This window comes from Luteolibacter rhizosphaerae, from assembly GCF_025950095.1.
GTDB lineage: Bacteria > Verrucomicrobiota > Verrucomicrobiia > Verrucomicrobiales > Akkermansiaceae > Haloferula > Haloferula rhizosphaerae.
Genome location: NZ_JAPDDR010000001.1, coordinates 115344 through 576716, shown reverse-complemented (window position 1 = coordinate 576716; position 461373 = coordinate 115344). Strand labels below are relative to the sequence as shown.

At 62.9% G+C, this 461373-nt stretch carries 370 protein-coding genes, 6 tRNA genes and 2 pseudogenes (2 of these 378 running past the window's edge); 171 read left to right on the top strand and 207 right to left on the bottom strand.

Going from position 1 to position 461373, the window contains the following annotated elements; genetic code table 11:
* A protein-coding gene (locus OJ996_RS02340) for a PVC-type heme-binding CxxCH protein (RefSeq protein WP_264510738.1) crosses the window boundary here: on the top strand, positions 1–389 show its final stretch. The gene continues 2299 nt to the left of window position 1, outside the view; the window shows 389 of its 2688 coding nt (coding positions 2300–2688); the start codon falls outside the window, past its left edge; the stop codon is at positions 387–389.
* 60 nt (positions 390–449) lie between these two features.
* On the opposite strand, the gene aqpZ is transcribed toward OJ996_RS02340, so the two are convergent.
* The 5 genes from aqpZ to OJ996_RS02315 form a co-directional block, all read right to left on the bottom strand.
* Positions 450–1139: an aquaporin Z gene (gene aqpZ / locus OJ996_RS02335; RefSeq protein ID WP_264510736.1), complete on the bottom strand. Its 690-nt coding sequence runs from the start codon at positions 1137–1139 to the stop codon at positions 450–452.
* Positions 1140–1346: 207 nt separating this feature from the next.
* Positions 1347–2171, bottom strand: a complete 825-nt coding sequence (locus OJ996_RS02330) for an LpxI family protein (protein ID WP_264510734.1) — start codon at positions 2169–2171, stop codon at positions 1347–1349.
* 106 nt (positions 2172–2277) lie between these two features.
* A complete protein-coding gene (locus OJ996_RS02325) occupies positions 2278–2871 on the bottom strand; it encodes a hypothetical protein (protein WP_264510732.1) in 594 nt (197 codons plus the stop codon).
* A 57-nt stretch (positions 2872–2928) separates the two neighbouring features.
* A tRNA-Leu gene (locus OJ996_RS02320) sits at positions 2929–3008 on the bottom strand.
* Positions 3009–3329: 321 nt separating this feature from the next.
* The gene (locus tag OJ996_RS02315; protein ID WP_264510730.1) at positions 3330–6866 is read right to left on the bottom strand and encodes a proline dehydrogenase family protein; all 3537 of its coding nucleotides are present in this window, start codon (positions 6864–6866) and stop codon (positions 3330–3332) included.
* Positions 6867–7194: 328 nt separating this feature from the next.
* On the opposite strand from OJ996_RS02315, the gene OJ996_RS02310 reads away from it, so the two are divergent.
* The 3 genes from OJ996_RS02310 (at position 7195) to OJ996_RS02300 (ending at position 12972) form a co-directional block, all read left to right on the top strand.
* Entirely contained in the window at positions 7195–10419 is a 3225-nt protein-coding gene (locus OJ996_RS02310) for a DUF1553 domain-containing protein (RefSeq protein WP_264510728.1), read from the top strand.
* Between the two features lie 14 nt (positions 10420–10433).
* Positions 10434–11948 carry a DUF1501 domain-containing protein gene (locus OJ996_RS02305; protein ID WP_264510727.1) on the top strand — a complete coding sequence of 505 codons (1515 nt, stop codon included), beginning with the start codon at positions 10434–10436 and terminating at the stop codon, positions 11946–11948.
* 64 nt (positions 11949–12012) lie between these two features.
* Positions 12013–12972: an SMP-30/gluconolactonase/LRE family protein gene (locus OJ996_RS02300; protein WP_264510725.1), complete on the top strand. Its 960-nt coding sequence runs from the start codon at positions 12013–12015 to the stop codon at positions 12970–12972.
* 2 nt (positions 12973–12974) lie between these two features.
* On the opposite strand, the gene OJ996_RS02295 is transcribed toward OJ996_RS02300, so the two are convergent.
* Positions 12975–14885 carry an alkaline phosphatase D family protein gene (locus OJ996_RS02295; protein ID WP_264510723.1) on the bottom strand — a complete coding sequence of 637 codons (1911 nt, stop codon included), beginning with the start codon at positions 14883–14885 and terminating at the stop codon, positions 12975–12977.
* Positions 14886–14999: 114 nt separating this feature from the next.
* Entirely contained in the window at positions 15000–15845 is an 846-nt protein-coding gene (locus OJ996_RS02290) for an alpha/beta hydrolase (protein ID WP_264510721.1), read from the bottom strand.
* Positions 15846–15990: 145 nt separating this feature from the next.
* Between OJ996_RS02290 and OJ996_RS02285 the strand changes: the two genes are divergently transcribed.
* The 9 genes from OJ996_RS02285 to OJ996_RS02245 all read left to right on the top strand — a co-directional run bounded on the left by OJ996_RS02285 (position 15991) and on the right by OJ996_RS02245 (position 25923).
* Positions 15991–17010 carry a DUF3500 domain-containing protein gene (locus tag OJ996_RS02285; RefSeq protein ID WP_264510719.1) on the top strand — a complete coding sequence of 340 codons (1020 nt, stop codon included), beginning with the start codon at positions 15991–15993 and terminating at the stop codon, positions 17008–17010.
* A gap of 76 nt (positions 17011–17086) precedes the next feature.
* The gene (locus OJ996_RS02280; protein ID WP_264510717.1) at positions 17087–17605 is read left to right on the top strand and encodes a sigma-70 family RNA polymerase sigma factor; all 519 of its coding nucleotides are present in this window, start codon (positions 17087–17089) and stop codon (positions 17603–17605) included.
* Positions 17602–18915, top strand: a complete 1314-nt coding sequence (locus OJ996_RS02275) for a discoidin domain-containing protein (RefSeq protein WP_264510715.1) — start codon at positions 17602–17604, stop codon at positions 18913–18915. Before OJ996_RS02280 ends, OJ996_RS02275 begins: the two co-directional genes overlap by 4 nt.
* Positions 18912–21794 carry a PSD1 and planctomycete cytochrome C domain-containing protein gene (locus OJ996_RS02270; RefSeq protein ID WP_264510713.1) on the top strand — a complete coding sequence of 961 codons (2883 nt, stop codon included), beginning with the start codon at positions 18912–18914 and terminating at the stop codon, positions 21792–21794. Before OJ996_RS02275 ends, OJ996_RS02270 begins: the two co-directional genes overlap by 4 nt.
* Positions 21795–21797: 3 nt before the next feature.
* Positions 21798–23273, top strand: a complete 1476-nt coding sequence (locus tag OJ996_RS02265; protein WP_264510711.1) for a DUF1501 domain-containing protein — start codon at positions 21798–21800, stop codon at positions 23271–23273.
* Positions 23274–23329: 56 nt separating this feature from the next.
* Positions 23330–24013, top strand: coding sequence for an OmpH/Skp family outer membrane protein (locus OJ996_RS02260; protein WP_264510709.1), 684 nt, complete (start codon positions 23330–23332; stop codon positions 24011–24013).
* A 13-nt stretch (positions 24014–24026) separates the two neighbouring features.
* The gene (locus OJ996_RS02255) at positions 24027–24557 is read left to right on the top strand and encodes an RNA polymerase sigma factor (RefSeq protein WP_264510707.1); all 531 of its coding nucleotides are present in this window, start codon (positions 24027–24029) and stop codon (positions 24555–24557) included.
* Between the two features lie 3 nt (positions 24558–24560).
* Entirely contained in the window at positions 24561–24911 is a 351-nt protein-coding gene (locus OJ996_RS02250; RefSeq protein ID WP_264510705.1) for a hypothetical protein, read from the top strand.
* Between the two features lie 151 nt (positions 24912–25062).
* Complete coding sequence (locus tag OJ996_RS02245) at positions 25063–25923, top strand: sugar phosphate isomerase/epimerase family protein (RefSeq protein WP_264510704.1); 861 nt, start codon at positions 25063–25065, stop codon at positions 25921–25923.
* Positions 25924–25992: 69 nt separating this feature from the next.
* Here the strand turns inward: OJ996_RS02245 and rnc are convergent, their stop codons facing one another.
* Together rnc and OJ996_RS02235 are read right to left on the bottom strand one after the other, a co-directional pair.
* On the bottom strand, positions 25993–26679 hold the full coding sequence (gene rnc / locus OJ996_RS02240) for a ribonuclease III (RefSeq protein WP_264510702.1): 687 nt from the start codon (positions 26677–26679) through the stop codon (positions 25993–25995).
* A gap of 64 nt (positions 26680–26743) precedes the next feature.
* Positions 26744–26818, bottom strand: a tRNA-His gene (locus tag OJ996_RS02235).
* A gap of 96 nt (positions 26819–26914) precedes the next feature.
* Here OJ996_RS02235 and OJ996_RS02230 point away from each other — a divergent pair.
* A complete protein-coding gene (locus OJ996_RS02230; RefSeq protein WP_264510700.1) occupies positions 26915–27220 on the top strand; it encodes a Smr/MutS family protein in 306 nt (101 codons plus the stop codon).
* Here the strand turns inward: OJ996_RS02230 and OJ996_RS02225 are convergent.
* The gene (locus tag OJ996_RS02225) at positions 27174–27698 is read right to left on the bottom strand and encodes a cob(I)yrinic acid a,c-diamide adenosyltransferase (RefSeq protein ID WP_264510698.1); all 525 of its coding nucleotides are present in this window, start codon (positions 27696–27698) and stop codon (positions 27174–27176) included. The genes OJ996_RS02230 and OJ996_RS02225 overlap by 47 nt on opposite strands.
* A gap of 121 nt (positions 27699–27819) precedes the next feature.
* Between OJ996_RS02225 and OJ996_RS02220 the strand changes: the two genes are divergently transcribed.
* Entirely contained in the window at positions 27820–28572 is a 753-nt protein-coding gene (locus tag OJ996_RS02220; protein WP_264510696.1) for a 7-carboxy-7-deazaguanine synthase QueE, read from the top strand.
* 67 nt (positions 28573–28639) lie between these two features.
* On the top strand, positions 28640–29035 hold the full coding sequence (locus tag OJ996_RS02215; protein ID WP_264510694.1) for a hypothetical protein: 396 nt from the start codon (positions 28640–28642) through the stop codon (positions 29033–29035).
* 81 nt (positions 29036–29116) lie between these two features.
* Here OJ996_RS02215 and trxB read toward each other — a convergent pair whose 3' ends face one another.
* Together trxB and OJ996_RS02205 are read right to left on the bottom strand one after the other, a co-directional pair.
* Complete coding sequence (gene trxB / locus OJ996_RS02210) at positions 29117–30043, bottom strand: thioredoxin-disulfide reductase (RefSeq protein WP_264510692.1); 927 nt, start codon at positions 30041–30043, stop codon at positions 29117–29119.
* 84 nt (positions 30044–30127) lie between these two features.
* Positions 30128–31042: a thioredoxin fold domain-containing protein gene (locus OJ996_RS02205; RefSeq protein ID WP_264510690.1), complete on the bottom strand. Its 915-nt coding sequence runs from the start codon at positions 31040–31042 to the stop codon at positions 30128–30130.
* Between the two features lie 95 nt (positions 31043–31137).
* Here OJ996_RS02205 and OJ996_RS02200 point away from each other — a divergent pair, with 95 nt between their 5' ends.
* Together OJ996_RS02200 and OJ996_RS02195 are read left to right on the top strand one after the other, a co-directional pair.
* Complete coding sequence (locus OJ996_RS02200; protein ID WP_264510688.1) at positions 31138–32727, top strand: putative Na+/H+ antiporter; 1590 nt, start codon at positions 31138–31140, stop codon at positions 32725–32727.
* A 4-nt stretch (positions 32728–32731) separates the two neighbouring features.
* On the top strand, positions 32732–33337 hold the full coding sequence (locus OJ996_RS02195; protein ID WP_264510686.1) for a riboflavin synthase: 606 nt from the start codon (positions 32732–32734) through the stop codon (positions 33335–33337).
* Here OJ996_RS02195 and OJ996_RS02190 read toward each other — a convergent pair.
* From OJ996_RS02190 to OJ996_RS02145, 10 genes are all read right to left on the bottom strand, one after another.
* Positions 33315–33716: a DUF2752 domain-containing protein gene (locus OJ996_RS02190; RefSeq protein WP_264510684.1), complete on the bottom strand. Its 402-nt coding sequence runs from the start codon at positions 33714–33716 to the stop codon at positions 33315–33317. The two genes, OJ996_RS02195 and OJ996_RS02190, sit on opposite strands and share 23 nt — an antisense overlap.
* A gap of 6 nt (positions 33717–33722) precedes the next feature.
* Positions 33723–34421: a GYF domain-containing protein gene (locus tag OJ996_RS02185; protein WP_264510682.1), complete on the bottom strand. Its 699-nt coding sequence runs from the start codon at positions 34419–34421 to the stop codon at positions 33723–33725.
* 15 nt (positions 34422–34436) lie between these two features.
* Entirely contained in the window at positions 34437–34916 is a 480-nt protein-coding gene (locus OJ996_RS02180) for a GYF domain-containing protein (protein WP_264510680.1), read from the bottom strand.
* A gap of 15 nt (positions 34917–34931) precedes the next feature.
* Positions 34932–36119, bottom strand: a complete 1188-nt coding sequence (gene fabV / locus OJ996_RS02175) for an enoyl-ACP reductase FabV (RefSeq protein WP_264510679.1) — start codon at positions 36117–36119, stop codon at positions 34932–34934.
* Positions 36120–36183: 64 nt separating this feature from the next.
* A complete protein-coding gene (locus OJ996_RS02170) occupies positions 36184–37020 on the bottom strand; it encodes a M90 family metallopeptidase (RefSeq protein ID WP_264510677.1) in 837 nt (278 codons plus the stop codon).
* The gene (locus tag OJ996_RS02165; RefSeq protein ID WP_264510675.1) at positions 37017–37763 is read right to left on the bottom strand and encodes a CorA family divalent cation transporter; all 747 of its coding nucleotides are present in this window, start codon (positions 37761–37763) and stop codon (positions 37017–37019) included. The genes OJ996_RS02170 and OJ996_RS02165 overlap by 4 nt, the downstream gene beginning before the upstream one ends.
* Before the next feature lie 56 nt (positions 37764–37819).
* Positions 37820–38584 carry a phosphoribosylformimino-5-aminoimidazole carboxamide ribotide isomerase gene (gene hisA / locus OJ996_RS02160; protein ID WP_264510673.1) on the bottom strand — a complete coding sequence of 255 codons (765 nt, stop codon included), beginning with the start codon at positions 38582–38584 and terminating at the stop codon, positions 37820–37822.
* A gap of 41 nt (positions 38585–38625) precedes the next feature.
* Positions 38626–39948, bottom strand: a complete 1323-nt coding sequence (locus OJ996_RS02155; RefSeq protein ID WP_264510671.1) for an MFS transporter — start codon at positions 39946–39948, stop codon at positions 38626–38628.
* 102 nt (positions 39949–40050) lie between these two features.
* Entirely contained in the window at positions 40051–41424 is a 1374-nt protein-coding gene (locus OJ996_RS02150; RefSeq protein ID WP_264510669.1) for an MFS transporter, read from the bottom strand.
* A 2-nt stretch (positions 41425–41426) separates the two neighbouring features.
* A complete protein-coding gene (locus OJ996_RS02145) occupies positions 41427–43541 on the bottom strand; it encodes a hypothetical protein (protein WP_264510667.1) in 2115 nt (704 codons plus the stop codon).
* 242 nt (positions 43542–43783) lie between these two features.
* Between OJ996_RS02145 and OJ996_RS02140 the strand changes: the two genes are divergently transcribed.
* The gene (locus OJ996_RS02140; protein WP_264510666.1) at positions 43784–44917 is read left to right on the top strand and encodes a DNA-binding transcriptional regulator; all 1134 of its coding nucleotides are present in this window, start codon (positions 43784–43786) and stop codon (positions 44915–44917) included.
* A 2-nt stretch (positions 44918–44919) separates the two neighbouring features.
* Here the strand turns inward: OJ996_RS02140 and OJ996_RS02135 are convergent, their stop codons facing one another.
* The 3 genes from OJ996_RS02135 to OJ996_RS02125 all read right to left on the bottom strand — a co-directional run bounded on the left by OJ996_RS02135 (position 44920) and on the right by OJ996_RS02125 (position 47121).
* Positions 44920–45360, bottom strand: a complete 441-nt coding sequence (locus OJ996_RS02135) for a deoxycytidylate deaminase (protein ID WP_264510665.1) — start codon at positions 45358–45360, stop codon at positions 44920–44922.
* Between the two features lie 239 nt (positions 45361–45599).
* Positions 45600–46091, bottom strand: coding sequence for a hypothetical protein (locus tag OJ996_RS02130; RefSeq protein WP_264510664.1), 492 nt, complete (start codon positions 46089–46091; stop codon positions 45600–45602).
* 118 nt (positions 46092–46209) lie between these two features.
* A complete protein-coding gene (locus tag OJ996_RS02125; protein WP_264510663.1) occupies positions 46210–47121 on the bottom strand; it encodes a nucleotidyltransferase family protein in 912 nt (303 codons plus the stop codon).
* A gap of 228 nt (positions 47122–47349) precedes the next feature.
* On the opposite strand from OJ996_RS02125, the gene OJ996_RS02120 reads away from it, so the two are divergent.
* A complete protein-coding gene (locus OJ996_RS02120; protein ID WP_264510662.1) occupies positions 47350–48015 on the top strand; it encodes a thioredoxin family protein in 666 nt (221 codons plus the stop codon).
* Between the two features lie 14 nt (positions 48016–48029).
* On the opposite strand, the gene OJ996_RS02115 is transcribed toward OJ996_RS02120, so the two are convergent.
* The 3 genes from OJ996_RS02115 to OJ996_RS02105 form a co-directional block, all read right to left on the bottom strand.
* On the bottom strand, positions 48030–48440 hold the full coding sequence (locus OJ996_RS02115; protein WP_264510661.1) for a hypothetical protein: 411 nt from the start codon (positions 48438–48440) through the stop codon (positions 48030–48032).
* Between the two features lie 68 nt (positions 48441–48508).
* Entirely contained in the window at positions 48509–48871 is a 363-nt protein-coding gene (locus OJ996_RS02110; protein WP_264510660.1) for an MGMT family protein, read from the bottom strand.
* Positions 48872–49076: 205 nt separating this feature from the next.
* Positions 49077–53582, bottom strand: coding sequence for a lamin tail domain-containing protein (locus tag OJ996_RS02105; protein ID WP_264510659.1), 4506 nt, complete (start codon positions 53580–53582; stop codon positions 49077–49079).
* A 217-nt stretch (positions 53583–53799) separates the two neighbouring features.
* Here OJ996_RS02105 and OJ996_RS02100 point away from each other — a divergent pair, with 217 nt between their 5' ends.
* The 4 genes from OJ996_RS02100 (at position 53800) to OJ996_RS02085 (ending at position 57910) form a co-directional block, all read left to right on the top strand.
* Positions 53800–54819 carry a thiamine pyrophosphate-dependent dehydrogenase E1 component subunit alpha gene (locus tag OJ996_RS02100; protein WP_264510658.1) on the top strand — a complete coding sequence of 340 codons (1020 nt, stop codon included), beginning with the start codon at positions 53800–53802 and terminating at the stop codon, positions 54817–54819.
* A complete protein-coding gene (locus OJ996_RS02095; RefSeq protein WP_264510657.1) occupies positions 54783–55790 on the top strand; it encodes an alpha-ketoacid dehydrogenase subunit beta in 1008 nt (335 codons plus the stop codon). Before OJ996_RS02100 ends, OJ996_RS02095 begins: the two co-directional genes overlap by 37 nt.
* A 44-nt stretch (positions 55791–55834) precedes the next feature.
* Positions 55835–57067, top strand: coding sequence for a 2-oxo acid dehydrogenase subunit E2 (locus OJ996_RS02090; protein WP_264510656.1), 1233 nt, complete (start codon positions 55835–55837; stop codon positions 57065–57067).
* Positions 57068–57238: 171 nt separating this feature from the next.
* Positions 57239–57910, top strand: coding sequence for a DUF4272 domain-containing protein (locus OJ996_RS02085; RefSeq protein WP_264510655.1), 672 nt, complete (start codon positions 57239–57241; stop codon positions 57908–57910).
* Between the two features lie 12 nt (positions 57911–57922).
* Here OJ996_RS02085 and OJ996_RS02080 read toward each other — a convergent pair whose 3' ends face one another.
* From OJ996_RS02080 to OJ996_RS02065, 4 genes are all read right to left on the bottom strand, one after another.
* Positions 57923–59617, bottom strand: coding sequence for a hypothetical protein (locus OJ996_RS02080; protein ID WP_264510654.1), 1695 nt, complete (start codon positions 59615–59617; stop codon positions 57923–57925).
* Positions 59614–61068, bottom strand: coding sequence for a hypothetical protein (locus OJ996_RS02075; protein ID WP_264510653.1), 1455 nt, complete (start codon positions 61066–61068; stop codon positions 59614–59616). The genes OJ996_RS02080 and OJ996_RS02075 overlap by 4 nt, the downstream gene beginning before the upstream one ends.
* A gap of 136 nt (positions 61069–61204) precedes the next feature.
* On the bottom strand, positions 61205–63418 hold the full coding sequence (locus tag OJ996_RS02070; protein ID WP_264510652.1) for a serine/threonine protein kinase: 2214 nt from the start codon (positions 63416–63418) through the stop codon (positions 61205–61207).
* Positions 63415–63972 (bottom strand): ECF-type sigma factor, encoded by a 558-nt coding sequence (locus tag OJ996_RS02065; RefSeq protein WP_264510651.1) that lies wholly within the window; start codon positions 63970–63972, stop codon positions 63415–63417. Before OJ996_RS02065 ends, OJ996_RS02070 begins: the two co-directional genes overlap by 4 nt.
* 577 nt (positions 63973–64549) lie before the next feature.
* Here OJ996_RS02065 and OJ996_RS02060 point away from each other — a divergent pair.
* The 7 genes from OJ996_RS02060 to OJ996_RS02030 all read left to right on the top strand — a co-directional run bounded on the left by OJ996_RS02060 (position 64550) and on the right by OJ996_RS02030 (position 77381).
* Positions 64550–67834 (top strand): RHS repeat domain-containing protein, encoded by a 3285-nt coding sequence (locus OJ996_RS02060; protein ID WP_264510650.1) that lies wholly within the window; start codon positions 64550–64552, stop codon positions 67832–67834.
* An 85-nt stretch (positions 67835–67919) separates the two neighbouring features.
* Complete coding sequence (locus OJ996_RS02055) at positions 67920–72677, top strand: PQQ-dependent sugar dehydrogenase (RefSeq protein ID WP_264510649.1); 4758 nt, start codon at positions 67920–67922, stop codon at positions 72675–72677.
* A gap of 310 nt (positions 72678–72987) precedes the next feature.
* Positions 72988–73191 carry a hypothetical protein gene (locus tag OJ996_RS02050; protein ID WP_264510648.1) on the top strand — a complete coding sequence of 68 codons (204 nt, stop codon included), beginning with the start codon at positions 72988–72990 and terminating at the stop codon, positions 73189–73191.
* 284 nt (positions 73192–73475) lie between these two features.
* Positions 73476–74096: a redox-sensing transcriptional repressor Rex gene (locus OJ996_RS02045; RefSeq protein ID WP_264510647.1), complete on the top strand. Its 621-nt coding sequence runs from the start codon at positions 73476–73478 to the stop codon at positions 74094–74096.
* Between the two features lie 87 nt (positions 74097–74183).
* The gene (locus OJ996_RS02040) at positions 74184–74720 is read left to right on the top strand and encodes an RNA polymerase sigma factor (protein WP_264510646.1); all 537 of its coding nucleotides are present in this window, start codon (positions 74184–74186) and stop codon (positions 74718–74720) included.
* Positions 74717–75976: a VWA domain-containing protein gene (locus OJ996_RS02035; protein WP_264510645.1), complete on the top strand. Its 1260-nt coding sequence runs from the start codon at positions 74717–74719 to the stop codon at positions 75974–75976. Before OJ996_RS02040 ends, OJ996_RS02035 begins: the two co-directional genes overlap by 4 nt.
* 691 nt (positions 75977–76667) lie before the next feature.
* Positions 76668–77381, top strand: coding sequence for a metalloprotease (locus OJ996_RS02030; protein ID WP_264510644.1), 714 nt, complete (start codon positions 76668–76670; stop codon positions 77379–77381).
* 354 nt (positions 77382–77735) lie between these two features.
* Here the strand turns inward: OJ996_RS02030 and OJ996_RS02025 are convergent, their stop codons facing one another.
* On the bottom strand, positions 77736–79892 hold the full coding sequence (locus tag OJ996_RS02025) for a polyribonucleotide nucleotidyltransferase (protein ID WP_264510642.1): 2157 nt from the start codon (positions 79890–79892) through the stop codon (positions 77736–77738).
* Positions 79893–80080: 188 nt separating this feature from the next.
* Positions 80081–80338 (bottom strand): 30S ribosomal protein S15, encoded by a 258-nt coding sequence (rpsO, locus tag OJ996_RS02020; protein WP_264510640.1) that lies wholly within the window; start codon positions 80336–80338, stop codon positions 80081–80083.
* 227 nt (positions 80339–80565) lie between these two features.
* On the opposite strand from rpsO, the gene OJ996_RS02015 reads away from it, so the two are divergent.
* Both OJ996_RS02015 and OJ996_RS02010 read left to right on the top strand, forming a co-directional pair.
* Positions 80566–81039, top strand: a complete 474-nt coding sequence (locus OJ996_RS02015; protein ID WP_264510638.1) for a hypothetical protein — start codon at positions 80566–80568, stop codon at positions 81037–81039.
* A 323-nt stretch (positions 81040–81362) separates the two neighbouring features.
* On the top strand, positions 81363–81953 hold the full coding sequence (locus tag OJ996_RS02010; RefSeq protein ID WP_264510636.1) for a hypothetical protein: 591 nt from the start codon (positions 81363–81365) through the stop codon (positions 81951–81953).
* Here OJ996_RS02010 and OJ996_RS02005 read toward each other — a convergent pair.
* The 4 genes from OJ996_RS02005 to OJ996_RS01990 form a co-directional block, all read right to left on the bottom strand.
* Positions 81939–83135, bottom strand: a complete 1197-nt coding sequence (locus OJ996_RS02005) for a 1-acyl-sn-glycerol-3-phosphate acyltransferase (protein WP_264510634.1) — start codon at positions 83133–83135, stop codon at positions 81939–81941. The two genes, OJ996_RS02010 and OJ996_RS02005, sit on opposite strands and share 15 nt — an antisense overlap.
* Positions 83136–83201: 66 nt before the next feature.
* The gene (gene smpB / locus OJ996_RS02000) at positions 83202–83660 is read right to left on the bottom strand and encodes an SsrA-binding protein SmpB (RefSeq protein ID WP_264510632.1); all 459 of its coding nucleotides are present in this window, start codon (positions 83658–83660) and stop codon (positions 83202–83204) included.
* Between the two features lie 50 nt (positions 83661–83710).
* On the bottom strand, positions 83711–83926 hold the full coding sequence (locus tag OJ996_RS01995) for a DNA-directed RNA polymerase subunit omega (protein WP_264510630.1): 216 nt from the start codon (positions 83924–83926) through the stop codon (positions 83711–83713).
* 166 nt (positions 83927–84092) lie between these two features.
* A complete protein-coding gene (locus OJ996_RS01990; protein ID WP_264510628.1) occupies positions 84093–84482 on the bottom strand; it encodes a DUF3147 family protein in 390 nt (129 codons plus the stop codon).
* Positions 84483–84632: 150 nt separating this feature from the next.
* On the opposite strand from OJ996_RS01990, the gene OJ996_RS01985 reads away from it, so the two are divergent.
* The 9 genes from OJ996_RS01985 to ndk all read left to right on the top strand — a co-directional run bounded on the left by OJ996_RS01985 (position 84633) and on the right by ndk (position 97806).
* A complete protein-coding gene (locus tag OJ996_RS01985; RefSeq protein WP_264510626.1) occupies positions 84633–86024 on the top strand; it encodes an alkaline phosphatase in 1392 nt (463 codons plus the stop codon).
* Between the two features lie 44 nt (positions 86025–86068).
* Positions 86069–86887: a hypothetical protein gene (locus tag OJ996_RS01980; RefSeq protein WP_264510624.1), complete on the top strand. Its 819-nt coding sequence runs from the start codon at positions 86069–86071 to the stop codon at positions 86885–86887.
* 6 nt (positions 86888–86893) lie between these two features.
* Positions 86894–87556: a paraquat-inducible protein A gene (locus tag OJ996_RS01975; protein ID WP_264510621.1), complete on the top strand. Its 663-nt coding sequence runs from the start codon at positions 86894–86896 to the stop codon at positions 87554–87556.
* The gene (locus tag OJ996_RS01970) at positions 87553–88191 is read left to right on the top strand and encodes a paraquat-inducible protein A (protein ID WP_264510619.1); all 639 of its coding nucleotides are present in this window, start codon (positions 87553–87555) and stop codon (positions 88189–88191) included. The genes OJ996_RS01975 and OJ996_RS01970 overlap by 4 nt, the downstream gene beginning before the upstream one ends.
* The gene (locus OJ996_RS01965; RefSeq protein WP_264510617.1) at positions 88188–89843 is read left to right on the top strand and encodes a PqiB family protein; all 1656 of its coding nucleotides are present in this window, start codon (positions 88188–88190) and stop codon (positions 89841–89843) included. Before OJ996_RS01970 ends, OJ996_RS01965 begins: the two co-directional genes overlap by 4 nt.
* Positions 89844–89877: 34 nt before the next feature.
* Complete coding sequence (locus tag OJ996_RS01960; protein ID WP_264510615.1) at positions 89878–90426, top strand: PqiC family protein; 549 nt, start codon at positions 89878–89880, stop codon at positions 90424–90426.
* Between the two features lie 136 nt (positions 90427–90562).
* Complete coding sequence (locus OJ996_RS01955; protein WP_264510613.1) at positions 90563–90961, top strand: type II secretion system protein; 399 nt, start codon at positions 90563–90565, stop codon at positions 90959–90961.
* 218 nt (positions 90962–91179) lie between these two features.
* Complete coding sequence (locus OJ996_RS01950) at positions 91180–97293, top strand: DUF6531 domain-containing protein (RefSeq protein WP_264510612.1); 6114 nt, start codon at positions 91180–91182, stop codon at positions 97291–97293.
* 81 nt (positions 97294–97374) lie between these two features.
* The gene (ndk, locus tag OJ996_RS01945; protein WP_264510610.1) at positions 97375–97806 is read left to right on the top strand and encodes a nucleoside-diphosphate kinase; all 432 of its coding nucleotides are present in this window, start codon (positions 97375–97377) and stop codon (positions 97804–97806) included.
* A gap of 54 nt (positions 97807–97860) precedes the next feature.
* On the opposite strand, the gene mnmM is transcribed toward ndk, so the two are convergent.
* The 4 genes from mnmM to OJ996_RS01925 are packed head-to-tail and all read right to left on the bottom strand — an operon-like array spanning position 97861 to position 101992.
* The gene (gene mnmM / locus OJ996_RS01940; protein WP_264510608.1) at positions 97861–98427 is read right to left on the bottom strand and encodes a tRNA 5-(aminomethyl)-2-thiouridylate-methyltransferase MnmM; all 567 of its coding nucleotides are present in this window, start codon (positions 98425–98427) and stop codon (positions 97861–97863) included.
* Between the two features lie 39 nt (positions 98428–98466).
* The gene (locus OJ996_RS01935) at positions 98467–100047 is read right to left on the bottom strand and encodes an aldehyde dehydrogenase (NADP(+)) (RefSeq protein ID WP_264510606.1); all 1581 of its coding nucleotides are present in this window, start codon (positions 100045–100047) and stop codon (positions 98467–98469) included.
* Positions 100048–100104: 57 nt separating this feature from the next.
* Positions 100105–101010, bottom strand: a complete 906-nt coding sequence (locus OJ996_RS01930; protein WP_264510604.1) for a dihydrodipicolinate synthase family protein — start codon at positions 101008–101010, stop codon at positions 100105–100107.
* A gap of 25 nt (positions 101011–101035) precedes the next feature.
* On the bottom strand, positions 101036–101992 hold the full coding sequence (locus OJ996_RS01925) for a proline racemase family protein (protein WP_264510602.1): 957 nt from the start codon (positions 101990–101992) through the stop codon (positions 101036–101038).
* Between the two features lie 83 nt (positions 101993–102075).
* Between OJ996_RS01925 and OJ996_RS01920 the strand changes: the two genes are divergently transcribed.
* Positions 102076–102840, top strand: coding sequence for an AraC family transcriptional regulator (locus OJ996_RS01920; protein WP_264510600.1), 765 nt, complete (start codon positions 102076–102078; stop codon positions 102838–102840).
* 14 nt (positions 102841–102854) lie between these two features.
* Positions 102855–103346 carry a hypothetical protein gene (locus tag OJ996_RS01915; RefSeq protein WP_264510599.1) on the top strand — a complete coding sequence of 164 codons (492 nt, stop codon included), beginning with the start codon at positions 102855–102857 and terminating at the stop codon, positions 103344–103346.
* A gap of 18 nt (positions 103347–103364) precedes the next feature.
* On the opposite strand, the gene OJ996_RS01910 is transcribed toward OJ996_RS01915, so the two are convergent.
* Positions 103365–104618 (bottom strand): NAD(P)/FAD-dependent oxidoreductase, encoded by a 1254-nt coding sequence (locus tag OJ996_RS01910; protein WP_264510597.1) that lies wholly within the window; start codon positions 104616–104618, stop codon positions 103365–103367.
* A 115-nt stretch (positions 104619–104733) separates the two neighbouring features.
* On the opposite strand from OJ996_RS01910, the gene OJ996_RS01905 reads away from it, so the two are divergent.
* The 3 genes from OJ996_RS01905 (at position 104734) to OJ996_RS01895 (ending at position 107166) form a co-directional block, all read left to right on the top strand.
* Complete coding sequence (locus OJ996_RS01905) at positions 104734–105342, top strand: OmpH/Skp family outer membrane protein (protein WP_264510595.1); 609 nt, start codon at positions 104734–104736, stop codon at positions 105340–105342.
* Between the two features lie 13 nt (positions 105343–105355).
* On the top strand, positions 105356–105868 hold the full coding sequence (locus tag OJ996_RS01900) for a hypothetical protein (protein WP_264510593.1): 513 nt from the start codon (positions 105356–105358) through the stop codon (positions 105866–105868).
* A gap of 128 nt (positions 105869–105996) precedes the next feature.
* On the top strand, positions 105997–107166 hold the full coding sequence (locus OJ996_RS01895; protein WP_264510591.1) for a helix-turn-helix transcriptional regulator: 1170 nt from the start codon (positions 105997–105999) through the stop codon (positions 107164–107166).
* A gap of 13 nt (positions 107167–107179) precedes the next feature.
* On the opposite strand, the gene OJ996_RS01890 is transcribed toward OJ996_RS01895, so the two are convergent.
* The 4 genes from OJ996_RS01890 to OJ996_RS01875 all read right to left on the bottom strand — a co-directional run bounded on the left by OJ996_RS01890 (position 107180) and on the right by OJ996_RS01875 (position 117535).
* Positions 107180–108706, bottom strand: a complete 1527-nt coding sequence (locus tag OJ996_RS01890; RefSeq protein WP_264510589.1) for a trypsin-like peptidase domain-containing protein — start codon at positions 108704–108706, stop codon at positions 107180–107182.
* Positions 108707–108876: 170 nt separating this feature from the next.
* On the bottom strand, positions 108877–111804 hold the full coding sequence (locus OJ996_RS01885) for an RICIN domain-containing protein (protein WP_264510587.1): 2928 nt from the start codon (positions 111802–111804) through the stop codon (positions 108877–108879).
* A gap of 281 nt (positions 111805–112085) precedes the next feature.
* Positions 112086–114668: a putative Ig domain-containing protein gene (locus OJ996_RS01880; RefSeq protein ID WP_264510585.1), complete on the bottom strand. Its 2583-nt coding sequence runs from the start codon at positions 114666–114668 to the stop codon at positions 112086–112088.
* Positions 114669–114673: 5 nt separating this feature from the next.
* On the bottom strand, positions 114674–117535 hold the full coding sequence (locus OJ996_RS01875; protein WP_264510584.1) for an RICIN domain-containing protein: 2862 nt from the start codon (positions 117533–117535) through the stop codon (positions 114674–114676).
* Between the two features lie 183 nt (positions 117536–117718).
* On the opposite strand from OJ996_RS01875, the gene OJ996_RS01870 reads away from it, so the two are divergent.
* Positions 117719–118795 carry a substrate-binding domain-containing protein gene (locus tag OJ996_RS01870; RefSeq protein ID WP_264510582.1) on the top strand — a complete coding sequence of 359 codons (1077 nt, stop codon included), beginning with the start codon at positions 117719–117721 and terminating at the stop codon, positions 118793–118795.
* Between the two features lie 117 nt (positions 118796–118912).
* On the top strand, positions 118913–120511 hold the full coding sequence (locus OJ996_RS01865; protein ID WP_264510580.1) for a carboxylesterase/lipase family protein: 1599 nt from the start codon (positions 118913–118915) through the stop codon (positions 120509–120511).
* Between the two features lie 91 nt (positions 120512–120602).
* Here the strand turns inward: OJ996_RS01865 and OJ996_RS01860 are convergent, their stop codons facing one another.
* Both OJ996_RS01860 and OJ996_RS01855 read right to left on the bottom strand, forming a co-directional pair.
* On the bottom strand, positions 120603–121901 hold the full coding sequence (locus OJ996_RS01860) for a DUF1501 domain-containing protein (protein ID WP_264510578.1): 1299 nt from the start codon (positions 121899–121901) through the stop codon (positions 120603–120605).
* Between the two features lie 21 nt (positions 121902–121922).
* The gene (locus OJ996_RS01855) at positions 121923–123839 is read right to left on the bottom strand and encodes a DUF1549 domain-containing protein (protein ID WP_264510576.1); all 1917 of its coding nucleotides are present in this window, start codon (positions 123837–123839) and stop codon (positions 121923–121925) included.
* Between the two features lie 334 nt (positions 123840–124173).
* Between OJ996_RS01855 and OJ996_RS01850 the strand changes: the two genes are divergently transcribed.
* The gene (locus OJ996_RS01850; protein ID WP_264510574.1) at positions 124174–130014 is read left to right on the top strand and encodes a non-ribosomal peptide synthetase; all 5841 of its coding nucleotides are present in this window, start codon (positions 124174–124176) and stop codon (positions 130012–130014) included.
* Between the two features lie 169 nt (positions 130015–130183).
* Here the strand turns inward: OJ996_RS01850 and OJ996_RS01845 are convergent, their stop codons facing one another.
* The 8 genes from OJ996_RS01845 to OJ996_RS01810 all read right to left on the bottom strand — a co-directional run bounded on the left by OJ996_RS01845 (position 130184) and on the right by OJ996_RS01810 (position 138747).
* Entirely contained in the window at positions 130184–133099 is a 2916-nt protein-coding gene (locus OJ996_RS01845) for a hypothetical protein (protein WP_264510572.1), read from the bottom strand.
* Between the two features lie 163 nt (positions 133100–133262).
* Entirely contained in the window at positions 133263–133985 is a 723-nt protein-coding gene (locus OJ996_RS01840) for a 16S rRNA (uracil(1498)-N(3))-methyltransferase (RefSeq protein WP_264510570.1), read from the bottom strand.
* Positions 133986–133997: 12 nt separating this feature from the next.
* A complete protein-coding gene (dnaJ, locus tag OJ996_RS01835; protein WP_264510569.1) occupies positions 133998–135128 on the bottom strand; it encodes a molecular chaperone DnaJ in 1131 nt (376 codons plus the stop codon).
* A gap of 8 nt (positions 135129–135136) precedes the next feature.
* Positions 135137–135676: a nucleotide exchange factor GrpE gene (grpE, locus tag OJ996_RS01830; RefSeq protein ID WP_264510567.1), complete on the bottom strand. Its 540-nt coding sequence runs from the start codon at positions 135674–135676 to the stop codon at positions 135137–135139.
* 33 nt (positions 135677–135709) lie between these two features.
* Positions 135710–136198, bottom strand: coding sequence for an SRPBCC family protein (locus tag OJ996_RS01825; protein ID WP_264510565.1), 489 nt, complete (start codon positions 136196–136198; stop codon positions 135710–135712).
* Between the two features lie 6 nt (positions 136199–136204).
* Positions 136205–137635, bottom strand: coding sequence for a PP2C family protein-serine/threonine phosphatase (locus tag OJ996_RS01820; protein ID WP_264510563.1), 1431 nt, complete (start codon positions 137633–137635; stop codon positions 136205–136207).
* Positions 137636–137652: 17 nt separating this feature from the next.
* Entirely contained in the window at positions 137653–138189 is a 537-nt protein-coding gene (locus OJ996_RS01815) for an STAS domain-containing protein (protein WP_264510561.1), read from the bottom strand.
* 87 nt (positions 138190–138276) lie between these two features.
* Entirely contained in the window at positions 138277–138747 is a 471-nt protein-coding gene (locus OJ996_RS01810) for a hypothetical protein (RefSeq protein ID WP_264510559.1), read from the bottom strand.
* 103 nt (positions 138748–138850) lie between these two features.
* On the opposite strand from OJ996_RS01810, the gene OJ996_RS01805 reads away from it, so the two are divergent.
* The 3 genes from OJ996_RS01805 to OJ996_RS01795 are packed head-to-tail and all read left to right on the top strand — an operon-like array spanning position 138851 to position 141548.
* The gene (locus OJ996_RS01805) at positions 138851–139354 is read left to right on the top strand and encodes a Fur family transcriptional regulator (protein WP_264510557.1); all 504 of its coding nucleotides are present in this window, start codon (positions 138851–138853) and stop codon (positions 139352–139354) included.
* Between the two features lie 57 nt (positions 139355–139411).
* A complete protein-coding gene (argH, locus tag OJ996_RS01800; protein ID WP_345783756.1) occupies positions 139412–140755 on the top strand; it encodes an argininosuccinate lyase in 1344 nt (447 codons plus the stop codon).
* A gap of 58 nt (positions 140756–140813) precedes the next feature.
* Positions 140814–141548: a hypothetical protein gene (locus tag OJ996_RS01795; protein WP_264510553.1), complete on the top strand. Its 735-nt coding sequence runs from the start codon at positions 140814–140816 to the stop codon at positions 141546–141548.
* 9 nt (positions 141549–141557) lie between these two features.
* On the opposite strand, the gene OJ996_RS01790 is transcribed toward OJ996_RS01795, so the two are convergent.
* The 7 genes from OJ996_RS01790 to OJ996_RS01760 all read right to left on the bottom strand — a co-directional run bounded on the left by OJ996_RS01790 (position 141558) and on the right by OJ996_RS01760 (position 155972).
* Positions 141558–148355, bottom strand: a complete 6798-nt coding sequence (locus OJ996_RS01790) for a hypothetical protein (protein WP_264510551.1) — start codon at positions 148353–148355, stop codon at positions 141558–141560.
* Between the two features lie 245 nt (positions 148356–148600).
* Positions 148601–152101 carry a vWA domain-containing protein gene (locus OJ996_RS01785; RefSeq protein ID WP_264510549.1) on the bottom strand — a complete coding sequence of 1167 codons (3501 nt, stop codon included), beginning with the start codon at positions 152099–152101 and terminating at the stop codon, positions 148601–148603.
* 72 nt (positions 152102–152173) lie between these two features.
* Positions 152174–152740: an RNA polymerase sigma factor gene (locus OJ996_RS01780; RefSeq protein WP_264510547.1), complete on the bottom strand. Its 567-nt coding sequence runs from the start codon at positions 152738–152740 to the stop codon at positions 152174–152176.
* A 199-nt stretch (positions 152741–152939) separates the two neighbouring features.
* On the bottom strand, positions 152940–153827 hold the full coding sequence (gene nusB, locus OJ996_RS01775) for a transcription antitermination factor NusB (protein ID WP_264510545.1): 888 nt from the start codon (positions 153825–153827) through the stop codon (positions 152940–152942).
* Positions 153820–154329 carry a 6,7-dimethyl-8-ribityllumazine synthase gene (ribH, locus tag OJ996_RS01770; RefSeq protein ID WP_264510543.1) on the bottom strand — a complete coding sequence of 170 codons (510 nt, stop codon included), beginning with the start codon at positions 154327–154329 and terminating at the stop codon, positions 153820–153822. The genes nusB and ribH overlap by 8 nt, the downstream gene beginning before the upstream one ends.
* A 73-nt stretch (positions 154330–154402) precedes the next feature.
* Positions 154403–155278: a YicC/YloC family endoribonuclease gene (locus OJ996_RS01765; RefSeq protein WP_264510541.1), complete on the bottom strand. Its 876-nt coding sequence runs from the start codon at positions 155276–155278 to the stop codon at positions 154403–154405.
* A gap of 103 nt (positions 155279–155381) precedes the next feature.
* Positions 155382–155972 (bottom strand): hypothetical protein, encoded by a 591-nt coding sequence (locus OJ996_RS01760; RefSeq protein ID WP_264510540.1) that lies wholly within the window; start codon positions 155970–155972, stop codon positions 155382–155384.
* A gap of 264 nt (positions 155973–156236) precedes the next feature.
* Between OJ996_RS01760 and OJ996_RS01755 the strand changes: the two genes are divergently transcribed.
* Positions 156237–157100, top strand: a complete 864-nt coding sequence (locus OJ996_RS01755) for a hypothetical protein (protein ID WP_264510538.1) — start codon at positions 156237–156239, stop codon at positions 157098–157100.
* Positions 157101–157165: 65 nt separating this feature from the next.
* Here OJ996_RS01755 and tatC read toward each other — a convergent pair whose 3' ends face one another.
* Positions 157166–158467: a twin-arginine translocase subunit TatC gene (tatC, locus tag OJ996_RS01750; protein ID WP_264510536.1), complete on the bottom strand. Its 1302-nt coding sequence runs from the start codon at positions 158465–158467 to the stop codon at positions 157166–157168.
* Positions 158468–158661: 194 nt separating this feature from the next.
* Between tatC and OJ996_RS01745 the strand changes: the two genes are divergently transcribed.
* Together OJ996_RS01745 and OJ996_RS01740 are read left to right on the top strand one after the other, a co-directional pair.
* On the top strand, positions 158662–159036 hold the full coding sequence (locus OJ996_RS01745) for a hypothetical protein (protein WP_264510534.1): 375 nt from the start codon (positions 158662–158664) through the stop codon (positions 159034–159036).
* The gene (locus tag OJ996_RS01740; RefSeq protein WP_264510532.1) at positions 159033–159404 is read left to right on the top strand and encodes a hypothetical protein; all 372 of its coding nucleotides are present in this window, start codon (positions 159033–159035) and stop codon (positions 159402–159404) included. The genes OJ996_RS01745 and OJ996_RS01740 overlap by 4 nt, the downstream gene beginning before the upstream one ends.
* Before the next feature lie 108 nt (positions 159405–159512).
* Here OJ996_RS01740 and OJ996_RS01735 read toward each other — a convergent pair whose 3' ends face one another.
* The gene (locus OJ996_RS01735; RefSeq protein ID WP_264510530.1) at positions 159513–160241 is read right to left on the bottom strand and encodes a protein-L-isoaspartate(D-aspartate) O-methyltransferase; all 729 of its coding nucleotides are present in this window, start codon (positions 160239–160241) and stop codon (positions 159513–159515) included.
* 80 nt (positions 160242–160321) lie between these two features.
* On the opposite strand from OJ996_RS01735, the gene OJ996_RS01730 reads away from it, so the two are divergent.
* Together OJ996_RS01730 and OJ996_RS01725 are read left to right on the top strand one after the other, a co-directional pair.
* A complete protein-coding gene (locus OJ996_RS01730; RefSeq protein WP_264510528.1) occupies positions 160322–161179 on the top strand; it encodes a carbon-nitrogen hydrolase in 858 nt (285 codons plus the stop codon).
* Positions 161179–161637 (top strand): GNAT family N-acetyltransferase, encoded by a 459-nt coding sequence (locus OJ996_RS01725; protein WP_264510526.1) that lies wholly within the window; start codon positions 161179–161181, stop codon positions 161635–161637. The genes OJ996_RS01730 and OJ996_RS01725 overlap by 1 nt, the downstream gene beginning before the upstream one ends.
* On the opposite strand, the gene OJ996_RS01720 is transcribed toward OJ996_RS01725, so the two are convergent.
* Positions 161618–161881 carry a hypothetical protein gene (locus OJ996_RS01720; RefSeq protein WP_264510524.1) on the bottom strand — a complete coding sequence of 88 codons (264 nt, stop codon included), beginning with the start codon at positions 161879–161881 and terminating at the stop codon, positions 161618–161620. The two genes, OJ996_RS01725 and OJ996_RS01720, sit on opposite strands and share 20 nt — an antisense overlap.
* A gap of 106 nt (positions 161882–161987) precedes the next feature.
* Here OJ996_RS01720 and OJ996_RS01715 point away from each other — a divergent pair, with 106 nt between their 5' ends.
* The 4 genes from OJ996_RS01715 to OJ996_RS01700 all read left to right on the top strand — a co-directional run bounded on the left by OJ996_RS01715 (position 161988) and on the right by OJ996_RS01700 (position 165707).
* Positions 161988–162941: a DMT family transporter gene (locus OJ996_RS01715; protein WP_264510523.1), complete on the top strand. Its 954-nt coding sequence runs from the start codon at positions 161988–161990 to the stop codon at positions 162939–162941.
* Positions 162896–163933: an Lnb N-terminal periplasmic domain-containing protein gene (locus tag OJ996_RS01710; protein ID WP_264510521.1), complete on the top strand. Its 1038-nt coding sequence runs from the start codon at positions 162896–162898 to the stop codon at positions 163931–163933. Before OJ996_RS01715 ends, OJ996_RS01710 begins: the two co-directional genes overlap by 46 nt.
* A gap of 96 nt (positions 163934–164029) precedes the next feature.
* Positions 164030–165277 carry a hypothetical protein gene (locus OJ996_RS01705; RefSeq protein WP_264510519.1) on the top strand — a complete coding sequence of 416 codons (1248 nt, stop codon included), beginning with the start codon at positions 164030–164032 and terminating at the stop codon, positions 165275–165277.
* Positions 165278–165320: 43 nt separating this feature from the next.
* Entirely contained in the window at positions 165321–165707 is a 387-nt protein-coding gene (locus OJ996_RS01700) for a DMT family protein (RefSeq protein WP_264510517.1), read from the top strand.
* 4 nt (positions 165708–165711) lie between these two features.
* Here OJ996_RS01700 and OJ996_RS01695 read toward each other — a convergent pair whose 3' ends face one another.
* The gene (locus tag OJ996_RS01695; RefSeq protein ID WP_264510515.1) at positions 165712–166797 is read right to left on the bottom strand and encodes a metallophosphoesterase family protein; all 1086 of its coding nucleotides are present in this window, start codon (positions 166795–166797) and stop codon (positions 165712–165714) included.
* 194 nt (positions 166798–166991) lie between these two features.
* Positions 166992–167891, bottom strand: a complete 900-nt coding sequence (locus tag OJ996_RS01690; RefSeq protein WP_264510513.1) for an ADP-ribosylglycohydrolase family protein — start codon at positions 167889–167891, stop codon at positions 166992–166994.
* 63 nt (positions 167892–167954) lie between these two features.
* Here OJ996_RS01690 and OJ996_RS01685 point away from each other — a divergent pair, with 63 nt between their 5' ends.
* Positions 167955–169001, top strand: a complete 1047-nt coding sequence (locus OJ996_RS01685; RefSeq protein WP_264510511.1) for an agmatine deiminase family protein — start codon at positions 167955–167957, stop codon at positions 168999–169001.
* 5 nt (positions 169002–169006) lie between these two features.
* Here OJ996_RS01685 and OJ996_RS01680 read toward each other — a convergent pair whose 3' ends face one another.
* Genes OJ996_RS01680 through OJ996_RS01670 form a run of 3 tightly spaced genes read right to left on the bottom strand, consistent with a single transcriptional unit; the run spans position 169007 to position 174254 of the window.
* Positions 169007–171247: a serine/threonine-protein kinase gene (locus OJ996_RS01680; protein ID WP_264510508.1), complete on the bottom strand. Its 2241-nt coding sequence runs from the start codon at positions 171245–171247 to the stop codon at positions 169007–169009.
* 12 nt (positions 171248–171259) lie between these two features.
* A complete protein-coding gene (locus tag OJ996_RS01675) occupies positions 171260–171841 on the bottom strand; it encodes an ECF-type sigma factor (protein WP_264510507.1) in 582 nt (193 codons plus the stop codon).
* 49 nt (positions 171842–171890) lie between these two features.
* The gene (locus OJ996_RS01670) at positions 171891–174254 is read right to left on the bottom strand and encodes a serine hydrolase (protein WP_264510505.1); all 2364 of its coding nucleotides are present in this window, start codon (positions 174252–174254) and stop codon (positions 171891–171893) included.
* Positions 174255–174388: 134 nt separating this feature from the next.
* On the opposite strand from OJ996_RS01670, the gene OJ996_RS01665 reads away from it, so the two are divergent.
* The 3 genes from OJ996_RS01665 to OJ996_RS01655 all read left to right on the top strand — a co-directional run bounded on the left by OJ996_RS01665 (position 174389) and on the right by OJ996_RS01655 (position 178460).
* On the top strand, positions 174389–175822 hold the full coding sequence (locus OJ996_RS01665; RefSeq protein ID WP_264510503.1) for a carboxypeptidase M32: 1434 nt from the start codon (positions 174389–174391) through the stop codon (positions 175820–175822).
* A gap of 134 nt (positions 175823–175956) precedes the next feature.
* On the top strand, positions 175957–177726 hold the full coding sequence (locus OJ996_RS01660) for a VanW family protein (RefSeq protein WP_264510501.1): 1770 nt from the start codon (positions 175957–175959) through the stop codon (positions 177724–177726).
* Complete coding sequence (locus OJ996_RS01655; RefSeq protein ID WP_264510499.1) at positions 177711–178460, top strand: L,D-transpeptidase family protein; 750 nt, start codon at positions 177711–177713, stop codon at positions 178458–178460. The genes OJ996_RS01660 and OJ996_RS01655 overlap by 16 nt, the downstream gene beginning before the upstream one ends.
* On the opposite strand, the gene OJ996_RS01650 is transcribed toward OJ996_RS01655, so the two are convergent.
* Positions 178445–178891 carry a hypothetical protein gene (locus OJ996_RS01650; protein WP_264510497.1) on the bottom strand — a complete coding sequence of 149 codons (447 nt, stop codon included), beginning with the start codon at positions 178889–178891 and terminating at the stop codon, positions 178445–178447. The two genes, OJ996_RS01655 and OJ996_RS01650, sit on opposite strands and share 16 nt — an antisense overlap.
* A 145-nt stretch (positions 178892–179036) precedes the next feature.
* Between OJ996_RS01650 and OJ996_RS01645 the strand changes: the two genes are divergently transcribed.
* Positions 179037–179113, top strand: a tRNA-Arg gene (locus OJ996_RS01645).
* A 5-nt stretch (positions 179114–179118) separates the two neighbouring features.
* Here OJ996_RS01645 and OJ996_RS01640 read toward each other — a convergent pair.
* The 5 genes from OJ996_RS01640 to OJ996_RS01620 form a co-directional block, all read right to left on the bottom strand.
* Positions 179119–179616, bottom strand: coding sequence for a hypothetical protein (locus tag OJ996_RS01640; RefSeq protein WP_264510494.1), 498 nt, complete (start codon positions 179614–179616; stop codon positions 179119–179121).
* 67 nt (positions 179617–179683) lie between these two features.
* On the bottom strand, positions 179684–180226 hold the full coding sequence (locus OJ996_RS01635; protein WP_264510491.1) for a hypothetical protein: 543 nt from the start codon (positions 180224–180226) through the stop codon (positions 179684–179686).
* A gap of 336 nt (positions 180227–180562) precedes the next feature.
* A complete protein-coding gene (locus OJ996_RS01630; protein ID WP_264510489.1) occupies positions 180563–180811 on the bottom strand; it encodes a hypothetical protein in 249 nt (82 codons plus the stop codon).
* 104 nt (positions 180812–180915) lie between these two features.
* On the bottom strand, positions 180916–181080 hold the full coding sequence (locus tag OJ996_RS01625; protein ID WP_264510487.1) for a DUF1328 domain-containing protein: 165 nt from the start codon (positions 181078–181080) through the stop codon (positions 180916–180918).
* 72 nt (positions 181081–181152) lie between these two features.
* Entirely contained in the window at positions 181153–181545 is a 393-nt protein-coding gene (locus tag OJ996_RS01620) for a hypothetical protein (protein WP_264510485.1), read from the bottom strand.
* Positions 181546–181775: 230 nt separating this feature from the next.
* On the opposite strand from OJ996_RS01620, the gene OJ996_RS01615 reads away from it, so the two are divergent.
* Positions 181776–182213, top strand: a complete 438-nt coding sequence (locus tag OJ996_RS01615) for a DUF2383 domain-containing protein (RefSeq protein ID WP_264510483.1) — start codon at positions 181776–181778, stop codon at positions 182211–182213.
* Positions 182214–182530: 317 nt separating this feature from the next.
* Here the strand turns inward: OJ996_RS01615 and OJ996_RS01610 are convergent.
* From OJ996_RS01610 to OJ996_RS01600, 3 genes and pseudogenes are all read right to left on the bottom strand, one after another.
* Positions 182531–182704, bottom strand: a pseudogene (locus tag OJ996_RS01610) (plasmid stabilization protein); the annotation flags it as partial.
* Between the two features lie 143 nt (positions 182705–182847).
* Positions 182848–184179, bottom strand: coding sequence for a sugar porter family MFS transporter (locus OJ996_RS01605; protein WP_264510479.1), 1332 nt, complete (start codon positions 184177–184179; stop codon positions 182848–182850).
* Between the two features lie 123 nt (positions 184180–184302).
* Complete coding sequence (locus OJ996_RS01600; RefSeq protein ID WP_264510477.1) at positions 184303–185259, bottom strand: PfkB family carbohydrate kinase; 957 nt, start codon at positions 185257–185259, stop codon at positions 184303–184305.
* Positions 185260–185420: 161 nt separating this feature from the next.
* Here OJ996_RS01600 and OJ996_RS01595 point away from each other — a divergent pair, with 161 nt between their 5' ends.
* Complete coding sequence (locus OJ996_RS01595; protein ID WP_264510475.1) at positions 185421–186560, top strand: GntR family transcriptional regulator; 1140 nt, start codon at positions 185421–185423, stop codon at positions 186558–186560.
* Between the two features lie 9 nt (positions 186561–186569).
* Here the strand turns inward: OJ996_RS01595 and OJ996_RS01590 are convergent, their stop codons facing one another.
* Together OJ996_RS01590 and OJ996_RS01585 are read right to left on the bottom strand one after the other, a co-directional pair.
* A complete protein-coding gene (locus OJ996_RS01590; RefSeq protein ID WP_264510473.1) occupies positions 186570–188732 on the bottom strand; it encodes a response regulator in 2163 nt (720 codons plus the stop codon).
* On the bottom strand, positions 188729–194995 hold the full coding sequence (locus tag OJ996_RS01585) for a HAMP domain-containing protein (protein WP_264510471.1): 6267 nt from the start codon (positions 194993–194995) through the stop codon (positions 188729–188731). The genes OJ996_RS01590 and OJ996_RS01585 overlap by 4 nt, the downstream gene beginning before the upstream one ends.
* A 250-nt stretch (positions 194996–195245) precedes the next feature.
* Between OJ996_RS01585 and OJ996_RS01580 the strand changes: the two genes are divergently transcribed.
* Positions 195246–195494 (top strand): histidine kinase dimerization/phospho-acceptor domain-containing protein, encoded by a 249-nt coding sequence (locus OJ996_RS01580; RefSeq protein ID WP_264510469.1) that lies wholly within the window; start codon positions 195246–195248, stop codon positions 195492–195494.
* An 86-nt stretch (positions 195495–195580) separates the two neighbouring features.
* Positions 195581–196069 (top strand): CAP domain-containing protein, encoded by a 489-nt coding sequence (locus tag OJ996_RS01575; protein ID WP_264510467.1) that lies wholly within the window; start codon positions 195581–195583, stop codon positions 196067–196069.
* Positions 196070–196072: 3 nt separating this feature from the next.
* Here OJ996_RS01575 and OJ996_RS01570 read toward each other — a convergent pair whose 3' ends face one another.
* Positions 196073–196558 (bottom strand): DoxX family protein, encoded by a 486-nt coding sequence (locus tag OJ996_RS01570; RefSeq protein WP_264510465.1) that lies wholly within the window; start codon positions 196556–196558, stop codon positions 196073–196075.
* A gap of 96 nt (positions 196559–196654) precedes the next feature.
* On the opposite strand from OJ996_RS01570, the gene OJ996_RS01565 reads away from it, so the two are divergent.
* The 5 genes from OJ996_RS01565 to murA all read left to right on the top strand — a co-directional run bounded on the left by OJ996_RS01565 (position 196655) and on the right by murA (position 200817).
* Positions 196655–196876, top strand: a complete 222-nt coding sequence (locus OJ996_RS01565) for a hypothetical protein (protein ID WP_264510463.1) — start codon at positions 196655–196657, stop codon at positions 196874–196876.
* Positions 196873–197268, top strand: a complete 396-nt coding sequence (locus OJ996_RS01560; RefSeq protein ID WP_264510460.1) for a YiiX/YebB-like N1pC/P60 family cysteine hydrolase — start codon at positions 196873–196875, stop codon at positions 197266–197268. Before OJ996_RS01565 ends, OJ996_RS01560 begins: the two co-directional genes overlap by 4 nt.
* A gap of 275 nt (positions 197269–197543) precedes the next feature.
* Entirely contained in the window at positions 197544–198671 is a 1128-nt protein-coding gene (locus tag OJ996_RS01555) for a M20 family metallopeptidase (protein WP_264510458.1), read from the top strand.
* Positions 198672–198680: 9 nt separating this feature from the next.
* Positions 198681–199523, top strand: coding sequence for a peptide chain release factor N(5)-glutamine methyltransferase (gene prmC, locus OJ996_RS01550; RefSeq protein WP_264510456.1), 843 nt, complete (start codon positions 198681–198683; stop codon positions 199521–199523).
* A gap of 25 nt (positions 199524–199548) precedes the next feature.
* Positions 199549–200817 (top strand): UDP-N-acetylglucosamine 1-carboxyvinyltransferase, encoded by a 1269-nt coding sequence (murA, locus tag OJ996_RS01545; RefSeq protein ID WP_264510454.1) that lies wholly within the window; start codon positions 199549–199551, stop codon positions 200815–200817.
* 6 nt (positions 200818–200823) lie between these two features.
* Here murA and OJ996_RS01540 read toward each other — a convergent pair whose 3' ends face one another.
* A complete protein-coding gene (locus tag OJ996_RS01540) occupies positions 200824–201624 on the bottom strand; it encodes a PEP-CTERM sorting domain-containing protein (protein WP_264510452.1) in 801 nt (266 codons plus the stop codon).
* A 124-nt stretch (positions 201625–201748) separates the two neighbouring features.
* Positions 201749–202738: a lipoyl synthase gene (gene lipA / locus OJ996_RS01535; protein ID WP_264510451.1), complete on the bottom strand. Its 990-nt coding sequence runs from the start codon at positions 202736–202738 to the stop codon at positions 201749–201751.
* 217 nt (positions 202739–202955) lie between these two features.
* Between lipA and OJ996_RS01530 the strand changes: the two genes are divergently transcribed.
* Together OJ996_RS01530 and OJ996_RS01525 are read left to right on the top strand one after the other, a co-directional pair.
* A complete protein-coding gene (locus OJ996_RS01530) occupies positions 202956–203222 on the top strand; it encodes a ribbon-helix-helix domain-containing protein (protein WP_264510448.1) in 267 nt (88 codons plus the stop codon).
* Positions 203223–203227: 5 nt separating this feature from the next.
* Positions 203228–203527, top strand: a complete 300-nt coding sequence (locus OJ996_RS01525; RefSeq protein ID WP_264510446.1) for a type II toxin-antitoxin system RelE/ParE family toxin — start codon at positions 203228–203230, stop codon at positions 203525–203527.
* Positions 203528–203542: 15 nt separating this feature from the next.
* On the opposite strand, the gene OJ996_RS01520 is transcribed toward OJ996_RS01525, so the two are convergent.
* From OJ996_RS01520 to OJ996_RS01505, 4 genes are all read right to left on the bottom strand, one after another.
* On the bottom strand, positions 203543–204433 hold the full coding sequence (locus OJ996_RS01520) for a class I SAM-dependent methyltransferase (RefSeq protein WP_264510444.1): 891 nt from the start codon (positions 204431–204433) through the stop codon (positions 203543–203545).
* Between the two features lie 29 nt (positions 204434–204462).
* Complete coding sequence (gene recR, locus OJ996_RS01515) at positions 204463–205062, bottom strand: recombination mediator RecR (RefSeq protein ID WP_264510442.1); 600 nt, start codon at positions 205060–205062, stop codon at positions 204463–204465.
* 3 nt (positions 205063–205065) lie between these two features.
* A complete protein-coding gene (locus OJ996_RS01510; RefSeq protein ID WP_264510440.1) occupies positions 205066–205485 on the bottom strand; it encodes a hypothetical protein in 420 nt (139 codons plus the stop codon).
* 64 nt (positions 205486–205549) lie between these two features.
* The gene (locus tag OJ996_RS01505) at positions 205550–206026 is read right to left on the bottom strand and encodes a peroxiredoxin (RefSeq protein WP_264510438.1); all 477 of its coding nucleotides are present in this window, start codon (positions 206024–206026) and stop codon (positions 205550–205552) included.
* Between the two features lie 138 nt (positions 206027–206164).
* On the opposite strand from OJ996_RS01505, the gene rpsU reads away from it, so the two are divergent.
* The 3 genes from rpsU (at position 206165) to OJ996_RS01490 (ending at position 209238) form a co-directional block, all read left to right on the top strand.
* The gene (gene rpsU / locus OJ996_RS01500) at positions 206165–206431 is read left to right on the top strand and encodes a 30S ribosomal protein S21 (protein WP_264510435.1); all 267 of its coding nucleotides are present in this window, start codon (positions 206165–206167) and stop codon (positions 206429–206431) included.
* Between the two features lie 153 nt (positions 206432–206584).
* Entirely contained in the window at positions 206585–207967 is a 1383-nt protein-coding gene (locus tag OJ996_RS01495) for a hypothetical protein (RefSeq protein WP_264510433.1), read from the top strand.
* Positions 207964–209238 (top strand): hypothetical protein, encoded by a 1275-nt coding sequence (locus tag OJ996_RS01490; protein ID WP_264510431.1) that lies wholly within the window; start codon positions 207964–207966, stop codon positions 209236–209238. The genes OJ996_RS01495 and OJ996_RS01490 overlap by 4 nt, the downstream gene beginning before the upstream one ends.
* Positions 209239–209870: 632 nt before the next feature.
* Here the strand turns inward: OJ996_RS01490 and OJ996_RS01485 are convergent.
* The 8 genes from OJ996_RS01485 to OJ996_RS01450 form a co-directional block, all read right to left on the bottom strand.
* Positions 209871–210302, bottom strand: coding sequence for an acyl-CoA thioesterase (locus OJ996_RS01485; protein ID WP_264510429.1), 432 nt, complete (start codon positions 210300–210302; stop codon positions 209871–209873).
* A gap of 7 nt (positions 210303–210309) precedes the next feature.
* Complete coding sequence (fabF, locus tag OJ996_RS01480) at positions 210310–211557, bottom strand: beta-ketoacyl-ACP synthase II (protein WP_264510427.1); 1248 nt, start codon at positions 211555–211557, stop codon at positions 210310–210312.
* A gap of 71 nt (positions 211558–211628) precedes the next feature.
* A complete protein-coding gene (locus OJ996_RS01475) occupies positions 211629–211871 on the bottom strand; it encodes a hypothetical protein (RefSeq protein ID WP_264510425.1) in 243 nt (80 codons plus the stop codon).
* Complete coding sequence (locus OJ996_RS01470; RefSeq protein ID WP_264510423.1) at positions 211868–212620, bottom strand: hypothetical protein; 753 nt, start codon at positions 212618–212620, stop codon at positions 211868–211870. Before OJ996_RS01470 ends, OJ996_RS01475 begins: the two co-directional genes overlap by 4 nt.
* A gap of 3 nt (positions 212621–212623) precedes the next feature.
* Complete coding sequence (locus OJ996_RS01465; protein ID WP_264510421.1) at positions 212624–213067, bottom strand: ExbD/TolR family protein; 444 nt, start codon at positions 213065–213067, stop codon at positions 212624–212626.
* Positions 213067–213762: a MotA/TolQ/ExbB proton channel family protein gene (locus tag OJ996_RS01460; protein WP_264510419.1), complete on the bottom strand. Its 696-nt coding sequence runs from the start codon at positions 213760–213762 to the stop codon at positions 213067–213069. The genes OJ996_RS01465 and OJ996_RS01460 overlap by 1 nt, the downstream gene beginning before the upstream one ends.
* Positions 213763–213851: 89 nt before the next feature.
* Positions 213852–214145 carry an AzlD family protein gene (locus tag OJ996_RS01455; RefSeq protein ID WP_264510417.1) on the bottom strand — a complete coding sequence of 98 codons (294 nt, stop codon included), beginning with the start codon at positions 214143–214145 and terminating at the stop codon, positions 213852–213854.
* Positions 214142–214885: an AzlC family ABC transporter permease gene (locus OJ996_RS01450; RefSeq protein WP_345783753.1), complete on the bottom strand. Its 744-nt coding sequence runs from the start codon at positions 214883–214885 to the stop codon at positions 214142–214144. The genes OJ996_RS01455 and OJ996_RS01450 overlap by 4 nt, the downstream gene beginning before the upstream one ends.
* Positions 214886–214996: 111 nt before the next feature.
* Between OJ996_RS01450 and OJ996_RS01445 the strand changes: the two genes are divergently transcribed.
* Positions 214997–215455 carry an Lrp/AsnC family transcriptional regulator gene (locus tag OJ996_RS01445; RefSeq protein ID WP_264510413.1) on the top strand — a complete coding sequence of 153 codons (459 nt, stop codon included), beginning with the start codon at positions 214997–214999 and terminating at the stop codon, positions 215453–215455.
* 18 nt (positions 215456–215473) lie between these two features.
* On the opposite strand, the gene OJ996_RS01440 is transcribed toward OJ996_RS01445, so the two are convergent.
* The 3 genes from OJ996_RS01440 to OJ996_RS01430 all read right to left on the bottom strand — a co-directional run bounded on the left by OJ996_RS01440 (position 215474) and on the right by OJ996_RS01430 (position 219200).
* Positions 215474–217144 carry a glutamine--tRNA ligase/YqeY domain fusion protein gene (locus OJ996_RS01440; RefSeq protein ID WP_264510411.1) on the bottom strand — a complete coding sequence of 557 codons (1671 nt, stop codon included), beginning with the start codon at positions 217142–217144 and terminating at the stop codon, positions 215474–215476.
* 59 nt (positions 217145–217203) lie between these two features.
* The gene (locus OJ996_RS01435; protein WP_264510409.1) at positions 217204–218535 is read right to left on the bottom strand and encodes a dipeptidase; all 1332 of its coding nucleotides are present in this window, start codon (positions 218533–218535) and stop codon (positions 217204–217206) included.
* A gap of 62 nt (positions 218536–218597) precedes the next feature.
* Positions 218598–219200 (bottom strand): YdeI/OmpD-associated family protein, encoded by a 603-nt coding sequence (locus OJ996_RS01430; RefSeq protein ID WP_264510408.1) that lies wholly within the window; start codon positions 219198–219200, stop codon positions 218598–218600.
* Positions 219201–219340: 140 nt separating this feature from the next.
* On the opposite strand from OJ996_RS01430, the gene OJ996_RS01425 reads away from it, so the two are divergent.
* Positions 219341–220666, top strand: a complete 1326-nt coding sequence (locus OJ996_RS01425) for a hypothetical protein (protein ID WP_264510406.1) — start codon at positions 219341–219343, stop codon at positions 220664–220666.
* Positions 220667–220740: 74 nt separating this feature from the next.
* Here the strand turns inward: OJ996_RS01425 and OJ996_RS01420 are convergent, their stop codons facing one another.
* Positions 220741–221355: a hypothetical protein gene (locus OJ996_RS01420; protein WP_264510404.1), complete on the bottom strand. Its 615-nt coding sequence runs from the start codon at positions 221353–221355 to the stop codon at positions 220741–220743.
* Between the two features lie 141 nt (positions 221356–221496).
* Between OJ996_RS01420 and polA the strand changes: the two genes are divergently transcribed.
* The 4 genes from polA (at position 221497) to OJ996_RS01400 (ending at position 228077) form a co-directional block, all read left to right on the top strand.
* Positions 221497–224289, top strand: coding sequence for a DNA polymerase I (gene polA, locus OJ996_RS01415; protein WP_264510402.1), 2793 nt, complete (start codon positions 221497–221499; stop codon positions 224287–224289).
* A gap of 72 nt (positions 224290–224361) precedes the next feature.
* Entirely contained in the window at positions 224362–224922 is a 561-nt protein-coding gene (locus OJ996_RS01410; RefSeq protein ID WP_264510400.1) for a TIGR00645 family protein, read from the top strand.
* 54 nt (positions 224923–224976) lie between these two features.
* A complete protein-coding gene (locus tag OJ996_RS01405) occupies positions 224977–227013 on the top strand; it encodes an ATP-dependent helicase (RefSeq protein WP_264510398.1) in 2037 nt (678 codons plus the stop codon).
* Positions 227014–227102: 89 nt separating this feature from the next.
* Positions 227103–228077: a D-2-hydroxyacid dehydrogenase gene (locus OJ996_RS01400; protein ID WP_264510396.1), complete on the top strand. Its 975-nt coding sequence runs from the start codon at positions 227103–227105 to the stop codon at positions 228075–228077.
* A 9-nt stretch (positions 228078–228086) separates the two neighbouring features.
* On the opposite strand, the gene OJ996_RS01395 is transcribed toward OJ996_RS01400, so the two are convergent.
* The 10 genes from OJ996_RS01395 to OJ996_RS01350 form a co-directional block, all read right to left on the bottom strand.
* Positions 228087–228674 carry a hypothetical protein gene (locus OJ996_RS01395; RefSeq protein ID WP_264510394.1) on the bottom strand — a complete coding sequence of 196 codons (588 nt, stop codon included), beginning with the start codon at positions 228672–228674 and terminating at the stop codon, positions 228087–228089.
* Positions 228675–228688: 14 nt separating this feature from the next.
* Positions 228689–229987 carry a porin gene (locus tag OJ996_RS01390; RefSeq protein WP_264510392.1) on the bottom strand — a complete coding sequence of 433 codons (1299 nt, stop codon included), beginning with the start codon at positions 229985–229987 and terminating at the stop codon, positions 228689–228691.
* Between the two features lie 11 nt (positions 229988–229998).
* Positions 229999–231483, bottom strand: a complete 1485-nt coding sequence (locus tag OJ996_RS01385; RefSeq protein ID WP_264510389.1) for a tetratricopeptide repeat protein — start codon at positions 231481–231483, stop codon at positions 229999–230001.
* Positions 231483–232193, bottom strand: a complete 711-nt coding sequence (locus tag OJ996_RS01380) for an energy transducer TonB (RefSeq protein ID WP_264510387.1) — start codon at positions 232191–232193, stop codon at positions 231483–231485. The genes OJ996_RS01385 and OJ996_RS01380 overlap by 1 nt, the downstream gene beginning before the upstream one ends.
* An 11-nt stretch (positions 232194–232204) precedes the next feature.
* Positions 232205–232609, bottom strand: a complete 405-nt coding sequence (locus OJ996_RS01375; RefSeq protein ID WP_264510385.1) for an ExbD/TolR family protein — start codon at positions 232607–232609, stop codon at positions 232205–232207.
* Between the two features lie 12 nt (positions 232610–232621).
* Positions 232622–234184, bottom strand: coding sequence for a MotA/TolQ/ExbB proton channel family protein (locus OJ996_RS01370; RefSeq protein WP_264510383.1), 1563 nt, complete (start codon positions 234182–234184; stop codon positions 232622–232624).
* A complete protein-coding gene (locus tag OJ996_RS01365; protein WP_264510381.1) occupies positions 234181–234969 on the bottom strand; it encodes a DUF3450 family protein in 789 nt (262 codons plus the stop codon). The genes OJ996_RS01370 and OJ996_RS01365 overlap by 4 nt, the downstream gene beginning before the upstream one ends.
* Before the next feature lie 82 nt (positions 234970–235051).
* Positions 235052–238507, bottom strand: coding sequence for a beta-helix domain-containing protein (locus tag OJ996_RS01360; protein WP_264510379.1), 3456 nt, complete (start codon positions 238505–238507; stop codon positions 235052–235054).
* 144 nt (positions 238508–238651) lie between these two features.
* Complete coding sequence (locus OJ996_RS01355) at positions 238652–242158, bottom strand: carboxypeptidase regulatory-like domain-containing protein (protein WP_264510377.1); 3507 nt, start codon at positions 242156–242158, stop codon at positions 238652–238654.
* A gap of 184 nt (positions 242159–242342) precedes the next feature.
* Entirely contained in the window at positions 242343–243197 is an 855-nt protein-coding gene (locus tag OJ996_RS01350; RefSeq protein WP_264510375.1) for an MYG1 family protein, read from the bottom strand.
* A gap of 104 nt (positions 243198–243301) precedes the next feature.
* Between OJ996_RS01350 and OJ996_RS01345 the strand changes: the two genes are divergently transcribed.
* The 5 genes from OJ996_RS01345 to OJ996_RS01325 are packed head-to-tail and all read left to right on the top strand — an operon-like array spanning position 243302 to position 247696.
* Positions 243302–243673, top strand: a complete 372-nt coding sequence (locus tag OJ996_RS01345; protein WP_264510373.1) for a hypothetical protein — start codon at positions 243302–243304, stop codon at positions 243671–243673.
* On the top strand, positions 243670–244095 hold the full coding sequence (locus OJ996_RS01340; RefSeq protein ID WP_264510371.1) for a PadR family transcriptional regulator: 426 nt from the start codon (positions 243670–243672) through the stop codon (positions 244093–244095). The genes OJ996_RS01345 and OJ996_RS01340 overlap by 4 nt, the downstream gene beginning before the upstream one ends.
* Entirely contained in the window at positions 244092–246722 is a 2631-nt protein-coding gene (locus tag OJ996_RS01335) for a PEP-CTERM sorting domain-containing protein (RefSeq protein ID WP_264510370.1), read from the top strand. The genes OJ996_RS01340 and OJ996_RS01335 overlap by 4 nt, the downstream gene beginning before the upstream one ends.
* A gap of 40 nt (positions 246723–246762) precedes the next feature.
* A complete protein-coding gene (locus OJ996_RS01330; RefSeq protein WP_264510368.1) occupies positions 246763–247221 on the top strand; it encodes a hypothetical protein in 459 nt (152 codons plus the stop codon).
* Between the two features lie 28 nt (positions 247222–247249).
* On the top strand, positions 247250–247696 hold the full coding sequence (locus OJ996_RS01325) for a hypothetical protein (RefSeq protein ID WP_264510366.1): 447 nt from the start codon (positions 247250–247252) through the stop codon (positions 247694–247696).
* Positions 247697–247708: 12 nt separating this feature from the next.
* Here OJ996_RS01325 and OJ996_RS01320 read toward each other — a convergent pair whose 3' ends face one another.
* The 3 genes from OJ996_RS01320 to OJ996_RS01310 all read right to left on the bottom strand — a co-directional run bounded on the left by OJ996_RS01320 (position 247709) and on the right by OJ996_RS01310 (position 250696).
* The gene (locus OJ996_RS01320; RefSeq protein WP_264510364.1) at positions 247709–248215 is read right to left on the bottom strand and encodes an MOSC domain-containing protein; all 507 of its coding nucleotides are present in this window, start codon (positions 248213–248215) and stop codon (positions 247709–247711) included.
* A 44-nt stretch (positions 248216–248259) separates the two neighbouring features.
* Positions 248260–250476: a molybdopterin oxidoreductase family protein gene (locus tag OJ996_RS01315; protein WP_264510363.1), complete on the bottom strand. Its 2217-nt coding sequence runs from the start codon at positions 250474–250476 to the stop codon at positions 248260–248262.
* Positions 250477–250564: 88 nt separating this feature from the next.
* Positions 250565–250696, bottom strand: coding sequence for a hypothetical protein (locus tag OJ996_RS01310; RefSeq protein WP_264510361.1), 132 nt, complete (start codon positions 250694–250696; stop codon positions 250565–250567).
* A 137-nt stretch (positions 250697–250833) separates the two neighbouring features.
* Between OJ996_RS01310 and lpxA the strand changes: the two genes are divergently transcribed.
* Positions 250834–251607, top strand: coding sequence for an acyl-ACP--UDP-N-acetylglucosamine O-acyltransferase (gene lpxA, locus OJ996_RS01305; RefSeq protein ID WP_264510359.1), 774 nt, complete (start codon positions 250834–250836; stop codon positions 251605–251607).
* 6 nt (positions 251608–251613) lie between these two features.
* On the opposite strand, the gene OJ996_RS01300 is transcribed toward lpxA, so the two are convergent.
* The gene (locus OJ996_RS01300) at positions 251614–252321 is read right to left on the bottom strand and encodes an HPP family protein (RefSeq protein WP_264510357.1); all 708 of its coding nucleotides are present in this window, start codon (positions 252319–252321) and stop codon (positions 251614–251616) included.
* A 51-nt stretch (positions 252322–252372) separates the two neighbouring features.
* Here OJ996_RS01300 and OJ996_RS01295 point away from each other — a divergent pair, with 51 nt between their 5' ends.
* Both OJ996_RS01295 and OJ996_RS01290 read left to right on the top strand, forming a co-directional pair.
* On the top strand, positions 252373–252801 hold the full coding sequence (locus OJ996_RS01295) for a MarR family winged helix-turn-helix transcriptional regulator (protein ID WP_264510355.1): 429 nt from the start codon (positions 252373–252375) through the stop codon (positions 252799–252801).
* A gap of 32 nt (positions 252802–252833) precedes the next feature.
* Entirely contained in the window at positions 252834–254519 is a 1686-nt protein-coding gene (locus tag OJ996_RS01290; RefSeq protein WP_264510353.1) for a chloride channel protein, read from the top strand.
* Between the two features lie 161 nt (positions 254520–254680).
* On the opposite strand, the gene glmS is transcribed toward OJ996_RS01290, so the two are convergent.
* From glmS to OJ996_RS01265, 5 genes are all read right to left on the bottom strand, one after another.
* Complete coding sequence (gene glmS, locus OJ996_RS01285) at positions 254681–256522, bottom strand: glutamine--fructose-6-phosphate transaminase (isomerizing) (protein WP_264510351.1); 1842 nt, start codon at positions 256520–256522, stop codon at positions 254681–254683.
* Between the two features lie 98 nt (positions 256523–256620).
* A complete protein-coding gene (locus OJ996_RS01280; RefSeq protein WP_264510349.1) occupies positions 256621–257433 on the bottom strand; it encodes a hypothetical protein in 813 nt (270 codons plus the stop codon).
* Positions 257434–257463: 30 nt separating this feature from the next.
* On the bottom strand, positions 257464–258093 hold the full coding sequence (locus OJ996_RS01275) for a tetratricopeptide repeat protein (protein ID WP_264510347.1): 630 nt from the start codon (positions 258091–258093) through the stop codon (positions 257464–257466).
* 23 nt (positions 258094–258116) lie between these two features.
* Positions 258117–259472, bottom strand: a complete 1356-nt coding sequence (gene glmM / locus OJ996_RS01270; RefSeq protein ID WP_264510345.1) for a phosphoglucosamine mutase — start codon at positions 259470–259472, stop codon at positions 258117–258119.
* Between the two features lie 133 nt (positions 259473–259605).
* Complete coding sequence (locus tag OJ996_RS01265; protein ID WP_264510343.1) at positions 259606–260481, bottom strand: phosphodiester glycosidase family protein; 876 nt, start codon at positions 260479–260481, stop codon at positions 259606–259608.
* Positions 260482–260595: 114 nt separating this feature from the next.
* Between OJ996_RS01265 and OJ996_RS01260 the strand changes: the two genes are divergently transcribed.
* From OJ996_RS01260 to OJ996_RS01220, 9 genes are all read left to right on the top strand, one after another.
* Positions 260596–261954, top strand: a complete 1359-nt coding sequence (locus OJ996_RS01260; protein ID WP_264510341.1) for an alkaline phosphatase family protein — start codon at positions 260596–260598, stop codon at positions 261952–261954.
* A 60-nt stretch (positions 261955–262014) separates the two neighbouring features.
* Positions 262015–262716, top strand: a complete 702-nt coding sequence (locus OJ996_RS01255) for a hypothetical protein (RefSeq protein WP_264510339.1) — start codon at positions 262015–262017, stop codon at positions 262714–262716.
* Between the two features lie 149 nt (positions 262717–262865).
* Positions 262866–263102, top strand: a complete 237-nt coding sequence (locus tag OJ996_RS01250) for a hypothetical protein (RefSeq protein ID WP_264510337.1) — start codon at positions 262866–262868, stop codon at positions 263100–263102.
* Between the two features lie 146 nt (positions 263103–263248).
* Complete coding sequence (locus OJ996_RS01245) at positions 263249–264388, top strand: ABC transporter substrate-binding protein (RefSeq protein ID WP_264510334.1); 1140 nt, start codon at positions 263249–263251, stop codon at positions 264386–264388.
* A 51-nt stretch (positions 264389–264439) separates the two neighbouring features.
* Positions 264440–265363, top strand: coding sequence for a branched-chain amino acid ABC transporter permease (locus tag OJ996_RS01240; protein WP_264510332.1), 924 nt, complete (start codon positions 264440–264442; stop codon positions 265361–265363).
* 8 nt (positions 265364–265371) lie between these two features.
* Entirely contained in the window at positions 265372–266343 is a 972-nt protein-coding gene (locus OJ996_RS01235; RefSeq protein ID WP_264510330.1) for a branched-chain amino acid ABC transporter permease, read from the top strand.
* Positions 266340–267110 carry an ABC transporter ATP-binding protein gene (locus OJ996_RS01230; RefSeq protein ID WP_264510328.1) on the top strand — a complete coding sequence of 257 codons (771 nt, stop codon included), beginning with the start codon at positions 266340–266342 and terminating at the stop codon, positions 267108–267110. Before OJ996_RS01235 ends, OJ996_RS01230 begins: the two co-directional genes overlap by 4 nt.
* A gap of 16 nt (positions 267111–267126) precedes the next feature.
* Positions 267127–267831 carry an ABC transporter ATP-binding protein gene (locus tag OJ996_RS01225; RefSeq protein WP_264510326.1) on the top strand — a complete coding sequence of 235 codons (705 nt, stop codon included), beginning with the start codon at positions 267127–267129 and terminating at the stop codon, positions 267829–267831.
* Positions 267832–267920: 89 nt separating this feature from the next.
* A complete protein-coding gene (locus tag OJ996_RS01220) occupies positions 267921–269411 on the top strand; it encodes a BPL-N domain-containing protein (RefSeq protein WP_264510324.1) in 1491 nt (496 codons plus the stop codon).
* Positions 269412–269424: 13 nt separating this feature from the next.
* Here OJ996_RS01220 and OJ996_RS01215 read toward each other — a convergent pair whose 3' ends face one another.
* Positions 269425–274578, bottom strand: a complete 5154-nt coding sequence (locus tag OJ996_RS01215; protein WP_264510322.1) for a M60 family metallopeptidase — start codon at positions 274576–274578, stop codon at positions 269425–269427.
* Between the two features lie 251 nt (positions 274579–274829).
* On the opposite strand from OJ996_RS01215, the gene OJ996_RS01210 reads away from it, so the two are divergent.
* From OJ996_RS01210 to OJ996_RS01190, 5 genes are read left to right on the top strand one after another with little or no spacing between them, the layout of a single operon-like run.
* Complete coding sequence (locus tag OJ996_RS01210) at positions 274830–275927, top strand: homocysteine S-methyltransferase family protein (protein ID WP_264510320.1); 1098 nt, start codon at positions 274830–274832, stop codon at positions 275925–275927.
* 36 nt (positions 275928–275963) lie between these two features.
* Positions 275964–276353, top strand: a complete 390-nt coding sequence (locus tag OJ996_RS26360) for a GxxExxY protein (RefSeq protein WP_345783752.1) — start codon at positions 275964–275966, stop codon at positions 276351–276353.
* Between the two features lie 52 nt (positions 276354–276405).
* Entirely contained in the window at positions 276406–279096 is a 2691-nt protein-coding gene (metH, locus tag OJ996_RS01200; RefSeq protein WP_264510316.1) for a methionine synthase, read from the top strand.
* 53 nt (positions 279097–279149) lie between these two features.
* Positions 279150–279524, top strand: coding sequence for a cyclic nucleotide-binding domain-containing protein (locus OJ996_RS01195; protein WP_264510314.1), 375 nt, complete (start codon positions 279150–279152; stop codon positions 279522–279524).
* A complete protein-coding gene (locus OJ996_RS01190; protein WP_264510312.1) occupies positions 279499–280836 on the top strand; it encodes an NAD(P)/FAD-dependent oxidoreductase in 1338 nt (445 codons plus the stop codon). Before OJ996_RS01195 ends, OJ996_RS01190 begins: the two co-directional genes overlap by 26 nt.
* A 5-nt stretch (positions 280837–280841) precedes the next feature.
* On the opposite strand, the gene OJ996_RS01185 is transcribed toward OJ996_RS01190, so the two are convergent.
* From OJ996_RS01185 to OJ996_RS01175, 3 genes are read right to left on the bottom strand one after another with little or no spacing between them, the layout of a single operon-like run.
* Complete coding sequence (locus OJ996_RS01185) at positions 280842–282146, bottom strand: DUF1552 domain-containing protein (RefSeq protein ID WP_264510310.1); 1305 nt, start codon at positions 282144–282146, stop codon at positions 280842–280844.
* 5 nt (positions 282147–282151) lie between these two features.
* Positions 282152–286147 carry a DUF1592 domain-containing protein gene (locus OJ996_RS01180; protein ID WP_264510308.1) on the bottom strand — a complete coding sequence of 1332 codons (3996 nt, stop codon included), beginning with the start codon at positions 286145–286147 and terminating at the stop codon, positions 282152–282154.
* Positions 286148–286204: 57 nt separating this feature from the next.
* Positions 286205–287266 carry a response regulator transcription factor gene (locus tag OJ996_RS01175; RefSeq protein WP_264510305.1) on the bottom strand — a complete coding sequence of 354 codons (1062 nt, stop codon included), beginning with the start codon at positions 287264–287266 and terminating at the stop codon, positions 286205–286207.
* 238 nt (positions 287267–287504) lie between these two features.
* On the opposite strand from OJ996_RS01175, the gene OJ996_RS01170 reads away from it, so the two are divergent.
* Positions 287505–288074 (top strand): pseudouridine synthase, encoded by a 570-nt coding sequence (locus OJ996_RS01170; protein ID WP_264510304.1) that lies wholly within the window; start codon positions 287505–287507, stop codon positions 288072–288074.
* A 351-nt stretch (positions 288075–288425) separates the two neighbouring features.
* The gene (locus OJ996_RS01165; RefSeq protein ID WP_264510302.1) at positions 288426–289319 is read left to right on the top strand and encodes an endonuclease/exonuclease/phosphatase family protein; all 894 of its coding nucleotides are present in this window, start codon (positions 288426–288428) and stop codon (positions 289317–289319) included.
* A 12-nt stretch (positions 289320–289331) separates the two neighbouring features.
* Here OJ996_RS01165 and OJ996_RS01160 read toward each other — a convergent pair whose 3' ends face one another.
* From OJ996_RS01160 to OJ996_RS01100, 13 genes are all read right to left on the bottom strand, one after another.
* Positions 289332–289832, bottom strand: coding sequence for a hypothetical protein (locus tag OJ996_RS01160; RefSeq protein WP_264510300.1), 501 nt, complete (start codon positions 289830–289832; stop codon positions 289332–289334).
* A gap of 113 nt (positions 289833–289945) precedes the next feature.
* On the bottom strand, positions 289946–290506 hold the full coding sequence (locus OJ996_RS01155) for a YqgE/AlgH family protein (protein WP_264510298.1): 561 nt from the start codon (positions 290504–290506) through the stop codon (positions 289946–289948).
* Positions 290507–290605: 99 nt separating this feature from the next.
* Complete coding sequence (locus OJ996_RS01150; protein WP_264510296.1) at positions 290606–291619, bottom strand: S1C family serine protease; 1014 nt, start codon at positions 291617–291619, stop codon at positions 290606–290608.
* A complete protein-coding gene (locus OJ996_RS01145) occupies positions 291609–292598 on the bottom strand; it encodes a S1C family serine protease (protein WP_264510294.1) in 990 nt (329 codons plus the stop codon). Before OJ996_RS01145 ends, OJ996_RS01150 begins: the two co-directional genes overlap by 11 nt.
* A 163-nt stretch (positions 292599–292761) precedes the next feature.
* Positions 292762–293361 (bottom strand): methyltransferase domain-containing protein, encoded by a 600-nt coding sequence (locus tag OJ996_RS01140; protein WP_264510292.1) that lies wholly within the window; start codon positions 293359–293361, stop codon positions 292762–292764.
* A gap of 4 nt (positions 293362–293365) precedes the next feature.
* On the bottom strand, positions 293366–294325 hold the full coding sequence (locus tag OJ996_RS01135) for a hypothetical protein (RefSeq protein ID WP_264510290.1): 960 nt from the start codon (positions 294323–294325) through the stop codon (positions 293366–293368).
* Positions 294326–294360: 35 nt separating this feature from the next.
* The gene (locus OJ996_RS01130; protein WP_264510288.1) at positions 294361–295023 is read right to left on the bottom strand and encodes a TPM domain-containing protein; all 663 of its coding nucleotides are present in this window, start codon (positions 295021–295023) and stop codon (positions 294361–294363) included.
* 71 nt (positions 295024–295094) lie between these two features.
* A complete protein-coding gene (locus tag OJ996_RS01125) occupies positions 295095–295529 on the bottom strand; it encodes a hypothetical protein (RefSeq protein WP_264510286.1) in 435 nt (144 codons plus the stop codon).
* Between the two features lie 142 nt (positions 295530–295671).
* Entirely contained in the window at positions 295672–297732 is a 2061-nt protein-coding gene (locus OJ996_RS01120) for a sodium-translocating pyrophosphatase (protein WP_264510284.1), read from the bottom strand.
* Between the two features lie 179 nt (positions 297733–297911).
* The gene (locus tag OJ996_RS01115; protein WP_264510282.1) at positions 297912–299006 is read right to left on the bottom strand and encodes a hypothetical protein; all 1095 of its coding nucleotides are present in this window, start codon (positions 299004–299006) and stop codon (positions 297912–297914) included.
* 11 nt (positions 299007–299017) lie between these two features.
* Complete coding sequence (locus tag OJ996_RS01110; RefSeq protein WP_264510280.1) at positions 299018–299404, bottom strand: hypothetical protein; 387 nt, start codon at positions 299402–299404, stop codon at positions 299018–299020.
* Positions 299405–299492: 88 nt separating this feature from the next.
* A complete protein-coding gene (locus tag OJ996_RS01105; protein ID WP_264510278.1) occupies positions 299493–300413 on the bottom strand; it encodes a LysR family transcriptional regulator in 921 nt (306 codons plus the stop codon).
* Positions 300403–301335 carry a LysR family transcriptional regulator gene (locus OJ996_RS01100; RefSeq protein ID WP_264510276.1) on the bottom strand — a complete coding sequence of 311 codons (933 nt, stop codon included), beginning with the start codon at positions 301333–301335 and terminating at the stop codon, positions 300403–300405. The genes OJ996_RS01105 and OJ996_RS01100 overlap by 11 nt, the downstream gene beginning before the upstream one ends.
* 144 nt (positions 301336–301479) lie before the next feature.
* Here OJ996_RS01100 and OJ996_RS01095 point away from each other — a divergent pair, with 144 nt between their 5' ends.
* Entirely contained in the window at positions 301480–303171 is a 1692-nt protein-coding gene (locus OJ996_RS01095; RefSeq protein WP_264510274.1) for a phosphate ABC transporter substrate-binding/OmpA family protein, read from the top strand.
* An 88-nt stretch (positions 303172–303259) separates the two neighbouring features.
* A complete protein-coding gene (locus OJ996_RS01090; protein ID WP_264510272.1) occupies positions 303260–304090 on the top strand; it encodes a hypothetical protein in 831 nt (276 codons plus the stop codon).
* A gap of 14 nt (positions 304091–304104) precedes the next feature.
* Here the strand turns inward: OJ996_RS01090 and OJ996_RS01085 are convergent, their stop codons facing one another.
* The 6 genes from OJ996_RS01085 to OJ996_RS01060 all read right to left on the bottom strand — a co-directional run bounded on the left by OJ996_RS01085 (position 304105) and on the right by OJ996_RS01060 (position 314262).
* Positions 304105–305541, bottom strand: a complete 1437-nt coding sequence (locus OJ996_RS01085; RefSeq protein WP_264510270.1) for an MFS transporter — start codon at positions 305539–305541, stop codon at positions 304105–304107.
* A gap of 39 nt (positions 305542–305580) precedes the next feature.
* Positions 305581–308994 carry a 1,3-beta-D-glucan phosphorylase, GH149 family gene (locus OJ996_RS01080; protein WP_264510268.1) on the bottom strand — a complete coding sequence of 1138 codons (3414 nt, stop codon included), beginning with the start codon at positions 308992–308994 and terminating at the stop codon, positions 305581–305583.
* A 117-nt stretch (positions 308995–309111) separates the two neighbouring features.
* A complete protein-coding gene (locus OJ996_RS01075) occupies positions 309112–309618 on the bottom strand; it encodes a hypothetical protein (protein ID WP_264510266.1) in 507 nt (168 codons plus the stop codon).
* Between the two features lie 159 nt (positions 309619–309777).
* Positions 309778–313212 carry a PQQ-dependent sugar dehydrogenase gene (locus OJ996_RS01070; protein ID WP_264510264.1) on the bottom strand — a complete coding sequence of 1145 codons (3435 nt, stop codon included), beginning with the start codon at positions 313210–313212 and terminating at the stop codon, positions 309778–309780.
* A gap of 199 nt (positions 313213–313411) precedes the next feature.
* The gene (locus tag OJ996_RS01065) at positions 313412–313999 is read right to left on the bottom strand and encodes an outer membrane protein (protein WP_264510263.1); all 588 of its coding nucleotides are present in this window, start codon (positions 313997–313999) and stop codon (positions 313412–313414) included.
* A 26-nt stretch (positions 314000–314025) separates the two neighbouring features.
* Positions 314026–314262, bottom strand: coding sequence for a hypothetical protein (locus tag OJ996_RS01060; protein WP_264510261.1), 237 nt, complete (start codon positions 314260–314262; stop codon positions 314026–314028).
* A 346-nt stretch (positions 314263–314608) separates the two neighbouring features.
* Here OJ996_RS01060 and OJ996_RS01055 point away from each other — a divergent pair, with 346 nt between their 5' ends.
* From OJ996_RS01055 to OJ996_RS01040, 4 genes are read left to right on the top strand one after another with little or no spacing between them, the layout of a single operon-like run.
* Entirely contained in the window at positions 314609–318067 is a 3459-nt protein-coding gene (locus tag OJ996_RS01055) for a response regulator (protein ID WP_264510259.1), read from the top strand.
* A gap of 7 nt (positions 318068–318074) precedes the next feature.
* A complete protein-coding gene (locus OJ996_RS01050; protein WP_264510257.1) occupies positions 318075–318911 on the top strand; it encodes a CheR family methyltransferase in 837 nt (278 codons plus the stop codon).
* A complete protein-coding gene (locus OJ996_RS01045; RefSeq protein WP_264510255.1) occupies positions 318908–319516 on the top strand; it encodes a chemotaxis protein CheB in 609 nt (202 codons plus the stop codon). Before OJ996_RS01050 ends, OJ996_RS01045 begins: the two co-directional genes overlap by 4 nt.
* On the top strand, positions 319513–321069 hold the full coding sequence (locus OJ996_RS01040; RefSeq protein ID WP_264510253.1) for a response regulator: 1557 nt from the start codon (positions 319513–319515) through the stop codon (positions 321067–321069). The genes OJ996_RS01045 and OJ996_RS01040 overlap by 4 nt, the downstream gene beginning before the upstream one ends.
* 9 nt (positions 321070–321078) lie before the next feature.
* Here OJ996_RS01040 and OJ996_RS01035 read toward each other — a convergent pair whose 3' ends face one another.
* The 4 genes from OJ996_RS01035 to OJ996_RS01020 all read right to left on the bottom strand — a co-directional run bounded on the left by OJ996_RS01035 (position 321079) and on the right by OJ996_RS01020 (position 324624).
* Positions 321079–321273 (bottom strand): hypothetical protein, encoded by a 195-nt coding sequence (locus tag OJ996_RS01035; protein WP_264510251.1) that lies wholly within the window; start codon positions 321271–321273, stop codon positions 321079–321081.
* Positions 321274–321292: 19 nt separating this feature from the next.
* Positions 321293–321865, bottom strand: a complete 573-nt coding sequence (locus tag OJ996_RS01030) for a hypothetical protein (RefSeq protein WP_264510249.1) — start codon at positions 321863–321865, stop codon at positions 321293–321295.
* A 404-nt stretch (positions 321866–322269) separates the two neighbouring features.
* Complete coding sequence (locus tag OJ996_RS01025; protein WP_264510247.1) at positions 322270–323946, bottom strand: alkaline phosphatase D family protein; 1677 nt, start codon at positions 323944–323946, stop codon at positions 322270–322272.
* Positions 323947–324330: 384 nt separating this feature from the next.
* Positions 324331–324624 (bottom strand): hypothetical protein, encoded by a 294-nt coding sequence (locus tag OJ996_RS01020; protein WP_264510245.1) that lies wholly within the window; start codon positions 324622–324624, stop codon positions 324331–324333.
* 127 nt (positions 324625–324751) lie between these two features.
* Between OJ996_RS01020 and OJ996_RS01015 the strand changes: the two genes are divergently transcribed.
* Positions 324752–329572 (top strand): esterase-like activity of phytase family protein, encoded by a 4821-nt coding sequence (locus OJ996_RS01015; protein ID WP_264510243.1) that lies wholly within the window; start codon positions 324752–324754, stop codon positions 329570–329572.
* A gap of 59 nt (positions 329573–329631) precedes the next feature.
* Here OJ996_RS01015 and OJ996_RS01010 read toward each other — a convergent pair whose 3' ends face one another.
* Genes OJ996_RS01010 through OJ996_RS00995 form a run of 4 tightly spaced genes read right to left on the bottom strand, consistent with a single transcriptional unit; the run spans position 329632 to position 331450 of the window.
* Complete coding sequence (locus OJ996_RS01010) at positions 329632–330240, bottom strand: exopolysaccharide biosynthesis protein (RefSeq protein ID WP_264510241.1); 609 nt, start codon at positions 330238–330240, stop codon at positions 329632–329634.
* Between the two features lie 37 nt (positions 330241–330277).
* The gene (locus tag OJ996_RS01005; protein ID WP_264510239.1) at positions 330278–330601 is read right to left on the bottom strand and encodes a hypothetical protein; all 324 of its coding nucleotides are present in this window, start codon (positions 330599–330601) and stop codon (positions 330278–330280) included.
* A gap of 13 nt (positions 330602–330614) precedes the next feature.
* Complete coding sequence (locus OJ996_RS01000; RefSeq protein ID WP_264510237.1) at positions 330615–330878, bottom strand: DUF4235 domain-containing protein; 264 nt, start codon at positions 330876–330878, stop codon at positions 330615–330617.
* A complete protein-coding gene (locus OJ996_RS00995) occupies positions 330878–331450 on the bottom strand; it encodes a hypothetical protein (RefSeq protein WP_264510235.1) in 573 nt (190 codons plus the stop codon). Before OJ996_RS00995 ends, OJ996_RS01000 begins: the two co-directional genes overlap by 1 nt.
* Before the next feature lie 272 nt (positions 331451–331722).
* Here OJ996_RS00995 and OJ996_RS00990 point away from each other — a divergent pair, with 272 nt between their 5' ends.
* Complete coding sequence (locus OJ996_RS00990; RefSeq protein WP_264510232.1) at positions 331723–332565, top strand: YihY/virulence factor BrkB family protein; 843 nt, start codon at positions 331723–331725, stop codon at positions 332563–332565.
* A gap of 25 nt (positions 332566–332590) precedes the next feature.
* Positions 332591–333106: a cupin domain-containing protein gene (locus tag OJ996_RS00985; RefSeq protein WP_264510230.1), complete on the top strand. Its 516-nt coding sequence runs from the start codon at positions 332591–332593 to the stop codon at positions 333104–333106.
* 56 nt (positions 333107–333162) lie between these two features.
* Here the strand turns inward: OJ996_RS00985 and OJ996_RS00980 are convergent.
* Positions 333163–333239 (bottom strand) — tRNA-Arg (locus OJ996_RS00980).
* A gap of 187 nt (positions 333240–333426) precedes the next feature.
* On the opposite strand from OJ996_RS00980, the gene OJ996_RS00975 reads away from it, so the two are divergent.
* Positions 333427–333633 carry a hypothetical protein gene (locus tag OJ996_RS00975; protein WP_264510228.1) on the top strand — a complete coding sequence of 69 codons (207 nt, stop codon included), beginning with the start codon at positions 333427–333429 and terminating at the stop codon, positions 333631–333633.
* Positions 333634–333813: 180 nt separating this feature from the next.
* On the top strand, positions 333814–334380 hold the full coding sequence (locus tag OJ996_RS00970; RefSeq protein WP_264510226.1) for a hypothetical protein: 567 nt from the start codon (positions 333814–333816) through the stop codon (positions 334378–334380).
* A gap of 267 nt (positions 334381–334647) precedes the next feature.
* Here OJ996_RS00970 and nadA read toward each other — a convergent pair whose 3' ends face one another.
* Complete coding sequence (nadA, locus tag OJ996_RS00965; RefSeq protein WP_264510224.1) at positions 334648–335586, bottom strand: quinolinate synthase NadA; 939 nt, start codon at positions 335584–335586, stop codon at positions 334648–334650.
* A gap of 368 nt (positions 335587–335954) precedes the next feature.
* Between nadA and hsdR the strand changes: the two are divergent.
* From hsdR to OJ996_RS00935, 5 genes and pseudogenes are all read left to right on the top strand, one after another.
* Positions 335955–338317: pseudogene (gene hsdR / locus OJ996_RS26355) on the top strand (EcoAI/FtnUII family type I restriction enzme subunit R).
* Between the two features lie 3 nt (positions 338318–338320).
* Positions 338321–339142, top strand: a complete 822-nt coding sequence (locus OJ996_RS00950) for a hypothetical protein (RefSeq protein WP_264510219.1) — start codon at positions 338321–338323, stop codon at positions 339140–339142.
* A 3-nt stretch (positions 339143–339145) separates the two neighbouring features.
* Positions 339146–340621 carry an N-6 DNA methylase gene (locus OJ996_RS00945; protein ID WP_264510217.1) on the top strand — a complete coding sequence of 492 codons (1476 nt, stop codon included), beginning with the start codon at positions 339146–339148 and terminating at the stop codon, positions 340619–340621.
* Positions 340621–341451 (top strand): restriction endonuclease subunit S, encoded by an 831-nt coding sequence (locus OJ996_RS00940; RefSeq protein WP_264510215.1) that lies wholly within the window; start codon positions 340621–340623, stop codon positions 341449–341451. Before OJ996_RS00945 ends, OJ996_RS00940 begins: the two co-directional genes overlap by 1 nt.
* Before the next feature lie 155 nt (positions 341452–341606).
* On the top strand, positions 341607–342926 hold the full coding sequence (locus tag OJ996_RS00935; RefSeq protein ID WP_264510213.1) for a restriction endonuclease subunit S: 1320 nt from the start codon (positions 341607–341609) through the stop codon (positions 342924–342926).
* A gap of 279 nt (positions 342927–343205) precedes the next feature.
* Here the strand turns inward: OJ996_RS00935 and OJ996_RS00930 are convergent, their stop codons facing one another.
* Positions 343206–343853, bottom strand: a complete 648-nt coding sequence (locus OJ996_RS00930) for a bactofilin family protein (protein WP_264510211.1) — start codon at positions 343851–343853, stop codon at positions 343206–343208.
* 108 nt (positions 343854–343961) lie between these two features.
* Positions 343962–344903 (bottom strand): tetratricopeptide repeat protein, encoded by a 942-nt coding sequence (locus OJ996_RS00925; RefSeq protein ID WP_264510209.1) that lies wholly within the window; start codon positions 344901–344903, stop codon positions 343962–343964.
* 231 nt (positions 344904–345134) lie between these two features.
* On the opposite strand from OJ996_RS00925, the gene lpxB reads away from it, so the two are divergent.
* Positions 345135–346280 carry a lipid-A-disaccharide synthase gene (lpxB, locus tag OJ996_RS00920; protein ID WP_264510207.1) on the top strand — a complete coding sequence of 382 codons (1146 nt, stop codon included), beginning with the start codon at positions 345135–345137 and terminating at the stop codon, positions 346278–346280.
* A 48-nt stretch (positions 346281–346328) separates the two neighbouring features.
* Complete coding sequence (locus tag OJ996_RS00915) at positions 346329–346538, top strand: hypothetical protein (RefSeq protein ID WP_264510205.1); 210 nt, start codon at positions 346329–346331, stop codon at positions 346536–346538.
* Here the strand turns inward: OJ996_RS00915 and OJ996_RS00910 are convergent, their stop codons facing one another.
* Positions 346539–347153 (bottom strand): RibD family protein, encoded by a 615-nt coding sequence (locus tag OJ996_RS00910; RefSeq protein ID WP_264510203.1) that lies wholly within the window; start codon positions 347151–347153, stop codon positions 346539–346541.
* 61 nt (positions 347154–347214) lie between these two features.
* Positions 347215–348396, bottom strand: a complete 1182-nt coding sequence (locus tag OJ996_RS00905) for a hypothetical protein (RefSeq protein WP_264510201.1) — start codon at positions 348394–348396, stop codon at positions 347215–347217.
* 130 nt (positions 348397–348526) lie between these two features.
* Here OJ996_RS00905 and OJ996_RS00900 point away from each other — a divergent pair, with 130 nt between their 5' ends.
* On the top strand, positions 348527–348901 hold the full coding sequence (locus OJ996_RS00900) for a glutaredoxin family protein (protein WP_264510199.1): 375 nt from the start codon (positions 348527–348529) through the stop codon (positions 348899–348901).
* A 277-nt stretch (positions 348902–349178) separates the two neighbouring features.
* Here the strand turns inward: OJ996_RS00900 and OJ996_RS00895 are convergent, their stop codons facing one another.
* Positions 349179–350306, bottom strand: a complete 1128-nt coding sequence (locus OJ996_RS00895; RefSeq protein ID WP_264510197.1) for a serine hydrolase domain-containing protein — start codon at positions 350304–350306, stop codon at positions 349179–349181.
* A 119-nt stretch (positions 350307–350425) separates the two neighbouring features.
* Here OJ996_RS00895 and OJ996_RS00890 point away from each other — a divergent pair, with 119 nt between their 5' ends.
* The 3 genes from OJ996_RS00890 to OJ996_RS00880 all read left to right on the top strand — a co-directional run bounded on the left by OJ996_RS00890 (position 350426) and on the right by OJ996_RS00880 (position 353615).
* Positions 350426–351466 (top strand): BRcat domain-containing protein, encoded by a 1041-nt coding sequence (locus OJ996_RS00890; protein WP_264510195.1) that lies wholly within the window; start codon positions 350426–350428, stop codon positions 351464–351466.
* Positions 351467–351476: 10 nt separating this feature from the next.
* The gene (locus tag OJ996_RS00885; protein ID WP_264510193.1) at positions 351477–352853 is read left to right on the top strand and encodes a TonB-dependent receptor; all 1377 of its coding nucleotides are present in this window, start codon (positions 351477–351479) and stop codon (positions 352851–352853) included.
* 192 nt (positions 352854–353045) lie between these two features.
* Positions 353046–353615 (top strand): class I SAM-dependent methyltransferase, encoded by a 570-nt coding sequence (locus OJ996_RS00880; protein WP_345783754.1) that lies wholly within the window; start codon positions 353046–353048, stop codon positions 353613–353615.
* Positions 353616–353631: 16 nt separating this feature from the next.
* Here the strand turns inward: OJ996_RS00880 and OJ996_RS00875 are convergent, their stop codons facing one another.
* Positions 353632–353961 (bottom strand): hypothetical protein, encoded by a 330-nt coding sequence (locus OJ996_RS00875; protein WP_264510189.1) that lies wholly within the window; start codon positions 353959–353961, stop codon positions 353632–353634.
* 202 nt (positions 353962–354163) lie between these two features.
* Here OJ996_RS00875 and OJ996_RS00870 point away from each other — a divergent pair.
* The 3 genes from OJ996_RS00870 to OJ996_RS00860 all read left to right on the top strand — a co-directional run bounded on the left by OJ996_RS00870 (position 354164) and on the right by OJ996_RS00860 (position 355360).
* Positions 354164–354245: transfer RNA gene (locus OJ996_RS00870), tRNA-Leu, on the top strand.
* A 252-nt stretch (positions 354246–354497) separates the two neighbouring features.
* Positions 354498–354704 carry a hypothetical protein gene (locus tag OJ996_RS00865; RefSeq protein WP_264510187.1) on the top strand — a complete coding sequence of 69 codons (207 nt, stop codon included), beginning with the start codon at positions 354498–354500 and terminating at the stop codon, positions 354702–354704.
* A gap of 170 nt (positions 354705–354874) precedes the next feature.
* Positions 354875–355360, top strand: coding sequence for a hypothetical protein (locus OJ996_RS00860; protein WP_264510185.1), 486 nt, complete (start codon positions 354875–354877; stop codon positions 355358–355360).
* 22 nt (positions 355361–355382) lie between these two features.
* Here OJ996_RS00860 and OJ996_RS00855 read toward each other — a convergent pair whose 3' ends face one another.
* Positions 355383–356666, bottom strand: coding sequence for an argininosuccinate synthase (locus tag OJ996_RS00855; RefSeq protein ID WP_264510183.1), 1284 nt, complete (start codon positions 356664–356666; stop codon positions 355383–355385).
* A gap of 130 nt (positions 356667–356796) precedes the next feature.
* On the opposite strand from OJ996_RS00855, the gene lgt reads away from it, so the two are divergent.
* Complete coding sequence (lgt, locus tag OJ996_RS00850) at positions 356797–357825, top strand: prolipoprotein diacylglyceryl transferase (RefSeq protein WP_264510182.1); 1029 nt, start codon at positions 356797–356799, stop codon at positions 357823–357825.
* A gap of 71 nt (positions 357826–357896) precedes the next feature.
* Here lgt and OJ996_RS00845 read toward each other — a convergent pair whose 3' ends face one another.
* Positions 357897–358481, bottom strand: coding sequence for a LysM peptidoglycan-binding domain-containing protein (locus OJ996_RS00845; protein WP_264510179.1), 585 nt, complete (start codon positions 358479–358481; stop codon positions 357897–357899).
* A 179-nt stretch (positions 358482–358660) separates the two neighbouring features.
* Here OJ996_RS00845 and OJ996_RS00840 point away from each other — a divergent pair.
* Positions 358661–358733 (top strand) — tRNA-Ala (locus OJ996_RS00840).
* Positions 358734–358769: 36 nt separating this feature from the next.
* On the opposite strand, the gene OJ996_RS00835 is transcribed toward OJ996_RS00840, so the two are convergent.
* From OJ996_RS00835 to OJ996_RS00820, 4 genes are all read right to left on the bottom strand, one after another.
* Complete coding sequence (locus tag OJ996_RS00835; protein WP_264510177.1) at positions 358770–360632, bottom strand: AsmA-like C-terminal region-containing protein; 1863 nt, start codon at positions 360630–360632, stop codon at positions 358770–358772.
* A 129-nt stretch (positions 360633–360761) separates the two neighbouring features.
* Positions 360762–361724, bottom strand: a complete 963-nt coding sequence (locus tag OJ996_RS00830; RefSeq protein WP_264510175.1) for an NAD(P)/FAD-dependent oxidoreductase — start codon at positions 361722–361724, stop codon at positions 360762–360764.
* Between the two features lie 25 nt (positions 361725–361749).
* Entirely contained in the window at positions 361750–362469 is a 720-nt protein-coding gene (locus tag OJ996_RS00825; protein ID WP_264510173.1) for a hypothetical protein, read from the bottom strand.
* A 177-nt stretch (positions 362470–362646) separates the two neighbouring features.
* Positions 362647–363201: a hypothetical protein gene (locus tag OJ996_RS00820; protein WP_264510171.1), complete on the bottom strand. Its 555-nt coding sequence runs from the start codon at positions 363199–363201 to the stop codon at positions 362647–362649.
* Between the two features lie 142 nt (positions 363202–363343).
* On the opposite strand from OJ996_RS00820, the gene OJ996_RS00815 reads away from it, so the two are divergent.
* Positions 363344–366367, top strand: coding sequence for a PSD1 and planctomycete cytochrome C domain-containing protein (locus OJ996_RS00815; protein WP_264510169.1), 3024 nt, complete (start codon positions 363344–363346; stop codon positions 366365–366367).
* A gap of 2 nt (positions 366368–366369) precedes the next feature.
* Positions 366370–367812, top strand: a complete 1443-nt coding sequence (locus OJ996_RS00810) for a DUF1501 domain-containing protein (protein ID WP_264510167.1) — start codon at positions 366370–366372, stop codon at positions 367810–367812.
* 15 nt (positions 367813–367827) lie between these two features.
* Here the strand turns inward: OJ996_RS00810 and OJ996_RS00805 are convergent, their stop codons facing one another.
* The 8 genes from OJ996_RS00805 to coaD all read right to left on the bottom strand — a co-directional run bounded on the left by OJ996_RS00805 (position 367828) and on the right by coaD (position 373921).
* Positions 367828–368202: a glyoxalase superfamily protein gene (locus OJ996_RS00805; protein ID WP_264510165.1), complete on the bottom strand. Its 375-nt coding sequence runs from the start codon at positions 368200–368202 to the stop codon at positions 367828–367830.
* Positions 368199–368612: an ester cyclase gene (locus tag OJ996_RS00800; RefSeq protein WP_264510163.1), complete on the bottom strand. Its 414-nt coding sequence runs from the start codon at positions 368610–368612 to the stop codon at positions 368199–368201. The genes OJ996_RS00805 and OJ996_RS00800 overlap by 4 nt, the downstream gene beginning before the upstream one ends.
* 51 nt (positions 368613–368663) lie before the next feature.
* The gene (locus tag OJ996_RS00795) at positions 368664–369242 is read right to left on the bottom strand and encodes an NADPH-dependent FMN reductase (RefSeq protein ID WP_264510161.1); all 579 of its coding nucleotides are present in this window, start codon (positions 369240–369242) and stop codon (positions 368664–368666) included.
* A gap of 130 nt (positions 369243–369372) precedes the next feature.
* Positions 369373–369807 (bottom strand): hypothetical protein, encoded by a 435-nt coding sequence (locus OJ996_RS00790; protein ID WP_264510159.1) that lies wholly within the window; start codon positions 369805–369807, stop codon positions 369373–369375.
* A 59-nt stretch (positions 369808–369866) separates the two neighbouring features.
* The gene (locus OJ996_RS00785) at positions 369867–370553 is read right to left on the bottom strand and encodes a 3-keto-disaccharide hydrolase (RefSeq protein WP_264510157.1); all 687 of its coding nucleotides are present in this window, start codon (positions 370551–370553) and stop codon (positions 369867–369869) included.
* Positions 370554–370614: 61 nt separating this feature from the next.
* A complete protein-coding gene (locus OJ996_RS00780) occupies positions 370615–371241 on the bottom strand; it encodes a LysE family translocator (protein WP_264510154.1) in 627 nt (208 codons plus the stop codon).
* A gap of 25 nt (positions 371242–371266) precedes the next feature.
* Entirely contained in the window at positions 371267–373303 is a 2037-nt protein-coding gene (locus OJ996_RS00775; protein ID WP_264510152.1) for a carbon starvation CstA family protein, read from the bottom strand.
* Between the two features lie 129 nt (positions 373304–373432).
* Positions 373433–373921 (bottom strand): pantetheine-phosphate adenylyltransferase, encoded by a 489-nt coding sequence (coaD, locus tag OJ996_RS00770; RefSeq protein ID WP_264510150.1) that lies wholly within the window; start codon positions 373919–373921, stop codon positions 373433–373435.
* Positions 373922–374011: 90 nt separating this feature from the next.
* Between coaD and OJ996_RS00765 the strand changes: the two genes are divergently transcribed.
* Positions 374012–375085: a sialidase family protein gene (locus OJ996_RS00765; RefSeq protein ID WP_264510148.1), complete on the top strand. Its 1074-nt coding sequence runs from the start codon at positions 374012–374014 to the stop codon at positions 375083–375085.
* 2 nt (positions 375086–375087) lie between these two features.
* On the opposite strand, the gene OJ996_RS00760 is transcribed toward OJ996_RS00765, so the two are convergent.
* Positions 375088–376704: a GDSL-type esterase/lipase family protein gene (locus OJ996_RS00760; RefSeq protein ID WP_264510146.1), complete on the bottom strand. Its 1617-nt coding sequence runs from the start codon at positions 376702–376704 to the stop codon at positions 375088–375090.
* A 167-nt stretch (positions 376705–376871) separates the two neighbouring features.
* Between OJ996_RS00760 and OJ996_RS00755 the strand changes: the two genes are divergently transcribed.
* Genes OJ996_RS00755 through OJ996_RS00740 form a run of 4 tightly spaced genes read left to right on the top strand, consistent with a single transcriptional unit; the run spans position 376872 to position 381242 of the window.
* A complete protein-coding gene (locus OJ996_RS00755; protein WP_264510144.1) occupies positions 376872–377912 on the top strand; it encodes a tRNA wybutosine-synthesizing protein 4 beta-propeller domain-containing protein in 1041 nt (346 codons plus the stop codon).
* Positions 377909–379144 carry an MFS transporter gene (locus OJ996_RS00750; RefSeq protein WP_264510142.1) on the top strand — a complete coding sequence of 412 codons (1236 nt, stop codon included), beginning with the start codon at positions 377909–377911 and terminating at the stop codon, positions 379142–379144. Before OJ996_RS00755 ends, OJ996_RS00750 begins: the two co-directional genes overlap by 4 nt.
* Positions 379141–380079: a dihydrodipicolinate synthase family protein gene (locus OJ996_RS00745; RefSeq protein WP_264510140.1), complete on the top strand. Its 939-nt coding sequence runs from the start codon at positions 379141–379143 to the stop codon at positions 380077–380079. Before OJ996_RS00750 ends, OJ996_RS00745 begins: the two co-directional genes overlap by 4 nt.
* On the top strand, positions 380076–381242 hold the full coding sequence (locus tag OJ996_RS00740) for an AGE family epimerase/isomerase (protein WP_264510138.1): 1167 nt from the start codon (positions 380076–380078) through the stop codon (positions 381240–381242). The genes OJ996_RS00745 and OJ996_RS00740 overlap by 4 nt, the downstream gene beginning before the upstream one ends.
* A 222-nt stretch (positions 381243–381464) precedes the next feature.
* On the opposite strand, the gene OJ996_RS00735 is transcribed toward OJ996_RS00740, so the two are convergent.
* On the bottom strand, positions 381465–382457 hold the full coding sequence (locus OJ996_RS00735; protein WP_264510136.1) for a class I SAM-dependent methyltransferase: 993 nt from the start codon (positions 382455–382457) through the stop codon (positions 381465–381467).
* A gap of 145 nt (positions 382458–382602) precedes the next feature.
* Here OJ996_RS00735 and OJ996_RS00730 point away from each other — a divergent pair, with 145 nt between their 5' ends.
* From OJ996_RS00730 to OJ996_RS00705, 6 genes are all read left to right on the top strand, one after another.
* Positions 382603–385038, top strand: a complete 2436-nt coding sequence (locus OJ996_RS00730) for a transglycosylase domain-containing protein (RefSeq protein ID WP_264510134.1) — start codon at positions 382603–382605, stop codon at positions 385036–385038.
* Positions 385039–385384: 346 nt separating this feature from the next.
* Positions 385385–386707, top strand: a complete 1323-nt coding sequence (locus OJ996_RS00725; RefSeq protein ID WP_264510132.1) for a hypothetical protein — start codon at positions 385385–385387, stop codon at positions 386705–386707.
* Positions 386704–386826 (top strand): hypothetical protein, encoded by a 123-nt coding sequence (locus tag OJ996_RS00720; protein ID WP_264510131.1) that lies wholly within the window; start codon positions 386704–386706, stop codon positions 386824–386826. The genes OJ996_RS00725 and OJ996_RS00720 overlap by 4 nt, the downstream gene beginning before the upstream one ends.
* A gap of 3 nt (positions 386827–386829) precedes the next feature.
* A complete protein-coding gene (locus tag OJ996_RS00715) occupies positions 386830–387990 on the top strand; it encodes a hypothetical protein (RefSeq protein ID WP_264510129.1) in 1161 nt (386 codons plus the stop codon).
* A gap of 100 nt (positions 387991–388090) precedes the next feature.
* Positions 388091–389596 (top strand): hypothetical protein, encoded by a 1506-nt coding sequence (locus OJ996_RS00710; RefSeq protein ID WP_264510127.1) that lies wholly within the window; start codon positions 388091–388093, stop codon positions 389594–389596.
* Positions 389593–390870 (top strand): hypothetical protein, encoded by a 1278-nt coding sequence (locus OJ996_RS00705; protein WP_264510125.1) that lies wholly within the window; start codon positions 389593–389595, stop codon positions 390868–390870. The genes OJ996_RS00710 and OJ996_RS00705 overlap by 4 nt, the downstream gene beginning before the upstream one ends.
* Before the next feature lie 27 nt (positions 390871–390897).
* Here OJ996_RS00705 and OJ996_RS00700 read toward each other — a convergent pair whose 3' ends face one another.
* A complete protein-coding gene (locus tag OJ996_RS00700) occupies positions 390898–391365 on the bottom strand; it encodes a TPR end-of-group domain-containing protein (RefSeq protein ID WP_264510123.1) in 468 nt (155 codons plus the stop codon).
* A 210-nt stretch (positions 391366–391575) separates the two neighbouring features.
* Entirely contained in the window at positions 391576–391746 is a 171-nt protein-coding gene (locus OJ996_RS00695) for a hypothetical protein (protein ID WP_264510121.1), read from the bottom strand.
* A gap of 418 nt (positions 391747–392164) precedes the next feature.
* Here OJ996_RS00695 and dnaG point away from each other — a divergent pair, with 418 nt between their 5' ends.
* Complete coding sequence (gene dnaG / locus OJ996_RS00690) at positions 392165–394066, top strand: DNA primase (RefSeq protein WP_264510119.1); 1902 nt, start codon at positions 392165–392167, stop codon at positions 394064–394066.
* A 105-nt stretch (positions 394067–394171) separates the two neighbouring features.
* Positions 394172–396232 (top strand): RNA polymerase sigma factor RpoD, encoded by a 2061-nt coding sequence (rpoD, locus tag OJ996_RS26335; RefSeq protein WP_319800679.1) that lies wholly within the window; start codon positions 394172–394174, stop codon positions 396230–396232.
* Between the two features lie 124 nt (positions 396233–396356).
* Here rpoD and OJ996_RS00675 read toward each other — a convergent pair whose 3' ends face one another.
* From OJ996_RS00675 to OJ996_RS00665, 3 genes are read right to left on the bottom strand one after another with little or no spacing between them, the layout of a single operon-like run.
* A complete protein-coding gene (locus OJ996_RS00675) occupies positions 396357–397379 on the bottom strand; it encodes a type III polyketide synthase (protein ID WP_264510117.1) in 1023 nt (340 codons plus the stop codon).
* Entirely contained in the window at positions 397379–398404 is a 1026-nt protein-coding gene (locus OJ996_RS00670; RefSeq protein WP_264510114.1) for an NAD(P)/FAD-dependent oxidoreductase, read from the bottom strand. Before OJ996_RS00670 ends, OJ996_RS00675 begins: the two co-directional genes overlap by 1 nt.
* Positions 398392–399033, bottom strand: coding sequence for a class I SAM-dependent methyltransferase (locus OJ996_RS00665; RefSeq protein ID WP_264510112.1), 642 nt, complete (start codon positions 399031–399033; stop codon positions 398392–398394). Before OJ996_RS00665 ends, OJ996_RS00670 begins: the two co-directional genes overlap by 13 nt.
* A gap of 29 nt (positions 399034–399062) precedes the next feature.
* Here OJ996_RS00665 and OJ996_RS00660 point away from each other — a divergent pair, with 29 nt between their 5' ends.
* Positions 399063–399812 carry a hypothetical protein gene (locus OJ996_RS00660; RefSeq protein ID WP_264510110.1) on the top strand — a complete coding sequence of 250 codons (750 nt, stop codon included), beginning with the start codon at positions 399063–399065 and terminating at the stop codon, positions 399810–399812.
* A gap of 30 nt (positions 399813–399842) precedes the next feature.
* Here OJ996_RS00660 and OJ996_RS00655 read toward each other — a convergent pair whose 3' ends face one another.
* From OJ996_RS00655 to OJ996_RS00620, 8 genes are all read right to left on the bottom strand, one after another.
* Entirely contained in the window at positions 399843–400697 is an 855-nt protein-coding gene (locus OJ996_RS00655) for a patatin-like phospholipase family protein (RefSeq protein ID WP_264510108.1), read from the bottom strand.
* Complete coding sequence (locus OJ996_RS00650) at positions 400694–401707, bottom strand: lysylphosphatidylglycerol synthase transmembrane domain-containing protein (RefSeq protein ID WP_264510106.1); 1014 nt, start codon at positions 401705–401707, stop codon at positions 400694–400696. Before OJ996_RS00650 ends, OJ996_RS00655 begins: the two co-directional genes overlap by 4 nt.
* Before the next feature lie 168 nt (positions 401708–401875).
* Complete coding sequence (locus tag OJ996_RS00645; RefSeq protein WP_264510104.1) at positions 401876–402133, bottom strand: acyl carrier protein; 258 nt, start codon at positions 402131–402133, stop codon at positions 401876–401878.
* A gap of 13 nt (positions 402134–402146) precedes the next feature.
* A complete protein-coding gene (locus OJ996_RS00640; RefSeq protein ID WP_264510102.1) occupies positions 402147–402893 on the bottom strand; it encodes an SDR family oxidoreductase in 747 nt (248 codons plus the stop codon).
* Between the two features lie 36 nt (positions 402894–402929).
* Positions 402930–403244: a hypothetical protein gene (locus OJ996_RS00635; protein ID WP_264510100.1), complete on the bottom strand. Its 315-nt coding sequence runs from the start codon at positions 403242–403244 to the stop codon at positions 402930–402932.
* Between the two features lie 194 nt (positions 403245–403438).
* A complete protein-coding gene (locus OJ996_RS00630; RefSeq protein ID WP_264510098.1) occupies positions 403439–405208 on the bottom strand; it encodes a hypothetical protein in 1770 nt (589 codons plus the stop codon).
* Between the two features lie 8 nt (positions 405209–405216).
* Positions 405217–406713 (bottom strand): hypothetical protein, encoded by a 1497-nt coding sequence (locus OJ996_RS00625; RefSeq protein ID WP_264510097.1) that lies wholly within the window; start codon positions 406711–406713, stop codon positions 405217–405219.
* Between the two features lie 52 nt (positions 406714–406765).
* The gene (locus OJ996_RS00620) at positions 406766–407239 is read right to left on the bottom strand and encodes a gluconokinase (RefSeq protein WP_264510095.1); all 474 of its coding nucleotides are present in this window, start codon (positions 407237–407239) and stop codon (positions 406766–406768) included.
* Between the two features lie 145 nt (positions 407240–407384).
* Between OJ996_RS00620 and OJ996_RS00615 the strand changes: the two genes are divergently transcribed.
* Complete coding sequence (locus OJ996_RS00615; protein WP_264510093.1) at positions 407385–409907, top strand: FG-GAP repeat domain-containing protein; 2523 nt, start codon at positions 407385–407387, stop codon at positions 409905–409907.
* 91 nt (positions 409908–409998) lie between these two features.
* Here the strand turns inward: OJ996_RS00615 and OJ996_RS00610 are convergent, their stop codons facing one another.
* Genes OJ996_RS00610 through OJ996_RS00600 form a run of 3 tightly spaced genes read right to left on the bottom strand, consistent with a single transcriptional unit; the run spans position 409999 to position 412272 of the window.
* Complete coding sequence (locus OJ996_RS00610; protein WP_264510091.1) at positions 409999–411024, bottom strand: zinc-binding alcohol dehydrogenase family protein; 1026 nt, start codon at positions 411022–411024, stop codon at positions 409999–410001.
* Positions 411025–411066: 42 nt separating this feature from the next.
* Entirely contained in the window at positions 411067–411879 is an 813-nt protein-coding gene (locus OJ996_RS00605; RefSeq protein ID WP_264510089.1) for a sugar phosphate isomerase/epimerase family protein, read from the bottom strand.
* A 3-nt stretch (positions 411880–411882) separates the two neighbouring features.
* A complete protein-coding gene (locus OJ996_RS00600; RefSeq protein WP_264510087.1) occupies positions 411883–412272 on the bottom strand; it encodes an RbsD/FucU domain-containing protein in 390 nt (129 codons plus the stop codon).
* Between the two features lie 230 nt (positions 412273–412502).
* Here OJ996_RS00600 and OJ996_RS00595 point away from each other — a divergent pair, with 230 nt between their 5' ends.
* Complete coding sequence (locus OJ996_RS00595; RefSeq protein WP_264510085.1) at positions 412503–413195, top strand: FadR/GntR family transcriptional regulator; 693 nt, start codon at positions 412503–412505, stop codon at positions 413193–413195.
* Positions 413196–413464: 269 nt separating this feature from the next.
* Here the strand turns inward: OJ996_RS00595 and OJ996_RS00590 are convergent, their stop codons facing one another.
* The 3 genes from OJ996_RS00590 to OJ996_RS00580 all read right to left on the bottom strand — a co-directional run bounded on the left by OJ996_RS00590 (position 413465) and on the right by OJ996_RS00580 (position 416572).
* Positions 413465–414880 (bottom strand): FecR domain-containing protein, encoded by a 1416-nt coding sequence (locus OJ996_RS00590; protein WP_264510083.1) that lies wholly within the window; start codon positions 414878–414880, stop codon positions 413465–413467.
* Entirely contained in the window at positions 414877–415407 is a 531-nt protein-coding gene (locus OJ996_RS00585) for a sigma-70 family RNA polymerase sigma factor (RefSeq protein WP_264510081.1), read from the bottom strand. The genes OJ996_RS00590 and OJ996_RS00585 overlap by 4 nt, the downstream gene beginning before the upstream one ends.
* Before the next feature lie 202 nt (positions 415408–415609).
* Positions 415610–416572: a metallophosphoesterase family protein gene (locus OJ996_RS00580; RefSeq protein WP_264510079.1), complete on the bottom strand. Its 963-nt coding sequence runs from the start codon at positions 416570–416572 to the stop codon at positions 415610–415612.
* Positions 416573–416859: 287 nt separating this feature from the next.
* Here OJ996_RS00580 and OJ996_RS00575 point away from each other — a divergent pair, with 287 nt between their 5' ends.
* Complete coding sequence (locus OJ996_RS00575; RefSeq protein WP_264510077.1) at positions 416860–418068, top strand: hypothetical protein; 1209 nt, start codon at positions 416860–416862, stop codon at positions 418066–418068.
* 4 nt (positions 418069–418072) lie between these two features.
* Positions 418073–419338: a hypothetical protein gene (locus OJ996_RS00570; RefSeq protein WP_264510076.1), complete on the top strand. Its 1266-nt coding sequence runs from the start codon at positions 418073–418075 to the stop codon at positions 419336–419338.
* Positions 419339–419382: 44 nt separating this feature from the next.
* Here the strand turns inward: OJ996_RS00570 and OJ996_RS00565 are convergent, their stop codons facing one another.
* The 3 genes from OJ996_RS00565 to OJ996_RS00555 form a co-directional block, all read right to left on the bottom strand.
* A complete protein-coding gene (locus OJ996_RS00565) occupies positions 419383–422829 on the bottom strand; it encodes a protein kinase domain-containing protein (protein WP_264510074.1) in 3447 nt (1148 codons plus the stop codon).
* Positions 422830–423005: 176 nt separating this feature from the next.
* Positions 423006–423731, bottom strand: a complete 726-nt coding sequence (locus OJ996_RS00560) for an RNA polymerase sigma factor (protein WP_264510072.1) — start codon at positions 423729–423731, stop codon at positions 423006–423008.
* 75 nt (positions 423732–423806) lie between these two features.
* Positions 423807–424982, bottom strand: coding sequence for a sialate O-acetylesterase (locus OJ996_RS00555; RefSeq protein WP_264510070.1), 1176 nt, complete (start codon positions 424980–424982; stop codon positions 423807–423809).
* A 117-nt stretch (positions 424983–425099) separates the two neighbouring features.
* Here OJ996_RS00555 and OJ996_RS00550 point away from each other — a divergent pair, with 117 nt between their 5' ends.
* Positions 425100–425879: a hypothetical protein gene (locus OJ996_RS00550; RefSeq protein ID WP_264510068.1), complete on the top strand. Its 780-nt coding sequence runs from the start codon at positions 425100–425102 to the stop codon at positions 425877–425879.
* A 17-nt stretch (positions 425880–425896) separates the two neighbouring features.
* Entirely contained in the window at positions 425897–429337 is a 3441-nt protein-coding gene (locus OJ996_RS00545) for an exo-alpha-sialidase (RefSeq protein ID WP_264510066.1), read from the top strand.
* Positions 429338–429454: 117 nt separating this feature from the next.
* On the opposite strand, the gene OJ996_RS00540 is transcribed toward OJ996_RS00545, so the two are convergent.
* The 3 genes from OJ996_RS00540 to OJ996_RS00530 form a co-directional block, all read right to left on the bottom strand.
* Positions 429455–429946 carry a hypothetical protein gene (locus OJ996_RS00540; RefSeq protein WP_264510064.1) on the bottom strand — a complete coding sequence of 164 codons (492 nt, stop codon included), beginning with the start codon at positions 429944–429946 and terminating at the stop codon, positions 429455–429457.
* A gap of 108 nt (positions 429947–430054) precedes the next feature.
* Positions 430055–433258 carry a trypsin-like peptidase domain-containing protein gene (locus tag OJ996_RS00535; protein WP_264510062.1) on the bottom strand — a complete coding sequence of 1068 codons (3204 nt, stop codon included), beginning with the start codon at positions 433256–433258 and terminating at the stop codon, positions 430055–430057.
* Between the two features lie 688 nt (positions 433259–433946).
* Positions 433947–437144: a trypsin-like peptidase domain-containing protein gene (locus tag OJ996_RS00530; protein ID WP_264510060.1), complete on the bottom strand. Its 3198-nt coding sequence runs from the start codon at positions 437142–437144 to the stop codon at positions 433947–433949.
* Positions 437145–437408: 264 nt separating this feature from the next.
* Here OJ996_RS00530 and mtnP point away from each other — a divergent pair, with 264 nt between their 5' ends.
* The 10 genes from mtnP to OJ996_RS00480 all read left to right on the top strand — a co-directional run bounded on the left by mtnP (position 437409) and on the right by OJ996_RS00480 (position 453591).
* Positions 437409–438266 (top strand): S-methyl-5'-thioadenosine phosphorylase, encoded by an 858-nt coding sequence (gene mtnP, locus OJ996_RS00525; RefSeq protein ID WP_264510058.1) that lies wholly within the window; start codon positions 437409–437411, stop codon positions 438264–438266.
* 178 nt (positions 438267–438444) lie between these two features.
* Positions 438445–438789 (top strand): hypothetical protein, encoded by a 345-nt coding sequence (locus OJ996_RS00520; protein ID WP_264510056.1) that lies wholly within the window; start codon positions 438445–438447, stop codon positions 438787–438789.
* Between the two features lie 261 nt (positions 438790–439050).
* Positions 439051–440304, top strand: coding sequence for a cation:proton antiporter (locus OJ996_RS00515; RefSeq protein ID WP_264510054.1), 1254 nt, complete (start codon positions 439051–439053; stop codon positions 440302–440304).
* Positions 440305–440450: 146 nt separating this feature from the next.
* Positions 440451–441386: a polysaccharide deacetylase family protein gene (locus OJ996_RS00510; protein ID WP_264510052.1), complete on the top strand. Its 936-nt coding sequence runs from the start codon at positions 440451–440453 to the stop codon at positions 441384–441386.
* Between the two features lie 25 nt (positions 441387–441411).
* Complete coding sequence (locus tag OJ996_RS00505) at positions 441412–443118, top strand: dynamin family protein (RefSeq protein WP_264510050.1); 1707 nt, start codon at positions 441412–441414, stop codon at positions 443116–443118.
* 67 nt (positions 443119–443185) lie between these two features.
* A complete protein-coding gene (locus OJ996_RS00500; protein ID WP_264510048.1) occupies positions 443186–443707 on the top strand; it encodes an ECF-type sigma factor in 522 nt (173 codons plus the stop codon).
* A 103-nt stretch (positions 443708–443810) separates the two neighbouring features.
* Positions 443811–444839, top strand: a complete 1029-nt coding sequence (locus OJ996_RS00495) for a hypothetical protein (protein ID WP_264510046.1) — start codon at positions 443811–443813, stop codon at positions 444837–444839.
* Entirely contained in the window at positions 444836–448315 is a 3480-nt protein-coding gene (locus OJ996_RS00490; RefSeq protein ID WP_264510044.1) for a 3-keto-alpha-glucoside-1,2-lyase-like domain-containing protein, read from the top strand. Before OJ996_RS00495 ends, OJ996_RS00490 begins: the two co-directional genes overlap by 4 nt.
* An 81-nt stretch (positions 448316–448396) precedes the next feature.
* Entirely contained in the window at positions 448397–451039 is a 2643-nt protein-coding gene (locus tag OJ996_RS00485; RefSeq protein WP_264510043.1) for a beta strand repeat-containing protein, read from the top strand.
* A gap of 305 nt (positions 451040–451344) precedes the next feature.
* Positions 451345–453591 (top strand): serine/threonine protein kinase, encoded by a 2247-nt coding sequence (locus tag OJ996_RS00480; protein ID WP_264510041.1) that lies wholly within the window; start codon positions 451345–451347, stop codon positions 453589–453591.
* Between the two features lie 163 nt (positions 453592–453754).
* Here OJ996_RS00480 and OJ996_RS00475 read toward each other — a convergent pair whose 3' ends face one another.
* From OJ996_RS00475 to OJ996_RS00455, 5 genes are read right to left on the bottom strand one after another with little or no spacing between them, the layout of a single operon-like run.
* Positions 453755–454120, bottom strand: a complete 366-nt coding sequence (locus OJ996_RS00475) for a hypothetical protein (RefSeq protein WP_264510039.1) — start codon at positions 454118–454120, stop codon at positions 453755–453757.
* 57 nt (positions 454121–454177) lie between these two features.
* A complete protein-coding gene (locus tag OJ996_RS00470) occupies positions 454178–454462 on the bottom strand; it encodes a hypothetical protein (protein ID WP_264510037.1) in 285 nt (94 codons plus the stop codon).
* A gap of 47 nt (positions 454463–454509) precedes the next feature.
* Complete coding sequence (locus OJ996_RS00465; RefSeq protein WP_264510035.1) at positions 454510–455094, bottom strand: hypothetical protein; 585 nt, start codon at positions 455092–455094, stop codon at positions 454510–454512.
* A 42-nt stretch (positions 455095–455136) separates the two neighbouring features.
* Entirely contained in the window at positions 455137–455781 is a 645-nt protein-coding gene (locus OJ996_RS00460; protein ID WP_264510033.1) for a response regulator, read from the bottom strand.
* Positions 455717–457795 (bottom strand): sensor histidine kinase, encoded by a 2079-nt coding sequence (locus OJ996_RS00455; protein WP_264510032.1) that lies wholly within the window; start codon positions 457793–457795, stop codon positions 455717–455719. Before OJ996_RS00455 ends, OJ996_RS00460 begins: the two co-directional genes overlap by 65 nt.
* Before the next feature lie 119 nt (positions 457796–457914).
* Here OJ996_RS00455 and OJ996_RS00450 point away from each other — a divergent pair, with 119 nt between their 5' ends.
* Entirely contained in the window at positions 457915–459549 is a 1635-nt protein-coding gene (locus OJ996_RS00450; protein WP_264510030.1) for an FAD-dependent oxidoreductase, read from the top strand.
* A 291-nt stretch (positions 459550–459840) separates the two neighbouring features.
* On the opposite strand, the gene OJ996_RS00445 is transcribed toward OJ996_RS00450, so the two are convergent.
* Positions 459841–461373 carry the 3' portion of a glycogen synthase gene (locus OJ996_RS00445; protein WP_264510028.1) on the bottom strand. Its footprint extends 63 nt past the window's final position, so 1533 of the gene's 1596 nt are visible here — the last part of the coding sequence; its start codon lies off the right edge, out of view; the stop codon is at positions 459841–459843.

Sequence of the window (461373 nt, the reverse complement as noted above, 5' to 3'; positions counted from 1 at the left end):
GCGGCAAGGCCATGGCCGCCCGCTGCGTGATGTGCCACCAGGTCGATGGAGCCGGTCCGGCCTACGGCCCGGAGCTCAAGGGCTGGGTCTCCCGCCAAGGCGCCGAGATGGCCGTGCGCGCCATCGTCGATCCCTCCGCGGAAATCGCCCACGGCTTCGACGGCTCCGCAATCCAACTCAAGGATAACCGCTGGATCGACGGGCTGATCCGCTCGAATGGCGATCCGGTGGTCATCACCTCGCAAGGCGGCGTCACCCAGATGGTGCCCAAGGACCGCATCCAAGCCATTCGCGGCATGGGCCGTTCGCTCATGCTGAATGCCGACCAACTCGGCATGTCCGCACAGGATGTGGCCGACGCCGTGGAGTGGATGAAGACCTACAAATAATCGTCCACCATTCCCTCACCCGCCCCGGCCCGGCTCCCTGCCGCGCCGGGGCTTCTTATTTCAACGCTTCTCCTCCGCGATGAACTTGTAAACGAAGGCCCCGATAGCCGCGCCCACGATCGGCGCGATCCAGAACAGCCAGAGCTGGGTGAGCGCCCAGCCACCGGCAAATACCGCCACCGCCGTACTCCGAGCCGGATTCACCGAGGTGTTCGTCACCGGGATGCTGATCAGATGGATCAAGGTCAGCCCGAGACCGATCGCGATCGGTGCGAATCCCTGCGGCGCCCGCTTGTCCGTCGCTCCCAGGATGATCAGCAGGAACATCATCGTCATCACCACTTCGGTCACCAAACACGCCACCAGCGTATACTTGTCCGGCGAGTGATCCGCATAACCGTTCGAAGCGAAACCCGCCGTCACTTGGAAGCCCTCCTTCCCGGATGCGATGAGGTAGAGGATCAACGCGCCCGCGATCCCCCCCGCCACCTGCGCGCCGATGTAAGGCAGCAGCTTCGATGAAGGAAAGCGCCCACCCAGCCACAAGCCCACGGACACAGCCGGGTTCAAATGGCAGCCCGAAATATGGCCGATCGCGTAGGCCATGGTCAGCACGGTCAGACCGAAGGCTAGGGACACCCCCACGAAGCCGATTCCGGCTCCCGGATAGTTACAAGCCAGCACGGCACTGCCGCAGCCTCCGAGCACCAGCCAGAAAGTTCCGAAGAACTCCGCTACATAAGATTTCATCGCCTGTATGTGTTAATGGTTTGAATCGGCAAGGGCGGACAGCAGCGAAGGGAAGCTCAAGCGAGACAAGGCGGAAACACCTCGCATCCTAGCGCTCCTCCACCATGGGCGCACATATCATCCCGTAAAAATGCGGACAAGCAGAATCGGGCTCCACTCTCGTTAGAGCAACCCCGGATCCTCCGTCCGAGAGAGCTTGCCGGAGTCCTACCTTTCCTCCAGCGCGTGCACGCTCACCTCATGCTGCTGGCACAGCTTGAAGACCGTGTCCCGCTCCAACAGCAGCGTCTTACGCGCCTCCACCGTGATCGCCTTCACCCCGGCTTCAATGCAGGTCTCGATCGTGTGCGGCCCGATTACCGGCACATCGAAGCGGAAGTCCTGATCCGGCTTGGAAACCTTCACCAGCATCACGTCCTTCCCGCGCCCCAGTTCGCCACCGCGCTTGATGCAGGAATTCGTGCCCTCGAAGGCCTCGACGGCCAGCACCGTGCCATGGCGGATCACCACCGTCTGACCGATGTCCAAGCGGCTCGTCTCCTTCGCCATCCGGAAGCCGAACTCGGCATCCTCCAGTTGGCGCTTCTTCATCGCCGGCCCGCAGACCGTTCCCGGCGCAGGCAGCAGGTCCTCCAGGAAAGTGGTCGCTGGCAGCAGATGGATGTGATCCTTCTCCAGCTCATCCGCAATCCCGCCGAAGAGCGATTCCGCGTTCCGCTCCTTCAGCCGCGCCAGCAGCATTAGGGTCCGCAGGTCAGGCCGGAGGTCGAAGAGATTCTTCGGCGCGATCTGGCCCACCATGATCGCTTCCTTCGCCTTCTGGCTCTTGAAGAATTTGATCATCTTCCCGAGTTGCCCCACCCGGAACCAGGCCGACTCATCGACCAACTCCAGAAACTCCGGCGACGTTTCGCCTTCGAAGGCAGCCGCTACCAAGCGCACGTCCGGCGATTTCGAGCGGGCCGCACGGGCAAAAGTCTCCGGATAAACGCCGTTACCCGCGATGATTCCGATAGTCCTTTGCTCCGCCATGCCTTCGCCGTGGGGCGGATTCTCACGTCCCCCTCCCTCCCCGGCGAGTCGAAAAGGCGCATCTTCCGCAAATTCGGCCCTCAACCCCGCCAAGATGCCTCGAGAACTACTCCACCCGCTTCACCATGAAGTCCGCGTGCACCTTCAGGTTCCGGTCGATCACTCGCACCCGGAACTCTTCGCCCGGATCATAGTCCAGGGTCACGTTCACCTGATTCCCATACTCCGACTCCCCCGTCTGCTTCTGCGCCCGATAGTCCGGGGAGATCCGCTGCCGCACCTTCCCCGTCGAATCGCACACGATGATCTTGAAGTGCTCCGTCCCTGCCCCGTCGTAGTCCGGCCGCTGCCATATCACCTTCAGCCGCGCCTTCAGGGAGGATCGCTTCAGCAAGCTCTGGATCTCCGCCTCCGAATAAAGCTCCAGCCGCAAGCGCTCTTCATCCTCCGCCTGCACCTGCGCCCGCGTCTGCGGAATCACCCGGATCTCCTCCGCCTTCGTCGGGCTCACGGAGTAGGCCTTGGCCAGCGCCACCTGCTTCGCAGCCAACTCCTTCTCCTTGGCCGCCCGCAATGCAGCCTCCAGCTCCGTCCACTTCTGCTTCGCATCCTCCGCCTTCACCTCCTCCGCCCTCGCCAGGCACAGGCAAAGCCCCGCAAACACCATCACCCATCCCGTCGAAAAGCTCTTCGCGTTCATGCGACTCGTATGAGTCACGCCGCGTGATATCTATTCACGCGAATGCGGTCGAAAAAGTACCGGCTGTGGGACTCGAACCCACACTCGTTAGAACTCGATTTTGAGTCGAGCGCGTCTACCAATTCCGCCAAGCCGGCTTGGGGTGTGCGCGGGGTTGTAAGGGCTCTCCCGCCCCCGAGGCAAGGGGGAAACGCATCCGGCCCCATCCAAAGCCCACGCCCCTAACCCGCCTTCCCCGTCGAAAAAAACCCGCGATCCCCCTCGCGACCTCCACGCCTCCCCGCTTCGTTCCATCCCTACCCCTCGCTCCAGTCCCGCCTCCACCCGAAGCCATTCGCGTCCATTGGCGTCCATTCGCGGTTAAAAAACCCCCGCTTTCTCCCAAAAAGGACTCCGCCCCGGTGAGCCCGGATTCTCCCCCCAGATTACCCAAGCTCGGGCCGGGACGAAGCAGTGAACTATCGCAGGTCTTCCGGACGGGGCAACACGGATCCATGACGGTGCCGGGTCTCCGAAATCGCCTGCTCGCGGAAAAAGACCGGGAGCTCAAGCTTCCCGGAGGAAACCGGCACATGCCCCACCAGCCGCACTCCGGCTTCGATCGCCGCCGCCGCCACGGCCTCGGTGGGAGATGCTGTCCGTAGCACACCATAGGCGGCAGCCCCGAGACGTCGGCATAGAGCCTCCTCCGACTCATGCCAGAGCGCCACTCCCGGCACCGCGAATTCACGCCCGGGCGGCAGGGAAAGCTCGGGCTTCAGCCCCGCCGCCACCGCAGCCAACAGCATCCGCGCGATCACCGCCTCGGAATCCGATTCCGACCCGCGAATCAATGCCCGCTCGAACGGCCGGTAGCGAAAAAGGTTGATCTCGCAGTCCAGTGCCGAAGGGTCATGGCCGATCTCGAACTCATGCGCCATCCACCAGGCATCGCTGCCCGCCGCAGCTTCCAGCACAGCCGAATCTCCGGGCAGCCTTGTCCCCAAAGCGACCAGTAGCTCCTTCTGCTCCGGCGACAACGCGGCACCCAATTGCGGCATACCCTCGTCCCTCCAAGTCGCGAACTGCGCCACGTAATTCGGTCCGCCCGCCTTCGCGCCGGGGCCGAAACACGAACGCTTCCATCCGCCGAAAGGCTGGCGCTGCACGATCGCGCCGGTGATCGGCCGGTTGATGTAGGCATTCCCCACTTCCACCCGCTCCCGCCATGCGTCGATTTCCGCCGGATCCAGCGAATGGATCCCGCCGGTGAGCCCGAAGTCGGAATCGTTCTGAATCCGGATCGCGTGATCCAGATCGTTCGCGCGCACCAGCCCCAGCACCGGGCCGAAGCACTCGGTGCGCCGGAACCAACTGTCCGGCGTGACTCCCAGCTTGATGCCGGGCGACCACAGGCAGGGGTTGCCATCGATCATCTCCGGCTTGAGCAGCCATTCCTCACCGGGGTCCAGCGAGGTGAGAGCACGCATCAAGGCATCCCCCGGCTCGCGGATCACCGGCGTGGCGATCGAATCGAAGTTCCAGGACGCGCCCACCTTCAGTGAGGCCGCGGCATCCTTGAGGCGACGGCGGAAACCCGGATCGTCGTAGAGCTCGGCTTCAAGAATCGCGAGCGAAGCGGCGGAGCACTTCTGCCCGCTGTGGCCGAAGGCGCTCTTCACCAGATCCTTCACCCCCAGATCGGGGTCGGCAGCGGCCGTGATCACCAGCGCGTTCTTCCCGGAGGTCTCGGCGAAAAGCTTCATGCCCGGCTTCCAGGACAGGAACATGCGAGCCGTCTCATAGGCTCCCGTCAGGATCACCGCGCCGATCCGCGGGTCGGTTACCAGCGAGCGCCCGATCTCGTTGTCCGGGCAAGGCAGGAACTGCAGCACCTCCTTCGGCACGCCGGCGTCCCACAGCGCGTTCACCATCACCCAAGCGGTCAGCACAGTCTCCGGCGCGGGCTTCAGGATCACCGTGTTCCCCGCCACGAGTGCGGCAAGAATACCACCACAAGGAATCGCATAGGGGAAGTTCCACGGCGGAGTCACCAGCACGGTACCCAGCGGCTCGCAGGCGACACCGTCCGAGTAGCCCGGGCTCGACAAACTACGTGCATAGTAGTCGGCGAAGTCGATCGCCTCGCTCAGTTCGGCATCCGCCTCCATCACCGACTTGCCGGCATCCATCACCATCACGGAGATGGCTTCGCCACGACCCTTCGCGATGGAAGCTCCCACCCGCGCCAGGATCGCGGCACGGGCTTCCAGCCCCATCGCCACCCATTCCCCGCGAGCCGATACGGCCACGCTCAAGGCGCGCTCGATGTCAGCGGGTCCGCCCAGCGCATGGCGGTAGGCCACCACACCCGGTCGCGAGGGGTCCGCAGCGTTTGCCGTTCCGGCTCCTACGCCTGTCTCACCGCCGACCTGCAGCGGCACGAAGACCTGCCCTTCCAGACGCCGGAGCTTCACCCGGTCGCGCACCCAGGCGACGTTCTGCGGCAGCGACCAGTCGGTGTCCGCCTCATTGTGAAAAGGATGATCCAGAGCCAGCGGAGGCCGCTCTTCCTTCGTGCGATCCTGCACCCGCTGCGGTCCGGCGAAGGCCGTATCGATCATCGCGCAAGCATTCAGGAAGCGCTCCTTTTGCCGCTCCCAGGCTGCGTCTCCCGGCTGCATGCCGAAGAGGTCGTGCAGGAAATTCTCCGGCGAGGTGTTCTCATCCAGACGCCGCACCAGATAGGCGATCGCGCTATGGAAGTCCTCCCGCTTCACCACCGGTGCGTAGAGCAGCAGGCCCTTCGCCGCATCGCGCACGGTCCGTGCCTGATGGTTCGCCATCCCTTCCAGCATCTCGAATTCCACCCGCTCCTCCACCCCTTCCCGGGCTCGCAGCAGCAGGCCGTAGGCGATGTCGAAAAGATTATGGCTGGCCACGCCGAGTCGCACCGCACGGACGTTCTCCGGCTTGCAGCCTTCGTGGAGCATCCGCTTGAAGTTTGCGTCCACCTCCACCTTCGAGTGATAGGGCGCCAGCGGCCAGTCGTGGATCTCCGCGTCCACCTTCTCCATCGCCAGGTTCGCTCCCTTTACGATCCGGATCTTGATCCCGGCTCCACCCTCATCCACGCGCTTCAGCGCCCAGGCATTCAGTTCCTTCTGCACCGGCCAGGCGTCCGGCAGGTAGGCCTGCAGCACGATCCCTGCCTCCAGCTTGTGGAACTCCGCCTCATCTAGTACTTCGCGGAAAGCGGCGCAGGTCAGGCGCAGGTCGCGGTATTCCTCCATGTCGAGGTTCACGAACTTGCTGCCACCCTCCGCCCGCTGGTGCTGCATCGCGGCACGATAAAGCAGGCGCAGGCGCTTCTTGATCTCTTCCAAGGTCTCCTCGAGCGCCACGAGATGGATCTGGCTGAAGATCGCGGAGATCTTCACCGAGATGTAGTCCGTGTCCGGATCGGCCAGACGCGCGAGATTCGATTCGAGGCGGTGATTCGCTTCTTCTTCACCCAGCACCGCTTCACCGAGCTGGTTCAGGTTCATCCGCATTCCCGCGCGACGACGCTTTTGCAGGTGGCGGCGTAGCTTATCCTCTTCAGCCGGCAGGATCACCGCGGAGCTTTCCTGCCGCATTTTTTCGGCGACCAAAGGCATCACGATCTCCGGGGCGGCGGCGGAAGCCATCTCGCCGGCACGCATCGCCATCCGCGCACCGAGGGGGAGATACTCCGGGACCCCGTAGTCATCGATCAGGTCGCGGAAGCGCTTTGCCTCGCGCGATGCCGTGGGCGGACGGAACACCTGATCCGCCATCGCGAAGGTGAAAGCCTTGCCCGCCGCATCATGCATCATTGCCGCCATCTGCCGCGCCTGCATGCGCTCACCCCACTTCAGACCGCGTGTCGCCTCCTCCAGCAACTCGGCTGCGAGATCGATCGCAAGCGCGGGCAGCTTATCGTCGCTGGGGCGGAATTGACGGCACTGATCGATGTGATCGCAAACACGAGTCATACCTGTCACTTTAACCCACACGTCTTGACCGAATCGACCAACGCGCCCGCTCCCGCGAGACAATCTCACCCCCCTTCCGAGCTTCCACCCGAACTTCCATCCCCCTCCATTCTCTCCCTTACCTCCTGTTCAAAATCTTCCATCCGCCATCCTCAATCTACCACAATCTACCATCTACGATCTTCACTTTTCCCCGCTAAAACATCCTCTCTGCCCCTCTCCGTTGAAGCCTATCCTAATTGGGAGGTGGTCTCCGGGCACGATCCATGGAATATTCCAGACCTTCCACCGTATTCGGGAGCACCTGACCCAGTCCTTTCTTCTTACGATGCGCCGTCTGCCTGCGATTCATGCCCTCGCCTTGGGATCCGCTCTTGTCGCCCAAGCCGGAGCGAAAACTCCCGCCAAGGAGGGGGAGATCTCCTTCAACGACTCGATCCAGCCGCTGCTTTCCGAGGCCTGCTACCACTGCCACGGTCCCGATAGCGGCACCCGCGAGCCGAAGAGCGAACCGCTACGTCTCGACCGCAAGGAGTTCGCCTTCATCAAGCGCGCCGATGGCAAGCCCGCCATCATTCCCGGCAAACCGGAGGAATCTTCGATCATCCAATACATCAAGAATCCGGACCCGGAGAAGCGCATGCCTCCGGTGAAGGCGCATCGCCAGCTCAAGCCGGAGGAGATCGCCCTCCTCGAGCGCTGGGTGGCCCAAGGCGCGAAATACGAGGAGCATTGGTCCTTCCTGCCGCCGGAGAAAAAGCCGCTGCCGGAACTCGCGGGCGATACCTGGTCGCGCAATCCGATCGACCGTTTTATCCAAGCCAAGCTGAAGACACAAGGCCTCGATCCTGCGCCGCCGGAAGATCCCCGCTCGCTGATCCGCCGCGTGACCCTCGATCTCACCGGCCTCCTGCCCGACCCCGCGCATGTGGAGACTTTCGCCGCGAATCCGACCGACGCGGCCTACGAGGCCTACATCGATCACCTTCTCGCTTCGCCCCGCTCCGCCGAGCACCGCGCACGATACTGGCTCGACTACGTCCGCTACTCGGACACCCACGGCCTACACTTCGACAACGTGCGCTCGATCTGGCCCTACCGCGATTATCTCATCCGCTCCTTCCAGCAGAACAAGCCCTTCGACCGCTTCGTGACCGAGCAGCTCGCGGGCGATCTCATGCCGGCCGCCAGCATCGATCAACTCGTCGCCACCGGCTACATCCGCGCGAACGTATCCACCAACGAGGGAGGAACCATCCCGGAAGAAATCCACGTCAATAATACCCGTGACCGTACCGAAGCCTTCGGCGCGGCCTTCCTCGGCCTCACCGTCGGTTGCTCGGCCTGTCACGATCACAAGTTCGATCCCACCTCGCAGAAGGACTTCTACAGCCTCTCCGCCTTCTTCCACAATACGGCGGAGAAACCCTGGGATGACAACGTCCAGGATCCCGCTCCGGTGCTACGCATCCCCGCGGCGGACAAGATGCCCGCTCTGGAACACGCACTCGCGGACCGCAGCGAACCCGCCGGGAAATACGACCAACTCGCCAAGGATGCCGAGAAGCTCCTGCGCATGAGCATGGCCTCCGGTCACAAGCCCAAGCCGGTCTCGCAGGATGCCCTGCAAGTCCGTTTCCGCTTCGATGAAGGCTCGGGGGACGTGGTGAAGAACAGCGCGCCGAATGCGAATCCAGCCACCTACACGGTGGACACCAACCCTTTGGTCTGGGGTGAGGATTCATGGCTCTGGCCCTCCATGCGAATGGACCTTTCCAGCCGCTTGCCCCTGCCGGAGATGGGCGACTTCGAGGCCGACCAGCCTTTCTCGATCTCCTTCTGGACGATGGCCCGGCTCAAGACCGCGAACATCGATACCGGCATGGGCGGCATCGTCTCCCGCATGGGCGATAGCGCGCGCAATTCCCACCGCGGCTGGGACCTCTTCTGCGATGGCGGCCGCTACGTGATCCACATCATCCACCAGTGGCCGCAGCACGCCATCCGCGTGGAAACGGAACCCTTCTCGCGCGGCCAGTGGCGCCACGTCGGCTTCACCTACGACGGCTCGGGCAAGGCCGCGGGCGTGACCATCTACATCGATGGCAAGCCGGTGCCCCTGAAGGTTACCCACGACACCCTACAACCCGGCCAAACCATCCGCACGGACGCCCGCATGCACATCGGCCGCCGGGAGGACGAGCAGCCGCTGCGCGAATCCCGCTACCAGGATTTCCGCCTCTATGGCCGCGCCCTCTCGCCTGATGAGTTCGGCCGCCTGCCCTACGAGGACATCGCCGCCGAGATCGTCGCCCGCGAAGCGGACTCGGCGAAGTGGTCGGATGACGAGCGCTTCGTCGTGCTCGACCGCTGGTATCTCGGCTCCGTGAACCAGGACGCCGCCCGCCTCCGTGAACAGCTTGCCGGCCTCGATGCGGAAATTGCCAAGATCGGCGAAGGCGGCACGCCGACCCTGATTGCCGCGGAGAAGCCAACCCCGGCCACCGCCAACGTGCTCGACCGCGGCGTCTACACCGCGCGCAAGGCCCGGGTCAGCGCTGCCACTCCGGACTTCCTGCCGCCCATCGCCGCTGGCGAACCCCACAACCGCCTTGGTCTCGCCCACTGGCTCCTGCAGCCGGACCAGCCGCTGCTCGGGCGGGTGACCGTGAACCGCATGTGGCAGGAGCTCTTCGGCACCGGCATCGTCGAGACCGCCGATGACTTCGGCATCATGGGTGCCCGCCCGAGCCACCAGGAGTTGCTCGATTGGCTTGCCGTCGACTTCCGGGAAAATGGCTGGGACATGCGTCGCCTCTACAAGCTGATGCTCACTTCCGCGACCTACCGCCAGAGCCAAGCCACCACCCCCGAGAAACTTGAAAAGGATGACAAAAACAGACTTTTGTCCCGCGGCCCCCGCTTCCGGATGGATGCCGAAGTGCTGCGCGACACCGCCCTGCAGGCCTCCGGCCTGTTGGTGGAAAAAGTCGGCGGCCCGCCCGTGAAACCCTACCAGCCGCCGGGCATCTGGGAGGCCGTGTCGATGCCCGAGTCGAACACCAAGCAGTATCAAGCGGACAAAGGCGAGAGCCTCTACCGCCGCTCGATGTATTCCTTCTGGAAACGCTTCGCCCCGCCGCCATCGCTCGAAACCTTCGACGCCCAGGCGCGCGAGGTAGTCTGCACCAAGCGAACCCGCACCAACACGCCGCTTCAGGCCTTGGTCGCGATGAATGATCCGCAGTTCGTCGAGGCTGCACGCAAGCTCGCCGAGCGTGCGATCAAGGCCGCGCCGGATGACGCCGCCCGCATCGACTTCATGGCGCGGACCACCATCGCCCGCAGCCTCAATCCCGCCGAAGAAACTCCTGCTTTTACCAAGAGCCTCGGCACTTTCCGCCAGCACTTCAACGAGCATCCCGACGACGTCTCCGCCCTCCTCGCCACCGGCGAATCTCCGGCCGACGCTACCCTCAAGCCCGCCGACATCGCCACCTGGACGATGGTCGCCAATCAGTTCCTGAACCTCGACGAGTACGTGACCAAATGACGCCGCTCCACTCCATGCACCCGTGCTCCGATTTTTCCGGCGAAGGGCCGAGCCCGCTCGATCTCCCGATTCCTGCCGCGCTCAAGCAGCAATGGCTGGATCTCGCCACACGCCGTCAATTCCTCGGTCGCTCCGGCAAGGTTCTCGGCTGGGCCGGTCTGGCCAAGCTGATGACCGGTAATGCCATGGCATCCGGCGGCGGCGGTGATCACGGCGTGCTGCTGCCGCACTACGCTCCGAAGGCGAAGCGCGCGATCTACCTCTTCATGGCTGGCGCGCCTTCCCAGTTCGAGACATGGGATTACAAGCCGGAGCTTGCGAAGCGCTTCGACCAAGATCTGCCGGAGTCCGTCCGTGGCGGCCAAGTCCTGACCGGGATGACCGCTTCGCAGTCGCGCTTCCCGATCGCCCCCAGCATCTACGGATTCCAGCAGCACGGCCAAGCCGGCCACTGGGTAAACGAGCTCTTCCCGCACACCTCGAAGGTGTCCGACGAGTTCGCGATCATGAAGTCGCTCCATACCGACGCGATCAACCACGAGCCCGCGATCCTGCTGGCGAACTCCGGCAACATGGTTCCCGGCAAGGCATCGATCGGCTCGTGGATCTCCTACGGTCTCGGCTCGATGAACGAGGATCTTCCGACCTTCGTGGTGCTGACCTCGAAGCTGCCGATTTTCACGAACATCCAAGCCCTCTCCTCGCGCCTCTGGTCCTCCGGCTTCCTCTCTCCGGAGCACGCCGGCGTGGCCCTGCGCTCGGGTGGCGATCCGGTGATCCACCTCTCCAACCCGAAGGGGGTTAGCCGCGAACTGCGGCGCGCGATGATCGATGGCGTGAACGACATGAACCGCCAGCTCCACGAGCGCATCGGCGATCCCGAGACGAACGCCCGCATTGCCCAATACGAGATGGCCTTTCGCATGCAGGCCTCCGTGCCGGAACTCACCGATCTCTCAAACGAGCCGGAATCGATCTGGCAGATGTACGGACCGCGCGCGAAGGAACCGGGCACCTACGCCTACAACTGCCTGATGGCCCGCCGGATGGCGGAGCGGGGCGTGCGTTTCACCCAAATCTTCCACCGCGGCTGGGACCTCCACACCAACCTTCCCGCCGGGATGAAGACCCTCGCCGAGGACGTCGATCAACCGACCGCCGCCCTCATTGCCGATCTCAAGCAGCGTGGCCTGCTCGACGACACCCTGGTCGTCTGGGGCGGCGAGTTCGGCCGCACCGTATACTCGCAAGGCGGCCTCACCAAGGAGAACTACGGTCGTGATCACCATCCCCGCTGTTTCTCCATGTGGATGGCCGGCGGCGGCGTGAAGCCGGGCATGGTCTATGGCGAGACCGACGACTTCTCCTACAATATCGTAAAGGACCCGATGCACATCCGCGATCTCAACGCGACCATCCTGCATCTCCTCGGCATCGATCACGAGAAGCTCACCTTCAAGTTCCAAGGCCTCGAGCAAAAGCTCACCGGCGTGGAACCGGCCAAGGTGGTGAAGGAGCTGCTGGCGTAAAGTCGGCTGAATGACACCTTTCTCCGACGACTCGCCGACGGCCGGCGCGTAGGAAGGTGTCATCATGAAGCTCTTCCGCCTTCTCGCGCTGCTCCCCGCCCTCGCTTCGGCTCAGGAAAGTATCGAACGCCTTGATCCGGCGCTTGATGAAATCATCGCGCCGGACGCCAAGATCGAGACGCTCTGCAGTGGCTTCGATTGGGCGGAGGGTCCGGTATGGGACGAGAGGGAGAAGCGGCTGCTCTTCTCCGATGTCCCGAAGAATATCGTCTATCAGTGGAAGGAAGGCGACAAAGAGGCATCGATCTTCATGAAGCCCTCCGGCTTCACCGGCGTGGGCCAGTATGGCTCGGAGCCGGGCTCGAACGGGCTGGCGATGGACGAGAAGGGCGTGCTCTACTTCTGCGAACACGGTGACCGCCGCGTATCCTACCTCACCCCGGGCGGCGGCAAGCGCACCCTCGCCGACAACTTCAATGGCAAGCGCTTCAACTCGCCCAACGACCTCGCGATCGCTGCGAATGGCGACGTGTATTTCACCGATCCACCGTATGGCCTACCGGGTCGCGAGAAGGACACCGAGTTCAAGGAACTGCCCTTCCAAGGCGTCTTCCGCGTAACTCCTCAGGGCGTAGTCTCGCTCATCACCCGCGATCTGGATCGCCCGAACGGCGTGGCGCTCTCGCCAGACGGGAAGATCCTCTACGTGGCCCAATCCCACGGCCCGCTACCCGTGATCATGGCTTACCCGCTGAAAACCGACGGAAGCGCGGAAGCCGGCAAGGTCTTCTACAATTGCAAGGACCTCAAAGGTCCGGGTGCTCCCGACGGCATCAAGGTGGACTCCAAGGGAAATGTCTTCTCCACCGGCCCCGGCGGATGCCTGATCTTCAATCCCGAGGGCAAGCTCCTCGGTCGCATTCTCTGCGGCCGTCCGACCGCCAATGTGGCCTTCGGTGAAAGCGGTTCGCGTCTCTACCTCACTTCGGACGATCGCATCCTCCGCGTCGCCCTGAAGCGCTGAGCCTACAAGGCCTCCGCAATCACGATGCGATAGAAGCGTTTCCCGCCGGTCGGCATCCCGGGATCCGTCCATTGCTTGGGTTCCCCGTCCCCGACGAGAGGCGGGGAGCTAATCGGCCAAGTGGCGAGATCGTCGCTCGCCTCTACCCGGTAGCTTCTGCCGGGGCTGGTCGCAAAGCTTACGCTCCCCCCGCCTGCCGACCACTCGTAGCGGTCCGCCTGAAGCGGATTCAAGCCGAAGAGATACTCCTCCACGGTGCTCAGGCCGTCGCCGTCGTTGTCGGCGTTATCGGACACCGGGGTGTTGCCGAAGTGGAGGAGCTTCCAATTTGCGAAGCTCGACGATGCGGTTGCCGTGGCGGTGGCGGAAGGTAGCGAAGCGGCCGTGCCATTGAGCGTGATCACCCGATAATCGTAGCTGACCCCACCCGTCACGCCGCTATCCTCGTAGCTCGTGACTCCCGCTGCGAGTGTCGCGACTACCTCCCAACTCCCGCCACTGTCCCTTTCGATCCGATAGCCCGTTTCCACCGTCGAATCATCCGTCCACGCAAGCCGGATCCTGTCCAAGGTGGCCAGTGCCGAGAGCCCCTGCACCGGGCGCGGCTTCACCGGCACCGCCTGATGGGTGTAGCTCTTCCACGTCGTGGCAGCAGTCGCCGAACTGGCGATGCGGCCCGTGTAGGTGACGGATACCTGCGAGCCATCGTCATTCACGTCCATCAGGCCATAGCGTCCCGATCCCTCGCTCACGCCGCCGGAATAGGGCCCGCCCTTCTCAGAGCCGTCCCGCGTCAATGCCGCCGCATGAAATACCGGGATCCCCACCCCTGCCACGTAACTGTCGGTTGCACGACCGTCGTCATAGGCCAGCGCATGCATATCCCCTGAGATCACCACGACATTGCGAATGTCCTGGTCGCGAATGAACTCCAGCAGTTCCTTGCGTTCCGTGGCATAGGAACCCCAGTTGTCGCGCACCGAACCCACTTGAATCAAAGGCACCCCGCTCATCCATACGATCAAGGGCACCTCGGCATCGCGCGCAGCGATCAGCTCGTCCTTGAACCACTGCTTCTGCAGGACGCCCATCATCGACTTGTTCGAGTTGTCGGTATCCGAGTCGCGGTTCCGCTCGGAGCGGAGGTCGGAAAGGATGAAGCGCACGCGGCCACACGTGAAGGCCTGATAGATCGCTGCATCCGGACCTCCGGCAGGCAGAGGGTAGTGAGGGATCAACTCGCGATACACCCCGCGGTTCGCTGTGCGTCCGTCGCTCGTGCGGTCGGAGGTGTTGCCCGAGAAGTCATGATCATCCCAGATCCACGAGGTCGGCAGGTTCCGCACCATCTGACCCAGTTCGGGGCTCTCCGTGATCGAGTTGATGATGTTCTCCCGGTAAGGCACCGGATCATCCTCGTCCGTGTCCTCGTAGTTCAGGTCGCCCATGTGGATGAAGAAGAGCGGATTCTCGTGCAGGATCTTCAGGTGCACCCACTGCCCCGGCTCGTGCCAATCACCGCAGGAAGCGAAGCCGAAACGGAAGGATGCCGGACCGGCAGCAGGCAAGGTCTTGAAGCTTCCGGTCCTGCCTGCCGCAGTCTGCAAGACTCCACCAACCTCCATCGCGTAGAAGTAGCTTGTGGCGGGGCTCAGCCCGCTCACATCCAGCCGGACGTTGTTCCCGGACGCCGCTTGGGATATCTTCACGGCAGAGAAGATCGCATTACTGAAGTCCGCTTGCGTGGAGACTGCCAGTCTGGCTTGCAACCCGGGCGAAGCCAGATGGGCGGTGGCGGCAATCGAGCTCGGTGTGACCGCCCCGCACCACGGCCCAGCCATGATCGGCGAGGTTTGCGCATGGCTCAGGGATACGAAAAGAGATGCGAGGGCACAGTGGACCCGGTGGCTCATGGGAATTCGGAGGGGGATGTGGACGGTGTGGGGGGGACGACCATCCACCGGCCGAAACAGCACCGGTGTTCATGAAAATGATGGGCCGGACCGGCCCTACTTGCAAGCCCGCTCCTAAGGCCTGGCCTTGAGCAGGGCCTCACGGACCGTCTCCGGCGAGATCTCCTGCAGATTGTTGTGTCGACCGCCGGGAATCTCGGTGTAGCGCACCACATCCGGCACCTCCGCCGCCAGCTTGCGCGACATGGCGACCGGGATGGCTTCGTCATCCGAACCATGGATCACGAAGACCTCCGCGCCACCCTTGCGGTCCATCTCCTTCAGCCGCCCCAGATTGTCGAAGCGGTGCCAGACAATGAATCCAAGGTCCACGCCGAACATGGCCTTCGTCATGTCCATGCTGCTGGTGAAGGGCGTGAGGATCACCCCGCGCCGGATATCGAACTCCTCCGCCCCCATCAGGCACACGGCAGCCCCCAGGCTATGTCCGAAGAAACGCATCTTGTCCCGATCCGCCGGCAGGGACCATCCGAGTTCCGCCATGCCCGCAGGCACGGCGCCCTTCAGCGTGTTCCGGATCGTGCCGGGCCGAGGAGTGCCTGAACAGGCGCCGTAACCGGGCATGTCCATCAGCAGCCAGGCATCCTGCTCCGGCCCGTGCTCGCGAAGCCAGTTGGACCATTCCAGCACGAGGGTTGCGTTCCCGCCGCAGACTACCCAGAGCCGCTCGGGCTTGTCGGACTTGCTGAGCAGGTAAGCCTGCTGCTTGCCCTGCGCGGTGGTGTAGTCGATCACCCGCGTGCCGGGTTCCGCATCCCACCGGGAGACGTGGTCCGGGCCATAAGGCCGAGGAAAATAGATCAGATTCCCCTGACACCCCGCGAGCAGAAGGAGGACCGCGGCGATAGGAAGGATCGTCCACAAAAGCATGCGTCTGAAGATGGTGAAGCGGCGTGACATGGAGAAGGACAGAGGATATGAACCGGATCTTGAACGCAAAATCGAATCGTTAGGGCCCAACATCGAGAATTCCGATGGAGGAAGCCGCGGAATGCTGACACTCCCCCTTGCGAGAAGCACTCTGCTGCGATTGTATCATGCTTGCATGAAAAACCCGTTCTTCGCCTTGCTGCTCGCCCTACCCGCTTTTGCTGACGGGGCGACCTCCATCGATGCCATGAAGTCCGCCGCGGACTCCTTCCTCGGCAGCCTCGATGCCGAGAAACGTGCCAAGGCCTCATTTCCTTTCGAGTCCGATCAACGGGAGAACTTCAAATTCACGCCACAGAACCGCAGCGGCCTGCCGATCAAGGAGATGACGGAGGCGCAGCACATCGCCGCGATGAAGCTGCTGGACACCGTGCTCAGCGACAAGGGCAAGCTGAAGGCGGCCCAGATCATCACCTTGGAAGGCGTGCTGGCGGAGATGGAGAAGAATCCGACCTACCGGGACAACGGGAAATACTACGTTTCGATCTTCGGCACCCCGGGTGATGCCAAGGCGTGGGGCTGGAAGTTCGAGGGCCACCACCTCGCCCTGAACTACACGGTGATCAATGGCAAGGAAGTCGCCGTCACTCCGTCCTTCTTCGCGGCCAATCCCGGTGAAGTCCGCGAGGGCCCGCACAAGGGCATGCGCGTACTCGCCGCCGAGGAAGATCTGGCGATGGCTCTTGCCAATCTTCTTCTTGAAGCCGGGAAGAAGGAGGTGATCTTCAGCGAGAAAGCCCCCAGCGAGATCCTCACCGCGGAGAACCGCAAGGTCACCGCGCTGGAGCCCGTCGGCCTCCTCGCCTCCGAGATGAGCCCGGAGCAGAAGAAGGCCCTGCTCGCGCTGATCAACGAGTATATCGGACGCCACCGCAAGGAACTCGCCGATGCCGACATGCAGAAGATCGAGAAGGCCGGGATCGACAAGATCCGCTTTGGCTGGGCCGGCGGCACGAAGCGAGGCGAAGCGTGGTACTATCGCGTCCAAGGACCGACCTTCCTGATGGAGGCGGCGAATACCCAAAACAACGCAAACCACATCCACGCCACCTGGCGCGATTTCGAGGGCGACTTCGGTCACGACAAGTTGAGCGAGCACTACCACCAGCATGAGCTGGATGGGGGGGATCATTGAAGATCTACGCTCACGCCGGGCCGCCTTTGAAATTCCCGCGAAAGATTTCGCCGCTTTCTGGTAAACCCGGGTGGAGATGTCCGCCGAAACCCATAGCCCCGAGGAAAGGATCGTAGGTCTGATCGCCCGGCACCAGCCGGAGATCCACCGCTACATCCTGTCCCTGCTGCCCGACCGCATGCTGGCGGACGATGTGGCACAGGAGACGAATCTCGTGCTGTGGCGGAAGGCGGCGGAATACGATCCGGCCCAGCCTTTCCTCCCGTGGGCCTTCACCATCGCCCTCTACCAAGTGAAGGCCGCCCGCCGCGATGCCGGCCGGGACCGCCACGTCTTCGATGATTCGCTGGTGGAGATTTTGGCCGCCGAATGCCGTGAAGAAAGCGCGGGCGAACTGGAGCAAGCCTTGGAAAGGTGTCTGCACGAGCTGACGCAGCGCCAGCGCGAGCTGATCCTTGCCCGCTATGCGCCCGGCTCCTCGGTCCAGCACTTGGCGGAGCAGCGCGGGCAGACACCGACAGCCCTCTCGCTAGCCCTCATGCGGATCCGCAAGGCGCTCGAAACCTGTATCGAGCGCAAGCTCGCCACGCCATGAAAGAAGACCGTCTTGATCTCCTCCTTCATGCGCTTTTCGAGGGTTCTCTCGGGGAGGCGGAGCGTGGGGAATTGAACGATCTCTTGCGGAGCAGCTCCGAGAACCGCACCCGCTACCGCCGGGCGGCGGCCCTGCATTCCGCTCTCATCCGCAAAGCGGCGGCGCCCTCCTATTTCGAGGCGGCGGCCCCGCAGAAAAAGCCTCTGCCCTTCTACCGCCGCCACCGTCTGGCCGCGGTGGCGGTGCTGACTCTCACCGCAGCCCTTGCCACCTTCTTCATATCCCGGCCTCGCGGACCGATCGCCAACGTGGTCGATGCCCAAGGCGTGGCATGGTCGGAAGGCTCCCCCACTCCTTCCAGCGGGCGGCTCCCCGTGGCGGTGCCAGTGGAGTTCCGCCGCGGCTTCATCAAGCTCGGCTTCCCCAGCGGGGCCAGTGTCGTGCTGGAAGGACCATGCCGCTTCCGTCTCGATGAGAAGGAAGCGCTGTCCGTGTCCCACGGCCGTGTCTCCGTTCACACGCCGGATGGCGCAGAGGGCTTTCGTATCGATACTCCCGGCGGGCGATTCGTGGATCTCGGCACGGAGTTCGGCCTTGCGGTCGGAAGCGATGGAGCGGCCCCCGTCGTCCTAACAGAAGTCTTCAAGGGCGAGGTGGAAGTGCAGACCACACAACAAGCGCCGACCCGTCTCGGCGTCGGAGAAAGCCGCGCGCTGGTGCGCGAATCCGGCAGACCGAAGCTGCTCGCCGCCCTCGACGAATCCCCGGTGATGCTGGTCAATCACACCCGCATCTCACCCGGCACACAGCAGGAGGAAGGAAACCTGGCGCTCGGCAAGCCGGTCTTCAGCCCGGGCTACTGCACCCGCCCGCACGGCTCCATCTTCCCGCCGGACAATCTCACGGATGGCCGCCTCAATGACAGCGGCGTGCCGGGTGATTGGTCCTTCTGGCTCGCACCGGATGGCGAGAACGGCGAGTTCACGGTTGACCTGCTAGAAGAATCGACGGTGGGTAGCGTCGCCCTGCAGAACACGAACAACCGCGATATCGACGACCGCGGCACGGCAGTGTTCGAGGTCTTCGGATCGCTTGATAACAAGAGCTTCTTCCCCCTCACCGAAGGCGAGTTGCCACGCATCGCGGTGAAGCGCGGCGAGGAGTTCCCCTTTCATCGCTTCACCTTCGGGCCGCAGCAGCTTCGTTACGTGAAAGTGGTGGTAAGCTCCCACTACGCCCACCCGAAGCGGAAGCCGGACCACCCCTGCCAAGGAGGAGGCTTGAACGAGATCCAGATTTTCGAGCAATGAGTTTTCCCCGCATCATGCCTTGGGTGCTCGGCTTCCCGCTCTTGGCTCCACCCGCCATGGCCGAGGTCGATTTCGCCCGCGAGGTGCGACCCATCTTCAATGCCCACTGCACCGCTTGCCATGGGGGTGTGAAGGAGGCGGGTGAAGTCTCCTTCATCTATCGGGAGAAGGCGCTCGGGAAGGGAGAGTCCGGCAAGGAGATCATCGTCCCGGGCGATCCGGATGCCTCGGAGATGATCACCCGCATCGTATCGACGGATCCGGACGAGGTGATGCCGAAGCCCGAGCATGGACCACCACTCGCCGCGAAGGAGATCGAAACGCTGCGGCAGTGGATCAAGGAAGGGGCCCGCTGGGGAGAGCACTGGTCCTTCGTCGCGCCCCGGACTCATCCGATTCCTGCAATCAAGGACAAGGCTTGGCCCCGGAATGACGTCGACCGCTTCCTGCTCGCGCGCATGGAGAAGGAGGGACTGCATCCCGCTAAGGAAGCAGGGAAAGCGGCACTCCTGCGGCGGCTTTCCCTCGACCTCACCGGACTTCCGCCTTCCGTGGAGGAGCTTGAGGCCTTCCAGAACGACGAGTCGCCCTCCGCTTATCAAAAGCAGGTCGATCGCCTGCTCGCCTCGCCGCGCTTCGGCGAGCGCTGGGCCAGCGTGTGGATGGATCTCGCCCGCTACGCCGACTCGGAAGGCCTCGGAATCGATAGCCGCCGTGATGTTTGGAAATATCGCGACTGGTTGATCGAAGCATTCAACCGCGACCTCCCCTACGATCAATTCACCATCGAGCAACTCGCAGGTGATCTCCTCCCGCAAGCGAGCATCGATCAACGGATCGCCACGACTTTCCACCGCTTGAGCCAGGCGAACAACGAGGGCGGCACCGACGATGAGGAGTTCCGGGTGGCTGCCGTGCTGGACCGGGTGAACACCACTTGGGAGGTGTGGCAGGGGACCACGATGGCCTGCGTGCAGTGCCACAGCCACCCCTACGATCCCATCGAGCACCGCGACTACTACCGCTTCGCCGCCTTCTTCAACCAAAGCGTGGATGCGGATGTGCCGGAGAGTCATCCGCTGCTGCGGGTGCCGCTTGATCCCAGCCGTCACGCCGAAGCCGGTGCGCTGGAGGACAAGATTTCGGGCCTTGAGGAAGACCTTCATCAACGACGTGTCTCCCTCGCCTCCCGCACTCGCTGGACGAGTCCGACGGGAGTGAGCGGCAGCAGCCAGAAGGCGAAGCTGGAGATCGTGCCTCACCAAGGTGTCGAAGAATTCCGGACGATTGGCAATGTTGCAGCCGGTGCGATCCACATCTTGGATATTCCGAAGCCTGTCGGGCTACGGCAGCTCGGCGCCGTCCGGGTGGAAATTCGTCCGGTAGACGAGAAGACCGCCCTGCACACGCCGGAGTGGGGCGCGATGATCCGGAAGTTCGGGCTCCAGCTTGTGGATCGCGAGGGCAAGACCACCGATATCCCGATCGCCGAAATCGTGGCGGACGAAGCCCATCCTCCTTTCGATCCGAATCAATCCATCAAAGGCTCTAACAACGGGTGGGGACAATACACGAAGATCTTCAAACCACGCCACGCCATCCTCGTCCCAGCTGCACCGGTCGAGTGGGATGGCGACTCCACCCTGCGCGTGACTCTCGCCCATTCGACCAGCTCTGCCGGCGGGGCTTATCCTCTCATCGCCAAGCGCGGATGTATCGCCATCACGGACGAAGCGGAATGGGCGCGGAAGGATCCGATCATCGAAGCCTGGAAGCAAGATCTCGCCACGACTCGTAAGGCGCTCGCTGCAATGCCCGCGACCACCACGCCCGTCATGCGCGATCTGGCCCCCGAACTCGCGCGTGAAACTCGCCTCTTCACCCGCGGCAACTGGATCGACAAGGGCGAGCTGATCGGGAAGGCCGGCACGCCCGCGGTCCTTCCGCCCATGGAGGGAAAGAAGCCTGACCGTCTCACGATGGCGCGCTGGATCGCCTCGCCCCAGAACCCGCTCACATCCCGGGTCGCGGTAAACCGCTTCTGGCTCGAACTCTTCGGCACCGGCATCGTGCCGACACCCGAGGACTTCGGCTCGGCGGGTGAAAGGCCGACCCATCCCGAGCTTCTGGATACCTTGGCGGTCCGCTTCCAGACCGAGATGAAGTGGAGCATGAAAGGATTGCTGCGCGAACTCGTGAGCAGCGCGGCCTACCGGCAGGATGCCACCCTGAGCCCGGAGCTTGCGGAGCGCGATGCCGACAACCGCTTGCTCGCCCGCGGACCGCGGCAGCGACTCACCGGAGAGATGGCCCGCGACCACGCCCTGTCCGCGGCAGGCCTCATTGCCCAGCGTCTCGGCGGAGCACCTGCCCATCCGCCCCTACCGGAAGGCGTGTGGCGCCCCTTCGACTCCGGCGACAAGTGGACCACGCCCGCCGAGGGCAATCCCGACCGCTACCGCCGCTCGGTCTACACCTACTGGAAGCGCAGTATCCCCTACCCCACCTTCGCCACTTTCGATGCTCCCTCCCGGGAACTCTGCTCGAAACGACGGATCCTCTCGAACACGCCGATCCAGGCTCTGGCCGTGCTGAACGATCCGGCCTTCAACGAGTGCGCCAAAGGCCTCGCCCGGCGCATGAAATACGAGGCCAGCGGCAGCGTGGACGAACGCCTCTCCTACGGCTTCCGTCTCGCGACTTCCCGCCAGATCACGCCGGATCGCTTGGAGGAGTTGCGCGCGCTCTTCTCCAAGCTCGAAGCCGACTACACCGCGAATCCTTCCCTCCGCGAAGGCATGGCCGGAACTGCCGATGGAGCCTCCTACACCGTGGTCGCCTCCGTCCTCCTGAATCTCGATGAAGCCCTGATCCGCTAAGCCATGTCACCCTACCTCCAGCGCGAATCGCTCCATCACGTCACGCGGCGGCGCTTCTTGCGCGATTGCCCCGCGGGGATCGGAGCCTTGTGGATGGCCAGCCAAGGGGTATCCGCAGGAGCGGGCAAGCTGAAGATTCAGCACGATCCCTCCGCCCCGCTCGCGCCCTTGCTGCCATCCTTCGCCCCGAAGGCGAAGCGGGTGATCTACTTGCACATGGATGGCGCGCCGAGCCAGCTCGAGCTCTTCGACTACAAGCCGCAGCTTGTGCGCTACAATGGCAAGGAGTGCCCGAAGGAGTTCTTGGAAGGCCAGCGCTTCGCCTTCATCCAAGGCGTGCCGAAGATGCTGGGTCCGCAGTTCGAATTCAAGCAATACGGCCAATCGGGCGCATGGGTCTCCGATCGCCTGCCCGAACTGGCGAAGCACGTGGACAAGCTCTGCTTCATCAAAACGATGCAGACGGACCAATTCAACCACGGTCCGGCACAACTTCTCCTCCATACTGGCAACCAGAATCTAGGCTATCCCGCGATGGGTTCATGGCTCACCTGGGGCCTCGGCACGGAGAACCAGAATCTGCCCGGGTTCATGGTCCTCATTTCCGGCGGGCGCTTTCCACGCGCGGGTGCCTCGCTCTGGGGCAGCGGTTTCCTTCCCTCCGTCTATCAGGGTGTGCAGTGCCGCTCGGCGGGCGACCCGATTCTCAACACGACCAACCCTCCAGGAATCAACCGTGATATCCGCCGTGCCGCGCTCGACACCCTGGCCAAGCTCAATGCGAAGTCCCACCAAGACTTCGGCGATCCCGAGACGATCACGCGAATTGCCCAGTATGAGATGGCCTACCGCATGCAGGTCTCGGTTCCGGAGGTGATGAGCATCAAGGACGAGCCCGCGCACATCCACGAACTTTACGGCACCGAACCGGGCAAAGACTCCTTCGCGAACAACTGCCTGCTCGCCCGCCGCCTCGCGGAGTCCGGCGTGCGCTTCATCCAGCTCTTCGACTGGGGCTGGGACTCGCATGGATCGAATGCTTCGGAGGCTCTCAACGACGGCTTCGTGAAGAAGTGCCGCGATATCGATCGCCCCGTTGCCGCCCTCCTCACCGACCTTGAACAGCGCGGCATGCTGGAGGACACGCTTGTCATCTGGGGCGGCGAGTTCGGCCGCACGCCCATGCAGGAGAACCGCGGCGGCGGCGATGGCAACCGCTTCACCGGCCGCGACCACAATCCGAACGCCTTCACCATCTGGATGGCCGGTGCCGGCGTGAGGCCGGGCGTCACCTACGGGGAGACGGATGAAATGGGCTATCACGTGGCACGCGATCCCGTCCACCTGCGCGACTTGCACGCTACCATGCTGCACCTTTTCGGCTTCGATCACCAGCGTCTCAGCTATCCCTTCCAAGGCCTCGACCAGAAGCTCACCGGTGTGAAACCGGCCAAGCTGGTGAAGGGCATCCTCGCCTGAAGAAAATTTTCACGAGCGGCGAGGGGTAGATGGCGTGACAGACGTTGGAAGGGTGAATGCCGCTTTCCAAAGATCTTCTGCAGCGACTCTCCGCGTCCGTCCTGATCGCGCTCGCGATCAGCAATTGCCGGGAGAAACCGCAGCCGATCGCCCAGCCCCGGGAAGCTCCGCCACCGGTGGAGGCACCGACGCCAACTCCGCGTCTGAAGATCGCAACCGTGGACGTGCAGCAGGTCTTCAAAGACTACCATCGCACCGCTGCTTACCAGAAAGAACAGCACGCCCAAGTGGCGCTAATCCAGAGCAAGGCGAATGAGCGCCTTGAAGTCATTCGGCAACTCGAGGCCGACATCCGGACCCTCGACAAGCAACTTGCCGACCCGGCAATCGCCCCCGCCAAGAAACAGGTGCTCGTCGAAGAGCGTCGAAGCAAATTCCAGGATGGCGTGGCGCTCGAACGAGAGCGCACCGAGTTCATGCAAAGCAAGCACAAGGCTCTGCAGGAAAACTCCGCCGAACGCGCCCGGGCCTTCCTCGATGAGATCCAGGTCCACATCGCCGAGAAAGCAAAGGAGGGAGGCATCGACTACGTCTTCGATAAGTCCGCCTCCGGCTTCATTCAGACCCCCTTCTTCATTCACACCCCGGAGGCTGACGACATGACCGCCGAGGTCATCGCCAGCCTGAACCGCGACGCTCCACGCCAAGAGGAGGCTGGCCTTCACAAGGATACCCGATAGACATGAACGCTTGATGCCCCCGGATGTGGTCAGCCTGACCCGCGGATTGACACGCTGCGATGAAGCCGCGTGGCGGGAGTTCCACGTCCATTACTTCCCGCTTCTCAAATCCATGGCACTGGCACGCGGCATTCCCGATTGCGAGGCGAGCGAGATCGTCCAGCGCGTCTACCTCCGGGTGCTCCGGCATGCGAAGGTCTTTCACCATGGCTCCGACTTCGAAGCATGGCTCTCCTGTCTCACCCGCTGCGAGGCGGTCGACAAACTCCGCAGCAATCACCGCCGCACATGGCTGGGTGAGCGCTTCCAGCAGTGGCAGGAACTTCGCCGCCCCATCCCCGACGAGGGCGACGATCGGCTCGAATCCGCAATGCTTTCGCTGGAAGAAGAGGACCGTCGCCTCCTGACCCGTCATTATGTCGATGGCTGGTCCCAAGACGAACTGGCCGCCGAGCAACAGATCTCCACCAAGGCCCTTGAATCCAAACTCGCCCGGCTCCGCCGTCGCCTGCGCGGACTGATCGAGAACCCCGATACTTGCTGACCGATGAACTCTCCGGACCCGATTCTCGATTCGCTGCTGGATGCCGTCAGAAGCACCAAAAAGCAGCGTCGCACCCGACGCCGGGTCCTGCTTGGCATCGCTTGCATCTGCGCGGCCACGGGCACCCTGAGCTTCACGAAGAACACATCGGAGAGTCCTCTCGCCGCACAGATTCCCGCTCCGGTGCAAGAAGCAGCCCCCGAGGCTCCCATGTTAGCGATGGTTGTTTGGAAAAACGGCGCCCCCTGCCTGGAGGAACTGCCCGCGGAAGACCTCGGGCTGGTCCAACTCCAATTCGGGCTCGACCCCGTTCTGGCCTACCCTGACACCGCCTGGCAGAATCCCTTGAACTGAAAGGCCCTTCAATCTGTCGCGAAGGGGGCTTCCATTTTCCGGTGGCACTTGCTTTAGCTCCCGGCGCATCATTCGTACCACTCGAATGAGTCAGAACCCGTGGAAAGACCGCCCCTGCGGCGAACGTTCCACCTTACCCTATCCGAACATGATGAAACGCCGCTCCCTCTTCACGATGGTCCCCGCCGCCTCCGCCTTGCTCGCGCTGCGCTCGCAGGGCAAGACGATCGCCCCGGAAGCTCTCACTCCCGCCGGTTTCGCGATCTCCGTGCAGTGCTGGTCGCTGAAGGAATTCACCCTCTGGGAAGCCATCGAGAAGTCCGCTGCCGCCGGTGCCACCGCGGTGGAAGTCTTCCCGGGCCAGAAGATCGGCGGCGATCTCGGCGATGCGAAGCTCGATCCCTCCCTCTCCGACGAGAACATCACCAAGCTCCTCGCCTACGCGAAGGACAAGGGCATCACCCCGGTGAACTTCGGCGTGACCGGCATCTCCAAGGATGAAGCCGAAGCCCGCAAGACCTTTGAATTCGCCAAGAAGATGGGCCTGTATGGTGTGACCACCGAATCGCTCGACGCCCTCGACACCCTGGAGAAGCTCGCGAAGGAATACGACATCAAGGTCTGCTTCCACAATCACCCGAAGCCTACCTCCCTCTGGGATCCCAACAAGATCTGGGAAGCGATCAAGGATCGTCACGCCAACATCGGCTACTGCGCCGATCTCGGCCACTGGGCCACCTCCGGCCTCGATCCGCTCGAAGTGATCAAGAAGGTCGCGCCGCGCGTGCACTCCTTCCACATGAAGGATCGCGAAGCGATCGGCAAGTGGACCCACGACCGTCCCTTCGGCACAGGTGTCATTGATAACATCGCGATCCTTGATGAGGTGCGGAAGCACGGCTTCGCCGGTAACGTGACGATCGAATACGAGCACAACTGGAAGACCAACGTGCCGGAGATCGCCCAATGCGTCGGCTACCTGCGCGCCTACTCCAAGTTCAAGAAAGCCTAACAAGGGGGCCTAACAAAAGGCTTCAAAACGAAAGGAGGACCGCTTGGTCCTCCTTTTTCGTTCGGGGCTTCAGGTCTTTTCCCAGACGCGGGCCCGGAGCGCTTCGCCCGCGGCGCGGGCTTCGGCCTCCTTCTTGCTCTTGCCCTTGCCCACCGCGAGGATCATTCCCTTCCAGGAAACCTCGGCTTGGAAGACCTTGCGGTGATCGGGACCGCTTTCGCCTAGGATGCGGTAGTTCGGGGCCTGCGGCGAAATGGCCTGCAAGCATTCCTGAAGTTCGCCCTTCGGGTTCCGTTCTTCCGGGCTACCCGCGAGCGCCTCAATCTCGGACTGGAACAAGCGCAGCACCAGATCCCGTGCCCCGGTATAGCCGCTATCGAGATAGACCGCGCCGATGAGCGCCTCAAAACCATCCGCCAGCGTGGACATGCGCCGACGACCGCCGGTTGCTTCCTCACCCTTGCCCAGCAAGACATAGCTGCCGAGATCGATGGTCAGGGCGAAACGGGCCAAGGCGCGGCGGGACACCAGTTGCGAGCGCAGCTTGGTCAGACGTCCTTCCGGGAAGTCCGGGAACATCTTGAAGAGATCTTCCGTCAGGATCAGTTGCAGCACCGCATCGCCCAGAAATTCAAGCCGCTGGTTATCGAAGTGCGGGCGCTGGGACTCGTAGGCGAGACTCGGATGGGTCATCGCTTCAGCAAGGAGAAGCGAATTGCGAAATTTGTATCCGAGGCGGCTCTCGAGACTTTCCATGACACACGTGCCGACTGTGTCCGCCTCTACGAACCGGAACGCCTGTTGTTCCCGAAAGAAGAGGTGGGGTGACCGACGGGACTCGAACCCGCAACAACCAGAATCACAATCTGGGGCTCTACCATTGAACTACGGCCACCATTTTAACGGCGGGCGGGAGAACTAAGCGAACATTGCCCCCTTGCAAAGGGAAAAATACAAGGCATGCGGAAGACTGCGAAATGCAGACGGTTTTATGGACGAAGATGCCCACCGAATCCCTATCACCCCGGAGCTGGACCTCCACGGCTTCCGCCCCTCGGAGATCGGCGAGCTACTGCCGGAATACTTCGCCGAGTGCCTGCGCGAGGGCATCCGCGGGGTGCGCGTGATCCACGGCAAGGGTACCGGAGCCCTGCGGGAAAGCGTACATTCCCTGCTGCGGCGCCTGCCGGAGGTTCAGGAATTCCACTACCCGGCTTCCCAAGGGAACTGGGGTGCCACTTGGGTCATCCTCAAGCCGCACGCGCCAGAATCCACAACAGATCCGACAGCCGGTTGAAGAAGAGCCGCAGCAGTTCCGGCACTTCCTCTCCGCTCTCGTGCAGCCGCAGGGCCGCCCGCTCCGCCCGCCGCGCAATGCTACGGGCCATGTCCATCCCCGCCCGGGCGATCGAATGATCGGCGCCCGGCCGGGCCCAGTCCTTGAAGACGATACCCCGCGCTTCGAAGTCCTTCGCGGTGGCCACGATCCAGTCGAAGTCCTCCTGCCCCACCGCTTGGAAGCCCGCCTTCACATAGCGCTCCTCGTCCCCCGCTTGGCAGGCGAATTGACCCATCAGCCCGATCAGCATTTCCTGCAGACGCGCGATAATCTCCTCCACCTCCGGTACCGCTCCCGCCGCCCGGGCCAGCCCCAGCGCGGCATTCACCTCATCCACGGTGCCCAGCAGCTCCACCCGCAGGGAAGTCTTCGCGATCCTTTTCCCGAATAGCAGGTCCGTCTCCCCCTCGTCGCCCCGGCCGGTGATGATGCTCATGGACGGAATCACTAATCACCAATTTTCCGATCATCAACCGAAGTGCGCTACGCAATTACCGCGCGGTGGGAGGCCGATTGGTGATTGGAAGATCGGCGATTGATGATTTCTTCCTCCCCACATGCTTCTTTCGCGCCTGAATGACGGCCCCGAGATCTTCTTCACCCTGCAGGGTGAAGGTGTATCCGCTGGCATGCCCGCCGTCTTCGTGCGTTCCTCCCTCTGCAATCTCCACTGCCAGTGGTGCGATACGGACCACACCTGGAACTTCGAAGGGACCCCGTGGAAGCACGAGAAGGATGCCGATCCGGGCTACAGGAAGCATAAGAAGTCCGAGGTCACGATCGAGACGCCCACCACGGAGATTGTCCGTCTGGTCGCCATGCACCCCTGCCGCCGCGTCGTCCTCACCGGCGGCGAACCGCTGCTCCAGCAGGAGGCGTGGCTGGAGGTGATTACCGGCCTGCGGGAGATCGATCCAGCCTACCAATTCGAGGTGGAGACCAACGGCACCCGCAAGCCGACCCCGGAATTCCGCGCCGCGGTGAACCAGTTCAATGTCTCCCCGAAGCTGGCGAACTCCGGGATGGACGCGAAGCTCCGGCTCGTCCCGGAAACCCTCGCCGGATTCGTCGCGGACCCGAAAGCCTGGTTCAAATTCGTGGCCGTTGAGGACGCCGACATGGACGAGATCCTCACCTTCTCCCGGGAGTTCTCGGTCCCGCCGGAGCGGATCTTGGTCATGCCGGAAGGCCGCACCAGCACGGATCTGGACCGCCACGCCCCGGCCGTGGCGGCACGCTGCCTGCTCCATGGCTGGCGCTTCTGCGACCGCCTCCACGTCCGCCTCTGGGGTGACAAGCGGGGCGTCTGAACCGGGCCGCGCAACTTTTCTCTCGCTCCCCGGTTTCTCTCCACGGAAACTGCCTCCTGCTCCTCCAATGAAGCGCGAAACGAACTCCGGCAACATCGAAAAGGACCCCGTCTGGGAACTCCTCCGGGAAAGCGCGGCCCACCGGCCGAGCCCGAACTTCGCTGCAAATGTCGTCCGCGCCGCCCGTCTCGAAGGGCAGGCCAAGCCGTGGTGGAGCAAGATCCTGATCCCCGTCTCGATCGGTGGAGCCCTCACTGCGGCAGCCGCCATGGTGGCCGTGGTGATGAGCCTTCAGGACACCTCTAACCCGGGCGGCCATGGCCAATCGGTCGTGGTGAACGAAGGCACTCACTCCTCCTTCGCAGATCTCCAAGACAATCTCGAAACCGAGGTCTTCCTCGCCGCCTCCGAACAACTCGGCGACTACAGCGACGAGGAACTTGTCTCCATGATCGGCTTCTAAGCAAGCCCGGCAAGTTGATCGAAACGAAAAGGGCGGACCCTCAAGTCCGCCCTTCTTGATTTCTGGATCCGGCACCCGGGATCACTCGTGATCCGCCAGATAACGCTCGGCTTCGAGCGCCGCAGCGCAGCCTTGGCCAGCCGCCGTGATGGCCTGGCGGTAGTAGTGGTCGGACACGTCACCCGCGGCGAAGAGGCCTTCGGTCTTGGTGGCGGTGCGGCCCGGGGTCTGGATGATGTAGCCGTTCTCGTCCTTGTCGACGAGGTCGCCGAGGAAAGCGCTGTTCGGAACGTGACCGATGGCGACGAAGACACACTTCAGCTCCAGTTCACTCTCCTCGCCGGTAACCAAGTTCTTCAGCGTCACCGCACGCACCTCGCCCGCTTCATCGGTGAGATACTCCGTCACGGTGCTGTTCCAGACCGGCTCGATCTTCGGGTTCGCCAGCGCGCGGTCCGCCATGATCTTGGAGGCGCGCAGCTCCTCGCGCCGGTGGATGAGGTAAACCTTGCTCGCGAAGCGGGTCAGGAAGGTCGCTTCCTCCGCCGCGCTATCGCCGCCGCCGATCACGGCCACCGGCACATCGCGGTAGAAGGCACCGTCGCAGGTGGCGCAAGAGGTCAGTCCGCGGCCGATGAGCGACTTCTCGTTCGGCAGGCCAAGGTGGCGGGGAGCCGCACCGGTGGCGATGATCACCGTGTGGGACTCGTGCTCGCCGGAAGAGGTCTTCACCAGGAAGCTGCCGTCGGCACGCTTCTCCACGCTCTCGACATTGGCGTACTCGATGCGGGCTCCGAATTTCTCGGCCTGCTTCTGCATGTTCATCATCAGCTCGGGGCCCATGATTCCTTCCGGGAAGCCGGGGAAATTCTCCACTTCCGTGGTGGTGGTGAGCTGGCCTCCCGGCTGGGTGCCGGTCAGCATGAGGGGGGTGAGATTGGCGCGGCCGGTGTAGATGGCGGCGGTGTAGCCGGCACAGCCGGTGCCGATGATGATGACGTTTTCCATGTTCCTTCGTGGTCGGGCGGCGGAGTATTCGGATTGGAATACCGCGCCGTCAACCATCGGGGGCGGGAACTTCGGGGAAAGGGTCTACTGGATTCCCCTGGCAGCCTTTTGCTGCTGGATCCAGAGCCGGTCCTCCGGGGAGAGGTTCTTCTCCTTGGTCCGGGCGCGCTGGCCATCCGGCTCCACAAGAACAAGCTCGCCGTCCTTGTAGTGGGCCAGCTTGGCGAAAATCGAGCGGCCCTTGCCATCCGACCACTGGCGATAGCCCTTCTTCTCCAGCCCGGAGTGCCAGACCTTGTAATTCTCGTTTGCCACGGAAACCCCCTGCTTCATCTGCCCCCAGATGAAATCCTCCCGCCCCCGCCGGTAGCCGGTGTAGCGGCCGATCACCTCGCTGGAGGGGGAAACCACCAGCATCGTGGGGAAGCCCCTCGCGTTGTACTTCTTCTTCAACTCCCGATTGTGAACCGTGCGGCGGTAGACCTCGTCGGCATTCTTACCGGTGGGATTCATGTCCACCACCAGACGAACCGTATTCTCCTGTGCCCAATTCTCGAAGTCCCTCGTGCTCAGCAGTTCGCTGCTGATCGTGTTACTTGCCGGGATTTGCTTGTCGTTAAACCAGATCAGCACCGGCTTGCCGGTTTTCTTCGCCTCGCGGAGCGCTTCCGTCTCGCTCTCCAGCCACAGCGTCCCGGACCCTGCGCCTGCCCACACCTCCTCAAGCTCCGGGATGCCGGCGTCGGGATTGTCGGAGTCGGTCCAAGCGAGATCGGTTGCCGGATTGTAGTTCAGCGCCTTCTTGAGCGCTTCCTCTTGGGCAGCCGCTTGATTTCCGCCGGGCGATACCGCGGTGCCTCCTTCCCCGGCCCCTTGCCGCAATTGCGGTGGGATTCCGGTAGGGCCAAAGGGACTCGCGTCGGCCTCCGCCTTCTTCCCCGCACAGCTCGCCAGAAGACCGGCACTGGCAAAAATCGGAATCCATCTCAAGGGCTGCATGAGTCGCACGCTAGGAGGTCCGCCGCCGGGATGCAATCCGTCCGGTTTCCCTTGCCCCGGTGAAATTCCACGCAAAACATGGCCACCCCGTGACCATGAGACTGTTTTCCATCATCTTCACGCTCTTCGTCGTGCTGGCTCCCGCGCTATCCTTTGCCGCGGACGCCCACGCGGAGCCCGTATTCCTCGAAAAAATGGCCACCTTCCCGCAGCAGGAGGAGGCGCAGGGGATCAAGGAAATCGGCGCCAAGCTTGCCTTCCGAGCCAAGGAAGAGCCCTTCTTGCTGGTCGCCACGATTATCTTCGTCTTGGCCATTCTCCATACCTTCGTGGCGGTTCCGATCACCAAGCTTGCCCACAAGGTCCAGCACGACCACGACGAGCGGATCCGGAAGGTGAACAGCGGCAGTGCGAAGGCGCACCAGATGGTTAGCTTCAAGGGTACGATACTCCATTTCCTAGGTGAAGTGGAGGCCATCTTCGGCATCTGGGTGCTGGTCCTGCTCACGGCCATGCTTTCCTTCTACGACCTCGGAACGGTGAAGAGCTACATGATGGGCGTGAACTTCACCGAGCCTCTGTTCGTGGTGATTATCATGGCCTTGGCCTCGACCCGACCAGTCCTTCGTTTCGCGGAGGGCTGCCTCGGTTTCTTTGCCCGCTTCGGAAAGGAATCTCCCGCCGCATGGTGGCTCTCCATCCTCATCATGGGCCCTCTGCTCGGTTCCTTCATCACCGAGCCCGGTGCCATGACCATCTCGGCCATGCTGCTCGCGAAGAAGTTCTATCGTCTCAAGCCGACCCCGCTCTTCTCGTATGCCACACTCGGCCTGCTCTTCGTGAACATCTCGGTGGGCGGCGTCCTTACGAACTTCGCAGCGCCGCCGGTGCTGATGGTGGCAAAGAGCTGGGGCCTGAGCACTACGGAGATGCTCCTCCATTACGGGGATAAGGCGGTGGTCGCGATCCTACTCTCCACCGCGCTCTACTATGGACTCTTCCGGAAAGAACTGGCCGCCATGGCGGAACGGGCCGGAGATCACGACGGCGATGGCAAGGGCGATCTCCGCGAAAACCCGCGCCCCATCCCCATTTTCGTGATCCTCACCCATCTCGCCTTCATGGCGTGGACGGTGTTCTTCGCGCACTATCCTCCGCTCTTCATCGGCGGCTTCCTGTTCTTCCTCGCCTTCTCGCAGGCCACCGCCCACCACCAGCATGAGATCAACCTGCGCGGCCCCATCCTCGTGGGATTCTTCCTCGCCGGACTGGTAGTGCATGGCGGTCTGCAAGGCTGGTGGCTGGCACCGATCATCGGGTCGCTTGGCAAAGAAGCGCTTTTCGTCGGATCCACGATCCTGACATCCTTCAACGACAACGCGGCTATCACCTTCCTCGCGAGCCAAGTGCAGGGCCTGCCCGCGCAATTGAAGTATGCGGTACTGGCCGGTGCCGTGACCGGCGGCGGTCTGACCGTGATCGCGAACGCCCCGAACCCGGCGGGTCAGGCATTGCTGGGCCGCTTCTTCGGCGAGGGTGTCTCCCCCGCGAAGCTCTTCCTGGGAGCCCTGATCCCCACGGTGATCGTGGCCGTCTGCATGTTGTTCTTTCCCGACAAGGGGATCGACGAGATGTTCGCGCCGGAGAAGGAAGCGGGCTACAGCGCTCCTGCCGAAACACCCTGAGATCATGTTCACCGGACTCGTGGAAACCACCGGCCGGGTCCGCTCCTTCGAGCGACTCGGCAAACAAGCACGCCTCTCGCTTGCGATCCCCTTCGCCACCGAACTCACCATGGGTGAATCCGTGGCCGTGAACGGCTGCTGCCTCACCGTGGCCGCGATGGATCCGGAGGGTGCCTGCTTCGATTTGCTGACCCAGACACTCGCCGTCACCTCGCTGGGTGACCTTGAAGAAGGGTCGACGGTGAATCTCGAACGCGCCCTGCGGGCCGGAGATCGCTTCGGCGGTCACTTCGTGCAGGGTCACGTGGATGCCACCGGCGCAGTCATCGCCCTTGAAGCAAAGGGTCAGGACCACATCTTCGACGTCTCGCTGCCGCCGGAAATCGAGCGCCTGTGCATCGACAAGGGCTCGCTCTGTGTTGATGGAATCTCACTGACCATCGCGGAGCTGAGCTCGGGCCGAGCACGCTTTTGGATCACGCCGCATACCTTCACCGCCACGCATTTGCCCGCGCTGAAGACCGGCGCACGCGTGAATCTGGAGGCCGACCTGCTCGCCAAGCATGTGGCGAAGCTGATGGACGGCTTCAGTGCGGCACGAGGAGCGTGAAGGGCCACCAGGGCAGGTTCCTCACCAGCCCGAAGACCACGACCAGGCTGGCCAAGGTCCAAGCAAACCAGCCGGGAATTAGCGGCATGCCGCCCTGCGGTCGGCGCCACTCCCGCCACACCGCGAGACCGAGCAAGGAGCAGCCGGCGAGGAACAGGACGACGACCAAGGGATTCATCTCCAGCGCCTGGCCCAGATTACCACGCAGCAGGCCCTTGGCACTACGGGTGCCGCCGCACCCCGGGCAGTAAAGTCCCGTCATGGAGCGGAAGCTGCACGGCGGCATCGCCGCGCTCCAGGTCCGGACCGTGAACTTGAGAATCAGGAATCCCAGCGCCCCGGCTACCGCAAGCAGTGTCCAAGGACGCCGGATCTTCATGCCCTATCAGGGAGTTGGGGCCGGAGCCTTGTTCTTCTCCATCTCGCGGCGGATCTCGTTCCGCTGCTCTTCATTGAGCGGCATCATCTGGATGATCTTCTCCTGCACTTCTTCCGGAGAGAGATCCTTCACGCTGAGCGCGAAGGCACCCATGAGACCGGAAGCAATGAGACCGAGAATGCCGGTGATGATACCGGTGCGGGCCATGCCCTTGCCTGCGTAGCGGGCGGGATCGCCCTTCGCCTTCGACAGGCCGATGAATCCGAGAATGATCGCCACCAGGCCGACGACCAGCATAAGCGGCCACACGCAGCAGCCGATCAGCGAAAGGATACCGCAGATCAGCGAGCCGATTGCGAGACCCTGCGAAGGAGGCTGGGAATGGGCCATCGGCTGCCCGGGAGCAGGGGCAGCCACCGGGGTCCGGTAGGGCTCCTGAGTCGCAGCGGGCGTCTGGACCGGAGCGGAAGTGGTCGGAGCAAAGGCCGGGGTGGACGACGCCGGGGCGGCGAAGCTGCGATCTTCCGCAGGAGCAGGAGGGGTGGGCTTCAATTCGGCGATCGTTCCCACCGGCATCCAGTCGGACATGCCCTCGCGCCATGCGAGTTCCGAATCGCCGATCTCCCCCATGGCGATGCGGGACTTCATATCCTCCAGGGAGATCGGTCCCTGCTGTGCGCCGTTCTTCGCGTAATACCAGTTCATGCGTTTCCGAAACCGTTAGTTCATGTCTCCCACCATGGCGATGACCAAAATCACCACGAAGGCGAGCGAGAAAAGGATACCTAAATACCCGGTCACCAATCCTGCAATGGCCATTCCACGCCCTGTCATGGGAACCGGGGATTTCTGGATCTGGGACATGGCAAGATGTCCGCAGATCACGGCCGGAATCCCGAAGATCCCGCCGATGTGACAAGTGATCACCGCAAGAATCCCGCAGACCATGCTCGCGATGGCCAGGCCGCTATTCGCGACCGGCGCGTAGTAGCCGGCAGCCATCGAGCCCGGCGGCGCATACGGAGACACGGCACCGGAACTGAGCTCAGCCACCGCATCCAGCCGGGTCCAGTCTTTCATCCCGTCCCGCCACACCAGCGTCTCCGGGCCCACTTGCCCGGCGGCAATCATGGCGCGGAGTTCGTTCTCTTCGACCGGACCTTTCTGCCCGGCGCTTGAACCGTAGTACCAGAGTGGCATGGGAGGGATGGTGGCTTAGCCTATGCTGGCGACAGGACGAACCGGCTCCGCCTCCGCCGCATAATCGACACCGGCAAGACCGAAGCCGAAGAGTTTGAGGAACTCCTTCTGATAACCCGCGAAATCCGAAAGCTCGTCGAGCTGCTCGGTAGTGATGACATTCCAGACCTTCTCCACCTCTTCCTGAACTTCAGGACGCATCTCCCAATCGTCGATGCGGATCCGCCCCTTGTCATCGAGGACCGGACCATTCGCTGCGCCATAGTGATCCGCGAAGAGACGCTGGATCTGCTCGATGCAGCCTTCATGAGTGCCCTTGGCCTTCATGATCTTGTAGAGGATCGAGATGTAGAGCGGCACCACCGGAATGGCGGAGCTGGCTTGCGTGACCAAGGCCTTGTTCACGGAGACCACCGCGGTGTCCGCGCCATAGGCGGCGTTCAGTTCGCGAGCCGTTTGCTCCAGGTGAAGCTTGGCGCGGCCGATCGTGCCATCGGTGTAGATCGCCCAAGTCAACTCGGGCCCGATGTAGGAATAGGCCACGGTCTTGAAGCCGTCGGCAAGCACGCCTGCAGCGGAGAGCGCATCGATCCAGAGTTTCCAATCCTCGCCGCCCATTACCTTCACGGTCTGTGCGATTTCGTCCTCGTTCGCGGACTCGATGGTGACGGTATCGACCTGCTTCTTGTCGGTATTGAGAGTCTTGTTGGTGTAGGTTTCACCGGTCGGCTTGAGCACCGACTTGTAGACCTCGCCGGTTTCCGGATCGGTTCGGCGCGGGGAGGCCAGGCTGTAGACGATCATGTCCACCTGTCCGAGATCCGCTTTGATCGCATCGATCACCTGCTGCTTCACCTCCTTGGAGAAGGCGTCGCCATTGAAGCTCTTGGCATAGAGGCCGGACTTCGCGGCCGCTTCCTCGAAGGCTGCGGAGTTGTACCAACCGGCGGAGCCCGTCTTGCCATCCGATCCTTCCTTCTCGAAGAACACGCCGATCGTGGCAGCACCGCCGCCGAAGGCCGGGACAATGCGCGAGGCAAGGCCGTATCCGGTGGATGAACCGACCACCAGCACCCGCTTCGGGGCATTGGCCAGCGCGGGCTTCGACTTCACGTAGTCGATCTGCTCCTGAACGTGTGCGGCGCAACCGTCCGGATGGGCGGTGGTGCAGATGAATCCACGGATTTTCGGCGAAATGATCATGTCCGGCAGGATAGTGGAAGGCGGAGGAGAGACCGGCAATCCAGAATCACCAATTTTCTCACGCTCAATCGCTTACTCGGGCCGCACGACGACCCGCATCAACCCATTCCGCCGGATTCATCCCGTAGAATCTCACCAGCTCCTCATAGATCTCCGGCTCTTCCTGACGAAACTTCTTGGCCCGCTCGAAGAAGGTTTCGGTGGCGACCGCGAAAAACTCCGCAGGGCTCTCCGCACCGTAGTCATCCATCACCGTGCGCTTCCCTTTGTTCACCCGCTCGCAAAAATCGTCGTAAGCCGGGAGGAAAGCTTCGGACCACTTTCCATAGTCGGTGACCTCCTCCAACTCCGGAACGCCATCGGCGGCACCATCCTCCTGGTCGATCTGATGCGCGAATTCGTGAAGCACCACGTTCAGCCCGTCCTCCGGGTTCAGGTCGCCTTGCTTCACGGTTTGCCATGCCAGCACCACACTGCCATGTCCCCACGATTCGCCCAGGCGAATATCCTCCACTCCCCACTCGTCCTTCACCCGGAAAGCATCCGGATAGACCAGGATACTACGAAGTCTCTCGTAGTAGTCCTGCGGGCGCTTCGCGACCAAGAGACAGGCCGGGGCCGCGATCGCCAGGCGCATGGTCTCATCCACTTCCTGCAGGCCACCGCAGGGCTCGAAGGTTTTTTCGGCCAGGAAGACATGCATCCAGCCCTCCGTCTCCATGCGGATGTCCTCCGGGATCTCCTCCCACAGCGGGAATACCTCCACCACGATCTCCCGCTGCCGGGCATCCAGACGCAGCGCCCGCAAGGCCTGGCGTCGGCGACGCACTCGCCAGGAATGCCAGAAGACGATCGCCGCCACGCAGATCAAGCCGCCGAACAGCAGCCACAGGCCGCTCATGACTTCGACCCGGTGTTGCGGCTTACGATCCAGACCAAAGTTCCGCCCGTCAGCAATCCGCCGCAGAAGATCAGCCAGAACCACCCTTGGACAAAGTCCGGCAGATCCACATTCATCCCGAACAAGCCGCCCAAGGCGACCAGAGGCAGGAAAAACCCGGCGAGCAGATTCAGGCGGAAGGCGATCTTGTTCAGCTTGTCCGCCGCCGCTTGCTGTTCCTCGCTCCGCTCCGCCTTCCAGTATTCCAAGGTGAGCTTGGCGTCCTGGTTGAGCTGCTCTGCGGCCCGCTCCACTTCCCGCACCCGGTCGCGATAGGAGCGCAGTTCGCGTGTGTCCTCGTCCTGCGAGAGGGTCTGGTCGATCGCGATCCCGAGATTCCGGGTCGAACGCGCCAATGGTCCCGCGATCCGGGCGAGGGTAAAGACTTCCTCCGCCGTATCCGCCTCGTTGATGATGTCCTCCTGCTCGTCGATCAGCTTCACGTAGCGGTCAACCAGCTCCCCGAGGCGGCGCAGGCCCTTCCCCCCCGCGTAGTCGATCCAGATCCCGTCGGAGCGCCGCCAGAAAATCAACGGCTCACGGTCCGGGGAGCCACACTTCGGCACCTCGTGAACCACGAGCAGCAACTCGTCCCGCCCGACCACACAGCGCTGGTTGCCGGGGCGGTTGCTCAGTTGGTCGAGGATCTCATCCTCCAGCTCGAGTTGAGACGGGAGGTAGGGGAAGTCGGAGCACTTCGACATGACGTGGTGGAGTTGAGCCCCGGATTGCGAAATTCCAAACCCGAAAATCGCGGGACCTAGCCCCTGCGGTTCCAGTCCACCAGCTCGTCATAGCGGATTCCGCTGCCGCCGAAGAGATCCAATGCCGAGCCTACCGTGAGATCCACCTTGCCGCCGGAAAGCGTGTCGACCTGCTCCACATCCGCCATCGTCGCCGCGCCACCGGCGTAGGTAATCGGGCAGCCGCCCCAATCCCCTAGTATCCGCACCAACTCGCCATCAATGCCACGGCAGAGGCCTTCCACATCCGCGGCGTGGATCAGGAACTCGTCGCAGAAAGGCGCCAGCCGCGACAACACTTCGGGCGTCACATCCAGATCCGTGAGGGTCTGCCAACGGTCCATCGCCACGGTCCAGCCGCTGGCGGTCCGGCGGCAGGAAAGATCGATCACCAGACGCTCCGCGCCCACGGTATCCACGAGCCGGCGCAGCCGCTCTTCGGAAAACTTGCTCCCCTCGAACAGCCAGGAAGTCACGATGACATGTGAGGCCCCGGCATCGAGCCACTCGCGGGCATTGTCCGCATGGATGCCGCCGCCGATCTGCATGCCACCGGGCCAGGCGGCAAGCGCTTCGCGGGCCGCCTCATCGTTCCCCGGGCCGAGCTTGATGATGTGCCCGCCGGTCAAGGCATCGGCGCGGAACTTGGCAGCAAACTCCCCTGCCCCGGCACTGGCCACGAAGTTCTCGCGCGGGCCCGGACCATCGTCGCGCAGCGTCCCGCCTACGATTTGCTTCACCTTGCCTTGGTGCAGGTCGATGCAGGGGCGGAACTTCGTCATGGGACGGCGGAGGGTCGGCGATGCCGGCGGGGAGTCAAGGACTACAAGGGGCCGACCTGCGCCGCGGCGTGACCGCGCTTCTCGTTAATCAGGAGCGTCAGGATCAGACCGACTCCTAGGAATCCGGCCAGTAGAATGAGAGCCTGAGGCGTACCAGCCTTGTCCCTGACATAGGCAAAAGGAAAGGTCATGATCGCCGCCAGTTTGAACATCATCCCCCAGATCCCGAACATTTCGGCGGATCGGTCTGGCGGAGCCAAGTAGCCCACGAACGCACGGTTGGCGGAACCCAGAGAGCCAAGGCCGAAGCCGAGGAGATTGCCGATCACCCACAAGGGCCACTTGAGGAACTTTTCGGGATCACCGCCACCGGCGACGAAGACTTCATGACGATACGCATAGAAAGCGAATCCCGAAGCGGCGAGTATCCACACGATCAGGAGGAACACTGTCGAACGGCGATGACCCATCCGGTCTTGGAATAGCATCGGAATGATCGTGCCGATGATGCCCGAAACGGTGATTACCGCGAGGAAGATCACCCGCTCGACATCCTTGAAGCCATACTCCTTTGCGAGGGTGCTGGCAAAGAAGACCACCACGCTCATGCCGGTCCCGTAAAAGAGCGAGGCAAGCATGAGCATTGCCAGATCCCGGTAGCTCTTCAACTGCCGCAAAGTCTCGCCCAGCCGGACGAAACCGACGGTCAGAAGGTTGCGCCCCGGGTGAGGCGGGCGAACCAGCTCCGGCTCCTTGAGCCAGAGGAATACCGGAACCATGAAGGCGAGGAACCACAGACCGGCGAATACGAAGAAGGGCCGCGGCTGATCCTTCAGGTCGAAGGCAACGATACAACCGGCCGTGACACAAAGGAGAAACAGGGCGGCAGCGTAGGCACAGCCCCACGAGAACCCGCTGACTTTGCCGACCTCATTCTGCCGTGCCAGGCCGGGCAGGAAGCTCGCGAGGAAGTTCTCGCCGACCGAGAACGCGAAGTTCGCCGGGATATAAAGGAGCATCGCGAGCCAAACCTGACCCGGCTGAATGAAAGCCAGCAAGCAGGTGAAAACACTGCAGATGAGGCCGGTGACAATCAGTCCCTCCTTCTTCCATGCACGCTCGTCGGCAGCGGCACCGGCGATTGGGGATGCCAGCGCGGCAAGCAACATGCTGACCCCGAAGGTGATCGACCACAGTTGATTCTCATTTCCTTTCGATTGCACCACCACCTCGGTGAAGAAAACGGAGAACAGCAGCGTGTTCACGATCAGCGTGAAGGACTGATTCGCCACGTCGTAGGAGATCCAACTCCACAATTGCCGCTGCTGCGGCAGACCCTTGAGCGGATAGAACTTGGAATTCATGCAAGCGCCTGAGCGGCCGCGCCATGCTCGCCGGAATCTCCGGCAATGCAATCCCTGTCCCCGCACCCGGCCTTGGGAGTCCGGGTGACGGTTCCGCCGCATTCACGCCGTCGCGGGCTTCCCTTGGATCCCGCCCGCCCACAGCAGCAGCAACGCGAGCGGGTGAAGGAACGCCATCGCCAGAAACCAAGGCTCGTAGCCCCGCCCCTCCAGCGCGCCAACCAGCGGACCGAAGACCGACTTGAACGCCTGATCGAGAAAACCTGCTGGCTTCACGGCGGGACCGGACACCATCGCTGCCACGATCATGTTCATCAGGATCCCACCCAAGGTGCTCCCCGCCGCGATAACGCCGAAGGCCGTGCCCAGCGAATGCCTCGGCACCACATCCACCACCAGCGCACTGATGTTGATGATCCACGCCAGCGCGGCGAAGACCACGCACACGGCCAGCACCATGCTCGCGTCCAAGCCGGACACCTGCGCGATGAAGGGCGAGAGCGGCATCATGCAAGCACAGCCGAGCATCACCCATAGCCGCGAACTCGCGGCGCTGCGACCCTTCTTCACCAGCAAGCCCGAGCACCACCCACCCGCCAGCGAGCCGACCCCCGCCGCGGCATACACGATCCAAGTGATCGTCAGCGAACCCTGGTCCAGCCCGCGCTCGCTGCTGAGGTATTTCGCGAACCAGAACTGGTAGAAATACCACACCGGGTCGGTCAGCAGCCGGCCTAACAGCAGCAACCAGACCGGCCGGAAGGACAAGATCCTTCCCCAGCCCCAAGCCTTATCGTCACCCTCCCGCGCCGTTCCACCCTCCTCGATCAGTGCCAGTTCCTCCGCGGTGACATGAGCGCTCTCCCGCGGCTTCCGGTAGAGCAATAGCCAGGGCAGCAACCACACCAGTCCCGCGAATCCCGTGACCAGAAAAGCCACTCGCCAGCCCGCGCCGTTCCCCAGCCACTCCTGCAGCCATGGCAGGCTCGCCGCGTAGTCGAACTTCGCCAGCGGAATCACCAGATAGGGTGCCACCGTGGCCCCCATCGTCGCGCCCATCGTGTAGAAGCCGATCGCAAGCGCCCTCTGCCGCGCGGGAAACCATTCCGATACCGCCTTCGACGCCGCCGGCCAAACCCCGGCCTCCCCCAAGCCTAACAGGAAGCGGCACGCACCGAGCGACCGAGCTCCCTGCACCCAACCCGTAGCCGTGTTCGCGAGCGACCACCACACCACGAAAAAGCCCATCCCTACCCGCGTCCCCAGCTTGTCCACCAGCTTGCCGGACACAAGGTAGGCGATGGTGTAGGCCAGCAGGAAGAGATTCACCACGTCCGCGTACTCGCGGTCGTCCATCTCCAGGTCTGCCTGGATGGTGGGTGCCAGCGCGGACAGCGTCTGTCGGTCGAGGTAGTTCAATACCGCGGCCAGGAAAACCAGGACGATGATCCACCAGCGCAGCCCCCGTATCTTCATCTTCAGGGAGACTCCGCTCTTCTCGCGTCGAACTCAAGATAAGCGAGACTCATGCACCAAGCCGCACCGTAGTTCACCCAGCCCTCCGCATGCCGGTAGCCGCCCTGCGGATTGAAGGGAAACATCTCCGTGCCCGGGCCGGAGTCGATCGAACCACGGCAGAGTTCCAGACGGGCGCAAGTGTCATTCTGAAACACATTCGGCCAGGTCCGCTCGATCCCCGTGAAACCGTCCTGCTTCGCAGTCGTCGCCGCCAGCCGGGGATTGCGCCCGAAGACAGCATCCGCATGCGAGCTCGCCAGCTCCTGCATCCGCCGCTTCAGCACCGGATCATCCAGCGCCCACGATGCGGCGAGGAAGACCGCCGGTGCGCTTGCCCAGTTACCCACATCGTTCAGCTTCGGGATCGTCCAGTTCCTCTCCTCGTCGTAGCGGCGGAAGTCCCAGAGATTCTCCGAGCGCTTTGCTGCCACCCGGGCCCACTCTGCAATCTTCTCCTTCAATCCCGGCGGGGACTGCTCCGGATACTTCTGCAGCAGCCACACCAGATTCGGAATCGTGCGATGCTCGCTCATCCGCTGGCCCTTGGTAGTTCGGGGATCGTTCCAATCGATCTTCTCCACGATCCAAGCGGTCTGCGCCACCGCAACCTTCAGATAGCGGTCCGGATCAGGCCGCCCGTCGCGCTTGGCGATCTCATGCATCAGCAGGTTCGGCACGATCGAGTGCCCCGGCGCATGCCGCCCCTTGTAAGGATGCAACAGCCCTCCGAAGGGATTCTTCCCGTGGATCTGCGCCTCCGTCAGATAGGTCGCAGGATCCCACCATTTGTCGATCTCCAGCGACTTGCTCCAGTTCTCTTCGCAGAAGCTACGGCACTTCTCGTAGAATGACTCCGGCAGCCAGCGCTTCAACTCCGGCCAAGCCCAGACCACATACGACACCTGCTCGACTGTCTGGCTGTGGATCTGCCTCGGATCGGGATCGTCGCTCGGGTCTTTCGTGGCCGGATTGCAGAGGTAGTAGCCTGCGCCCCAGTGGATCAGCTTCACCACGTCCGGCGCATCAGCCGCGGGCGGCTCCAGCTCGGTGTAGTATTTCCGCACCGCTTCCATCACCCCTTCGCTGCACGGGTTCTTGGCATCGAACTTGAAGGCCGGGTCGAGGATCCGCTTCTTGTCCGCCGCCCAATCGATCTGCCGCGGCATGCCTTCCACCCGCTTCGCATCGGCGCGATAAAGCATCACCAGCGCGGGCAGGATCGCATCGTAGTAGGTACCGTCCCGCCACGGGCAGCCACCATAGGCGCTCGGGTGAGTGCCCGCCACGCTCCGCGAATCGATCAGGAAATCCACCGCGGGCTGCCAGAAGAGATCCTGCATCAGGTCCGGACCGATCAGGAAGGGATCGCTAAACCCCGACTTCAAACTCCCGCCGCTCAGCTCGATCACGTATTCCCCTGCTTCACGGTATTCTGAGAAGTCACCAATGCCCCCATGGACCTTACCTTCGTGGACCACCGCCGCGTCGCCACCATGCCGCCGCATCACGAAGGCCGTGCCGTCTGCGGACAGTGGCGCGGTGAAGCGCTTCGGCCTGCCGCCCTCGAATCCCACCTGGTTCAGCGCCACCTGATGGGTGTCGAGGGCAATTCCCCGCAGGCCGAGCATCTCGCCGCTCAGCCCGGCCCCCGGGGGAGCCAGAAGCTCCCGCGGAAGGGCGATCTCACGGATACGGGCGGCACCCGCATGGATCAGGCTTACCTTCAGCCGGGTCACCCCAGGCAGCTTGATGGAAATGCGCAGGGCTGGATCTTGGTTTCCCCTCACCTTGCCCTCCGGTGGAGCGATCCAACGGCCGCCACTCTCCAGCGCGAGATCGAAATCCGCCAAGGCATCACCGCCCTCCCAGCCGGAGAAGAGATCCACCGCCACGATATCGGTCGCCTGCGGCAACTCGATCTCAAGCCACGGTGCCGGATCGGACTCCGCGGCGAGCCAGCGCGAGGTGTCATCCACCACTCCGTCCACGACTTTTCCCGCACCCCGGCCCTCACGGTAGCTGCTCGCGGTGGCCCTTGCACCACCCGCGGCATTGATGACTTCGGCATGGGACACTGCGCTCCCCAGCAACAAGGCCAGGCATGACAAGAATCGAGAAACATTCGCAGCTCGTCTCTTGCCGCCCTCATCCGTCGCCATGTCACCAAAGAACCTCATTTCAAATCCCAATTCTGCGTATTAAGATAAATACCTTTTATAAATAAGCATATTCACCATCTGTCATACATTTAACCGTTACGCAGACGATTTCATCATTACGCATTTACAATAGGTAAGTTCCCGCAATGCTCCGCGCCGTGAAGTCCTCCTTCCGCCACATCGGCCTCATGCTGGATCCTTTGAGCGGCTATGGCAGCAAGATTCTTGATGGAATCAGCCGCTATGTGCAGCGGAAGCCAAATTGGCGGATGGCCTTTTTCGACCGTGAGCGCCGCGAACTCGCCGATCTCGTCGAGACATGGCAGGGTGATGCCATCATTTGCACCGTGGTGGACCAGCGCTTTCATGACGCCGCCGCCGGTCGGAAGATCCCTGTGATCAATGTCGCCGGCCTGCTGGATGAAGCCGAGGTCACCAGCGTGCTCAGCGATGACCGCGCGATTGGCAAGATGGCCGCGGAGCACCTCCTCGATCGCGGCTTCACGAACTTCGCTTTCGTCCGCCGCCGCGATGGCACCCGTTACTCGACCGATCGCGGTGCCGGCTACCAGGCCCGGGTGGAGGAGGCCGGCTTCAAGGTCACCACCATCAGCCTCTCCGCGAATCACTCCGACGAGGAACTCATCTCGAAGCTCGAAACCTTGCCACGCCCCCTGGCAATCTTCACCGCCCTCGACCGCATTGCCGCGATGGTGCTCGAAGCTTGCTGGAAGGCCGACTTCAAGGTGCCGGAGGAAATTGCGATCGTTGGCGCGGGCAATCACCAGCAACTCTGCGAGCTCTGCTCCCCCACCCTCTCCAGCGTGGAGGTGGATATGGAGCGCCGCGGCTACGAAGCCGCTGCCTTGCTCGACCGCATTTTGGAAGGAGAGAAGCGCCCGAAGGAGCCCGTTCGCATCCCCCCGGCCCATGTCGTCGAGCGTCGCTCCACAGACGTCTTCGCCTTCGACGATTCCGATGTGGTCGCCGCGCTGCGCTTCATCCGCGAGCACTCGGACAGCACGATCAAGGTGCGGGACGTGGTCGCCTCCACCACCATCTCGCGGCGCTCGCTTGAGGGCCGCTTCAATTCCCTGATCGGCCGCACGCTGCATGAGGAGATCTGGCGCGCGCACTTCGATCTCGCCATGCGCCTGCTCTCTTCCTCCGACCTCTCGCTTCAGGAAGTGGCGGAGCGATCCGGCTTCCGCACCGCCAGCGCGTTGGTGAATCTCTTCCGCCAACGTCTTGGCGTCACGCCGAAGGAGTTCCGCGTCGCGAACCGTCGCTAAGGCTAGGGATTCACGACTCCGGTCTCGAAAGGGCTGAAGTCCACCTGCTCGAGCTTCACCCCGTAGAGCCGCGCGATTTCCGGCGCATCGGAGCTATGGTAGACCTCGCGATAATAGATCTCGCGCACGCCGTTCGCGCACAGCGTCTGCATGCAGGCCGTGCAGGGCATCGTGGTCGTCGCCACCAGCTTCGCCTCCCCGCGGCGGAACAGGCTGCACAGGTTCACCTCCGCATGCAGCATGAACTTCTGCCGCGCCTCCCGGTCGTCCCAGAATCCCGGCGGCGCATTGAAGCCCGGGGCCAGGCCATTGTAGGCCGTGCCGATCACGCGGTTGTCCGCATCCAGCGCCGCAGCCCCCACCTTCCGGTAAGGATCCTCGGAGCGCATGCTCGCGACATGCGCCAGCGCCATCGCATATTCAGGAATCGAAAGCCGGGACACGGCGGAGACTGAACCGAGCGCAGGGAGCCCAGTCAAGGCAGGGTCCGCTCTCCCTCAGCCAAGGCAGGAACCGCTCTCCGAGCGGTCAGGCGGGGGGCGTTCCCCTCCCACCAAAACGTTCCCTACCCTCGTCCCCGTCCCGAGACACACTCGGCCAAGGCAGGGACCGCTCTCCGAGCGGTCAGGCGGGGGGCGTCTACCCACCACCGGAACATCCACGAATCTCACTCCGTTCCCCATCACGGATTCTTTCGATCCCAACCGACTCGATCAGGAAACCAAACGTGCGCCCACTGATCGTAGCATTCCACCAACCTGCTCCGTACAGGATTCTCACGGATATACTGCCACTTGTCCGCATGATCGGCTTCGCTCCGGACCCGATGATCGAAGTAGTCGCGCTGCCATTCGATTCCAAAAGTCCGGGCGGTGTATCGCTTCCAATCCCGGATCACTGCATTCATGCCGTTCCCGGGCTCCCAAGAAAAGGTGACCAGCATGTGCAAATGATCCGGCATCAGGATCACAATCTCAGGCCACCAACGGCGGAGTTCACGATAATGGGAGACACAGGCAAACAGCTTCCCGGGTAGCTCGTCTATCGTGAGCTGAGGCACCCCTCTTCTCTGGCAGTTGATGGTGAGAAAGAACGTCGCTTCGCCGTCCACCCACTCCGGAGGAACATGACCCCGGCTGCGGGCAGAGCGATCGGGGCGGAACTCGGGGAGCATCCGGCACAGGATAAGCAGCAAGCCGATCAAACTGGCAAGCCGAGCCGTCCACGGGAATGCCCACGCCCCCCACCTGACCGCTCGGAGAGCGGTCCCTGCCTCATGAGGTCCGTCAGCCTCACCCCAACGGGCTCGGGTAATCCCCCTTCTCCACCAGCTTCGCGATCGAGGCGACCACATGCGGCTTGTCTTCCGGGTAGGTCACACCGAACCAGGACGAGGTCGTATCGAGCACGCGGCAATCCGCCTTCTCATGGCGGATCAGGTCATCCACCACGGTCGGGATGTAGCACTCGGACTTCTGCTCCCCGCCCTTCTCCGTCAGGAAGGAGGTAAAGTGTTCCTCGATCTGGTCGAAGAAGCTGCGGGTGAAGCCCCAGAAATTCATCGAAACCGGGCAGATATCCGCGATCTCCCGGCGGCTGCCATCCAGCGCGATACCACGCACGATGCCATCCTCATCGCGGGCGATATCCACCACTTCCTCCACATCGGTCAGCAGGCCGCCTGCATCCGTCTGGCAGATGCCTCGGTTTACGGAGCCGTGCTCGGAGAGCGTGTTCTTCAGCGGATAGCCCACCATCGAGTAGTGATCCTTTCCTGCTTCCTCCGCACTGCCGCCGAACCAGCGGGCGATCGATTGGTAGGCATCCGCGCCGTAGAAGTCATCCGCATTGATGACCGCGAAGGGGCCGTCCACCACGTGGCGGGCGGCGCGCACCGCATGGGCGGTGCCCCAAGGCTTCGTGCGGCCTTCCGGCACGGAGAAACCTTCCGGCAGGTCCTCGAGCTTCTGGAAGGCATAGTCCACCTCGATCTTGCCGGCGAAACGCGCACCCACACTGCTGCGGAAGGCATCGGCGAAATCCTCGCGGATGATGAAGACCACCTTGCCGAACCCGGCTCGAATCGCGTCGTAAACCGAGTAGTCCAGCACGGTCTCGCCGTTCGGACCCATCGGGTCCATTTGCTTGAGGCCGCCGTAGCGGGAGCCCATGCCTGCGGCGAGAACGAGAAGAGTCGGTTTCATCGGTGTCTTGGTCGGAATGCGGCGGGGTTATGACCGCCGCCGGAGCGTCCGGCAATGCGGAATGGCGCATGCAAAGCAGCGAAAAGGCGAAAGCAGAAGCACCTCCGCCCGGCTTTCGACGACCCTCCCCGGCCCCAGTGTCGGACCCGCTCCAATCCCCGGACGCTCTTCTACTCGACTCTGCCCCCCCCGGGTGTAGGGGAGCGGCTGCAAGAAACGCTTCCGATCATGAAAAAGTCGCTCTTCAGTTTCCTCCTCGCTGGCTCCTTCCTGATCAACCCGCTTCACGCGGAGTATCGCAAGTGGGTCAACACCGAAGGCGTCACCATCGACGCCGAGCTGGTGAAAGTCGACGGTGACAAGGTCACGCTCCGCCTTCGCAACGGCAAGACCAGCACCTTCGCCCAGTCGAAGCTCTCGGCCGCTGACCAGGAGTTCCTCAAAACTCAGGCGAGCAAACCGGAAGCCACGGATACGACCGCGGAAACCGGGGACAAGCCGGTCGTCGATGCCAATCGCAAGGCGAAGTGGCTGAACAAAATGGAGAAGGCCCAGGAGCAGTCCAAGGAGACCGGCCTGCCGATCCTGGTCCTCTTCACCGGCACCAGCTGGTGCCCTTACTGCGTGAAGCTGGAGGATGAAGTCTTCGGCGAATCGGCCTTCAAATCCTTTGCCGACCAGAACCTCGTCCTTCTCATGCTCGACTTCGGCCCCGGCGGCACTCCGAACAACCGGAAGGACGAGAAGCTGAAGAAGGACTACGGTGTCACCGGCTTCCCCACCTACTTTCTGACCGACGCCACCGGCAAGCAACTGGCGAAGGGCGGCTATCACGCCGGAATCAATCCCGAGGAGTTCGCCAAGTGGGCGAAGAACGCCACGCCGAAGAAGTGAGGGTGCGGGGACGCTCACCGCGCCCCCGATAGCAGATCCACCGGCTCAGAACTGGTATTATCGTAGACCTCCGCTTGCGAGAAATCCCGGCTAACTACGATCCACCAAGCTTCAGCTCCTTCCCCGTCGCGTACGAGGAGTTCTCCGTCGGAAGTGAGGATCACTCGCGGCCTGATCTCCATCACCGGGTGCTTATCCGGTGAAGTCTCGAAAGTTGCCACACGGCCGTCCTTCACGAACGATAGCCGGGTAAGACACCATTCGATCCGGAGCGGCAAACTTTCAAGCCCTGCTCGATACTGCATCTCCACCGTCGTGCCATCGGGAGCAGCAAGCCGGACCTCTTTACGCGACTTGGGGAATACCGAGGCGACCAAGCATCCAAGAAGCGCCAGGCAGCAGATTGTTATTCGAAATCGAGCCATTGGGCGAGCGCAGCTTCCCATCAAGGGATGAGGTCGCCATGAGCCCATGATGAATTTCGAATGAACCGTCAGTTCTCGTCCCAGCGAATCTCCCGTCGGATTCCAACCACGTGGAAATGATCATCCGACTCCTGGATAAATCCCCGGGCATTCACCTTCATGCCCTCCTTCTCCAGTAGCTTCCGCTGACGTTCGGCCAATTCCGGCTCCATGCTGCGGCTGATCCGTCCCTCCGCCGCCACCACACGATGCCATGGCAGTCGCGCGGATTCCTCCGCGCTCAGCCCTGACAAGGTCTTGGCCACATGGCGCGGGTTGCAGTTCATATGCAGCGCGATCGAGCCATACGTCGTGAAGCGGCCTTCGGGGATCAAGGCCACCAAGCGGATCACTTCCTCCCGGATACGTGCGAAGACGTTCGACTTGGCCATGGTTCATTCCCACTCCAGCAGCCCGGAGCGCAACTGGCAACCCGCAGCCTTCAAGGCAACCCCGAAGCGCTCCAACTCCCGAAGGGATCGGACACCCGCCAAAAATACTGACCGAATCAAGGACCAGACGGCAGGAGGATTGAATCCCATTCGCGTCAATTGGCGTCCATTCGCGGTTCTCAAAACGAAGTGCGCTTGCCCCTGTTCAAGGCCCCGTTTTCACCCGCATGAAGGCCTTTCCTCCCGTAGCCGGAACCGGTGCCCGCCAGATCTCCAGCGCACTGCCGTCGTAGAACTCCTGGTGACTCGTCATCACCGCGGTGTTGTCCCAGATGCTGCAATCGGCGGAGTATTGGACCTGATAGCTCAGATCCTCCGCGTTCAAGCGACGCCGGAAGCTGATGGTGACATAGGGTCTTTGGACACCCTCCACCACGAAGTTCTGGAATGCCCCCTGCATCGGCGGCGTGAACACATGCGGATCCGTCAGCAGGGCATACTCCAGCCCGTTCGAGAGTCCGTCGCCGTCCTCGTCTTCACCCGGCTCTCCCGCAACATTCTCGATCCCCGCCCAGATCTCATAGGTGAAGGAATCGATCACGCCCGGAGACCCGCCGGGGCGGACGCTCGCGCTCCAATTGCTCACCACTCCGGGAGCCGGTCGCGAGGCGGGATTGACCAGCACCAGACTGTGACCGTCCGAGTCCGCCAGCGTCGGCCACGGCGCCCCATCATCGTAAGTAAAATCGATCAAAGGCACCTGATTCGGCGACAGCAGCAGGATGCGCTCACCCGAGTTACTCAGGTTCCCCGTGTAGGTCCCGACCACCGGCCGCCCCGCCCCATAGCGGAATGCAAAAGCCGCGGGATTCGACACCAGCAGGATCGAAGCCCCCGGAGCAACATCGGTATTGTTCGGGAAGGTGTAGGTAATGCCCTTGTCGAAATAGCATCCATCCAGCTCCAAGGACTCCGCTTCCACATTCCGCAGTTCCAGATACTCGAACATCTCCTGGTCCCCGAAACCTGCCGCGATCTCCGCCGCGCTCGGATCATGCGGCTTGTAAAGCAGCTCGCTGATCACGATCGGACGGTCATCCGGATTCGGTCCCGCGATGAACTGATGCGGCGATGACCAGTTGCTCCAGCGACCGCTGACATCCTGATGCCGCACCCGCACCCGATAGGCATGCCCCGTCGAACAGATACCGCCGGAGAAAGTGAAGTTCTGCACGAAAGTCGGCAGCGGCCCGGAATCATACGCCGCCGTCCACTCCAGCTTGAACTTCTCCTGCGGATCATGAGCCGGCGCCGAGGCATCCGTCACCTCCGCGATCCGCCACTGGATCGCATTGAACTGCCCCGGATTCTGCGGGTCGCTGAAAGCACTGGATCGGAAAGTCAGCCCGGTGATCGGATACCCCGTGGGGCCTTGGTAAGTGATGGTCGGCGTGACCGGCTTCGTCGCCCCCTCGCTGTTGGACACGCCGAGCTGCAAGGTATCCAGGAAGGCCGCGCGTCCTCCCGCCCCCACCGGCTGGTCCGGCCACGAACCACCCACGAACGCGAAGTTCTTCATATCCTGCACCAGCGCCGCCAGGGAAGTCGCCCCCGCCCCGCCTAGCCCGTTGTAGTTCCCCGCATCCGCAGGCGCGTTTTTCCAGCGCAGCGAATCCGCCGCGATGAATGGCGAGATCTGCGCCGCCAGCTCGTCTAACAAGGGATTGATCTGGTCTGGCCGCCAGAGCAGGTCTCGCACCTCGCGCACCGCGTTGAAATAGGGCGCATATAGCCCCGGATTTGCCGGGCTGTCGAAGATCGCCGAATACACCTTGTCCTTCCCCTCGTTCCACGTCGGCCCCCAAGTGGCGTCCACATCGTTCGGCAGCACCCACAGCTTGCCCAGATTGTCCGTCTGGTCGGTGAAGTCCGGCTCGAAGTAGTACGCCCCGTTGTTGTCGCCCGTCGGCCAGTAGTCGTAATGACGCACCGCCTGGCATAGCGCGTGATACGTCGACCACTTGCCCACGTTCACGTAGCGGTTGATGAACGCATCGTTCTTATCCGTCGTGAGGTTCGTGAAAATGTTGTAGTGATCCGCCCCGTTCGCGACCGCATCCGGCGCCTGATAACGCTGCTGCGAAAGACCGTCCGTCGCGTCTCGCGTCAGCTTGTAGAGGTTGCCTTTCTCCATCCCGTGCGAGTCCAGGAAGCGGGCGTCATAGTCCTCGTGGATGAAGATCAGTCCCCAGAAATCACCATGGAAGGCATCGGTCTGCTCCGCCGCGGTGGTGATCGTCCGGAAGTGTCCCCAGTTGCTCCGCGGCGCGGGGATGCCGATCTTCTGCCACAGGTGGAAATTGATCTTCTCGTTCAGCGAGTAGGTCAGTGTGCCACGGTTCTCCCAGCCGTTCTCCGTGGTCAGGCTGTTCCACTTGGTCGGGTAGGGCCTGCCGTCCTCATCCTTGTTTTGGAAGTCGTAGCCCTCGTTGAAGAAGAAGCGGAAGGCCCGCTTGCCACTGTAGTAATAGCGCCCGTTACCACCATGCAGACGGAACTTGATGTGGTCGTACACCACCCCGTCGAAGACCAGCGTCGCATCCCAGTTCTCGAAGGTCCACGCTGGCGAGTTACCCGCCAATTGATCGGACGAATTGTAGGCCACGCATTGGTCGTAGTCAGCCTTCCGCGTCAGGAAGTGGTAGGTAGGCAGCGAGTTCAGCGTGGCGGAAGAAATCCCCTGATAGGCTGGCACCCCGTTGTAGACGAAGCATGCGAAGTTCCGCGACTCGTCGTCCGCAAAGGGCGCCCGCACCGACTTGCCTGTTAGATCCGTCGCCGTCACCCGGTAGCGCACCAGCGTGCGATGCGCCTGCGCCGGGATCTGCGCGCTATAGAGACCATCGCCCGCCACCGCATCGCCGCCTGTACCATTGTCGTTCATGGCGACCGTCGTCCAGTTCGCCGGATTCTCGAATGCCGGGTTCTCCGGTCGAGGCTGGCTCGTATCGATCTGCCCGCCATTGATCGGCAGCGGCAACCGCGCCGGGATGTGGTTGCCCGGCTGCACGATCTGATAGGAAAGCTGCACTGCACCCAGCCCGTCCGCATCGGAGGGCCGAGCCGTCACCGTGATCGGCGTGCTGGAACTCGGCTGCTGCGGCGAGTGCCCCACCTGCTCGATGTTCGGCGCCGCATTCAGCGTGAACTGGAAGTTCTGCGCGCCCGGCGAGGCGATCTCGCCCGTCTGCCCGAATGCTGGCACCACCGAGGAGCGCCACGAGCTCCCCTTCGCCGGATCCAGCGCGGGATGCACCAGTTCCGCCGAGGCCCCCTCGCCATTTGCCGCACAAGGCCATGGGAAGCCCGAGCTGTAGCTCACCTCCGCGATGATATCCCCGGCGGGATTCCGCAGGCGGATCGCCTCCCCTTCCGAACTCAGGTTATTCTCATACGGCCCCAGCGCCGTCGCGCCCCACAGCGCTTGGATCGTCGCCGGATCTTCGGCCACCACCAGATAGCCGCCCGCAGGGATCACCGTGCCCGCCGGGAACACATAGTCCACGCCACCCGTGATCTCCCAGCCACCGATGTTCGCCGGACTGGTACTATAGTTATAGAACTCCACGAAATCGCTGTGGATCGCGTTGTTCCCGCCATTGTAGTGGATCTCGTTGATCCGGATCGGACCGTTCGCCGGCAGCACCGGCGAGATTCCTTCCGCCGCGGTGGATGCCGCACTTGCCCCCACCGGATTCACCGCCACCACCTTGTAGAAATTCGATCCCCCCAGCGGTGCAGGATCCGTGAACTGCGCTCCGCTCAAGTTGCTCGCGATCTCCGTGTAGCTTCCGTTGATCGCATTCGAACGCAGCACCCGGTAGCTCCGCGCTCCAATCGCCTCCTGCCAGCTCACCCGTGTGCCGTTCGCGATCACCGCCTCCGGCACCAGCGGCACTGTTCCATTCGCCATCCCGTATTTCCCGCGCAGCGCATCCTCATACAGGAGCTGCGTCGCCCCGCTCACATACTCTCCCAGCACGATCACCTCCGCGATGTCTCCCACCAGGAAATTGTAGGGACCCGGCTGCGCCCCGATGCAGAGCTGCGAAGGAATCGAGAGCGACTGCGTGTTACCGAAGCCCGTCGCCCACTCCACCCGGTCGGCGTAGAGGTTGAACTCCCCGCTCGTCCGCTCCCGGGTGAAGGTCATCACGTGCGGCTGCCCGTCGTTATAGGCCACGCCCACTGGCGTCCGGATATGGATGTCCGGGTTTCCGACCCCGGCCAAAATCCTCCCGTTCGCCCGCATGCTGGTACCGTAGTCGTTCACCACGCCCGGAGCCTCACCGCTCACGATCCCCGCCCCGCTGTAGAATTCACTCGCACTCCCGATCCCGCCGCCGTTGCTGCGGAAGAGCACCAGGATCGTGAAGTCATCCTGTACCGGCCGGGGAAAGACCAAGGACTGCGTGCCGGTGAACTTCACTACGGGCATTCCGTTCAGCGCATTCAGATCCAAGGTCGGAGCCGTCCCTGCCTGCGCCACGTTGCCGTTCCGGCTGGAGTCCGACCACAGATTCACCGCCGAGCCCTCCGTGCCGGAAATGGAATCCGCCCGGAACCACGCCTTCGGGCTCGCGGCAGAGGCTAGACCTGCCGTCAGGGCAAGCAGAGGCAGTCTCCGCAGCGCGGAGCGGATGGGTGTCATGTAGGGGCTTGGGTTGGAGACTCGATCCGCAGGCAAGCAGGCTTGGGGGACTCGCCTTACGAATTTGACGGGTCAAACATGTCACAAAAACGTCACCTCGTCCCTCTCAAAAAACGACATCCCGGCGGAATCGCATGGAAAATGCTCCGCGCTTTCTCCGACCATCCGTACCGGAAAGCGGTTGCCCCTTTTCCCGGCACTTGCTTAGCCTCTTGCCGTGCCGGAAACCGAGGAAGCCGTCAGGACCGCCGCTGGATTGGATCGCGACTACGTCCGCGACGTGTTCAGGGCGATGCTCCGAGCGCGACTCCTTGAAAATAAACTATCTAGCCTCTACAAGGCCGGGAAAATTGTCGGCGGCGTCTACCTCGGCAAGGGCCAGGAAGCCGTCAGCGCCTCCCTCGGCACCTCCCTCATCAAGGGCCGTGACATTTTCGCCGCCTTGATCCGCGACCAAGCCGGCCGCACCGCCTTCGGCGAGCCCCTCATCGACTGCACCCGCACCTACCTCGGCTCCGTCCTCGGTCCCATGAAGGGCCGGGATGGGAATATCCACCGCGGTCGCCCCCTCGATGGCATGCCCGCCATGATCAGCCACCTCGGCGCGGCCGTCTCCGTCGTCGGCGGCATGCTGATTGCCCGCCGTATCCGAGGCGAGCTCGCCGGAGTCGTCGGAGCCACCTGCGTGGGCGATGGCGCCACCTCCACCGGTGCCTTCCACGAGGGCCTGAACATGGCCGCTGTCGAGAAGCTGCCCATGGTCGTGATCGTGGGGAACAACCAGTTCGCCTACTCCACCCCCACGGATCGCCAATTCGCCTGCGAGGACTTGCTGGACCGGGCCAAGGGCTACGGCGTCGGCGGGCATTCGGTGGATGGCACCGATGTGCTGGCCTGTGCGAAAGTCATCGGCGATGCCGTCCAGCTCGCCCGCGAGGGAGCCGGCCCGCAGATGGTCGTCGCCCGCCTGCTCCGCCTCAGCGGTCACGGCGAGCATGACGATGGCAGCTACGTGCCGCCGGTGCTGAAGTCCGGCCATCTCGGTCGCGATTGCATCGAGACCGGCAGCAACCAGCTCGTGGAGAGCGGTTACGCCACGGCGGAAGAAATCGAGCGCTGGAGGTCCGACTTCACGGATGAAGTCCAGGCCGCCGTCGCCCAAGCCCAACAGGAACCGCTGCCCGACCCGTGGCACGAAGAATGGCACGCCTGCGCCACGCAAACGGGAAGACTTTGACGATGAGCGTGACTTACGTGGATGCGATCCGGGATGCGCAGGAGAAACTGCTGCGCGAGGACCCGCGCGTCTTTCTCTACGGCCAGGATATCTCGCAGTTCGGCGGTGCTTTCAAAGCGACCAAGGGCCTCGCCGAGGCCTTCCCCGGCCGGGTCCTGGATTCCCCCATCAGTGAGGATGCGATGATCGGCATGGCCGTCGGTGCCGCCATCGAAGGCATGCGCCCGATCGTGGAAATGCAGTTCGCGGACTTCTCCTCGATCGCCTTCAACCAGATCGTAAACCAAGCCGCCACGCACTACTACCGCACCGGCGTGCCCGTGCCGCTCACCGTGCGCCTGCCCTCCGGCGGCACTCCCGGCTCCGGCCCTTTCCATAGCCAGAGCATGGAGGCGCTCTACGCCCACTATCCCGGCTTGGTGGTGGTTACTCCCGCCACCGTCTCGGATGCGTACCACATGCTGCTGGACTCCGTGGCGCTGGATGATCCGGTCATCTACTGCGAGCACAAGTTCCTCTATCGCTGGCTGAAGGCCCCGCGCATCAATGGCGATGGCCTGCCCATCGGCAAGGCCCGCATCACCCGCCCGGGCAAGCATGCCACTGTCGTCGCCTACAGCGCCATGGTTCATGAGGCCGTGCGCGCTGCGGACCGCCTGAAGGAAGAAGGCGGCTGGGAGATCGAGGTGGTCGACCTACGCTCGGTCAAGCCGCTCGATATGGATACCGTGCTCGCCAGCGTCGCCCGCACCGGGCGTCTGCTTGCCCTCGGCGAGGCCTTCCCTTGGGGCGGCGTTACCGCGGAGGTCGTCTCCCGCGTCTGCACGGACGGCTTCCACCTCTTGGACGCCCCGCCACGCCGCCTGAATTCCCGCGACACGCCGGTGCCCTATCACCCGAAACTCTGGGCCGCCCACCGCCCCACCCCGGAGTCCATCTGCCTCGAACTCCGCAAGCTCCTCACTTTCTAACAAGCCATTCGACATTCGGGCTTCGTCATTCGTCATTTGCCTTTATGCCTACCGTCCCCATCCTGATGCCCCAGCTCGGCGAGTCCATCGCCGAGGCGACCGTTGTCCGCATCGGCATCGCCCTCGGCGATACGGTCCAGACCGATGAGGAGGTGATCGAGGTGGAAACCAGCAAGGCGACCATGGGCGTTACCACGCTCTGCCGCGGCACCGTGAAGGAGATCATGGCCAAGGAGGGCGAGACCTACTCCGTCGGCACCCTGTTAGGCCTCCTCGATGTCAGCGAGGAGGAGATCGCCCGCACCGGCGTGGACACGCTGGAAGCATCGGCCGACCGCCGCACCGCCGCCGCCGCATCTCCTCAGGAGCAGGAGAAGAATCTCCACTTCGCGCTGGATGACGATAGCTATGAGGAAGCACCCCTCGTGGTCCCCAGCGTGAAGGGCCTGCCCGTGCCCACCGGCACCATGGGCGCCCACTACATCTCGCCCCGCATGCGCGCCCGCATGGATGACATGGGCCTGCGCGAGGCGGACATCTCCGCTATCGTCGGCACCGGCTCCGGCGGCCGCGTGACCGTGGAGGATCTCGAGAAGTTCCTCGACTACATCGATACCTGGCCGAGCAGCAATGCCTCGCCCATGCGCATGGCCGTGGCCGATGCCATGCGCCGCAGTTGGACCCGCCCGCTTGCTACGGTGGGTCTACCGGTCCGCCTTGATCGAGTGCTGGAGCACCGCCGCAATCAAGATCCGAAGCCTGGCCTTACGCTCTACGTGCTGCGAGCCTTCGCCCTCGCCTTGGTGGAGGACCCGGCCAGCTCCGGCTTCCTGATCGGCCACAAGGTCGTCCACCCGCGCGCTTTCGATATCGGCGTGGCGGTCCAGGTGGAGGATGGCGTGGTCGTTCCCGTCCTGCGTAAGGTCGACCAGAAGACCCTGCCACAGCTCACCAACGAGTATGCCGAGATGGTCGAGCGCGGTCGCCGCCGCCGCCTCTCGGAAGACGATCTCCGCGGAGGCATCGCCACCGTCACGAACTTCGGTACCTTCGGCCTTACCTCCGGCACGCCGATCCCGTTGCCGAATGAAACGCTTATCCTCGGCCTCGGCGCCGGCGTGAAGAAGCCGGTCTGGAGCGAACAGGTCGAAGCCTTCCTCCCCGTGACGGAAGCCGAACTCGTCGTCACTTTCGACCACCGAGTCGTCGATGGCGGCGGTGCCGGCCTCCTCCTCGGCCGGGTCGCGAAATTGCTGCAAGAGCCCGAGAAGCTCTGAGCGGAAACAGGATTGCCTCGGACTCCTGCCTATTGCCTGCTCTCTCCATGGAAGGAATGGGCTCTCAAGAGATCGTTATCATCATTCTCATCCTGCTCTTCCTCTGGTGGCTGTTTTGAGAGAATGGTCGTTCGCCGCACTCAGCACTCAAATCCCGCACAATCATAAAAAATGATTGATCAGCATGATGCCAAGGAGCCCTCGAAAGAATCCTCGGATCGCAAGCAAAGCTCGCTTGCGATCATAAAGGCCGAGGGGGTTCCCTCGATCACCCATCTACCGATGATCTACGATTCCACGGAAGCGAAGATCCGCGGCAAAGATGAAATCGCCCACCGCGCTATCGCCGTCGCGCTGACCGCGGTGAAAGGCGAAGGGATCGATCAAGAAACGATCGACTCGCTCGTAACAAGATTTGGCGCGGAAAAGTTCTTCAGCCCCGTCGAGGCGGCTTTCATCAAGGACCCGGAACCTAGCCAACACGACAAGATCCAGTTTAGCTGGCGCTACGAATGTCTCTGGGTCCTGTTCTGGTCACTTGGCTACATCGGTGAGCTTGACCGGCCCGAGAAGCACTGCGATGTCGCCCGTGCCGTCACCATTCTTCGCGACCGAAGCACCGAGGAATTCATCCGCGATGCCAAGCTTCGCCCGATCGGTGAGATCCTCGACCAAGCCGACCTGATATACCGCTACCACTGGGCCGTCACCGATGCCCGGATCAAAAATCTATCTACACCGGCTGGCTTGGACGGCGGCGTAGTCATGGAGCGACACTACGTCCTCAATTGGCTTACTGGCTATATGGACCAAGACTGGGACGAAGTGAGCACCGATACCTGAGCGGCACGCCCCTCACTCCTCCTTCACTTTTGTAGCTTCCACTTCCGCCCGGAAGTCCAAGCTCTCGACCCACTTCTTCGATTCCTCGGGGTAATACTCGGCCCAGCTCGCCGCGACATTCTTGGCAGCCCAGACCCGGACCTCACCTGCAGGGAGCGACTCTACCCAGCGCGAGGCTGCGACCGGGTCGCTCGATCCCCACATCGCTGCGAGAGCGCATGCCCGATCCCGGACCGAGCTACTTTCCTTTGCTTGCAGCGACGGATTCCTTAGCAGGTGATCGAGGGCGATTGCGCGTAGCGGCGAATGCCGGTTATCCCAAAGATGCCCCGCCAACTTTCCCGCCAACAAGTCCTTTTCCGATTGCGGTAAACTCTCGAATACCTTCACCGCCCGCCGGATCTCGCCGCTGCCCCACGCCGCCATGGAATCCGAGATCGAGGATTTGCTCTCTATCGTAGCGAACTTCCCGATATCCTCCGGACCTTGGATCGTCACCTCTTCCTTGCGCTCGAATTTTGAATCGAAGCTTGCTTGCGCCTTGGCCTTCTCTTCCGGGTCTGCCAGTCCTGCGATCAGTTCCGCAGCCCTTCCCTTGTCGACCAAGGCGAGGCTCGAAAGGGCGGCACTGATCGCAGCACTGCGCTCATCCGGCCCCCAGGACTCATCGGCGAGAAAGTCCTCCAACCGTTGTGGATCCTCATAACACACACGCACCAGAGCCGTCCTCCGCACCGTCTTTGCTTGCGCATCCGAAAGCCCCATCGCGCCGAGATCTGCCTTCAACCATCGCTGCGGATCGTGTTCGGCCGCAGACGGACTATTCCCTGCAAGCAAGGCGGCCATCCACCCTTCGGGAAGCTTGTCCTGATGATCCAGCATCTTCCCGACCATCTCCTTGGATCCTGCGAGTGCGGACAAGAACTGCTGCTTCCCGTCCGGTTCCGCCGCCAGGATCTCCAAGCCAGCCACAAAGTCGCTTCGCAAGGTTTCTCTCGCCAAGGATTGCTTGGCGTACCGCGCCAGATTCCCGGGCAAGCCGGCCATCCTTGCTTTGAGCAAATCGGGGGCTGCTTTCGCGATGCTGTCGATGATCGAATCCGTGCCCCAACTGGTCCCGGATCGTGGTGGGTCATACTGCGCGATCGCTTTCAAGGCGATCTCCGGATTCGACTTCGAAGCTGCCGCGGCCACCGAGCCCATCAGGATCGAACGGTCAGGACCGTCCCTCAGAGCTTCTCCAAAGGCATAAGCTGCCGTCGGGTCCATTCTCCCCCAATCCAAAGCCAGGTCGCTTGCGTTCGCCCGGTCCTTCTTCAGATAGTGATCCATCATTCCCGCACCATCCTCACCGAGCCAGCGCTGCCGGGTGATGTGATAAAACTGGAGCGATTCCAACGATTCACGCCGCTCGATCCAACCCGCCTCATACCATTCCCCGAGTTCGGAAACCGGGATCGTGTTGGCCAACTCGATCACCGCCCGCAAGCGGTCTTCCGGCGTTTTGGCAGCCCTTAGGAGGCCCAAATTCGCTTCGATCTCCGGCGGCATCGCCCGCGCCCGCAAGGGCTTCTCGCGCTCCCCGGACTTCCCTTCGGCGATCACCGGAGCGCTTCGGGAAACCTGTCTCACGGCACCACCCGCCATGAGCCAACCCCCGAGTGCGGCGGGCAGTACTGTTAGAAGTAATGCCCCACCGCTTCTCATGGTTTCTTTTCCTCCAGCACCTTGTTCATGCCTCCGCGCAATTCGTCCGAAATTTCGGATTCATCCAGCCACCGCGAAGCCGCTTCGAGATCCCTGCGCACCCAATCCCTGAAAACATCCCTCGCTTGTCCGGGATCCGACTGCATCGCCCATCGCAGGGAGTCCCCATAGTGCTGCTGCATGCGAAGCTGGTCCGCAGCCAACCACAGGCCGGACGACCTAATCTCGTCGTTCTGACCCATGCACCACTCGGCAAAGGCGTCTCCGTCTTCTTCGGCCCACATCCGCCCTGCGGCGGCAAAGGCATCGCGGTCGTTCGAGAAGGTGAAATCCGAAGCGGTGACGAGCCCCTTGGCAGCGGCCATCGTTGCCTCCGGATCCCGCTTGACCAGATCTCCCAGGAACTTCTCCACGTCCTCGATGCCCCGCTCCGTCGACTCGAATCGATCGGGAGTGAAAGCACCCGCCCACCGCGAGGTGGCATCCGGACACACGGCGAAGAGCTGTTTCATCACCTCCAGTGCCACCTGCGGCTGATCCTGCACCAGCGTCCGTCCCACGATTGAAAGTTGCTCGGCGGCCAAGCGCGGCACGGTCGCCTGCCGCGCCATCTGCAGCGCCGCATCCGGGTCCGATTTCACCAGCGTGTCAAAGAGCTTCTTCTCGATTTCCCGCTTCATCGCCCCGTTCGGAAGCGTGGCTGCCAGTTCCTTCATGCGCTTGGGATGCTCCTCCGCGAGACTCTGGAGAAAGGCCTCGGTCAATGGCTTCTTCTGCCAATGTTGCTGCATCCAGGCCAGTGCTGCTTCCGGGTCTTTTCTCGTCCACTGTTCTAGGGCCGAGGTGAAATGCGTCTGCCCCATCTCCAGGAGGAAATCCATCGCCTTACCCGGATCCTCCAGCGCCATCTCATTCGCGATTCCCTCAAGGTCGAGCATGTGGGCATCCCTCGGGCTGTCCCGGGCCATCTTCGCCCCTAGTTTGGGATGATAGCGAGTCAGCATGCTGAGCGCATACTCGCGGATTCTCCGTTCCCGCTTGGCCGTCGCCGCAAGTGCCGCGTCGGGATCGTGCATCATCCATCCGTTGATCGCCGCCTCTTCCACCCCGCTCCTCCGGGCAGCCTCCATGGCCGATCCCGGATTTAGCTTGGTCCAGTGGTGGAAGATCAGGATCTCCGTCGTCCAATCCCGCGGCTCCCGGCCCCGATAGCTTTCCCAGAACTTCGCGATCTCGTCCTCGCTCGCATCCATCAACCACAGCCCGAGTCGCCCCGCCAAGGTGTGATCCCGGATCTCTAGCAATTGCTCCGCCGTGTCCGTGGACCGCGCATAGGAATGAGCCACACCCAGGTTCACGGCACGGATCCCGGCGATGTCGCCTCCTTCCTGAACAACCGCCGCAGTATCATGTTCAGGGAAGGGAGGTCCTTGGAGCAGAAATCGGTGCACGCCGTATCCGGCCGCGAAGCTAATCGCGCCAATCACCACCACGAGATGAAGCCGGGAGCTTTTCACTTAACTCCAGCTCTATCCCTTCCGCTCGCTCAAGCAAGCGGCGCGCGTGCCCTCATCGAAATTTCACATCTCACTCCCCGGCGGAGCTCTCCAGCATCTCCCTCGCCTCGTCGATCAGGAGCCTCGCGATCACCCAGTCGTACCAAACCGGTGCCACCGGCTTGCCTTCCACGAAGTCCCCGCCCTTGCACCGCTCGATCATCTCGCCAGCCTCCGCGATGTCCTTCCGGGCCTTTTCGAAGTCCCCCTTTTCAACCGCCACCATCGCCGTGACCGCCCGGATCGATGCCGCGCAGGATGTTTTGATCCGGAGGTCCTTCATACCCGTCGCACAGGCTTCCTCCGCCGCCTTCGGATCCCCCGCTCTCAGGTGGTAAAGCCCGAGCGACAAGCCGGACCAAGAGGGAAACGGCGTCGCCTCCACCGGCCCCAGCACCTTTACCGACAAGGTCAGGCGGCTGATCGTCGCGGGATCGCCGTCGTTCAGCAGGCAGGCTTTGAGGAGGTGCTCCGCATGCAAGGGCACTCGCGGCGGCGAGTAGCGCTCCAGCACTTCTTTGCGAAAAGCGTCGTACTCCTTCTCGTTCTCCATCATCATCGCCGCGGCCGTCGCCATCAGGTCGGTCCCGTTCAAGATCCGCTCCGGCTTGTCGAGCCGGTTGGCTTGGATCAGCAGGCGGAAGCACTGGATCGCCTGGTCCCAGCGTTCGTGACCCGCGTTCCAGTCCCCCAGCGAGCGGAAGACCGTCGCTCCTTCCAAGGTCGGCTCGATCGATGAAAGCGGATACCGCTGACGCAGTGCATCCGCCTCGTCGATCAAGCCTTGATCCAGCAGGAGAGCCACCCGCGAAACATTCGCCCGGGCATCGGATTGCTCGCGCAAGCGGCTCTCCTCGTCCTTGGCGACCTTGGCAACATCTAGCGCGTCGCGCTCCCGCCGGTAGAGCGTCGCGGTGGTCACGAACCCGCCTAACAGCAACGTCGCCAGGATCACTCCCGCGGCAAAGGCCAGCCGGTTGCGGCGGATGAACTTCGCCATCAGGTAAAAGCGGGAGCGCGGCCGCGCCGTGATCGGCTGGAACTCCAGGAAACGCATCACGTCCATCGCCAGACTGTTTGCCGTCTGGTAGCGCCGCACCCGGTTCTTCTCCGTGGCCTTCAGCACGATCCAATCGAGATCCCCCCGCACCTGACCTATCAGATGAGCCGGATCGGTGCTCCGCATTTCGGCGAGGTTCTGCTGCTTCGAGAGAGGCAGCAGCCGCAGCATCTCGGAGGGCCGGACCACCTCGTTTTCCAACAAGGTCTGTCGGATCTTCGAAACCCCGAGGGTCGACAGTTCCTGCCCGTCCACCGGCGTGCTCGACGTCAGCAACTCGTAAAGCAGCACACCAAGGCTGTAGATATCGCTGCGCGTATCCACGTCCATGCCGGCCATCTCCACCTGCTCCGGACTCATGTAGGCCGGTGTGCCGAAGAACTGGTCGTGTGCGGTGATCACGGTACGATCCGAGCGCCGCGTCTCGGTGGTCTTGGCGATCCCGAAGTCGATCACCTTCGGCATGCTCCCTTGATCCTGCCCGACCACGAGGATGTTCGAAGGCTTCAGGTCGCGATGGATGATCCCCTTCTGGTGCGCATGCTGCACCGCGTGGCACACTTGGGTGAAGAGTTCGAGCCGCTGCCGGGCACCGAACTTGTTGCGGTCGCAATATCTCGTGATCGGTTCTCCCCGGACCAGCTCCATCACGAAGTAGGGGCGCCCGGAGGGCGTGGTGCCCGCATCGAACACCTTCGCGATGTTCGGGTGATCCATCAGCGCCAGCGCCTGCCGCTCGATCTCGAAGCGGGCGATGGCTTCCTTGTTCTCCATCCCCACCCGCACGATCTTGATCGCCACGCGGCGGCGGATCGGTTCCTCCTGCTCCGCCTCGTACACCACGCCGCCGCCGCCCTCGCCAATCCGCGAGAGCAGGCGGTAGTGACCAAGGCGCCCGTTCGCGACCCCTAACAGGTCATCCAGCGCCAGTTGCGGGGCCTGCGCTTCCTGTCCCGGCGGCAGCAAGCCCATGGTCAGGGTCATCCGCTCCTCCTTTGCTTCCAGGAAGAAGCCCGCCGCATCGCCGGAGGCCGAGATCAGCTTTCTCATCTCGATCTTCGCCTTCTCGTCCTTTCCATAGACCCGGTCCAGGAAGTCCTCGCGCGTCGCCGCGTCATCGAGCGAAAGCGCGACCTCCAGGATCGCGCCCTCGATCTCCCTTGCCGAATCCGTGTGCGTCGTCATGGGCTTCCTTCCGATTGGTCCTCGCGGATCATCTGGTAGAGCTTCGCCTTCGCGAACATCCACTGCCGCTCCACCGAGCGCACGCTGCGCCCTGTGATGTTGCTGATCTCCTCGCTACTAAGTCCCCCGTAGAACTTCAGCAGCACCACCTTCGCGGAATAGGGGTCGATCTTCTCCAGCCGCGTCAGGCACTCGTGGATCATCAGGATGTGGGCATCGCTTTCCCCCGCAGACTCGCCGATGGCCATCTCCTCCGGCTGCGTCCGCTTTTGCCGGGATTGCGCCCGCGCCCGGTCGACCAGAATCCGTCGCATTGCCTGCGCCGCCGCATTGAAGAAGTGTGCCTGGTTTTCCCATGGCTTCACCTCCGCGGAAGCGAGGCGGATCCACGCCTCGTGCACCAGCGCGGTCGGCTGTAACGTCTTGCTCCCACCCTCATGCTTCAATCGGAAGGCGGCAAGACGTCGCAGTTCCTCGTAAACGATTGGAAGCAGTTCATCGGACGATCCGGGAAAGCCGTCCCGTTCCGAGTCCGAGTGGGTGGTTCCTTCCATGCTGCCATCTAGGCGCTATCGCCACCCCATTCGGGGAGCAAGCCGAATCCGCTCGGAAGCCTTCACCGCCCCCATCGCATTCTTTCCCGAAAATCTTGGCGGGATTCTCCCGCGATTGTCGCAATCCCTGCTAACTTTCCATGAGGTGTGCCGTACGGAACACACCAGCCGGTCTCCAGCATTTTTGGGTTTCCGCTGGAGACAGGGACAATGCGCGGACAGCTCAAAATGTCTGCGCATTGTCCCGGCTTTCTCGGCCGGCAGATTTTCCCTGAAAAATTTGGCGGGATTCGGATGCGGATATCGCAGTCCCGTTCGGATGCCCCCTGTCCGCGCGCCCACGCGGAACCATGTGGCATTCGGATAAAACCCAACCCGTCATGAGTCCGGACAACCCCCTGCTCCTCCCGAAGTCCCCGTGACCCGGCCTGTCAGCCATAGGCGGGAGCCTATCCGGTTTGCAGTGTCACAAGAACAGCGAACAGAGGAAGCGGTTTGCTCCGTAGTTAAAAGTTAATTCACCAGTTTACCCGATCTCCAAGCGTCATCTAACCCATTGGATTGTAAGAACCCATTTATGAAAAAACCCATACCCATCGCTTTGGCGGCTACCGCTCTGGCGATCAATCCCCTCCCCGCCGTCATTATCGGATCGGAGGACTTCACCTACCCGAACGGTAACATCGCCAACCTCAGCGGCGGCACCGGCTTCAACTACGATAACTTCGACAAGGCCGTCACCGCCTTCCCCTCCGACTGGGATAATGCCTTCAATACTCCCACGATCTCCGGGAACGCCCTGATCACCAATAACAACGGTGCCAAGCGGGAGTACAACGGCACCGTGGAAGGTGCTGGCGGGGGTGCCAACGACGGGCAGGACAACCACGAGCGCAGCGGCGCCATCCGCGCTGCCGGCCGTGTTTTCTACAAGTTTACCTGCACCCGCGGGGCGGGCATTGCTTGGAGCGGCCTTAGTTCCTACGACTTCGGCACCGAGCGGGTCTTCTTCGGCGTGCCCGGGGGCAATGGCGTTTCCGGTCAATTGGAATGGGGCGTCCAAGGGAATGGTCAGACCTATCGCTCCGGTGTACCTGCCGACACCAACACGCATACCTTCGTGGCCGTGCTCGACTTCGATCGCGACTTCATCGGGATCTGGGTCGATCCGGGTGTCACCGACTTCTACGATCCTGCCAACGGTTCCAACTCCGCCGACGCTGGCGGTCTCTACACCGCCACCAATTGGTCGACCGCCGTACGACTTGCCTCCAGCGGCAATGCCAATACGACATGGGATGATCTTTCGATCGTCACCACGCCCGTGGAAGCCGGCCTCAAGTCCTATCAGGATCTCGATAACGACGGACTGCCTGCCTCCTTCGAGACCACCTATGGCCTGAACGACAACGACGACGGCACGATCGGGGAAACCACTCCCGGAGCGAAGAATGGCCCCAACGGCGCCGCCGGCGACTTCGACGGAGACGGCGTAAGCAATCTGGTTGAGTATCAGGACGGCACCTTCCCGAACGACGTCGACACCGACCTCGACCAAGTTCCTGACGGCGAGGAGAAGACCCGCGGCACCAACCCGCTCAACAAGGATACCGACGGCGACACCATCGAGGACTGGACTGAAATCAACGACACCCTCACCAATCCCACCCTCGCCGATACCGACAGCGGCGGCACCGCCGACTCCACCGAAATCGCACTGGAAACCTCGCCGACCAACATCGCCGATGATCCGGACACGAACGGCAATCTGGATCTCGTCGGCCTCGACTTCTTCGACACCTATACCGATGGCCCGCTCGGCGGATCCAATGGCGGAGTCGGCTGGGACTACGATAACAACGCTTTGACCGAGACTTTCCTTGGTCACACCACGATCAATTCGTCTTGGGCCAACTTCACTGCGGCGCCAACCGTGGTGGGAGGAGTGGCACTTACTCAGGATAGCTCGATCCGCCGTCCCTTCCACGGTGGCCCTGCCACTGCCACGAACGTGGTCGGCGAGCGCACCGGCTCATGGCGCCATGATGCGGCTGCTACCGGGGTGAACGGAAGCGACGTGCTTTATCTGAAGGTCAATGTGTTCCGCCAGACCGGCGCTTCATGGAGCGGCGTTAGCCTCTTCGACTTCAACAACGAGAGGATCTTCCTCGGTGTGCCCTCCGGCACGAACCCGGTATCGGGCGTGCAGGAATTCGGGATCCAGCAATCCGTGGGACCGGTCGCCGTCTTCTCTGGAGTCGCTCCGGTTTCGGGCACCACTTACACTCTGGTCGGAAGATACGACTTCGTCGCTTCCAAGGTGGATCTCTACATCAACCCGAACCTCAACAATCCGGAGGCAAGCGCCACCATCGCCGCCACTTTGAACGTGGCACCGGCACAGATGAATGCCACCGCCTTGCGCCTCGGTTCCGGCGGCACCGGCGCCACCGGTTGGGATCAACTCGTGGTCGGCACCACGTGGAATAGCCTGAAGTCCTTGCCCTCGGACAGCGATGGCGACGGCATGCCCGACGACTTCGAGCTCCTCTTCGGCTTCGACCCGGACAATCCGAGCGATGCAGGTGCCGATGAGGACGGTGACGGCCTCAGCAACGTGGCCGAATACAACCTCGGAACCAACCCGAGCAACCTGGACAGCGATGGCGACGGCCTCAACGACGGTGCACCGGAAACCAATGCCGGAACTTCCCCGCTCAATCCGGATACGGACGGCGACGGCCTCAACGACGGAGCGGAAGTCGGCCTTGGCACCAATCCGACCGACGCCGATACCGATGATGATGGCCAAACCGACAGGGTTGAAGTCGAAGGCGATGGCTTCGGCCACACCTCGGACCCGCTTGATCCGAACGACACCATCGGAAAGCCCTTCAACTTGATCGGCATCGATGACTTCAGCTATCCCGACGGCAGCATCGACAGCCTCACGGGGGGCAGCTACTTCGACTACGAGAACTGGCTGATCAACGGTCCCTTCCTCGGCCACACCGGCCAGCAATCGGACTGGGATGGCACGGCGACCGTTGCGAGCGGCCATCTCGTCACCCGCGAGACCTTCGCTGCCCGCGACTTCAATGGCATCACCGAAGGCGCCGGTAACGACGGCACTCCTACCGGGGCCCGCCTCGGTGCCATCAACCAAGAGGCATCCCATGATAAAGACGTGGTCTTCTTCAAGGCCACGGTGACCCGCCGTGCAGGTGCCGGGCAGAGCCTCATCGGGCCGGACGACTTCAACCTCGAGCGCCTTTCCTTCGGCGTGGTGGATGATGGCACCGGACCGAAGTGGGGCATCCGCGAGAACACCACCCCGCCGGTCTACAGCACCGATGGTGGCGCGCTGGCCGTCGCGAACGATCAAACTTACACCGTGGTCGGCAAGCTAGACTTCGGCGGTGACCTGCTCAGCCTCTGGGTAAACCCCAACCTGGGCGATACCGAAGCGAACAACGCGGCGCAAGTCACCCGGGCCTACACCGGCACGAACTGGGCCTCCGGCATCCGTCTCTTCTCCACCGGCACCGGTGATACCGAGTGGGACAACGTGGTGGTGGCGAACACCTGGGACAAGCTGGTCGGCCAGCCGCAGCTCGACATCAAGCTGTCCGTGGCCTCGTTCAACGCGACGACCGGGGCGCTGAGCCTGAATGCCGCGGGCATTCCTGCCAACGCCACCTTCCACCTGCGCAGCTCGACGAACCTGCAAAGCTTCGTTCCGCTGAGCCCGCCGGTGAATATCGATAGCACCACCCCGCAGCCAATTCAGATCCAAGTGAATCCGAATACGGCCCAGAAGCTCTTCTTCCGGATTGAGGAAGGACCTTCACCGGCCCCGTAAGATTCTACGGATCCAGCATTCCAGGCCCGCCCCGCGATCTTGCAGGGCGGGCCTTTTGCCAATAGAACCCAGCCACTTCTGTCCGATGTACGCCCGCTCCCTCGGTCTACTCCTCCTGCTCGCGGCTCCTCTCCATGCACTGCCCATCGGGACGGAGGATTTCTCCTACGCGAACAACACCCCGGTCGCCGGCAATACCGGCGGCACCGGCTTCAACAAGAACCTCTTCAACGGGGACGAGACCGCCTTCATCTCGGATTGGGATGCCGTCTTCGGCATTCCCACGACCAACAACGGCCAGCTCCTCACGAACAACGCGGGGGCGAAGCGCGAATACAACGGCACGATCGAAGGGGCGGGTGGCGCGGCCAATGACGGCCAGGACGATCACGAACGGAGCGGTGCCATCCGTGCTGCGGGCCGGGTCTTCTATCGCTTCAACATGACCCGTGCCGCGAGCACAACATGGAGCGGAGCCAGCTCCTATGACTTCGGTACGGAACGTATCTTCTTCGGCGTCCCGAGTAGCAGCGGCACGACGGGCGGGCTCGAGTTCGGCTGCCAGATCAGTGGTAGCGGTGGCGCCACCTACCTCAGCGGCATCCCGGCCGATACCGGCACCCACACGCTCGTCGCCATTCTCGATTTCGATCACAACTTCATTGGCATCTGGCTCGATCCCGACGGCTCGGATTTCTACAACGAAACGACCGGTGCCCATAGCTGCGACGCCGGCGGTGTCTACAATGGCACGAACTGGTCCACCGCCGTTCGTCTGGCCGCCAGCTCCGGCGGATCCACCCGCTGGGATAACCTGAGCGTGGCCACCAAGTGGACCGATCTCGGCTACATCGACCCGAACGATACCGATGGCGATGGCATGGCCGACACTTGGGAACTCGCGAACAACCTCAACGTCGGAACCAACGACTCGGAACTCGATCAGGACAACGACGGCCTCGCCAATCTCGCCGAGTTTCTCCGCGGCACCGATCCGCATGAGGAAGACAGCGATGGCGACGGCTATGAAGATGGAGAGGAAGTCGCGGTCGGCACCAATCCCAACAACCCGGCCAGCTATCCCGGCGCACCGCTGCCGGAGAACCTCGTCGGCAGCGAGCGCTTCAACTATCCGGACGGCCCCATCGGCGGACAAAGCGGAGGCGCCCACTGGGACGCGGACAATTCGGAGGAGAACAACCCTTTCCTCGGCCACACCGGCAGCCCTTCCGACTGGGATGTCACTTCCGGAACCCCGCAGGTGACCGCCGGCGTCCTGATCACCCAGAACAGCGGGGCGAAGCGCGAGTACAACGGCCCTACCGAAGGGGTGGGAGCGACCAGCGACGAACGCGCAGGCGCTGTCAACGGCACGCCCACCTTCCGATCCCACGCCATCTACTACAAATTCGAGATGACGCGGGGCGCGGACACCCAGTGGAGTGGAGCCAGCTCCTTCGACTTCGGCCAAGAGCGCTATCTCTTCGGCGTCCCCGGCGCGGCCAACCCCGCCTCCGGCAGCCGCGAGTTCGCCATCCATGACCTCAATACGAATCAGTGGTCTTACTCCGGCATCGTTCCCATCACCGGCCAGACCTACACGCTGGTCGCAAAGATCGACTTCGACAGCGACATTGCCGCGCTCTACCTCGATCCCGATCTGGCCCAAGCCGAGGGCCTGAACGATCCCGCCGCCGTCTATCCACACACCAGCGACAACTGGTCCAGCTCCGTCCGTCTCGCCTCCGGGGGCAGCGGCCAAGTGCAGTGGGACAATCTGCGAGTCGCCTACACTTGGGGCGAACTCAATGACGGCCCGCCGGTCGCGAACGACGACAGCGTGACCTTGCATCACAACACCATCGCCCGCATCAAGGTGCTGGGGAACGACGGCGGTGCGATCGATCCATCCTCCGTTTCCATTCTTGCCCAAGCATCCCACGGGCAGGCCGAAGCCAATGCGGACGGCACGATCCTCTATCGCCATCTCGGCGGCACTCCGGCTACCGACGCCTTCACCTATCAAGTCAGGAATCCGGACAACACCTTCTCCGACACCGCGACGGTCACCCTGAACTTCACGGGGGCCGCCCGCTTCGATTCCGACTTCGTTTCCTTCCCCTCCTCACCGCCCCTCGGCGCACTGCGTGTCGAGGATGCTTTCCCCGGAGTCACCTTCGACTCGCCTCATGGCTTCTCGACCATCCCCGGGGACACCAGAAAACTCTTCATTACGGAAGGAGGCGGACGGGTGTTCCTGATCCCGGACATCAGCACCCCCGCGAAGGTTCAGATCCTCGACATCAGCGCTGCCGTGCAGCACGACAACAACGAGCAGGCGCTCAAAGGCATCGCCGCCCATCCCCAGTGGGCAAGCAATGGCTACATCTACGTGACCTACAACTCGAAGGCAGGCACCGTCCGACTGTCCCGCTTCACTTGCGAGACCACCGCGCCTTACACCGCGGGATCGGAGCTGATCCTCATCGATCAGGATTGCGACGATTCGATCCACAACATCGGCACCTGTCAGTTCGGTCCGGACGGATACCTCTACGTCAGCTTTGGCGACGAAGGCACCCAACAGGACGGCCACAACAACTCCCAGCACATCGACCGCAACCTCTGGTCCTGTATCATCCGCATCGATGTCGACAAAAAGCCTGGCAGCCTTCCCCCGAACGCCGATCCGGGAGCCGACCCCTACGCCGGCCCCGATCCCGCGGGCCAGAGCAATGATGCCGATCTCGTCATCCCGCGTGTCGCAGGCGAGGCTCACTACGCCATCCCGGCAGATAACCCCTTCGTGGGCGCCACCAGCTTCAACGGCATCACCTTGGATCCCGCCCGAGTCCGCACGGAGATCTTCGTGGCCGGACTTCGCAACCCCTGGCGATTCTCACCGGAAGACAGCGATGGCAACGGCAGCGTGGACCAGATCTGGGTGGGCGACGTCGGACGGAGCGCCCGGGAGGAACTCAGCGTGCTCACTCCGGGCGACAACGGCGGCTGGGGCTGGCGCGAGGGCAGCGTCGCCGGCATGCGCGACGGTGACGATCTCAATGGCGCACCTGAATCCGCGGCCACGCTCGCTGCGCCCCTGTGGGACTATGCTCACGGCGGAGGAAGCCTCCAAGGCCAGTCCATCACCGGCGGCTTCATCTATCGCGGCACCGCCATCCCGCAGCTCTCCGGAAAATACATCTTCGCCGACTACGTCTCCGGAAACATCTGGAGCCTCACCCCGGGCGGCGGCGCTCCCGTGATTGAACGCCTCGGCGGGGAAGTGGCCATCGTCGGCCTGCTCACCGATCCTGCCACGGGAGACATTCTCCTTCTCGATCGCGGCAACAACGGCACCTCGCAGGGCACCGGAGGCATCAAACGTCTCACGCTCGGCACGGACGACAGCACGCTTCCAGCCACCCTCTCCGCCACGAACTTTTTCGCAGACATCGCCGAGCTTACCCCGAACCCGGGAGCCCAAGCCTATGTGCCGAATCTACGCTTCTGGTCAGACCACGCGGAGAAGCAGCGCTGGTTTCTCATCAAAAACAGCACCGATACCCTCGGCTACTCGCAGGACGCCGCCTGGAGCCAGCCCGCAGGAATGATCTGGGTGAAGCACTTCGACTATCCCTTGGAATGGGAGAGCTTCACCCGCAGCATCAACGGTCAGAGCTATACCGATCGCCGCCCCGTGGCCGGCTCCGCCCGACGTCGCCTGGAAACTCGCTTCCTGATTCGGAACGAAGACGGAGCCTACGGGATCTCCTACCGCTGGGCAGCACCCGATAGCGGGGTTCAGACCGATGCCGCACTCGCCGACGATGACGGTGAGAGCTTCGACATCGGCATCACCCTCGACGGCAGTCCGTCCGCCGCCACTTGGGAGATCCCTTCACGTGCCGCCTGCATGACTTGCCATACCCCGGAAGCGGGCCATGCCCTCTCCTTCAATACTCGCCAGCTTAATACCGTCGGCACCGTTTCAGGTCTCACCGGGAACCTTCTGACAGTGCTTTCCAGCACAGGTTATCTCGACGGCTTCTCCGGGGATCCCGCCTCGCTCCCGCGTCACTATCGCCCGGATGAGAGCGGGGAGTCGCTTGAGGCGCGGGTCCGCTCCTACATCGATGTGAACTGCGCCTATTGCCACAAGTCCGGCGGCACCGGCGGCGGCACATGGGATGGCCGAGCCCATCTTCCGCTCGCACAGACCGGGCTGATTCACGGTGCGACCGTCGACGCCCCCCTTCACCCCGACGATCGTCTTGTCGTTCCCGGCAATATCCCCCGCTCCATCCTCTTCAACCGCATCGCCGGAGCAAATGGCTATACTGGCATGCCTCCGCTCGCCACGAACCTACCCGACCTGGAGGCGGCCGACCTTGTCGCAAATTGGATCAGCCAGGAGCTTCATCCCTTCGGCACCTATCAGGAGTGGCGCATCGCACGCTTCGGCAACGACACCTCGACCGCCGGGCTCTCGACCGCCAATCCCGACGGAGACAAGCTCGACAACTTCGGCGAGTGGGCCTTCGGCACCGATCCCCTATCAGCGGACGACGCCAAGGCGGCAACCGCTCTCCTGCTAGCACGCCCCTCCAGCGGAGAGTTTCGCTTCACGCATCGCAGGCTCCGAGCCCACGCCCTCGCCGGCATCCACTACACTTATCGTACTAGCGAGGATCTCTCGGAGTGGTCCGGGGTTTCCGTGATCGAAGAAGCAGCGGTATCGTCCCCAACCGATCCCGCCTACGAGACCGTCACGCTCGCACTCACACCATCGCAATTGAGCGGAGTAAGCCGCCTCTTTCTCCAAGTCCACGCGAGCCCTTGAACGCACCTAGAACTCACCCGTAACTACCCATTACAAAAAATCTCGTTGTGCTTCGGTTGCAGACCAATCGAGCACAGGTATCTTGGAAAATCAGAGGGGCAGCTTTCCCCTCCCCGATACCGGCGTTCCCTGGCATTCCGGCTGCCCCTTGCCGGGGGGCGCTCCAATTTGGCCGTGCAATTTGAACGGTCGGAAATGCATTTTGCACCAAATTTACGGTTCCGATTTGGGCAGCTTGGCTAGAATGAAGCTGTTAGCAGGCTACCCCAACCCCAAAAAAAGGCGTATTTTCTGCTAGGGAAGATATGCCATGGTGACAAAAACACAACAACTCCAAGACGACCTGTTAAGGGCCGCCCTCTCCTTTGTGGAGCATGCCGGAGCCAAAGGCCACTCGCTCCTCGTCAATCTACCCGGCGGTGCCAAGCTGGGAATTGAAGTGGAGATCCTACCAGATGCGGAAGCTCTACCGACTGGCTTCCTGTCCTCCCTCAAGCCAGCCCGGGTGGCTTGAACCCGTTTACAGCGGTGGTGACTCCCTCAGGCAGTGCACCACCGCCCTTCATTCAAAGCAGGCTCCGGGATTGAGCGCTGCTTTCTTTTCGCGTCCGGCAGAAAGTTTGAAGGTGAAGTATGCACTCTTCTTCACTATCCGTTAGGACTCCATACGCCACCCGCGGTAGATTCGTTTGATGAATCTTGGGGTGGCCCCGATGGAGGCTCATTGATGTTCCGGGGCTCCCTTCCCGCCACCCGGACTTGACCCCGCCCCCGTCCCCGCGTTTCCTCCCCCCGCCCGTGGAAAAGGTCGATATCCCCAAAAAGGCCATTTACCGCCTTTCGATCTACCACCGTTGCCTCCAGCGTCTGCATGACAACGGTCAGGAAACGGTGAGCTCGACCGCGCTCGCGAAAGCCGCCGGGGTGAAGCCCGCCCAGCTCCGCAAGGACTTGGCCTACTTCGGCCAGTTCGGCACCCGTGGACTCGGCTATCCGGTGGACACCTTGGCCTCAATGATCCGGGACGTGCTCGGGCGCGAACGGCTCCAGCCCGTCGTCCTCGTCGGCGCCGGTAATCTTGGCTCGGCACTGCTCCACTACCAAGGGTTCCAGAAAGAAGGTTTCGAGGTCGTCTGCGCCTTCGATGCCGACCCGGAAGCCGCCGTCCGCCGCGGCGTCGCTATTCCGGTGAAGTCGGACAAGGAGATCGACACCTTCGTGAAGGATGAAGGCGTGAAGCTCGCGATTCTCTGCGTACCTGCCGGATTCGCCCAAGCGGTGGCCAACCGTTTGGTCGCGGCTGGCATCCAAGGCATCCTCAATTTCTCTCCGGTCGTGCTCGAAGTCCCCGAGGAAGTCGTCGTGAACAACGTCGATCTGGCCCTCGAACTTGAGCACCTGAGCTTCTTCGTCCGCTAACCCGGCCCCTGCCTTGGGGCAAATCAGGCGATGGATCCGGATTTTCCCCAAGATTTCCCCGAGCCGCACGTTCCTCCTGTGGCAACGGTGCCGATCCAGCCCGACCTCGTGGAATCCAAGGAACAATTCGTCGAACGCGCACTCGCCGACTACGAGTCGCCGCTCGTCGGATACGCCTACGGATTCGTCCACGATGTCGAGCGGGCCCGCGACATCGTCCAAGACACCTTCATCCGCCTCTGCCAGCAGGACGTGGCGAAGGTAAAGGATGGCCTGAAGACCTGGCTCTTCACCGTCTGCCGTAACCGCGCACTCGACGTGCTCCGCAAGGAATCCCGCGTCAGCGCCCTCGACGAAAGCGAATATCACTCCCAGCCCTCCGACAGCCTCTCGCCGGACCGCTCGCTCGATCAGGCCGAAAGACTCGAGCAGACCATGCGTTACCTTTCCCGGCTGCCGGAGAATCAACAAACCGTCATCCTGATGAAGTTCCGCGATGGACACAGTTATCAGGAAATCTGCGAGGCGACCGGCCTCAGCAGCGGCAATGTCGGCTTCCTCATTCACACCGGTCTCAAGCGTCTCCGCGAACTCCTCCCCTCCGACCTTCTCTCTCCGCCATGAACATCGGACCCGATGATCCCCGCCTCAGCGCTTGGGTGCTGGGCGAACTCCCCGCCGCCGAGGCCGCCGCCGTGAGGACAGCGGTCGCTGCCGATCCCGCCCTGCAGCAGCAGGTCGCGGAACTCCGGCAGATGAGCGAATTCCTCGGCAGCACTTTGGCCACCGCCACCCTTCGTCCGGATCAGCGCGAGACCGTCCGCCGTACTGCCGCGGCCAATGTGATTGCTTTCCCCGCTGCCTCTCCGGTCGCCTCCCGCAAGCCCGGCCGCCGTATCTGGCCGCTCGTCTTGAGTGCCGCCGCGGCCCTCGCTTTCGCCGCTTACCTGGCCCCCCGTCCCGACAAGGCCACGGTCACGGATTCGGTCGTCTCCTCCACCGGCAAGACGGACGACAAGCAAGCGCCCACACAGCCTTACACCGGCCCGCGCATTTCCACTCTCCCTACAGCGCCGGAGCAGACCCGGCCCGTCCCGAATCCAGCCCCTATGCTGGACTACATGGCACGCGATCTCGCGGCGAATTCCCTGCCCGATCCCACGACCCTGCCTCCCACCGCTCCGCTGCCTGCCATGCGCAACGATGCGGAGATCGGCCTGCCGCTCCTGGTCGGTCGGGACAGTTACAACTGGGTCCGCGGGTGGATCCGTGAAAAGAACGAGCTTCCTCCGAAGGATGCGGTCCGCATCGAGGAACTCGCCAACGCTTTCCCGCTTCCCGCCGATGAAGAGACCCGCGAATTCGCCGGCCTCAAGGTCGCCTGCGTCTCCATGCCCTCGCCTTGGTCGGGAGCCGGTCGCCTCGTCGGTGTCCAGATCGCGAACGAATCCGGACAAGCCCGCCAGGTCGAATGGTCCTTCAGCCCGGCACCGGGTGCCCGCCAAGGCGGCGTCCGCGTCCTCGCCTCGACCGGCGGCAGCGGCAATGAAGCTTCCGACCTGCCTTCGGGCCGCCGGACTCTCGTCCTGATCGAGCTAGCATCCGCCACGGATACCGCGGGCGATCTGGTGGTATCCGCCGCCGGTCGCAGCAAACGCTTCCCGGCCTTGGAAGCGAAAGACCCCGCCCTGCAGCAGGCAGGACTACTGGCCGCCTTCGGCATCTGGCTGAGAGGCGAGGGCATCGATGACTCGCGGCTTGCCACAATCCTAGCCGCCACCGAGAAAAATGGCCCACCGGCCTCCTCCTCTCCATCCGAGTGGGCCGACTCCCGACGGCTTGTTCGCGAGGCGCTCGATATTGCCGCACGCAAGAAGTGAGGGACGAATCCCGGCTCCCGCACGCCGGATTCACGGAGCCAAGGGACGCACCGTTCCTTCGCAAGCGCCTGAGCCTCATCTAACCGTTTCCCTCTTGGCTTGGAAGCGGCTCCAAGGAATGGCGACAATCCTGCAGCGCCTGTGTTCAATCTTCGCCGATTTTGGCCAGCATAGATGATAACAAAGATCACAACGAAACACAGCCTCCAATGATTTCGACCTGATCGAATATTCAAGTTATCTTAACAAATTCCGGAACAACCACTCAAAACCAACAAGTTTTGAGACGAAATCACTCCCCCTGCATGGACAATCCGAGAATCAAAATCATATAATTCTCATTGCGTTCACGAGACAAAAAAAGTCTTGCCAGTTAAACCAAAGACCACTCTACTCCGCCCGTCCTTCACGGGACACCCCGAGCAGGCCATCCCCCCGAAACCTGCTAGGGATCACATCAACCGACCGAAGGATCCCCCCTCCCGACGAAGGTTCCCGGAGACACCACGGCCGCCACGGACCCCCCGCCAAAAGCAGCCACCAATCCCCCCGACTCACGCGTGTCAACGGTGTGTCAGCCGCCCGGCGGGTCAACTCCCCGATCCGCCGGGCGGTCTGCTCACGGAGAAGCTCCTTGAAGCTCTCCGCCGGCCCTTGCCACCACTCCCGTTCCGGGCTACCTGAGCCGCGCATGGTGCGCTTCACCCTTTTCGGAGTTCCGGTCGAGATTCAGCCTTGGTTCTGGCTCGGCGCGGCCATGCTGAGCGGTGCCTTCTCCGGCAATCCGACCCGGGAAGAATTCCTTCTCTCGCTGCTCTTCATCATCGCGGCGACGATCTCGATTCTGGTCCACGAATTCGGCCACGCCTTGGTCGGCCGACGGCTTGGCGGGGGACGCGCCAATATTGTCCTCTGGGCCCTCGGAGGCCTCGCTTACAACGAGGGTGGACGCTTCACCCGCAGTGGACGTTTCTGGATGATCGCGGCCGGTCCGGGTGCCGGCTTTGCCCTGTTCGCTCTGGTCTTCCTCATCCTGGCGGTCGCTTTCGGGCCGCAGGACGCCATGGTCTTCACCGCCTTCGAGCTATTCCATGTCCGTAGCCAAGGGATCTCCCCGCGGATGATGGACTTCCTCACCAACAATTTCCCGTTCATGAAACTGACGGGAGATTTTCTCTGGATCAATTTCTGGTGGGGCATACTGAATCTTCTGCCGGTCCTTCCATTGGATGGTGGCCGCATCACGGAACTCTACGTGAAACCTCAGAAGCGGGTCTACCAGATCGCCGTCGTCACCGCCGCTGCAATGGTCGCTTTCGCTCTTTTCCGAGGCTCCTTATATATGGCCTTCTTCTTCGGCTTCCTCGCCTACCAGAACTACAAGGAGATCGATACCTATCGCTGACAGGAGCCGGGGGGGGCCTGTCCTCATCCTCCATCTCGGACTCCGCACAGCAGGAGCCGCGGGCGTGGATACAAGAGGCACACCAGCCCTTGCCATCGATCACCATTGCGGCCTCTTGGCTGCAGTGCTGGCAGGAGATTTCTTCTTCGGCGGACAGGCCCTTCATCGCGGCGATAATATCCCACACATCCTGCCGGACTCAACAGCCACTACCGGGAACTTTGATTCACCAACCGGATCATCCCGTCGAATCCTACGAATAAGGCAAACCGAAAGCCCGAGCACGGCCCACAAGAAAGCCCGATCCCCCTTGCGAGAGATCGGGCTCTTGAATAATCGTATCGGATCGAAGGATCAGCCCTCGGCGGCAGGCGCAGCAGCACCTTCGCCTTCCGCGGCCTTCGCCTTCTCGTCGCGGAGGACGGCGCGGCGGCTCATCTTCACGCGGCCCTTCTCATCCACACCAAGGCACTTGGCGGTGATGATGTCACCCTTCTTGACGACGTCTTCCACCTTCTCGGTGCGGCCTTCGGCCAGCTCGGAGACGTGGATCAGGCCGTCCTTGCCCGGGAGCACTTCCATGAAGGCGCCGAAGTTGGTGATGCTGACCACCTTGCCGGTGTACACCTTGCCCACTTCGATCTCCTGGAACATGCGCTCGATGAGCGACTTGGCGCGCAGCAGTCCTTCTTCCTTGGAAGCGTAGATGTGCACGGTGCCGTCGTCCTCGATGTTGATCTCGGCGCCGGACTCGGCCTGGATGCCCTTGATGTTCTTGCCGCCAGGCCCGATGAGCTCACCGATGCGGTCGGCGGGGATCTTCACGGACACGATGCGCGGGGCATGCGGGCTGAGGTCCTGCGGACCGGACACCGCTTCGGTCATCTTGGCGATGATCGTGGAGCGAGCGGCCTTCGCCATGTGGATGGCTTCCTCGAGGATCGAGAGCGGCAGGCCCGGGAGCTTCAGGTCGAGCTGGTAGCCCGTCACACCGGAATCGGTGCCGCAGAGCTTGAAGTCCATGTCGCCGTAGAAGTCTTCGGAACCGATGATGTCGAGCAGGGCCTTGTGAGCCTTCATCGTGCCGTCATCGTTCCACTCGGTCACGAGACCGACGGAGATACCGCCGACCGGAGCCTTGAGCGGGACACCGGCGCAGAGCAGCGACATGGTGCCGGCACAGACCGTGGCCATCGAGGTGGAACCGTTCGACTCCATGACTTCCGACGAAACGCGCATGGCGTAAGGGAAGTCTTCCACGTCCGGGATCACCGGGGCGATGGAACGCTCGGCGAGGGCACCGTGGCCGATCTCGCGGCGGTTGATACCACCCATGCGGCCGCACTCACCCACCGAGAACGGAGGGAAGTTGTAGTGGAGGATAAAGCGCTTGCTGTCCTCACCACCGGCGTAGTTGTCGAAGAACTGCTTCTCGTCGGCCGGAGCCAGCGTACAGATGCCCATGGCCTGCGTTTCGCCGCGGGCGAAGATCGCGGAACCGTGAACGCGCGGCAGGCTGTTCGCCTCGGCGAAGAGCGGGCGGAGATCGCCCACCTGGCGGCCATCGGCGCGCAGGCCCTTCTCCATGATGGAGATGCGGAACGCCTTCTTCTGGATGTATTCGAAGACCTGCTCGACATCGAAGTCGGTCGACTCCGGGTAGCGGGCCTTGATCGCGGTCTCCACTTCGTCGCGGAGCACGCCGACCTTTTTGCCGCGCTCGACCTTGGTCGGGGCGTAGATGGCTTCTTCGATGCGGCTGCCAGCGATCTCGTAGCCGACTTCCAGGAGCTCGTCCTTGGCAACGGTCAGAGCGTATTCGCGCTTCTGCTTGCCGGCGAGGCGGACCAGCTCTTCCTGGGCTTCGACAAGCTGCTGGACGGCGACTTGGGCGAAGTGCAGGGCCTTGATGAAGTCTTCCTCGGGCAGCTCGTTGGCGGCGCCTTCGATCATGATCACGTCGGTCTTGTTGCCGACGTAGATGAGATCGAGATCGCTGCTTTCGCGCTCTTCGAAGGTGGGGTTGATGACGAATTCACCATCCACGCGACCGACACGCACGGCACCGATCGGACCGGCGAAGGGAATATCGGAGATGGCGAGCGCGGCGGAAGCGCCGTTCATCGAGAGAATGTCGGAGTCGTTGATCTGGTCCGCGGAGAGGAGCAGCGCAATGATCTGGGTCTCGTAGAGATAGCCCTTCGGGAAGAGCGGACGCAGCGGGCGGTCCGTCATGCGGCAGGTCAGGATCTCCTTTTCGGTCGGGCGGCCTTCACGCTTGAAGTAGCCACCCGGGAATTGGCCGGCGGCGGAGGCCTTTTCCTTGTATTCAACGGAGAGCGGGAACCAGGTCTGGCCCGACTTCACCTTGGTCGCGGACACGGCGGTCACGAGGACCACGGTTTCGCCGCAGGTCACCATCACGGCGCCGTCGGCGAGCTTGGCGATTTTTCCCGTCTCGAAGGAGATGGGGTTCGAGCCGACCTGGCTCGTGACTTTATGGATGTTCATCTTGTCTGTCTTTCAGTGTGTGCACGTGGCGACATGCCACAGGCGGTATTTGGATTTCGGACAGTCCCCAAAAGTAGGAAAGGGATAAAAGGGCTGTCCGACGGCGGATGGGAAAACGTTTCCCGGAAAGGGCCCGCCGTTTCATGCGAGACGGCCACGGGGTTACCGTGGCCGTCCGAGGAAAGGGTTTACTTGCGGAGGCTGAGGCCGGCGAGCAGCTTCTGGTAGCGCTCTTCGGAGTTGGCCTTCACGTAGTCGAGCAGCTTGCGGCGCTGGGCGACCAGTTTCAGGAGGCCGCGGCGGGACGAGGTGTCCTTCTTGTGCTGCGTGAGGTGCGCCGTCAGGTGGACGATGCGCTGGGTAAGAAGCGCGACTTGGTAATCTGCGCTGCCGGTGTCGGTGTCGTGGATCTTGTAATCCGCGAGATTGATGGTGCTTTCGCTCATTGAGGTATTTGATTCAGTCCAGCCACCTTGGCCGGTCCGCCCTTGGTCGGGACCGCGGAAGAAAGCGGATTCAGCGGGTATTGCAAGTACAATGGAAGCCCGGCAGCTCCTTTCCTTACCTATCTTAACCACTTCCGCGATCTCTCGGGCCGTGCGTGGGGCCTCACCGCGGCATGATGATCCAGTCCCTCATCGACTTCCCCCCATCCCTCCCTCATTTTACCGAAATGGGAAAGAAACTCGGGTTCCTATTACTGCTTCTCCCGCTTCCTTTAACCGCGGAGCCGCTGTTGAAGAACACCGGCTTCGACAAAGAGCTCGCGCCTTGGGAATGCGAGGAAGGTAAAATCGTCCCAGACCCGGACAACAAGGACAACTCCCTGCTGGAGATCGAACTCGACGGCGGGGTCTTCGGGCTGAGCCAAGCCTTCAAGTGGCCGGAGGGAAAAAAGGAGCTGACTCTGAGCTTCCGGATCAAAGCATCTGCCGCCTCCAAGGACGAACCGATCCAGTGGCGGCTGCGAATCTACGACAAGGACGAGGCATCGGCCCTCGCCGCAGGGGCCAAGATCGAAAAATCCGGCGAGTGGATCACCGTGAAGCAGGTCATCGAGCGGCCTGAGTCCGCACCGGTTTCCATGATGCTGGAGAGCAATCGTGGTGAAGGGAAGCTGTGGATCGATGATCTGAAACTGGGATAAGAAAGCACCCGGAAGCTGGACTTCCCGCACCCTTTGTCGGATTATCAAAGTCTATGGCTGGCAATCGCTTTTATTGGGCAGGAGGAACCTTGCTTTGCTTGGGGGCTGCCGTGTTTCTCTGGGGGGAAAACCGCGAACTCAAAGGGCGCTTGGCCGAGCGGGCAGAAAAGGCGGCCACAACCGATAGCATCAGCCCGGGGGACGATGAGCCGGGCCGCTCACCGGGGGCTTCTAGGCGTGCTCCGGAACAGGCGGAAGCAACCAAGCCGAGCCAACCTTTCCAGCCGATTCAGCGTCCTAGGCGATTGAACGAGACCGCGCCTGTGGATTCACCAATTTCCCGCGAAACCGAGGCGACAGGCGGTGATACCACCATCAGCAAACAGGAGAAGGCCCCAGACGACTTCGCGCCGGTAGAGGAAACCACCGTGGAAATCGTCCAACTGAGTGCGGCACAGGCAGAGAGCAAAGGGGAGTCGCTACTGAAGAACGGCGGCTTCGATCAATATCTCGCCCCTTGGATCTGCGAGGGAGGCCAAGTGATTCAGGACGAAGGGAACCCCTTCCTGCAGATCACTCCGAAGAATGGCAGCTTCCACTTGAGCCAAGATCTCCAGCGGAGCCCGGCCACCCGAAACCTGAAGCTCAGCTTGCGCGTCCGATTCTCCTCCGAGGGGCAATACGCCCCGCTCAAGGTCTCGATGCGGATGCCGGATGGCACCGAACAGATCGTCTACTCGAGCGCGCTCCCTACCTCCGGCGAATGGAAATCCTTATCCACTCAGATCCCGTGGCCCAAAGAGCCCGAGGCGGTGGGCATCGCGATCGCGGGAGATGACCTCGGGACAGGTTTGAGCGTGGATGACATCGTCCTGAGAGAAGTCAGGACACCCCCGGCATCAGCGCAGAAGTAACTCGCCAAGCCGCCTTTCCAGCAAGGCCGTTAGCTCCCCCGCCCCGCCCTTCGGCGGCAGTTCCCCGGCTGCCAGCATCTTGCTTACCGGGATCGGTTCTCCCGCCCTCACCTTGGCCGTGCGCGGCACCGGATAATTCGGGAAGCCGAGCAGATCCTCTTCCAGCTTCATGATCGTTTCAGCACGGCGGTCGAGCGTCTGCTCTGCCAGGAAGTAATCGCCGATATAGCTATGGGCCTGCAGCGCGGTGAAGACCCGGTCCAAATCATCCAGCAGCGCGGTCTTCTCCAGGTAGGTCGGCGGCTTCTCAGCATCGAGCAAGCGCTTGCGGATGCGGTAGCGCTGGCCGCGCACCCGCTCCGGAGCCGTCGTCGCCTTGGGGTCCCGGCCTTGGCGGGATTCGACCTCGGAAAGGAGGCTCTCACACATCGCCGCCAAGCGATCTTGGATCTTCCCGCGCCCCGCTTCACCGAGGAATTCCATTTCCTTCAGGCCTAACAGGCCGGTACCGAGCCTCACGATTCGCTCGTCCACCGCCATCGAGGGCTTGGGCGTCCACCCGATGCGGTCTTCCAGACGCGAAAGCCGTTCGTCGAAGGTATCCTGTACCGCCGGATCATGATGGAAGCGGATGCCGACCGGCACCAGCCATGCCTCCTTGCGCTCTTTCAGACGGGCGGCGGCCTTCAGAAGGATCGACGCCACACCCTCGTGCAAGGGATCGAGACGCTCATGATGATGATAAATCTCCCCTTCCGGATAGATCACCAACGGATCGCTACTGGTCTCCAGCAGGGTGATCGCGGTCTTGATCGCCGAGAGGTCCGGGCCGTCCCGATCCACCGAGAAAACCCCCATGCTCTGCAGTGCCCACGCTCCCGCCTTGCTCACTTCGAAGACCTCCCGCGCCGCCATGAAATGCGAGCGCATCTCATGCCGGGCAATCAGCGCGGACATCACATGCGGGTCCGAGTGATCGGCATGGTTCGGAGCGAGCAGGACGGAATGTCCCGCTGCGGAAAGCTCCTTCACCTTCTCGAAGCCGCTGTCCTCCAGCAGCGGCACATTGTATTTCCTACGCAGGAAGACCGCATTGTTCGCCCAGAGGCCGAGAGGACGGAACCAGCCGCGCGGCTTCGGCGGCGTGAAGGTATAGGGCAGATCGTTGCGGAGGCGACGCACCTAGGGAAACTGAGCTTCCAAGCAAGAAGTGCCAAGTTCCAAGGCTCGCCAAGGAAAACCCGGCCCTCACTGACGGTTGAACCGCGCCACTTCCCGCTGGGCTTCGCGCAGCTCGACCTTTTCCTTCAGGTCGTGACGCTGGTCGGAGTGGGTCTTGCCCTTGCCGATGCCGATCTCGACCTTCACCCGCTTGTTCTTCCAGTACATCTTCAGGCACGGCAAGGTGGCCCCCTTCACCGCGCTGGCATTCTCCAGCTTGAGAATCTCCTTTTTGTGGAGCAGCAGCCGGCGCGGGCGCTTCGACTCGTGCTGGAACCACGTGGACGCGGTCTCCCAAGGCTGGATGTCGCAGCCGTAGAGGAAAAGCTGGCCCTTCTCCACCCGCGCGAAGGCGTCGGAAATGTTCACCTTCCCGGCACGGATGGATTTCACCTCCGTGCCTTTCAGCTCTAGGCCCGCCTCGTACTTGTCCGAGATGTGGAAATCACGGAGCGCCTTGCGGTTGCTGGAGATTTCCGCACTCATGACAATTCGCGCCCACTATGGACGCGACTCTGTATCCCGCAAGCGGCAGCTCAGGACTCGGTCTGAGCGGCCGGAGCCTCGACGAGCTTGATCTTGCCCTCGATGATTTCGGTCAGCGCGATGTCCGCCGCACCCATGCTCGGGCGGGTCGGGATCAACGGCGAGCGGCCGCTGTTCAGCTGGCGGACGCGCTTCGAGACCATGTTGATAAGGACCAGCGGATCGCTGACAATCTCCGACGCCTTCTCGACAAGATCACTTTTCATGGGTGTACCTGGAAACCGGGAATGGGACTTCGGCTGCTCAAAGGGGACGATGTTGTCTGGAGACATGCCGTGTCGTAATTCCGAACCGGCCTAACTGCGACCGGAAGGCGGGAAAGATCAAATCACCCCCCGAATGACAAGGGCAAAATCCGCCAGATCCGCATTTTCACATCAAATTGTACCCAAAACGCTTCAGAATGAAGACCGTGGCCCAGAAGAGCCCCGCGGTCAGCAGGCAGTTCACCCCCAGCGCCGCCCAGAATCCCCAGCCATGCCGCAGCATCCACGGCAGGATCAGGAACATCGGCAAGGTGGGCAGCACGAACCAGAAAGTTCCTTCGGCATGGTTGGCAATTCGCCCGGTACCCTGCTTCTCCGCCTGCATCCACATCATCGCCACCAGCGAGGTGAAAGGCAGCGCGATCAGCAAGGCGGAAAGCTTGTCGTTGAAGAGCTGGATCTTGGTCACCACCACGATGATGCCGGCGGTAATGAGCAGCTTGGCGATGTCGTAGCCGGTAAACTTGAAGACCTTGTCCCAAGGGATCTGAGCCATGGGCGGAGTTTCGCGGAACAGGAGGAAGGGGCAAGCCCGCGGATGCCCGATCCCGTCAAAAAGTTTCGAGACAAATCCGTAACCACAATCTCTGTTGCCTTCGCGATGGAAATCGGCGCCTAGGAAGCGTATCAACCCGCCTGTCAGCCCATGAAAGCCTCTTCATCCCGCCGCGATTTCCTCAAGGCAGCCTCGATCGGTTCCGCCCTTTTCGGCACCGGCTCCGCTTCCCTGCTCGCCCAAGAAACCCGGAAATCCTCCGGCAACCGCGGCCTGCCCAAGAAGATCATCTTCATGGTCAGCGACGGCATGAACCACGGCGCGCTCTCCTTGGCCCAGCACAGCCGCTCGGTCTTCGAGGGCAAAACCACGAACTGGGTGAAAATGTATCGCGAGATGCCGATCGTGCGCTCGCTCGTGGAAACCTTCTCCGCCAATAGCGTGGTCACCGATTCCGCCGCTGCAGCCAGCGCCTGGGGCGGCGGCAAGCGCGTAAACAACGGCGCAATCAACGTGGATCCCGGTAACGGCCGCCCGATCGAAGCGATCCAATCCCTTCTCAAGAAGCAGTCGGTCCCGCTCGGCTTGGTCTCCACCGCCACCATCACCCACGCCACCCCTGCCGGCTTCGCCGCCAACGTGGATAGCCGCGGGGACGAGGGTGCGATCGCCAACCAGTATCACGAGCGCGGCGTGGAAGTCCTCCTCGGCGGCGGCCGGAAGTTCTTCCCGGACGAGCTGCTCAAGAAGTTCTCCGACAGCGGCTATGACCTCCTAAAGGACCGCAAGGAACTGCTCGCCCTCAAGGCCGACGACAAGAAGCCCGTGCTTGGACTTTTCTCCTCCGGCTACGTGCCGCTCACGATCGACCGTGAATCGAAGAAGGAACTGCAGGAAACTTTGCCGACCTTGGCCGAGATGGCGGAGCTCGCCGTCAAACGCCTCGACTCCTTGGCCAAGGACCGCTGGTTCCTGATGGTGGAGGGCGCTCGCATCGACCACTGCGGCCACGCAAATGACGCCGCCGGCAGCATCCGCGAGCAACTCGCATTCGACGATGCCATCGGCTCCATGCTCGCTTACGTCGCCGCCCATGACGACGTGCTACTGGTCATCACCACCGACCACGGCTGTGGCGGCATCCAGCTCAATGGCGTAAATGCCGACCCCAACCAAGGCATGGCCCCGGGGATCTACAACGGCACGACCGCCGCCTTCGAGAAGATCGCTGGCTTCAAGCGCTCCTTCGAGTGGATGGGCAACTCCGGTGCCGGGCTGAGCGGCCCGAAACTGGGCGACTACATCCGCGACCGCACCGGCATCGAGCTGGACAAGGAGGAACTCAAGCGTGCCCAAGGCCTGAAAACCGGCGAACTGGCACGGCTTTTCGCCAAGCGCCACGGCATCGCCTGGACCAGCGGGAACCACACCGGCGAGCTGGTGGAATTCTGCGCCTATGGCCCGGGCAGCCACCTCTTCCCCGCCTTCATGAAGAACGAGGAAGTGCGCCAGCGGCTCCTGACGGCGCTTGGCGCTGCTTGATAGTCCTGCTTGCGAAGAAGGCGAAACTCGCGGAAATACCTCGCGTGCAAGCCTTCCGCCTTCTCCTGCCCCTGTGCCTGGCGCTCGCCGCCTGCGGCCCGGCCACCATGTCCTCGCAAGCCGCTGCTAATCCTGCGGCGGCGAACCTGACCGGTGCCCAGAAGGCCGCGATCGGGCGGAAGATCTGGCAGAATGAATCCGGCGGCAGCGTGGACGGCCTGACCGCATGGAACGGCGGCGAGGAATTCCCTTCCCTCGGGATCGGGCACTTCATCTGGTATCCGGCGGGCTTCAACGGCCGCTTCGAGGAAAGCTGGCCGCAGTTCATCGCCTTCGCCCGCCAGCGCGGGGCGCAGCCTCCGGCCATCGCCAGCGAGCGCCATGCCCCATGGCGGAACAAGGCCGCCTTCCAAAAGGACTTCCGCAGCCCGCGCACGAATGCGCTGCGCCAGTGGCTGGCCGCAAATGTCTCGCTACAGACCGATTTCATCATCGCCCGCTCCCGCGCCGCCTTGCCCAAGGTGCTAGCCGCCGCTCCGGCCAGCGATCGCGGCCGACTGCAGACGAACTACAACAAGGTGGCCTCCACCCCGAACGGGATGTATGCGCTGATCGACTACGTGAACTTCAAGGGCGATGGCACCCAAGCCTCCGAAACCTACCAGGGTAAGGGCTGGGGCCTGCTCCACGTGCTCGGCAGCATGAAAGAGGTCCCCTCCGGCCAAGCCGCCGCCGCCGAATTCTCCGCCAGCGCCAAGCGCATGCTGAACCGCCGGATCGACAACTCGCCGCCCGCCCGCAACGAGGCGAAGTGGCGCGCCGGCTGGCTCAACCGCTGCGATACCTACGCCCGCCCGCTCTAACAGCCCATGAAGCGCGACCTCCCCGGACTCTCTTGGCCCCGCATCAGCGACGGGCCAATCCGGGTGAGCTGTCACTTCTGCGACGCGCTACAGGAAGCACCGCGCCTGCTTGAAGGCGATGCCGCCTACTGCTGCCGTTGCGGGGAGATGCTCTATCAGAACCGCCCGCGCTCGCTGGCGCGCGCCACGGCCTTTTCCTCGGCCGCGCTCATCTTCATGGTGCTCGCCCATGTCTTCCCCTCCATCACGGTGGACTCGGGCAGCATCCGTCGCGAGCTGACCCTGCTCCAGGCCGCGGACGCCCTATTCCAAGAATCCAGCGCGCTGATGGGTGTGGTGATCTTTCTCTTCACCATGGTGGCACCGCTCACACTGATGGGCGGGCTCCTCTATGTCGCGGCACCCCTGCGCTTCGGCATCGCCTTACCGGGCGCTCTGACCACCACTCGCATTTTCCAGCTCTCCGAGCCATGGAGCATGCTGGAGGTCTTCCTCGTCGGCATCCTCGTGAGCCTGCTGAAGTTGGGAGCCGTGGGCCACGTCCACCTCGGCGCCGGCTTCTGGGCTCTCATCGGCTTGGTCTTCTGCACCGCTTTCGCCATGTCCGGCATCGACAGGCTGGAGCTTTGGGACCGGCTTGAAATCGCACTCCAGAACAAGAACAAGTGAGCGAGATCCGCAGCGCTGCCGATGAAGGCCTGGCCTCCTGCCACTTGTGCGGGAAGGTGAGCCCGGTCGCGGACGAACACTGCCCGCGCTGCGGCAGCCGCCTGCACCTGCGCAAGCCTCACAGCCTGGAGCGGACCTGGAGTTTCCTGATCGCCGCGATGGCCTTCTATCTGCCGGCGAATCTGCTCCCAATCATGAATGTCGCCGGCCTCGGCGGGAATAGCCGGGACACGATCATGTCCGGCGTGATCAACTTCTGGAAGAAAGGGGACTTCCTCGTCGCCGGGATCATTTTCTCCGCCAGCATCATGATCCCGATCCTGAAGATGATCGCGCTGATCTGGCTCTGCCTCGCCGCGAAGGGCTTCGCTACCGCCTCGCCCAAGAATCTGGCCCGGCTCTATCACGTCACCGAATTGGTCGGCCGCTGGTCGATGGTCGATGTTTTCGTGGTGGCAGTATTGGTTTGCCTTGTGCAGATGGGCATCATCTCCACGGTGACGCCCGGCCCCGCGATCCTTTCTTTTGCATTGGTGGTCGTTCTGACCATGTTTTCCGCGATGAGTTTCGACCCCCGGCTCTTCTGGGATCGCCATGAGAAGGATGCCGCCGGAGGATCACCTGCCACCCCATGAGCGAAGAGGAACAGTCCCAGGAACCACGCGCGGTAGTGCGCCACCGCCGCCGCTGGAGCAGCGTGTGGGTAGTACCTCTCGTCGCGCTGGTTCTCGCCGGTTGGCTGGTTTGGAAGCATTATCACGACAAGGGCGAACTGGCCTACGTGCGCTTTCTAACCGCCGATAGCATCGAAGCCGGCAAGACCGAGGTACGCTGCCGCTCCGTCAAGGTGGGCGTCGTCGAAAAGATCGAGCTCGCCGACGATTTGCTCTCGGTAGTGACGGAAATCCGTATCGACCCGGATTCCGCGGACCTGCTGCGCGGTGGCAGCCGCCTCTGGGTCGTCCGCCCGCGCGTCTCCGCCTCCACCATCTCCGGACTCAGCACCCTCATCACCGGTGCCTACATCGAGTTGGAACCCGGCGATGGCCCCGCCCCGGTCAATCACTTCGACGGGCTGGAGCAGCCGCCGGTCACCAGCGCGAATGTTCCCGGCCTCCGCCTGACCCTCGTGGCGGAAGATGCCGGCTCGCTCACGGCCAATTCACCCATCTACTACCGCGGCTTCGAGGTCGGCCGGGTCGAGCGCCGCACGCTTGATATCGAGAACCGCCGTGTGCGCTTCGATGTCTTCATCGACGATGACTACTCCGACCTCGTGCGGCAGGGCACCTGCTTCTGGAACACCAGCGGCATCGATGTGACCGCCGGTGCGGATGGCTTCAAGCTGAGCACCCCCTCGCTCCAAGCAATGGTCACCGGCGGAGCCTCCTTCTCGGTGCCAAAGGGTGGCGTGTCCGGCGGCCCCGTGACCGACGGCACGGTCTTCACCCTCTTCACCGATGAAGACGCGGCCAAGAAGTCGATCTTCGTGCCCGACCATCTCTGTCTTTTGTTCTTCGATCAATCGGTACGCGGTCTCTCGACCGGAGCTCCGGTCGAGTTCCGCGGCATCCCGATCGGGCGCGTGGTGGAGATCAGCTTCAAGCACTCGCCCTCCGGCGATTCCCGGGTGCCGGTTGTGATCGAGATCGATTCCGACACCTTGGCCAAGGCGGTGGAGAACATCGACAATTCGAAGAATGTGCTGGAGGAGTGCGTCCGTCGCGGCCTGCGCGCCACGCTCAGTACGGGATCCCTTCTCACCGGGGCTCTTTACGTCGATCTGGACTTCGTTCCCGGAGCCGCTCCGGCGGAACTCGCCCGCAGCGGCGAATACGAGATCATTCCCACCGAGTCCTCCGGATTCGCCCAACTTCAGGACAAGCTCAACTCGATCCTCTCCAAGATCGAGGCGCTCCCGCTGGATGAAACCCTCGGCAAGTTCGGCAATGCCGCCGACGAGATCGCCATCACGGTAAAGGATGTCCGCAGCACCTTGGACGAAGCGGAGGCTGCTCTCGCCGAGGCGAAGAAGTTGCTCGCCCGGGACGAGACCCAGAACATCACCGCGGAGCTGGAAGCCACGCTCAAGGAAGTGCGCAGCTCGGTTTCCAGTCTCGGACCGGAGGGCGCGGTACAAGGGGATCTGAGCCGCACTCTCGACGAGCTCCGCGCCGCCTTGCGCGCCTTCAAGACCCTTTCCGACTCCATCGAGGAAAAGCCGAATTCCCTGCTCTTCGGTCGCGAAAGCTCCGGCAATAAGGAGCCGAAGGCCAAGAAGAGGTGAGTTGCCGGTTAGAAGTTCCAGCTTAGAAGTTCCCATGCGCGCCTTCCTCCTGCTCCCCTTCCTTCTCCTTGCTTCCTGCGCGGATCCCAAATCTTTCTACGTGCTCAGCGCGGAGGGCCCGGCACCCTCCGGCGGGGGCGTGGGCGTCGGCGTCGGCCCGGTTTCCATCGCCGGCTACATCGATCGCCCGAACCTGATCTTCCAGGAAACCGGAAACCGCATGGCTGTCGCGGAGTCCCACCGCTGGGCCGGAGATCTGGAGGAGAACATCGCGCGCGTGACCGCCACCAATCTCGGACGCCGCCTCAATACCGGCAATGTCCGCGTCTACCCTTGGGGCAGCGACGGCGAGCTGCGCTATCAGATCTCGCTGGATATCCGCCAACTCCACGGCACCGACAACGGCGAGGCCGTGATTGATGCGGCATGGCGCGTCTATTCCCTTCCCGACCGCCGCATGATCGCTTCCCGCTCCTGGTCCGGCAGCGAGGAGATGGGGGCCGATGGTTACGATGCCCTGGCTGCGGCGGAAAGCCGCCTGCTGGCACGCTTGGCGGGCGAGATCGCGGCGGGCCTCCGCTAAACATCACGGCCGCAGCAGGATATCGGCTGCCTACCGCGATCCCGTAGGGTGAGACGACGCGAAGACGTAGTTCCGTCGATCGCTTCCTTGGTGTGAACTCTCCGGGTCACTCGACACCTCCCTCCCCATCAACGCGATGAAGTCCTCCCCTTCTTCCCCCCGCACGGCCAGAGGTCTTACCCTTCTGGAACTCACCGTCGTGATCATCGTTCTCCTTTCCTTGATCTCGATCATCTTCGTGGGAGCACGAGCTTGGAAGAAAGGCTCGGATCGCTCCGGCTGCGTGATCAATATCCGCAACGCCCAGCAGGCGGTGCGCTCCTATCAGAATCTCAAGGCGCTTCCCACTTACACGCCGATCAACATGTTCACGGACATCCTCGGCCCGGGCAACTTCATCGAACATGACGTGATTTGTCCTGCCGGCGGCGACTACGACCACATCGGCTACATTCCCGAGCAGGGCGAGATGGCCATGTGGTGCAGCTTGGCCGCTTCCGACGAACACGTCCCCGCCAATACCTCCGACTGGTAAAGCGGCTGCCCCAAGTTCTCCGCTACCCGCCCGCGTATCCACGCGGAGCGGGTTCATTCTGTCCGCGAGGGCTATTCCCAGCCATTTTAAACATTGACCCGAATAAACAGAACTCTTAAAGGCTAAGGGGTTATTATAAATTCGGACCTTTAAGTTCGTGCCCCGTCGCCGGGCGCGGCGGGGCTCCGGTCTCCCAACCCTTGTTCCCTCCCTTAGCCATGAAGCCCATCGCCTTGGCGGCTCTCCTGCTGCCCGCGTCGCTCCTTGCGGAAGTGACTCCGCCCCTTCTCCAGTTCTCATCGGGCCTGCCGGGTAAGCAGGTCCGCCTCACTTGGCCGGCGGAGAGCGGCGTGCGCTACCGGATCGAGCGTTCCGCCGAGCTCACCGCTCCGCTCTGGGAGCAGGTGGCCATGGTCGAGGCCAGCGGTGCGGAGGGAGCTTGGCTGGATACCGAGCCCACGAGGACCCGCGCCTTCTACAGGATTCTTCAACCGCAGACGGAAGTATTCGGCATCACCCTCCCCGTCCTCACTTCGGTGGGCGGTGATCTGCGGATCATGGGGCAGTTGATCCCGCCGGCAAGCTTCCTGGTCCTGGAGATCGAAGGCCAAGCGCCCTTGCTCATTCCACTCGAGGCGCTGGGGAATGGCGAGTGGAGAGCCTTGGTGTCCGGAGCCTTCGCCCTGGGATCCAATGTCATTGCCGCCCGCATCCAAGATGGCTCTGGCATCACGCTCGTGGAGTTGAACCAAGCGATTGCCGTGACCTCCACCGGCCTCGCACCCGATGCGCCCGCCTCGCTACCACCCGCCGCACCGGTGATTCTGGAATCGAGCAATCCGATTCCGGGCGTGGGTATCGTGGTAAAGAAGGGCGGCTCGTCCACGGCCCGCAAGTTCAACAAGAAGGCCGAGGAAAGCTATTCTCCCTGGGAGAGCAGCTCGGATGAAGGTGTGGTCTCGAATCCTCTCTACGAAGCCAGCGGGCTCTCGGGCGATAATCCCTTGTTCGAGGGTGGAGCGAAGAGCCAGGTAAACCCTCTTTACAAAGATAAAGGGCTCTCGGGCACGAACCCGCTGCACAAGGAACAGGGCAGCAAGGGAGAGAATCCTCTTTTCGAAGCCAAGACGGACCTTCGCCTCTCGCCAGGACCGCTTGTGAACAACCACGCGATCAATACCAAGGGTGCTGGAGCAAACGTGGGCAGGACCATGCCGCCGCGCAGCGCCCTACCGGGCGAGGTGAGCTTCGGCACCGTAGATCTTTCCCTTCCCTGTCCCGCCGGGCCACCGCTGAAGTGGACGCGTACTTACCGCTCCAAGAAGCCGGTCAGCTCCGGTCACGGCACCGGCTGGGATTTCTCCTACAACATCCGGGTGGAGACCATCCCCGCTCAAGCGGGCCCTGCAGCCTCGCGCGTGGTAATCCACGATGGCGGCGGCCGCGCCGATGTCTTCCACCGCCAAGCGGACGGGACATTCCGCTGCGACGGCATATTCCGCGAGGGCCGCTTCGAGGGGAACACCTTCATCCTCACCTTCGAGGACAAGGGCATCTGGACATTCCTCCCTTTTGATCGCTCGCTTCAACAGGGGAAGATCTCCAGCATCACGGATCGCAACGGCCTCTCGCTCACCTGCACCTATGATCCCCAAGGCCTGCTCTCCAGCGTGGCCGATTCCTTCGGACGCCAAATTGTTCCGGTTTGGGCATCCACCCACCGGGTGATCGAGGAACTCTCCTGCGTCGTCGGCGGGACTACGGTGTCGAAGGTGAGCTTCAGCTACGATGCCTCGGGCGAACTCCTTCAGAATGTCTCCTGCCCTTTCGTTCCCGGCCAAGCTCCCGTGGCGGGTCCGACCAGCTACAGCTATAGCTCGGGATCACCCGATCCCCGCCTCAATGGAAATCTCCTGAGCGTGACCGATGGCGCGGGACGTCTGCTAGCTGGCTTCACTTACTCCCCGGTCACCGATCCGCTCGATGTTTCCTATGACACCTGCTCAACGCAGGACCGCAACCGCGTCGGAGGCTTGGGGGAAGTGATGGTCTCCAGCTTCGAAATGCTGCCGGGCGGAGGTTACCAGATGACGGAAAACGATGAACTGGGCCGCGTGGTCATCCGCGCCTTTAACAAATTGCATCGCATGACCCGCAGCCGCATCCACACCGGCTTTTCCACGCCCGGGCAAGCGGTGACTTCAAGTTCCAATCTGCCGACCGGCAAGCTCCGCGCCAGCGATCCCGATTACTTCCAAACCGACTTCGCTTACAATTTGGACGGCCTCTGCACGCGGGTGACTTACCCGGACGGCAGCATGGACTTCATCACCTACGACCGGGACTTCCGCAAGGGCTGCCCGGTGCGCGAGCGTGGAAATCCCCGCGAGGCCACCATGGTGTCCAGCGGCGGCGAGAAGCGCACCGTGCGCATGAGCTACTTGCCCGGCTTTGGCAGCAGCTATCTTTCCGACGCGCCCGGAGCCATCGGCATCCGTGGTGATCTGGACTCCGACAACGACATGCTGCCCGATCTCTGGGAAGTCGCCGCCCTCACCAGCTTCGGCGAGGGCTGGGCACGGATCTCAATGAACGTGACCACCCCGAAGCAAACCCAAGGCAGCACCTTCGGGGAGAAGGTCAACGCGGGGCTGCACGCCGCCGGTTCCGCCCGCTCCGCCTCGGGTGGCTTCGGTGAAGGTTGGGCACGGATCTCGATGAACGTGACTACGCCCAGACAGACGCAGGGCCAGAGCTTCGGCGAGAAGGTTTCCGCGAAACTGGGCCAGAAGCAGAAAGCATGGCTGTGCTCGAACTTCCGCAGCTCGATGACGAATGCCCACGGGCAGACCTCCACATGGAGCTACGATGATCATGGTAACTGCGTCAGCTTCACCTCGCCGCTACCCGGCACCGGAGCGGAGTGGGAATACAATACCCTCGGCCAAACGACCGCCTGCATCACCTTGAACGGTGCGGAATCCTCGTTCCGGGACGAGATCGAATATGATCCGGCCACCCGCTTCGCCAGCAAGGTGATCCGGGACAAGAGCGAGTCGGGCGACGGCCTCAAACTCGTTACCGCCTTCGATCGTGATCTGCAGGGCCGCATCACCCGCGTCGTCGATCCGCGCGGGAACGACTGGCTCTTCGACTACAATCCTCTCCACCTGTGCGTGCAGGTCCAGAGCTCCGGCATGCCGAACCGCATCTCGATGAATCTCACCGTGGACGCTGGCGGCCTCCCGGTCCGATGCGATGTCGAGAACCGCGGGCCGGACGGATCGCTCGATGCGGTTAATCCTACCTACTCTACCTTCTTCGTTCACGACAGCCGAGGCCGGCGCGTGCGCACCGCGGATGAAGAGCGCCCAATCGATGGTTCGACTTCGACAGATCCCGACCTGCTGGGCATCTCGAACTTCGCGGTTCAGGATTTCGCCTACGATGCCGCGGGCCAGTGCGTCCGCATCAGCACTCCCGCCGCCTGCCGCGCGCAAGCGACCGATCTCGCCTATGACTTCCGCTACGATGAGCGCGGCCTGCTTCACCGCTATATCCAAGGCGGGCTCGGCACCCTGTCTTCCGTCACCACCGAGTTCGACTATAACGCCGCGGGATGCCCGCTCCACATCACCACCCTCTCGTCGGCTGGCACCAGTCCGCAAACGAGCTTCACCTACGACGGCTTCCAGCGTTGCAGTTCGGTCACGGACGCCATGGGCAATGTTACCGAGTTCGGCTACGCCAACGACGGCACGGTGATGTGCTCGGTCTATGGGGAACTGCTGGATGCGCCAGGCTCGGCGGGAAACATCCTGCTCTCCCGCAGCACCATCAATCCGAGTTCCAGTAGCAAGCATGCGATCAACACCAAGGGAGCGGGTGCGAACGTGGGCCGGATGGCCGCGCACGAAGCCGCCCACGTGGTGCAGCAACGCGGCGGTATCATGCTCCGTGTCCTGAATCCTTTCCTCGATGTCGAGCGCGAGGACGATCTCTGCACGATTGAACGCTTCAGCCCGGGACAGCCCGGAGCACCGCAGCGGGAAACTACGCTCGTCGATCGCTCGCCCGCAGGCCTGCCGCTCTCGGTCACCACCAATGGGGACCTTCTGCTGAGCTGCACCTACGATAGCGCCGGTCGCGTTGCTACGCACTCGGATGGAAGCTCCACCCGCAGCTACACTCGCGATCGCAATGGCAACACCACGCTCTGCGGCACGACCACTCACTTCTTCGTGGCTGGCACTCCGGGTAGCGAGACCTTCGGCCTCACGCAGGAGTATGACGCCCTGAACCGTTGCATCGAAACGACCGATGGCTCCGGAAACACCTCCTCACAGGCCTTCGATTCGCTGGACCGCTGCGTGAGCCATACCGATGCCGCCGGTCGCACGACCTTCTACGCCTACGATGGCGGCACACCCGCCTCCCCCTTCAGCGTCCGGGTTTCCGCGGATGCGGATGGCGACGGACTCGCCGAAGTGATCTCCAGCAGCTTTAGCCGCTGTGGTGGCTTGGTCAGCCGCACCGATTCACGCGGCTATTCGACGGGCTTCCTGCGCGATGCCTGCGGCCGCCTGATCCGCTGCAACCACCCGGACGGCACCTTCGAAAGCCTCGACTACAATAGCGTGGGAGCGCTCGCCGCCACTCGCGGTCCGGATGGCACCGTGTGCACCCCGACCTGCGACTTGATGCAGCGGGTGATCAAACAAGAATGGACGAACGAGCCATCACCGGTGATCCCCTCCGCCGACCGTTTCTTCAGCCACGACGGGATGAGCCGCTGTGTCAGCGCGGAGCAAGGCAGCTCGCTGGTAAGCTTCAGTTACGACTCCTGCGACAATCCGATCGCTGAGACGGCGGATGGCCGGACCATCACCCGGACCTTCTCTCACCGCGGTCGCTCCAGCATCATCTATCCGGATGGCCAGCAGTTCAGCGAGTCCCGCAACGCTCTCGGCCAACTGCTTTCCATCGCGGCGCTCGATGCCAGCGGCACGCCTTCATCACCCCCGCTGGTGCAGTTCACCTATGCCGGTGCCCGTGTCCTGAGCATCACGCAAGCGAATGGCGTGACAACGAGCTTCGACTATCGAGCCGATGGCGAGGTCCCGCATCCCGGTGCCCCGGACTCCTCCTTCGATGCCTGCGTGCGCACCACGGTATCGAATGGCAGCGGCATGCTTCTCTCGCAAACGACCACCCGCCGCAACCCGGACCAATCGACATCGCGGGAAGACACCGTATTCTCCCCCGCGCCTCAACAGCCACCGGGTCGTTCGAAGACCTTCAGCTACGACCATCTCGGTCGCATGACCGGCTGCGAGACCCGCCGCCGCGAAGCCGCTGGAGCACCCGCCTTGCTGGAAAGCAGCGTGAGCTACACGCTCGATCTCGAAGGCCGCCGCATCTCCGCCACCGGCGGGTCGAACCCCGGTAGCTACACGCAGAATGACACCCTCCCGCCGGGGGACTTGCAGATGCACCAGTACAGCGCATGGCCCGGCGGTTCGCTCACATGGGATGACAATGGCAACCTGAGCTCCATCCAGAAGGGCGGAGCTACCTGCCAGATCAGCTGCAATTCCGGCTACGAGCTCATCTCATTCAGCGATGCAGGCACCGGCACCGGAATCCTGAGCTACGAATACGATGCGATTGGCCGCCGTACCGGACGGAATCCCCAGACCGGCAAAGGCATGAAATTCGTCTACGACGGTGACACCTGCATCCAGGAACTGGAAGCGGATGGCAGCGGCACCTTCACCGCGAGCAAGAGCTTCGTGAACCGCGGCGGGGTCCCCTACGCGGTGATCGGAGGCGGCGGAACACTCTACCCGGTCAGCGCCGCGGCCTCAGGCGGCCCGCGGATCTGCACCTGCCCGATCGGCTGGCGTGTGAGCGGCGCCCAGTCGGGACTACATCACTGGGGTGATCCCCATGAAATTCTGAATGGCAAACAAAAGGTCCAGCACTGGGGCGATCCCCACGAAAATCTCAACGGCAAGCACATCAAGGACTGGGAGGGCAAGCAGCGCCATACAACCTTGATTGCCGATGCCAGCGGTGTGGTGCTGGAACGCTTCGATTGCGACGAGGCCGGCACCCCCATCTTCCTGCTCCCCAATGGCCTGCCCTCCTCGGTGAGCTTTTCCTCCAGCGGCCTGCGCTGGATTTCTCCGGAGACCCTATGGGAGCCGGAGGTCCGGATCCTCTTGGGAGCGGATGGTGCCTACAGCCCCGAACTCGGCTGCCGGGTCACCGCCGACAAGTTCAAACACCGGCAGGACTTCGGTCAGATCAAGATGGACAAACGGCACTGATTCTTCCGGCGGGCCCGGCCACCCGGCTCCCTCTATCCGAAAGGGCTTGCCAGCCCGGCCCGGCCCGCCTACCTCCCGCGCATGGCCCTGGAGACCACTCTCATCCTTTTCAAGCCCGACGCCGTGGCCAAGCGCCTCGTCGGCACCGTTCTTTCCCGGTTCGAGAACGAAGGCTTCAAGATCAACGGCATCAAGAAGCTCTTCCTGACCGACGAGCTGCTGGCCGACCACTACTCGCACATCGCGGACAAGCCCTTCTTCCCCTCCGTGCGTGATTTCATGCAGGAAACCCCGGTGATCGCCCTCGCCCTGGAAGGCGAAGACGTGATCTCCCGCGTGCGTGACCTGCTCGGCCCCACGGACTCGAAGGCTGCCGCTCCGGGAACCATCCGCGGTGACTTCGGCGACAAGGAGGGCGATGCCAAGATGCGCAATGTCTGCCACGCTTCCGACAGCACCGAAGCAGCAGCAGCCGAAATCAAGCGCTTCTTCAAGGACGGCGAGGTGTTCTGATCGAGCTCCTGACTCTTTTCCGGCCCGGCCTTCCCTGTGAAGCGCCGGGCCTTTCTATTTGCGCAGGAGCACCAGAAAGGGCGCAGGCCGCAGGGTGTCTTCGCGGCGGATGACCTCGCCGCCGAAACCTGAACTCCATCTTACCACTGCCTCGCTCTCGCGATCCCCTCCCGGATGTCCGGGATAGCACACGATCGCGAGAAGCCCACCCGCTTTCAACGATTCCCAAGCCCGATCCAAAGCGAGGAGGGTCTCGCTCTCCTGAGTGATCAAGGAATGATCACCACCGGGAAGATAGCCAAGATTGAAAACCACAGCCGCCACCGAACCGGCGGCGACATGATCCAGCAGGGTGCCATGCGAGCCATGGATGAAGCTCACCCGGCCCTCCAAACCCTGCGCGACCACACGCACACGCGAAGACTCGATCGCCGCGGCTTGGATATCGAAGGCGATCACCCGTCCACGCTCCCCCACCCGCTCCGCCAGGAAGACCGTGTCGTGACCATTGCCCGCAGTAGCGTCCACCGCCAGATCACCCGGGCGCAAAACCGAAGCGAGTTCGCGGTGGGCACGGACGGTGGGACGTTCGCTTGCGGGCATGCCGCGCTTGTCGCTCATCCCCCGGGCTCCGTGAAGCATCAAGTGGAAGGGGCGCCACTACCTCACACGCTCCCCATTCACCATCCGCCAGATCCCCAGCGGATTCTCATCCTGCAACTCCGGCGCCAAGGCAGCCTGCGGGAATGCCTGATAGGCCACCGCTCGAACGAAGCGCTGAATCGACATGCTACCGACGGATGTACTACGTCCATCGGAGGTAGACGGGAAGGGCCCGCCGTGGACCATCGAGTGACAGACCTCCACACCGGTCGGGAAACCATTGAAAATCACGCGCCCTGCTTTCCGCGCCAGCGCGGCGACGAGAGGCGCATGGTGGCCCAGTTCCTCATCGGTGCCGTGAATGGTTGCCGTGAGCTGGCCCTCCAGTTCCGGAATCGTCGCTTCGATCTCGGCCAAGCTTCCCTGAACGATGAGCGCCGCGGGCCCGAACATCTCGCCCTGCAGCAGATCCTCTTCCAAGAAGCGTCTCACGGACACCGTGAATACCGCCGGCGCTCCCGGGCCCTTGCCGACTTCCGGGGCAGCGCAGCGAGAGAGAGTCTCTACTCCTGCTGTCCCTGCAAAGGCCTCGACGGACTCCACGTAAGTCTTGCCAATGCCCTCGGTCAGCATGGTCCCGGGCATCGAGGTGCCCACCAGTTGCTTGAGCCTGTCGAGGAAAACCAGCCCCTTGCCTTCCGGCAGGAAGACCAGCCCCGGATTCGTGCAGAACTGCCCGACACCGAGCGTTAGAGAATTGAAGAATGCCTCCGCCAATGCCGCTTCACCGCGGTCCAAAGCCCCCGGGAGAAGCACCACCGGATTCACCGAGCTCATCTCCGCATACACCGGAATCGGCTGCGGACGATTCGCCGCTACCTCCATCAGCGCGGTGCCACCGGCACGGGAACCTGTGAAACTCACGGCTTGGATCGCCGGGTGCTGGACTACTGGCACGCCGACCGACCTGCCGCCGCCATAAAGGAGCGAGAAAACACCTTCCGGCATCCCCGTCGCCAGCGCTGCACGCAGCACCGCCTGACCCACGATCTCCGCCGTCCCGGGATGAGCATGATGCGCGATCACGACCACCGGACAACCCGCAGCGAGGGCTGCCGCGGTGTCACCACCCGCCACGGAGAACGCGAGCGGGAAATTGCTGGCGCAGAATACCGCCACGGGACCCAGCGGACGCAACATCGAACGGATATCCGGCTTCGGCAACGGCGCACGATCCGGCTGCGCACGTTCGATCCGGGCATCGACCCACGAACCTTCTTCGATCAGTGCGGCAAAGAGACGAAGCTGTCCGGTAGTGCGGGCAGTCTCCCCACGCAGTCGTCCATCGGGCAGCCCCGTTTCCAAAACACCACGCTCGGCAAGATCGTCCGCCACGCCCTCGATCTCCGCGGCGATGGCACGCAGGAAAGCGCCACGCTCCCTGCCGGACAAAGCTGAGTAAATTGGAAAGGCGGCCTCTGCCAATTCCACCGCCAGATTCGTTTCTTCCGGAGTCGCCGCTGTATAAACGGGCTCCAGCTTGGCACCGCTGGCGGCATGCACCGCTTGGCCGGCGGGTGTTTCACCCGCGCCGCGGGCGTAGCCGATCACTGAGGTCCCGGAGAGTTGCGATTTCATGACGGAGACAGAAGACAGAAAGGCGGACGAAGCAACGCCTCTTATGTGATTGGAGTTTCAAACCACCGGTGCGGTGGCGATGGCCTTTTCGATGATGGCTGTGGCGTCAGCAAGTTCCTTGCCCTCCAGTTGGAGGCGCGGCGGGCGGACGAGATTGTTACCCAGCTTGCCAGCGGTTGCGAGGTTCTGCTGTAGCTTGATGAGTTGCACGAACTTCACCACTGTGTCCATCCGCAGCATCTCAAGCATCCAGGTGTAGATCGGCATCGCTTCCTCCACCTTGCCGCTGGTGCCGAGCTCCCAGAGCTTCACGTTGTGCTTCGGAAAAGCGCCGCCGACTCCGGTAATCCAGAACTTCGCTCCCATCGCCGCGCCCTCGAGCGCACAGTCATCCACCCCCACGCCCAGCGCGAGACGATCGCCACAGAGCTCGCGGATACCGGCGATGCGACGCGCGTCGGTGGAAGATTCCTTCACGGATTCCACGTTCGCGTGCTCGTCGGCCAGCTCCTTGATGTGCTTCGGCGTGAAGTCCGTCTTGTACGCCACCGGGTTGTTGTAAATGATGCAGGGCAAGTCCGTAGCGGAGATCACCGCGGACATGTGCGCCTTCATCTCGCGCCAATCGGAAGCATAGAGGTAGGGCGGCAGCACCATCAGGCCGCGGCAGCCGTTGTCCTTCGCCGCTTTGGCGAGATCGACCGCTTCCTTGGTGGAGAGCGAGGCGATCCCGGGGATGATCGGCGTGTCCGGCAGCGCCTCCACATACATCTTTTGCAGCCCCACCTTTTCCGCGTAGGACAGCGTGGCACCCTCGCCGAGCGAGCCGTGCGCCACGATGGCGGTGCAGCCGTTCTCGACCAGCCACTTGCCATGCTCGGCCATCACGCCGTGGTCGATGCTAAGGTCGGAGTTGAATTGCGTCAGGGTCGCGGGCATCACGCCCTTCCATTCGATGCTCATGTTATCGGTCGTTTACGGGTGGGAATCAGATATTGGCGGGAATGCCGTGGCGGAAAGGATCGGAGGGATCGAAGAAGTACACGGACTCGCCGTTCACCCAGGCGCAGCCCTTCACGCGCGGCAGCACCTTGCCATCCGGCAGCTCCTCCACGCTGCCTTCGAAGACGGTATCGAGAATGCTGGCCTGCCGCCAGATCTCCCCCGGCTTCAGTTTTCCCGCCGCGTGCAGGCTGGCGAGCTTCGCACTGGTGCCGGTGCCGCAGGGCGAGCGATCATAGGCCTTGCCCGGGCAGAGCACGAAGTTCCGGCTATCCGCCAGTTTGGGATCGGACGGCGGACCAAAGCTTTCGATATGATCGATCTCCATCCCGTTCGCACCGGTGATCCCCTGCGCTTCGAGCGACTGCCGCACGGACCAGGTGAAAGCGGTGAGCGCTTCCAGGTTCGCGAACTCCACCGCAGGACCCTGACCTTCGATCAGGAAGAACCAATTCCCGCCCCACGAGATATCACCCCGCACGGTGCCCCAGCCGGGAACCTCCACCGGCACCTCCGTGGCCAGCCGGTAGCTTGGCACGTTCGCCACTGTCACCGAGCCATCCGTGTGCAGGTGCGCTACGACCACGCCCACCGGCGTGTCGATGCGATGTTCGCCCGGGCCAATCCGGCCGAGGTGCGCCAGCGTCACGGCCAGACCGATCGTGCCGTGAATGCACATGTTCAGCGTGGAGACGTTGTTGAAGAAGATCACGCCGCAGCAGCAACCGGGTTCGTGCGGCTCCACCAGGAGCGCGCCGACCATCGCTTCGTGACCGCGGGGTTCATTGCACACGGCACTGCGCAGCCAGTCGTGTTCCTCGCGCAGCCGCCGGGCCATCTCCGCCACCGTGCCGGTGCCGAGGGAGGGTCCACCTTCGATGACGACGCGGGTCGGCTCGCCTTCGGTGTGGGAATCTATGACGCGCAGTCGCGATGAACTCATGGTTTACGGAAGCAGATTAGCTTCAGGGTCTTGGCGAATGCACTAGCAGCCGCCCGGTAATCCGTATAGCCTCCCGGGCTAAGATGCGTGGAGACAAAATGACCCCGGCTGCCCGACTCCGCAAAAGCTTCTTCGAATCCCTCGATGGGATGCCTCCGGTGGATAGTCTCTTCGACGCCGTCCCGGATATCGTCTTCTTCGTGAAGGACGCCCACGGCCGCTACATGGCGGTGAATGGAACACTCGCCGAGCGCTGTGGCCTGCCCGACAAGGAATCGGCCATCGGCCTCACTGCCGAGCAGCTTTTCCCGCCCCCCTTGGGCGAGGGCTTTGCCTCGCAGGACAAGGAGATCCTGAAGACCGGACAGGGCATCCGCGATCACTTGGAGCTCCACCTCTACGCGGGCGGCCGCCGCGGCTGGTGCCTCACCTTCAAGGAACCTGTTAGAGCAAAGGACGGCAGCGTGGTCGGCGTCTGTGGCATCTCACGCGACCTCCACGGCCCGCATGATCGCCAGGAAGATTTCGAGGCAATGTCGAAGGCCATCGACCACATCCACAAGCATTTCGAGGAACCCTTGCGCCTGCCTCAGCTCGCCGAGATGGCCGGGCTCTCTGTCTACCAATTTGACCAGCGCATCCGCTCCCTCTTCCATGTCACCGCGGGACAGTATCTCGTGAAGGTCCGAATCGATGCCGCCTGCGACCGCCTCGCCCAAACGCAGGAGGTGATCGCCCAGATCGCCTTGAGCTGCGGCTACTCGGATCAGTCGGCCTTCTCGCGACAGTTCAAGCAAGCGGTGGGCATCAGCCCGCTGGCGTATCGGAAGAAGATGCAGGGCAATTGACGTATCCCTACAGCATGAAACCCGTCCTCGGCCTCCTGCTTCTTTTCTCCACCACGTTAACAGCGATGGCGGATCCCGAACGCGGGCAACTCGCGATCGAGAGCATGCTGGAGACGCTTCAGGCCCGCATCGAAGAGGCCGCGAACATCGTCGACATCAGCATCTACGAGCAGGAGTGGGTCAAGCCGGATGCCGCCTCATGGAAGGGCCGCTTGATCCGTCGGGGAATCGTCACCCATGTCCACACGGGCAAGATCCCGCTCGGCACGCGCGTGGAGTTCACCTACTTCGTAGAGGAATCTCCGAAACTCTTCGATAACTTCCGCTCCACAGTGGAAGGCGAGCTGCGAACGCTTTTCTTTAGCGACAACGAGACCACCGGCCTTGCGAACGGGCGGTTAAAGATCGAGGGCGATGGACACTGGGGATTCGAGCGCGTTGGCGACACCTTCGCCGAGCTCTTCGCCAAGGAGCTTGAGTCGAATCCGAAGCTGCGGCGGAAGTAGCCTCCATCTCTCCGGAGCTTAGAATCTCCCCACCGCCATCTGCTCGATCGGACGGAAAGGCTCCGCATCGTCTAACAGATCTGCCACCAGCCGGCCACTGACCGGCCCTAGGCTCAGACCCATCATCGCGTGCCCGCTGGCGACGACCAGATTCGGGATGCCGTCCGGTCGACCGAGATAGGGAATCCCGTCCGGAGAGACCGGCCGCAGCCCTGCCCATGGCTTCACCCCTTCAAAGTCGGCTTCGCTGAACTTGGGGAAATACGAGTGCACCGACTTCACGATGCCCCTCACCCGTGCCGGGTTGATCGAGAGGTCCAAGCCGCCGACTTCCATGGTCCCGGCAAAGCGCAGCTTCCCGTCCATCGGCGTGATCGCCACCTTAGCCTCGACGAAGATCGAGCACACCTGCGGCAGTTCCGGCGGATTCGGGAGAGTTAGCGAATAGCCCTTCCCCGCTTGGAGCGGCAGGTGAATCCCGAGCTTCTTCATCAGCTCCGGCGTCCAGGAACCACCCGCGAGCACGAACTCATCGCCTTCAAAGCGATGCCCCTTCCCCGTGATCGCAGTGACGCTGCCACCCTTGAGCTCGAAGTTGCCGATCTCCACGCCACTCTGGATTTGCCCTCCGAGCGCGATCACCCGCTTGCGCAGCGAGGCCATGAAGCGCGCCGGGTCGAGATGGCAATCCTGCGGGAAGTAGACCGCACCCGCGATGTCCATGGTGATTCCTGGATCGAGCTTCGCGGCCGCGGCGGCATCAAGCACCTCCGCTTCCAGACCGATCTCGCGCGCAGCGGCTCCGACTTCCGCTTCCTCGTCGAGCCCCTTCGCCGTCTTGCACAGCATCAGCATGCCGCGCTTTTGCAGGCCGAAGTCCTCCTCCGCCGAGAGTTCGGCAAAGAGGCGGCGGCTTTCGAGATTCAGGTCGCGCAGCAGCTCCTTGGTCTGCTCCACATGCCGGGCCGTGGAATGCCGGTAGAACAGCCAGCCCCATCTCGCCAAAGCGAGGTCCACCCGCGGGCGGACATAGAAAGGGCTCTCCGGGTTGATCATCCAGCGCAGACCCTTCGAGATCATCCCCGGCGCCGCCAGCGGGATGAAGTGGCTCGGCACGATCATGCCCGCATTGCCCATCGAGCAATTGTCCCCGCCCGCAGCCTCGCGCTCGATCACCGTGACTTGGAATCCGCGCTGGAGCGCGTAGTAGGCGGAGCACAATCCGATCACCCCGCCGCCTAGGATGACCACCCGGTTCTTGCGAGGGTTCACATCCGGCATGCTAGCGCCGCGGTCTTGCCGGAGTCTTCAGGAAATCCTTGGAAAACACGGCATTCTCCCGGGCGCTGGACACCGCCGGGAAGCCCATGCATGATCGGTCCGGGAGATGAAGAGACGCCTGCTTGCCATCCTGACCGCCTCGGCCGCTTGCACGGTCGCCATGGCCGCTCCGCCGCGGGTCGCCACCGTCAAGGTGGATGACATCCTGCGCAAGCTCGATAGCACCGCGAAGGCGAACGAGGAATTCAAGGCGAAGCGTGAGGCGCTAGCAAAAGACGGTCGCAAGATCGCCCTCGACGAGGTGCTGGCCGACCTCGAAATTCGGCGTGGCAAGTTGGCTGACAACGCGGGCCTCGACGAGGAAACGCGCAAGAAGCTCCTCCGCGAGTATACGGTGAAGCAGCAGGAAGCCCGTTCCCTCCAAGAGGAGTTCCAGAACTTCACTTCGGAGAAACAGCAGGCGCTGAATGCCGAACTGGTGGCCAGCATCCGCCAGCGCCTGACCCTGATTCACGGCACGGCGGAAAAAATCGCGAAGGAAGAGGGCTACGATTGGGTATTCGACAGTTCCGGAATCTCGAATACCGGTGTCCCGCTCATGCTTTACGCCAAGACGCCGAACGATCTCACCGAACGGGTGCTCACCGCGCTCCAGCCGCCTCCTGCACCCGGCCCGGCTCCGGCAAGCCCGGTCATCAAGCCGAAACAACGCTGAACCCTTTCACAACATGGACATCTGGCAGAACCCCAATACCTGGTATTTCATCGGCGGCCTCTCGCTCGGCCTCGCCGCCGCCGCGGTGGCATGGAAGTCCGGCTTCTCCGCACGCCGCCGCCTCGGCAAGGACATCCGCAAGCTGGAAAACGAGCTCCGCGAGCTTCAGGGCCACCTGAATACCCAGCTGAAGATCAATGCCCAAGGCAATGATTCGCTGCAAAAGGAACTTGAGGAGTTGAAGCGACAAAACGAGAACCTGCGCGTCAGCCTCGCCGGGCTCCAAGCCAAGCCGGGCAAGGCGGAACTCCGCCATGCCCAAGTCACCGAAAGCGCCGTCCGCCTCATGCGCGAGCAGGCCCCCGGATTCGCTCCGGCATGGGAGAAGGCGATGCGCCAAGCCGAGTCCGAAGTAGAGGCGGGCGAGAGCGGATTGAAGAAACTCGTTCGACGGGTGATCCCCGGAATCGGGATGGGAGCGACCGGCACGACGTCCGGAAATGGCGCTTCCGACGCCGATTCCTGATCGACCAAAGTAGCGGCTGTAGGAGGAAAGATGCGAAAATGTCTCGCGTGGCGGTTGCCATCGGGTGGGGGAATTGTTGACTTTCATAGGGTCATTCCATCGCCAGCCCCCAACTGCGGAGTCAAAACATGTCCAATAGTGCCGATCACGATATCCTGACCGTCCTAGATGCCGCCGGCCCCCAGTGGGCGGAGCTTCAGGCGTGGAAGGCAGTTCCGGTGGAGCCCGCCGCCAACGGCGCGATCACCCTGAACGGCCCGGCCTTCGTCTACCGATGGGAAAACGGGCTCGGCCCGGTGAAGATTTCCTTCTGGCCCGATCAGGAGGGCCGCATCCCGAATGGCCCGGGGCACCTGCTGGCGATCGAGCCCGGTCTGGGCACCATCCGCCTGAAGCTGCCCGGTCGCGAGCCGATGGTGGTGGGCGCGGTGGACCCGGTGATTTACCAGCAGATCGGCGAGCTCACGGGGGAGGCCCAGTCCGCCTTCCAAGGCCAGTCGGGAGAACGCTGGTCGCGCGACTTGGTGATCGTGGCCGCTGCCATGCGCTTGGCCGCTCTCACCCGGGAAGCAGCAGCAGCAGCGGCCGGCCCGGACCGTGGCACCAAGCGCTCCCCGCGCAAGGACCAGCTGGTCACCCAACTCCACGAATGGCTGCGGCCTAATCTGGAGAAGTCGGTCAAGCTCGGTGACGCCGCCAAGCGCTTCGGCAAGAGCCCGCGCCAGCTCATTCGCATTCTCAAGGAGACCACCGGGGCTGGCTTTGCCGAGCATCTTACGATGCATCGGCTCACCCTCGCCCGCGCCCTGCTCATGCGCAGCGGCCAGTCGGTGATGGATGTGGCACGCGCCTCCGGCTTCAACAGCCGCGAGCAGTTCATCCGCTCCTTCAACAAGGCTTTCGGCTGGACCCCGCTCCAGTTCCGCAAGGCATGGAACCAAGCCGCGCTCAGCGATGCCGAGCTCGCCCAACTCTGCCAGGTTTCCGAGCGTTCTCCCGTCGAGTGGCTGGCGGTCGGTGCGGTCGCCGCAAGTCCGGACGAGGATCACGAAGGCGAGCCCCACACTGTCGTGGTCGCAAATGCCCTTCACGAGATCGTCGAACTCTTCTGGGTCACGCCCCAAGGCAAGCGTGCCCGCATCGACGTCCTTGAGCGCGGTGGAATGGTCTTCGTCAACCGCGACAACGGCGGCTCCTGCTGGATCGTCCGCTCGCCCGGCTCCGGCCGTGAACGCTACTTCCGCACGCCGGACGACCACGCCTTGGCAGTGATCACCGCCGCGACCATGGAGAGCTGAAGCTCGTCCCCATCTACTTCTTCGGTCGCAGGATCAGCACGGAGGCTTCGGTCGCGCGGCTGATGACCTCGCTTTCGCTGCCTTTGGTGATGGGCTTGGCCGGCACCTTGGCGACTGCAGTCTTGGCCTCGGACACGGACTCGATCAGGCCGCTCAGAAGCTTGCCCTTGATGGCATAGCTCACGTTGTCCGCAGAGGCTCCGGCCCGGTTCAGCAGTTTGGCGTTGATCACGCCCACCACCCAGCCGGTCTCGAAATCCACCAGCGCCCCGCCGGAGTTGCCCTGCTGGATCGGCACCGTGATCTGGTAGCTATCCTTGCTGTCCTCGAAGCCGGATGCCGCGCTGACCCGACCGTCCGTGAACTTGGCCTCCACGCCTTGGATCATTGGATTCGGATAGCCCACGGTGAAAACGGTCCGGCCCAGTTGCAGATCCTTCTCGCCCTTCGACACCGCCAACCAGGATTTCGGCGCGTGGTCCGCCTTGATCAAGGCGAGGTCGCTCTCCTCGTCGGTCTTCACCACCTGGGCCGGAACCACGGTGCCATCCCGCAAGCGCAGCTCGACTGTCTTGGAATCGGAGACGACGTGATCATTGCTCACGAGCCAGCCATCCGAGGAAATCCAAAAGCCGGATCCCACCGAGGCATATTTGGAGAAATCGAAGCTCTTCTCCGGCTTGGAAGACTTCTGAGGCCGCGTCTGGAGAATCTCTTGGATCACCTTGCGAGGATCCCGCTGACTTGTCTTCAACCACTCGCTCAACAAGGGCTTTTTCTCGAACCAGACCAAAAGCCGCTCCATCACGAAGGCCTCGAAGTCTTCGCGGTTCTTGAAGTCGTTGCTCGAATCGCCGTCGTTCATCCGGTTCGACGCACCCCACATCACGTCGTTCTGCACGCTCAGGAATTCCTCTGCCACTGCCGTGTCCCCGCCGAAGACATTCTCGGCGAGGTGATCGCGCAGCGCTTCATGCTCCGCCTGCCTTTCGGAAAGCACCGCGTCGCGGGCGGCACCGGAACGGTTGGCCGCTTCCTCGATGCGCTGTTTCTCCCGCTTTTCGCTGGCGACCAAGGCCTCCTTGATCTTCTCAAGCTCCTCGTTCATCCGGACCTTCGCCGGATCGGTCTCCTCCGGCTCCACCGGTTTCGGAGCAGGCACGGACTTCGAGAGGGCGCTGACCTCCTCGGCGACGCGCGGTGGCGGCGGCTCAACCCGCTTGCGACCTTCCACCTGAATCCAGACAACAACCCCAACCAGTAAAACGGCCGCGACCCCCAACCCGGCAAACAGCTTCTGGCTCTCACTCGCCCCCGCCTTCTTCCTGACCGGGGCTGGCTGGGCGGCACGGCCCTGCGGAACCTGCCGCTGTACCGGCCGCCCCTGAGAAACCGGAACTGCCTGCGCCTTCACCACCGGCGTCTCCGATTCCACCTTGAACTGCTGGCCGCAGCTCGGGCACTCGACATTCGCACCGGCACCTTGGATGGATGCCTGCATCGCGACCCCGCAATGCGGGCAATTGAACTGAAGCTGCATGGGAAGGAGCGGTTAAAAGAGGGACATCGGGGCGCTATCCCGACCCGCATTATCCGGAAAGGGGGATATCCCGCCAAGGCTTTTTGCCTATCTCCGTTGCTGCTCCCTCCGCAAAATTCAAAGGCCCCGGGGCGCTCGCACCCCGGGGCCGACGATCTAGCCGAACCATTTCAATCCGCATCGGCAAAGCGCCACTGCTGATCCTGAGCCCCGGTGAACTGCCAGAGCTGCACAATGCTGCCGTTGCCAAACTGGTTGTCGTCACCCGTGACCTCCATGCAACTGCCGCTGGCGCACTCCGGCGTGAAGCGCAGCCAGTTGCCATCGGTGCGGCTGATGCCCCAGTGCTGCGCGTTGTTGTTGTACCACGCCCATTGCTGGATCTTGGTGCCGTTCGCGCTGCTCGCCGCATTCACGTCGAGCGCCTTCGAGACCGCGTGGGTAGGCGTGAGGCGCAGCCAGCTCCCCACCGGGTTGCTGACCTCCCACTTCTGGTTCGCTCCGCCCACATACTCCCACAGGTGAGCCTGCGCACCGTCGGAGGTCGAAACCCCTGCGATGTCCAGACACTCGTAGTGTGCGTGCTTCGGCAGGAGCCGGTAGGTCCCCGGGGTGATCGCCACCAGTTCGGGATACCACTGCTGCCAGTTGCCGTCGTTATGGCCCCACTGGTTGATGTTGTTCACTCCGTTCGGATCCATATCCAACACCTTAGCTTCCGTCCCCTTGTGAACGAGGAACAGGTGCGCGGCGGAATTCTGCGCCACCCACCATTTCTGGGCATCGCTGCCGTTGCCGGTGTATTGGACGATGTCCACGCCATCGCCGCCGCCATTGTTCACCACATCCAGCCACTTGTTCGTGCCTTGGTGGTTGAAGCTGTAGCTGCCATCGCCATTGCGCCACGCCACCCAGTTCTGCGACGCGGTGCCGGAGGCATTCGCCGCTTGGACCGACACGTTGTCCGCCGAACTATTGCCGGGGACATCGAGGTACTTGCCGTTGTGGCGGTTCTTGAAGCGATACACCCCGCCGCTCACCAGCGGGCGATAGCCGCCCTGGTTGCGCGGGCCGAAGGTGATCTGCACGTCGGCATAGCGGTTCGGATTCGATCCGCCCACGGCCACCGTCTTGATCGTCAGATCGGCGGCAGCGTCATACCAGGTTTGGTTCACCGCCAGCGGTGCATTGTCCCGGTTGTCATCACCCGGATTATTCATGTCGAGCACCTTGCTGTCCGAGGCCCGCCATGAGGATACCGCCATCACCGCCGCGCCGTTGTTGAAGTTCGGCTGCGCGATCGCATCACCCCGGACCGAGATCCAGTAGTTGAACTCGTAATCCCGGCCCAGCTTCAGGGCGAGGGTGCGGTTCAGCGCCGTGTTCCCGTCATCCTGATAGACGCGGTAAGTGCCGCTGCGAGTGATCGTCTGCACCGCGGAGTCCGGAAGCCAGCCGCAGAAGTTCTTAAAGTAGGCATTGAAGCTATTATACTGGTTCGCTCCCCAGGCATTGCCCATGGGATCGTTGGCATCGCCATACTCGCGGTGCTGACGGGCCGGCGAGATGGGGTTGCCGTCGGTGCTGTACCAGGAGTTCGCGTGCGGCAGCCAGAAGACGTGACCGTATTCGTGGACGAAGAGCCGCACGTCGAAGTTGCCGTTGCACCAGATGTTGCCACCGCCACCCCAGCCCGCCGCACCGAACTGGCCGTAGCCCTCGTGCGCGATAACGAAGCAGGAGTAGTCGGCCAGGTTGTACCCGTTGGCCGCGGCAGCCGCTTTCGAATCATCCGCCCAGCGTCCCCAGTCGTAGCCGTTGCCGGTATAGTAGGCGGAGTTCTGAGGCAGGTTCATCACCGGCGTCACGTCGGCGCGGTTGATCCAGCCCTTCTGGTAGGAGATGCGGCGCATCCGCACATCCCATCCATCCGAGCGGGTGACCGTATCCGTGAAGGTTGCCGGAGTCGCCCAAGCCGGGAAAGGCTTATCTGTCGGCTGCACTCGCATGATCAGGATGTTCTTCCCGCCGTGCGTGAGGCTCGTTGGCGGCTTGCCGATGTAGCCGGTCGATCCCGAGACGCTGCTGTCACCAAGACCCATCACCGCGCTACCTGCGGCACTCCTCTTATAGAGCGCCTGCAGATCGTGGTTCGTCAGAGTCCGCTGGGTATTCTCCGCGCCCTTCTCTCCGGCAAGGATCGCGGATTCCACATTGGTCACGTGGGCCGGCTCGCAAGTCCCGTAGAGATCGGTTCCGACCTGGAAGACCGTCTTGTTGTCTTCCGCCACGACCCCCGCGACGGGAGTCGCCACCGTCTCCTCGGACACCGGGCAATACTCGTTCACGCTACCCCGCTCCAAGCTCTCCCCCGGCTCCAAGGTGCGCACCGGGCTATCCAGCACCGCCAGCTTCCCATCGATCGACACGCCATGCAGCGAGGCCCCGTTCACATAAGGCGTCGCGGTGCGGCCACCATAACGGAAGGCTTCGTAGCTCTGCCCGTCGATTCGCGCATAGTCGAAGGTGGGAGCCCCTTCTCCATCCGGCAGAGGTGTGGTATGCAGCGAGTAGAGATCGCCATAGCCGTTGACGCGGTCTTCTAACAAATCCTCCACGGCTTCCGGCAACTGCTGCCGCACCGCAAGCGGAACCGCATCTGCAAGCGCCCGCCTCGGATCATCGCAGATCTGCACTTTTAGGAAATTCCGTCGCTCGGAAGCGAGCTCGGCTCCTTGCTCCTCCATCTTTTCACGCTCGCTCGCGGGTGCCGCCAAGTAACGATTCGCCCACTCCGCGAAGTTCGCCACTGCAGGCTCCGGATCGGACTTCCAACCGGAGCCGATCAACTCCCTCTCGGGCACGATCGCGGCGACAGGCGGCCCTCCGGCGGCGCCATCCATGGTCGACACGGCTTTCTCGCCGAGTTGCGCCAGCTTCTCCAGACGCCGGGATTCCGCATCTTGTCCTGACGCATGTCGCTCGCTTGAAGCATCTTGCCGATGCTTCTCCGCAGCGTTTGCCGAGTCCGCTGCCGGAAACTGATTCCAGAGCAGCGCGATACCGCACACTCCTAGAAGCGTGGCGGAGGCGATCACAAACCGCCGGGGAGGAGGCGGACTTTGGGTTCTCGATTTGTTTTCGGGTATTCTCATTAGGGTTTTATCCCCTTATGGGGATCTACCATCCCAAACGAAAATTCACGATTATGGCTACCCCTAACAGCGACTCCTGCAAACTTTTCAGGAAATTCCCAACTATCGGCATGTCACTAACAGTAATTTACATGTATATATGCAACTTCATGCAAATTGCATAGCTATACCGGAGCTTCCATATGAAGCGATGCCTATTATAATCTACCGTGGATCAAGTTCCGCTAAGGGTGCATGATCTGCAGGCGATAGATGCCCCTGCTCGTTGGCGCAGCCGGATCCGTGATCTGCACCGCACCATCGGCGCTCACCGGCCCGATCGCTTGCACTTCCTGCCACTCGCTGCCGAGCCCGCCCACCATGCGTTCCAGCGTGTAGGAGCGTCCAGCCTTGCCGTTGAACTCGAGCATGGCCGGCGATACCGACACCACCTTCAAACGCGTGACATCCGTGCCGCCGAGGGGGTTCGTTCCGGCCACATATTCGTCGCGGTTCGTTTGTCCGTCGCCATCCGCATCCGCATCGGCAGCCAGCGAGGTTGTCGTGCCGTAGAGCGCCTCCCATGCATCCGGCATGCCGTCACCATCGCTATCCGCCTGCGAGCCTACCGGAGGCGGAGTCAGAGCCACCGCCACATTATCCATCACAGAAGTATTCAGCACGGAGGTCGATCCGCTGGCGACCGCCAGACCCACGTAATAGTTCGTGCCCATCGTCACGCTCACGCTACCGATGGTCGTCCAGGTGCTGCCATCGGTGCTGCGGGAGGCCGTCACCGTGCTACCGCTACGAGCGAGACGTACCCACAGGTTGGGCGCGGTGCCCGTGCTGCTGTTCGTCGTCGTCACCGTGCCACCCATGAGAGTGCGCCGTTGCCAGCGCCATCCACCGGAGCCGGTGACCGTCAGCGCCGCCATCCGCGAGCCCGCGTCCAGGGTATCGCGCATCATGACACCCACCCGCGCATTGCTTCCGGTGTTGTTCAGCGTGCTCACCCGCGCAACGATCGATCCGTTCGCACCCAAGGTCTGATAGACGTAGCGGAAGCCATCCGACAGTCCGCCGAAGCTGCCCGCTCCCTTCACCGTGTGAGCCCCGCCGAAGAACTCGGCGCTTCCCTGCAACCCGGGACTTCCGATATCCGCCGTGAGCCATGGCACCGGATAGGGCGTGATGGAGACATTGTCGAAGGTAGCCGTTCCCAGCACCGCGTTGTTGTGGCTACTCACCGCCAAGCCGATCGAGACGCTCGCGGGCATCGCGATCGTTGCCGTCCCCACCTGGGTCCACGCGGTCCCGTTCGCGGAGACGTAGCCGGTGATCAGCGTGCCGCTGCGGGTCAGCCTCACCCAATTGTTCGGCACCGCGTTCAGGGTCGGCCCTGCCACGGAGTTGGTGCTACCGGATGCCGTCGTACGCCGCTGGAATTGGAAGCCGCTGCCCGGCGTCACCGCCATCAGCGCGTTCACCGCGGTCGAGATATTGCTGCCGCGGATCATCACCCCGGCCTTCGCCTGGGCATGGGTATTCGTCTGGGAAGTGACCCGTGCCCGGATCTCCCCATCACCCGCCAGCGTCTGCCACGCATAGTGCATCCCGTCGGCCGTGCCGCTGATGTCGGATCCCGAGCCGCTCAACGTGAATGTCCCCGCGCTCTCCGAGGAGCCGCCGGCCACACCGGGCGAACCGATGTCCGTGGCGGTCCAGCCCGATGGCAGTGAGGTCGTGACCGTGATGTTCATGGTCGCCTCGGCGAAGAAGCCTCCTTGGTCCGTCACCCTTACGGTGAAGGCATTGCTAGCCGCACTTCCGCCCGGCGGCGTTCCGGAGAGAGCCCCGCTACCCGACACCGTAAGCCAAGCCGGCCCGCCGGTCTTGCTGAAGCTGAGGGTATCTCCAGCGTTCGGATCGCTCGCGTCGCCCGCGATGCTGCCCGAGTATGCCACACCCAGCGTCGCCGCCGGCTTGCTGAAGGGATTCGCGGTGAAGACCGGTGCCAGGTTTCCCGCGGTGATCGTCTCCGGACCCGCCTGATAGTTCCCCAGCACCTGTTGCGCGCTCAGGGCGTAGTCGTAGCTACGGAACTCATCGTAGGTCGCATCGGCATTGCTATCCGCGGCCCAATTCGAGCGTCCCAGCCAAACGTTCAGGTCGTCGATCGTGCTCGGACCCAGCAGCGTCGGCACCGAGGCGATCTGCACGCCATTCTTGTAAAGTTTCCACGCCGAGGAAGTGGTGTCGTAGGTCGTCACCAAGTGCATCCGTGTACCCACCGTGGTGGCTCCGGTGATGAACTGATTCCCGCCGCCCGTGAGGAATTGCCCTCCGCGCTCCAGCATGATGTCGTTCGCCGTGCCCACGTTTGCGGTCACGGTCAGGTAGTCCGCCCCGTTGAAGCTCCCGCCAACGTCCGCCACCTCGTCGATCGAGTTGTTCCCGAAGTCGAGGATGCGCGACCAGTTCCGGTTGCTGTGCACCGTTACCCAGACCTCATAGCTCGCCTCTGCCAGACCGGGATACATCTCCGCGGAGCCGGACATCGAGGCATTCGGGAGATCGATGTAGGCCGCGCTTGCCGAGGCGCCGCCCGCCAGGCGCACCCCGCTGCCGTTTCCGGAGGCCCCGCTCCCGCGGATCACCCCGTGAGCGGTGCCCATCGAGTCAAGGATCTGCGTGCCTGCGGTCAAGGCACCGCTGGTATTGTCGAAGCGATAGCGGTGCTTCGGGCCGTGGCTCAAAGCTTGCTGGGCCTGCACCGGCACCGTCAGCACGACGGCCGTGGTAAGAAGGGAGAATAGGGCCTTCATGGGTTTCAGAGGTCGGAGTCGATGAAGCGCCATTGTTGGTTGTTTCCGCCGAGATAGGTCCACTGCTGGATGTCCGTGCCTGCCGACGAACTGCCGCCGGAGACGTCGAGACACATCGCCGGCGCGTGCACCGGCGTCAGCCGCACGAAGCCCATGCCCGTGGAGACGAAGGTGAACTTCTGCGAGTTCGCACCCGTATAGGGCTCCAGCACTGCCTTGGCCCCCTCCGCGGTGCTGCCGCCTTGGATCCCGAGCGTAACCTCGGGTTTGCCTTGGGGATGGATCCGGAATTGCCCGCCTCCCAAGTTCAGCATCGTCCAGCGCTGCCATTCACCCGCCGCCCAGAACTGCTGCTCGAGCTGCGTGCCAGAGGCACTGCTTCGGGCTCGTAAAGACAGCCCCAGGGTCTGCGCATGCCGCGGCACCAGCCGGTAGTTCCCGTTGTTCAAGCCGATCAGGGTAGGCTCCCACTTCTGCTCGTCGCCGGAGAAATCGTCGTACTGGATCACATCGCCATAGTTGCCGCCCGCGGTGTCCGCACAGAGCAGTTGGTTGGTGCCCTTGTGCCGCAGCTTTAGATAGCCGTCCCAGGAGTTCAGCACATCCCAGCGCTGGGCATCCCCACCGTTCCAGGTCCACTGGATGATCTCGGTGTAGTTGCCCCCGCCGTTGTTCATCACGTCGAGAAAGAGATTGGTCGAGCCGTTCCGCTTCAGGCTGTAAGTGCCGTCACTGTTGCGCTGGGCGACCCACTGCTGGTTGGTCGCTCCGCTGTAGGCCGCCACCACGGGCTCGGCACCTTCGTTCAAGTTCGGCGAGGTGAGATACTGGTTGAAGCTCTTGTTCCGCAGACCGTAGATCCCGCCGTTCACCAGCGCCCGGTAGCCATGCACGTAGCCCGGACCGAAGTTCACCTTCACGTACATGTGGTGTGGCCAGTCGGTCATCATCCGCCCCGCGGTGGTGATCGAGATGCCGGAGGCCGCATCCGTCCAGGTCTGCCCTTGGGCCAGCGGTGCGTTCCAGGTTCCGTCGTTCTGGCTATTGAAATCCAGCACATGGGAATCCCCGAAGCGCTCGCCATTCACGCCCACGATGTAAGCCCCCGTATTGTAGTTGCCCTGCGGAACTCCGTCCCCGCGAAACATCACCCACAGGTCCAAGTCGTTATCCCGCGTGATCTTCAGCGCCACCGGCTTGGTCCAATCGCCCCAGCCGTCGAACTGGTTGATCCGGTAAGTGCCCGAGTGCGTCACCGGCACCACCGCGCTATCGGGCAGCCAGCCGAGCAGATTCTTGTAGTAGGCATTGTAGTCGCTGAAGCCGCTGGTTCCCCAGGCATTCCCCATCGGGTCGCTATCATCCCCATACTCCACATGCCAGCGTCCGCCGGAAAGCGGGTTGCCGTCGTTCGCCTGCCATGAATTGGCGTGAGGCAACCAGAAGACGTGCCCGTATTCATGCACCAGCAGGCGATCGGAGGCGTTGCCGTTGCACCAGATCGCACCGCCACCGCCCCACCCGGCTGCACCGCCGCTGACGAATCCATCGTGCACGATCGTCCGGCAGGAGAAGCTGTCGGGATTGTAGCCCAGCGCGAAGGCCGCGTTGCGCGCGTCGTTCAAGATGTCGCCCCAGTAGGCACCGTTGTCGTAGCTCCCTCGGTTTCTCGGCATCCGCAGCACCGGCGTTACCGTGGGCGCAGCAAGCTGCGATTTCCCGTGGGAGAAGCGGTTGATCATCCAGCCGACCGAGTTCACCTGATCGGTGAGATACTGCTCGCTGAAGTTGCAGTAAGGATGATCCGGGAAATCGACCCGCATGACGATCATCGTGTTCGTCCCCTGCGTCAGCCAGCTCGGCGGCTTGCCCGGATAGTCGGCACTGCCATTCACCCCGCTGGAGGAAAGCGATCGCGGCGTATCCGCATCGCCAGCAATCGCATCCACCGCCTGTAGCGCGGACATGTGCTGACGCTCCAAGCGCTCCATCCGCGTTTCGAAATCTTCCGCGCAGAAGGGGCAGCACAGCTCGTAACCATGGTTGCCCACCAGCATCGTCGTCACCTCCGCCGGCGGAGTCTCCCGGGTCGCCGGATCTTCCGGCACCACCGTCACGCCTCCGGTCACCACGCATTCCTCGGTCGTCTCGGCGGCAGTCTCGCCCTCTTCCATCTTCCGCACCGGACTGTCGAGAATCGCCAGGTGCCCATCGAGAGTGATCCCGTGCACCGAGACATCCTTCAGCGAGGGGGTCAGTGCCCGGTCACCATAACGATGCGCTTGGAAAACCCGGCTGCCGACATGGGCTTGCTCTACCGTCGGGATCACCTTTTTCTCTCCCGGGCCCGCGATGCCCATCACGCGATAGATATCGCCGCGATCCGACACCCGCTCTTCCAACAGATCCTGCACGGCCTGCGGCAGCTGCTGGCGCACGATCACCGGCAGCGTGTTGGCGATCGCCTCCCGCGGATCTTTCCTGATGAGATCCGACATCACCTCGCGACGGACCTTTGCCAGCGCGATTCCCTCCTCCCGCAGCGCAGACCGCGCTTCCGGCTTCGCCTCACGGTAACGCTGCGCCCATGCGGCGAAAGCGGCGAGCGTCTCGCGCGGCGAAGTGTTCCAAGCGCTGCCGAAGAGTTCGCGATCCGGCACATGCTTCGCGGCTTCCCCTTGGGACAAGACCGGACCAGAACCGGACGAGTCCTCAGAGGGAAGCCCGCTCAGCGGGGAGGAAAGCTTCTCTCCCGCCGCATCGATCCCGGCTAGCGATTGCGGCTTGGCAGGCCACAGCAGATACGCGGCGACCGATACCCCGAGGGCGCAAAGAATGCCGTAAGCGGCAGGCTTGGAGGGTTTCATGGGTTTGGGCAAAGGCACGGTTCTCCGCAAAAGGACGATATCGACATACCGCACCAAAAAGCGGCGAGTCATATCGGGGAGGACAGGACTTGGGTTAAGATCACTTTTGCACGATTCCGCCGTCTCTCAATAGGGAATCGGGTTGATTCAATTGTCTACTTGCTATACATTCTATCCGTTAGCATGCACTCCACGCCGCGCAGAATATCGGTTCACGATCAGCTCGTCGCCCTGCTGCGGGAAGGCATCCTGGGTTCGAGGTGGGAGAAAATCCTGCCGACCGAAGCGGATCTTTGCCGCGATTTCCAAGTCAGCCGCATGACTCTCCGCAAGGCACTCGCCCAGCTCGCGGCGGAGAACTGGATCGTTCCGGGCGGGCACGGCAAACGTCACCGGCTACGAAGGAAACCGGTAAAACGCGAAGTCGCCGCGGCGAGCACCATCCGCATCCTTACTCCTTTCGACACGGTCTTCGGCACCACGGAGCAAGTGCTGCATGAAACCCTCAACGAGATCTTCGGGGCTGCGGGCATGCGCTTGGTGCAGGAACATCACCCCCGCATCTACGAATCGTTCTCTGCATCGCGGCTCGCCCAGCTCGACGCCTTGCCAGACACAGCGGGATGGCTTCTCTTCTATGCCACCGAACAGATTCAGCAATGGTTCGCCGCGCGGCGCCGGCCCGTCGCCATCGCGGGACGGGTCCACGGTTCGCTACCGCTTGCCAGTGTCTATCCCGATTCGGTCGCCTTGGCGCGCCATGCCGCTGGCTTGCTGCACTCGAAGGGCTACCGCGATATGGTCTACCTGATCGCGAACCTCACCAGCCTCGGCGACCGCATGTCGTCCGAAGCTTTCGTCACGGAAGCCCGTCGGCTCGGATCTCGAGCTCGCATCGTCAACTATGATGCCCCGCCCCAAGCCGCTGCCAAAGCGGTTCGTCAATTGATCGCCGCGAAGCCCCGTCCCACCGGCTTCGTGATCAGCGCCTCGGAGGTGGCCGTCACGGTTCTCTGTCATCTTCAGGCGGCAGGAATCCGCGTGCCGGGCCAAGCCGCGGTGATCGCGACCTGGGATCACGACCACTTCGACTACACTTTCCCCTCGATCACGCGCTACCACACCGATGGTGCGACCTTCGGTCGCCAGCTTGGTCGCATCATGCTTGATCTGATTCGTCACGGTCCGGGTAAGACCCGCTCGGTCCCGATCATGCCGGAGTATGTCTCCGCAGGAAGCATCGGAACCTTCAAAGGGTAGGGCACTCTCCACGATTTGCCGGTTTCGGGAAAAGCGGGAAACGTGTAACCTGAAGGGCTGGGACGATCGTACCCCTGCGGGGAGCATCATCCAAGCACCCTGCAGACCTCAGCCGACATGAAATCCGATTCTTCCACCGCTTTCCAATCCGGCCTTTTGGCGCTCCTCGCCTTTGGTGCAATCGCATGGGAAGCGGATGCGGCTACTGATGGCCAGCTTCGTGTCACCGGCGGGATCATCGAGGGCAAGGTCATGGAAGATGGCATGCGGGTGTTCAAGGGTATCCCCTTCGCCGCTCCGCCTACAGGCGAGCTTCGCTGGAAAGCTCCCCAAGCCGTCCTTCCGTGGGAAGGCATTCGCCAAGCGAAGGACTTCGGGCCTGCCCCCGAACAAGGGAGGGCGCTCGCCGCTCTCTTGGGTGTGCCCAACCGCTTCAATGAGGACTGCCTGCATCTGAATGTCTGGACCAAGGCGAGTGCCGCCTCGGACAAGCTCCCGGTCATGGTCTGGATCTACGGCGGGGCCTTCATGAATGGCTCCTCCTCCACGCCGCTCTACGATGGCACCCGGCTCGCATCCAAGGGGGCGGTCATCGTGACGATCAACTATCGGATCGGGCCGCTTGGCTTCCTCGCCCACCCGGAACTCGGCAAGGAAGCCGGTGGAGTTTCCGGCAACTACGGTATCTTGGATCAGATCGCGGCACTCCGCTGGGTCAAAGAGAACATCGCCTCCTTCGGAGGTGACCCCGGCTGTATCACGATCTTCGGCGAATCGGCAGGTGCCTTCTCGGTGGCTTACCTCGCCTCCTCTCCGCTCGCGAAGGGCTTGTTTCATCGCGCGATTGCCCAGAGCGGCGGATCCTTCGCTCCGGGGGGCAAGCTCGGGGAATCCGGCACGATGAGCAAAACCCTTCAAGCGGCAGAAGCCGAGGGCCAAGCGTTTCTCAAAAAGCTCGGTGTCGGAAGCATCGCCGAAGCCCGCTCGCTCCCGGCGAAGAAGATTGTCGCGACTTCATCAAGTGGAGGACCGGGAACGGCGCCCGTGTTCGACGGCAAGATCCTGCCCGGAGATCTCCACGGACTCTATCAGCGAGGCCGCTTCAACGACACCCCGATCTTGATCGGCAACAATTCGGACGAGGCCGCGATGTTCATCTTCGGCAGCGTCAGCCCCGCGGATTTCGTGAAGCAGGCACGTGAGAGACTCGGGGATTCAGCCGACGGAATTGTCGCCCTGTATCCCCATTCCTCGCGCGCGGAGGCTACCCTCTCTCGCAAGCAGTTGGTTGCCGATGCCGCCTTCTCCTGGCACACGTGGACTTGGGCCGGACTCCAGGCTACGAAGGGCAAGAACGATGCCTACGTTTACTACTTCGACCACCGTCCCGATCCGGAGTCTGACGGCGCTAACCACGCGGCCGAGATCGCCTACGTCTTCGCCAACCCGCCCGCCTCCGGAATCTTTAGCAAGACTCCGCAGTCGGAAGACCAGGCGACGGCCGAGACCCTGAGCAGCTACTGGGTCAATTTTGCGAAACACGGAAACCCGAATGGCGATGGATTGCCGGAATGGTTTCCCTTCACCAAGTCAGCACCGAGAGCCATGCTCTTCGGCACGGAGACCGGAATGGGAAGCTTGCCCTACGCGAAGCGGATGAGGGCTTGGGATTCCTTCTTCGCCGGTAAGCGCGAGGAAGCTTCGTCAAAGCCCTAGGCTTTCGCCTGCCGACCGTGGCTTCCTCGCAGCACAAAAAAGCGCGCCTCCGTTTCCGGAAGCGCGCTTGAGATTGAAACCCTGAACCGGATCAGGCGAAGACCTCCATGACCGGCTTGCCCTTGTCGGCAAACTGGAAGGGACGTCCGGAAGGCGACATGACCGTGAGGTCGTGCGGCACACCGAGCGCATAAGCGATCGTCGCATTGAAGTCCTGCGGGGTCACCGGCTTGTCCTTCACACGGTCACCGCTTGCGTCGGTCTCGCCATACTTGAAGCCGCCCTTCACGCCACCGCCTGCAAGCAAGCAGGTGAACGCTGCGGGGTGGTGGTCGCGACCATCGTTGTGCTCGGTCTTGATCTCCGGCGTGCGGCCGAATTCCGTGGCCACGACGACCAGCGTATCCTTCAGCATGCCACGCTTCTCAAGGTCGGTGAGCAAACCGGCATAGGCTTGATCGAGCTCCTTGCAACGGCCTTCCACGGCGGCAAAGTTGTCGTAGTGGGTATCCCAGCCACCGAGCTGCACTTCCACGAAGCGCACACCGTGCTCCACCAAGCGGCGGGCCAGCATGCAGCCTTGGGCGAAGCGACCGTTGCCGTAGAGCTGGCGGGTCGCGGCTTGCTCGTCCTTGATGTTGAAAGCCTTCAGATCCTTGCTGTTCATCAGCTTGATGGCTTCCAGATACAGCTCCTCGTAAGCCTTCACGTCGGCATTGTCATAGCGGCCGTGGAATTGCTTGTTGAGGCGGTCCGCGAGGGAGAGACGACGGTCGAAGTCCTCTTGGGAAACACCGCCCGGCTTGCGCGAGTCCTGCAGACCGTCGTTCGGGCTGCCGATCGGGGCTGCCGCATACTTGGCGCCGAAGAAACCGCCGCCGGAGTATTCCTGCGAGGAGTCGATCGCCACGTAGCCCGGGATCTCCGGATTGTGGCGGCCACCCAGCTTCATCACCCAGGCGCCCAGCGAGGGATGCTTCACCGTGCCACGCATGTCATAGCTGGTGTGCATGATGTAGGTGCCCTGCTCGTGAGCGCCCTGGCGCGAGGTCATCGAGTTGACCACGCAGACCTTGTCCATCACGTCCGCGGTCTTGGGCAACCACTTGCCGACCATGATGTCGGTCGCCTTGGTCGCGATCGCTTCCGTGGGTCCCATCACGTCCTTCTTCTTCTTCGGGTCGAAGGTGTCGAGGTGGCTCATGCCGCCCGACATGTAGAGGTAGATCACGTTCTTCGCCTTCGGCGTGCCCGGAGTGGTAGGCGCGGCACTCGCCACGCTGGAGCCCAGCATGGGCAGCAGGTTCACGCCGAGATACATCTTCGCGGCGTTCGAGATGAACCGACGGCGGGTCAGCTCGTCGTAGCGGTTGAAATCCGATGAATTCATGATTGCGGAGGGGTTCTGGGTTTATTGCAGGAACAGGAACTCGGAAGACATCACGAGCGCGGAAACGATATTGCGGAGGCCATTGTCCTTCGACTTGACCATTTCTTCTTTCATCCAGCCCATCTCTTCGGTGCTGGGCGGACGATTCAGGATGGTGACGTAGAGGCGGCGGATCTTCTCCTCATCCGTGGTCGCACCTTCGAGGCTCTTGTAGAGCGCCGCACCGGTGTTGTTCACGAGTTGGGTCTGAACGTAGCCGTTCATGAGCGAGAGCACCTGGCCCACGTTCGGCTCGCGGCTTGAACCGTCGACCACCACGCGGTCCGATTGACCGAAGAGGTAGAGCAGGTGCTCGCGCGGTGCCGGGCTCGGAAGCTCCGAGGCACGCACGGCCGAATCCTTGCCATAGCGGTTGATCTTCGCGTTCATCGACATCATGCCGTCGCTGGAGCTCGCGCTCGCGCCGCCACCGGACTTCACCTCGGACAGGAGCTTGTTGAAGTAGTCGCGCACGCCCTGCTCGGAATCCAGAGCCAGCACCTCCTTGGAGACCTGAACCATGGTTTTCTTCCCGACGAGAACCGGCTTTCCGTTCACGTAGATCCGGTCATCCAGCGAGCGCCGCGGAATCTTGTCCGGATCACCGGCAGCCAGCGTGATCAGCGAATCCCAAAGCTGCTCGGCCGAAAGGCGCGTCAACTGGCGACCGTGGAAGTCATCTCCCCCCGGCACCTTGGAAGGCTGCGGGTTCGGCACGAACTGGAAGGTCTTCGTATTCAGCAGCACCTTCTGGAAAGCGCGCAGATCGTAATCCAGCTCGACCATCAGCTCGACCAGCGTGCGCATCAGCTCGGGATGATGGAGCGCCTTGGTCTCCTTGTATTCATCCACGGGCTCATACACACCGCGGCCCATCACGCGCTTCCACATCCGGTTCGCGGCTACGGAAGCATATTGCTCGCCGGTCTTCGTGGTCACCCACTCGGCCAGCTGCTTGCGACCATCCGCCTTCTCCTGCTTGTCGGAAATGCGCACCGTCTTGCCGAAGGGAGTCTTGGCTCCGATCATCTCGCCCGGCTCGCCATCGCGATACTGATAGTCGGAAGGCAGCTCGATCTTGCCCGCGCCACCGCCAGCCAAGCTCAGGCCGTAAACGCCGTCCCACATCACCTGCGCGACCTCGTAGTCCACGGTGTTGCGGCGCTCGGCCTCGCCCACCTCGTCCCACAGCTTGCGCATGTGGTTCTGGCGGACCGAGCCCTGGCCTTCCGTGAAGGCGGCCAACTCATAAAACTCATGTCGCTCGGTGGAGCCGAAGGGATCATCGTGGCACTGCGCACACTCCATCCGCGAACCGAGGAACACCCGCATCGAGTTCGCCAGGTTATCGAGCGGCATGCCACGGTCGCGGGTGTAATAGCCCACCGCCGCAGTCTGCGGATCCCAGCCATCGCCCGCAGAGGCCAACAGCGAGTTGGTGAAATCATCCCACGGCATGTTGTTCTCCATCGCCGTGCGCACCCAGTTCCGGTAGGGCTCGAAATTCCCTTGGAAACCCGGCCGGCCATCGGTCACCCGCAGCAAGTCGAAGACCCAGTTGGTCATGTTGCTCGAGTAACCCTTCGACTGCATCAAGTAGTCGATCACCTGCACCCGCTTCGCCGGATCATCAATCTCGAGGAATGCACGGGCCTCTTCGCCCGTCGGGATCCGGCCGATCGCCACAAGGAACACGCGACGCAGGAAGGTCGCGTCATCCGTGACCTGCGGCACCTCCAGCTTTTGCTTTTTATACCAAGAGGCGATGTGGACATCAATGTCCCGGGCAGCCTTCGCGATGAAGGCGGGATCATCCGCCTTCGCGAGCTTTTCTGCCGCGAAGCCGGAGGACATTCCTGCAACCATGCAGGCGGCTACGATGCAAGTGGGTGGTTTCATGGGTTTGGGGTACTGAGAAGACTAGGCGCTGGGGTACGCAGAGTCAAACCACCAAGGGTGGATGACACTTCATCCGGGCCTACGCTGAGCTTGAACCCTGTCTTACAACATTTGTTTCGCATTCCAAGCAAAGTTCACTGGCCGAACATTTTCCACCGGACACATTTCGTCCGGAACCTCAATTTCAGACCCGAAAGCTGCCGCCTTCGACTGGCTTGGAACCCGCTTCCCCCGGTGTTCCCGCCGCCACGTGATCGCGTAGATACGGGAAAGTTGTTCTTTCCCGCTAAATTTCCCTATGGTTTGGCACCGGCACCACGGACTCCCCCCTCCGATGACCCCTCCCGTCGCCCCCTTGGACCTACCAGCCATCCCGCTCGGCTCCGCGCTGACCGGCGTACTGGACCATCGGGCGCTTCACCAGGCCGACGAGCTCGCCTACCGTTTCCTCCCCGATGCCGAGGAGCGTGAACTCACACTGACTTTCGCACAACTCGCTCGCGACGCCCGTGCCGCCGCTAACGGCCTCATCAAGCAAGGTGCTATCGGCAAGCCGGTCCTGCTGATGGAGCCACCGGGCTTGGGTTTCATCACCGGGCTCTTCGCCTGCTGGTATGCCGGTGCCATCGCCGTCCCCGCCTACCCGCCGCGCGGCAATCGCCACCGCCAGCGCCTCGATGCCATCCTCCGCGATTCCGGGGCCAAGCTCGCACTCGGCGAGATCCCTCGGAATCCGCTGCCCGACCTCCGCGTCCTTGATACCGCGGAGCTCGCCTTGGATCACAATCCGCTGGAGGGCCCGCCCCGCGAAAGCCACCAGCCCTGCCTGCTGCAATACACCTCCGGCTCCACCGCGGACCCGAAGGGGGTGATGATCCATCACCGCAACCTGCGCCACCATCTCACGCCGCTAGTCGCGAATATCGAGCCCCTCCACCTGAAGCACGGTCTGAGCTGGCTTCCCCCTTACCACGACATGGGGCTGGTGCTGAAGATCCTCTTCGCCATCGAGGTCGGCTTCTCCCTCACCTTCTTCACGCCGGATCACTTCATCCAGCGCCCGGTCCGCTGGCTCCGCGCCATCAGCCGCTACCGCGCCGAATTCAGCGGCGGCCCGAATTTCGCTTTCGAGATGTGCCTCCGCTCGATCCGCGATGAGGAGCTGGAAGGCATCGACCTCTCTTGCTGGAAAGCCGCCCCTTGCGGAGCCGAGCGCATCCAGGTGGAGACCCTCCAGCGCTTCACCAGCCGCTTCGCCCCCTACGGATTCCGGCCCGAGGTCTTCCTTCCCGGCTACGGTCTGGCAGAGGCCACCCTCACCGTCACCGCCTGTCGCACCGGGCAGCTCCAGCACATCTCGAATCACCCGACCGCGGGCCGCCATGTCTCCTGCGGGCCGGTGCTCGATGGACTCTCGCTCCGCATCGCCGATCCCGAGACAGGGGCCACCTTGCCCCCCGGCCAAATTGGTGAGATCCGCGTGAAGGGTGCCAGCGTCTCCCCGGGATACTGGAATCGCCCCGAGCTGAATGCCTCCACCTTCGGGCCGGATGGCGAGCTTCACACCGGCGACCGTGGCTATCTTGAGAACAACGAGCTTCATGTTGTCGGGCGGATCAAGGACCTCATCATCCTTGATGGCACGAACGTCGCCCCGGAAGACATCGAGTCCGCGCTCATCGCCTTTCCGGAAGTCACCGCCGCCGCGGCCGTGGCCGATGAATCCGCACTCGGGGAAAGCGTCGCCCTCGTCCTCGAGTGCTCGCGCCTCTCGCAGGAGAAGTCCGCTATCCTCTGCTCCGCCATCCGCCGCCGTGTTGCGGATCTGGTGGAGATCTCCATCCACCGCATCGTTCTCGTCCGCAGCGGCACCCTGCCCCGCACCACCAGCGGTAAGATCCGCCGCGGCGCCACGCGCGAGGCCCTCGCTGCCGGCAAGCTCGCCTTGATCTTCGACGAGAACGCCGCGTCCTCGATTCCTCGCCTCCCCACCGGCCCCATCCTCGAGTGCGTGCTGGATGCCGTTCGCGATGCCTCCGGCCGCGATGGTGCCCGCGCGGAAGACGATCTGATCGCCTTCGGCATGAGCTCGATCGAGGCGACCCGCCTCGGCGCATTGCTCCGCGCCGCCACCGGTGTCGAGCTCAGCCATGCCGAGCTCTTCTCCTCACCCTCTTTCGCCCACCTGGCGGCTGCGGTGGAGAGCAAGGCTACGGCAGCCTCGCCACCGCCGGAGATCCTACCTGGCTCCGGTCGGGATGCCGGGCTGCTTACCCATTCGCAGGAGCGCATGTGGTTCCTGCATGAGCTGGAGCCCCAGAGTGCCGCCTATCACGTCTTCGGAGCCTTGGAGATGTCAGGCCCGCTCGATCTCATGGCGCTGGAGCAAGCCTACCAGCGCGTCCTTCAGCATCACAGTATCCTGCGCAGCCGGCATCGCTCCGTGGATGGTCAGCCCGTCGTCTGGATCGATGACTCAACGCCACCTCCCATTGAGCATGCCAAGGCCTTCGGAAAGGAAGCCATGGACGGCAGCCTGAAAACCTTCGCGCTGCGTCCCTTCGATCTCGTTAACAGTCCGCCGATCCGCGCCTTGCTGGTCGAGTCCGGCAAGGATCGCCACGTCTTCGCCCTCTGCGCCCATCACATCGCCGCGGATGGTTGGTCGGTGCGCGTTCTCGTCCGGGATCTCGCCGCCTGTTACTCCGCCTACGCCCAGGGCAAGCAACCCACCCCGCCCCCGCACGGGCCCGACTACCTCGACTACGCGGCATGGCATCGCTCATGGATCGATGGCGGCGCGGCCAATGCCCGCATCGCCTACTGGAAGGAGCGACTCGCCGGTCACCCCGGGGTCATGGAGCTCGCCACCGATTTCCCGCGCCCGGCCAAGCCGTCCTCCACCGGCGGCGCCGTCGAGCGCACCGTCCCTGCCGCCCTCGTCCTGCGGATCGCGGAGCTGGCCAAGACCCGGCGCTCGACGCCCTTCATGATCCAGCTCGCGGCTTTCCTCCTGATGCTGCGCCGCCACGGTAGCGATGACGACCCGGTCGTCGCGGTGCCCGTGGCCAATCGCAACCACGCCGCAGCGGGTGATCTGGTCGGCACCTTGGTCAATACCCTGCCCTTCCGCATGCCGCTGGATCCGGAGGAAAGCTTCACCGCTCTGTTAGACCGCGTGCGGGAAGCCTCCTTCGACATGCAGGCGGGTCAGGATGCCCCCTTCGAGAGGATCATCGAGGCCGTCCGGCCGGAGCGCGCCCGCGACCGTTCGCCGCTCGCCCAGGTGATGTTCGATCACCAAGAGCTGCCCTTGAGCGAGACATGGCACGGCGGCCTGCGCTGCCGGCCTTTCCTCGCCCATCGCGGTGCGGTCCAGTTCGACCTCAGCCTGATGATGTTCGTGCTCTCGGATCGCCACCAGGCGGTGCTGGAGTATCGCAGCGATCTCTTCCGCCACGAGACCGCCGCGCTCATGCTCGATCGCTACCTCGCCACGCTGGAGGAAATCTGCCGCGATCCCGAGCGCAAGGTCGCCCACATCGATAGCCTCTCCGATCGGGACCGCCGCAAGCTGCTGCTCTCCGGCCAAGGCCCGCTCCGCCCCAGCTTCCCCACCAAGACGGCTCCCGCCTTGATCGCGGGCACCACCTCGCGGCTGCGCGAACGCGTCGCCATCCGTTGCGGGGATCAGTCGCTCACCTACACGGAGCTTGATCAAAAAGCCGCCGCCCTAGCCGGCAGCATGGCGGAGCGCGGCGTGAACCCGGGCGACCGGGTCGCCCTCCTGTTAGAGCGGAACCTGATGCTCCCCGTGGCATTGCTCGCCGTATGGAAGGCCGGTGCCGCCTACGTGCCCCTGGATGCCGCAAACCCTCCGGAACGTCTCGCCCTTGTCCTCGAGGATCAGGCACCGCTGCATGTGCTGGTCTCCGCCGGTCTCCGGGAGCGCCTGCCGGATGGCACCCACCACATGGTCTTCGACCCCGGTATGACCACCCAGAAGGCCACCACCCGCCGGATGCTGCCGCAGCCGCGGGATGCCGCCTACATCATCTACACTTCCGGCTCCACCGGGAAACCGAAGGGCGTGGTCGTCTCGCATGGTGCCCTCGCGAATTTCCTTCTCTCCATGGCGGAGCAGCCCGGCTTCAAGGAAGGCCAGTCCCTGCTCGCGATCACCACCGTTTCCTTCGACATCTCCGCATTGGAGATCTTCCTGCCCCTCGTCGCAGGAGGTACGGTGGATCTCGTACCGGGTAAGACCTCGCGCGATCCCGCCGCCCTCATCGCCCGCATCACGGAGACCAAGCCGGACGTGATGCAGGCCACTCCCGCCACGTGGAAGATGCTCATGGACGCGGGCTGGCAGGGTTCACCCGACCTCAAAATCCTCTGCGGTGGGGAAGCCATGGACCTCCCCCTGGCCAAGCGCTTGGTCAAGCTGGGTCGCGAGGCATGGAACCTGTACGGCCCCACCGAAACCACCGTCTGGTCCACCATCTGGAAGCTTCCCGAAAATCCGGACCGCATCAGCATCGGCCACCCGATAGCCAATACCGGCATCCATATCACTGCGGAGGACGGCACCCCTATGCCACCCGGCGTGCCCGGCGAACTTCTCATTTCCGGTGCCGGTCTGGCCGATGGCTATTGGCAGCGCCCCGAACTCACCGCGGAGCGTTTCATCTCGAAACCCAAAATCTCCGCTCTCGGCTCTCGGCTTTACCGCACCGGGGATCTCGCACGCTGGAATCCCGATGGCACCGTGGAGTGTCTCGGCCGCTCCGATGGCCAGGTGAAGATCCGCGGCTTCCGCGTCGAACTCGGCGAGATTGATTCCGCGCTGCTCTCCCACCTCGGCGTGGCGGAAGCGGCCGCGGTTCTCACCGTCCCGGACCAGAAGCTTGTCGCGTGGTTTCGCCCGATCTCCACCGCACTCGACTCCACGGAACTCGCCGCCCATCTCCGCGAGCGCCTGCCGGACTACATGGTTCCTTCGCGCCTGCTCGCGATCGATCGCATGCCGCTCACCTCCAGTGGTAAGATCGACCGCAAGGCCTTGGCCGCCCGCGAACTTCCGCAAGCCGCCACCGAACCACCCCGCGGCAAGGGCAGTCCCTTGGAGGACGAACTCGCCGATATCTGGGGCGATGTCCTCGACTGCCGCGGTGTCGGGCCGGATGACGACTTCTTCGCCATGGGCGGCCACTCGATTCTTGCGGCCCGGCTCGTCTCGGAAGCTTCCCGCCGTCTCGGCATCGTCGTCCCGCTCGATTGGCTCTTCGATCGCCCCACTCCGGCTGGCATGGCCGCACAGATCCGCGAGAATGCCGCGCCCGATCTCGTGCAACCGCGCGCTATCCGCCTCAGCCAGAGCCAGGGTGCTCGTCCGTTATTCTGGATCCACACGCTCGTCGATGGCGGCATGGGCCTCCTGCCATACCGCGAGACGGCACGTCTGTTAGATGGCGTCGCCACCTCCTACGGCATCGCCGAGGGCACCCGCACCTTCGGCTTCATCCGCGAGATGGCCCGCTGCCATGTCGACAAGATCCGCGCGGTGCAACCGGTCGGCCCTTATCGCATCGCCGGCTTCTGCTTCGGCGGCAATCTGGCCGCGGAGATCGCCGCGCAACTCGTCGGCGCGGACCATCAGGTCGAGCTGCTCGTCCTCCTTGAATCGACGCCTCCGAATCAGGATCCCGATGGCAGCCACTGGTTCCGCCCCTCGGTCTGGTGGCGCATCCTTTCCCGCCTGCCGTCCCGCCTCAAGAGCCTCCTTTCCCGCGATCGCGCCACGGCCTTGCGCCGCCTCCGCATGAAGCAGCGTGCCGCCGCCTCAGGCATGGATCGCATGATCAACAAGGACGGCGATAGCATCCCGGACATCCGCAGCATCCTCGATCTCGATCTGCTCGACGCGGCATCCCAAGCCCGCGCCACCCGCCACTGGGAAGCGCTTCACGTCCACGTCCCGCGCTTGCCTAAGGTCGGCCGCTTGGTTCTGGTAAAAGCTGCGGACGAAGGCTGGATCCCGCGTCATCCCACCCTCGGCTGGACCAGCACCCAACCCATCGAAGTTCACACCGTCCCCGGTCGTCACGAGGAGTTCCTCCGCCAGCACTCCGCCCAAGATGTCGCCAAGGTGATGAAGCAGATCCTCGCCCGGTAGAGCGCATGGGGAACAAGGAGGTCGCGGACTAGAAGGACGGCTTCATTCCGCCCTCAAGCCTCACCCGCCCCCACTTCCCATCTGCGCTTAGACCCACGCCGTCATCCAATCTCTATCCGTGTGAAGCCGTGTTCATCCGTGGTTCGATCCCTCTCCCCACGGATCACTCTCACTCCGCCTCAATCCTCCATCTCAAGAACCGGCTGCTCTCTCCTTTCGGAACACTCGCCCGGATCACGCCATCGAGAATCTCGATCTCCACCCCCTCATCCGACCAACTCGTCAGATCATCCGCCCACTCCGCGCCATAGCGGATACCTTCTTTCACCTCCGGCAAAGGCCGCGAGATCGTAAGCCATTCCTCACCCACCGCCAACGCATCCGGAGATGCTTGGGCCATCGTCGGATCCAATGAGAACGCATATTCGATCCCGTCCGCGATCCCGTCACGATCCGAGTCTCCATCGAAGCTCAAGCCGAGCCCCGCGTGATTTGATTCAGCCCACCCCTCGAAACCGGCCGGCAAGGCCGGTTCTGCCGACGAAGACGAGGGATTCACGATAAGAGCCGGTCCCCAGCCACCCATCGAGGCACCCGTCACCGGCCTCATCCGCAAGCGCAGCGTCATCCCGTCTGTCAGCGATTCACCCACGCTGGCAGCATTCAATCTCACCTTGACCGCGGATCCCGATACCACGCTCTCATGGGTCGAAACCAGCATGGCCGAATCCGTCACCCGGATGTCGTCGATCCAAACGCCGGAGGACTTCGCATTCCACTTCAGGTTCGCCCCCCCCGCCGCCTTCCTCACCGCAAAGCGGATCCGGATGCTCCGGTCCGCCCACGGCGCCAGCGACACCGCCTGGCGCAGCACCTTTTTCTCCGCCTTCTGCAAGCCCGGCAGCGCGAAGACCGAAGTCCAGGTCGCACCCTCGTCGGTCGAAACCTCCGCATGCAACGCGTTGGTTTTGCTCATCGCGCCGCGCCGCGTCCAGAACTCCAGCTCGCTGGTCGCTCCGGGCACGATCTGCCGCTCGATGGTGAAGCTGTCCACCTCGTCCGCCGCCGTGGACAGACCGAGGCGGAAGGCCAAGGCACCACCTTGGCGATAGCCCTTCAAATTACTATAAAGGCCGTAGCTTGGCGAGATGTCCGCCGTCACTTGCGGTGCGGGGCTGGTCTCCGCCCCCTCCGTCCAACTGGCCGCTGCCAGCCGGACCACTTCCAAGCGGTAGCTATCCGCGGAAGGATCGGAGATGAAATTGTAGTCCGCACCACTCAAGGGAGGCACGACCGGACCGCTGAGCTGCAGAGGACCCGACAGGGTTACCACCTTGGCAGGCCCCCACGGGAAAGCCTTGCCACCCAGCACCGCACGGGCGCGCAGCCACCACTCTTGTCCGGCCAGCAGCGGAACTCCCGCGGTGCTCGAGTTGAAGGCGAAGGAACTTATCCCCGCTCCCGCCAAAGTAACGGAATGCTCGAGCCACGTGCAGTTCGTGGTGGAGATATCGTCGATGAAGATACCCGTCGGCTGGCTCGGATAGTCCTCATGCGCATACAACGCGGAACTCGGATCCGCGAGGTAGTAGCGCAGGCGGACCCGCAGCAGACCTTCCGGAAGATTGATCGCAGCGGATTGGAAAAGCGAGTCACCTGCGCCACCGAGACCGGAGATCAGGTTGCCCGCCAGCGTCCAGTTTCGCCCGTCCGTGGAGGTTTCCACCGCCAGCTTCGAGGCCCCCGTCATCAGACCGCGGCGGTACTGGAAGTTCAGCTTGCCGGACACACCCGGGATCATGTCGCGATCCAGTTCGATGATCTGCTCCGGCACTCCGTTGAGGAAGGGATCGTAGCGCGTAGGGAAAGTCAGCCGGAATGCCTTCGCTCCCGTCTTCACATAGCCCGCGGTGGTAGCTCGCAGCGGGTAACTCCCGCTCGTGCGATCGATGATCTTCGCGGCCGGGCTGTCTTCCGCACCCTCGGTCCAGTTGGCATTCTTCCGCAGTGCCAGTCCCGCCTGAATCTCGTCCGCGCCGCTTACCGCGCTCACGCTGTAGCTCGCTCCGGAAGTCATCGGGCTGGAAGCGCCGCTGATCACGGGACTCTGGTTCAGTCGCTCGGGATCGATCAGCGTCACCGTCCAGCTATGCTGCGCCGGCACACCGGCACCCTGGATGTTCGAGACGGTCACGTTCCACGAGATGTCGGATACCACCTCTTTCGTCGCCGCCCCGGCGGATACCTGCCACACGATTCCGTTGTCGCCGTAGCCGCTGCGCCGCGACACGACCGAAACCGCCACCGGATTCGAAGCCGTGTCGGTCATGCTCACCGTCGCCGCGGAGAAGTCGGCCCCCGGATAGGTGAGCGACCAGAAAGGCGTGTTCAGCTTCGCGGGGAGGTAGCCCTTCGGCGGATAGCTGACGAATACCGGCGACACCGCCTCGAGCTCGCTCGACTTCGGCACGACATACATCGCGTTGGTCGGCGGTCGCACCGTATTGGCGCTGGCATTGAAAACCCCGGGCGTGTCTCCCGTCGCAAAATCCGTGGCTCCTTGGAGGAACAGCCAGCGCCGGTGGCCGGCATCCAGGTTCCATGCGGAGGTGCCCATCACATCCTCCTTCACATAGGCGTCCACCGCCCCGGGTCCGAAGAAGCCGAGCGAAAGGTTCCCGTTCTTGTTGGCATTCCATGCGGCGCTCGTCCACGCCGTGCAGGATTGCGCCGGGCTGTGGCTCAGTCCGCCATTGCCCGGATAGGTCCGCGCGATCATCAGCGCCGAGCGCTGGGAGGCTGCCATCTTCGTGGTGTTCGTGGCAGGCTGGTGGGCGTCTTCGCTGAGGACCCTCACCGTCCCACCGGTGTTCACGCGCACCGCGGCGGGAAGACCGCTCATCGCCCGGAAGTAATTCAGGCGCCGCTCGACATCTCCGCTAAAAGCTTCGGAGACCGTTCCTTCGGCACCGGCTGCGGTGGAAGCATAGTTCCCCGTCCACGCGATACGTTTGTGGTAGCCTTCCGATGCCATGTAGATGGCATGATAGAAGGACACCACTTCACTCCGGTCCGATGTATCCACGGCGAAGCCACGCGTCGGCGCGGGCGTCTGGGCAGCCAGCGTACATACGCTCAGGCAGGTGGAAATGAACGGGACCGGCCTGAAAAAACCAGACCGTAGGGACAGCACGGCGCGATTTTACTAAACAAATTCCGACAATCAAACGGTATTTTCTGTAAACACCCTACGCATATTCGTACCTCGCGGCAGAAATTGCAAAAAACGCCGCTGTCTCGGCTCGAAGGATAATATTTCCCAGACTGGCCGGGTGAAAACCGGACATGGTGACCGATTTTAACTCTTCCGCTGTAAAATCTCCCTCCGGCCCCACCAGTAAGACGATATCTCCCGGGTTCCCCGCCTCGCGGAAAATCTCCTTCAACGGCCTCGCACCCGGATAAAGGGAGGCCACCACCTTCAGCCCTTCGCTTCCTTGCCGCAGCCATTCATCGAAGGAGAGCGGCGGATGCACCACCGGCATCAGATCCTGTCCGCACTGCTTGCAGGCCTCCAATGCCACGCGCTGCCATTTGGCCGCCTTACGGCCCGCATCCTCATCATCCACCTGCACCACGGTCCGGCGGCTGATGATCGGCTGGATCGAAGTCACGCCGAGTTCGACCGCTTTCTGGACGATCAGGTCTATCGTCTTCCCTTTCGGGACCGCTTGCACCAGGTGAATCGCTGGCACCAATGGCGGCTTCGCGACCACCTCGCCCAACTTGAGCCGGACCTCGCTCTTGGCGACATCCATCACCTCGGCCGGAGCCGAGCGCCCCGCGCCGTCGAACACCGTGATCCGCTCGCCGCGGCGCACGCGCATCACCTGCGCCGCATGCTTTGCCTCGTCCCCCGTGAGGGCGGCGTGCTCTCCCCAGGCATCAGGGCTCAGGAAGAAACGCGCCATTCTCCGGGAGGATTAGAGGTCGAAGAAACGCCGGGCCTTCTGGAAGAAGGATTCCTGCATCGGTGAGTTGTGGTCGCCGATCGATTCGGCGAAGGAGCGCAGCTTGTCCTGCTGTTCACCGTTGAGCTTGGTCGGCACCTCCACCTGCACGCGCACGTGCAGATCGCCTTTCTTGTGGCTGGAGAGCGAGGGCACCCCGCGCTCGCGCAGGCGGAACAGCGTCCCGCCCTGCGTACCGGCCGGGATCTTGATCGAGGCCTTGCCATCCAGCGTCGGCACTTCCAGTTCGCCGCCGAGAGTGGCGGTGCTGAAGGGCATCGGCACTTCGCAGAAGAGGTCGTTGCCCTCGCGCTCGAAGACATCGTGCTCCTTCACGTGCAGGAACACGTAGAGATCGCCCGCCGCTCCGCCGCGGACCCCGGCGTCGCCGTTGCCGGTCGAGCGCAGGCGCGTGCCATCCTCCACCCCGGCCGGGATGCGGATCTTGATCCGGCTGGTCTTGTGCTTCCGGCCATCCCCGCCGCAAGCGCCGCAGGGATCGGTCACGGTTTCACCCGCACCGCGGCATTCCGGACAGGTCGTTTGCTGGATGAAAATCCCGGCCTGACGGGCCACCACGCCACGACCGCCGCAGCTTGAGCAGGGCTTGGTACCGCCGCCGCTCTTCGAGCCGCTGGAGTTACAAGTCGCGCAGGCACCGAAATGCTCGATCTCCAGTTCCTTCTCGGAACCGCGCGCCGCTTCTTCCAGCGAGATCTCCAGGTCATAGCGCAGGTCGCTCCCGCGCTGTTTGCCGGAACGCTGGCGACGACCGCCGCCGAAGAATTCCTCGAATCCGCCACCGAAGGCGCTGCCGAAGACCTGCGAGAACAGATCCATCGGGTCGTGGAAACCGCCGCCACCACCGCCGCCGCCGGCGAATGCCTGGTGGCCGTAGCGGTCATAGGCGGCCCGCTTGTCCGGGTCGCTCAAGGCCTCGTAGGCCTCGCCGAGTTCCTTGAACTTGTCCTCAGCCTCGTGGTCCCCCGGGTTCTTGTCCGGGTGGAACTTCACCGCCAGCTTGCGGTAGGACTTCTTGATCTCCTCCGCGCTGGCGTCACGCGCCACCCCGAGGATCTCGTAGTAATCTCGCTTGGAGGCCATGATCGGTCTTAGTTCTCATTGGCCTTCGCCACCACCACCGTAGCCGGGCGCAGCAGGCGGTCGCGCAGCATGAAGCCGCGGCGGTGCACCCGCAGGACCGTGCCACCCTCTACCCCGGCAGCCTCTTCCTGCGAGACCGCCTCATGGATGTTCGGGTCGAAGGGCTTGCCCTCCGCCGGAATCTCGGTGACCCCGTTGTTGGACAGGAAATCGTTCAGCTGCCGCCGGACCATATCCATACCTATGTAGATCATGGAAGACTTGTCCTGGGAGGCCGCCAGCATCCCCATCTCGAAATTGTCGATCACCGGCAGCAGGTCCTCCAGCAGGCCTTGGTTGGCGTACCGGATCGCATCCTCCCGCTCCCGCGCCGAACGCTTCCGGAAATTATCCAGATCCGCCGCCGTCCTGACCGCGAGCTCGCGCCACTTCATCACGTCCGCTTCCAACTCGGCATACGGATCACCGTCGCCAGCGTCGGTCACCGGGGCATCGGGGGAAGTCGGATTCACGGCGTCCGCGATCTCTTTATCGTCCTCGGGAGTCATGCGCGGCGTTCCTGCCACCGGGAAGGGTGGGAGTCAACCCCGCCTTGGGATCTCCAGATACCTCCGCCACTCTTCGGATTCCGCGATCCGCTTGATCCCCTCGTTCCGCCGGACCAGCAGGCGGCGCATGTAGGCTTCGAGAAACCGCCGCTCGAAGAGACGACCCAAGGGGCCGAAGGGTGCCTCGAATTCGAAGCGATCCATCATCATCGTGTTCTCCCCATCCTCTTCGAAGTGGTGCTCGTGCCGCATCATCCGGAAGGCCCCCTTCACCATCCGGTCTTCGAAAAACGACGGATACTCCAACCGGCTCATCGTCACCCGCAAGCGGCGGCGCCAGCCCAGATGCCAGGCACTCCAGGTTACCTCTTGGCCGAGCTCTAGCAGGCCGCTCCTCACTCCCGCCACGATCCGTTCGCCCGTGTGTGCGACCGTAGCTTGATGAAGATCCAGACTCCTCGAGAGATCGAAGACCCGCTCCCGCGGCGCGGCGATCCGGGTATAGAGCACGATAACCGCCATCCTCTCTCAACGCTTCTCCATCGCCACCAAGGTAATGTCGTCCGCCTGTTTTGCCTCGCCCACGAACTTGGCCAGCTCGCGTTCGATGCTGCGAATTGATGCCTCCGCCCCAAGCGAGGCGCTCTCCCGGAAGGCGTCGCGCAGTCGGTCCATGCCGAATTCCTCGCCCGCGGCGTTGGTTGCTTCCTTCACCCCGTCGGTATGGAAGAGCAAGCAATCCCCCGGGTTCATGTGAATCTTGTGCGCCTTGGTCACCCGTTCGAAAACATTCCCGCCATCGATCCCCAAGGCCAGTCCCGGCGGCTTGAGCAACATCACGGTTTTCTCGTCCGAGCGGTAGAGCAGCGCCGGATCATGACCCGCCCGTGCCAAGGTTATCTCACCGTTCTCACCCTCGATCACCGCGTAGTAGAGGCTGATGAACATGTCCTCCTTGATATCCGGGAAGATCTGCCGGTTCACCCGCCCGAGGGCCTCAGCCGGATCGGCATGGGCTCCGGCTAGCGAACGCAACACGCTGCGGCACATCGCCATGATCAGTCCCGCGGCCACGCCCTTCCCGGAAACATCGGCAATCACCACGCCGTGACGCCCCTCACCGAGGTCGAGATGATCGTAGTAGTCGCCGCTGATGATCCGCGCCGGCACGTTCGTGCCGCTCACCCGGTAGCCGGGGACCACCGGATCGCCCGGCGGCAGCAGCACCCGCTGCACTTCACGGGCATTCCGAAGCTCGCCCTCCATCTGCCGCTTCTCGCTGGCCTCGCGATGGACCAAGGCATTGCCGATCGCGAAAGCCGATTGCTCGGCCACGGTCCGGAAAACGGCGAAGTCATTCGCGGTGAAAGCCGGGTCATCCCAGTTCCGGGTCACGGCCAAAACACCAAGATCCTTACCACCATGGCGCAGCGGCGCCAGCATCACCGAGACGTTCGCGGTGTAGCGGACCTCGCGAACCGACTCGTGGGCTCTCAGGTTGGGAATATTCAGCGCCTCAGCGGCGGACAAGGCCGTGCCGAAGATCCCCTCGTCGGCAGGAACCTGGGCCAGGCGAAGATGACTATCCAGCGCGCGGGTGTCTTTCTCCGCTTTCTGCCGCACCTCCGCCGGAATGGTCACCAAAGCCGGACACTCCGCGGAGAGATAGCGAGGCTTCAGATGCTGCCGCGCCTCATCCAAAAGATAAAGCTGCCCACCCTTCGCCGCCACCACCTTGGTCACCCCGTCCACGATCAGCCGATAAAGCCCGGTCATCGTGGTATCGCTGCCGATGGCCGACCCGAGGTCATGGAGGAAAGCGAACATCCGCTCCTCCTCGCCTTCAAAGGCCCGCAGTTCCTCGGCCTTGCTGCGCAACTGCACCTTGAATTTGCGCGCGGCTACAATCAGTCCGATCAGGACAATGGCCAGCAGGACATAGGTGATGAGGTGCGGCATCGCAAGGCGCGGCCCCTCTAATCGGACTTTCTTTCGCCTTCTGCGACCTCTTTTTCGAGGATTCCGACAACTCCCGCGAACTTCTTCGCGTTTTCCGCATTCGCGGCGGACAGCACCTTGTGGGATTCCAGCACGTGCTTCGCCCGATCAAGCGTTCCGGGCGGGTGGCCGAGCTGATAGGGTTCCAGATTCGCCCGCACTTCGCTCGCGTGCCCTCTCCAGACCGCGGCGGGCGGATCGATTTCAAGCAAGCAATCCAAGCCCAGGTCTTCCAATGAGTTACGATTTCTCTCCCCGGCCCCGGCGATCTGCACCCCGCCGGACGCACCGAGCTTCGACAGGCGGGCTGAAAAACTGGCGAGCTGCCCCATGAAGGTCGAATCCATCCCGGTGCAGGCTTCGAGGTCGATCACCAGACATCGTTCGCCTTGGGCAATGCGCGCCTCCGCGCATTCCTTCATCACCGGGCTGGTCACGAAGGAACCTTTTCCTTCGCATCGGATCCAGGTGAACCCGTCAAAAACTCCTACCAATATAGCGTTTTCCAAGCTCACGTGAGAGGGACCGAACCTACTTGAGACTGCGTTACCTTAAATTCCGCCTAGGCTTCCGGTCAACCGCGCATCGTAGGTAAAACGAGCTTATTGCCACAAATAGGACTGACGGGAGGCCACTTCCCGGCCGTCGCGGATCAATTTGCAGCGCCAGGCCAAGACCCGCGCCGGATGGCCCTCGACCCGGTATTCCTTCCCGATGATGGCGAAATCCGCCTTGCCGGAGGTCTTCCCGGCCTCGATCGAGGAGACCATCTTCTTCACCCGGCTACCGCTGATCCCCTGCTGGTATTCGAAGACAATCTGGCCAGCACCGGTGGTGGAATCGTCGTTCCAAAGGACGGTGTAGTATTGTCCGAGCCGTTCCCCCTGCTCTTGAACGCCGATGGCACCATGCATGCGGCGCTGGTATTCACCCCGGATCATCGGGTCATCCCCTTCGTCCGTAGCGCCGATCTCGCGGATGTGCAGCGGCCGGACTTCCAAGACCTGCGGAGTGCCGCAGGACATGAGGACGAGGGCTGGTAGCGCGACCGCGAGGGGTTTCCAGAGCTTCATTGCCCCGCATTCAAGCAAGCCCCCCGCCCTTGCCAACCCGCAAATTGGTGCATCCGCGCTTCCTTCTTTCCCGCCGCATTAAAGAACCCTTAACTTCTCCCCCGTGGAACAGGCCATCCTCGACCGACTCGACTCCTTCATTCGCAAGAAAGGGCTGCGGCGCACCCCGCAGCGCGATGCGATCGTACGCACCGCCTTCGCCAGCGACGAACATTTCACCTCGGAAGAGCTCTTCGACCGTTCCCGCAAGGCCAATGCCGGGGTCTCCCGGGCAACCGTCTATCGCACCATCGCTCTCCTGGTGGAGGCCGGGCTGCTCCACGAAATCGACTTGGGCGGGGACCTGAAGACCTACGACCCGAACTTCGTCGACAAGCCGAGCCACAATCACCTCGTCTGCATCGATTGCGGCAAGGTGGTCGAATTCGCCGATTCACATCTGGAGCTTCTCAACGATTGCCTGACCCGTCGCATGGGCTTCCGCCCGGTGAAGCAATCGATCAAAATCGAAGCCTGTTGCGAGCAACTCCGCACCAAGGGGGTCTGCCCGAATCTGATCAAGGCCCGGGTGACGGGGAAACGCCTACCGGCAAGAAAGCGCGGCTGATCGCTCCCCTCCTTTTCCCTTGCTTGCCGCCCCGGCGTGGCCGCTACTTCCGCCGCCATGTGGAAAGGCCGCTTCGCTCAGGATACCTCCTCGCTCGTCCAGCAGTTCGGTGAATCGATCAGCTATGACTGGCGTCTCTATCCGCACGATATTGCGGGATCGATCGCGCATGCCCGGGCCCAGAAGAACGCGGGTCTGCTGACGGAAGAAGAATTCTCCCAAATCGAAACTGGCCTGCTTGTCATTAAGGAGGACATCGAAGCCGGACGTTTCGAGTTCAAGGCCTCGCTAGAGGACATCCACATGAATGTGGAAGCGGAGCTGACCAAGCGCATCGGTGCGGCCGGGGCCAAGCTCCACACCGCCCGTTCGCGGAATGACCAGGTCGCCACCGACACGCGTCTCTACTGCCGCACCGAGATCGAGGGCCTCATTGCCGATCTCTCGGGCCTGCAAGCCGCCCTGCTCGACCGCGCGGAGAAGTATGCCGCCACGGTTCTTCCCGGCTACACCCACCTCCAGCGCGGACAACCGGTCACGGTCGGTCACCATCTGCTGGCCTATGTCGAGATGCTGGACCGCGACAAAGGCCGCCTTGCCGATGCCCGCAAGCGCCTGAATGTCTCCCCGCTGGGCTCCGGTGCTCTCGCCGGATCGACCATCAATCTCGATCGCCGCGCCATCGCGGCCGAGCTCGGCTTCGATGGCGTGACCACGAACTCGATGGACGCCATCGCGGATCGCGACTACATCGCCGAGACGCTCTTCGCCACGGGTCTCTGCGGCGTCCACCTTTCCCGCCTGAGCGAAGACCTGATCCTCTGGTGTACCGCCGAGTTCGGTTTCGTCGCATTTTCGGATGCCCACACCACCGGCTCCTCGCTGATGCCGCAGAAGAAGAACCCGGATGTCTGCGAGCTTACCCGCGGCAAGACCGGTCGCCTCGTCGGCAATTTGATGAACCTTCTCGTCGCCGTGAAGGGACTCCCCCTCACCTACAATCGCGACCTGCAGGAAGACAAGCCGCCTCTCTTCGACTCGATCGACACGCTCAAGCTGATCCTCGCGGTGAACACCGAGATGATCGCCGCGATGGAGATCCGCGAAGAGCGCTGCCTGACCGCCGCCAGCGACCCGATGCTGCTCGCCACCGATCTCGCCGACTGGCTGGTCAAGCAAGGCGTGCCCTTCCGCCACGCCCACGAACTCGTCGGCAAGGCCGTGGCAGAGGCCGTGAAGACCGGTGTGCCCTTGGATCAACTCGACCTCGCGCAGATCGATCCCGTCTACACCGAAGACGCGAAATCCGTCTTCAACCTTCAGCGTGCCCTCGCCGCCCGCACCAATCCCGGCTCACCTTCCGTGGAAAACGTGAAAGCGGAGATCGCGCGCTGGAAGTAGAATCCTTCACGCCTTTTTCACTTCTTCGCCCTATCACCGCGAGATATAAGCGGCGGCGATGAAAGCGAATCTCCTCCTCGCGCTTGCCACGCTCTCCGTGCTTCCGGCCATCGCCGGCCCGACCCTCGAAGTCCGCAATACCGAGGGCAAGCCGCTGAAGATCGAACTCGTCGCTGTTGAAGGAGATAGTGTCACCTTCATCGCCGCGGGCAAGGAGGCCAAGGAACACACGCTTCCGATCGGAAAGTTCGACGCCTCGTCCCAAGAGAAGATCCGCGAGGAAGGCCAAGGACTCCCCGCGCGCCTGCCGAAGATCGACATCGAAGTCGTGATCTCCAACAAGCGCGACAAGCAGGGCTACTACATGGTCAACCAGACCGTCTCCTCAAAGGTGAAGATCCGCAATCTCAGCACCCGGATCAACTATCCCGCCTCGAAGGGCTACGTGGTCTACTTCGGCCAGAACCGCCGCAACGACGGTTTCTTCAAGGTGATGGCGAATCACAATTTCGAGTTCTCCGTGCCTGCCAACAAAACCTTCGAGACCGACGTCCTCGGCTTCAAGACCAGCTACGACAGCGACAACAAGGGCTACGGCAATATCGGTGGCTATCAATACGAGTCCTACGTCCTCGTCCTCACCGATCCCGAAGGCAAGGTGATCGGCACCAAATCCACCGATGGCAGCCTCCGCTCGGCCATCGAGAAAGATCTCTCGAAGGCCAAGCGCCTCATCGATCTCAAGCCTGACGAACTCCTGAACAAGGATCTGGAGACGATGAAGAACGAGTAAGACCTCTTCTTACACACCAGGTCGGGCAATCCTGCCCACCACCACGGCACCCAGCACGGAGAGCAGGACCGCATAGATCCAGCCGCCGCGGTAGTCCCTCTGGATTTCCAGCTTGAGTTGCATCGCCTTGCCGCCGTCCACCTGCACGCTGCGCTTGAAGTCGAGCACGGTTCCGGCCTCGCGCAGGGTCACGTCAAGCGCCGGCGGTGCCGGATCCGCGGCCAGTTGCTGGTTCACGATCCGGTTCGCGATCGCCTTCATCGCGGTGTTCTCATCCACCGTGTTGCCCTCTAACAGACGGTCGAACTGCTTCGGATCATACTTTGTCTGGCCTTGCAGCAGCGGGTTCTCCTGCGCCGCCTGCTCCAGTTGCTTGTTCCCCACCTGAACTTCGGAGACATTTTCCAGATACATGCGCTGTCTGCGCGTGTTCAGCGCCAGCGTTGCTTGCTGGGTCTTGAGATTGCGGAGCTGTACCCGTGCATCCTCGTTCGAAGCTTCGTCCAGCAAGCCGTTCCGCGCCGCCTTGCTCAAGGCCTGTCCCGCCTTCTCCTGTTCTCCCGCCTGCAGCCATTGATTCGCCTGGTCGAGCAGTGCCACCGCCTCCTGCTTGCCCGCGGCCCGCTTCCGTCCCACGAAACTGCTGTAGTCCTCCGCCTTCGCCGCCGCCTTCTGTTGCTGCAGGTCGAAGTCGCCCGAATGATCTGCCAGATGCCAGCCCTTCGGCAGGATCACCCGCCAAGACAAGTTCTCCAACGGGATATCCAGCATCGGACCGTCCAGCGTCGTCGCTCCCCCGGCCATGGCGTAGACGAAGCGCACCGAAGCCGGGCGATCGCCCTCCGGAGCCGGATAGACATGGAACAACCACTGGTCTCCATCCCGCACCAGCGGCACGCCGTCTTCATTCACCAGCACGCTGTAGAGCGAAGCACCCTTCGGCAAGGTCAGCTTCAGCGTCCCCTTCTCGACCACCCGCACGGCCAGATCCACCGCGGTCAGCGCCGCCTCTTCCGCCGAAACCAAGGTCGTGAGCGTCCCCCGCTCCACCCTCAGTTTGAGAGTGTCCGCGATCTCGTGACGCTTCAGCGTGAGAGCCAAGGGCCCCTCGGACTCCGCCACCCGGAAAACCTCCGCCGGCATGGCCCCGCTCTCGCGCAGGCTCTCCGGCACCACGCTCCACTCGCTACGCTGCCAGCCCCGCGGGGCCGACCGCTGTGCGATCTCCAAGCGCCCTCCCGTCCGCACCGCGACGAAGTACAAATTCTGCCGTACTTCCACCGGCACCACCGGAGCGATCTCCACCGTCTCTCCCGGGGTTTGCCGCTGGAACTCGATGTCCACCTTCGTCTCCCCGGCGATGCCCCGCTGGAAGCGGACTTCCCACAGCCCCTCCTCTCCAGCCACGGGCACGAAATCGCCCACCGCCGGACCGCTCGCACGCACCGTCGCCGCAGCACTTGCATCCAGGCCCGGGATCCTCACCCGCAGTGCCTTCATCGCGGCATTTTCAATTTTGTAGGCCAGCCTCACGCGCGACAGGGTCTGCCCCTCGCGCAGTGTCACTTCGTGCAGGATCTGCGCCGTCACCCAGGGATCCAGCTTTGCGATCGCCAACACCAGCGACCAATCGGCCTGCAACAGGTTAAAAGCCAGACTTCCCGGCCGGGACGCACCGGATTCCCGCGGATCAAGTTGCGAGACATTCCCGCGCGACACGGCCCGCACTTGCAAGCCGCGATCCGGCACCACGGTCAATGTGCCGGTCTGGCGCGATGCCCCGCGCAAGATCACCCGTGGCACGCTCCAATTCGCCTGCGAGCCCGGGGACGCGGCGACCATCATGATCGCGAACGACTGCTCGCCCAACGTACGCCCGTTCAAGTGCAGGTTCAGCACCCGCGCCTTTTCTTCCTGCGACTCCGCCCAATGCGCCAGCGCGGCGCCCGTGACACCCTCGATCTCGAAACCCTGCGGAATCTCCAACTCCAACTTGAATACCCCCGCCCGCGTGATCGCCGCGACAAGATCCACCGCCAGGACCATCCGGTCTTCTCCCAATGACAGTGTCTGACTCGTCGTCGCACGGATCTCCGCAGCGACCGGCGACACCCGCAGAGTCACCTCCGCCGCGGCACCCGCATGACGGAACGCACGGTGTAGAACCGCCAAAGTTCTTCCCTCGCGATCCCGCGGCAGCAGCGCCGCGCTGAAGTCGTCCAAGTTCACATCGCTCATCCCCTTTGCCACCACGCTCTCCGCCTGCGCGTCTTCACCCAGGCCCAGACCTAACAGCCCGACAGCACCTGCCGCGCCCTTCACCACCAGCGGCGAAAGCGAGAGATCGACGGGTAGGGCGGCCGTGCCGCGCTGTGTGGCAATCGATACTGTGAAGGGCTGATCCTGCGCCGGCTCGATCGCGATCCTCAGCTCGCGATTCTCCGGATTGAAGCGCCAGCTTCCCGCCGGGCCGCCTCCCACTTCGCCCACCGTGAAGCCTTCCGGAATCACTGCGACCAACTCCCGCACCACTCCGCGCGAAGGACGCACCGCGATCATATGCCGCCCGCTCACCACGCCGGGGCCGGGCAGATAAAGATCGGACACCTCCACGAAGAACTGTGTGGCCTCTGCCGCCGCGTCGCGTTGCTTCGGGCGGGCACGCAGCAGCGTGTTTTCAGATGGCTCCAGGATCAACTCGGCCCCGCTGCCGCCTTCTACTTCCACCCCTGTTATTTTGGCAGCCTGCGGCGATTCAAAATCCCAGCCCGCTTGGTTCCAGCGCACCGCGATCCGCTGCACCGCAGCGGGACCGGAGGGCAACTGCCAGCCTCCCTGGGGATCCGGCAGCGGCATCTCGAAGGTGGCCTTGCCGCTCATCTTGCCATCCGCGGTCGCCACCAGATAGTAGGCCTCCTCGGCCCCATAGGGTGCCTTCACCACGCGCCAGCCCTCGCCCTCGAAAGCGGTCAATACTGCCGGGGGCTTGAGCAGCAGGAAGCGCTCGTCGGTCTTCCCTCGACCCACCACCACGATCTCCCCGCTCAAGCGGCCATCCGCGATGCTCCAAGTCTGCGTCATCGACTCCGCAGCGCTTGCAGGTTCCGGCACCGGAGGTGCTATCACCGCTTGTTCCCCGCGCGCTTGGCCCAAGCAGATTGCCAGCATGACCAAAGCTGTAGCGGCCACGGGAGGACGTCTCAAATAACCTGCCAGACCTGGTAGCACCTTGCCCAAGAGCAGCACCACGCCGAAGCCAGCGAACAAAGGCACCGCGCCCATCCGCTGCGCCAGCAGGCCAAGCGCGATCAAGGCCAGGCCGCCGGGGAGAGTATAGGCGGCATGACGCGAGCGCAGGAAAGAATACACCAGCAACGCGATACCGGCGACGATCAGAACGATCCCCCACCCGCTCAGCATCGCGAGCCAAGGAGATACATTCCGGAGCTCGATCGTCAGTGGATCGGAAGCCGGTACCACCGGCATGGCGAACTCCAAAGTCCCGAGATTCACCCTCCTTTCCTCCAAGGCTCGGAGCGCCAGCACGAAAGCCCCTGTGGAAGCGACCGCCAAAGAAACCACCCCCGCGAGTTTCGCCTTCGGCAGGCGAAGCAGGACGAGACCCAGCGTCGTCGCGAAGAGCACAAGCGCCGCAAGCACCCGCGCCCTCTTGTGAATCCACTCCGCACCGCTCTCCGTCAGCACGGGACGCACCGGCTGCAGCCCCCCCGACCGCGGGACGAGACGGCGGTTCTCATCGCCGCTCACGATCCATTCTCCATACACCACCGGGGCATCGAGTACGGGGGCCGTCAGCACCGGGGAGCTAGCATTCTCACCGGCCCGGCCATAGCGCAGCACCACCTCGATCGGATCATTCGGATCCGCCCTCGCCGGTAGCGGTACCAAGGTCGCTTCACCATCGATTCGTGCCGTCACGTTCACCCCGTCCACCTTCGTTTCCCAAAGGTTCGCATGCTTCGGCAGCTTCGCGCGCAGCACGGCTTGGCCCCGCGCCTTCACGAAGAAGCGCACATCCGTCACCGTCTCACCATCGCGAGAGACCCGGCTCGCCAGTTCCGCCCGATCCACCACCAGCGATTCGGTTTCGCCGGGAGCATACCACTCGATCTTCATGCCCAACGAGACATCCGCCGCCGTATACTGCCACGCCGCCAGCGTGGGCCCGCTGCTGAGCAGGCGATATTCCGCGGGCAGCTCGGAGGGATCGAGCTTCAGCACCGCACCCTCGCTACGAGTGACCTCGTAGTTCACCTGCAGCGGGCTCACCACTTGCACGTGCCCGCGCTCCGATTGCACATCCAGCGGTCTCACTTCGCCCGGAGAGAGCTCACCGCCCCGGCTACTCATCGGCTGCTCGAAGGTCACCAGCACCGTCCCGGCACCGAGCACGGGACGTGCGAGCGGAATGATCAGGACGTCTCCTTCACGACGCCAGTCGCGCCCCACGTTCTGCCCCGTTACTTCCACATTCCCCAGTGCCTCCGGCACCCGGATCCGCCACTGCGAAGTCGGCGCACCAACTACGAAATAGTTCACCAGCACGCTGCCCGAGACGGCACCCTCCTTCAACGAATAGAGGTGGAACACATCCGCCTGCACGCTCTGTCCGAGTGCTTCCAGACGCATCGTGGCGCTCCACTTGCCCTCGCGGATGCGGAAGGCCTGTTGCAGTCCTGCCTGCTTCTTGGGGAAATAATCCGGCGGTGTTTCAGCCAATCCTTCGGTACCACCCGGTACCACCCGGAATCCCGCGGCGGCCACCACGCCCACATAGCCACGCGCTGACTTCGCCCCCGGATGCCCCAGCACGGGCAGCACCCATTCTCCCCCGGCAGCCGCGAGATTTTTCTCCAGCCTCAGGCTTACCAGATGGCGTCCGATCAGGGCCTCACGGAACAAGATCTTCAGCTCACGCTTTCCTTCCTTCGCCTCGCTCGCCAACGAGTAGTCCGCCACCCCTGCGCCCTCGACCGCCGCCACTGCAAAATCCTCCGGCACTTCCACGATCCATTCGCGGAGAGGGGCTTCGCGGATATCCAGTTCGAGATCCGCGAGAATCCGGCGATCCGTCTCCGCCTGCTCATGGATCGTCACCTCGTTCAAGGACACCTCCGGTAGCACCTGAGAGGCCCTGATCTCATACGCATGATCCGCCGCCGGGAAGCGATAGACGAATGCTTGCCGGAAGCTCTCGTTCTCCTTCGTCCAAGGGAACTGCCCGGGGGAGAGCTGCATCAATCCCCGCGCGGCAGCGATCTCCAGACGCACCGCACCATCGTTCGCGATCCGCAGGAAGCCGCGATGACTTAGAACTCCTTGTGGGGAGAAGCGCATGGGCTCAAGTGCCGCCGGGAAGGCCCCGATCGATGACTGGGCTTCGATCACGATGGAACCCTCCGCTTCGATGGGACGGCTCAGCCGTACCTCCAGCATCCGTGCACCTGCTTCTTCGCTCACACTCCACGCCAGCACCTGTGCCCCCTTCACCGCGAGGATTTCACCGGGACCCTCTACGCGCACCCTCAGGACATCCAGCTTCCCCTGCAGCACTTGGAAATTGATCTGCGCATAGCGCTTGGCCAGGCCCGCGCCCACCCGCGTGTCCGAGATCTCCGTGCTGTTGAAGAACAGCGCTCCCTCGCCCTCCTCTCGCCCGCTCTTCCATGCGAAGGCTGCACTTCCCGCCGCGGGCAGGAAGCCGGTCCATTCGCCATTGCGGCGCTCCGGCACGACGGGCTGGGATGGATCGAAGGACACTCCCTCAGGCAGCCCCGCGATCCGCACCGGCACCACCGCCCCGCCATGCACCCGGAAATTCACCGTGCGCCAATCGCCTTGCCTTGTGAGTGGAGCTTCGAAGGCCAGTTCGATCGGAAAGCTTCCCTCCTTCTCTCCCACCAGTTCGTGCACGAAGTCATCTCCCTGCTTCTTCAAGCGCGTGAACCATCCTTCTCCCGCCGGAGCTCCCGACAATGCCGCGCCATCTAGCAGAACTATCGCCTCCCCCGCCCGCGCGACCTTCATCTCACCGCGCAGCACGAAGGAGATACCGCTGAGATCCGCGGCCGGCTTTCCTTCCAAGGTCACATTCGCCAGCTCCACCGGACGCGCCGCCGAGCTTTTCAGGCCGATCATCACCTTCAAGGTCCCGCTCCCCGTGAAGAAGCGATCCGGCATCCCTTGCAGCGGTTGCAGACCGCTTGCTTCCACCACCCGCGCCAGCGCATCGCCATCGCCGCGCAGTTCAAGCGTGCCGGTGAAGCCCACCGCCGCACCCGCGGAGGGATGGAGCAGTGCAAACGACTCGCCTGCTTTCTTCGCAGGGATGCCGTGCACCGCCATGATCGTGAAGTTGAACTCCATCGGCACCGGATCCGCCGAGCCCACCGCAGGCAGCACCGGCTTCACGTCCAGGAAGCGCCGCCCATCCGATTCTTTCCGCACCGTCCACCCCGCCAGAGCCTCACCGGTGACTCCCGTGATCTCGCCCTCGCCATTCAGCCCGATCGACAAGGTCTCCGGCCGTCCTTGGTGGACCTTCAGCTTCGCGCTGATCACATGTTCCGTGCGGTTGGTGAAGACGTTCACCACCGAGCTTGTCTCGGCCGAGAAGAAGAGCGGCGCCGGCTTCTCCGCCACCTTGGCCGGCACCAGAATCACCGGATCGCCTTGGGCATCCTGCGCCGGGGCTAGCAAAACCAAGGCACTGCACAGGGCCGCCATCCAGGAGCGGATCGCCCTGCCTTCAGGCAGCAGTCGAGCGAGGGAGGAATACGGTTTCATGATCACTTCGGGTGAATGTTCGGAACACCAAACGCCGGCCAGTACCGGACCATTGGTAAAGTGAGTGTAAATTGCTCCCGCACCCCTTAGGCGCGGCGCGGCCATCAATGGGATGACCCGCCAACCCGCAAACCCTTGGGAGAATTCTCACAAAAACTGAACCCGCCCTCTTCCTGACTACGACACTTCTCGTACCGGCCCCAACACTCCCTCGCGCGGATCAGCGCACTGTGGACTTTCTCCAACTACTTCAATCTCTCCACCATCCCTCCGAACTCTTCGACCTTCCCGCTCCCCGCGAACTCCGACTTTACATCGGCAAATACTTTTCCGAAGCGCGAGAAATCGACCGCCTCCGCCATCGGGCCGTTACGCAACTTCTCTGCGGCCATCATCGCAAGTCCCGCCAGCTTCATCGAAGCGGTAGCCTGATCGAATGCCGCTGCCTGTGCCTCATAAGGAATGGTCCAGGTGCGCTCCACCATCTGCCCGCTCGCGACATCGCGGAAGCGCACGCTCACCTCGCCAATCTCCCCCTCGCCCTCCGGCAGGGTCTGGATCTGATAGAGCGCATTGCCCGCTTCCTCCGCCGCCATTTCCGCGGCATCCACGGCGTCGTTCTTGAAATCCTCTTTGGCCAAGCGGTGCTCCTCGAAGCCGATCAGCTTGTAGCGGGCCACCCGTGCTGCATTGAAGCGCACCTGTACCTTCACATTCTCCGCCGCCGGCCGAAAGGCTCCCGCCAGCTGCTTGGCAAAGCCATCGCCCGCATCCTCCGCCTGATCGACCACATAGTAGCGGCCGTTTCCATTCCGTGTCAGCCGCTCCAAGAGGCGATCATTCAGCCCCTCCGCACCGAAGCCCGCGGCATCGAAAGCAATGCCCTCCTGGCGTAACTGCTCCACCCGGGCCTGGAGTGATTCCGGCTGGGCATCACCCAGATTTGCCGCCCCATCGGTGAACAGCACGATCCGGTTCTGCGCCGCCGCATTGAACTGCCGCTTCGCCAGTTCTTCCGCCAGCTTGAGTCCCTCCTCCAGATTCGTTCCTCCTTCAGAAGGAGTCTGCGCGATGATCGTGTTTAACTCTCCGGCCCGCGCCCCTGGCAGACGATCCGCGAGCAGCCGTGGCGTGCGGGCAAAGCCGGCCACTGTGATCGTATCGCCTTCTTTCAGCAGCTTCGAGAGCTGGTCCACCGCCCGCAGCATGGCCGTCTGGCGATCCTCCCGTTCCATCGATCCCGAGCTATCTAACAACAGAGTCAGATTCAGGGGTGTCGATCCCCCGCGGCCTGCCGCCGCCGTGCGCACCCCGATCCGCACCAGATTCCGCTGCGGCAGGATCGGGTGTGCCGCCTGCTCGCTCACGCACACCACGGGTTCTCCCGGCGCCGGGGCCGGATCACCGTAGTCGAAGGCATTATAGAACTCTTCCGAACGGATTCCCGCAGGATCCGGTTGCTCACCGCGGTCCAGCGCGGCCTTCGCCAACTTGAAGGAGGCATCGCTCACGTGCAGCGAGAAGGTCGAGAATGGTTCCGCCACCGCGCTCGTCTCATCCCCGCCTTCCAGATCCAGCACCTGCTTGGCATCCTTCTGCTGCGGGTTCCATTGGAGGGCCTTGCCCGCCCACTCCTTGGCCGAATCTTCCTTGCCCTTTGTTTTCGCATCCACCGCCAGACCCGCGGCGATCTCCGCCAGCGACAGCTTCAGCTCCGCGCGCCGCCCGAGCGAAGCCGGAGCTTCCGGAATCAAGCCCAGCGCATCTGTCTGCAGCTTGTAGGCCCTCTCCAGATCTCCGGACTCACGGGCATTCTTGGCCTCGCCCGCAAGCCGTTCGGCATCGCCTGCGGTTTGTTGACGACGGGCCAACTCTTGCTGTGCCAACTCGCTCACGGCACCGGCACCCGGGGCTCCTGCGGCCTGCTGAGCCGGGGCAACGCCGGAGGGCGGCTGAAGCTCCCATGCTGCATCCACCTGCGAGAGCAACTCGGCGCGGGTGTGATCGTAGGCGGCGCGATAGTAGTCGGTTTTCGCCTGCGCGACCCGCTCCAGGCCGCGCCGCGCCGCTTTGTTAGAGGGATCGACGCGGAGCACATCCTCGTAGTGGCGGACGGCATCGTCATACTTTCCAAGGTTATAGCCCCCCTCGGCGAGGTAGAGACTGCGACGAACCTTGTCGACGTTCTCAGCATGCTGGGCCCCTGGTGCCATCACCCCATTCTCAGCGGGAACTGTTGGCGTAGCCGGGGTCACCACACTCTCAGCATCCAGATCGGCCAGACCGTCTTCCATTCCCGCAAGGTCCGGCAACCGGGGAGCTTCGAAGGCGTCGGGATAAGCAAACTCCCGAGTCACCTCCGTCGCGCCGGACGGATCGCCGAAGAAATTCTGCGCTGCTGCGACCTCCGGAGTTTCCGAGATACGCCCGCCGAGACCCGCGGTCGTACCGTTCTGATACAATGTTATTCCGAAGATTGCCTGCGCGGCATCAGGACGGGCGGTCGAACCGCTGCCACCATTGCTGCGAGCCATCCGGTTCGCGTCTTGGCTGTAGTTGAGCGTGAAGCCCTGCGGTGCACTTGGATCCAAGATCGGCATCTCGCCAGGCTTGCGCGGCACGATCTCCTGCTGCGAGAAGCGATAGACATTCGGATCCTGGTCTTGCAGCGCAAGCGCCGGCAAGTTCTGCGGGCTATCCGCTGGAGCATCCTTCTTGGCCATTTCCATGGCGTCTTCCGCCACTGCGCCCGGCGGAATTGCGTCGAGATTATTCCGCATGACCGGCCCATCGCCGCTGCGGAGACCGTCTGTTAGATTAGCCCCTGCAGCTAACGAAGTGTCCGAAATCGACTTTGCTTCCGCTTCCCTCAGCTTCGGCTCTTCCGAGAGTTGGGCGAGTTGTTCGTCCGTCTGGACCACTCGACCACCCACCATCTGCTTCTTCCAGTCCGGATGCTCCTCCTGCACGCGTTGGAAATTGCGCCTCGCATCGGCGAGCTTCGCCCTTGCCTCCGAATCCCGCCCCTCGGACTTCAGCTTCTCGGAATCCTTGCTTTGGAGCCAACCTTGGAAATAGAGATCCGCCGGATCGGAAGCCTTCTCCGTCTTCTTTGCCAAAAGCTCCGGCTCTGCAGGCGTGCTTCCATCGGCAGCAGACAATCGGACCTGTTCTTCGATCGCGGACTCGCGGATCTCCTTCGTAAGCAGGTCCCCGGCTTCCTCTCCCACTCCACGGAAAGCCCTCTGTCTTTTCACGGAAGCCTCCGGCTCCACCGTCCTCACTGCCGGACTTGCAGGCATGAAGTCCACCGTCTTCTCCGGCGGAGCTTCCGCCATCACCGTCTTCCCTAGGGCCTGCTTGTTGCTGAAAAGCGGATAAGAAACTAGCGAGATCGCCACACACGCCGCTGCCGCCAGCAGGATCCTGCGCGCGAAGTAGCGGTTCACCTTCTTATCCTGCTCCGCCGTCGCCATCGGCACCGCCCCTAACAGGTCGGTGATCTTCTGCCGCTTGCCTTCCGGCAACTTCCAGCTCGCGTGCATTCCCGGCTTCGCATCCGCTGCCAGGATCGCATCCAGATCCCGCATCCGCCGCTCGAATTCGCGCAGCTTGGGATCCTCCGCACAGAGCTTCTCCAGCTCCGCCGCCTCGAAGGGCGAGGCCTCCCCGAGCACCCATGCCACGATCCGCGCCTCTAGCGCGTCATCGCTGCCCGGTTTCTGGGAATCTTCGGAACCTTTCATGGCTTTCTCTCCTGTCTTCTTTGGATCTTGAAACTTAAAACTTGGAACTTCATGCCGGATTCACCCCGGCCTTCACTCGGACCTCTCAACCCCCAGTTTCCTCAAGCCGTCCCCCAGCCCCTTGAGCAAGTGGTGCAGCTTGTAGCCCACATTCCCTACCGAGAGCCCGGTGCGTTTGCTGATCTGGTCGTATTTCAAGTTCTGGTGATACTTCAGTTGGATGATCTGGCGGTCTTCTTCCTTCATTTCCGCCAGCAGCAGACGGACGGCGCCCGCGGCCTCGAGCCGGGCCAGATGCCCGTCGGGGCCGCGGGCCTCGTCCGCCGTCTCCGGCAGTTCGTCCCCGGACTCTCGCTTGTGATCGCGCAGGTGGTTCAGGGCGAGATTCCGGACCGAGCGGTAGAGCCAAGCTCGCGGGTGCTGGACCTCTTCCCAGTGCGCATGGAGCCTCAGGAAGGCCTCTTGGACGAGGTCTTCCGCAGTCTCCCGCCGACCGCTCAGGCCGAGGGCGAAGCGTAGCAGGGGTCCCTCTTCCGCCTCGAAGACTTCCCGCAAGCTCGGCTTGTCCTCGGGATTCATCGGGCCGGAAGACGACGCCTGCGGCACTTCAAGCACGGCTGGTGCGGCGGCAAGGTCCATGCGGTTGGAGTCGCGGTCTCATGGCTTTCATCAAGGAAGACACGACAGCGGGAAAATCCTTGGAACTTTCTTCCACAAATCCCGCCCCACCTCAACTCCTCCCTCCCGTCCCCGAAGGTTGGCACGCAATTCCTCAAACCCGGGCTCGCCTGATCGAACCCGCTCCAAATGCCACCGCTGGCCTGCCGGAGCCTCCCTCTTAACCCGCCTCCTGCTTGGCGATCTTGTCCAAGATGCCGTTCACGAAGCGACCGGAGTCCGTGGTGCCGAAACGCTTGGCCAATTCGATGGCTTCGTCGATAGCAACCGGGGCCGGAACCTCCGGGGAATGGATGATTTCCCAAGTCGCGAGCCGCAGAATCGCCCGGTCCACCGGGTCGATCCGCTCGGGAACGAAGTTTTCCACGACGGCCGCGAGGCGCTCGTCGATGCTCTCCTTCTCGCGCTGGACCGCATCCGCCAGCTTGTCGGTTTCCCGGCGGAGTTTGGCGAGAGTCTGCTTCGATTCCCGCAGCTTGGCGAGATCGACCTGATCCGGGAATTTCTCCGGCTCCTCCACCATCCGGACCCGCTCCGAAATCCGCGCGAGGCGGCGGACGCTGCCAGCCACCGGATCCATCTGGGAACGGAGGCCCGGGATGTCCTCGAGGGCTTCCAAGAAACGCTTGCGGGCACCTTCCAGTTCGCGGTCGGTGCGGAAAAGCTTCTCCAGCACGGGCTCGAAACGTTCCGTGAAGGTGTCGTCCTCACGCGGGATCCGGGAGAGCTCGATCATGCCGGCACTCCACTTGTTCTCGAGATCGGCGATCGTCTGCAGCGCAATCGCGGTGCGCTCCAAGTCCGGGCGAGCCTTCAGGGTAGCCATCGCCACCGGCAAGCGCCCCTGGAACTCCGTGAGTCGGGCCTCCCGGCCGAGGCTCAGGTGATGGAGGGTCTTCCACGTGGCATGAAGCAGGGCACGATGGTCCGACTCCGTGATGAATTGCCAGAACGGCTCACGGAGGGACGCGGGGTCGGCCCCGCCTTCGAGGTCGGCGCAGTACAGGAACTGGACGACGGCCTCGCGAATCTGGCGGCGACTAGGCATTGCGGGAAATAACGCGGGGCATCGAGCGCTCGATCTCGTGGAAGATGTCCACCATCGAGGCGGCGATGCGGGCGGCTTCGCGGCCGCGGTTCAGGTTTGAGCCGATGCAGCGGGCATAGGCTTGTTTTTCGTCCTCAACGAGCAGGACCTCGTGGATCAGCGGCACCTTATACTTGATGGAAAGCTCCTGCAACGAATGGGTTACGGAGCTACCGATCATGTCCGCATGAGAGGTCGCGCCCTTCACGATCACGCCGAGGGCGATCACGCAGGCCGGGAGATGCTCCCCGCGGTCCAAAATGTTCGCTATGGTGACGGGGATCTCGAAAGCGCCGGGAACGCGGATGATATCCACCCGGGTCTGAGGCATCAGCTCGCTGAGTTCCGCCACCGCGTTTTCCACCAAGGCATCCGCGAATTGCTCGTTGTACTTCGACGCCACGATGCACACGCGGAGGCGTGGTCCGATGATACGGGGTTTGGGTGGTAGCGCCGAGGACATGGTCGGGGTATGCAGGCAGCTTGCGGAAAAGTCAACGGGGGTAAGGCTCAAACCCGAGGATTCGGATTTCTCCTTACTCAATGTTCTGAACCTGCTCCCGGATCTTCTCGAGTTCCGTCTTCGCCTCCACCACGTGCTGCGCGATGGCGGCATCACTGGCCTTCGAGCCGATGGTATTGAATTCGCGGTGAATCTCCTGACACAAGAAGTCCAAGGAACGTCCCGCAGGCTCGCTGCCGGTCATATACTCACGGAAACGCCGGAAATGAGCGTCGAGGCGGGTGGTCTCCTCGGAAATGTCGCAGCGGTCGGCGAAAACGACCAATTCCCGGAGAACCCGCTCGTCCTGAAGCTCGAGTTCCAGACCTGCATCCCGCAAGCGCTTGAGGAGCTGTTCCTTGTAGCGCTCCGGCCGACCGGGGGCGAGGAGCGCGATGGAGGCCGCGATTTTCTCCAGCAGGACAAGCCGCGCGAAAAGGTCCCGGGCCAAGTCCTCTCCCTCCGCCAAGCGCATGGCGAGCACCTGCTCCAGCGCCACCTCCAGCGCTGGCTCGATCGCGGGCCATGCCGCTTCCCCGCTCATACCGCCGTCTTCCAAGCGGATCAGACCCGGGGAGCGCAGGAAATCGGCAGCTTCCGGGCTGACCCGGCGGCCGGTGTGCTCCGAAATACGGGCAAAGGCGGACTCCAGCGCATCGACCAAGCGGAGATCCACGCTGGACGGAGAGCCCTGCCCGGAGGCCCGCTCGAACTGGATATTGATCTGGATACGACCGCGGGAAATCGCGTTCAGCACCGCCTTGCGGATCTTGGGTTCCAGCTCCAACAGTTCGCGCGGAGCCTGAATGACCACCTCCGCTTGCTTGCGGTTCACGCAGGCGATCTCGACCGTGGCCGTTCCTTCTTCCGCCGTGGCCGAACCGCGGCCGAATCCCGTCATGGAGTGCATGACCGGGAGAAAATCACCAATCCCCGATCTTCCAATCACTAATCGAGACGGCACCTCGCGGTTGCCGGCCTCGGTAGCAAGCCCGCGGCCTCCGCCGATCCGGTTAGAGCCCCCCTTTCACCGCGTAACGGATCGAACTACCGGTAGAGAAAACGACGGCAGGCTGTCCTCCGGGACTAAATGCGAGCCCGTAGCGTCCTGACTCGTATTTGTCGGCATAGGTCACGCCAAGATACTCCTTTTCCCAAACTCCTGCCTTCAAAGTCGCGACCGCGAGATTGGAAGGCCATTGGTCGAGATCCGCATCCAAGGTATAAGCGACGACCGGCAACCCGGAGGGCGAAAAGGTCAAAACGCTGCCGAAACGCCAGTCCGAAGCGGTGCTGATGACGGATGCCTGCCATTCCTCCTCCTCTTCGTTGAAGACCGCGTAAGTCAGCCGTCCCTCCGAGAAGTAGCTGTCGTAGGTAACCGCGGCTTGTCCCGAAGGGGTGAATGCCAATCGAACGGCAGTATATTCGAGATACTCTTCGGGATCCTCCGCAATGGTGGACGTGACCCACCCACCCGCTGTCTTACGGATAAGATGAAGGGAGACGATATCGGCCTGATAGGCGATTGCCGGGTTCCCTTCCGCGTCGAAGGCAAGAGATGGCCCCTCGGCATCCGAAGCCGGAATGGCTTCCGCGTCCAAGTCCCTTCGCCTGCAGCTTGGGCGTATCCGATTCCGCCGTCCTCCGCATCATCGTAGGCAATGGAAGGAACGCCTGCGGGCGAAAACACCAAGCAGGGATTTTTATTCTAATAACTACTTCGGGTTGTCATCCGTCGCTCTGAATCGGCAGGGACCAAGCGAGGCGAGAGGTCCGGCAGATGCGAATGCCTATGCGCCAGATCAGGGCGGAAGCGAGTCCGTGCTTTCCAGCCGCGGGGTAGGGAGGGTAGTGAAGCGGGAATGATGAAGATTCACGTGCTGGTAGGGGCCATGGCGGTGCTGTGCGGTTGGGGAACCCTGCCCGCGGAGGAAGCCGCGGGTCATCTCCTGGCGAAGGCGGGCAGCCTGCCGGAAGCCGGGAAGGTCTTCTCACGGCGCGAGAACTCCGAGTTCGGGGAGGCGGCGCTCAAGCTCAAGTTCGAGTTCCAGACGGCGAAAGGGACCTTCTCGCGCAAGGTCGCCTCCAATGAATTGTATGAAGGCTTGGGAGACGGCAAGGCGCGACGGGTGCTTATGAGCCGGACCGTTGAGACCCGGCGCGTGATCGAGGAAATGGAGGAGCCGGAACCCGAGCAGCACGATGAATTGCAGGGCTTGCCGGTGATCGTGGAGTTCAAGGAAGGAAAATGGCACGCAGGCTTGGAGGAGGGCGAAGCAAATCCGGAGCAGAAGACCGCACTGGATGAACTGTTGGAGCAGTTGCGCGCCGAGCCGGATCTGGCGATCTACGGAAAGGAACCCCGCAAGCCGGGCGAAACTTGGAAGGTCGACCTGAAAGAGCTGAAGGAGTTCTGCGGGATGAGCGCACTGGAGGGAGAATTCAGCGTCCAGTTCCTGGAGCTGAAGGATGTCGCGGGAACTTCCTGCGCGGTGCTCAAGTCCGTCTTCGATCTCAAAGGCGTGGCACCCGCGAAGAAAGGTGAGGCCCCGCTCAAGATGGCGGCGAAGGGCGAGATGCTATCCCATCGCTCGCTGAAGGATCTCGTGGATCTGGAGTCGAAACTCAGCGGAACCCTGCTGATGGAGGGCTCGCCGGGAGGCGACCTCACCTTCAGCATCGAAGGCCCGCTCAAGTCGGAGGTGACCGTAGAGGTGGGGAAGAACTGATCAGGCCCGCAGGGGAATTCCGGGGCGGGCAACAAGGCCTGGGACCGACATCGGATCGATGATCGCTATTTGTTTTCCCCACCCAAGTCGGACATCCGGCGGCGCTCCTCATCCGGAATGCTCTGGGGCGGTTCTTCGGAGAGAGCCTCGCCCTCGGTAGCGGATTCCGAGCCGGCCTTCCAGCCATCCTCGTTGTTGGAGGGATCCCAGTGATCGGAGCGGTCCTCTTCCTCGCCCTTCTCGTGGCTATCGGAATCGAGCAGCAGGCGCTCCATCCGCTGACGCTCCTCCTCGCGTTCGGCCTGTTCGGCTTTCTTCGCATCGAAGTAGGAGAGCCAGATGCAGAGCTCGTAGAGCAGGCACATCGGCCCCGCCATGAGACAAAGGGTGAAGGCGTCCGGCGTGGGCGTGATGATCGCCGCGACCACGAAGATCGCCAGGATCGCGTAGGACCGGGTCCGGCGCATCGCCTCGTGGGTGAGCAGGCCGATCTTCACGAAGACCATGACCACCACCGGCAGCTCGAAGGAAAGGCCGAAGAGCAGCGTGAACTGGGTCGCGAAGGTGATGTACTCCCCGATCCGCCAGTCATTGGACACGCCCAGCTGGGCGCTCCATTCATAGAAGAAGGTCAGGGCACGCGGCAGGACGAAGAAGTAGGCGAAACAAACACCGATCAGGAAGAGCCCGAAACCGATGGCCAGCGCCGGCCATAGCACCTTTTGCTCGTGGGTATGCAGGCCGGGCAGGACAAACTGCAGGACGTAAAGCAGGAGCAGAGGGAACGCTACCACGATGCCCGCGAAGAAGGAGAGCTTCATCGAGAGCATGAAGGTCTCGGTGGGCTTCAGGGCGGACATCAGCTGGAGATTCCCGCGGACATCGATCTCCGGGCTCGCACCTTTCACCAGCATCTCGGTCACGATTGCCCCGAACTCCGGCGTGGCGGCCTTCTCGAGGAAAGGCTTGCGATTCGCTTCGGGCAGCGCGGCAATCGCGCGAAGGAGGCGGACCAACTCTACCCTACGGAGGGTGTCCGCATCGAACTGATCGAGGAAAACGCCGGAACGCTCCATCCCAAGCGAGACGGCGGCGTGCTCGATCTTCTTGGCCGCCTCCCAGTTGGCCGGGGTAATGTCGGAGGGGAGCAGTTTGCTGGCGTGGATCTGCGTCACCTGATCGACAGGCTCCCGGAGCAGGTCCATCAGCTTGTCCTGGAAGGCGAAGCAGACGACCATGGAAACCATGAGGGTTACCACAGTACGGGTGATCATCACCCGCAGGTCTTCCAAATGCTCAAGGAAAGGCTTTTCTAGGTCCGGGTTCGCCTTGTCCCGCAGTTGAAATACCTTGTTCAGCAAAAACATCGGCCGTCGCGGCGGGATTCAAGGGCGGGAGAGGCGGGGGCGCAATGAAGGAAACGGATTATTCGAGGCGGTCCACCACGGACAGCCGCGACCCTGCTTGGTTCCGGGCATCCGCGACTCTTACGGCGCGCAGGGTGAGGAATTGCACGAAAACGGATCGAATTTGACATTCGTCCTTAGATGCTGCTAGATTCGTGGTGACGTCGGTAGAGAAGCAAGCGCTTGAGGACCTGCTCTTGCTCGACGACGAAAGCTTGCGCCGGGAAGGGCTGTTGGCCCTGGCCACGGAGTGGGCGAAGATCGATCCGCGCCAAGCGGCTGAGAACCTGGCGGCCCTGGCGTCAGGCGAGGATCGCGACCGCTTGCTCGGGCATGTCGTGGCGATCTGGACGAAAAGCGATCCCAAGAAGTGTCTGGCTTGGATCGCTTCCGCTCCCGTGGAAGAACCGACGCGGCAACTGATGAAGGAGAGGCCTACGCGGGATGGTCCGCGAGCGCTCCTGACGAAGCCTTGGCACAGGCCCGTGAAACCAGAGATGCGGCCGGGATCCGGGCCGTTCTCGCCATGATCTCCGGTCAGGATTTCCAGCGCGGTCTTGAGCTGGCGGGAACGCTTTCGCCCGCAGAGCGAGCGGATCAAGTGCAGAGCTTGATCCTCATTGGCGCGGGGAAGCATCACCAGGAAGCGTCCGGGCTGCTGGCCGAATATCTCGGAACGAAGCCCGCACGGGAAGATCTCGCACGCCTCGGACGCACCTTGCTGGCTCTGGACCGTCCTCTCGCGGAGCAGATTGTAGCAGACGCTGCCAACGACTCGGATCGGGCTTATCTAAGCGGGAAGGTTTTTCCTCCGGAAAGTCAAGGGATTGAGGTTGCCGCGGAGGGTAGCGAGCTCATGCAAGATGGCGATGCCGCCGTGGCCAACGAGGCGATGTAACAGTCGATACCTTCCAAGGAAGAAGCGGCCGCCGCGCCGGTGAAGTCCACCGAGCCCGTGCTCGGAAAGGAAGCGACGCGATAGAGATATTGGGAGCTTCCCGGCGGGTCACTTCTTCCCCTCCCCGGTCATTGGCACGAATACGACGGGGAGGCTTTTCTGCTTCACGATCTCGCCATTCGTTTTCCTCAGCATGATCAGATTCTGGGGCTGCCCCTCAGGTCCCACCGGGATGATCATCCGCCCGCCCTCTGCAAGCTGCTCCACGAGCGGTGCGGGGACATCATCGGGAGCGCAGGTCACGATGATCGCATCAAAAGGTGCCGCCTCCGGCCAGCCCCGGTAGCCATCTCCGATCCGCGTCGCCACATTCTTGTAGTTCAATCGCTCCAAGGTCAGCGCCGCCTGCTTGCCGAGAACCTCCACGATCTCGATCGTGTAGACCTCCTTCACCAGTCCCGCCAGCACCGCGGCTTGATAGCCGGACCCGGTGCCGATCTCCAAGACCCGGTCCTGTGGTTTCAATCCCAGCGCTTCCGTCATGAAGGCCACGATGTAGGGTTGGGAAATGGTCTGGCCGTAGCCGATCGGGATCGCCCGATCATCGTAGGCCAGCTCGCGGGTATCCAGCGGCATGAATTCCTCGCGGGGCGTGATCTTCATCACCTCCAGCAGCCGCGCATCCTTCACCCCACGGCGGACGATCTGTTCATTCACCATCCGCTCGCGTTCCACTTTCATGTCCACCGGCAGCACTGCCGCTTCTCGGGTCTCTTGCGCACAGACACTTGCGACCACTCCCGCAAGCCCGGCCAGTCTGGAGAAAATCGCATTCATCCGGAACGATACCCCCCTTCCCGGCAGTCGCCACTGCTTCCTTCCTTGCCCGGGATGCGCTCCTGATTTTCCTTAGCGCCATGCCGCGCCTCGCCCTGCTCCAGTCCAAAGGCTTCGCCACCAAGGCAGAGTCCTTCGACCACCATGAAACGCTCATTCGCGAAGCCGCGAAGGGAGGGGCAAACATCGTGGTCACCCAGGAACTCTTCCTCACCCCGTATTTTTGCACGGTCGAGGACCCGCAGCTCTTCGATCTCGCAGATCCTCTCCCCGGCCCGGTCACCGATCGGCTCGGGGCGCTCGCGAAGGAACTCGGTATCGTCCTGATTTCCTCTCTCTTCGAACACCGCGGTCCCGGGCTCTACCACAACACCGCCTCGATCCATGACGCGGACGGCTCGCTGATGGGCCTCTACCGCAAGAGCCACATCCCCCAGGATCCCGCCTTCGAGGAAAAATTCTACTTCACCCCCGGCGATACCGGTTGGCCGGTTTGGGACACGCGTTTCGGCAGGATCGGCGTGCTGATCTGTTGGGATCAGTGGTATCCGGAAGCAGCCCGCCTGATGGCGCTCGGTGGTGCACAGGTCCTGGTCTATCCCACCGCAATCGGTTGGCTGCCGGCAGAGAAGCCGACACTCGGCGATGCCCAGCATTGTGCCTGGGAAACCGTCCAGCGCGGCCATGCAGTTGCAAACGGCTGCTATCTGGCCGCCGTCAATCGCGTCGGCACCGAAGGAGACACCGAATTCTGGGGCCGGTCGTTCGTCGCAAATCCCTATGGTGAGCTCGTCGCCAAGGCCTCCACCGAAAAGGAAGAGATTCTCTATCACGATCTCGACTTCGGCGGCGTGGAAGACTTCCGCCGCATCTGGCCTTTCTTCCGCGACCGTCGTATCGACGCTTACGGTGAGCTCGTGAAGCGTTGGCGTTCCTGATGACCATCCGCTTGGCCTCCATCGAAGACCACGCCGCCCTCGCCGGGATCTTCCTCAGCGTCCGGCGTTCGACCTTCGTGTGGGAAGATCCGGCTTCATTTCAACTCGACGACTTCGCGTCCGCCACTGAAGGCGAACTGATTCACGTCGCCGAAACTGCGGAAAACGGGATTGTCGGATTCATCTCGCTCTGGGAACCCGAGCAATTCGTCCATCACCTCTTCATCGCGAATGGCCACCGCGGAAAAGGTATCGGACGTGCTCTTCTTGATGATCTCGCCCGCAGGCAACCGGGCCCCTTCCGGCTTAAATGTGTCGCCGGAAACTCGGTCGCGCTCTCTTTCTACAAGCGATCGGGGTGGGCACAGATTGGAGAAGGCGAGACCGATGGCCGCCCCTATCTCCTGATGGAGCTCTCCAAAACGGATGAATCCACCCTCAGCTCGCCATCCACATGATCGCCTTGATGATTGCGGCGATGATGCCGACGGCACCGGCCATGATTCCGAAGGTGCTGGCGACACCCCCACGTTTCACCGGCGAGAGGGAAATGACTACGCCGAGGATACCGAAAAGGATGGCAATCACCGCGAAGATCAGACCGAGGGTCGCGCCGGTCATGAAGCTGCCGATGGCAGCGGCAACGGAAATCAGCGAGGGAATGCTGAACGAATTGCGTGCAACAGGAGTGGTAGTAGCCATGATAAACCGGTAGGCGCACTTGCCGGAGAGTCAAAATGGAAATCGCCTTCCTCTCTCCGGGCTTCCCTGCCGCAGCCGAGTCGGAGAGGCTTTTCTCCAGCCCGCCATGCCCGTCGTTTTCCTCATCGTCGCCTGCGCTCTCTGGGGTTTGAGCTTCCCGATTGTGAAAGCGCTCGACTACGAACAGTCGGCGCGCTTGGGAGATATCCCGGATATCTTTCTTTCCGTCTGGCTGCAGATGGCCCGCTTCGCCCTGGCTGCAGTGTTGATGGTCCCCTTCCTCCTTCATCGCCGGCCCACTGCCAAGGAAATCCAGCAAGCGGCATGGCTCGCGGTCTGGGGCGGCATCGGGATGGCCTTCCAAGCGTGGGGACTCACCCGGACCGAAGCATCCGCTTCGGCCTTCCTCACCCAGGCCTACTGCGTCTTCCTACCCCTGATTGCTTGTTTCAGAACCAAGAGCGCTCCCTCCATGCGCACCGTGCTCGCCACGCTCATGGTCATCGCCGGAGGTGCGATTCTCTCCGGCATTGGGCCCGGTACGCTCAAGATCGGCGAGGGCGAACTCGCCACGCTCGCAGGCGCCTTCATCTTCACATTCCAGATCCTCACCCTCGAGAACCCAAAGTATGAGGGCAACCGCGGCTTGGTCGTCACCTTCGCGATGTGCGTTTGGATCGCGGTGATCTTCCTCCCCCTCAGCCTGCTTGCCGCGCCTCATCCAAGAATGGTGATCGAGGCAGGTGCCTCTTGGCCGGCCTTCGCGCTCATCCTCTCGCTCGCTCTCTTCTGCTCGGTCGGCGCTTACGGGCTGATGAACAGTTGGCAGCCCCGCGTCTCCGCCACCGAGGCCGGCCTGATCTACACCACCGAGCCGGTCTTCACCGCTGGCTTCGTCATGTTCCTCCCCGCCCTGTTAGGACGGATGGTGGGCCACCCTTATCCTAACGAGACCTTGACCTTTTCACTTATCTCGGGAGGCTCCCTCATCCTTGCCGCGAATATCTTGATGCAATGGAAGCGTCCTCCCCACCCGCCGGCGATCGCACCGGCTCCTTGAACCGGCCCGCCCGCGCCTGCGGACGCGGCATCCTGCGTTTCCTTTGCCTGCTTGCCACGCTCTGGACCTTCGGGGCCATTTACTTCGACGGCCCCTTCCCCGGCACAGGCAATCTCGTGCTCGGCCTGCTGTGGCTCCTGCTAGGCATCGTGCTCATCTTCCGCTCGAAGACATCCTCGCGCCGCTGGCTGGCCTTCGCCGGAATCCTGGCGCTCGCGATCATCCCGTGGCTCTTCAAGCAGCCGTCCCAAGAACGGGACTGGGCCCCGGAGTATGCCCGCAGCGCAGGTGCCAGCGTCGAGGGCGACGCCGTTACCTTCACCAATTTCCGCAACTTCGATTACGCCATGGACGGCACCGTAACGGAGCGCTGGGAAACCCGCACCGTCCACCTCTCCAAGCTCCAGGGGGTCGACATGGTGCTCAACTACTGGGGCTCGCCATGGATCGCCCATCCGATCTTCAGTTTCGACTTCGGCGATGAGGGCTATATCTCCTTCTCGATCGAAACCCGGCGCGAAAAGGGCGAGGTCTACACCACTTTGGGTGGCCTCTACAAACTCTACGAACTGACCTACCTCGTGGGCGATGAACGGGACTTCGTCCGGGTCCGCACCAATATCCGCAAGGACGAGGACGCCTATCTCTACCGCCTCGCCCTCGGTCCGCAAAAGGCTCGCGAACGCTTCATGGAATACGTGGACCAAATCCGGGCCGTGAACGAACGGCCTCGCTTCTACAATGCGGTCACCGCCAACTGCACCACCGCCCTGAGCTCCCAGATCGCGAAGGCCGACCGCGGTCTTCCGGACTGGCGACTCCTCCTCAACGGCAAGCTCGACGAACTTCTCTACGAAAAGAGCCTCCTCGCCGCCAAGTCCACCCCCTTGGCCGTTCTCAAGGAGAAGGGCCACATCAACGACCGCGCCCTTCAGGCCCACGACGACCCCGACTTCTCTCGCAAGATCCGCTCGAACATCCCAACCCGCTGAGCGTCAACCCTGCAATCTTTGCAAAACTGTAGTTTACGGTTTTCCGAACCATAATTTTGTGGCTGGTATGGAGTGCTACCCACTCCTGCACCTCCCATGAAACTCCACGCTCTAGCGATCGGCGGACTCCTCGCCTGTGCCTCGCCTGCCCAAGCCATCAAGATCGAGATCCGCTACGATTACGATACCAACGGCTTCTTCAACCAGCCCGGATCCAAGGAAGCCCTCCGCAAGGTGGCTGACTATTTCGAGACCCTGATCCACGATCAGCTGCTTTCGATCAATCCCGCCACGGACGGCGGCGGGACGTGGTCCGCCAACTTCCCCAATCCCGGAGGAAGCAACACGATTACCCTCAGCAATCTGGTGGTTCCGGCAAACACTCTGATCGTGTTTGCCGGCGGTAAATCCATTCCCGGCTCCACCATCGGCCAAGGCGGATATGGCGGCTATGGCTGGAGCGGCACTCAAACTTGGGGCAACCGGGTGGCCGGACGCGGGCAAGCCGGAGCCTTGGCCACTCCGAAAACGGACTTCGCTCCGTGGGGTGGTTTCATCACCTTCGACACGGACGTTTCCAACTGGAACTTCTCCACGGACTTCCCGGGAAGCGGCACGATGCCCTTCGTCCCGATTGCCCTCCACGAACTCGGCCACCTACTCGGCATCGGTACGGCCGGATCATGGGACGCGAAGATCTCCGGCGGACTCTTCACAGGCACGAGTGCGGTCCAATCCTACGGAGCCAGCGTCCCGCTGGATGCGTCCGGCGATCATTGGCGGGATGATGGGGCTTGTGTAGGGCCGGATGGCCACAACCCCGCCAATCCCCTGAATGTCCTAAGCAAGGCATACGGGTCGTTCAATGCAGCCCATGGCTATGCTCAGATCGCGATCATGGATCCCTCGTTCTGCAACGCAGGAGCCTTCTTCAAGGTCTTCACCGACCTCGACATCGCAGGCTTGCGTGACGTTGGCTGGCAAGTCGATCCACCCGCCCGCTTCCTCACCGCGCAGTATCTGCCCTCTCAGCCGTTCAGCTTCAGCTGGCCTAGCACCACCGGCACCACCTACCGGCTGCAGACCAGCACTTCTCTCGATACCGGCTGGAGCAGTGTCAGCACCCAAGCCGGGGATGGCACCGTACAGAGCTTCTCCCCCTCCTTGGCAACGTCGGGTCGACGCTTCTTCCGCCTGAACACGAATCCCCTACCGCCCGCACCGGCACCCGCCATGGCCGCCGCTGCCATCGCACCCGCAGACGAAGAGCCGGCCGCTCCGACCTTCGCTCCTCCGTCACAGCCTTGCGAGTGCTACAGCGGCCTGTCCCACGATTGCCCTTGAGCCGCTTGCTTGACGCTGCGGCAGCCCGCGCTATCCGAGGAGCGTGACCTTGCTCAAAACCGTCGCGCTCCTCACCCTTTCCAACATCTTCATGACCTTCGCGTGGTATGCCCACCTGAAGGATCTGAAGGAAAAGCCGTGGATCATCGCCGCGCTGATCTCCTGGGGCATCGCGCTCTTCGAGTACCTGCTGCAAGTCCCGGCCAACCGCATCGGCTACAACGGCGGCCTGAGCGCGGCGCAGCTCAAGATCACCCAGGAAGTCATCACGCTCTCCGTCTTCGCCCCCTTCGCGATCTTCTATCTGAAGGAGAAGCTGACCTGGAATTACTTCTTCGCCGCGCTATGCATGGCGGGCGCCGTCTTCTTCATCGTGCGCGATAGCTTGCCGGGGAAGAAAACCCCGGTGGCCGAGGTCCAAGCGAAGTGAGAGACTATATCGGCTTCAGAGCGATCTCATGGACTACCTTTCCTTCGAGATCCTTCATCACGAAGGATAAGGCTTCGGCATTCGCCTTGCCTTCGATCCAAGTCGCACGATTCGCTTGCGGGCCTCCGCCCACAAGCTGGGCATAGGGAAACTCGGCATTGGCCTCGATCCATGCGGGACTATGAGTGTGGCCGGAGATCACGATCTGCGTCTTCCATCCGACGAGCGCATCATGCCAGGCCTCGCGGCTGAAGCGGCTGAAGGCGTCGTAGCCACCCTTCTCGTAGCCCGCATCCGCGACTTCCTTGGTCCAGCGCAGCGGGATGTGGCAGAAGACAACCCGATAGGGCGCATCGCGGAAGCCGGGCTGTGCGGTGACTTGCTTGATCCATTCGGCTTGCTCGCGGCGCAGCGCTTCGAAAGCCACCCGCCCTCCGAAGCTTGGATGGTTGTCCGGTTTGTCTTCACCGGTGTGCAGGCAGAGAACCGCCACCGGCCCGCTGCGGAAGGCGTAGAAGGGACGGCCGTCCGGCGTCGCGATCATCTCCGGGACCTTGAAGGCCCACTTGCCGCGCACGTCATGATTGCCCCATACGAGCAACATCGGCCGGTCGTCGCTCACATCCTGACCACCGGGATTCAGCAAGGTGGGCACCAGCCAGTCCTCTTGGTGCCAATCATTGCATGTGTCCCCGTTCCACAGGAGGAAGTCGCCGGGCGGAGTGACGGCGTGCAGTTGCTTGATGGTCTCATCGTTCTGATGGGTATCGTTCCAAACCACGAAGCGGGTCTCTTGGGCTGTGGGATCCAACGTGCGGAATTTCTTCCACGGGCCTTCGAGACGATCCTTCCCGTCGGTGGAGTCGGTGATGGCGCGGAGTTGATACCGGACGCCGGGCTTCAGTCCGCTGAGCTTCACACGCAGGATCTCGTCTCCCTGCGGCACGAAGCCGAAACGGTCTGCTCCTGCCGTGCCGCTGCTACCGTCCTCCGCTTTCCACTCGACGTGGCCGCGGGCGAGCTTCGAAACCGCCCAAACCACCTCCACCCCGTCGGCTCGCGGGGCCATGATCACGGCGGGAGTCTTCACCAGAGGCAAGGCTTCATCGGCAGGCTTTTCTTGGGCAACGGAAACGCCCCCAACGCCTGCTACCGCTCCGCCCGCTACCTTTCCTAGAAATCCACGACGCTTCATACACGTCTCCATACGTCATTAAACCGCCATATTTCACGCAAAATAAACCGATCATGCGGATTTTCCAGAAGCCTTGGCGAAAAACGATATCACGCTGGGGGCGGCAACTTCTCCCGAGCCGCCAACCATTCGGAAGGAATTGCGGACCGTCCGAGACGGGCGACAACGATGGAACCGACCATGGCGGCATTCGTGTCACAGTCTCCCCCGCCTTCCACGGTAGCGACGAGGGCATCGGCATAGTCATCCAGTGATCGCAATGCCGACCAGATCACATAGGGCAGCGTGTCCGGTGCCGTGACCAAAGAGCCGTTGCCGAAAGCACGCGCCGCCTCAGCCGGAGAAGCAGATGGATCGAAGCGCGATGCAGACTCAATCATCGAGCGTGTCGGTCCTTCCGCCGTATGCTTCAACACCGCTTCGACAATAAGCTCCTTCGCCTTTTCCGCCGGGGCTTCCCGAGTCTGCCAAGCGACCGCGACCGCAACTGCCAAGGCTACCGCCCCCGCCATCCCCTCCGGATGCCAATGCGTAACGCGAGCCGATCTCCACGCCTCGCTTCTCACTCGCTCGAGATCATCAGCAAACCACGCACCCAGCGGACCCGCACGCATCGCCGCCCCGTTTCCCATCGAGCCACCATCGAAAGCCTTGCTGGAGACCTCCCGCCAGTCTTCGCCCGCGGCAATCTTGTCCAAGACCATCCGCGCCATCCGCCCGTAACCTCGATCCGGCTCCCGCCTGTAGTTGCGGGAGAAAATCCAAGCCAGTGAAGTCTCCTCCACCTTCCCCGTCTTGGTCAGGATCTCCATGATGCCCAGCGCCATCGCGGTGTCATCCGTCCACCACCACGGACCGCCGATGACCCCGCTGGAAACCCGTTTGCGAACCGACTCGCTGCCGTAGGCGAAAACTTCCCCGAAAGCATCGCCCACCGAAAGCCCGTCAAGCACCACTAGGCCGAGCTCCTTCCGTTCTTCCGCGGTCATGGCGGAAAAGCCTGCACATTCCCACTTCCGCGCCAAGCCGGATGCTGCTTTCCTGCCTCCCGCATGACACCCGCCGAACTCCGCTACGCAATGCCCGCCGAATGGTCCCATCAGGAGGCCGTCTGGCTTTCGTGGCCCGTGGACGACGAGCGGCATTGGGGCGGCAACAAGAAGGATCTCATGAAGGCGAAGTTCGCCGAGATCGCCGCAGCCATCAGCCGCTTCGAGACCGTGCGGATCAATGCCGAGGGCAAGGAACACGCCGCGATCCTCGAACTCTGCAACAAGGCCAAGGCGGTGCCGGAACGTGTCCAACTCTTCGATCACCCGCACAACGACGTGTGGTGCCGCGACCACGGCCCGATCTTCCTGAAGCATCGCGAGACCGGCGAGGTAGCGATCAGCGACTGGGGCTTCAATGCCTGGGGCGGCAAGTTCCCGCCCTACGATCTCGACGACTCGATCCCCCGCCAGATCGCCAAGAGCCTTGGCATGAAGCGCTTCACCGGCGGCATGATCCTGGAAGGCGGCGCGATCGAGGTAAACGGCGCCAGCCAGCTCCTCACCACCGAGGCCGTGCTGCTGAACAAGAACCGCAATCCTCACCTCTCCCGCGAGGAGATCGAGCAAAAGCTCCGCGACACCCTCGATGTCCGCGACATCCTCTGGCTCAAGCAAGGCATCGAGGGCGACGACACCGACGGCCACATCGACGACCTCGCCCGCTTCATCGACTGCGGCACCATCGTCGCCTGCGTGGAGAAGGACAGCGCTTCCCCCAATCACGCCGTCCTCGATGACAACCTCGGCCGCCTGAAGTCCTTCCTCGGCCACGAAGGCAAACCCTTCGAGATCGTGCCGATTCACTTGCCCGAGGCCTGTGAGGTCCCTGGCTGGCGCTTGCCGGTACTACCCGCATCGTACGTCAATTTCCTGATCGTGAACGGCGGCGTGCTCGTCCCCACGTTCCGCCAGCACAAGAACGACGACCGGGCACTCGGCATGCTCCGCGAACTCTTCGGCGACCGCGAGGTCGTGGGCATCGACTGCCTCGACCTGGTGGAAGAAGGCGGCACCCTGCACTGCATCTCGCAGCAGCAGCCGGCCTGAGACCATCACGGCGCAACCTTCAATTCCTCGTATTCTTCGAGCCAACGCTCGCGCGTGCTAGGCTCGGCGAAGGTCGGGGACTCGGCTTGCTGCAGCACCTTCTGATAAATGCCCAGGGCATCCTCCCGCCTGCCCGCGGCACCGCTCGCCCGGGCACAATCGATCCAGCGGGCGAGCGTCTGCTGATGCCGCGGTCCGAAATGCTCCTCGGTCTTTCGCGAAAGATCCCGCAGCGTTTCCAAGTGGATCTCCGCATCCGGCCCATTGACCGCGAGCAGGGCGAGCTCGGCCCGCGCATCCCAAGTGAGCGGCGAATCATCGCCCTCCGTGGCGGAAAGCAGGCCCACCCGGCGCTCATGCAGGGCCTTCGCCTTGTCCAAGTTCTGCACGGAGCGCTCCACTCTCGCAAGAGTCCACAGACATCTCGCCACCAGGCCCGGCTCCTCGGGCACCAGCTTTTCCGCGGCTGCCAGTGCCCCCGTAGCCATCGACCGGGCCTGCTCCATATCACCGCGATCATGTGCCATCACCGAGAGCTGGCACAGCACCCGTATCCTCATGTAGGCATCCACCGCATCTTTCGAAGCCGCCAGCAGCTTCTCCGCTCGAAGCAACTGCTGCCAGGCAAGATCGGGATTGGTCTCCGCAATCACGATCGCATTTCCGAACAGAATTACCGGAAGCACATCGGCGCTCTCGTCAGCAGGCAAGCCCTCCAGCAACTTGAGACACTCGGTAAACTGCTCCCCCGCCTTCGTTGACTCCCCCATCCCCTGCAACGCGTTAGCCAGCGTGTGCCGCGCCCGCGCCTCCGTCTTCGGATCACGGGTAAGCTCGTCAGGCAGATGCTCCGCGAAATCCATCACGGCCTGCCCGAGTGAATAATCACGCGGATTCCCATACTCCGGATTCCCCGCCACGATCAAACGGGAGAAGCCGGAGAAGAGATCCTCCGCCCGCTTCTTCTCGGCCCGGGCGAGTTCCCTCTGAGTTACGGCCTGCCTTTGCGTCTGCAGAATCACGATGAAGCAAACCACCAAGGCAAACACCGCAGCCGCTCCCGACAGCGATGCAACCGGATGACGGCGGATCATCCGCGAGGCCAAATAACCCAAGCTAGGCCGATGCGCCGAAACCGGCAGCTTCGCCACGAAGGCCCGCAGATCCGCAGCCAAGGCGTCCGCACTCGCGTACCGATCATCCGGATCGGCACGCAGACATTTCAGAGCGATGAGGGCCAAGTCACCGCGCATCTCGCGCTTCCACGCTTGTGGAGATTCCCCCCGCTGCTCGGCCAGACGCACCATCGCATCGTCCGAACGCAGCCGCGTGTTCTTTTCCGGAGAGATCACATCGCGCGAGGTCCCATCGGGATCACGAAAAGGCGACGCCCCCACCAGAAGCTCATAGAGGATCACCCCCAAGGAGAAGATATCGCTTCGCGCGTCCAGATCGTCCGTCCGCCCTTCGATCTGCTCCGGGCTCATGTAGCCCGGCGTCCCCGGAAGGCGTCCGGGGCGTGTCTGTCCGGAGTCGATTCCCGCATCACTCAAGCGGGCAATGCCGAAATCAATCAGACAGGGACGTGCCACCCCCTCCGCCGTGCGGGTTACCAACACATTCGACGGCTTTAGATCCCGATGCAGCACGCCCTTCTGGTGTGCGTGATGAACCGCATCGCAAACAGACGCCATCAGTGCCGCCCGCTCATCCAAGCTCGAACATTGAGAGTCGCACCACGTGGTGATCGCCTCACCCGCGATGTATTCCATCGCGATCCATGGCCGGTCCTCCTCCGTCAACCCCGCATCCAGCACACGCGCGATTCCCGGATGCTCCATGCGCTCGATCGCCTTTCGCTCGATCTCGAAACGCCAGCGCGGCTCCTCTTCATCCAGCGAACTCCGCATCACCTTGAGCGAGACCTCCCGCCGCAAAGGCGCCTCCTGCCGCGCCAGAAACACGATCCCGCCGCCACCGGAGCCCAGCTTCGAGACCAGCTCATAGGGCCCGATCCTACTTCCAGGCCCCAGCGAGTTTCCCCGCGGATCGGCCACTGCATTGCCTGCGGAGTCCAGGGTCGGGCTGCCCAGGAAGTCGGGCGAGCGGCGCGCGCTCTCTAACAAATCGGAAACCCGCTGCCGCAGCACCGCATCATCCGTCGCTCCTTTCAAGAACTCCTCCTGCTCTTCAGCGGGGAGCTCGCTCGCTTGGAGAAAGAGACTTTGGAGGAGGGAGGACGGCATCGCTTTGCAGACTCAGGTCCGGTCCTGTTCCAGATCATTCGCCAGCCACGCCTTCGCGAAAGCCCAGTGCCGCATCACCGTGCGCTCGGAGCTATCCAGGGCCGCGGCACACTCCGCCACGGATAGCCCCGTGAAGAAACGCAGCATCACCACCTGATGAGCCTCGGGCGCTTCCGCCTCCAGTGACGCGAGCGCGGCGTCCAGCGCGAGGATCCTCTCGGATGCCGGCGCCTCCGAGAGATCCAGCACGCTCTCAATCGTGAGCGCCTCCTGCCCCGAGCCCCGCTTCAGCGAGGCCCGGCTGCGCGCATGCTCGATCAAGATGCGCCGCATCGCGGTGGCAGCAGCGGAGAAGAAGTGGCGCCGGTTCGCCCACCCTTGCCCGCCACCCTCCGGGCCGCCGAGCCGGAGCCACGCCTCGTGGACCAGTTCGGTGGCTTGCAGGGTGCGGCCGGGCGCTTCGTTTGCCATCCGCACCTTGGCGATCGTGCGGAGCTGCCCGTAGACCGCCGCGAGCATCGCTTCCCGGGCGTCTTGCGAACCTGCATCCATCTCCTGAAAGAGGCGTGTCAGCTCCTCCGCCGGTACATCCATGCCGAGTCTTTAGGGCAAGGAATCCGGACCATCAAGCCCGGCATGGCATTCAGCGGATCTCGAAGTTGAATCGTGCAAAACGCTTCGGAAGGTTCATCGGAATGAGCACCTCTTGTACGGTATAACCTACCTGCGAGAGCAGGTCCGTGCGGTCCACGATCTCGGGTTGGTTGAAGCCGGACCAAACATTGAGGCCGGTGGACGATTGCAGGTCCATGGTCGCTCCGGCGATGCCGTTCTTCTTCTGCCAGCGGATCCGCAGGTTACTCCCTACCACCGTCGTGCTGAAGGGAGAGCGGTTCCCCACCCGCGGGTCCAGCCCCAGAAAGTACTCCGCGGCATTCGGCAGACGATCGTCATCGGGGTCCGCATCCGGTCCCCACAGCACCATCTCCAGTCCGTCGTTCCGCTCGACTCCCGTGAAGTGATCGGCAGCCCAGGCATTGTAAGCCGGATGGTAAGTGCCCGAGAGATCGATATCCGGCCAGTCGCTGTTCGCGGTAATGTCGTTGAAGATCGTGTCCAGCGCGCTGTTCGAGACACCCGCACGGGCATTGGCCACCCACGAGTAGGAGGTCGCCCGCGGCCTCGAGATCAGCTCCGCCCGCGTGCCCGCCATGCTCCCGTTGTGACCCCAGTAATCGGGATCGGCATAGTTGTCGGTATACCAGCCCAGACCGTGGGTCTCCCAACCGTATCCGCTGGAACTGTTAGGAGAGCCGCGCGTATGCAGCGCCGTCACGCGATCCGCACTCAGAATGTCTTGGAAGCGGGTATCCCCATCCACCCTCCGGGCCATCAGCAGGAGATCCGCGGGCCGTGCGATCCAAGCGGTGCTGCCATCCATCCGGCGCGGATCGATCAGATAGGGATCGAAGGTCTGGGACGTGGTCGGATAGTAGGAGACCTCCATGAGTTTCTTCTGCGCCTTGGTGCGCTCGCCCACTAGGGGTCCGAGGATCGGGGAAATGCCGCAGGGGTCGAAGATCTCGTTCCGGGTATAGGTCTCGTAGCTGTCTCCACTGATCTTCTCCACCACCCGGGCGGCGATCGTGAAGCCGAGGTTCGAGTAGCGCCCGACCGTTCCCGGCGTGTTCGCCACGATGCGGTTCTGGAGCTGCCAATCGATGAAGGGCTTGTGCTGCGAACCCCACGCAGGCTCGTCGTGATACCAGAGCAAACCATCATCGGACCAGCCTGCCGTATGGTGCAGCAGGTTCCGCACGGTGATGTTGCTCTCATTCGTACTGTACGGAGCCGTGCCGTAATCGGTGCCGAAGAGATTGCCGCTGCCGAAGACCCGGCTGTTGAGGTTCCATGTCGTCTGACCCGCCAAGGCATGCACCACGGAAACTCCGGTGATCGCCTTCGACACGCTGGCGACTCGGAAGCGATGGTCCGTGCCCGCCCATTCGTTCGTGGCCGTGTCGGCCAGCCCGTAGGCACGCTTGAAGACGATCCGCCCCTGCCGTGCCACCGCCAGCGAGACCGCCGGGATCTCGCCATCCTCCATCGCATCGCGCACCAGCGTGTCGATCCGGTTGATGTAGGACTGCTTCAGGCCCCCGTTCGGCACCCACTGCGCGTTCACCACCACCTCGTCCCCGTTGTTCCAGGCTTGAAGGAAGGCGGTCCGCCAGCCCACCCCGGTTTGGTTCGAATCCGTCGCGAAGAAGTTGTCCTTCGTCATCGCCGCGATCACCCCGAAGATCGTGCTTCGTGCCGGCTTCTTCCACACCACCGTGTAGCGCAGCCGGCTTTCCCCGATGGGAACCAAGGGCAAGGAGTAACCGCACAGATTGTGCAATCTCCATTCGGACTGCCGGTTGGCCACGTTGGTGCTCAGCTCCTCGCCCGTCAGCCCGTAGGACACGGAGATCTGGGGTTGGAACGCGCTTTGGTTCCACACCGCGGCGTATTTCACCAGGTTCCCCTCCCGATACACACAGAGGTTCTCGAGGTAGTGGGTATCGTCCATCGCGGAGTCGGCACTCTGGTGCTGGCTGAGAGAGTCACCCAGCCGCAGCACTTGCGCCGCACCGTTGCTCAACCGGTAGATCGCATTGAAGTGGGGCGTGCCACCGTTGTCGTAGCCATTGATCCAATACATCCGCCAGCCGAGCTGCTGGAGCTGGTTGTTGTTGGAGATAAGTTGAGCTTCCGTCATGCCGAGTAGAACCCGGCGAGAGAAGGAATCGGGACGCGGGCCCCACAGCGCGGCGAAGCGGACATTGCCCGACTCCACGTAACCGCTGATTTGTTCCGGGACCACGCCGAGCTGGCGGTTGGAGAAAGTGCCGACGCGCGAGTTGACCTGGTCTTCAGTCAGACCGGTAAGGGTGATCCAGGGCTCGCGCGCCGACAGTTTTCCGAGGGGGGAAAGGGCTATCAAGAGAAGCAGGAGTGCTTTCATGACATCATGTGCGAAATCGGCCGCCAAAAGCTGCCAAACAAAATGCAGCCGTCCGGACTCACGATCCTGTTGCTAGTCGCCCGGGGAGTGGCACAGTCCAGCCCGTGAGTACCGCACTCGACCGACTTCGTGCCATGGCCCGCGAACGCGCCGTGGTTTCCAGCGCCGCTTCCGTGATCGGCTGGGACCAGGAGACCTATCTCCCGGATGCCGGGCACGCCTGGCGCGCCGATCAGCTCGCGTGGCTCTCGGAGAAGGCTCACGAACTCGGAACCTCTTCCGCCTGGGGGGATGCCCTCGCCGAGGCCGAGGCCGCCGCCAGCGCCCCCGCCCTGCTCGCCGCCATGCGCCGCGACTTTGATCGCGCCACCAAGCTCCCCGGCGAGCTCGTCGCCCGCGAAGCCCAGGCATCCTCGCTCGCCAAGCAGGCATGGGCCGAGGCCCGCAAGAAATCGGACTTTCCTTCCTTTGCCCCCCACCTCCAGACCCTGCTGGATATCGCCAATGAGAAGGCGGATCGCTGGGGCTACGAGGTCGAAGCCTACGACGCGCTGCTAGATACCTACGAACGCGGCGCCACGGCCTCCGGCATCGCCACGCTGTTCGATACCCTGCGCCCGCGCCTGCGCGACCTCGCCGCCGCGGCGGTCGAGAAGTCCGCAGCCCGCGATGCCAAGCTGCCCCCGGGCCCTTATCCCATCGAAGCGCAACAGGCTTTCAATGCGAAGGTCGCCGCCGCTCTCGGCTTCGATTTCAACGCCGGTCGTATCGATACCACCGCCCATCCCTTCTGCACCACGCTCGGTCCACGCGATGTCCGCCTGACCACCCGCTACGATGAGGATGATTTCACCTCCTCGCTTTTCGGCGTGATGCACGAGGCTGGTCACGGACTCTACGAGCAAGGACTGCCCGGACCCGAGTTCGGCCTTCCCTCCGGCGAAGCAGCCTCTCTCGGCATCCACGAATCGCAGTCGCGGCTCTGGGAAAATCACATCGGCCGCTCCTGGGCCTTCTGGGAGAAGTGGCTGCCCGTCGCGGCGGAGCACTTCCCGCAACTCGCGGAGGTCGAACTCGCCGATTTCATCGCCGCCGTTCACCGCGCGGAGTTTTCCTACATCCGCGTCGAGGCGGATGAGGCCACCTATGACCTTCATATCCTGCTCCGCTTCGGTCTCGAGCGCCGGCTCGTCTCCGGCGAGCTCGCAGTGAAAGATGTCCCTTCCGCATGGAACGAAAGCTTCGAGGATCTCTTCGGCATGCTGCCGCCAGATGACACCCGCGGTTGCCTACAGGATATCCACTGGTCGATGGGCGGCCTCGGCTACTTCCCCACCTACACGCTCGGTAATCTCAACGCCGCCCAGCTCTTCGCCGCCGCCACCGCGGACGAGAGCATCGCCGCCGGCGTCGCGAAAGGCGAGTACGCCGCTCTACTCGCGTGGTTACGCAAGCATGTCCACTCGAAGGGCGCCGTAATGACCCCGGCGGAGATTGTGAAGGAAGCCACCGGCAAGGACCCATCCCCGGAAGCCCACCTCGCGCACCTGACGCGACGCTATCTCTAGGAGATCCAGATTCCACAGCGGGCCCGCGTCGGCATCCGCCGACAGGGCAAAGCTCATTCACGCGATTTTCACGATTGATTTGAAGATTCACCCCCCTTCTTTCCGTTAAATGAACCAGTGCCTCCGGCACTCCCATGCACGCGGACCACACTCCTGACCGGGACTCTCCCACCCGTCTCCAAGCGCTCGTCTTCCATCTCAAGACCCGCGCGCTGCAAGCCCGCCGCGGGCTGCGCGAGCTGTCTTTCCGCCCCCCGGCTCATCGTGCCTCCAGTTTGCTTGTCGATGCTCCCCTCCTTGCCGTGAAGCGCGGGCCACTCTGGCGCGACATGACTCCCGCCGAGTTTCCGCTCACCGCCGGCAAGGTCGAAAACCTCCGCCGCGCTGTCCGGGCCTTCCACGGCATCGAGATCCCCGCCGGCCAAGTCTTCAGCTTCTGGCGGCAACTCGGCCGCACTACCCGCAGCAAGGGCTTCACCGACGGCCGCGAACTTCGCGAGGGCTGCATGGTCCCCGCCATCGGTGGCGGCCTCTGCCAGCTCAGCGGCCTGCTCTACCAAGCCGCGCTCGCAGCAGGGCTGGAGATCGTGGAGCGGCATGCCCACTCCCGCATCATACCCGGCTCCTCCGCGGAGCAGGACCTCGATGCCACCGTCTTCTGGAACTACGTCGATCTCCGCTTCAAGTCGGATTCACCGTGGCGCATCGAGGCCGAGCTCAGCGCTTCGGAGCTTGTCATCCGCATCCGCTCCACCGGCGCGGCCAAGATCGCTGTCGCAGTTCCCGCACCTGCCAAGCCACGTCCCGCACCCTCCGGCGATTGCCTCACCTGCGGCATGTTGGAGTGCTTCCGTCATCCCGCCGCCACCGCCGACCATGCTCCAGCCATGGGTCACTCCGCCTTCCTGTTAGATGGCGTCTGGCCGGAGTTTGATCGCTGGTGCCGCGGACACTCGCGGGAAGGTGACCGTTGGATCACCCCGCTCGACGGCCGCCGCTGGAAGAAACCGAACTACAAGTGGTCGCCGCCACCGGGTGTGACCACCCGCCACGCAACCCTCGCCACCCTGCTCCGCTCCTTCCGCCAGCGCCGCATCCCCGCGCAGGGTGCTGCCCGCCAGCGTGCCTTGCTGGAAGGCGAAGCCGCACTCGCGCGCCAATATGCCGCGATGCTCGATCCGCAGTGCCGCCATATCATTGTCTCGCAGAATCTCCTTCCCCATCTCTGGCGCCTCGGTGCCCTCGGTGGCCGCAGTTTCGATGTTCTGGTGAACCGCTGGCCGATGGAGGAACTCCAGCGGCGTCTCGATCTGGCCAAGCAGGCGCACCCCGAATCCACCACCCTCGGCGATTTCCGCGCCGATCCCGAACTGCTGCGCGCGGAGAAGGAAGCCCTCGCCGCCGCCGCCCGTCTCGTCACCCCTCACCGCGCCATGGCGAAGCACTTCGGTGATCGTGCCTGGCTCATCGATTGGGAGATGCCCAAGCCGTTGGAGACGGCAGTCGCCACCACTCCCACCGTCTTCTTCCCAGCTTCCAAGCTCGGTCGCAAGGGCGCTTTCGAACTCGCCAGCGCCTTCTGCAGCGGCATCCCGGCGCAGCTCAAGATTCTCGGCAGGGCGAACGAAGGCACGGCCGATCCCTTCGCCGACATCGACCACTCCCAAGCCAGCCCCGCCGATCTCGCGTCCGCCAGCGCGGTGGTCCTCCCGGCTTGGATCGAGCACCAACCCCGTCTAGCCCTGCTTGCCTTGGCGAGTGGCATCCCGGTGGTAGCAACCGAAGCCTGCGGCTTGCCGGAGCATCCCCAGCTCCACCTTTTGTCCTCGCCGGATCCGGTAGCCATGCGAACGGTTCTCACCGCGGTGTTGAAACCCGCTTCCGTCTCATGCGCCGCCTGCTGATCCTGCTCGCCCTCGCGATTTCACCTTGCCGTGGTGAACCGGATGAGGCGCAGGATCCCTTTGTGGTTGAGACCTGCGATTCATCCTTACCCGGCCCGGAGCGCGCGGCAGCCGCTGCGGCCCGAGTGCGCCCGGCCCTCGAGCGCGACATGAAGGCGAAGGATCTCCACTTTGGTGATCCGGTTTTCCTCCGCGCCTTCAAGGAGGAGAAGCAGCTGGAGCTCTGGGTCCGCCATCGCGACAGCGGCAAGTTCGTGCTCTTCCGCACTTGGGAGGTCGCCCGGCAGTCCGGCACCCTCGGCCCGAAACTCGCGGAGGGCGACATGCAAGTCCCCGAGGGCTTCTACCACGTCCCCCCGGCCGGCATGAAGCCGGACAGCACCTTCCATCTCGCCTTCAACATCGGCTATCCGAATGCCTACGACCGCCACCACGGCAGGACTGGCACCTTCATCATGATTCACGGCAATCAGGTCTCCCTCGGCTGCCTCGCCATGACCGACGCCAAGATCGAGGAGATCTATACCCTCTGCGATGCCGCACTCCGCAAGGGCCAGCCCTATTTCCGCGTCCACGTCTTCCCCTTCCGCATGACCCCGGAGCGCTTGGAGCGGGAGAAAGAGAACCGCTGGTACTCCTTCTGGCAGGACATCAAGGAGGGCTACGACCACTTCGAGCGGAATAAGACGCCCCCGGATGTCACCGTCGAGGAGGGCCGCTACCGGTTCAGATAAGCCCCCGGCGTCGAGAAATCGAAGAGCGCCTGCACGCTCGGGCGATTCAGCACCAGGATCGTGAAGATCCCGAGGATCGTCCCGATCGGGAAGAAGATGCAGCAGACGCAGGCGACTACGAAACAGAAGCTCCGATTCCGGCGTGCTCCCAGCCAGCGCGCGCACAAGAAGTGCATCACCGCCATCCCGATGGCACCGAGGCCGATCACCGCCCCCACACCGCCGAAAATCCATCCCAGCCCGGTTGGGGGCGGCGGAGCGCCAGCGGTCGGAGGCATCGCCTTGAACATTTCCGTCACGATGAAGCCCGTGAACGCGAAGTAAGCCGCCATGAGGCAGCCGCCTACCACCAGAAGTCCGGAACACACGTAGTGGAACACCGAAAGCACCTTCAGATGCTCGGCATCCTCGTTGACCCGCACTCCATCCATGAGTGACAGAAGACCAGAGCGTCCCGCCAGCGGCCAGTCCAAAGCGGCAGCTCCTTCCCACCTGCCCCATTCCCGGAAGCGCCGCGCGTACATCGCATTTTGACTTCCTCTTCCGAAGCAGCTAGACCCTCCCCGGCAACTCAAAGCACCCGTAGCTCAGTTGGATAGAGCATCCGCCTTCTAAGCGGACGGTCACTGGTTCGAATCCAGTCGGGTGTGCCACTTCCCTAGTGCACCGAAGCGCCTCCGCCCCGCGGGTCCGTCTTGGAAGACAGCAGCAGTCGCCGGGTGAGGAAAAAGAGAAGCGGAGTGAGGATCAGGGTCACCCCGAACACGATGGCTGACCTCCGGCTCCCGTGCTCGAAAAAGTCCGCCTCCACGTAGTCCAAGGAGCGACCCTGGATAAGGGACTCGGAGCCTCCTCCATCCTTACGTTTGTAGATGGGAACCGACCGTCCGGCAGCCTTCAAGGAAGCTGCCCGTTCCCGCGGAGTGAGATGGTGGGTTCGGGAGTAAAGGGACTTCAGTACGACCTTCACATGTTCGCCGTCGACGGTACCTTGAGCCATCACGTGGCTCGTCCGCCTGCGTGGCGCGAACAGGTGATCGACCTCCAGACTGCTCTTCTGATAACTGCCTGCGTTGCAACGAAGGTAAGCGAAAAGCCCCACATCCGCAGCGGACTGCAGCAGGAACACCGCACTGAGCATGCTGGCGAAAAACACGAGTATCCTCATTCAATTGGGAGCCCCACCAGCGAGTCCGGGATTCGGGGCCCCGTCCATTGCAAACTCAGTCCTTCGTTCCAACTACCCGCACGGCGAAGCAAACGGAGGCATCACCGTCGGGGACCTGAAGGAAACTCCACTCCCCTCTCTTGATCGTGAGGTTTGTTTCGGTCCTCACCGATTGAAAAACCGGCATTACCACCTGCACCCCGTCCACCTCGTAAATCTGGGGAGCCTTGGCCCAGGCATTGCCCAGCTTGAACCCCATCTCCAGCAAGCCCCCGTCGACTCCCTTCAGCGACACCTCCCCCTCGGGTCCCAGATTCCTGGTCTCGAAGCCGGTCGCTTCTCCCTTGTCGCTATACTCCGAAGCATAACGGAAGGGCGTGGTATCGCTTACCTTCACCACGCCGTCCTGAGGTAGTTCCTTCCGAATGACGGGCATCAGTTGTGCCCCCGGGCTCTCCACGATTGCCCGCAGGGTGGCCTCGCTTGGAACTGCCCCTTGGGTCTCGATCAGACGGATCTCGATCGTCGGCTCCGCAGCTTGAAGCAGGTGGCCGGATAGGGACAAAGACAGGATGACGGCAGCAAAAGGACTTCTCATGGACCTCCCTAGCTACCGGATCAGCTAGGGCGCTGGCAAGAGCAATCCGTGCCCGCGGCCCGCCTTCCCACATCTCCATCCGTAGAAACCCTAGCTGTCTCCGTATTGCATCTACGGCCTAACAGAGGCATACTATTCCGTGGTGCAGGACAACTGGTGGCATGCCGCAGTTTGAGGAGGCTACGGCAGGCCGATTTCATGGTAATCCGTGATACGCTGCACGGACAGGTAAGTCGCATCGCGCCCGCGGTCCGAAAGGGCCGCGGGCAACCTGTTTCAAAAGATCATGCCTCTTGCACGGCAGCGATCCGACCTGCACGGACTCCACGCTAGCTCTCATGCATCGAGCTCTGCCCAGTGGTATTCCAAGGTCCCTTCCCGCGCCGATCCAGCCACATAGGAACCTGCCCAGAAAGCTTGTTCCGGTTCCGATTCTCCCGGCTCCAGTTCGATCAGCATCGAGATTCTCTCCGGCCCTCGCTCGGGGGATATCTCGGCGAGGAGTTGCAAGGCCTCCGCATCCAATATCCGCCCGTCTTCGGGGCCGCCGAAGAACTCGAATCGGGTGACGGGTGTCTTTTTCATCGGATGGAGTTCGCCCTCCCGCGGAAACGCAAAGGACGGTGTGCAATCAAGATCGCACGCCGCCCTTATTTCTCCTAATGGAGATTGGTGTCTCTGTTGCCACTCTAGACTCTCCGGCCGCGGCCCATGATGAGGCTTGCGACCCAGATCACCAGGAACAGCACGAACAACACTTGTGCGATGGTCGCTGCGGCGCCCGAGAGACTACCGAATCCCAAGGCGGCGGCGACGAGTGCAATGACGAGGAATACAAGGGTCCAATGGAGCATGGTTTTATGGGGTTGGTTCTACCTCTCCCTTCTTCGCAGATTGGATACCAAGTCCCCGCCACCCCTCCCGGGCTAGTTCTTCAGCGCGGCAAAATTGCGCCGCGCCACGAACAACAGATAAAGGGCGGCCGCCGACATCAGCAGCATTGTGACGAGGGTCGGCGTCTTCGAGAACAGGTCCTTCTCCACGAACTGATGATAGGCCAGGATATTGACCAGGATCGGTCCCAGGATCAGCAGCCCGAAGTTCCGCGTCTTCGGCACCGCCACGAGGATTCCCCTTAGAAGTTCCAACACTTTCACGAAGCTCATGTAGCCGGTGGGACCGAAGGCGGCCATGAAATGGAAGGGCGGCGTGCCCTCCGGAATCGGCGGCATCTCCGGGTTCCCGAACAGGACCACCGAAGCGGAGAAAATAAAGAACAGCCCGAGCAAGGCACCGATAACATGCGGAACGTATTTCATGATGATGTTGTTGTCGGAGGGTCCTGACTCCCACCACTTACCACACCCCTCCGCGGATTTCAGGAAATTTCCCGTCCTACCCCTGTCCCGCCATGCAGTTTGCCGCGATCGTGGCGCAGCCTGCACGCCTCACCCACCCCCGCCCCTAGAGGCTCCAAACATCCCCCGGGGCACCCCGATTGCTAAATGGAACTCCCGCCGATCCCGGCGCCATCACGCAACACAGACATATGAACGCGACCCACGAATGCATCGACGTCTGCAATAGCCTCCTTCGCGGCGAACTCTCCGCCATCGAAACCTACTCCCAAGCCCTCGCCAAGTTCGTCGACGATCCCGCCCGCTCCGCTCTCGAAGACATCCGCTTCGACCACGAAGCGAGCGCATCCCGCCTGCGCGACCACATCCTCGAAATGAGTGCGGAACCCTCCACCGACTCCGGCGCTTGGGGCGAGTTCGCCAAAGCCGTCGAAGGCACCGCCAAGATCCTCGGTGAGACCGCTGCTTTGGAAGCCCTCGAACGCGGCGAGAACCACGGCATCGACGAATACGAGAAGGCTCTCCGCAACCCGGACGTCATGGACGAGATCAAAACCGTGATCCGCACCCGCCTGCTGCCCGTGCTCACCGAACACATCGCAACCCTCAAGCGACTGAAGAAAGCCTGAGTTCTTCGAACCGCAATGCCGGCCCTCAACATGGAGCGGCCGGCATTTCTTTACCTCACCCTCACCCAGCAATCCTCCCGCCGCTCGAACCGCCAAGCCTTCCGGGAAACTTCTTCCAGCGTCCCTCCCAAGCGTCCGCTTTCCGGTGAAATCGACACCGCCGTGGACGTGAAAAGATGCACTCCGCCCAAGCCCGCCCACTCCGGGACGAACTCGGATGGAACCCAGTCCCCCACCACACAGTCTTCCCGCGCGATCCTCCTCTGGCCCGATGACATTGCACTCATAAGCCTTTAGTCGTGTTTCGTGTGGGCCGTCTTGCCTCGTCCGGACCCGGACTTCTTCCCACCGCCGGAGATCTTGTTCACCGTGGCCCAAGCCCGTGCCTCCGCCTCCCTCTTCGGCACACCGCGCTCCTCATAGCCTTCCTCGATGTGCTCGGCCTGGCGCTTCTGCTTGTCCGTGTAGCTGGATTTGTCTCCTCGTGGCATCGCTTGAGTCTCCTTTCACGGAGATATCAGCAAACGCCGTTCCGCCCCGGCCCTCCCGAATACCAGAGCCCATCGCCCGCAAAACAAACGATCCGCGTTGCAAACGTGCATCGCGGATCGTGCAGAACGCTACCGTGACCGTCTCAGGACTTCCCGAGCAGCTTCGCCTCCAGTTCCTCCAGCGGCACCCCCTTGGTCTCCGGCACCATCATCTTCACCCAGATGAGCTGCAGCACCATCATCACCATGAAGAACAGGAATACCGCCGATGGCGCGAAGGCCTCCACCATCTTCGGGAAGAAGGTGGTCAGCAGCGCGGCGAATACCCAGTGCGTGAAGCTACCCAAGGCCTGCCCCGTCGCCCGATGCTCGTTCGGAAAGATCTCCGAGATGAACACCCAGATCACCGCACCCTGACCCACCGCGTGCGCCGCGATGAACGCGAAGATACATGCCGGCACGATCGCATAATTCTGCGTGTGGAAAGCCCAAGCCACCAGACCCAGCGAGATGATATAACCGAACGAGCCGATATACAGCAAAGTCCGGCGACCCAAACGATCGATCAACCACAATCCCACGAAGGTGAAGATCAGGTTCGTCACTCCGATGCCGATCGATTGCAGCAGCGCCGCCTGCTTGCCCAAGCCCGTCATCTCGAAGATCCGCGGCGCGAAATACAGCACCGCATTGATCCCCGAGAGCTGGTTGAAGAACGCGATCAGGAACGCCAGAATGATCGGCAGGCTCAGACGCTTCGACCAGAACGGGCTCGAAGCCTTCACTCCGTGCGCCGAGTGCTCCGCGATGCTGTTCGCGGTCGCCTCGATCTCGGCCTCCGAGGCCTCCGGCGAGATCTGCTTCAGCACCTCCACCGCACCGCGGCGATCATTCTTCCGGCTGATCAGCCAGCGCGGGCTTTCCGGCAGACTGAAGCAAAGTAGCGTGTAGATGATCGAAGGGAAGGCCATCACGCCCAGCATCCAGCGCCAGGCATTGTCGCCACCCATCTTCGCGAAGGCCGCATTCGACAAGAACGCGATCACAATGCCGAACACGATGTTGAACTGGAACATCCCTGCCAAGCGTCCCCGACGATCCGGCGGCGCGATCTCCGAAATGAACAGCGGAGATGCCACCGTCGAAACGCCCACACCCACGCCGCCCAAGAAGCGCGAGATCGAGAATACCCACACGTCATTCGCCAGCGCCGAACCCACCGCTGAAATCAAATACAGCACACCGATCCACAGCAGCGTCTGCTTGCGCCCGAATTTTTCCGTCGGCCAGCCACCGATCAGCGAGCCGATCACCATTCCATAAAGCGCCGAGCCCATCGCGAAGCCGTGCTCCATCCCGCTCAGCCCCCAGAGGTGCTGGATCGTCTGCTCCGCCCCGGAAATTACCACCGTGTCGAAGCCGAATAGGAATCCGGCGAGCGCCGAGACGAGGGACCAGTAGAATAACTTGTTCATGGGTTGCTGGGTTAAACGGAGATCGAAGCGGTTTTTTCGCGGATGGGAAGTTTGTGGAGCAAAACAGACACGCTTAGGTCCTCCGCCCTCTCGGCTCCACGTGAGAGAGCGGGTCCTCCGGCCTCAGGCCCGGGACTGGCTCAAGCCGGTGAGCCTCATCGCCGGTTCCGTAACCGCCTTGCCGGAGAATGCATCCTTGGTGAAGCGCTGCCGTAGGGCTTCCGGTATCGGCGGGATCGCTCCCACGCATGAGCACACATGCGCGGCCACCGCATTCGCATTCTCGGAGATCGCCCCGAGAGGCCAGCCTAACAAGAAACCCATCGTCGTCGCCGCGGTAAATGAATCCCCGGCTCCCACCGTGTCCTTCACCTCCGCGGGCAGCCCGGAGTGCTCGCACCACGTCACTCCGTCCCACAGGATACTTCCGTTCCCGCCGCGCGTGTAGACCACCAGCTTCAGATCGTAGTGGCTTCGCAGCGTCTCGATCTGCTCGCGCAGGCTGCCTTGGAGATTCAGCAGCTCGGCCAGCACCGGCAGCTCGCTGTCACTCAACTTCAGGACATTCGCCATCACCAGCGAGTCGTGGATCACCTCGCTCGAGTAAAAGCCTTGGCGGAGATTCACGTCGAAGATCCGCAACGCCGACGCTGGCGTGGCCTCCACCAAGCGGCGGATCGACTGCTGGGAGACAAGTGAACGCTGGCCCAGCGAACCGAAGCAAATCGCGCTCGCGGCCGCTGCCTGAGCTAGCGCCGCTTCGGTCGCCACGATGTGGTCCCACGCCACGCCCTCGCGGATCGTATAGCACGGTTGCCCGTCCGTCCCCAGTTCCACCGTCACACTCCCCGTCGCTCGCTCCACGTCCGTCGAGATCCCCTCCGTCGACAAGCCGAGCTCGGCAAGCAACTCCAAGAGGCGCTCCCCATCCTCGTCCCGGCCCACACTGCTGATCACCGCCGCCTCCGCTCCCAGAGCGCGGGCATGGCAGGCAAAATTCGCCGGAGCCCCGCCCATGCGGGGGCCGGACGGCAGCACGTCCCACAGGACTTCACCGAGACCGATGACTAGAGGTTTCATTGCTTGGGTTTTCGTTCACGGGCGACCGGCTCAGGCAGCAGGGCGAACGGATGGGTGGCCGCCAAACTAGGCAGAGCCGCGACCCGGAGAAATCGGATTTGACGAAGCTGACAGTTTCTTGACATTACAACATCGCAAGCCTGTAAAACCCTTGCTAATCCATGGATCACTCTGCGAACCCAGCGGTCCGCTTCGCGGACATTGCCCGTCAATTGCGTGAGGAGCTGCTTTCCGGCCGCTACGGCATCGACGGACGCATGCCTAGCGAAGCCCAGTTGGTGCGGCGTTTCGGCGTCTCCCGCCCCACCGTCGCACGGGCCCTCCGGGTGCTCGGGGAGGAGGGGCTCTTGGAGCGTCGAGCGGGCTCCGGTACCTTCGTCCGTCAGGGACCCAAGAGCGGAGCTGCCAGCAAGCTGTTAGCACTGCTCGTTCCCGGCTTGGGCAATACCGAGATCTTCCAACTGATCTGCGGGGAGATTGCCAGCCTCGCCCGCTTGCATGACTACGGGCTTGTCTGGGGCGGCTCGGATCAGCCGCGCCACGACCCGGACCTCACCCTCAAGCAATCCGAGCAGCTCTGCCAGCAGTTCATCGAACGCCGCGTCAGCGGGGTATTCTTCGCCCCTTACGAGCTGGTGAAGGAGAAGGAAGCCGCCAACCGCGATCTGGCCGTGATGATGCGCGAGGCCGGCATCCCCGTCGTCCTGTTAGACCGCGATCTCGTCCCCTTCCCGAACCGCAGCGACTTCGATCTGGTCGGCATCAACAACGTCGCCGGTGGCTACATGCTCGCCGAGCACCTGCTGAAGCTCGGCTGCACCCGCATCCACTTTGTCGCGCGGCCGCTGTCCGCTCCCACCGTTGATGCCCGCATCGCCGGAGTCCGCGAAGCCCTCGCACGCTGGAACGTGAAGCCCGACCCGAACTGGATCCACGTCGGCGAATTCGAGGACACCAAGTTCGTGCGCAGCCTCACCGGCCCCATCCAGCCGGATGCCTACATCTGCGCGAATGATCACACCGCCGCCATGCTCATGCGCGAGCTCGGCCGCAGCAAGGTACGCGTGCCGGAAGACGTGCGCGTCCTCGGCTTCGACGACGTGAAGTTCGCCACCTTGGTCTCCCCTCCCCTCACCACCATCCAGCAGCCTTGCCGGGATATCGCCCTCACCGCGTTCCGCGCCATGATGGATCGCCTCGCCGATGCTAGCCTGCCGCCATGCCATCTCTCGCTGGCACCGCGCCTGGTCATCCGCGATTCCTGCGGCGCCTACTTGCGCCGCGGCGAGCCGAGCCGTTAGAGGCGCTACTCACCGGCAGCCCGCTCTGGCTTCTTCACCGCACTGTTCCAGGATCTCCATCAGCCGCCCCACGTCCACCGGCTTTACCAGGTGATGCGAGAAGCCGAATCCCCGGCTCATCTCGATATCCTTCTCCATCCCGAATCCGCTCAAGGCCACTCCCACGGTTCCATTGCGGGCCGCCACCTTCTTCATCACCGGCTCCGGGCTGCCGTCCGGCAGACCCAGATCGCTTAGCAGCAGATCGAAGTCCTCGTTCGAGGCCAGCTCCAGCGCTGCGGTCACATTCATCGCCGAGCTTACCCGATAGCCCCGCAACTCCAGCAGCAGCGTGAGCGACTCATTGGTATCCGGGTGATCTTCCAGCAAGAGAATGCGTAGTCCCGCCTCCGCGGGCTTCTTCGCCGGGCGCGCATGAGTCGCGGCATTCGGCTTCTCTGCCACCACCGGCAGCGTGACGGTGACCGTCGCGCCCCGACCCTCGCCATCGCTCGTCACGTTGATCTCGCCGGAATGAAGCTCCACCAGCGATTTCGTGATCGCTAAACCCAGGCCCAAGCCCCCTTGCGTTCCTCGCTCCGCCTGTTCGAAAGGCTGGAAGACACGGCTCAAGATCTTCTCCCCTATCCCGATTCCCGTATCCTGAACGGTAATCACCATCGTCGAATCCGGCCCGCCTGCCGAGGTAACCGTGATCGATCCCTTCGCGGTGAACTTCACCGCGTTCTTGATAACATTCCAGAAGACCTGCTGAAGACGCGCCGGGTCGGCTTTCACATGCGGCTCTTTCGCGGCGAGATCCACGTCGAGATGAAGCCCCTTTGCCTCCAGGTCCGGACGGCAGATCTCGATCGCATTGCGGAGGAGTTCATGCACATCCACCACTTTCGCTTCCAGATGCATCTTGCCGCTTCCCACCCGCGTCAGATCGAGCAGGTCGTCGATCAGCCGCGCCTCCAGTTCCACATTGCGGCGGATCACCTCCAGCGGATGCCTCAGGGAGTCCGGCACCTCTTCGTCATCCGATAGCTTGACCAAGTGCGTGATCACCGGGGTGAGCGGCGTCCTCAGTTCATGGCTCAGCATGGCCAGGAAGCGATCCTTGGCTTGATTCGCCGCCTCCGCATCCTCGCGAGCCCGTTTCGTGCTTTGATAGAGCTCCACATTGTCGAGGGCGATTGCGGCCCTCTGCGCCAGCTCGCCCGCCAGCCACAGATCGTCGTCTTGGTAGCTCGCCCCTTGGGCCGTATGCACCATCGTGATCGATCCGATGACTTCCCCGCGCGCCCTCAACGGCACCGCGGCAAAGGCCGTCGGCCCCAGAAGACGGATCAAAGGACGATCTTCCTCCGGCACCAATTCGCCGATCACCGCTTCGTCAACCCGGTTCCTCACATAGGGCTTTCCTGATTGATAGACTTTATAGGCTCCGTGTCCGGGCTCGTTCACCTGCGGATAGCGGATCTGCCGGAGCACCGTCTCTTGGGCCGGATCCCGATGCGCCACCGCCACCTGATGCAGGTTGCCCTCCTCGTCGATGCGGTCGATCAGGCAAAACTCCGCGAGTCGCGGCACCACCAAGCGGGCCAGATTTCGCAACGTTTGGTCATAGTCGAGCGATGCCGACAAAACATTTCCCGCCTCAGCCAGGAAGCTCATCCGCTCGCCCTCCTTCTCTGCCTGGGCACGCGCCGCTTGCTCCTGGAGAAGCTGCATGTGTTCCTCCGCCTGCCGCTTGATCTGCTCCGTCTTGAGGAACAGGTCGACGAAGACCGCCACCTTGGCCCTGAGGATCTCCGGAATGACCGGAGTCAGGATGTAGTCCACCGCCCCGAGCGAATACCCCCGGGACACATGCGTCTCCGTATCGTTGATCGCGCTGATGAAGATGATCGGGGTCGCCTCGGAGCGCTTGCGCTGGCGGATCAGCGCAGCGGTTTCAAAGCCGTCCAGTCCCGGCATGTTCACGTCCAGCAGGATCACCGCGAAGTCGCGCGCCAGCAGTTTTCGCAAGGCCTCATCCCCGGATCGCACCTTCACCAGATTCTGATGCAGCCCGTCCAGGATCGACTCAAGCGCCAGCAGCTTGTCCGGCCGGTCGTCGACAAGGAGGATGCTGGCGGTGAGAGGTGCTTCTTCCACGGCGGTCGGCATGCGGGGATGATAACTCATCGATACAGCCAGTTACGCAGCATCGCCAGCAGGCGATCGGTATCCACAGGCTTGGAAATGTAATCGGAGGCGCCGGCATCGATGCACTTCTCGCGGTCGCCCTTCATCGCTTTCGCAGTCAGGGCGATAATCGGCAGCTCCTGGAAGCCATACATCCCGCGGATCGCCTTCATCACCTCGTAGCCGTCCATCTCCGGCATCATGATGTCCATGAGGATGACGTCGAAGACGCGGCCCTCCCGCAGCAGGGACAGCGCCGCCGCCCCTTGCTCCGCGGAGGACACCTCCATGTTGTGGCGCTCCAGCAGGCTCGTCATCGCGAAGATATTACGCACGTCGTCGTCCACGATCAGCACGTTCTTCCCTGCCAGCAGTGAATTGGGATCATTCAGCCGTTGGATCGTCTCGCGCCCCGGCTGCGGCAGCGATGCCACCTTGCGGTGCAGCCACAGCGCCACTTGATCGTAGAGCCGCTCCGGACTTCTGACGTCCTTCACGATAATGGTTTGGGCCAGCCGGTTGAGAGTCTCCTCTTCCTCCTGCGATAAACTCTTCCCGGTATAGACAATCACCGGAAGCTGCGGATGCCGCGCGCGGATCTCCTCGATGAGTTCGAAGCCGGAAGCCCCGGGCAACATCAGGTCCACGACCACGCAGTCATAGCTCCCATCGGCAGCCAAGGTCTCCAAGGCATCCTCGGCGCTTGCCACGGTTTCCAGATCGGGCGTGTCGGAAAGAAGCTCCTTCAAGCTGTTCCGCTGGGTTTCATCGTCCTCCACGACCAGCAGTCTTCCCGTCGGATTGTCCCGCATCTGCCTCATCCGCTCGAAGACCTCGTCCACACTGGCTGGTTCCAGCGGCTTGCTCAGGAAGCGGATCGCGCCCTCCTTGAGCGCGTTTTCCGGTTCGGCGTCCGCCGATACCACGAAGACCGGCACATGGCGCGTCGCCAAGTCCGTCTTCAAGCGGCTGAGAACCTTCCAGCCGTCGATGTCCGGCAAGCTTACATCCAGCGTGATACCATCCGGGCGGTATTCGCGCACCATCGCAAGTGCCGCGTAGCCTCGTGTCGCGACTACACCCTTGAAACCTTTCGCCCGCGCACTGGAGAGGAGCAGGTTTGCTGTATCCAGATTGTCTTCCACGATCAGCGCCACGTGATCGTCGGGCGAGATGTTCGCGCGGTCGTCGTCGATCACCGGACCCGGGTCACTGGAGTCGGAAGCCTCCGCGGATTCCATCTCTTCCACGATCTCCAAGCCTGCGAGCGCAGGTGGCCGCAACGGCAGGAAAAGAGTGAAGGAGCTGCCCCTACCCTCCTCGCTCTGCACGTTGATCTCGCCCCCCAGGAGACGTGCCAGTTCCCGGCTGATTGCCAGTCCCAACCCGGTGCCACCGTAGCGGCGGCTGGTGCTCCCGTCCGCCTGTTGGAAGGCCTCGAAGATCACCATCTGCTTCTCCTCGGGAATGCCGATCCCGGTATCCGTCACGGTGAAGGAAATGACCTCCGGCACCCCGCTCAGAACCGAGTGGCCGCGCATGCGACTGCCTGCCACCCTTGAGACCGTGATGCCTACCGAGCCGCGCTCGGTGAACTTCAGCGCGTTCGATACAAGGTTCTTTAACACTTGGTCGAGCCGCTGTTCGTCCGTGTGAATCTTCGCCGGCAGATCGGAATCGATCTCGAAGCTCAGGTCGATGCCCTTCTCCTGCGCCACATGACGGAAGGTCCGATCCACACTGGACATCAGATCTTTGATTCCCACTTCGCTGACCGAGACCGTGAAGTTCCCCGATTCGATCTTTGAAAGGTCGAGGATGTCGTTGATCAGGCGCAGCAGGTCGCGACCCGAACCGAGGATCGTGCGGGCGAATTCGACCTGCTTCGGCGTCAGGTTGCCTTCGTAATTGGACCCGAGTTGATCGGCGAGGATCAGCAGGCTGTTCAGTGGCGTCCGCAACTCGTGGGACATGTTCGCGAGGAACTCCGACTTGTACTTCGAGGTGAGGGCGAGCTGCTGGGCCTTGCCTTCCAGCGCCATGCGTGCCTGCTCCACCTCGCTGTTCTTGCGCTCCACCTCCTCGTTCTGCTCGGCGAGCTGAGCCGCCTTGTCCTGCAGCTCCTTGTTGGTCTGCTCCAGTTCTTCCTGGCGGTTCTGGAGCTCGCTCGCGAGCGATTGCGATTGCTTCAGCAGATCCTCCGTCAGCGTGTTCGCCTTGATCGTGTTGAGCACGATCCCGATCGATTCGGCGAGCTGGACCAGGAAGGTTTCGTGGGTCGAGTTGAAGCCTTGGAACGAGGCGAGCTCGATCACCGCCTTGACCCGTCCTTCGAAGAGAATCGGCAGCACGATGATGTTGATCGGCGCGGCCTCGCCCAAGCCCGAGCTGATCTGGATGTAGTCGCTCGGAACGTTCGTTAGCAGGATCGGCTGTTTCTCCAGTGCCGATTGGCCGACCAGTCCTTCGCCGAGACGGTAGCGGTTGCTCAGGTGCTTGCGCTCCGTGAAGGCGTAGCTGGCCAGCATCCGCAGCTCCGGCTCCGCCACGTCGGAATCCATGATGTAGAAGATCCCGGTCTGGGCGGAGACCACCGGGGCCAGCTCGGACAGGATCAGCTTGCCCACCGTGAGCAGGTCCTTCTGCCCCTGCAGCATGCGGGTGAATTTCGCGAGGTTCGTCTTCAACCAGTCCTGCTCCTCGTTGCGCGAGGTCGTGTCGCGCAGGTTGCGGATCATCTCGTTGATGTTGTCCTTTACAAAGGCCACCTCGCCTCGGGCCGACACTTGGATGCTTCGCGTCAGGTCCCCCTTTGTCACCGCGGTCGCCACGTCGGCAATCGCTCGGAGCTGTGTGGTGAGGTTCGCCGCGAGCTGGTTCACGTTGTCGGTCAGGTCCAGCCAGGTTCCCGAGGCACCGGGCACGTGGGCCTGGCCGCCGAGCTGTCCTTCCACACCCACCTCGCGCGCCACACCCGTCACCTGGTCGGCGAAGGTGGCGAGCGTGTTGGTCATGCTGTTGATCGTGTCCGCAAGCTCCGCCACTTCACCCTTGGCTTCCACCATCAGCTTCTGGTTCAGGTCGCCTTTCGCGACCGCGGTCACCACCTTCGCGATGCCGCGCACCTGGTTCGTCAAGTTACCCGCCATCGAGTTCACCGAATCCGTTAGATCCTTCCAGGTTCCTGCGACCCCCTTCACTTCGGCCTGACCGGCCAGCTTGCCTTCCGTGCCCACCTCCCGCGCCACGCGCGTCACTTCCGAGGCGAAGGAGTTGAGCTGGTCCACCATCGTGTTGACCGTGTTCTTCAGCTCCAGGATCTCGCCTTTCACATCCACCGTGATCTTGCGGCTCAAGTCGCCGTTTGCCACCGCGGTCGTCACCGCCGCGATGTTGCGCACTTGGGTGGTGAGGTTGGACGCCATGAAGTTTACCGAATCGGTGAGATCCTTCCACGTGCCCGAAACACCCTCTACCTTCGCCTGACCGCCGAGCGCTCCCTCCGAGCCCACCTCGCGCGCCACGCGCGTCACTTCCGAGGCGAAGGATCGGAGCTGATCCACCATCGTATTGATCGTGGCTTTCAGCTCGAGGATCTCGCCCTTCACGTCCACCGTGATCTTCTTCGAAAGGTCGCCGTTTGCGACCGCCTTTGTCACGTCGGCAATGTTGCGCACCTGATTCGTCAGGTTACCGGCCATGAAGTTCACCGAGTCGGTGAGGTCCTTCCACGTGCCTGCCACGCCCTTCACATCCGCTTGGCCGCCGAGTTCCCCTTCGGAACCCACCTCGCGCGCCACACGGGTTACTTCCGCGGCGAAGGATCCGAGCTGGTCCACCATCGTATTGATGGTGTTCTTCAGCTCGAGGATCTCTCCCTTCACATCCACCGTGATCTTCTTCGAGAGGTCGCCTCGCGCCACCGCCGTCGTCACGTCCGCGATGTTCCGCACCTGGTTGGTCAGGTTACCGGCCATGAAGTTCACCGAGTCGGTAAGATCCTTCCATGTGCCGGCAACACCTTTCACATCCGCCTGGCCGCCCAGCTTCCCTTCCGTGCCCACTTCACGCGCCACGCGCGTCACTTCCGAGGCGAAGGAGTTAAGCTGGTCCACCATCGTGTTCACCGTGTCCTTGAGCTGGAGAATCTCTCCGCGCACCGCCACGGTCACCTTCTTCGACAAGTCGCCATTCGCCACCGCGGTCGTCACGTCGGCAATGTTGCGCACCTGGTCGGTCAGGTTACCGGCCATCGAATTCACCGAATCCGTCAGGTCCTTCCACGTACCGGCCACGCCCTTCACGTCCGCTTGGCCGCCGAGCTTCCCTTCCGTGCCCACTTCGCGCGCCACGCGCGTCACTTCCGAAGCGAAGGATCCGAGCTGGTCCACCATCGTGTTGATCGTGTTCTTCAGTTCGAGGATCTCGCCCTTCACATCCACCGTGATCTTCTTGCCGAGGTCGCCCTTCGCCACCGCGGTCGTCACCTCGGCAATGTTTCGCACCTGGTTGGTCAGGTTACCGGCCATCGAGTTCACCGAGTCGGTGAGATCCTTCCAAGTGCCCGCCACGCCACGCACTTCGGCCTGACCGCCGAGCTTCCCTTCAGTGCCCACCTCCCGCGCCACCCGCGTGACCTGATCGGCGAAGGATCCGAGCTGGTCCACCATCGTATTGATGGTGTTTTTCATCTCGAGGATCTCGCCCTTCACGTCCACCGTGATCTTCTTGGAGAGATCGCCGTTGGCGATCGCCGTCGTGACGTCCGCGATGTTGCGCACCTGGTCGGTCAGGTTGCCCGCCATCATGTTCACGTTGTCCGTGAGGTCTTTCCAGGTTCCGGCCACGCCGCCCACTTCGGCCTGACCGCCCAGCTTCCCGTCCGTGCCCACCTCGCGCGCCACCCGGGTCACTTCCGAGGCGAAAGAGCGGAGCTGGCCCACCATCGTGTTGATCGTGGCCTTCAGTTCCAGGATTTCGCCCTTCACATCCACCGTGATGGTCTTGGACAGGTCGCCATTCGCCACCGCCGTCGTCACCTCGGCGATGTTCCGCACCTGGGCGGTGAGGTTGCCCGCCATCGAATTCACCGAATCGGTGAGGTCCTTCCACGTGCCTGCCACCCCTTCCACGTTCGCCTGGCCACCGAGCTTCCCTTCCGAGCCCACCTCGCGCGCCACGCGCGTCACTTCCGAAGCGAAGGATCCGAGCTGGTCCACCATCGTGTTGATCGTGTTCTTCAGCTCGAGGATCTCGCCTTTGACATCCACCGTGATCTTCTTCGAGAGGTCGCCCTTCGCCACCGCCGTCGTCACCGCCGCGATGTTACGCACTTGGGTCGTCAGGTTGGAGGCCATGAAATTCACCGAATCGGTGAGATCCTTCCACGTGCCCGAAACGCCTTCCACCTTCGCCTGGCCACCGAGCGCTCCTTCCGAGCCCACCTCGCGCGCCACCCGCGTCACTTCCGAGGCGAAGGAGCGGAGCTGGCCCACCATGATGTTGACCGTGTCCTTCAGCTCGAGGAACTCGCCTTTGACATCAACGGTGATCTTCTTGGTCAGGTCGCCGTTCGCCACCGCGGTCGTCACGGTCGCGATGTTCCGCACCTGAGCGGTTAGATTACCCGCCATCAGGTTCACGTTATCCGTGAGATCCTTCCATGTACCCGCCACGCCCTTCACCTTGGCTTGGCCGCCGAGCTTGCCTTCCGTGCCGACCTCGCGCGCCACGCGCGTCACTTCCGAAGCGAATCCACCGAGCTGCTCCACCATGGTATTCACGGTTCGCGCGGTGCGCAGGAACTCTCCCTTCAGCGGCCGGCCGTCGATCTCCGTCGCGATGCTCTGAGAAAGATCGCCCTTCGCCACCGCACCGATCACGCGCGCCATCTCGCTTGTCGGCTGAACCAGGTTCTCCACCAGGCTGTTCACCGATCCGATCGCCTCGCTCCACGAACCCTGCATGTCCCCCAGCACCGCGCGCTGGTTGATGCGGCCCTCGACACCGACCACCGCCCCGATCCGCGCCAGCTCGCCGGACAGCTCTTGGTTGCGCCGGATGACGTCGTTGAAGGTATCCGCCACCTTCCCCGCCACTCCCGTCCAATTCTCCGGCAGCCGCGCCGAGAAATCGCCGCGCTTGAACGCCAGCAGTCCGGTTAGCAGCTCCTTGAGCACCATCTCCTCATCGAGGAGGGTCGTGGCGGGGGACAGGTCGGAATGGTTTTCCGCCGAAGGCGGAGAAGAGCGGACTCTCTTCATGCAGGGCTGGAGGATGAATGATGACGATGGACCTTCCGCTCCGGCTGGAGTGCGGAATCCATCCCCCTCGCAGTCGCCATTCCAAAATCATTTCCCTCACATTTCAGGCTTCCGAACCAAAGCTCGTCCTCAAAATCATGCGATTTGCACGCATCACGAGCAAAATGCACCCTCTCTAACCGGTCCCAAGCCCGGCCCCGCCTATCCTTTTCCTTGCTTACAAGTTCGTCTCCGCCACAAGCAGCGGTTCGTGAACCAAGCCGACGAACTCCCGCCTTTCCCCCCCGAATGGAACGAAATCATTGCCTCGGCGGTCCACGACATCCGCAATCCCCTCTCCTCCATGCTCACCACGCTGGAGATCCTCCGCCACCTCACCGCAGGCTCCGATCAGGCGGCGAAAGTGATCGAGATGCTCGACCGCCAGGTTCTCAGTGTTTCCGACCAGCTCGAGCGCCTGCTCCGAGATCCCGCGTCGTTCCGCCGCCCCCCGCTCTGAGGAACACAGTCCGCACTTTCCCTCCGAACGGGGTTTTGACATAGGACGCCATGGCCCCTGCTTCTCCCTCCCTGGCTTGTTCGGTCGTGGCAAGTCTCCTCCTCGCATCCTGCGGCGGCTCCTCCGGCGGCGGTGGCAACACCCCGGTTCCCCGCACAGCCGCAGCACCCGGAATCGAGCAAGGCATCCACGATCAGGTCAATACCTACCGGGCCTCCCAAGGCATGACCCGGCTCAAGCGCGATGCCGCCCTCGACCGACTGGCCCGCCAGCACTCGCGCGACATGCTCTCGCGCTCAAGCCCGGGAAACCCGAAAGTCGATCACCGTGGATTCAGCGGACGCTTCGATCAAGCGACAGCCGCGGTCGGCGCGAACGCCATGGCGGAGAACGTCTACAGCCAGCCCAAAGGCGGAGGCCAAGCCCGCAGCATCGTGAACGGCTGGATCGCCTCCAAGGGACACCTTGCCAACATCCGCAAGCAATGGGCCCTCTCCGGAGTGGGCATCGAAACCGACTCCAGCGGACGGGTCTGGGCCACGCAGATCTTCACGAGTTCGGGCAGATCCCGGTGAAACTCAGCCCGGAAGCTTCAGGCGGGTCCCGCCGAAAACGTGTCCGCTGTTCTTCCGCCCGAGATACCAGATGAAAAAAAGGGCCGCCCAGTAGGCTCCGAACTCCACGAACTTCGTCGTGTAGTTCATCGGCGAGCCGTCCGGATTCCCGTTGCAGCCGCAGGCAATGTTCAGGTTCTTCGACCACGCCATCCCCACCCCGAAGGCGAACACGCCGACGAGTCCCGCTAGGCCCCAGAGCGCCCCGCGCAACCAAAGCCCGATCACGAGCAACAGGCCGCAGATCATCTCCAACCAAGGGATGGCGTAGGCCACCACGGCATCCAAGGGTTCGTGGACGATCTTGTAATTCGCGACGGCGCGCGTGAAATTGTCCAGACCCTCGCTCCAGATCTTCGACCACCCGCTGTAAAAGAAGAACACCCCCAAGGCGACGCGCAGCGCGAGCGCGACGTAGGGGGCGAAATCATTGGCTTTGCGGGTTGGCACGGCAGGTCTTTAACGCAAGTTGATTGTAAAGCCAAGCCCGGAAGATTCCTCCACCTGTTGGGTGGCGGCCGGGCGGGAGCGGTGTAAACTGGCACGATGTTTCGCTGCCGCATTGTATTTTCCTTGGCCGCCTTGGCCTTCGCCCCTCTTCAAGCCGCCGAAGAGTATCAGTATCAGACCGGCGACGTGGTTTTCCAAAGCACCTGGGGTGAGCAGGCTAAAGCCGTCCGGGCCGCGACCGGCTCCCGCTACACGCATTGCGGTGTCATCTTCGAGCAAGACGGTGCCTTCAAGTCTTGGAAGCCTCGCAGCCGGTGAAGATCACCCCGCTTGAAGAGTTCCGGCAGCGGAGCCTGCCGGGGACTTTCGAGGTGCGGCGCTTGAAAGAGCAGCTATCCGCCGCAGCGATCGAGGCGGGTAAAGCTTGGGGCACACAGCAGGTCGGCTTGAACTACGACCCGCACTTCCGCTGGGACGACCAGACTCTCTACTGCTCGGAGCTGGTCTGGAAGGTCTTCAAAAAGGCCGGGGTGGAACTCTGCCCGACCAAGCGCTTCCGTGACTACGAACTGGAGGCCCCCGAGGTGAAAAAGGTGATCGAGAAGCGCTACGGGTCCGCCGACAAAATGCCGCAGGATGAGCCGGTGGTTTCCCCGGGGGATCTTGCGGATTCACCGCTGCTCGTGCCGGTGCCGAAACTCTCCAAATGAGTCCCGCTTCGGCGGAATCCGTGGAGAGGGAGACGTGCACAGCGGGGGGCCACCCTGGGAGCCTTAGGTCCCCGGACACTAGAGGGGGGAACCGTTCCAGTGTCCGGGGGCCGTTAGTCCCTTGCTTAGGGGGGCTGTGCAACTATCCCTTACGCCGAAAAGAATGGCCGATTTTACCCCCGGCAGCCATTACGCGATCGCGGGGGATCGGTATCTGGAGAGCTTTCCGCGCTTCGGGGTTGGCGATCCCGGCCTGATAGCCTCCAATCCACCGCGTGACCGGTCCCGTCGAACTTCTCCAGCAGCTCGTCCGCATTCCATCGGTCAATCCGGACAACCCGGCCGGCAGCGACAAGACCGGGGAGGCCGAGATCGCCGCGTGGCTCAAGAATTGGCTCGAAAGCTTCGGCGCCGCCGTGGTGCTAGAGGAAATCCGCCCCGGGCGGCCGAACCTGATCGCCCGCTTCGCCCCGCGCGACGGTCGACCCCGCATCCTACTTGGCCCCCATCTCGATACCGTCGGGGTCGGCAGCATGACCATCGACCCTTTTAGCGGCGAGATCCGCGATGGCCGCGTCTGGGGCCGGGGCTCATCCGACACCAAGGGCCCGATGGCTGCCATGCTCTGGGGCCTCAAGGAAAACGCCTCAATCCTCAAGGATCTCCCCATAGCCGTGGATTTCGTCGGCTTCATGGGCGAGGAATCGAGCCAATGGGGCTCGAAGGACTTCGCGAAACACCACGCCCATGACTACGCCTTCGCCATCGTCGGCGAGCCGACCTCGCTGAACATCGTCCACACCACCAAGGGCTCGCTGTGGGCGACGCTCCGCGCTTCCGGAAAAGCGGCTCACTCCTCCCAGCCGGAGCGCGGCGACAATGCGGCGATGAAGCTGGCGCGCGCGCTCGATACCTTGGAGCGCGAGATCGTTCCGAAGCTCGCGGGCTACATCCACCCGGTGCTGGGACGCTCGACCTTCAATGTGGGCGTCCTTCGGTCCGGATCGCGCCCGAACATCGTTCCGGATCTGGCGGATGCGGAGATCGATATTCGCATCACCCCGGCTCTGCGCGATGCGGGCGGAGCCTTGGCTCTGCTCAAAGCCGAGATCGACCGTCTCGACCTTCCGCTGGAGATGGTGAAACCACACGAGAATCCGCCGATGGAAATCCCCGCAACCCACCCTTGGATCGACCGGATCCAAGATGTACGCACCGAATGCAAGGCAGTGGGTGCACCTTGGTTCTCCGATGCCGCCCACCTCTCCAACGCGGGCTTGGCCTCGGTATGCATGGGGCCTGGCTCGATCGACCAAGCTCACACCTGCGACGAATTCATCGACATCGCCGCGCTGGAAGAAGGAGCCGCGTTCTTCACGAACTTCATCCGCTCGCTCGCCTGATTTTCCCGGATGACCACCGTACTAGAAACGCTCGACAAGGGCACCGCCTACCTCACCAAGAAAGGCATCGAGGATGCGCGGCGAAACATGCAGATGCTGGTGGCGCACCAGTTGTGCTGCACCCGCATGGACCTCTACCTGCGCTTCGACCAAGCGCTAGAGGAGAAGGATCTGGCACCGCTGCGCGAGATGCTGAAGAAGCGCGGCGAGGGCGTGCCCGTCCAGCATCTGGTCGGCTCGGTGTTCTTTCACAAGCGCGAGTTCAAGAGTGACGGCCGCGGCCTGATCCCGCGCCCCGAAACCGAAGAGCTCGCGGAGTGGGTTCTGAAAAACGCAACCTTGCCCCAGGCATCAGCGATCCTGGACATGGGCTGCGGTAGCGGCGTGCTGGGACTGACCCTGGCCGCAGAAAAACCGGCTGCGCAGGTCGTGCTCGCGGATCTTTCTCCTGATGCCCTGGCCCTGAGCGCGGAGAACGCGAAGACACTGGAGATTGCGAACGTCGAGTTCGTGGCTAGCGACCTCTTCTCGGGCCTGGGCGATCGGAGCTTCGACCTGATCGTGGCCAATCTTCCCTATGTTCCCGAGGCGGACCGGAACAGCTTGGCCAAGGAGTTGGCCTACGATCCTGATCTGGCGCTGTTTGGAGGTCCGGACGGCATGGACCTGATCCGCCGCTTCGTTCCGGAAGCAGCCAATCGCTTGCTGCCCGGGGGATGGCTTGCGTTGGAAATCGGCATCGACCAAGCTGCCGAAACGGAGTCGCTGCTGCGCGCTGCAGGGCTCACGGACATCCGCACCATCAAGGACCTTTCGGGCATCGCCCGCTTCCCGGTGGCCCGGCGCGCCTAGACTTTCTTCCTTTCTTACCTGCTCAATGGACAAACTCATCGTACACGGCGGCACTCCCATCCACGGCGCGATCACCGTTTCCGGCTCCAAGAATGCCTCGCTGCCGATTCTGGCGGCCACCCTTCTGACCGAAGAGGATTGCGTGATCCGCCGCGTGCCGGACGTGTCCGACACCAACTACATGGTGCAGATCCTCACCGGTCTCGGTGCGGATGTGGAGCGCTTCTCCGGCACCGTGCGCGTGACCGCCGCGGACGTGATGGACACCGCGCCCTATGAGATCGTGCGCCGGATGCGTGCTTCGGTCTGCGTCATGGGTCCCCTGCTCGCCCGCATGCGCCGCTGCGTGGTGGCGCTGCCGGGCGGCTGCGTGATCGGCGACCGTCCGGTGGATCTCCATATCCGCGGTCTGGAAGCGCTGGGAGCGAAAGCCGAGATCGAAGGCGGCAATGTGATTCTCTCCGCCCCGGATGGGCTGAAGGGCGCGACCGTGGACCTCTGCGGCCCGCAGGGCCCCACCGTGCTTGGCACCGACAACGTGATGATGGCAGCGACTCTGGCGGAAGGCATCACCACCATCACCTCCGCCGCCTGCGAGCCCGAGGTCGTGGACTTGGCCGACTTCCTGAATGCGATGGGTGCGAAGATCACCGGCGCTGGCACCCCGGTCATCACGATCGAGGGCGTGTCGAAGCTGAAGGGCTGCGTGCACAACGTGATCCCGGATCGGATCGAAGCCGGCACCTTCATGGCTGCCGCCGCACTCGCCGGGGAAGGCGTGACCCTGCGCCGCATCCGCCACGAGCATCTCACCGCCATCACCTCCGCCCTGCGCAAGGCAGGGCATCAGGTACACTTCAACGATGTGGGCGATGCTTGCACGGTCCACCGCGGCGACACGCCGATGTCCGCGGAGATCGTGACGGAACCCTATCCCGGCTACCCGACCGACATGCAGGCGCAGATGACCGCCCTCTTCGTCACCACGCCGGGCACGAGCATCGTGATGGACACGATCTTCCCTCAGCGCTTCATGCACTGCGCGGAGCTCAAGCGCATGGGCGCCGACATCCAAGTGAGTGAAGGCAAGGCCGTGATCAAAGGGGTGGAGCAACTCAGCGCCGCGCCGGTCATGGCGAGCGATCTGCGCGCCTCCGCCGCACTCGTTCTTGCCGCTCTCACCGCGAAGGGCTCCACGGAAATCCGTCGCCTCTATCACATCGACCGCGGCTACGAGCACATCGACGAGAAGCTCTCTGCCCTCGGCGCGAGAGTCGAACGAGTGCGCGAGTAGCAGCGATCAGCGCCGCCGGCGAAGCAGCGCAAGCATGCCGATGCCGCCGAGCAGCATCGCCGAAGGTTCGGGCACGGCAGCCACATCCACGATCTGGATCGCGTTGAGCACCCCGAAACGGGAGGCGTTGCCATCCAGATCGGTGGCGACATTGCCGCCCGGTCCGGCGACGACATTCGACCAGTCGAAGGAGATTTCCCCGCTGAGGTTCGCGGTGACGGAGAATCGCACGTACTCGATGCCTTCCACCAGTTGGCCATCGCCACCCACAACCTCGTCCCAAGAGGTCTGCTGCGAGATACCATCGACGGTGAAGAGGCTGTTCTGGCCTTCTGAATAGGCATCGAGGAAGTTGTTCCCCTGCCCGTAGAAATAGATGTCGTAGAGCTTGCCGGGGTCGAGTCCCGTGATCAGGCCGGTGCGGGTGATGACATCGGCCGGCGTGGTCGCGGAGATGAAGACATAGTCGGTCATCAGATCCTCGTAGGGCCCCAGCTGCTGCTGCCCGGGCTGGAGAGGATTCGATCCGCTGTGGTAGCTCCCGCTGATCCCAAAGCTGATGCCGATGCCGGTCTCCTCCCCGTCCGAGTCGAGCAGGTTCAGCCCGTTCACCGAGCCCGAGCCGGCGCTGTTCCCGCTGAGACGATTCCAGATCGAGGCAGCACCATTCGGATCATTGGCCGCGGCCGAGCCTTGGTAGACTTGGTTGGTCGAGAACTCGTCGAAGTCGATATTGACGATCTGGGCGCCGGCGGTTCCGGCGAGGGCGTGGAGAAATGACGCCGCGAGGATAGGGATGAGCTTCATGTCCGGCCTTAGGGAGGTGCCTGCAAACCGCGATCCCTTAACCTTTCTTAACTTTTGCGTCAAGACACGGGATCGCGTGGAGCAGTGCTCCCGCGAGTCGAGCCAGCCTCACCAGGTTGGCAGATCAAGCCACGGAGGCACGGACAAGCGCCGGACGCGCCGCCGGGATCGGCAGATCCTCGGGCTGGAGATCCAAGCCACGGACCGGAGCGGCCTTCTCGATCTCGTCCATGATATCCAGCTCGGGACGGAAGTCCGCGGCGTGATAGGAACTGCGGACCAAGGGGCCGCTCGCAACATGCCGGAAACCCTTGGCCAGAGCGATCTGCTTCAGTTCATCAAAGGCCGCAGGCTCGATGTATTCCACCACCGGCAAGTGGCGCGGTGTAGGACGAAGATACTGGCCCATGGTCAGCACGGTGACGTCCGCTTCGAGCAGGTCATCCATCGCGCGGTGGATCTCATCGCGGGTTTCGCCGAGGCCCAACATGATGCCGCTCTTGGTGGCCACCTTGCCAGCGACCATGGCCTTTGCCTTCTTCAGCACGGCCAAGCTGCGATGATACTTTGCCCGGGAGCGCACCAGCGGGGTGAGGCGCTCGACCGTTTCGAGGTTGTGGTTAAAGATGTGCGGGCGCGCATCCATCACCATCTGCAAGGCCCAATCGCGGTCGTTGAAATCGGGAACGAGCACCTCGATCACGATGCCGGGATTCACCGCCCGCACCGCTTCGATGGTCTCTTGGAAATGCTTCGCACCCCCATCGCGAAGATCGTCGCGAGCCACGGCGGTGATGACCACGTGCTTGAGCTTCATGCGGCGGGTCGCCTCGGCCACGCGGACCGGCTCGTCGATCTCCAGCGCATCGGGCTTGGCGGTCTTTACCGCGCAGAAGCCGCAGGCACGGGTGCACTTCTCACCCGCGATCATGAAGGTGGCGGTGCCTTGGCCCCAGCACTCCCAGCGATTCGGGCACTGGGCCTCCTCGCAGACCGTGACCAGCTTGAGGTCGGTGATCAGGGACTTGGTGGACCAGAATACCGGATTGTTCGGCAAACGCACCTTGATCCAGGACGGCTTCTTGTCCTGGTGCAGGGCAGGATCCATCTTCATCTGGGGACCGTGGCAGCCGCTCATTCGGGCGGGAACCTAGGGGGCCGGTGATGGCGCGTCAATGGCGGGGGCGGATTTGACCGAAGAGGGCATGCGAGGCGGCAGGCGCGGCAAAAGCGGACCTGAATAGCCAGATAGGCGGCCTACGGCGCGAAGGCCTAGGTAGAGCCCGTCCCACGAAATTGACTTTTTGTGGGACAAGTGTAGCTTACCGCCTATGGCGGAAGGCGTGAACGTACGGTTTTCAGGCGCGTTGAAGGAATTCGTGGAGCAACGCTCCGGTACCGACGGTCTTTATGGCTCGGCCAGCGAATACATCCGCGACCTCGTTCGCCGCGATTATGAGCGCGACGAAGCACAGCGCTGGGACGCCCTCCATCTGGAATTAAAGGCCGGGATGGCGGCATCCGAATCGGACTTTGTTCCGCTTGATCCGAAGTCTGTCCTAGCCGAAGCCAGACGACGCCGGGAGGAAGCCAAGTGAAGGTCGTGATTTTGCCAGCAGCTCGGGAGCGACTGCTCGAAATCTGGACCTACACGGCAGAAGCTTGGGACGATAACCAAGCCGACGAGTACGTGACGGGCCTCATTTCCCATGCCGAATCGCTATCGCAGCAGAGGCTCACATGGAGGGCGGCCAAGGAGCGGCGCTTTCACGGCATCTTCTTCACCCGCTACCGGCACCATTATATCTTCTTCAGGGAGTTCCCGAACGGAACCATTGGCGTGCTTTCCATCTTACACGAGAGCATGGACCTTCCGCGCCGCCTCAAGGACGATACGCAATAGACCCCTCGGCACGATCTAGCGCTTCACACAAGAGATCGCCATGAAGACGGGGAACTCCTTCACCGCGCGGTTCTCGCCCTTCGCCCGCGGGCCGGGCTGGGAACGGCGGTGGCTGTAGAGTTCCTCGCAGACGGTGACCCCTAGGCCGGCTTGGCCGAAGGCGGTGAGAACATCGCCGACCGGGCGATGGTAGAAGGTGGTGGTATCTCCCCCGCCCTGCCCGGGATGGGTGACAATGGGAATCTCCTGCGGAACGCCATAGCGGTCCACGCGGCGGAACTGGAGTTTCCGCCCCTCATCCCAGCCCCAGTGGGCCTGCTGCGGGATGCGGAAGCAGGGGTGCATGAAGACCGCGACGAAGCGGCCGCCGGGCTTCAGGGAAGCGGCCACTTGGCGGGCCATCGCGGGAAGATCCGGCACATCGTGCACGGCCATGATACAGGCAGCGGCATCGTGCGAACCATCCGCCCAAGAGCCGGGTACACAGGCATCTGCCACGACCAGATCGATGCGGGGATCGGGGCCGAACCGGCGCTGCGCGGACTCGATCAAGCGCGGGCTGGCATCGACCCCGGTGACCTTCGCCGCCTTCGCTTCGAGCAGCAGCGGGATCAGCACGCCTTGGCCGCAGCACAGATCGAGAATCTTCTCGCCGGGTGCCGGGGCCAGCAGGCGCATGGCCGCAGGGAGAATGACATTCCGGTGATAGTCCGAGCCACGATCACCGACGAGCTTGTCATACCAGCCGGCGACTTGGTCCCAGCCTTGCTCCGGCCCATCGCGGCGCGGGGCGGGGCGCTTCGGTCCGGAGTAGCCCGGATTTCCACCGCCGGGACGCGGTCCCCCACCCTGCTTCCAAGTCTTCTTCGCCTGATAGTGCGGGCGTTTGCGGGGCGGTTGAGGCATCGGGAAAGGGAGAATTTGAGATCCGGAATTCAGAGGTCGCGACGCCCTTCGAGCGCCCGCGCAAGGGTCAGGGCATCGGCATGCTCCAAGCCGCCACCGGCAGGAAGACCCTGCGCAATGCGGGTGACCTGACAGCGGCCGCGGAGGATGCTGGCGAGGTAGTTTGCGGTGGCCTCGCCTTCCACATCGGAGCCGGGCGCGAGAATGACTTCGGGCACTTTCTCGGTATCGATGCGGCGGAGCAGCGAGCCGATGCGGAGATCCTCCGGGGTGACATTATCGAGCGGCGAGAGCTTCCCACCGAGGCAATGGTAGCGGCCGCGGAAAGCACCGGAACGCTCCAGCGGCAGCACATCGGTGGCCTGCTCGACCACACAAATCACCGGCTCACGGGAATGATCGGAGCAGATGGCGCAGCGTTCCGCGGTGGCGAAGAAGCCGCAAACCGGACAGGCCACCACCTCCGCCTTCGCTTTCTCCAGAGCCGTGGCGAGAGCGAGCGGGTCCGCCTTCGCACTTTGAAGAAGCCAGATGGCCATGCGCTCGGCGCTCCGCGGACCGACGCCGGGGAGACGGCGCAGTTCCTCGACCAACTTGCCGACGGCCTCGGGGTAATCGATTCGGGCCATGCGTTATTCGACGGCGTCCCCCGGTTCCTGATGGCGGGTGGCGTAGATCATCGCCCAGAGACCGGACCAAGCGAGGGCGATGAGCGGCATGCTGACCGCCGGACGGTAGGCGGCGAGAGCGAGCACCGGAATCCATCCGAGCGTGAGGACCAAGGCGGAAACCCAAAGCACGGCGCGGCGCCAATTCCGGCGGGAACCGAGAATGGCGGCGGTCAGCCCGAAAACGACGAGAACGGTCCAGACCCAAGGAAGCAAAGGCGGCAGCGCTCGCAGCGTGCCTTCCAAGCCGGTGTTCTCCATCCAGCCCGCAATGACGGTATCGAAACGGCGGGCAAAGCCCATGAGCTGCACGGCCACGCCGAGAACCAGCGACATGCCCCCGATCGCCAACACGGCGGCACCGGGATGGGCGGGTGGTTTCATTGCGTGGAGGCTCATGCGTGCAGGTGGGCGAATTCTAGAGAGCGTGCCGGTGGCTTGAGAAGTGTCATTTCCCGGCGAGGGCCTCCGCGAGCAATTCGAGGTGCTTCGCGGGTGCCACCTTCTCCAAGATGGACTCGATGGTCCCGTCCGGAGCGATGATGAAGGTGCTGCGCTCCGTGCCCATGAAGGTCTTGCCATACATCGACTTCTCCACCCACACACCATAGTCGGCGACGATCCGCTGATCCGGATCGGCAATCAGCGGATACGGAAGGGAATACTTGGCGATGAACTTGTTGTGGCTTTTCACCGGGTCGATGCTGACGCCAAAGACGCGGGCTTGGCCGCGGATCTCCTCCCAGCCATCGCGGAGGGCACAGGCCTGGGTGGTGCAGCCGGGGGTGTCATCCTTCGGGTAAAAGACGAGGACGACCCGCTGGCCGCGGAGGTCGGAGAGGGTGATGGAAGAGCCCTCGGGATAGTCGCCACCGGTCACGGGAGCCGTGAAATCCGGGGCGGGCTGGCCGATCTGTGGTTTCATGGAGCGGAAATGGCAGCCCGGGGGACGCTGCGCAAGCCCCTGCAAAACGGGAAAAATCGCGAACTCCCGGATTGACAGCGGGGGCGGCCAGCCTCAGCCTCCGCGCCCCGACTTCTAGGAAAACAAGAACTGAATCGAATGAGCGAACGTAGCATGCGCGGAGTGACGGTGAAAAAGGGCGAGCCTGTGGATCGCGCCCTGAAGCGTCTCAAGACCAAACTCGACACCGAGGGCATCCTCGAAGAAATGCGCCGCCGTCGCGCCTTCGAATCCCCCGCCGCGCGCAAGATCCGTAAGGCCCGTACCGCTCCGAAGCGTCACAAGGTGCGCTGGCGCTACACCAGCCCGGCCCAGGCCGCCAAGGCCGAGGAAGCTGCCGCCGCCGCCGCTGCCGCCAACGCTTGAAGCCACTTTCCGTTTTCTAAAGTCGATCAAGGACGGGCGCTCGAAAGAGCGTCCGTTTTTGTTTTGCGGTGTACGAATGTAAATTCCGCGTAGAGATGGCCGCCGGGCCGTGGATCCGCTTGACCGGCCATCGCGGCGGGCCTTCATGGACCGGTGCGAACCCGTGGCTACCTGATTCTGGCGCTGCTGCCGCTAAGTCATGCGACGGCGTGGTGGATGGGCGGAAGATGGCCGGACGCGAACCATGCCTCCGGACCTTCCAAGAAGCATGCAGAAGAAGCGGACGCCTCGCGCTGGAGCGTGGCGGAGCTCCTGCGCCGCGGCAGGCCGCTTGATGAGGCGGCGCGAGCGAACATCGAGCTCGGCTTCGAAGAGCGCCTCAAGGCGGCACGGGACAAGATTCCCCAAGATGCCGATCTGAGCGCACTGATCGCGAGATGCGAGGCGGCGCTCGCCGAGGACAAGCAAACTGACGCCGACCTCGTCGCCGCCTTCGGCTTCTGGATCGACCGCGACCCGGACGGAGCCTTGGCTTGGCTCTCGAGATTCAGCAAGGAGGAGCCGGACTACTATTTATCCGGGCAGCTCACCCGCTATCTCGGCGAGGGAGGACATTCCCGTCTCAACCAATTGCTGGCGGAGCTGCCGCGCCTGAGGAAGACCCTGCTGAAGTCCGCACAGGATCTGGCCATGGCACGCGGCGGCGAGTTCACCCTGGCGCTGGCCCGAACACTCACAACCCCGGATGACCGATTCTCGCTGCTGAACCATGTCTTCCAGAATCCCGAGCTTGCACGCGGTCATCTGGCCAGTGCCCGCGCGATGATGAATGATCGCCAAGCCTCCGAATTCATCGGCTCGCTCATCAACGGTAGGATGTGGGTGCTGGCGGAGGAGGTCATGGCCGCGGGCTTCCCGGAGGAGCAATTGCGCTGGTATGAGGAACAAGCCCCCGGTTGGAAGCTGGGGGATGAACGCCAGCGGCTGGCAAAGGAGCAGTACGCCGCAACGCCGCTGGAGGAGAAGATGCGGGGCTACGGCCGGGGAGAAAATCATGAGCAGCGGTCCCACATGCCGTGGCAGCAGGACTTCCACCGGACCTTGCCGGACTTCCTGTCCTGGTGCTACGAGGTGAAGGAGGGAAGAAGCACTCCGGACGAGGTGCTGACGCGGGTGAAGGCCGCATGGCCGGAAGCTGCGTCCGTGGATCGCGAGCTGCGCAGCTATATCTTCGACCAAGTTTTCTGGAACGACCCGGTGGAGCATTTGCAATGGATCCGCCAAACCGGCGGCGAGGAGTGGCAGAAGGATGTCCTGGCGAACCTCGTAAGCCTGACACCGGAACAGATCCGCAGCCTGATGGAAAGCGACTCCCGGCTGGAGTTCCCGCGGGAACTTCCGCGAGGCCTGCACTACAGCTTCCTGTTCTGGAATCACAAGGACCCGGAAGGCTGCGTGGAGGCGATCCGGGACTTCCCGGATGAAGAGCTGCGCGCGCAGCTTCTGAAGGTCTTCGGAAGGGAGGACGGTCCGTGAGCCGCGGCAGAACGATCATCCTGCTTCTGCTGCTTTCTCACGCGCTGGTATTCGCCGTGTCGTCTACCATCCACTCGCGGCGGACAGGTGAGGCCACGGGTACAGCAGGAAGCGATGCTCCACGAGAGGCGGCCCTGCGCAGTGCGGAGCGTATACCGCGCGAGGAGATTCGGGGACGCTTCGAGCGCCGCTTGCGTGAACTGGAAGACAGTACGCTAAGCGCTGCCGACTTCGGCATCGCGAAGCGCGAACTCTTCCGCGACTGGATCCGCCATGACCTGCAGTCTGCATTGGACCTCTTCTTCGCCGTCGAGAACGAGCGGCATCACGCGTTCTCAGCCGGAGAATTGAGCAAGGAACTTGCCGACGCGATGGCGATGCAGCCGCGGGCAGTGTGGGACTGGATTGCACGGCGCCGCTGGGGCTCGCAAACCCCGGACGTCTTCGAGAAATGGTCGCGCACCATGATCGATAACGGGCAGATCGATCTAATCCTCGAACTGTTGCCGGGAGCGCCGTCCTTCACCCGCTCGAAGCTGGTGGAAAGCCTCTGCCCGAAAGCGACTCCCGCACAACTCGCGAAGCTACGCGAGCATCTAACCGACATGAGCGATGAGCACGGGAAGCAGACGATGCTCACGGCCTACGCGGAACGGATGATCGAAGCGGCAGGCGACGATTCTGCAGCCTTGCTTGCCGCCGAGAAGGATCCAGCGGTCCGCAGTCAACTCGCCACGGAATGGGCGAAGCGGGAACTCCGGCACCTGCCGATGGATCAAGCGGTGCCCGCTCTGCTCGGACTGCCCTCAGAAGTGCGGGAAGATGCCCTGTTAGAGCTGGGCAAGTCCCCTCGCACCGGCGGCTTTCCGGCCGCGGTCGGGGTGCTCGATTCCCTCGCGGCCGCGGGCTTGCTTGCGGATCCGTCGTCACCCTTTGTAGGGAAGATGATCGAGCAGACGCTCTCCGCGACCGGGGACATCGGCTGGCTGCATCCCGACTCAGTGCGCGAGATCGCCGCGATCTCTCGCGTGGACTTACGACATTTCGCCCTGGAGACCTTGGGCAGGACCATGGTGGAGCGTGGACCGCGGGATGCCTTGCTAAAGTCCGCCGAAGCCATCCCCGCCGGGCCGGATCGCGATGCGTTCCTAGCGGTGGTGATCGAGGCATTGGCAAGCGAGCCCGAGTTTCCACCGGATCACGAAACCGCGGAGACGAGGACCGAGCTACGGCAGCGCTTGTTAGAGGAGATGAGCGAGGCCGGGCGCTAGGCTTTTGTTTTCGTGGACGGACAGACCGGAGGGTGATTTCATCAATGGGATACTATCCGTGATGAAGAGCTTCTGGAGACCTGCACTCTGTGCCGTCCTGCTTGCTTCCTGTAGCAGCGGGGTGAGAGAGCATGCTGCATCGATCCAAGCCAAGCCGACGATCACGGAGGGTTCCCTTGTGAATTCGCTAAGGGCCTCCGAGGGGGATATCCAGCTCTTCGAGCTATGGCCGAAGGAGAGGGAGAGACTCGATTCGCGGAAGACGTATCGCTTCGATCTTCTGCGGGTGTCTCAAGCATCTCCCCTTCCATCGGGCGATGGAGCTGCCTCCCATTGGAACACTGAATTGGTGCGCGTGTCCGATGATGGACGCGTCCTTTATGACGCCAGTTTCTGTCCTGTCCACCGACAGCAGATGACCCGGCAGACAGTTCCGATCTCTTACGGGCTGCCCTTCCATCCGGAGGGCTATCTGAAAGCACGGCATGCCCGTTTCCCCCACGCCAACACCTCACTGGAAGGAGGATGTTCCGTGGGACCGCAGAAAGAGGTACGAGCTTTCGTCTGTGAAAGGTGCCGGGAGGAGGAGCGGGCTTGGAAGAAGGCGAATCCTCAGCGGTGATCGACATCCTTCAAGAGGCTCTCTCGCTGTGCCCAAGCTGGGGAAGGCCTTCTGAGCCCAGTTTCTCCCGCGTCTCGTCGTCAATGACGAGAGGCTTTCCCTGATGATCCACGCGCACAGTCGTCATCTTCCCGAAGGCACAGATTTCACCGTCCTTGAGGACTTCGAAAAGCCAGTGCACGGAAGCTGCACCGATCCGCTCGATGCCGAGCTGGACCTCGATCGTATCCGCGAAGCGCAGGGGGCGCTTGTAATCGCAGGAGACATGAACCCGCGGCCAGCCACCGAGTTCCCGATCAATGATGACGATTTCCTGCTGCTGCAGGTAGGCGTGCTCCGCCTCCTCCACGTGACGGAAGATCTTCGGGAAGTGGATCCAGCCGCTGCAATCGGTATCGCCGAAGGCCACCTGCGAGACATGAACATGGCAGGGGCTTTCCATGATCCGCTTAGTCGAAGCGCTTCACCAGCAGCGAGGCATTGTGCCCGCCGAAGCCGAAGCTATTGCTGAGAGCCACATCCACCTTGGTCTCGCGGGCAGTGTTCGGCACCACGTCGAGGTCACACTCCGGATCCTGGTTCTCGACGTTGATGGTCGGCGGCACGACACCGTCAACAATCGACATGACGCTTGCGACCAGTTCGATGCCACCGGCGGCACCAAGCATGTGGCCGGTCATCGACTTGGTCGAGCTGACCATGAGCCCGTTCGTGGCGTAGTCGCCGAAGGCGAGCTTGATGGCGCGGGTTTCCGCGATATCGCCAAGACCGGTGGAGGTCGCGTGGGCGTTGAGATACTGGACGTCTTCCGGATTCAGCTTGGCGTGCTTGAGCGCCATGCCAATCGCATAAGCCGGGCCGGAGCCATCCGGGGACGGCGCGCTCAGGTGATGGGCATCCGCGCTCACACCGTAGCCAACCAGCTCGGCGTAGATCTTGGCACCGCGGGCCTTGGCGTGCTCGAACTCCTCGATCACGACCACCCCGGCACCTTCACCCATGACGAAGCCGTCGCGGTCCTTGTCGAAAGGACGGGAGGCTTTCTCTGGAGCATCATTGCGGGTGCTCAGCGCTTTCATGTTGGCAAAGCCGGCAAGACCCATCGGCAGGATCGTGGCCTCGGCACCGCCGCAGAGGAAGGCATCGGCATCGCCGAACTTAATCATGCGCCATGCTTCCCCGATGTTGTGGTTTGAAGTCGCACAGGCGGTGACGATAACCATGTTCGGGCCGTAGAGACCGTACTCCATCGAGATGATGCCGCTCGCGATGTTCGAGATCATCATCGGGATGGTGAAGGGCGAGACTCGCTTCGGGCCCTTGGTAAGACAGACTTCGTGTTCGCGCTCGAGCGTGCCGAGGCCGCCGATGCCGGAACCGACCATCACACCGAAACGGCGGCGATCGATCTTCTCCACGTCCACACCGCTGTCCTGCATGGCCATCTTGGAAGCCGCGACGGCGAATTGGACATAGCGGTCCGAGCGGCGCGAGTCCTTCGGCACGTTGAAATAGGTGTCGGGGAAGAAGTCCTTCACCTCACCGGCGATCTTGCACTCGTACGGTGCCGGATCGAGCTGGGTGATGGTACCGATCCCGCTGCGACCGTTCTTCATTCCGTCCCAGGTGGACTGGAGATCGTTGCCAAGGGGGCTGACACAGCCGATGCCGGTGATGACGACTCTTCTTTCGCTCATGGGAATAGTGACGGGGCGTGCGTGCGGGAAGTTCGGGCGTCCTTAAAGTCTGCCGGGGTAGGTGGCAAGCCTCATCCCAAGCTACGGTTGCGGCCCCTTTCGTTGGCCGCGCCACAGTGAGGACACTGGAAGATACGCCCCCTCCCCTCGTCTTCCACCACAAGCTGGCAGAGGCGGCAGGTGACGCGGCGGCGCAGCGAGCGGCGCTCCGCATTCCGGTTCGACCAGCGGGAAATCCAGGAAAAGAAGGCCACGATCACCATCGCGACCCCGATGGCCCAAGCGGCGAGTTCGGTGAGGGTGAGCTCGATCATGATCCGCCGGAGATTTCCACGCTGGCCCAGCCGCCAGATTTTCCGCCACCTTCGATGAGGACCTGGCGCAGCCACGCCTCCACGGTGGCACCGCCGCCCGCTGCCTCCTGGGGGCTGAACACGGAGGTGACGCGGAGAACACGCCCGGCGGGACTGTAGTTCAAGAGATAACGATTCCCTTGCAAGAGACCGGCAGGCGGAGGAGCCGGAGGTTGGACCGCCCGGATCCCGTTTGCCGTAAGCACGGTAACTTGGAGAACGGGTCGCAGCGACGGATCAGCCGTCACCGCTTCCGGCTGGGGCAAAGGGGGCAAATCGCCCGGGCTCGCCTCCTCGGCATCCTCGGACGGCTCCGGGTCGGCGATCGCAACCGGCTTGAATTCAGGCTGATACCGGTAACCCGGAAGATTCGCGTTCCCCATGCTTTCCTTTACCAAGGCCACGACGACGGGATCCCCGGAGGGGTCCTCACGAACCGGGAAAGGCCCGGCCTCCAAGGCGAAGGTGCGGAGCGAATCCCACTCGCCTCCGTGCGGCACGAAGATCACGGAACCGCGGCGCTCCGGATGACGGGGTAGCCCGCCGCCGCCCACACGGACTCGCACCGTGGCAGCAAGGCCGACACTGATCAGACCTACCACCGCAATCGCACTGAGGAAGCTCATGTGGTTCCCCACCGGCAGACGCCACTGGAAAACCAAACCGATGCGGCGGTCCCGGGTGGCGCGTTTGGAGCGGAGGCCGAACATGGTTCAGGGTTTTTGCCTTTCCGGCACCGGTTGACTCTCGGCCGATTCACCGAGCATCCAGACGCGGAATCCCTTCTGCAGGGCGATCTCGGCCACTGCCTGCTGGGTTTCCACCGGCACCTCGCCATCCACGCGCAGCAGCACGTTACTGGCGGGGGCGGATTCACTGCCACGGCGGGCATCAAGGCGCTCCGAGAGCTGCCCGAGGGAGAGTTCCTCTCGCCCGAGCCAATAGCCGGGAGGATCGCCCTCAGTGATCGAAATCACGCTGGCATCCGTGGGCCGCTCGATCTGGTAGCGGGAAACCGGCAGTTCCAAGGCCAGACCGTGCTGGCTGGAGAAGGACTCGCGCCAAAGGATCACTGCAATCAGCAGCGCCAGAAGATTGAAAGCCGGGACCACGAAGAGGAAGCCCGGCCGCTCGGGGAGCGAGGATTCCAGCTTCATCACTTCTTGCGCTCTTCGCGGCGACGGGCGTCCAGCTCATCGCGCATCGAGACGATGCCGGTGTCCATGCGGGCATCGCAGATCATGTTCACCATCTCGATCCCGGTGCGTTCGATGCGGTGGAAGAGCCGCTTCGCCCGGCCGATGAAATAGAGGTAAAAGAGGTAGGCCGGAATCGCGATGGTGAGGCCCACGGCGGTGGTGACGAGGGCCATCAGGACGCCGGCGGCCAGCTCGTTGGAGCCGGCGGCGCCGCCGCGCTCGCTCATGCGCTGGAAGGTTTCCGCCAAGCCGAGAACGGTGCCGAGCATGCCCGTAAGCGGAGCGAGGACCGAGACGGCGAGGATCGCGCGGAGATTCTTCTCGATCCGGGGAACCTCGAGTTGGCCCGCTTCTTGGGCGATATCGCGCAGGTCCGGACGCTCCATCGAGTGCCGGAGCAGGACGGAATGGGCGACCCGGGCGACCGGACCGGGAGCCTTGGCCGCTTCGTGGAGGGCCTCCGCGTAAGCCTTGCGGCGGACGTGATTGGAGAGACCCACCAGCAGGTCACCCACATTGATGCGGGCGCGGTGGAAGAAAAAGAGGCGCTCGACCACGAACACCGCACCGAAAAAAGCCAGAGCCGCCTGAAGCCACAAAATCGGGCCGCCGTTCTCAAGGAGGCCCGATGGATCGAGGAAATCGCTCGGCATGCGGAGAGGCTATAAACGATCCTTTAGGATCTGCAAAGCCCGATGAAAGATTTGAGGCTGCAGGGTCGAGAGGCGCAGGATCCCGCACGCTAAGCGAAGTTTCTCATCATTCCGGCGGAGACCACCGCGACGAGCACCGTCGGCAGCATGGACAGCCGGCTCGCAGCAACAACCGTGAGCGCCAGAGCAGCCATGTCTGCGGGGCGACCGGATGCGAAGTGGGGGGCAAGCACCGAGATGAGCACGCATCCCGGAGCAGCATCCATGATAGCGGTGGCTTTCGGCCCGAGCTTGCGGTTTCTCAGGGCCAGATAGCCGCCGATCCGGGTCAGGTAGGTGACCAGAGCCATCAACACGAAAGTGAGGAGCGACAGATTGCTCATTTCCGCCCCCCTCCCTGAAGGCACGCCGCGATGGCTCCAGCCACGGAACCGACCACCACATACCAAGCCCCCGGCAGAAACACACAGGCACCGACCGCCGCGAGCAGGCTGACAACCCAAGGCCGGGCCGCCCGAACGCCGGTCCACATCCCCTTCAGGAGCACGAAGAACACCGCGGGGAATGCCATGTCCAGGCCATAGGACTCGATATCGCCCAACACCGGACCGAGGCGGGCACCCAGAAAGGTGAACACAACCCAAGTTAGATAGAGGCCCGAAGAGGCACCCATGTAGTAGGGCAGACTGAAAGCCGGGATTTGCTTCTCTCCCGAGCGGCGGCGGGCATCTGCCAGGCTGATCGCCCAGCTCTCGTCGCACATGAAGAAGAGCGCCATGAGGGCCTTTCTCTTGGACAAGCCATTGAGGAAGGGCGCAAGGGCAGCCCCCATCAGCAAGTGGCGGCTATTGATGAGAAGGGTGATCGCCACGATCAGGAGGACGTGGGGTGGCGAGGTCCAGAGATGGACCGCGGCGAATTCGGATCCTCCCCCGAAGTTCAGGCCGGTCATCAGGGCGACCCCCGCGGGCTCGAATCCCTTCTTCGAAGCCTGAGCCCCGAGCACCAAAGCGAACGGGATGAACCCGATCATGACGGGAAGCGATGTATGAAGTCCGCGCGCCAGTTCGCCCGCCCCTGAAACGGCGGGCGCCTCGCTTCCGGCAACACTCTCAATCTGCATGCCGGCAATCATACATCACCTCCCTCTAAAACGGATTGCGTTGTTGCCAAATACCGACCACTAATTGGCATCGATATTGCATTTCATGCACTTTATTGAAATTTTATTCTAATGAATCTGGACTCCATCGATAAGAGGATTCTCGCCGTGCTCCAGAAGAAGGGCAGGATTCAAAACCTCGAACTCGCAAAAGAGGTTGGGCTTTCCCCCTCGCCCTGCTTGCGCCGTGTCCGCCTGCTAGAGGAGGCCGGAGTCATCAAGGGCTACACCGCCCTGCTCGATGCCGCGAAGATCGGCATGAAGCTGACCGTCTTCGCGCGGATCTGGCTCAGTGGCCAAGACGTCGATACCACAGACCATTTCGTCAAAGAGGTCGTGAAGCTGCCCGAGGTGGTTGAATGCCACCTCATGGCGGGCGACTGCGACTTCATCCTGCGCATCGTGGCCGCCGACCTCGACGCTTACCGGAAGTTCCAGATCGAACATCTCGGCCGCATTAAGGGCGTGAAAAGCATCAAGACCGAGATCCCGATGCAGGAGTGCAAGCTATCGTCGGAGCTGCCCCTGTGACCCTCTTTCCGAGAGGGATCACTTCTTCGCCCAGGAGTCGCGGAGACCGATGGTGCGGTTGAAGACCGGCTTGGTGCCGGGCTGATGCTCGTGGCGATCCGCGACGAAGTAACCGAGGCGCTCGTATTGCACGACCGTCTCGGGCTCTGCCGCTGCAAGAGCAGGCTCGACCCAAGCCTGGATCACCTTGAGGGAATCCGGATTGATCACGCTGGTGAAGCCGCCTTCGGCCGCATCCGGATCTTCCACGGTGAAGAGGCGGTCATAGAGACGGACCTCCGCAGCCACGCCATGCTCGGCGCTGACCCAGTGAATCGCGGCGCGACACTCCACACCTTCAGGGGCATCCGCGCCCTTGGTGCCGGGGAGATATTCGCAGAGAACCTTCACCACCTTGCCGGAGTCATCCTTCTCGAAACCGGTGCATTTCACGATGTAGCCGCCGCGCAAGCGGACATGGCGATCGGGGCCGAGGCGGAAGTACTTCTTCTCCGGGACTTCCATGAAGTCATCGCCCTCGATCCAAAGTTCGCGGGAGAGTTTCACCGCGCGGGAACCCATGGCGGGATCCTTCGGGTGGTTGTCGAGCTCGATGTCCTCGCTCTGACCTTCCGGCCAGTTCGTGATCACGAGCTTGAGCGGATCGATCACCGCCATTCGGCGAGGTGCTACCGTGTTGAGGTAGTCGCGGATTTCAAACTCAAGCTGAGCGATGTCCGTGATGCCTTGGAACTTGGTGATGCCGGTCTTCTCGCAGAGCTTGCGGATGGCGACGGCGGGGATGCCGCGGCGGCGGGCGCCGGAGAGCGTGGGCATGCGCGGATCATCCCAGCCGGCGACGTGACCTTCCTTCACGAGCGTGAGCAGCTTGCGCTTGCTCATCACCGTGTAGGTGAAGTTCAGGCGCGAGAACTCAATCTGGCGCGGCTTCGCGGGGACCGGGCAATTCTCGATCACCCAATCATAAAAGGGGCGGTGGATCTCGAACTCCAAGGTGCAGAGTGAATGAGTGATGTGCTCCTTCGCGTCCTCCAGCGGGTGCGCGAAGTCATACATCGGGTAGAGGCACCAAGCATCGCCGGTGTTGTGGTGCTCCGCCTTCAGCACGCGGTAGATGACCGGGTCGCGGAGGACGATGTTCGGCGAGGCCATGTCGATCTTCGCGCGGAGAACGGCGGTTCCTTCGTCGAATCCACCGGCACGCATCTTCGCGAAGAGCTCGAGATTCTCTTCCACACTGCGGTCACGGAACGGCGAGGGCGAGCCCGGAACGGTCAGGTTGCCGCGGGTGTCCTTGATCTGCTCGGCCGTCTGCTCATCCACGTAGGCAAGGCCGTTCTTGATCAGGTGAACGGCACAGTCGTAGTAGAACTCGAAGTAGTCGCTCGCGTAATAGAGATTGTCACCCCACTCGAAGCCCAGCCACTTCACATCGGCCTTGATGCTCTCGACATACTCGACCTCTTCCTTCTCCGGATTCGTGTCGTCGAAGCGCAGATGGCAGCGCGCACCGCTGCCTGCATTCTCCAAGGCGATGCCGAAGTTCAGGCAGATCGCACGCGCGTGGCCGAGGTGCAGATAGCCGTTCGGCTCCGGAGGAAAGCGCGTGATGGTGGTCGCGTGCTTACCGGAGGCGAGGTCCGCGGCGATGATCTCGCGGATGAAATCGGACTTGGGAGTATCGGACATTTTGAAGGAACGAAGCGCGGAAGCGCAGAGGTCGCAGAGAGAAGCGCGAAGAAGATGGATTACTTCCCGAGTTCTTCGAGAAGCGCCTGATTGAGACGGATCCCCGCCTCGAAGTTTTCCACCGGGAAGTTCTCGTCGGGCGAGTGGATCTGAGAGTCCGCGAGGGCGAGGCCGAGCAGGATGGTATCGACGTTGAGGATATCGCGGAAGGCTTGGACGATCGGGATGCTGCCGCCTTCGCGAATGAGGACCGGTTCCTTGCCGAAGGACTTGCGCAGGGCTTCCTGGGCGGCCTTGCCGAAGGGGCCGTGGGGATCGGTGTAGAAGGGCTTTCCATCATGGCCGCCGACGTAGAGCAGCGAGACGCCGGGCGGGCAGTGCTTGTCGAGGTGAGCCTTCACCTTCTCCATGATATCCGCGGGGTCTTGGTTCGGGACGAGGCGGAAGGTGAACTTCGCGAAGGCCTCCGCGGGCAGCACCGTTTTCGATCCCTCGCCCTGATAGCCGCCGCCGATGCCATTGATCTCAGCGGTGGGGCGGGCCCAAGTGCGCTCGGCGGAAGTGTAGCCGGCCTCACCGTGCGTCTTCGAAGAACCACTGTAGCGGATGAAGTCCTCATCGCTGGTGCCGGGGAGCTTGGCCCACATCTCACGCTCCCAGTCTTCAAGTGGCTTCACATCATCGTAGAAGCCTTCCACCTGCACGCGGCCTTCCGGATCGTGGAAGGTCGAGACGAGGCGGGCGATCTCGGTCGCGGGATTGCGGATGGCACCGCCGTAGATGCCGGAGTGAAGGTCGCGGGCCGGGCCGCGGAGGATCACCTCGCAGGCGGCGATGCCGCGCAGGCCGTAGCTCAGGGTGGGTTGGCCGGGAGCGACCATGCCGGTGTCGGAGATCGCAATGATATCGCACTTCAGCAACTCGCGGTTCGCTTCCAAGAAGGGCGCGAGACTCGGGCTGCCGATCTCCTCCTCACCCTCGAAGAGGAAGATCAGGTTCACGGGCAGTTCGCCTTTCTCCTTCAGCGTCTTCTCCACTCCGAGGATGTGCGCGAGCATCTGGCCCTTGTTGTCAGTGGAGCCGCGGGCCCAGATCTTGCCATCGCGGATCTGCGGTTCGAAAGGCGGGGTGGTCCAGAGATTGAGCGGATCAACCGGCTGCACGTCATAGTGGCCGTAGATCATGACCGTCTTGCGGCCGGGCTTGTGCGCGTTCTTCGCCACCACGATCGGGTGGCGCGGGGTCTCGTGCAGCTTCGCCTCCAAGCCCATGCCGTTCAGCTTGGCCACGATCCACTCGCCGCAGGCACGGACATCCGCCGCGTTCCGCGAATCGGTGGAAACACTGGGAAAACGAAGGAAGGCGAAGAGATCCTCAAGCTCCGGCGTCATGCGCGGAATGAAGCGGCCCCCTCCCCTACCCGGCAAGGCGAATCGCGGGCCAAAGCACGCCGCTACGACTTCTTCGGCGGATAGATCAGCTCGCCCTCCGCCAGCATCGCCACCAACTTCGCAATCCGCGCCGCTCGGGTCTCTGCCTTCTTAGCCTGCCCGACGCGGTGGAGGATCGCAAAGCGGTTGCGATGGTCCAGACGCTCGAAAAGCGCTTTCGCCACCTTGTTCTTCCTCAGGGCAGCGGCCAGATCCTCCGGCACCTCCGCCTTGCTGGGCGGTGCGGAGGCCGCCTCCCAGCGCCCGTCCTGCTTTGCTCGCTCGATCTCGGCTTGTCCCCGCTCGGTCATGCGGCCTTCCGCGATGAGCTCCAGCGCGCGCGCCCGGTTGATCTGGGACCAGTTGCTCCGGCTCCGGCGCGGCGTGTATTTGTTCAGATAGTAGTCATCATCGAGCCCGAGCCGCTGGCCGTCGATCCAGCCGTGGCACAGCGCGGCATCCAAAGCCTCCTGCTGGGTGATGCCCGGAATTCCGGAGCCCTTATTGGCGAATTTCAGCCATAGGCCGGGCGAATCAAGCGGCTGCTTGCCCAGCCATTTCGTGAACCCCTTCCCATCCGCGAAAGGTAGCACTGGCAATTCGAGATCCTTCCGCTTGGTGCTCATCGTGCCCGGGATTCCGCGCAGAAGCGGTGGCCAGCGCAAGAAACGAACGAGAGATGCCGGATTCCGCAAAAGCGAGGTCGCATGACACGGAGGCCGAATTCCACCCAAGAAAAACAAACCCGTTTTCGTTCCCCCGTTAAATGAACGAATTCGACCCCGAACCGGAATACCAAGAGGTAAGCATCGCCCCGCCGAAACAGAAGAAGACCTTCTGGCAGAGGCTGGGAGGCGGGGCCTTGAGCATCTCGGTGCTGATTCATGTGATCTTCCTCGTGGCGGGAGCGTTCTGGGTCTTCCGGATCATCACTCCGCCTGAGAAAACAGTGGATTTCATGCCACCGGCAGGAGGTGGCGGCTCACCCGATTCGGCCGCGGAAACCAAGGCCCGGCAGGTAATGACCCAGCCAAACATGGCCCGGATCGCGGCGATCGGCGCGGAGACCAGCTTCTCCCTACCGGAGCCAGACCCGTCCTCGCAGATGGCCTCGCTCGGGTCGCTGAGCGGCGGCTCCCTGTCCAAGGGCATGGGCGGCAGCGGCACCGGTGGTGGCATGGGCAGCGGCCATGGCAAGGGCATCGGTAGCGGAATGGGACCGGGACTTGGTGGCGGTGGCTCGGGGAATCCCTTCGGCATGGTGGAGGCCACCGAGAGCGCTCTCATCGGGACTTTCTACGACCTGAAGCAGACCAGCGACAAACAGCCCACCAACATGACCGACGATGAAATGCGCCTGAAGGTGCGCGAGATCGTCGACAAAGGATTCAAGGACAAGGAGTTCAAGGACTACTACAAGGCCAGCCAGAAGCTGTATCAGACCAAGCTGCACATGCCTTTCATGAGCGCGGAAGCAGCACCGGCCGCTTTCAATTGCGAGAAGGAGGTGCAACCGCGCCGCTGGATCGTGGTCTACCGCGGCACGGTAAAGGCGCCAAAGTCCGGCAAGTTTCGCTTTGTCGGCGCGGGCGACGACCTACTCGTGGTGCGCTTCAATAACCGCACCGTCTTCGACTACGGCTATACCCTCGGCTGCACCGGCACCCACATGTTCGGGCGTGCCGCGGAGGTGGATGGAACCCAGGAGAACGAAGAGCTCGCCAAAGATATCCGCAAGATGGGCCCTATGCGGGTGCCGATCCAATTCTACAAGTACGAGACCTCGCCGAACTACAATGACAACATCGGCGGCTTCGCGGTCGGTCCTGAGATCACGGTGCGTGCGGGTGCCTCCTACCCAGTGGAGATTCTGATTGGAGAAATCCCCGGCGGCTACTTTGGCGTTTCCCTTCTGATGGAAGAGATCGGCGAGAAATACGAGAAGGCCGCGACCGGCGCGCCGATCCTGCCCCTCTTCCGACTCGACGAGTCACTGCCCGACCCCAACTTGCAAGGCCCGGCGCCGCGATACGCGACCAGCGGCCCGGTGTGGAAGCAGAGCGGCAGCAGCGGTTTGGTACCGGGTATCTGAGGTATCCGGAATCATGGGACAGAGCTCTCGGGGGGTCACACCTCCGGGAGCTCTTCTCCTTTGAGACGGGAGCCCTACTTGATCTCCATGCCGCTGGTAGCCCAGATCCACTTGGCCACCTTGCCATCCTTGATCAGGGCCTTGGCTTTCATCGTCTTCACGCCGAAGATCGTTTCCGCCTTGTACTCGGCGAGGCCGGTCTGATACTTGGCGCCGTCGACCTCCTCTTCGGGGCCTGCGCTCCATTTCATGACCTGATCGAAGGTGAATTCCTTCACCTGTCCGTCCTTGATGCTTTCCTGCATCAGCGCGACGAGAGCTTCCTCGCCCATGGCTTCGCCGCCAACGGGGGCCGGTTCCGGGATCGGCTCCGGCGCGGGGGCCGGGGTTTCGTCCATCTTCTCCGGCTCGTTCTGAACGACGGGCGGCTCGGGATTGGGCTCCGGGGCGGGAGCCGGGTCGTTCTTCACCACCGGCTCGGGCGCGGGGGCCGGGTCGGCTTTCGGGAGAGCGGGAGCGGACTCCGGAGTTTTCGGAGTGACGACGATTTTCCCGTCCTTTTCCATAACCTCGATCACCCGTTCCGTGGTGCCGGTGTAATCGATCAGGCTGGGGCTGATCTGAGGCTCGAAGACGTAGCCCGCACCACCGGCGGCAACCACGCAAAGCATCGGGAAGAAATACTTCATCTTGTTGGCGGATACGTAAGGATTCCGGCCACCCTTTGGCCAGATTTTTCCAAGTTCACCGCGGGGCCGGAATTTTGCCGGGTCACGATTTTGCCGAGACCGGCACTTGGCCCGCCGCCCCCCCGCCCCTAGGGTCGCCGCATGCCGCGACTTTTCCTCCTGGACGGGATGGCGCTCGTTTACCGGGCCCACTTTGCCTTCATCCAGAATCCGATCCGTAACTCCAAGGGCGTGAATACTTCCGCGCTCTACGGATTCACAAACACGCTGCTGACCATTTTGGAGAAGGAGAAGCCGACCCACTTGGGTGTCGCATTCGATACCTCCGCTCCCACTCCGCGGCATGTGCGCTACCCGGCCTATAAGGCGCAGCGCGACGAAATGCCCGAGGAACTCGCGGCGGCGATCCCGAACGTGAAGCGCCTTTGCAAGGCCTTCCACATTCCCCTCTTGGAGATCGACGGCTACGAGGCGGACGACCTGATCGGCACCTTGGCGAAGCGGGCGGAGCCGGCGGGCTTCGAAACCTACATGGTCACGCCGGACAAGGACTTCGCTCAGCTCCTCAGCGAAACGACCTTCATGTGGAAGCCGGGCAAGAAGGGCTCCGAGCACGAGGTGATCGGTCTGCCGCAGCTGCCGGAGATCTGGGGCGTGAAGAGCCCGCACGAGATCATCGACCTGCTCGGCCTGATGGGTGACACGGTGGACAACATCCCCGGCGTGCCCGGCATCGGCCCAAAGACGGCGCAGAAGCTAATCGCGGACTTCGGCTCGGTGGAGAACCTGCTGGAGAATCTCTCCAAGCTGAAGGGCAAGCAGAAGGAGAACCTCGAAACCCACGCCGATAACGCCCGGCTCTCCAAGGAACTGGCGACCATCATCATCGATGCCCCGCTCGAAGTGAGCTGGACCGACCTAGAGCTGTCGCAGCGTGACGACGAGGCGGTGAAGGATCTCTTCACCGAGTTTGAATTCCGATCCCTGACCAAGCGCCTCTTCCCCGGGAGCGCGGACTTCAGTCCGCCCGCGCCAAGCGAGGAGACTCCGGCTGCCACACAGACGATCTTCGAGACCTTCAAGAAGATCTCCGAGGTGCCGCACGAATACCATCTGGCTGATACCGCGGAGAAACAGGCGCGGCTTTTCGAGGAGTTGGGCAGGCAAACCGCCTTCTGCTTCGATATCGAGACCACCTCACTCGATCGCTTCGAGGCGAAATTGCTGGGCGTGGCCTTTTCCTGGAAAGGGCAGGAGGGATGGTATCTGCCCTACTCCGCTGACCTGCATCCCCAGCTCAAGACCGCGCTGACCGGGCCAGCACTGAAGACCGGCCACAACCTGAAGTACGATCTCTCCGTACTTCACCATCACGGGATCGTCGTGGAGGGGCCTTTCTTCGACAGCATGCTCGCGCACTCGCTGGTCTTCCCGGACCAGCGCCACACCATGGACTATGTGAGCGAGACCATGCTCGGCTACTCTCCGATCAAGCTGGCGGAGATCGCGGCATCGCACTTGCAACCGGATCTCGCTACCGCTCCGAATTCCGACGACCTCTTCAGTTTCGCGGAGACGAATAAGAAGTCGAAGGAACTCGATGTCGCAGCGATCCCGCTGGAAACGCTGGCCGAGTATGCCGCGGAGGATGCCGACGTGACTTGGCAGATTGCAGAAAAGCTCCGCCCCTTGCTCGATGGTCAGGAGAAAGTCTGCCATGAGATCGAGTGCCCGCTGCTGCCGGTGCTGGTGCGGATGGAGATGGAAGGCATTGCGGTGGATCCTGCGGCCTTGGTAGAGATCGGCGGCCAGCTCCAGCAGCGGATCAACGAACTCTCCGTCTCGATCGCGGCCCACGCCAAGCGACCCTTCAACCTGAACTCGCCGAAGCAACTCGGGGAGATCCTGTTCAACGAGCTGGGGCTGGCCGACAAGGCGAAGAAGACCAAGACCGGGCAGTTCAAGACCGACGAGGCGACGCTCGCCTCACTCGCAGGCAAGCACCCGATCATCGACGAGATCCTGGAATACCGGGAGGCTACGAAGCTGAAGGGCACCTATTTGGACGCGCTGCCCGCCCACATCGTGAAGGAGACGGGTCGCATCCACACGCAGTTCCACCAACTGGTGGCAGCCACGGGGCGGCTCGCCTCCACCGATCCGAACCTGCAGAACATCCCGATCCGTTCCGCTCTCGGACGCCAGATCCGCAAGGCTTTCGTGCCGCGGGAAGGCTTCACCCTGCTGTCCTGCGACTACTCGCAGATCGAGCTGCGGGTGATGGCCGGACTCGCCAGCGATGCCTCGATGATCGAGGCCTTCCGCGAGAACCGCGACATTCATACTGCTACCGCGGCGAAAGTTTGGGGCATCACCGAGAGTGAGGTCACACGCGAGCAGCGCAGCGGCGCGAAGATGGTAAACTTCGGCATCATCTACGGCATCTCCGCCTTCGGCCTCAGCCAGCGCCTCGGCATCCCGCGCGGCGAAGCGGCGGAGATCATCGACAACTATTTCAAGCAGTATCCTGCGATCGAGGAGTTCATGGACCGTACCATCCAAGAAGCCCGGATGAGCGGCTACGTCGAGACCCTGACCGGCCGCCGTCGCTATTTCCCGGACCTGACCTCCGGCAACCAGACGATCCGCGGCAATGCCGAACGTGCCGCGATCAACACGCCCATTCAGGGTAGCTCCGCCGACATGATCAAACTCGCGATGATTCGGATCGACGCCCTGCTGAGGGAAGGCACCTACCGCACCAAGATGCTGCTGCAGGTGCACGACGAATTGGTCTTCGATCTGCATCCGGAAGAACAGGAGGATTTGATCCCCCGGATCCTCGATACGATGCAAACGGCCCTGCCTCTCCCGGGAGGGGTGCCGATCCTCGTCGAGTACGGGACCGGAAGCAACTGGCTGGTCGCGCACTAGCGCTTGGAAAGTTCATCCGCTTTTTCCAATTGCCCGGGGCATGGCGGGTGCTGCCTATTCGCCAGCCAATCCATGGACTCCTCGAACGAAGCCGCCCTCTCTCACGCTACCAAGCCCCAGTTTCCCGGTCACCGCACTCTCGGTAACCTGATCTTCTTCAGCCGCTGGCTACAGGCCCCGCTGTATCTCGGCCTGATCGTGGCCCAGTGCGTCTACGTCTACCACTTCCTGATCGAGCTCACCCACCTGGTGGGCAAGGCGAACCGGATCACCGAAACGGAGATCATGCTCACCGTGCTGGGCCTGATCGATGTGGTCATGATCGCGAACCTGCTGATCATGGTCATCGTGGGCGGCTATGAGACTTTCGTTTCTCGCCTGAACCTCCACAAGCACCCGGACCAGCCGGAATGGCTCTCGCACGTGAATGCCGGTATTCTAAAGGTAAAGCTGGCCACCGCTCTGATCGGCATCTCCTCCATCCATTTGCTCAAGACCTTCATCGAGGCGGAGCGGATGAAAGGCGAAGTGATGATGTGGCAGGTCATCATCCACTTGGCCTTCGTGCTTTCCGCCCTGCTGCTGGCCTACATCGACCGCCTGACCAGCACCCCGATGCCGAAACAACATTGAAGCGTCCCACCCCGCCCTTGATCCCGGCGCGGAATCCGCGAAGCTAGCCGCCACATGGCGCGCGAATACACGCTGCACCGGCACACCGCCGGACCGACATCCGGCATCGATTACCGGGCCGAGCTGAACGACGAGCAATACGCCGCCGTGACGGCTCCGCCCGGGGCCGCTCTCGTGATCGCGGGTGCCGGCTCGGGCAAGACCCGCACGCTGACCTATCGGGTCGCCTACCTGCTCGATAACAAGGTGGAGGCGCGGAACATCCTGCTGCTGACCTTCACGAACAAGGCGGCGCGCGAGATGACGGAACGGGTCCGCCACTTGGTACCGCACGATGTCTCCGCGCTGTGGAGCGGAACCTTCCACTCGATCGGCAACCGCATCCTGCGCCGCCATGCGGAGGTGCTGGGTTTCACCAAGTCCTTCTCGATCCTCGACCGCGACGACCAGAAGTCGCTGATGACCGGAGTGATTGCAGCTCTGAATATCGATACCAAACAGCGACGTTTCCCGAAGGCGGACGTGCTAGCCACGATGTTCAGTCTCGTCGAGAACACGGGCGAGTCGCTCTCCGATGTGATCCGTCACCGCTACCCCTACTTCGACGAATGGGAGAAGGAAATCCATCAGGCACAGGCCGGATATGCGAAGCGGAAGAAGGACACCAACTCGATGGATTTCGACGACCTGCTGGTGCTCACGCTGAAGCTCTTCCAGCAGGATGAAGAGCTCCTCAATCTCTACCGCAAGCGCTTCCGCCATATCCTGGTGGACGAGTATCAGGACACCAATGCGGTGCAGAGCGAGCTGATCGACCTGCTGGCGGGCGGCGGCGCCAGCGTGATGGCAGTGGGCGATGACGCGCAGTCGATCTACTCGTGGCGTGGCGCGGACATGGGCAATATCCTGTCCTTCCCCGAGCGGCACCCGGGCTGCCAAGTCCACAAGATCGAGACGAACTACCGCAGCGTGCCGGAGATCCTGGACCTCTCGAACGCCGCGATCCGTGTGAACCGCGCGCGCTTCGACAAGGATCTGCGTTCGGCTCGCCCCCAGCTCGGGGTGAAGCCGGCTTTGGTCCCGCTGGAAGATCCGTCCACCCAAGCGGCTTTCGTCGCCCAGCGCATGCTGGAATTGCGCGACGAAGGCATCCCGCTGGAGGAGATGGCCGTGCTCTACCGCGCACACTTCCAGTCCTTGGAGATCCAGCTTGAGCTCACCGCACGCGGCATCCCCTTCGCGATCACCAGCGGCCTGCGTTTCTTCGAGCAGGCGCACATCAAGGACGTGGCGGCTTTCCTCCGCTTCGTCACGAACCGTCGCGATGAGACGAGCTTCAAGCGGATCTGCCTGCTCATGCCGGGAATCGGCGCGGCGGGCGCGGACAAGCTTTGGCGTGACTGGCTGGCCAGCGGTTGGGCGGAAACGGAGGAGATCCCGACCTGGAGCGAGGAGCTCTCCAAGATGAAGGCGCCGAAGAAGGCGGCGAAGCACTGGGAGCAGTTCGGCTACATCCTCGACGAGATGACGCCGCATGGCACCTTTGCCCGGCCCTCGAACATGGTCTTCAGCGTGCTGGAGGGGATGTACAATGACTACCTCCAAGCTTCCTTCGACAACTACGACAACCGTCGTAGCGACATTGAGCAACTGATGGCTTACGGCGGAAACTTCGACGACGTGCTCGATTTCCTCTCGCAGCTCTCCTTGCTCAGTTCCGCGGATGGGGAACCGACCGGGGACAAGGCGGAGAAGGACGACGAGAAGGTCATGCTGTCCTCGATCCACCAGGCCAAGGGGCTGGAGTGGAAGGTGGTGTTCGTGATCTGGCTGGCGGACGGGCAGTTCCCGAACGGACGCATCCTGGAGTCCGACGACCCGGACCAACTGGAAGAGGAGCGCCGTCTCTTCTACGTGGCGATCACCCGGGCGAAGGACGAGCTCTACCTGAGCTATCCCCTGATCAACCCGAAGTCCTACACCGGCGACATCTTGCAGCGGCCCTCCCGCTTCCTCGACGACTTCCCGCGCAATCTGGTGGAGGAATGGAACATCCGGCCCGAATGGGGCAATCCGGACGATCCGTTCTGAGGCAGCGCGTGCATTCCCGATAGGCCGATGGGGCGGACATGCCCGCCAACGCGCTTGCCCCCGACCCCGGGGCCGTCAAAGGTCGCCCCATGTCCACGCTGAAGGTATTCACGGATCTGCAGGCCGCACCGGAACTGATCGACTGGCTGCGCCAGAGCATCGCGCCGCACGAACTGCTTCTCCCCGCCCCCACCGGGGCCTCGGTGCTCTCGGACGTGCCGACCGATCCGCTGATGCAGGAAGCGGACATCGTGCTGGGTCAACCGCGAACCGATGCCGTTCTCTCCTCCGGCAAGCTGAAGTGGCTGCAGGTCAGCACCGCAGGCTACACCCGCTACGATACCGCCGACTTCCGTGCCGCAGTGAAAGAGCGCGGGATCCCCGTGACGAACAGTTCGCGCGTCTATGACGACGCCTGCGCGGAGCATGTCATGGCCTTCATGCTGGCGAATGCCCGGCAGCTTCCCATCGGCTTGGCTACCCGCTGCCCGAACGGCGTGCCGGAGTGGAATGCCATACGGGCCAACAGCCGCCTGCTGCAGGGACAATCCCTGCTGATCGTGGGCTACGGCGCGATCGCCGAGCGCCTCGTCGAATTGTTGGCCCCCTTCCGCATGAAGATCACCGCCATGCGCCGCGCTCCTCGTGGCGATGAGAAGGTGACGATCGTCACTCCAGCCGAAGTGGATGCCGCCCTCGTCGATGCGGATCACGTGATCAACATTCTCCCGGACAACCCCGAGTCGCGCCAGTGGTTCAATGCCGCCCGCTTCAGCAAGATGAAGCAGGGTGTCATCTTCCACAACATCGGTCGCGGCACCACGGTGAATCAGGAGGACCTGGCCGCGGCACTCGCATCAGGACAAGTCGGGGCGGCATGGCTCGATGTGACCGACCCGGAGCCGCTGGCGGATGACCACATCCTCTGGACCTTCCCGAATTGCTACATCACCCCGCACACCGCCGGTGGGCAGGGGGGCGAGTCGAAGGTGCTGATCCAGCACTTCCTCGACAATTTCGCCCTCTATCAGAAGGGCGAGACCTTGGTGAATCAGGTGATGTAAGGAAGCACCTTACTTCACGCTGCCTCGCCAAGCGGAACCTTGTCCGAGGATCAGATCCAGGTTGTAGCGGAGACCGGCGCTGAGAGCGGTGACATCCACCGGCACCTCGCCCGCCCTCCGCGAGATCAGGTCCCGCCTCCGCAGTTCCTTCCCGGAGGCAGCAGCCCCGGCTTGCGCCTCGAAGGCGGCGAAGAGATCCGTCTTCATCTGGTCAAGCGTGCTCAGGGATGGCGCTTGACCCTCAGCCGGGGCAGCCGGTGCCTGACCACGACTGATCACTCCCGTGTCCACCTTGTGGCCGCGCGGGGTTCCCATGATCCGCGAGCTTTGTGCAGATCCATTCGGCGCGAAGATCACTTCGAGGTCGAAGGGGATATCGGCCCAGCCGCGGGCCACTTGGATCACCGTGACCTTCACCGTGGTTTCCCCGGCTTCGTTCGTGGTAACCAGCGGCTTTCGGGTGCGGTACTGCGCCCCATCGAGCGAGTAGCGCGCCTGACCGTCGTGATGCCAGCCATTGAGCGCACGACCGTAGCTTTCCTGATCGAAAGCGGAGAGCGGAAGCGCGAGGGAGAGGAGGAGCAGAGCCGTTTTCATCGGGAAGGCGTTGGTTAGAAGCTCATGCGCGCACCGGAGTGCCAGATCCAGGCATCCGTATCGAAGCCGCCGCCGGACTGGTCCTTCAGCAGCACGTGCTCCAGGCCGTTCATCAGGATCAGCTCGTCCTTGTAGAGATGGAGGTTCGCGCCGAGATAGAAGGAGTGATACTCGTCCCCGGTGAAGACCGGCGTGCTATCGAAGTAGGGATCGGAACCCGTTCCCATACCGCCGACAAGCCCATCCGCTTCGTCAGTGTCGGCGTAGTGGTAGCGTCCGACGATCTGCAGCGTGCCGGGCAGGGCCCAGTAGCTCGGCGTGAGGGAGAGCCCCCATGCATTCGTGTCGCCCCGGGCCATGATGAAGTCGCCGGCGAAGCCGAACTGACCCTGCTCGACCTCAACGCCGGTGGAGAAAAGGTGCTGGAACGCGGGATTGCGCGCGATCAATTGATTGCCATTCGCCGAGCGACGTCCGGCCACGTTGTACCGCGGGATCGCCGGGCTGCCCTTGTCATCAAAGTTGTAGATGTAGTCGGCATGCCAGCGGGTGCGGATCGGAGAACCGCCTTCGGCCTTCTCCCAGGATTCCAAGGCGAGGTTCGCCAGCAGGAAGCCATCGCCCTTCACGCCGGGGATGTTCGAGTCGTTGTCGGACGAGAACCAGCCCAAGCCCCAATCCCAGCGATCCGTGTCCTGCCCCACCATCAGGCCGAGCGTGGCGGCGGGAGCCACCATGTTCACCAAAAAGGACCTCTCCGGAGTCAGCGATTGCTGGGGCTCGGTGCGATACTCCGTCGTAAAACCGGGCCGCATCTTGCCGTACTTCACGTAACCGTTCTCTAGGAAGGTCGTCTTGCCTTGGAGCCGCTCAATGCCGTTGTAGTTCGAGTCGCCGGCGAACTCCGCCACGGCCTCGATCTCGGTATTGCGGAAAGCCTTCAGGCGCGCCCCGAGCCGGGCGCGACGGGTCCGGGTGCCATCAAGATCCACTTCCCGGCCACCTTCCGGTGTCGCCTGCCCCCAAGCTCCCTGCCAGTGGAACAACCCACCGATCGCAACCTGCTGAACCCATGGATTCGAAGGATCTTCAAAAAGAACGGCCCGGGCCCATACCGGATCCAGAGGGCTCGGCGCCCACTCGTCACCCAGCGGAACAACCGGCACCCCCTCCTCGGCGGCAGCCGCACCCTCTACGGGAGGTAGCACCACGGAGGCGGGGTCCTTCTTTCCTTCAAGCACGTCGAGCGCCTCGTTGGCATGGAGAGGAGCCAGCAGCATCAGCGCTCCTCCGAAAGTGAAAGCTGTCTTCATGGGGAGATCGACTATTTGGGCTTCTTCGCGGCTTCATCCGCTTCAGCCCGCTCCTTGGCCTCGCGCTCCTTGCGCTGGTTCTCGCGGTCCGCAGCACGACGCACGCGGCTGATGTACTGCTCCAAGCTGGCCTTATCCCCGGTCTTCAGGGAGAGCGCCCGCTCGATGTAGGGCATGGCCTCGGTGTATTGCTTCTCACGCACCAGCAACTGGCCCATGCCAAGGTTCGCCTGATAGGCGACCGCCGGCTTCTCCAGCGCGAGCTTGTAGTGAACCTTCGCCTCGCCGAGATCGTCCCCGCGCTTCGCTTCATCCGCTTCGTTCTTGGCCAGATCATCGTGGTGCTTCGCCAGTTCGAGCAACACCTCGGCATTGCCCGGATCGCGCTTGAACAGATCGCGCAAGAGTGTTCCCAGCTTCGCAACATCGTTGCTGCTACGGGCGATCTTCACACGGACCAGATCGAGCTCCAGAAGATCCGTTGCACTGAGGCCACCCATCTTGGCCACCCTCTCGACGAAAGCCTCGGCCTTCTCCGGGTAGCCGTATTCGTTCAAGATCCGCGCGGACTTCAACGCTCGCTGAACGTCCAGCTTCGGTGCTTTCTCGATCGCTTCCAGGTAGGCGAAGAGCGCGAGCTGCGCTTCACCCTGCTCCATGTAAATGTTTCCCAAGAGATTCAATTCACTCTCGCTCGCCTGCCCCTTCAAACGCAGCACTTCGAGGTTCACCGCGGCTTCCATCTTCTTCTCTTGGCCGATCAGCGCGTTCGCCTGCTGCAGCCAGAGCTGGCGATCCTCGGGATTCTCCGTGATCATCGTGTTCAGCATGCTGGTCGCCTCCTCAAGACGCTCCTGCTGGACCAAGGCCTGGGTCAGGCCGACCTTCCAATCGCGGTTCTGTGGATCCAGCAGGTAGGCCTGCCGGTAAGCATTCTCCGCGGCCAACGCGTTCTTATCCTGCATGTAGCAGTAGCCCATCATGCCATAGACACGCGGGCTCGTTTCGCCGAGTTCCACGGCCTTCTGCAAAACCGGCAGCGCTTGCGCCAGTTCGTTCTTCGAGATGTGCAGCAGGCCGAGGTTCGTATGCGCGCGGCGGAAACGCGGGAAACGCCGGATCGCCTCATTGAAAGCACGCCGCGCCTCATCCGTCCGATCGGACGCGAAATAGAGATTACCCAACACGAATACCATCGTCGCGCTGATCTCGCCCGGCTTCTTCTCCGGATCTGTCGGCGCCTCGGTCTCCTTGACGAAGCGTACCACCTCCTGTTCCGCCGCGATGAACTGGTTCTTGCCGAAGAGATCCTGCACCTTGCCGAGCAATGCCTGTTCGTCGGCGGAGATCTTCGGCTCTACATCGGAAAGTATCCCGTAGCTTCCGACGAAGTCCTTCAGGAACTTCGGGTCACGATACAGAATCGAAGGCGCATTGATCGTCTGTGCCGGAGCCGGCAGCGCGAGCGCGAGGAGGATGGGAAAGAGACGGCGCATCACTTTTTCTTCACTTCAAAATTATAAGGCACGAGGCAGTTGGCGCGCACGTTGCGCCCGCCCTTCGTGGCCGGCTTGAATTTCCAGCGGGAGACGGCGCTCGCCGCAGCCTTGTCGAGCTCCGCATGCCCGGAGGATTGCTTGATCGAGGTCGATACGACCTTGCCGCTCTCATCCACCACACAAGCAATCAGCACCTTCCCCCCGATTCCCTTGCTCTGCAGCGAACTCGGGATCGACGGCTGGATCTTGCTCACTGGAGTCGGAGGTGAATCCACATCGCCACCCATCAGGCTATCGCCACCACCGCCGCCACCCAGGCCGCGCTTGCCGACCCGGGGCGCACTGACCGTGAAGGTCCCGGATCCGCCCGAGGCAAGATCGCCCATGTCGATACCGAGATCGACATCCGAGGCCGCGCTGTCATCCGACATCTCCTCGGGAGCATCCGCCTCCGCGATATCCTCCGATACTTCCGAAGGTTCCGGCTCCGACATGTCCTCCTCTTCCGGAGGCGCAGGCGGCGGGGGCGGAGGAGGCGGCGGGGGCAAGGAGAGATCCACGATCACGATCTCTTCCTTCTCCTTCTTGTCATCACCGCCGAAGAGAAGGAAAGACACCGCACCTCCGAGCACGACGATGCCTAGCAAAACGCCAACGACGAGTCGCTGCCGGGTCTTGCGGGGTCGCGGGGCTGGAGGGCGAGCCATGATCCGGAAACCTATTTCGGCTTCTGTGTTGCCAGGCCGATCTTATCGATCCCGAGACGGCCGAGCACGGAAAGCACACCCATCACCTCGCGATACTGGGAGGCGCTGTCGCCGCGCACCACCACCGGGATGTCCGGCGTGGTCAGCTTCATCGCGCTCAACTTGCTCTCCAGTTCCTCAAGCGTGACCTGCGTCTGGTTGAGCTGGATCTTCCCCTCGGCGTCCACCGTGATCGCTTGGATCTTCGGCACGCTCAGATTCTTCACGGCCTTGTCGCTGGCCTTGGGAAGCTCCACCTTCATCCCCTTCACTCCCGCCGCCGTCATCACGATGAAGATGAGCAGCAGCACGAGATAGAGGTCCACCATCGGGGTGACGTTGATGTCGTCGAAACTCTTGTCGTCGGCAGAGGCCATGACTTCGATAGGTTAGGATTTATCGGTGGCGGCGAATTGGGCCGCGTTCGGGTGATCGGAGCCTTGGTAGAGTTCCGCCATCTTCGCGATGAACTCGTCGATGAAGACCTGCATCTCCCCGACCACGTTCTTGATCCGGCTATTGAGATAGGAGTAAGCAAACAGCGCGGGAATCGCCACGATCAGGCCCGCCACCGTGGCGAGCAGAGCCGAGGCGATACCGGGCGCGATGGCATTCACGTCCACCTCGCCTACCTTCGAGATGATGGCGAAGGTGATCATCACGCCCACCACGGTGCCGAGCAGGCCGACATAGGGACCGCCGGCGATGCTGATGGTCAGGTAGATCAGGCCGTTCGTGAGTTTGTGTTGGGCCCGCACCAGACCGGCGTCGAGCGCCGCGCGGATCGCCTGCATCGAGCGACCCGAGAGACCCTTCTTGTGAATGCGGTCCTGCTGCAGGCGATGGCGGATTTCTTCCGAACCGATGTGGTAGATTTCATACAACGGCGACTTCTTCAGGAGTTCCTGCGCCTCGTTGTCGGCATTCCCTCCCAGACTCTTGATGCTGCCCGGATCGCCGTGATCGATCGCCGTCAGATCGCTCGAGAGCTGGCTCCAGCGGTGCATGAACTCCTCCGTGCCCTTCTGAACCTTGTTCAGGTAGAAGAACTTCCTCGCCGCCACGGTCCAGCCAGTCGCGATCATCAGTACGCAGACACCGATCGCGATCCAACCGTCGAACATCATATTCTTCGCGATATCGCCGAAGAGCGCCACGTGCTCCATCGCTCCGCCACCGTGCGAGCCTTCCGGGTTCTTCAGAGCCTGTTCGATCGCGCGGCCATTGGTCGCATCCAGCGGCACATTCCCTTCGCCGGTCTCGATCGCCTTCGCGATTGTGCCATTGGTCTCGGCCAGCGGCACGATGGCCGGGAGATTCGCCCCGGTATCGGCGGCGGAGGCGACGCCTTCGAAGGACTTGTCGAGCGAAGCGAAGAGCACCGCGGGGCCAGCCAGGAGCAGAGTGCCCTCGATCGCCCGTCCGGCACGGCCAAGTGCCTTGCCTTCGAAGCGATGCCCCCCTGCGATTGATCCGAGCCGCGCGAGACCGGTTTCCAGGATCTTGAACCGTTCCGCTACCACGGACTTTGGATCGCTCGCCGCCATGGCCTTCTGATCGGCACTCTCGATCGCCTGCTTGTAGAGCTGGCTCTCTGCCGGATGCAGGCGGGTGACAACCGCCTTCGAATACTGGGCCAGTACGTCGGAGGCATAGGTCACGTCCGCCTTACGCGTTTCGATCTCGCGCTCCAGGCTTCGCACCTTGCTGGTGCGGAGTTCTTCGTCGCGCTCCAGCGTGCGCAGCTCCTTGGCAAGTTTCACGACCTCGTCATCGAGACGGTTCACCTCGCGGTAGAGACCGAGGCGCAGGTCGGAGTATTCCTTCTGCGTGGATAGCAATTCACCCGCCGCTTTCTTGATCGATTCGCGGGCCTCTTCGAGCGCACCGGCCGAAGAAATCTGGATGAGAGCAAGGCCCAGCAAGGCCCCGGTGACAAAACGGTGGATCATGGTTGGATGAGCGGGAGCTGGCTGAAAGTGGCGTCCTTCTCGCTGGTGGCGGAGGCCACGAGCTGTTGGATCTGGGGGGCGAGTTCGTTGCGTTCGGTGAACTTCCAGCCATCCGCGGCGGGACGACCGGTCAAAGCAAAGCTGCCGTCCTCGTTCACCGCATAGGCCATCGCGAGACCGAAATAGACGACCTGCACCTTGAACTCCCGACCTTGAGAATCCTTGCGAAGCTCCGGGTGCACGTGCACGCCCTGCTGGAACTTCTCGATATCCGCCATGAGTTCGACGGCATTGAAGAGGCGCTTCGACACATCCTCCCCGCGCTTCTCGGGCGGCAACTGGATTCCCTTCTGAAGGGTTTCGACAGCAAGGGCGACCTTTGCCTGTTGCTTGAGCGGCTCGGGCAGGATCGGCAGCTTCGCCGCCAAGCCTTCTTCGAGCACGCGCAGTTGCTTTGCCAGTTCATCCTGAGCGGCCGCATAGCGATCCCGCTCGGCCAGCTTGTCCAGCGACTGGGTATCGCCGCCCTCCTTGCGGGTCTTGGCACGCTCGATCTGCTCCTTCAGATCCTCGATCTCTTTCTCGAGGCCTTCCTTATAGCCTTGCAGGACTTCGCGGTCCTTCTCCCAAGAGTCTTCCTCCACTTGGATCTTCTGCATCGTCTCGATCCATTCCTTGACCGAGGCACGGAGTTCTTCTGCCCCTTTCGCGGGCGCAGCAGGCTGCTGCGCCATCAGGGGCAAGGTGGCGAAAACGACACCGGGAAGGAGGGAAGTCAGACGCATGGCGGGGTAACGCCCCCCAAGAAAAAGGGGTCACCGGCGTTTGCCGATGACCCCGATGTGACGGTTTCGTCAGATCCCTTGCTTATTCGAACTCGACGCGGATGAAGAGTTTGCCTTCCGCAAGAAGCGCCGGGCTCAAGGTCACTTCCACCGTTTCGATATCGCCGACCGTGCCGGTTACGACCTGCGTCGCACCCGCATCTTCCGTCCAACCTGCGAGGGTCGAGGAGGTCAGGATATTGTATTCGAGGCCGGTCAGGCTGACAGCGCGGCGCGTATAGCTGAACTTGCCGGTTGCCTTGTTCACCTGAGCCAAGAATGCGTTGGACGAAGCACCGGATTGTGGATTGAGACCGAAGGCATACTCGAACTCGTTCGTCACGCCGTCGCCATCCACGTCACCGGTGAGGTTCCCTGCGCTGACTCCGTTCGCGGCACCCCAGGTGTCGAAGTCGGAGGGAGTGCTACCGCCGCCGACCAGCACGCCGCTGGTCGAGAGCTTCGTCCAACCGGAGGCCCAGTTATCCGCGCCGAAAGCGCCGCGGTAGGTCGTGGCCGTAGGCGCCCCCGTCTGAAGAGTCGCACCGTTCGAGACCAGCAGCGGCGAGGCAGCCGCCGGACGAGGATCGATCGCGGTGAGCACGTTCGAACCGCTGCGGGTATACGTGGTGTATTGCGGGTTGGTGTTCGCCGCCGAGTTCCCGTTCTGGACCTGACCCAGCGCGTTGTAGAACAGGTTGAAGCTGTTCACGCCGGTGATGTAGGTCTGGTTCGAGCCCGGCGTGCCACCGCCGAAGCGGCCCACCGTGTTGTGCGCCATCGCCGGCGTCGCACCGGTCGAGTTCGCCCCGTCGCGCAGGTTCACCAGGTCCCCCGCGAAGTCGTCGATCACCGAGTTGTAGAGTTCCCCGTTGAAGTAGTCCTCGATGGTGAAGCCGTGGTTGCCCTTTTCCACCGTCGGTGTCGCCGTGGCACCCGCACCGATGAAGGTCGCGTTGTAGATGATCGGCTTCGACAACTGCAGGCCCGCGTTCTTGCCCGCGGCTTGGTTGGTGCCGTTGCTCGGGTTCGACTCGATGCCGTCCCACTCGCCGCCGCCGTCCGCGATCCCCGGTGCCTGCACCGAGAACCAGAACTGGTGCGTGCCGGTGTGGCCCATGTCGATGTCGAAGCTGTCGTCCTGGTTGTAGGCCATCACCAGATACTTGGTGTTGACCGTGCCGCCGAAGAACTCCACGCCGTCATCGCTGTTGGCGTAGACTTCCACGTGCTCGATGATCGTGCCGGAGCCGACACCGCCGAGGGTCAGGCCGTTGATCTCCTTGCCGGTTTCGAACTCGTAGCCACCGTGGCGGATCGAGACATAGCGGATGATGCCGGAGTCGTCGGCCGGGTCGGGAGGGAAGTTGCCGTCGGGGCCGTACTCGATCGCGTCGGCACGGCTGTCGCCGTCGTTGGAGGGCGAACCGGCAGGCAGGAAGCCTTCGATCTCGGCCTGGCCGAGATTACCGCCAAGGTTGTCGGAGACGGTGATCGGAGCGTTGCCGAGCAGGATCACGCCACCCCACTGGCCGCCGTCGGCGGCAGTCGGAGCACTAGCGACCACCGTATCGCCGTCCACGTCGGTGCCGCGGATCGACTCCAGCTCCTTGACCGAGCTGAAGATAATCGGATTGGCAGCCGTACCATCGGCCACCAGGCGGCCGCCACGGCAGGCGATGAGTGCGCCCACGCTGTCATCGGTCTTGCCGGCACCGTTCTCACGGGTCAAGCCGTAGATCTTCGTGCCCGGCTGGATCGTAAGGGTCTGGCCGTTCTTGATGAAGACACGATCGGTCAGGATGTACGTCTTGTCCGCGGTCCAGACCTGATTGGTGCCGGTCAGCACCTGCACACCGAGCGTGGCGTCGAAGGTGGTCACACTGGTATCACCCACCACGTTCACGTCGTTTGCACCGAGATTCAGATCGCTCGTTAGCACACCGGACTTGGACAGCTTGGTCCAGCCAGCCGCCCAGTTCGAGGAGGCACTGAAGGCACCGCGGTAATTCGTCGCCACCGGAGCACCCGTCTGAAGCGTGGCACCATTGGAGGCCAGCAGCGGCGAGGCACCCGCCGGACGCGGGTCGATCGCCGTCAGAACGTTCGAGCCGTTCCGCGTGTAGGTCTTGTATTGCGGGTTGGTATTCGCGGCCGAGTTCCCGTTCTGGACCTGACCCAGCGCGTTGTAGAACAGGTTGAAGCTGTTCACGCCGGTGATGTAGGTCTGGTTCGAGCCCGGCGTGCCACCGCCGAAGCGGCCCACCGTGTTGTGCGCCATCGCCGGCGTCGCACCGGTCGAGTTCGCCCCGTCGCGCAGGTTCACCAGGTCCCCGGAGAAGTCGTCGATCACCGAGTTGTAGAGCTCCCCGTTGAAGTAGTCCTCGATCGTGAAGCCGTGGTTACCCTTCTCCACCGTCGGGGTCGCCGCGGCGCCCGCGCCGATGAAGGTCGCATTGTAGATGATCGGCTTGGACAACTGCAGGCCCGCGTTCTTACCCGCGGCCTGGTTGGTGCCGTTGCTCGGGTTCGACTCGATGCCGTCCCACTCTCCGCCGCCATCCGCGATCCCCGGTGCCTGCACCGAGAACCAGAACTGGTGCGTGCCGGTATGACCCATGTCGATGTCGAAGCTATCGTCCTGGTTGTAGGCCATCACCAGATACTTGGTGTTGACCGTGCCGCCGAAGAACTCCACGCCGTCGTCGCTGTTGGCGTAGACTTCCACGTGCTCGATAATCGTGCCGGAGCCGACACCGCCGAGGGTCAGGCCGTTGATCTCCTTGCCGGTTTCAAACTCGTAGCCGCCGTGGCGGATCGAAACATAGCGGATGATGCCGGAGTCGTCGGTCGGGTCGGGAGGGAAGTTGCCGTCGGGGCCGTACTCTATCGCGTCGGCACGGCTGTCGCCGTCGTTGGAGGGCGAACCGGCGGGCAGGAAGCCTTCGATCTCGGCCTGGCCGAGGTTTGCGCCGAGGTTGTCGGAAACGGTGATCGGAGCGTTGCCGAGCAGGATCACGCCACCCCACTGGCCGCCGTCGGCGGCAGTCGGGGCAGGCCCCACGGTGCTATCGGGATCAAACGGAGAATCCACACCGGTCTCGACTTCGAGCTCACGGATGGAAGTGAAGATGATCGGGTTGGCAGCGGTGCCGTCGGCCACCAGGCGACCACCGCGGCAGGCGATCAGGGCGCCCACGCTGTCATCGGTCTTGCCGGATCCGTTTTCGTTCACCGAGCCGTAGATTTTCGTGCCGGGCTGGATCGTGAGGGTCTGGCCGTTCTTGATGAAGACACGGTCGGTCAGGATGTATTGGTTGTCGGCCGTCCAAGTCTGGGAGGCCTTCAGCACGCGCACGCCGAGGACAGGATCGAACTCGGTGAGATCCGCATCGGTGAAGACGCCGATCTGGGCCGCATGACCTTGGCTGGCCGCAAGGCCGAAACCGAGGAGAACGGTCAGCCAGTGCTTGGGGAGTGTGAGGCGAGGTGCTTTCATTGGATTGGCATTTCTTGAAATGCGATCCGTCTATCGGATTACCCTTCGCGAGCGTCACATCTCCTTGGGTGACGAAAGCGACAGATAACCAATGGAATGTGACACCAACGTCACATCGAAGCGCCGGCAGCAGGCCGACTCCTGTTAGAACCGCGCCTTCGCCTCCAGCCAGTAGGAGCGACCGGTGAACTCCTGGCTGTAGGAGCGTCCCTCGTAGGTATACTGATCGTCGCTCGAAAGCAGGTTCTTGACGCCGAAACCGATGGTCAGATCCACACCCTCACGCTCGATCTCCTTACTCATCACGAGATCCAAGGTCGTCAGCGCCTCGCGTGTTACCTCGGAGTCGTTCGCTCGGCGTTTCAGGATCACCGGATAGCCGCCCGTGTAGTTCAGCACCAGGCTGGTGGTAAGATCCCACGGTTCGTACACATGGCTCAGCGTACCGTTCAGAATGATTTCCGGCTGGTAAGGCAGTTGGCTCGTGACCGCCTCGGGCTGCCCGTCGACTTCGTAGAAGTAACTCAGCTCCGCGTCGATGTAGGTGAAGTTCCCCTTCAAGCTGAAAGGCCCCAGCTCGTTCAGCTCGCCTTCCACCTCGATGCCGCTGATGGTGGCAGTGTAGTCGGTGGCCGCCCCCGTGGCAGGGTCGATGTAAGCGTCCTTGTAGAGGATCTCCACCCCGCTTGAAGTCGGTTCGTAGAAGGTCACCAGCGGACGCGTCAGGTTCTTATGGAAAAACCCTGTCCGCAGGGTCATGCGGTCGTTCGGCAGGAAGGTGAACGAGAGGTCCGAGTTCGTGATCCCGGTGCGGAACAAGGTGCTGTTGCCCCGCCGGGAGATCCCGGTCGTCTGGTCTACACTGACGGTGGGAACGAACTCCCAGAAGGTCGGGCGGGCGATGGTCTCCGACCAGGCACCGAGCACATGCAGCTTGTCACGGAAGAACGAATTTCCCGCCGCGAAGGACGGCAGCAGGTCGTCCTGGCTCTCGCGCCGCTCCCATCCGAAGGCTGCGATCTCATCGTCATCGAAGGCCGACTCCGGATTCGGCAGGACGTCGATGGTATAGTCCTCCGTTTCCTGCCGGACACCGCCGGTAATGAAGGCCTTGTCCCACTGCATCCGGAGATTCGCGTAGAAGGCACGCTGCTCCAGTTCGGTCAGCACGTTTTCCACCCCGCGCGTGTTGAGCGCGTTCTGATAGTAGGGACCTCCTTGCAGGGTCCCGTTGAAATATTGCACCAGCAGATCCGGGTTCTCCGCGAAGACTTGGCCCCAGGTCCGGCCATCCGGAGAGATCTGCGTGAGGAAATCAGGAGTAAAGCCCGAGCCGCTGCCGCCGTCGCTCCGCAAATACATGTCGTAAAGCCGCGTGCGGGTTTCGCGCTTCTTGCTGAAGTGGCGCGCGCCCACCTTCAGCTCCACCAGGCGGTCATCCGAGTCGTCGTAGAAAAATGGGAATGTCAGATTCACCTGCTGCTCCGCGGCGTCTTCCAGCGTCCGCTCGCTACGCCGGCTGCTGACCTGGCTGCCATCCCGCGCACCGACATAGGGACCGTGAACCACGGTCGGCAGACGGAGCGGACCGCCTTGGCGCACTTGCGGAAGCCCGTTCTGATCTTCGATTGCCGCCGTGGCTTCTTCACCGATCAGGTTCACCACCTGTTCGCGGATTCCCAACCAGGTGGCGGTTGCCGGATCAGCACCGACCGCCGATGCCACGTCGCGTGCCACCGCATCCAGTGCATCATAGGCCGCATCGATATAAGGCTGCAGCGCACGCTGCGAGAAATCGAGCACGCCATACTCGAAGTGGGTGGAGTAGGGCCGGTTCTCCTCCGCACCGCTGGTGGTCACGTTCCAATCCAGTTTCGGACCCCGGTCCCACAGCGTATGCTCGCCGCGGAATTGCCAGATATCGAGATCCCGCAGCGTGGTCGTGATGTCCCAGGACTCGCCGTAGTAAACCGCATCACCACCGAAGATGTCCGAGATGTCCACATCAGGCGACCCGGCAAGCGCCCCGTAACGCAGGCTCTCGCTATCCTGGATGATATTGCTGGAGCGCGAGGTGGTGTCCTCCGCGATGTGCTTGCGGAAGTAGGTCGCGGAGACGACATGGTTTTCACCCAACTCCAAGGCACCGGAGATGAACGCGGACCACTCGACGCTCCGCGTATATTCATCGCGCAGATAATCCCGCACCGGGTTGTGAACGCTCTCACCCGTGTTCGTGTCGTCTCCCGATTTCTGCCCGAAGGCGGTCATCAGGCCGAAGCGGTTGCCGCGCCCCAGGTCGAAGGTTTCCCCGTAAGTCAGCCCGTAAGATTGATCGAGCTCGGCATCATCCGTCGCCGGCAGCAAACTCTGCGAGCGGTGCAGCGCGGACCAGCGCCGTTCGAGCTGATCCGGCGAGGTGTTCGAAGGATCGAGAAAGCCACCGTTACCCTCCAGGGAAGGCGGCATGGTGTGGGTCACATTGCCGAAGAAGCCGAGGTCACGGTTCGGATGGACATACATCGTGTCCTCCAGCGCATCGTTGTACTCGACCTCCGCCTTGATCTCGAGAATCCGTTCGGTCGGGAAGGCCCGGGTGAGAATATTGATCGCACCACCACCGAAGTCCGCAGGCAGCCACGGCGAGTAGGTCTTATCGACCCCGATCGATTCGATGACGTTGGTCGGGAAGAGGTCGAGCTGGATCGCCTTGCGGGAAGGATCTGCCGATGCCACTTGGGCACCGTTGAAGGTGGTGGTGACGTAGCGATCCGCCAGGCCGCGGACCACCGCATACTTTCCGTCCACGATGTTGGCGCCCGATACCTTGGCGATCGCCTCGCCTGCATCGCTCACCGCTGTCTTCTCGAAGTCGTCCCGGTTCACGCCGGAGGTGATCGAAGGTGCTTCGGTAGCGAGCGTGAGATTGAAATCTCCCTGCGTGTTCTCGGAGTACTCGATGCTTACCGTTTCCTCTTCGAGCTGATACTCCTCGGCCCCGCTATCCGCAGGCTTCACTTTCAAGCCGAAGCGGAGTTCGGCCGCTCCCGTGGGAGTTGGGCTGACCCCCATGGTGACCGCGCTGTAATTCAATGCGGAGGCTTCCGCGATGAAATCGCCCGCGGGCAGACCATCGATCCGGAAGCGCCCTTGGGCATCGGTTTCCGCGGTGCGGCCGGTTCCGACGATATCGACGATCGCTCCCTTGATCGGCTCGAAGGTGGTCGAGTCGGACACCTCTCCGGTCACCGTGCAGTTGCCGATCTGCTGCTCGATCGGCAGCGACCCGAAGACTCCGGACGGCTGGGCCGGATCGCTCCCCGCTGGCAGGGAGGCAGGCTGCCAAGGCTCGGGTGCGGGCTCGACTGCCGCCACCGGAACCTTTTGCACCGGCATGCGCCAGGCGGATTGGAATAGAACGGCACGCCCCTTGGGCGGCTCTGGCGAACGCCAGTAGGGCTTGCGCGCCGGGGTCTGCCACACGAATGCCGATGACATCTTCGGAGGCATCGCTGTCTCGGGTGCTTCCCCACCGAGAAGCAGCGCGGCGAGCATCAGGTCGTCCGCATACGGCGCCATCGCGGGCAGGCCCTTGTCCGGGAATGCATGACATGGCGCGGCCAATACCGCCAAGTTCGTGACGCAAGCCACGGCGAGATGAAACCACTCCCGCGGACGGAGGGGCGAAGGGCTAGGGTCGGAAGGAAGGGGCATCGCGGCCGGGAGGCTGCGAGTCGATACCGACACCTTCTAACTGCACGAAGCGGCACCACGTGACGCTTCCGTCACCCGGATCACCATCGCGTGACGGAAGCGTCACGCGGGCATCTGGAACCTAGGGCACGCGCGCAATCTCCAGCAGTTCACGGAGGCGGGCTTCATCCGCCGCCGAGGTCTTGGCGACGAAGCCGCGGGCATGCGCGAAGTGGACATCTTCCTGAGTCTCGATCCGTGTGAAGTCAAAAGCGGGCGCGTCATTGTGCCGCGAGAGACCGTAGCCGCTGCCACGGCGATCGGGATAGACCAGCGCCACGACCTCCTTGCTCTTGCCGATCGATTCAAGGTAACGGCCGATCCCGGAAGAGGGCTCCTCGGGGATCGGTTCGGTCCGCGGCAAGAAGAGGATCTCCTGATCACCGAGCTGCCAGAGCTGCGAATGCTCCGCCACGAAGTCGAGACGCTGGCGCAGCGAGCGCAGGAACTCGATCAAGTCCTCGCCGATGAAGCGCATCATCTCGTAGATCGGATCTCCGGGAACCAAGCGCGAGGTCTTCGCGAAACGGCGAAGCAAGGTGACGTCGATCGGCGAGTTCAGCTTGGCCAGTGTGTCCCGGTCGAGACCGAGCCACTTCGCCGTGACGTTCGGACCACGGGTATCGAACCACTCGGCAGGCTCCAGCCAATCGCAGAAGGCCCGGGCATCCTCATACAGACCGAGATGCTGGAGCACCAAGCTCAGCGCGCAGACCGGCGGATGATCGGCCGGGAACTGGTGATGGTCGAAATTGTTCTTCGCCGGGTCGTGTTCGCCGCCCACATCCACCACCGCCGTCGCCGGATCCTCCAGATCTGCGGCCACCGGTTCGCGGCGGATCACTTCGACGCCGTGGACGGCAACAAGAAGGCTACAGGCGAGGAACTCGTCCTTATGCGCGCCGCCGGGGTGAGTGAGAATGCGTTCGAGAGCCATATCCGGGAAAGGCCGCGCACCATAGTCCCCTCGGCCCATCCGGCAACCCCAGACAACTTTCCGCTTGCATATACCTTGCGATGCAAGGTAGTGGATTTCTAGCAATGCATGCCTTCCTCCTCATCGTCTCCCTCCTGATCGCCTTTGAGGTAAGGCCCTACCAAGGCGGCCTCATCGCGCACGCCACCAGCCCCGACGGCACCCAATGCGTCGTCAGCCAAAGCTGGAACGGCTGGAATGGCGGCGAGTTTTACACCGTCCGCCTCCACGCCCGGAAACCCGGCGGCGATTGGACCTGGCACTACATCGACCACGAGGCCAGCCACTGGTCCGGCTGCAAGCTCCGCTTCAGTAGCGACGGCAAAACCCTTCATCTAAGCGGCGGCGACAAGCAGCCCAGAAGCTTCAACCTCACGCAGGACGAAGCCTCCACTCCCCCGCCCTACCTTCCGGAAGAATTCAAGGAACAGCCGTGAGCGAACTCGACTCCAACGCCAGGGAACTCTTCGACAACTGGACCGTCCAGATGCGCAAGGGCGTGCTGGACCTCTGCATTCTCAAGGCCCTCGCCGGAGGTGAGTGCTACGGCTACGCGCTGGTGAAATCCCTCGTGGCGATCCCCGGCATCGGTGTTGCGGAAGGCTCGATCTACCCCCTGCTCTCGCGCCTGAAGAAACAGGGACTGGTCACCACGCGCTTGGAGGAATCCACCGAAGGCCCCGCGCGAAAATACTACCGCCTCACTCCCGCAGGCACCGCACTGGGAGAAGAAATGCAGAGCTACTTCGCCGATATGGCGAAGGGCGTGGCCGGTCTCGGTGAATTCACCGGGCCTTCACCACAGCTCCCGAAACCCGCGACAGATTCACGGAAAGCCAAACCTCAAGTCTCCCCATGAAAACTTGGACCAACCAAGCCGAGCAACGGCTGACCGAGTATCTCGATGAACGTATCCGGCGCGAAGGCTTCTTCGGCGAGGACGGCGATGAACTGAAGGACGACCTCCGTAGCCATATCCACGAGGAAGCGGAAAAGCTACCGGGCGAGAACATCGGCCTGATGCAACTGGAAGGCATCCTTTCGAATCTCGATGCCGGCTACCGCCCGCCCACGCCCTACAAGCCGACCCCGACTCCGGCAAAAGCTCCCGATAGCAACCAGCCTCCGAAGCCATGGCAGCCGTGGGGAGCATGGGTATGGGGCGTGATCTTGCCGATTGCCATCAGCCTCTTCGAACTCGCTGCGGCCTTTTGTGGCGGCGTCTTCTTCGATCCGCTCGCGACTTGGTGGCATACGCCGATGGTATTCTCCGTCCCCGCGATCAACTGGTGGTTGCTCAAAGGTGCACCGCGTGGTTCGGAGCGTTGGAAGGGTGTCGCCACCGGCTTCGCTGTGTTCGTTTCCATCTTTTACGCGCTGCTCTTTGTCCCCCTGCTGCCAGCATCGGCAATCGCGCTCATCTTTTTCGGCATGGGCTTGCTCTCGCTCATGCCGGTGATGGCGGGCATCACCACCTGCCGCATCTCGCGAGCGGTGCGAGGCGCATCGGGCGATCCCTCGGCCTATCGCCGCGGCCGTCTCGCCGGTATCGGCATAGCGCTGGTAGCCTTCACCCTGCTGGAAGGCCCGGCGCTTTGGACGCGGGCGAATCTGATCACCGCCAAGGAGGGGGATAAAGAGAAAAAAGAAGCCTTGCAAAGGCTGCGATCCTTCCACTCTCCGCGCACCCTGCTGCTCGCTTGCTACGAAAGCCGCTGGCGGAGCGCGGGCCCGACCGATATCTCCGGCTGGATCGCCCGAGGCTGGAATGCCCCCGCCGAGCTCTTCGATTTGGAAACCCGCTGGGATGCCAACCCGGAGCTTGCCCAAGAGCTTTACTTCCGCGTCACCGGGGAACCCTTCAATTCCCAGAAGCCGCCTCGCTTTGTTCGCCCCGGCACTCTTAACCGAGGCCAGAACCCTTTCGGGGAAGTGGACTTTGACGCACACCTCGGCGGTGACCAAGTGGCGATCCGCGTCAAGGATCTCGATATGGCGCAAAGCCGCTTCGACGGACACATCGATGCTCGATCCCAACTCGGCTACGGCGAGTGGACCATGGTTTTCAAGAACAGCGGGCTCGTCGCCAAGGAAGCACGCTGTCAGGTGCTCATGCCGCGGGGCGGACGGGTCTCACGCCTGACCCTCTGGGTGAATGGCGAACCCCGCGAGGCAGCCTTCAATACCGTGGAGAAAGTGAAGGCCGCCTACAAGTCGGTCGCCGTCGTGCAACGCCGCGATCCGGTGCTGGTCACCATGTCCGGCCCCGATACCATCCTGGTGCAATGCTTCCCCGTGCCGCAGCAGGGCGAGATGAAGATCCGCTTCGGGATCACCGCCCCGCTTGATCAGGGGCAATGGGAATTGCCAAGGATTCTCGAGCGCAACTTCGGCACCTCCGATTCGCTCGAGCACTCCGTATGGCTACAGGCGGACTCCTCCTTCAACCTCGCCTCGAACGGTATCGAACCGCGGAACTCGGTGGCAGATGGACCCGGCTTCTCGCTCGCAGCCAGCCTCAAGCCGGATGGAGCCATGAGCGGCGTGACCGCGGTCCGGATCACCGACCTGCCCCCTCCCGCTGCGGTGTGGTGCGAGGATAAATTTGCGGCAGCCTACGAGCGCTATCTCATCCGCGAGCCGAAACCGACCCGGATGCCACCGGCAAAGGTGTTACTCGTCATCGATGGCTCCGCTTCGATGGCCAAGGCCAAACCATGGATCATCGAGAGCCTGAAGAACGACCTCCCTGCCGACGCCTTCCGCATCCTGCTGGCCGACGATAAAGCCACGCCGGTGAAGCTGGCCGAGTTGGAGAACCACGATTTCAAAGGCGGCCGCGACAACGAACCCGCGCTGCGCGAAGCCGTGCGCATGGCCAAGTCCGGCGAGGTGGATGAGATCGTGTGGCTCCACGGTCCACAGGCAGCGGGCCTCTCGCAGCCCGAGGCACTGCTACAACTGATCGAGCGCGGCACGCGCCAACCGGTGATCCACACGGTAATGGCGGAGAACGGACCCAACCGTCTCGCCGAGGCATTGCAGCCCAGCGGCGCCTTGCGCCGCGGCCCCGCCTTATTCGACCCGCGCAAGGACTTCAGCGCCTTCATGGGTCTACTGCGCCTAGACCACGAGCAGATGACTTGGCACTGGAAGCGCAGCCCGCAAGCCCCCACCGAGATCGGCATACCGGTCTGGGATCACCTCGCCCGCCACTGGGCCATCGAGGCTGTGGAGTCCAAGCTCTCCCTGCTCCCGGAAACCGACAAGCCCGCCACCGCGGCGAAGTATCAACTCGTCACCAGCGTTTCGGGGGCCGTGGTCTTGGAGACCATGGAGCAGTTCAAGCAGCATGGGCTGGAACCGGTAAGCGCCACGGATGCACCGCAGATCCCCGGCGTGCCCGAGCCCTCCTCCGCACTGCTGGTGATGATCTCCGTAATGACGGGAGTGATGCGGAGAAGGAGGCAACATGCAGCCGCCTGATCCTCGCCCACGGGAGGAGAAGGCGGCTCCATCCTGGCCCTTGTTGATTGCACTGAGCGCGGTGATCACGGGAACCGCCGCGCTCATGGAATACAATACTGTCTACACCCAAGGCGAGGTGATGCAGCTTTTCTACCGGGTAGCGGTCGCAGGGGTCTCCGCTCTCTTGCTGATGGGGCTGGCCAATCGCGCAATGGCAGCATGGCTTACCCTCCTCTGCGGCGGATCATTGATTCTTTGGCAAGCGAATCAAAGCAGGCGCTGGGCAATGCTTCATGAGGAAGTCACCGCAATCGTCGCTCATGTGAATGCCATGAAAAGCACGAAGGGACAGATGCCCCCGGATCTCTCTGCCTACAATTTCCGCCATCCCGAGCTCCAGAAGCAGATCAGCTACTCCTTCAACAAGGGCAAACTCTTCCTCAGCTACTACCTCAACGATCGCGGCATCAGCTACTGGTATCACGAGGACAGCGGCTTCGGTTACTATCCCGACTGAAGAATCCCCAATTCCCTTCCGAACCCAAATGAGCGCTCCTTCCCCGGACTTCTTCGTGCGATTCGGCCTGCCTCTCGTTGGCAGTTGCCTGCTCCTTACTCTGATGGCGAGTTTCGTCTACTTCCGCAGCAAGGTCCGCGCGACGCGAATTGGCGCAGGCCTCGCGATTCCACTACTGTTGGCTTGTGCGGTTTTCCTCTCGATGATCAACCCCGGCATCCTCGACCCCCGCTTCCGCGCCTACCAGCGGTTCTACAACGCGATCTCGCCCGGCATGAGCAAGGAACAGGTGCTCACCCTCAGGGATCTTCACTACGCTCCGGATGGTTCGCGCAAGCCACCCGAGCTCTTTGAGCATGAAGGCAGATTCTACTTCTTCATGAATCCGGAGGGGAAGCGCGAGCCGAACTGCGAGGGCATATTCCTCACGATATCGAACGGCACCGTGGTCGGGAAGAGTTACTCGCCGGATTGAAGCGGAGGAGAATCAAACCCCGGCAGCCTCGACTTCACCGAAATCCATCTCGCCCAGGGAGATCTTCCCGCTCTCCAGAATCCGGCAGCGTAGGCCGCCCCGATTGAACATGATCTTCTCCGTCTTGGCTTTGTCGCAGGCGGTGTCCATCCAGTGGCAGGGGGCGCACTTCTGGGTGCCCTGGAGAAAGACATCACCGAGGCGGAAGGTTTTTCCGACAAGGGCATTCAGATCCGCTCCAGAGATCACGACATTGCGCCGGAAGACGGACGCATCGAGATCCGGATCACCGGTATACTCCCGCACCACATCCAGGGTCTGCCGGTCGATGAAGGTGACTTGCCCTTTATAGGCATCCTTCCAGCCGAAGAAGCGGTCGCCGGGTATCCCCTTTCCCGCCACCAGTTCGACCGACTCGTGCTCCACGATGCCATGCGCCGACGGCTCCTGCCCATGGTGGCCGAAGTAGTTGTGGCCGGGAGAAGTATAGATGCCGTGAATGACGACGCGGGACGACATGGCAGGAATCTCGCCCCGGCCGGACCGAAGCTCAATTTTCAATTTCAGCGCACTTTCTCCAGCGTCACCGCGCAGGCCTTGTAGTTCGGCTGCCGGGAATGCGGGTCGAAAGACGAATGGGTGAGGCGGTTCACCTCCGGGTAGTGCATGGGAAGGAAGAGTTCGCCGGGTTTCACCGTGGGCGCGATGTAGACGGAGGCCTCCAGCTCTCCGCGACGGGATCGGACACGGATCATGTCATGCTCCTTCACCCCCAAACGTGCGGCATCCTTCGGATTGATCTCCACGTAGGCGTCCTGGGGATAGAGTTTCCTCAGAATGTCGGACTTCCCTGTCCGGCTCTGGGTATGCCACTGGCTGCTGGTCCCACGGCCGGTGAGCAAGGTGTAGGGATACTCCCGGTCCACCGCTTCGGGAATGGGGGCCGGAGGCGAGAAGAGCAGCTTTGCTTTTCCGCTCGGCGTATAGAAAACACTATCCTCGAAAAGACGGCGCTCGCTTGCAGGCGTAGGAGCCCCGTCTTCTCTCGCAGGATAAGGCCATTGGACTCCGCCCAAGCCATCGACCATCTCGTAGCCCTCGATCCCGGTAATGTCACAGGGCCGCCCCTGCGTGAGATCGCGCAGCAAACGGAAGGCTGCTTCCGGGTCGGTCCAGCGGACGAAGAGATCCTCGCAGCCCCAAACGCTTGCGATCAGACGGAAAATACGGAAATCCGAAAGCGCGATTCCCGGTGCCTGACGGACCTTCTTCAGCGTGCCGACACGGCGCTCCGAGTTGATGAAGCAGCCATCCTTCTCTCCCCAGCCAGCGGCGGGCAGCACGAGATCGGCAGCGCGGGCGGACTCCGTCGTATAGTACATATCCTGCACGACAAGGAACTCGAGCTTCTCCCTCAACGCAGCGAGCCGTCCACTATCGACCCATGAGTGGAAAGGGTTCGTGGCGATGATCCACAGCCCCTTGATCTTCCCCTCCTCGGCGGCGGCGAGGATCTGGTCATAGGCCAGTGATGGCTCGGAGGAGATCTTCTCTTCAGGAATGCCCAAGCCTGCTGCAACCTTGGCCCGGTGCTCCGGCACGGCGAAGTCGTGCCCACCTACGAGAGATGTCGTATTTGAGAACAAGCGCGATCCCATCGCATTGCACTGCCCCGTGATGGAGTTCGCTCCGGTGCCCGGCTTGCCGATATTCCCGGTGATCAACGCCAGATTGATCATCGCCTGAGCGGCGCGGACACCTTCGTAGGACTGGTTCACCCCCATGGTCCACCACCACGAGACCCGCTTGCCGGGCTCGGAAACGGTCCGGGCCAAGGACTCGATCTCCTCGACGCTCATCCCCGTGCGCTCTGTTACAGCTAAAGGCGAGTAGTCCGCCAAGAAAGCCGAGAACTCCTCGAAACCTTCGGTGCGTTCGATTGAGGCCGGATCGATGCGCCCATCGCGGACGATGCAATGCGCCAAGGCATAGAGTAGCGAGAGATCGCCCTTCGGTTTCAACATCACGTGGCGAGTGGCCGCCTGAGCGGTCTCCGTGGCACGCGGATCGATCACGATGATCTGTGGATTCCGGCGATTCCGCATGACGCGCTGCCAGAGAATCGGATGGGCAATGCAGAGGTTCGAGCCCACCAGCACGATCACATCGCTTTCCTCGAAGTCCGCATAGGAATAGGGCGGAGCATCGAACCCGAAGGACTGCTTGTAGGCGGTGACCGCTGTGGCCATGCACTGGCGGGTGTTGGCATCGCCGTGCAGGAAACCCATGCCGAACTTGAAGAGGCAGCCGAGGAAGGCCATCTCCTCGAAGGGGATCTGGCCGGTCGAGAGAAATGCCACCGACTCCCGCCCGTGCTGTTCCTTGAGGGATTTGAAGCGGCTCGCGAAAGTTTCCAAGGCCTCGGCCCAGCCGACACGGAGCATTTTTCCCGTTTCATCGCGGAGCAGCGGGACGGTGGCGCGTTCAGCAGAATCAAGCGGATCCAGCGCCTGCCACCCCTTCGGGCAAGCCATGCCGAGATTCACCGGATACCCGGCCTGCGGGCTGAGATTGATGGCACGGCCCTGCTCATCAAGGTGCAGCTTGAGCTGGCAGCCGGTAGCACAGTAGCCGCAAATCGAGGTCACTGCGGAGGCGGGCTTCAACCGGGCAGGGACACGGCCAAGACCGAAGTTCCCCGGCTCCAGCACCAGATCTGCCGTGAGCGGACCGTGATGCTGCTTGAGCAGCCGCGACAGAACTGGAGGAAACAGTGGCACTGCCCCCTGGAATAGCAGTCCCTATGCTAAACTCCGCGATCGAACCGCCTGCCCGGAGCGGAAGAATCATCCGCTGGATGAGGGCCGCTCATCGACCGCCCGCCGCCGCAGCCACAAGGATCAGGGTACTCCAGACCCCTGCCAGCAACAAGAAGGAGAAGGCGAGGAAAAGCCGTGGGTGGCGGATGACGAAGCCGGGGCCGGGTTCTACGGGGTTCATGAGCAGCGATTCTTGGGACTTGCCCCGAATACGCCCGGCCCGCCTCAGATCTGTCCCGCCCCTTCCGTTTTCACCGGAACCCCCACAGCCGCAAAAAACTATCGCCATTCGGGGCCTAGTGATTCGTGATTCCGCCCGTGATTCATCCGACGGCGATCATTTCTCCGGAAGCCAAACTCGGCGCGAACGTCCGCGTCGGCCCTTTTTGCGTGATCGAAGCCGGCGTAGAGCTTGGCGATGGCTGCGTCCTGCACTCCCATGTCGTCATCGGCGGCCCCTGCAAGATCGGTCGGGACAACGAGTTTTTCCCCTTCGCCGCGGTGGGAGGCAAAACCCAGGATCTGAAATACATCGGTGAGCCGACCCATCTGGAGATCGGCGACCGGAATGTCTTCCGCGAGAACTGCACCATTCACCGCGGTACCCATGAGGAGATTCCGACCCGGATCGGCTCGGACAATCTTTTCCTCTGCTATTCGCACGTCGCGCACGATTGCCAGGTGGGGAATCACATCATCCTCTCGAACAACGGAACCCTCGGCGGGCACGTGGAGGTGGAGGACCATGCGATCGTTTCCGGACTCGCCGCGATCCACCAATTCTGCCGAATCGGCTGCCATTCGATCATCGGCGGCTGCGCTAAGATTGTGCAGGATGTACCGCCCTACATGATCGTGGATGGCAATCCGGGTGCCACCCGCGGGCTGAATCAGGTGGGCCTGCAGCGCCGCGGCTTCGACGAGGACGACATCAAGGCGCTGAAGTCCGCTTACAAGAAGCTGTTCTTGAAAAAGGACGGGAATCTGGCCACCGCACTCAGTTCGCTCAAGGCCGACCGCCCGGCGAGTCATGCGCCGGTGAAGCACCTGATCGAGTTCATCGAGTGTTCAAAGCGCGGGATCTCGCGCTGAGCTTGCCTAGGAGCCTAGCTTGGAATCATCGAGAATCTGGACCAAGCGGACGAGATCCTTCTCCGAGATGTCCACGAAGGAATCGAGTTGCTTCAGGGCGGCGATGACTTCTTCGTGCGAGGGGGCCGGGGTTTTCGGAATTGTCCGGACGGCGCGGCGATTGAAGGCGGCAGGGTAGCGGCGCCAGCTGAAGAAGGAGTTGAAGAAGACGGCGACGCCGAGCATCACGAGGCAGTTCGCGAAGACGGGGCAGAAAACGAAGTTGTAGCCCAGGTCGTGGATGGCGGGGCCGCCGAGGACGGCGGTGAGGGCGGTGGCGCCGCCGGGCGGATGTATGCATTTTAGCTCATGCATTATTCCGATGCTCATGCCAACGGCGCAGGCCCCGGCGAGGGCGGGCGTTGGGATCCATTTGGCGCAGGTGACGCCGATGGCGGCGGCGAGGCAATGGCCGCCGAGGACCGGCCAAGGCTGGGAGAGTTGGCCGTGCGGGACGGCGAAGAGAAGGACGGCGCTCGCCCCCATGGAAGCGATGAGGCCGCTGGCATGAGGGAGGTGGAGGGTCTTCTCGCTGATGAGGATCAGGAAGAGGATGGCAAGGAAGCCCCCGAGCAGCGAGATGAGCTTCTCGCGCTTGCTGACGGCGCTGAGCTCGATACCGAGCCAGGCGACGGGGAATTTGAAACGAAATGGGTCGCGGTTGCTCGGGTTCACGGGAAAGCCGGGCTTGCAATGTATCGTGTTACGATACATTGCAAGCGCCGGATGCCTGCCCGAACCCGAAAACTTTCGGACTCCGATTACCAGCGCCTGGCGGATTTCCGCTATGCCCTGCGGTGTTTCCTGGAATTCAGCGAAAGCGCCGCCGCGCGAGAAGGGCTGACACCTCAGCAGCACCAAGCGCTGCTCGTGATCCGTGCCAGCCCGGGCGGCAACGCGACGGTTCGGCGGCTGTCGGAACGCTTGAAGATCAAGCACAACACGGCGGTAGAACTGGCGCAGCGGTTGGAAAGTTCCGGACTGATCCTGCGGGTTCAATCTCCGGACGATGGCCGGGCCCTGTGCCTGACACTGACGGAGGAAGGCAAGGCCAAGCTGGAGATCCTGACCCGGGTTCATCGGGCGGAATTGAAACAACTCAGCCCGGAGATCATGGCCCTGTTCCCGAGCTTGGACGCGGGCGAAGCGTCATAAAAGGGAATGCCGATACCATCCGGCTGCCCTTGTTGGCAGCCCTCGTTGGAGCCGTCGTCGCCATCGCGGGAATCGGCCTGCTGAAGCTGATCTGGCTGATCACCAACCTCAGCTTCCACGGCAGGATATCCACGCACGAAGGGTCCGCGGATTTCTCCACGCTGGGGGCATGGGGCATTCTGGTTCCCTGTGCGGGCGGTTTGATCATCGGGATGATCGCGCGCTTCGGCAGTGCGGAGGTGCGCGGCCACGGGATTCCCGAGGCCATGCAGGGGGTGATCGAGAAGCGCAGCCGGATCTCCCTGAAGGTGGCGATCCTCAAGCCGCTCTCCACGGCCATCTCGATCGGCACCGGCGGGCCCTTCGGGGCGGAAGGCCCGATCATCGCGACCGACGGAGCGGTGAGCTCGCTCTTCGGCCAGGTCATCCCCAGCAGCACGGTGGAGCGGAAGATCCTTCTGGCGGCAGGAGCGGCGGCAGGGATGACCGCCGTCTTTGGCACCCCGCTCGCGGGGGTCTTGCTGGCAATCGAGCTGCTGCTTTTCGAGTTCCGCGGCCGCAGCTTGATCCCGGTGGCGATTGCCGCAGGCAGCGCGATGGGCCTGCGCGCACTTTTCCATGAGCCCTTTCCCATGCTTCCCTTGGTATCGGTTGAGGCACCGGGCCCCGTCCTCTCCGGGGGCTCGGTGCTGATCGGACTCGCGGCGGGCGGAGCATCCGTATTCATCACTTGGGCGCTGCACGCGATCGAGGATCTTTACGAGAGGCTTCCGGTCCATTGGATGTGGTGGCCGGCGCTCGGCGGCCTCGCCGTGGGCTTCATCGGCTGGATCGATCCGCGCACGCTTGGACCCGGCTATCACAATCTGCGGGAACTCTTGTCCGGGGAGATGGCGCTCGGTGCCCTGGCCACGCTGGCGCTGTTGAAGTTCCTATCCTGGTCGATCTGCCTGGGCAGCGGTACGGCGGGAGGAACGCTGGCACCGGTGATGACGCTGGGCGGAGTTTGCGGCGCGCTCACGGTTCACCTGCTGCATGCGGTGCCGGGATTCGAGGGTATGCCGGTAGGGATCGGTGCGCTGGTCGGGATGGCGGCAATCTTCGCGGGCGTGTCGCGAGCACTGTTGACCTCGGTGGCTTTCGGCTTCGAGGCAACGCACTCCAGCGCCGCCTTCGGACTGCTTCTCTTAGGCTGCGCCATCGCCGTGCTGGTCTCGCGCCTGGCGATGCATGAGTCGATGATGACGGAGAAGCTGGCGCGCAAAGGTGTGAAGGTTCCTTCCGACTACGAGCCGGATATCCTGCACGGCTTCACGGTGGAGGAAGCGATGCTGAAGCAACCGCTGACGATTTCACGAACGATCACGGTTTCGCGCCTGGCCGAACGCATCAGCGGAACCGAGGAACCTTGGAGCACGGCGCGACTTTTCCCGATCGTGGATGAAGCGGGAATCCTGCTCGGTGTGATCAGCCGGGCGGACGTGCTGGCCGCGGTGCAAGTGGCGCCGGATTCGAGCGTCCTAGAAGCGGTCGTGGAACGACCGGTGGTGGCGCACCCCCACGAATCCCTCTCCGATGCGGCCGACCGGATGATTCATCATGAGATCGGGCGTCTTCCGGTGGTGGCGGCCGAGGGTCCGTCGGTTCTTTACGGTCTGTTGAGCCGCCGCGAAATCCTTCAGGCACGACAGCACCGGATCGAGGCGGAGAAGCGTTGAGCTCTTCGGGAATTACCAATGACCAGTTACCAATTTCCGGACGGGGAGGAGAGTGAAGGGAGGCTGGTGGGGATTACGCTGGACGACACGGATGCATCCCGGTGCAGGGGCGGACTAAAGTCCGCGCTCCCGGGGGGGATACGATGGGTGTCGCACGAGACTTATTCCACGGTTACGCTCTTCGCGAGGTTGCGGGGTTGGTCGATTTCGCAGCCGCGCTCGTTCGCGATGTGGTAGGCGAGGAGCTGGAGGGCGACGGCTGTAGGGATGGTGCTGACGAGCGGATGGCAAGCAGGAACCTCGATCACGTCGTCCATGACTTCGGCGGCTTCGTGATCGCCCTCGGTGATGATGCCGAGGATGCGGGCGCCGCGGGCGCGGCACTCCTCGACATTGCCGAGGGTCTTGTCCTTGCCGGGGATGTCATTGGCCAGGGCGATGACCGGCGTGCCTTCGGTGAGCAGGGCGATGGGGCCGTGCTTGAGCTCGGCGGCGTGGTAGCCCTCAGCGTGGATGTATGAGATCTCCTTCAGCTTCAGCGCGCCTTCGAGGGCGACCGGATACTGCGGGCCGCGACCGATGAAGAAGGCGTGCTCGTTCTGTGCGTAGCGAGCGGCGATGGCGGCGATGGTGTCGCTCTGGGCGATGACCTTTTCGACCAAGGCGGGGATCGACTCGATCTCGCGGGCGAACTTCATGCCCTCCTCGCGGGAGAAGCGGCGGCCGCGGCCGAGCTTGAGGGCCATCATCAGCATGACGGCGACTTGGCAGGTGAAGGCCTTGGTGGAGGCGACGGAGATTTCCGGTCCGGCATGCAGGTAAACGCCGCGTCCGGTTTCACGGGCAATCGTGGAGCCGACCACATTGCAGAGCCCCATGACGAAGGCGCCCTTTTGGTTCGCCTCGCGGACAGCAGCAAGGGTGTCGGCGGTTTCGCCGGATTGCGAGATGGCGACGACGAGATCGCGGCTGCCGATGATGGGATTCCGGTAGCGGAACTCGGCGGCCTGCTGGACCTCCGAGTGGATGTCGGCCATATCCTCGATGGCGTACTCGCCGACGAGGCCGGCGTGCAGAGAGGTGCCGCAGCCGACGAAGACCACGCGCTGGATCTCCGCGAGATCGCGCGGCGAGGTGCCCATGCCGGAGAGCACGGAGGAGCCGAGATTGAAGTCGAGACGGCCGCGGATGGCGTTGCGAAGGGAATCCGGCTGTTCGTGGATTTCCTTCAGCATGAAGTGATCGAAGCCGCCCTTCTCCGCCGCAGCGGCGTCGAAGCCAAGCTCATTCACCTCGCGGGTGACGGGAACCTGATGGAGGTCGCGGATATCGACGTGATCGGCGGTGACCACGGCGATGTCGTTGTCCTCTAGGTAGATCACCTGGCGGGTGTGGGCGATGATGGCGGAAGCATCCGAGGCGACGATGGTTTCGCCCTCCCCCACCCCGATCACGATCGGGCTGCCGCGGCGGGCGGTGATGATCTTGCCCGGTTCCTTCGCGGAAATCACTGCAATGCCGAAGGTTCCTTCGACTTGGCTGAGGGCATCGCAGACGGCTTGGAAGAGATCGCCCTTGTTGCGGTCGCCAATGAGGTGGGCGAGCACTTCGGTATCGGTCTCGGAGTAGAAGTGGTGGCCCTTGGCTTCGAGGCGGGTGCGGAGGGCGCGGTAGTTCTCGATGATGCCGTTGTGGACGAGGGCGATGTCGCCGGACTCATCGAGGTGCGGGTGAGCATTCGCCTCGGTCGGCGGACCGTGGGTGGCCCAGCGGGTGTGGGCGATTCCGGTGGAGGAGCGAGTGAAGCGCTCGACCGGCCAATCGGCGTGAGCCTTGTCGTTCAGTGCGGCGACCTTGCCCGGAGCCTTGCTGACGACGACCGAGCCGTCCTCGAGGATGGCCATGCCGGCAGAATCATAGCCGCGGTATTCGAGACGGCGCAGGCCGCTGATGAGGACGCTGGGGGCGGAGGCTTTACCGATGTATCCGACGATTCCGCACATGGAGAGATGGTAGGTGGTAGATGGAAGATAGTAGATTCGAGAAGCAGCGGAGCTGATGGAGGCCTTTTATCTGCCATCCACCATCTCCCATCTGCGATCTAGGACATGAGGTCGCGCTGGACGATGTCGCCCGGGCGGGTGCTGGTGCGGGGCCAGAGTTTCCGGCCGGGGTAGATGGAGGTGTTGATGCCGGTGTGGACGCCATCGCCGACGATGCAGCCGAACTTGCGGCGGCCGGTATCGACGAGCACGCCTTCCACTTCGCTGCGGTGGTTCGCGCCATCATGGCGGAGGTTCGAGGTGATGGTGCCCGCGCCGAAGTTCACCTTCTCGCCGAGGACAGAATCCCCGACGTAGCTGAGGTGACCGACATTGGTGCCGGAGAGGAGGATCGAGTTCTTGATCTCCACGGCATTTCCCACATGGCACTTGTCGCCGATGGAAGTGGAGCCGCGGATGTAGCAGTTCGGGCCGATCTTGGTGTTCGCGCCAATGACGACGTTGCCCTCGATGAAGACGCCGGGGAGGATGCGCGAGCCGGGGCCGAGGTGAATCGTGCCTTCGATGACGGCATTCGGGTGGACGGAGCCCTCGATACGCGACTCGGTGAGGGAGGCGACATGCAATTCGTTCGCGCGGATGAGGTCCCAAGGGTGGACAATGAGGAAGGAACTGCTCGCGACCACCGCGTTGGAGAGATCCGCGTCATCCCCGAACCAGGCAAGCGGCACCTGCTGTTCGTCTACCAAGGTCCGCGTTCCATTGGCCGAGAGAAAGGCGACATCGAGCGCCGACAACCACGCATGCGGATGTGTGTGCAGGCCATCGATCTTCAGGGCCGTGTGATGATCACGCAGCAGGACATTCCCAATGGGGAAATCATCGATGGGGCGGGTGGCGAAGAGGGGCATCTGAGTTCGTTTATTCGAGAAAGACTTCTATCAGCACGAACGCTCAAGATCCGCCACGAACCGAGGCTGCTTCCTCTTTCCGGAGATGACTTCGCCGATCACACGTTCGACAGACTTCGAGATGGGATCATAAGGAGAAGCCTTCAACGATTCAGCAATGGTTTCCTTCGCGTCGGAGATCTTGCCCGCAAGCAGGAGCGCCAAAGCAAGGTTTGCCTTCAGTCCAGCATCTTCAGGCTTCAGTTCCAAAGCATGTTTCGCAGCCAACACCGCCTCATCCACAAGTCCCAATTCCGAGCACGAGATTCCATATTCTCTGGCTACGTCAGGATTCTGTTTCTCCAGAGCGAAAGAGGCTTGGAACTCCCGCTTGGCAGCATCCTTGTTTCCCAGAGCTTGATACGCTTTGCCCTTGAACCAGAAGGCGGCCCAATTTTGCGGGTTGTAAGCTGTCACGGCATGCAGATCGGCGATCCCCGAGAACAACGATTGCCGCCGACCTTCGGGAAATGAGTCCTGCCTACCATGCATCTTCGTCAAAGGAGAGATCAGATCGGTCGCCCGCTTGAAGACTTCGTCATGCTCCTGATCACTGGTGACCAAAACTCCGCCTCGTGCGGAGCGGTCGCCAGCGAAAAAGGAGATGAGCCTCTTGATCATGCAGGGACGCCTTTATCGGAGGATCACGCTGGCACCCCAATGTCCTCCTTCACCGCGGCGGTGAACTTCTCCACCCACTGGTGGACGGCATCGGCATCACGGTGTTCGACGAGGATGCGGATCTTGTTCTCCGTGCCGGAGTAGCGGATGAGCTGACGGCCGGCGTCGCCGAAGGTTTCGTCGGCTTCCTTGATGAGCTTCTGGATGCCGGGGAGGCTGGAGAGCGGAGGCTTGGCGGCGACCTTCAGGTTCACCAGTTCCTGCGGGAACTCGCGCATGCAGGCGGCGAGCTCGGCGAGGGTGGCCTTCTTCTCCTTCATCACGCGCAGGACCTGCAGCGCGCTGAGGATGCCATCGCCGGTGGTGGCGTGATCGGCGAAGATGAGGTGGCCGGAGTTCTCGCCACCGAAGGAGCCACTGTTGCTGCGGAGCGACTCGATCACGTGGCGGTCGCCGACAGCAGTGGTGAGCACCTCGATGCCCGAACGGCGCATGGCCTCGTGCAGGCCGAGATTGCTCATGACGGTGCAGGCCATCTTGTTGCCGCGGAGGCGGCCCTGTTCCTTCAGCGAAATCGCCGCGAGCGCGAGGATGCGGTCGCCGGAGACGGGTGTGCCGGTGGCATCGGTGAAGATCACGCGGTCGGCATCGCCATCGAAGGAGATACCGAGATCGGCACCGTGCTGGCGGACGAGTTCCCCGGCGGTCTGTGGGTAGAGAGCGCCGCACTTGTCGTTGATGTTGATACCATCCGGCTCGCAGCCGTGCTTGATCACTTCCGCGCCCAGCTCCTTGAAGATGAGCGGGGCGATAAAGTAGGCCGCGCCGTGGCCGCAATCGACCACGATCTTCAGCCCGTGCAGGGAGATGTTGTCGGCGGTGTGCTTCGCAAATTCGATGTAGCGACCGCGGGCGTCATCGATGCGGTAGGCCTTGCCGATTTTCTCCGGGGACATGGCCCGCGGCTCCGGCTCATCGCCGAGGATGTGGCGCTCGATGATTTCCTCCAGCGCGTCGGAGAGCTTGTAGCCATCCGGGCCGAAGATTTTCAGGCCGTTGTCCTCATAGGGATTGTGGGAAGCCGTCAGCATGATGCCGGCGGCGCAGCCCATCGACTTCGTGAGGTGGGCGATCGCCGGGGTTGGCAGCGGGCCGGGGAGCAGCACGTCCATGCCCATCGAGACCAAACCGGAGGTCAGAGCGGTTTCCAGCATGTAGCCGGAAATGCGGGTGTCCTTGCCGATCACCACGCGATTGCGGTTGTGGCCGGAGGAGCGGAGCACCTGCGCCACCGCCTTACCCGCTCGGAGGGCGACCTCCGGGGTGATGGGAAATTCGTTCGCTTTGCCGCGGATACCGTCGGTGCCGAAAAGCTTCATGTCGGCGCGGATTTTGGCCCTGCCGTCACGAAATGAAAGCTTCGACCAACGACTTACGGATTTTTAAGCATTCCCGAGGCACCAGAACGCAGGAACATTCGGTTTTTTGAAATGGAGACCGCAGGAAATCCGCTCAGGGGGCGCTCGGGAGCGGTTCCGCGTGCACGCCCAGATGATTCGCCACGCTCCGCTGTAAGCCGCCGGAGGGGGAATTCAGGATCTTGGGTGAGGCGTCGGGATTCTTGGTCACCATGGTGGTGGAGCCGCCGCCATCGAGATTCAGCGCATCCTTGCAGCCGAGCTGTTTCATCCACGCAGCCAGCTCGACCAGCGTCATTCCCTCGCTGAGGCCGGGTTGGCGGCCATCCGCCACGACGAGGTAGAGGTAGCGGCCATCTTCCGAGACGCCGGCGGCGGTCCGGGGATGGATATCGACGCTCTTGGTGAGCACCCGGCCCTTGTCCAGCAGCAGGCCATTCTTCCCATACCAGCCCTGCATGGCCTGATGGGCTGCCCGCAGATCCTGCTGTTTCAGTGGACCGGAGAAGATGTGCGCCTCATTGCGGGCGGTGATGAGCAGGACCGGGTTCCCTCTCTCCGGATCGAGCTCGCTCACCACCTTGCCATCGGAGACGGACAGGCCCAGGACCTCGACGGGCTTGCCCTCTGCGGTGATGGGCTGGAAGCCGGTGCCATTGATGGCGAGCTCCAGATCGAACTCCTTCAGGAAGCTCGCGGTCCGGCGCCCGTCCACCTCTCCCGGTTTGTCGCCATTTCCGGGGGTGGCGAAGAGGCGGATGCCCGGAGCCTTGGTATCGATGCGGGCGCTGTGGATGCGGAGCACGCGCGGCTGGCTCAATTCGTCCAAGCGGTAGTCGATGCCCTGATAGAGCGGCTGCCAGGCGGGCTCCGCTTGCCCGGCAGCCTTGGGCGCAAAGATCGTCTGCCCGGAAACGACCGGGATGGAAAGGAGGGCAAGGATGAGCAAAGGACGGAGAACCGGACGCATGGGGCGGGGATTGAGAACGCAGCAACCCGCGAAGGTCATTCAAAGCGCGGTGACAATTTCGGTCGACCTCCCCGGGGATTGCCAGCCGCCTGAAGCACTGGAAGACTCCGCCGCATGCAGCGCGTGGCGGTCATCAATGTGGTGGGACTCTCCCCTTCCCTGCTGGGGACGGAAACGCCGCGGCTCACCGCCTTCGCGCAGAAGCAGGGGATGCAGTCCTTCCCGCCTGCCTTCCCCGCGGTGACCTGCACGGCGCAGTCATCCATGCTGACCGGCAGCGATCCGGGGAAGCACGGGATCGTGGCAAACGGCTGGTATGATCGAGAGAGCGCGGAAGTCCGCTTCTGGAAGCAGAGCAATCACCTGGTGCGCGGGGAGAAGGTCTGGGAGCAGCTTCGGGCCCAGCACCCGGGCTTCACCTGCGCGAAGCTCTTTTGGTGGTACAACATGTATTCCAGCGCGGACATCGCGATGACGCCGCGACCGATGTATCCGGCGGACGGGCGCAAGGTATTCGACATCCACACGCAGCCGATGGACCTGCGCGAGAAGGTGAAGGCCGATCTGGGCGAGTTCCCCTTCCCCAGCTTCTGGGGTCCGGGCGCGGGGATCGCCTGCTCGGAGTGGATCGCCGCGGCTGCGAAGTGGACCGAGGACCGGGAGAAGCCGACGCTGAGCCTCGTTTACCTGCCGCATCTGGACTACTGCCTGCAGAAGTTCGGGCCCGGTGCGCCGGAGATCGCGCCGGAATTGGCGGCGATCGACCGGGTGGCGGGCGAGCTGATCGATCACCTCGAATCCCGCGGGGTGAAGGTGATGATCGTTTCCGAATACGGCATCTCCAAGGTCACACGCGCAATCCATCTCAACCGCATCTTCCGCAAGCAGGGGTGGATCCAATTAAAGGATGAGCTGGGGCTGGAGACGCTGGACGCGGGAGGCAGCAAGGTATTCGCCGTGGCGGACCACCAGATGGCCCATGTGTATGTGAACGATCGCGCTCTCCTGCCCGCTGTCCGCAAGCTCTTGGAAGACACTCCCGGGATCGATGAAGTGCGGGCTACGGAGGAGATATGGGGACGGGGCATCGGTGTGGAACGGGGTGGCGACCTGATCGCGATCTCCGAGCCCGATGCCTGGTTCACCTACTACTATTGGGAAGACGATGCGAAGGCTCCGGACTTCGCGCGCTGCGTGGATATCCACCGCAAGCCGGGATATGATCCGGTGGAGCTTTTCATCGACCCGAAGATCGCGAACCCGAAGCTGAAGATCGCGAAATTCCTGCTGAAGAAGAAGCTGGGCTTCCGTGGTCTGCTGGATGTGATCCCGCTGGATGCCGGGCTGGTGAAAGGCTCGCACGGTCGGGACAAAGTGGAGCCGGGCGAGCAGCCGTTGATCATCGGATCGCCGGTGCCAGTGACGCGGGCCGAGGGGGTGTTCGACGCGATCGTGAAGGCGGTGGGCGGCTAGCGACTCGTGCGGGCATCCGGCATGACGAAGGAGGGATTGAGTTAATAAATCGTCAACTCGGTGAGATTGACTTCTGCCAAGGCTGCGGGCGAACTCATCACCATCATGAAACGGAGCTGTCTTCTCTTTGCGATCCTGGCGCTCGGTTCGCAAACCGTCTTTGGAGAGCCATTCAAAGCGACCGCCACGGTGAAGCTGGAGAACGCGGCCGGTCAGGATGAGGCAGCCCTGCGGGACTTCCTGGAACTCGCCAAGAAGCCTAAGGCGCTTGAGGAGATCACCGCCCGCCTGGCGCTGACAACTGCTTGGGAACTCGAACCGGAGGAGGCATCCGCTCGGTTGGCCTCGGTGCTGGAGCTATCGCTCCGCGGCAAGGACGGCAAAATCACGGCGAGCGATGAATCGCCGGTGATGGCCGCGATCATGGCCAACACGGCGGCTTGTGTCCTCCAGCAGTTCGAGGTGGCGCGCCCGGCGGCTCACTTCGAGGAGCTGGACAAGACGATCGCGGAGCAAACCGGCGCGGTGGCGGACAAGCGGAAGCTGCTCGCGCAGATTATCCGGCAGTCCGCGATCGTTCCACAAGGTAGCCAGACACCGACGGAGGACCCTAGCGGGGCCGGATATGTGAACGCGAAGGACGACTTCGAATCGGCGGAGACTTTGCTGAAGCAATTAAAGTCGAAACGCGCGGAAGCGGAGTCGGAGAGCATGCTCCGGGTCCACCACGTAATCTGGGCGAAGGCCGGGGAGAAGCGGTAGTGTTCGGCTTGCAGTAGAGTCGCCGGTGCGCTTCAAGTGTTCATATGCGTTTTGTTCTGCTGCCGGTTCTGTCAAGTTGTGCTCTTCCTTTGATATCATGCGTGGGTCCGGAGAAGGCCGCGGGCCCACGGGTGAGCGCTCCGAACGGGATGAGCCTCACCCATGAGAAGCTGGGGGCCGGGAAACATCTCCTGACGATTTACGACACTCGCGCCGGCGTGGCCCGGGTTCAGGACTCCAAGCAGGCGATGGAGGTCTTCGCGCACCGTTGGGCCGCCCAGACATTCCCAAGGGGCTATGACATCGAGCAACCGGGAGGATGGAAGATTCCGCCTCCGGTGGTGATCAATCCGTCGAGCACCTATTTGATCACCGAGAAGCCGTAGGCCGGGGGATAAGGGAGGGCTTCAGCGAGGGGCTCGGAATTCACGCAGGCCGGGCGGAGGGGTACAGATCCTGCTTTACGGTTGCGCTCTCGCGACCGGCTTCCTAGCCTTTGCTCCGGTTTTCCGAACCGAGCACCGATCTTCCCATGAAACGCCGCCACTTTGTCATTCCGACCGCCGCCTTGACCCTTGCCGCCGCCTTCGGCCTTTCCAGCTGCAAGAAGACGGACGACAGCGTGATCAACATTGGTGAGGTCGCAGCTCTCACCGGCGGTACTGCCACCTTCGGCCAGTCCTCCCATAACGGCACCCAGATGGCAGTGGACGAGATCAACGCGGCGGGCGGCTTGCTCGGCAAGCAGATCAAGCTGCACACGGAGGATGACCAGTCCAAGCAGGGTGAAGCGGGAATCGTTGCCAAAAAGCTGATTTCCCGCTCCAAGATCAGTGCCTTGCTCGGCGAGGTGGCTTCCGGCCGCTCCCTTGAGATGGCCCCGATCGCCCAAGCTGCAGGTGTGCCGATGATCTCCCCGGCATCCACCAACCCGAAGGTCACCGAAGCGGGTGATTACGTCTTCCGGGTCTGCTTCATCGATCCTTTCCAAGGCACGGTGATGTCCAAGTTTGCCCTCTCCAAGGGCTGGAAGAAGGTCGCGATCCTGACCGACAGCAAGCAGGACTACAGCGTCGGCCTGACCGAATTTTTCAAGAAGCACTTCGCCGCGAACGGTGGCACCATCGTGGGTGAGCAGAGCTACGGCTCCGGTGACAAGGACTTCAAGGCCCAGCTCACCGCGATCAAGGGCGGCGCTCCGGACGCGATTTTCGCATCCGGCTACTACAACGAGGTCGCTCTGATCGCCGTGCAGGCCCGGGAGCTCGGCGTTTCCGCCCCGCTCCTCGGTGGCGACGGCTGGGATTCCCCCTCGCTGATCGAAGTCGGAGGCGACGCGATGGAGGGCTGCTACTTCTCCAATCACTTCTCGAACGAGGATCAAGCCCCGGCCATCCAAGACTTCGTGAAAAAGTATGAGGCCAAGCACGGTGCCAAGCCGGATGCCATGGCCGCCCTTGGCTACGACTCCGCCAAGATCCTCTTCGACGCCATCAAGCGCGCCAACTCCGTCGATGGTCCCGCACTGCGCGACGCGATCGCCGCAACCAAGGAATACGAGGGCATCACCGGCAAGATCACTCTGGACTCCCAGCGAAACGCGACCAAGCCGGCGGTCATCCTCACCATCAAGGACGGCAAGGTGGTTTACACGGAAACGATCGCTCCCTGAGACAATCCTCGAGGACCGCGCCGGTAAACTTCCAACTCCGCCCTTACTTCCTTGGAGCAGTTCTTTCAGCAGCTACTCAACGGCCTGTTCCAAGGCTCCATCTATGCCCTCATCGCGCTGGGCTACACGATGGTCTACGGTGTCCTGCGCTTCATCAATTTCGCGCATGGTGATGTGTTCATGCTTGGGGCCTTCACGGCCTTCGGCTTGCACAAGTGGCTAGGCCCTACCTTTGCCGCCATACCGTGGCCGGTATCGCTGGCGCTCACGCTGCTGATTTCCATGGTGGTCTGTGCGGTGCTGGGGATGGTGGTGGAGCGCCTCGCCTACCGCCCGCTCCGGAATCGGCCCCGCTTGAATGTGCTGATCACCGCGATCGGCGTCTCGCTCTTTATCGAGTATACCGGCCAGCTCGCCTTCGGGGCTACCCAACGGCCCTTCCCGGAGCTGATACCCCGGACAGCGATCGCGAATACCGGAGGCCTGACGATCTCCATCGCCCAAGTCGTTGTTCTCGCCACCACGGTTCTCCTGCTGGTCGGCCTGCGTTTCATCGTGATGAAGACCAAGATGGGTCTGGCGATGCGGGCACTCTCGCTGAACCCTACCGCTTCCACGCTCATGGGGGTGAATAATGGCGTGGTGATCTCTTTCACCTTTGGTCTCGGCTCCGCGCTGGCTGCGGCCGGCGGCATCCTCTATGCCTCGCTCTACCCCAGTATCGAGCCGTTCATGGGGGTGCAACCGGGCCTGAAAGCCTTCGTGGCTGCGGTGCTGGGCGGCATCGGGAACATCCCGGGCGCGGCACTTGGAGGGCTCATCATCGGCATCACGGAGACGCTGGTGAAAGGCTACAGCCAGAACGTTGGCATTCCCTCCGGCTACTCGGAAGGCGTCGCCTTCGTCATTCTCATCCTCATCCTCGTCTTCAAACCCTCCGGCCTGCTTGGCAAGGTGGAGCGCGAAAAAGTCTGACAGAACGCATGAAGCGCTACTCCGCCCAGATCGCTCTCATCGTCGCCCTCGCCATCAGCTTGGGAGTCTCGCTCGTTTCCGACAACATCGATGCCTACTATTTGGACATCGCCCTGAACGTCGGGATCAACATCATCCTCGCGGTCAGCCTGAATCTGGTGAATGGCCACACCGGCCAGTTCTCGCTGGGTCACGCCGCCTTCATGGCGGTCGGCGCCTACGGAGCCTCGATCTTCACGCTCGAGGCCAGCCAGCAGCTCATTCCGATGCTTGGCGGCCCCAGTGCGTTTGCGACCGGCACCGCGTTTCTCATCGCCCTAGTTATCGGTGGGCTTTGCGCCGCCATCTGCGGCTGGCTGGTCGGCATGCCATCCCTCCGTCTCCGCGGCGATTACCTCGCAATTGTTACCCTCGGCTTCAACGAGATCGTCCGCGTGATCCTGCAGAATACGAGCGGAGACGGACCTTTCGGCGGCCCGCTCGGACTGAAGGGCATCCCGCCCCACAGCAGTTTCTTTTGGGTCTTCGCCCTCGCCGCCATCTGCGTGTATGTGGTCGCGTCGATGGTGAATTCCACCTACGGCCGCGGCTTCCTCGCTGTTCGAGACGATGAGGTCGCCGCCGGATCGATGGGGATCAACACCGTCCGCTACAAGGTCACTGCATTCGTCACCGGTTCCTTCTTCGCAGGCCTCGCCGGCGGACTCTACGCCCACCTCCGTACTACCATCTCGCCAGAGGGCTTCAACTTCCTGAAGTCTTTCGACATCGTGGTGATCGTGATCCTTGGTGGCATGGGCAGCACGGCGGGCGTGGTCCTCGCGGCCATCCTGCTCACGGTGCTCAATGAGTTCCTTCGCGATGCCGAAGAGTATCGCATGATCGTCTTCTCGCTGCTTCTCATCATTATGATGATCGTTCGCCCGCAGGGACTTCTGCCCTCCTTGCCATTCCTGAACCGGAAAAAGAAATCCGCATGAGCTCCGGGCTGGAATTGAAAGATGTGACCATCCGCTTCGGCGGGCTGAAGGCGGTTGGCGACTTGAGCTTCGGCGTCGGCCAGGGCGAGCTGGTAGGCCTGATCGGACCAAACGGAGCGGGCAAAACCACCGTCTTCAACCTGATCACCGGCGTCTACACCCCGACTGCCGGCCAAATCCATTTTGAAGGCATTTCTGTTCCCGGGAAGAAGCCACACGAGATCACCCGTATGGGTATCGCGCGGACTTTCCAGAATATCCGCCTCTTCTCCTCTCTCAGCGTGCTGGACAACGTCCGTGCCGCGATGATGACCCATCTGAAGCGTGGCATCCTCCACTCCCTCACCCGCGGTCCGGTATTTCAGAAAGAGGAAGCCGCCATCGAGGCGGAGGCTCTCGAACTGCTCGACATTTTCGGCCTCGCCGATGCCCGTGACAAGAATGCCAAGGACATGAACTACGGCGACCAACGCCGCCTTGAGATCGTCCGTGCCCTCGCCACCAAGCCGAAGCTTCTTCTACTCGACGAGCCCGCCGCCGGCATGAACCCGTCCGAGAAGGACGACTTGATGAACCTGATCCGCTTCATCAAGGAGCGCTACAACCTCGCCGTTCTCCTCGTGGAGCACGATATGAAGGTCGTCATGGGCATCTGCGAGCGCATCGCCGTGATCGAATATGGCTGCAAGATCGCCGAGGGAACGCCGAAGCAAATCCAGTGCGATCCGAAGGTGATCGAAGCGTATCTGGGAGTGGCTGCCGAGTGAACCGACCTGAACGACGATGCTCGAAGTCAAAGATCTCCACGTATCCTACGGCGCAATCAAAGCGCTGCACGGTGTTTCGCTCAAGGTCCCTCAGGGAAGCATCGTGACTTTGATCGGTGCTAATGGTGCGGGTAAATCCACCACGCTCCGCGCCCTCTCCGGCCTGATCAAATCGACCGGATCCATCGTTTATGGAGGGAAAGAGATCCGCGGCCTGCCCCCACACAAGATTGTATCGCGCAGCCTCTGCCACGTGCCGGAAGGCCGGATGGTCTTCGCGAATCTCACGGTGAAGGAGAATCTGGCGATGGGCGCTTACCTTCAGAAGGACAAAGCGTGGATCGCCAAGCAGACCGAATACGTTTTCCACCTCTTCCCGCGCTTGAAGGAGCGGGAGAACCAAGCCGCGGGTACCATGTCCGGCGGTGAGCAACAGATGCTAGCGATTGGCCGCGCCCTGCTAGGGAATCCCAAGTTCCTGATGCTCGACGAGCCTTCGCTCGGCATCGCGCCGCTGCTGGTAAAGGCGATTTTCGAACGCATCGTGGAGATCAACCGTGAGCAGGGTCTGACCATCCTGCTGGTGGAGCAGAACGCGAACCTTGCGCTGGATGTCTCGAACTACGGCTATGTCTTGGAGACCGGTTCGATCCTGTTGGAAGGCCCCTCCGCCGAACTCAAGGCGAACCCGCGCGTTCAAGAGGCCTACTTGGGTGCCTGATTGATCGGCAGCGCGACGCCCGTAGTTGACCACAAGGTCGCAATCCCCGGCTTGCATTCGAGCGCGAGGGGCAAGCTGAATCGAACGACATGCGCCGGGCATTCATTGCGATCCTCTGCTCCCTTACCACCTGCGGGATCTCCGCGGAACTGCGCAGCTCCGGCCTTATCGCCACGGGTAGCCGCTGGGAGACGCCCTACCAGGTGATCGAAACCTCGGAGCCCGGACCGACGATTGTCTTAACCGGCGGTGTCCATGGCGATGAGCCGGCGGGAGCCCGTGCCGCCGAACAGATCTGCGAGTGGCCGCTGATTCGAGGCCGGCTGATCGTCATCCCACGGGCGAACGTCCCCGCGCTGAAGGCAGGCAAGCGCCTGATCCCCGGGGTCAAGACGGGAGAGAGGGACCTGAACCGCAACTTCCCCAGAGCGGGAAGCGAAGGAGGGACGCGGGGCGCGCTCGCGGCCCATCTGTGGGACTTCGTCGCCGCACAGCACCCCGACTGGCTGATCGACCTGCACGAAGGCTACGACTTCCACCGCTTGCAGCCCGGCTCGGTGGGCTCGTCGATCATCGACTGCAACAGCGATGCGACCGATGCCGCTGCGCCCGTGATGCTGTCCACAGTGAACGCGACAATCGCCGATCCGCAACGCTGGTTCGTGAACCTGAGCCTACCGGTGGAGGGCAGCCTTGCCCGGGCCGCCGCCGAGCAACTCGGAGCCTCCGCCATGATCGTGGAAACCACCTCCCGCGATCAGCCGCTTTCTCTCCGCACCCGCCAGCATCGGATCATGGTTCACCAGCTTCTCCTCCGGCTGGGCATGGTCTCGCAGGGAAGCGAAGCGGCCATCATTCCGCCGCCCTCTCCAGGGCCCCGCGTGGCGATCTTCGATGACAAGGGCGCTGGCGGAGGAGGACCGCCTCTGATGGAGGCCACCCTGAGAGAACTCCCCGGCAGCATTGCGTGGCGGGTCGGTGCGGAAGATGTCCGGCAAGGCGCACTCGAGCGATTCGATCTCGCGATCTTTCCCGGCGGAAGCGGTAGCAGCCAAGCAAAGGCCTTGGGCGAGCGGGGCCGTCACGCAGTCCGCCGCTTCGTCGAACAGGGCGGAGGCTACGTCGGCATCTGTGCGGGAGCTTACCTCTCCGCCTCGAACTACGACTGGTCGCTCGCCTTTAGCAATCAGCGCACCTTCGCCGACATGCGGGAGATCCCGGGGAAGGGCATGAAGAGCATGTGGTATCGCGGGCCATCATCCTTGGTCACCATGGAGCTGAGCGATGCCGGGAAGCAAATCTTCGGCGATCATCCCGGAGAGATCCAAGTCCGCTATCACAACGGCCCGATTGTTCCGCCCATGCTGCCGAACGAATCTCCGACCTACGAGGTCCTCGCGTGGTTCCGCAGCGAGGTTTCCCACTACGAGCCACAGGAGGGAACCATGACGGATACCCCGGCGATGATCTCCACCCGTCATGGCAAAGGACGGGTCCTCGCCATCAGTCCACATCCTGAGGCCAGCAAAGCCCTCCGCCCGATGTTGGCGAAGGGCATGGCATGGGCCGCTAGGAACTAGTCCAAGCCGGACACTAGGGCATGATGGCCACCACCCGCAGGAAACGCCTGCGTGTATCCGGCAGACTGGCCCGTGGAAGATCCAGCAGCCCGACCTCGAGGAGATCACCCGAGGTCGTCTCGCTCACCTCAACCCCGGGAACGAGAGGCCCAAAGGGTTCACCGTTCTCGCTGCGGGCGAGATCTACCCACTCGCCGGACAGGTCGCTGCCGGCCTGAACCAGCAAGTCGAGGTCGGTCGCCGAAGGGTCGCGGGTGAAGGTCAAGCGGATGCGCCCGCCCTGATCTCCTAAGAGCACCGGCGAGACAGTCCCCTGCGCTTCCGGATCCATACCGAAAGCATACTCAAGCAAGTTCGCGATCCCGTTCCGGTTCGGATCGGCATTCGCGCCGGCTACCAGCTCATCCCCCGCGGCAGCACCGAAGCGGGCCGCGCGCCAATTGGCGAAGGGCGAAGGCATCGTGATCGCCAAGTCATCGAAGGTCTTCACCTGCCCATCATCCGCCACCAGTCGCAGCAAATAGTTCCCCGGCACGGAGAAGCTCACTTGGCTCACCGGCGAATTCGCATTGGCGAAGTTCGCGCTTCCCGGACCGCTAAGCTTCGTCCAACGCGTCGCGAGCATACCCGGAGGATTCGGTTGGCCATCATCGCTCGCGCTACCGGCCAAAGCCGTTTGCGGCAGCGTGATGTTCTGATCGGGACCGGCCGCCACCAGCGCGCCGACATTGCCGCTGCTGAGGCCGCTGATGTTGTCGAAGGTAGCCACATTCAGAGCCGCACCCGCACTCGACTCGGAATTCGAGACGGCGAAGCCAAGTAGCACGGTTCCCGACAGGGCCGGAGTGATCGGGCCCTTCTCCGTCCAAGTCACACCGTCATCCGAGATGTAGCCGCGGATGCTGTTCCCGGTCCGGGCAAGCCGCATCCATGTGGGAGGCGTATTGTTCACCGCGCTGCCGATATTGATCGAGGTGGAGGCACCGCTGCTGGCGCGCTGCATGAGATAGGTGCTGCCGCTGCTCTCCTGTGAGACGGCGGCATGCGCGGAGTTTGCCGCCAGGCTCTCGCGTGCCATCAGTGCGGTGTGGGCTCCAACGCTGCTGATCGTCTTCGAGGCCAAGCGCGCGCGAAAATCGAAATCGCCGCTTACCTGTTCATGGTAGAAGTGGAACTGATCGCTGGTGCCATAGATGTCATTGCCAGCCCCAGAGATGGTCACCACACCATCCGACAAAGAGCTACTACCGGTGCGCGGCGCGTTCACGTCCGCACTGATCAGCTGAAGCGGCGTCACGCCGACATGAACGGTGAGATCCCGCGTGCTTTCCTGGCTGCCATCGCTGGCGGTAAGACGCAGGACGTAATCGCCCGCTGCGGAAAAGCTCGCGCTGGTATCAGGCGCGGAAGCATTGCCGAAGCTCACCGTGCCCGGACCGCTGAGCTTGCTCCAAGAAACCGCAAGCGAAGCCGGCGTATTATCGAGCACGGTGGACTCAAGCACGAGGCCGACATTCGCAGGAATCGAGATCTCATCCGCCAAGGGGCTGTCTAGAGAAAGCAGCGGAGCACCCGCCGCCGCGACCGTGACGATCCGCGCATTTGAATCCACGGTCCCGGCCGTGTGCGCGATGCGAGCCCGCAGGGCATGGGTGCCGGGTGCCGGATTCACCCAATCGAGAGAGTAAGGCGCAGTGGCATCTTCGCCGATCAGGGTCTCGCCATCGAAGAACTGGACCTTCGAGATCGTGAGCGTGTTCTCCTCGAGTTCGGTCGTGATCGGGAAGGTTCCCGGCACGAAGAGGAAGGCGCCTTCTTCCGGCGAAGTGATCGTGATGGCCGGCAACGCACCGGAAGCCGGGAAGCTGCTCGTCGCATTCCGGGGAATCAAAGCCGTGCCCGGAATCACCTGTTGGGCGATGCCAGGCCCCTGCCAGGCGACCGCCACGTGATCGCCACCACCGCCCTCCTGCTGGATCGCCTCGATGTAATAGGCGCGGCCCGCCTGGAGGAAGACCGGCGTCGACTTCTGCGAAGGCTGCGCCATCCAAGCCTGGAAGCCGGTGTAGCCGGAGACGCTTGCGATCGCTTGCTTGCCGGGTTCCTTCTCATCGGCACCGAGCGAGAGCGTGCTGCCATCGTCCGACGCGATCCAGAAAGTGTACACTCCGCTGGCGGGCGGAACCAGCCATCCCGAGACGCGCCGGATGTAGCTCTCCGCCGCATTCTGCCCGGAGGTGAAACTGCTGAATGTATTCGTTACCGTGGGGTTCCCACTGATCGAGGCCCCGGGCCAACGCTCTTCCAGCACCCCGGTCGAACGATTACACAAGATGGTCGCGGTGCCGAAGCCGCTGACACCCGCGCTATCAATCGCACGGATTGTAAGCACCACCACGCCCGGATTCGGCAAGCTGGCAGCATTCGTAACCGTGATGGCACGAGTGGCCGGATTGATGGAGAACTGCCCGCTATTCCCCGCGACGATCTCCAGGCTGCCCAAGGTGCGACCCTGCTCGATGGCGAGGCCCATGGTGCCCAAGGAGGCTCCATTCGCCATCGCGCTGGTGGCGGTGAAGAGCTTGCCTTCGAGTTGCGGTGCCTCGCTGACATTGTCCACCGCTACGGTGAAGCTGCTCGTGGTGGAGAAGCGGGGCACGCCATTGTCCTGCACCTGCACGGTCAGGTTGTAGGTACCCAGCGTCTCGGCATCGACCTTCTGGACGCGGAGCTTGCCGGTGCGCCGATCGATGGTGAAGGCATTGCCGGTGTTCCCCGCAGTGATCGAGTAATCCCAGATCGTTCCCGGCTCCTCCGCATCGGTGGCGACGAGCTGGTGGATCTCCGTGCCCGGTGAAGCATCCTCGCTGACGTGGAGATTCGATGGAGTGGAGAGCGCGTCGATCGGCGTGTTGTCGGTCCACACCGGATAGCCCTTGGCCGCGATGGCATCCTTCACCGATTGGGTGATCTCCTGCCCTGCCCCCACCTTGCCCAGACCGTAGCGCTGGAAGTAGCTATCGAGATTCCGCCCGGTGGCATCGCACATCAGCATGTAGAAGCGGTTCCGCTTGAAATTCGCATCGCCGCTGCTGAGGGCGTGCAGCGCGGGATCCGTGGCGCTGCTCGGGCTCTGCAGGTAGCGCATCAGGCGCGTGAGCATTGTCTTGAAGGCCTGCCAACCGAAGGCCTCGGAGAGATTGAAGTAGAAGTCATAGGCCACGGGAGTGATGTCGTGGGCCTTCTGCCAGGTCTTCTCCGCATCGGAAAGGGCGAGGTACTGCTGGCGCTTCGGGAGGCGGCTGCTGGCATCATAGGTCGAGTGCGCTCCATCCCAAGCCGTGCGGTCGTGCAGGAGGGTGTAAATCATCCCGGGGAAGAGGTTCACATCCACCTCCGCGCTGAGCGCGATGACGAAGGTGCCGTCGAAGATGTCCTGATAGTTGTGACCCAGTTCGTGATAGTTGCCCCAATGGCCGTTGATGCGGGCTCCCTCCAGCATCTCATCGGAGCCGGTCCCCCAGCCCGCCTCGATCGGATAGCTGGCGTAAGCAGCTCCCGCAGCCACGTAGCGTGCCGTGGCGATCGCTTCGCCGCGCTTCCGGTAAGTCGTATAACCGTAGTACTCGTCGGCGATGTCCATCACCTGCTTCCAGTAGCCGGTCACGGCCTCGGGGTTGTTCATCGCCGCGAGCTGCGTCTTTGGCACATAGATGGTCAGCTTGCTATTCTGGATGTAGCCGTAGGGGGCGGGCTTGCTTTTCAGTGTCGCATTCCATTCCGCGTCCGTATTCTGGCCGAGCACGAAGACCGGGGCCTCGATCGCGCCGCTGATCGTCACCTCGAAATTGCCCAAGCTCTTGCCCGGCGGGATCATGAGCGTAATCAGCCCTCCCATGACATGCCCGGTCTGGGTGCTGGCTTGGGTGAGATCGACCCTGCGCCATAGCTTCGGAAAGAAGGTCCAGTTCGTGATGTTGAAGGTGCTGTCCTGGCTACCGTTCGGGGAGATGTGGGCCTGAATCCCTTGAGCGGTCTTATCGCCCGGGATGGTGATCGTGACGGTGGCTCCCGGGGCGGCATAGAGGCCGGTCTCGAAGCGGGTCGGGCGGCCGCCTTGGTTCATGTAGAAATCGACGGAGGTATTGCCGTTGATCGTAACCGTCTTGGTCACTGTCGCCGCACCGGCAGTGGGCAAGCCGGGGAAATCGGAGGCGCTCGGGTGGACGAAGAGCTGGGCGGGAGTGAGTTGGTCGAAGGTCTTCGACTGATAGCTCGCTATCATCTTCTCCACCGGCTTGTTGGTGGTATTGATCGGAGCCGCGGCGGTGGGAGCGATCATGCCGTAGTGGGCAGAATCGCTCAGCAAGGCGAGCTTCGCGGCAAGCGCGGGGATATCGATGCGGATCTGGGTGACCTGGAAGATGGCATTGGCGGCAGCGCTGCGATTGGCGGCGCTCATTACCGCGGTTCCTTCCTTATCGGCGATCAAAGCATCTGCAGCGGGAAGGGCGGATTGGAAAGCGGGGTAGGCAGCGGCCGCAACGGTCCATGAAGAATCATCCGAGTAGTCGAGGCTGTAGCAGAGGCCGAAGGGATCGAGGATGGAGTTCGCGTTCGCGTAGTTACTGGCGCCAAGAGCCCACGGGGTGGAGGTGATCACGATCCCCCCGCCTGCTGCGGCGAAGTTCTTGATATTCGTCACCGCGCTCGCGGTGAAGTTGGCGTGGGCGCTGAGGACCAGCACATGGGCGCTGCTGAGATTCGCGGCGGTAAGATTGGTCCCGACCGCGGTGGTGGTGTAGCCGAGTCCCGACACGAATGAGGAGGAGACCGCGCTGCTCGCGATGGCGACGGTGGTCCCTGCCGGAGCGGCTTGCTTGCTGGCCCAGAGGATCGAGTTCGTGAAGAGCGTGCTGCGCGCGCCGGCGCCCGTGTCAAAAAAGCCCGTGTGGGAGAAGGCGACGGCACGGCCAGCCGAAGGGTCGTAACTATCGCCATGGCGCCCCGCGGCGGCGGGGGCCTGCACCGGGGAGGCCGTGCCCAGCAGGACAGGAAAGGAGGCTGCACCGAATGGGGCAACCGTGCCCGAAGTCCCGGGGGATGCGATGGCTTGCCCCGAGATACCGGAGGTGAGCGCGCCAAAGTCGGCGGCCAGGTCTGCCAAGCAAGATGATGCGGCAAATAAGGTCACCAAAAGCACCTTTAGGGAGGAAAAGATGGGTTTCACGGAAAAACCCGTATCCAAGGACTCTATAATTGGAAGCAATAATGTAATTTTCGTCCCGAATTTACAAAAAACAGGAATTATCGTGCCACCCGTAGGCATTCTCTCACACCTTGACCATCTCCCATCAACGCATCCGGATACGAAGATTTGTCTCTTGCGAAAGCGTCTGGCAGTCCTAGCCTCCGGGCATGCCCCGCCCCGATCCTACGATCGAACTTCAGCAAGCCCTCCGCCAGCGCATCCTCGTCTTGGATGGCGCGATGGGCACGACGATCCGCACGTATGGCCTGATCGAGTCCGATGCCCGCGGCCCGCGCTTCGCGAACAACAGCAAAGACCTGCTGAACAACGGGGACATCCTTTCCATCACCCGTCCGGATGTGATCGGGGACATTCACAAGCGTTTCTACGAAGCCGGCTCCGACATCTGCGAGACGAACACCTTCTCGGGCACTTCGATCGCCCAGAGCGAGTTCTTCGTCGATGACCCGCGCGAGCATGGTGGCGTGAAGGATCCGGAGTTCTTCCAAAAGATCATCGATGACCCGATGCTCCGTGACCTTGCGTGGGAGATCAATTTCGAGTCCTCGCGACTCTGCCGCGAATGGGCGGACCGGGTGGCAAACGACACCGGCATCAAGCGCTATGTCGCCGGGGCGATCGGGCCCTTGACGGTTTCGCTCAGCACCTCGCCGGATGCGAATGATGCGGGCTTCCGTACCGTGACCTTCGACCAGGTGAAGGAAGATTACATTCGCCAGGTGCGAGCCCTCATCGCCGGGGGCTGCGACATCCTGATGGTGGAAACGATCTTCGACGCGCTCAACGCGAAGGCGGCACTCGTCGCGATCCAGGAGGTCTTCGATGCCGATGTGCTGAAGCTTCCCATCATTGTTAGCGCTGCGGTCGGCCGCGGTGGCGAGACGATGATCTCCGCACAGAAGGTCGAGGCGATGTGGAATGCGATGGCGCATGTGAATCCGCTGGCGGTGGGCTTGAATTGCTCGCTGGGCCCGGACCTGATGAAGCCTCACCTGGAAGAATTGGCGAAGGTCTCCGCCACGCACATTTCCTGCTATCCGAACGCGGGGCTGCCGAACCCACTGGCTCCGACGGGCTTCGATCTGGAGCCGCCACACATGAACGCTTACATGAAGGAGTTTGCCGTGGATGGTTTGCTCAACCTTGCGGGGGGGTGCTGCGGGAATACGCCGGAACACATCGCGGCCATTGCCGAGGGTGTGAAGGGGATCGCGCCGCGTGAGGTGCCGAGCTTGGCAGATTAACCGCAGAGGCGCAGAGTTCGCGAAGGAGCGCAGAGTATGAATGAGGGACTAAATCTTCTGAGCGAGCAGGTGATCGGAGCGGCAATTGAGGTTCATCGCGAGCTGGGGCCGGGAGTGTTAGAACATTCTTATGAGGCATCGCTACACCATGAACTCTCGCTAAGGGGAATATCTTCGGTTCGGCAGCTTCTACTTCCCCTCACCTACAAGGGTTTGATCATTCCCGACGCCTACCGAATCGACCTGCTTGTGGAGGACAAGATCGTGGTTGAACTGAAGACGGGCGAAGCTCTCAAACCTGTCCACAGCGCCCAATTGCTTACCTATCTCCGGATGAGCCGAAAGCCGCTCGGGCTTCTGATCAATTTTCATGTTCCTCTCCTCCGAGACGGCCTCAAGCGCCTCGTGCACAACCTTACCGATTAAGAACTCCGCGACCCTCCGCGATCTCTGCGTCTCTGCGGTTACCTCATCAGCCATGCCTTCCATCCCTCGCGTTCTTCGTCTGTCCGGTTCTGAAGCGTACAATCATACGCCGGACAAAAACTTCCTGATGATCGGCGAGCGCACGAACGTCGCCGGTTCGCCGAAGTTCGCGAAGCTCGTTCGTGAAGGAAAACTTGATGAAGCGCTTGAGATCGCCCGCCAGCAGGTGGAGAGCGGAGCCAACGTCATCGACATCTGCTTCGACGACGGACTGATCGACGGCAAGGCGATGATGGCGCGCTTCCTCCAACTGGTGCAGAGCGAGCCCGCTATCTCCAAGGTGCCGATCATGGTGGACTCCTCGAAGTGGGAGATCATCGAGGAGGGACTGAAATACCTCCAAGGCAAGGGCATCGTGAACTCGATCTCACTGAAGGAAGGCGAGGAAAGGTTCATCGAGCAGGCCAAGCACATCCGCCGCTACGGTGCCGCCACCGTGGTCATGGCCTTCGATGAAAACGGGCAGGCCGCGACCTACGAGGAAAAGATCCGCATCTGCGAGCGCGCCTACCGGGTGCTGGTGGACAAGGTCGGCTTCCCGCCGGAGGACATCATTTTCGACCCCAACATCCTGACCGTCGCGACCGGGATCGAGGAGCACAACAACTACGCTCTGGATTTCATCAACGCGACGCGCTGGATCAAACAGAACCTGCCCCACGCCAAGATCTCGGGCGGCGTCTCCAACATCTCGTTCTCATTCCGCGGCAACAACGTGGTGCGCGAGGCGATGCACTCGGCTTTCCTCTACCACGCGACAAGGGCGGGGATGGACATGGGCATCGTCAATGCCGGCATGCTCGAGGTCTACGACGAGATCCCGAAGGACATGCTCGAACACGTCGAAGACGTGCTGCTCAACCGCCGCCCCGATGCCACCGAACGGATGCTCGACTTCGCCGAGCAATTCAAGGGACAGGGTGGCAAGAAGATCGAAGAGGATCTCTCGTGGCGCGAGCATCCCGTGGAGAAGCGGCTCGAACACGCTCTGCTCAAGGGCATCGACAAGTTCATCGACGAGGACACCGAGGAGGCCCGTCTGAAGTATGGCCGCCCGCTCAAGGTCATTGAGGGCCCGCTGATGGATGGCATGGGCGTCGTCGGCGACCTCTTCGGCGAGGGCAAGATGTTCCTGCCGCAGGTGGTGAAGTCCGCGCGGGTGATGAAGAAGGCCGTTGCTTGGCTGGAGCCCTTCATGGACGCCGAGAAGGCCGGCGACCCGGAGCAGAAGTCCGCGGGCAAGTTTCTCATCGCGACGGTGAAGGGCGATGTCCACGACATCGGCAAGAACATCGTGGGCGTCGTGCTCGCCTGCAATGGCTTCGAGGTCACGGACATGGGCGTCATGGTTTCCTGCGACAAGATCCTGGCGAAGGCCAAGGAGATCGGCGCGGACGTGATCGGCCTGTCCGGATTGATCACCCCCTCGTTGGATGAGATGATCCACGTGGCGAAGGAGATGGAGAAGGGAGGCTTCACGGTGCCGCTGCTGATCGGTGGTGCCACCACTTCCACCACCCACACCGCGGTGAAGATCGCGCACCATTACTCCGGGCCGGTCGTTCATGTGCTGGATGCCTCGCGTTCCGTGCCTGTGACCACCGCGCTGCTTTCCGAAGCGCAGCGGGACGCGTTCGTCGCGGAGAATGCCGAGAAGCACCGCAAGGCTCGTGAGGCGTTTACCGGCGGACCGAAGAAAGAGACTATTTCGATCGTCGAGGCTCGCAAGCTCGCGCGCGCGACCGATTGGTCCGCTTACACGCCTGCGGTGCCCGAGTTCCTCGGCACCCGCGTGATCGCCAATCAATCGCTGCGCGAACTGGTCGAATACATCGACTGGACTCCTTTCTTCCACGCATGGGAGCTGCGGGGCGTCTGGGATCGCGAGACCAAGACCCTCAAGACCAAGAATGCGGAAGGCGCGAAGGAAGCGGCCAAGCTCCATGCCGAGGCGCTCGTCCTGCTCGACCGGATCATCGCGGAGAAGCGCTTCACCGCCCGCGGCATTTACGGCTTCTTCCCCGCGAACTCGGATGGCGATGACTTGGTCGTCTGGAACGATGAGCATCGTACTTCGGAGAAGGCCCGCCTTCACACCCTGCGCCAGCAGGTGAAGAAGGAGAGCGGCAAGCCGAACGAGGCGCTCTCCGACTACGTGGCCCCGCAAGGCGCGGGCAAGGATTACATCGGGGGCTTCGTCGTCGGCATCCACGGTGCCGATGAATGGGCGGCGGAGTTGCGCGCGGCACACGACCCCTATCTGGCAATCATGGCTCAGGCTCTCGCGGATCGTCTTGCCGAAGCCTTCGCCGAACTCATGCACCATCGCGCGCGTGTCGAGTGGGGTTACGAGCGCCCGAACGAATTCGGCCACAACGAGCTGATCAAGGAACTCTACCGCGGCATCCGGCCTGCTCCCGGCTACCCGGCCCAGCCGGATCACACCGAGAAGCCGATCCTCTTTGATCTGCTGCAAGCATCGGAGCCCACCGGGGTGGAACTCACCGAGAGCTGCGCCATGCATCCCGGCGCGGCTGTCTGCGGCCTCTACTTCAGCCACCCGGAGAGCCACTACTTCGCGATCTCCGAGCTGCAGAAGGACCAAGTGGAGGACTACGCGCACCGCAAGGGCATGAGCGTGGAGGAAGCAGAGAAATGGCTCGGCCCCTGGCTGGGTTACTAAGATCGACGTTTCGCTGATTTCCTTGTTTCAAAAACCGGCTATGGTTTCGCGCCATGAGCCCGGAAGAGCGCGACGCGCAGTTTTACCGCGATACGGAAAGCATCGCGTTCCCGAAGCTGGATGACCATCAGCTTTCGCTTCTGGAGCCGCTCGGCACGCGCGAGATCGTGCGGGCGGGAGAAGTCGTGATCCGTGCCGGGTCCCGCGATTGTCCGATGGTCGTGGTGCTCGAGGGCGAACTCGAAGCGTATGAGAGCCGCGACGGGATCGAACAGATTCTCGCCGCCCCCGGCCCGCGGGATTTCGTCGGCGAAGTCTCGATGCTCAACGGCACTGCGGCGATCGCTTCCATCCGCGGGCGGGCGGAGAAAACGGAGGTGCTCTCGATTCCGGCGAGCGAGCTTGTCGGAGCTTCCGGGGGTCGGTGAGCCGATCGTCCGCGCCTTCATCATGCGGCGGGAGCGGCTGAGCCGGGACAACGAATTCGCGGGCTTCCGCGTTTTGGCCAACCCCGGATGCCAGGGAGCGCGGCGGATCGATGACTTCCTCGACAAGAATCACATCCCGCACCGTCTGGTGGACTCCACTACCGAGGAATGCCAGAGCCTGTGCAGACGGCTCGGAATTGAGAATGACGACCTGCCCGCCCTGATTTCCGGTGACGGCTCGATCGCGAGGAACCCGAGTATCTTCGAGATCGCCCGTATCACCGGACTGCTGCGGCAGCTCTCCTCGGAAACGGACGAGGAGCTCTTCTGTGATCTCGCGATCGTGGGTGCCGGGCCTGCGGGTCTCGCAGCGGCGGTGAATGCCGCTTCGGAAGGACTCTGCACCGTCGTGCTCGAGAGCTTCGCGCCGGGTGGACAGGCGGGGTCATCCTCCTTGATCGAGAACTTCTTCGGCTTCCCGACCGGGATCAGCGGTGGGGACCTGACTTTCCGGGCTCAGCTTCAAGCCTACCGCTTCGGCGCGAAGTTCTCCACGCCCTCACGCGCGCTCTCGCTGGCATTCACGGAGGGCGAGCACTCCTCCGCGATCCGGATCGATGGCAGCCGCAGCGTGCTGCGCTCGAAATGCGTGATCATCGCCACGGGAGCGCAATACAACAAGATCGATGCCGAAGACCTCGAACGCTTCGAAGGCTTGGGGGTCTTCTACGCCGCCACACCGATGGAGGCGCAGACCTGCCGGAAGGCCATGGTCTTCGTCGCGGGCGGCGGCAATTCCGCAGGCCAAGCTGCGATGTTCCTTTCGGAAACCGCCGCCAAAGTTTACCTCGTGATTCGTGGCGGCGATCTTACCAAGAGCATGTCCAGCTACCTCTCCACACGGGTGGAAGCGCAGCCCAACATCGAGATCCTGCGCTTCACCGAAATCCGCAGGATGTTCGGCGAAAGCCGACTGGAGCGGATCGAGATCGAGAACACGCAAAGCGGCGAGCGGCAGATGCACGAGGCCGCCGCGGTGTTCTCGATGATCGGTGCCCGCCCTTGCACCGACTGGCTGCCGCCGGAGATTTCAACGGACGAGAAAGGCTTCATCCGGACAGGCGCAGCCATCGCCGACTGCCCTGCATGGCAGAATGCGGGCAGATCTCCGTATCCTTTCGAAACCAGCCGGCCCGGTATCTTTGCCGCCGGAGATGTCCGCTCTGGATCGGTCAAGCGCTGCAGCGCCGCCGTCGGCGAAGGCAGCATGGCCATCGAGAACGTCCACCAGATGCTCGGAACCTACAGCTAGAGAACTCAGACTCCTTCGAGGGGCGAGACCGCATCGCCGAAGGCCGCGAGCTTCACTCCCATCTTTTCCATCACGCTCAGGTAGAGACGGCACATCTGCCGCTGCGGTTGATCCATGTAGTCTAGCACCCGTCCGCCTTGGAGCGTGCCCCCACCTCCTCCGAGCAGGACGACCGGCAGTTGGTTGGCATCGTGATTTCCGTGCAGCATGGAGGAACAGAAGAGCAGCATCGAGTTGTCCAAAAGAGTCTTCTCACCCTCGCGGATCGAATCCAGCTTCCGCGCGATGTAGGCCACCTGCTCGACGAAGAATTGGTTCACCTTCAGCCAATCCTCGTTGTCGGTGTGCGAGAGCAGGTGGTGGATCATGTAATCGATCCCCAGATTCGGGAAACGCAGCGCGGAGTGATCGTTGTTCAGCTTCAGCGTGCAGATCCGCGTGGTGTCGGTCTGGAAGGCCAGCACGAGGATGTCGCACATCAGCCGCATGTGCTCGGCCACGTCCTGAGGGATTCCGTCCGCCGGCCGCGGGATGTTCGGTGCGGAGAGCGTCGGCCGCCAACCTTGAAGCTCGCCGCGCTTGCCCGCGTTCGAGATCCGCTGCTCCACCTCGCGCACGGAGTCCAGATACTCGTCCAGCTTGTGCCGGTCCTGGCCGCTCACGCCGCGGCGCAGATCCTTGGCATCTTCCAACACGGCATCCAGCACGCTCTGATCGCCGCGGTTTGCGCTGTCTTTGAAAAGCTGGTCGAAGGCCAAGGCCGGATACACCTCCAGCGGGGTCGGCGTCGTCGGCGAGCTCCACGAGATGTGAGAGCTATACAGCATCGAGTAGTTTTTGTGGACCGAGGGGTTCGATTTCTCACAGCCCAACACCAGGCTCGGCAACTTCGTCTCCCGCCCGATCTGCTGAGCCAGATACTGGTCCACGCTGGTCGAGGAGCGGATCTCACCGCCGCTCGCCAGAGGCGCCCCGGAAAGCAGGTTGCCGGTTTGCGAGCTGTGGATATTCCCCTTCAAAGCCTCCGCATTGTAGAGCCCGCGGATGAAGAGCATCTTCTCGCGGAGGTCCGCCAGCGGGTGTAGCACCCGGCCCAGCTCCATCGACTTCCCCTCACCCTTCGCCCACCACTCGCGCGAGTGGAAACCATTGCCCGAGAAGAAAACCGCGAAGCGCTTGGGAGCCTCGCTCCCCGGTTCACGCGGCTTCGTCTCGTCGCCCCACACGGACATCGATTCGAGCCACGGCAGCGCCATGGTCACCCCGGCACCACGCAGGAAGCTACGACGCGAAAAGCGATGAATGCTCATAGGTCTCAATGATCGTTCGGGTGATCCTTCCCGCGAATCTCCCTAAATTGTTTGCTCCGCACAATCTTATCCACGGCGATGCCTACCCGGTAGCCATCCGCGACCAGCGCCGTCTCGATTTCCTCGAGCAGGGGCTCGTCGCTGATCAAGACGCCGCGACCCAAGGCATAGCCCAGCAGCTTGCGACAAAACTGCCCCACGAAATCCTCCTTCCGGTCTCCCGCGAGGTAGCTTCTCAAGCCCTCGATCCCCACCAGGGTCTTGCCATCCGGTGTCTCAGCCTTCGCATTCACCGGCTTGCCGGTCAGGTCAAGCGCACGGAAGCGACCAATCGCATCATAGTGCTCAAGGGAGAAGCCGTAAGGATCGATCTTTGCGTGACAGCGCGAGCACGCGGGATGGTTCGCATGCATCTCGGTCAGCTCGCGCTCGGAGAGATTCGCAGGCGGCTGCTCCGGCAGCAGCGGCACGTCCTTCGGCGGCGGCGGCAAGTGCTCCCCGAGCAAAGTCTCGCAGACCCAAGTGCCGCGCAGGATCGGGCTCGTTCGCGACGCACCACTCTGCTTCGCCAAGGTAGCCCCGAAACCAAGGATGCCGCCGCGGCCCTTCTTCGCGACCCCGTCCACGCGCCGCCATTCCTCTCCCTCCACACCCTCGATCCCGTAGTATTTCGCCAGGCGTCCGTTCACGAACACATGATCGGCCTCCAGCAAATCCAAGATGCTCGCGTTTGTTCGGAAGAAATCCTCGAAGAACCTCACCGGCTCCTCATTGAGATCATTGCGGATCCCGACGAACTCCGGGAACACCGTCTCGCTCTTCTCATCGAGCTGATCGATGCCCCGCACATGCAGCCACTGCGTGCCGAACTCGATTGCCAGCCGGTGCGGCGAACCGAGAAGACGGCTCGCCTCACCAGCCAAGGCATCGGAATCCTTCAAGCGTCCTGCCGCGGCAAGCTCCCTCAAGCGATCATCCGGCCCGCTACTGGTGAGGAAATAGCTCAGGCGCGTCGCCAATTCGTGATCGCTCACCTCGGCCGAGTCCCTCGCCGGCCCCGGGGTCTCCATCTTGTAGAGGAAGGCCGGTGCGGTCAGCACCCGCGCGAGCACCAGGCGCACCGCATCCTCATGCGCCAATTCCTCCGCACGCAGCTTCCTGTAGAGCTGTCGCAGCGCCTCCTTCTCCGCATCGGCCAAGGGGCGCCTCCACGCACGATCCGCAAACGAGATCACGCGTTCCACATGCCCCGGCTCTGCCGCCACCATCGCTGCTCGAAAACGATCCGCTCCTTCCGTCACCATTTGACTCATTGGCTCGATCTCCTTCGGATTCCCGCCCTGCGTCACATACTGGGACAGTTGCTCGAAGGCATCCACGAGCTTCAGCGGGGCGAGGCTCACGAACTCCAGTTCGTCCCACAGCCGGTCCAGTTCCGCAGTCTCGCCCTCATCAAGCACCAACCGCTGCAACATCTCGTCCTCGCGATAGAACAAGCGCAGGGTCACCACCTCATCCACGGGCACGATCTTCGAATAGCAGAGCGCCGCGGGGAATACCGAGTGGAAGGCACCGAAGCCATTGCTCACCCGCTCCACCGCCGCATCCTTCGCCAGCACCGGCATTTCCCCGGAGTGGATCGATCTCGATCCATCGGTCGCGGCAAGGCTCGTCACCACGCTGCCTGATTCCAAGGTCGCCTTCACCACGACCTCCGCACTTTCCGCCAATCTCGCGGGGATCTTGAAATCCATCCGACCCGCTCCCTCGGCACGCAGGTCATCCTGCTCCAATCCTCGCAGTGCCATCACGCCCCAAGCCATCGGCCCGTCGATATCCGCAAGCAGCGACCGCAGCTTGAGATCCGCCTCGTTCACATCTGCAGCTCCAGCTTGAAGATCCTGCACCGCCTTGGCCGCCGCGGCGACCTCCTCGCGCGCGCCACCATCCGTCACAAGCTTCACCCACTTTGCCAAAGCCGAGCCCTCGGGCAGCTTCGATCGATTCTCCTCCTTCAAAGCAGTCGCACAAAAATGCCACACCTCCGGATGCCCCGCCGTATCGGGAAGCGGATTGCCGTCATCCACGCGGTCGATCACCTCCTTCAGATCCCAACTCGCCCCACCTGCCACCTCGGTCATCACCAGCGACACCTGAGTGGTATCGCATACATGCTTTCCATCACGCGGGTTGATTCCCAGAGCGATCAAATCTCCCACCCCCACCGCGACTTCTCCCTCCGAAGCGAAAGAATCGCGCCCTCCATTATCCATCATCCCGGCAGCCACGCCAAGCCGCCCCGAACGCGAGATCCGATCCACCCGCCATGCCACGCCATTGCCGCAGCTCCCGTCGGCATCCGTTACCTCCCCGGAGACCCGCAGCTTCCCTGCAATCGGGCTGCGCCAAACAATCGACGCCTCCCGATCGGGCGACGGATGCAGCGAGACACTGCGCGGAGGGAGCGTCAGCGTGCTGAAGCGCACCGTCTCTCCGGCACCATTCACCGTCATGCTCGGTGTCTGGGCCGATCCCCAGCCCTTCACATCCGGAAACCCGCCGATATCGGAAAGCTTCGTCTTGAAGTGCCCCCGGATCTCCGGTGTGCCTGAACCACCAATTCCTGCTAGATCAATCCATCGCTGCAGCACGCGTTCATCCAGTCCGCGCTCCGCCACCACGACCGCTTGAGCCTTGCCCGCCTTGAGCTCTTCCAGCACCTCCAAATAGGCCACGGTGCGCGAAGACTCCTTGCCTAACAGCTCGCCTAGTTTGGCATCGAAGACTTCGACCTGCTGCAAGGGAATCGGCGGGAGCTTGCCGTGCAGCAAGCTCGGCTCCTCCCAGCGCACTGCATCCCCCTCGCTGCCATCACGCGCGTCCTGCGTGAGCAGCGATACCACCGCATTCCCCTTCCATTCCCCGGGTATCTTCAATCTTAGTTCCCGGGCCTTGGCGATCGGTGTCACCGCTTCCTGCCAGGACTTCGGGCCATTGGGCTTGCCGATCTGCCCGGTCGAGTGGAAGCGCCACAAGGACTGCTGCCAGCCTTTCACCGCATCCGCCAAGACCTTCCCATCTCCCGGCTTGGACGCCTGCCACAGCTCGCGGATGCCCGCCATCGGGTAGGATGGATCGGTCTCGTTCAGCGCATCCCAAAGGATCTTGAGATACTTCGCGCTGAGCTGCCGCGTCGCCGCCACATCCTTGAACTCCCCCTCCGCCAAGCGCCCGGCATCTTCAAGAGTAGCTGCGAAATACCTCTCAAGCGGCAGGGAGCCTCCATCCAGGGTTTGGAAGCGGAGGCCCTGCAGGTTCAAGGCCATCCCCTCTCCCGGCACCGAGTAACGCGAGTAGATCTCCCGGATGGCCGCAAGCTTCACTTCCGTCCAATCCCGACGCGTCGTGTGCGGGGAAAATTCGATCCCGTCCGGCAGGAGCACGGCATGCGCCGCCACATCCTTGGCCGCTTCCAGATACTTGCTCACCAGCGCCGGCGACATCACCAGTGCCGCCCCCGCATTGGTGAAGCCCTCTCCGGCGGCCCCATCGACCGGAAACTCCCGCGCCGGATCGAGCGACCCCACCCCGGTCAGATCCCGCAGGGTCCATGTGTACTCGGCATTCGACAGACGCCGCAGCACGACCGGCCCCGGATCGCCGGCATTGGCCAGCGCGGCATCGTGCAACATCTCCCGGACACCGCCCAAAAGCTTCTCCTTGTCCTCCGCAGAGAGCGGGGGTTCGTCCTCCGGAGGCATCTCTCCCTCCTCGATCTGTTCGATCACCTGCTGCCAGATCCGCGGCTCTTTCAGCGCGTGATCCAAGGTCTCAAACCGTTCGAGATTCAAGTCACCCTTGTGCTTCTTCTCCGAATGACAGGAGACACAGTGCTGCTCTAACAGCGGCTTGATCCCATCTCCGAAGGGAGCCCCCTGCGTGCGAGCCGCAAGCACCACTCCCGTAAACCACAGGCAGGAATGGATTCGCGAGAAATGCATGAGCCCTGCCATACGCGCCCGGTAGCGATGATTTGTCGCCGGGCCGAGGCCATCGGCTCAAATCCCGCGCTTCAAATCGAGATAGCGGCGCATGGCCGCAATGCGGTTCTCCACACCCAGCCGCTGGAACACGGCCTCGAGGTGTTTCTCCACGGTCCGGGGACTGATTCCCAGGATGATGGCCGCTTCCGAGCTGGTTTTGCCCTCGGCGATCCAATCCATGATTTCGCGCTGGCGTTTGGTCAGAATGCTGACCGCCTCCTCGGCATCGCCCGGGCCCGCCATCCGGTGGAGGAGAAGCGTTTCCCCGCTGAGCTTCGGCAGCGCGGCGAAGGTCAATTCACCACCTCCGAGATCAAGCACCAGATCCTTCCAAAGCGGTGTGACCGCATTGTCCCAACTCCGATCCAGTTCGCGATCCAACTCCGCCACCAGATCCGGCTTGAGTTCCAAGGTGGGCTCGTCCGGCCCCCACCAAGTTTCCGAAAGGGCCACTGCGGCGTGGTTCACGGCGAATACTTTCCCGTTCGGAGTCACAGCGAAAACCGCCATGGGCGAACTGGTCGTGCCCTCCAAGAGCTTCGCTCTCACCGAGGATTCCACGTTCAGAGCCGCCATGCGATCCAGCACGCCCCGGGCGGTCAGCAAGATCGCGTCGAAGCGCTCCCGGGCTTGGAAGGCAAACGCGCCCGCCGCGAGGTAACAATGAATGTAGGCATTCCGCCGGCGTGAAACCGAGATCGCCCCGAAAAGCACCTCGTTCGGCGCCAAGTCACCGAAGACTTCCTGCACGAAACGGCTCTGCTTGTAGTCGCCCGGCGCGGTGTAGTCGCTCATCGCGAAGCCGAGGTCCCCCGGCTTGTCGAAATCCACCCGTCCTTGAATCGGGTGTTCCACGATCAAGCGGTTGATCGTGGGCAGCTTTTCACGCAGCCGCTTCGCCAGCGGACCGTGGTCCGAAACGGCGCTGTAGCCGCTCAAGGGGCTCTTCTCCAGCACCACCACCTCATCCGCTCCGATCAAATGCGGCACCTTGGCCACCAAAAGATCCACGAAATCGTCGAAATTAGTGGCGCGATAGATGGCTTGAGCTAAATCGAAGTAAGATTTTCCGAGCACGGGACGGCTGAGCTAAGGATCGGAAGAATCTTACGTAGATTCCCGTAAGTATCAACACGCATTGTTGAACTGACGCTTTCGTGGCATTAATTTCACACGTTCACGGCGGCACCCAAGCCTAAGAGCGCCAGCAGCAAACTGCAAGATTTCCATGATTTCCCTGGGGGGGGAAAAGATGGCCCCGTCGATCCTTGTGACCGGCGGGGCCATTCACTTTCCTAGCGGCAGCAAGCTTCCGATGCTGATCGCCTTTCACAAACCTTATGGCGTCCTTAGCCAATTCACGCCCGATCACCCCGGCCAACGGACCCTGGCGGAGTTCGGCTTTCCAAAGGACGTTTTCCCCATCGGCCGCCTCGATCAGGATTCGGAGGGGCTCCTTCTTCTCGGGAACGAGCGCGCCGTGGTGAGCCGCCTGCTCGATCCGGTGCATGGCCACCCCCGGACCTACCAAGTGCAGGTGGAGGGCCTGGCCGCCCCGGAGTCGGTGTCGCGCCTTTCCGCCGGCGGACTGGATCTCAAGGGACACCGCACCCTGCCCTGCAGCGCCCGCCTGCTTGACCCCGCTCCGCTTCATCCGCCCCGCGATCCTCCGGTCCGCTACCGCAAGAGCGTTCCCGATTGCTGGCTGGAGCTGACCCTGACCGAAGGGAAGAACCGCCAAGTGCGCCGCATGACCGCCGCCGTGGGCCATCCCACCCTGCGGCTGATCCGCGTGGCGATCGGCAAGCTGACTTTGGCTCCCTTGGAGGCCGGGACTTGGAGAGAACTGGATCCCGAGGCACGCAGATTTCTCGGGGTCCGCTGAGCTCTTTCTTCGTGTAATCCCCGATCCGGCGGGAAGCAGGGCAAGCGCACTTAGATATTGAGAACCGCGAATGGACGCCAATTGACGCGAATGGGATCTGCCGTCCGAATCTTTGATCCGGTCAGTATGGTCGGCAGCTTGGCTGATCCCCTTCGGAAGTTGGAGCCCTTTCGCGTCGATCCGTGGTCCGAATCTCTAGATGCATTGCCCTGCGGCGGGAAGCATTCCCGCTCGACGAAGGCCGACCGCCAAGCTAATCAGACGAACACCCTGATTCGGCATTTGATCTGCTCGCAAAACCCATGCCGGGTTTGCGAGTTCCCTCTCCGCTCCCACCGCGCCCTACGATCCATGAAAATCTCCCGTCTCGCCGCCTTGGTTTCCCTGCTCGCCATGGCCGGCGCTTCCGCCACTGAAGTCCGCCTGATGGCGTGGAATGTCGAATGGTATCCCGGCGGCAGCCCGAAACCCGAGGAGGCCGCGGTCGATACACAGAAGAAACTGGTGACCGAAGTCGTGCAGCGCGAGAAGCCGGATATCCTCATCGGCCAGGAACTGCGCAACTGGCAGGTATTCGCCGATCTGGCCTCCAGCGTGCCGGACTTGCGAGCGGTGGTGGTCTCCTCCTTCCGGAACGATCAAGGGGCCGGACTCTGGCCCCAGCAAGTAGGCATCGCCAGCAAGCTGCCGGTGGAAGCCACTTGGGCGGAAGCATGGAAGCAAAGCGCGGACACCCCGCCCCGCGGCTTCAGCTTCGCCGCGGTGAATCTCCCCGCTCCTGAAACCGGCGTGCTCCTGGTCTATGCGGTCCACCTGAAGAGCAATCGTGGCGGCGGATCTCCGGAACAAGATGCGGGCAACTACCGGATGCGGGAAGAATCCGCCCACCAGCTGCTACGCCACATCGCCGAGATGGAGAGGGCCACCTTCAAGGGCCGCGTGCGCGGCGTGGTGATCGCGGGCGATCTCAACACGAATCACGACGGCCAGTTTGGTGACAAGACTCTGGAAATCCTAAGCGCCGGCGGCTTCCACAATACCTGGAACGCCGTGCCGCGTGCCGAGCGACTGAGCTGGCGCGGCAGCAGCGCCTACGAGCCGACCACTTTCGACTACATCCTCACCAAGGGATTGGGAAGCGGGACGGCCCGTCTCGCCGAAGCCCCGAAGGGCGCGAGCGATCACTGGCCCGTCTTGATCACTTTCACCTTCGGCGGGGAAGCGAAGGCTGCGCCGAACGAGTAAGGCGTCCTAACATCAGGAGCTCTCTTCCCCACGCTGGCTGCGGAGCGCACCGTTGAGCAGGCGGACCATCATGTGCGGGTCCACCTTGTCCATGGCCGGCAGCAAACCATGACAGCCGAAGGGCTCGAAGAGCTTCACATTCTCCTGCGGCATCGCCGCGAGTTGCCGTTCGTTCATCAAGTAGCCGATCCAATTCCTGCGACCGGAGAGCTCCGGATCACCGCCGCTGAGATCGACCAGCACGAAGCGCCGGATATTCTGCCAATCGAGACGCTGTTTCCAGAAGGGCGAGCGGATAGAGATCCCTTCGGCATCCAACAGTACACGTGAACTACCGGGCATCTGGTAGATCGCGAAGGTGATCGCCGCACAGGTGGCGGCGTAGGCCAGCCATCGCCCCGTGGCCGAATGGGATTCGCCGGAAAGCAGAATTAGCCCCAGAAGCGCGAGCGACACTAGGAGGCCGGTGCGCGACCTCCGCTTCATCATGTTGAAATGAAGGATGGGAGTCATGGAAGGAATCAGATCGCTAAAATCTCGCCCCATTCCCCGGGTGCGCAAGCGCCACGCGCACAATTGCGTGTTTCAACCTACCCGAGGCTGGCGGATTCCACGGGGCTCGTCCTTCAGTTCGCCCGCGGATTGTCGGGTGCCTCGGCGAGCACACGATGGTAAGGTGACATCGAACGCAAGATCCCGGCCCAGAGGTCGCGATCATGCGTCTGCCCCAGCAGATCGGAATTCGGCTGCGTGGTGATCCAGGTGTTCCGTTTGATCTCCCCTTCCAGCTGACCTGCGGTCCACCCGGAGTAGCCGACGAAAGCTCGCACCAAGGTACCGGGCTGACGGCTGCGGCGAATCGCCTGATCGACCGGGATTCGGACATGCCATTTCAGACGATCGTCCTCCGTCCACCAGAAAGCGGAGAAGGTCAGATGCTCGCGGGAAACAGGGCCACCGAGATGAACCGCAATGTTTCTCAAGGGATCGAACGCATCCTCCTTCAGGAAGTCACCGACATTGTGCCCGGTGGGGTGGTTGAGGATCAGCCCGAAGGCTCCTTCCTCCGCCGAGTGATCGGCTAGCAGGATCACCGAACGGTCGAAAATCCCATCGTGCAGGGACGGATCCGCCAGCAGGATCTTGCCCTGCAGGTGGATCTCCAGATCGCTTTCCGATTCGCTCATCTTCTTGTTGGAGAATACGCCCGAGACGTCGTTCCGCCAATGGGAATCCGGTCGCTTTTTGGAAGAGCGGCGAGGGGAAGCACCATCCGATAGAGCGGGTCACTTGACCCCCGCCTGGGTCATCAAGCGGTCGGCGAGGCTGCGCAGATCCCCGGCGGGAATCGCGAAGGTTTCGCAGCGGTTCGCGCGGGCGATGTTCATGCCCAGGCAGCGTCCGTCCAGGTCGAACACGGGACCGCCGATGGTACTGCGGTTGGCGATGATGTCGTGCTGGATTACCCGCGGGAAACCGCTGCGCCGCGGAGAGAAAGCTCCGCTCATCTGGTCATTCCGCGTAAGCTCTTCCTCGAAGAGATCGGTCCGTCCCGATAGACGCACCGTCATTGTGATCTTCTTGCCCTCCCGTTGCACGGTCACCTCGAGATCTTCACCGATACGACGCTTCTCCACTGCCTTGGCGAGTCCGTCATGGTCGGCCACGTCCTGCCCGCCGACAGCGACAATCACATCACCGATCTTGATACCGGCGGTGGCAGCGCCGCTGCCTTCGTGGACCTCCTTGACCAAAAGCTCCTTCGACTCCTCGTCCTCCTTGAAGGTGACACCGATCACGACGCCACCGGACGGGAAAATCTCGCGTGCATTCGCGGAGATGATGCCGACCTGCGGACGACGCTTGAGACGGCTGGTCGCGCCGTTTGCCACCACCCAGGTCCCGCGATCAGGATCCGGGAGATCGGTAGCCAGTTGCACCGGGGTCAGCCCCTGGGCATCGACCTTCAGCAGGGCGACATCCCAAGTCGTGTCCGTTCCAAGCAGTGCGGGATTCTTGAAGACCTGCGTGCCGACGGTGACAGTCAGGCCGCTGGCGTCGCCGATCTCGCTGGCCTTGGTGAGGATAACGCCCTGCGCGGACATCACGGTGCCGTAAGCGATTTCCTTGTTCCCGCGCTGGATCACCGCGCTGCTGTTTTGCAGCACGGCCCGCACGGATTCGAAGGCTACCTGCACTCCGGGCCCATTGGTCCGGAGATTGGATTCCAGTGTCTGATTTGCCGGCGCGATGCCGGTGAGAATCAGAAGCGCTGCGGAGATCGAGCGTTTAGCGTTCACCGAGTCGGAAAGTGAGGGTTTCCGGTTTGCCATCCCGGAGCAGTTCGAGGGCCACCTTATCGTCAGGCGCTTTCTCCTTCAGCAGTTGCTGGAATTGTTCCTTCGAGCGCAACTCGGTGCCGTCGAATTTGAGCAGGATATCGCCGGCTTTCACGCCGGCCTTCTCGGCGGGCGATTCCCTGCCGACCTTGTCGACATCAAGCCCCTCGCCGGAGCGATCCTTGGTGCCGATTCCCAGGAAGCCTTTTCCTTTCTCGGGTTTCCGGGCGTAGGGCCCCTCCCCGATGAACTCGCCCTTCATCATGCCGTCCCAATTCTTGAGGAACTCCCGCACCGGCACGTGCATGTTCTCCTGGGTGCGGATGCCCACGCGCGAGTGGATCGCGATCAGGTGGCCGTTGAGATCGAAAAGGGGTCCGCCCGAATCGCCACCGATCAAAGAGCAGTCGGACTGGAAGGTATTGTCGCGCGTCTGCACCACCCGACCGAGGCGAGCCACCACCCCGCGGTCCTTGTCGAAGCCGCCGGAGTGACCGAGCGCATAGACCCAGTCCCCGAGTTTCGAGCTGTCCTCCCGGTCCAACTCGACGAAAGGGTAGGTACCCTGCTCGGTGATCCTGGCCATCGCGCAGTCGGAGGACGCGACCAGCCCGAGCGACTCCGCCTTCACCTTGCGGCCGTCCTCGAAAATCACGGTGAACTCCTTGCCGACGCCGCTGGTCACGTGAGCCGCGGTGAGGATCAAACCGTCCGGGGAGATCACCACACCGCTTCCGGAGCCCTCCCCGAGATCAATGCAGATAGTCGCCCGACGGGCCGCCGGGAGCGAGTCCGACATGTGCTTCTGGATCACGTCCAGATCATGGCGTGATTCAGGGGCTTTCTTGTCGTTGATGTAGGACCTTTTCGCTTGGGCCATCGCGGGCAGAAGCAACGCGCAGGCGAGAAGGCCGGGCAGGGCAGCAGATCGGAAATCCATCGCTCGGAGAAACACTGCGTATTCTAGCCAAAGCCTCCCCCTTGCGCAACCCCGCGGATGCGACGCTTTGCTAACAGGGAAGCGGAGGATGAATCGCAACCCGGGAACTACGTAGGCTTTTCCGACCTCCTTGCGCAGCGGGATCCCGAATCCCGAAGGGAATTCACCCTACGCGCTCGAATACCGCCAGCCACTCCTTCCCCTCCCGGCCGGGATAAGCCCGGGTCGGGACGAAATCCTCCCGCAGCACGAAGTTTCCCGCGAGCAGGCCTTTTACTTCTTCCCGGCTCGTCTCGAAGGGCGGCCCGCTGGACTCCTCACCCGGATCCCACGGGGTCAGGTAAAAGACACCCACCAGAAATCCACCGGGTTTCAGGATCTCTGCCATCGCCCGCGCGTAGGCGGGCCTCATCGAGGGATCGATCGCGCAAAAGCAGGTGTGCTCCCACACCGCATCGAACTCCCTACCGGCACGCCATGAGTCATCGAAAAGATCTCCGGCCACGTAATCTTCTCCCGCCACCGGAGGATAATTCCGCGCCGCAGCCACGGCCGTCTCCGCAAGGTCCAGCCCTGTGGCCGGAATTCCCTGCCGTGCCAACTCCCTCACGTCGTGTCCCCCGCCGCATCCGGGCACCAGAACCCGCCGGGAGCGATGCAGCACGGTATCCCCACGTTCGAGGAACTCCGTGAGAGGAGGGGCGGCGTAGCCTTTGTCCCACGGCGTCTCGCCGCTCTGCCACAGCTCTTCCCAGCGGTTCATTCGCTTAAAGGCCGAGATAATCCGGCACTTCGTTGCGTTGGGAGAAAGGTGACTGCGTGGTGCTTCCGAAGGAAATCACCGCGCCGATACCCGCCGCGTGCGAGCCACCCATGCGAGCCGGCACATCAAAAACGGGGAAGCGATAGCGAGCTTGGCGTCGCGCGAAGGCCAAGCCCCCGGCCACCATGAAGATCGCCGCCCCCATGATCCCGGCGGATGGCCCCCACTCGGCGGTCAGAGCTTCGAGCCGCGCTTTCATCGCGGATGGCTTCTCGGCCTTTTTCTCCGTCCTTACCAGAGGCCTCACCAGAGGAGTGGTTTCCACCTCGGAGACCAGTCCGGCTGCACGTTCCATCCAGTAGACCCGGATCGCGAGCTGGACCGAGAAGGCCTCGAACTGGGCGACCTTGTCCGGCTTCTCCAGGGCTTCTTCGACCGAACTGGCCAAGGCCCGGCGTTGGTCCGCGGCTGCCACGGAATCCGAAATCAAGGGGCTCACGTAGATGTCCGCCTTCTCCGGAGCTCCGAGGTAGTAGTAGACCACCACCGCTGGCTTCCCCTCCGAGAAATGCCGCTCCACGATCTCCTCCTCACGCACCTCCGAAGGAATCTCCTGATGATCGTCGAAGAGGTAGACAAACAGATCGATCGCCGAGTCACCCGAGTGGTAACTCAGGAAGTTCTCCCGATCCTTCGCATCCTTGTCGCTGAGCAGGCCTTGGGGATCGACCAGAAAATGCGTCGGGCGCTCGCCGAAGTACGCTTCAAGATACTCCTCCGGCACCACGGGCGGCGGCACCGGTGCCTGAACCACTTCCTCCGGCTTTGGCGGTTCCACCTCATGGACCGTCGCCTGATCCTGCGATTCCTCGCTGAGGAGCAGCATTCCGGGCACCCAGTCCCCTTTCTTCACCGCTTCCTTGTCCGCGGCCTGCCACTCGGGAAGCAGCGGCAGCTCGGCCATGAGAAGCCCGGAGGAAAGCAACCAGAATGCCACCTTCACTGCCGCACCTCCTTTTCAGCGCCGGTTTGCGGCGAGATTTGCCTGTGACCTTCGCGGATCCGCCGAGCGATTTCTCCGGTGCGGGGTGGTGGGGCCACCTTGCGCTCGAAGCGCTCCGGATCCCGCCGCGCTTGCGAGGCTCGCTTCCGAAGGATCTTCTCAAGCTGCTCAACCATCCGGACAATGCCGTCCGCAAAGTTTCCTTCCAGCCAATAGGCATGCGCCCGGCTAAGACAGAGAAAGGTATCCTCTTCACTCAGGAAAGGATCGAGCATGTAACCCCAAGTCACCGCGGCCGACTTTGAATCGGCATCGATCACCAGCAGGATTCCGGCTTCGTTCGGACGGTCCACCGGAACGTCCTCAAAGGCAGCCCGGTTCAAAAGCCAGAAGCCGAACTGCCGCAGATTCCCCCCACCCTGCCCCGAGCCGGTGTAGACGGCGAAGAAAAGCTGCGGGAAGCGCTTGCAGAAGCGGTCGAGCGCCGCCGAAACCTTCGGTCGCTCCTTGGCCCGGATCAGGCCCGCGATATCGCCCAGCCGGCGCAGCGAAACTTCCTCCTGCCCGTAACGCTGGTCCGCCTCCGCCAGCCCGAATCCACAGTGCGGGCACAAGTTCGCCCCGCGATGGATCACTTGCACGCAGCGGGGGCACTTCATGGAGCAGGAGAACGCTAGGGAACGGCCGTTATTTCGTCAAAACGAAATATCAATCGTTAGGGAGCATCTGCTCAGCGGTACTTCTGATTCGAGGGCTTCTTCAGCATGTCGTAGGGAGTTCCGCAGTACATGCAGCGGAAGCGGCTGAGGAAGAGGATCCCGAGGACCGCCGTGTTCCCGTAGTTCAAGGGTGGCAGGCGGTAGGCCTTCGCATTCTTCGAGGCCCCGCCGTCGAGCAGGGGTGTGCCCTTGCAAAGCGGGCAACGTACGGAGCGCCGCTTGATGAAAGCAACCAGCCAGGTAAAGAGCGTCGCGACAATCGAGCCAATCAGCGGCGGCACCGAAGCCTGCTTCGGGTTGAGGATGAAGATCACCACACATGTGACCAGCGCCACGATGGAGAGATAGTGCACCAGCATCAGGAACACCGCGAACTTGTAGGGCCCCTTGTCATGGACGGAGCGGGCGCGAACATTGCTTTCGGGTGCGACGGAACGGAACAGCATTTGCTTCGGGAGGCCGAACTAAGGCGAAGACCCGGCGCTCTGCAAGGCGCATGACGGCGATCCTCCGCATGCCCCCATCCGATCACTGGGAATCAGCGGCATAGGAATTGCATGCAGCATGCCCGATCTGCGCATTCCTGTGTCAGCGGAACAAAATCGGAATGATCAGGATGGCCAGGATGTTCACCACCTTGATCATCGGGTTCACCGCCGGACCGGCCGTATCCTTGTAGGGATCACCCACCGTGTCACCGGTGACTGCCGCCGCATGGGCCGGGGAGCCTTTGCCCCCGTGATTGCCATCTTCGACATATTTCTTCGCATTATCCCAAGCACCGCCCGACGAGGTCATCGCAATCCCGAGGAAGAGGCCTGTCACGATGGTGCCGACCAGCACACCGCCCAATGCCACGGGGCCCAATTGCGGGATCTTGGCCACGACGATCACGAAAATCAGTGGCAGCAGCGCAGGCAGAATCATCTGGCGCAGTGCGGCCTTGGTCACGATGTCCACGCAGGTCTTGTATTCGGGAACCTCCGTCCCGTTGAGGATTCCCGGCCGCGCCGCGATCTGTCGCCGGACTTCCTTCACCACCGCCCCCGCCGCATTGCCCACCGCATCCATGGCATAGGCGGTGAAGGAGAAAGGCAGGAGACCGCCGATGAAGAGGCCGATGATGACCCGCGGATCCATGAGATCGAAGCGGAAGTCCTCATTCAGGATCGCCTTGAGCTCTTCCACGTACGAGCCGAACAAGACCATCGCGGCCAGGCCTGCCGAGGCAATCGCATAGCCTTTGGTCACCGCCTTCATCGTGTTGCCCACGGCGTCGAGCTCGTCGGTCACCTTGCGCACGTCGGGATCGAGACCGCTCATGACGGCAATACCGCCCGCATTGTCCGTGATCGGGCCGAAGGCATCCAGCGAGATGATGATCCCTGAAAGACTCAGCATACTCACCACCGCGATCGCGATGCCATACAATCCCGCCTCCTGGTGGCACCACCAGATCGAGCCGACGATGCACAGAACCGGCAGCACGGTGGCGTGATGCCCGGTGCTGATCCCCGCGATGATGTTCGTGGCATGCCCGGTTTCACAGGCCTTGGCCAGGCGCCGCACGGGGCCGTGGGCGGTCGAGGTGAAATGATTGGTAATCCCCACCGCCGCGAAGGTCAGGGCGATTCCAATCGCCACGCAGATATAAAGCGAGCGGGCATCCACCGGTTTCCCCGAAAACTCCAGCGCCTGCGGGAAGAACATCCCCGTCACCGGCCAAAGCAATGCGGCCGAGACCAAGCCGCTCACCACCACCCCGCCGATCAAAGCCTTGGTCGGCGAGATCGGTGCCACGTTCACGAAGCCGATTCCGAGGATCGCGCCGATGATCGAAACGCCGCAGATCACAAAGGGATAGATCACCGCCGCCATCGATTGGTTGAGCGCGGTCAGGTAGCCCACCAGCACCGCACCGATGAGGCTCACGGCGTAGGTTTCGAACACATCGGCCGCCATGCCTGCACAGTCGCCCACGTTGTCCCCCACATTGTCCGCGATCGTCGCGGGATTCCGCGGATCATCCTCTTGGAGGTTTTGCTCGATCTTTCCGACCAAGTCCGCCCCCACGTCCGCCGCCTTCGTATAAATGCCGCCCCCCAAGCGGGCGAAGACACTGATTAGCGAACTCCCCAGCGCGAGCCCCACCAGCGAATCAATCGCCACCTTCGTGTTCCCGCTGAATTCGCGGATCATCAGATAGAACGCCCCCACGGAAAGCAGGCCCAAAGCCACCACCAGCAAGCCGGTCACCGCCCCGCCATTGAAGGCGACCTTGAGCGCGGAATGCGGGCTCACCGAAGCCGCCTGAGCGGTCCGCACGTTTGCCCTGACCGCCACCATCATCCCGATGTATCCCGCGGCGAGCGAGCACACCGCCCCGAGCACGAAACCCATCGCCGTCTCCCACCCGCGCAGCTTGAAGATCGCCGCGAAGATGACAGCCGCAATGATCAGGACCGTGACCAGCTGCCGGTGCAAATACGCCTTCGCCCCTTCCTGAACCGCAGCGGCGATCTCCGCCATCCGCTCGTTACCCGCGGATGAAGCCAGAACCGTTCGAATGAGAAGACCTGCGACACCGAGCCCGACAAGCCCGAGAACAAGGGAGGTTCCGATACCGTGATCGGTTAGGAATTGCTGCACGGAATGTGGTTGTAGGGGTTATCCTGCACCATGGACGATGTCGTCTAACTGACAAGTCGAAAGCAAACCGCGACAAAGTCTCAAGAGAGTCCGCAAACCTTGCGAGCCCCATCCCACAGCCGCTGCCTGCTAGCCTTGGCAGGAGCCCACCGCTTCCCATCCGGTGCCTCCCGGGACGCTCAATGGGCGGCTTCCCCGCCCGAAATGAAAAGCGCCTGATAATCCGCCACGCTGCCTAGCACGGGCAGACCCGATTCACGAAGGACGCCTTCGATGGCCTCCATGTTCCAGTTGGTCGCCTCGGCAGCCTGAGGACTGGCGGCCCCGTTCCTGCACAAAAGGGAAACGGTCACTTGTCCGACAACACGTTCTTCCCGGTCGTAAAAAACGAAGCCATGGTAGGGCTCGTAGCATCCCGAAGGGGCTCGCCCTTCCTTGCCTTTCAGCGCTGCCACCAGCCGCTCCTTCTGGGCTTCCGCCAGCACCTTCTCATCGATCTTCCCCGGGTGCACCTTGCCCTCTTCTATGATGCTCCGGGTCTTTCCTTTGGCAGGATCGAAGAGATAGGCCTTCACCTTATGCGTCTGGGCCGTATTCCAGAATTCGGATACCTGCTCCGGCGCGGCCGCGGTGGATTCCTTCAAGCGCCGCCCCAGATAGTGCACCACGCCGTCCGGCGTGATGCCTTGGATCGCATCCACCGGATAGGCGCCTTTCGTATCCAGCTCGAATACCGTGAGCGGAACCGAGGATCCATCTGCCGTCTGCACGCTCGAAGTGCCCAGCACCTTCGGCACGCCGAGGTGGGACTCGTATACTTTCCGGACCTGCCACTTGCCGGAATGGTCCATGACCATCAGGTAAACGGCACCGGACATCTGCTCCATGTGCATCACACCGCCGGTGGCGATGTACTGCTTTTCGCCCACCCGCACCACCTCGTCCACCCGGCCATCCACCAGCCTCTCCCAAGCAGCAGCCTTGTCCTCCGCGAAGAAGAGGGAACCTCCCGTTTCTCCGGCCAGATAGGACACGAAATAGCCTTCGCTCGCGTGCCAAGTCGCTGCCGGTTTGTCGAAGTCGCGGTTGAAACGTGTCGGCGCTGGAAGGCCCGGCCCCTCCTTCGTAATCCGGGGATTGCTTACCTTCGGTGGCTTCACTACGAATCCGGCCAAGGTCGTGAACTCACCCTTCAGCCCTTCCTCGGCGCATAGCGGGAACGCGAGCAAGGGCAGGCAGGCGGCCAGGATCAGGGGGCGGAACAAAGCTCTCATGTCATCAGCCACTAGCAGAGAGCGGGCCTGTCCTGCAAGCCACAGCGGGTGCCATTTACACCACGGCCAGCCGCTCGATGTCCCCGATATAACGGTCGAGCGGCCGGGGTGTGCCGCGGAATCATGTTGAAGACGATGAAGACCACCGCCTTGTCACCGCAACGCAGCTGGCCGATCTCCACCCGGCTGCGCGAGAGTTCGGCGCAAAGCTGGCCGAAACGCTGGAAGATCCCGTCCACCTCCCCCTCGGCCACCCCGCAGACGCTCCCATCCTTCCGCACTCCCAGCAGGAGCAGTCCGCCATGCGACCAATTCAAGGCCGGCAGGGCCTTCGCCACCTTCAGAGCCCCCGGAGTCGACTCTTCGAAGACCACCGCCTTGTCATAGGCGGCGATCAAGGCCGAGAGGGTTTGCGAATCGTGAACGGTCGTCGTGAGGAAGGGACAACTCCCACCCTAGCATCCCCTTCCCCTTGGGCAAGAAGTCTCAGGGAAACAGCTTCTTACCCAACTTCGCAATCGCCGCCGCGGTCCCGAGAACCTCCTTCGACTCCTCATCGCTCCGGCAGAACACGGAAACCGTGAAGGCCTCCGGCAGCAGGAACTCGAAGGTCCGCACATGCACGAGCCCTTGGTCCCCCTCGCCCAGCCGGGGCATCAGATTCCCCGGAGCCAACATCACTCCAAGACCTGCACGGCACGCCGCAGCCGCCTCGTCCTCGGATGGAAACGAGATCGAATGCGCCGGCTGCATTCCGTAGGCCTCGTCGCACCAGCGCAGCAAGAAGGAGCTGAAGCCGGTCACCACCTTCCGGTCGGGTACCAAAACCGTGGTTCGCAGCACTTCGGGAAAGCTGAAGTTGTCCGGATCGAAAGGATAGAAGTCCGGATTCCATGCCACGGTGATCCCCCGCTCGCGGCGGATCACGGCTTCTTGCAGTCCCGGGGAAAGACCCGCCCGCAGAAAGCGCCCCGCCATCACGACATCCACCCGGCGCGCCTCCAGCGCCTCGCCCCACTTGCCGTTCGCCTCGCCGAATTGCACGGTCGATCCCGCCGGAGGCATCGCATGCACGGATTCCCGCAAAACGCGGCCGAAGTACGATGCATCTAGTGCCAGCATCACCTGCCCCTCCATCCGACGGTCCAGGTGGCGCATCCCGTCGACGAAATCCAGGTAGGCATCGCTCACCTCCTTACCCATCTCCAGGAAGCTCACTCCCGCCGGAGTCAGCTTGGCACCCGTGGGCGAACGCTCGAAAAGAATCAAGCCCACCGCAGATTCCAGCTTGGAGATCGTCAGGCTCACCGCGGGCTGGGTCATGCCCCAGCGCTTCCCCGTCGCCGTGAAGCTCCCCGTCTCTGCCAAGTGCCGGAAGACCAGCAGGCTACTAAGATCAACATCCATGACCGTTCGCGGCTGCCGTCAGGCGGGGTTTGAGTTCCGCATAGGGGTGATTCCTTCTCAGGCAGGCGGTCAAACGATAGGCGGGCCACACTCCGGCATCCCGTCCTTTCATGCCCGACGCCAGTTCGGGCAGGAAGAGACACACTCCAACGGGCAGGAGCGAGGGGTCTGCGGCGAAAGTAAGTGCCTCGCTCTCCGCGATCACTCTCCCGCCCCTTGCCCCCGCCTCCCGGAATGCCGCTACGATCGCCTCCGCCGCTTCCAGTTCGCCGGTTTCCGCGATCCACCAATCGAGATTCACCAGATCCGCCGGACCCCGCGGTGGATCACCAGCCGCCCTGGGTTTCCGGATGATCGACCAAGGCACCGGCCCCAGATCGACTGCGTCCAAGCGATCCGCCTCGCCCAGCCCGATGCCGAAGTAAACGTCGCACTCCGCATTCAGCAGCGCCGTGCGGAAACGCTTCACCTCGATCCGGATGAAGCAGGACCGGAACAGGTCCGAGACCTTTAGCGTGGCCAGGAACTCCGTGAACAAGCCTACCCGGAAGAACTCACCCGCCGCCGCGAAGCGCAAGACGCGGCCGGCCTCATGCATGGTCCGCACACCTTCGCCCAGCTTCCTCAGTGCCCGCGATAGCGGTCCGATCTGGCCGAGCAATCCGCCGCCAAACTCGGTCGGCACCAAGCTCCGGTCCGGACGTTCTTCAAACAGTGGCCGCCCTACCACCCCCTCGAACTCATCGCACACCCGCTTGATATTCGCCCGCGTGCTGTGCAGCTCCAGCGCCGCATTGGCATAGGATCGCTCCCGGCAAACCACGCTGAAGACCTCCAAATGACGGTAGGTGATGTCCGGGAGCTCCTCCACCCCCTCGGGAATGGCAGCGCTTTTGGAAGCGGCAGGGGTCGATGACTTCATGCAGGGGGAAAAATCACGGGGGCTAACAAAGCATACCTGTTCTACGGAACAACTCGGAAATCACCCGAAACCCACCCTCTTCCAACAGACTTCACATTTTCCCATCGCACAAATTCGCCCGTCCGGTCCATCATCGCCGCCATCATGACCAAGCTCGGAAAGATCGTCTTCACCCTCGTGGTCCTGCTTCTGGCGGGATTTGCCATCATGAGGCTGCTCGGCAAAAAGGAGGAGGGCCCGGGCGCCCGATCCCCGCAGGTCATCTCCGAGCATGCCGATAGCCCCGCGGACGAGTCGTCCGCCGCCACGGAATCCTTCGATTTCATTGCCCCGGGCAAAGCGCCGCAACTCCCCTCGCCACGCCCCTACGTGCCGCAGGACAACACCGTCGTGCTCAATATCTCCGAGTATGCCGGCTACGCGGGCCTTATCGTGGCGAACGGAGGCCTGAATCCTAACGAGAACTCCTGGTTTACCAAGAACGCCGGCTTCAAGCTGAAGATCACCCTCAGCGAGGAAGACTCATGGGCGGATCTGCAGGACGGCAAGATCGCCGCCTCCGCCACCACCGTGGACGTGCTCTCGAACTACGGCCGCCAGTGGCAGTGCGTCGTGCCCGCCCAAGTGTCCTGGTCCCGCGGCGCGGATGGCATCATCGTGCGCAAGGACATCAAGCGCGTGAACGACCTGAAGGGCAAGACTCTCGCCACCGCACCCTTCAGCGAGGCCGAGTTCTTCATCCGCTATCTCGCTCAGGAAGCCGGCCTGCCGGTAAAGCGCCTCGATGGTCCCGATGAAGCGCGCGATCCGGAATCCGTGAACCTCGTCTTCCTCGAGGACGCCTTCGTCGCCGGCGATGCCTTCCTGGCCGACCTCAAGGGCGGCGGCAGCAGCCTCGACGGTTGCGTGACCTGGGCCCCGAAGACGACCGAGGTGGTCGATAACTCCGGCGGTGCTGCCCGACAGTTGGTGGATAACCGCAACCTGCTCGTGATCGCGGACATCCTCGTCTTCAACAAGGGCTTCGCACAGGCCAGCCCGGAGATCGTCCAGAAGATCGTGGAAGGCATGCTGCTCCACAACGACAAGGTCCGCGCCAATCCGCAGCCCTATCTCCCGACCATCGCCGCCGCCTTCAAGGATGACGAAGGCAAGCCGTGGACCAGCGAGAAGGCCGCAGCCGAGCTCTCCAAGGTGCACCTCTCCAATCTCCCCGAAAACCTCGCCTTCTTCCGCGGTGCGATCGAGGAGGCAGGTTCCTTCGCCTCCGTTTTCCAGACCGCGAATCTCGCCTACGGTCCGGAGCTCCAACCCGCCCCCGTCTCATCTTCATTCTTCGCGGATACCAAGGCGCTCGAAGCGATCTCCGCCTCCGGTTCCTTGGCCGCTCAGGTCGCCTCAATCCAGCCGATCAAGAGCAGCAGCCAGTCTCCGATCGAGCAGGATCCCCTGCTCACCCGCGACATCCGCTTCTACTTCGTGCCGAACAGCTCGGAGCTCGATATGGCGAACAAGGAGAACCACGAGTATCTCGCCAATGTGAATCACCTGCTCGGCGTTTCGCCCGGCTCGATGATCCTGCTGCGCGGGCACGTGGACGACCTTCGCAAGGAAGAGTTCCGCAAGCAGGGCGAGGCCTTCCTCCGCCGCATGTCGCTCGAGGCCATGTCCCTCTCGCAGAAGCGCGCCGACGAGGTGAAGAAGCGCTTGGTCGAGAAATATCCCTCCATCAAGGCTGAGCGCCTTGAAGTGGTCGGTCGCGGATGGGAAGAGCCCGCGGGCAAGAACTCCGACCTCAACCGCCGCGTGGAGGTCCAGTGGTTCACGGTGGAGTAGTCGGCCTGGAGCAGGTGGCAGCGAGCGGCACCGAAATCATCGCTTCTGCTTTTAACTCTTCGCTCCACGCTCTTAGCTCTGCGCCAGCATGACCGGCATCGAAAAACTGAAAGCCTTCGCGAAGAGCCCGCATCACGCGTGGCTCGGGCTGATCACGCTCGGTGCCGGACTCGCCACGGTGAGCACTATCGGGGCCATCGCGGGAATCGCCGCCTATGCGCTCGGCTGGATCTACCTGCCCGATTCCCGCCTTTTCAAAAACTGGCTCGCCGCCCGCAAGCAGGGCGATGAGGGTGCGAAGCTCCGCGACTTCCTCTACCAGCGTCGCCAGATCTACGATGCCCTTCGTAGCCCGGTCCGCGCTCGCTACGATACCCTCGCCACGGAGATCGCCCAACTGCAGGAAGCCTTCTCGCGCGATCACCGCCTGAATCCCGAGATTCTCCGCCAGCGCAGCGAACGCCTCTCCAGCTTGGCTTGGACCTACCTTCGCCTGCTCCACACCGGGGAGATGCTCGATCATCTGATCGAAACCGAAGATCCCGCCGACCTCGAACACAAGATCGCCACCATGGAGAAGGAGGTCGGCGCGATCGAACCCGGCAGCAAAGCCGGCTTGGTTGAGTCGATGCAGTCCCGCCTCCAATCGCTCAAGGCACGCCTTGAGAAGCGCCGCAGTGCCGAGGAGAGCCGCGAGCTCACCGCCTCCGAGCAAGAGCGCATCGCGGAACTGGTGAAGCTTTTCCGCGCCGATCACCTCGCCAGCCGCGATGCTGGCGCGCTTTCCCACGAAATCGACGGTGCCGCCGTCCAACTTGATCGCACCAACGACTGGCTCCGCGGCTTGGAGTTCGACACCTCACCCTCGGACATCCCTCAGGAGCTCACCGCTGCCGCGCCGCTCAAGGTCGGCAAGTGATTGCCGCGTGATGCTTAGTTCGGAGCTTCACCGAGCATCGCCTTGGTCGGCGGCTCATCGTTGCTGATAGCGAGCTTACCGCGCCTCTCCGCCAGATCCGATTCGATCTGCGCCACGGTGGATTCCGTCAGCGGATACCAGAACAGAACCAGCCCGTTGCCCAGAGCCAGAATCCCCGGGAGCAGCGAGAAGAGAGTCCGCAAACCGGAGATGGCAGACTCGGACTGTAATTGGTTCGCTTGGAAGCCGTAGAAGTGCAGGAGCCAGCCCGCCATGCCACCGCCCACCGCGATACCGAGCTGCTGGGCCAGCGTGGCCACGGAGAAGGCCAGCCCCGGAGTACCGCGCCCGAAGCGCCATTCGCCATACTCCACCACGTCCGTGTAGATCGCCCAGACCAGGGCAGGCGTCGGTCCCGCGATGAAGCTGCCGATCGCATTCACCACGATCATCGTGGAGTAGGCCGAGGGCGGGATGAAGTAGAAGGCCAGCAGCGAGAGCGCGTTGAGGATTGTCAGACCGATCAGGGCGTTTCTCTTGCCGAAGCGCCGGCTGAGCATGCCCGTGAAGAAGATCCCCGCGATGAACGCGAGCGAACCGGTAGTCATGATCAGCGAGGTCCGGTCCAGGAACCAGAAGACGGTCGTGCCGTCATCCCCCACATAGTACTTGAAGAAATGCGGCGTGACCGCCCAACGGATCGCGGCATTTGAAAGCGTCAGGATCGCGGCGATGACCATGATCACCCATGGCCGGTTCTTCAGTAGGAAGAGCATGTCCTTGCCGATGCTCACCTTGTCCTGCTTCTCCACCGCTGTCTGGATCCGTTCGCGGGTGGTGCAAAAGGTGATGATGAAGAGGATCACCGCCACCACCGCGAAGAGCGCCATGGTATACTTGAAGCCCGTGGCCATGTCGCCCTCCCCGAGTTTCTTCACCAGCGGCAGCGCCCCCATCGAGATGAGCAATTGCCCGGAGAAGGCCCCGACGAAACGAAAGCTGGAGAGCGAGGTGCGCTCGGCGGATGACGGCGTCATGACTCCCATCAGCGCGGAGTACGGCACGTTGATGGCCGTGTAGATGGTCATCAGCAGGAAGTAGGTGACATAGGCATACACCAGCTTGCCGCTCTCGCCGAACTGCGGGTTCGCGAAGGCGAGATAGCCGCAGATACCGAAGGGCACCGCCAGCCACAGGAGATAGGGCCGGTATTTTCCCCAGCGGGTATGCGTCCGATCGGCGAGCGCACCCATCAGAGGGTCATTGATTGCATCCCACACTCGCGCCACGACGAAGAGCGTGCCGGCCGCCGCGGCCGAGATGCCGAAGACGTCCGTGTAGTAGAAGAGCAGGAGGACGTTGACGCTGTGGAAAACGAAGTTCGACGCGGTATCGCCGAGGCCGTAGCCGATCTTTTCCTTCAGCGAAAGTTTGGCGGAGGAAGGGTCCAATGGGTTTCTTGGATTGGGTGCTGGAGGGGGAGCGGCGGATCAGGCGATAAGCCAGTGGCTGGGTATCTCGGCTTCGATGCTGCGGATGCGATGCGTGCGGCGGATGATGCCGTCGGCGACGGCGGGTGGCAGCAAGCCGCCTTCGAAAGACTGATCGCTGCCATCGTCGAAACGCACGACGAGGGTCGCATCGTTCAAGGAATCGCGGCTCCGGTAGATGACCGGCACGGAGGCCAGCGTGAAATTGAGCGCCCGGTTTCCTTCGCTATCCTCCGCGGCGAACTCAGATGCACGCAGAAGCGCGGGACGGAAGCGGATGCCGCCCTGCACGAAGCTCACTCCGAGCTCTCCCAAGCGGCACAGGATTCCCTCCTTCACCTGACCGGTCAGCCCGGGCTGGCGAGCCCCCGCATCGGCCGGGCTGTGCGAGTAGGCATCGGCGGGGAAGGCCCCGTAATCGGCCGGCGTCTTCCGGAAACCGAGCCCGCCTTGGATACCATAGTAGGCCGCGGCCAGACGTGCGGATAGGAGATCATCCCCCTCGACCTTCACGGCCACTTCCTGGGCTGCCAGCATCAGCTTGGACACCATATGCCAATAAATGCAGCCGAGGCCCTCGTAGGCAAACATCGTTCCGCTGCGACCTGTAAAAGCCCGGTGATTGAAGGTGGCCTCATACAGCGCCCGGATCGCGTCGCGATCCCCATTGAGCGGACCGGATTCGGCCACGATCCGGTCGAGCGCGGTCGCCAGCTCATACTCGTTCCTCAGCGCCGGATGGAAGCGGAAGCCACCCGCCGGATCAGGCTGGAGGATCCGGTGATCCCCCTTCTGCAGCATCGCGGAGAGCACGGGAATGGAATGCGCCGCCCGTTCGTCGACACGGTTGTAGCCAAGAAAATCCGGCAGATCCCGGTCGGGATAGAGCAGATAGCTCCGGTGGCGCTTGGAGAACAGCGCGCTGCCCGGCAGTTTCTCTAACAACTCAGCCGCCTCCTCCGGCTCCAGCAAGCCGGAGCTGAGAATTGATACCTGCCCCTCCAGCATCTCCGGCAAGCGCCCGAGCTCCATGCAGCGCCGGGCCGCATCGATCTCCAGAATGTTGTAGGAATGGTAGAGTCCGTCCTCCCGGCGATTCTGGCGTAGCGTGCAACGCAGCGCGGCGATGGCTCCGCGCAGGAAGTTCAGGATGCTCTCGCGCGAAACCGGCACGGCCTTGCCCGGCCCGGCGAGGTAAACCTGCTCGCGGTGGCGGGCGGCAGCCTGCCCTGCGGAAGAGACGAGCGCGAAGCGCGAGGCACCGTCCAGAGCTTCGTCCTGCAACCAGCGGCGGTTCGCGAAGAGATCCGCGAGTGTTTCGATCAGCTCAGCCAAACGCGCGGTGATGCCGAACCGCGCCACCTGATGCTTGCCGATGAGCGTTTGAACGAACTCCAGGTAACGCAACAGGTAGCCCGCGGTGACCACCGAGAGGCCGCAGCCGGCCAACGCATTGTTCGCATCGTTCCACTCCGGGCGCTGCGTGTTCATCCACACCCCGCCTCCCGGCACCAGGTTCGCGAGCTTCACCGTGGCGGGCAGCAGAAGCTTCTCGATCAGGGTGACCCGGACGAGATTGCCCTCGATATCGCGGAGCAACAGGCCATCCGAGCCGATCGCCTGCTTGCGGGCCATCGCGTTCTGATGCTTCTCCAGATCGAAATCCACACTATGGCGGGGATCCGCAAGCAGTGCATCCCAGCCGCGGATGCGATAGGGCACATCCGCATAAACATACATCGCCTTGTTCAAACCTCCCGTGAGGAAGTCGGGACGAACCTCGGACTGCAGTTCCAGCAGCTTGAGCAAATAGACGATCTGGTGATCTCCCCAGTAGCCGATCGAGGACCACGGATCATGCGGATCCGGCACTTCCCAGTCGATCCCGTCCGACGAAATCCGGTACGGATTGAAGCCGTCCGCCGTGGAGGCGTTTACGAACTTCGTAATGAAAGCATCGAGGTAGTCCGGATGGCTCCAAGCCAAGGCCTCCCAATTCTGGAAGATATCGCGCCAGTTCCCTTCGAAATACTGCACCGGCTCCCCCACTTCATCTTTCACCCGGATCGCGAAGCGGTTCCAAGGACGGCTCGGATCGCCATGGCGGCGGCTCAGGACCAGCGGCAGATACTCGACCGCAAGGCGTTCGAGATCCTGCTCGGCAAGCGCACGCACCTCGGCCAGCCAGCGATCCCGCGGCAGGATCTCCGGGAGATGCCGAAGCCAAGTGCGGCAACTGTCGGCGAGCGGCTGATTGTGCTTGGCCAGGTATGCGGCGAAGGCCTGCGCGCGGATGTTCGAGCCATCCAGCGGCACCCCACCGCGCAGGATATTGCTGAGGGTATTGTGATAGTGATGCAGCGTGGCATCCCGGTCGCCTCCGCTCTGGACTCCATCGGCCGCGGCGACATGAGACTTCAGGCGCTCCCGGCCGCGGATGACATCCGCCGCAACTTCTTCATCCAGACGCGCTGAATCGGCCAGTTGCAGGCAAAGCGCTGAGACCTTCGACTGTGATTGGCCTAGTTCGGCCACCATCATCCATTCGAGCCGCTCGCGAGCATCGAGCTGAAGCTGCTTGGCCAGAAATAGCGCACCGCGGCAGCCGCGGATATGGTCCACCTCCACCGGCTCCTGACCGCGCAAGAAATACCGGACCTGCTCCCGCGAAAGATAGCGCTTCGCCCCCTCCAAGCCGCGAGTCCACACGGTCGTCGCCAGCAAACTCTCCAGCGGAATCGCCCGGTCCACGATCCCGGCTGCCAGCCGGTGAACCAGCAACTGTCCGTCCGCGTGAAGCTCGCTGACCTTGTAGGCATCCGCCAGACAACTGAGCTGCATCTGCGTGCGCTGCTCCACACCCGCGGGCAGGAAGTTGTCGAGACCATCGACCAAGCGCAGGCGCAGGGCACGGTCCCCTAGATTCTCCAAGCAGGCCCGCCGCACGAAACCGAAGCGCTCCGAGCACTGCCAGCGATAGGAAAATCGCAGCCCGAGGATCTCGTGATCCTCCTCGAAGACCACCTCGTCACCCGTGGCATTCTTCCGCAGGCGGCGCTTCACCCCGGGACTGGGCAGCGTGCCCGGTCGCATCGGCTCCCACAGGAAATCCCCCGCCACGATTGCCGTCCATGGACCGGTGAGGTTCCAGTTCTCGATGATCTTGTCGACCGTGTCGTACGGGAAGAGCGCGTTGTCCGCCGTGCCCCGGCCCGCGCTCAGCGAGCCGTTGCTGGCGCAGAAAAGCCAGTGATCGTCCGGGCTGACGATGTTCAGGAAGAAGGGCGGCATCTCCTCCAGCCCCTCGATCAACGCATACTGCTGCCCCCCTTCCTCGAACCACTGATTCGCAGGCGGAAACTCACCCGTCGGCGGGCGATGAACGGAGGGATCGGCGGACGGGCGGATCGACATGGAAAGTGACCTGGGGAGGGGTCGGAGGGGAAAATCCGTAAGGCAAGGGCGGGATGGGACCGGCAGGGAGTGTGGCCGATCCCATCCCTTGAGGGAGAATCTTGCTAGATATTGCGCTTACTTCAAGGCATCGAACTCGAGGCTCTTCACCTTCGCCTTCGCGGCATCGGCGGGCTTCCAGTACCAGCCCTTCGTATCCCAGCATTGGGAGAAGGAATACTTTTCGGTTACCGCCTTGTAGTCCTCGAGCGCGGCCTTGGTATCGCCGCGCGCTTCCTTGGATTGGGCGCGAATGAAGTGACAGGTGCCCACGTCGTTGAGCGCCCAGTATTCCTTCGCCTTGTCGGCACCGGCAGCTTCGGTCAACGAGGACTGCATCTCCTTGGCCTTGTCGGCGTAAAGCTCGATGCATTTGGCCACATAGGCGTCCACCGCGGCATGATTGGAGACACCGAGCGCATCCCAGGCCTTCGAGGTCAGGATCTGGGACGAGAAGTCGCCGAAATCCACCGTGGGAGCGGCGGGCGGCGTGGTCGGGTCTGCCGGTTTCGGCTTGGCTTCCTCCGCCATCAGGGGCAGGGCCAGAACGGCAACAAAAAGACTAAGGGGCTTGAGTGGGTTCATGAGTCGTTCGATCAGGGGTTTCGTATGGAGTTGAGGATGTCACCTTGGATACGAACCGACAAGGACAATGTTGCATTAAATTGCACAATTTTCATCACCCCCGAAATCAAAACGCCGTGCCCGGGCCAGCCCCGGACACGGCGTTGCGACTGATCACATTTAGCGCTCTTCGATCCGCGCGCGATAGAAGGTCTTCCCCGCCTCGACGGGAACCTGGATCTGCCACGGCGCACTGCGCTCGAGCCCGTTGTTCCCGGCCCCCGGCCAATCGCTCCAATCCACCAGATCATCCGAGCTTTCCAGGATCATCCCGCGCCCGGGTAGAACCGGGAAGGTGATCGACATCAGACCGCCGGAAATCGAACTCACCGGAGCAAGCCCCGCATCGGCAGTCGTCGGATCGGTCAGTGCCAGGAACTCGGCACGGTTGTCGCGGCCGTCACCATCGGGATCCGCCGTCGCGGCCTGATCTCCGGGCGGTAGCGACCCGAGATGCTCCGCCGTCCAAGCCGCCAAGCTCTGTCGGCCCGAAAGAGATTCCACCCAATCGATCAAGAGCTGCACGCCTGCGGGATCGGTCACGTTCGAGCCCAGCGGGGGCATGCGCGAGTAGCTATTGCGGTTGGCGGCGCGGTGGATCACCACGCTGCGCTCTTCAGCACCCGGGACGATGAGGCGGTCATCCGGATGCTGGGTGCCACCGGTGGGCGATACGTTGATCAGGTTCATATTGAACAGCGGAACCGTCACCCGCGCGTCGAAGTTCGTGGGAGCGGTGCCACCCTGCTTGTGGCAGTAGGAGCAGTTCACATCGAGCCACGCGCGGGCACGGGCTTCGATCGAGTAAGCGCTGTCATTGGTGGCGACATGCTTCGGCAGCAGGTCGGTATCCTCGTTCATCTCGGTCAAGTAACCCGAGTCCTTCAAAAGCTGGATGAAGTTGCCGGTATCCAGACCGATCGTGCCGGGAAGATTGAGCTGCCGGGTATTGAAGGACAGCGAATGTCCGGCCTGCGCAGTATGACAGGTCATGCACTCCGAACGCGATGGGATGCGCCAGAGCTGGTTGGTCGGCGTGCCATTGACCAGGATCGAAAGGTTGAACTCTTCCCCTGCCTCGGCGGCAAGCGTCGCCTCGGTCCCGCCGGCATTCCATCGATACGAAACGCCGTAGGCACCCTCCGCATTCCGCACCAGCACGCGCGTTTCGAGCCGGCGGTTCGTCGCGGGATTGCCGCGCGTGGTTTCGATATCGAAATGCTTCACCCACACGGTTCCCGCCGGAGTGGTCCAAGAACCCTCCCCGCTGAATGCCATGGTGGTGTTGAGAGCGGGCATGCCGAACCAACGGCGCTTCTTGGCGTGATCCGACCAGAAAGGCAGGTTCACGTCATAGGCCACAAGACCGGCGGTCGGCGTGAGCGTGGCGACATCGTCGAAGAGCCCGGTATCCGACAGAGTCGCCGGGAAGCCGGTATCGACCGCTTGGGTAACGAGCCGACGGACTTGACCATTGATATCCGCGAGCAGCAGATCGCCGTTCGAGGGATCGGTGCCGAAACCCACGATACCCCCCTCGCCGGTGAGGCGGGTGAAGGAGGAAGCCCCCACGGCGGGATCCAGCGACCAGATGTTGCCCGAGGAGTAGTCGGCGAAAATATACTTCCCGGTAAGGGCCGGAAGCCGCGTGCCGCGATAAACGAGACCACCCGTCACCGAGTTCCCTTGGAAGGAGCCGGAGCCGTGACCGTAGGCCAGCAGGGGCGGATTCGCCCCGGTCCAACCGGAGGGCCGCTGGTTCCAGCGCGGACCTTGGCTGGTGATGCCCTCACGATAGGCCCACTCGTAGTTGCCGCCTTTCACGACCTTGTTGATCTCCTCCCACGAGCCGCCACCGACATCCGCCAGCCAGAGGTCCCCGTTCGTATCGAAGGAGAAGCGCCAGGGATTCCGCAGTCCCACCGCATAGAACTCGCTGCGGACATTCCCCGAGATGGCTTGACCGTTGAAGGTGGTAGCGCCGACCCAGGGATTATCCGCAGGCACTTTGTAGCGCGGGTTGCCGGACGGGCTGTGGAGCACGATGCCGGCGTGAGGATTCGGGGCGAGGTTCGGATTTGCGCCGTAGTTCGCGGGATCCACGTTCACATCGATCCGGATCATCCCGGACCAAAAATCCTTGGTGATCTTCTGCGAGTTGTCTCCCGCATCGTTCTGGTCCCCCTCATCGCCCAAGCTGAGGTAGAGATAGCCGTCCGGGCCGAACTTCACGCAACCGCCATTGTGGTTGTCGTAGTCGTCCGCAAGCTGGAGGAAGACTTTCTCCGAGGTGGAGTCGGCCAAGTTCGCATTGCCCGCGGAGCAGGCAAACTCCGAGAGCCGCTGGTAAGGTGTCCCGTTAATACGAAGGCTATAGTAGACGAAGAACCGGCGGTTCGTCGCATACTGCGGATGGAAGGCCAGGCCGAGCAGGCCCGCCTCGCCGTTCGTCATGAAGGCTTCGCCCTGCGCTGTCCGCGCGTTCACGATTGCATCCAGATTCAGGAAGGTTTGTGCGGCCGGTGCTGCCAGGTTCGGAATCACTTCGATATCTCCACCCTTTTCCACCACGAACAGCCGGTTGGTTTCACCTGGCGGCGTGGCCAGGTCGAGCGGCTCGCTGAAGCCGATGCTCGGGAAGGCATTGATCGCGGTGAGCTGTTGCGGCGGAGGGTTCGCGGGCATCCGGGAGTTCGCCAGCGGCAGACGGGCATCGGCGGAGATATTGACCTGCACGGTCGCCTCCGCGGTCAGACCCGAGGCATCTGCAATCCGATACGTGAAACTGTCGGTACCGGCCCCGGTACCCGTATGGGTGTAGCGGATCTTGCCCCCTGCCAGCACCGTGGCAGAGCCCTGACTCGGTAGGCTAATGACCGTGAGACTGGCCGTATTGAATGTGGATTGGCCGTTCGGCTCCACGTCGTTGAAGAGCACCGGCACCACCGCGCTGGTGCCCACATGCAGGTAGGCGGTATCGGCATTCGCGATCGGCGCGACGTTTTGCCAAGTGCTGAGGCGGGAGGCCGGAATGTAGGCAATCGAGGCCTGACTGGGGTGAGTCCAGCCAACGCCCAAATGGTCGCCGCCGCCCCCTTCCTTTTGCAGGGCTTCGATGAAATAGTACTTACCGGCCACGAGCGGGATCACCACGGAGGTCTGATCCGGCGAGTCATTCCAAGCACCGGCCGGAACCCAGCCGGACACACCCGCAATCCTGCGTTTCTGGTCGGGCGATTCGTTCGTGCTTAGCCACAGCTCGCTCTGGTCATCGGAATGGATGTAGAAGCGATAGTTGCCGGTGACAGGGGCGTGCACCCAGCCGAAGACGCGAGTGCCGTAGTCATTCGCCCAATCCCGGGGACAGTCGAAGGTGCTGTTCAGCGTGGAAGTCTGGCTCGGGCTGTTCGGGAACGTCCCCAGAGCGCGGAGATTCGACAGTTCCGATCCCCCTACCCCGGTCCAGACATGGCGGGTAATGCCGCCGGTGGGTGGCGCGGCGATCGCAGCGGGCGCCGCCAATACGGCGGCAAGGAGGAGGTAGCTGTTTCTCATGGATAGAGATGTCTGGTGGCGTAACCCTAAACGCAAGTCCGCGCGAAAGTTTTCGCCGAACTGCAATTTTATGCACTTTGATCCCGACGGAGACGAACTGTCAACCTGACACCCCGCCCCGCCTGCACCTGAAAAGAAAAAGGCCACCCCCCGACGCGCTGGGGGATGGCCAATCGATTGCGTTTTGGCAGGAAACCGGTCAGAAGTTGAAGCGGACGCCCACACCGGCGCTCACATCGTCGAACTTGTCGAAGGTCGCGCCGAAGAGATCCGGATCATCGATCCAGAGGTAACGCGCACCGCCGTAGATCTCGAAGTTCTCGGAGACATTGTAAACCAAACCGGCGAAGGCTTGGGCGGTGAGGGTCCAGTCGTCGTCGCTGACGAAACCGACGTTCACGTCCACATTCGAAGCACCGGCACCAAGGCCTGCATAAAGACCGAAGCGCTCGTTGAACATGTACTCATACTTGTAGTTGAGCGTGATCGGGACGATGTCGATGTCGACATTGAACGGGAACACGAATTCCTCGGTGCCGAGCCAGCCGGACTCGAGGAAGAGCGAATGACCGCCACCGAAATCGTAGCCCAAGTGACCGTTATAGAACGGTTCTTCAGCATCGAAGAAGTAGTCGACCCCGCCGCCGAGATACCAACCGACATGATCGGAGGAATAAGATGGAGGAGCGGAGGTCGTGGTGGTGGTATTCGTGTACTCGGCCTCGCCTGCCAGCATCACGGAGGGTGCGGCGAGGAGAGCGAGGGTCACTGCGGTTCTGGTATTCATGGTATTCGGTTGCTAACGGAAAAGGATTAAAGCCAGCGGCCGAGCTGCCAGCAGACGAAGAGGACAAACACGGCGGAGAAGGTCGCCACGAAGAGGAAGAAAAGCGTTTTGGATCCGGTCGGCCGCCCTGCTCCCGCCGCAGTGGATGGAGCGGGTTGATCGGGTCGCATCACCGAATGAGAGGTGTCCGGAAACGACATCAGTCCCGAAAGCCCCGTGCTGAGCTTTCGTGGAGTGTATCGGATCTCGACGTTTCGGTGCATGAAGGATTCGGCGCTGAGGGAGTCGGTGATCGCTCCTTTTCGCAAAGCTCATGCCATTGAGCTGAATCCACGCATTTACAGGGTTCTCAGAGCCTCAAGACCCTTGAATCGCGCAATGTGCCTTACCTTCGGAGGGCACATTGCAATCCCCTGCGAACGGGTATCAACACGTAGTGTCTACTCCGCTTTTCCTAACCGAAATATTGCGGAATCCGACGTCCTTCCTTGCCCCTTGCCTTTTGCCCGATTGAAGCTAGCGCTTCACGGCCACGAAGTGGCAAACCACGTCACGGTGTTTGAGGCGATTCACCTCTGCCCGTCTCCCCCTTTTTCCGTACCTATCCTCATGCCGAATTCGCTCCGCCCCTCCCCGCTTCCGTCGCAGAAGGCAGGAAGCAAGGTCCCCATCTACATCGGATTCGCCGCGGCCGTGGCGTTCTTCCTCTTCAGCGGCTACAACGCCTACCGCAACACGAATGCCTTGCGCAAAGCTCAGGAGCAAGTCCAGCAGACCCACACGGTCATCACCTCTTTCGATACCGTCGCCTCCCTGTTGAAGGATGCCGAAACCGGCCAACGCGGCTTCGTCATCACCGGTGACGAGCGCTATCTTCAGCCCTACTACGCCACGCTGACCGCAATCCAAGGCGAGGTGGAAAAGATGCGCGGACTCACCGACGGGAATGTCCTGCAACGGGATCTCTTCCATCAGGTAGAGGCACAGATCGCGGCCAAGCTGGAAGAAATGGATGAAACGATCCGCTTGCGCCGGGACAACGGCTTCGAGGCGGCTCGCGCCTTGGTGGTGACGGATCGTGGCAAGGAAGCGATGGACCAGCTTCGGGAAAACTTGGCCGCCATGAGGCGCGAGGAAAACCGCCAGCGCACCACGCTCATCGAACAAATGGAGGGAGCCCATAGCATCGCGGTGAGCAGCGGCTTCGTCACGGCAGGTCTGGGCATCGGCCTGGCTCTCGCCGTCCTCGGCCTTCTCCAGAGGGCTCAGACCCTGCGCCAAAAGGCCGACTGGATGCAGGTGGGCAAGCTGGAACTCGGCAGCGTGATGTCCGGAGAGAGAACCTTGGGCGCGCTGGGAGAAAGTGTCTTGGCTTTCCTGAGCAACTACGTGGATGCCCATGCCGGTGCACTTTTCGTCCGCCGCGGAGATTATTTCGACCGGGTCGCCCTCACTGGCGTCACAGCCTCCAGCGAGATCCCCGAACAATTCAAGACAGGCGAGGGACTGCTCGGCCGCGCCGTCGCCGAGAAGGCAGCCCGCCGTTTGGATGACGTGCCGGATGGCTATCTCAGGATCGGCTCCGGACTCGGCGAGGGAGTTCCACGAAACCTGATCGTCCTACCCGCCGCCACCGACAACTTGGTGAATGCGGTGATCGAACTCGGCTTCATCCATCCGCTCACACCGCAGAAGCAGGAGTTCCTGCAGCAGTCGTCCGAGCAGATCGCCCTCGCGGTGAAGGCAGCCCTCTACCGCGAACATCTACAAGAACTGTTGGAGGAAACCCAACAGCAATCCGAGGAAGTACAGGCGCAGGCGGAAGAGCTGCGCGTCTCGAACGAGGAACTCGAAGAGCAAAGCCACGCACTGCGCGAGACCCAATCGCGCCTTGAACTCCAGCAAGCCGAGCTGGAGCAGGTGAATTTCCAGCTCTCCGAGCAGGCCTCGACCTTGGAAGGTCAGCGCAACGACCTGATCAAGGCGAAGCAATCGCTGGAAAGCCAGGCCCGCCTCGTCGAGCAGGCCAGCCGCTACAAGTCGGACTTCCTTGCGAACATGTCGCACGAGCTCCGCACGCCGCTGAATTCCTCGCTGATCCTTGCCCGCATCCTGGCGGACAATCGCCCGGGCAACCTGAACGAGGAACAGATCAAATACGCACAGACGATCGAGACCGCCGGCAATGACTTGCTGAACCTGATCAACGACGTGCTCGACCTGTCCAAGATCGAGGCCGGCCACATGGAGATCCACGCGGAGCCGGTGAAGCCAGCCAGCCTGATCGAAACCTTGAAGGCGATCTTCGAACCGATCGCCGCCCAGAAGGGCGTCGCCCTGCACATGACCTTGGACCCGCAGGTCCCGGCCGAGATCGAGACCGACACCCAGCGTCTGATGCAGGTCCTGAAGAACCTGCTCTCGAACGCGGTGAAATTCACCGAGCGCGGCGAAGTGAGCTGCCGCATCACCCCGGCGGGACCGAAGAAGATCCGCATCTCCGTGCAGGACACCGGCATCGGCATCGATCCCGAATTCCAGCGCTCCGTGTTCGAGCCCTTCTACCAGGCGGATGCCGCCAGCAACCGGAAGTTCGGCGGCACCGGCCTGGGGCTTTCCATCTCCCGCCAGCTCGCATGGCTGCTCGGCGGCGAAATCGAGCTGCAGAGCGAGCCGGGCAAGGGCAGCACCTTCACGCTCACGCTTCCCTGCATCCACGTGGCACCGGCTCACCCGATGCCGCTCTCGAATACTCCCGCCCTGCCAGCCGCCCCCGTGACCGCGGAGATCCGTCAGCCCGCCACAGCCGCACCCACGCCGAAGCCGGTCGATCCCGCCAAACCCCGCGTCATCGATGACCGCGAGCAGCTCAGCGGTTCGAAGCGCGTGATCCTCATCGTGGAGGATGACGAGGCCTTCGCCCGCATCCTGCTGGATCTCGCGCACGAGATGCATTTCCATGGACTGATCGCCACCACGGCGGAAGAAGCCCTCGCCCTCGCCCCGCAGCACCTTCCCGGCGCGGTGATCCTGGACGTGGGACTACCGGACAATTCCGGGCTCTTCGTTCTGGAACGCCTGAAGGCTGATTCGCGCACCCGCCACATCCCGGTGCACGTGGTCTCCGGCAGCGACTACACCCAGACGGCATTGGCCCTCGGCGCGGTGGGATACATGCTGAAGCCCGTGAAGCGCGAACAGCTCGTCGACGCTTTCCAGAAGCTGGAGGGACGCCTGAACGAGAAGATGCGCAAGGTGCTCGTGGTCGAAGACGATCCGGTCCAGCTCGATGCCATGAAGCAGCTTTTCGGAACCCTGGACGTGGAGACTTCCTGCGCCGGCACCGCGGCGGGATGCTTGGCCCTGCTGAAGGACGGCACCTTCGACTGCATGGTACTCGATCTCAGCCTCCCCGATGCTTCCGGCTTCTCGCTGCTGGAAACCCTGAGCAAGGAAGACAGCTACTCCTTCCCGCCCGTGATCGTCTATACCGGCCGCGAACTGGCTGCGGACGAAGAACAACGACTGCGGCGCTACTCGAAATCGATCATCATCAAGGGAGCCAAGTCCCCCGAACGCCTGCTCGATGAAGTGACCCTCTTCCTCCACCAGGTCGTCTCCGAGCTGCCGCCGGAACAACAGCGCATGCTGGAGAAATCCGGCAATCGCGATGCCGCCCTGGAAGGCCGCCGCATCCTCATCGCGGAAGACGATGTCCGGAACGTCTTCGCCCTGACCAGCCTGCTCGAAGGCCGCGGAGTGAAGCTCCAGATCGCCCGCAATGGCCGCGAGGCGGTGACAGCGCTGGAGCGTTCGCTGGCGGAGCCGGGTGCCGCGGTGGATCTTGTTCTCATGGACATCATGATGCCGGAGATGGACGGCATCACCGCGATGCGCGAAATCCGCAAGCGCCCGGAGTGGAAGAAGCTGCCCATCATCGCCCTGACGGCAAAGGCGATGAAGAACGATCAGGAGGCCTGTCTGGCCGCCGGAGCGAACGACTACCTTGCCAAGCCGCTGGACGTGGACAAGTTGCTCTCGCTGATCCGCGTTTGGATGCCCCGCTGAAATTCCAATGAAGAGCCAGACTTCCCGCACGGAGGAAATCGAGCTGCACCTGCTGCTCGAAGCGCTCTTCATGCGCTATCACTACGACTTCCGCGGCTACTCCTTGGCATCACTGAAGCGGCGCCTCACCCAGGCCAAGCAGCAGTTCGGCTGCGCGAGCTTCTCGCAATTGCAAGATCTCGTGCTGAGGGACGAGGCGATGCTCCCCCGCTTGCTCCCCTACCTGACGGTGCAGGTGAGCGAGATGTTCCGGGATCCCTCTTACTTCCGCGCGCTCCGGGAAAAGGTAGTGCCGCACCTCAAGACTTACCCCTCCCTCAAGGTCTGGGTGGCAGGCTGTAGCGCGGGCGAGGAACTCTACTCGCTGGTGATTCTCTTCCGCGAGGAAGGGCTGGAAAGCCGTACGATCTTCTATGCCACCGATATCAATGGCGCTGCACTGGCAGAGGCGGAGGCCGGGGTATACGACTTGGATCGCATCTCCCTCTTCACCGCGAATCACCAACAATCCGGGGGCAGGACCTCTCTCTCCGACTACTACAGCGCGGGCTACGGGCGGGCGGTATTCGACAAATCGCTGCGGCAGCAGGTGGTCTTTTCCGACCATAGCCTGGCCTCGGATGCCGTCTTTGCGGAAGCTCATCTGGTTTCCTGCCGGAACGTGCTGATCTACTTTACCCGGCCGTTGCAAGACCGCGCGGTGGGACTTTTCAACGACTCGCTGGTCAGGCGGGGTTTCCTCGGTCTTGGCTCGAAGGAGAGCCTGCGTTTCAACGCGCATGCCGGAAGCTTCGATGAATTCGAACGGCAGGAACGTATCTACCAAAAACGGAGCGAGGCATGAGCGCAGAGGATCCAGCCACAAATCCGGCGGCGGTCGTGATCGGGGCGTCCGCGGGAGCCATCGGTGCCTTGAACCAGATCCTCCCCGCCCTGCCCGCGGACTACCCCCTGGCGGTGCTGGTGGTGGTACATATCCCGCCGGATCGCCCGAGCGGATTGGCCCGGCTTTACTCCGGACGCTGTGCGATGGCGGTGAAGGAAGCCGAGGACAAGGAAGAGGTGCAAGCCGGCACGATCTACTTCGCGCCGCCGAACTATCATCTGCTGGTGGATCCCGACTACATCCTCAGTTTCTCCAACGACGAGGCGGTGCTGTATTCCCGCCCGGCGGTGGATGTCCTCTTCGAATCGGCCGCGGATGCATATGGCAGCGATCTGACCGGCGTGGTGCTGACCGGCGCTAGTGCCGATGGTGCCGAGGGCTTGCGTGCCATCATGGCGGCGGGCGGCAGTGCTCTCGTGCAGGATCCCGCCACGGCAGAGAGTTCCTCGATGCCCCGCGCCGCCATCGCGGCCTGCCCGGAAGCCCGCGTGCTTTCCCTGCGAGGCATCGCGGATGAGCTTTTGAAACCATCCACCACTCTCCCTTCCCCACTCACTCAATGACGGTACCGATCAAATTTCTCCTGGTGGATGACTTGGAGGCGAATCTTGTCGCACTTGAAGGTCTGCTCAAGCGGGACGGCCTTGAATTGTTGAAGGCTCATTCGGGGCCGGAGGCGCTGGAGCTATTGCTTCAGCATGACGTCGCACTCGCCTTGCTGGATGTGCAGATGCCGGAGATGGGCGGCTTCGAATTGGCGGAGATCATGCGCAGCACGGAACGCACCCGGCACGTACCCATCATCTTCCTGACCGCAGGGGTGGTCGATCAGGAGAGGCGTATCCAAGGCTACGAAACCGGGGCGGTGGATTTCCTGCCGAAGCCCATCGATGCGAAGGTGCTGCTGAACAAGGCCGAGGTCTTTCACGCTCTGGCCAAACAACGCCAGGACCTTCGCCGGGCGAACGAACAACTGGCCCGGAGCAACGCCGAGCTGGAGCGGGCGGACCGCAGCAAGAACGAGTTCCTCGCCATGCTCGCCCACGAGCTACGGAATCCCCTGGCGCCCCTGCGTAACGCGGCGCTGGCACTGAAAAACCGCAATCTCGACGGCGAGCAACACGATCGCATCATCGCCATGATCGACCGGCAGGTCGGCAACCTGAGTCACATGATCGATGACTTGCTCGATGTTTCGCGCATCACCGAGGGCAAGATCGAGCTACGCTGCCAGCCGGTGGAACTTCAGTCCTTACTGGGCTCCGCGGCGACTGCAGCTGCGGAAAGCATCCGTGCGAACGGACAGGAACTGGTGCTGGATCTGCCCGCGGAGCCCCTTCACCTCGACGCGGATAGCACCCGCCTCGAGCAAATCGTCGGCAACCTCTTGACCAATGCCTGCAAATACAGCGGCACCGGCTCACGCATCTCGCTCAGTGCGAGGGCTGCCGGGACACCGGACAAGCCGGAGGTGGAAATCCGGGTGGCTGACAATGGCAACGGCATCGCCCCGGAACTACTCCCGCGCATCTTCGGGCTCTTCGTGCAGGGCAGCCGCACCATTGATCGGACCAATGACGGCTTGGGCATCGGCCTCACCATCGTCCAGCGGCTCGTGCAGTTGCACGGCGGCACGATCACGGCGCATAGCGGTGGCCTCGGGATGGGATCGGAGTTCGTGATCCGGCTCCCTAGCCTTGCAAGCTACGCTCAGGCTCCCTCACCCAAAAGCCCGGTGGAGTCGGCGCGAGCGCTACGCATCCTGATCGTGGACGACAATCGAGACTCCGCGGATAGCATGGGCATGCTGCTGGAGATCGGCGGCCACGAAGTGACCATCGCCCATCACGGGACGGACGCCCTCGCGAAGGCCGAGGAGTTCCAACCCGAAGTGGTATTGCTCGACATCGGATTGCCCGGAATGGACGGCTTCGAAGTGGCCCGGCAGTTGCGGGGCAACCCGGCTCACCGGGATGCATTCCTCATTGCCGTGACCGGCTACGGATCGGACGAAGATCAGACCCGGGCTAAGGAAGCGGGATTCGACCAACACTTGGTAAAACCAGCCGATCTCAGGAAGCTGCGGGGCTGGCTGCAGGAAGTGGGAACACAGTAAGGCCCCACCTCATCCTAGGTAGGGCTCGGCCTGCATGCCTTCTCCCGCGCATTGGAACTCCTCCAGCGCGGCAAGGCGGGCATTCAAATCGCGAAGGCACAGGAACAAGCCTCGTAGGATGTTGCACAGCGTCTCACCCTGCGGGATTTCCAGTGCGGCGAGTTCGGCGGAGATGGATTCTTCAAAGCTGGGAGGGGTGCTCATGGTCTCTCTCGGGTTCGCTTCAGACCGCGGCGCGCAGGATAAAGAACGCCAAGAGGTGCATTCCTAACAATGCCAAGGTGGCCAGCAAGACGGAGTGGATGCGCGCCCGGGTGACGGCTGAAGGATAACATCGCCCTTGGATGTAGATCGAACTCAGGAAGAGCAGCAGAGCGCCCAGATAGGTCGCCGGAGCCAGCAGCGGAACGGCATCGATGACCCAGCCCCGATAGATGCGATCCGCGAGAAAGCCGCTCGCAGTCACCGCTGCAGCGGATATGGAGATCTCCGGGAGATAAATCGCGAATAGATCGCGCAAGGAGCGAACGGTCCAAGGATCGCGGAAGCTCAGAGACTCCTGATGGAAGGGAGTGAAGCGGGGAGCCGGTAATACGACATCCCGTCGCAGGCTGGCACGCACCGCGTGGACACGCTTCCGATTCATCCGCCGCTCGCCCGGATCGTTCCGCAACTTGGTCGGCGAGACTTCGTCGATCCAATCAAGCAGCGCCCTCCTTGATTCCGCCGACTTCACGGCATCCGGAACGGGCAGGGGCGGGAGATTCTGGGGCAAGGAAGGGAAAACAGGCTGCATGGGGAGTATCGGGGTAGCCGGGGTTCTGCGCATCCCCCGTACCAACCCTTCCGCCAATCGCCTAACTCGTTCAGCGTAATAAACCTTCAAGCCTGCCCAATAAATCGGCCGCTCGATCCCAGCTGCAAACATTTCGCAATCTCTGCATCTATTGCAGGCGCCCCCTTCCCCCGCAGCCTAGGGCATACCGTGGTCGAAAAGGAACCAAGCCAAGGTAAAAGCCGCGGCAAGGAGCAGTGTGAGATCCAACCAATGGTCTCGTAGATGGGCCTTGATCGACCGTCGCCTCATTCGGCGACAGCATAGCATCCACACCGGCGGCATCGCGACCGGGAGATTGTAAAGATCCGGTGAAGTATCCCTCGCCCCGGGGGTCAACCCGCCGGAGCGAGGCTCACATCAAATCAAGGGGCCGGCACGTCTTGGACCGCCTTTGGCGGCGCAGGCGCTTGGGCGGGCGTGAGCAGGTGCGAACCCGCCGCGACAATGAAGCCCGCCCCCCAAGATTCCGTAGTCTGCGGCACCAGCACATCCGCGAGATAGTAGTAGTCCGCCTGAACCTGTTGGGGGGATACGGAAAGCACCAGGTAGCCGTGGCGATCAAGGTCCGCATACTTCATGTGCGGGTTGTAGTTGATGTTCGTCGTCGGGTAGGGGCGGTTGATCACATCCTCCACCAGGCCGGTGAAGAACTCTCCGATCTCTTCGTCGAAGTTCGCGGCGGACAGGCTCGGCGTGACAAATTCCACGGCCACGGCCCCCTCCCCCGTCGCGGGATCATAATTCACGTTCCCGAATGCGGGATCCGCCACTTCAAAGGCGAAGCTGCAATGGATATCACCCGTCAGGATCACGATGTTATCGATATCCTCACCGGCGATGAACTCCACCAGCTCCGAGCGTTCAGCGGGATAGCCGTCCCACAGGTCCAGGAACTGGCTCTCCAGGAAATCCCCGGTGACCAGCGGATCCAGATCGGCGGTGAAGCCAATATTGAATTCGGAAAAGATCACCTGATTGCCCAGAATCTTCCAAGTGGCGGTCGAGGTCGCGAGCTCGGTCTTCAGCCACTCCTTCTGGGGAATGCCCAGCATCGTCCGGTTGGCCGAGTAGAGCAGAGGGTTGTTTACATCCTCGATCTGGATGTCCCTGCCTTCGATCCGGGTATCAATCAGCATCAGATCCATCAGCGGCCCGTAGCTGAGCGACCGGACAATGCTCGTTCCTTCAGAGCGGATCGGCATCCATTCCATGTAGGCTCGGATCGCTGAGTTCTTCCGCTTCTTCCAGCGTCCTTCCTTCCTCGGATTGTGGTTCTCGGCGCCGCCTTTCCACGCATTGTTGGCGAACTCGTGGTCATCCCAGATCGTGATGAAGGGATGTTGCTGATGGCAGCGACGCAAGTTGGGATCAAGGTGATAATTCGCGAAGCGCGTTCGGTAATGCTTGAGAGTGACGGTCTCGTTTCGGGGAAAGAGGGATCGTAGATCACGGATCTCGGGCGAGCTATAGGATGCGTTGTCAGGATACTCGTAGATGTAGTCGCCGGTATGGATCACAGCATCCAGATCGGTCCTGCGCGAGATTTGCTCGTATCCTGAGAAGAAGCCCCATTCGTAGTTCGCGCAGGAGACCACCGCGAACTTCAGCTGATCCACCAACTCGCCGGGGGCGGTCTTCGTTTTGCCCGTAATCGATTGTCGCCCTTGCGACTCGAAGCCATAGTAAAAGGTTTGGTCCGATGGCAGTCCGCGCACATCGATCTTTACGGTGAAATCGGTTTCCCCGCTGGCAAGCGCGTTGCCGCTCGCAACCACTTGGTTCAGTTCCGGATCTGTTGCCACCTTCCACTGCACCGGAAAGCGACGCATGGTTCCCGGGCGGATATTCCCGGGCGGAGTGACGCGGGTCCAAATAATAAAGCCGTCCGGAAGAGGATCACCCGAAGCCACGCCATGGTAGAAGGGCGCGAGTTCTTCGTCGTACAAGTCGGTAATCCGTAGAGCCACCTGCCCGGATGCGGGAAGGAGACCTCCGCATAAGGCAATACCTGCGAGGATGGAAGTGTGGAGGAGTTTCATGGAGTTTGACACGTGGTGGTTTTTCTCCGGGAGGGTTCAGATGTCCGCGAGGCCAGCCAAAGCTCGCGGACACCGTCGACCGCCCTTTGAAATCCGCCTCTTAACCTTTGAGTTCAGTAGGTTGCCGCGGTGGATTCCTGAGCTCGGCGGTTTGGATCGCAATTACCAAGCCAGTAAGTGAAGCCCGCTATTTCCAGCGGCAGCCGCACCTTGGAGTGAGCTGCGGCATGCAAGCCGCAATTCAAGTGAACGACATTGCACGATCCTCGACATGGACGCGCCCATCGATGCCAAAAAAGAGGCGCGCTCCGGGAGACCTCTTGATGCCCGAGCACCAAACCGGTCTCCGTCGGAGCGCGCCGAATCGCGACAGGGCAACCAGCCCTAATAGTTCCCCGTCGACGAAAGCTGCTGTTCATTCGGCGACACCTCAATGGCCACCTTTCTCTCCGGATGATCTCCGACCGGAATTCCATAACCGCTCTCCTCGGACGTGTCGGACGCCAGCGCCAGGCCGAACCAAGCGGCAAGGAACAGATGACCTCCAATGAGAATCGGGCGATAGGGGATTTCCATGCCCACCCTTTTCGCATCTGGCGTGCCTGAAATTGCGAGCCACCCGGCAGATAATCTAACCGGTTCAAAACAAGCGACTGCGCCCTTGGCTCCCGGTTTCACGGCTTTCCGCGGGGTGTGCGAATCGCTGCTCGCAGGGTGCAAATTGCGGAAGAGCGCCATTGTGTCGGCTTCGACACCGAAGCGAGCGAGACGGCCCTTCCGCGGCAGCTAGATGGGGACCGTTGCAATGAACACTCGCACTGCCCTCCCCTCCGCCTTCCTGGCGGTGGCTACCTCGTCCTTCGCCCTGAATACGGGTGATATCGCGTTCACCGGCTTCAATGCCGACGGGAACGACAACCTCGCCTTCGTCGCTCTCGCCCCCATCCCCTCGGGCACCGAGATCCACTTCACCGACAATGAGTGGACCGGCTCCGGCTTCAATACCGGTGAATCCGGTTTCACCTGGACCGCTACCGCGAACATCGCCGCGGGTAACATCGTGACGATCGACAGCATCGGCACCGGCACCGCCGTCTCGAATCTCGGCTCCGTCTTCTTCTTCGAACCCGCCAACCGCGGACTCTCGAACTCCGACGAGATCGTTTACGCCTATCAAGGCACCACTACAGCCCCCTCGGTATTCCTTAGCGCGATCGCCAACGACGCGCTTACCACCGGGGCCACTCTGCCCGCCGGCTTGGTTGCAGGCACGAATGCCATCGAATTCGTCAGCACGGATGCGGATATGGACATCGCCGCTTACAATGCGGCGCGCACCGGCCTGAGCAACTTCGCCGCCTACCGCGCTCTCCTCAACGATCCCGTCCAGTGGATCACGCAGGATGCCTCCGGCGATCAAAGCATCGACCTCACGCCCCCGGACGTCCCCTTCTCCACTACTCCCTTCACCGCGGGCATCACCTCGGTGGATCTCGCCACTTACGTGCGCATCGGCCGTTACGATCTGCCCGAGCCCACCCGCACCACCCCGCCCACCGATAACCTGCTCTGCCAGGAAGCTTCCGGCGTCTCCTACAATTGGGACACCGACACCCTCTTCATCGTCGGCGATGGTGGCCGCTCGGTCACCCAGGTCTCGAAGACCGGTGCCTTGGTCGACACCATGACGCTGGCTTCCGGCACCGGTCCGCAAGGCACCGAGTTCTACGACATCGAGGGGATCACCTACATCGGTGGCGGCCAGTTCGTGATGTCGGAGGAACGCGAGCGCCAGCTGGTGAAGTTCACCTACGCCGCCGGCACCACCCTCGCCCGCAGCGCCACACAGACGGTGAAGATCGGCACCTTCGTCGATAACACCGGCACCGAAGGCCTCTCTTGGGATCCGCATACCGCCGGCTTCATCTGCCTGAAGGAGATCAGCCCGATGGGCCTCTTCCAGACCGGCATGGATTTCGATCTCGGCACCGCCACCAACGGCTCGCCGACCACCGAGAATTCCATCAATCTCTTCGATCCGCTGCTCACCGGCATGAGCGATTTCGCGGATGTCTTTGCGCTCTCGAACCTGCCCTCCATGGATGGCCAAGCGCAGGAGGAAAATCTCCTCGTTCTGAGCCAGGAAGATGGCCGGGTCGTGAACATCAACCGCAGCGGCGTGATCCACAGCACGCTCAACATCCAAACCGATGCCGGCAATCCCTTCACGGTGGGCGGGCAGCAGCACGAAGGGATCACGATGGATCGCTCGGGCCGCATCTACATCGTGAGCGAGAACGGCGGCGGCAGTGCCGACCACCCGCAACTCTGGGTCTATGAAGCAACCAGCGCCTCGAACCAAGCCCCAACCCTGGTGGCCGTGGAGAACGCGCTTAACCCGGTGATGGAAAACACCAGCACCGCGAATGCGCTGAAGATCGCCGACGTCGTGGTGACCGACGACGGCTTGGGCACGAACACCCTCAGCCTCTCCGGTGCGGACGCCGCTTCCTTCGAGTTGTCGGGCACCGCTCTCTACCTGAAGGCCGGGACCCTGCTCGACTACGAGACCAAGACCAGCTTCAGCATCACCATCAGCGTGGATGACACCACGGTGGGTAGCACGCCGGATCTGACGACGATCTTCACGCTGAATGTCGGCGATGATACGAACGAGCAGCCGCCCGCTCCCAAACTCCTGATCACCGAAGTTGCTCCATGGAGCAGCGGCAACAGCCCGGTGGGCTCGGATTGGTTCGAGGTGACCAACATCAGCGCGGAAGCCGTGGACATTACCGGCTGGAAGTTCGATGACGACTCCGCCTCCTTCGGTAGCGCCGTCGCTCTCAGCGGCATCACCAGCATCGCTCCCGGTGAATCGGTGATCTTCCTTGAGACGAACGATCTCCCCACGAAGTCCGCTCTCTTCATATCGAATTGGTTCGGCTCGAATCCTCCGGCCGGCCTGCAGATCGGGAATTACACCGGCTCCGGTATCGGCCTCGGCAGCGGTGGTGACCAGGTCAACCTCTTCAACGCCTCGGGCCTGCTGCAGGCCAAGGTCAGCTTCGGAGCCTCGCCTACCGGCACCTTTGCCAGCTTCGACAATACCGTGGCCGATAACAATGTGGCGCTGACCCTCCTCAGCGTGGCCGGCGTGCACGGGGCCGCAGTCGCAGTGAATTCTCCCAATGAAGTCGGTTCGCCCGGTTACTCCGCCCCGGGCCTGCTCCGCATCACGGAGGTCGCCCCGTGGAGCAGCGGCACCAGCACTCCAGTCGGTGCCGATTGGTTCGAAGTCACAAACGTTGGTGGCCGCTCGATCAACATCGAAGGCTGGCGCGTGGACGACAGCTCCGAAACCTTTGCCGGATCATTGCCGCTCTTCGGCGTGACCGACATCGCAGCCGGAGAGTCGGTGATCTTCTTTGAAACCGCCACGCCCGCCACAACCCACGCCACCTTCCTATCGACATGGTTTGGCTCGAATCCTCCGGCGGGTCTTCAGCTCGGCAGCTACAGCGGCTCCAGCATCGGGCTCAGCACCGGAGGTGATGCGGTCAATCTCTACAACACCGATCAGGTGCGCGTCGCGAACCTGTCCTTCGGTCAATCGCCCTCCGGCCCGATCCTCGGGAGCTTCGACAACACCGCCGCGGTCAATGTCGGCGCGGTGACGCTCAAGAGCGTGCCCGGGGTGAACGGTGCCTTCCTCGCAGCCAACGATCCCAACGAGATCGGCTCTCCCGGTGTCTGGACCAGTGGCGGTCCGCTCGACTTCGCGCTGTGGCTGAGCTCGCAGGGCTTTGCTTCGCGCGGCTTCGATGCGGATAGCGATGGCGACGGCATTACCGATGGCATCGAGTTCTTCTTCAACCAGAGCCCGAACAATGGTGGCGACCTCGCGAACCTGCCGCATCTCACGAGCATCAATGGCGGACTGCAGCTCTCCTTCACCCGCCTCACCAACACTGGCGGCATCAATGGCGGTCTCCAAGTCTCCAGCGACCTGCAGACTTGGGTCGATGCCATCTCCGCGGTCGACTACGTGACCGCGGGAGAAATCGTCGATGGCGACGAAACGAGCGTCACTTACTCGCTCCCCGGCACCGGGCCCTCGGCACCGGGCGTCTCCGCGACTTACATGACACCGAACACCAGCACGCCCTCCGGTGCCTCGCTCGGTGGCGTGCGGGTGATCAACGAAGGCCTCGTCGGCGCCGGTCGGATCAGCGGTGAGAACGTGGACAGCTTCGGTGAAACCCAAGGAGCCGCCTCCGGCCTCTTCGTGACCGATTGGGCATGGAATGGCACGCAGTTCAGCGGCAAGTTCCAGGTGCTCCCGGACCGTGGCTACAACTCGGGATCCATCTTCTCGAACTACGCTGCTCGCCTGCATCAGGTGGACTTCACCTTCACGCCTTACTACGGCAGCACTCCGGTCGCGCAGACCCAGATCGCCGCGAGCTACGCCAGCAGCACGAAGTTCACCTACCTCGATGGCAGCACCCCGAAGTTCACCACCGGCCTGAACCCGACCGGCGTCTCCTCGCTCTTCGGCCAGCAGGTCGGGATGGTCATCGCGGCCAATGGCCCGGGCGGCGCGCAGGAAAGCCTTCTCAGCTTCGATGCGGAAGCCGTTCATCTCTTCGCGGATGGCTCCGGCTTCGTCTCGGATGAATATGGTACCTACATCGCCCGCTTCAATGCGGCGAAACAGATCACCGGACTCACCCAGCTTCCGGAGAGCGCTCGCCCGCATCGCTCGGCGGACACGCTGAACTTTAATTCCGTTGCCGCACCGACCAACGGTCGCCGCAACAACCAAGGCCTCGAAGGCATGTCCGTGACGCCCGATGACAACCGCCTCTTCGCCCTGCTGCAGAGCGCCACCGTGCAGGATACGAACGGCAGCCAACAGCAGACCCGCAATCACGCCCGCCTCTACGTCTACGACATCGCCGGCGCGAATCGCGAGAACCCGGTGCTGATCGGCGAGTATGTCGTGAAGCTCCCGCAGATCGATCTCAACGGCAACGGCTCCGCCCTCGATGGAACCGCCGCTCAGTCCGAGATCGTCGCGATCGGCGACAATGCCTTCCTCATGCTGCCACGCGACGGCAACGGCATGGGCAGGGGCACCACCGATCCCATCGTCTTCAAGTCGGTGCAGCTCGTGGACTTCGCTTCCGCAACCAACATCCTCGGCCTCCAGGATGGCGTCGGCGCGCAGATCAGCCCGGCCGGCGTGCTGGCCCCCGGTATCAATGCCGCCGCCACCGCGGAGATCATCAACATCCTGAATCCCGCCGATCTCGCGAAGTTCGGGTTCAACACGAACACGAACCCCGCGAACTCGAATACCATCAACGAGAAGATGGAAGGAATGGCCTTGGCGCCGGACCTTTCCACACCCCAGCCGAACGACTTCTTCCTCTTCGTCGCGAATGACAACGACTTCCAGTCGTCCGACGTGAAAATGGTCGATGCCACCGGCGCGCTGGTCAGCTATGGCGATGGTCGCCTGAACGCGGGCATCACCAATGATGCGGTCTTCTACGCTTGGCGGATCACGATCGACACGGGCAAGAAGTTCTTCCGCGTGAATGTGGAAGAAGCACCGTAAGGATCACACGAATCAAAAGCCGCTCCGGGCAACCGGGGCGGCTTTTTGGTTTTCCCACGTCACTGGATTCCCATCACCGCCAAGCTTGTGGTCACGGCGGAGATCCCGAATCCGATCAGAGCCATCAGCCCGTCCCGCGCGATCAGGGAGATTCCGAAGCTCAGCATCGCCGCACCCACCCCGATCCCGCTCAGTGGCACGAACTCGGTGATCGGTGCGATCAGCGCCAGGATCGTGCACACGATCGCCACCACGTAGTTCGCTTGCGGCCCCGCGATCACTTGCAGTCGCTCCACCACGAATCCATCGATCCACTTCGCCACCCGGCGCACCCACTTCCCGGACGAGATTTTCTTCACCCGCTCGCTCTTGAGCGAGCGCTTCAACAGCCAGCCCGGCAGCCAGAACTGCCCCCGGCCGAAAAGGATTTGCACCGAGATGATCAGGATGAAGATCCCCGCCATCGTCGGCACACTCGGAATGTCGCTGATGCCCGGTGCCGATAACACCAGACCTGCCAGCATCAACAGCGGCCCGAAGGATCGCCGCCCGATGGCATCCATCAGATCATCGAGCGAAACCTCATCACCGTCTGCAGCTACTTCCTCGAAGCGATCAAGCAGTTCATTGACGGTCTTGGGTTGCTCTTTGTCTTCTCTTTTTCCCACCTTGCAACCTCGCTTGGGCTAACAGAACTGCAAGCGCTCACTCGCCAGGCCGCGTCTTCTCCGCTTCGGGCTCCTTAGGCCGTTCGTCCGGCACCGGTGTTTCCAAGGACGTGTTGACCGGATCGCCCACCGCCTTACCTCCCACCGCTCCGAGGCCAGCGCCGACGAGCGCCCCGATGGCCATTCCCGCTGGTCCGGCGAAGCCGCCGACCGCAGCCCCCGCCGCCGCCCCCGTGGCCGTGCCCACTGCGGTTCCTACGGCACCGCCCATCCCTTGCTTGCGCACCACATGGCTCGTGCCGTGGTCCTGTGCGCGCGGATGCTCGGTCTTCTCCGTATATTGGTCTTCTTCCTTATTCATAATTCGAGATTCTTTAATGTTCGGTTGGCAGTTTGCGGCTCAGCGCCTTCCGCGCCGCCATGCGCGCCACGCCACCCAGCGCGCCTGCAACCGCAGTCCATACAAACGCTTGCCCCCAGCTTACCCCGATCGTTGCAGGGTTCCGCGGCGGCGGCTCACCGGTGAACGCCGCGAAGCCTTTCCCGGCAGCCATGCGAACCACGCGGTCCGCGAGTGCCGGCAGGGCCAGCCCGAGAGCCGCAGCCACTAGGAATTTCGAGTTCTGCCTGCGTATCATCATACGGAAGGTGATTGGTTCCAAGAGTCGCGAATCGCAGCAAGAGCCACATGCGCCGCCGCCGGATTCGCCAATGGTTCATCTTGGGCAAGCTCTTCAGCGACGATGTCCGGCATCAGCGCAGTGAGACGAGTAACTGCAGGAGAGGTAGATCTCAATCCATCCTTCGCCAGCGCTTCGCATCCCGCATGCCCCGCCGCAAGCGCCAGTGTCAGCAGCATCCCGTAGCTCGTGGAGGCCGCCGATTGCGCGATGATGTCATCCCTCACCATCCGTGACAAAGGATGCTCGCGCACCCGTCCGTAAAGTCCTGCCAGCACACCTGTGGCCGTAGTCACCCCCTCCTTGATCGCCGACCCCAAAGCTCCGCCCTCTGCCTTTGAAAGTTCCTTCAAGCGCTCCAAGCGGCGCTCTCCCGCATCGGCAATCTCCCGCAACAAGGGAGCGAGATCCGATCGGCTAGAAATTCTCTCATCCGCCAGTTGTCCCTTGATCGCATGGACAACATCCGCCTCCAGCCCGATCATGTCGTTCACATACTGCCTGATGTTTCCTTGGTGACTGTCGCTCATTCCTCGACATTTCGCATGAAGTATGCCGACACGATCCGAGCGGATTGGACGACCATTCTTCACTACCGCCTTGGCAATCTGCACCGCCCCGGCTCCTTGCATCTCGCGTTTTGCATGGGGCCCCACTCTCCTGTCCCTCGAAACTCCTTGGCCTGTTTCATGCGAATCTATCTCCCATGGCGGCGACGGCAAACACCAGAAGCGCGAACGAAACCCTTGGCAGGCAAAAGAGTCACCCTCCCATCCCGATCAGGAAGCTCCTCGCTGATTCCATGCGCGGCTTTATCCAAGACAACGGCATGCGGCTCAGCGCCGCCCTAGCCTACTACGCGGCCTTCTCTCTGGCACCCCTGCTCCTGATCATACTTTCCATCGCAGGCGCTGTCTTCGGCGATGAAGCGGTGCGAGGCATGATCTTCACCGAACTCCATCGCGATCTCGGTGCCTCGGGCGCGCTCATGGTGGAAGACATGGTCGCCCATGCCCACCGTCCCGGGAAAAGCCTGCTCATGTCCCTCGTCGGCCTCGTCATCCTTCTCTTCGGTGCCGCCGGATTCTTTGGCGAGCTGAAGGCATCACTGAACGCGATCTGGAACATCCCGGAGAAGGGCGGCTCCAGCATCTGGGCCATGGTCAAAGCGCGCTTCCTCTCCTTCTCGATGGTTCTCGGCACCGGCTTCCTCCTTCTGGTCTCCATGATCTTCTCCGCGATCCTCCAGTTCATCGGTCAGCGCGTCGGGGAGATCGCCTCCATTCCCGCACCGGTCTGGGCCGCCTTCGGCGGGATCAGTTCCTTCATCCTCATCGGCCTGCTCTTCGCGGCCATCTTCAAGATTCTTCCGGACACATGGATCCCATGGCGCGCCGTATGGGTCGGAGCAATCTTCACCTCCGGTCTCTTCGCGACCGGCAAGTCGATCCTCGCCTGGTACATCGGCCGTGAGGCCATCGAATCCAGTTACGGCTCCGCCGGTGCCTTCATTGCCATCCTCATCTGGCTCTACTATTCCTCCGCCATCCTCCTCTTCGGTGCCGAGTTCACCCAGCACCACGCCGAGACCTTGGACCGGAAAATGATGCCCTCCTCGCGGAGGCGCCGATTCAAATCACCCTAGGCCTCCCTAGCACTCCGATCTCCTCATGCTTCCCTCCACCCGGATCGAAACGCGCTTCTTCGCCGACGACGGCAAGACTCCCAACAACTCCGATCTCCCCTTGATCCTCATGCGTCGCACAGAGGCCGCCGACGCCGGGGATCCCGCCGCGTGGTTCGAGCAACGCTTCATCGCGAACGGCTGGTCCGGCATCTGGCGCTGGGGCGTCTACTCCTACCAGCACTTCCATACCAACACGCATGAGGTCCTCGGAGTTTCGCGGGGCTCCGCCACCCTCATGCTCGGCGGCGAAGCAGGCTCCGAGTTCCAGGTGAACATCGGCGACGTGATCTTGCTGCCCGCGGGAGTCGGCCACAAGTGCATCGCCTCCTCACAGGACTTCCAAGTCGTGGGCGCTTACCCCGGCGGTGGAAAGCCGGACCTCATCCGCCCCGGCGAGGCCAACCACGATGCGGCCCGGGGTCGCATCAAGAAGCTGCCCCTCCCCGAGCTCGACCCCGTCTACGGTGCGAAGGGCCCGCTTATGCAGCATTGGCGCTAGCCAAGCCACTGCCAACAAGAAGGCCCTGCAACCTTTTGATTGCAGGGCCTTGAAAGTGGCACACCCAAAGAGACTCGAACTCCTAACCTTCTGATCCGTAGTCAGACGCTCTATCCAATTGAGCTATGGGTGCTTTCGCTTTGCCTTGCGGCGCTGGCGGGCGGGAAGAAAGCCGAACTACACCGGGGGTGTCAAGGAATTCAGTGGTGAAATCCGAAGGAAAAATGCCCGCCTCATCCCGCACCCCGCCCGCGATTCCACGCAGGGCATGACACGGAGGGACTTGCGCAGGCCGCGATCCTTTGCATGTTGCGATGACGATGACGAAACTCCCCGATGTGATCAAAGAGCGGCCCGAGGATTGCGAGCTTGGCGAGGTGGTGCTGCCCGAATCCGTGCCTCACTGGGATGGGCGGATCCGGCTTGTGGAATTCCACCGCACCAGACAAGGGCCGGACGAGAAGCCTTGGATCTTCGCCGCCAGCTACAAGGGCTTGGACCCGGTCGGCTGGAAGCGGGTGGAATAAGGCATTTTTTGAAATATTCGCTTAAGCCGGGTTGAATTTGGGGAAATTTTTGAACTCTCGGATGACTTGTTGGTCTGAGAAGCTGAAATGGCTTCTAACAAGCGGAGAGTTCCCTCCCCTGTCACAGTCCTGGAAAAACTTTCCGCAGCCACGGCCCGCTGGAGGTCGCGGCGGTGGATCGTGGCTTTGAGCATTCTGACGGTCTTGCCCTTCGCCCTCTGGGGTCTGGGCTCGGGAATCGTTTGGGCGGTGCCTGCCACCTACCGCAGCACCGCGCTCCTGCGGGCCGGGGAGGGTCCGGTCGCCAGCGAGAGCCTGAAGTCCCCCGCCGTGATGGAGCAGGCCGTGCGCAATCTCGCGGGGCAGCGGGGCACCCGGGACCCCATGGCCACCTACTCGCTCTGGTCCAGCGTCACCGTTACCCCGCAGGCCGGTCCGGAGCTGGTGAAGCTGGAGGCCCGCAGCGGCGATGCCGAGGAAGCGCGCCGCATGGTGCTCGCGGTGGCGCATGCCTGGCGCAGCACCTATGAGGCCGGGGCCAGCGGCCAAGCGCCCGCCTTGGTGTATGTCGATCCGCCGGAGACCACCCCGCAGCGGGTGCCGGATGAGACCCGCATGGCGCTCGGTCTCGCCGGCAGCGCCAGCGTTTGCTTGCTTCTCTGCATCCCCATGTTGCTTTTTGTAGAGCGTCGCGTGCCGGTGAAAGCCAGTCGCGAGGCGCTGGCTCAAGGAGCCCTGCCCGCCTAGCGCGGGAGCGGAGTTCTTCCGGCTGTTAGACAGTGGCGATCGAAAAACCCCATTGAGGATCGCCGCTGCTCCCGCCGTGCCGGAAGAGCTTCGCTCTCGCGGGAGGAGGGGGGCGGGGAAATCATCCATCAAGGAGCTTTCAATCATCTATCGGTTTGCCGCGCTGGGCGCGGGTGGGGGGATTGAAGATGCGGGCCGGAGGTTGTCCGAGGAGAGAGGAGATCCGTGTCGGACCACTCCGCAAAGCCGGAGTTCCGCGCTCCCGGGCTACTTGGATTGCTCCAGCATGCGGAGGAGCGGCACCTCGGCCTTGCGGCGGATGTCCTCGGGCATCTCGACGCGTGGTTCGAGTTTTTCGAGGCAATCGTGGAGCTTCTGCAGGGTGTTCATCTTCATGTAGCGGCAGTCCGCGCAGGCGCAGCGGTCGGTCGGCCCGGCGATCAGGTTCTTGTCCGGGCACTCCTTGCGCAGGCGGTGCAGCATCCCGCTCTCGGTGACGACGATGATGTCCTTCACCGGGGCGTTCTTGCAAAAGGTGATCATCTTCTCCGTCGAGCACACCTCATCGGCCAGCAGGCGCACCGCCTGCGTGCACTCCGGGTGCGCCACCACGAGGGCGTCGGGATGCTCCTCCTTGATCTTTGCGATCGAGGCGCGGGTGAATTCCACATGGACGTAGCAAGAGCCTTGCCACAGATCCATCTTGCGGCCGGTCTGCTCCATCACCCAGGCACCCAGGTTCGCATCCGGCACGAAGAGGATCGGGCGGTCGGCGGGGGCCTTGTTCACGATCTTCACCGCATTGCCCGAGGTGCAGATCACGTCGCAGAGCGACTTCACGTGCGCCGAGCAATTGATGTAGGCGATGACGTAGTAATTCTTCTCCGCATTCGCCTGCAGGAAGGCCTCCAGCTCCGGGCCCGGGCAGGATTGCTCCAGCGAGCAACCCGCGTCCTTGTCCGGCAGCACCACGATCTTCCCCGGGTTCACGATCTTCGCCGTCTCCGCCATGAAATGCACCCCGCAGAAGGCGATCACATCCGCATCCGTCTCCTTCGCGCGGTAGGCCAGGCCGAGGGAATCCCCTACGTAATCGGCCAGATCCTGGATATCCCCGGTCTGGTAATTGTGGGCGAGGATCACGGCGTTTCGCTCCTTCTTCAGGGCGAGAATGGCTTCCTTGAGGTCAAGGGCGGCGGCGGGCATGCCCTCATGCTAGCGGGCCTTCGCCCTACCGGCAACGGTCAGGTGTGATTTCCTCGGGACGAGGCGCTCATTTTTGAGCGGGGAGGAGGGTGGCACGTGGGAGCACCGGGTGAGGAAACGTCTGGAAATGTCTGTCTCCCCAAGAATCCAAACACTGTTCATCAATGCATTACGTAAATTTCTGTTAGATCCGGCACAGTTTCCAATAAGGGGTGCCAAGAGCGGACCCAGATAGGAGCAGGTCCCGGGATTTCAGAATCCAAGATTCCCCCGTCAATCGCCTGCAGTGGCGACTGTATTGTGTTTTCAGACTTCAGATGACTCCGTTAGTGTCGGCCTAACCTTTATTAGCCTCCCCAGCCCTTGGAATGGATAAGAAAGCCCTCACGGAAACCGATATCCGCTCGAAGTTCATCACTCCCGCCATAGTTGGGGTGACGAAACCGAAGTGGGATATGATGACTCAGGTTCTTGAAGAACGCTACTTCACCAAGGGGCGAGTGATCGTGCGGGGCAAGTCGGTGAAACGAGGAGAAGCCAAGAAGGCTGACTACATTCTCTTCTATAAGCCCAACATCCCCCTTGCCGTCGTCGAGGCGAAGGACAACAAGCACTCCATCGGGGCCGGCATGCAGCAGGCCTTGGAATACGCGGAGATCCTCGATATCCCCTTTGCCTACAGCTCGAATGGCGACGGCTTCTTGGAGCACGACCGCACCGGCTCAAACGGCCCCGTCGAGCGAGAGCTTTCTTTGGAAGAGTTCCCCACCCCGGAAGAGCTCTGGAACCGTTACCGCGCGGCAAAGGGCTACACACCCACGCAAGAGTCGGTAGCTACTCAAGACTACTACTCGGATGGATCAGGCAAGCTGCCCCGCTATTACCAGTTGATCGCGATCAACCGCACCGTGGACGCCATCGCGCGCGGTTCGAATCGGATCCTCCTGGTCATGGCCACGGGCACGGGGAAGACTTACACCGCCTTCCAGATCATTTGGCGTCTGTGGAAGTCGGGAGCCAAGAAGCGGATCCTATTCTTGGTGGATCGCAATATCCTGGCGGACCAGACCAAGACGAACGACTTCAAGCCCTTCGGCACGGCGATGACCAAAATCACCAACCGGACGGTGGACAAGTCATTCGAGATTTACCTCTGCCTCTATCAGGCGGTTACCGGCACGGCTGAGGAGCAAAACATCTACAAGCAGTTCTCCCCCGACTTTTTCGATCTCGTGGTGGTGGACGAGTGTCATCGCGGCAGCGCTGCTGAAGATGCCACTTGGCGCGAGATCCTGAACTACTTCGGCTCGGCGACCCAGATCGGTCTCACCGCTACACCGAAAGAAACCAAAGAGATTTCTAACATCGAATACTTCGGCAACCCCATCTACACCTACTCACTCAAGCAAGGGATCAACGACGGTTTCCTCGCCCCCTACAAGGTCATCCGCATCGGGCTCGATAAGGACCTCGATGGTTGGCGCCCGGAGGACGGCCAGACCGACAAATTTGGCCAGCTCATCGAGGACCGCGAATACAACGACGCCGACTTCGACCGGAATCTCATTCTCGAACAGCGCACCAAGGCGTGGCCGCTAAGGTCACCGAGTTCCTCAGGGCCACCAATCGCTTCTCGAAGACGATCATCTTCTGTGAAAACATCAATCACGCCGAGCGAATGCGCCAAGCGATGGTTAATGCCAACCCGGACCTAGCGGCTGCAAACGCGAAATACGTGATGCGAATCACCGGCGATAATGACGAGGGTAAGGCCCAGCTCGACAACTTTATCGACCCGGAATCCACCTACCCGGTCATCGCGACGACCTCGAAGCTCATGACGACCGGAGTGGATGCGCAGACCTGCCAGCTCATCGTGCTCGACCGGCGGATCGCTTCCATGACCGAGTTCAAGCAGATCATCGGCCGCGGCACGCGGATCAATGAAGATTACGGGAAGCTGTTCTTCACGATCATAGACTTCAAGAAGGCCACCGCCCTCTTCGCCGATCCTGATTTCGACGGTGAGCCGGTCCAGATCTACGAGCCGAAGGAACAGGAGTCCGTCACTCCTCCAGATGAGAACGATGATCCTGATTCCACGCGAATCGCCGAGGAGCCCGATGCCACGCCCCTGTCGTTGCCCATCGATGGCCAAGCACGGCGCGTAACCTACTACGTCGACAAGGTTGAGGTCAAGGTAGCCACCGAGCGAGTCCAGTATCTGGATGCTCACGGGAAGCTCATCACCGAATCGCTCAAAGACTACTCTCGAAAGACCGTGCGACAAGACTATGCGTCGCTCGATGACTTCCTGAGCGTCTGGCACGATGCGGAGAAGAAGCAGGTCATCTTGGAAGAACTGGCAACAAAGGGGGTCTTCCTCGACGAACTCGCTGAGCAAGTGGGCCGTGATTACGACGCCTTCGATCTTATCTGCCACGTCGCCTTCGATGCGCCACCGCTGACGAGACGGGAGCGTGCAGCAAAGGTCAACAAGCGTAGTGTGTTTGGAAAGTATGGCGAAAGAGCACGTGCAGTTCTCGAAGCACTCCTTGAGAAATATTCGGATGGCGGAATCTCCAGTGTAGAATCGCTTGAGATCCTGAAAGTGGACCCCCTTACTTCGTTCGGCACTCCAATGGAAATCGTTATGCTGTTTGGCGGAAAGACGACCTACCTCGAAGCGGTTCGCGATCTCAAGGTTGCTCTCTACTCACAAGCCGCCTAATTGATGAAAGACGAAACGCTGAAGAGACTGAGGCACGCCAGGTCGCTCCTTGGAACATGCGCATCCAAGGTCGCCGCTCACAAAACGAGTTCAGGCTCACTAGTTCCCGGCGAGGCTGAGAAACTCGTGGGATTCGGCACAGCTAGGGACTGGATACGATGGGCGGTCGCGCTGGAGGACCTCAAATTCTCGACAAGATCCGAGACCAAATCAGCTCGTGGCCAAGGAATCCTAGAATCTGTACGATTCAATCAGATGTGGACCTCCGCGAATGCTCTGTTTGCCAAAGATTCGATTCTGACTCTCGCGGCATCAGTCACATCGTTTCCCAACAGCATCCAAAATTCAGAGGCAAAGAGGTTTGAGGTTCTCTATCAGTCGGCAGCCCTAGACCCCACACTGGAAAGCGCCTGCGTAGGCAACATTAATTCCCTTCTCTCGATGGAGTGCAGGGCGGACTCAATGGTAGGGGTTTTGCGGGCTGACGGAACCCCTACAATGTGGGAGATCATTTATCACAAGTATATGCGACCTGAAGATCGCACCAGACCCATGGGATCAGCAATCGGCGCTGCTCTCAATGCAGCCTCAGTTGCAAACGCAGCAGCAGCGGCGGCAGGAACCAAACGGGTAAACCATGCGCCTCCAGCCATTCAAGGCCCTGCCTTGATCTATGCCGCTCGAAATTGGGCCGTTCACGGAATGCTGATTACCAGCTTTTTTCGAGGAAGCCATCAGAAATACATCACCTTCATTAACAATATCACGCTTCTTCTTGCTGCGGTTCTCGAAGGCGCTTCAAAGAACCTTCTCCCCAAGCTCTGAGCGATGCCAAACGTCTCCAATATCGTCAAAACCATCCAAGACATCATGCGCAAGGACGCCGGGACCTACGGCGGCGCGCAGAGGCTAGAGCAGCTTGGATGGATGTTCTTCCTGAAGATCTTCGATGACCGGGAGCAGGAGCTGGAGCTGATCCGGGACAAGTACCGGAGCCCGCTGCCGCAGCACTTGCGATGGTCCGCCTGGGCGAAGGATGAGGAAGGGATCACGGGGGAGGGGCTGCTGGACTTCGTGAACAACACGCTGCTGCCGAAGCTCAAGACGCTGACGGGCGGCACGGACCGTATCTCGGGGCTGATCCGAATGGTCTTCGAGGATGCCAACAACTTCATGAAGAACGGCACCCTAATGCGGCAGGTGATCAACCGCATCAACGGGATCGACTTCAATGTTTCCGACGACCGCCACATGTTCGGGGACATTTACGAGAAGCTGCTCAAGGACCTGCAATCCGCAGGCAATGCCGGGGAGTTCTACACGCCACGTGCGGTGACCCAGTTCATCGTGGAGCAGGTGAATCCGCGCTTGGGCGAATCCGTCATGGACCCGGCCTGCGGCACCGGCGGCTTCCTGGCCTGTGCCATCGAGCACCTGCGCAAGCAGGCGAAAACGGAGGCGGACGAGCGGATGATCCAGGATTGTTTCTCGGGCATCGAGAAGAAGCACCTGCCGCATGTGCTGTGCATGACGAATCTGCTGTTGCACGGGATCGACGTGCCCTCGAATGTCCGGCACGACAACACGCTCGCGCGACCGCTGCGGGATTGGGGGCCGAAGGAGCGCGTGGATGTGGTAGTGACCAACCCGCCCTTCGGCGGGATGGAGGAAGACGGCATCGAGGCGAATTTCCCCTCCGAGTTCCGCACCCGGGAGACCGCGGATCTCTTCCTGGTGCTGATCATGAAGCTGCTCAAGCCGGGAGGACGCGCCGGGTTGGTGCTTCCGGATGGTACGCTCTTCGGCGAGGGCGTGAAAACACGGATCAAGGAGGCTCTGCTGACCGAGTGCAATCTCCATACGATCGTCCGCCTGCCGAATGGAGTGTTCAATCCCTACACCGGCATCCGGACCAATCTGCTTTTCTTCACGAAGGGCGCTCCGACCAAGGAAGTCTGGTACTACGAGCATCCTTATCCGCCCGGCGCGAAGAGCTATAACAAGGGGAAACCCGTCCGCATCGAGGAGTTCGAGGCGGAGCGCCAATGGTGGGGTGATGAGAAGGATGGCTTCAAAGGCCGGGTTGAGAACGAACAGGCTTGGCGTGTTTTCATCGATCAGATCAGAGCTGGGAACTTCAATCTCGACCTCAAGAACCCGCACAATTCCGACACTGGTCCCGGCGACGTGGATCACTTGCTGCCGGAATACGAGAAGCTCCTTGCCCAGATCGCCGATACCCGCGCGAAGCTGAAGAAGGAACTCCACCACGCCCTCAACGCCACCGCCGGCACAATCGAATGATGCTGGAAACCTTCTTCGAGAAGTTCGAAACCTTCACGGATGCGCCCGATGCGGTGGCGAAGATGAGGGAGTTGGTGCTGGACTTGGCAATTCAGGGGAGGCTCGTTGAACAAATTCTAAGCGAATCATCAGCGGACGACATCTTGCGGGAGATTGAAGCTGCTCGAAATTCTAGCCGGAAGGCGGGCCGCGGGAGAAAACTGGACGCTCTTCCGCCCGTAGAATCGGATGAGATTTCCTTCGGCATCCCAAGTGAATGGCGATGGTGCAGACTAGGAACATTGGGGTTGATCAGTTCGAGTTGCAGGGTTCACGAGAAGGATTGGACCTCCAGCGGAGTTCCGTTCTTTCGTGCCCGAGAAATCGTCAAACTCTCGAAGTTCGGGAAGGTCAACAATGATCTGTTTATTAGTGAGGAGCATTATCAGCGATTGGCGTCTGACGGGCTAACTCCAGAGCCAAATGACATTATGATTACGGGCGTGGGGACAATCGGCGTTCCCTACGTCGTTGGGGATCGAGATCGATTCTATTTCAAAGACGCAAGCGTACTCATTTTCAAAAACTGCTTCGGACTCAATCCTCGCTATCTCCGCTTAGTCATGCTGTCCCCGTATTGGAATCGAGAGATTCATAAAGGGAGCATGGGCACGACAGTGCACACGTTCACAATTGTTCGCGCAAAACAGACTCCCATTCCTATGCCGCCTCTCGCCGAGCAAGAGCGGATTGTGGCGAAGGTGGATGAATTGATGGCCTTGTGTGACAGGCTGATGCGCAGCAGCAGCAACGGGAGACGCGGCGGGCTGCGCTGGCCCGGGCTGCGCTAGCTCGCTTCGCCGAAGCACCCACTCCGGCCAACGTCGAGTTCCTCTTCCACAAGTCTTACGCCATCTCCCCCGCCGATCTTCGCAAATCCATCCTCACGCTCGCTGTTCAAGGGAAACTTGTCCCACAAGACCCCAACGAAGGAACTGGCGATGATGTGCTGAGTGTCTTGCGGGAACGCGATCGAAAGGGAGATGATAAATCCAAATCCGGGGATTCAGACGAGAACTCTCTTTCGTTTTCTGTTCCATACTCGTGGGCCGTCGCACGACTCGGAGAAATCTACGAGAGTTCATTTTACGGTCCACGGTTCGGCAAAGATGAGTATGTGAAGGAAGGCGGAATACCGACAATCCGAACAACGGACATGACGCCAGGGGGGCAAATTGTCCTTCGTGAACCCCCGCGAGTTCAAGTCGATGACCCGAAGAAACTGGCGCTCTATGCCCTACGGGAAAACGACCTCTTGGTTACTAGATCTGGCACGATCGGCATGATGGCTGTTTTCAAAGGAGGCTACTCAGCCATTCCGAGTGCTTACCTTATACGTTTTCGATTCCCTCACGAAGTGACAGCAGAATTCTACTATCTCTTTCTGAGCTCACCGCACGGAAATAACCTGCTTGGCCTCAGCCTGCGATCAATCGGTGTGCCAAACGTGAATGCCACATCAATCAGCAAGTTTTTTGCCCCAGTCCCACCCCTCGCCGAACAGCGCCGGATCGTGGCGAAGGTGAACGAACTGATGACCTTGGTAGACGCGCTAGAAACCCAACTCGCCACCGCCCGCAGTGCTGCTGCGGACCTTCTATCTGCCATGGTCACGGAGCTTGCTTCCGACCATCCGTCAAGGAAGCAGGCTCCGAAGGAGGCTTTCTCTGCCTACGAGTCTTCCGACGACTCCGCCGAATTCATAGAGGCTCTCGTCATCGCCCAACTGACCCGCGACCTCTCCACGCCGAAGTTTCCGCTGGGCCGCATGCGCTACAACAAGCTGGCCTATCTCTCGCACCGGCTGGCGGGTGAAGACGTGACCAAGCACTACATCAAGAAGGCGGCGGGGCCTTACAGCCCTTGGGCGAAGTTTGACGGACCCGAGGATATTGCCATCGAGAAAGGATTCGTCCGGCGCGGCGCGTACGGGAAGTTCAAGGGGCTCTTGGCGGGGGATTCGATCGCGGAGATCGACGGGTATGTTGCGAAGTTTCCGGTCTGCCGGTCGGTGGAGCAGGTGCTCTCAAGCTTCGGTCGCGAGACCAACGATGAACTCGAACTGCTGGCGACGGTGGATTTCGCGGCGGTGGATTTGCGGGCGGCCGGCAAACCGATCGATGCGGAAGCGGTGGAAGAGGTGATCGCCGCGAACAAGGATTGGGCACCGAAGCTGGACCGGATGATTTTCTCGCGGGCGAATCTCAAGCGGGCCTTGGTGCGATTGGAGCAGGTGTTTCCGAAGTTCTACGGGGAGGTGGGGTGATTGCGTTGGGGATGGGATGGTGCGGGGTGGACCGAGGGAACCTCGTTGAGGTTCGGGGATGTCGGGGGGCGTGATCCAAGGGAGGCATGTGGCCACCCTTGGGCTGTAGGAGGGAAGGGCGTTGCCGTTCTTGTGAGGAAGATGGGGCGCGAGACGCACCCCCTCCTTGAAGATCGAGCTTTGAGCTTTGAGCGGAAAGGCAGAGGCAAAAAGCCCGCCTCCGGCGGACCGGGGCGGGCTTGGGTAGATTCGGAATCTCTTTGTCTCCTCAGCGGATCCTTACGGATTCACGCCGCTTAGGTTGCCTTGCTCGGCCTTGGGCTCGCTCTTGGTTTCGGCGGGCTTGGAGGCGGGAGCCGGGGTGGCTGCGGCGGCGGGCTTGGCGGCGGCGGTGGCACCGGCCGGGGTGCTCGGGGTGCCGACGGCGGACTTGCCGACGAAGATGGCACCGGGCTCGATGGAGAGGGTCTTGGCCTTGATGTCGCCGACGACTTCGGCGCTGGCCTTGAGCTCGACGCGGTCGGCGGCGACGATGTTGCCGTGGACCTTGCCGTAGACGACGACGGTGCCGGTCTTGATCTCGGCCTTCAGGCGGGCGTTCTCACCGACGGTGAGGTTGCCTTCGGACTGGATCTCACCCTCGATGCGACCGTCGACGACGAGGTCGTTGGTGAACTTGACGGTGCCCTTGATCTCGACATCCGAGCTGAGGACATTGCGGGAAGGACCGACGGGGCGCTGCGGGGCGCTGGAAGCAGCTGCCTGCTGGACGGGAGCCGCTGCGGCAGGCGCGGGCTCGGCGTAGGACGGGGCCGCGGCTGCGGGAGCCGGGGCGGCGTAGGAAGGAGCAGGAGTGGGGGCGGCAGGAGTGGGGGCCTCTTCCGGCTTGGAACCGGTGTATTTGCGAAATCCGAAGCTATTGCTCATGGCGACTGAATTGGAATGCGGTGTTCTTGAAAGTCAATTTCATTCCCCCTCTACGGGGCCGGCTTTGGGAGATCTGTGCGGGAGGAGCGGAGTGGCGCGGGAGGGCGATCACTCGCCTGCGGGCGGGGTGCCCTCGGGCTTGGCAGGCGGGGTCTCCGGCTGCGGTTGCTCTGCGGGCGGGGCGGGAGGAGCCTCCGGGGCCTGCGGCGGGGTCTCGGGCTTGGCGGGCTCTTCCTCCACCGGGGCGGGCGGGACGGCGGGGCCGCCTTCGCTGAGGATATTGCCGAGCGGGTTGCCCTCGAGTTCGGCGGGCATCTCGATCTTATCCGGGGTGAGCGCGGCGCCGGGAGCACCGGGGGCGGGCGCGGGGGCCGGCGGCGGGGCGGGTGCCTCGATCTCGGCGGGCATCTTGAAGCTGACGAGCTTCAGGTGCTTGGCGGCGGTATCGGCGAAGGGATTCTCGGTGGGATTGCCGCCGAACTTCTCCTCGACCTGCTTGTAGGCGGCCTCGGCTTCGTCGAGCTTGCCTTCCTTCTTGGCGAGATCGCCGAGCTGGATGAGGGCGTAGGGGGCGATGTACTTGCGGCCGGAATCGGCGAGCTCGCGGAAGAGCGGTTGGGCATCGCCGGACTTGCCCTGCTGGAGCAGGCGGGTGGCGAGGCTGGCCTTGGCGGAAGGCAGCGCGGGGTGCTCCGGGTAGGTGGAGATGAAGCCGCGGAGGGTTTCGATCGCGCCGTCCTGGTCGCCATCGGCCCACTGCTTCTCGGCGAGGAGGATCTGGGCGCTGCCGGCGGCCGGACTCTTCGGGTGATCCTTGGTAACGGCCTGGAGCTCGGCGACGGTGACGGCCTTCGAGAGATCGGCACCGGCGGCCTGCGCGGCGGCTTCCTGCATGCCTCGGTAGACGATGACGGCACCGCCGACGACGGCGAGCAGCACGGCACCGACAATCAGTCCCTTGGTATTCCTATCGAGGAAGGCCTCGAAGGCGGAGGGCCCGTGCGAAATTTCAGCAAGCGGGCGCGGGGCGTCGTGGGAATCTTCTGACATGTGGGAACCGATGTGCGGGAAGGGAGTGAAAGGCCGGGAAGGTAAAGTGCCAAGTGTGAAAAGTGGCAAGTGCGGGGGCGGGAGTGTCGGGTGAGCAGTGATCCGTGAGCAGTGGAAGAAGTTTGCTGGTTTTCAGGGTTCGGTTTTCAGGCAAGGCCCGGGGATCCGAGCGGTTTTTTTGGCACTTGGGGCTTCTCACTTGGAACTTCCCGCCCCTAGGGTGCGCGCCACATGGCCGTGGCGCTGTATGTCATCGCAGGAGAACTGAGCGGCGATGCCCACGGAGCGGGGATGTTGCGCGCGCTGCGCTCGATGCACCCGAATCTGGAGATCCACGGGGCGGGAGGTCCGGAGATGCGCGCGGTGGCGGGCCCGGGGCTGAAGGATTGGGTGGAGGATGCGGCGGTGATGGGCCTGTGGGAGGTGCTGAAGCGCTATGGCTGGTTCAAGCAGCGCTTCGCGGAGATGCTGGCGGAGGTGAAGGCGCTGAAGCCGAAGATCCTGGTGCTGATCGATTACCCGGGATTCAACCTGCGCTTCGCCGCGGCGGTGAAGGAGGCGCTGCCGGAGACGAAGATCATTTACTACATCAGCCCGCAGGTGTGGGCCTGGAACAAGGGGCGGCTGCCGAAGATGGCGCAGCTGCTGGACGAGATGCTCTGTCTCTTCCCCTTCGAGAAGCCGATCTTCGAGGGTGCGGGGCTGCCGACGACCTTCGTGGGGCACCCGCTGGTGGACGAGTTGGAGGAGGAACGCGAGGGCGGCGGCCGCGAGAGCGATCTGGTGGCCCTGCTGCCCGGCAGCCGCGAGCGCGAGGTGGCCCGGCTTTTCCCGATGATGCTGGAAGCGGCCCGGCGCCTGCACTTGAAGCGCCCGGAAACCCGATTCGAGGCCTGCGGGGCCTCGGCGAAGCTGACGGCGCGGATGCGGGAGCTGGTGGAGAACGCGAAAATGCAGGATCAGGTGACGGTCCGGGAGGGGGGCGCGCACGAGCTGATGCAGCGTGCGGAGTGCGGCGTGGTGGCCAGCGGTACCGCTACCCTGGAAGCGGCTTACTTCGGGCTGCCCTACTGCTTGGTTTACAAGGTCGCCTGGCCTACCTACTTGGCAGCCAAGGCCTTGGTGAAGATCGAGCACATCGGCCTGATCAACATTCTGGCAGGCCACAAGGTGGTGGAGGAATTCATCCAATCCGAGGCGGATCCGCTGCATGTGGAGCAGGCGCTGGGGAGATTCTTGGACGACATCCCGCACCGGGAGGAGACGCGGCAGAAGCTGCTGGCGACGGCCTCGAAGCTGGGCGGGCCGGGGGCGCATCTGCGGGCGGCATCGGCGATCTCGCGCTGGGTGAGGAAGGTGGGAAGCGAGGGCAAATAGGTCCTTGCCGCTTGCCATCGGCGGGCGATCCGCTACATCCGGCGCGGCATGAAATTGACCACGCTTTCCGCCGCCGCTGTTGCCGGCCTTTTCCTCGGCTCCGTTTCCTGCGAGCGTCATTCCTGGGACGAGACGAAGGCGCTGCACGAGAAGCACGGCCATGGCGCGGGCCACGGCGAAGGTCATGATGCGCACGGCGAGCACAAGGGCGGGGCGCATCACGAGGAGCACAAGAGCTCCGAGGGCGCTGGCCACTGATCAGCGCTGGCGCCGATAGCTGAGGAAGCACTCGCCGGTCTGAGGTCGCGGATCGAAGTGGACGAGTTCGTATTCGCGGGAGGCGGGCAGGAATTCTGCAGGGACGCCGCTGATGGTGGGGGCGCTGCGGCCGCCGAAAAGGGTGTGGCCGGCCCAGGTGAGGTGGATCTCATCGAGGGCATCGAGCGTGGCGAGTTCGCGGGCGAGCTCCCCTCCCCCTTCGCAATGGAGGCGCTGGACGCCGAGGGTGGAGAGCGTGGTGAGGAAATCGGCGAGGCTGCCGCGGTGGGCGGTGGTGCCGGGGATGGCGGGGGCCGGGCCGTTCGTGGCGAGGAGGTGGATCGCGCCGCCGGGGGTGTGGAAGAGCGGATGGGCGGGATCGAAGTTGCCACTGCGGGAGACGACGCAGCGGAGGGGATCGCCGGGGGCCTTCAGGGTCATGCGATCGGCCTCCAGGGTGCCGCGTCCGACGAGGAGGGCATCGGCGCCTTCGCGGAGTTGGAGCAGGCGGGCGTGATCGTCCGCGGAGGTCCAGCCGGAGGGGCGCTTGGCCACGGAGGAGATCTTGCCATCGGCGGAGATGGCGAAGTTGAGGCTGATGCGTGGGCGGGTCATGAGGACGGGTAGGGTAAAAGCTGCGGCATGCCCTGTTAGCAGGCAAGTTTCCAAGATGGGCTCAAGCTGCGGCAGATACGAAACGACGTCTTCTCGCGCGCCTGACTCTACGAGCAAACAGGTAGATTGCGATTGGTCCGCTCACTAGCGCTCCCACGATAATTGCAAAGGAGCTACCGGGATAGCGGTTGGTGAAGTGTCCGAGAGTGAGGTTTGGCATCTTCGGCATCTCCGGCCCCTGCCAATCCTTCCAGAAACCCGGGTGGGTATCGGGATGCATGCCTTGGGCGAAGCGGTCATCTTGATAAGCGGTCCATGCTTGGTCGCGCTTGGCGGCGGCAGTGCGGGCATCACGGTAAAAGCGTTCGACCTGCTTCCCACCATAGAAGGTGCCGGGAAACGTGTATGGCCGGACCGCTTGGCGGACCTCTTCATCGGGATGAAGGGAGCTTGCGCCGGACTCCGCGAGTTCTTGCTGCCTCATGTAAGCCAAATGAGCCACCGAGGAGGCTTGTTGTCCGTGGAGGCAGATCTGCAGAGCACGGAAGACGTCGATGCTCTCCCATGCAGCACCCATTTGAATGAGGCCTGTGATGCCTTGGCGAGCATCCTCAAGAGTGGGATCCTTTGAGGTCGAAGGCGAACCATGGCTCATGAGAGAGATATCGAGGTTAAGGAAGCTCTCGCGGAAAGGGTCGCCACTCGATACATCAGCTCCGCGGAGTAGCCACTGGATGAGCATGAGCTGATACTGTTCGCGACCGAAGTGGGCATCAGGATTGAGATCGAGAGCTTGGGCGATGAGTGTCTCGGAGACCTCCAGATCACCAATATTTTCAGATCTCTGGGATTCTCCCGCGGTCATCCAGCGAATGAGGTGGAAGGTGCCTAGATTGGAGAGATAGCGGTAACGATCGTCGGCGGGACCGCCGTCGGGCAGGGCGTCGAGGGCAACCTTCTTTTTGGCCATCCATGCGATGGCTTCGTCGTGTCGGCCGAGACGGCTGCAGGCGACGCCGGCGTCGTCGTAGAGATTCAGGGATCTCGGGTTGGAGGAAAGTTCGGCGGTGACGCGCTCCAAGCGCATCTCGTAGTAGCGCGACGGATAGCGGTCGAACCAGCCGGTGATGGCGCGGACGGTATCGAGCTTGCCCTTTGCTTCCTCCTGCAGGGTATCGCGATCCCAGAGACAGGCCTGCGCGGGGAGGATGAAAAGGAGGAAGAGGCCGAGAAGGCGGGACATGGTGGAATGGTGATACTGGCGAGGTCCCGGGACAAGTTCGGGACGGTAAGGATTCCGTGAAATCGAGGTGGGGATTTGGTGGCGGGACGCGGGGCTTGCCGGGAGCGCGGGAGCGGCTATGCTGCGCGCCATGAGCAAGCCCCAACCGGAAATCACCGCTTACCTGAAGACCTTCTGCGGCTGGAGCGAAGGCGTGCGCGCGATCATGCGGAAGTATGACCTTCAGTTCGAGGAGAAGGACATCATCAAGAATCCGGCCTTTCGCTGGGAGATGGAGCAGCGCAGCGGCCAAGGCCTTTCTCCCTGCGTGGTGGTGAACGGCGAGATGCTGGCGGATGTCTCCGGCGACGAGGTGGAAGCTTATCTGATCAAGAACGGCCTGCTGGAAGGCAGCGATGCGGAAGCCGATGCGCCGACCAATTCCGCCTGCAGCGACGAGCAGCACGCGGCGATGGCTCGTGGGGAGCTGCCGAAGATCCCGGGGAAAATCCGCTTCCTGGATTAAGCGGATCCGGATCGCCAAGAATTCCGAAAGGGGACGCGCAAGTGTCCCCTTTTTCGTGCCCGCAAGATCCGAGGAGCTGTGAAGTTTTCGTAGGAGGAAACGCGTATTGGGGGGATCAAAGTTGGAACAAAAGCGGGCTCGTCCCCTCCCCCTGCGGTGAAACGGTATCACGCCACGATCCGCCATTGCCGCGTCTTCCGCGTGGAGATCGTGTTGCTGCTGCTCGCGATCCTAGCGCTGATGCTAGGGATCGTGCTGCTCCTGCGGTGAGGACCACTCAATCCCCGAACAGGGCGTCGACCATGGCGACACTTTTCCTGCCGGGGAGGACGCTGAGTTCCATCTGGTTCATCACGTAGGCGAAGCTGATGCCGCTATCCGGATCACCGAGGGCGTGGCTGCCGCCGGCACCGGGATGACCGAAGGCCCGGGTGGAGGGACCGTAGAGCTGGCGGAGCTTCGTGCCGGCGGCATCAAGCGGATCGAGCTGACAGCCGCAGGAGAAGGCGGTGGGTTGGATCAGCACCTTGTCATCCCCGCTGATGCGGACTTGCGCGAGGGCGCGGCGGACATTCTCCGTGAGCGGACTCTCGATGGCGCCGATCGCGGCTTGGTAGAACTTGGCCAGCGCGGAGGCGGTGCCGACGCTGCCCATGGCGGCGAGACCGGCGGACCATGCCGCGGGGTCGTTCATGTCCTGAACGGAGCGGAGGCCGCGCGGGGAATCGAAGGCGCGGCGGACGAGGCTGCCCGGTGCATTGAACTCCCGGTAGAAGCCGCCCTGCATATCCTCCGCCGCAGCCTTGCCGGGATAGAGACGGGCAACGCGGGGCCACTCGCTCTCCGGAAGGCCGATCCAGAATTCCAGCCCGAGCGGTGCGGCGATTTTCTCGCGCCAGACCTCGCCCAGCCTGCGGCCGGTGAGACGACGTACCGGTTCCTCCACCAAGGCGCCGAAGGTCCGAGGGTGATAGCCGTGTCCCTGACCTGGCCGCCATGCCGGGGCTTGCGCCTCGACGGCGGCAATTACCTCCGCGTGATCCCAGATCTGCGCCTTTTGATCGAGGGCCGCGAGCCCGCATTGGTGCGAGAGCAGGTGGGCGAAGCTTGCCTCTGCCAGCGGGAAGCCGGGCCAAACCTCGCGCACGGGAGTCTCCGGCCCCATGCCGCGTTCATCGAGAACCAGAAGCAAGGTCGCCGCGGACGGCCCCTTCGTCGCGGAATAGACCGGCACCAAGGTCTGCGTCGTCCATGGGCGTTGCCGCTCCTTTTCGCACCAGCCTTGCCCGTGGGAAAGAATCTCCTCGCCACGCCACCAGACGCTGACCGAGGCACCGAGCTCACCGCGGCTGCGGAAGTTCTCCTCGAAGATGGCGAGCAATTCACCGAGCGCTGACGGGGACACGCGCGCTGGGTGAAGCATTCGCGCGCGGGTGGCAACTCCCGATTGAGGGAGGCCGGGGCGTCACATTTTCCCGGGCCAAGGGTCTTGCGCGCCCGGCTTCCCCCGCCCACTCTCCGGGCGTGGCGGAAATCGCAACTCCGAACCGGCGCTGGAACAGCTTCGTCTGCCCGACCTGCCGCTTTATCTTCCGCGTGGCACAGGATCACGACGGGCGGGGAGTGGTATGCCCGGGCTGCCGGGTGATGCTGCGCCTCCCGGCGGAGGATGCCCAACCCGGTCCGCTGATGCTGGAGCGGGAGGACGAGCACGATCACGAAGAGGCCGAGGAGGCGGCGAGCGAAAGCACGGGCAGCCATCTGACCACGATGGCCATCGCGGGCGGTACGGCCTTGGTCGCGCTGGGTATCTTCGCTTGGTGGATGATGCCTGAGCGCAGTGCCACCGGAAATGCCTCCCCGGGTGCGGAGATCCCCGCGATCGTCGTCGAAACCCCTGTCGCACCTGCCGCGAACACGAAGACGGATCTCGCCGAGATCGATGCCGTCACCAGAAGCTTTCTCGAAGCGGAAAGCATCGAGGAGTTGAAACCTTGGATCCGTGAGGCCGAGGCGACCTTTCCAAAAATTGCTCCCTGGCTGGGCGATGAGCCCTACCGTGCTCCGGGCTTCCGGGACTTGGGTGCCGACATCAAGTTCTTCACCCGCGACAAGCTGAACGCGGTCACCGTTCCGGTTCGCACCAGGAATCGCCAAGCCCAGGTGACGCTGGTCAAGGAGGCCGCCGGCTGGCGCGTGGACTGGGAGAGCTGGGCCGGCTGGTCGGAGATGAGTTGGGAGGAATTCCGCAGCGCGAAGCCGACCGAGCCGAAGCTCTTCCGAGTGAAGGTTTTCACGGCCGATTACTACAACTTCGGATTCAAGGACGAGCTGGAGTGGCGTTCCTACCGCCTCGACTCGGCGGACGGAGAAGACTCCCTGACCGGCTATGTAGAGCGGGGTGGCGACATCGACGTCCGGACGGACCCGCGCGAGGTGACGGACGGCAAGCGCATGCTGGTGAGGCTGAAGTTTCCCGCCGAGTCCCCTGCCGACAACCAAGTGCTCGTGGACAGCATTGTGGCGGAAGATTGGCTCGATAGCAGCTCTGCGCCGGATCCCTGAACGATTTGCGATGCCCACCACTTTTGACAAGGCACAGGAACTGAATCTCGATCCCGGGATCTACGGCACCTTCGCCGAGATCGGTGCGGGACAGGAAACCGCGAACTGGTTCTTCCGTGCCTCCGGCTCGGCAGGCATGGTGGCCAAGAGCATCTCCGCCTACGACATGACGATGAGCGATGCCATCTATGGCAAGTGCTCGCGCTATGTTTCCCGCGAGCGCCTGCGCCAGATGCTCGATCACGAGTTCGGCATCCTGCAGGAACGGCTGGGGCCGACGCGCTCGGAGAGCACCACCTTCTTCTCCTTCTGCAACACCGTCCGCGCCCGCGGCTATCAGGATACCGGCGAATGCCACGGCTGGCTCGGCCTGCGCTTCCAGCTCAAGCCGGGTGATCCACCCTCCGATATCTTCGTCCACATCCGCTTGCTTGATGCGACCAATGCGGAGCAGGCGGAAGCACTGGGCATCGTGGGCGTGAACCTGATCCACGCCGCCTTCCGCCACCGCGGTCACCTCGGCCTCTTCGTAAACTCGCTGGTGGAGAACCTGCGTCCTTACCGGGTGGAGTTGGACATGCTGAAATTCCACGGCCATGGCTACGGCTTCTTCGACAACCGGCTGTGCTCGCTGGCACTGGTGGAAGCAGGCCTGACCGAAGCGGCGATGTTCCTGCCGGACGGCGAGGTGGTGCAGGCGGCGGAAGCGCTCTACAAGCGGCCGATTCTCCTGCTGCGCGGCAGCTTCGATCCGGTGAGCCTGCTGCATCTCCAGATGCTCGAGCGCTCCCGCGAGGTCTTCAGCGATTCGCTCGCCGAGGGCGAGAGCGAGCGCACGATCGAACTCTGCGAGATCACGATGGCGAACTTGCTGCGCGGCAAGACCGTGGACCATGTCGATTTCATCGACCGCTGTGATGCACTGCAGGCCCTGGGGAAGACCGTGCTGGTTTCACGCTATCCGGAGTTCCACCGCATCGCCGGCTATCTCAGCCGCTACACCCAGCGTCCAGTGGGGATCGTGCTGAGCATCGGCCTGCTCAACGAACTCTTCAAAGCGAAGTGGGCGGAGAACCTCGCCGGCGGTCTGCTCGAATCGTTCGGGCGCCTATTCAAGAACCAGGTCACGCTCTACGTCTATCCATGGCGGAATCGCAAGACGGGCGAGATGGTGGATGCCAAGAGCTTCATCCCGCCGGAAGATTGCCGGAGCCTCTACCGCTACTTCCTGGAAACCGGACGCGTGCGTCCCGTGCCCGCCGGCAACGAGGAACTCATGCGCTACACCGGTCGCGATATCCGGTCGATGATCGGGGATGGCGACGAGGGCTGGAAGGATCTCGTGCCGAAGGTGGCGCACCGTGCCGCCATGCACCTCCACCCTTAAGACGAAGTACCGTTTCTTACTACCAGACTCTTCCCAAGCCCAACCGAAAGACTTCCAGCGGAGGAGGTGGAACTATCAGTGATATGAGTATTTCATAGTGCAAGTTGCACGATCAACCACATGATCGATTACTATGCCCGCCGGGCTTTTGAATATGAGAAAATCTACGCGAAGCCGGAGCGCTAGGACGACCTGAAGCTTCTCCGCGAGAAATGCCGCGACCTCTTCGCAGGGCGCGATCTGTTGGAGATCTCCTGCGGCACCGCTTGGTGGACCGAATGCTGCGCCGAAACGGCCCGCCACATCACCGCGACCGACATCAATCCCGAGGTCTTGGAAATCGCAGCGGCGAAGGAATGGAAGCACATCGTCCCGGATTTCAAGATCGCGGACTCAATGGACCTGCCCGATTTCGGCCGGGGCTTCGATGCGGGCTTCGCCGGCTTCTGGTGGTCACATGTTCCGCTCCGGAGACTGCCGGACTTCCTAACTGAATTTCATGCGCGGCTGCTTCCCGGTTCACGCGTGGCATTCATCGACAACCGTTATGTCGAGGGCAGCAGCACGCCGATCAGCCGCCACGACGCGAACGGCGATACCTGGCAAATACGGCAACTGGCCGATGGCAGCCACCATGAGATCCTGAAGAACTTCCCAACGGAGGCAGAACTCCGCGGCGTGCTCGCACCGCTGGCAAACGAGCTGGAGATTCACTCCAGCGACTACTTTTGGATCGCGGTCTACCGGACGCCGTTCGCCTGAGCAGCAGCAGCTTCCGTTAGATGGAGGACTTCAGCTTCTCGAACTGCGAACGCAGCGAGGCGAGTTCCTTCTCCTTCGCCTGAATCTCCGCATGCACGGCTGCAAGTTTGGCGATCACGCCGCCTGCACCGTTTGAAGATGTCTTGCCGATCTTAAAGGAAGATGCGCCACCGCCTCGCAACCATGTGGAGATGGTGAGTGCGGAGATTCCATACTTCTTTACCGCTGCGGTCTGTCCGCCTCTCCCCTGTTTGGAGTTCACGCTATCCACATAGCGGAGGATTTCCTCCTTCTCCTTCACGGAGTAGCGCCTGGCTTTGGACGGGTTCTTCTTACGACTTGCCATGCGCGGAATTCTAACACGCATTTTCACGGACGGAAGAGGGTTTTGTGTGAAGAACTAATGAATTGTCATCAACAACACAAGATTCCCTATCAGTCCGATCTGCCATCCATTTCTTATAAAAACTTTCTTCCGGGGTCCGCGGCGGATTTTGTTTCGCTCGAGCGGGGACTCCGTGTAGAAGCTTCCAGCGGTTCGCTCCCGTGCCGGGATGGCGGAATTGGTAGACGCACCTGATTTAGGTTCAGGCACCGAAAGGCGTGCAGGTTCGAGTCCTGTTCCCGGCACCTCCGCTTCCCGGGCGGAACTCCGAAGAAGAAGCCGAGTTGTTTCAAACGAAACCGAATGTTAGGCAAGGCATCCTCGTGCAATCCTTGCAGCGCTCGCTTGAATCCTCTTGCGGATAACATCACCAAAATTTACCTCCGGCTCCTAATCGAGCCATCCTCCCGTCGGCGAGAATAGGACTTGCATCGCGGCCTCTTATCGAGAGCCTGATATGCGCATTATTGCGACTCATCTCAACCTTACCCACCGCCATGAACGAACTGAAACAACGATTGAGCGCGCTCGGTCTCAGCCCGGAACAAGTGGATAGCGCTATCAACACGGTGGCAGACTTCGTGAAGTCGAAGCTCCCGCCCGAGTATGATGCGATGGTGGACTCCTTGCTTGCAGGACAAGCGCCCGACCTCTCCGCGCTCGGTGGTGGTCTGCTGGACAAAGTGAAGGGCATGTTCGGCTGAAACCGCTCAAGCAGACAGCCGCGAATTGCACCCGCAGCGGCGGTGATTTGCATGGAAGCCGGGCTTCGAGCAACCTTGTCCATCCCTTCGAGAAAGACCGCAAGAGTCTTTCCCTCAATATCTTGCGACACTCCGGAGATCCACGGCACGGTAGCCGCTGGCATCCCGGTATGAGCACTTTGAAAAAAGAAAGGGCGGTGGATGTGGACCCAATGCCCGCCTCGGATCAGAATGCGGATGTAGCAGGGACCACTTTCGGAGCGGCAGGCGGTGCCATCATCGGTGGCGTGGCAGGGTCGCTCGCCGGACCCGGCGGGACCGTCGTGGGGGCTCTAGCCGGAGCCGCCGCCGGTGGAGCAATCGGCAAACTGGTAGGTGCCGGTGGCTGGGCAGACAACGACAATTACTGGCGCGATCACTTCCACGAGCAAAGCTTCTACCGCGAAGGATCCAAGTATCGCGATTACGAAGACGCCTTCCGCTTCGGACACGAGCAGCGCGCCGACGCCGGGCATCTAAGCTTCGAGGAACACAGCTCAGCTCTCCAAGCGAGATGGGAGCAAGGCGGCCATCCGCTTGCATGGGACGAAGCCCGCCACGCGGCGAAGGCAGCTTGGGAGCGGCAAGGATCCGCCCGAGGGCAAGGGGGCAAATGAATGCCCCCCTTCCCTCTCCGGATCACTTCACCTGACGCGCGCTGGCCTTCAAGCGCAGGGCGTTCAGGGCGATGAAGCCGGTGGCATCATCCTGATTGTAGGCGGAGTCCTGGCCGCCCTCCATGGTGGCCACGGCTTCGGAATAGAGACTGTGCGGGCTCTTGCGACCGGCGTTCATCACATTGCCCTTGTAGAGCTTCACACGCACTTCACCGGAGACGGTCTGCTGCGTGTGGGTGACGAGAGCTTGGATCGCCTCGCGCTCCGGAGCGAACCAGAAGCCATTGTAGACGAGCTGGGCGTATTTCGGGATCAGGCCATCGCGGATAAACATGGCCTCGCGGTCCACGGTGAGCGCTTCCAAGTCGCGGTGAGCCGCGAGCAAGATGGTGCCGCCCGGGGTTTCATAGACACCACGGGACTTCATGCCGACGAAGCGATTCTCGACGATGTCCACCCGACCGACACCATTGCGGCCGCCGAGCAGGTTCAACACGCGCATCACGCCGTAAGGGGTGAGCAAGATGTAACCGTCCTGCTGGCCGGTGATCTTCACATCGCCGAGCTCGGCGATGATCGCATCAAGGTTATCGTGCTTGATGCCGACTGCATTGCCCTTGTCGAAAAGGATCTCCACGTATTCCGGTGTATCCGGAGCGTCTTCCGGAGCCACGGAAAGGACGTACATCTCACGGTCCGCCGGGGTGGTGGCGTCGTACCACGGATCCTCAAGCATTCCGGCTTCAAAGGAGATGTGGAGAAGATTGCGGTCCATCGAGTAGGGCTTCTTCATGGAAGCCTTGATCGGGATATTGTGAGCGTCCGCGTAGGCGATCATCTCGGTGCGGCCCGGGAACTGGGCACGGAAGGAGGCGTCACGCCACGGAGCGATGCACTTCACATTCGGTGCCAGAGAGGCGGCGGAGAGCTCGAAGCGGACCTGATCGTTGCCCTTGCCGGTGGCGCCGTGAGCGATGGCATCCGCGCCCTCGGCCAGCGCGACATCCAGCATGCCCTTCGCGATGCAGGGGCGGGCGATCGAGGTTCCCAGGAGGTAGCGGCCCTCGTAGATCGCACCGGCTTGGATCATCGGGAAGATATAGTTCGCGGCGAAGTCCTCCTTCAGATCGCCGATAAAGCACTTCGAGGCACCGGTGGTCAGGGCCTTCTGCTCCAGGCCATCCAATTCGTCGCCTTGGCCGACATCGGCACAATAAGCGATAATTTCAGCGTTGTACTTCTCCTTGAGCCAGAGAAGCAGCACGGAAGTATCTAGACCCCCGGAGTATGCGACGACGATTTTCATGGCGGGCGGGAGGACAGCATGGGGGCGTGGAGGGAGCAAGTAGCGAGTAGCAAGCAGCAAGGGAAAATGCCTCTTTCCGGTCGGCCCCTTGCTACTTGCTACTCGCTACTTGCTGCTCTGTAGTCCCCCCGTGTTTGCCACCTACGTGCACGACCTGAGCCCGGTGCTGGTCCGGTTCACCGATCAGATTCAACTACGCTGGTACGGGCTGGCCTACCTCGCCGCCTTCGTGGTGGGGGCCTGGCTGCTGAATGTCCTGTCCAAGCGGAAGCTGTGGGTGCTGCCGCCGGGCTCGGCGGGAGATTTCATCGCGGCGACGGCGATTTTCGGCGTTTTCGTGGGCGGTCGACTCGGCTATGTCCTCTTCTACTACGTGCCGAAGCATGGGTGGAGCTGGGTGACGGAGGATCCGCTGCTGGTGCTGAAGGTCTGGGAAGGCGGGATGGCGAGCCACGGGGGGATCCTGGGCCTGTTCATCTTCACCTGGTTCTACGCCCGCAAGAAGAAGGTGACCTGGCGAGGCCTGGGCGACGGGCTCTGCGTGGTATCACCACTGGGTCTGCTCTTCGGGCGGATGGCGAATTTCATCAACGGTGAACTCTACGGACGCCCGGCGGAAGGCGTGGCATGGGCCATGAAGTTTCCCCGCGCGCTGGTCGAGCAGGGCGGACCGGAGGGCGAGTCCTCGAAATTCGTCGAGGCGATGCAAGCCGCGGCCGATGCCTCCCCGGTGGTGGCGCAGGCCTACGAGCGCTGGGAGCAATCTCCCCGCGGAGCGGTGGACGACAACATCCTCTTCGAGCAGATGCTGGCGGTGCAGCGGGTGGATCCTGCGGTTTCAAAGGCGATCGAGCCCTTCCTGCTGCCACGCCACCCCTCCCAGCTCTACGAGGGCCTGCTGGAAGGAGTCGCCCTTTTCGCCATCCTCTGGTTCGTGCGCACCCGCTACCCGAACCTGCCGATCGGGGTGCTGACCGGGCTCTTCTTTGTCTTCTACGCCCTGTTCCGGATCTTCGCCGAGCAGTTCCGCGAGCCGGACTCCGCGATGATCGGGATTTTCACGCGTGGTCAGTTCCTCTCGCTGTTCATGATCGTGGTGGGACTGGGCTTCATTCTCGCGCCGAAGTTCATGAAGCCGCGGGCCCAAGCAACGGCCTGAGGTAGTGCAAAGAAAAAGGGGCACGGAAACCGCGCCCCTTCTTGGGAATCTGCTTGGTGTCGAGATCCGGATTACTTCGGGATCGAGAGCGATTGACCGGGACGGATGGTGGTGCCCTTCAGGCCATTCGCCTTCTGCACCGCGCTGGCGGTCGTGCCGTAACGCTTGGCGATCGCGTAAAGGCTGTCCCCGGAGCGCACGGTGTGGCGGGTCGACTTCGGCTTGGCCTTGGCGACGGCTTTCGGCTTCACCTTGGGCTTCACCACCACGGCCTTTTGCTTGGGCCTGGAGGAGGAAGCGGTGCTGGCAGCTTTCGGCTTCGGCCGCGTATTGGAAACGGTCGTGGAAGTGGTCTTCGGGCGATAAACCGTGGTTGTCCGGGTGGCAACCGGCTGGGGTGTCTCGTTCGCGGCGAGGACGGTGGGAGGCACCACCGGCACATCGGCGGCGGGACGGTCCGGCTGGGCCTCGACGATCTGCTGCGAACCCGAACGCCATTTCGAGGGGCTGTCCGCCCAAGCTTCCACGTAGTTCCCGCGGGCATCGAAAGGACCGGTGCCGCCGGGATTGCCCGCCGTGGACCCCCCGGTATTCGAGCACGAGGTCAGGACCGCGAAAAGGAAGGCGGCGGGGAGGTAAAGCCAACGCGACTGCATGAAAGACACTACGGAAATCCACCGGCCCTTGGCAAAGCCTGAATGTCTAGCAGGGTGATTTGGTCCGCGAGCCATGCAAGGAGCTTGATTCCGACCCGCTCGCCGGGCGTGCCGCGTCCGCATTTCCCCTTGATTCCGCGGCCCGCTCCTGTCACCGGTTTGGCCCGTCAGACGGAGAAGGGGCATTAGCTCAGTTGGTAGAGCGCTTCGTTCGCAATGAAGAGGTCAGGAGTTCGAATCTCCTATGCTCCACTTTTCCGATGATTGATTTGCGGGCAGAGCGCAGGCTTATTCGTGGCCGGCATCGTCGCGGTCGAACCACTTTAGTGGCACCTTGATCCCCTCCGCAAGAACCGCTCCGGTAATGCGGCCTGCTTCCTCGATCGTATCGACCGGCACGCCGACGGTGCTGGAGGCGGCATTCGATACGAGCTTCGCGGGACCCATCGGCTTAACGCGGATATCGTCGTAAGGGCCGCCGACTTCCATTTCCAGCAAGCGGCTGAGCGGCTTCGTGACAACGCCCGGGAGCCCGTTCAGTTTCCCGCGGGCGACGCCATCCACGCGTTCCCGGGCGAGATCCACGCGACCCTTCGCGCTGACCGTGAGAGTGCCGCCGGTCGCTTCGAAGCGCGGGACATCGATCACCTTGGAACGCGCGACGAAGTCGGCACTGAAGGTGCCGGTCTTGCCGCGTTCGATTCCGGGGATCATGGACGTGAAAAGATCGTAGGTTTGATCGAGCAAAGGCACATCGATCACAGGCGCATTGTCCAAGCGCATCTTGCCTTGGCCCTCGGCGGTCTTGCCATCCAAGTCGAGCTTGCCCTTGTAGCTGAAGGATAACACCCCGTTGCTATTGCCCTTGCGACCCGACACCGTCTTGATCGCGGCAAGCTTCAGGCCTTCACCGCTCACGCTCGCTCCGCTCAAGGTTCCATCTTGATAGCTGCCGCTCATCGCAAGCTTGCCACCAAAGAGCGAGGCGGAAGATCTGCGGATGCGCCATGACTTGCCATTGTAGGAAGCGGTGCCAGCGAGATTGCGAACCTCGATCCGGCGGCCTTCCAGCTGGAAGCTGGTCACGCCACCGGAGATGGCGAGACTCCCGATCTGCAAGGTCTGTCCCACCTTCATCGTGGCATCGCGCAGGTCGACGTAGGGGAAGACCTTGAAGGCCATCTTAGCGGGAACCTTGTCGGCGAACATCGGCACCTCCCTGGCGATGCTGAGGAGGTCGGCCTGGCCATCGAGACGCTTCAGGTTCCAGACTTTCTGCCCGGGCTGATAGCTGCCGGTGAAGTCATTGGTGTGATCCGCTTGGTCGGTGATGCTGCCTTCGAATTGAAAGGGTGAGGACTCCCAGTCATCACGGGTCACCTCGAAGTCCGCGACTCCGCGCGGCAATGCGAGATTCGCGGCGATGCTCGAAGTGCCGCTGCTGAGGGCGGCGCGGGCCTCCGCCGACTTCAGAGGCAGGCCCTGCCACACCACTTCGCCCCCGCGCCCGGAGAGATCCGCGTTCCACGCGATATCGTCCTTCACATCGACGAGGAAGCTGCCTCCAACCCGAAAGACTTCACCCTCCATCTTCAGGGCGGCGAGTGTCCCGCGCACGGCATCGAAGCGCGGCGTCCATTGACTCCTGTCTCCTCCGGGGACGACCCGGATGGTACCCTTCACTTCGACCAGCAGGCCATCCTTGCGCGCCTTGATCCGGTCCGCCCGAAGACCTTCGTCGGTAGTGACCAACTCCACCGTGACTTCATCCAAGCGGATCTCACCCTTCTCATCACGCAGCAAGAGCGGTGAGCGGTGCGAGGTGATCGCGAGGCCGTGCCCGCCGGTGAAGGGCACCTTGATCGAGAGATTGTCGGCCTCCAGTACCGGTGGCTGGCCCTCGCGGCCGAGCTTCACCTGCTCCATGGTAAGCCCCCTCCAGAGGTTCCAACTCGCCCCGGTCCGCTGCAGTGTCCAGCCGCGCTTGCTCAGGTTGGCGTCCATCCGCGACTCGATTGCGCTGCCGATGAAGGCCTGCCCGCAGAAGAGCGCGGCGATGATCAGCACCAGCAGCACGATCCCGAGCTTCTTGAGACGCGGCGAGAGCCGCGAAGGAGCTTCGGCTCGATCGTGAGGGGGCTGGCGGTCCATGGTGCCTTATCCCCTTGCATCGCCCATACCACTCCGGGATCCCTTGATAGAAAGAGCCTAGGCCACGACGCTGCTTGCAAAAGGCGGGTGTTCCAGCGATGGCGCGTTGCAGATTGCGAAACACCCGGCTCAGGCCAAGCCCGCGATATCGAAGCGCGGATCCAGCCCGGATTCCTCCGCCAGCCACGCGTCTAACATGCGCGCCACTCCGGGCGCATAGAGAGAGCCCTTCGAGCCGAGGCCGTTGAAGACCACGCGGCCATCCGCCAAGGGGCCTATCACCGGCTGGCTCTTCCGGATGATTGGGCGGATGCCGGCTTCATGATCGATCACTTCGAAATCCTCCCCACCCAACAAGCGCAGGATCTGCTCGATCCGCGCCCGGCCCTCCGCAGTGGGTTGGCCGTCCAGAGGTTCCCAGATGTAAGTAGAGCCGGACTTGAAGATCCCCTGCCCCAGCGGCACCAGCCATCCGCCGCCGCCCACGGTGATATGGTCCTGCGGCCAAGCGGCTTTCACGGTGAGGATCTCGCCCTGCGCGCAGCGATGTGCGCCCAAACGACCGGCGATCAGGCCCGCCGCTCCCTCGCAGAGCACCTCGGTGGCACCGGCCTGTGCCGGCTTCCGCAGCGGGGCGAAGTAATCGCGCGTGCGATCGCAGAACTCGCGGGTCGCGATTCGACCGCCGCCCTTCAAAATCACGGCGGCGCGCCAGCCGGGCACGTCTTCCTCGACGCGCTCGATCCACTCCGCCGCCGTATCGAGTTTGCCCGATACTTTCTTCCACTCCTTCTCACCGATCATGCGCCACACCGGCAGCGGGAAGTGGAGTTGCGCTCCGAGCTCGTCTTGGACCCGCGAGTAGAACGCGGTCGCCTCGGCTAGGAACTCACCGAACCATTGGCTCGGGCTGAAGTTCTGCCCGGTGACCGGATTGATCAGGCCGGCGGCCATCCGGGATGACGAGCCCTCACCGTCGTGATCGCTCCAGGTGAAATCGCGGCCGGAGAAATGCCGCCACCAGGCGAGGCTACAGCCTGCCAGCCCCATGCCGGTGATGTGGATCGTGCGCGCGATGCGCCGAGCATTCACCGCGCAGACCATGCTGGCAACCACTTCACCAGACCAGCACCACGGGCGGAACGATGATTTTCACCGGGGCACCACCGGTTTGCTCGCTCTCTTCCAGCGATGTCACCACGCCTCCCTCGAATTCGATCACGGTCTTGTTCTTCTCCTCTTGCGTCACGTGCGAGAGCTGGCGGAAGACCTGCCCGGAGATCGGATCGCGCACGTAGTTGAAGTGCGAGACCTGCTCGTAGTCCACATACTCCCATCGACCGCTTTCGCCCTTCTGGGTCTTCTTCGCCAGCTTCTTCACCGGTGCCCCGCGGGACTTCTCCACTTCCTCAGGAGTCATGCCGATCGCGAGTTGCTTCTCCTCGATCAGCTTCTGCACCTCGAGTTGGCGGCCGTGGAGCTTCTTCAGGTTTTCCACGAATTCCGGGTCCTTCGAGGCGAAGGCATGGGGGCTGACCCAGCCGGAGATTCCGTGGCGCTCGCCCTTGCCGCGCACCTTGTAGGCCTTCTCGGTCATCGCTTCGAGCGTCACGGTCTGGTCGGCGATCAGCACGCCCAGCTTGGTTTTACCGTTCTTGTCGGAGAAGACGTTCGATTCCTTGATCACGCGCAGCTCGATCGGAGCCTTAACGTGCTCCGCGAGGTGGACCACATCCGGATCGCGATCGATGAGAGTCCGGCGCTCGGGCCGCTTGCTCTGGGCAGCGGCGGGGAAGACGAGGGCGAGAAGCAGGGTGGAGACCAGCACGGCTTTCATGGCAGCTTATGGATAGCGTTTCAGGGCGCGGAGCGAAAGCCCTGCGATTGTAGGACGCAGCGGACTGCGCCTTATTCAGGGGAAAAAATCGCCGAGCGCCGCGGAGACGCGCTCCGGATGAACGAGGGACGGGGGGAGGCCGCCATCAGGTAATCCGCCGCGGTGCCCGCGCGGGTTTCAGATCTCGTCCTGCTTGATGATGACCGGCGGTGACGGCGGCACGATCTTGCCATCCACCAGCAGGGTTTTCTTCCCCGGTTTCTTCAGATCGAGGCTGATGTCGATCACGCGATCCTCGCCCTCCGCCTTCGAGTCGTCGTGGATCAAGCGGTAGATCCCCGGCTGAACATTCGGGACGATGTAGCGGAGGGTGTAGACTCGGATGGTTTCCACAGCACCGTCCGGCCCGTAGATCTCCTCCGGGGAAATCTGGATCTGATTGCCCTTCACCGCGAGTTCCCCGCCCACGGTCTTCGCCGCGTTCGTGTGCGCCGCGCCGTTCATTTCGACCCCGCGGATCACGAGGATCAGGCGCTGGTCAGCCCCGTAGCTGTAGTCCACCGCCATCTTTCCCCGCTCCGCCGTCGGGTCCTTGAACTCCACGATCGCACCGATCGCTTTCGGAGCAGGCAAGGGCTTCTCCTGGCCGAATGAGATTCCCGCCAAGGTCCCAAGGAGAAGGGCACCACGAAGCAAAGCGACGAGGGAGGAAGGCAGCATTTTCACAGCCATGTCAGAATGCTCGAATCGGATGACTCCTGCAATCCGGAGTTTGGCCATGACCGGAAATCGTCCTGAAATTGACCTATCTCGCCGGATCAGGAAGAATGCTCCGATTCCTCCGTATTCCGTGTGGCGCGAAAACCCATTGCCGATGCCATGTCGCATCCATACCCGCGGACTCGCCGTGCTAGTCACGGTGGCGCTCGCACGCGCCGCGGAGCCGGCACCGGACTTCAACCGGGAGATCCGCCCGATCCTCTCCGACCGCTGCTTCGCCTGCCATGGTTTCGACGCCAAGGCCCGCGAGGCCGAACTGCGGCTCGATACGCCGGAGGGCGCTTTCAAGGACAAGGCGATCGTCCCTGGTAATCCGGACGAGTCGCTCGCCTGGCAGCGCATCGTCTCCACCGATCCGGACGAGGTGATGCCGCCGGCCGACTCCCACCTCAAGCTGAGCGCGGAGGAGAAGGCCCTGCTGAAACGCTGGATCGAAAGCGGCGCGACCTATCAGCCCCACTGGGCTTTCATGCGCGTCGAGCGCCCGGCCCTGCCGCCCGGTGATGCCCACCCCATCGATGCGCTGGTCTTGAAGCGGCTCGCCAAGGAGGGTCTCGAGCTCGCACCCGAGGCGACGAAGGAAACTCTGATCCGCCGTCTCTCGCTCGATCTGCGCGGGCTGCCGCCCTCACCTCAGGAGACAGAAGCCTTCCTCATCGATACCGCGCCCGAGGCTTACGAAAGGTTGGTCGACCGCTTCCTCGGCGATCCTGCCTACGGCGAGCGCATGGCATGGCCTTGGCTGGATGCCGCCCGCTATGCCGACTCGAACGGCTACCAAGGCGACGCCGACCGCACGATGTGGCCGTGGCGCGATTGGGTCGTTTCCGCCTTCAATCGCAACCTGTCCTTCGATCAATTCACGCTGTGGCAAATCGCCGGGGACCTCCTGCCCGACGCGACGCCGGAGCAGGTGCTGGCCACCGGCTTCCTGCGCAACTATCCCATCAACGGCGAAGGCGGCCGCATCCCTGAAGAGAACCGCGTGGACTACGTCATGGACATGGCGGAGACCACCGGCACCGTCTGGATGGGGCTGACGATGAACTGCTGCCGCTGCCACGATCACAAGTACGATCCTCTCACCCAGCGCGACTACTACAGCCTTTACGCTTTCTTCAACCAGACCCCGGTCGATGGCAGCGGTGGAGATCCCCAGACGGCTCCGGTCATCGCCGTGCCCGCGGGTGATCAGAAAGCGCGCGAGGAGCAACTCGTCCGGCAGCGCTCGGATCTCGATCAACAGCTTGCGGAACGCGCGAAACAACTGGAGGCGGATCAAGCAGCCTGGGAAGTCGCCCGGCTCGCCCAGATCACCCCACAGATCTGGCAGACCCTCCCTCCCGACAAGATCAGCGGTGCGGAAGCCGAGATGCTGGAGGATCGCTCGATCCTCACCGCCGGGCCGAACCCGGTAAATGCGACCTATACGGTCCGCGCTACGCTGCCGGAGGGCCCGCTGGCCGCAATCAAGCTGGAGGCCCTGCGCCACCCGAGCATGACTCAGGGCGGCATCGCCCGCTCGGATAGCGGGAACTTCGTCCTCACCGGCTTCGAAGCCACCTTGGTAACCGCGCAGGGTGAATCGCAGCGCCTCACCATTCCGCGCGCCGAGGCCACCTACGAGCAAGGCGGCGTTTTCCGCGTGAGCGGGGCGCTGGATGAAGATCCGGCCAGCGGCTGGGCGGTGTTCGAGGGCCGCCCGGTCGATCGCGATCACGCCGCGGTCTTCCATCTCGCGGAGCCCGTGGAGATCGCGCCCGGCAGCAGCATCGAGATCACGCTCCGCCACGACTCACCGCATGCGCATCACAATCTCGGCCGCTTCCGGCTCGCCATCAGCAGCGAGTCTTCCGCCACCCTTGCCGAACCGGATCAATCCGCGCTGTTAGAAGTGTTGAAGCTTCCGGGAGCGAACCGCACCGCCGCCCAGGCCAAGCTGGTCAGCGAGAGCCACCGCGCGGCGGATCCGGAGCACTCGCGACTGAGCCGGGAACGCGGCGACACCGAAACCCAACTCGTGGCGCTGCGGAAGGCCATGCCGCAGGTCATGGTGATGGGCGATCGCGAAGCACTGCGACCGACGCACGTGCTTGCGGTCGGCTCCTACGACAAGCCGCTGGAAGAAGTCAGCGCCGCCACGCCGCCGATCCTCCCACCGCTCGTGAAAAGTGGCGGGCATGCCAACCGGCTCGACCTCGCGAAGTGGCTCGTCTCCCGCGATCACCCTCTCACCGCCCGCGTGACGGTGAACCGCTATTGGCAGGAACTCTTCGGCATCGGCCTGATCAAAACGCCGGAGGACTTCGGCGTGCAGAGCGAGGTGCCGCTGCACCCCGAGTTGCTCGATTGGCTGGCCGCGGAGTTCATGGAAAGCGGTTGGGATACCAAGCAACTGCTACGCGCGATCGTGACCAGCCGTGTTTATCGGCAGAGCTCGCGGGTCACGCCGAAACTGCTAGAGAAAGATCCGGCGAACCGTCTCCTCGCCCGCGGCCCGCGCTTCCGGATGCCTGCCTGGATGCTGCGCGACCAGGCGCTGGCCGCCGGCGGCATCATCGTCGGGCAAGCCGGGGGCCCACCGGTAAAACCATACTCACCCGAAAACCTCTGGCCGGATGCCACTTTCGGCAAAGTGCAATACGTCCGCGACAAGGGCGAGGCCCTGCACCGCCGCAGCCTCTATACCTTCTGGCGGCGCATCAGCATGCCACCGATGTTCTTCGACAATGCCAAGCGCGAGGTCTGCACCGTGAATCCCTCGCGGACCAATACCCCGCTGCACGCGCTCTCCACACTGAATGACGTGACCTATGTCGAGGCTGCCCGCTTCCTCGCCGAACGCGCCGCAAAAGAAGCCGGAACGGGAGACGCCGCGCTTTCGCGAGCCTTCGAGATCGCCCTCGGCCGCAAGCCCGACCCGGAAGAGCTGGCCATCCTCTCCGAATCGCTGCGGCAGGCGAAGGATCACTTCTCCATGGACCCGCAGTCTGCGACGGACTTCCTGACCAATGGCGATCACTCCTCCGCCACCAGTCTGGAGCCGGTGGAGCGCGCCGCCCTCGCCTCGGTCTGCCTCTCGATCCTCAACCTCGATGAAACGCTGACGAAGGAATAGCCATGCACCCGCTTACCGAAAGCCAACTCCTCGTGAACCGACGCTACTTCTTCGGGAAGAGCGCGACGGGCATCGGCATGGCAGCGCTGGCGACGATGCTCGGTGAGGACAGCTTCGGCGACGAGATCCTCGCTCCCCTCACCCAGATCGCGCCGAAGGCCAAGCGGGTGATCTACCTCTTCCAGAACGGCGCGCCGAGCCATGTCGAACTCTTCGACCACAAGCCCGAACTCGCGAAGCGCCACGGCCAGGCCGTCCCCGAAAGCCTGACCGCGGGCAAGCGCTTCAGCACCATGACCGGCAATGCCAGCGGCAAGAAGCTGCTCGCGCCGCTCGAACCATTCCACGCCCGGGGCCAATCCGGTGCCACCGTGAGCGATCTGATGCCCCACACCGCGGCGATCGCGGACGAGCTCTGCTTCGTGAAAAGCATGTTCACCGAGCAGGTGAATCATGCGCCTGCGATCAACTTCTTCCTCAGCGGCAACCAACTCCCCGGCCGTCCCACCATCGGCTCATGGCTCTCTTACGGACTGGGCAGCCTGAACCAGAACCTGCCGACCTTCGTTGCGATGACCTCGGTCAGCAAGGACACCACCTGCGGGCAGATCTTCTACGACTTCTACTGGGCCTCGGGCTTCCTGCCCTCCCGCCATCAGGGCGTGAAGCTTCATCCCGGCCAGGATCCCGTCCTCTACCTCACCAATCCGCAGGGCGTGAGCCCGGCACTGCGCCGCAACATGCTCGACGGCATCGCCAAGCTCAACCAGCGCAAGCTGGAGACCAGCGGCGATCCGGAGGTGGCGACGCGTATCGCGCAATACGAGATGGCCTACCGCATGCAAACCAGCGTGCCGGAACTGGCGGACATCTCCGGCGAGCCGAAGGAGGTGCTCGACATGTATGGCCCGCAGGTCCACCAGCCCGGTAGCTATGCGCGGAACTGCCTGCTCGCCCGCCGCCTGATCGAGCGCGGCACCCGCTTCGTCCAACTCATGCACGCCGGCTGGGACCAGCACAACAGCCTGACCACCGAGCTCTACACCCAGTGCAAGGATACCGACCAACCGAGCGCCGCACTGGTGAAGGATCTGAAGATGCGCGGCCTGTTAGACGACACCCTCGTCATCTGGGGCGGCGAGTTCGGGCGCACGCCCTTCATCCAAGGAGACTTCAACGACCGCCCGAAATGGGGCCGCGATCATCATCCCTACGCTTTCACCGTTTGGATGGCTGGCGGCGGGGTGAAGCCCGGCTACACCCACGGTGAGACCGATGAGCTCGGCTTCAACGTCGCCAAGGACGGCGTACACGTTCACGACTTCCAGGCGACCCTGCTGCACCTGTTAGGCATCGATCACGAGAAGCTCACCTACAAATTCCAAGGGAGGCACTACCGCCTGACCGACGTCCACGGCCATGTGGTCAAACCGATCCTGGCCTGAGCGCGGCGCGACCGATCACTCGGAATACAAGGTCAACCGGTTGCCGGAAGGATCCGAGATCGTGATCTCGCGCAGGCCCCACGGCTGGAGCTGCGCCTCACCCGGGCGGGCATGCCGGTAGCTCTTCGCCCTCAGTCCGTCCAGATAGCTTGCCAGCTCGGCCACCTCGATGCGGATGCCCGCGCCCGGCGTCGAATCCCCGAAGTGCTCGGAGATGTGGAGCACGCAGGAACCCCTTGAGACCTGCATGTAGAGCGGCGTGCCCGTCTCGAAGCGATGCTCCCAGTCGACCCGGAAGCCGAGAAAATCGACGTAGAACTCCTTCGTCTTCGCTTCATCGAAGCTGCGCAACACGGGAATGGGCGGCTTCATCTCCGAATTCATGCTCATGGCGGAGGTACGACTCCGAGTTGAATCATCATCCCCATGGCATCCATGAGCATGCGGGTATCCTTGATGCGCCCGCCTTCGAGCCGGTCGATGATCATACCCCAAACCCGCACCGGCTGCCCCGTGGCCGGAACCCCAAGAAACTCGCCCTGATGCGTGCCGGTCCACTCGAAGCGGGTCAGCACCTTGTCGCCTTCCGAGATCTGCTCTTCGATGGTCCAGAGCATGTCGGGGAAAGCAGCGATCATCCCGCGCACCACATCCTTCACGCCCTCCACTCCCGGTCCTTGCCCGGGGAATGGCACCAGCTCCACCACGTCTTCCCAAAAGTATTTCGCGGCTGAATCCAGATTTCTCCGGTTGATCACATCCTCGATGCATTCGCGGACGATGTCGGCATTGCTAGGCATGAAACGCTGGGGGCTGATTGAGCGGGAACTCTGACCAGGTTGGCGCGGCATTCAAGCACGCGTCACCGCTCCCGCCACTTTCAAGAGCTCCGTTACCACCGCTCGCACCCCTTGGAGATCCTTCTCGTTCTTCAGGGCGCCGTGCTGGTCGAACTTGTCGTAGGCACTGGCGAGACAGAATTGCTTCGCCGTCACCAACACGCCGATATTTCCGAGGATCGAACGCAAGTGCACCAGCCCGCGCATGCCGCCGAATCCGCCGGGAGATGCCGAAATCAGCCCCGCCACCTTGCCGCGATACGCGACCAGATCCGGCTCATCGTCCGTCTCCGTGCGGCTCACCCAGTCGATGGTGTTCTTCATCAGCGGCGTGATCGATGAATTGTATTCCGGCGAGGCAAAAAGGATCGCATGGGCCGCGATGAACTTCTGCTTCAGCGCCTTCGCATTCTCCGGCAAGCCCTCCGCCTCCTCCAGCTCCGCATCGTAGAGAGGCAGACGGAAGTCCGCGGGATCCACCAGATCCACCTCCGCGCCCGCCTCGGCGGCGATCTTCGCCGCGATTCCGGCCAGCTTGCGGTTGAAGGACTCGCGCCGGGCACTGCCGGGAAGGATGAGGAGCTTGATCATGGTGCGGCCAAGCTAACCCGAACCTGCCCGTACGCCAGATCCATCCTTAGGCACGATGGTGACTATGCGGAAGCCGCCGGTGATGCCTGCCGTCCCATCGCGCTTTCACAAGCGCTCCTACATGCCCTTCTTAATACCCCTGCGCCCTGCTGTGAATGAAGGCCGCGCTCGCCGGGGTCATCTCCTTCCATTTCACCGGCCACACTACCTTGCCCTTCTCCTCCATCTTATCGGCCAGTACGATGTGGTGGATCTTCTCCCCGCCTTCCGGAGACTGGTAGGGATAGACCCAGAAGAACTTCTCCGGGCTCTGCGCCGAACGGTAGGCGATCCGCCCCCGCGACTGCCGTTCTCCCGGGCCGAACTTCTGCTCCATATCGATCAGGCTCGAATAGTTCGTCAGCGTGATGACCTCCACATCGCTGAGCGGCCGCGTATCGATGGCCAGCGGGCGATCCTCGACGGTTTCATCGATAGGAGCACGGCAGGCGCTCGATAGCAGGCAAGCTGCGGTCGCGAACGAAGCGAGGATGGATCCGGAGCCAGGCAGTCGCAGGGAAGTCATCCCGCATACTTGGATCAGGAAGCGCCGGTCGCGGCAGCAAAAATCCCGCGCGCCGCGTTTCACTTCACCGTGATCGGCTTGTCCTCCTTCGGATCCGCTTCCACGTAGATCTCCTTGTATTCCGAAGCTCCACCGCCATGCCGGAACATTCCGATCGGTCCGGGAATGATCCGCTTCTCCGGATCCTTGCGCTCGGCCGGGACCGGATGCGTGTAGCGAACGATTTCCACGCCATCCACCGCCGCCCGCAGCGTGCCCTTCTCCAGATTGCAGAGCATCTCGGTCACATGCCACTGGTCGGAGCTCTCGGGTGCCTTCACCAGCTTTTCGTGCGGCAGGTCCTTGTGCTGCGGCGGATGGTAGTCCCACATCCCGCCGAAGGGTGGCATGAACTGCAGCCAGCCGGCATTGTCGATCTTCGGCTTCGCCGGATCCGTCGGCCGATCGCCCCAAAAGAGCACCCCGAGGTGGTCGTGGTTCACCGGAGCCATCCGCGAGGTAAAGATCAGGCGGAAGCTACCGTAGTCTTTCTTCGTGTACGCCAGCCGCGAGGTTCCAGCCACCCCGCGCATCGCGCCATCGACGATGCTCCATGTGGACGCATCCGCCACCCAACCCTCGAAATCCTTCCCATTGAAAATCTTCGTGCAGCCGGGATAGGGCGAAGCCTCGTCAGCCAAAGCAGGACTTCCGAAAAGAAAGCAGGCCGTGAGAAGCCGGAGCATGAGCGCGGGTTTGGATTTCATGAGCGTGCCTTGGATAGCGGATCGCGGACCCGTTGTCCCCTACCCGGCATAGTAGTTGTGCTCACTTCGCCGCCGCCAGACGGAATCCCAAGAAGACGAACAAGGCACCCGCTCCGCGGTTCAGCCAAGCGCCGAAGGACTGGTTTTCCCGCAGCCGCCCTCCGATCCAGGCAGAGGCCCACACCAACAACAGACACCACACCGTGCCCGTGCCGACGAAGGTGAAGCCGAGCGTGAGGAAGGCCGCGAACTTCGACGGGCTATCCGCCGAGATGAACTGCGGCACGAAGGCCAGGAAGAACAAGGCCACCTTCGGGTTCAGCACGTTCGTCAGCAGCCCCTGCCGGAAGACTTTGCCGAAGCCCTTCGAGGAAAAGCCCGTGGGCACCACGGCATCGCTCCCCCGCGTCACCAGCATGCGCACCCCGAGATAGATCAGATAGGCCGCACCCGCGAACTTGATTACCATGAACGCCGAGGCGGAGGCCGCGAGCAGGGCGGACACTCCCAGCGCCGCCGCCAAAGTGTGGACCACCGTACCCGTCGCAATTCCCAGCACCGAGGCTAGCCCGGCCGTGCGACCCTGCGCCATGCTCCGACCGAGAATATACAGCGTATCCGGCCCTGGCGTCAGATTCAGGAGAACGCAGGCCCCGATGAAGACGCCGAAGTCGTGAATACCGAACATGCGCGGACGCTAAACCGGAACCGCCCTACTCCGCCAGCGCGACGTATTCGCTCTCGTGAAGGACCGCCGGCTTCTGCCTGCACAGCAGCAGCACCCACTCCCGCACGCAGCCGATCACGATGGCGGCGACGAAGATCAGGAACATCGCCGTTATCCCCACATCCACCTTCGCGTTCGTCAACGCGGTTTGGGCCTTCTGCAGAGCCTCGCCCTGCAGGCCGCCCGCGATCGCCGCCTCCAGCTTCTGGATCGTCGGCAGGAAGCCCGCCGCCATGGGCGACCAGATTTTCATGATGCCCGCGGTGAAGGTCACCAAGGTCAGAAAGACCATCGGCACCAGCGTGCACCAAGCATATCGCGCCTTGCCCATCTTGATCAGGATCGTCGTGCCGAGGCAGAAGGCGATCACGGCTAGAAGCTGGTTCGCGATCCCGAAGATCGGCCACAGGCTCTTCGCGATTCCCTCCGGATCGATCGCGCCTTGATACAGGAAGTAACCCCAGGCCGCGACGAGCAGGAAAGTCGCGATTACATTCGCGGTCCACGATCCGGTGTCACGCATCTTCGGAACCACCTGCCCTAACAGATCCTGAAGGATGAAGCGTCCCACCCGTGTGCCCGCATCGAGCGTGGTGAGGATGAAGAGCGCCTCGAACATGATCGCAAAGTGATACCACAGCGATAGCGCGGTCTGCCCCGGGATCACCTTCGCGAACATGTGCGCCATCCCGACCGCGAAAGTCGGAGCCCCGCCGATCTTGCCGATGATGTGCGGCTCGCCGAGGTCCCTCGCGAGCTGCTCCATCTCTGCCCGCGTGACCGCATACTCCGGCCCGTAGGCATTGATCTTCGCGATCTGCGCATCCACCGCGGCGATGTTGTTCGGATCCACGGGCGAATTGATCGCGAAGTACTGGCCCGGCTGCAGTGCGCAGGCCGCGATGATCGCCATCAGCGCCACCAGCATCTCCACCACCATCGAGCCGTAGCCCACCAGGCGGATGTCCTTCTCCCGTGCCAGCAGCTTCGGCGTGGTGCCGGAGGAGATCAACGCGTGGAATCCGCTCACGGCTCCGCATGCGATCGTAATGCAAACGAAGGGAAAAACCGGCCCCGCGACCACGAAGCCGCTGCCATCGATGAAAGGCGTTACCGCTGGCATATGCAGAGGCGGTGCGAGGAAGATGATGAAGACCGCCAGGATCGCCACCGTGCCCAGCTTCATGAAGGTGCTGAGATAATCGCGCGGCGCCAGCAGCAGCCACACCGGCAGCACGCTCGCGGCGAAGCCATAGATCATGATCGCCCAAGCGAGTTGTTTCGAGTCCAAGGTCAGCGCCTTGAGCATCTCAGGCGTTAGATACTTCCCGCCCACCACCGCTGCCAGCAGGCCCACGACGCCGAAGATCGAGGCCGCCATCACGCTCACCTTGCCGCTCTTGATCGCGATCCCCATGACCATCGCCAAAGGGATGGTGGCCGCGATCGTGAAGAGGCCCCACGGGCTCTCCGCCAGCGCCTTGACCACCACTAGGCCGAGGACCGCCAGGATGATCGTCATGATCGCCAGCAAGCTCACCATCGCGATCAGGCCGATCACCGGGTTCAGCTCTTCCTTCAACATCTGCCCCAGCGATTTTCCGTCCCGCCGCATCGAGGCGAAGAGCACCACCGCGTCGTGCACCCCGCCGCCCAGCGTCGCGCCGACCAGGATCCAGAGCATGCCGGGCAAGTAGCCAAACTGCGCCGCCAGCACCGGACCCACCAGTGGACCCGGCCCCGCGATCGCCGCGAAATGGTGCCCGAAGACCACCCACTTCGGCGTCGGCACGAAGTCCTTCCCGTCGCTGCAGGTCACCGCCGCCGGTGCACGACGGTCATCGATGGTCAGCACCTTCGCCACCAGCCAGGCCGAGTAGAAGCGATAGGAAACGGCGAAGGTGCAGATACCCGCGACCACGAGCCAAAGCGCGTTTACGGGCTCACCCCGCTGGAAGGCAGCCACGCCGACGGCGCAGGCTCCCAGCAAGGACACGGCAATCCAGAGCAGGACACGAAGCATGGGTTTCGGAAAGGTAGGTGTCGCGAGCGGCGGCTTGGACCACCGGAAAATCGCGACGAGGGGTACAGTTTGACGAAACTGTACTGCCTGAAAACCCCAAACCGTGTCCCGCACACCCGCGGGAAGGGCTTATTTCACCCGCTTCTCCAGCGCGTCGAAGACGGGTGCAGGCACGTATCGCCGCACCTGATCCTCCCAGCCCACCGGCCCTACCAAGCCCATCACCATGCTGGAGGACACTTCGGCGATGTCCCGCGGCGGCATCAGAAAGGTCGTCGTGATGTTCGGCGCCAGGTCGGCATTGATGTGCCGCATCACACGCTCGTACTCGTAGTCGTTCGGCCCGCGGATCCCGCGCAGGATGAACTTCGCGTCCTGCTCCCGCGCGTAGTGCACCAGATAGCGGTTGTCGAAATGCGCGATGGTCAGCCGCTCCGCCGAGGGGATCGAGGCCCGCAGCAGCTCCAGCCGCTCGTCCACCGAGAAGGTGTAGCTCTTGGAGGGATTGCTACCGATCGCTACGATCAGCCGCTCGAACATCTCCAGCCCGCGCTGGATCATCCAGAGATGGCCATTCGTGGGAGGATCGAAGGAACCGGCATACACCGCGGTGCTCATGCCGGGCATGATGGAGCCCCAAGTTCAAAGTGCCAAGTGCCAAGCGGAGACCGGGCGATAGATTCGCCGCTCTGCGCCGTTTCCTTCCTCATGCGTGCTCTCCTCTTGGGCCTCGTCCTCTGCACCCCGCTGCTTGCCCGGGATATCTACGTGAGCACCGGCCAATCACCGCGCCACACCTACCGCATTCCCACGCTGGCTGTAACCAAACAGGGCACCATTCTTGCCTTCGCCGAACGCCGCGTGAATGGAAAGAGCGATACCGGCGACATCGATACCGTGGTGAAGCGCATCACCGCAGATGGGACGATCTCCAACGAAATCACTGTCGCCGACATGGGCACCGATACCATCGGCAATGCCTGCCCGATCGTGGACCCGGAGAGCGGAGTCGTCACCGTGATCATGACCTGGAACCGCCTGCCCGAGAAGAAGGTCGTCCCCGGCTTCGGAGAAGATTCCCGTCTCGTTTATCTCACCCGCAGTACCGATGACGGCCGCACTTGGTCGAAGCCGGAAGACATCAGCCGCCAGGTGAAGCTGGACACTTGGAGCTGGTTCGCCAGCGGCCCCGGGTCCGGCATCGTCACGGAGCGAGGCCAGCACAAGGGCCGCTTCGTGCTCGGCGTGAATCACAAGCAGGCCGAGGGCTACTTCGCCCACGTCATCTACTCGGATGACCGAGGCAAGACCTGGAAGTCCTCGAAATCCTACGCCGCCCCGCACACGAATGAATGCGAAGTCGCCGAACTCGAGGACGGCAGCCTCATGCTCAACATGCGCAACCACGGCTCGCCGAAAAAGGAGCGCGCCGTCGCCATCAGCAAGAACGGCGTTGAGACCTGGGGAGAGACTACTTGGGACCCGCAGCTCCCCGAGCCACAGTGCATGGGCACCCTAAAGCGCCATTCATGGGCCGCGGACGGCAAGCCCGGCCTGCTTCTCTTCATGAATCCCGCCTCTCAGGAGGGTCGCAAGGACTTGGTCTTCCGCGGCTCCTATGATGACGGCAAGACTTGGACCGAGAAGGTCCCTATCAAGCTCGGCGATGCCGCCTACAGCCACCTCGCCATGATGCCCGATGGCAAACACGTCCTCGCATACGAGACCGACAACTACGGCAAGATCATCCTGGAGGTCGGCTTTCACCAACGGAGGCGCTGAGTTCACCGCCCCACCATCTTCATCACCGCTTCCACGATCGGCGTCGGATCCGGTAGGCTATGCGGGTGATGCTTCCCTCCCGGCTTGCGGATCACCTCGATCTTCCCGCCGAAGAGCTTGTAGCGCTTCTCCACGATATCGATGTTCTCGCCGACCGGTACGCCTTCGTCCGCGTCCCCGATCACCGCGAAGATCGGGATCCCCGCTTTCGCCAAGGGCTCCAGGTTGTCCACCGGGTTCTTGGTGTAGGCCAGCGCCTCGGCCTCGGTCATGCCATATACTTTCAACAGCTTCTCCCAATCTCCCGCGCTTCCCGGACCCACTCCCTTGCCGCCCGGCCAACTTTTGAAGTCGCACACCGGCGCATCCACATACAGCCCCGCCACTTGCCCGGGGTGCAGCGCCGCCCAGTTGAAGGCGAAGAGCCCGCCCCGGCTGAAGCCCTCCAGCACGACCTTCGGCGAGACATCGTAGCCGGTCCGGAGGAAATCGTAGAACGCATCCATGTGCCCCATCGCCTTCGGTGAACCGTACATGTCCTGCATGTCGATGTAGGCCACGCAGAAGCCCCGGTTCAGCAGAGAGATGTCCGCCTGCGGCTCATGCCCGAAAAATTCCGTACGCCAGATCCATGGCGAACCCGGCTGGATTCCATTCCGTGGCATCACCAACAGCGCCGACCTCCCGTCGGCTGTAAACTCCTCCATTGGATGCCCGTTCCACATCGACTTCTTCGCCCTGTTCACAGCTTGATAGACCTCTAACAGTCTCTTGGATTCCGCCGTCGCCTCAGGCACCGGCTTGCCTTCCGGCACACCCGGCCGCGTGTGTTTTGTCTCCGTGAGATACGCATCCCTCAGCAGGTCCGCATGCTTCTTCAGCAGGGGGAAGTTCCTCTCTGACGCCATCTTCGGCTCGCCCTTCAGTCCCAGCAGCGGCCACAGCCCCTTCGCGATCATCTTGCCCATCTCGGCGTGTCCGCGCTCGGCCGGATGCACCCCGTCCGGGGAAAACACGAAGTCCGGATCCATCACATCCATCGCTTCCAGGAAGAGCCGCAGGTCCGGGCGGATATCCACCACCTTCCATCCCGCCGCGCGCTGGCCCTTCAGCCACTTCGCCTGCGCATCCAGCACCGCATCATAGTGCAGCGTATCCTTCTCCGGAGTATCCGGCTGGAAGATCGCCGGAGTCACGAAGACGATCTTCGAGCCCGTCTTCTCCACCTCCTCTTTGAGCTTCGTCATCCCCTGCCTGTAGGCATTCATCCTCGCTTCATCCAGCGGCTGGTAGATCCCGTCGTTCATCCCGTAACACGCGATCACCAGCGTCGGCTTGCACGCCGCCAGCACCCGTCCCAGCCGCTCGTGAATGCATGGCCGCGGAAACTTCCCGCCCGCGTGCCCCTGCTCGGACAATCCCGAAGTAGTTTCGCTGCCCAGCCCTAGATTCAAGATCTCCGCATCGGCATAGGCCGCATTGTTCCGCAACGCCGACTCCACCCATGCCGCCCAGCGCCCGTCATAGGTGATGCTATCGCCCAGGAAGAGCACCCGCGTCTCCGCCGCACGCGCCAACATCAGGCTCAGAAGGAAAAGCAGGATCGCAGACAATCTCATCACCCCACCAAGACGCCCCGCCCTTCCCGATTCTAGCATAAATTGCCAAGCGCTCGCTCAAACCGGTTTGCCCACCCGACCAGCACCCCTGCCTCGTCTCAATCCCCGACGTGGAGCCTCATCATCCAGCTTGCGTTGGGCAGGCTCTCCTTGTCGAAATGGAACCCGTGTCACCCGCTCTTGTCCGACCGCTGGCGACTGCCGCCGCACTTATGGCGTCACCGCTGCATGCCGGTCCCGTGACCCCGCTCCCTCCTGTGCCGGACCGGATCGGATTCGCCGGTGCCTTCGCGGGCGTCATCGGCTCCCGCTTGGTTGCTGGCGGTGGGGCGAATTTCCCGGATGGAGTCATGCCATGGGACGGCGGTAAAAAGGTCTGGCACGACCGTCTCTTCGAGCTCGATCTTTCCTCACCTAGCGCGAAATGGAACAACATCGGCACGCTCCCCGCGCCGAACGGTTACGGCGTTTCCATCACCTTGCCGGAAGGCATCCTCCTCATCGGCGGCAGCGATTCCTCCCGCCATCTGGCAGAGGTCACACTCCTCACGCTCCGCGAGGGCAAACCCGCCTTCACTCCTTGGCCACTGCTACCTCAGCCGCTTGCCCAGATGGCCGCGGCCTTGGTCGGCCGCCGGATCCATCTCTGTGGCGGCATCACCTCGCCTAAGGCCACCGCCGCGGAGGCCGCGCATCTCATCCTCGATCTGGATGACCGGCCGAAAGGCTGGCAGGCAGCGCCCGCCCTTCCCGCCTCCGGCCGCATTCTCGCCTCGGCCGCCGCCGTCGGGGATACCTTCTACCTTGTCGGAGGTTGCTCGCTTGCCTCGGATGCCGATGGCAAGCCCAAGCGCAGCTACCTCCGGGAGACATGGAAGTTCTCTTCCGGCATCTGGACACGCCTTGCCGATCTCCCTCGCCCTGCCGTCGCCGCCGCCTCTCCTGCTCCAGTGAAGGGCCACTCCATTTACATCGTCTCTGGCGACGACGGAACCCAGACTACCCCCGCCACTCACAAGGGCTTCACCGCGGAGATCCTCCGCTACGATATTTCCCGTAACACGTGGTCGGATGATGGTGCGCTACAAGTCCCGCCCCCCGTCACCCTGCCCACTGCGCCGTGGAAGGACGGCTTCGTGTTCTTTAATGGCGAGGTAAAACCCGGCGTCCGCACCCCGGCGGTCTTCCTCTTCACTCCCGGCTCATGAACCGCGCCTGGCTCGTTGTCGCCCTGCTCGTCCCGGTAGCGCTCTTGAACTACCTGGACCGCCAGATGCTCGCGACCATGAAGTCCTCCGTCATGGCGGACATCCCGGGGATCGGCCTGGAGGCGAACTGGGGCAAGATTCTCGCGTGGTTCAAATGGACCTATGCCATCGTCAGCCCCATCGGTGGCTACCTCGCGGACCGCTTCAGCCGTCGACATGTCATCGCCGGCAGCCTCTTCGCCTGGTCACTCATCACCTGGCTCACCGGCCAGGTCAGCACCTACGAGCAACTGCTCGCCACCCGCGCCATCATGGGCGTGAGCGAGGCGCTCTACATCCCCGCGGCGCTCGCCCTCATTGCGGACTTCCACCGCGGCCCCACCCGCTCGAAGGCCATCGGCATCCACCAGATGGGGATCTATTGCGGCGTCATCCTCGGGGGCTTCAGCGGCTATGCCGCGGATTCCCCGGATCACGGCTGGCGCTGGGCCTTCGATGTCTGCGGCATCATCGGCATCGTCTACGCCATCCCCCTGTTCTTCCTGCTGCGGAATCCCGTGCGCGATCCCATGGCCGAGCTGCAGCCGCACCTCTCGCCGCTCGCCGCCATGGGTGAGTTGCTCTCGAATCGCTCCTTCCTCCTCCTCGTCGCCTACTTCACCCTGCCCGCCCTCGCCGGCTGGGTCGTCCGCGATTGGATGCCTGCCATCCTGAAGGCGGAGTTCAACATCGGCCAGGGAAAGGCCGGCGTCTCCGCCGCCCTCTATTGGCAGTCCGCCGCCATCCTCGGTGCCATGATCGGCGGCTTCCTCGCCGATCGCTGGATGCGACGCACCCCGCGCGGTCGCATCTACATCAGCGCCATCGGCATGAGCCTCATCGTGCCCGCCATGTTCGGCACCGGCTACGCCCCGCAGACCGGCCAACTCTCGGTCGCCATCGCTTTCCTCATCCTCTTCGGTCTCGGCTGGGGCTTCTTCGACTGCAACAACATGCCGATCCTCTGCCAGATCGCCCCGCCCGAACTGCGCGCCACCGGCTACGGACTCATGAATCTAGTCAGCATCAGTTGCGGCGGCTTCGCGGACTACGGCTTCGGCGCGCTTCAAGACCGCGGCGTCCCGCTCTTCGCCAGTTTCAGCATCTTCGCCAGCGCCGCCGTGATCTCGGTCATCCTCGTGTTGCTGATCCGTCCGCGCGATACCGAAAGCACCCTTTCTCAGACTCCATGATCCTCGATCCACCACTCCACGAACTGGTCGTCGCCACCCATTCGCCCTTCCATGCGGATGGCTCGCTCGCCCCGGAGCTCGTGGCCCCGCAAGCCGCCTTTCTCGCCGCAAACGGCATTCGCACCGTCTTCATCACCGGCTCCACGGGCGAATCCCACTCGCTCACCCGCGACGAGAAGATCGCGCTCTATCGGGAGTGGTCCGTAGCTGGCCCGGCAGCCGGCCTCCGGATCATCGCCCATGTCGGCGGGAATTGTATCGAGGATGCGAGATCCCTCGCCCGCGCCGCGGAATCGCACGGCTTCGCCGCCATCAGCGCGCTGGCCCCGTCCTACTATAAGCCTGGTAGTCTTAGCCTGCTTATCGATACCTGCGCCACCATCGCCGCCGCCGCGCCGCACACCCCTTTCTACTACTACGATATCCCCGTCCTCACCGGCGTCTCCTTCCCCATGGAACGCTTCCTCGCGGAGGCCCCCGCCCGCATCCCGAGTCTGGCCGGCATCAAATTCACGAATCCGGATCTCGTCTCCTACCGCCGCTCGCTTCAGGTCGCCGGCAAGCATCACGACGTGCCTTGGGGCGTCGATGAAATGCTTCTCGCCGCCCTCGCCACTGGAGCCCGCGGCGGTGTCGGCTCCACTTACAATTGGGCCCCGCAGCTCTACCGCGACCTCATCGCCGCCTTCCACGCCGGAGACCACGCCGAAGCCCGCCGCCTGCAGAATCTGTCCATCGCGATGATCGATGCCATCGCCGCTACCGGCTTTCTCGGCACGGCCAAGGCGCTCATGGCCCGCCTCGGCCTCGATCTCGGCCCCGCACGCCTTCCTCTCGGCAATCCCAGCCGCGCACAGGTCGATGCCCTCATGACCCGTCTGGATGAACTCGGCTTCCAAGACTGGGCGGCCCGCACGCCGGCCCTCCACGCATGAGCCTCGCCGACTTCTACCACGACCAACTCTTCCGCGATTGCCTGCCCTTCTGGTTTCCACGCGCGGTCGATGAGTCCCACGGCGGATTCCTCCATTGCTTCGATCGCGATGGAAGCCTCGTCGATAGCGACAAGTCGGTCTGGGCCCAAGGCCGAATGAGTTGGATGCTCCTCACGCTCTACCAGGAGCACGAGCGGCGCCCCGAATGGCTCGCATGGGCGGAGAGCGGGCTCCGCTTTCTGGAACAGCACTGCATCGACCCTGCGGATGGCCGCATGTTCTTCCACGTTTCCCGCGATGGCACACCCATCCGCAAGCGACGCTACGCCTTCAGCGAGAGCTTCGCCGCCATCGCCTTCGCCGCCCACGCCGCCGCGACCGGGAACAGTGCTTCCGCCGACAAGGCCCGCCACTGGTTCGAGCGCTTTACCGACTGGAACTTCACCCCGGGCCGCATCCCGCCAAAGTTCACGAATGCCCGCCCCATGACCGGCATCGGTTCGCGGATGATCACCCTCGTCACAGCACAAGAACTCCGCAAGCACCTCGGCGAGGATCCCACCTTCACCCGCTGGATCGACCGCTGCATCGATGAGATCCGCACCCTCTTCGTAAAGCCGGACCTCCGGGTCGTCATGGAATCCGTGGCTCCCGACGGCAGCATCGTCGATCACTTCGACGGACGCGTCCTCAACCCCGGCCATGCCATCGAAGCCGCGTGGTTCATCCTCGATGAAGCCATGCATCGCCATGACTCCGATCTAACAAAACTTGGCTGCGACATGCTCGATTGGATGTGGCAGCGCGGCTGGGATCAGCAGCACGGCGGCATCTTCTACTTCCGCGACCTCCACGGCAAACCCGTGCAGGAATACTGGCACGACATGAAGTTCTGGTGGCCGCATGACGAGGCGCTCATCGCCACTCTCATGGCCCATCGCCTCACCCGCGATCCGAAGTATCTCATCTGGCACGAGGCACTGCGCGCTTGGTCATTCCAACATTTCGGTGATCCCCAGCACGGCGAATGGTTCGGCTACCTGCACCGCGATGGCAGTCCTTCCAACACGCTCAAAGGCTCGTTGTGGAAATCATTCTTCCATCATCCGCGGGCCCTCTGGCGTTGCAAATTGCTCGCCAGCACGGGAGACGTGATCACGTAATAGTATAACTGCGCATCTCCGCGCAGAGTCATTCCGTAAGTTCGGTCGCTCCTCCCCGCGGCCGGGCTTATCGCTCCCGGTCCTCCCACCGGGCGGCGCGACAACTGCCATACCAACCCCGCTGGAGAATCCGCCGGCTGGGCCACCGCAAGCGTGATCGGCCCGGGCCCCGATGAATGGTCCATCCCCGCTCGAGCCGACACGCCTGCGGCCCTCCCTTTGTTACGAGAGCCGCCCTGCGGTTTCACCGAACCCCAGTTCCATCACTTGGAACTTTGCCCCGAGCTGCCCCGGATGCGTGAGCATTTGGAAGGCTCGCAGCTCCTTCGCCACATCCATCCGCCCCTCCAGCGAGAGCAACCAGGGCCGCGCCAGCTCGGTAAGGAAGAGCCCCTGCCGCTGGTAGCGCAGCACCTCTCCCCCCAGCGCCGCCGCCGCTTCCGCCACCGCGGTGAAGTCCACATGCGCCGTGATGTCCTGCTCCCCCGGATTCACCAGCGGATCCTCCCCGGCGCGATGCTTCGAGTAGGTCCGCAGCGTGCCCGTGGTACGAGACTCATGGTAGTAGTCCGCCCGGTCGAAACCGTAGTCCAGCCACAGCATTCGCCCGTGGCTCATGCCGCGGCGCATCTCTGCCATGAAGCTACCGTAGTTATCCCTCACCTCCGTGCGATATCCCGCCGGCCGCTGCGGCAGACCCTCTACCAGCGCCGCCTCCGCCGTGCCCGTGTCTACCCAGGCGAAGCCATCTCCCTCTACCCCCACACCCAACTCGTGCCAGGCAACGCCATCCGACTCGATCACGCGGAAGGGCAGCGCATCCAATACCTCGTTCCCCAGCACGTAGCCCGGCTGCGGATCGTCTAACAAATCCTCCGTCGAGCCGATCACCCGGATCCGGCCGCTGCGCAGCTGCAGGGCCGCCGCCAAATGCGGCAGCGGCTCCGCCACCACGTATTCGTAGCCGGCGCAGCCCAGCTCATCCAAGCGCGCGAGGATATCGAGCGCCAGCGAGCCGTCATTTGCCCCCGCCTCCACGATCCGCCAGCGCCCCGGCGAGCCCGCCTGCGCGTGCCAAGCCGCGATGTGATCCGCCAGCAGCCGCCCGAAAAGCGGTCCCACGCTGACGCTGGTAAAGAAATCCCCGCCCCGCCCCACCTGCCCCGCAGGCCGGGCGTAGTAGCCATCCGCAGGATTATATAGGGCCTCCGTCATAAAATGCTGGAAAAACAGCGGATGCGAGCGCAGTATTCTCTCACGCAAGCGGGCAGCCAAGCCCGGCATTGCACCACCCGCCTCCGCAGGGTATGCGGAGGGCGCACCGGAGGCGTTCCGGCAACTGTCACCAAGGGAATCCGGCATGGGCACGACTGATCAAAACAAGGGCAACAAGGTGAGGAAGCGCCGCTTCTACAAGCGCAAAGGCTTCTGGCTCACCCTGATCACCCTCGGCGTCCTCGGCGGCGGCATCGGCTACGTCGGCTTTGAGAAGTATACGGAGCCCTATCGCGAGCGCGCCCAGACCTACGACCTCGCCCGGATCAACGACCTGGAGATCCCCAGCATCATCCTGGACCGGAATAGTCAGGAAATCGGCCGCATTTTCGTCCAGAACCGGAGCATCATCCCCATCGCGGAGGTCCCGAAGATCTTCGTGGATGCCCTGAAGGCCGGGGAGGACCAGCGCTTCGATACCCACACCGGCGTCGACTACATCGGCGTGGTCCGCGCCGTCTGGCTGAACTTCCAGGCCGGGGAGACCACTCAGGGTGCCAGCACCATCACCCAGCAGCTCGCGCGGAATGCCTACAATCTGGAGGAGGAGCGCAAGAAGCGGAACGAAACCGGCATGGAGCGCAAGATCGTGGAGGCCTTCCTGGCCCAGCGCATCGAGCGGCACTTCAAGAACAAGTCCCAGATCCTCGAGTTCTACCTGAACCGCATCTACTTCGGCAGCGGCTACTACGGCATCCGCTCCGCCTCGCTCGGCTACTTCGGCAAGGAGCCGAAGGATCTCACCGCGCTAGAGAGCGCCGCCATCGTGGGCTGCATCAAGAACCCCACCGGCCTGTCCCCGATCAACAATCCGGACGGCAACCGCAAGTCCCGCAATCTCGTGCTCGGCCGCATGGGCGAGGCCGGAGCCATCACCCCGCGCGAAGCCGCCCGGCTCCAAGGCGAGACGCTGAAACTGAATCCAAAGCCCCTGCAGCGCGGCACGACCCACCTCTACGAGCGCGTGGCCGATGAGATCCGCCGCGTGCTGGGGGATGATGCCCTGGCCGCCGGTGGCTTCCGCATCCACACCTCCATCGATGCCAAGATTCAGGCCGCCATGGAGAATGGCTTGCGCCTCAGCCTGGACCGCGCCGAGGCCGTGCCCGGCTACGCAAACCAGAAGCGCGCCGATTTCAAATCCAAGAAGTCCTCCGGCATCGCTCCCGAGTATCTCCAGGGAGCAGGCCTCATGATCGACCACGGCACCGGCGAGGTCCTGGCCCACGTCGGCGGTCGCGATTACGCGGACGTGCCGTACGACGTGATCGAACTGGGTCGCCGACCGCTCGGCACCGCCTTTCTCCCCTTCGTCTATGCCGCCGGCATCCAGCAAGGCCTTAGCCCCGCCACCACCGTGGATGACGAGCCGATGGACAACCGCTCCGTGATGGTCGGCGGTCGCGAGGGTATCCTCGGCGAGTGGGGCATGGAAGTCTCCCGCCCCACCTACGATGGCCGCATCACCGCCCGCCGCGCGCTGGAGAGCTCGAAGATCGCCGCCTCCGTCCGCTTCGCCGGTATGGCCGGACTGGGGAATGTGGTGAAGACCGCGGAGAATTTCGGCCTGCCCATGAAGGATGTGGAGCTCCTCCCGCGCATCGCCGCCGGCTGGGAAGCCGCCTCCATGCGGGATGCCGTCCGCGCCATTTCCGCCTTCGCCCGCGGCGGCACCACCGCCCCGCGCAGCTTCACCCTCGTCACGGAGGTGGAGAATGCCGAGGGCCACTCCGTCTACAGCCGCAAGATCGAGGTGCCCGTGCGCCTCGAGCCGGTGGATGATGCCACCGCCTTCATCGTGCACGACATGATGCGTGGCAGCATGGAAGACGGCAGCGCCCGCGGCCTCTCCGACATGCTCGTCGAGAAGCCCTTCAGCGGCGCCGGCAAGACCGGCACCACCCACGACTTCTCGGACAACTGGTTCCTCGGCTACAATGGCCGCGTTTCCTGCGGCATCTGGGTTGGCTTCCTGCAGCCGAACAAGACCATCTACGAAGGTGCCTTCTCCCGCGACTTGGCCATGCCGGTCTGGGCGGACGCCATGAATGCCGCGGCCTCGAACTTCGGCGGCAAGGTCATCCAGCAGCCCGCCAGCGTGGCGGAGGTGAAGATCTGCAGCGTCTCCGGCCAGCGCGCCACGCCCTACTGCTACGAGACCATCGTCGATCCCGCCACCAATCGCCCGCGCACGCGCTCCTCGGAGTTCACGGAATTCTTCCGCAAGGGCTCGGAGAACATCCCCTTCTGCCCGCTTCACTCCGGCACCTCGAATGTCGACCAAGGCTCCGCCGCCGTCGGCCTCGCCCAGCTCGCCGTCATCGACACCACCCCGGTCCGCACCAAGGAACTCGTCCTCCTCGGCGAGGACCCCTACTACACCGAGCAGCTCACCCTCGACGGCGTCGAGCACCAGCCCGCCCGGACCAGCAACAACGTCCTCGACAGCTTCGACCTCGGCGACGCCGAGAAGCCGCTGCAATTCGCCTGGCCCAAACGCCTAGTGATCACTCCGGAGTAGTCCGGGGCGCTATCAGTGGTGCTACGGCATCCATCTTAGCGGAAGCACTTCGTGCTTCCGGCGGGGTGAATCCACCCGGGGGATGGGAGTGGGGCTCATGAGCGAGGACCTCCCCGTTTTTGACACACATCTCCTTGCCCTCCCCACATCACTGGAGATAAGCCTCCATGATGAAGCGGAGTTTCTCCGGTCTCCTCACCCACCTGCTCGCCCTCGTGGCGGGCTGGGGCACCTTCACCGCCCTCCAATCCCCGGGCACCCGGGCCGCCCGGACCCGTCCGCCACCATTGCGAAGTCTATCCGGCTCTCTCCCGATCCCGCCACGGAGGCCGCCGCCCGCGAGCACTTGGCCAAGGCGCTCACTCCGCCGTCCCCGGACGACCCCTTCTCCTCCCCTCCCACCCGCGCGCAGATCAAGCTCGCCCGCCAGATCCGCTCGGAAATGCGCGAGTTCCTCGACCGTTTCCAGCCGCCCGACGACATCGCCGCCGCGCTCAAGGAGAGCGAACCCGTGGAGGGTCAGACCTACGACGATGACTTCTGGCTCCGCCGCAGCGCACTCGTCTTCCACTTCCTCGACCGCGATCCCGCCGCCGCCTTCAAGTGGGCGAAGGAGACCAGCAAGAACTTCCAGCTCCTCGATGGCGTGGCCATCGAACTCGGCCCGGAGTTCTTCCGCCGGATGGGCGCAGAGAAGGCGCTGGAGATGGTCTCCCATGCCCCCGCGGACTACTACCAGATCCGGGCCGAGGTCGGTCGCTCGATTGGCGAACATGCAGATGCCTCCGGTTTCCTGGCCGCGGCCAAGATGATGAGCGGCCAGCAGGGGGAATGGTTCGCCCGAACCACCGGCGGTGAATGGCCGCCGGAAAAGGAAGGCGAGCTGATCCAAGCTGCCGTCGACGCCAAGTCGCCCATGCTCATCATCGGCTATCTCTCGGAGGAAGGCCGCAAGGGCGACTTCTTGGCCGAACTGGTGCTGGATGAATTGCTACCGGCGGACTTCCGCGAGATGCTGCGCACCAACGAATGGACCCGCGAGATCCTCGCCCGCACGCCGGAGGTGCCCGTCTCCCTGCGCCTCGAGCTCGGCAACAACATCGACGCCATCTGCTCCGGCGATCTCATCAAGCTGCTCACCACCGATCGCGATTGGGCCTTCGCCTTCCGCCACGGCGTGGCAGATGCTGGCGAGATCCTCAAGCTGGCCGAAGCCGGCGCACCTGAACTCATGCGGGATCATGGCGCGAAGGCCCGCGAACACCTCTTCCGCGAGCTGGCGGAGGAGAACCCGCGCGCCGCCATGCCGCTGCTCCAGAACATCCCGGAGACGGAGCGCAATGACCTCCTGCTCTACATCGCCCGGACTCATTTCGAGCAGGTGGAGCCGGCGAAATTCCTAGAACTGTTAGAGCAGATCCCCCCGGGCACCCCGCAGCAGTGGGAGGCAAGGCTGGACGCATGGAACCGGCGCGGCGCCACCAATCACCAACGCCTGCAGGAGGCCTACGTGGAGTGGGTGCGCAATCTGCCCGCGGGCATCGATCGCGAGATGGGCCTCTACTCGCTGGCCCGCAGCGTGGAGGCGCAGGACCCCGCTCTCGCCGCCGAGCTGCGCCGCGAGGTGAGTGACCCGGACCTCCAAAGCCGCATCAACACCAGCCGATGAAGCGCATCCTCACGCATGCCTTTGCCCTGCTCGTCGGGGTTGCCTTGGCCGCATCACTGCCGCGCCTCATCCATCCTCAGGCCCGGGCCGACAGTGAGAATCCAGGAGATGAATCCTGAGCGATGGACAGTGCGAAGTCCGCCGACCGCGCCGCCATCTCCGCCGGACGCGGCGATGGCAAGTCTGCCGCCTTCCGTCAGGCATGGAGCCTCCTCATACAGGAGGCCCAAGCACCGGAAGAGCGCATGCGCGCCCAAGGCAACCTGCTACGCGAATGGGCGAAGATGGATCTGGAGGGCGCAATCCAGGCCTACCTCGGCGAGGCTTGGGACACCCGCTACCCCGGCACCCTGGCCTACACCTCGGAGCCCCTCCGCAATGCCCTCGCCTCGGCCTTCAGCGAGCAACCGCAGGAGGCATGGAAGATCCTCTCCCGCGACAAGATGGCGATGCAATTGCTCGGTGCCCACTGGTGCATGGCCATGCCCGCCCACAAGCTTCCCTTCCTCGTCTCGGTCACCCGCGAGCTCCCACCAAACCTCCAGAAGGAAGCCGCGACCATCCTGATGCGGCACAAGCAGAAGCGCGAACTCCTCATCCAACTCGCCCGCACTGGCACCCCGGAGCAGGCGGAGCGTTGGCTGATGGATGCCTACACCCGCGCCAGCGCGGAGGGCAGCGCCCCGGAACTCCTCGCCAAGTGGCGCGATACCGCACCCGGCATCGAGCGCACCCACGACATGATGGCATGGGCCAGCCGCTTCCGCCGCACCGACTCTGACGAACTCGCCGCGGAGTGGGAGAAGATCCCGGAGGCCGATCGCGCCCAAGCCGCGCGCCTCCTGCTCGCGCCGCTCAATCCAGGGTCCCCCGGCCTGCTCTACGCCCTCGACCGCGCCGTCGAGACCGGCCAGTGGCAAGCCTTCACACCGGACCTCCTCGGCACGCTCCGCTATTGGGAGGCCGGGGATGCCAATGCTCTCGCCGAATGGTCGGCGACTCTTCCCGCCAAGCAGGAACTCGCCAGCGTCTATCAGACCGCGCTGCTCAAGAAGTTCGGGGACCCCGCCCAAGGCCGCGAATGGATCGAGCAGCTTCCGGAAGGCAGTTGGCATCGCGACCAGGCACTCGCCGCCCTTGCCCGCAGCGAGATCGAGAAAAGCCGTGACCTGCCCGCCGCCAATCGGACCGTGGAAACCATCAGCGACCCCGACATCCGCCGCCAGGCCGGGGAGGCCCTCTACGACCATGCCCTGAAACAAGGCATCCAAAACCTAAGGTAACGAATGCTACTGCCCCAATCGGAGCAAAAGCACTTCCTGCTTCCGCTACATCCTCGCAATCCCCGTGACTTGCTCATGATATCTCCCTAGCCTGCGAGTCATGCCCCGGGTAACCCCAGCCCTGCTTCTCACTTTTACCCACGCGCTTGCTTTGGGCGCAGGATGGATCGCCTATCAGACGACCCAAACCGACCCTCCCGCCGATAAGCAGACCGCTCCCGCCTCGGACCATTCACCACGCGACAAAGAACTCTCCCGCCGCGCCCAACGGATCATTGATGCCGCCCGGACCGCTGCGGATCAGACCTATCACCGCGGACTCTCTCCCGAAGACAAGGAGGAGATCGGGCAAGCAATCCGCTCGATCAGGATTCCGGATGATATCCCCGCCGCGCTCGAAACCATCGCTCTCTCCTATCACGCCGAACCCGGCGAATCCGGTCCGCTCAATCCTGAGGCCGCGGCCCTGCTCTACCACTGGCTCGCCCGGGATCCGGAAGCCGCCTTTGCTTGGGCCAAAACCCTCAGCGGCCCGGTCAACGGCCTCGTCGGCGACCACTTGGGGAAGGCCTTCGCCATGCAGGCGGAGTTGCAGGAACCCGCCAGCCTCTTGCCGATGCTCCTCGTCGCTGAGAAGCACGCGCAAGGAAGAGGCATGGCCAGCATCCTGGCCGACCGTGTGGCTAGGCAACACGATGCCACTCTCATCGCGAGGGTGAAGGCCAGTGCAAGCAAAGAGACATGGAACGAATTCATGTGGTGCCTGCCCCGCGAGTGGCCGGCGGACCGCAGTGCGGACTTTGTGCAGTTCGCGATCGATCAGGACTCCCTGGACATCATTGCCGCCTTCAAGCCCGGCCCCGACCTGTCTTGGGGGCATTGGATGAAAAATCTGTTAGAAGATGAATCCGTCCCCGAATCGTTCCGGGAGAAGCTGCGCAATCATCCGCGCCTGCGTCAACAGATGAGCGTGGATACCACGCTTCCCCTGGCAGACCGCCTCGCCCTCAGCGGCAGGCCGGATACGCCGCAGACCCGGGCGGACATCGGCCGTCGCGACATCGAGAACTTCCTCGGCAACGAGGACGACTGGCCGCGCGCCGTAAAGCTCGGCGAAGCTACCGCGGCGGAAGTACTGGCGGCCGTCACCGCTGCGAATCCCGACATTGCCGCCTCCAGCCCGGACATGGTGCGCGATCTCGTCTTCTCGCGCCTCGTCAAGCACGACCCCGCCGCCGCCATGAGCCTCCTCGCCGCGCTTCCGCCGGACGAGCGTTCACAGCGCGCCCTCTATGCCGCGCGTACCGATTTGAAGGATGCCACACCGCCGACCTTCCTTGCCCTGCTCCAGCAGGTCCCCTCGGATAGTCCCGGGCAATGGGAAGACCGGCTCGATGCTTGGAACCGCAGCAGCATCTACCAGCACGATTGGAATGGCGAGCACTACACCGCTTGGGTGAAGGCGCTGCCACCCGGTCTTGATCGCGAGATGGCTCTCTATTCGCTCGCGAGGAGAACTGAGAAACAGGACCCTGAACTCGCCGCCAGCTTGCGCGCGGGCATCACCGACCCCACTTTGAAGAGCCGCCTCCCCGCTGCACCATGAAAGCCCGCACCATCATGAGTCACGGGTTGGCGCTCGCCACCGGCCTCGCGCTCGCCGCCTCATTCACACGCAGGAACGACACCGATCAGAAAGCCAAGGATACTGCGGCGCACGCCTCTAACAGCGCCTCCGGACCAAGTAGTGATCGCCGCCGGAGCAAAACCGCCGCCAGCACCCGCACCGAGGAATACCAGCGTGCTTGGAATGATCTCGCTCGCCAGAAGATGAGCGAAGGCCGACGCCGCGACCTCCAGTGGCGTTTGCTGGAAGCTTGGGCGATGATCGATCTGGAAGCCGCCCTGAAGGCGGAGATGGCGGAGGCTCCCTGGGCCGCACGCGGTGCTTTCGACAAGGCCTTCATGGCTCAGCCGCTGGCCTCTTGGAAGACCCTCTCAAAGCTGGGTCTGGGCTCCATGCGCAATACCGTGCGCTGGACCCAGATGGTCGCGCTGAAGGATCCGGACGCCATGATCTCCGTGATCGATGAGATGCCACCCAGCCTCCAGAGCTACGCGGCGGACTTCCTCTTCTCGGAGGTCGAAACGGACCCTCAGGCGGATGCTCTCCGGAAGAAGTTGCTGCGCCCCGGCAGCATCACGAACCAGGAGCGGGATCTCGCCCTGGCCTGGCGAGCCGCGCCGCTACGCCCCCAAGATAGCATCCGGATGGAGGCATGGCTCGACCTGCCCGCAGGCAGCGAGCGCCTGAATGCCATGACCGGCTGGGCGAACGGTTCGCAGTATGCGGACCTCGCGACGCTTGAAACTGATTGGGCCAAGGTACCCGCGGCTGACCGCGAACAGGCCGCGCGCCTCCTGCTCTCCCAGCTTAGCCTGGGATCAGAGCATGTAACCTTCGCCATCGACCGAGCTATCGAAACCGGGCAGTGGGACATGCTGCGGAAGCTCGGTGGGGCCCCCGCCCATTCACAGAATCTCATGGAGGTCGAACCTGAAACACTTGCCACGTGGGCGATGCAACTGCCGCAGCGCGATGAACTCCGCGCCTACTTCACGGATGCCGTCACTCCCAAGCTTATGGCAGATCCCGCCGCCGGCCGTGAGTGGCTTGAGTCCATGCCCGCAGATTCCTGGCAGCGAGACGAAGGCTACGCCGCCATCGCCCGTGCCTCCCTTGCCCGAAATCGCAATCAGGAAGAAGCCCTCCGCGCCATCGGATCCATCTCAAATCCCGCCATCCGCCAGCGCGCCCGGGAAGAACTCCGCGATTGGCAGGTCGCCAATGACCAGAGGGAGATTTTGCATGGGGAGTGAGACTTCACTCGTGATTCACCATCTTTCTCAATCGCCACTCCGCAGCGCCGCCAGATCCGTATCCTCCTGCGCCGTCTCCCGCAGCGACTCATCCATCTCGAAGGCCCGCTCCAGATGCGACTCCGCCCTCTTCCGGTCCCCCAGCACCGCGCAGTAGCACGCGATATTGTAGTGGAACAGCGGATCCTCGATCAAAGTCGCCGGGCCGCGCAGCAGCCAGTCCCTGGCTGCCAAGGTATCGCCCGTCTCATGCAGGCAATACGCCGCATGGATGAAAAACCGCGCCTCCTTCGGCTCCTTCATGCAGAGCAACCGACCGGTATCCGCCGCCGCATTCCAGCGCCGCGATTCCATCTCTGCTAGCAAGCGAAGCTCCAGCGCATGCCTTCGCATGCGATCACGCGCGGACAAGGCGGTGAGTTCGGACAGGGCTTCCTCTGGTAAACCCAGTTCCAGCCAGCCCAGAGCGGACCTCAAAATTGGGAGGTCTTCCATTGATTTCACGCTAGGCGAGGCCACCGGGGGAGGCAACTCCGCATTTCGAAGCCACGATGAGCTATATTGATCCGAGAACCGGATCCCGGAGGACTTCGTTTCTGGCCGGAACCACTACCTCGCTAGGGGAGCCATCCCGGCAGCGGCAGCAGGATCTACCCGCTGCCCCGGCAGATGCACGCGGCACCTGCCAAATGTGATCCCGGAGACTCAGCTTCCCGCACGAACGCGAACCGGCTGTGGCTCCGGCGCGCGGCGCGTGTGGCGGGCCACTTCATCCCCCATGCGCTTCAGCGCGGCGATCAGGTAGGCATTCAGGAAATACTCCTTCAGCAAGAGCTCGCGGCTCTCACCCTTGGCGTTCTTACGGACGACTTTCATGGTTCTTTTTTCGTTAAGGTTTAAACGATGGTTTCCATCGGATGAGCGAAGTTCGACCGGTTTTTTGTTTCCGCATCCGAAAATTGGGTCATTTTTTCTCCACCATCCGGTAGGAGTTTTATTCCCGATTTTTCACTCCTGTGTCCCCTTTTGCGATCAACACTTCGCGCTAAAGACAGGTGTCCCTTCTTTCGCGGCGCATCCACATCGAGACTATACGCGGGAATCGCCGCTTTTCCCCTCATCCACCCCGCCAAGGCGCCAGCTCGAGAGCACTTCTCCGCTCTCCAGAACTACAGACCCGATTGATCTCCATCCCTCCCTTCCCTCCTGTTCAAAACTCTCCACCCACCGCACGGGATCACATTTTTCCCGATTCCGTTTTCCCCCGCCCCCGCTCCCGCCTTTAAATCCCGCCGTGCCCCAAATCTCCCGGGAGACCACCGAGCAGATCCTCGCCGCCACGGATATCGTGGACGTGATCGGCTCGTACATCGAGGTCAAGCGGACCGGCCCGGCATACAAGGCACTCTGCCCCTTCCACAACGAGAAGACCCCCTCCTTCAACATCAATCCGCACCGGCAGTTCTTTCATTGCTTCGGCTGCGGCAAAAGCGGGGACGCCATTACCTTCGTCCGCGAATACGAGAACCTCACCTTCTCCGACGCGGTCAAGAAGCTCGCCACCCGAGCCGGCATCACCGTCGTCGAGGAAGCCGTCGATCCCCAGGAAGATCGCGCGCGTCGCCAGCGTGGCAAGCAGCTCGATCTGCATCGCGAGGTCGCTGCCTTCCTCCACCAGATGCTCTTCACCCGCGATGCCGCCCATGCCCGTGAGCACCTGAAAGGCCGCGGCTTTGGCAAGGAGATGGCCGAGCGCTGGCAGATCGGCTGGATGCCCGAAGACCCGCGCGTCTTCATGGACTGGGCGCGCGAAAAAAAGCTCACCGGTCGCGACCTGGTGGACTCCGGCATCTTCGTTCAGAAGGAGCGCGGCGGAATCTATGTCCGCTTTCGCGATCGCCTGATGATCCCGATCCGGAACGAGCATGGCGATGTCATTGCCTTCACCGGCAGACAACTCCGCGATGACCCGCGCAGTGGCAAATACATCAACTCGCCGGAGACTGCCGTCTTCAAGAAATCGCATGTCCTCTTCGCCCTTGAGCGCGCCCGGAAGGCGATCCTGAAGGAAAGTGCGGTGGTGATGGTGGAGGGTCAACTGGACGCCATCTGCTGCCACGAGCAGGGCATCGAAAATACGGTTGCCTCCCAAGGCACCGCCTTCACGACGAACCACGCCAAGCTCCTCCGCCGTTACGCCAAGAACGTGATCCTCTGCTTCGACTCGGACAATGCCGGTCTCGAAGCCGCATCGAAAGCCTTCCCTATCCTCACCGCGGAAGGCCTGCCGGTGAAGGTGGCCCGCATGCCCGCGGGCGAGGATCCGGACACCTTCCTGCGCAAGCACGGCGCGGATGCCTTCCGCGAGATGCTGGCGAATGCAGCCGACTTCTTCGACTTCCGCATCGACCGTGAGTCCGTGAACGGCGGACTCGCCAGCCTGCAGCAGCGCTCCGCCTTCGCGAAGACCTGCGCCAATCTGCTCTCGCTGATCCCGGATGCCGTCACGCGGGAGAACATGATCAATCATGTGGCCACCCGCCTGCGCATCGGTGTGCCGGAGTTGCGGGACACCGTGGCGCGGGAGATCCGCTTCGCCAAGAACAAGCCCGAGCCCCGCGACCGCAATGCCCCGCCCGAACCGGAGCGCGAGGAGCCCGTGGCGATGGACCCCCTTGTCGGCTACCTCTGCAGCCTCGCCCTCCACTGCGCTCCCGCGCAGGACTGGCTGGGCGAGCAGTACGAGACCCTGCACGAAGCCGCGGAGGACATCGAGGGTGTGCCCGTGCTGGAGTGCATCCTCTCCGCCCGCCCCGATCCGGCCTCTCCCGCTTCCGTGAATGCCTTCCTCGCCGGGCTGAAGGAGTCCTACCGCCTCGCCCTGCATGCCGACTCCACCTTCCACGTGGACCCGCCGGAAGACTGGCTCGGGGCCGTGGAAGAGGCGCTGGCCCGGGTGAGTGCAAAGGCTCTGCTGAAGCGCGATGCCCGGATCGATGCCGAACTGTCCCGCCCCGATCTCACCCACGCCGAGATGATGCCGCTGCTGGAGCAGAAGAAGTTGATCGCCCATCTGATCTCCGGCTTGGATCAACGCTTCATCTTCAGCGACCGCTTCGCCCCGGTGAAGAAAGCGAAACCGAAGTCCGATTTCCGTCCAAATCGCTCAGGTTCAAGGCCCCAAAACAATCCTTGACGCTACGATAAGTGGCCCGAATATTCCCGCCCGCTTCGGACCCACGTCTGCTTGCGCTATAATGGGAGAATTTTGCCTGAATTCCCCGTCCCATCACTTCTGTCCATGTCCACCAAGAAAGCTGCTGCCGCTGCCAAATCGAAGGGCTCCAAGCCGACACCGAAAGCGGGCTCCAAGCCTGCTCCCGCGAAGAAGCCTGCTGCTGCCCCGGCCAAGCCCGCGAAGGCGGTGAAGCCGGCAGCCAAGCCGGCCGCAGCGGCGAAGAAGCCAGCCCCGAAAGCCGGGAAGGCCAAGGCCCCGGCTCCCGCCAAGAAGCCTGCTGCCGCCCCGGCCAAGGCCGCCAAGCCCGCTGCCGCTCCCGCCAAGGCGGAGAAGGCGAAGGCCGCCCCGGCACCCGTGAAGGAGCAGAAGCCCGCCGCCAAGGCGGAGAAGAGCAAGGTAGCCGAGGCACCGAAGAAAGCCGCCGAATCCTCCAAGAAGGCTGAACCGGCGAAGAAGGTGGACGCCGCCGCTGCCGCCCCCGCCGCAGAAACTCCCCGTGCCGATGGCGAGAAGCCCCGCATCGATACCCCGGAGATCCAGGAGAAGATCCGCGAGCTGATCAAGCTGGCCAAGGAGCAGGAGTACCTCACCTACGACGACATCAACGAAATCCTGCCGAACGACCTCGTCGAGCCGGCGGATGTGGAGGCGATCATGGAGCGCCTCCGCAACATGGAGTTCGACATCATCGATGCCTCCGAGGTCGACCGCTACAAGGACAAGAAGCGCGACGACGACGCCGACGATGTCGACGATACCAAGGACCAGAAGCTCGATATCCTGGACGACCCGGTCCGGATGTACCTGAAGCAGATGGGCCAGGTGCCCCTGCTCACCCGCGAGCAGGAAGTGGAAATTTCCAAGCGCATCGAGGATGCGGAGATCGAGGTGGCCAAGCAGCTCCACCTCTTCGGCTTCACCGCCGAGTGCTATCTCGACCTCGCCGACAAGCTCCTGAAGGGCAAGGAGCGCTTCGACCGCGTGATCCTCGACAAGAAGATCGAGAGCCGCGAGCGCTACATGAAGATCCTGCCCAAGCAGTGCGAGCAGCTCAAGAACCTGCACGAGGAGAACGACGATCTCTTCCGCCAGATGACCGCGAAGAATCCCCGCGGCAAGAAGAAGCTGGAAGAGACCTTCGCCAAGAACCTGCAGAGCCTCCACCGCATTTACACCAAGTTCTACTTCAAGCAGAAGGTCGTGGAAGACTTCTGCGAGCAAGTGGAAGACTACCAGCAGAAGTTCTGGAAGTACGGCCGCAAGGTCCAAGCTGATCCGGAGGACAAGGAGTTCGTCACCAAGCTCCGCGAGATCCAGCAGCGTTGCTGGCATGAAGTCGAAACCTTCGACGACACCAACAAGCAGCTCCGCCACTGGCTGAAGGAAGCGCTCAAGGCGAAGACCGAGATGGTGGAGGCCAACCTCCGTCTCGTGATCTCGATCGCGAAGAAGTACACCAACCGCGGCCTCTCCTTCCTCGACCTCATCCAGGAAGGCAACATGGGCCTGATGAAGGCGGTGGAGAAATTCGAATACCGCCGCGGCTACAAGTTCTCGACCTACGCCACCTGGTGGATCCGCCAGGCGATCACCCGCTCGATCGCCGATCAGGCCCGCACCATCCGTATCCCGGTGCACATGATCGAAACGATCAACAAGCTGATGCGCGTGCAGAAGCAGCTCGTGCAGGAATACGGCCGCGAACCTTCCCCGGAAGAAATCGCCGAGGAAATCCACCTGCCCGTGGAGCGTGTCCGCGCCGTGCTCAAGATGGCCCAGCAGCCGATCTCGCTGCAGGCCCCGGTCGGTGATTCGGACGACACCTCCTTCGGCGACTTCATCGAGGACAAGTCCGCGGACAACCCGATGGAAGAAGCGGGCTTCTCGATGCTGAAGGACAAGATCAAGGACGTCCTCGACACGCTCACCGAGCGCGAGCGCGAAGTCCTCGAGCAACGCTTCGGCCTGAAGGACGGTTACAGCCGCACGCTGGAGGAAGTGGGTCGCCAGTTCCAGGTCACCCGCGAGCGTATCCGCCAGATCGAGGCCAAGGCCCTCCGCAAGATGCGCCACCCCACCCGTATCCGTAAGCTCGAAGGCTTCATCGAGCTTCCGGGAGCGTAAGACGAGAGATCGCACGACCCCTTTCAAGAAAACCGGCCTCCGCGAGGGAGCCGGTTTTTTTTGTGCGCATGGATCGACGACATTGCTGTCGTAGGTGAAGGGACAGGCTTGGGAAAAGAGCCCCTCACCTCCACATCTCACACGCATGCGCGGCGAAGCCCGCGCCGAAGGCGCTGAGCCACCAGCGGCGGTCACCGTTCGCCATCGTCACCGCCCGATCCAAGGCAAACAGCACCGACGGACTGCTCATGTTCCCGTGCTCCCTGAGCACCGCCCGCGTCTCCTCCAGCGAGGTCGGCAACACCGCCTCCAGCGCATCGATCACATCGCGCCCGCCGGAATGCGTGAGGATCCGGTCCGGATCCGCCGTGCGCTTCGCATAGAGCTCCGCCACCGCCTCCGCGGCCAGCCCGGGCACCGCCTTGTCGAGTTGGTTGCGCAGCTTGCCGCCCGCATTCACGAAGCGGATCTTCTCCCGCTGTTCCGGCTTGTGGACCGTCGTGAAATGCCCGGCCTGCCACTTGTTAGATCCTGGCACATCCGACCACACCGCCGCCGCAGCACCATCACCGAAGAGGCAGAGCGAGATCAGCACGCCCGGATCATCATCCGCATAGAAGGCCGCGGAGCACACCTCCACCGCGATGGTCGCCACCTTCGCCCCCGGATGCGCCGCCAGGAATCCCGCCGCCGAACGCAGCATCGGAATCGCCGCCCCGCACCCCAGCCCCACCAGATCCTGCAAGTACGCCGTCTCCCGTAGCCCGAGCAGTTCCGCCACATGGCTGGTCACGCCGGGGCAGAGATAGCCGGTGCAGGTGCAGATGAAGAGCGCATCCAGATCCGCCGCCGCCAGCCCCGCCTTCTCCAGCGCGGGAGTCAGCGCCGCGATCGCGAGCCGCGGCGCCTCCTGCTCGAAGCTTTCATTCAGCTCCTGCGCGCTTCGACTCACCACCGGCGCGATCTCCGCCAGGCAAAAGCTGCGCGTCTCGATCCCCGAAACGCCGTTGCCCAGGATCTTCTCCATCAGCCCCTGCGAGCGCGGCCGTAGCGCGGCATAGGCCGGGGTCACGCTTAGCGCGGCCAGGCATTCGGATTGCGTGTAGCGGTGCGGCGGGACCGCCGTGGAGATCGATTCGAGGAACATCAGCGGACAAGGGAAAGCAGAGGACGGAAAGGCAACAGGCGCGCACGGCCGAGCGACTTGACCAGATGCCGCCCGCTGCCATACATGAGCACCGGGTGCAGGGCCTGTGCCGCATTCAGGCGACGGCGGAAGCGGCGATGAAGCGCGCTGCGGATCGCAGCCCGGCAATCATCCCAATCGAGAAAGCCCTTGCTCCACTCCTCCAGCGGCTCGAGCGCCAGCTCCGCCGCTTGAAAGGCCATGCTCATGCCATTCCCGGTGAAAGGCGGGATCATGCTCTCCGCATCTCCCAGCACGCAGAGACCCGGCAGCTCCGGCTGACGCCCCAGCGAAAAGCCCGCCACCGCGGCGAAGGAATCTTCATCCACCACCGCGCCGCGCAATCGCTTGGCCAGCACATCATTCCCACCCTGCTCCAAGTATGAAAGCAGCAGCTCGCTCCCGCTGCCGCGCAGCGCGCGATCCACCTTGAAGAGCCCGCACACATTCACGCGGCCATCCTCCACCCCGGCCAGGCCGGCGTATCCGTTAGAGCCCAGATGCATCTCCAGATCCGCCTTCATCGCCAGATCCCGGAAGTGGCACTTCAGGCCGATCCAGCGGCTCTTCGCCGGGATGCGCCCCGCTGTCCATACCAGCCCCTCCAGCGGCTCGCGCACTTGGCGCGAATGCTCGATGACTTCACCACCCAGCTCGGTTACCCGCTCGCGCAGGCGCGCATCCAGCCGATACCGCGAGATCCCCAGCGCGGGCTCTGGCAGATCATCGCAATGCACCAGCTTGCCCTCGCTCAGCCAGATCAGGCTGCGGCGCGGCAGCGCATCCGCGAAGGCATCGGCGATTCCCAGCGCCTCCAGCGTCGCCGGTGCCGCTCCCGAGATAAACTCACCGCAAACCCGGTGGCGCGGATAGCTGCCCGCCTCGTGCACCTTCACCGGCACGCCGCGCAGGCGCAGGCCCGCCGCCAGCGAGAGTCCCGCCAAGCCGCCCCCCGCGATTGTCACCGTGGCCTTCAATGTCGCCAAGCTAGCATGCGGATCCCCCCGCGCCATGTGGTTTCCTCCCGGATGCGCCATGTGCCGTCATCCAGCCCTAGCAGGCGCGGCATTTCCCCGTGCAGGAATCCGGCACGGATGCTCGCCGGCATGTCGTGCTTCGTCGCGCGACCCACCAGCGGCATGATGATCTTGGCGTCCGTGATTGTCTGCGCGGTGCGATAGGGTTCGTTCACACAGATGATATCGAAGGACTGCAGCAACGGCGTGAAGCGCGGCAGCTCCCCATCCTCGAAGTGGTGCAGGAAAAGATTCGCCGCCAGCACGCCCGCCGATTGATCAGCCAGACACTCGAAGACATCCTGCTGGTGCCACCCGATCGACTCCGGCAAATCCGCGGGCCGTGGTGCCAGATCGCAACCCGCCAGCGGCGTACCGGGGTAGCGGCAGGCCAGCTTCTTCAGCAGCGTGCCCTCCCCGGCGCCGATCTCGATCACTCCACGTGCCAGAGCATCCGGAAAAGGGCGGAGATTTCGTGTAATCCAGCGCTCATTCCCCATCAAGAAGTTGATCATCTTGAGGTCGCGGCGGCTACGGATCACATCCGGGTGATCCGCTGGGAGCTGGTCGATGATTTCGGGCTCTACAAGACGCTGCATCGCGGTTAGATCATGGGTGGCTTACTATGATGCGCAAGGCCTCCGCCATCTTCCTCAGAATTTTTGCCGTTCTCGCGTGCCTCTCCCTCACGGCATGCTTCGAGATCCGCGAGGAACTCTGGGTGCACCGCGATGGCTCGGGCAAGGCCGAGCTGACCTACGTGGTGCCGCGCTCCGCCGTGGCGCTCGCAGGCGGCACGGAGGGTCTCGACAGGCGCCTGCGCGAGCTCATGGCCACCCAGCCGAAGCTCAAACTCGAGGCCCTCAGCGTGACCGAGGGCGACACCGGCGTGACCGTCGCCGCCACCGTCACCACGGACTCGATGTTCAACCTGATGGATCTGAAGAAGAGCGAAGGCATGCGCACCCTGCCCGGCGCGGCCACGGACATCACCGGCGATTTCGACGTCCGCATGCTCGGCCTCGACATCGACTTTTCCCGCACCATCAAGGTGAAAGACGCCCTCGGCCTCGGCGCCATCGGTATCAGCGCGGAAGACCGCCAGAACCGCAAGCTCGCCTACATCCTGCACCTGCCGAAGAAACCCAAGAGCTCGAACGCGATGGTGATCGAGGACGGGGGCAAGACCCTCAAGTGGGAAGTCACCCTCGGCGAGGCGATGCAGAAGCCTCTCGTCACCAGCTTCCGCGCCCGCATGCCCATCCCGATGGCAGTCTGGTACGGCACCGCGCTCGTCATCGTCGCCCTCATCGTCCTCGCCTGGAAGATCTGGAAGTGGCGCCGCAGCCGCGCAGTGCGGAGGGATCTGGCGGATTGATCATGCAGCGGAATGACCAGCGTCGTTCCGCTACACCTCCACCCCCACCGCCTGCCACTGCTTCATCGCCGTCTCTCTTCCTGCTTGGAAGAACCCCCGCGACTTCCCGCCGTGCAGCAACCCGGGATGATCATGATGCGTCTCCAGGAAGATCACCTTCTTCCCCGCATCCTCCGCGAGAATCCGCCTGCGCCGCGCAAGTTCGTTCGAAACCACCGTGTGGCACTGCCCGAGGATGCTCCCCGGCGTCTTCCATGCGAAGCCGCCCATCGCCGTGGTATGCAGGATGCGGTGCACCACGATCGTGTGGATCGATGGATCGTGTAGCCACTGATCGAAGGGCGTCTCGTTCGACACCCCGCCGTCCAAGAACTCCTCGCCATCGATCTGCTGCGGCTTGAAGAGCACCGGCATCGCGCAGCTCGCGATCATGAAATCGATCAGCGGGCCGCTTGAGCGCACCTCGCCGCGCTGCGTGGTCAGGTTCGCCACCGCCATCTCCAGCTTCACCCCGCACAGCTCCTCCATCCGCGGATCGCCCAGCCGCTTGCGCAGGTAGCGCCGCATCCGCACGCCGGAGAGCAGGCCGCTGCCTGCCACCCCGGTGGCCACGAAGGGGAAACGCAGGAAAGCGCCGAGATCGAAAAACGCGCGGCGGAAATGGAAGTCGTAGATGATCTTCTCCAGCGCCTCGCCGCGCAGACCGGTCGCCCACAGGCCACCCGCCAGCGCCCCGGCCGAGGCCCCGGAAATCCGCCCCGGTCGTAGGCCGATCTCCTCCATTCCGGCCAGCAGGCCGAGATGGGCGTAGTAGCCGAAGAACGAGGACGACAGGCACAGGGCCAGTCCCGGGTCTGGGCTGGAGCTCGCGGGGAGGCTGCTCATGATTCGGTCTCGGAATGGGTGGTTTCCTCGATCTGCTTCATCGATGTCCGGTCGGACGGCCGCAAGAATAGCAGACCGCCGGCCAGAGCCCATAGCAGATTCCGGCAGGCGAATCCGAGCAGCGAACCCGCCACCGCCACCTCTGCGGGCATCCCCACCAGATCCTTCATCAGGATCTCGAAGGTCTTTTCCCGCACCCCCAGACCGGAAACCGAGACCGGCAGCGCGCTGATCGCCTCCACCACCGGCGTGGCACCCACTACGGTGAGCAGGTCCTCCGGGTGCCCGATCGCTTGGAAGCCGCACCAGAAAATCGCGTAATCCACCGGCAGCATCACCGCGCTCACCAGCAGCGCCAGCAGCGCATGGCCCCACCTCCTACGATACACATCGTAGATCTCCGGCACCCGCCGCAGCACCTCCCACTTCGGCACGCGCTTGCCGTCCTGGTGGATCCGCCGGTGCACCCAGGGGCTGGCCATCACGAACATCAGCGCGATCATCACCAGCCCGCCGCCGAAGAACATCCAGCCGAAGTGGATCGCCCCCTTCCCCATCGTGCTCTGGCTCTCCAGCACCTCGAAGCGTCCCGCCGTCACGGCAAAGAACAGGATCGACATCGCCACCAGCCCCACCAAGTGATCCACCATCAGCGACATCGTCACCGCCAGCTTGCGGCCCGGATGCTGGCGGTTCAGCAGGAAGATCTTGGTCGCGTCCCCGCCCACGTTCCCCACCGTCACCAGATTGAAGACCTCCCCCATCAGGCTCAGGGAAAAGGCACGCCGCAGCGTGATCCGGATTTCCTGCGCGCGCAGCAGGATCCACCACCGCAGCGCGGACATGAAATAGGTGACACCACCGAGTGCTACCCCCAGAGCCACCCAATCCCAGCGCAGCTTCGATGGCTGCAGCAGCGGCGAGCTGCTGAAATCCTCACCCCAGAATGCCCACCACAGGCAACCCGCCGTGAAGAGCAGCTTGATGAGGAAGAGCAGCCACTTTTTCATCGGACGCGGACTCCGATGGAGCGGCCGGAAGCATCAATGTCGAAGGACGAATGCGGAGTGACGAATGAAGTGTAGGGTGGAAGCTCCTCCCGCGCCCTCATACACCCGCTGATTCCGTTACAAGCCATTCGACATTCGGAAATTCGACATTCGGAAATTCGACATTCGTCATTTTGCTTCGATCGCCTTCGCGATCGTCTCCACGCTCTGCAGCACGCCCTTCGCCTTCTCCGCATCCGCGATCTTCAGGCCGAAATGCTTCTCGATCGCGACGACCAGCTGGAGGGCATCCACGGAATCCAAGCCCAAGCCGCCCGCGCCGAAGATGGCGGTCTCGTCGGCGATCTCCCCCGCATCGAAATCGAGCATCAACTCGTCGACCATCACCTCCTTGATTTTGCGTCGCAATTCCTCGCCTTGAGCCATGATTCTGAACTTGTTAGAAAATTCCGCCGTCGATTTTCAGGGCGGACCCTGTGACGTAAGCGGCATCGTGGCAAGCGAGAAAGAACACCGCTGCTGCCACTTCCGAGGGAGTGCCGAAGCGCCGCATCGGGATGCCCGCCTTGGCCCTTTTCGCCGCCTCCTCGTCCATGTGCGCCAGGGCCTCCGTCTGGATGTAGCCGGGCAGGATTGCGTTCACCGTGATCCCGGAGCGAGCCACCTCCTTTGCCAGCGTCTGGCTCAGCGCCACCACCCCGGCCTTCGCCGCGGCGTAGTTCGTCTGCCCCAGCGGCGGCAGGATCGCGCTCAGCGAGGCAATATTCACGATCCGCCCGAAGCGGTTGAGCATCATGGGCCGGATCACCGCCCGGCAGCCTAGGAAGACGGCGTCTAGGTTAGTGGAGATCACGGAGGACCACGCTTCGTCCGGCATCGCCGCCAGCAGGTGGTCCTGATGGAGGCCGGCATTGTTCACCAGCACGTCCAGCCGCCCGTCCGCCGCAGTGATGGTGGCCACCGCATTTTCCCAGCTCTCTTTCGCGGTCACATCCAGATCCACCAGCGCGCTGCGGTCCGGGTAATCCCTTACAAGCGCCTCCGCGTTACCACGGTTCGAGCGGACCCCGAGCCAGACTTTCGCGTCCGGATCCTTCTCCAAAAAGTAGCGGGCGATGCCGAGCCCCAGCCCGCCATTCGCCCCGGTAATGAGAATGCTGCGCACGCCCGCAGTCTTCCCGCTCACCGGGCGAGGCGCAAGGCGGCGCTGCGCCAAGCACCCTTATCGCACCAGGGAAGAACTCTCGTCCTCCCCCCCGCGATTCATCTCAATGCCGGTGACTATGCGAGCCGTGACCACCATGCCCGCCGTGATGCGGCCGGTGGCCTCCGTGGCCATGCCCGTGATGACGATGCACATGCCCGTGACCATGGTGCCGGTGAACATGTCCATGGCTATGACCGTGCGGACGGTGAATATGCACATGCCCGTGCCCATGATGGCGATCCACATGAATGCGCACATGCCCGTGGCCATGGTGATAGTGCCGTTCCACATGATGATGACCACCGTGCCCGCCATGCGAACCGTGATCATGATCGCGCGCCTCCGCCGTGGCAGACAGGACGAAGGCGAAGCTGAATACCGAAGCAATGGTAACGAGGAGTGTCTTCATGTTATCTTAAGGTTGAGTCTCCGCCCCTATCGGGCGCTTACATCCTTAAGACGCGGGGTCTCCCAAGCTATTCAAGGGACCCCGAAAAAAATCCAAGTTGTTAGGAGCTACCGCTTTATTGCTCCCATCGCGTCTTCGCCTTCGCATCGAAGATCCTCACCGCCTCCCGCGCCGCCTCCGCTTCCGCCTTGTCCTCCAGCGTTGCGATCCATGCCTGCGCCCCGGCTGGGTCATCGCGGGTCCACTGCGCCGCCACGTTCTGGATCGAGCGCAGGCGCTCCACGCCCGCGGGAAGCGTCTCCACCCAAGCCGCGGCTCGAATGGGATCCGCGTCGGCCCAGTGGATGGACGTCTCGATGACCTCCTCGCGCAGCCTCGGCGAGACAATGTTGTTCTCCAGCGCCCGGCGGTAGATCTCCGCCGCCACCGGCTTGAAGGGATAGCCGGTGCGCAGGATCCGATTGGTCAGGTCCGCCAGCAGCTTTGGATCGGCATTGCGCACATAGGCGAGCGCCTGGTCCTCTTGCTCGGGCGTCCAATTCTCAGCACGCAGGTGCAGCGACTCGGATCCCGGTTCATTCATCAGCGTGGTGAATTGCTCGGGAATGCCTAGCGGCTTCTTCACTGTAGTCTGGTCCTTCTTGTTGTTGGCCACCATCGCTTCCACCACTTTCATCTCATCCTCCTCCAGCACCGCCATGATCTCGTCTGGCAGCTTGCCGTGCCACCCGATCTGCATCTGGCTGATTCTCTGGATCGCCTGCTTGCGCTGAGTCACGCTGAACATCGCAGGATCATCGAGATGCTTCGCAACTGCCGCCGGATCGTTGTTCGCCATCATCATCATCAGGTCGACCCGGAAGTTCTCCTGCTCCCGCGTGCTGATCCCCAGCCGCCCCAGATCTGCTGCCAACCAGAACTTCTCCGCGCCTGCGAAATCGCTCATCGAAGGCCAGGATCCCAGCCTTCTCCCGCGGTTTATCTCCCGGATAAAGCCGTCCGGCAGCTCGTCGAGGTGTTCCGCCACCCACCGCTTGTTCGCGTCGAGTTCCGCCACCGACATCATCTCTTCCGAGTAGACCCCGTGGAAGAGGAAGACCTCCGTGAAGAGCCTGCCCCCATCCGGCTCGGCAGTGATCCACTTCAAGGCGCTGGCAACATCCTTCTCGGCCATCGCACGAGCCGCGGCGGCACGCAGCAGGGCACGCCACCGGTCGCCCTTCGTTTCGGATAGATCGAGCAGCTTCGAGGCATCTCTCCCGCTCGCCTTCGCCAGCAGGTGCACCATGCTCTTCGGCAGTTCATCGCCATCGGCCGGCGGCGGGAATTCGAGCGCCATCTTCAGCACCCGCTCCGGTTCACGCTCTACCAGCACTTTCATCGCAGTGAAGAGCATCGCCCGGCCCTTCTGAACATCGGCGGAGCCCTGGCCCCGCGCGATCAGGGCTTCCACATCCTCCCGCGCGATCCGGGCCAGATGCTTCCGGGCCGCATCGCGACCCGTCGCCATCTCCCATTCGATCAGCGCAAAGGGATCATCCTGAAAAAGCAGTTCCTCCAACTGGAGGGTGAACATCTGCGCTACCAGCGGATCCGGATGGCGGAAGCGCCCGTCCTGCAAACACGTACGGCGCTCTCCCGCGGGAATGCTGCGCGCCAGTTCGATCGCGGCGTGGATGGCGGTCCAGCGGTCCTTCGCCCCGCGCACGCGGGCCACGGCCGCATCACCGCCACGGGTCGTCGGCATGGAGACCTCCGCGATAACTTCTTTCCCGGACCCGCGCTGGCCGACAAAGTTCATCAGAGCCCACCCTGCTCCACCGCCGAGGAGGAGAAGGATCGTTAGAGGCGCGAGGCGGTTCATGACAAGTGACTGGGATTTCATCGGCTTCCTTATTGTGCCAGTTTCTTCGCCCGGCTGCGCGCGATCTCGGGAGTGCCCGGAGCGGCCAGATACACCCTCAGTGCATCCGGATCGTCGCTTCCCCATCGCCGCAGGAATTGATCGACCAGTTCGTCTCTCGTCCCCGCATCGCCCATGCTGCTCGCCCAGTTCAATGCTTCCGGATAGGCGGGCTCACCCTCGTGGATCAGGCTGCTGGAGAACGTTTCAACCAGTTCATCCCGCAGCTTGCCCACCGGCTGCCCTGCCAGCCAGGTACCGAAGTCCCAGCGATCCCGCTCCATCCAGTCCTCCGCGAGCTGGCGTGCCGCATGGTCATAGGCCGGTTTCCCGGATCCCGCCATCACCGCATCCATCGCCAGCTCCGGCATGCGGGTGATCAAGTCCTCCGCGAAGCCACAGGCGGGAGAGTCCGTGCTATGCCAGCCGCCCCTCTCGCCTTCCGCGAAGAACACGGCCACCGGATACTCTCCCAGCGGCGCATCATGATCGAGCATCTTGCCCAGGATCTCGGCCGCCACGTTGGGATTGCTGGCGGCATACTTCCGCCCCAGTTCGCCGAGCATGCTATTCCGAGCCAGCGGCGAAGCCACTCCCTCCGCGAAGCGGATCGCCTTCGCGGTATCCTTCTCCGCTAGCTCCAGCATGTAAGCCCGCTCTACCCTCGCCTTGATGTCGGAGGTAGGCATCTTGGCGAGAATCTCCGGGATCTTCTCCGCCTTGTCGCGGGTGATGCCGTTCACCATCTCGTCATTCTCGCCTTTCAGGAAATGGTGGGGATTCTGCGCACCCCACAGCAGCACCTGCTCCAGATCTTCCTTCGCCCATTCCTGCAGGACAGTCAGCTTGTGATTGTAGTTCCCGCCCAACCGCAACACGGAATCCAATGCCTTGTCAAAGCGCCGCTGCGCGATGAAACCCTCGACCAATTTCGGCAGCACGATATTCGCCCCGCTCAGATCTTCCTCCAGCAGCTTCGCCACATAGTCCGGATCAAGACCCGAGATCGCGGCGAGCACTCGCCACACCGCCATCCTCTTCCCGCTTGCACGGGCCGCAGCCTCCGCTGCCCGCGGATCAATGCTCGCCCAGGCTTCCCACGCGCTGAAATCATTCGGATTCTTGCCGGAGGCCATTGCCGCCTGCGGATCAAGCATCACCCAGCGGGAGAGGACCAGTTTACCCAGCGGCTCGGGTATCGGCGGGCTCGCGCTCAAATGCTCCCACAGCTTCACCACTTCATCCAGACCGGCATGCGGCAGCCACAGCGCGATACGCCCGGCGCGATCCGAAAGGTTCGGATCCCTGAGAATCTCCAACGTATCACCGCTCGGCAGCAGCGTCGCCTCGCTCACTTCCGCTCGCTCGATCTTCGCCGGAGCCATCGTCTTCACCGGCACATCCGTAGGCTTCATCGCGCGATAGGCCGCGGCACCGATAGCGAGTCCGGCAACAGTGGAGGCGAGGGCGGGGAGCAATGATTTCATGCAGGGCGCGCCGAGTTAAAACATCGACCGCACTGCTGTCCATCCCCGGAGATCAAGCGGACCCGAGTCGCGAGATGCAATGGGCCGCCACCTCTTCCGGCGTCCCTGTGTTCTCCACCACCTCGACATCTTCGCCCAGCTCCAGCGTGGCCAGTTGCGAGTCCAGCAGGCTCGCGGGCATGAAGTGCTGCCGATGCTGCATACGCTCCTCCAGCGTTGCTCGATCCGCCGTCAGCACGATGAAGCTTACCGGCCCAGTCAACTCCCGCAGGCGGTCGCGATAGATCCTCTTCAGTGCCGAGCATGCCAGCACAATCCGCTCGCGCTCTGCCAGGTGCTTGCCCAGTACCTCCAGCCATCCCGCCCGGTCCTCATCGGTCAGCGGAATTCCGGAGGCCATCTTCGCCACGTTCTCCGGTGGATGAAACCCATCAGCATCCGCGAACTCGCAGCCAAGCCTCTCCGCCACCAACTCACCGATGGTGTTCTTGCCGCTGCCGCTTACTCCTGCGAGGACGATCTTCACTCCGGCAATGAGGACGAAGCCGCCCACTTTGACGAGCCCGTCGTGAGCCGCGGATGAATAATCGGAGGATTTCCCCAACCAGCCTTCGCCCCCCTCTACGGCATTGACGCATCTGATCCCCTCCCCAAGCTCCCCTCACTCCTGCATGACTCTCCCCCGGCTTACCCTGACCCTCGCCCTATCTCTCGGCCACACCGCGCAAAGCTCCGCCGCGGATACCGATCTCACCAGCCCGCCGCACATCGGCTTGCTCGCGCCTTCGCACTCCTTCTCCACCTTCGCCAATCAATTCACCGCTGCCGATCTGGATGGCGATGGTGATCTGGACCTCGTCCATCTGCCGGAGGGCAGCAGCGAACAACCGGGCGACCCGCATGCTTACTGGATCGAGAATCTCGGCAATCGCCAGTTCGGCCCGCTGCGTCTCATTCACCTCGGCCCCACCGCTACCGGCCAAAGCCTCACCGGCGCCGTGGTGTGGAATCTCCTCGGCGACTCGAAGCCGGAAATCTTCGTGAACCGCCGCCAATGGCCGGACAACGGGCACTACCAACCGCTCGCCCTCAGCCTGACCCTTGACCCGGACACGCCTGCCCCCATCGTGCCCACGGCCCTTGCTTCCAGCGGATCCCGCCCGTGGGACCTCGTCGATTTCGATGGCACCGGCAATCCCTACATCGTCGCGGTGGGCAGCACCTCCGGCACCGGCCAAACTGTCGTGACCGCCTACAAGCCGAATGGCGGCGTCGGCGGCCCCTTCCAAGAGGCTTACACCGTCACCTCGCTCTACTATGATCATAATAGCGTCGTGGATATCGATGCCAGCGATGTGGATGACGATGGTGACTTCGATCTCTGCCTTGCCTGCGACGACGGCAAGATGCGCATCTACGAACGCAGCTTCGGCAGCAATTTCTCCCTTGAGCCGCGCACGATCGAAGACGTCGACGCCTACGCCACTTGGATCGACCTGAACGGCGACGGCCTCCGCGACATCCTGCAATCGGACGGCTCTTGGTATCGCAACGATGGCGGATGGAACTTCTCCTCGCAGGAGATCTCTCCCGCCTATGCTCTGCTGGATTACGCTGCCTTCAAGAAGATCATCCCCCGCACCGGCCAGCCCGCGATGATCCATGCCATCGCTCTCACGGGGGACCAGACCGCCTACGAGCGGGTCCTCATCCCCTTCGATTCCACCGAGCCGGTCCTACGCGAGGCCGCACCGGGGAATCCCGGAGCCAATGCAGTAATAGTCCACCACGGGGATCTCGATGGAGACGATCACGTAGATCTCGTGTATTCCCAATCCGCTGAAGGTGGATACTACTACGCTTATCGTATAATCTCCGCTGCATGGGGTTCTGCCTCCGGTTTCTCCGCTCCCCAACCGCTTCACGCCGCCCCCTCGCCCTTCCACCGAATCTTCAGCGCGGACTTCAATGCCGACCGCTGCGCGGATCTCGTCAGCGGGCCGGATGCGCTCGGACGCTACCGCATCCACTTCAATCGCGGCTCTGCCGGCCCCGATGAAGGCGCGCTCATCAATGGCCTGGAGATCCCGGGCACCGAGCTCCGCATCATCGGCACCGCACGCATTGACAAGGACAAGTTCTCCGACCTCGTCTGCTGCTACACCCGCCTGCCCATCGGCGGACAGGGTTCCGAGAATGCCCTCGTCGTGGTGCGCGGCCGGAAGGACGGCTCCTTCATCCCGCCGCTCATTCCCGCTGGCGGCCTGGTCTTCACTCCCGCCTACGGGCCGGATGGCGGCGGCATGCAAAACATGAGCTTTATCGACTGGGATCGCGATGGCGATCTCGACCTCGTCTCATGGGGCCAGTGGCATGAGAACGTGGATGGCAGCTTCCCCGCCGGTCATCGCCTGCTGGTGGAACTCGGCACCATGCCGGACTTCCTCTTCAATCCCGCCATCATCGGCGGCACCATCACCGGTGATATCGATGGCGACCGCGCTCCGGACATCATCTCCTTGGTGCACGGCACCGGCACCACGAATCAGCCACCCGACCACATGCTCGTCGCCTTCAACGATGGCCGCGGCGGCATCGAGGCCACCGTCGAACTGCCGATCCAACTCGCCGCCTACGACTTCCTCGGCAATCCGACCATGAGCGGCACCGCCGTGCTGGCCGATCTGAATGGCGACAAGCGCCCCGACCTCTGGCTCCGTGAAGTCTCCGGCACCGACCCCCTCGGCAATCCTCTGACCAGCGATCGCTGGCTGCGCAACCCGGGACCACGCACCGCACGCGACATGAGCACCTGGGTCTCCACCGCCCTGCCCGCCGTCAGCAGCAAGCTCGCACCCGGCGTGGCCTTCGGCGATTTCGATGGCGACCGCCGCGTGGTGAACCTGAAGAAGAACCTCGGCGAATGGCTCAGCCCCTGGGGTTACCTTCAATCCACCAAGCGCGGCCCGCTCTTCTCCGATCCCTACGACTTCACCAACTCCCACATCGACCTCACCAAAGTCGGCTTCTCCGGCGGCGTGGACATCGATGGCGACCACGACACCGACTTCATCCTCGGCGGCGGCAGCTTCCCGCAAATCATTCTCTACAATCCCTCTGCCGACGGCGGCAAACGCCGCCCCAGCAAAGCCAAGGAAATCCCCTGGCTCGGCACCATGCCCGTCGTGAGGTAAGGATCGCCGTGAGGTAGCGGAACGACTTCGTCGTCCCGGCTGGGGGGTGGCCCAAGAAGCAAGCGCGTGCCGATCCGCACGAGGCGCCCCCTCACATCTCGATAATCACCTTGATCGCCCCCACCTTCGGATCCGTAAACCTCGCGAAGCCCGTCGGCACATCATCGAATCCCAAGCGATGCGTGATCCACGCATCGGTATCGATCTTCCCCTTCCCGATCAGCCCGATGATCTTCCCGAAGTCCGCGGGCAGCGCATTCCGGGAAGCCATCAGCGTCAGCTCCCGGCGGTGAAACACCGGCGCGTGCGGAAACTTCAGCTCCTGCGTCGTGATCCCCACGTACACCACCCGGCCGGTAAAGCCCGCATACTGGAAGCAGGTCGACATCGACACCGCCGAGCCCGTCGCATCGATCACCACGTCCGCCAGCGCGCCATCTGTTAGATTCTCGAGCTCCTCCAGCTCCGCGCCATCCCCCTGCACCAGGATGCCGTTCCCGATCCCCAGCTTCTTGCGGCAGAAATCCAGCCGGCCCTGCACCATGTCCATCACCACCACCCGCAGGTCCATCAGTTTCAGGAACTCCAGGCAGGCCAGCCCGATCGGTCCCGCTCCGATCACCAGCACCGTCTCCCCCGGCTGCGGATTCCCGCGCTGCACCGCGTGATAGCCGATCGCCAGCGTCTCCACCAAGGCAAGCTGATCGTAGGAGAGATCGTTCCCCGCATGCAGCTTTCGCGCCGGCACGATCCATGAATCGCGCAGGCCACCGTCCTGATGCACCCCCAGCACCTGCACCCCCGGGCAGCAATTCGACGCCCCCTTCCGGCTCACCACGGAGCCCGGATCGTTCACATACGGCTCCAGCGAAACCTTGTCGCCCGCCTTCACGTTCGACACCCCCTCGCCCGTCGCCAGCACCTCCAGCCCCAGCTCATGCCCCGGGATCCGCGGGTACGAGAAGAACGGCATCTTCCCCAGATAGCCGGAAAGATCCGTCCCGCAGATCCCCATGCGGTGCGTCCGCACCAGCGCCTCCCCCGGGCCCGGCAAAGCCGGTTCCGGCAGCTCGATGACCTCAATCGTTTCCGGACGTGTGAATCGGATCGCCTTCATGTGTGTTAACTGGATCTTATCGTAGCGCAAGCCGCCCCTCCCTCACTCCCCGCACCTCCGGATCGATTCCATCGTCTTCCGCGCCGCCCCCTCCGCATCCCCGTCCGTGAAGATCTCCGCCGAGATGAACCCTTGGTACGAGATCTCCCGTAGCACGCCCATCACCGCCGCCGCATGCGTGTGCCCGCTGCCCATTGCCCGGCGGTTCGAGTCCGCCCAGTGCACGTGCCCCACCTTCTCCCCCGCATCCCGCAGCGCCTGCGCTAGGTCCGCCTCCTCGATGTTCATGTGGAAGAGGTCCGCCAGCAGCACCACGTTCTTCAGCCCGTTCGCGCTCAGGAATTCCGCCGCAGGTAGCAACCGGTTGAAAAGGTTCGTCTCGTAGCGGTTCAGCGGCTCGTAGATGAACTTCACTCCCGCCTCTCCCGCCGCGCGATCGATCGTCGCCAGAGATCCCGCCAGCAGCGCCAGCGCCTGCTCCCGGCTGAGCTCCCCACCCCACTTCCCCTGCATCGAGCCCAGGATGCAGGGCGCGCCGAATTGCGCTCCGAAGTCCACCATCCGCAGGATGAAATCCAGCGCCCCGCGCCGCACCTCCTGCGAGGGATCGGTCAGAGAGAGCCCGTGCTTCACCATCCCCGCGCCACTGCCCACCGCCGCCACGCCCAGCCCATGCCGCTCGCACAGCTCCCGCACGGTCGCCACCGGCACCGCATCCGGCCCGGCGAAGAATAGCTCCACCGCATCATAGCCACACGCCTTCGCCTTCGCGAAGGAGTTCTCCAGCTCATCGTGGAAAACGAAAGGTCCCGCAGCCATCTCCGGCACACGGCATAGGGTCACGGCAGTCTTCATCGCTTACACGGATTCCAGGATGATGTTGCCATACGCGGTCGTGTCTCCCGTGCGGATCAGCCCGATCGCTCCCGGCACCCGCTTCTTGAAGTCCGCGTGCGGCTCGCGCGTCAGCGGGATCTGGCCGAAGGAGCGTGCGAACTCGTTCACCGTCTCCTGCGGGTTCTTCCCCAGGAACTCCTCCGCCTGCCAAATCCGCCCGATCTTGAAGTTCGGTGTCAGCAGGTCCAGCACCTGCAGCACCGTCGGCACCCCGCGTGTCAGCGAGATGTCCACCGTCTCGATCTCCGGCCAGTAGGGAAAGGCCCAGTCCGCGATGACCAGCGTATTCGTGTGGCGGATCCGCGCGATCAGGTCCAGCACCCTTGGGTTGATGATGCCGCTCTGAAGCATGCCGCCGATCATGCATGCCCCTGCCCCCGAGTCAGCGGCTAATTTGGGTAGTATGACATGTCCGAATCCACGTATTCCCAATGGGTTTCACACCCCTCTTCTCCTCCTCGCGTCCCGCATGTTAGAGCCATCCGGCAAGCGGAACCATCTCGCTACAAGGCTGTCAGACAACCCCTTGCGCACCATCTTTCCTCTGGCGCGGGCCTCGCAAACTCAACTAGCTTCCACCCGTGCAACGACGTAGCGCCCAGATCGCCGGTGAGCTTGAACAGGAAGTCCTCGCCGGCAAACTCCCCCCCGGAGACCGCCTGCCCTCCGAGGAAAAACTCTGCGAACGCTTCGGCGTCAGCCGCACCGTCATCCGCGAGGCCATCCAGCAGCTTCGCGGTCGCGGCCTGCTCCGCACCCTCAAGGGCTCCGGCACCTACATCGCCGATCCCAGCCTGGAATCGCTCGGCCAGGTGGTGGAGAGCTACTCCGTCCTCGCGGAGGAAAGCGACTTCCTCGAGCTGATCGATTTCCGCATCCTCATCGAAACCGAGTGCGCCCGCCTCGCCGCGAAGAACGCCGGCGAGCAAGTCATCCGCGAGCTCCGCCGCATCCTTGATACCATGGACAAGCTCCGCGGCGCGAAGGACAAGTTCAGCAAGGCCGACATCGCCTTCCACCTCGCGATCGCCCGCGGCTCCGGCAACGGCATCTACTCCATCCTCCTCGGTGCCCTCGAAAAGCGTTGTATCGCTTACGCCCAGGCAAACCGCGGCGATGGCGACTGGTCCACTCCCGTCATCGAAGGCCACCGCGCCATCCTCGAAGCCATCGAAGCCGGCCTGCCCGACGAGGCCGCCAAGGAAATGCGCAAGCACCTCCTCTCTTCCCGCCGTCACTTCGTCGATCTCGAGCACGGCGGCAAGCAAGCCTGAGTCCCGTTTCGCACGCACTACTACGTTCATCGTAGCGGAATGACTTCCTCATTCCGGCTGGGATCCTTCGCATCAGTGGACCCCATTCCCACCACAACGAAATGCCGCACGGAAAACCCAAGATCCGTGCGGCATTTCTACCGGAGTCCGGCAATGGTGGGCCCGCGCGAGAAACCCAAATCCGCGCGAGCCCGTTCAACCCGATCAGGTCGAAAGCCTTTCTAACGAAAACGAAAACAAAACGACGGAGCCTCCGATGAACGCATGCATCACGGATAATCCACCACCTTCACCGAGATCCGCTTCAGCGCCAGGTCGCCGCCGTAGTCGTTCCAGATCACCAGCGCCTTCGGAGCCGCAAAGGAGCTCGAGGGAATCTCCGCTACCAGCTCGGCTTGGGTGGAAGTTCCTGAGTGCAGCGTGATCTTCCCGCCCAGCGCATCGTAGCGCAGCGTCAGCTCGTTCTCCTGCAGCGCGGAGAACCCGGTCAGCGGGGATTCCCGCCCGCCTACTTCATCCCGCAGACGCCAGCGGTGCCCCTCGCTCGCACGCGCCTGCACCGAGCACAGGATCGTTCCATCCTCCGCCTCCAGCGCGATCTTCTCGATCCCGTCCATCTTCGACTGCTTGTCCCAGATCCACTCCGGCTGGCGGGTGCGGAAGGACATCAGCACCACCTGGCGGTGATTCGGTTCATCATCGGCCAGGAAATGACCCTTCAGATGACGCGGACCGCCGGAGGTATCCAGCTTCCCCTCGCCCACCACCGTCGCCACCTTCTCCGAGCGCACCTTCCACGGCATCCCGATGTCCGGAGCCTTCTCGTTCAGTCTCGTGCCCTTCGGATCGTTGAAGTCATCCTCGAACACGATCGTCTCGCCCGGCAACGCCTTGCGGAAGTCCGTCCCGTCCAGCGGGTCCAAGCTGGTATCGCCGCGGTTCAGCCAGGAAGCCGACTCGCCCGCCTTCAGGGTCCACTTGCCCTTCTGCGCCCCGCGATCCACCTCCACCTTGCCGGAGACCACGTGCACCTCGCAGGAGCCACCCTCCGCCACGCGCACGCCGAACTCCGTGCCGATGTGCCGCACCTGCGCGCCCGCCGCACGGATCTTGAAATGGGGGGCATCGTGATCCACCCGGAAGAAAACCCGTCCGCGCCGCAAATCCAGATCGCGGCCGTTGTCGCTCATGTAGATCAGCGCCGGCCCATCGATGCAGGCCTCGGTGTGCGCATTCAGCTTCGCCACCACCACGCCGTCCCGCACCTCCAGCCGCTGGTTCTTCGTCCAGTTGCCTTCGTTCACCGTCACCCCGTCGATCAGGAAATAGCTGTCCGCGGAGCCCGCCACCGTCGCGATCGCCGGCTCGCGGCGCAGGAAGATCAACAGCGTCGCCGCCAGCATCACCATCGCCGCCAGCGCCGCACCGCTCCAGATCCAGCGCGTGCGCACCCGGTCGGACTCCTCCGCCAGCGGCCCGGCCATCAACTGTGCGTGCATCGCCAGATGGTCTGGCATCTCGTAATTGTCCAAGAGCATCTGGTCCGTGCTCATCAGCGCGAAGTAGGCCTGACGCGCTTCCGGATCTTCCAGCAGTGCCTTCTCCAAGCGCGCCACGTCCTGCTTCGCGATTGTTCCGTCGAGAAGTTCGTGAATCAGGCTTTCGGTCTCTTCGTCCCGGTTCATGGACTATCTGGCATGAGTTGAGCCTCGATGCACTTACGCAACGAGGCCCGGAGTTGATGCAAACGCGCTTTCAGCGTGCCGATGCTACGATTCGTGGAGTTGGCAAGCGACTCCAAAGAGCCACCTACCCAATAGCGGTGTCTCAACAGCTCCTCGTCCTTCGAGGTCAGCTTGCGCAGGCAATTGGAAAGCGCCCGCCGACGCTCGGGCAACTCGTCGGAAAATTCCTCGAACTCGGTCGAAAAGAGGTCCAGCAGCTTGTGATCGAAGGAGACCGTCACCGAGCGCCGCTGCTTCCGCAGATAGCTCTTCACCTCCAGCTGCGCGATCTGGAAGGACCAGTTCTTGAAGCTCGATCCCGGGCGATACTTCTCCCGCTTCTTCCACAGCACCATGTTCACCGCCTGGCGGATGTCATACGCCGCATGGGGATCTCCTGCCAGGGCACGGATGAAGTAGAAGAGGTCGACCTGATGACGGGTCAGCTCTTGCACGAATTCATCGATGTTGTCGCTGGCTTGGGACATTGACGCAAAATCACTGCCGCCGGACTCCCAAAGTTTAGTCCCATGCCGAAATTCCGGCGCGGACTACGGATTCAGAAGGAACAAGTTCCATTTACCGTATCCACTTCGTAGTTACGATCCCCCACTCGGGTAGTCCCCGGGACCGCGGATCTTCAGTCCGCGTGGACCGTCGAGCAAAGCGGCTCTCACAACCCGTCACAGCCTAGTAACTCCTCTCGCTGATCTCCGGCCGCACCCACTCGTTCCGGATCACCGCACTCTTGTAGTTCACCTCCACCGGCGATGGCGCCTGCCACGCCGACTTCATCCCCCTCACGCGGAAACTCCCCTTCTCCGCATCGATCTCCAGCACCGTGAAAAGCGGCCCTTCATACGGCGCCGTCGATGCCACATGCGGAAACTTCTTCGCCAGCTCAGGCGACAATCGATCGCGCCGGAACTCCCCGCCCATCCAGAAGTAGGAGGCGGAGTTGATGTGCACATACGGGATCCCGTCAATCTCCCGGCTGTGATCGATGTGCCAGTGTCCGTTGAAACACCCTGCCACCTTCGCCCTTCCATCCTTCGTCTTCGCCTCGCGGATCAACCGCCGCACCTCCTCCTGGTTGTCGATGCACACCTCGATCTCCAAGCTCTGATGCGAGAAAATGAACGTGTTCAGCTCCGTCGCCGCCAGTTCCGCCTTCAACCACTCCACCTGATCCGCCGCGATGAATGCCGGATAGCCTTTCTCCCAACCCTCCGGCTTGTCGTTCGCATCCAGCACCACGAAGTGACATCCGCCCAGATCGAAGGAATAGTAGCGCGACTTCATCCCATAGTAGGCCACCGTCTCCTCCGCCTTGTAGCCACCATCCATATCGTGGTTGCCCAGCACATGATACTTCGGCCCTTGGAAGCTCTCGTAGATTTCCAGGAATCCCTTGTTCTCCGGCTTGGGAATGCAGAAGTCACCCAGCTGCATTACCGCATCCACCTTCTCCGCGTTCATCGCATCGATGAATGCCTTCAGCCGCTCGTCCGCATCCGGCATGATGTCCTTGTGCACATCCGTGATCAGCCCCACCCGCAGCAGCTTCTTGACACCATCCCCGGCGGCTAGCATGGGCAGGGGCAGCGCCATCGTGGCACCAGCGGCTTGAAGGAAACGGCGTCTCGTGTGCATCGGTTTATTCTCCTAAACCCTTACACCCCGCCGCCAGCCCTTCTCTCTGACAATTTCGCCCGAAACATTGGCATCTCCCCCCGGGGATTACATCTGTTCCCCGCCCCGGAGGACTACCGGAAAATAGGCCGCATGGCAGCCGCCTCCGCCACTCGATCTCCCCGCCCCGGAGGAGCATCGGATCTTGGCCGATGCGCAAGCGCAGCGCAGCCACCGCTCAGCCTGGCAATTCTTCTTCCCGCCACATTGACCGATCAAGATCCATGCGTCCTACTACCAAGCGACCCATGCAACGCTTGGCATGCATATTTTTCCTGACCTTGGCCGCGAGCTGGATGCTCACGCGCACCTTGCAGGATGCCGATGCCCCTCCCGCACGACCGCTCAAGTCTCACGATCGCATCGCGGGCGAGAGGCATCTCATCCATAGCCCCGATGAACTCTCGTCTTGGATCGATCTCCGGGCTCCTGATCCCGATCCGGATGCCGGCACCCGCGAGGAAGAACTCGCCGGGTGGACCACCGATCAACTCAGAACCGCGCTGAACCGCAGCCTCGGTGATCCGCGTTGTAGCCGTGCCGGAGCCGCTGCCGCCGCGGCACGCTCCCTCATGGCCGAGTGGACGCGTCGCGAGCCGGAAGCCGCATGGCAGTGGCTGGTCAATCTGCCTCCGGGCCCCACTCGGCACGCTCTCGCCAGCGGCCTCGACCAAGGCTGGCCCGCCGAAAGCGCGGGCGATGCCCTACTGCAGATCATGGCGATCCCCGACCTGAGGAAGGCCGACATCAAGCGTCTCCCTTCCCTCGTTCTCACCCAAGCCGCAGCCCAAGGTCATGCCGCTATGGCCGGTTGGATGGCGCGTCTGGAGGAGCACGGGATGTGGCGACCCGACTTCGAGGTCACTTTCCCTCAAGGCTTCGATTTCGCTGCCCTGCTCGAATCCGGCACGGATCGAGACGTCCCGGATCACGGCATCGGTGGATTCGCCGCGGCATGGCTGGCACAGGATCCGGATGCCGCACTCTTCGAGCTCGGCGGCAGTCACGACGTCTTCTCCGCCATCCTCGAAGCGGAAGATGCGCAAGCTTTGGATTGGGCGCGACGGCTCGGTGCCACCACCAGCAGGCGGCATGGTGACGGCGAGGACTGGACCTTGGCCTTTCGCTGCCTCGAAGGCCTGCCTGCATCCCCCGCCTTGCTGCGGGCCTGCTTGTCCGCGATGCCTGATGCCGAGCTCAGTTCCTACATGCATCGGGCTGCTGCAGTGGCCTATATCAAGGAGCCCGACATCCCGCTGGCCTTGGAGTTCCTCGCTGCTTCCACCCAAGATCCGGAGGAGCGCTTCGTTCAGCTCGAGGCCATGATGACCAGCCGCCTTCGCGGCGGTGCCGGACGTCTGCATGAGGCGAAACTCCGCCGCATCCTGGGGTCCTGGAATTTCCCCCCGGAGAGAACCGAGCCCCTTATCCAACGCATGATTCATGGAAACCGCTAGGATCATGCGTGCATCAGGTCCTCACCTGGGTGGAGTGATCGCCGCTCTCGCAGGTCTGGGCGCAGGCTGGCTGCTCGCTCGCGGCGGGCTCCAAGCCCCCGCGCACGATACGCCATCCTTGGACAAAAGCTCGCAAGCCCCCGCAAGACCTCTCCGCACCTCGTCAACCTATCCGGATAGGGACTACGCTTCCTACTTGCGACGTTTCTCCGCCTCAGGCCCGGATGCGGATGCCGTAGCCTCGGTGGAGCGCATGGACAGCGCGGATCTTAGGACAGTCCTGTTAGATTCTCCTGCCTCCGCAATCTCCGTCCACCGGGATGCTCGGAACGAATTGCATCATCGGATCATGATCGTCGCCGCCGCCGAGCTCTTCCGGCGCGAAGGGCCGGCCGCGCTCGAATGGGCGGATGCCAGCGACAGCATCCCCACCCGTCTCGCGGTCCTCGCCGCCCTCTGCGCCACGGATCCCGAAGCCGGCATGGCAAGGTTACAAGCCTTCGAGGATGACTGCGGCAGCAAGGATCACTACCGCACGGTCTTCGCCAATGCAGCAATAGGCTCGGCAGCCATACGCGGCCCGGCCGACCTGATCCTCGCCGAGAAGACCTGGAGCAAGTTCGCTGACACGGGAGAGATCGATCTCCCGGATGACTTTGACTTCGCAGCCTACGTGAAGCTGCAAGGCGTCGGCTCGGGCAGCGATCGCACCCTGCATGCCGTCACCCGCGCCTGGGCTGCCACCGACCCCGGGCAAGTCCTCGAGAAGCTACCCGATCTCACCGGCCCCCTCAATGGCGGCGGACAGCTCGTCGGAGTGGCCATGTCGGGCCGGGCAGCCATGGTCGGAGACGAGGAAGCGATCCGCTGGGGCCTCGACCTTCTCCCGGCCCTCTCAGGCGGCCAGCGCTATTCGGCTATCGATAGCATCACCCATCTCTTCGACCTATCTCCACAGACCGCCGTCGAGATCGTCGGAAGCCTCCCGCAGGACGATGATCGCATCGCCTTCGCCATAACGATGCTTCAGAAGCATGACCTCAAAAGCGAGACATTCAGGGCAACCTTGAATGCACTCCCCACCAAATCATTGAGAGTTCAATTCTTCACGCGGATGCTCGAGTCCGATGGATCCGCGCAAACGGGCATGTCTCCCAGGAAGCTCGAACGCTTCAAAGACTCCTTGGAAGAGATCGGTCTCTCCCCGGAATGCCGCAGAGCTATCCTCTCCACCCTCCCCCCATCGGTACCGCCGGACGACGATTTCTAGGCACCCCGTTCGAAAATTAGTGCTTGGTCATTCGTCATTCCCCTCTAGCCCTGCCCCTTCCACAGCCTCGAATCCCGCGAATCCCCCTCCGGCATGATCGCCTTCTCCTCGGGCTGGATCGGATACGGACTCAGCCCCACCGGATTCACCTCCGGCCCGATCTGCTCCTCCCGCAGCTTCGATCCCTCCGGCAAAATATAGCCCGCCCCCAGCCCCGGATCCTCCACCCGGTTCCCCTCAGGCAGTGCCACCGCCTCCGCCGGATACCCGCGCTGGTGCGGCTGCCCCACCTTCCAGAACACATTGTTCTCCAGCTTCGGCGTACCATACGCCTTCGCCGTCAGCCGATCCCCGCCGATCTGCGACTGCACGATCCCTTTCCCCACGAACACGTTCCCTCTCACCAGCGGCGAGGCCAAGCCTAGCACCGCCAGCGCCTCGCGCTGATCATCCGCGATGATATTCCGCACAATCCGGTCCCGGCTCTCGAACCAGCACGAGATGCTGTTCATCTCGTTCTTCGCGAAGATATTCCCGAAGATCTCCCCCACCGTGTTCCCGGACACATAGATCCCGCTGCGAGCATTTCCCGTGATCACGCAGCCCGTGATCAGCGGCGAGCAATCATCATATCGAATCCCGTGCCAAGCAGACCCCGAGATCCGGCAGCCGCGGATCGTCGTCTTCCCCCATCGCTGGTCGGAGATCGTGATCCCGCGGTGATAGCAGTTCCGCACATCGCTGTTCAGCACCGTGATCCGGTTCCCCGCCAGCGCGATCCCCGTGCCCCATACTCCCGCCACCAGGCAATTCTCGATCAAGCCACCCGCCGCTTCCCGCACCTCGATCCCGTTCCCCGGCGAGCCCAGCACCGCACAACCCCGCATCGTCAGCTTCGCCTTGTCCGAGCTCACCACCGCGATCCGCGGTATTCCCCCGCCATGCATCTTCTGCGTCCGCAGCGACATCCCCATTCCCTCTAACAGAACCTCGCCCTCCGTCCGGATCATCACCAGCGGCTTCACCGCTTCCGCCTCTTTGCCCTCCATCGCCACCACATCGCCACCTGCTTCCAGCCGCGTCTTCTCCCAGCCTGCCCCGATGATCTTCACCGGCTTCGTGATCTCGATCCGCTCCTTGAAAACGCCCTCCGGCACCCGGATCACCGCATTCTCCGGCGCGGCGAAGAGTGCGGAGGCCAGCGTGTTGAATTCGCCCGAGCCTTCCACATGGATGAAGCGGCCCCCGCCGGAAAACCCGCGGCGGAGCCGGAGCACCATCGCCTCCGCGTCCACCTCGGCCCTCCCCAGATCGATCTCAAACACACGGCTCACCGGAGTGCTCGGCCGTATCCCGCGGAGCACTTGTCCCTGCCACACCACCGCAAGCACCCGGCCGGGCTTCGCTCGTTCCTCCTTGCGAAGCCTCTCCACCGCGTCGGCATTCAGCTCAATGACGAGATACCCCTTTCCCGTTTCCGTGGGCGTCAGCCTCACATCGGCGAGATCCTTCTCATCCGCCACCACTCCGGAGAGATAGTAGTCCCGCACATGCTTGCCCGTCATGGATCCGGGTGCTGGCCGGAAGGGCGTGCCCTTGCGCGGATCCTCCACCATCCAACGCATCTCCAAGCCTTTGCTCGGGTCGGCTTCAGCCCGCGCGACAAGATCCGCTGAAAGCATCTCCCTACGCTCGTCCTGCTGTTCCGCCTGCGGAGGCATCGCATCCCATACCCACGACAGCTTGTGCTTCTTGAGAAAGACGCCCCCCACCCCCAAACAAATCGCCAGCGCCACGAAGGGCACGAACCACCTCATGCCCGGCGACTTCAGCCGCAGCGCCCCGATCACCAACGTCGCCACCACCACCACGCTCAGGATCATCACCGCCCCCTTCTCCAGACCGCCACTGAACCACATGAAGGCCAGCAAGATTGCCGGCAGGAAATGCGCCATCAACGCCAGCACACCTTTGCCTTCTCCCTTCGGCCCGTCCCCCTTGTTGGATCCGCCGCCAGCCCGCTGTTTTGCCAAGGCCCACTGCATCCCCGCAAATTGAATCGCGATCGACACGAACAAAGCCGCCGTGCCCCAGATCCCCATGGTCCTCAGGAAGCCTCCCGCCCACGGCGCAAAGAACCTCACCGCCTCCGGATCCCTCACTCCCGGGCCATACAGATGCACACCCCTCACCCCGCCACCATGCGCATAGTAGCCCATCGCCATGCCGCCCACCGCCACCCCGCCGATGGCTAGTCCACCTACCGCCGCTAGCACGCCCAGCGCCACGCCACCCAGCGCCAGCAGCCCGAGCGCCACCCCGCCGAAGCCGAGCAATCCGGCCGACACACCGCCCACCGCGATCCCCCCGCAGGCCATTCCTCCCAAAGCGATGCCGCCCACCGCCGTATCCCCGATCGCCACCCAGCCCTTGGCCACCCGCCGCTTCTTCGTCACCGGGTCCACCCCGGAGGCCACATGCAGCAGCGGCAGCCCCAGGAAGCGCCGCGACGAGCGATAGTCCACGCCCTGCGCCGGATGGTAGTCCGCCGTGCTCGTGGTTCCATCCCCCCGCCGCGCCATCGTCTGCACCACCGTGCGGAAGTCCGCCGCCGTTTGGAATCGCAGCTCCGGCTCCTTCGCCAGCGCCCGCAGCACCACCTCGTCCAGCCGCACGTCGATCTGGATCCGCTGCGATGGAGCTACGGGAAGCGTCGTAGGTCGCTCCCCCGTCAGCATCTCATACAGCACCACCCCCAGCGCATAGATATCCGCCCGGTGGTCCACGATCTTCACCACGCTCTGCTGCTCCGGAGCCATGTAGGCCGGGGTTCCGGAGGGATCGCCCGCATCCCCTGCCAGCGTCGCGATCCCGAAGTCCGCGATCTTCACCCGCCCCTCCCGGTCTAACAAAATGTTCTCCGGCTTGATGTCTCGGTGCACGATCCCCTGCTCGTGCGCATACTGCAGCGCCTCGCACACCGGCGGCACGATCGCCAGCGCCTGCTCCGGCGGCATCTTCCCCTCCCGCAGCAAGTCCCGCAGGTTCACCCCGTTGATGAATTCCATCACCAGGTAAAAGAGCCCCTCCGTATCGCCGAAGTCGTGGATCGTAACGATATGCGGATGACTCAGCTTTGCCAGCAGCTCCGCCTCCCGCGCGAAACGGCCCGCGAATTTGGAATCCCGCTCCCGTTCCGGCGCCAGGATCTTGATCGCCACCAGCCGGTTCAGCGACTTCTGTCGCGCCTTGTAGACCACCCCCATCCCCCCGCGTCCCAGACACTCCAGGATCTCGAACTGCGGGAACTTGTCGGCCATCTCCTCCGGCGTGAGCGGCACTCCCGCCGACTCCTCCCCGCCCTCACCATCCAGCGTCCGGGAAGCCATCGCCTGCGCCATCAGGCAGGCCGGGCACATCCCGTGCGCACTCCCCGCCGGCAGCACCTTCCCGCACTCGGGACAATTCTCGGAAGCAGCATCCGTGTTCATCTCAAGAAGCCCTTAAAGATCCGCAGCGGAACGTTACGAGATTCAGCCATCTCGTCAGTAGGACAGCCCCGAGAGACAGAATTAAATCGAACCCAAGCATAGCGTCCCAATTCTGGCGAAGCGGTTCTCTTCATCGCACTTCGATTGATGATTGGAAGATTGGTGATTGATGATTTCTACTCGGCCAGCGCCGCGAACAAGGAAGCCATCTCCTCCTCCACCATCTCCCCGTTCACCAAGGTCCGCCCGATCTCCTCGCGCAGGCGATGCCGATAGCGCTTCCGCAGCCGGTGCACCGCCACCCGCGCCGCCCCTTCCGTCATCCCGAATTCCTCTGCGATCTCCGCATAGCGGATGCTTCCGCTACTCACGCTTAGGAAGGGCTTCCAGCGCCCGAAGTCCTCTTCCTCCGCCGCCAGCTCATCCAGCACCTTGTCCAGCAGCGCCATCGCCCACTCCCGGTCGTACAGCTTGTCCGGGCTCCGCTCGTCCGCCGGATCCAGACTCAAGCCCGTCTCCGCATCCTTCCAGTCGATCGACAGGTGCTGCGCGAATCCGCCCCGCTTCTGCCGGTGCTCGCGCCGCCACTCGTTCGCCATGTAGTGCTTCAGCGAGGCCAGCATGAACGCCCGGAAACGACCCCTCTGCGGATCCGCCAAACGCAGCCCCCGCCCCTCTAACAGGCTCGCGAAGAACCCCTGCACCAGATCCTCCGCATCCTGCTCCCGCTGTCCCAGCCGCCGCACATAGCGATACAGCGGTGCCCAGTAGGTCTCGAACAAGGCCGCCAGCCCCTCCCGCGCCAGCGTATCATCATCCCCCGCCGCCGCCCCCACGATCGACCATCGCGTCGTAGCGAACAGTGAAACCTGCCTGTCGGAACGATCGGGAACAGCCGCCATCTCGCCCTTACCCATACCCTTCCCCGTCTCCCCGTTACAGCCAAATCCATGGCTCCGGAGGCGTCCCTCTCCCCGTTACCGGAGCCCCTTCATCACTGCCTCCGCCAAGCGCTTCGCCACCGGCAGCTTGTCCGGCGGATGCACATCGGGTGATTCCCACCCCAGATCCTGCGTCTCTACCAAAACTACCCCTTTCAGCATCCGCGCGGCCTCTGCTTGAGCCCGCCGATACTCCGGCCAATAGCGCCGCAGAGGATCATTCCCGCCGATCCGCGGCAACTGCACCAGATAAAAGCGCAGGCCCGGATCTCCCAATCCCTGCCTCCATCCCTCCACCAGATCGACAATCAGACTACGGTTCCACTCCACATCATTGATCTCGGCATTCGTTTCCCCTTGGTACCAAAGCACACCTTCGAAAGGAAAACCGGCGAAGCCCCGCACTCCGGTTTCAAAGAGATAGCCGGGCTTATAGGGATGATTCCCTTCCATCCGCTCTCCTAGATTATCCCTCGCCCGCCCTCGCGCCCAATCACTGATCTTCTCACTCGCTAGCCAGTCCTTCCCGAACTCCTCGCGATACATCGTCCGGGATTCGATGACCTCCCGCGGCAGCCACGCCTCCGTCCCCGAGCCGCCCACCGCATTCTCCACCAGCCCGATCGGCACACCGCTTCGTTCGTGCAGCGTCAGCCCCGTCCACCAAGCGATCGCGGAGAAGTTCTCCACCGCTCCCGGTGCAGCAGACCGCCACCTGCCCTCGAAGTTCCGCCCCGCATCCAGTTTTGCGAGCAACTCCGGCTCATAGCGACGGGCATCCGTCCGCACACCTGTTAGATTGAAGACTCTCACCAGAGGAAATTTCCCTGCGGTCGAGATGGCGGACCCGCCTCCCACGGCCGAGCTCAGAGGAAAGTCCATGTTCGATTGCCCGGAACACAGATACACGCGCCCTACCACCACGTTCCCCAGCGACAGCCGCTCTTTCCCCGATTCCACCACCAGTTGCTTTCCTTCGGCACAAGCCGCCATCGGCGCTAGACCCAGAGCCCATTCACCCCTCCCGTCCGCGCGGCCTTTCACTTCTTGCCCGGCAAATCGGAGAATCACCTCCGCCCTCGCGTCGGCTTTGCCCCGCACGCTCACCTCCTTCCCCATGGGCAGCACCATGTGCTCGCCATAGGCACGCCCCAACTCCAGCGCAGCGGCAGGCATCACCAGCAACCACATCGCGGTCAGGATGGATCTCACTTCTTCATCTTCTTCGCCACCACCCGGCGTGTCGACCCCACCCGAACTGGTAGCCACACCAGACCAGTCCGCGACCATTGCTGCTGTCCGCCCGTCCGCATGGACTGGTGCCGCACTATGAACCGCACTCTCCCCGCCATCGCCTCAATCCTCCTCACCGCCGCCGCATCCGGCACCGTCGTTCTCTCGGAAGACTTCGGCTCCACCGCGGCAAATCCCACCGCCATCACCTTCACCGCGCAGCTTACTTGGAACTACTCCGACAGCGTGGACACCGCCGTGAACGCGAACGCGTCACGCCTCTTTAACCCCGCCGCCGCAGGATCCGGAGAAACCACCCACGGCTGGATCAGCTCGCTCGCCGCCGGGAATACCTACCAGCAGATCCAGACCAATCAAACCTTCGGCACCTTGCCCGCCCTCGGCAGCGGCGAATACTACCTCATCACCCTGAGCTGGTATGCCTCGGCGCAAACCAACGTCGCCACCAGCGACCTCAACGCCTACGTGAACTTCGCCTCCGCCGGCAATGCCTTCACCTTCATCGGCGGCTCGAACGGTGCCCTCACCACCCCGAATTTCGTCGCCCAAACCCTCGGCGATTCGAATACCGCCGCGGACGCCCTCGGCCTCAACTTCATCGCCCAAGGCGGCCCCTCCGGCATCACCGGCGGCGGCTACAATACCGACCGCAGCTACACCGCCACCTTCGCCACCATCGATAGCCTGGATGGCGATGCCTTCTCGCTCGTGCTCGGCCGCACCACCAATCTCTCCGCCACTCCCTTCGTCTTTTTCGATAACATCGTCATGGACGTGAGCGTGGTGCCGGAGCCCTCCGCCAGCCTCCTCGGCGGCCTCGCACTGCTCGTTCTGCTCCGCCGCAAGCGCGCCTGATCTCCACTTCACCGCCCATGCGCCTGCCCCGCCTCGCTCTTGTCCTCCCGCTTCTCTCCGGGCCTCTCGCCGCGGAGACGCTGGATATCTTCATCCTCACCGGACAGTCGAATTCCCTCGGCACCGTCGGCACCACGGATGTCTCCATGCGCCATGGACTGCCCGGCACTCATCCGGCAGAGCAAGCAAACGGCATCCCCTTCTACTGGGACAATCGTAGCGACGGCACACCTGCGGGGGACACCGCTCTCGGCAAGTCCCCCGGCTGGACCCGCATCGGCGCTCAAACCGGCGGCTACTATACCGGGAATGACGACCACTGGGGCCCGGAGATCGGCTTCTCCCGCATGCTTTGGAATGCCGGCTACCGTCACTTCGCGGTGGTGAAGGCATCCCGCGGCGGCGGTGGAAATACCTTCTGGCAGAAGAGCGCGGCGGATCACCATATGTACGATCATGTGGTGGCCACGGTGGCCGGGGCTTTGGCAGATCTGCCACCCGGTTACGATAGCGCACGCATCGCAGGACTTATTTACGTTCAAGGAGAAAGCAACGGAGCTACGGAAGCCGCCGAAGCAGGCACGCGCTTCGGCGAGCTGATGGCGAATCTTCAGGCCGACCTGCCCTCCGCCACGAACATGAAGGCGGTATTCGGCGAGATCGCGGGCTCCGGCACGAACCGCGATACCACCCGCGCCGCCCAAGTCGCCTTGGCAACCAGCCAGGCCGATATCGGCTACGCGGAAAGTACGGGACTCGTCGTACACAATCAGGACGGCCAGAACGTCCACTACGATGCAGAGAGCCAGATCCTCCTCGGCGAGCGCATCGCCGCGGAAATCATCGCCCTCTCCGCCCTGCCGCAGCAGCCGCTCCCGGAGTGGGCGAGCGTCCATGGCTGGTTCGTCGCGGACAACGGCACCGGCTTCGACGCGAATGGCGCGGTCAACCGCTGGGCCACCCTGCACAACGGCGCTGCCACCCGCGATCTCACCCGCCGCGTCGCCGGGCAGACCTTCCGGCGTTCCGTCGTTTCCGGCAGCGGCGAATCCCGCAGGGTCATGCACTTCGATGGCAGCAACGACCTCTGGGCGAATGCCAGCACCGAGTTCGGCGCGATCAGCGGTCCCCGCAGCGTCGCCATCCTCTGCCGGGTCGGCTCCGCAGCAAACGGCTTCCTTTTCGATGGCACCACCGGCAGCGGCAAGACCCGCGCCCAAGTCCGCAACGGCTCCTGGCAAGCCGGCACCACTGCCACCGCCGGCGCATGGGATAGCGCGGAGACCGCCACCACCGCGCGCCAGACCGGTATCTGGCAACAGCACGTCTTCACCTACGCCCCGGATGGCACGGGCAATACCACCATCAGCCACTGGATCGATGGCAGCCTCGCCGCCACCGTGACGGATTCGGGCACCGCCCCGCTCGGCGGGCTCATCCTCGGCTCGAACGGCGGCTCGCCCTTCTCCCGGCTCTCTGCCGATATCGCGGAGCTCGCCGTCTACAGCTCCGCGCTCGATGCCAACGCCATCGCCGCGCTGAAGACCGCATGGGATACCCGCTGGGGAGCCATCGCCCCGCCACCCTTCACCATCGCCATCTCGCAGGCTCCGCGATCCATCGCCCGCTTCGGCCGGCACAATCTGTTAGAAGCCAGCATCGATAACGACGCCGGTGGCACCACGCTTGTTCAAGCCGCCATCACCCTCGCTCCCGGCACCCGCCAGCACATCGCCTCCGTCGCCTTGGTCTCGCAGGATACCGGTGCCACCCTCGCGCAGCTCGATTCCCCATCCAGCGACTCGCTCGTCCTCCCCTGCGTCCTGCCGCTCGCGGAGGGAACGAACCGCCTCGCCATCGCCATCATCCCGCAGCGCCACCCGCCGCTCGGCACCACGCTCGATGCCACCTGGGATTCCCTCGGCTTCTCCGGCACCCGTAGCGGCACCACCGTTCCACCGCAAACCGATCCCGCCGGAGTCCTCACGCTCGCCCTCGTCCCCGCCTTCACGGATGTCGTCGTGGGCGGCGAACAAGGCATCGTGAACTTCCGCATCCCCGGCATCGTCAGCGATCCCTCCGGCACCCTCCACGCCGTCTACGACCACCGCTATAACAACAGCGCCGACCTCCCCGGAAACATCGATGTCGGCTACAGCCGTTCCACCGACGGCGGCGCCACCTGGACCGAGACCCGCGCCATCATGGACTACGATTCCAGCGTCAGCGGCTCCTCCGGCAATGGCGTAGGCGATCCCTGCATCCTCCGCGATCCCGCCACCGGCACCCTCTGGGTCGCCGCACTCTGGTCCTTTGGGAACCGCGCTTACAATGGCTCCGGTCCCGGCACCCTTCCCTCCGAGACCGGCCAATACGTCCTCTCGAAAAGCGATGACGGCGGCGATACCTGGAGCGAGCCCATCAACGTCACCGCCGCCGTGAAGGACGACCCCAACTGGCGCCTCATCTTCGATGGCCCCGGCCACGGCATCGCCCTGCGGAATGGCACGCTCGTCTTCCCCTCCCAGTACCGCGATGCCTCCGGCACCGTCCGCGTCTGCTCCGTGTTCAGCTCGGATCACGGCGCCACCTGGGACTTCGGCGCGGACATCCCTGTCGATTCCCCGCAGACGAACGAGAACACCGTGTGCGAGCTCGATGACGGTCGCCTCCTCTTCTCCATGCGCACACCCACCGCCTCGAATGGCCAGCGCGCCTGGATCCGCTACACCCCGGGCGGCGAGGTCCCCATGCGCGATGGCACTTGGGGCAGCCTCTTCCGCCTCCCCTCCGTCCCGGATCCCGTCTGCCAGGGCAGCGTGCTCCAGTGGGCCAGCCGCCACCGCGGCGATCCGCGCGAGCTCATCCTCTTCGGCAATCCCGCCAGCAGCTCCAGCCGCTCGAATTTCACCCTCCGCGTCTCCGCCGATGGCGGCGATTCATGGCCCGTCTCGCGACAGCTCTACGCCGGCTCTTCCGCGTACTCCTCCCTCTGCATCCTGCCGGACCGCTCCATCGGCATCCTCTTCGAGAAGGACGACTACTCCCGCATCACCTTCGCCCGCGTGGAGGAAGACTGGCTGCTCAACCCCGCCGTCGATACCGATGGCGACGGACTTCCCGATGCTTGGGAACTCCTCAATGGCACCAACCCCGCCATCCCGGATGCCGCCGCCGATCCCGACCGCGACGGTGCTTCTAACAGCGGGGAATATTCCGCCGGCACCAATCCCCTCGATCCCGGCTCTCTACTACGCATCTCGGAGTTCGCCACCACCGATGCCCATCACCTGGAATGGGCCAGCGTTCCCGGTCGCAGCTACCTCGTCGAGGAAAGCAGCGACCTCGCTAACTGGCAGACTGCCCTGCCGCTCGTCCTCGCCACCGGCCCCACCACCACCGCCACCCTGCCCCTCAATACTGCGACCCGCCGCTACCTCCGCGTCCGGCCCCAGTGACTCCCATTTCAAGGAACCACGGATGAACGCGGATAGACACGGATGAAACGCCAGCGAACCGTAATCGCCTTCCGCCTCCCCATCGCGCCATTCCCGGTTAAGATCTCATCCTGACGATTAATCCTCCCACATCTTCTTCAGCACGAAGGTCATGGGTTGGACTTCATTATCCTGTTTCATCCAGCCGCACATGAGACCGAGGAGCTTGATGGCATCCATCTTGGAGAGGGCTTTGACGCGAAGCGTTTCGATCTCCCCGCGGCGGGTAAGGGTGTATTCCTGAACGAGGGGATGGTTTACATCCAGATCGGCTACCGGGGTAAGGATGATGGAGGTCAGGAGTTCGAGAACCTCGTTGCGTTTGAGCACGCTTGCTTCCTCCGCCTCCGCACGACGCCGGGCAATCTCCTCTACTACGGCGGGGTGCCGGGCAAGCATGGCCGCGCCGTGAGGAGCACTCACCGAATAGGCGCGGCGATAGGCCTCACGGAGCGACTTACCCTCGCCAACCAAACGGGCGAAGAGCAGCTGGCGGGAGTTCAACTTGTAACGCCCCTTGGGCTTCTGGCTGGCGGCCAATTTCTCCCCTTCACAGTTTTCGTCAGACATTCCCGCAGGATAGCAGGGGCCCTTGCCTCCGGCCCAAGGATTTCAGCCTTGCCGGCCTCAATTCGGAAATATCCTGTTCCGCTATCGCTCCCGCACACCCGGCACAGCTTAGCGGATCTGGAGCAGATAGATCGAGGGCCGCGTCTTCTCCACCATGTCGGGCAGTTCCATCTTCGCGCCCCTGCCTACCGCATCGGGGACATCGATGCCCTCCAGCAGCGTCTGGATCAGCGAGATCTTCTGCGCGTAGTTCACCACTTGCGGGATCGAGCCGGATTGCTCGAAGGTCGCGGCATCCGACAATTTCGCTTGGATCATCCCCACCACCGCTCCATTCCCGTCCAGCAAGGGACCGCCGCTGTTCCCCGGCTGCACCGGAACGGAAATCTGCATCAAGCGCGGATCGTCCGCGGGACCGCTCAGACTGCTCACGATCCCCTCCGTCACCTTCGCGGCGCTCCCTTGCAGGTCCGAGTTGGGGAAGCCGATCGTCGCCACACTCTCCCCCATCAGCACCTTCGTCCTCAGCAGGAGCGGCTTGGTCGCGCCTTCGATCTTGATCAACGCGATGTCGTTGACCGTATCCGTCTTCAAGAGCCGGGCCACGCGCATCCGTCCATCCTCACCTGTCACGGTGATCTCCTTCGCACCCCTCACCGCGTGCGCCGCCGTCATCAAATGACCGCCCGGGGAAACCGCCCACGCGGTGGCGGATGCCAGCACCGGCGCGTCACGCCTCTTCACTGGAGCCCTATCTTCCCGATTCGGAACCGGAGCAGGAGCAGGAACTGGAGCCGGCCGCTCATCCGGCTCCTCCACATCGCCGTTCAAGACGAAGTCCAAAGGCTCTTCAAAAGAGGTGATCACCGGCTCCCCCGCTTGGATCCGCTGCGCCATGACCGTCTTCGCCTTCTTCACCAGCGCGAAGTACTGCTGCGTCCGCTTCTTCGCCTTCTGAATCTTTGCCTGACTCATCTCGCCATCGAGCACCTTGAGGATTTTCGCCCCATTCTTGCGCACCAATTCACTCTCGCTCGCCGCCGTGGCACTTGCCCACATGTAGGCCTCCTCATGATCTTTCGGTACGATCTTCCCGCTCAGATACAGCATGGAGAGGAAATACGGTGCATAGGCATCGCCAAAGACAGCAGCGGTCATGTACCACTTTTCCGCTTCCGCTCCGTCCGCTTGGATCTCCTTCCCTTTCGAGTAGAGTTCCCCCATCGCCCCCATCGCCGTGGTCGATCCCGCCCGGATCGCCGCCTTGTACCACTTGATCGCCTTGGAGAGATTCTTCGGCACGCCCTTTCCCTCCAGATAACGCTCACCGGTGATCGTCATGCAGATGGGAATGCCCTTCTCCGCCGCCGCCTCATACCAGCGCGTCGCCTCCCTCGCATTGGCCTTCACACCCCTCCCCTTCTCATAGGCAGCCGCGATCGCATACATCTCGTCCTCGTCTCCCGCTTCGGCCGATGCTTTCAAAAGCTTGAAGGCCTTGGCCGCCGCCTTGGAATCCACCGGGTGCTCGGTCAGCAGAAGCGTGTGGGCACTGGAGATATCCCCCGCTCCTGCCGCGAGCGCCCACCAGCGCAGCGCTGCCTTCTCGTCCCCATCGGGCCCATTTTCGATGCTGCGTGCGATCCGCGTCAAAGCAAACACCTGCCCTGCAGGCGGCTCATCCTTCAGCGCATCCTCGACCGCTGCTGTCCAACGCTGGATCTCCTGTGCGTCGTTTGCTTTCGCCTGCTTGTTCTCCAGCAGCCTGAGCAGCTTCGCCACACCTTCGATACTCCCTGCCTCCGCCGCCTTGCGATAGTAGCCCGCCGCTTCCCCACTTCGTTTCGTCGCACCCTTCCCGCTCAAGCACACATCGCCCAAATATTCCCACGCATCGTCACTACCCTTCGCCGCGGCTTCCTTGAGCACACGCTCCGCCTCGCCGAGATCCTGCTGCTTCAGCCAGTAGCGGCCGGCCATGTAGAGGGAATGCGCCCGCCCCGTCGCCGCCGCCTTGCGATGCCACTTGCCCGCCTCCACGCTGCTTTGCGCCTGCATGTGGCCCCTGGCGTACTGCTCCGCCAGTTCGGTCATCGCCTGCGGCAGCCCTCCCTCCGCCGCACGGGTATACCACTTCACCCCGTCCGTTTGTAGTGCGATCAAGGCCGCCTCGTGAATCAACCGGTAGGCTTGCATCGGAGGAGAAGACTCCTGCATCCGCAGGAAAAGCGACTCGCGTTCGTTCTCACGTAGCGTCCTCCTCCCGTCCCTTACCTCGGATCCCAGCTTGATCATCCTCGCCATCGCGATCGCCGCCTCCGCAGGCTCCAGCAGCGACAGCCACTGGGAGGCAGCCTTCGAATCCTTCGGCATGTCCAAGCCGCTCTCCAGCGCGAGGAACCACTTCTCCGCCAGCGCCGAATTTTTTGGCGTCGCGGAGTCCTGCTGCAGCTTGTTAAGGAGAGCGCGGTGCCAAAGGCCGCCATCCTTCCTCCCGCCCAGCTTCGCCAGCGCCAGCCGGCTCGGACCCCAGCCCGCTTGGGCAGCTTTCTGATAGTACCTCTCCGCCACCCCTGCGTTCATCGGGATCAGCAGCCCTTGGGCATGCATCTCGCCCAGCATATGAATCGCCGCTGGATAGCCCTCCGCCGCCGCTCGGTTCAGGATTCCAATGACCTGCTTCTCGTCCGCCTCCGTGCTCCCCCAATCCTTCCACTGGTAGAATCTCATCGCCCACTCCACCGCCGCCTGCTTGTCGCCCGCGGCGATCGCCCGCCTCATCAGCGGCAGGTTGCGACCCAGGTGACTCGCATGGCCCTCCATCGAGCCAACTAGATGCAGACCCTTTGCCTTGCGCGCCGGCGATAGCGCCGCCCATCGCAGCCACACCGCATTCGCCGAATCCGCTCCTGCCAGCAAGGGCTCGCGACTCGCCTCCGCCAACTCTTCCGCCTTCTCTTCGTCACACAGGCGGCCCTGCCCCGTCCGGAACATATCTGCCAGAATCGCCGTCCCCACCGGGCATCCCCCCGCCGCCGCCTTCTCCGCCCACATCGCCGCCTCCTCGAACACCGCATCACTCGGCGGGCCGTGATAAAGCGCATCCGCCAGCATCGCCTGCGCCATCGCATCCCCCGCCTCCGCCTTGGCCCGATGCTCCTCACCCGCCCTCGCCTGCACCACCGTCGCCAAGCGCCTAACCTCCACCGCAGCCCCCTTCTCCCCCTCCTCCGCCGCGACCGGGAAGGACAGCAAGCAAGCAGCACCCGCCACCACCACAGGGATCGCAAAAGGATTCAACAACCTGGACATCGGGCAATCAGCGAAAAATGGGAGCACGTCGAACCAAGCCCGATCTAGCAGCCCACCCACAAGTGTTCAAGCGATTACTCACCGGCATTCGATCACATCCTCCACTGATCTTACCAATAACTCGGCACTCACCTTTCTGCAGGCCCACCCCATCCCCCACCTCCTCGAAACCCTCCCCTCCTCGCACCTCTTCGCGGCAAAAATCCTTACCCCCTCTCCACCTCCACACCCCTGCCTTCCTCCCTTCCCTTCTGCTCAACAATCACCTCAACCCCGCCCTCAACTTTTGCGCCTTCTTGCGCCTCTTCGCGGTTAAAATCTCTTCCACTGATCACTGCCCACTGATCACTCGGCACTTCATCTCACATCCCTCCATCCATCTGCGTTCATCCCGTTCACCTGTGGTTGAAAACCCTCTCCCTCACCCGCTCCTCTTCGCACCAACTCCGAACTCGTCCCTATATTCCGTTGTGCCCCCTCCAAAGCCACCATCCGATCTAAGATTGGAAGATCACCAATTGTTGATCCCCCCATGACCCCAATCGGCATCATCGGCGGCAGCTGATTCTACGAAATCGAAGGCTTCGAACAAACCGAAGAGCGCCACATCGCCCCCCTTTCGGCCCGGTGCCGGGCAAGCATGGCCGCGCCGTGAGGAGCACTCACCGAATAAGCGCAGCGGCAGGCCTCAGCGGATCTCCAGCAGATACACGGAGGGCCGCGCCTTCTCCACCATATCCGGCAGCTCCAGCTTGTCTCCCTTCGTCACCGCATCCGGCACTTCGATCCCTTCCAGCAGCGTCTGGATCAGCGAGATCTTCTGCGCGTAGTTCACCACCTGCGGGATCGACCCGGACTGCTCGAAGGTCGCCGCATCGGACAATCTCGCCTGGATCATCCCCACCACCGCACCACTCCGGTCCAGCAGCGGACCGCCGCTATTTCCCGGCTGCACCGGCACGGAGATCTGCAGCAACCGCGGATCATCCTCCGGTCCGCTCAGGCTGCTCACGATTCCCTCCGTCACCTTCGCCGCACTCCCCTGCAGGCTCGAATTCGGAAATCCGATCGTGGCCACACTCTCGCCCATCAGCACCTTCGGCCGCAGCATCAGCGGGCGGGTCTTCCCTTCGATCTTGAGCAGCGCCAGGTCGTTCCGCACATCCGTCTTCAGGATGCTCGCCACCTGCTTGGTTCCATCCGCAGCCGTCACCGTCACCATCGTGGCCCCCTTCACCGCGTGCGCCGCGGTCATCAGGTGCCCCTCTGCGGATACCGCCCACGCCGTGGCCGAGCCGATCACCCGTCCTTCGCCGGCGCTCTCCTTTGTCGCCTCATTGCGATCCGGCCCAGGCCGCGCTTCGGGAGCAGGCTCCTCGTCCTCGACATCCACCTTCGCGAAATGGAAGTTCAGAGGCTCGTCGAAGGAAAGGATCACCGGTTTCCCCGCTTGGATCCGCTTCGTGAGCCAGGCCTTGGATTCCTTCACTATCACGAAGAACTGCTGCGTCCGCTCCTGCGCCTTCTGCACGCTCTCCGGGCTCACCACCTCCTCCAGCGCCTTCCGCAGCTTTATCGCCTTCTCCCGGATCGCATCGTCATCGCCCGCCGCCGCCGCATTCGCCCACACGTAGGCCTCCACATAATCCTTCGGCACGATATCACCGCTCAGATACAGGATGCAGAGGTTATACATCGAGAACCCGTCGCCGAAGGCGGCCGCCGTCTCGAACCACTTCACCGCCTCCTCCCCGTCCGGCCGCAGGTGCTTCCCATCGGAATAGAGATGCCCCATCGTCGCCATCGTCGTGGTCGATCCCTCCCGGATCGCCGTCTTGTACCACTTGATCGCCTTCGTCAGATCCTTGGGCACCCCCTCACCTTTCAGATAGCGATCCCCGATGAGCTGCAGCGAGAAGTAGTCCCCCTTCTCCGCGGCCGCCTCATACCACCGCGTCGCCTCCTTCGCGCTGGCCTTCGTGCCGTTCCCTACCTCGTAGGCTCTCGCGACCATATACATGTCGTAGCTGTCTCCGGCTTCCGCCGAAGTCTTCAGCACCTCGAATGCCTTCGCCTTGGCTTTTGCCTCCACCGGCTCCTCGACCAGCAGCACCAAGCGCGCGCTCGAGGTATCACCCGCCTCCGCGGCCCGTATCCACCAGCGCATCGCCGCCTTCTTGTCGCCGTGCGGGCCGTTGCCGATCTTCCGCGCCGTGTTGGTCAGAATGTAGATCCGGCTGCGCGAATCCTCCTCGGCCAAGGCTTCGTCGATCGCCGCATTCCAGCGTGCCATCTCCTGCGCATCGATCGGTTTCGCCTTCTTGCTCTCCAGCAGTACCACGAGCTTTCCCGCCGCCGCGAAACCTCCGGTCTCCGCCGCCTTGCGATAGCAGCCCGCCGCTTCCGCCACCCGCTTCGATGCCGCCTTTCCTTCCAGGCAGATATCTCCCAGATGCTCCCACGCCAGACCGTCGCCTTGGGAGGCCGCCACCCGGAACAAACGCTCCGCCTCTTCGACATCCCCCTGGTCCAGCCAATAGCGGCCCGCCATCAGGTTCGCATGCGGATCACCCGTCGCCGCCGCCTTCCGGTACCAGTTCCCGGCTTCCGTGGCACTCTTGGTCCGACCGTAACCCTCCGCATACTGGCGCGCCACATCCAACATGGCCGAGGCGATCCCGCCCTTCGCGGCACGCAGGTACCACTTGTTGCCATCCGTCTCCCGCGCGAACAAACCGGCGTCTTGAATCAGCCGGTAGGCCTGCGGCGGCGGAGATGACATCTCCATCTTCTCGAACAGCGCATCCAGCTCAGCCGCGCTGTGCGTTGGACCCACCTTCGCGCTATTGCACGCCGTCTTAATGACCTTCGCCAGCGCGATCGCAGCCTCGGGTGGCGGCAGCATCTCCAACCACCGCGCGGCATCGCCCGGGTTCCGCTGCAAGCCCTGACCGCTCTCCAGCGCATGGAACCAACTCGCCGCCAGCGCCGAATCCTTCGGGCTCCTGGAGTCCTCCTGCAGCTTTCGCAGCAGAGCCTCCCGCACGAAGCCCTTGTAGCGACTGCTGACCACCTTCGCCAGTGCCAGTCGACTCGGATTCCAGCCTGCCGCCGCGGCCTCGATGTAGAATGTCTCCGCCTTCGCTTCATCCATCGGGATCAGAATCCCGAACGCATACATATCCCCCAGCATGTGCGTCGCTGCGGGGTGGCCTTCCTTCCAAGCCCGCTGGAGAACCTCGATCACCTTCTTCTCGTCCTCCCTCCCGCTCCCCCAATCCTTCCACTTGTAAATTCTCTCCGCCCACTCCACTGCCGCCTGCACGTCTCCCGCGGCGATCGCCCGCCTCATTAGCGGAAGGTTTCGGCCCAGATGCTTCGCATTGCCCTCCAGAGACCCGACGAAGTACAGGCCTTCCGTCTCGCGTGGCGGCGATAGAGCCGCCCAGCGCAGCCACACCGCATTGGCAGAGTCCGTCCCGGCCAGCAGCGGCTCCCGGCTCGCTTCCGCCAATTCCTCCGCCTTCTTCTCATCGTGGGCCCGGCCCTTTCCCGTGCGGAACATGTCCGCCAGGATCGCCGTCCCGATCGGGCATCCTCCCGCCGCGGACTTCTCCGCCCACTGCGCCGCCTCCGCAAAAGCCGCGTCGCTCGGGAGCCCGTAATACAGAGCATCCGCCAGCATGGCCTGCGCAAGCGCATCCCCCGCCTCCGCCTTGGCTCGATGCTCCTCACCCGCCTTCGTCCGCACCTCCGTCGTCAAGCCTCCCACCGCCACTCCAGACCCGGCCGTCCCATCCTCCTGAGCCCGCATCACCCCGTAAGGAATCAGCAAACCCAGCATCACCATAAGCCGGGCCGGAACATCATTCACCATCGCACGCATCGCCGAATCGTAAGGGGGAGGAAAAAACCCGGCCCCTATCTATCAACCACCCCACTCCTCATCAAGGCCCTATCCCCACCCACCTCCACCCTCCCGGATCTCATTCGCGTCCATCCGCGGTTAAAAACCTCTTCCACTGATCACTCGGCACCTGCCTTCCCTCCCAACTGAACCCTGAAAACTAGCAAACTCATCTCCCCCCGGGGGGGCATCCCCACCCCGATTTAAGATTGGAAGATCACCAATTGCTGATTCCCTCCCCGCATGACCCCAATCGGCATCATCGGCGGCAGCGGACTCTACGAAATCGAAGGCTTCGAACAAACCGAAGAACGCCACATCGACACCCCCTTTGGCCCGCCCTCCGATGCCCTCGTCGGCGGCACCCTCGCCGGTCGCCAGGTCTGGTTCCTCCCCCGCCACGGCCGAGGCCACCGCCTCCTCCCCACCGAGATCAGCCACCGCGCGAACATCTGGGCCCTCCGCTCCCTCGATGTCCGCTTCCTCATCTGCGTCACCGCCGTCGGCAGCCTCAAGGAAGAGTATCATCCCCGCGACATCGTACTACCCGACCAGTACTTCGACCGCACCAGCCGCCGCGAACACCACACCTTCTTCGGGAATGGCATCGTCGGCCACGTCGCCTTCGCCGAACCCGTCAGCGAAGGCCTCCGCCGCATCCTCTACCAAGCCGCACAAGAAGAGGAAGCCCGCGTCCACTTCGGCGGCACCTACGTCAACATGGACGGCCCCGCCTTCTCCACCCGCGCGGAGAGCGAAACCAACCGCAAACTCGGCTTCGACGTCATCGGCATGACCAACCTCCCCGAAGCCAAGCTCGCCCGCGAAGCCGAGATCGCCCTCGCCACCCTCGCCATGATCACCGACTACGACTGCTGGAAGACCGACGAAGCCCCCGTCACCGCCGACGCCGTCATCGCCCACCTGCATGCGAACGTCAGCATGGCCAAACGCATCATCACCCGCGCCATCCCCCAGATCCCCGAGCACCCGGAGTGGCCCGAACACCGCTCCCTCGACAGTGCCATCATGACCCCCAACAACCTCTGGCCCGCCGAAACCCGCGAGAAGCTGGAACCGATCCTCCAGCGCTTTCTCTGACCCCATCAAGCGCTCCCGGGAGCGCCAGGCTCCAGCCGTGCCGAACCCACCCCTCTGTCTCCGACACCCATCGTAGCGAGATCACTTCGAGATCGAGGACATCCCACGTAGGGATATGCCATGGGCGGATCCCCTCTACGGGATGTGGCAAGAAGTTTGGAAGTGATCCTCTACAAAGATGAAAGCGATTCTAGCAGCTGTGGTGTGCTTGGCGGTGTGTGCATGCCGGAGCGAGCAAGGAGAGAGGGCTGCTCCGACTGAGAAGCCATCAAACCAAGCTATAGAGCGGACGCTCACCGATCTGAAAGATGCCACAAAGGTTCAACTAAGGGCCGACTTCAACGAGCGAACGAACAAGGGCCTGGACTTCGATCTGAAGGGAGCCAATGCGACTTTGGCTAAAGCTCGGGAGCACGCAGCGGCTTCTGGAGTTCCCCAGTCCGAGATTGAAAACGCGGAAGCAAAAGGTCGGGAGGAGATGGGTAATGCTATCCGACGGGACCTATCAAAGCCGATAGATTAGATCTAAGGTCAGATGAAGTCGTCCCGAAGACCCGCTGAGCGCCGCTGAGCGTATTGCCGTCGAGACTTACATAACAAGGCTCCCGGCACCCTTCTAGGGTGCGAGACAGGCAGGTCAGGCCACTGTTCCCCGCGACACCCACAGCCCTGTTAGAAACTGCAATTCAACGCTATTGATAGCGCTGCTATCAACTTGTCCGGCGGGGCTCCTTGGCTTTCTACTCTCGGGGTGCACGCTCTATCAGCTTCGTTTTTCCTTCAGATGGCGGTCATCCTCATCGTGTGCCGCTTGGTCGGCCTGTTGGCGAAGAGGATCGGGCAGCCGCAGGTGGTGGGCGAGATGATCGCAGGGGTGATGCTGGGGCCCTCCCTGCTGGGCCTGCTCTGGCCGGGATCGGCCGACCTGATTTTCACGAAGGAATCCCGCGGCATTCTCTATGCGGGCGCGCAGCTCGGCGTGGGTCTCTACATGTTCCTGGTGGGCCTGGAATTCCGGGTGGATCACTTCCGCCTGCGGGCCCGCAGCGCGGCCTGCGTGTCGATCGCGGGGATGGTGGTGCCCTTCATCCTGGGTGCGCTGCTGGTGATGTGGCTGCAGCACGTGCCCGGCATCTTCTCGCCGAAGGTACGTTACTTCGAGGGCGCGCTCTTCCTAGGCGCGGCGATCGCGATCACGGCCTTCCCGATGCTGGCCCGGATCATTTCCGAGCGCGGCCTGGCTGGAACCTCCTTGGGCACGCTGGCGCTGGCTGCCGGGGCCATCGATGATGCCGCTGCCTGGTGCGTCCTCGCCATCGTCCTCGCCACCTTCGGTGCCTCGCAGGCGCTGGTGATCGGCGGGGTGAGCATCAATCCCGCGCTGGTGGCGATCGGCGGCTCGATTCTCTACGGCGTGCTCGCGCTGACCATCGGCCGCCGCCTGCTGGCCGCGCTGGGCCGCAAGGCGGAGCGCGAGGGCGAGGTGAGCTACCCGATGATGGCCGTGGTGCTGGCGCTCTTCTGCCTGGCGGCTTGGTATACCGACGTGATCGGCGTGCACGCGGTCTTCGGCGGCTTCATCCTGGGCATCGCGATGCCGCGCGGGGTCTTCGCCGAGGACATCCGCCGCAAGATCGAGCCCTTCGCGGTGGTCTTCCTGCTGCCGATGTTCTTCACCTTCTCCGGCCTGAATACGAAGCTGAACGTGCTGGTCCAGCCCTCCCTGATCCTGGTGGGAATCGCGATCCTGCTGGCCTCGATGCTCGGCAAGGGCGTGGCCTGCTGGGGTGCCGCCCGCCTGACCGGCGAGGACAATGCGACCGCGATGGCGGTGGGCACCCTGATGAACGCCCGCGGCCTGATGGAGCTGATCATCATCAACATCGGCCTGCAGCGGGGGATCATCGGCGAGGCCCTCTTCTCGATCCTCGTGGTGATGGCGATCGTGACCACCCTGATGGCCTCCCCGATCTTCGAACTGGTCTATGGCCGCAAGCGTCGGAACGCCGAGGTTCCGCCCGACATCGTGGGAGCCTGAGCCCTCTGGCCTGCCACGGACGGCACGAAATCCTTCAGCGAATCTTGTGATCAAGCTGTTGGAAATGTAGGCGTGACAAGCCCGCGGGTGGGGGTAATCTGGGCCGCACTTCCCCTGCCCTGCCCCGACCCGCACGTCGCCGCCACATGAAAAATCCGATCGAAACGCTGGGATACAAGATCATCACCTCCGCCTCCTCCGACCCCAACGAATCGTTGATGCCGAATCTCTCCCGGCGCGGCTTCATCGCCCTTTCCGCGGTGATGGGCAGCTCCTGCTCGATGATCTCCGGCAAGGAAGACGGCGCGCAGGCGCAGGCCAAGCCCACCCCGGGAGCCGCCGCGCCGCAGAAGACGACGCCGAACTCCGGCTACCGCACGCCACGCGTGCAAGGCCCGGTGCCGCGCAACCCGAGCATGAATCTCCCCGCCGGCGGCCCCACCTCCGGCATCACCTTCTCCCGCGTCGCCGTCAGCCAGCCCTACGTGGCGATGACCTTCGACGACGGCCCGCATCCCTCGAACACCCCGCGCCTGCTCGACATGCTGCGCGAGCGGAACATCAAGGCGACCTTCTACGTGATCGGCAAGAACGTGGACCTCTACCCGAACGTGCTGCGCCGCACCGTTTCCGAAGGTCACGAGATCGGCAACCACACCTACAATCACCCGATCCTCAGCAAGCTCGGCGACTCCGCCGTCCGCGAGGAACTCACCAAGTGCCGCGACGCCGTGGCCCGTGCCGCCGGCGTGCAGCCGCGCACCATGCGCCCGCCCTACGGCGCCCTGCTCCAGCGCCAGCGCGAGTGGATCCACGCCGAACTCCGCTACCCCACCATCATGTGGTCCGTGGACCCTCTCGACTGGAAGCGCCCCGGTGCCTCCGTCATCGCCTCCCGCATCCACGCCGGAACGACTCCGGGTGCCATCATTTTGGCACATGATCTCCATGCGGGCACCATCGACGCCATGCCCGCCACCCTCGACGGCCTCCTCCGCAAGGGCTACAAGTTCGTGACCGTCTCGCAGTTGCTCGCCATGGCCACCGCGCCGGCCAGCGGCCCGATCGCGGCCGGCCAGTGACACGCGGCTCAGGTCCAGCCCAACCGTGAGCATCCCCGGGGAAAGATACTTCGCCGTCCGCGACCGGCTGTCCGAACTGCTGGAGTGGATCGGCCACCTCGCCCGGGAGGTGGCGCTGGAGGAGGAACCGGATCACCCGGCTCCCGTCCTGCATCGCCCGATCCTGATCGCGGCGATCGGCGAGGTGAATGCGGGGAAGTCCTCCCTGCTGAATGCCTTGGTGGGCGAGGAGCTGTGCCCCGCCAGCCCGCTGCCGCTGACGACCGAAGTGCGGCTCTATCGCCACGGCGCGGAAGCGGACAAGGAGGTGCAGCCACAATTGGTGGAGGTGCGCCGACCCGCGGAGTATCTCCGGAACTTCGACCTGCTGGACACTCCGGGGACGAATAGCAAGGTGAACGGCCATGCCGAGACCGCCGAGCCCTTCCTGGAACATGCGGATCTGATCCTGATCGTTTTCACCGCGGAGAATCCGTGGACGGCCTCCACTTGGGATGCGGTTTCCCGGCTCTCCAACGAGGCTCTGTCCCGGACGGCGTTGGTGGTGCAGCGGATCGACCTGAAGCAAGCGCAGGATATCCCCATCATCTTGGGGCACATGCGGGACCTCTCGCTGAAGCGGATCGGGCAGGTGCTGCCGATCTTTCCGGTGGCGGCGCGCAGTGCGCTGGAATCGAAGCAGACGAATCACGCCGAGCGCGAGCTGTGGCGGACGAGCCGCTTCTCGGATCTGGAGCACTTCATCTCCGAGCGGATCTGCGAATCGATGGAGCGTCGGCAGGTGCTGCACGATGCGTGGCACCATGCGGCGCGGACGCTGAGGCGGTTGGAGAACCGCTTCGACGGGCAGCGGCGCGGGATGGAGGATGATGCCTACTTCCTCGGGAACATCGAGCGGGAGATGGATGCGCTGCGGGATAGCTCGCTGGAGGCGGCCCCGGAGGCGCTGGGTGAGGCGCTGAAGCGGTATCGCAGCGAGGTGGATGCGGTGGTGCGCCATCTGCGCTCGAAGCTGGGTTGGTGGCGCTCATTGGGGCGGATTTTCACCGGGGACGGGACGGCCGCGGAGGTGGAGGCGCGCTTCGCGGCGCGGATGCAGGAGGTGGCAACGGGATTTGCGCAGCATGATGCGGCGCGGCTGGTGGATGCCTGTGCGGCGCATTGGGAAACGGTGCGGCCAAGGGTGAAGGAACGGATGGGCTTCGAGCCGGGAGCCTGCGATGTGGATGGAAAAAACCGCGAGGGCGTGGTGAGCCGTTTCGTAGCGCGGCTGGAGAAGGCGGTTCCGCAGGCACTGGCGGGTCTGCGGGTGCGCGGGGTGTTGGATCCGTTGGTGCGGCGGCGGAATGCTTCGTTAAAAGGATTTACCGGGATCGGTCTGGCGCTGTGCATCGCGGCGGGATCGGTGGGAACGCTTTATTCGCAGCAGCTCGGGATAGGGCTGCTGGGCGCGGCACTGGCGGTGTTCTGCCTGGCGGCGCTGGTGTCGTGGATCACGGCGGCGCGGATCGCGGCGGGCTACCGGGAGCGTTTGCTGGCGGGTGCCTCGACGTTCGCGGACGGCTTAAAAGCGGACCACGGGGAGGCGATCCGGTTTTTGTGCCGGGATTACTCGGGGAGCCTTCTGGAGGTTCGGCGTAGGCTGGCGTCGGAGAAGGCGGCTCTACAGCCGCGGCTGGAGCGGTCGAACTCGCTTTATATCGCGCTGAAGTCGGTGGAACTCGACTTGTGAGGGGGAAAGGTTGAGTTGATGGGTTACGAACTTGTAGCCTGTCGCAGGGAGTCAGACTCCAGTACCCATGTCGTACCCCGAATCGCCGAGATTGCCCGAGGAGATTCTGCCCGTGATTTATGCGCAGTTGCGCCGGATGGCGGCGGCGCGGATGGCGACGGGTGGAGCAGGGCAGACTTTGCAGCCGACGGCACTGGTACATGAGGCGTGGCTGCGGTTGGCGGACCGGTCGTGGAGTGGTCCGTCGCATTATTGCGCGGCGGCGGCGGAGGCAATGCGGCATATCTTGATCGACCGGGCGCGGCAGCGCTCGCGTATCAAACGGTGGGGAGATCAGGAGCGGGTGCCGATGAGTGAGGCGGAGCAGGAGTCGATCAGCGATGATGAGAAAACCCTGCTGATCGACGAAGCGCTGGAGCGGCTCAAGGCAAGCAACCCGTTGAGGGCCAAGCTCGTACTACTGAAGTTTTTCGGCGGGCTGTCGAATCAGGAGATCGCGCAGGAAATGGAACTGCCAGAGCGGACGGTGGAGCGGCAATGGAGCTACGCGCGGGCATGGTTGTTCCGGGAAATCCGGCCGCGGCTGTAGGGGGCGAAAAGTTTTCTGAAAATAGTTGGCGGTTTCCGAGGCGGGAAGTCGTGGACGCGAGTGAGGGGGCACAAACCAAGGACCCCGTCCCCTCGCCGAACCCATGCCCCATTTCCGTACCACGCTCGTGCTGTGCCTAGGCGCAGCGACCAGCGCTCTAGCTGCCGACCCACCCGTGAGAGGCAGGGACCCCTGGGCCTTCCGGCTCACGATGGAGAACAAGACGCGGATGCTGGTCGTGGCGCTGCGGAGCGACCTGTGGGCCGCCTACAACCCGGCAAACGGGACCCTGCACAAGGTGTGGAGCGGCGGAATGCAGTTCCGCGGGAAGGTCTACGATTTCGGCCAGCGCAACTCGGCAACGCAGGGCACCACCTATCATCTCCTGGAGAAGGCCCTGCCGATCTCCGCGACGAACGAATCATCGATCCCGGCGGGATGGAGCGCGACGGGGATCACGACCGGAGCCACGGCGTGGACTTTCGGTAGCGGGAGCCCATCGTTCATCACGCCGACGATCGACCTGAGCCGACACAACAACGCGGTGCTGGCGTATCTCACGCCGGGCGGAAACAACCGCCTGCTGGTAGATGTGTCCACCGACAACGGCGCGACGTGGACGGCACAGCAATGGACCTCCACGGACACCCCGGGCGACGATGGTCACCAGAAGCTGCTGGCGGTTTCGAGCGACGCGGTGAAGATCCGCTTCCGTCGGAACACGAGCGGTAGCACGGCGACACTGGCGGATGTCACGCTGGGTGGCGACTACAAGGCGTGGAGCCTGTTGCAAGACGGGCAGACGATTTACCCCAGCGTGGATTGGCGCGGTTACCGGCTGATCGGCCACACCGCGGGGATCGTGATCCGCTACGACCTAGTGCTGCCGGGCGGCGCGAGGATCGCGGTGGAGGAGAGCCCCGAAGCGATGAGCGGCGCAAAGCTTTCGCGGCAGTTCGCGATCCAGGGTCTGCCCGCAGGGGCGATGCTTTCGCTGGAGCTGGATGGCACGGGCTATCAAGCGAGCCATGCGCCGAGCGGCGGAGCCGTGGTCCGGACGCAGGCGGGCGATAGCTTCCTGGACTTCACCCAGAACAGCCCGGCGGGCTTGGAAACCACCTGGACCCCATGAGCATGCGATCCATCTTCATCACGGGGTTGGCCGCGCTTGCCGCCAGCGCCACGCTTTCCGCACAGAGCCCGGCCCTGAAGCCGGGTGTGACCGTCTGGCTCTACGAGATCGGCGAAGAAATGCGCGAGCTTCCGGTGCTGGTCGATGGCCAGACACCGAACGTCTCGAACGACTTCGCGAGCGTGGACTTCAACGGTGCTTGGAGCACGACCTACGGGGCGCCACTGGAGAACCACTACCTCGGCCACGCGTGGGGTTACCTGCAGATCGCGACGGGCGGGACCTACGAGTTCCGACTCACGAGCGACGACGGGGCCAAGTTCTTCATCGGCGACCAGGCCGCCTTGGTCATCGCCAACGAAGAGCAAGGGCTGAGCAGCAACACGAGCACGCTGAACCTGCTGCCGGGATCCTTCCCCTACTACATCGACTTCTACCAGAACGCGGGAGGCTCGCGCCTGCTGCTGGAATGGAAGCCACCCGGTGCGGCGGATTTCGCGCCGGTGCCGGGCGGAACCTTGCAGACCGAAGAGGGGCTCACCCATGTGACCTCGCCGGGGCTGAAGAACTACTACTACCAGGAAGGCGGCGGTGGCAGCGCCGGCGGCCCGGGAGACGGACGTCCGCTGGAAGGAGTGCACCCGAGCTATGATCTGGTGAACTTCCGCCCGACGAGCTTCCGGCCCGCGGTTGGCGGCATGGACTTCCTGCCGGACGGACGTCTGGCGATCAGCACCTGGGACGCCACGGGAGCGGTCTATCTGTTAGACAATCTCAACGGCCCGGGAGCGGTCACGGTCAAGCGCTTCGCGGAAGGACTCGGCGAGCCGCTGGGCCTGCGCGTGATCGACGGGGTGATCCACGTCACGCAGAAGCAGGAGGTCACCAAGCTGATCGACTTGGATGGCGACGACGTGGCCGACGAATACCAAGCGGTGGCGCACGGTTGGCCCGCGTCCTTCAACTACCACGAGTTCAGCTTCAACCTGGTGAACAAGGACGGGTTCCTGTGGATCACCACCTCGGTGCCGCTGCGCACCGGCAGCACCGCCTACCTGCCCGGGACCCAGCCATCTTTCCCCGTCCCAAACGGTCCGGGATCGCTGCTGAAGATCGATCCCGCGAACCGGACCTGGGAAGCGGTGGCGCGCGGCCTGCGCACGCCGAACGGGATGGGCATGGGCGTGGATGGCGAGCTCTTCGCCTCCGACAACCAGGGCGACTGGCTGCCTTCCTCACGCATCAACCATCTCTCGACCGGGAACTACTATGGTCATCGTGAGAACCCGGGAGATACCGAGGACTACACGCGACCCGCGCTGTGGCTGCCGCACGGGGAGATCTCGAACTCGCCCGCGGAGCCGATCCTGATTCCGGGCGGAACCTACGCCGGACAGATGCTGGTGGCGGAGCTGACCCATGGCGGCGTGAACCGCGTCTTCATGGAGAAGGTGAAGGGCAAGTACCAGGGTGCGATGTTCCAATTCACCCAAGGCCTGGAGAGCGGGATGAACCGGGTGGTGTGGGGACCCGACGGCTCGCTGTATGTGGGCGGGCTGGGTTCCGGCGGAAACTGGAACTGGAAGAACACGAGCTCCGGCCTGCAACGCCTGCGCCCGAACGGGAAGCTCACCTTCGAGATGAAGAGCATCCGCGCACGAGGCGACGGCTTCATCGTCGAATTCACACGACCGGTGCCCTACTGGACGGCGGCGACGCTGGCGAACTACGGTCTGCAGCAGTACCGCTACACGCCGGAAGCAACTTACGGCGGGCCGAAGTATAACCAAGAGACCCTGACGGTGGAACGCGCCGACGTCTCGACCGACCGGAAGAAAGTCTTCCTCAAGATCCCGGGGCTGAAGACGGACCGCGTGCTGGCACTGCGGCTGAAGAACTTCGTGAACGATGCGAACCTCGCGCCGTGGGCGACCGAGGGATGGTACACGATCAACCAGCTGCCGGACGAAACGGGTGCGGACTTCGCGATCATGACGCAACCGCCGGAACCGGAGAACCCGGTGGCGCCCGAACTGAGCCTCACCTATGAAGCCGAAGACGCGGTGCGGAGCGGGCCCGCGCGGAGCACCGAGCACGCGGGATTCACCGGTACCGGCTACGCCGACTATGGCAACACCGTAGGACAGAGCATCACGTGGACGGTCAATGCCACCCACGCGGGTCTGCACCGGATCGCCTTCCGCTACGCCAACGGCGGGACCGACAACCGGACGCTGGCCGTGCGAGTCAACGGCACGGTGGTCTCCACCCCGAGCTTCGGTCCCTCCGGAGCGTGGCCGACATGGATCTACACGCCGACGATAAACGTGCAGCTCACGAAGGGCTCGAACACGATCTCGCTGACCTCCACCCTGGCAACGGGACCGAATGTCGATCACCTGAGCGTGACAGGTCCGCCGCCACCGCCGCCGGGTGCCACCATCCTCTTCGATGGCACGAGCGCCTCGCTGGCCAACAACTGGAAGCGTGACGCGAATGGCGCGGCTCCGAACTGGGCGGTGACGAATGGTGAATTACTGGTCGGCCTGACACCCGCACCGAACGACATCTCCACGATCACGGGTCTAAAGGACTACAAGCTGCACCTCGAATGGCTCTCGCCTTCCGGCGGTGCCGGTCAGCTTGCCGGAAACTCGGGCGTGAAGCTGCAGCGGAGCTACGAAATCCAAGTGCTGAACACGGCGGCTGGCACAGCGCTGGCTAACAACACGGCCGCGGCGATCTACCTGCAGAAGGCCGCGGACAAGAATGCCAGCCTGGGTGCGGGAGCTTGGCAGAGCTACGACATCGACTTCACCGCAGCGCGCTGGAGCGGCAACACCAAGGTGGCGGATGCCCGGGTGAGCGTGCGCTGGAACGGCATGCTGGTGCACAACGATGTGGCGATCCCGGCGCAAACCGGTGCCTCACCACTGGAAGCTCCGGGCCTGCATCCGCTGCTGCTACAGGCGCACGACAGCGATGCGAGCGGACCGGTGCGCTTCCGCAACATCTGGGTGCAGCCGAAGGACTCCTTCGCCACGCAACTTAGCCAGTGGGCCACCGAGATGCAATTGCCCGCGGGGCAGCAGGGCAATCTGGCGGATCCGGATCAGGATGGCATGAACAACCTGTGGGAGTATGCGAGCGGCGGAAACCCGCTGGCAGGCGACCGGGATACCGCAAGCGGAGCCTCACGGGTGCCGGGCATGTCGATCACGACCCACAACGGTTCGCGCTATATCGAATTCACCTTCGTCCGCCGGAGCGATGCCACGGCACGCGGCCTCCTCTTCACGGTCGAGACCTCGCCGAGCCTGAGCACGCTGTCCTGGACGCGCCGCCCTGCCACGCCGACCGGGCCGCCGGTGGCGCTGGGCGATGGCGAACTGGAGCAAGTGACGCTGCGGGTGGACGAGCCGATTAACGGTGATCCGCGCCTCTTCGCCCGCATGCGGGCAGAAATTCTCGAGTGATACCCGGCGGTCCTCCTACCGCCGACCGAGACCTGAACCCGACCCAACCCGACCCGAAACCAAGGAACCCCTATGAACCGAATGAAGCCCGATTCCATTCCCTCCCGAACCCTTCGCATGAGCCTGCAGCTCGCCGCGCTCTCGACCGTAGCCCTCACGGGTTCGGTGCTGGCCGCTGACGTGACGCTGAACAACAACGACGCCGCAGGAACCTCGTCCTTCGCCGCCGCAGGCCAGTGGAACAACACCGCCGCACCGAGCGCCGGCAACAACTACTTCAACGGCGGCTTCACGCTGCGCACGACGACCACCGCGAGCACGACGACCTTCGCGGGCGATGCCCTGACGATCAACGGCGGTGCCGCGGGGCGCCTGCTGGGCAAGGGTGCCGGATCCGGCACGACGCAAACGATCACGGTGCCGAACCTGATCCTGAACGGGGGACGCCTCGAACAGGCCGGTGGCGAGAACACGAACAACGTGATCTTCGCGGTGAACGGAGCGATCAACGTGACGGCCGCATCCTCCCTGGGAGCGATCGGTGCGAACACGAATGGTGCGACCAACTTCGAGATCATGGACATCGGCGCGACGATCTCCGGATCCGAGGTGCTGACGGTGGCCGGGTCCGCCAACGGCGGCGTGAACCGCGGGGTGGTGCGCCTGAGCGCGGCCAACCCCTACTCCGGGCAGATCGACGTGCTGCAACCGACCAACGGCAACACGATCTCGAGCACCACGAACCGCCTGCTGCAATTGAACCACCTCGACGCGCTGCGCTTCGCGACGCTGGGTCTGGCCACCACGGCGCAAAACCCGATCTCCTTCGCCGCCGGTGTGAACACCGGAAGCTTCCGCGTGGGAGCCATTACGGGCTCGGCCGGGCAGGTGCTGACGGATACCGCCGGTAACCCGGTGACGCTGGAAGTGGGTGGAAGCGGACTGGAAGGCTTCTACTCCGGTGCCCTGCGCGGCAACGGCAACCTAGTGAAGGCTGGCAGCGGCACGATGATCATCCAAGGCCAGGCACAGACCTACACCGGCAGCACCACGATCCTGGGCGGCGTGCTGAGCCTGGGCACCGGCTCGCTGCTGCACAACAGCTCGACGGTATCGATCGCGAGCGGAGCGGCGCTGGATCTCTTCCACGAGCAGACCGACATCGTGAAGAGCCTGACCCTGAACGGCATGCCGCAGCCGAATGGCATCTACGACTCGAACACCCCGGGCGGCTACATCACGGGTCCGGGCAAACTGAAGGTGGACTCCACCAACGTGACGCTGACGACGGCGGATCTGCTGGGAGCCAGCTCCTTCAACAGCGCAGGCGGCTGGAGCAACCTGGCCGCGCCCGCCCCGGGCAGCAACTACTACACGGATGCGCTCACGCTGCGCACGCCGGCCGCTGAGGGGAGCTTCACCTTTGAGGGTGACTCGCTTTCGATCGAGCCGGGCGGACGCTTCATCGGCAAGGGTGCCGGAACCGAGAACAGCCAGCAGACGATCGTGGTGAACAACCTGATCCTGAACGGCGGCTTGATGGACCAAGCCCACTCCTCGATCCCGGGAGCCACGCTGAACGTGGAAGGCAACGTGACCGTGGCGGCGAGCTCCTTCGTGGGTGCACTGTCCGGCCCGGTGGTCGGCAGCAACACGGTGGAAGTGCTGAACTTCATCGCTCCGATCTCCGGCTCCGTGACGCTGCATGTGGCGGGAACCGGGAACGCGAGCGGCAACGGCGGCGTGGTGCGATTGAGCGGAGCCAACCCCTTTACCGGCACGGTATCGGTGGAGCAGCCGGCACGTATCACCAGCCTGACGGACCGCCTACTGCAGTTGAACCACCTGGACGCGCTGCAGAACGCGACGCTGAACCTGGTAACGACGACCGAGGACCCGATGTCCTTCACCTCCGCAGCAAACACCGGTGCCTTCCGGATCGGTGCGCTGACGGGCAACATCAACCAGCGACTGGAAGACACCACGGGTGCCGCGGTAAGCATCAATGTGGGTGGCAACAACGAGAGCACCAACTACGATGGTGCGCTGACCGGTCCGGGATCGGTAGTGAAATCCGGCAGTGGCACGCTGACGCTGAACGGTGCGAACACGTATGCCGGCAGCACGACGGTGAGTGCCGGGACACTGGCGCTGGCACAGGCAAGCCTGAGCGATACCGGCACCGTGACGATCGCAAGCGGAGCGGTGCTGAACCTGACGCACAGCGCGACGGACGTGGTCGCCAGCCTGGTGCTGAACGGAGTGGAACAGGAAGAAGGCGTCTACAACGCGGGTAACTCCGGCGGTCGGATCACGGGTAGCGGAAGCATCGAGGTGGTGGCCAGCACGGGCGGCGGCTTCTCCAGCTTCATGGATCAATTCACCGGTCTGAGCGCCGAGGACAAGGCGGCGGATGCCGATCCGGACAATGATGGCCTGAGCAACCTGCTGGAGTATGCGCTGGACGGATTCGACCCGACCGTGGCGAACACGCTGCCATCGCTGGCAAGCGGGACGCTGAGCTTCACGAAGCGTGCGCTGGCGGTGACGAACGGCGATGTGAGCTATGCGATCGAGGCATCCCCGACGTTGGGTGCCGCGCCGCAGCCGTGGACGGCAGTGACTCCAGACGTGAACAATGCGACGACGATCTCCTACACGCTCCCGACGGGGCCGGTGAGGAACTTCGTGCGCTTGAGCGTTTCGCCTATCGCCGAGCAGTAAGGAGAGTTTTGGGTTCGCCGCGCCGCCGAGGGTTTGGTGGCGCGGTCCTCACCCCGGCACGCCGTTTTGGGTTTTGGCGTGCCGGGGTTTTCTTTTCCGGATCCGGGAAAGAAAAGAACCACGGAATACACGGAATAGGTTGGGGGCGGGAGGTGAAGAATACCGCAGAGGCGCAGAGGTCACGGAGGAACGCAGAGTTTTCAAATGTGAGGACTTGGAGGCCCTAGGTGAATAAGGGCGGTCTTTAGGATCTTGAAGGGGGCGTGATAGGATTCATGATCGTTTACTGACGCGATTGATTAGGGATGGAAACGAGCGATGAGGAACCGATCCCGGAATCCAGTGATCTGGAGGACGCGATCTTCGATACGGCGGTCCACATCGAGGACCCGGAGGAGAGGCGTGTCTATCTGGAGAGGTCCTTCCATGGTGATCCGGACGGATTGGCGCGGATGACCGAGCTGTTAGAACTGGCCGGAGAGTCGGCGGCATTCTTCATCGAGACGCGGAAGCATCGGGACCTGCTGGCGGAAGACACGCTGATGGCGATGCGGGAGGACGAGTTCAGCAGGGATGCAGTATCGATCGCGGAGGATGAGCCGGGCTCGACGATCGGGCGCTACCGGGTGATCGGGCGGATCGGATCAGGGGGCGGCGGGATCGTCTACGAAGCGGAGCAGCAGGAGCCGGTGGTGCGGCGGGTGGCGCTGAAGGTGATCCGGCTGGGGATGGATACGGAGACGGTGATCTCCCGCTTCGAGGTGGAGCGGCAGGCGCTGGCACTGATGGATCACCCGAACATCGCGCGGGTGCTGGATGCGGGCGCAACGGCGAGCGGGCGGCCCTACTTCGTGATGGAGCTAGTGAAGGGCGACCGGATCACGAGCTACTGTGACGAGGAGAAGCTGGATGTGACGGAGCGGCTGAAGCTCTTCATCCAGGTGTGCCACGCGATCCAGCACGCGCACCAGAAGGGGATCATCCACCGGGACATCAAGCCCTCCAACATCCTGATGGCGACGCACGACGGGCTGGCGCAGCCGAAGGTGATCGACTTCGGGATCGCGAAGGCGACGGAGAACCGTCTGCCCTCCGCGGCGATGTCCACCGCGATGGACCAGCCGGTAGGAACGCCGGCCTACATGAGCCCGGAGCAGGCGGACATGGGGGGAATCGACGTGGATACGCGGAGCGATGTCTACGGGCTGGGGGCGCTACTCTACGAACTAATCGCAGGGCGGCCGCCCTTCGACGGGGAGGCGCTGCTGAAGTCCGGGATGTCCGAAATGCGTCGTACTTTGCTGGAGAAGGATCCGCTGCTGCCCTCCGCGGCGCTGCTGGCGGCGGAGGATGGCGGTGAGATCGCGAAGCGGCGCTGCAGCGAGAAGAACCGGCTGGTCTCCGTGCTGGCGGGCGACTTGGACTGGATCGTGATGAAGGCGCTGGAGAAGGACCGCAACCGGCGCTACCAAACGGCGAACAGCCTGGCGATGGACGTGCAGCGCTATCTGACGGACGAGCCGGTGATCGCGCGACGGCCGAGCCGGCTGTATCTGCTGGGGAAATTCGTGAGGAGGCACCGGGTGGCGTGCATCTCGGGTGCGGCGGTGGCGATCTCACTGATCGGCGGGATGAGTGCGGCAACGGTGCTATATCTGCGCGAGCGCGAGGCACTGGTGGAGCAGGAGCGGCTACGGGCGGAAGCGGAGAAGGCGCGGGCCGAGGAGGTGAGGCTGAGAGACCAGGCGCAGGCGCGGGCGAACATTTCCCGGGTGGCGGTGCTGCTGAGCGAAGGAGAGATCGAGGAGGCGGACTCCCTGCTGCAACAGAATCCGCTGGCATCAATCGATCCCTCGCGGGAGGCGGCGAACGTATATCGCTCGCTGGGGAGCTGGTATGCGGTGTACGGGCGCTGGGAGCAGGCGGTGCAATGCTTCGCGCTGCTGCGGCAGGCGAACCGGCTGGACAAGCGGCGGAGCATCGTGGAGGGGCTGGATCTGCTCTACACGGGGCCGGCGTATCTGGAGTACCGGGATGCGCGGGGCTACGATGAGTTCCGTAGAGAGGTGGTGGACCTGTATCTGCCGGCGCGGAACACGATCGAGGCGGAGCACTTGCTGAAGGTGTGCCTGCTGGCACCGGCGACGCCGAAGATGCTAGCAGATCTGAAGCAGGTGGCGGACATGTGCTCCGGGGTGATCCAGCCATTTCCGGACTCGAAGAATATCACGACCTTCCCGGAGTGGGAGGCCTTCTCGATGGCGCTCTACCACTACCGGATGGGTGAACACGAGAAGTGCCTGGAGTGGAGCGCGAAGTCCCGGAAGATCGCGGACAAGGTGGGATCGAGGAATGCCTCGCTGCTGTGCCTGACGGCGATGAGCAAGCGGGCGCTGGGGAAGAAGGATGAGGCAAATGCGGAGCTGAAGAAGGCCAAGGAGATGATCCCGGCGCCGCCGGATCCGACGGATGATGCGGCGCGGCCTTTGCCGGGGACCTGGTTCTCGTGGTCGGTGGCGAGGATTCTGCTGAGGGAGGCGGAGGGGAGATGACCGGAGCTCGGACGTTGAAATCCGGGCATCAGGCGTCCGCAACGCCTTCGGCGTAGGAAGACTCTTTTGGGGTTAATCCCGGGTAGGCCTCCGGCCAACCCGGGGCTTTGTTCCGTAGTCCCTTCGGGACATTTGAGAGGCGGCGGAGCCGGGGGGAGACCGCTCAAGCGGAGGGTTCGCCGCGATCGAGGATCTTGCCGCCGCGTTTCTGGACGGCTTCCATGAGGGCGCCGTTCGGGTCCGCGAATTCGGGGTCGTGGTTCTTGGCGTAGTTGAAGACGTGCTTGTGGAAGTACTCGAAGTAGGTCTCGCGCTCGTCCTTCTTGAGCCGGTACCAGACCGCGATATTCAGGGCGCGGGTAGTCTTCTGCATCATCTTCAAGGTCAGGGTGCGGCCGGTGCGGGCGCGCTGGACCTGCTTGTGGGTGAGCTGCTCGGTGGAGACATCCACGAGGTCATGATTGCCGAGGCCCCATGCTGTCATCAGGGCGTCAAGCGGTTGCGTGCCGTGCTCGCGTTCTTCGTTCACGTGGCGGGTGTGGCAGGAAGCGGGGCGGAGGGGAAGCGGAAGCTGTGGCAAATGCGGCTAGCGCCCGATCTTCTCCCGCTCTTCCCGGATGACGGCGAGGGCATCGTAAAAGGCCATGATGACCATGAAAGTGGCCAGCAGGCCACAGCCGCCCCACCAAAGGAAGAAGCGCCAGATATCCCCGCGGAGCCAGCCGGGGATGACCCAAAGGCCGATGGCGAAGACGGCGAGGAGGAGAAAAAGGAGGCGGGCGATGAAGCGGCGGCGGAGGGTGCGATCCTGCAGAATGCCACGGGCGACGGCCTTATTGGCGGACCATTGGGATGCGGGCTTCCGGCTCATCGAGGTGAATCTCAGGCAGTTCGCGGCGGGGGGCAAGGCCGGGGTGCTCAGGATTCCTTCGCCTTGATGCGGTCGAGGAAGGCGTTGCCGAGGATGAGGGTGGGCAGGGCTAGGGCGGCGAGCGTGGCGTAGAAGCCGGGCATGGGGCGGACGCGGATATTTGCCAGGACTTCCTGGCCGAGGGCTTGGCCGAACTCGCCGAGATCGATCTGGATGGCGGCACCTTGGGGTGCGGGAGGCTTGAGGATATCATCGCGTATGGCCTTGTCCGCGGGAAAGCCGATGGCGATCTGGAGGAGGAGGCAGACGAGGGCGAGAGCGGAGAGGATGCCGCAGCCGTGGTCGAGATCCTTGCGCCCGGCGATGAGCGAGGCGAAGGACATGAGGAGGGTGCCGAGGATGGCGATGAGGGCAGCGGCGGCGAGATAGGAGTGGCCGAGGGATTGATCGCTGCGGGCATTGAGGCGCAGGCTGCCTTGCTGGGCGCGTTGCTCGATCTTGCCGGAGCCGGTGATGACTTGCAGGCCGGTCTGGGTGACCATGCGTTCACCGCGGCACTCGATGCTGGTCCACGGGAGGAAGAAGAAGACGAGGGCCGCGAGCGCGGAGACCAGGTTGAGCTTGGGGATCACTATAGCAGTTAGAGCCGGGGCGCGGGCGGAGGCAAGGCTGCATCAGAGCTCCGGGAGGTGGATGATGCCACGGCGGAGGGCGACGGTCACGGCCTCGGTGCGGTCGCGGACGTGGAGCTTGCCGAGGATGTTTTTGACGTGGGATTTCACGGTCTGCTCGGAGATGCCGATGGAGGCGCCGATCTCCTTGTTCGCTTCGCCGAGAGCGAGGTGGCGAACGATCTCGCGTTCGCGGGGTGAGAGGATTTCGCCGCGCTGGCGGGCGGCGAGGCGGCTCTCGACTTCGGGCGGGACCCAGGTGCGGCCCTTCATGAGGGCGTGGATGGCGGGGACGACCTGATCGCCGGAGCTGTGCTTGAGGAGATAGCCGGAGGCGCCGGCATCGAAGGCAGCGTGGATGTCTTCATCGCCCTCGAAGCCGGTGAGGACGAGGATGCGGGCATCGGGGGAGATGGAGCGGATGGCGCGGGTGGCCTCGACGCCACCCATGACGGGCATGCGGAGATCGATGATGACGACATGGGGCTGGAGGCGCTCGTACATGGCGACGCCTTCCTCGCCGTTGACGGCCTCTGCGATGACGATCATGCCGGGCTCGCGGCGGATCAGGCTGCGGAGGCCTTCACGGACGACGTAGTGGTCGTCGACGACGAGGATCTTGATCGGTTGGGGAGCGTTCAGGCTCATCTCGGGTTTCTCGGGTTCGCGATGGAAGCGGGACTTCGACGGTGACGATGGTGCCGCCGGCCGGATTCGGGAGAATGCGGAGGGTGCCGCCGATGCGGGCGGCGCGCTCGTGCATGCCGGTGAGGCCGAAGTGCCCGCGGGCGGCGGGTTCCTTGATGCCGCTGCCGTCATCGGCGACGGCGAGGATGGCGCGGCTTTCGTTGATGGAGAGATCGATGACGAGGTGCGAGGGGCTGGCGTGCTTGACGGCGTTGGTGATGGCTTCCTGGCCGATGCGGAGGAGGTTGTCCTCGATGAGCGGGGGGAGCTTCGCGCCGGCGCCGCGTTTCAGATCGACGCGGATGCCTGAGCCGAGGACGAGGGAGCGGGCGGAGCGTTCGAGGGCGCCGGCGAGGTCGAACTCCTCGAGGGCGACGGAGCGGAGGTTCCAGATGGAGCTGCGCATCTCGGCGTGGCACTGGCGGACGAGGGAGTTTGCGGCGTCGAGGTGGTTGCGGGTTTCGGGGGAGGCGTCGGAGTCGTCCTTGCCGATGCTGTGGAGCTGGAGGTGGATGCCGGTGAGGCCTTGTTCGAGGGTATCGTGGAGATCGCGGGCAAGGCGGTTGCGTTCGGCGGTGACAGCGGCGCGTTCGCGCATTTCGGCGGCGAGACGGAGATTCCTGCGGGTGCTGAACCAAGCGAAGATCGCGACGGCGGCGAGGCTGCCGAGGGCGATGCTGAGCATGACGAGGAGGCGCTTGACGGTGAAGAAGCTGGCGCGCTCGACGATTCTAACAGACTCCGGGCCGCGGAGGAGAATCTTGAAGGAGGCGGGGCTGCCGCTGCCATCGGTGCTGACGAGGCAGATGCCATTGAGCTCCGCAGTGCAGCCCTCCTCGAGGTCGGGGATGGTGCGGGCGGGGCTATCCATCTCGGCGGTGAAGACGCCGTCGGGGGTATTCAGGGCGAGCGTGACGATGCCGCCGGTCTGCATGCGGTCTAACAGCCGACCCTGGACGGTGACGTAGGCGGCGTGCTGGAGGCCGTCCATGAGGGCGTCGGCCGACATGGGACGGGGCGAGACGGTGTTGCCTTCTGGGGGGTAGGAGACGAAGACGGCATCGGAGAGGATGGGGAGGAAGTTCTCGATATCGGGAAAGCCAACGGCTTCGACTTCCTCGCCGCGCTTGAGTTTGGCGGCTTCGATACCGCGCACGGCGATCCCGTTGCGGCCGTCGTTGATGTAGGCGATGTCTTCGCGCTGATCGATCACCTCGCCGCGGACGCGGATGCGGTCGCCGCGGCGGAAGCCGGGGCGGTACTGGAAGGCATCGCGAAGAGGGAGCACCGGGCCGAGCCAGGGATCGCTCTCCTCGTGCTTCAAGACATTGAAGAAGGACCTACGGGGGGCGAGCACGTGGATATCGACGAGCTGGCGGAGGCCGCCGCGGGCTCGGACCGGGACGGGGACGCCGGTGACATACACTTGGGCGGCTATGAGTTCCTCGGGCTTGAGGTCGGGAGCATTGCTGACGCGGACGGTCACGCGGGCGGAGCCTGAGCTGAGGACGGCGGAGAAAGTGGTGGGCGAGACCATCTCCGCACTACGGACGAAGCCGTGAACGTCGACGAGTTCGCCGTTGTACTCGCCATTGACGAGGCCGCCGCCGGAGGAATTCGCGGGCTTCGGGAGGGTCCCCTTCCCTTTGTGGACGAAGCTCGCTTGGGAGATCACCGGGGCATAGGGGCCGCGCTCGAGGATGCCGCTGACTTCAATGGTATCCCCCACGAGCGGCCAGTCGATATTGGTGAAGCTGACCTGCACGCCCCCACCGCTGTCGTCCTGCATCTGGAAGAACTTGCCTTCGGTGGGATCGATCCAAGTGACGATGCCGCGGGCACGAACTTCCACCGGCTTGAAGGGCTCCGCAGTGGCCTGAACCTGGAGCTCGCGGATCGTTGGGATCTCCCCGGCCATACCGCGGCCTGCCCAGAGGGCACAGCAAAGCAGGACGAGGCGGCGGGCTGGGTTCACGTGCCCGTCAGCTTGCCGCGCGGCAAGAACCGTTACCATCTCCTTTTTGGACTCACTCGAAAGAGTGAGTGCGGTTTTCGATTGGAAAGATCGGCGGCTTCGAGGCCTTACTAAGCGCGATGCTATCTCCTCTGCGTTCCGCTCTTTTCCTTGCCTTCTGCGGCTCCGCGATCGCGGCCCCGATTTCCAAAGACATCGTGATCTATGGTGGAACGCCGGGTGGGATCACCGCTGCGGTGCAGGCAGCGCGGGACGGGAGGAGCGTGGTGCTGGTCTCCCCCACTAAGCATCTAGGCGGGCTCACCACAAGCGGGCTGGGATGGACGGATCTGGGTGATAGCCGGATTCTCGGCGGGCTGGGCCTCGACTTCTACAAGCGGGTTTATCGTCACTATCAGAGCGACTCGGCATGGACGCAGGAGACGCGCGAGAAATTCGGAAACCGGGGTCAAGGCGGGCCGGCATTCAACGCGGAGAAGCAGATTGGCTCGGTATTCGAACCGAAGGTGGCGGAGCAGATCTTCACGCAGATGCTCGGAGAGGCGAAGGTGGAGGTCGTCCACGCGAAGCTCGACCTGAAGAAGGGTGTGAGCATGGAGGGGAAGCGGATCCGCAGTCTACGGATGGAAGATGGCAGCGAGTTTGTCGGGGGCATGTTCATCGATGCCAGCTATGAAGGCGACCTGCTGCCGGGGGCGGAGGTGAGCTTCAACGTGGGTCGGGAAGCAAATGCCGCGCAAGGTGAGAGCGCGAGCGGCATTCAAGCGAAGCAGGCGACGAAGAACCAGCTTCCCGATGGAATCGATCCGCACCGGGTGAAGGGCGATCCGAAGAGCGGACTGCTCCCCGGAGTGAATCCCGGGCCGGGCGGCGAGGATGGCGAGGGCGACAAGACGCTACAGGCCTACTGCTACCGGATGGTGCTGACCGACGTGGCGGAGAACCGGGTGATGATCGGGAAGCCGGAAGGATACCGGGAAGAGGACTACGAGATTCTCTTCCGCGCGATCGAGGCGGGGCAGCAGGAGAAGTTCTTCAAGCTCGACCTGATGCCGAACCGGAAGACGGACTCTAACAATACGGGCGGGATCTCGACGGATTACATCGGGATGAACTACGGCAAAGGCTGGGACTGGACCACGCTGGGACATGCTGAGCGGGATGCGCTGGCGAAGCAGCATGAGCTCTGGCAGCGCGGATTAGTGTGGACGCTGCAGAATCATCCGCGGGTGCCGGAGGAGATGCGGAAGAAGCTGGCGACGTGGGGTTTGCCGAAGGACGAGTTCACGGACAACGGGCACTGGCCTTGGCAGCTCTATGTGCGGGAGGCGCGACGGATGGTCGGCGAGGTGGTGATGAACCAGAAGCACTGCACCGGACAGGAGAAGGTCAACGATCCGGTGGGGCTGGCGGCTTATGCGATGGATTCCCATCACGTGCAGCGCACCGTGCTCAAGGGGATGCTGAAGAATGAAGGCGACGTGCAGTTGCACGTGAAGAAGCCGTATCCGGTTTCCTACCGCTCGCTGGTGCCGAAGCGCGGGGAGTGCGAGAACCTGCTGGTGCCGTGGAGCCTGTCGGCCACCCACATGGCCTTCGGGTCGATCCGCATGGAGCCGGTGTTCATGGGGCTGGGGCAATCGGCGGCAATCGCGGCGGATCTGGCTTTGGACAAGGAGATCGCGGTGCAGGAGGTGGTGTATGCGGACCTGAGGAAGAGGTTGGTGGAGGCGGAGCAGGCCTTGGGGGAGTGAGGCGGGGTGGCGGTCCTTTGGTGGATCGCGACCTCCTCGCGCCCCTTCAGGGCGCCGACTTTTGTGATGGGGACACCCAGAGTTGCGTCGCCCTGCTCCTTACCCTGGGCTTTCTCCTTGTCGCTCCTTTGGAGCTTTTGAAGGAATGCGCAATTGGGCATGGCGCCTTCCGGGAGGACGCGCCCAGCCGGAATGACGAAGTCATTTTGCTACGATGAGTGTCGTAGCACGGGAGGGTGGCTTCGTCCGCCTGAAGGCGGGACTACGTGCCCTTGAACGCGGGCCGATTGATCAGGCGGCCTCGATGCGGCAGGTAGTTCTACGCGGGGCCGAGACCTTGGGAGAAGCGGTCGTCTGCTCGCGGGGTTCGCCGATGGTGCGGCCGGAGAGGTTTTCGTAGATGCGGATGTATTCCTCGGCGGTGGCGCGGGGCGAGAAGCGCTCGGCGCTGTCCTGCATGATGCGGGCGATCTCGCGCTCCTTTTCGGCAGCGGGACGGATGTGGAAGCGGACGGCTTCGTCGATCGCCCAGCGGAGGCCATTGCAATCGTGAGTCTCGAAGACGAAGCCGTTGCCCGTGCGATGCTCCGCATCGAGGAGCTGGACCGTGTCCTGCAGGCCGCCAGTGCGATGCACGATGGGCAGGCTGCCGTATTTGAGGGCAACCATCTGTGCGAGGCCGCAGGGTTCGTAGGCGGAAGGCACCATGACGAAGTCGGAGCCGGCGTAAGCCTGCCGGGACAGACTTTCGTCGAAACCGCAGATGGCGACGCGCTTGTGCAGGCCGTGGTGATTCACAATGTGCTCGAAGTGCGGGCGGAAGGGACCATCCGCGACGAAGACGACCTGCAGGCCAATGCCCCAATAGTCACTCACCAAGCGGTAGAGAATATGCGCAAGCAGGCCGCAGCCCTTTTGCGTGGGATCGAGGCGGGAAGGCCAGAAGAGCACCGGAGCATCGGGGTCCAGTTCGAGGCCAAGGCGCTTCTGAAGCTCGGCCTTGTTGGCGCGCTTGCCCACGCGGTGATCGACCGCGCCGTAGCGCTGCGCGATGCGAAGGTCGCGATCCGGCGAGCAGGATGGATCGGGCGCATTCAAGATGCCCGAGGCGGCACCGAAGTGGTCCTTGCCGCGAAGCACATCGCAGAGCCCCCAACCTGCCGGGTGGCGGCCGTCCATCATCTCCCGAAGGAAACTGGGGCTGACCGTGTTTACGTGATCCGAGGCATGGATAGCGGAGGCCATCATGCTCACTTGGTTCCACGAGCGGCTCTCCTCGTAGGAGGAGGGGTAGTTCTTGAAGTGAAGATTCTGCCAGAAACGAGCAGCATCGATCCCGCGATCCTCGGCTTCCGCCATCGTGGTCAGCTCATCATGGACATTGTGGATGGTGAACAAGCTGCGGATGCCCATGGCTTTGGCAGCGGCTGGAACGAGGCCGGTCATCCAATCGTGGCAATGCACGATATCCGGCTTCACGGCCGGAATGATGTTGTGAATCACCTCCCGCTGGAAGGCGAGGGCCGCACGCCGGTTCGCCTCGGGCGAGCCATCATAGACGGAGCGACGATAGAAAAACTCGCGGTCGTGGCAGAGGTGGAGGCGACGGGAAAGCTTAGCGTCCGGGAAGAGACTGCGGAAGTGCGGCATGGCCACGCGGACATCAATGCCGCGGTCTGCCAATTCGTCCACAAGCAGGGTGCTGATATCGGCCAAGCCGCCCGCCTTTGCGCAAGGAACCGGCTGTCCGTTCCGACCCAAATAGGTGCTACCGTTCAACTCCGGAGTCACGATCAGGATCCGGGGGCGACGGAGTTTGCGAAG

Excerpts from the sequence above, each read along its gene's own strand:
- OJ996_RS00625 (WP_264510097.1), bottom strand. The coding sequence starts at position 406,713 with ATGAAATCATTGCTCCCCGCCCTCGCCTCCACTGTTGCCGGACTCGCT.
- OJ996_RS00860 (WP_264510185.1), top strand. The coding sequence starts at position 354,875 with ATGAGCACTTTGAAAAAAGAAAGGGCGGTGGATGTGGACCCAATGCCC.
- OJ996_RS00805 (WP_264510165.1), bottom strand. The coding sequence starts at position 368,202 with ATGAGCATGAATTCGGAGATGAAGCCGCCCATTCCCGTGTTGCGCAGC.
- OJ996_RS01460 (WP_264510419.1), bottom strand. The coding sequence starts at position 213,762 with ATGCCGAGCGATTTCCTCGATCCATCGGGCCTCCTTGAGAACGGCGGC.
- OJ996_RS00820 (WP_264510171.1), bottom strand. The coding sequence starts at position 363,201 with ATGGCTGTGAAAATGCTGCCTTCCTCCCTCGTCGCTTTGCTTCGTGGT.
- OJ996_RS01235 (WP_264510330.1), top strand. The coding sequence starts at position 265,372 with ATGAAGCGCTACTCCGCCCAGATCGCTCTCATCGTCGCCCTCGCCATC.
- OJ996_RS01015 (WP_264510243.1), top strand. The coding sequence starts at position 324,752 with ATGAACACTCGCACTGCCCTCCCCTCCGCCTTCCTGGCGGTGGCTACC.
- OJ996_RS01395 (WP_264510394.1), bottom strand. The coding sequence starts at position 228,674 with ATGAAAACGGCTCTGCTCCTCCTCTCCCTCGCGCTTCCGCTCTCCGCT.
- OJ996_RS01725 (WP_264510526.1), top strand. The coding sequence starts at position 161,179 with ATGACCATCCGCTTGGCCTCCATCGAAGACCACGCCGCCCTCGCCGGG.
- OJ996_RS01260 (WP_264510341.1), top strand. The coding sequence starts at position 260,596 with ATGCAGCGCGTGGCGGTCATCAATGTGGTGGGACTCTCCCCTTCCCTG.
- OJ996_RS00575 (WP_264510077.1), top strand. The coding sequence starts at position 416,860 with ATGCAACGCTTGGCATGCATATTTTTCCTGACCTTGGCCGCGAGCTGG.
- OJ996_RS01025 (WP_264510247.1), bottom strand. The coding sequence starts at position 323,946 with ATGAAACTCCTCCACACTTCCATCCTCGCAGGTATTGCCTTATGCGGA.
- OJ996_RS01615 (WP_264510483.1), top strand. The coding sequence starts at position 181,776 with ATGAACGCGACCCACGAATGCATCGACGTCTGCAATAGCCTCCTTCGC.
- OJ996_RS01915 (WP_264510599.1), top strand. The coding sequence starts at position 102,855 with ATGAAACCCGTCCTCGGCCTCCTGCTTCTTTTCTCCACCACGTTAACA.
- lpxB (WP_264510207.1), top strand. The coding sequence starts at position 345,135 with ATGGCCGTGGCGCTGTATGTCATCGCAGGAGAACTGAGCGGCGATGCC.
- OJ996_RS01005 (WP_264510239.1), bottom strand. The coding sequence starts at position 330,601 with ATGAATAAGGAAGAAGACCAATATACGGAGAAGACCGAGCATCCGCGC.
- OJ996_RS01755 (WP_264510538.1), top strand. The coding sequence starts at position 156,237 with ATGAAGATTCACGTGCTGGTAGGGGCCATGGCGGTGCTGTGCGGTTGG.
- OJ996_RS01310 (WP_264510361.1), bottom strand. The coding sequence starts at position 250,696 with ATGAACCCCGTAGAACCCGGCCCCGGCTTCGTCATCCGCCACCCACGG.
- OJ996_RS00845 (WP_264510179.1), bottom strand. The coding sequence starts at position 358,481 with ATGCAGTCGCGTTGGCTTTACCTCCCCGCCGCCTTCCTTTTCGCGGTC.
- OJ996_RS02050 (WP_264510648.1), top strand. The coding sequence starts at position 72,988 with ATGGTGACAAAAACACAACAACTCCAAGACGACCTGTTAAGGGCCGCC.
- OJ996_RS00580 (WP_264510079.1), bottom strand. The coding sequence starts at position 416,572 with ATGCACACGAGACGCCGTTTCCTTCAAGCCGCTGGTGCCACGATGGCG.
- OJ996_RS01540 (WP_264510452.1), bottom strand. The coding sequence starts at position 201,624 with ATGAAGCTCATCCCTATCCTCGCGGCGTCATTTCTCCACGCCCTCGCC.
- OJ996_RS01900 (WP_264510593.1), top strand. The coding sequence starts at position 105,356 with ATGGACATCTGGCAGAACCCCAATACCTGGTATTTCATCGGCGGCCTC.
- OJ996_RS00930 (WP_264510211.1), bottom strand. The coding sequence starts at position 343,853 with ATGAGCAATAGCTTCGGATTTCGCAAATACACCGGTTCCAAGCCGGAA.
- OJ996_RS01710 (WP_264510521.1), top strand. The coding sequence starts at position 162,896 with ATGGAAGCGTCCTCCCCACCCGCCGGCGATCGCACCGGCTCCTTGAAC.
- OJ996_RS02220 (WP_264510696.1), top strand. The coding sequence starts at position 27,820 with ATGCTTCTTTCGCGCCTGAATGACGGCCCCGAGATCTTCTTCACCCTG.
- OJ996_RS02090 (WP_264510656.1), top strand. The coding sequence starts at position 55,835 with ATGCCTACCGTCCCCATCCTGATGCCCCAGCTCGGCGAGTCCATCGCC.
- OJ996_RS01090 (WP_264510272.1), top strand. The coding sequence starts at position 303,260 with ATGACCGGCATCGAAAAACTGAAAGCCTTCGCGAAGAGCCCGCATCAC.
- nusB (WP_264510545.1), bottom strand. The coding sequence starts at position 153,827 with ATGCCTAGTCGCCGCCAGATTCGCGAGGCCGTCGTCCAGTTCCTGTAC.
- OJ996_RS02325 (WP_264510732.1), bottom strand. The coding sequence starts at position 2,871 with ATGAACGCGAAGAGCTTTTCGACGGGATGGGTGATGGTGTTTGCGGGG.
- OJ996_RS02180 (WP_264510680.1), bottom strand. The coding sequence starts at position 34,916 with ATGCCACTCTGGTACTACGGTTCAAGCGCCGGGCAGAAAGGTCCGGTC.
- OJ996_RS00900 (WP_264510199.1), top strand. The coding sequence starts at position 348,527 with ATGAGCAAGCCCCAACCGGAAATCACCGCTTACCTGAAGACCTTCTGC.
- OJ996_RS01565 (WP_264510463.1), top strand. The coding sequence starts at position 196,655 with ATGTTTCGCTGCCGCATTGTATTTTCCTTGGCCGCCTTGGCCTTCGCC.
- OJ996_RS01475 (WP_264510425.1), bottom strand. The coding sequence starts at position 211,871 with ATGATCGAGCTCACCCTCACCGAACTCGCCGCTTGGGCCATCGGGGTC.
- OJ996_RS00720 (WP_264510131.1), top strand. The coding sequence starts at position 386,704 with ATGAAGCGCATCCTCACGCATGCCTTTGCCCTGCTCGTCGGGGTTGCC.
- OJ996_RS00460 (WP_264510033.1), bottom strand. The coding sequence starts at position 455,781 with ATGAGCCTGAACGCTCCCCAACCGATCAAGATCCTCGTCGTCGACGAC.
- OJ996_RS02255 (WP_264510707.1), top strand. The coding sequence starts at position 24,027 with ATGCCCCCGGATGTGGTCAGCCTGACCCGCGGATTGACACGCTGCGAT.
- OJ996_RS00585 (WP_264510081.1), bottom strand. The coding sequence starts at position 415,407 with ATGTCCCAAGCCAGCGACAACATCGATGAATTCGTGCAAGAGCTGACC.
- OJ996_RS00590 (WP_264510083.1), bottom strand. The coding sequence starts at position 414,880 with ATGAACCGGGACGAAGAGACCGAAAGCCTGATTCACGAACTTCTCGAC.
- OJ996_RS01250 (WP_264510337.1), top strand. The coding sequence starts at position 262,866 with ATGAGCCTCACCCATGAGAAGCTGGGGGCCGGGAAACATCTCCTGACG.
- rpoD (WP_319800679.1), top strand. The coding sequence starts at position 394,172 with ATGTCCACCAAGAAAGCTGCTGCCGCTGCCAAATCGAAGGGCTCCAAG.
- metH (WP_264510316.1), top strand. The coding sequence starts at position 276,406 with ATGCCTTCCATCCCTCGCGTTCTTCGTCTGTCCGGTTCTGAAGCGTAC.
- OJ996_RS01630 (WP_264510489.1), bottom strand. The coding sequence starts at position 180,811 with ATGAAAAAGACACCCGTCACCCGATTCGAGTTCTTCGGCGGCCCCGAA.
- OJ996_RS01605 (WP_264510479.1), bottom strand. The coding sequence starts at position 184,179 with ATGAACAAGTTATTCTACTGGTCCCTCGTCTCGGCGCTCGCCGGATTC.
- OJ996_RS02170 (WP_264510677.1), bottom strand. The coding sequence starts at position 37,020 with ATGAGCGGCCTGTGGCTGCTGTTCGGCGGCTTGATCTGCGTGGCGGCG.
- OJ996_RS01345 (WP_264510373.1), top strand. The coding sequence starts at position 243,302 with ATGCATGCCTTCCTCCTCATCGTCTCCCTCCTGATCGCCTTTGAGGTA.
- OJ996_RS02120 (WP_264510662.1), top strand. The coding sequence starts at position 47,350 with ATGAAAAAGTCGCTCTTCAGTTTCCTCCTCGCTGGCTCCTTCCTGATC.
- OJ996_RS01210 (WP_264510320.1), top strand. The coding sequence starts at position 274,830 with ATGCCCCGCCCCGATCCTACGATCGAACTTCAGCAAGCCCTCCGCCAG.
- mnmM (WP_264510608.1), bottom strand. The coding sequence starts at position 98,427 with ATGAGCGACAAGCGCGGCATGCCCGCAAGCGAACGTCCCACCGTCCGT.
- OJ996_RS02290 (WP_264510721.1), bottom strand. The coding sequence starts at position 15,845 with ATGTCACGCCGCTTCACCATCTTCAGACGCATGCTTTTGTGGACGATC.
- OJ996_RS02095 (WP_264510657.1), top strand. The coding sequence starts at position 54,783 with ATGGCACGCCTGCGCCACGCAAACGGGAAGACTTTGACGATGAGCGTG.
- OJ996_RS02190 (WP_264510684.1), bottom strand. The coding sequence starts at position 33,716 with ATGAAGATCCGGCGTCCTTGGACACTGCTTGCGGTAGCCGGGGCGCTG.
- OJ996_RS00950 (WP_264510219.1), top strand. The coding sequence starts at position 338,321 with ATGAAAGACGAAACGCTGAAGAGACTGAGGCACGCCAGGTCGCTCCTT.
- prmC (WP_264510456.1), top strand. The coding sequence starts at position 198,681 with ATGACCACCGTACTAGAAACGCTCGACAAGGGCACCGCCTACCTCACC.
- OJ996_RS00610 (WP_264510091.1), bottom strand. The coding sequence starts at position 411,024 with ATGAAGGCGATCCGATTCACACGTCCGGAAACGATTGAGGTCATCGAG.
- OJ996_RS00710 (WP_264510127.1), top strand. The coding sequence starts at position 388,091 with ATGCCCCGGGTAACCCCAGCCCTGCTTCTCACTTTTACCCACGCGCTT.
- OJ996_RS01675 (WP_264510507.1), bottom strand. The coding sequence starts at position 171,841 with ATGGATGTACCGGCGGAGGAGCTGACACGCCTCTTTCAGGAGATGGAT.
- OJ996_RS01455 (WP_264510417.1), bottom strand. The coding sequence starts at position 214,145 with ATGAGCAATCTGTCGCTCCTCACTTTCGTGTTGATGGCTCTGGTCACC.
- OJ996_RS00560 (WP_264510072.1), bottom strand. The coding sequence starts at position 423,731 with ATGGCGGCTGTTCCCGATCGTTCCGACAGGCAGGTTTCACTGTTCGCT.
- OJ996_RS01370 (WP_264510383.1), bottom strand. The coding sequence starts at position 234,184 with ATGATCCACCGTTTTGTCACCGGGGCCTTGCTGGGCCTTGCTCTCATC.
- OJ996_RS01320 (WP_264510364.1), bottom strand. The coding sequence starts at position 248,215 with ATGTCGTCCCGCGTCGTCATTCACGGCATCTATACTTCTCCCGGCCAC.
- OJ996_RS00470 (WP_264510037.1), bottom strand. The coding sequence starts at position 454,462 with ATGAGCCGGAAGCCCGCATCCCAATGGTCCGCCAATAAGGCCGTCGCC.
- OJ996_RS02260 (WP_264510709.1), top strand. The coding sequence starts at position 23,330 with ATGCCGCTTTCCAAAGATCTTCTGCAGCGACTCTCCGCGTCCGTCCTG.
- rnc (WP_264510702.1), bottom strand. The coding sequence starts at position 26,679 with ATGGAAAGTCTCGAGAGCCGCCTCGGATACAAATTTCGCAATTCGCTT.
- coaD (WP_264510150.1), bottom strand. The coding sequence starts at position 373,921 with ATGAGCACCGCGGTGTATGCCGGTTCCTTCGATCCTCCCACGAATGGC.
- OJ996_RS00450 (WP_264510030.1), top strand. The coding sequence starts at position 457,915 with ATGCTATCTCCTCTGCGTTCCGCTCTTTTCCTTGCCTTCTGCGGCTCC.
- OJ996_RS01100 (WP_264510276.1), bottom strand. The coding sequence starts at position 301,335 with ATGAAGTCATCGACCCCTGCCGCTTCCAAAAGCGCTGCCATTCCCGAG.
- OJ996_RS00615 (WP_264510093.1), top strand. The coding sequence starts at position 407,385 with ATGACTCTCCCCCGGCTTACCCTGACCCTCGCCCTATCTCTCGGCCAC.
- OJ996_RS02200 (WP_264510688.1), top strand. The coding sequence starts at position 31,138 with ATGAGACTGTTTTCCATCATCTTCACGCTCTTCGTCGTGCTGGCTCCC.
- OJ996_RS00810 (WP_264510167.1), top strand. The coding sequence starts at position 366,370 with ATGCACCCGCTTACCGAAAGCCAACTCCTCGTGAACCGACGCTACTTC.
- OJ996_RS00520 (WP_264510056.1), top strand. The coding sequence starts at position 438,445 with ATGAAAGCGATTCTAGCAGCTGTGGTGTGCTTGGCGGTGTGTGCATGC.
- OJ996_RS01365 (WP_264510381.1), bottom strand. The coding sequence starts at position 234,969 with ATGCGTCTGACTTCCCTCCTTCCCGGTGTCGTTTTCGCCACCTTGCCC.
- OJ996_RS00730 (WP_264510134.1), top strand. The coding sequence starts at position 382,603 with ATGGGCACGACTGATCAAAACAAGGGCAACAAGGTGAGGAAGCGCCGC.
- OJ996_RS00855 (WP_264510183.1), bottom strand. The coding sequence starts at position 356,666 with ATGAAAATCGTCGTCGCATACTCCGGGGGTCTAGATACTTCCGTGCTG.
- OJ996_RS00785 (WP_264510157.1), bottom strand. The coding sequence starts at position 370,553 with ATGAAATCCAAACCCGCGCTCATGCTCCGGCTTCTCACGGCCTGCTTT.
- OJ996_RS01600 (WP_264510477.1), bottom strand. The coding sequence starts at position 185,259 with ATGAAACCTCTAGTCATCGGTCTCGGTGAAGTCCTGTGGGACGTGCTG.
- OJ996_RS01625 (WP_264510487.1), bottom strand. The coding sequence starts at position 181,080 with ATGCTCCATTGGACCCTTGTATTCCTCGTCATTGCACTCGTCGCCGCC.
- OJ996_RS01380 (WP_264510387.1), bottom strand. The coding sequence starts at position 232,193 with ATGGCTCGCCCTCCAGCCCCGCGACCCCGCAAGACCCGGCAGCGACTC.
- aqpZ (WP_264510736.1), bottom strand. The coding sequence starts at position 1,139 with ATGAAATCTTATGTAGCGGAGTTCTTCGGAACTTTCTGGCTGGTGCTC.
- OJ996_RS01410 (WP_264510400.1), top strand. The coding sequence starts at position 224,362 with ATGGACTCCTCGAACGAAGCCGCCCTCTCTCACGCTACCAAGCCCCAG.
- OJ996_RS01350 (WP_264510375.1), bottom strand. The coding sequence starts at position 243,197 with ATGGCTCTCGAACGCATTCTCACTCACCCCGGCGGCGCGCATAAGGAC.
- dnaJ (WP_264510569.1), bottom strand. The coding sequence starts at position 135,128 with ATGGCCTCCAAGCGAGATTACTACGAGATCCTCGGGGTGGCGCGTGAC.
- OJ996_RS02110 (WP_264510660.1), bottom strand. The coding sequence starts at position 48,871 with ATGGCCAAGTCGAACGTCTTCGCACGTATCCGGGAGGAAGTGATCCGC.
- OJ996_RS02035 (WP_264510645.1), top strand. The coding sequence starts at position 74,717 with ATGAACATCGGACCCGATGATCCCCGCCTCAGCGCTTGGGTGCTGGGC.
- OJ996_RS00565 (WP_264510074.1), bottom strand. The coding sequence starts at position 422,829 with ATGAACACGGATGCTGCTTCCGAGAATTGTCCCGAGTGCGGGAAGGTG.
- OJ996_RS02085 (WP_264510655.1), top strand. The coding sequence starts at position 57,239 with ATGATTGATCAGCATGATGCCAAGGAGCCCTCGAAAGAATCCTCGGAT.
- OJ996_RS01155 (WP_264510298.1), bottom strand. The coding sequence starts at position 290,506 with ATGAGCGAATCGGAAAGCGATCTGGAGATCCACCTGCAGGGCAAGATC.
- ndk (WP_264510610.1), top strand. The coding sequence starts at position 97,375 with ATGGCCCTGGAGACCACTCTCATCCTTTTCAAGCCCGACGCCGTGGCC.
- OJ996_RS01070 (WP_264510264.1), bottom strand. The coding sequence starts at position 313,212 with ATGAGAAACAGCTACCTCCTCCTTGCCGCCGTATTGGCGGCGCCCGCT.
- OJ996_RS00655 (WP_264510108.1), bottom strand. The coding sequence starts at position 400,697 with ATGAGCAGCCTCCCCGCGAGCTCCAGCCCAGACCCGGGACTGGCCCTG.
- OJ996_RS01655 (WP_264510499.1), top strand. The coding sequence starts at position 177,711 with ATGCGCCGCCTGCTGATCCTGCTCGCCCTCGCGATTTCACCTTGCCGT.
- OJ996_RS02275 (WP_264510715.1), top strand. The coding sequence starts at position 17,602 with ATGAAAGAAGACCGTCTTGATCTCCTCCTTCATGCGCTTTTCGAGGGT.
- OJ996_RS00885 (WP_264510193.1), top strand. The coding sequence starts at position 351,477 with ATGCCCACCACTTTTGACAAGGCACAGGAACTGAATCTCGATCCCGGG.
- OJ996_RS01125 (WP_264510286.1), bottom strand. The coding sequence starts at position 295,529 with ATGCTGTTCCGTTCCGTCGCACCCGAAAGCAATGTTCGCGCCCGCTCC.
- glmS (WP_264510351.1), bottom strand. The coding sequence starts at position 256,522 with ATGTGCGGAATCGTCGGATACATCGGTAAAGCCTCCGCCCCCAGCGTC.
- OJ996_RS00660 (WP_264510110.1), top strand. The coding sequence starts at position 399,063 with ATGCGCAAGGCCTCCGCCATCTTCCTCAGAATTTTTGCCGTTCTCGCG.
- OJ996_RS02270 (WP_264510713.1), top strand. The coding sequence starts at position 18,912 with ATGAGTTTTCCCCGCATCATGCCTTGGGTGCTCGGCTTCCCGCTCTTG.
- ribH (WP_264510543.1), bottom strand. The coding sequence starts at position 154,329 with ATGTCCTCGGCGCTACCACCCAAACCCCGTATCATCGGACCACGCCTC.
- OJ996_RS01790 (WP_264510551.1), bottom strand. The coding sequence starts at position 148,355 with ATGAAACCGTATTCCTCCCTCGCTCGACTGCTGCCTGAAGGCAGGGCG.
- OJ996_RS00990 (WP_264510232.1), top strand. The coding sequence starts at position 331,723 with ATGCGCGGCTTTATCCAAGACAACGGCATGCGGCTCAGCGCCGCCCTA.
- OJ996_RS01060 (WP_264510261.1), bottom strand. The coding sequence starts at position 314,262 with ATGCACCGAAACGTCGAGATCCGATACACTCCACGAAAGCTCAGCACG.
- OJ996_RS02055 (WP_264510649.1), top strand. The coding sequence starts at position 67,920 with ATGTACGCCCGCTCCCTCGGTCTACTCCTCCTGCTCGCGGCTCCTCTC.
- OJ996_RS01995 (WP_264510630.1), bottom strand. The coding sequence starts at position 83,926 with ATGAAAAGTGATCTTGTCGAGAAGGCGTCGGAGATTGTCAGCGATCCG.
- OJ996_RS00495 (WP_264510046.1), top strand. The coding sequence starts at position 443,811 with ATGCCCCATTTCCGTACCACGCTCGTGCTGTGCCTAGGCGCAGCGACC.
- OJ996_RS01470 (WP_264510423.1), bottom strand. The coding sequence starts at position 212,620 with ATGTTCGGCCTCCGCTCCAAACGCGCCACCCGGGACCGCCGCATCGGT.
- OJ996_RS01795 (WP_264510553.1), top strand. The coding sequence starts at position 140,814 with ATGAAAGCGAATCTCCTCCTCGCGCTTGCCACGCTCTCCGTGCTTCCG.
- OJ996_RS01985 (WP_264510626.1), top strand. The coding sequence starts at position 84,633 with ATGAAAGCCTCTTCATCCCGCCGCGATTTCCTCAAGGCAGCCTCGATC.
- OJ996_RS26360 (WP_345783752.1), top strand. The coding sequence starts at position 275,964 with ATGAATGAGGGACTAAATCTTCTGAGCGAGCAGGTGATCGGAGCGGCA.
- OJ996_RS01880 (WP_264510585.1), bottom strand. The coding sequence starts at position 114,668 with ATGAAGGCCCTATTCTCCCTTCTTACCACGGCCGTCGTGCTGACGGTG.
- OJ996_RS00700 (WP_264510123.1), bottom strand. The coding sequence starts at position 391,365 with ATGGAAGACCTCCCAATTTTGAGGTCCGCTCTGGGCTGGCTGGAACTG.
- rpsU (WP_264510435.1), top strand. The coding sequence starts at position 206,165 with ATGAGCGAACGTAGCATGCGCGGAGTGACGGTGAAAAAGGGCGAGCCT.
- OJ996_RS02310 (WP_264510728.1), top strand. The coding sequence starts at position 7,195 with ATGCGCCGTCTGCCTGCGATTCATGCCCTCGCCTTGGGATCCGCTCTT.
- OJ996_RS01065 (WP_264510263.1), bottom strand. The coding sequence starts at position 313,999 with ATGAATACCAGAACCGCAGTGACCCTCGCTCTCCTCGCCGCACCCTCC.
- OJ996_RS01920 (WP_264510600.1), top strand. The coding sequence starts at position 102,076 with ATGCGTGGAGACAAAATGACCCCGGCTGCCCGACTCCGCAAAAGCTTC.
- OJ996_RS00490 (WP_264510044.1), top strand. The coding sequence starts at position 444,836 with ATGAGCATGCGATCCATCTTCATCACGGGGTTGGCCGCGCTTGCCGCC.
- OJ996_RS00775 (WP_264510152.1), bottom strand. The coding sequence starts at position 373,303 with ATGCTTCGTGTCCTGCTCTGGATTGCCGTGTCCTTGCTGGGAGCCTGC.
- OJ996_RS02025 (WP_264510642.1), bottom strand. The coding sequence starts at position 79,892 with ATGAACATCCATAAAGTCACGAGCCAGGTCGGCTCGAACCCCATCTCC.
- OJ996_RS01280 (WP_264510349.1), bottom strand. The coding sequence starts at position 257,433 with ATGCCCCTCTTCGCCACCCGCCCCATCGATGATTTCCCCATTGGGAAT.
- OJ996_RS01105 (WP_264510278.1), bottom strand. The coding sequence starts at position 300,413 with ATGGATGTTGATCTTAGTAGCCTGCTGGTCTTCCGGCACTTGGCAGAG.
- OJ996_RS00735 (WP_264510136.1), bottom strand. The coding sequence starts at position 382,457 with ATGACGGAGGCCCTATATAATCCTGCGGATGGCTACTACGCCCGGCCT.
- OJ996_RS00500 (WP_264510048.1), top strand. The coding sequence starts at position 443,186 with ATGTCGTACCCCGAATCGCCGAGATTGCCCGAGGAGATTCTGCCCGTG.
- OJ996_RS01095 (WP_264510274.1), top strand. The coding sequence starts at position 301,480 with ATGACCAAGCTCGGAAAGATCGTCTTCACCCTCGTGGTCCTGCTTCTG.
- OJ996_RS02250 (WP_264510705.1), top strand. The coding sequence starts at position 24,561 with ATGAACTCTCCGGACCCGATTCTCGATTCGCTGCTGGATGCCGTCAGA.
- OJ996_RS01785 (WP_264510549.1), bottom strand. The coding sequence starts at position 152,101 with ATGAAAGGTTCCGAAGATTCCCAGAAACCGGGCAGCGATGACGCGCTA.
- glmM (WP_264510345.1), bottom strand. The coding sequence starts at position 259,472 with ATGAAGCTTTTCGGCACCGACGGTATCCGCGGCAAAGCGAACGAATTT.
- OJ996_RS01925 (WP_264510602.1), bottom strand. The coding sequence starts at position 101,992 with ATGAGTTCATCGCGACTGCGCGTCATAGATTCCCACACCGAAGGCGAG.
- OJ996_RS02245 (WP_264510704.1), top strand. The coding sequence starts at position 25,063 with ATGAAACGCCGCTCCCTCTTCACGATGGTCCCCGCCGCCTCCGCCTTG.
- OJ996_RS01825 (WP_264510565.1), bottom strand. The coding sequence starts at position 136,198 with ATGGCGGTTATCGTGCTCTATACCCGGATCGCCGCGCCGCGGGAGCGG.
- OJ996_RS01955 (WP_264510613.1), top strand. The coding sequence starts at position 90,563 with ATGAAGTCCTCCCCTTCTTCCCCCCGCACGGCCAGAGGTCTTACCCTT.
- OJ996_RS00480 (WP_264510041.1), top strand. The coding sequence starts at position 451,345 with ATGGAAACGAGCGATGAGGAACCGATCCCGGAATCCAGTGATCTGGAG.
- OJ996_RS01935 (WP_264510606.1), bottom strand. The coding sequence starts at position 100,047 with ATGAAATCGCAACTCTCCGGGACCTCAGTGATCGGCTACGCCCGCGGC.
- OJ996_RS01115 (WP_264510282.1), bottom strand. The coding sequence starts at position 299,006 with ATGAGAGCTTTGTTCCGCCCCCTGATCCTGGCCGCCTGCCTGCCCTTG.
- OJ996_RS01860 (WP_264510578.1), bottom strand. The coding sequence starts at position 121,901 with ATGAATTCATCGGATTTCAACCGCTACGACGAGCTGACCCGCCGTCGG.
- OJ996_RS01185 (WP_264510310.1), bottom strand. The coding sequence starts at position 282,146 with ATGAGCATTCATCGCTTTTCGCGTCGTAGCTTCCTGCGTGGTGCCGGG.
- OJ996_RS00745 (WP_264510140.1), top strand. The coding sequence starts at position 379,141 with ATGATCCTCGATCCACCACTCCACGAACTGGTCGTCGCCACCCATTCG.
- OJ996_RS01420 (WP_264510404.1), bottom strand. The coding sequence starts at position 221,355 with ATGAAGTATTTCTTCCCGATGCTTTGCGTGGTTGCCGCCGGTGGTGCG.
- OJ996_RS01740 (WP_264510532.1), top strand. The coding sequence starts at position 159,033 with ATGATCTCCGGTCAGGATTTCCAGCGCGGTCTTGAGCTGGCGGGAACG.
- OJ996_RS00995 (WP_264510235.1), bottom strand. The coding sequence starts at position 331,450 with ATGAGCGACAGTCACCAAGGAAACATCAGGCAGTATGTGAACGACATG.
- OJ996_RS01685 (WP_264510511.1), top strand. The coding sequence starts at position 167,955 with ATGACACCCGCCGAACTCCGCTACGCAATGCCCGCCGAATGGTCCCAT.
- smpB (WP_264510632.1), bottom strand. The coding sequence starts at position 83,660 with ATGAGTGCGGAAATCTCCAGCAACCGCAAGGCGCTCCGTGATTTCCAC.
- OJ996_RS01810 (WP_264510559.1), bottom strand. The coding sequence starts at position 138,747 with ATGAAGCTCTGGAAACCCCTCGCGGTCGCGCTACCAGCCCTCGTCCTC.
- rpsO (WP_264510640.1), bottom strand. The coding sequence starts at position 80,338 with ATGAGCGAAAGCACCATCAATCTCGCGGATTACAAGATCCACGACACC.
- OJ996_RS00550 (WP_264510068.1), top strand. The coding sequence starts at position 425,100 with ATGAACCGCACTCTCCCCGCCATCGCCTCAATCCTCCTCACCGCCGCC.
- OJ996_RS01665 (WP_264510503.1), top strand. The coding sequence starts at position 174,389 with ATGGCCCGCGAACGCGCCGTGGTTTCCAGCGCCGCTTCCGTGATCGGC.
- OJ996_RS00985 (WP_264510230.1), top strand. The coding sequence starts at position 332,591 with ATGCTTCCCTCCACCCGGATCGAAACGCGCTTCTTCGCCGACGACGGC.
- OJ996_RS01220 (WP_264510324.1), top strand. The coding sequence starts at position 267,921 with ATGCGCCGGGCATTCATTGCGATCCTCTGCTCCCTTACCACCTGCGGG.
- OJ996_RS01295 (WP_264510355.1), top strand. The coding sequence starts at position 252,373 with ATGCCTGCCCGAACCCGAAAACTTTCGGACTCCGATTACCAGCGCCTG.
- OJ996_RS01520 (WP_264510444.1), bottom strand. The coding sequence starts at position 204,433 with ATGCCTCAACCGCCCCGCAAACGCCCGCACTATCAGGCGAAGAAGACT.
- OJ996_RS01990 (WP_264510628.1), bottom strand. The coding sequence starts at position 84,482 with ATGGCTCAGATCCCTTGGGACAAGGTCTTCAAGTTTACCGGCTACGAC.
- OJ996_RS01140 (WP_264510292.1), bottom strand. The coding sequence starts at position 293,361 with ATGAACCGCTGGGAAGAGCTGTGGCAGAGCGGCGAGACGCCGTGGGAC.
- OJ996_RS01080 (WP_264510268.1), bottom strand. The coding sequence starts at position 308,994 with ATGTCGATCCGCCCGTCCGCCGATCCCTCCGTTCATCGCCCGCCGACG.
- recR (WP_264510442.1), bottom strand. The coding sequence starts at position 205,062 with ATGGCCCGAATCGATTACCCCGAGGCCGTCGGCAAGTTGGTCGAGGAA.
- OJ996_RS00790 (WP_264510159.1), bottom strand. The coding sequence starts at position 369,807 with ATGACTTCCCTGCGACTGCCTGGCTCCGGATCCATCCTCGCTTCGTTC.
- OJ996_RS01075 (WP_264510266.1), bottom strand. The coding sequence starts at position 309,618 with ATGAACCCACTCAAGCCCCTTAGTCTTTTTGTTGCCGTTCTGGCCCTG.
- OJ996_RS01690 (WP_264510513.1), bottom strand. The coding sequence starts at position 167,891 with ATGACCGCGGAAGAACGGAAGGAGCTCGGCCTAGTGGTGCTTGACGGG.
- OJ996_RS01865 (WP_264510580.1), top strand. The coding sequence starts at position 118,913 with ATGAAATCCGATTCTTCCACCGCTTTCCAATCCGGCCTTTTGGCGCTC.
- OJ996_RS00535 (WP_264510062.1), bottom strand. The coding sequence starts at position 433,258 with ATGTCCAGGTTGTTGAATCCTTTTGCGATCCCTGTGGTGGTGGCGGGT.
- OJ996_RS02215 (WP_264510694.1), top strand. The coding sequence starts at position 28,640 with ATGAAGCGCGAAACGAACTCCGGCAACATCGAAAAGGACCCCGTCTGG.
- OJ996_RS01035 (WP_264510251.1), bottom strand. The coding sequence starts at position 321,273 with ATGAGCACCCCTCCCAGCTTTGAAGAATCCATCTCCGCCGAACTCGCC.
- OJ996_RS01130 (WP_264510288.1), bottom strand. The coding sequence starts at position 295,023 with ATGAAGTGCCCCCGCTGCGTGCAAGTGATCCATCGCGGGGCGAACTTG.
- OJ996_RS01960 (WP_264510615.1), top strand. The coding sequence starts at position 89,878 with ATGCGCGCCTTCCTCCTGCTCCCCTTCCTTCTCCTTGCTTCCTGCGCG.
- OJ996_RS01400 (WP_264510396.1), top strand. The coding sequence starts at position 227,103 with ATGTCCACGCTGAAGGTATTCACGGATCTGCAGGCCGCACCGGAACTG.
- OJ996_RS00800 (WP_264510163.1), bottom strand. The coding sequence starts at position 368,612 with ATGCCTAGCAATGCCGACATCGTCCGCGAATGCATCGAGGATGTGATC.
- OJ996_RS00760 (WP_264510146.1), bottom strand. The coding sequence starts at position 376,704 with ATGAGATTGTCTGCGATCCTGCTTTTCCTTCTGAGCCTGATGTTGGCG.
- OJ996_RS01230 (WP_264510328.1), top strand. The coding sequence starts at position 266,340 with ATGAGCTCCGGGCTGGAATTGAAAGATGTGACCATCCGCTTCGGCGGG.
- OJ996_RS00665 (WP_264510112.1), bottom strand. The coding sequence starts at position 399,033 with ATGCAGCGTCTTGTAGAGCCCGAAATCATCGACCAGCTCCCAGCGGAT.
- OJ996_RS02015 (WP_264510638.1), top strand. The coding sequence starts at position 80,566 with ATGGGAAAGAAACTCGGGTTCCTATTACTGCTTCTCCCGCTTCCTTTA.
- OJ996_RS00750 (WP_264510142.1), top strand. The coding sequence starts at position 377,909 with ATGAACCGCGCCTGGCTCGTTGTCGCCCTGCTCGTCCCGGTAGCGCTC.
- OJ996_RS00915 (WP_264510205.1), top strand. The coding sequence starts at position 346,329 with ATGAAATTGACCACGCTTTCCGCCGCCGCTGTTGCCGGCCTTTTCCTC.
- OJ996_RS01905 (WP_264510595.1), top strand. The coding sequence starts at position 104,734 with ATGAAGAGACGCCTGCTTGCCATCCTGACCGCCTCGGCCGCTTGCACG.
- OJ996_RS02330 (WP_264510734.1), bottom strand. The coding sequence starts at position 2,171 with ATGGCGGAGCAAAGGACTATCGGAATCATCGCGGGTAACGGCGTTTAT.
- OJ996_RS01975 (WP_264510621.1), top strand. The coding sequence starts at position 86,894 with ATGAAGCGCGACCTCCCCGGACTCTCTTGGCCCCGCATCAGCGACGGG.
- OJ996_RS01595 (WP_264510475.1), top strand. The coding sequence starts at position 185,421 with ATGGATCACTCTGCGAACCCAGCGGTCCGCTTCGCGGACATTGCCCGT.
- fabF (WP_264510427.1), bottom strand. The coding sequence starts at position 211,557 with ATGAGCGAAAGAAGAGTCGTCATCACCGGCATCGGCTGTGTCAGCCCC.
- OJ996_RS02315 (WP_264510730.1), bottom strand. The coding sequence starts at position 6,866 with ATGACTCGTGTTTGCGATCACATCGATCAGTGCCGTCAATTCCGCCCC.
- OJ996_RS01715 (WP_264510523.1), top strand. The coding sequence starts at position 161,988 with ATGCCCGTCGTTTTCCTCATCGTCGCCTGCGCTCTCTGGGGTTTGAGC.
- OJ996_RS00865 (WP_264510187.1), top strand. The coding sequence starts at position 354,498 with ATGAACGAACTGAAACAACGATTGAGCGCGCTCGGTCTCAGCCCGGAA.
- OJ996_RS02195 (WP_264510686.1), top strand. The coding sequence starts at position 32,732 with ATGTTCACCGGACTCGTGGAAACCACCGGCCGGGTCCGCTCCTTCGAG.
- OJ996_RS02150 (WP_264510669.1), bottom strand. The coding sequence starts at position 41,424 with ATGAAGATACGGGGGCTGCGCTGGTGGATCATCGTCCTGGTTTTCCTG.
- murA (WP_264510454.1), top strand. The coding sequence starts at position 199,549 with ATGGACAAACTCATCGTACACGGCGGCACTCCCATCCACGGCGCGATC.
- OJ996_RS00605 (WP_264510089.1), bottom strand. The coding sequence starts at position 411,879 with ATGAAGACTGCCGTGACCCTATGCCGTGTGCCGGAGATGGCTGCGGGA.
- polA (WP_264510402.1), top strand. The coding sequence starts at position 221,497 with ATGCCGCGACTTTTCCTCCTGGACGGGATGGCGCTCGTTTACCGGGCC.
- OJ996_RS01195 (WP_264510314.1), top strand. The coding sequence starts at position 279,150 with ATGAGCCCGGAAGAGCGCGACGCGCAGTTTTACCGCGATACGGAAAGC.
- OJ996_RS02305 (WP_264510727.1), top strand. The coding sequence starts at position 10,434 with ATGCACCCGTGCTCCGATTTTTCCGGCGAAGGGCCGAGCCCGCTCGAT.
- OJ996_RS01135 (WP_264510290.1), bottom strand. The coding sequence starts at position 294,325 with ATGGCCGAGCTGCCGCTGCTTCCCGAGTGGCAGGCCGCGGACAAGGAA.
- OJ996_RS01950 (WP_264510612.1), top strand. The coding sequence starts at position 91,180 with ATGAAGCCCATCGCCTTGGCGGCTCTCCTGCTGCCCGCGTCGCTCCTT.
- OJ996_RS02185 (WP_264510682.1), bottom strand. The coding sequence starts at position 34,421 with ATGAACTGGTATTACGCGAAGAACGGCGCACAGCAGGGACCGATCTCC.
- OJ996_RS01965 (WP_264510617.1), top strand. The coding sequence starts at position 88,188 with ATGAGCGAAGAGGAACAGTCCCAGGAACCACGCGCGGTAGTGCGCCAC.
- OJ996_RS00635 (WP_264510100.1), bottom strand. The coding sequence starts at position 403,244 with ATGATCACGGTTCGCATGGCGGGCACGGTGGTCATCATCATGTGGAAC.
- OJ996_RS00740 (WP_264510138.1), top strand. The coding sequence starts at position 380,076 with ATGAGCCTCGCCGACTTCTACCACGACCAACTCTTCCGCGATTGCCTG.
- OJ996_RS01735 (WP_264510530.1), bottom strand. The coding sequence starts at position 160,241 with ATGAATGCGATTTTCTCCAGACTGGCCGGGCTTGCGGGAGTGGTCGCA.
- OJ996_RS00825 (WP_264510173.1), bottom strand. The coding sequence starts at position 362,469 with ATGAAAGCCGTGCTGGTCTCCACCCTGCTTCTCGCCCTCGTCTTCCCC.
- OJ996_RS00530 (WP_264510060.1), bottom strand. The coding sequence starts at position 437,144 with ATGCGTGCGATGGTGAATGATGTTCCGGCCCGGCTTATGGTGATGCTG.
- OJ996_RS00545 (WP_264510066.1), top strand. The coding sequence starts at position 425,897 with ATGCGCCTGCCCCGCCTCGCTCTTGTCCTCCCGCTTCTCTCCGGGCCT.
- OJ996_RS01670 (WP_264510505.1), bottom strand. The coding sequence starts at position 174,254 with ATGAAAGCACTCCTGCTTCTCTTGATAGCCCTTTCCCCCCTCGGAAAA.
- OJ996_RS01840 (WP_264510570.1), bottom strand. The coding sequence starts at position 133,985 with ATGGCGCGTTTCTTCCTGAGCCCTGATGCCTGGGGAGAGCACGCCGCC.
- OJ996_RS01225 (WP_264510326.1), top strand. The coding sequence starts at position 267,127 with ATGCTCGAAGTCAAAGATCTCCACGTATCCTACGGCGCAATCAAAGCG.
- OJ996_RS01055 (WP_264510259.1), top strand. The coding sequence starts at position 314,609 with ATGCCGAATTCGCTCCGCCCCTCCCCGCTTCCGTCGCAGAAGGCAGGA.
- OJ996_RS01275 (WP_264510347.1), bottom strand. The coding sequence starts at position 258,093 with ATGATCAAGAGGCTCATCTCCTTTTTCGCTGGCGACCGCTCCGCACGA.
- OJ996_RS01875 (WP_264510584.1), bottom strand. The coding sequence starts at position 117,535 with ATGAAACCCTCCAAGCCTGCCGCTTACGGCATTCTTTGCGCCCTCGGG.
- OJ996_RS01440 (WP_264510411.1), bottom strand. The coding sequence starts at position 217,144 with ATGTCCGATACTCCCAAGTCCGATTTCATCCGCGAGATCATCGCCGCG.
- OJ996_RS02225 (WP_264510698.1), bottom strand. The coding sequence starts at position 27,698 with ATGAGCATCATCACCGGCCGGGGCGACGAGGGGGAGACGGACCTGCTA.
- OJ996_RS02060 (WP_264510650.1), top strand. The coding sequence starts at position 64,550 with ATGAAAAAACCCATACCCATCGCTTTGGCGGCTACCGCTCTGGCGATC.
- OJ996_RS00975 (WP_264510228.1), top strand. The coding sequence starts at position 333,427 with ATGACGAAACTCCCCGATGTGATCAAAGAGCGGCCCGAGGATTGCGAG.
- OJ996_RS00510 (WP_264510052.1), top strand. The coding sequence starts at position 440,451 with ATGAAAAATCCGATCGAAACGCTGGGATACAAGATCATCACCTCCGCC.
- lipA (WP_264510451.1), bottom strand. The coding sequence starts at position 202,738 with ATGAAGATGGATCCTGCCCTGCACCAGGACAAGAAGCCGTCCTGGATC.
- OJ996_RS01160 (WP_264510300.1), bottom strand. The coding sequence starts at position 289,832 with ATGACTCCCATCCTTCATTTCAACATGATGAAGCGGAGGTCGCGCACC.
- OJ996_RS01040 (WP_264510253.1), top strand. The coding sequence starts at position 319,513 with ATGACGGTACCGATCAAATTTCTCCTGGTGGATGACTTGGAGGCGAAT.
- OJ996_RS01375 (WP_264510385.1), bottom strand. The coding sequence starts at position 232,609 with ATGGCCTCTGCCGACGACAAGAGTTTCGACGACATCAACGTCACCCCG.
- OJ996_RS01890 (WP_264510589.1), bottom strand. The coding sequence starts at position 108,706 with ATGCAGCTTCAGTTCAATTGCCCGCATTGCGGGGTCGCGATGCAGGCA.
- OJ996_RS01895 (WP_264510591.1), top strand. The coding sequence starts at position 105,997 with ATGTCCAATAGTGCCGATCACGATATCCTGACCGTCCTAGATGCCGCC.
- OJ996_RS01530 (WP_264510448.1), top strand. The coding sequence starts at position 202,956 with ATGGCGGAAGGCGTGAACGTACGGTTTTCAGGCGCGTTGAAGGAATTC.
- OJ996_RS01000 (WP_264510237.1), bottom strand. The coding sequence starts at position 330,878 with ATGATACGCAGGCAGAACTCGAAATTCCTAGTGGCTGCGGCTCTCGGG.
- OJ996_RS00485 (WP_264510043.1), top strand. The coding sequence starts at position 448,397 with ATGAAGCCCGATTCCATTCCCTCCCGAACCCTTCGCATGAGCCTGCAG.
- OJ996_RS01360 (WP_264510379.1), bottom strand. The coding sequence starts at position 238,507 with ATGAAAGCACCTCGCCTCACACTCCCCAAGCACTGGCTGACCGTTCTC.
- OJ996_RS01870 (WP_264510582.1), top strand. The coding sequence starts at position 117,719 with ATGCACTCCACGCCGCGCAGAATATCGGTTCACGATCAGCTCGTCGCC.
- OJ996_RS00715 (WP_264510129.1), top strand. The coding sequence starts at position 386,830 with ATGGACAGTGCGAAGTCCGCCGACCGCGCCGCCATCTCCGCCGGACGC.
- OJ996_RS00600 (WP_264510087.1), bottom strand. The coding sequence starts at position 412,272 with ATGCTTCAGAGCGGCATCATCAACCCAAGGGTGCTGGACCTGATCGCG.
- OJ996_RS01265 (WP_264510343.1), bottom strand. The coding sequence starts at position 260,481 with ATGCGTCCGGTTCTCCGTCCTTTGCTCATCCTTGCCCTCCTTTCCATC.
- OJ996_RS01510 (WP_264510440.1), bottom strand. The coding sequence starts at position 205,485 with ATGAAACCACCCGCCCATCCCGGTGCCGCCGTGTTGGCGATCGGGGGC.
- OJ996_RS01620 (WP_264510485.1), bottom strand. The coding sequence starts at position 181,545 with ATGAAATACGTTCCGCATGTTATCGGTGCCTTGCTCGGGCTGTTCTTT.
- hisA (WP_264510673.1), bottom strand. The coding sequence starts at position 38,584 with ATGACGAAGTTCCGCCCCTGCATCGACCTGCACCAAGGCAAGGTGAAG.
- OJ996_RS01635 (WP_264510491.1), bottom strand. The coding sequence starts at position 180,226 with ATGAGAAGTCCTTTTGCTGCCGTCATCCTGTCTTTGTCCCTATCCGGC.
- OJ996_RS02165 (WP_264510675.1), bottom strand. The coding sequence starts at position 37,763 with ATGTCGAAGTGCTCCGACTTCCCCTACCTCCCGTCTCAACTCGAGCTG.
- OJ996_RS02080 (WP_264510654.1), bottom strand. The coding sequence starts at position 59,617 with ATGAGAAGCGGTGGGGCATTACTTCTAACAGTACTGCCCGCCGCACTC.
- OJ996_RS01765 (WP_264510541.1), bottom strand. The coding sequence starts at position 155,278 with ATGCACTCCATGACGGGATTCGGCCGCGGTTCGGCCACGGCGGAAGAA.
- OJ996_RS00815 (WP_264510169.1), top strand. The coding sequence starts at position 363,344 with ATGCCATGTCGCATCCATACCCGCGGACTCGCCGTGCTAGTCACGGTG.
- OJ996_RS02130 (WP_264510664.1), bottom strand. The coding sequence starts at position 46,091 with ATGCTCCCCGAGTTCCGCCCCGATCGCTCTGCCCGCAGCCGGGGTCAT.
- OJ996_RS01660 (WP_264510501.1), top strand. The coding sequence starts at position 175,957 with ATGCACGCGGACCACACTCCTGACCGGGACTCTCCCACCCGTCTCCAA.
- OJ996_RS00940 (WP_264510215.1), top strand. The coding sequence starts at position 340,621 with ATGCTGGAAACCTTCTTCGAGAAGTTCGAAACCTTCACGGATGCGCCC.
- OJ996_RS00875 (WP_264510189.1), bottom strand. The coding sequence starts at position 353,961 with ATGGCAAGTCGTAAGAAGAACCCGTCCAAAGCCAGGCGCTACTCCGTG.
- OJ996_RS02105 (WP_264510659.1), bottom strand. The coding sequence starts at position 53,582 with ATGACACCCATCCGCTCCGCGCTGCGGAGACTGCCTCTGCTTGCCCTG.
- OJ996_RS01465 (WP_264510421.1), bottom strand. The coding sequence starts at position 213,067 with ATGAAGCTGGAATCCTCGCTCCCCGAGCGGCCGGGCTTCCTCTTCGTG.
- OJ996_RS00650 (WP_264510106.1), bottom strand. The coding sequence starts at position 401,707 with ATGAAAAAGTGGCTGCTCTTCCTCATCAAGCTGCTCTTCACGGCGGGT.
- OJ996_RS02070 (WP_264510652.1), bottom strand. The coding sequence starts at position 63,418 with ATGACGACGCACACGGATTCGGCAAGGGAGATCGAGGGCGCGATCCTG.
- OJ996_RS01820 (WP_264510563.1), bottom strand. The coding sequence starts at position 137,635 with ATGCCGCACCTCATCACCTATGTCCTGCTGGCCATTGTCCTGATCGGA.
- OJ996_RS01705 (WP_264510519.1), top strand. The coding sequence starts at position 164,030 with ATGAAACTCCACGCTCTAGCGATCGGCGGACTCCTCGCCTGTGCCTCG.
- OJ996_RS02030 (WP_264510644.1), top strand. The coding sequence starts at position 76,668 with ATGGTGCGCTTCACCCTTTTCGGAGTTCCGGTCGAGATTCAGCCTTGG.
- OJ996_RS01430 (WP_264510408.1), bottom strand. The coding sequence starts at position 219,200 with ATGAGCACCAAGCGGAAGGATCTCGAATTGCCAGTGCTACCTTTCGCG.
- OJ996_RS02295 (WP_264510723.1), bottom strand. The coding sequence starts at position 14,885 with ATGAGCCACCGGGTCCACTGTGCCCTCGCATCTCTTTTCGTATCCCTG.
- OJ996_RS01485 (WP_264510429.1), bottom strand. The coding sequence starts at position 210,302 with ATGGAAAGCCCCTGCCATGTTCATGTCTCGCAGGTGGCCTTCGGCGAT.
- OJ996_RS00905 (WP_264510201.1), bottom strand. The coding sequence starts at position 348,396 with ATGTCCCGCCTTCTCGGCCTCTTCCTCCTTTTCATCCTCCCCGCGCAG.
- OJ996_RS01450 (WP_345783753.1), bottom strand. The coding sequence starts at position 214,885 with ATGCAGATTGAGAGTGTTGCCGGAAGCGAGGCGCCCGCCGTTTCAGGG.
- OJ996_RS02155 (WP_264510671.1), bottom strand. The coding sequence starts at position 39,948 with ATGAATTCCAAGTTCTATCCGCTCAAGGGTCTGCCGCAGCAGCGGCAA.
- OJ996_RS00515 (WP_264510054.1), top strand. The coding sequence starts at position 439,051 with ATGGCGGTCATCCTCATCGTGTGCCGCTTGGTCGGCCTGTTGGCGAAG.
- OJ996_RS02205 (WP_264510690.1), bottom strand. The coding sequence starts at position 31,042 with ATGCAGCCCTTGAGATGGATTCCGATTTTTGCCAGTGCCGGTCTTCTG.
- OJ996_RS00945 (WP_264510217.1), top strand. The coding sequence starts at position 339,146 with ATGCCAAACGTCTCCAATATCGTCAAAACCATCCAAGACATCATGCGC.
- OJ996_RS01730 (WP_264510528.1), top strand. The coding sequence starts at position 160,322 with ATGCCGCGCCTCGCCCTGCTCCAGTCCAAAGGCTTCGCCACCAAGGCA.
- OJ996_RS01335 (WP_264510370.1), top strand. The coding sequence starts at position 244,092 with ATGAAAACTTGGACCAACCAAGCCGAGCAACGGCTGACCGAGTATCTC.
- OJ996_RS01050 (WP_264510257.1), top strand. The coding sequence starts at position 318,075 with ATGAAGAGCCAGACTTCCCGCACGGAGGAAATCGAGCTGCACCTGCTG.
- OJ996_RS02280 (WP_264510717.1), top strand. The coding sequence starts at position 17,087 with ATGTCCGCCGAAACCCATAGCCCCGAGGAAAGGATCGTAGGTCTGATC.
- OJ996_RS01590 (WP_264510473.1), bottom strand. The coding sequence starts at position 188,732 with ATGAGTTATCATCCCCGCATGCCGACCGCCGTGGAAGAAGCACCTCTC.
- OJ996_RS02125 (WP_264510663.1), bottom strand. The coding sequence starts at position 47,121 with ATGAAACCGACTCTTCTCGTTCTCGCCGCAGGCATGGGCTCCCGCTAC.
- OJ996_RS01585 (WP_264510471.1), bottom strand. The coding sequence starts at position 194,995 with ATGAAGAGAGTCCGCTCTTCTCCGCCTTCGGCGGAAAACCATTCCGAC.
- OJ996_RS00705 (WP_264510125.1), top strand. The coding sequence starts at position 389,593 with ATGAAAGCCCGCACCATCATGAGTCACGGGTTGGCGCTCGCCACCGGC.
- OJ996_RS01855 (WP_264510576.1), bottom strand. The coding sequence starts at position 123,839 with ATGAAACCACCCACTTGCATCGTAGCCGCCTGCATGGTTGCAGGAATG.
- OJ996_RS01245 (WP_264510334.1), top strand. The coding sequence starts at position 263,249 with ATGAAACGCCGCCACTTTGTCATTCCGACCGCCGCCTTGACCCTTGCC.
- OJ996_RS01180 (WP_264510308.1), bottom strand. The coding sequence starts at position 286,147 with ATGCATTTCTCGCGAATCCATTCCTGCCTGTGGTTTACGGGAGTGGTG.
- grpE (WP_264510567.1), bottom strand. The coding sequence starts at position 135,676 with ATGACTCCCGAGGACGATAAAGAGATCGCGGACGCCGTGAATCCGACT.
- OJ996_RS01405 (WP_264510398.1), top strand. The coding sequence starts at position 224,977 with ATGGCGCGCGAATACACGCTGCACCGGCACACCGCCGGACCGACATCC.
- OJ996_RS00835 (WP_264510177.1), bottom strand. The coding sequence starts at position 360,632 with ATGGACCGCCAGCCCCCTCACGATCGAGCCGAAGCTCCTTCGCGGCTC.
- fabV (WP_264510679.1), bottom strand. The coding sequence starts at position 36,119 with ATGATCATTTCGCCGAAAATCCGTGGATTCATCTGCACCACCGCCCAT.
- OJ996_RS01325 (WP_264510366.1), top strand. The coding sequence starts at position 247,250 with ATGAGCGCTCCTTCCCCGGACTTCTTCGTGCGATTCGGCCTGCCTCTC.
- OJ996_RS01435 (WP_264510409.1), bottom strand. The coding sequence starts at position 218,535 with ATGACGCCGGAGCTTGAGGATCTCTTCGCCTTCCTTCGTTTTCCCAGT.
- mtnP (WP_264510058.1), top strand. The coding sequence starts at position 437,409 with ATGACCCCAATCGGCATCATCGGCGGCAGCGGACTCTACGAAATCGAA.
- OJ996_RS01385 (WP_264510389.1), bottom strand. The coding sequence starts at position 231,483 with ATGCGCCGTCTCTTTCCCATCCTCCTCGCGCTCGCGCTGCCGGCTCCG.
- OJ996_RS00645 (WP_264510104.1), bottom strand. The coding sequence starts at position 402,133 with ATGGCTCAAGGCGAGGAATTGCGACGCAAAATCAAGGAGGTGATGGTC.
- OJ996_RS00765 (WP_264510148.1), top strand. The coding sequence starts at position 374,012 with ATGCGTGCTCTCCTCTTGGGCCTCGTCCTCTGCACCCCGCTGCTTGCC.
- OJ996_RS00695 (WP_264510121.1), bottom strand. The coding sequence starts at position 391,746 with ATGAAAGTCGTCCGTAAGAACGCCAAGGGTGAGAGCCGCGAGCTCTTG.
- OJ996_RS02285 (WP_264510719.1), top strand. The coding sequence starts at position 15,991 with ATGAAAAACCCGTTCTTCGCCTTGCTGCTCGCCCTACCCGCTTTTGCT.
- OJ996_RS01045 (WP_264510255.1), top strand. The coding sequence starts at position 318,908 with ATGAGCGCAGAGGATCCAGCCACAAATCCGGCGGCGGTCGTGATCGGG.
- OJ996_RS01390 (WP_264510392.1), bottom strand. The coding sequence starts at position 229,987 with ATGAAGACAGCTTTCACTTTCGGAGGAGCGCTGATGCTGCTGGCTCCT.
- OJ996_RS01145 (WP_264510294.1), bottom strand. The coding sequence starts at position 292,598 with ATGGATTTCCGATCTGCTGCCCTGCCCGGCCTTCTCGCCTGCGCGTTG.
- OJ996_RS01445 (WP_264510413.1), top strand. The coding sequence starts at position 214,997 with ATGAATCTGGACTCCATCGATAAGAGGATTCTCGCCGTGCTCCAGAAG.
- OJ996_RS01680 (WP_264510508.1), bottom strand. The coding sequence starts at position 171,247 with ATGCCGTCCTCCCTCCTCCAAAGTCTCTTTCTCCAAGCGAGCGAGCTC.
- OJ996_RS02230 (WP_264510700.1), top strand. The coding sequence starts at position 26,915 with ATGGACGAAGATGCCCACCGAATCCCTATCACCCCGGAGCTGGACCTC.
- OJ996_RS02300 (WP_264510725.1), top strand. The coding sequence starts at position 12,013 with ATGAAGCTCTTCCGCCTTCTCGCGCTGCTCCCCGCCCTCGCTTCGGCT.
- OJ996_RS01780 (WP_264510547.1), bottom strand. The coding sequence starts at position 152,740 with ATGGACCTTGCCGCCGCACCAGCCGTGCTTGAAGTGCCGCAGGCGTCG.
- OJ996_RS00780 (WP_264510154.1), bottom strand. The coding sequence starts at position 371,241 with ATGTTCGGTATTCACGACTTCGGCGTCTTCATCGGGGCCTGCGTTCTC.
- nadA (WP_264510224.1), bottom strand. The coding sequence starts at position 335,586 with ATGCCCGCCGCCGCCCTTGACCTCAAGGAAGCCATTCTCGCCCTGAAG.
- OJ996_RS01165 (WP_264510302.1), top strand. The coding sequence starts at position 288,426 with ATGAAAATCTCCCGTCTCGCCGCCTTGGTTTCCCTGCTCGCCATGGCC.
- OJ996_RS01650 (WP_264510497.1), bottom strand. The coding sequence starts at position 178,891 with ATGGATGGAGTGCGGGTCAACGAGGATGCCGAGCATCTGAAGGTGCTT.
- OJ996_RS02065 (WP_264510651.1), bottom strand. The coding sequence starts at position 63,972 with ATGGAAGGAACCACCCACTCGGACTCGGAACGGGACGGCTTTCCCGGA.
- OJ996_RS01030 (WP_264510249.1), bottom strand. The coding sequence starts at position 321,865 with ATGCAGCCTGTTTTCCCTTCCTTGCCCCAGAATCTCCCGCCCCTGCCC.
- OJ996_RS00795 (WP_264510161.1), bottom strand. The coding sequence starts at position 369,242 with ATGATCAAGCTCCTCATCCTTCCCGGCAGTGCCCGGCGCGAGTCCTTC.
- trxB (WP_264510692.1), bottom strand. The coding sequence starts at position 30,043 with ATGGAAAACGTCATCATCATCGGCACCGGCTGTGCCGGCTACACCGCC.
- OJ996_RS00925 (WP_264510209.1), bottom strand. The coding sequence starts at position 344,903 with ATGTCAGAAGATTCCCACGACGCCCCGCGCCCGCTTGCTGAAATTTCG.
- OJ996_RS01930 (WP_264510604.1), bottom strand. The coding sequence starts at position 101,010 with ATGAGCATCGAATGGAAGGGCGTGATGCCCGCGACCCTGACGCAATTC.
- OJ996_RS00910 (WP_264510203.1), bottom strand. The coding sequence starts at position 347,153 with ATGACCCGCCCACGCATCAGCCTCAACTTCGCCATCTCCGCCGATGGC.
- OJ996_RS01850 (WP_264510574.1), top strand. The coding sequence starts at position 124,174 with ATGACCCCTCCCGTCGCCCCCTTGGACCTACCAGCCATCCCGCTCGGC.
- OJ996_RS01505 (WP_264510438.1), bottom strand. The coding sequence starts at position 206,026 with ATGAAACCACAGATCGGCCAGCCCGCCCCGGATTTCACGGCTCCCGTG.
- OJ996_RS00570 (WP_264510076.1), top strand. The coding sequence starts at position 418,073 with ATGCGTGCATCAGGTCCTCACCTGGGTGGAGTGATCGCCGCTCTCGCA.
- OJ996_RS02265 (WP_264510711.1), top strand. The coding sequence starts at position 21,798 with ATGTCACCCTACCTCCAGCGCGAATCGCTCCATCACGTCACGCGGCGG.
- OJ996_RS00675 (WP_264510117.1), bottom strand. The coding sequence starts at position 397,379 with ATGTTCCTCGAATCGATCTCCACGGCGGTCCCGCCGCACCGCTACACG.
- OJ996_RS00630 (WP_264510098.1), bottom strand. The coding sequence starts at position 405,208 with ATGAAATCCCAGTCACTTGTCATGAACCGCCTCGCGCCTCTAACGATC.
- OJ996_RS00540 (WP_264510064.1), bottom strand. The coding sequence starts at position 429,946 with ATGTCTGACGAAAACTGTGAAGGGGAGAAATTGGCCGCCAGCCAGAAG.
- OJ996_RS01425 (WP_264510406.1), top strand. The coding sequence starts at position 219,341 with ATGAACGAATTCGACCCCGAACCGGAATACCAAGAGGTAAGCATCGCC.
- OJ996_RS02115 (WP_264510661.1), bottom strand. The coding sequence starts at position 48,440 with ATGGCTCGATTTCGAATAACAATCTGCTGCCTGGCGCTTCTTGGATGC.
- OJ996_RS01170 (WP_264510304.1), top strand. The coding sequence starts at position 287,505 with ATGCTGATCGCCTTTCACAAACCTTATGGCGTCCTTAGCCAATTCACG.
- OJ996_RS01720 (WP_264510524.1), bottom strand. The coding sequence starts at position 161,881 with ATGGCTACTACCACTCCTGTTGCACGCAATTCGTTCAGCATTCCCTCG.
- argH (WP_345783756.1), top strand. The coding sequence starts at position 139,412 with ATGTGGAAAGGCCGCTTCGCTCAGGATACCTCCTCGCTCGTCCAGCAG.
- tatC (WP_264510536.1), bottom strand. The coding sequence starts at position 158,467 with ATGTTTTTGCTGAACAAGGTATTTCAACTGCGGGACAAGGCGAACCCG.